The organism is Ruegeria sp. (assembly GCF_040830605.1).
GTDB lineage: Bacteria > Pseudomonadota > Alphaproteobacteria > Rhodobacterales > Rhodobacteraceae > Ruegeria.
In genome coordinates, this window is record NZ_JBFOMD010000008.1 from 53,992 (window position 1) to 491,284 (window position 437,293).

Sequence of the window (437,293 nt, forward strand, 5' to 3'; positions counted from 1 at the left end):
TTCGGGTGGCAAGGGCGCGGTGCTGGAAGCCGGGGACAGGCTGTCAGGCGCCCCCTATCTGGTGGCCATCGACACGGATGGAAACCCGCGCGAGGCGAAGATCCGGCTGGCGGCGCAGATTTCGGAGCGGGAGATACGGGATCTGTTTGGCGACCAGATTGCTTGGGTCGATCTCTGCGAGTGGTCAAAGCGTGAGCGCCGCGTGGTGGCGCGGCGGCAGGAGCGGTTCGGGGCGATCACGCTGGATGACCGGATCTGGAAGGAGGTGCCTCCCGAGGCGGTAGCCCGCGCCATGCTGGACGGGGTGCGCGATCTGGGGCTGCGGCTGGAGGGTGCAGCCGCGCGACTGGCGGCACGGGTTGAACTGGTGCGGGCCGAGGAGGCCGATCTGCCGGATTTCTCGACCCATGGCTTGATGGACACGCTGGAAGACTGGCTGCTGCCAATGCTGACGGGCGTGAAGAGCGCCGAGGACTGGAAGCGGTTCGATCCATTGCCCGCGCTCAGGGCGACGTTGAGTTGGGAGCAGATGCAGGAGCTGGACCGCCGGGCGCCGGGCGCGTTCGTCACGCCGCTGGGGCGCAAGGTGCCCATTGGCTATGGCGGCGAGGTGCCGGAGATCTCGGTGCGCCTGCAGGAGATGTTCGGGGTGACCCGGCATCCGGTGGTGGGCGGCGTGCCGCTGAAGATCACCCTGCTGTCCCCGGCGCAGCGGCCCATCCAGATCACCCGCGATCTGCCGGGGTTCTGGGCCGGGTCCTATGCGGATGTGCGCAAGGACATGCGTGCGCAATATCCCAAACATCCCTGGCCCGAGGACCCGACCGAGGCGGATCCGACCCTGCGGGCAAAGCCCCGCCGATAGCCCCAAGCTTCGGAACAACTGCCTAAGCGTCGCACATGTTTGACGGATTGGTTATGCTACTATCGGCAAAACAATCCGCAAAACCGGGTGTTACGCGTTGGGCCAGCTTCAGAAACTCATCCACGAGAAACTCGACCCGAGTGACCGGACCGACCGGGTGGGCCGGTATCTGGACCTGTTCCTGATCACCCTCATTGCGATCAACGTGGCCGCCGTGGTTCTGGAAACCGTGAGCAGTATCAACGCGCGCTTTCACACGGCGTTCTGGGTGATCGAGGTGATCTCGGTCGCGGTGTTCAGCGTCGAGTATATCGCGCGGGTGTGGGCCAGCCCCGAACACCCGGAGTTTCAGGACAAGGCGCATCCCCGGCTGGCCTACATGCTGTCTCCGCTTGCGCTGATCGACCTGCTGGCGATCCTGCCGTTCTACCTGGGCTTCCTGGTCGATATGGACCTGCGGTTCCTGCGGGTGCTGCGGCTGCTGCGCATCCTCAAACTGACCCGCTATTCCTCGGCCATGTCGATGCTGCTGGATGTGTTCCGGGAGGAGGCCAATGCGTTCTTTGCGGGGTTCTTCATCCTGATCGTGCTGCTGGTTCTGGCCGCGAGCGGCGCCTATCTGGCCGAGCATGAGGTGCAGCCGGACAAGTTCGGCTCGATCCCCGCGGCGATGTGGTGGGCGATGGCGACGCTGACGACGGTGGGCTATGGCGATGTGACGCCGGTGACGCCCGCCGGGCAGATATTCGGATCTCTGGTCGGCGTGGTGGGCATCGGCATCGCCGCCCTGCCCGCCGGTATTCTGGCCAGCGGCATGGCCGATCTGCTGCGCCGTAGGCGGGCGGAGCTGACCAAGCAGCTGCGCGTGGCGCTGGAGGACGGGGTGATCGATGCCGATGAGGAAGAGGAGCTGGAGCAGATCCGGCGGGATCTGGGGCTGAGCAAGCGGGTTGCCGAGGAGATCCGGGACGATGTGCAGAGGTCGCGCAAACATGCCGGGCTGGGCCAATGTCCGCATTGCGGCAGGAACCTGGGTTAGCGCGGGGTTTTCTGTGTGACTTGCCTGTGGCGCCTGGGGCGGTCAGGCGGACGAGCGGATCATGTCGGCGGCTTTCTCGGCGATCATGATGACCGGGGAGGCGGTATTGCCGGAGGTGATTTTCGGCATGATCGAAGCGTCGATGACGCGCAGGCCGCCCACGCCATGGACGCGCAACTCGGGCGTCACCACGGCCATCGGGTCGGTGCCCATCTTGCAGGTGCCCACCGGGTGAAAGATCGTGGTGGCGATGTTGCCGGTCTCGGCCAGCAAATCGGCGTCGGATCGGATTGCAGGTCCGGGCAGGAACTCCTGCGGCTGGTAGGGGCGCAGCGCCTTGGCCGTCATGATCATGCGGGCCTGTTTGATGGCGGCGACGGCGACCTGCTTGTCGCGCTCGGCGCTGAGGTAGTTGAGGCGGATATCGGGCTGCGGGTCGGGCTGGCTGGTGGTGATGTGGCTGTGGCCCACGCTTTCGGGGCGCAGGTTGCAGACCGACACGGTGATGGCCGGGAACGGGTGCAGCGGATCGCCGAGCCTGTCGGTGGAGAGCGGCTGGACATGGTATTCGAGGTCCGGGGTGGCGAGCGCCGGGTCGGATTTGGTGAAAAGGCCGAACTGGCTGGGCGCCATCGACAGGGGCCCTGAGCGGGTGAGCGCGTATTTCAGCGCGATGCCGATGCGGCCGGTCAGGGAGTTGGCCTTTTCGTTGAGGGTTTCGGTGCCGGAGACCTTGAACACGGTGCGGATTTGCAGGTGGTCCTGCAGGTTTTCCCCGACGCCGGGCAGGTCGTGGACCGGGGTGATGCCCAGCGCCGAGAGACGGTCGGGCTGGCCGATGCCGGACAGCTCCAACAGCTTGGGCGAGTTGAGGGAACCGGCGGCCAGCAGCACCTCGCGCCGGGCCGTGACGGTCATCGGTTTGTCCTTGTGGCGGAGGGCGACGCCGGTTACGCGGCGCCCGTCGAGGATCAGGCAGTCGGTCATGGCATGGGTCAGCACCCGCAGGTTGGGGCGTTTCATGGCCGGGCGCAGGAAGGCCTTGGTGGTGTTCCAGCGCAGGCCGTTTTTCTGGTTCACCTCAAAGAAGCCCGAGCCCTCGTTGCTGCCCGAATTGAAATCCTCGGTGGGACCGTAGCCGAACTCGCGGGCGCCCTCCTGAAAGGCGCGCAGGATGTCCCAACTGAGGCGCTGGGTGGTCACCTTCCATTCGCCCCCTGCCCCGTGCAGATCCGTCCCGCCCTTGTGGTGATCCTCGGATTTGCGAAACCAGGGCAGCACGTCGTCCCAGCCCCAGCCCGCGTTGCCCATCTGCCGCCAACCGTCATAGTCGGCGGCCTGCCCGCGCATATAGATCATGCCGTTGATCGAGGTACAGCCGCCCAGCACCTTGCCGCGGGGATAGACCAGCGACCGGCCGTTGAGGCCGGGTTCGGACGCGGTCTTCATCATCCAGTCGACGCGCGGATTGCCGATGCAGTAGAGATAGCCGACCGGGATATGCACCCAGTGGTAGCGGTCATTGCCGCCCGCTTCGAGCAGCAGGACGTTCGTGTTCGGATCCTCGCTCAGGCGGTTGGCCAGCACGCATCCGGCGGTGCCGCCGCCGACGATGACGTAGTCATAGTCGCCTGTCAGCTGTTCGGTCATATGGCTCTCCCTCGCCCGCCAGCTTGCCGATTGATGCGGGAGTTGCAATGGGGTGTAGGCGGTTCGGGGGTGGTCTGCGGGTGGCTCGACAGAGGGCCGCGGCCTCCCTCGGGTGGGCGCACGCAACGCGTGTGGTCGGCGGTTTATCTCAAAAGCTCCGGACGACGGATGGGCGGCGTGGGGCATCGCCAATGCGCCCTCCCATGCGGGAGGGATGGCGCGGCCCGGCGGGCTACGCCCTTGATTCCGGGCCACTAGGTGGATTGGGAAGAGGCTTGAGCTGGCGATAAGACGAGCTTGGTCAGATCGTTTGCCCGGGCTTCAACTCCAATCGGCGTTGGTCTTGCCGGGGCGGTCGGTGCGTTCGAAACCGTGGCGGCCGAAGGCGTCGCGCTGGGCCTGGATCAGGTTGGCGGTGCCCACGCCCTGCCGCGCGGTGTCGTACCAGGCGAGCGCGGCGGAGAGTGACGAAACCGGCAGGCCCAGCGTGGCGGCGCTTGCCACGGTGCGGCGCAGGGCGGGCAAGGCGGGGGCCAGCAGGTCGGCGATGCCGGGGGCAAGATAAGACGGGCGGTCGGGCGTGGCGCGCAGGATCGGGGCGAGATCGCTCAGCAGCGCCGAGCGGATGATGCAGCCCGCCCGCCAGATCTCGGCAATGCGGGCGCGGTCGAGGGACCAGCCGAATTCGGCGGAGGCGGCACGCAGGATGTCGAAGCCTTGCAGATGGGCCAGCAGGCGGCCCGCATAGAGGGCCTCGGCAAGGTCCGAAGGCGGTGGGAGATCGGCGGGCGCGGTTTCGGGGGGCAGTTGAGTGGCCGCCGCCAGCCTGGCGGATTTGGTGGACGACCAGGAGCGGGCGCCCACCGCGGCCTCGATGGCCGAGGCGGATTGGCCGAGTTTGAGTGCCTCGATGACAGTCCAGCGCCCGGTGCCCTTCTGCCCGGCCTGATCGCGGATCATGTCCACCATCGGCTTGCCCGAGAGTGGATCGGTGACCTGAAGGATGCGGGCGGTGGTCTCGATGAGGAACGAGGCGAGAGGGCCACCCTCCCAGCTTTGGAACAGGGCACCGATGCGGGGGGCGTCCCACCCCGCCCCGTCGCGCAGCAGGCCGTAAACCTCGGCGATCATCTGCATGTCGGCATATTCGATGCCGTTATGCACCGTCTTGACGAAGTGACCGGCGCCGTCGGGGCCGAGATGGGCGACGCATGGATCGCCCTCGAATTTCGCCGCTATGGGCTCGAGCACCTGTTGCAGCCGCGTCCAGCTATCGGCCGAGCCCCCGACCATCATCGACGGGCCGGTGCGCGCGCCCTCTTCCCCGCCCGAAACCCCGATGCCGACGAAATGCAGGCCGGCCTCGGCCAGTTCAGCCGTGCGGCGGATGGTGTCGTTGAAATCGGCATTGCCGGCGTCGATCAGCGTGTCGCCGGGGGCGAGCAGCGGGCGGAACGCCTCGATCATCGCGTCGACCGGCGCGCCCGAGGGGATCATCAGCAGGATCAGGCGCGGAGTGGCGAGGGCAGCGACGAAATCCGCGAGCGTTTCCGCGCCGGTGATACGGTCGGCCAGAGGCCCGGCCTTGGCCAGAAACGGGGCGATCCAGTCGGCTTCACGGTTGGTGACGGCGACCGAGATCCCCTTGTCGGCGAAGTTCTGCGCAAGCGCGCTGCCCATGGTTCCCAGACCAAAAACGCCGATCCGTGCCTTGCCCATCGCTTACCTCGTTACCATTTAAAGATGCAGGATGCGTCATGCGGGCGGGGGGCGCAAGCGGGGCGTTGCCGATTGAAAACAAAGGGAAACCATTGAAATTCGCAGGATAATGCATATTAAGCAGACATATTTAACAATGCGCGCGACAGAAACGATCCAAATGCGATGACCAACGCATTGCGAAAAGCCTGGGAAGAGGTAGTGCGGCCTTTGATCCTGCGCCCCAGACGGGTGCAGGTGGCGGCGCTGTGCGTGCGGCGGGGCGAGGATGGGCCCGAAGTGCTGTTGGTCACCAGCCGCGATACCGGACGCTGGATCGTGCCCAAGGGCTGGCCCATCGACGGGCTGGACGGGGCCGAGGCGGCGGCGCGCGAGGCATGGGAAGAGGCCGGGGTGAGACCGGCCGGATTCAGCCGGAAACCGGTCGGGACCTATAAATACGACAAGATCCTGAGCAATGGCGTGCCCGAGCCGATCCTGACCAATGTCTACCGGATCAAGGTCGAGGCGTTGGCCGAGGATTATCCCGAACGCGACCAGCGGCAGCGGCGCTGGGTTCCGGCCACCGAGGCGGCGGGTCTGGTGCGTGAGCCGGAATTGCAGGATTTGCTGCGCGGTTTGCAATAACTTTACTCAAACCGGTTTCAATCGCCCTTGCAGTGTGCGGCGGGGACCTGTAGGCGGTTCTGCCACCTGCGCTGACGGAAACCGCGACGATGGCGAACGCCCCGAATGGCAATCAATGGGCCCGGCTGGACCGGGAGCTGCACCGGATCTCGCGGATCGAGATCGCGGTGGCCCATACGTCGCGTCCGCTGGTCGGGACCGGTGTGGCGCTGGCCTTTCTGGTGCTGGCGGCGCTGCTGGCCGAGTTGGTTCTGGGCTTTCCGCCCGGCGGTGTGCTGGTGGCCGCAGCGGCGGTGTTCGGGGCCTATATGGCGCTGAACATTGGCGCCAACGACGTGGCCAACAACATGGGGCCGGTGGTGGGCGCGCGGGCATTGCGGATGTCCACGGCCATCGTGATCGCCGCGCTGGCCGAGATCGCCGGGGCGCTGCTGGCGGGGTCGGACGTGGTGTCGACCATCTCGGTGGGCATCGTCGATCCGCAATCGGTGCCGCAGGGGCCTCCGCTGCTGGCGATGATGATGGCCGCGCTGATGGCCGCCGCCCTGTTCATTAATTTCGCAACGCTGATCGGGGCGCCGGTCTCGACCACCCACTCGATCGTGGGCGGGGTGATGGGCGCCGGGATCGCGGCGGCGGGATATGAGGCGCTGAACTGGCCGATGATGGGGCGGATCACCGCGAGCTGGATCGTCTCGCCGCTGATGGGCGGTGCCATCGCGGCGGCGGTGCTGGCGCTGATCCGCAACCGGATTTCGCAGCGCGCGGACAAGATGGCCGCCGCACGGCGCTGGGTGCCGATCCTGGTGGGCATCATGGGCGGCACCTTTGCCGCCTATCTGGGCATCAAGGGGCTGGGCCGGATCGTGACGCTGAGCGGGTCCGAGGCGCTGGTGCTGGGCGTGGTGTCCGGTCTGCTGCTGTGGGGCGCCACGATCCCGGTGATCCGGCGGCAGTCGGAGGGGATGGAGAACCGCATGCGCTCGGTCAAGGCGCTGTTCGCCTTGCCGCTGGTGATCGCCGCGACGCTGCTGAGTTTTGCGCATGGCGCCAATGACGTGGCCAACGCGGTGGGGCCGCTGGCGGCCATCGTGCACGCCGCCGAACATGGCGCGCTGGCCGAAGGGATCGCGGTGCCCAACTGGGTGATGCTGATCGGGGCCTTCGGCATCGCCTTTGGCCTGTTCCTGTTCGGTCCGCGTCTGATCCGGCGCGTCGGCAGCCAGATCACCAAGCTGAACCCGATGCGGTCTTATTGCGTCGCGCTGTCGGCGGCGGTCACCGTCATTCTGGCCAGTTGGCTGGGCCTGCCGGTCAGTTCCACCCACATCGCCGTGGGCGGCGTGTTCGGCATCGGCTTTTACCGCGAGTGGGAGGCCGGGCGGCGGCAGTACAGCACCTCGCAACGGCTGGCGCGCGAGGAGCGGCGTCGGCGCAAGCTGGTGCGGCGGTCGCATTTCCTGACCATCGTGGCGGCCTGGGTGGTGACGGTGCCCTTGGCCGGATCTCTGGCGGCGGGCATTTTCTGGTTGCTGATGCTGATCGTCTGACCGCTGTTTCAGGGCCGGATCTGGGCGGGGCTGAGGGCGGGGTTGCGCTCTGCCGCCTCGGTTGCGGCGGTGACGCGGTCGAGGATGGCGCTGCAGAGGGGGGTGGGAACACCGTGGCGCTGGCCCAGCCGGATGATCTCACCCTGCAGGCTGTCGATTTCGGTGGGATGCCCGCCCATCAGGTCATAGGCCATCGAGGTACGGGCCGAGGGGTCGATGGTCAGCATCTGCGCGGCGATGCGGGTAAAGAGCGGCGTCGGCAGGCGCAGGATATGCGGCCCGGCCCAGGCGGGCAGCGGCGTGGTCGAAGCGACGGGGATATGCGCGGCGCGCAGCACGCCCAGCGCCTCGGCCATCTGGTCGGCCATCAACCGGCGCCAGTCGCGGTTCAGCAACTGCTCCTGCAAGGTAAGGCCCGAGAGCGCATTGAGCGCATTGTTGAGGTTAATCACCAGCTTGCCCCATTGCACCGCCGCGATCCGCTCGCTCTCGGTGACCGGCAGAGGCAGCGACGTGAGGTGCTGCGCCAGATCGCCCGGGCCGGACTGGATCACGATGTCGCCCGAAGTGGCGCGGTGATAGGTGGCCGGGCCGGTGGGCACCACGTTGAACGGCACCATCCCGGCGCGGATATCGCGGTCGGGCAACAATTCGCGCAGGGTGGCGGCGTTTGCCATCCCGTTCTGCCAGGACAGTACCGGCGCGCTCGCAGGCGCATGTTCGGCGATCAGCCCGGCCATTTCGATGGTTGCCGGGGTCTTGACGGTGACGATCACGACCTGCGTCCCGGCAAGACAGACGGGCTCTTCCGAGAATGTCAGGCGACTGGCGGGAACGGTCTGCGTGAGCCCGGCGAAATCCGTGCAGGTCAGGCCCTGCGCGCGGATCTCGTCCAGCCCCCGGGCGCGGCCGAGCAGGGTCACGTCATGGCCCGCAGCGGCCAGCAGACCGCCGGTAAAGCAGCCGATACTGCCCGCGCCTGCAATGGCTATGCGCATTCCGTCTCCCTCCGTTGCTTTCGCTGCGTCATCCCGCCGGGCGGCCACGACGGGATTTCAACCGCTCATGCGCGGCAGGCGTGCCGTCGTGAAACGTGCCGAACCAGGCATCCCACGGCATTTCCAGATTACCGTAATTCACCTCAAAATACCGGTGATGCATCTGGTGGTGGAAGGTGCCCAGCGCGAGCCGGTTACGGTCCTTGACCAGCAGGCCCTCGTAGCCGGTATGCGAGCTGGCCGCTGTCAGCGACTGGTGTTGCAGGTGGAACAGAATGTGCAGCGGATGGGCCGGGACCACCAGATGGATCAGGATCGAGCTGAAGAACAGCAAGTGTTCGACAGGATGCATCGACAGTCCGGACCAGGGACCCACGTTGATGTTGCGGTGATGCAGCGCGTGGGCGAGCCGGTAGAGCGGCGGCCAGTGCAGCGCGCGGTGGATCCAGTAGAAGTGGAACGAGATCCAGACCGGGGTCAGCAACAGGATCAGTACCGTCCAGACCGGATGCGCCGCCGGATCGAGCCAGGGCACCCAGCCGCGTGCCGCCCCGTGCAGCATCAGCACCTCATAGGCGGTCCAGAACCCCACCCCGCTGGTCAGGCTCCAGAACATGTTGTCATGCACCTGATTGGAGAAGGTGAACTGCCGCCCCTTGCGCATCAACTGGCGCGGGTCGAATTTCAGCCGCGCGCCCTGCAGGCTGACGCCGTGAAAATAGAGGTGCAGCCCGCCCGCAACCAGCAGCATCAGGCCGAGATTGCGCAGCCAGATCAGGGCGATCCAGTCCAGCGACAGGCTCTGCATCCGCTCCGGCGACGGGGTGAGCCAGACCCAGCTGATCAGGGCCAGCGCCAGCACGATGACGTTCTCGGCACAACTCAGCCAGCGCGCGGCAACCCAGCGCCACATGGCGGCGGGATCGGGGGGCCAGCGGAAAAACGGCGACGTTGCAATCGGAACGGCGGGCATATGCGCCCAGCCGGGCAGTTGGATGTCGGGATTGGGTTTCCGGGCACGCTGTTGGTCGGTCATCGGGGTGAAACTGACACAGGGATGACCGTCCGGGCAAACGTTTTGTGGCGCGCAGAACAGGGTGCCGGGTGTCAGACATCGGAGCAACGGGTGGGTGCTGGCGTTTCATATGGGCGGGGTGTCGGTACGGTCGAAGATCGCGGGGGGGGGGTGGCTGTTGGCCGCTCAACGAACACCCACGCCTTATGACGGGCGAACAGGTTGTTGGCCGGTTCTTCAATCATTCAATCTACCAGGCGGAAAGTCGGCGCTGAGCCCATGGGAGACCCGTCAGAACCTTGATGCGAGCGCGGCGCGGACTCGCATGCAAACGGCGCGACATCGCGCTGTTCAACGTTGCGTCTACAGCAGTTTTTTGGGGCTGCGATCTTGTCGGGCTCAAAGTGAGTGACCTGGCTAGCAGCAACCGCGTGCGCGAGTGTGTCCCGGTTATTCGGAGGAAAGCCGAGCAGCCGGTGCAGGTCGAGCGCACCGAGAATACCTGCCGTTCAGTAAAAAACTGGGTGAGTTGGCAAGAAATGATCGGGTGCGCTTCCATGTTTCTCAGTCGGTTTCGCGACCGCCCGTGAATCTCCACGCGCCTATACGGTCGGCTGGTCCGCGACCAGGTCGTGGCGATCGGGCTTAAGCCGAGCGGATCGGCATGTGAACGAAAGTGGCGACGGGTGGACGCCGTTTGCCATACCTTTTTGCCAGGACAGCACCGGGGCACTCGCAAGCGCGTATTTGGCATCTCGATAGCCGCCGTGGTCTTGACGGTGACGATCACGACCTCCGTCCCGAAAAGGCAGACGGGTTCTCAGGACCGTGTCAGGCGACTGGCGAACGGTCTGCGCGCGCCTGCAATTGCAAGCTTCATGGCCGGCCCTCACCAAGCCGGACACCCGCTGCACACATGTTCAACCTGCCAGAGGCGCGCCCGGACGGAAGGCACCCAGCGATTTTGCCAGATCGGTGTAGCCGTCCACGCTGGAGAAGTAGGTCTTGAGATTGCTGCCGATGGAATTGGATTTGTAGAACTTCCCAAACTCTTCGATCTTGACGTTGAACGCCTTCAACTCGGCGATCAGAGATTTTCCGCTGTTCATGATGGAAAACGCTTTTTCAAGATCCTTGGCGATCGCTTCGGCTTCGTCTTTCAGCTTGAAGCAGTTGTCGATCTGTTTCTTGATGACCTTGTCGCCCAGCATTTCCGATATGCTCTTTTCGGTGTGAATTTTGCGCAGGGCCTTGATTTCGGAATCGATCTGCGTCCGCGTCTTCTTCATTTCCATCGACAGTTTCTGGATCTCGGAACTGCGCTGCTTGATGACCACGTCAAGCTCGGAGACGTGCTTGCCGATCGAGCTTTTTTCGAAGGGCGCCATCGCCGCCTTGATGTTCTTCAGCTCGCCTTCGACATTCTTGAGGATCTTCTTTTCGAGATCCTTGTCCCTGATTACGTTCTTGGCAAAACCGACGATCCCGGCGCCGCCCGAAAGCGCGGCGGTGGCAATGCCAAGCCCGAGGACCAGCGGCGCGGCGGTGCCCGCGCTGAGGACCAGGGCCGCGACGCCCACGGCGATGGCCGAGACAAGCAGGATGCCCTTGACCACCTTGCCCAGGGTCATGCGGGCCTTCTTGTCTTTCAGCAGCTTGGATCCGGCCTGCTTCTTGGCCGCCGCCAGGGCGACATAGCCCTGCTGTTCCATAACATTGTCGGCCCAGCCGTCGATGAGTTTCTGGAAATCCTTCTGCAGACTGTCGGCGGAAAAACTCAATTTGGCTAATTTGTCCAGTTCACTGGCCAGTTTCTTGCAGCCGGCGTCGTCTTTTGGCATGCCCATCTTGCGGATGTTCTTGTCGAGCGCTTTGGCATCGTCGATGTTTTTCTGTTTCTCCTTCAGCCAGGTTTCCAGATGGCTGATCTGTGCCTTCACCAGCTTTTCGAATTCTTTTTTGAAATTCGTTTCGATCTTCTTGGCAAGCGAGACTTCGGAGCCGTCAAGCGGAATGGTGAAATTGATCTTGGCGTCGAGCGTGGGCGTAAGGTCTGCCGTGCTCTTGATGTTGAATTTCTTCTCGAATTTGAACTTATGAGTCGCTTCGGGCATTGATCCCTCCTGAGTGTTCGCGTTCGGATTAAGACGGGGTGGGCAACCGTCGCAGCGGGTTGCCTTACGCAAGGTTAAGTTGAACCTGAAAATCTGGCAACGCTTTTGCGATTATATCGCGGGTGCGACACCGATGCGGCGGGATCGCTGGGGACATGCGCGCGCCGGGCAGAGGTCGATACGGCGGCAGACAAGAAACAGGAGAAGACGCCGGGGCACCGGCGCTTGGCGGGCTTCTTGCAAGCTCAGGTTGTCGTGACCAACCGTGATCGGACCAGCCTTGTCGCGGTGCCAGGCGCCAGTGATACCGTCGGGGTGTAGAGATATTTGCGAGTTTCCGATGGGTATTTCACCGCCGATCACGCCTCCTCCTGTGGGGCTAAGGTGGGATGGTCCGAATACGAATGTTCGATCTCACCACTTTTCCCGATGCCCAAGTCGCTCGATCAGAAAGTCGATGAAGAGACGTGTCTTCGGGGTCAGAACGTTGGACCGGGGATAAACCAGCCAAAGTACAGATCGGTCATGCAACTGCCAGTCGGGGAGAACGTGGACGAGTCGTCCCGAACGGATTTCGTGCGACACGCTCCAAAGCGAGTTGATCGACAGACCGGCCCCGGCGATGGTCGCCTCTCGCTGCGCATCGCCGTCATCCACGATGGTGCGGCAGATCATGTCGGCAGGGTCCAGCACGGCCCGTTCGCCAGCGGTATTGGTCAGTTCACGCGTATCCAGATTGCTCCAGGCGATGAAATGGTGCCCGGCAAGATCTGACGCGGCCTCGGGCGTTCCGTGAACCTCGAGATAGCCCGGAGAGGCGCAGAGAACGCGGGTATCGTCTGCAAGCTTGCGTCCCTTGAGGCTGCTGTCGGTCAGTGGCGCGCTGCGCAGCGCGAGATCGAAGCTGCCCTCGATTGCGTCAAAGCGCGTGTCGGAGAGGCGGAGATCCAGCGTGAGATCGGGATAGAGGGTTTGGAACTCCGGCAGGAGCGGCATGACGTGCAATTGCGCGAAACTGCTGGGCGCGGCGAAGCGCAACGTTCCTTTTGCCCCGGAATCCGATCCACCAAGCGCGGCGCGCGCAGCATCCGCCTGCGCGAGGATTTCGCGGGCGTAGGGCAGAAAATCCGACCCCTCGAGCGACAAGGACACCTTGCGGGTGGTGCGGCGCAGGAGTTCGACCCCGAGTTCGGTTTCCAGCTTGGCGAGGCGCGCGCTGGCAACCGCCGGCGCCAACCCGAGCGCGCGACCGGCGCCGCTGATATTTAGCCGTTCGGCGGCCATGACGAAAAGGCGCAGGCTGTCTATGTTCATCTCGATTATCTTTAAAATACGAAAACTGAACTCATAATTGAGCCGATTTTATGTGTCACAGCAAGTGATATCTCGCTTCCCAGACAACACAACGCCCGATGGAGCGACACATGAACGCGATCACCCAGGTTACCACCGATACACAGGCGCAGATCCTCGACGCCTTCAACTTCCGCCATGCCACAAAGGTCTTCGATCCCGAACGCAGGATCAGTGACGGCGAATTCGAGACGATCCTAGAAGCCGGGCGCTTGTCGCCGACCTCTTTCGGGCACGAGCCGTTCCGGATCCTGATGATCCAGAACCCGGAGAACCGTGAGCTTTTCCGTGACTTTAGCTGGGGCGCCAACGGTATGATGAACGGCACCACCGGCCAGTTGGGCACGGCCAGCCATTTCGGCATCATCCTCGCCAGCACCTCTGAGACGATGACAGCCGGGTCGGAGTACCTCCAAGACCACTATCGCACCGTCAAGCGTCTGCCCGACGAGGTGATCGAGATCTTCAACGGGGCCTATGGCAAGTTCCAGGCGACCGATCACGGCATCACAACCGACCGCGAGATCGCCGACTGGTCCGGCAAGCAGGCTTATATCGTTCTGGCCAACATGATGACGGCGGGTGCGCTGATGGGCATCGATTCCTGCCCGATCGAGGGCTTCGACATGGCGCAGACCACCGAAACCCTGGCACAGCATTTCGCCATCGACACGAACAAGTGGAAGCCCGCGGTCATGTTCGCCTTTGGGTATCGCGCGAAGGACCCCGAATTTCCAAAGACCCGCCGCGCGATGTCGGACACCGTCAGCTGGTTCTGACCGGCACCTTCAACAACGATCAAAGAAAGGAGTTCTCCAATGGCTTACTATTCCGTCCTCGACGTCACTCCGTCCAGCGAAGACTGGATCCCCGGCTATCTGCCCACCGCCAATGAGCGCGTGGCGGCACATGGCGGCAAGTATCTCGCCCGCACCGCAAACCACGAGCAGGTGGAAGGGGACGAGCAGCCCGCCGCACTGCGGATCATCATCGAGTGGCCGGCGAAGGAAAATGCCGAGGCCTTCATGGCCGACGAGGCCTATGCGCCGCACCTCGCAGCCCGCATCGCGGGGTCCGTCAGCCATCACTATGTGATCGAAGGCAAGGACGACCTCGCCTGAACCACTTGACCGGTCCGTATCAGGATGGCCGGGCCGGTCTTGCCAGTGAAAGGAGCCTCCGATGTCGAGCACCGGAATGGTCAACTACCACGTCCACAAACCCGAGCGTCAAGCGTTCGAGATCGATGCAGGCGGGATCGAAGGCAATCTCGTTTCGCCGAAACTGGTCGCTACCGAGGTCGCGCTGACCGACCTGCGCGCGGGAACGTCAACCGCCAGCTATGAGGCCGATAGCTTCGCCTTTGCCAGGGTGCCGACGCAGGTCGCCCAATTTGGCGCGGAGGCCGGCTGGCAGGGCGTTTACGACCGCGAACTGGCGAAAATGTTGCGCCAGTCCATCGGTGCGCGGGACGTTGTCGTGTTCGATCACACCCTACGTATCGACGATCCGGACGCCAAGCGGCGACCTGCGCGCAATGTTCACAGCGATTACAGCCAGGAGGGCGCGGAAAAGCGTCTGATCGGCATTCTGGGCAAGGAACGGGCGGCCGAATGGTCGGCTGGGCACTACGCCTTTGTCAATGTGTGGCGGCCGGTCGAGAACCCGATCAACAGCGCGCCGCTCGGCTTCGTGCGGCCTTCGACCGTTGCCGGGGAAGACTGGATCCTGATCGACCTGATCTACCCGGACCGCCGCGGTCACATCATGGGGCTGGCCGCGAACGACCGGCACGAGTGGGTCTATCTTTCGCGGATGACCCCGGACGAGGTGGTGTATTTCAACATCTACGACAGCAAGGGCCGCCCGTCGGTCGGCCACAGCGCCATCGACCGCGTCGAGGACCCGGACGTCGCGACGGTTCGCAAGAGCATCGAAAGCCGGACGCTGGTACGGTTCTGACACGGGCGGGAGAGACGACATGCTGGACAAGACCGAGACAACCAGTTTTCCAAGGATGAACCGCGCCTACAATGCGGTCTTCCGCCCCGGGCATATGAGCATCGGCCTGGTGGTGCCGCTGGAGAGCTACATGCGAAGCGCCGTGCCGGACATGACCCGCCATATCGCGCGCGCACAACTGGCCGATGCGCTCGGGTTCTCGGCGCTCTGGCTGCGGGACGTGCCGTTCAACGTGCCGTCGTTCGGCGATGCCGGGCAGGTCTTCGATCCGTTCGTCTATCTGGGCGCGCTGGCCATGACGACACGCGACATCGCCGTTGGCGTGGCCAGCGTCGTGCTGCCCCTGCGCCATCCCGCGCATGTGGCCAAGGCCGCCGCCTCGGCTGATGTCCTGTCTGGCGGGCGGCTTCTGTTGGGTATCGCGTCGGGCGACCGGCCCGAGGAATACCCGGCGCTCAACATGTCCTTCCCGGATCGCGGCGCGCGGTTCCGCGAGAGCGTCGATTACATCCGTGCCCTGGCCCGGGATTGTCCCCAGCTGGAAACGGCGCAAGGCACGCTTACCGGCGGGATCGACATGCTGCCGAAACCCAGCGCCGGGCGCCTGCCGCTGCTCATCACCGGCGGCAGCCAGCAGGTGCCCGACTGGGTGGCGCAAAACGGCGACGGCTGGATGACCTATCCGCGCGATGCCGCCGCGCAGGGACGGGTGGTCGCCGACTATCGCCGTCGCGTTAGCGAGGCCGGGTTCCCGGACAAACCGGTGATGCAATCGCTTTATGTCGATCTGCTCGACCGTCGGGACGCGCCGCCGCGTCCGATCCACCTCGGGTTCCAGTCTGGCACCGACTTCCTGCGGAGGTACCTGTCAGAGCTTCGGGCGCTTGGCATCAACCACGTCGCGCTGAACCTGCGCTTCAATCGCGCGGATATTGAAACCACCATGCAGCGGATCGCTGACGAGATCCTGCCGGACTTAACGAACTGAGGAGCCTTTCCATGACCAAGACCATTCTGATCACCGGCGCGACCGACGGCATCGGCCTCTTGACCGCAAAGAATCTCGCCGCCGAGGGGCACACGATCCTGCTGCACGGCCGCAGCGCCGAAAAGCTGGAAGCGGCCGCGCGTCAGGTGGGCGGCGATCCCGAGACCTTCCGTGCCGACCTGTCGCGGCCGAGCGAGGTTCGTGCGCTGGTCGAGGCGGTCCTGTCACGCCATGACCGGCTCGACGTGCTGATCAACAACGCGGGCGTCTACAAGACGCCGCAGACCCATACGCCCGAGGGTCTCGACGTGCGTTTCATGGTCAATACAATCGCACCTTATCTGCTGACCCGTCAGTTGCTGCCGATTATTCCCGCAAGGGGCCGCGTGGTGAACCTGTCGTCTGCGGCGCAGGCGCCGGTTGATGTACGTGCGATGCGCGGCCAGAGAACCCTGGACGACATGGGCGCCTATGCGCAAAGCAAACTGGCCATCACGATCTGGACCCGGGAGATCGCGAAGGAGCACCCGGACGGGCCTGTCTTCATCGCCGTCAATCCCGGTTCCTTGCTGGCATCGAAGATGGTCAAGGAAGGCTTTGGTGTCGCGGGCAATGATCTGCAGATCGGAGCCGACATCCTGCGCCGCACTGCTTTGTCCGACGCGTTTTCCGACGCGTCGGGGAAGTATTTCGATAACGACAGCGGTGGGTTTGCATCGCCTCGCGCGGGGGCGCTCGACCCGCAGAGCGTCGCGGATGTCATGTCTGCCATTAAGGAGGCTGCGGAGGTCACCGCGCGCGAATGACAACAGCCTTGATGGGGTCTCAAAGCTGGGTACCGCCTGGGCCTTGAGGAAAGAGCGTTCGACGCCGGTCGCTCCTCCTCCCGCGAAACCCCATCAAGGGGCGGCCCATTGCCGGCCACGCAGACAACCACGCATCCGGCAGCCACAAGTGTAACGTCGGTGGCAGCCTTGCCTGAGCCAGTGGTGCCGTTCATTTCGGCGCCGGATCGAAAGTCCCAAGCTTCACCTGAAGCGCCCGGTGGCATCAAGGTATCTCGGGCTGCGTCCCTGCGTCGGCCTCACCGCAGCCCGAGCACATCCGGCCCTAGTTGGTCGGCGTCATGTCGACGATTGTGGGTTCGCGGTCGCCGCTTGTCGGAAAGACGATCATCTGATTGCCCATACCCTCGAAATCGATCTGCTTGAGATCGACCATGTGCACGGTCCGGTCGTACATCGTGTGGTAGTAATAGGCGAGGTTTTGGGAGTCGCTGGCGGTGGTGACCTGCGTGGCGCTGTAGAGCAGGTCCTCTGACTGGACATCATCCTCGGCACCCTCGGCGGCATCGGCCGGAATGTTGAAATTGTCGAGGATCCGAAACGCCTCACGCACCGTATCGTAGCCGCCCTCGGTGTCGCGTGCCGTTTGCGAAAACGCAACCGCGCGGACAAAGCGCGATGGCGGGGTGAAATCGCCCGGCAGGCCGATCATGCCGCTGCCCGCTCCGAGCGGAGCGAAGGTGACGCCGCTGGCTTCGACCGATGGCAGGCCGATGGCCGACAGGTTGACGTAATTGTTGAGGTTGGTCATGTGCCAGTCGTAGTTCGGCGAATTGGTGATGACGCCAAGCGGGGCCTCAAAGATCGTCAGTTCGCCGTCGATATACTCGATCACGATCCGCCCGCCGAAGCGGTCCGCCACCAGCATGTGAAACGGAAACGGAAAGCCAAGCGTCTCGTCCACGACGCCGACGACGCGAATATCCGCGAGACCGGCCTGCGCCTCTTCAACCGTTTCGAACATCGACAGGACATAGCTGGCCAGCAAGTCCCCGGGGATGGTGTTGTCCGCGAGATCGGGCTGGTATTCCTGATATTCGGTGAAGCCCGGCAGGTAGAACAGCCCGGCGGTCAGCCCGGCCTCGTTGATCCCATCGGCGGGCGCGCCATGGTCCAGCATGCTGATGCCGACCATGCCGAAACGGCCGGTCCATGAGGCGCCCTGTTTTCCATCCGGCATCTCGCTGGCAGTGTAGGCGTAGCCCCTTGGAATAACGTTGATCTTGGTCTCAAGATCGAACGGCCCCCACTCAGCGGTTCTTGCGCGGATGATACTCCCGTCGGAACCGGTCAGCATGATCCCGGTGCATGCCCATGTCAGCGAGACCGACGCAATCAGCGCTACTCCGGCTTTGGCGGCAATCTTGAGAGTTTGTTTCAATATCATCAGCTTTCTCCGAGTCATAAGGCACAGGACCAATACCGCACGCTTGCATGACAGCCCGATGTCAGCGGAATCCGATGCAGGCGCGCACTATTCTAAGTTGCACTCTAAGTCTCAATGTGGGACGGCGCCACAGCCGTTTTTCGCGGAATGATTGTTTTGTAAGGGCTTGAACCAGGCCGCGCCTTATCGTTTCGACAGCCAGTGAGTGCAACGAGCGAATGGCCTTATCCCCCATGCGGCGGACGCTGCGTTCAGTGAACTTCGATGCAATGGCCCTGCAGCCAACGCCATGGCGGAGACACCGATGAATCGGCGCGCCCGAACCCTGGTGAATTCACTGCCTGTGCCGGAATAATCGGCAAGGAAACCGTTGCGTATCCCCTACTGGGAACCGCCCGGTTTCAACTTGCTGGCCCAGATGTGGGCATAGTCGCGCAAGATGTCAGATCTCTCACTGTGGAGGACCATCAGTGCGCAGGCCGCCCACATGGCGGCGTCGTAATCCGTGTTGTTTTTTTGCAGCCGGTAGGCGTTTATCGTCGCAGTACCGGAGGTCGATGTTTCATGCACCGTTTGCCAAGTCCTTTCGCCTAGGCACAAACAACGCCCGCCAGAAATCCAAAGAAGATCCCCATCGAGGCGACCACTAAAATCAACGAGTAGTTTAGCATTCGGCTGTCCAAGCTCACAAGTTAACGGGTTGTCGCGTCTTCGTCGTCGCTACAGCGACTGGCCGTCACCATGAATGAGCGTAGTTGAATGCATAAAAAATGCGTCGTTAACACTTTGTTAATACTGTCTCACGCCGCACCTGTAAACATCGCCGGATTGCGGCTGAGCGCGATCTGGCAGGCCCACCGGTAGAAATGTGCCGTGAAATCCAGCGTTCGGAAGGGTTTGGTCAGCCGGCTTGGGCGGCCTTGCGCGCCTCGCTGGCCTTCAGTAGCTCTTCCCGGACTTCCAGACGCGGGCGCCAGTTATAGCGGTCATCGGCGCGGGTGGGCGACCAGAACAGAACGCCGCCATAACGCCAGGGGTCGAGGATGATCCCGTCATACATCGTGTCCCCGCGTCTGCTGATGACGGCGGTGTGGTGGATGATCCGGAAATCGGTCGGCGGTGACGTCGCCCAGTGCAGCGAGAGGGTGCGGAACCCCTCCTGCTTCAGGCGCTTGTTGAGAGCCTCGGCCCAGTCGTTGCAAAGCCCCCGCTCGCGAAATCCGTTGATGACCTTGGCATTGTGGATGATCGCCGGGTCGGTGACCTGCCAGTCCTGCGCAAGCTGGAGCGAATAAGTATGGGCGATGCGGGCGGCCCGTTCGGCCTCGCCCGGGTCCACCTCCGGCCCAAGTTCCCGGATTGCCTGCGCCAGCCCGTCGATATCGCTCTGGTCGCTGGTGGGTTTTGTCGTACAGCCACCGACCAGAACCAGCGCCATCACACCCAGCAGTGATGCAAAAAACTTCGTCATCGTCTCTCCGCCGGAAGACTGGGCCGGACGTCCCGGTTTGGTCACGCACAAGGGGCGGTCACATGGCCGCCAACGACGGTTCGCCCGTGCGCTGCTGCCGACCCCGCTCAGCGCATCTTTCTATCGAAACCATCGTTCGGTGCAAGGGAGGAGGCAACACCAGGTGCGTTGCTTGGGCAGATCGATAAATCCTCCCCGCCCCTTAAACATGCGCGTGCCGTCGGCGAGCGCCGGTATCAGACGCCCAAACACCAGCGCATGATGGCCTTTTGGGCGTGCAGGCGGTTTTCGGCCTCGTCGAAGATGACCGAGTTAGGGCCGTCCATGACCTCGGATGTGGCCTCTTCCTCGCGATGCGCGGGCAGGCAGTGCATGAAGAGCGCGTCGGGTTTGGCGTGCGACATGAGTTCGGCGTTGACCTGATAGGGGCGCAGCAGGTTGTGGCGGCGTTCCTTGGCCGATTGCGCGTCATGCATCGACACCCAGGTGTCGGCGATCACCAGATCGGCGCCCTCGACCGCCTTGAAGGCGTCGCGCTCGGTGACGACTTTTGAACCCTTCTGACGGGCGAAGCCCATGAATTCCTCTTCCGGGTCGAACTGGGCCGGGCCGGTGAAGGTGAAGTCGAAGCCGAACTGGCCTGCCGCGTGCAGGAAGGAGGCGCAGACATTGTTGCCGTCACCAGTCCAGACCACTTTCTTGCCCGTGATGGGGCCGCGGTGTTCCTCGAAGGTCAGCACGTCGGCCATGATCTGGCAGGGATGAGTGCGGTCGGTCAGGCCGTTGATCACCGGCACGTCGGCATATTCGGCCATCTCGGTCAGTATGGTTTCGTCAAAGGTGCGGATCATGATCAAGTCGACATAGCGGGAAAGCACGCGGGCGGTATCGGCGATGGTTTCGCCATGGCCCAACTGCATGTCCTTGCCCGAGAGCAGCATGGTCTGCCCGCCCATCTGGCGCACGCCGACATCGAAGGAGACGCGGGTCCGGGTCGAGGGTTTTTCGAAGATCAGCGCCACCATGCGGCCCGCTAGTGGTTGGTCGTCATCGGGGGCGGCCTTGGGGCGGCCGAGGCGGGCCTGTTTCATGGCGCCTGCCTGATCGATCATGGACCGTAGCGCGGTGGCTTCGGTTTTGTGGATGTCGAGGAAATGGTTCATGTCGTGATCGCTTTTGGAGGGCCGAGGCCGGGGGCGCTGCCCCCGGACCCCCGGAGTATTTTGGAAAAGATGAAGATCAGGCGGTTTCGAGGTGGTTCTCGACCTGTGCGGCGGAGGCGTCGAGGCGGGTGATGGCCTCGGCGATGTCCTCGTCCGTCAGGGTCAGGGGCGGCAGCAGGCGGATGACGTTGTCGGCGGCGGGGACGGTGATGACCTGGTTATCATAGCCCGCGTTCACCACATCGATATTGGCCGCCTTGCACTTGATGCCCAGCATGAGGCCGGAGCCGCGCACCGCTTCGAACACGTCCGGGTGGTCGGCGACCAGCCCTTCGAGTTTCTGGCGCAGGAGACCCGCCTTGCGATTCACCTCGGCCAGGAAATCGGGATTGGCGACGTGGTCCATCACCGCGCAACCCACCGCGCAGCCCAGCGGGTTGCCGCCATAGGTGGAGCCGTGGGTGCCCACGGTCATGCCGGAGGCGGCCTCTTCGGTGGCGAGCACGGCGCCCAGCGGGAAGCCGCCGCCGATGCCTTTGGCGACCATCATGATGTCGGGGGTGATGCCCGCCCATTCATGGGCGAAGAGCTTGCCGGTGCGCCCGACGCCGCATTGCACCTCGTCGAGGATCAGCAGCAGGCCATGATCGTCGCAGATCTGGCGGAGCGCCTTGAGTTCGGCGTCGGGGACAGGGCGGATGCCGCCCTCGCCCTGCACCGGTTCGATCAGGATGGCGGCGGTCTGGTCGGTAATGGCGTTGGTGACGCCGTCGAGATCGCCAAAGGTCAGGTGCACGAAACCGGACAGCAGCGGGCCGAAGCCCTTGGTCATCTTTTCCGATCCGGCGGCGGCGATGCCCGCCGAGGAGCGGCCGTGGAACGAGCCGTCGAAGGTGATGATCTCGACCTTCTCCGGCTGGCCCTTGTCGTGGAAATACTTGCGCGCCATCTTCACCGCCAGTTCACAGGCCTCGGTACCGGAATTGGTGAAGAACACCGTGTCGGCGAAGGTGTGGTCCACCAGCTTGTCGGCCAGCGCCTGCTGCTGCGGGATCTGGTAGAGGTTCGAGACATGCCACACAGCCTGGGCCTGATCGGTCAGCGCCTGAACCAGCGCCGGATGCGCATGGCCCAGCGCGTTCACCGCGATACCCGCGCCCAGATCGAGGAAACGTCGCCCGTCCGCCTCGGTCAGCCAGGCGCCTTCGCCCTTCACGAAGCTCAGGGGCGCGCGGTTGTAAGTCGGCAGAACGGACGGGATCATCGGATCATCCTTTTCATCTGGTTAAGCCTCAGTGAGTGGCTCACGGCGGACTGTTTCGTCAACGGATTTTATGAGGGATGCGCGGATTTGGGTCGCGCAGGGATCAAACGGGCCGGTTACGCGGTAAAGCGTCGGCGTCGGAGAGCAGCTATATGCAGGCGTTTGATCATGGATGCGGTGCATAGCCGGGGAATCGGGGTTTGAAAACCCCCTTGGGCGGGCTTCGGTTGACAAAGATGCAACCGGGCCGAAGGGTTGCGGCCATGACACGTCTCTGGTCCCTGCGCGATTACCGCCTGCTGTTTTCGGCCTCGGCCATTTCCAATCTCGGCGACGGGGTCTCGGCGCTGGCCTTTCCGTGGCTGGCGACGCTGATCACCCGCGACCCGATGCTGATCGCCTGCGTGGCCTTTGCCACGCGGCTGCCGTGGCTGCTGTTCTCGATCCCGGCGGGTGTCTGGACCGACCGGATGGACCGGCGGCGGCTGATGGTGCAGGCGGATCTGGTGCGGATGGTGCTGACCAGCGGCGTGATCACGGTGATCCTGAGCGCGCCGGGTTTTCCGGTGGCGCAGGAGGGGCTCTATATCGCCGCAATCTCGGCGCTGGCCTTCCTTCTGGGGTCTGCCGAGGTGATCCGGGACAATGCGGCGCAGACGGTGCTGCCCTCGGTGGTGCCGGGCGAGCGACTGGAGCAGGCCAACGGGCAGATCTGGAGCATCGAGCAGGTGATGGGTTCTTTCGTCGGGCCGCCGCTGGCCGGTCTGCTGATCGCCACATCGGTGCCCGCGCCGTTTGCGCTCGACGCGGTGACCTTTGCCGTGGCGGCAGGGCTTGTGTGGTGCATGGCGATCGCGCCGCGACTGCGCCCGGCACGGCGGTCATGGCTGGTCGAGGCGCGTGAGGGTATCGCCTGGCTACGGGGCCACCGCACGGTGCTGCAACTCGCCATCATGCTGGGGCTGATGAACGCGCTGGCTCTGATGACGGTGACAGTGCTGATCCTCTACAGCCAGGAAATTCTTGGCCTCGGCGCTGCCGGGCACGGCCTGCTGCTGACCGCTGGCGCGGCAGGCGGCGTTGTTGGAGGCCTGCTCTGCCCCGGTATCGCGGCGCGGCTGGGACAACGCCGGGCCCTGATGGTGGCGCTGGTGCTGCTTGGGGTGACCATGGTGGCGATCTGGGTGGCGCAATCGGTCTGGCTGGTGGCCGCCGCGCTGTTCGCCGAGATGTTCGCGGCGCTGTTGTGGAACGTGGTCACCGTTTCCTACCGCCAACGCCTGATCCCGGACGACCTGCTGGGCCGGGTCAACAGCCTCTACCGGTTCTTCGGCTGGGGCATGATGCCCTTTGGTGCGCTGATCGGCGGCTGGGTCGTCTCGCTTGCCGAACCCGAACTGGGCCGCGAGGCCGCCCTGCGCCTGCCCTACCTGCTGGGCGCACTCGGGATGGGCCTCATCTGGCTCTACGGGCTGCGCCGCCTACACATCTGATCCTTCTTCAGTTCAAAAATATCCCGGGGGAGGCGCGCGCAGCGCGGCGGGGGCAGCGCCCCCCTGCTGTAGCCTTTCGAGAAAAAGTTGGATCGCCAATACCCTGCCGCACCTGCGGTGCTCTCGGGACACTGGCGATGCGCGTGTCTCAACGATTTCTCGAAAGGCAGCAGGTCTCACACCGCGCGCCAGCGGCCGAGTTTGCCCATGCCGCGCGTGAAGGCCCAGGCCAGAATGCGCGGCATTCCCTTGGCGACCAGCGCATCGACGCAATGGGCCTGAAACTCTGTCAGCGTCGCGTCGGGATGGCGAAAGGCGCCATCCTCGTAACACAGAGAGCAGTATTGCGCGCTGCGCGACCCGTCCGCCTCGCTGCCGCCGCCCTCGGGGTCCTTCGACAGCGGCATGCCGCAGCTTTGGCATTTCGGTCCCATTGTCTTCTCCCCTTGCATGCTCCGATGACACCTCATAGCATCAAAACCATGGAGTTAAGTCAACGGTTTTGAATCATGCGGATCGGAGAACTGGCCAGACGCAGCGGGCTGAGCCGCGATACGCTGCGGTTTTACGAGCGGCAGGGGCTGATCGCCTCGGCGCCGGGGGCGGAGGCGACCAACAGCTATCGCGACTATCCCGAAGAGGCGCTGATCACGCTGGAACAGATCGCGGATGCGCAGGCTGCAGGGATGAGCATTGCCGATCTGGCAATCCTGCTCGGCCAGCTTGAGGCGGCAGACCCGGACAGTTTCGACGGAGAGGCGTTCCTGCAGGAGCGGATCGAAGAGGTCGAGGCACGGATCGAGCGCGCCGGGCGGTTTCTGGGCAGTCTCAGGCAGGCCAAGGCGGCACTGGTGGCCCCGCCGGTTCGGCGGGGACCGTAGCAATTTCGCTTGCCATTTCCGCCGGGCTGCCGCACCGGTTGGGCATGTTCGTGCCCAAGACCCAGAACCCGGCACTGGCCGCGCTGCTGATCTTTGCCGCAACCGCGTTTATCGCGGGTACCACGCTGCTGGCCAAGGCGCTGGGCACGGGTGTACTGGGACCGGCGCTGCATCCGATGCAGATCAGCCACGGGCGGTTTCTGTTCGCCTTTATCGCCATCGGCACGGCGGTGGCCATGATGCGCCCCCGGCTCAGCCGACCGCATTGGGGACTACACGTGGGGCGGACCACGTTCGGCTGGGCCGGGGTGACGCTGATGTTCGCCTCGGTTGCCTACATTCCGATGGCCGATGCCACGGCGATTTCCTTTCTGAACCCGGTCTTTGCCATGGTGCTGGCGGTCCCGCTCTTGGGTGAGCGCGTGGGGCCATGGCGCTGGGGCGCTGCGGGGATCGCGCTGAGTGGGGCGCTGATCCTGCTCCGGCCCACGCCCGAGAGCTTTCAGCCCGCCGCGCTGCTGGCGCTGACGGCGGCAGCGGTGATGGGGATGGAGCTGATTTTCATCAAGAAGCTCTCGGGCCGCGAGGCACCGATCCAGATCCTGCTGGTCAACAACGCCATGGGTCTGGCCATTGCCTCGGCGGCGGTGCTGACGGTTTGGCAGGCGCCGACGTCCGGGCAATGGGCCGCGCTGGCGGGAATCGGGGTGCTGATGGCCTGCGCGCAGGCCTGTTTCGTCAACGGCATGGCGCGGGCGGATGCGTCTTTCGTGGCGCCCTTTAGCTATGCCACGCTGATCTTTGCCGCACTTTACGATTTCGCCGGGTTCGGCGTGGTGCCCGACGCGATCAGCCTGACCGGAGCTGCCATCATCCTGGGCGGCGCGCTGATCCTGGCCTGGCGTGAGGCGCTCGTCGCTCAATAGTATTTTCGGTAGGGCCTGCCCAACCGCTGATAGGCGTGGAAGGCGACGGTGTCGGCGAGCCCCTCATCCACATCGTATTTCTCGTGAAATCCCAGATCACGGCGGATCGCATCCGAGGAGACCTCGAGATGCTGGACCGGCGTGTCCGGGTTGGCGGAGGGTTCCACCAGAATTTCGCCCTGCCAGCCGCAGGCAGCGGCGATTTTGCGGATCCAGTCCAGTTCTGAAAAGGCCCGCGGTTCGGCCACGTTGTAGATCTTTTGCCCTCCACCCGGGTGCACGACCGCCAGCGCGGCGGCAAGCCCGATGTTTTTGTGCAGCCCGCGCGAGAAACGGAACGCGGCGCGGTCGGCGGGCAGCGCGATGGTTTCGGCGCCATCCAGCATCTGGTCGAGATAGGGCAGAACACGGGTGGTGTCGGGCCAGCCGTAGATCGCGGGCAGTCTGAGCAGGGTCAGATCGGTAAAGGCTTCGCGATAGATGCGCTCGATCCCGAGCTTGTCATAGGCGGCACCGTCAAAGCCCAGCTTTTGCCGCAGTGCCATGGTTTCGGTGATCGGGACGGGTTGGAGCGGCACCTCCTCGGTGCCGTGCAGGCGGCCATAGGCGGCGTAGACGTCGATGCTGGAGAGCGCCACGAGCCGGACGGGGTGGCCGCAGGCCTGCGCCGCTTGCGCAAGGCTCTGGGCGTCGGCTTGCGTGAACGGGATCATGTCCACCACAACATCCGGGCGCGCGGTGTCCAACGCGTTGCCCAGGGCTGCCGCGTCCCGCCGGTCTCCGGTCAGGGCGTCCTCGGTGAAGTAGGGGCGGCCCGCACGGGTCAGGGTCCAGATGCGGGTCGCGCGGTCCGATGACAGCTCGCGGATCAGGTGAGGTCCGACGAGGGCGGTGCCGCCAATGATCAGGATGCGCATGGGGCTAGGCTCCGGTGTTCGGGGTGGCCGTTGTGCCGAGCCTAGAGGTCCGACGACCTGCCGCCAAGCGGGGTGCAAGCATCCGGTGCGGATCAAATTTTCGAGTGAGGGCCCGGTCGCGACGTCGATGTCGTTTTCTTCCATGAAACCCGGGGCGAGGGGCGCAGTCTGGCAGGACGTTGGTTAAGGAAGAAATCGAAAAATCTGAATCGAAATTCTCCGTCCCACAATCGGCATCTTGCTGATTTCGAAAGCGAATATTGATTTTCGGTAATGCAGATTAATTCGGTTTCGCAATAGAGAGATTGTGTCATGCATGAACGTCGTATCCCGGAATGGGTCCGCCACGCCCCTGCCCCCTCGGTCCGCGATTTCGGCGTGCTCGCGGGGCTGGAAGCGGTTGTGCGCGGCATCCTGATCTCGGTCTTTCCGCTGATCATGTACCGGGCCCTGGGCGATGCCGGGACGGTGTCGTTTCTGTATTTCCTCGTTGGCATCGTGTCGCTGGCGGCCGGGCTGATGGTGCCCTTTGCCATCCGATACGTCCCGCGCCGCTGGGCCTATACCGGCGGCTGTCTGATGTTCGTCGCGGGCGCGCTGCTGGCCATCGAGGGCAGCCCGCAGGCAGTGGTGGCGGCGCTGGCGCTGAACACGGTGGCGGCGGTGGTCTGCTTCATCTGTTTCAACGCCTATGTGCTGGATTATATCGACCGGATCGAGCTGGGCCGGTGCGAGACCAGCCGGATGTTCTACAGCGCGTTGGGCTGGACTGCGGGGCCGATGGCCGGGGTGCTGCTGATGGAGCTTTGGGCGCCCGCCCCGTTCGTCATCAGTGCCGGGGCGGCGGTGGTGATGCTGGCGGTGTTCTGGGCGCTCAGGCTGGGCAATGGCAAGCTGATCACCAGGGCGCGCGGACCCGCGAAGAACCCGCTGGCGTTCCTGCCGCGCTTCTTTGCGCAGCCGCGGCTGATCGCGGGATATCTGTTTGCCATGATCCGGTCCTGCGGCTGGTGGATCTACGTGGTCTATCTGCCGATTTTTGCCATCGAACAGGGGTTGGGCGATCAGTTGGGTGGCATCCTGCTGTCGGCGACGAACGCGATGCTGTTTGCTTCGCCGCTGATCCTGCGCTGGGTACAGGGAAGGTCGCTGCGCGCGGCGGTACGGATCGGGTTTGCGGCCTGCGGGGCCTGTTTCGTGGCGGCGGGTGGGGTGTCGGGGTGGCCGGTCGTGGCGGTGGCGGCGCTGGTTTTAGGTTCGGTCTGGCTGATCGTGTTGGATATCTGCGCCGGGTTGCCGTTCTTGATGGCAGTGAAACCGTCGGAGCGGACCGAAATGTCGGCAATCTATTCCAGCTACCGCGATGTCTCGGGCATCCTGACGCCGGGGGCGGCGTGGCTGGTGCTGATGGTGGCGCCGGTGGCGGGGATCTTTGCCGCCGGAGGTGTGGCGCTGTTCGGGGCCTGTGCGATTGCGGCCCGGCTGCATCCGCGTCTAGGCCGCCCGCGCGTACCGTTGCAACCGGGGTCACTGGCCCATGTGGAGCCGGAAGTTGCGTGATCCGGGAAAAGGCGTTTCGAAACGCCTTTTGGCGCGGGGCGGTTGGCGATGTGGCAGGTGTTCACCGGAGCGAAAGCCTAACCCGCAGCGTCAACAGGGCGAACCAACCAAGCTGCGCTCCCTTCACCACATGCGCGGGCAAGGCGTTTCGAAACGCCTTGCGGCTCGACGGTAGCCAAGGTTGGTCAGGCCTTGAGCCGGTAGCCGGTTGCAAACATGCGCCACGCCAGCACGCAGACGGCGGTGGTGGCGGCGGCACATACGCCCAGCCCCAGCCACGGTGAACTGTCCGACACGCCGATCAGGCCAAAGCGCAGCCCGTCGATCAAGTAGAAGACCGGGTTGGCATGGGTGATGCGGTTCAGGACCGGCGGCAGCGCCTCGACCGAGTAGAAAGTGCCGGAGAGAAACGCCAAAGGTGTGACGATGAAATTGGTGATCGCGGCCATCTGGTCGAACTTGTTGGCGTAGACCCCTGCCACCAGCCCCAGCGCGCCCATGAAGGCACCGCCGAGCACGATGAAGGTCAGCGCGAAGAAGGGATGTTGCGGCACGATCCCCAGCACCACCGCCAGCGCGACGCCGATGGCCAGCGCCACCAGCAGCCCGCGCGCCACGCCGCCCGCCAGATAGCCCAGCACCTGTTCAAAGGCGGAGAGCGGCGGCATCAGCGTGTCGACGATATTGCCCTGCACCTTGGCGATCACCACCGAGGACGAGGTGTTGGCAAAGGCGTTCTGGATCACCGTCATCATCAGGATGCCCGGCGCCAGGAAGGTCAGGAACGGCACGCCCATCACGTCCCCTCGCCGGGGACCGATGGCGATGTTGAATATCAGCAGGAACAGCCCCGCCGTCACCAGCGGCGCCAGCAGGGTCTGGGTCCAGACCACCCAGAACCGCGTCACCTCGCGCGCGGCCAGCGTATAGAGGCCCAGCCAGTTCACGCGGCCAAAGCGGCGCTCGCCCAATTCCATCAAATCCCGCATGTGTCGTCCCGTCCCGTGATTCGAAGATGCCTTGTAACTCGCCCCGCAGTGTTTAGAATAGGGCGCTGAGACGAATTACGAAGGCGGCCGCCAGAAAGGGGCCGCTTTCCCGCTTTGAAAGGCAAGCCATGTCCTGGACAGACGAGCGCGTAGAACTGCTCAAGAAAATGTGGGGCGAGGGTCAGTCGGCCAGCCAGATCGCCAAGGAACTGGGCGGTGTGACCCGCAATGCGGTGATCGGCAAGGTGCATCGTCTGGGCCTGTCGAACCGCAATACCGGTGGTGGCGCGGCCAAGACCGAAGCCAAGGAGAAACCGGCGCCCGCGCCCAAGGCCGAGGCCAAGCCCAAGCCTGCGCCCAAGACCGAACCGGCGCGCCCGGCGCCTGCACCTGCGGCCGAGGCCAAGCCTGCGACCCCGGCCCGCCGTCAGATCATCCCCGCCGGTCAGCCGCTGCCGCCGCAGCCTTCGGCCAACGAGATCAGCCCCGAGGCGCTGGCCAAGGTCAACGAGGTCGAGAAGAAGGCCAAGAAACTGACACTGCTGGAGCTGACCGAGCGCACCTGCAAGTGGCCCGTCGGCGATCCCGCGACCGAGGATTTCTGGTTCTGCGGCCTACCCGTCGAACAGGGCAAGCCTTATTGCGAGGCGCATGTGGGCGTTGCCTTTCAGCCGATGAGCGCCCGCCGCGACCGGCGGCGCTAGGCCCAAGCGATGCGCCAGGATCCCACCGCGCTGGAGGATACCTGGCTTGCCCGCGCCAAACGCCTGCTGGCGCTGGCCGAAACCGGCCAGCATTTCACCAGCGATCCGTTCGACCGCGAACGCTATGACGAAGTCGCCGCCATGGCCCGCGCGATGCTGGCCGATCTGGGGCGGGTGCCGCTGGCCCGGATCGACGGGCTGATCTCGGATCATGCGGCAGGCTATGCCACGCCCAGCCTGGATGTGCGCGGCGCGGTGATCCGGGACGGCCGCATCCTGCTGGTGCGCGAACGGGCCGACGGCCGGTGGGCGTTGCCGGGCGGGTTTGCCGATATCGGGAAGTCCCCGGCGGAAAATGCCGAAAAGGAGATCTGGGAAGAGGCGGGCCTGCATGTGCGGGCGCGGCATCTTTATGCGCTGCGCCACAAGGCGCGTCATCCCTACCCCGCCGATGCGCGGGATTTCTACAAGCTGTTCTTTCTGTGTGAGGAGGTTGGAACGGACCTGCCTCGTCCCGGATCCGAAACCTCGGAGGCCGCGTTTTTCCCCGAGGGCGCGCTGCCTGATCTGTCTTTGGGCCGGGTGCTGCACGCCGATATCGACGCGGCCTTTGCCGCCCATCGCGCGGCCACCGTCGTTACCCGGTTCGATTGAGCCGCCAGCACCGGATTTGAATGACCTAAAGTGCCCGCCAACCTCTCAAGTTCGAGAGTCAGAACAGCCTTACTGCACGGAGCTCAGGTGGCAGGTTGCTGACCTGCGTGCGGGACAAAGGCGTTCAGGTTCTGCCGGACCAGCTTTGCTTCGTAGGGTTTGAGAGTGGGCAGCGCCACCGGACCAAACGTGTGGCTTCCCATCCTGAGATCCGGAAACAGCTCGTAGAGTTCGCGCCGAACATCCTCGGACATGGCATCCATTGAGCACGCGCCCGGAAAGAACGACTCCGACCAGATCCCTTCGACATTCACCAACTCGTGCTGATCGAACAGGATATGTATGTATTCGACAGTTCGATCCGCACCCTCCTGGTAAATCTGTTCTCCATCCACCAGTGACTTTGCCGGGGCCAGCATGGCGGGGTTGCCGAAGCAGAGTTCCAGCTGAGACCCGGACACGGCCAGGCGATGTTGCGGCGACACCAGTAGATCGCGGAGTGGCTTGTCGGGCCCAAAGGCATCGGCGCAAATGCGGATCGGGCAGAGGTGCCGGTTGCGGCGCAGTTCGGCCTGTGACAGCGATCTCCGTCCGATCCAGCGCACCTGCCTGCTGCGCCCATCGCCAACCGTCACGTCATCGCCGGGCACCAGCGTTTCGATGCGGCGTTGGCCTTGTGGGGTGGCAATCCGCGATCCGGCCGTAAAGCAGACGAAGGTCGGAATGTCGCTGTAGTCCGTGGGCGGAGCTGTTACGATCGTGTTGTTTGTGTTCGCAATCGTTTCCCCGACGGCGACGGTGCCCGATGTAACAATGATGTACTGAGGGTTCGAGAACTGGATGAGGGTAAAGGTTACCGGCGCCCCACCCACGTCTCCGCTATAGGTCTCGAATGTCTGAAAGTTGGTCGAGTCCCCGATAAAGCCGGGGATCGCGCTGACATCGAGTTGCAGCGTATTGTTGCCGTCGGGATCTTCCAGAAAATCGTCATCGTCCACGACGTCGACCGTGAAAGAATTCAGGACCTGCACGTCGGTGTTGCTGAGCGGGTCGCTGTCATTCTCGTAGATGACTATCGTCGACATAGGGGGTTTCACTCACAATCTGAGATGCGCGATTCTCGTATTAGTATCATATCGATGCCTCGGGTCGTCATCAGGATGCCGTCCGAGGAAAATCGCCCCCAGACTGTTCCCGTTTTCACCGCAACCTGAGGGCAGCGCACCGCGCGCCGGCGTTTCTGATATGCCATTTCGCGGACCCGCAATCCGGTGTGTTCGTCAATAAAAACGCCCGGAGGAGACCTCCGAGCGATAACCGATTACTCATATTCGCACAAAAGACAGTACCGGGATCAGTTGCTGACCGGCGCGTCCGAGGTGAATTTCGGGATCACGTTGGTCGAGGCATCGCCAGGCTCGATCCCCGGCCAGTTGCCCTCGGCCAAGTTGATGTTGCCGGGGATGTCTTCCTCCCAGAAGCCCACAACCACGTCGGTGATGTTGAGATACAGCTTGTCATCGACGATCCGCCACAGGTTCGGGTTGCCCGGCACCTTGCCGCCGCGCGAGACGCCATAGGCGCAGTGGCCGTCATATTGCGGCGCGTAATAGGCGGGGTTTTCCAGGAACTTGGCGCGGTTTTCCTCGGAGGCGAAGGCCCAGGTGGCGCCGTTATATTCGGCGGTGATGCTGGCATGGCCTTTCACGCCCGCGGGCTGCGCGGCACCAAGCGCCGACTGTTCGAGGCCGCGATAGGCGACCACGTCGTAACCCGAAGCGGCATAACCGGTGCCATCGACATATTGCGGGCCGGCAAAGGCGGGAACGGCAAAGGCTGCTGCTGCGGCAAAGGCCAGGGCGAAAGTTCTCATTGTTGGCGTCCTTTCAGGGTCAACTGGGTTCATCTGCGCCGGACCATCCCGGCCTGACCCAGACAATAAGCAAAACGCGCGGCATGCGTAGGGGGGCTCTCGCCGCTGTGACGAGGAACGAGCATTCGTGATCTTGAAACGGGAAATGTTTCAGTGCCCTTGCCTGCGGTCGGGGGTTGGACTTTGATTGCTGCAACATTAGCTGGGAACGCAGCGGGCGGTTCGGCCCCGATCACTTGAGAAAGGCGCGAGATGAGCGATCAATCCACCTACACCCCACCCGCAGTCTGGACCTGGGACAGAGAAAGCGGCGGGCAGTTCGCCAATATCAACCGCCCCATCGCCGGGGCCACCCATGACAAGGAGCTGCCGGTGGGCCAACATCCGCTGCAGCTGTATTCGCTGGCCACGCCCAATGGCGTGAAGGTGACGGTGATGCTGGAGGAGTTGCTGGCGCTGGGGCACGCGGGCGCGGAATATGACGCCTGGCTGATCAATATCGGCGAAGGCGATCAGTTCGGATCGGGCTTTGTCGCGGCCAACCCGAACTCTAAGATCCCCGCGTTGTGGGACCGGTCGGGGGATGAGCCGGTGCGGGTGTTCGAAAGCGCCTCGATTCTGTTCCATCTTGCCGAGAAGTTCGGGGAATTCCTGCCCGAGGGTCGCGCGACCCGGACCGAGGTTATGAACTGGGTATTCTGGCAGATGGGCAGCGCGCCGTATCTGGGTGGCGGGTTTGGGCATTTCTACGCCTATGCGCCGGAGAAGTGGGAATACCCGATCAACCGCTTTGCGATGGAGGCCAAGCGGCAGCTGGACGTGCTGGACCGGGAACTGGCGCATAAGGAGTACATTGCGGGCGAGGACTACACGATTGCCGATATGGCGATCTGGCCCTGGTACGGGCAGCTGGTGCTGGGCCGTCTTTACGACGCGGCGGAGTTTCTGGATGTGACCAGCTATGAGCATGTTGTGCGTTGGGCCAAGGCCATTGACGCCCGTCCAGCGGTGAGCCGGGGCCGCATGGTCAACCGTGCGTTTGGCGAGCTGCACACGCAGCTTCGGGAACGGCACGACGCCAGCGATTTCGAGACAAGGACTCAGGACAAGCTGGAACAGGCGGCGGAATAAAGCCGAGACGGAGTCGCCAGAGGCAAGCCGCTTCGAAGCGGCTTGTCACGCGGTTTGCAAACCGCGTTTTCGCCTCCGTGCCACGGGCTGCGCAGATCTCGAAACGAGCAGATGATGCCATCGGCGCAAACAAGGCGTTTCGAAACGCCTTGGCCCAGTGGTGAGGTTTTACTTCAATATTGGTGGCTTTGCTGGGTCCGAGCCCGGGGTAATCGGCGCGTACTCGGCCGGTTCCGGCTGCGGCAGGTCGAAGCGCAGCCCGGCCCTTGCCAGATTGGCCGCCACCGGATCGGAGGCGGCGAAAAAACCCACATCCATCGCGCCGGCTTCGACACCTGAGAAGGTCAGCGCCTCGGAGGCGGCCTTGGCCAGTGCGCCGCGCGCACCCTCGACAGCGTCCACGAAGCCCAGCATGTGGCCGCGCGCACCGGTATCATAGAGCACGCCCACCAGATAGGCCGATTGCGCCAGCCCGCCTGCGGTGGCGAGTTTGGTGTCCAGCGCCGCGATCAGCGCCTCGGGCAATCCGGCGGGTGCGGTGAACTCGCTGATCCGGGCCTGCACCTCATCCGGGGCGTGGCCCAGGGTCTGTTGCAGCCAACCCAGCGCCTCGGCCGGGATCAGGATCGACGAGGGCGCCACTTCGAGATTGAGCCCCAGCCCGATCCCCTGCCCGGCCAGCATTGCGCTCAGCACCCGGCCGGACAGCGCCGCATAAGGCGCTGGTTGCCCGGCAAACCGGGCCAGCCGCTCTTCGCGGTCAAAGGCCAGCACGAAACGGCCATCAGCGACCTCGAACAGTTCCGGCGAGATGTTGTCTCCCTGCGCCTCTTCGCGCAGCATCAGGAACAGTTCGCAATCGGCCAGCCGCTCGTAAAACCGCAGCCGGGCGGCATCGTCCGCAGGGGCCGCCTCCATCGCCGCATGGGCCGCATCGAGCGCCGTTTCCTCAGTCATTCAGCACCTCCTGAACCCGGGCGCGCAGGACCGGCAGCAACTCGGCCTCGAACCACGGATGTTTCTTGAGCCATGCCGTATTGCGCCACGAGGGATGTGGCAAGGCAAAGACCCGCGGCGCATGGTCCCGCCAGGCGCGGACGGTCTCGGTCACCGGGCTTTTTGCGCCAAGGTGATACTTGTGTGCATGTCCGCCGACCAGAACGATCAGTGGCACATCGCCAAGCTCGGCCATCACCCGGTCGTGCCAGGTGCGGCGGCAGACCGGTGGAGGCGGCAGGTCGGCGTTGCGATCGTTATAACCGGGAAAGCAAAAGGCCATCGGTACCACGGCGACGCGGGAAAGGTCGTAGAAGATGTCCTCGCCGATCCCCAGCCAGTCACGCAGCCGGTCGCCGGATGGGTCTGTAAAGGGCCGTCCCGAGGCGTGCACGCGCGCGCCCGGTGCCTGCCCTGCGATCAGCAGCCGGGCGCCGGGCCGGAACCACACCACCGGGCGCGGCTCATGGCCCGTGGCGGTGGCGGCGAACCGGTCGGCACACAGGCGGCACGCCCGGATCTCATCGGTGACGGAAGCGGTGCTCATCTCTGCCTGCCCGGAAACTGAGTTGCATTGGCCATTGCCGAGATATAGGCAGTTGCGCGTGATGATCCAGAAGCCGACAAACCGTTAACGAGTTCGAAACAATTATAGACGATTGCCTGTTCGCGGCAGAAATCCTGCGGGAACGGATGCCTTATGGCAGGTTAAGCGGCCTGCCTGACGCGCATTGATCATTTGTTTCATATTCCGACATAATGTGGCCAAGATCACGCGATATCCGGCTGAAAACCCCTCTGACAGAAAGGGAGGGCCGGGTCCCGACGAAAAAACCGCAAGGCCGCAGCAGATGCTCGAGTTTGAAAATGTCAGCAAGTCCTTCTGGACCGGCAGCCAGCGCAAGGTGATCCTGGATCAGGTCTCGTTCCGGGTCGAGCTGGGGCGATCGCTGGGCGTACTGGCTCCGAACGGGACCGGCAAGACGACGCTGATCAACATGATGGCCGGGCTGGAAAAACCGGATGAGGGCGTGATTCGCCGCGGCTGCAACATTTCCTTTCCGCTGGGTTTCATGGGCGGTGTGATCAATCGCGTCTCGGCGATGGAGAACTCGCGCTACATTGCCCGGCTCTACGGGATGGACCCGGATTATGTCGAGGCGTATTGCCGCTGGCTGTGCGATCTGGGCGAGTATTTCGATCAGCCGCTGGGCACCTATTCCTCGGGCATGCGGTCGCGGTTCACCTTTGCCCTACTGCTGGCGCTGGATTTCGACATGTATCTTATCGATGAGGGGATGCCCTCGTACACCGATGTCGAGTTCAACAAGAAAGCAGGCGCGATCCTGCAGGAGCGGTTGCGCACCACCACGATCGTGATCGTGTCGCACAGCCCCACCGTGCTGGAAAAATTTGCCCGGCAGGCCGCCGTGCTGATGAACGGCCAGCTATACATGTTCGACACCCTGGAAGAAGCGAAAGAGCTCTATGACTACCAGGCCCAAAGCTAAGAAATACCGGATACGCCGGACCGCCGCTGCGGTAGCGCCCGAAGCTGAGGTGGAGGCACCGGAACAAACGGCCAGCGCGGGTCAGCCGGATGCGCCTGCCGAAAGCGCGGGTGATGCCGGGCCTGTCCAGCCTGCAGCACCTAAGGGTGGCGCGGACGGCATTGGCTCGGAACTGGACGCGATCAAGCGTGAAGGGCTGACCGGGCGCCAGCTGCGTCTGGCCCGCCGTCTGGCCCAGAAACACAACCTGCCCGCCACGTCGGATTACGACGCGGTGCGGCTGCTGCGGCAAAAGGGGATCGACCCGCTGCAACGCTCGAACATGCTGGATCTGGTAGTGCCGAAGCCGGAACAGTCCGAGACCGGCAAGGACGAGCCGCAGATGCGGATACAGCTGCCGCAGACGGTAGTACCGGGAGAGAGGTCCCTGCCCTCGACCGAGACCATGAGCCCTGCGCAGCGGCGCGACCGCGAAATTGGCGAGATCCAGCGCGATATCGCGCGCCGCCGTCGCCGCAGGCTGATGATGCTGCTGACCCGGCTGGCGGCGTTCGTGCTGCTGCCGACGCTGCTTGTGGGCATATATTTCTACCGCATCGCCACACCGATGTATTCCAGCAAGTCCGAGTTCGTGATCCTGCAAGCCGACGGCGGAGGCGGCGGGATCGGCGGGCTGTTCGCGGGAACGCAATTCGCCACCAGTCAGGATTCGATTTCGGTCCAGTCCTTCCTGGAATCAAAAGAGGCGATGCTGCTTCTGGACCGGGATGCGGGCTTCAAGGCGCATTTCCAGCAATCGTGGATCGACCCGATACAACGGCTCGTTGCCGATGCCACCAATGAAGAGGCCTACAAGACCTACGGCCGGGTCGTCACCATCGGATATGACCCAACCGAAGGGGTGGTCCGGATGGAGGTGGCCGCCGCCGATCCCGACATCGCCACCGCATTCTCGCAGCAGCTGATCGCCTATGCCGAGGACCGGGTGAACGACCTGTCCGAGAAGAAACGCGAAGATCAGATGCGCGATGCGCGGCAGAGCTTTGAAATGGCACAGCAGGAGCGGCGCAACGCGCAGCAGGCTTTGGTCGAGCTGCAACAGCAGGGTGCGATTCTGGACCCCGAGGGCGTGATTGCGGGGCTGCGGGCCCGGATCAATCAGGTCGAGGTGCAGTTGCAGGAGAAGGAACTGGCCCTGGCCGCGCTGCTGGACAATGCCCGCCCGAACCAGGCCAAGGTCGACGGCGCCCGGGGCGACATCCAGCGCCTGAATGACCTGCTGACGACGCTCAATGCGCAGATGGTCGATGCCTCGAAAGGCGAAAACTCTCTGGCCAGCCTGAGCGTGCGGATTCAGATGGCGCAGGCCGACGTGCTGACCCGCGATCTGATGCTGCAATCGGCACTGGAGCAAATGGAAACGACACGAATGGAGGCGAACCGGCAGGTGCGCTATCTGACCGTCTCGGTAAACCCGGTGCCCAGTCAGGAGCCGAGCTATCCGCGCAAGTTCGAAAATACGATTTTGGCTTTCCTGCTTTTTGCTGGTATCTACCTGATGATCTCGCTTACCGCGTCGATCCTTCGTGAACAGGTATCCTCGTAAACGCCATGAAACATGTCAAAATCGCCGATCTGACGGTCGGCAACGATCTTCCGCTCACCATCATTGCGGGCCCCTGCCAGCTGGAGAGCGCCGAGCACGCCCAGATGATCGCGGGCACCATGAAAAAGGCCTGCGATGCGGCGGGCGCGCAATATGTGTTCAAGGCCTCATACGACAAGGCCAACCGCACCTCGCTGGGCGGCAAGCGCGGCATGGGAATCGATGCGGGCCTCAAGGTGCTGGACGATATCCGCAAGACCTTGGGTATTCCGGTACTGACCGACGTGCATACCGAGGCGCAATGCGCAATTGCCGCCGAGGCAGCGGACGTGCTGCAGATCCCGGCCTTCCTGTGCCGTCAGACCGACATGCTGCTGGCGGCCGGCAACACGGGCGCGGTGATCAACGTCAAGAAGGGACAGTTTCTGGCGCCGTGGGAAATGCCCAATATCGTCACCAAGATCGAGAGCACCGGGAACCAGAACATCCTGCTGACCGAGCGGGGAACTTCGTTCGGCTACAACACACTGGTTGCCGACATGCGGTCGCTGCCGCAGATGGCGCAGACGGGATATCCGGTGGTGATGGACGCGACCCATTCGGTGCAGCAGCCCGGCGGCAAGGGCGGCTCGTCGGGCGGGCAGCGCGAGTTTGCGCCGGTGATGGCGCGAGCGGCGGTGTCGCTGGGCGTGGGCGCGGTGTTCGTTGAGACCCATCAGGACCCAGACAACGCGCCCTCGGACGGGCCGAACATGATTTATCTGGACCAGATGCCGGACCTGGTGGCGTCCCTGATGCGCTTTGATACGCTGGCCAAGGCCAACCCGATCCAGATCTGAGCCAAGAGATTTTCCATGACCAGACCCATTGCCGAGGTGACGCCGAACACCTGGAGCTTTCTGCGCGACGCGATGATCAGGCCCACGGGCTTTCGCGAATATGACGCGCGCTGGAAATATCCCGAAGAGATCAATCTGCCGGGCATGACCGCCCTGGGCCTCGGCCTCGGCACCCAGATGCACAAGCGCGGGATCGCGCCGGTGATCGCGGTGGGTAACGACTATCGCGACTATTCGCTGAGCATCAAGAACGCGCTGATCCTGGGCCTGATGCAGGCGGGTATTCAGGTCAAGGATATCGGCCCGGCGCTCAGCCCAATGGCCTATTTCGCACAGTTTCATCTGGATGTGCCTGCGGTGGCGATGGTGACGGCCTCGCACAACCCCAACGGCTGGACCGGGGTGAAGATGGGCTTTGACCGCCCCCTCACCCACGGCCCCGACGAGATGGCCGAGCTGCGCGATATCGTGCTGAACGGCGAGGGCGTGGCGCGCCCGGGTGGATCTTATGAGTTCGTGGACGGCGTGAAAGAGGCTTATATCGACGATCTGGTCGGCGATTTCCGCATGTCCCGTCCGCTGAAGGTGGTCTGCGCCACCGGCAATGGCACCGCCTCGGCCTTTGCGCCCGAGATTTTCGAACGGATAGGGGTGGAACTGGTGCCCAGCCATATTGAGCTGGATTACACCTTTCCCAACTACAACCCCAACCCCGAGGCCATGGAGATGCTGCATGACATGGCCGCCACGGTGAAGGCCACCGGCGCCGATCTGGCGCTGGGCTTTGACGGTGATGGCGACCGCTGCGGTGTGGTCGATGACGAGGGCGAGGAGATATTCGCCGACAAGGTAGGCGTGATCATGGCCCGCGATCTGGCCAAGCTGCACCCCGGCGCGACCTTCGTGGCGGATGTGAAATCGACCGGCCTGTTTGCCTCTGACCCCGAGCTGCAGAAACACGGCGTGCAGGCCGATTACTGGAAGACCGGGCACAGCCACATGAAGCGGCGCGTCAAGGAAACCGGCGCGCTGGCGGGGTTCGAGAAATCGGGCCATTACTTTCTGGCCGAGCCCATCGGGCGCGGCTACGACTGTGGCATGCGGGTGGCGGTCGAGATCTGCAAGCTGATGGACCGCAACCCGGATCAGAGCATGTCGGACCTGCGCAAGGCGCTGCCCATGACTTGGTCGACCCCAACCATGTCGCCCTTTGCCGCCGATACCGAGAAATACGACATTCTGACCCGTCTAGTGGACAAGCTGGTTGCCAAGCATGACGCGGGCGAACCCATAGCCGGGCGCGCGATCAAGGAGGTCGTGACCGTCAACGGCGCCCGGGTGATTCTGGACAATGGCAGTTGGGGCTTGGTGCGCGCCTCATCGAACACGCCCAATCTGGTCGTGGTCTGCGAAAGCAGCGAAAGCGAGGCCGAAATGCGCGCGATCTTCAACGATATCGATGCGGTGATCCGGACCGAGCCCGCCGTCGGCGACTACGACCAGACCATCTGACGCGAGCCTCTAGGCAGGTTCGCGCCCCCTTTTTTTGCAAGGCTCTGCCTCGCGCTCCGGGATATTTTTGAACTGAAGAAATTGACGCATGCAGTCCTTCTTCTGTTTAAAAATATCCCGGGGGAGGCGCGCGCAGCGCGACGGGGGCAGAGCCCCCCTGACGCGCGTCAGTCCGATCCGAACAGCTTCAAAAGCCCCTTCTTGGCCTCGTTTTCGAGCTTGTCCTTGATCAGCTCTTCCACGTCCTGATCCTCGGTGACGGTGGTGTCCAGCTCTTCACTCAGCTTTCGGCGCAACTTCTCCTTAGCCTGCTGCTCGACCTCTTCCTTCTTGACCCCGGCTGCGGCCTTGAGCGCCTTGCTCAGATCGGGCCGGATCGACGGGTCCGCCCAGGGGCCCACGATCCGCACTGGCACTTCGAGCCCCTGCCCAGAATTGGCGCGTAGCGCAACCGGCGTGAACAGATAGTCGATATCGCGCGCGCCCAGCCCGATGCGCCCCTCGCCATCGGCGCGGAAATTGTCGAGCTGCATCAGTAGGTCGCTGTTGAACAGGTTGCCCTTGTTCATCTTGTAGCTCGCGGTCAGGCTATTGAACACGGTAGTCCCGCCCGCACCCTTGCCCGAGCCCATCAGGTTGTCCAGATCGATCCCCGAGATCACCCCGCGCCCCATCTCTACGCGCCCCTGCCCCGAGAGCGAGCGCATGATCTGGTCCTCGGTCTCGCCCACGCCCAGAAACTCCAGCGTACCCGAAGCCTTGCCCGACAGACGCTCGATCCCGCCGAGCGCCGACAACGCCTCCTGCATCTCGATACCGTTGGCCTGCAGGTTACCGCCCACCGACAGCCCGTTGCGGTTGTTGGCCACGACCTGCCCGGTCAGCGCGCCCGAGAACAGCGACACCGGGTGCATTTTCAGCACCGCACGCGACCGGTCCAGGGCGAGCGTCATCTGACTTTGCCCGAGGGTCAGCCCCGGAACCCGCACCGACTTGGCCGAAAGCCTGATCGAGCCGTTGGCCAGCGCCAGCGCCGAGGCATCGATGCGATCCTTTGACCAGCCCGCCTGCGCGTTACCGCCGCTGGAACTGGCGCTCTCGCTGCCGCTGCCGCCACCCAGCCCGGTCAGATCCAAATCGCCCGTGCTAAACCGTGCCGTCACCTGAGGCGTGGCGGCGATGGCCACATCGGCCTCGCCTTCGAACCGGTTGCTGTCGAGCTGTGCCGCCACATCGCGCAGCGCCACGCGCCCGTCCCTGGTGTAGGTGACTAGCATCGAGAGATCGGCGGCCTGCCCCAGCCCCTTGGGCAGGGTTATGCCGGATTGGCCAAGCGCGGCCAGCATGCGTGAGGTGTTCTTGGCCGAAACGCGTGCAGCCCCCGAGAACTCGCCCGAAATGTTCACCTGCCCATCAAAGCGAATGTCGCCCCCGGCGGTATTCATGTCCAGCTCCATCCCGGTCACGGCACCGCTGGCAAAACCCGGCAGATCCGGCAGGCGCAGGGTTACGTCCAGCGCCTCGCCCCCCGGGGCCAGTCGGGCGTTCACGTCCAGCGGCGCATCCGGCGATGGCCAGCTTGCGGTCAGGTCCACCGGCCCGAAATCCAGTGAGGTCTCGCCATCCTCGACATAAATCAGGCGGGCATTGTTGAACTCCAGCCGCTCCAAAGAGACGGCGGGCGCGCGGCCCGCAGCAGGCGAACCAGTCGAGGAGGCGGGCGCCGCTGCCTGCTCTTGTGGCGGCGCGCCGAAATCCCAGTTCGCCCGGCCCTGCGACACTTCCAGCCGCAGCACAGGGTCCTGCGCCACGATACGTTGGATCTCGGCAGAGCCGGAGAACAGCGAGGCGGCGGTGACCCCGATGGAGAGCGCCTTGGCCTTCAGCATCGGCGCCTCCCCGGCCCATTCGGCATTGTCCAGCGTGACCGGGCCGGTCTCGACCCCCAAAACCGGCCAGAAGGTCAGGCGCACATCGCCGTCAAAGGTCAGTTCGCGCCCCGTCTGCGCCCGCACCTGATCGGCGGCCAGCCGCGCGATCTTGTCACCGGGCAGCAGCAGGAGGCCTCCGACGACCAGCACCGCCACCGCCACCAGAATGAATACGATCCGTATCAGCCAGCGCATTGTCCTGCTCCTTCCCTGTTTTCGGCCCTGTTTCGGGTTCTTCTTCTCATATGGCAACCCAGCCCTGCGTCGGCAACATTTGCAAGGGGAAGTGTTCCCCACTATATGCGCGGCCATGAGCATGAACCCGCCCGACCTCCGCCCCGACCTGGCGCCCGCCGCCCGGATTGCCGATGCCCCCCGTGCGGGCCAGCCGACCATCGGCATGGTGTCGCTTGGCTGTCCAAAGGCGCTGGTGGACAGCGAGCGTATCCTGACCCGGCTGCGGGCCGAAGGGTACGGCATTTCGCCCGACTATTCCGGCGCCGATGCCGTGATCGTGAACACCTGCGGTTTTCTCGACAGCGCCAAGGCGGAATCGCTTGAGGCCATTGGCGAGGCGTTGGTGGAAAACGGCAAGGTCATCGTGACGGGCTGTCTGGGGGCCGAGCCGGAGTATATCCGTGAGCATCATCCGCGCATTCTGGCCGTGACCGGCCCGCATCAATACGAACAGGTGCTGGACGCGGTGCATAATGCGGTGCCGCCCGACCCGGACCCGTTCGTGGACCTGCTGCCCGCCAGTGGCGTCAAGCTGACCCCGCGCCATTACAGCTATCTCAAGATCTCCGAGGGCTGTAACCACAAGTGCAGGTTCTGCATCATCCCCGACATGCGTGGGCGTCTGGCAAGCCGCCCCGCCCATGCGGTGCTGCGCGAGGCGGAAAAGCTGGTCGAGAACGGCGTGCGCGAGTTGCTGATCATCAGCCAAGACACCTCGGCCTATGGGCTCGACCGCAAATACGATGTGAACCCGTGGAAGGACCGCGAGGTGCGCAGCCACATCACCGATCTGGCGCGCGAACTGGGGCAGTTCGATGCCTGGGTGCGGCTGCACTATGTCTACCCCTACCCCCATGTGCGCGAGCTAATCCCGCTGATGGCGGATGCGGGCTGCAACGTGCTGCCCTATCTGGATATCCCGTTCCAGCACGCCCATCCGGATGTACTGAAACGCATGGCGCGGCCTGCGGCGGCGGCGAAAACGCTGGACGAGATCGCTGCGTGGCGCGCGGTCTGCCCCGACATCACCCTGCGCTCGACCTTCATCGTCGGCTACCCGGGCGAGACCGAGGCCGAGTTCCAGACGCTACTGGACTGGATGGACGAGGCGCAGCTGGACCGAGTAGGGTGTTTTCAATACGAAAACGTGGACGGCGCGCGGTCGAACGACCTGCCCGATCATGTGCCTGCCGAGGTCAAGCAGGAGCGCTGGGAGCGGTTCATGGAGAAGGCGCAGGCGATCTCCGAGGCCAAGCTGGCGGCCAAGGTGGGTCAGACCATCGAGGTGATCGTGGACGAGGTGGACGACGAGGCCGCCACCTGCCGCACCAAGGCCGACGCGCCGGAGATCGACGGGAACCTGTTCATTGATGAAGGGTTCGAGGGGTTGCAGCCGGGGGATATTGTGACCGTTGAGGTGGACGAGGCCGGGGAATACGATTTGTGGGGAAGTGCATCTTGAGGCTCAGGCTCACATATCGGGGTGCACTCAAGGGTAATAGTCGAAAGAAAGAAGATGTCTGGGCGCTGCGAGAAGCGTTCCACCCTCAGCTGAAAAGATTCTGGGAAGCACATCAGCACCTTAACAGTCTAAAAACTCATCGTTTACTGGGTCCCGAGAAAGGAAAAGACCCAGAGCGCTTGCTTTTGTCAGAGCAGTTTGCCGAGTTCTATAAGGTTGGGCACATCCACTTTGTTCCGCTAGCAACTCGGGAGATGCATCTAGCATGCGAAATAAGTGTATTGCTTCTAGTCTCTCCCAACAGTCCTCATCTGCTCGCTAAGGGAGATATCGACAATCGAATGAAAACTATGTTGGACGGATTGCGTATGCCGCAACAACGCTCTGAACTACTTAGTGAGCATCGCAATGATCAATCGGGGGAACCGCACTATGTCTTGATGGAGGACGACAGTCAGGTATCAAAACTCTCAGTTGAATACGACACCTATCTAGCTGCAGAGCAGAGCGATATTCAAAACGATGTGGTCAACGCAATAGTAGGTGTACAAATCCAACCGAAATTGGTGACGATGGCGAACAACTTTTTTCTGTGAAGTAGAAGTTTGCATGCGCCGAACGTCTTCGCTTCGATCAAGCTAGGCTGGTACGTCAAGCTAGCCCCACCCGCAGCGCCACTCAAACGAACCGTCAGCAATCACCGTCTTGAATAATGCTAGCGAACGTCGTCTGGGGTGCATCCCCAGGACGGAGGGCGGCCCCCGTCACAGGGGCCGCTGGCTGGTTTAGCTTTCCGGCAGGATCACCTTGTCGATCACGTGAATGACGCCGTTTTCGGCCTCTACATCGGCGGTGACGACGGTTGCGTCGTTGACCATGACTCCGTTGTCGAGGTCGATGGTCACGGTACCGCCCTGAACGGTCGCGGCGGTCATGTCATCGCTCAGATCGCCGGACATGACCTTGCCCGGAACCACATGGTAGGTCAGGATCGCCACCAATTGATCCTTGTTCTCGGGTTTCAGCAAATCCTCGACGGTCCCCTCGGGCAGCGCCGCAAAGGCGTCGTCGGTGGGGGCAAAGACTGTGAACGGACCTTCGCCTTTCAGCGTGTCGACGAGATCTGCAGCCTGGACGGCGGCGACGAGGGTGCTGAACGAGCCCGCCTCGACCGCCGTGTCGACGATATCCTTTGCGTGGCCATCGGCGAAGGCTGTGCCGGACATCAGAACGAGGGCGGTAGAAGCGAATACGGTCTTGCGGAACATGTCGGTCTTCCTCTGTTGCAATGCTCAACTTGCATCACGGTCGGTACGCACGGGGTTGTGAGCCGGTTCAGGGGCTTTCGCTCGAAAACGCGGCTTGAAAGCGCAGCATCGCGCGCTAAGCCGGGCAGTTCCGGATCTTCCAGTCAAAAAGATGTGATCCGCCGTCGCGCCCCGGGGTTCCGTCGGGCACATGGCACGGGGTCCTATTGGGGTCGCTTCAGTGGTTTTGCCGCTCGGGCTGACGGTGCGCGATTGCTCAGATCAGCCCCACCAGAACAACCATCCAAACCACGCCCGCCGCAATCGCGGTCAGCGCCACGGCGGCGCTGGCGGCGTCCTTGGCTTGGCGAGCCAGTTCGTGATGGTCGGTCGAAGTGTGGTCCACCGCCCGCTCGATGGCGGTGTTGAACAGCTCGGCGGCCAGGACCAGAACGCCCAGGGCGAGGATCAGGGCGCGCTCGGCGGTGGTGAGCGGCAGCCATAAGGCCAGAGCGGCGGAGATCAGGTTGGCCCAGACCCAGCTGCGAAAGGAGTACTCTTCGCGCCAGGTGGCCGTAAGGCCCGCCCAGCTCCAGATTGTCCTGTCTTTCAGGCGTTTAAAGAACGTCCGCATGATCCCTCCGGCGGCCACTCTGGCGCGGGGCGTCAGGGGATGCAAGCGGCGGGGTGATCCCTGCCCTACCAATTCACGCCCCTCGCGCTATCCTCGGCACCAGACATCAGCCAAACGAGGGAGAGCCACATGTCCGACGCGCCCAATATCGCGCAGAAAGCGCCGTTTCCGGTCGAGGTGACCGAGGGCAAGACCTATTTCTGGTGCGCCTGCGGCAAGTCCGGCAAACAGCCGTTCTGCGACGGATCGCACAAGGGGACCGGGTTCGAGCCGGTGAAATACACGGCGGAGGCGGACAAGAAGGTGTTTTTCTGCGGCTGCAAGCACTCGTCGAAACAGCCGCTATGTGACGGCACGCATTCCAAGATCTAGAGCACTTTTGCGAAATACCTGAATCACTTAACGCTGCCTGAAATCCTAGATTTCAACGCGCTAAGCGATGCTGGGTGTTTCAAGTTTTTCGCAAAATGCCGTAAGGGATCATTTCAGCCGGTTGAGCGCCTCGGCATTGGCACAGAAGGCGGGCGCGGTGTCGGCCCGGGCCTGTTGTGCGGCCAGCCAGTGTTCGCACTGGCCGTGGCACTGCGCGGCGCGGCAGCGGGTGATGAGTTGGGCGTAGTCATGCTCGGTCAACCGCCCCTCGGCCATTGCCTCGGTCAGCGATACATCCATGCAGCGTGCGACCGAGCGGGTGAGCCAGAAATGCCTCTCGATTTCACCAAGCGGGATCTGCGGCATCAGTCGTCCTTTTGAGTTTGGTCTCGCAATGCGGCCAGTCGGGCGCGGTTGGGGCAGGTTTCGGGGGCCTCGTGGACGCATTCGTTCTCGTCCAGCCATTCCGGACAGTCCGGCGCCCATTCGCATCCCCGACAGGTCTGCACCATGTCGGCCCAGTCCTCTTGGCTCAGCCGCCCCTCGCGATGCGCCTCGACGATATCCGCCCCGGTCGCACGCCCCATCCGCAGCACGAGGCGGAGATGGGTCATGATCTGTCCGAGGCGGGGCATGGGCGTTTTCCGGAGTTTCAAGGGGTCAGGCGGGCGAACAGCTCCTGATTGCGGCAATATTCCGGGGTATTACCGGGTTTGGCCGCGCGGGCGAGGAACTGCGCGCAGTGGCCCGGGTTCGGGCAGTCGGTACAGCGCAGCACCGCATCCGAGATCTCATCCGTGGTCAGATCGCCATGGATGGCGGCCTCTTGCAGGTCGATGTCTTGGGCCGAGGCCATGCGGTCGACAAGGTCGGCGTGGCGTCGGAGCGTATCGCGGTCGGGCATTTGGTGGGGTCCTTCTCTGTCGCGCTATGGAACAGAGGGTAGTCCAGGCGGGGTGCGCGGGGCCTTGACTCAGGTCAAAAGGCCGAGGTGGTCGAGATAGGCGCGCGTGGCGTCCTGCACCCGGCGGAACCGGTCGCCGCCCAGTTTCTTGCCGCCATACCAGCGGGTGACGATGATAACGTGGTTTTGCAGCCCCGCCCGCTCGATCATGCGCAGGATTACCATGCCCGCGCCGCTTTCGCCGTCATCAGCCTTGAGCGCGCCGGTGGGCAGCATCGCGGCCCAGGTGTTGTGGGTGGCCTTGGCATAGGCGCGGTCGGCCTTGAGCTCGGCCAGCACTGCATCGACCTCGGCCCGGCTGGCGGCGGGGGCACCGGTGACCGCGTATTTCGAGCCGCGGTCAGTCAGGATCACGCCCAGCCGGGTGAGCTGGCTCATTGTGTGACGCCCAGTTGCCGCGCGGTCTGCCGCACGATCTGCACCCGCTGCGCGTTGGGCGGGTGGGTGCCCAGGAACCGGTCGCCGGGATCGGGAATGCGGTCGAAAAACTTCACACCGATCAGCGGATTGTAACCTGCGTTATGGGTGATCACGGTACCGAGCTGGTCGGCCTCAAGCTCGAATTCCTTGGAATAGCTGCGGGCACCGACGGTGGCGCCAAGCTGCTGGGCGGCCTCGACAGCGGCGGACCCGCCCCCGGTCAGCCCGGCCAGCTGGCCGAAGATGATGGCGCCGGCGGCAGCGTTCTGCGACTGGCGCTGCAGGTGGGATCGGATGTGGTGCGCGGCCTCGTGGCTCATCACAAAGGCCAGCTCATCCGCGTTGCGGGCGGTGGCGATCATGGACAGGGTAAAGATGATGAGCGGACGGCCCTGCTTGTCCACGGTCTGATAGGCGTTGACCGGCGCGCGGGTGTTGGGATCGACCAGGATGCGAAAGTCGCAGTTCATTCCGGAGGTGCGGTTTCTGCATTCCCTGCGTGCCTGCGGCCCCACCGCCTTGGCCACCGCATCGAAGTTGGCGGCCGCCGTCTGCGGGCTGAGCGGCGGCGGGCCGGGCCGCGTGGCACTGACGGGGGGCGCGGGCGGTGCGATATCGCATGCCGCCAGGGCGAAAATCAGCAACAGGACTAACCGGCGCATCGGGGGCCTTTCGGTTCACGGGGCAACGGGAAGAAACTCTAACCGGCGTCAGGGCGGTCTTCCACCCCCTCTTGCCGCCATCGGCTTGCATCGGCGGCGGACGGCAGGCAGTCTGGCGCCATGTTTAGTATCGAGCATGAATTCGACGCGACCATCATTACTCTGGTGGATGAGGGCGAGGCGCCCCTGAACGAGGATGTGGTCATCAACAGTTTCGCGGAATGCGTGACGCTGGAGCAGCTGGACCCGCGCACGGATCAGGTGCAGAAGATCACCCTGTCGCCCGAGCAGTTGCGCGACCTTGCGGCGGCGCTGGATCTGCCCGAAGGCGTGTATCAGATCCGCGAAACCCCTCCCGATCAGGGATCGTAGACAAAAGTCTTGTCCCGCGCGGTCTGCCCGCGTTTCAGGGTCAGATGTGACGGGGCCACCCCCATGGCCGCGGCCAGCAGGGCGCGGGTGGCGGCATTGGCCTTGCCGTTCTCTGGTGGGGCCGTGACGGTGATGCGCAGGCCGCCCTCGTCCGCCGTCATGCTGTCACGCGCAGCCTTAGGCGCGACGCGGACGCGGATTTCACGGCCCGGTTCGGCCAGGTGGCTGAGATCGGGGAGGTTTTTGATCTTGGGTCTGGCCATGGGCGGGATCGTACTGGTTGGATGTTCTGCAGGTGTACATGAGCCGCGCGCGGGGTCAAATCCGCTATGGAGTCTTTTCTCATGCGCAGGCATTCTTGCTGCCGGATCGCCAGCGACATTCGCCAAAATACAGCACGCCATTCCCTTTTACCCTTGAAACGCGCGCCTGCCTGACCGAGATACAGGGGGCTTATGTAAAAAGGCTTCACATATGTCGCTCGAAAACCCCGCCGCTTTGGAATTTCTGCTGGCCCGCCGCTCGCGCCCTGCCAAAACGCTGGTGGCCCCTGCACCGACACGGGACCAGTTGATGCCTCTGCTGACCGCCGCCGCGCGCAGCCCCGATCACGGCAAGCTGGAACCGTGGCGCTTCATCGTGCTGGAAAAAGGCGCGATGCCCCGGCTGGCGGCTCTGACCGAGGAGTGCGGCGAGGCACTGGGCAAGAGCCCCGAGGATATCGCCAAAGGGCGCGGCCAGTTCGATCAGGGGCAGTTGGCGGTGGCGGTGATCGAGGTGCAGCGCCCCTCAGAAAAGGTTCCGGCAATCGAGCAGACCTATTCGGCGGGCGCCGTCTGTCTGGCGCTGCTGAACGCCGCGTTGGCGGCGGGATGGGGCGCGAACTGGCTGTCCGGCTGGGCCATCCATGATCGCACCTTCTGCGCGCAGGCGCTGGGATTGGCGGAAAACGAACGGGTGGCCGGGCTGATCCATATCGCCACCGAGGGCGCGGCCCCGCCCGAACGCCCCCGCCCCGATCTGGGCGCCATCACGCAATGGGTGTCGGAATGACCGTTATCAACTCATTTTTTCTGGCGCTGGGCCAGATCGGCGATCCCCGGTTCCGCAAGGTGCTGCTGTTGGGGATCGGGCTGACCTTCGCGCTGCTGGTCGGCGCTTATGCGGGATTCCTGTGGCTGATCAACGCGCTGGTGGGCCCCGAGGCGACGCTGCCGGTTCTGGGCGAGGTTACGTGGCTCAACGATCTGCTGAGCGTGTCGTCCCTGTTGTTCATGATGGTGCTGTCGGTGTTTCTGATGGTGCCGGTGGCCTCGGCCATCACCTCGCTGTTTCTCGATGACGTGGCGCAGGCGGTCGAAGACCGGCATTACCCGCACCTGCCCAAGGCGCCGCGCGTGCCCTTTGCCGAGGCGATGCGGGACACGGTGAATTTTCTGGGCGTTCTGGTGCTGGCCAACGTTCTGGCGCTGGTGCTCTATGCGCTTTTCACGCCGCTGGCGCCGTTCATCTTCTGGGGCATGAACGGGTTCCTGTTGGGACGGGAATACTTCACTTTGGCCGCCATGCGGCGTCTGGGACGCGAGGGCGCGCAAAAGCTGCGGGCGCAGCACATGCCGACCATCTGGCTGGCCGGAACGCTGATGGCGATCCCGCTGTCGGTGCCGCTGGTCAACCTGCTGATCCCGATTCTGGGCGCGGCGACCTTTACCCATATCTACCATGGGGTGGCCGAAACCAGCCGCCGCCCTGCGCGCTGAGCTGCGGAGGTTACTCTGCCGGTTTCAACTGACCCGTCCAGTCGAAATCGCTCACCGAGATCACCCCGGACAGGATGATCCCTGCGATGATGCACCACAGCACCACCGACACACCGGTAGTGATCCACGCCTTTTTCTTCAGGTGATGTTCTTCCGGCGCGCCCGCATGGGTGCCCGGCACGATCTCACCCAGATCACCTTGTGTCTTGACCCGGATCGGCAGGACCACAAGGAAGGTCATGAACCAGATGACGGCAAAGAGAACGAGTGCTGCGGTGATCGACATGGGCGCGTCTCCTGTTGGTCAGGCGGTCAGACCTGCTCGAGTTCGACCAGGCAGCCGTTGAAATCCTTGGGGTGCAGAAACAGCACCGGCTTGCCATGGGCGCCGATCTTGGGCTCGCCCGAACCCAGCACGCGGGCGCCGGTGTCCTTGAGGTGGTCGCGGGCGGCGATGATATCCTCGACCTCATAGCACACATGGTGGATGCCACCCGACGGGTTCTTGTCGAGGAAGCCTTTAATGGGGCTGTCCTCGCCCAGCGGGTAGAGCAGTTCGATCTTGGTATTGGGCAGTTCGATGAACACCACGGTGACGCCGTGATCGGGCTCGTCCTGCGGCGCGCCGACCTTGGCGCCCAGCGCGCTGCGATATTGCTCGGACGCCGCATCCAGATCCGGAACGGCGATGGCGACATGGTTCAGGCGGCCGATCATTTGGGTCTCCTCTTTCCTCGGGCTGGACCGGGTTATGGGGGCTGTCCGGGCAAAGGGCAAGTGCGCCAAAGCGCCCATTAACCGGCTGTTAGCCAGATTTTCCTAGCGTCATGGGGTCTGCTGAAAGGAGCCCCGCCATGGATGATTCGGACCCGTTTGCTGCCCCTCATCGCCTGCCCAGCTCGACCCGGCCGCTGCTGGGCCTGACCATACTGGTGGTTGAGGACAGCCGATACGCCTGCGAAGCGATGCGGCTTTTGTGCCTGCGCAGCGGGGCGCGGATCAGGCGGGCGGACTGCCTGAAATCGGCGCGCCGTCACCTGCAGCTCTACCGCCCGTCGGCGATCGTGGTGGATATGGGCCTGCCGGACGGCTCGGGTGCCGATCTGATCGAAGAGATTGCAGGCGCCAACCCGCGCATCGGTGTCATCCTTGGCACCTCGGGTGATGATTGCGCGCAGGAGGCGGCGATCGAGGCCGGGGCGGATGGGTTTTTGGAAAAGCCTGTGACCTCGCTGGCCACGTTTCAGGAGACCATCCTATCGCTCCTCCCCGCGGACCGGCGCCCCTGCGGGCCGCGTGTCTTGCAGGATGAGATCGTGCGCCCCGATCCGCTCGCCTATCAGGACGACATGGCGCATGTGGCCGATGTGCTGAGCGATCAGGACGACGAAAAGGCACTGGATTATGTCGCCCAATTTCTGGGCGGCGTGGCCCGGGCCGCCGACGATCACACGCTGGCGGCTGCGGCGGCAGGTCTGGCCCAGGCGCGCGCGCGCGGCACGCCGGTCGCAGCCGATGCGGCCCGGGTGGCCGGGCTGGTGCAGGACCGGTTGGAACGGCGCAAGGCGATCTGAGATGAGTGAAGGCGTCTGGGCGGTCGTGGCCGTATTGGGGATCGCGCTTTATCTTCAGGCGAAGGTGTCTGCGCGGGCGATCCGCCGCAGTCGGGCCACCTGGAGGAACCCGATTGCGCGGGACTTGGTTCTTGGGAGGGAGCCATAAAGGCCCATCGGATGCACCGCATTCTGAGCAAAAGGAGCGTGGCGAATAGCCGCTCGCGTTTCATTGAACCGGTGTCCCGAAGCCAGTGGCACTTGCCCGGCGTTGGGTTTTTGATTGCGCATTGAGTTGCGATCCGGCGTGCGTGCGAAACGATCACGCGCAAAAGAAAACCGGCGCCCCGAGGGGACGCCGGTTTGAAGGGTTAGATTTGGCTTATTGATCCTGCGGGATCACGCGCAGGCCGAGCTCCATCAACTGGTCCGAGGTTGGATCGGAGGGCGCAGCCATCATCAGGTCCTCGGCGCGTTGGGTCATCGGGAACATGATGACCTCGCGGATGTTTACCGTGTCGGCCAGCAGCATCACGATGCGGTCGATACCAGCCGCGCAGCCGCCATGCGGCGGGGCGCCGTATTGGAAGGCGTTGACCATGCCGCCGAAGCGCTTTTCGACCTCATCCTTGCCGTAGCCGGCGATCTCGAAGGCCTTGAACATGATCTCGGGCTTATGGTTCCGGATCGCGCCCGAGAGGATTTCGTAGCCGTTGCAGGCCAGGTCGTACTGGTAGCCCAACACGTCCAGCGGATTGCCCTCGAGCGCCGCCATACCGCCCTGCGGCATCGAGAACGGGTTGTGTTCAAAGTCGATCTTGCCGGTTTCCTCGTCCTGCTCGTAGATCGGAAAATCGACGATCCAGGCAAAGGCGAAACGGTCTTTCTCGGTCAGGTTCAACTCTTCACCGATCACGTCGCGGGCCTTGCCGGCCACCTTTTCGAAGGTTTTCGGTTTCCCACCGAGGAAGAATGCGGCGTCGCCCACACCCAGCCCAAGCTGCTGACGGATCGCCTCGGTGCGCTCGGGCCCGATGTTCTTGGCCAGCGGCCCGGCAGCCTCCATTCCGTTGCCCTGATCGCGCCAGAAGATGTAGCCCATGCCGGGCAGACCCTCTTTCTGGGCAAAGGCGTTCATGCGGTCGCAAAACTTGCGCGAGCCGCCGGTGGGCGCGGGAATGGCGCGGATTTCGGTGCCTTCCTGTTCCAGCAGCTTGGCGAAGATGGCGAAGCCCGAACACCGGAAGTGCTCGGAACAATCCTGCATCTTGATCGGGTTGCGCAGGTCGGGCTTGTCGGTGCCGTACCAGAGCGCGGCGTCCCGGTAGGAGATCTGCGGCCAGTCCTGCGGCGCGTCCACCTTGCGGCCCTCACCAAATTCCTCGAAGACCTCCGCCAGCACCGGCGCGATGGTGTCGAACACGTCCTGCTGCTCGACAAAGGACATCTCCATGTCGAGCTGATAGAAATCGGTGGGCGAGCGGTCGGCGCGCGGGTCCTCATCCCGGAAACAGGGCGCTATCTGGAAATAGCGGTCGAAGCCCGAGACCATGATCAGCTGCTTGAACTGCTGCGGCGCCTGCGGCAGCGCGTAGAACTTGCCCGGATGTAGGCGCGAGGGCACCAGGAAGTCGCGCGCGCCTTCGGGGCTGGACGCGGTGATGATCGGGGTCTGGTATTCGCGGAAATTCCGGTCCCACATGCGTTTGCGCATCGAGGCCACCACGTCCGAGCGCAGGGTCATATTGCGCTGCATCGCCTCGCGGCGCAGGTCGAGGTAGCGATAGCGCAGGCGGGTTTCCTCGGGGTATTCCTGCTCGCCAAATACCATCAGCGGCAGTTCGGCGGCTGAGCCCAGCACCTCAAGCTCGCGCACATAGACCTCGATCTCGCCGGTGGGCAGCTTGGGGTTGACCAGATCGGCGGCGCGCGCCTTGACGGTGCCGTCGATGCGGATGCACCACTCGGACCGGACCTTTTCCAGCTCGGCGAACGCGGCGCTGTCGCCGTCGCACAGCACCTGGGTGATGCCGAAATGGTCGCGCAGGTCGATGAACAGGACGCCGCCGTGATCTCGCACCCGGTGGACCCAGCCGGACAGGCGAACGGTTTCGCCAACATTGGCGGCGGTCAGATCAGCGCAGGTGTGGCTGCGATAGGCGTGCATCGGTCATATCCCTTCGGGCGGAGAATTCGTCGCGCCGATACACCGCGATGTGCACGGGAAGTCAAGGGAAGCCGGGCGTCAAAACGGCCTTTGCACGTTGCCCGAGTAGAAATAGACACCCAGGCCCACCGCAAACAGGATATTTCCGGCGATCGCGTGCAGTAAGACGGCGTAGAAGAACGAGCCGCGCCAGCGGTAGGCCCATGAGAACAGCAAGCCCCCGGCCAGTGTCATGGCGGCGACGATCCAGCTCCAATACATCAGATGCGCGAAGGAAAAGAGGGCGGCGTTCAGCAGGTCCGCCGCGCGGCCTTGTGGGAGGATCGCGCCATAGCGGCGATAGAAGAGCGGGCGGAACAGCAGCTCCTGCGGCAGCGCCGAGGCGAGCGGGTAGCCGAGCCAGATGAAGGCCAGCAGCTCGGGGCGGTGCTGCAGGAGGAAAAACGCGGCCTGCGGTTTCGTGGCGTAGATCACTGCGGTGCAGAGCGCGGTCATTGCAGCGGAGAACCCCAGCACCTCGGCCCAGGACCAGTTGCGCCAGCCGTGGCGCAGTTCGGCCCAGCGGAAGTCGCGTGTGAGGTGCAGCAGGACGATGCCCAGCCCGGTGAAGGCAAAGAGCGCCGGGAACATCCAGTCGGGCGGGAACAGGACCGCGATCAGCAGCGGGGCGCCGATATAGAACAGCGCGAACTCGATTCTGAGCCGCAGGCGCGCGGGTCGTGTGGCGGGTATTGCCTGTGCCTGGGTCAAACTGCCACCAACTCCGCCCTGATCAATCCACGCAACGAATTTCCTACGTGAACAGAGCGCGCTTTGTGGAGGTCCGTCAAGGTAAGGGGGGCCTCGGCGACCTGTTTTTGCTCCAGAAGCTCGTCGCGCAGGATGCCCGGCAGCAGGCCCGCACTGAGCGGCGGGGTCAGGTGGTCTTCGTCGGTTTCGATGAAGAGGTTGGTGATGGTGCCCTCGCACAGTTCGCCGCGCTCGTTGAGGAACAGCAACTCGTCGATGCCGTTGGGCAGGTCGGCTCGGGCCGTGTCGTAGAGCGCGCGGCGGGTGGTCTTGTGGCGCCGCCACGGGTCGTCCGAGGCCAGTCGGGTGTCAGCGATAGCGACGCGCCAGAGCGGCGGCGTTTCGGTGAGCGGGCCGGTGGTGAGGTCGAAGCTGCCCGAGGTGTCCAGGGTCAAACGGCAGCGCAGGGCGGTGTCACCGGCAGCTTCCTCCAGCTGGGCCTTTGCGCGGACGGGATTGAACAGAATGCCCAACGCCGTAGCGGATCGGGCCATGCGCGCGAGATGACGGTCGCGGCGGGCAAAGCCCTGCCCGGGGCGGTAGCCCAGCGTCTCGATCAGGCGGAAACCAGGCTCAGCTGGCGGGCAAAGCGCGCTTTCCATAGCGCCTCCTCATATTCGGATGCGGCGGTGCTGTCCCAGACCACGCCGCCGCCCACGTTGAGCGTGGCGCGGGCGCTTTCGGCCATCAGCGTGCGGATCGCCACGTTGAACTCCGACCGGCCATCGGGCGCGGCCCAGCCGATGGTGCCGCAATAGATGTCGCGGGGCCAGGGTTCGAGATCGTTGAGGATCTCCATCGCGCGGATCTTGGGCGCGCCGGTGATTGAGCCGCACGGGAAGAGCGCAGTCAGGATGTCCGACAGGCCCGCATCGGCGCGCAGCTGCGCCCGAACCAGCGAGACCATCTGGTGCACGGTGGCGTAGGTTTCGACCTTGAAAAGCTCGGGCACCTTGACCGAACCCGGCACGGCAACGCGCGAGATGTCGTTGCGCAGCAGGTCCACGATCATCAGGTTCTCGGCGCGGTTCTTTTCGTCGCGGGACAGGAAGGCGCGGCGGCGGGCGTCCTCGGACGGGTTGTCGCTGCGCGGCTGGGTGCCTTTCATCGGGCGGGTTTCGATCATACCCCCTGCGTCGGTGCGGAAGAACAGCTCGGGCGAGCGGCTGAGCAGGTCGGGCAGCCCCTGTTGCTGCACCAGTGCGCCATGACCCACCGGCTGGCGCGCGGCGAGGGCTGCATACAAAGCGGCGGCGTCGCCTGTGATCTCCAGATCAATGGGAAAGGTCAGGTTGGCCTGATAGATGTCCCCTGTCCCGATGGCGTCATGCACGGCGGCGAAGGCGCGGGAATAGCGCGGCGCGTCCCAGCGCGGCGCGAAACCGGTGATGCCCCCGGCCTCGGGCGGCAGCGCGCGGGTAGCGGGCGCATCATAGACCCCGAAATACAACAGAGGCAGGCGGCGGTTCGCGGGCATCCGGGCGGCCAAACGCGGCTCCAGCGCATAGCCCAGTTCGTAACTGGCATATCCGGCCAGCCACGCGCCACCGGCCCGCGCAGCATCCAGCGCCGCCAGCGCGTCCGGCACATCCGTTGCCGTATCGGCCCGGACAAGACGCCCGGGACGGTCGAAGCACGTCCCCGGCCCCGCCGGTCCCTGATCGAAACGAATACGCAATTGCATCCTCATTTGCCGTGAGGCAGCGATATAGTGGTTTCGGGCCCGAACGAAAGGGGGGAAAGCGGCAAATTCGCACCTGTTTCCGATCCCTCTTGCACCTTTTCGCGCGGTCCCTATAACGCAGGACAATTTGGGCGCTCGGTCGGCGCCCCCGACTCGCGACATCATAGGGATTTGGGCCATGCCGAAGAGAACCGACATCCAGTCGATCATGATCATTGGAGCGGGGCCGATTGTCATCGGGCAGGCTTGCGAGTTCGACTATTCCGGCGCTCAGGCCTGCAAGGCGCTGCGGGAAGAGGGGTACCGGGTCATTCTGGTGAACTCGAACCCGGCGACGATCATGACCGACCCCGGTTTGGCCGACGCCACCTATATCGAACCGATCACGCCCGAGGTTGTCGCCAAGATCATCGAGAAGGAACGCCCCGATGCACTGCTGCCGACCATGGGCGGGCAGACCGGCCTGAACACCTCACTGGCGCTGGAAGAGATGGGTGTACTGGAAAGGTTCGGCGTCGAGATGATCGGCGCCAAGCGCGATGCCATCGAAATGGCCGAAGACCGCAAACTATTCCGCGAGGCGATGGACCGGCTGGGTCTTGAGAACCCCAAAGCAACCATCGTAACCGCGCCCAAGCGCGAGGATGGCTCGACCGATCTGGACGCGGGCGTGCAGATGGCGCTGGACGAGTTGGAGGAGATCGGCCTGCCCGCCATCATCCGCCCCGCCTTTACCCTGGGCGGCACTGGCGGCGGTGTGGCCTATAACCGTGAGGATTACATCCATTATTGCCGCTCGGGCATGGATGCCTCGCCCGTGAACCAGATCCTCGTCGATGAAAGCCTCCTGGGCTGGAAGGAATACGAGATGGAGGTGGTCCGCGACACCGCCGACAACGCCATCATCGTCTGTTCCATCGAAAACGTCGATCCGATGGGCGTGCATACCGGTGACTCGATCACTGTGGCCCCTGCTCTGACGCTGACCGACAAGGAATACCAGATCATGCGCAACGGCTCGATTGCCGTTCTGCGCGAGATCGGGGTGGAGACCGGCGGCTCGAACGTGCAATGGGCGATCAACCCCGATGATGGCCGGATGGTCGTGATCGAGATGAACCCGCGTGTGTCGCGATCCTCGGCGCTGGCGTCCAAGGCAACTGGATTCCCGATTGCCAAGATCGCGGCCAAGCTGGCCGTGGGTTACACGCTGGACGAGTTGGACAACGACATCACCAAGGTGACCCCGGCGAGCTTTGAGCCGACCATCGACTACGTCGTCACCAAGATCCCGAAATTCGCCTTCGAGAAATTCCCCGGCTCCGAACCGCACCTGACCACGGCGATGAAATCGGTGGGCGAGGCCATGTCCATCGGCCGTACCATCCACGAATCGATGCAGAAGGCTCTGGCGTCGATGGAATCGGGCTTGACCGGTTTTGATGAGGTCGAGATCCCTGGTCTGAACGTGAGTGTCTGGGACGAGGCCGATGACAAGGCGGCCGTAATCAAGGCGATCAGCCAGCAGACCCCCGACCGTCTGCGCACCATCGCGCAGGCGATGCGCCACGGGCTGTCGGATGATGACATCTTTGGCGTCACCAAGTTCGACCCGTGGTTCCTGGCCCGCATTCGCGAGATCGTCGAGGCCGAGCGGGCCCTGCGCAAGGACGGCCTGCCGGTGACCGAAGAGGGCCTGCGCGCACTCAAGATGCTGGGCTTTACCGATGCGCGTCTGGGCAAGCTGACCGGCCGCGACGAGGCCAACGTGCGCCGCGCCCGCCACAATCTGGGCGTGACGGCGGTGTTCAAGCGCATCGACACCTGCGCTGCCGAGTTCGAGGCGCAAACGCCCTATATGTATTCGACCTACGAGGCCCCGATGATGGGCGAGGTCGAATGCGAGGCGCGCCCGTCCGACCGAAAGAAAGTTGTCATCCTTGGCGGCGGCCCGAACCGGATCGGTCAGGGCATCGAGTTCGACTATTGCTGCTGCCACGCCTGTTTTGCGCTGACCGAGGCGGGGTATGAGACCATCATGGTCAACTGCAACCCGGAGACGGTTTCAACCGACTACGACACCTCGGACCGTCTGTATTTCGAACCGCTGACCTTCGAACACGTCATGGAAATCCTGACGAAGGAACAGGAAAACGGCACGCTGCATGGTGTGATCGTCCAGTTTGGGGGCCAGACCCCGTTGAAGCTGGCCAACGCGCTGGAGGCCGAGGGCATCCCGATCCTGGGCACCACGCCGGACGCCATCGACCTGGCCGAAGACCGCGAGCGGTTCCAGGCGCTGGTGAACGAGCTGGGCCTGAAACAACCCAAGAACGGCATCGCCGCGACCGACGAACAAGCGCTGGCAATCGCCGAGGATATCGGCTTTCCGCTGGTGATCCGGCCCTCTTATGTGCTGGGCGGCCGCGCGATGGAAATCGTGCGGGATATGGATCACCTGAGACGCTACATCAACGAGGCGGTGGTGGTCTCGGGCGACAGCCCCGTGTTGCTCGACAGCTATCTGGCCGGCGCGGTGGAACTGGATGTGGACGCGCTGTGTGACGGCACCGACGTGCATGTCGCCGGTATCATGCAGCATATCGAAGAGGCTGGCGTGCATTCCGGTGACTCAGCCTGTTCGCTGCCGCCCTATTCACTGTCCAAGGAGATTCTGGCCGAGATCGAGGATCAGGCCTTTAAATTGGCCAAAGCGCTGAATGTCGTGGGCCTGATGAACGTGCAGTTCGCGATCAAGGATGACGAGGTTTACCTGATCGAGGTGAACCCGCGCGCCTCGCGCACAGTGCCGTTCGTGGCAAAGGCGACGGACAGCGCGATCGCCTCGATTGCCGCGCGCGTGATGGCAGGCGAGCCGCTGTCAAACTTCCCGATGCGCCCGCCCTATCAGGAAGGCAAGGACACCAAGATCGCCGATCAGATGACGCTGGCCGATCCGGACATGCCGTGGTTCTCGGTCAAAGAGGCGGTGATGCCCTTTGCTCGCTTCCCCGGCGTCGATACTATCCTGGGTCCGGAAATGCGCTCGACCGGCGAGGTGATGGGATGGGACCGCGATTTCCCCCGCGCTTTCCTCAAGGCGCAAATGGGTGCGGGTATGGTACTGCCTTCGGGCGGTCACGCCTTTATCTCGATCAAGGATGCAGACAAGGGCGCGCTGATGCTGGAAGCCACGAAAGTGCTGGTGGAACAGGGCTTTACGCTGGTGGCTACGCGCGGCACGCAAAGCTGGCTGAGCGGGCACGGGGTGCCCTGTGACGTGGTCAACAAGGTCTATGAGGGCCGCCCGGACGTGGTGGACATGCTCAAGGACGGGCAGGTGCAACTGTTGATGAACACCACCGAGGGCGCGCAGGCGGTCGAGGATAGCAAGGCCATCCGCTCGATCGCGCTTTATGACAAGATCCCCTATTTCACCACCGCCGCCGGATCCCACGCCGCCGCGCTGGCGATCAAGGCGCAGGCCGAGGGGGATGTCGAGGTGAAATCGCTGCAGGGGTGAGCCCCGGTTTCGATCTCAGGAAGCCCCGATATTTCATCGGGGCTTTTTTCTGCAGAAGGCTTGGTGCGGGTCTTTTCAGTCCCGGTTTGCCCCATCCACACGAAGGAACACATAGGTTTTCTGCAAGGCGCTTTTGTCCTTGAGGGAGACCGAAACGGTGACCGGTCCCACCTGGTATTGCTGCAGGCGATAGGAGTCGGGGTGATTTACAGGCTGATCGTGTTCAACTCGGGCCCGGTCCGCGAAACAACGCTGGAGCGTCTCGTCGAAATAGGTGAACGTTTTCTCAGCCTCTGCCGCACGGTATGAGAACTCCCAGACACAATGAAAGCCTCGCGACTCGCCCGGTGAGAAGAACGTCGCGCAGCTATCGGCACCATCCAAGCGAAGTTGAGGCAATGACCCGACATCCCCGGCAAAGTTCGACTGAGCTTGTTCCAGCAGGGTATTCATGTCTGCGCACACCCCGTCGGCCCGCCCACGCTCTGCAGGGAGGGCGATGAGTAGGGTCGTAAGCAGCGCAAATGTTACCCCAAATGGGCTGGGCGTTGTTCGGACGCAAGGCATGCCGGTATCTCACAAGCTCCGCCGCACCCGGCGGCCATGTTGATGATCTTAGCGCATATTCTGATCGGAACGAAAAATACGCCTTCAGCCAAAAAAAAATTGGATGGATGGAACCGACGAAAAATCGAGAAATGACGCAGCAGCTTCATACTTATCGGGGTGTCACTTACGTCCGCACCTTCCCTCGGGTTCCGGCCAGATGCATGATGCCGGTGTCCCGGCCAAGCGAGGTGACCCGTGAATCTCTACACCACATACGGCACCAATGATCTGGCTCGAGCGATCCGCTTCTACGACGCTATATTCTCTGTCCTGGGACAACCGCGCCTTCCCGGCTGGACCGACGGCTGGGCTGGATGGGGTACGGATCCGGACAACGGCACCGGGTTCTGGATATGCAGCCCCTTCGACGGCGCACCCGCCAGCGTAGGCAACGGCACGATGATCGCCTTCCCTGCCCGCAATGCCGCGCAGGTCCGGCGGTTTCATGCGGCAGGTCTCGAACATGGCGGCGTCGACGAGGGCGGGCCGGGTGTTCGGGACTGCTATGAACCGGATTTCTACGTCGCTTATCTGCGCGATCCGGATGGCAACAAAATCTCCTGCTTTTATTTCCACTACGATCCCGCGAAAGATCTGGGCGGCTGAACCAGTCGTCGGATCACACGCCAGCGCACTGGCGATCAGGTCGCGGGCCGAGGGGAATGTCGCGTTGAAGTCGCTGAAGGGATAAGTGTTGCCCAGGAAAAATTCGGGAGCTCTGGATTCGTCCGGGCCGAACTTTTTTGTATTTGATTTCTGTCATTAAACTGCCGTGCCGCCGGCTGGCCCGCGATTGTGCCTGCCATCTGACGTGTTTGGTTGAACTATGCGGGTGTTCGGTGAACATATTGAATGGGAAGCACTTTATGAGAGATTTCCATGTTTTGGTCACGCCCGACAGTCTCGGACGACATGCGCGATTGGATCGCCGAGTGCTTTGATTGGTTCGACGCGAGGTTTGAGCCACCCAGCGTTCCGATTTTACCGACCAGAGAGTTCTTTTCGGCGCCTGGCGGGCAGGATGCGGCGACGGCCGAGTTGGTTCTGTCGGACATCCAGCGCCTCACCGGTATCGAGCGGCGGATCGAACTCATGCCACTCGATGTGCTCCCGGAAGAGCTGCGCATCGACTATCACGCGTTGTCCGCAACTGCAGGAACGTTTCAGGAATCTGGAAATTCGGCGATCATCCAGTATGACCCTGAATTGATGAAGCGCCCCTTGTTGTTCATCAACACGATGGTGCACGAGGTAATGCACGCCCGATTGTCCGGCCTTGAGCATGACATCCCCGGCGGCGCAGCTGTGCATGAGTTGGCCACCGACCTGGGATGCATCATTGCGGGATTCGGTGTCTTTCAGTTGCAGGCCGCCGACGATGCCGGCTGGACCGGTTACCTCAGGCAACCCTCACGCGCGCATGCTCTGGCGCTGTTTTTGAGACGACGTGAACTCGGGATCGAAGCCGTCGCAGCACATCTGTCACCGAGATGCCGGAAACTGCTCAGACAGGCGATGAAGCAAATCTGAGCGGGGATGCCCGGTCCCCAGAGCGGTGAAGGCCGTTCGAACGGCCTTGAATACCCGGTTTCCAAACCGGGTTGAAAGCGCCTTCGAAGGCGCTTTTTCAAGGCGGTTCGAAGCGCCTTTTTTCACAAGGGTCCACCGTCAGGCCATTTCCCGCCGCTCATCCCGTTTGAAGAACACCAGATAGAACACCGGGGCCGCGATCATGGTCAGGATGGTGGCGAAGGCCAGACCGCCCATGATGGTCACCGCCATCGAGACAAAGAACGCGTCCGTCAGCAGCGGCGCCATGCCCAGAATGGTGGTCACCGCCGCCAGCATCACCGGGCGCAGACGCGAGACCGAGGCCTCGACGATCGCCTCGCGCAGAGGTTTGTCGGTGGCGCGCACGAGGTCGATTTCCTCGACCAGCACGATGCCGTTCTTGATCAGCATGCCCGAGAGGCTGAGCAGCCCCAGCAGCGCGGTGAAGGTGAAGGGCAGACCGGTGCCCAGCAGGCCGATCACCACGCCGTTCACCGACATCGGCACCAGAAGCCAGATGATGATCGGCTGCCGGATCGCGTTGAACAGCAGCACCGAGATCAGCACCATGATCAGCAGGCTGAGCGGCAGTTGCTTGCCGAGCGAGGCCTGCGCCTCACCCGAATCCTCGAACTCGCCGCCCCATTCCATCTTGTAGCCCGGCGGCAGCTCCATCGCCTCGATGGCCGCGCGAACCTCGCCATGGACCTGTGCGGCCGTCATGTCGGGCGGAATGTCAGCGCCGACGGTGATGGTCAGCACCCGATTGCGGCGGTGGACCAGCGTGTTGAGCGCCTCGTATTCAAACCCGTCCACCATCTGCTCGACCGGCACGAAATTCTCTGCCTGATCGGAATAGACCACCTGATCGACCACGGAATAGTCGCCATCGGCGGGTCTGCGGATGATGATGGGGATCAGCCGATCCCGCTCGCGGAAGACACCGCCGGTGATACCGTCGGTCGAGAACAGCAGCGTGTTGGCGATGTCGTCGCGGGTGACACCGGCGGTCTGGGCGCGTTCGGTCGCGTAGATCGGGCGCAGCGCCAGTTCCTGCTCGCGCCAGTCGTTGCGCACGCCGATCACGTTCGCGGAGGTCTCGGCCATGCGCCGTTCGGCTTCTTCGGCCAGTTGCCGCAGCACCACCGGGTCACTGCCCGAGAACCGGGCCTGGATCGGATCGCCACCGCCGGGGCCGAAAACCAGCCGCTTGGTGCGAAACTCACCCTCGGGGAACCTGGCGGTGCCGTAGGCCTCAAGATCGGCCTGCAGCGCCGGAATATCGTCCAGCGTCTCGGTGCGGATGATCATGTGCCCGTAGCTGGGGTTCGGGTTCTCGGCCGAATAGGTCAGCATGAAGCGTGTTGCCCCCTGCCCCACGAAGGTTGCGACCGAAACCACGTCCTCGCGCTCCGCCAGCCAATCCTCGATCTGCGCCAGATCCTGTGAGGTGCGCGCAATCGGCGTGCCCTGTGGCAGCTTGTAATGCACGAAGAACAGCGGCGTGTTCGAGTTTGGGAAAAACTGCTGCTTCATCAGGCCGAAGCCAGCAAAACAGGCCGCCGTGATACCGACAAGGCCGACGATCACCAGCCAGCGCAGTTTCAGCGCCTGCCGCAGCACCGCACCATAGGTCCGGAACAGCCAGCCGCCATAGGCGTCCGCGCCATCCGCATGGCCCTGTTTGAAGAAATAGTGGCCCAGCAGCGGCGTGACGGTGATGGCCAGAACCCAGCTGAGCAGCAGCGAGATCGCGATGACGGCAAAGAGCGAGAACAGGAACTCGCCCGTCGCGTCGGGGCTGAGGCCGATCCCGGCAAAGGCCATGATGCCGATCACGGTCGCGCCCAGCAGCGGGATCTGGGTTTTCGAGGCCGCATCATCCGCCGCGTCGCGCGAATTGCGCCCGCGCAGCATCGCGATCTGCATCCCCTCGGCGACCACGATGGCGTTGTCCACCAGCATCCCCATGGCGATGATCAGCGCGCCCAGCGAAATCCGCTCCATCTCGATGGAGAACAGCGCCATGAACAGCAGCGTGCCCACCACCGTCAGCAGCAGGGTCGAGCCCACCACGATGGCGGCGCGCCAGCCCATGAAGATGCCCAGCACCGCCACCACGATGGCGACCGACATGGCGAGGTTGACGAGGAAATCGTTGCTGGCCTGCTCGACCACCACATGCTGCTGATAGATCGGCAGGATCTCGACCCCGTAGGGAATGTCGCTGTCAAGCTCGGCCATCTTGGCATCGACCCGCTTGCCGACCTCGACGATGTTTTCGGTGGCCAGACCTGCGACACCGAGGGTAAAGGCCTCGGTCCCGTCGAAGCGGATCATGATATCGGGATCGTTCTGGCGGCCGCGATAGACGTCCGACATGTCGAACAGGTTGATCACGTGACCTTGCGAGCCCACCGACAGCCCGGCGATGGCCGAAACGCTGTCCGAGCCCTCGGCGGTCAGGATCGCGCTGCGGTTCCGGTCCGAGCGCACCGAGCCGGAATCGTTGACCGAGTTGGCATTGGCAATCGCATCGGTGATGGATTGCAGCGGCACGTTCTGGTTCACAGACAAGGCCAGATCGGGTTCGACAAAGATCGCCTCATCCGGCAGGCCACGCACTTCGACATCCGCCACACCTTCGACCGTCAGCAGCTCACGCCGCAGGAAAGTGGCCAATTCATGCTTTTCGGCATCGCTGAAACCTTCGGCGGTGACCGCGTAGAACAGGCCGAACACATCACCGAATCCGTCGTTCACATAGGGCGCGCTGACCCCCTGCGGCAGGCCACGGGCGGCGTCGCGCACCTTGGCGCGCAGGCGGGTCCAGATGTCGGGCAGTTCGCTGCCGTCATAGGTCGATTTGATCTCGACCTCGATCAGCGACTGCCCGGGCCGGTTGGTCGAGGTGATCGTGTCCACCTCGCCCATCTGCTGGATCGCCGATTCCAGAGGTTCGGACACTTCCAGCGCCACCTGTTCCGCCGTGGCGCCGGGATATTGGGTGACGATGACGGCCTGTTTGATGGTAAAGGCCGGATCTTCGAGCCGCCCCAGCGAGAAGAACCCCCAGATCCCGCCAAAGAGCGCGATCAGGATGATCAGCCAGGTGTAGAGCGGTTTGTCTATGGATGTTCGCGCGATATTCATCCGTCAGCCCTCAGTTCGCGAAACCGGCAAAGCGGCGCACCGCCTGGCCGTCTTCCAGCGCATTGCCGCCGGTCAGGACGATCTCGTCCCCGCCGTTGAGGCCCGACAGCACGCGGATGTCGCCCGATTGCGTCGGTTCGATCTCGACCGGTACCCGTTTCACCGTGCCCTCAGCGGCGCCGGTCGGGGTAAAGATCATGACGGCGGTGGTGCCGCCTGCATCGGTGACGATGGCCGTGGGCGGCACGACGATGCCGCGCCGGTGGTCCTGCACCTGCACGTTGACGGTGACGGACGCGCCCGGAAACACCTGAAAATCCTCTGGCGGCGCAAAGCCGAAATTGATGCGGAAGGTCTGGCCGACACTTGAAGTTTCGGCGTCAAACTCCCGGATCTGCAGTGGAAAATGTTGGTCGCTGGCCGGGAACTTGGCGGTGATGACCACGTCATCCTGCTGACCTGCGCGCTGGAACAGGATCTCGGGCACGTCCACCTCAATCCGCAGTTCCGACATGTCATGGATGCGCACGATGGGGGTTCCGGCGGACACGGTGCTGAACGCCTCGATCGTGCGGCGCGAGACCAGAGCGTCAAAAGGCGCGGTCAGCGTGGCATGTTCCAGGGCATATTCGGCATCGCGCAACTCGATGGCGGCAAGCTGGGCTGCGGTTTCCGCGTCGTCCAGCGACACCTGGCTGACCGTGGTGCCCTTGAGCCGCGACAGGCGCGCCACGGTGCGGTCGGCCTGTTCCTTTTGCAGACGGGCCCTGTCGAGTTGCAGTTCGAACGGCTCCTGATCCAGGCGGGCGATCAGTTCACCCTTGGGGATCACCACCCCTTCGTTCACCGGCATCTCAAGGATCTGACCGGCGACCTGAAACGCCAGATCGACGGTCTGGCGCGCAGCCACCTGACCGAAGAACTGGCGCGAAAAGCCGGGGGTGGTTTCGCGGACCAGCATCAGCTTCACCGGTTTCGCAGCCTCCTGCGCCACGGCGGGAACGGCCAGCAGAGCCAGACCAAGGCTCAGAGCAGTAAGGATCTTCATTTCTTCAACCCCTCGGGAATACCTGTTTTCAGGATGTTGTCTCGGATCTTTCGGGCAAGCTGCGCGAATTGCGCAGTCTCGTGAGCGTCAAGGCCGGAGGCGCGGCGGAACATCTCGCCTGCTTCGGTGGCGATCATCTGGCGGGTCTGCTCGCCCTGTTCGGTAAGCACGAGCAGCCAGGCGCGCCGGTCCTCGGGGTCGCGCTGCCGGGTCAGATAGCCTGCGCTTTCCAGCGCATCCGCCGTCGCGGTAATGGTCGACGGGGCCGCCAACATGTCGCGCGCCAGAACACCCATGCGCTTGGGCCGGTCGAGCTTGATCAGCATGTGGCATTCGGGATGTGTCAGATCGGGTTCGGTGCTGAGCGCATCGATGCTCTCTTCCAGTTTCCAGTAGAGCGCATAGACCCCCATCATCGCCTGAATCTCGGGGCTCAGCCCGTCCATCACGAATGTATCGTCGTCTGCCATGCCGCGGTCCCTCTCAAGATGGCGCGATATATACTTCAGGAACTGAACTATTCAAGATGCGAAGCGGATTTTCTCTCATCCCCGCCCCTTCCCTCGGGTAAACTGCCCTTGATCCGTTGTGGCGGCGCCTGCATTTTGTGCAAATCCGCCAATCGCCAGGAACCCGCCATGTATACCCCCGCCATCACCGGTACCGGTGTCTTCACCCCCGAGAACATCATCACCAATGCCGAGCTGGTGACCGCCTTCAACGCCTATGCCGACCGGATGAATACGCAGAATGCCGAGGCGATTGCCGCCGGAGAGATGGAGCCGATGCAGCATTCGTCGGAGGAGTTCATCGTCAAGGCATCAGGCATCGAGAACCGTTATGTGATGGACAAGACAGGGGTTCTGGACCCCGAGGTGATGTATCCGCGGCTGCGCCAGCGGTCTGACGATGAGCCGGGGATCATGACCGAGATGGCCGTGGATGCCTGCCGCAAGGCGCTGGAGCAGGCCGGGCGCACGCCCGAAGAGGTGGATCTGGTGATCTGTGCCGCCTCAAACCATGAACGCGCCTATCCGGCGGTGGCGGTCGAGATTCAGCAGGCGTTGGGGATCAAGGGATTCGGGTTCGACATGAACGTGGCCTGCTCGTCGGCCACGTTCGGAATTCAGGCAGCAGCGGATATGGTGCGCTCGGGCTCGGTCGGGGCGGCGCTGGTGGTGAACCCCGAGATCTGCTCGGGCCATCTGGAGTGGCGTGACCGCGATTGTCACTTCATTTTCGGCGACGTGGCCACGGCGACGCTGATCGAGCGGGTCGAAGACGCCAAGGGGCCGCATTTCGAGATCCTCTCGACCCGATGCGCCACCGAGTTTTCCAACAACATCCGAAACAATAACGGTTTTCTGCGCCGCTCGCGGCCCGACGGGCTGACGGACCGGCGCGATATGCAATTCATGCAGAACGGACGGAAAGTGTTCAAGGAAGTGCTGCCGATGGTCAGCAAGCATATTTCCGATCACATGGGGGCCGAAGGGATCGCCAATACCGACCTTAAGCGCTTGTGGCTGCATCAGGCCAACAAGACCATGAACGACTTCATCGGCAAGAAGGTGCTGGGACGCGAGCCGGAGCCGAGTGAACAGCCCAACATCCTGCAGGATTACGCGAACACCTCGTCCGCAGGCTCGATCATCGCGTTTTCAAAGCACTCCGACGATCTGCAAGAGGGCGATCTGGGCCTGATCTGTTCCTTCGGCGCAGGTTATTCGGTGGGCTCGGTCATCGTCCGGCGCCACGTCTGAGGCACAGGCAGCCTCTGAGGTTTCCCGGCTCGGGGCGATCGCCCCGGCTCAGCCGCTTTCCTCTTCCAGGTGCAGTTTCATGTCGATCAGCACCTGCTGCAGCATCACGGTCTCTTTCAGCAGCCGCTTGGCCTCGTTCACGGTGATGATGCCGTCCTCGATCGCCGCCTGATATTCAGTCATCAGCATCGCAAAACGCTGGCTGAGCGCGATGACGTCCGAATTGACGCCGCCCTTGCGCTCGTTTTCCTGCGAATTGCGCCCGTCATAGGACAGGGTGATGTTCTTGAGGTCGGCCAGCGCCGAGGTCACGTGCGGATAGGCCGACGCGTTTTCCAGCTTGGCCACCGCGTCGACCGGCATGAAACGATCCGTATGTTCCGCATTATCCGAGTAATACCTTCCTAACGTCGCTTTCGATTTGCCGGTAATCTCGCAGGCCGCTTCGATTCCCACATCCTTGACCAGTGCTTCGGTATGTTTTTTCAGATATGCGCCGACTTCGGCCATTTTCACCCCTTTTTTGCACCTGCGATACCCGCCCATCCCCCGCTATTGGGGAATGGACAAGGAATTTTCCCATTCCTGACTCATAAGGGAAATGTCATATGTTGGCCATCCCTCAGAGATGCAGGGATAAATTGAGTGAGTGGCGGCAGTCCATGCCGGTAATGAGTATCAGTGGGGCAGCATTATTCGCTTCACGCATGTTCGGCCACGATGTGGCCATCGGCGTCGTTGTTGCGGAAGCGGGGAGACCATCCCCAAGGGCGCAAGCCCGGTCCCTGTGCCCGCAGCGACGGCGCCACCTGTATCCGCCATCGCCATCTTGCCCGTCGCGGGCAGGCGTTCTAGACCGGCGCCATGGCTAAGCTCTACTTCAACTACTCGACCATGAATGCGGGCAAATCGACCGTGTTGCTGCAGGCCTCGCACAACTATCGTGAACGGGGCATGGATACGTACCTGATGACCGCCGCCATCGACGGGCGCGCGGGCCAGGGGCGAATCGCCTCGCGCATCGGCATCGGCGCCGAGGCCGATACCTTTCGCCCCCAGGACGACGTGTTCGACATGATCGAGCAGCGGCTGGCACGGGGGCCGGTCGCCTGCGTGTTCGTGGATGAGGCGCAGTTTCTGTCCGACGAGCAGGTCTGGCAGCTCGCCCGCGCGGTGGATGATCTGAACGTACCGGTCCTGGCCTACGGGCTGCGGGTGGATTTTCAGGGCCACCTGTTCCCCGGTTCCGCCACGCTGCTGGCACTGGCCGACGAGATGCGCGAGGTGCGCACAATCTGCAAATGCGGGCGCAAGGCGACGATGGTGATCCGCCAGGACGAGGCCGGAAATGCCATCACCGAAGGCGCCCAAGTGCAGATCGGCGGCAATGAGACCTATGTCTCCCTCTGCCGCAGGCACTGGCGCGAAGCCGTGGGGAAACAGCCGCCCACCGAAACGACCTGAACCACAGGGGCTCCCGCCCGCCGCGCGCGCATCAAGGACGCGCCCGGGGCCGTTGGGCCCGGCAGCGCGCGGGGCAAGCCCCGCGCGCTGTGAGCGGATGGTCAGGGCAGTTTTTATTGCGGATTTCGCGGCCACAGCGCGCCGCAGGCGCGCTGCCCGGCCCAACGGGAGGCGACGCATCTTTGGATGCGTCAGCGACGGGCGGGAGCGCCACGGCCCCGGATCAAGTGACCGTGTTGGGAGGCTGCTGTCCGGTCAGAAACGCCGCTACATTGTCGAGCGCCATGTGGCCCATGTTCGAGCGTACCTCTTCGGTCGCAGTCCCCAGATGCGGCAGCAGAGTTACGTTCTCCATCGCCCGCAGCGTCTCGGGCACTTCCGGCTCGAACTCATAGACGTCGAGGCCTGCCCCCGCGATCTGACCCGCCTGAAGGGCCGCGATCAGGGCGGCCTGATCCACAACCTCACCGCGTGCGATGTTGATCAGCAACGCCGAAGGCTTCATCGCCGCCAAAACCTCCGCGCCGATCAGATGTCGGGTGTCCGCCCCGCCTGGCACGGCCAACACCAGAAAGTCGACAGATGCGGCCAACGCAGTGAGTCCGCTCGCGTATTCCGCCGGAAAATCCAACTCCTTCCGGCTGCGCGCCAGATAAGCGACCTGCATCCCGAACCCGAAATGGCACCGCCGCGCGATGGCCTGTCCGATCCGGCCCATGCCGACGATGCCGACCCGCTTGCCGGTCACGTGATGGCCCAGCATCTGCGTCGGGTGCCAACCCTCCCACCGGCCCGCACGCACCAGCCGCTCACCCTCACCCGCGCGCCGCGCCGTCATCAGCAGCAGTGTCATAGCCACATCCGCCGTGGCATCGGTCACAGCCCCCGGCGTGTTGCTCACCAGCACCCCAGCCGAGCGCGCCGCATCCACGTCGATATGGTTGTAACCCACCCCGAAATTGGCCAGCAGCCTGCAGCGAGGCTGTGGCGCCGCGGCAAAAACCGAAGCCGAGAACATGTCCCCCAGCGTCGGCACCACCACATCGAATTCGGTCAGCGCCCGGTGCATCTCAGCCGTACTGAGCGGCGCGTTACTTTCGCGAATCTCCACGTCGAACGCGGTGCGGGCACGCGCTTCGACCTCCGCCGTCATGGGCCGGGAAATCAACAGCTTCATCAGTGCATTCTCCCCCCGACGGGCACCTTGCCGTCCGGCTCGATCAGCACGATCTCGCCATTGTCATCCGGCAGGCCCAGAACCAGCACCTCGGACATGAACCGCCCGATCTGGCGCGGCGGAAAGTTGACCACCGCCATCACCTGTTTGCCGATCAGTGCCGTCGGATCGTAATGCGCAGTGATCTGGGCCGAGCTCTTGCGCTCGCCGATCTCGTCGCCGAAGTCGATCCACAGCTTGATCGCGGGCTTGCGCGCCTCCGGATAGGGTTCGGCGCGGATCACCTCGCCCACACGGATATCGACCCTCAGGAAATCATCGAACGAAATCTCAGCCACCGGACAACTCCTTTGAGCGGTTGGTCGCGGCAGCCACCGCACGGTTCAGAAGGCCGGGAAAACCTGTTTCGGGTTCCATCAACACCTCCAGCGCCGCCTGCGTGGTGCCGTTGGGCGAGGTGACGTTGACGCGCAACTGCGTCGGATCTTCCTCGGCCGCCTCGGCCAGCGCACCGGCCCCTGCCACGGTGGCCTTGGCCAGTTGCATCGCCAGTTCCGGCGCCAGCCCCTGCGCCTCACCTGCGGCGGCCAGCGTCTCGATCAGGTGGAACACGTAGGCAGGCCCCGAGCCGCTGACCCCGGTCACCGCATCCATCTGCGCCTCGCGCTCCAGCCGGACGGTCTGCCCCACGGCGGCCAGCAACTCCTCGGCCAGCGTCACATCATCGCCCGACGCATGGGCATTGCCGATCAGTGCCGTGATCCCGCGACCGATGGCGGCGGGCGTGTTGGGCATTGCGCGCACGATCGGGGTGCTCGCACCAAGAATCTCTTCGAAAGTGGCAATCGACGTCCCGGCGGCCACCGAGACGAACAGCGTCCCGCCCCCGCCCAGCGCGGTCAGCACCGGCAACGCATCGCCCATCATCTGCGGCTTGACCGCCACCAGAACGATGGCCGGGGCTTCGGGCAGCGGCGCGTTCACGTGCACCCCCTGCGCCTTGATCCAGTCCGACGGGTAGGGATCGACGACCCAGACCGACCCGGCAGGCAGCCCGCTCTCGAGCCAGCCCGCCAGCATCGCCGAGCCCATCTTACCACACCCCAGAAGCACCAGCCCCTGGCGTGCGATACGTGACATGTCCATGATTGCCCCTCCCCGCGATTCAGGTTGGGGCAAAGCTTTACGCGCGGCCGTAGGCCTCTGCAATGGCGACCTGCATCGCCTCTGCTGGGCTGCGGTTCCCCCACGTCACCAGTTGGATCGCGGGATAGTAGCGCTCGGCGCTCAGTACCGCCGCGGTGATCATGGTGTCGATCTGCTCGGCACTGGCCACCTGGCCGCCCGCAAGCACCAGACCATAGCGATACACCATCAGCTTTTGACCACCCCAATAGGTGAAGGCACCGGCCCAGCACTGATCGTTCATCGCGTTGAGCAGCTCATAAAGCTGCGGCACCCGCTCCTCGGGCGGCTCCATCTCGAACGAGCACACCATCCGAAGCGTCTCATCATAGCCGGACCAGGCCAAAGTGATGGAATATGTACGCCACTGCCCTTCGACCGCCATGGCGATCTGATCGTCCCCGATACGGTCGAAATCCCAGTCGTGATGCTCTGCGAGATGTTCAACGATGTCGATCGGATGAATGTCTTCTTCCAGATACTGTTCGGAAAGGGCCATGATACCTACCTCACTGATCTCTAGCGGATCGGGGCTGGCAGCGCCCCAGCGCTAGTTGCCTGCTCTACAAGCCGGGTTCCCCCCGAGTGCTTGTACTATATATGGTGCGGTGTGGCGCCCTGTCTGACAACCCCCATTTTTGGGGATAACAGCAATAAGTTGTGGACAGAGGGCAACGTCACCCAAAATATCGCGGCACAATGCAGCTTCTTCTTGCAAAAAATACGCAAAGCGCCAGAATGCACCGCACCGCGCAGGTTGAGCGAATTGCGCGGCGCCTCAGCCAAAAGTCGGAATGAGAGCGGCGCAGCAGCGCCTCAATTGGATCACGCCCGGGCGGATCAGTCGCCCAGCTTCGCCTCCAGCGCCGCGATCCGGGCCTCGAGCGCGGCATTCTCTTCGCGCGCCTTCTGCGCCATCGCGCGGACAGCGTCGAATTCCTCGCGGGTGACGAAGTCACGGTCGGCCAGCCAGCGGTCGATCATCGACTTCATCGCCGTCTCGGCCTCGTCCCGCGCGCCCTGGGCCACACCCATGGCATTGGTCATGAGCTGGGAAATATCGTCTAGGATCTTGTTGCGGGTCTGCATGTCACTACTCCGGTTTCACGGTTGCCCCCTATATGGGTAACAAGTAGCGCGGGCTCAAGGTTGACTTGTCCCTCCAACCCCGGGCAATGAGACGCATATGCAGGCAGTCCTACAATTCCCCGACCTTTCGCCGGAACTTTTCTCGATCTCGATCTTCGGGATGGAGTTCGCCCTGCGCTGGTATGCGCTGGCCTATATCGCGGGCATTCTGATCGCCTGGCGGCTGGCAGTGATGGCTGTTAACCGACCGGGTCTGTGGCCCAATGACCGCCCGCCGATGACGGCGCAGCAGGTTGAGGATCTGCTGACCTGGATCATCATCGGCGTCATTCTGGGCGGACGGTTGGGATTCGTGCTGTTCTACCAGCCCGGCTATTACCTTCAGAACCCGACAGAGATCGTGAAGGTCTGGCAGGGCGGCATGGCCTTTCACGGCGGGTTGCTGGGCGTGGTGCTGGCCTGTTGGGGGTATTCCCGGCGCCATGGCTTATCCCTGCAGGCCATGGCCGATCTGGTGGCTCACACGGTTCCGCCAGGGCTGCTGCTGGGGCGGCTGGCCAATTTCGTCAATGCCGAACTGTGGGGGCGCCCCTCCGAACTGCCATGGGCCGTCATCTTCCCCGGCCAGGCCGCGCAGAATTGCCCCGGCGTGGCCGATCTCTGCGCCCGCCACCCGTCGCAACTCTATGAGGCCGCGCTTGAGGGGCTGATTCTCGGCGTGTTGCTCCTATGGCTGGTCTACCGCCGTGGTGCGCTCAAGCGCCCCGGTCTGGTGCTGGGCGTGTTTCTGGCGGGCTATGGCCTGTCGCGCTTTGTCGTCGAGTTCTTCCGGCAGCCCGACGCACAATTCGTCACACCCGGCAATCCGCTGGGGCTGGTCTGGCATACAAGCGGGTACGGCCTGACCATGGGCCAGCTGCTCTCGCTGCCGATGATCGCACTTGGGCTGTGGTTCCTCCTACGTGCCCGGCGGGCAACATGAGCCTGCGCGCACTTCTGATCGAGCGCATCCTGCAGGACGGCCCGCTGAGCCTTGCCGACTACATGGCCGAATGCCTGCTGCACCCGGTGCACGGCTACTACACCACCCGCGATCCGCTGGGGGCGGCGGGCGATTTCACCACCGCGCCCGAAATCAGCCAGATGTTCGGCGAACTCATCGGCCTTGCGCTGGCGCAGGCCTGGTTGGATCAGGGCCGTCCCGCGCCCTTCACGTTGGTCGAGCTTGGCCCGGGTCGCGGCACGCTGATGGCCGATCTTTTGCGCGCCACCCGCGCGGTGCCCGGGTTTCACGATGCGGCCCGGATCGCGCTGGTCGAGGCGTCACCCGCGCTGCGCAAGATGCAGGCGGAAACGCTCACCGGTCACGCTCCCTCATGGCTTGACCGCGTCGACGACCTGCCGAACCAGCCTCTCTTACTTGTGGCCAACGAATTCTTCGACGCCCTGCCGATCCGGCAGTTCATCCGCGACGGCGATCTCTGGCGTGAGCGGCTGGTCGGGCTTGAAAACGGCAAGCTGGACTTCGGCCTCGGCGCCGCAACCCCGCAAGCGGCGCTCGACCACCGGCTCGCCGACACGCGCGACGGCGATCTGGTCGAACTATGCGCTCCGGCGCAGACAGTCACTACAGAGCTGGCCCGGCGCATCGCGGCCCATGGTGGCGCCGGGTTGATCGTCGATTACGGCGACTGGCGCTCGCTGGGGGACACGTTTCAGGCGCTGCATCGGCATGAGATGGCCGACCCGCTGGCCTCGCCGGGTAAGGCCGATCTGACCGCCCATGTGGATTTCGAGGCGCTGGCCCTGACCGCAAAAAACGCCGGATGCGCCCATACGAAATTGACCCCGCAGGGCATCTTTCTGGAACGGCTGGGCATCACCGCGCGGGCGCAGGCGCTGGTCCGTGGGCGCACCGACAAAGAGGCCGAGAGCATCATTCATGCACATCGCCGGTTGACGCATCCCGAGGAAATGGGAAACCTGTTCAAGGTGCTGGGGCTCTTTCCGGCACCTGCCCCACCGCCGCCCGGATTGGAACCATGACGCTGGAGATCCTGACCTCGGACCTGCTGTCCCCTGTGCGCCACGGCTTTTTCAGCCGCCGGGGCGGTGCGTCCTCAGGCATCTTCGCCGGGTTGAACTGCGGTCAGGGCTCGTCGGATCAAAGCGGCGCCGTTGCGGTCAACCGCGCACGCGTGGCCGATGCTATGGAGGTGAGCCCGGCCGAACTGGTCGGCGTGCACCAGTATCACTCGGCCGATGTGCTGACCGTGACCGGCCCGCGAGAGGACAAACCCAAGGCCGACGCGCTGGTGACAGCCACGCCGGGGCTGGCGCTAACGATCCTGACCGCCGATTGCCAGCCGGTGCTGTTTGCCGACCGCAACGCCCGGGTGATCGGCGCGGCCCATGCCGGATGGCGCGGCGCGCTGGACGGGGTGCTAGAGGCCACCCTTGACGCCATGGAGGCGCTTGGTGCCCGCCGCGCAAATACGGTGGCGGTGATCGGCCCCACGATCTCGCAGGGTGCGTATGAGGTAGGCCCCGAGTTTCTGGACGATTTCATGCTTGAGGATTCGGGCAACACCCGGTTCTTTGCCAACGGCAACGGCGACCGGATGCTGTTCGACCTGCCCGCCTACGGGCTGCACCGCCTGCGCCGGGCCGGAATCGGACAAGCAGAGTGGACGCGGCACTGCACCTATTCGGATGCCGAGCGATTCTATTCCTACCGGCGAACCACACATGCAGGCGAGGCGGACTATGGCCGCCTGATCTCGGTCATCCGCCTCTGAGATAACGGCGCACTCGGACATAATGGTTAACATAACAGCCATGCTTGCCACACGCGCAGGACACCCAATGCACGCACGCACAGCCGACACCTCAATGAAACATAGTATTCTCTAAGGGTTGTGGTCCGTAGACGATAGTTAACAAAATGTGACGGTCACGGGCATATTTGTCCTCATTTTTTCCTGAATCGGCCCAATCCTCGCCGCAAACTTTGATCATATTCACACTAACGATTAATCGGCCTCGCACCCCGTTGGTTCAGGAGACGACGAATGCAACTCAAATCCCGCTTCCTCAAATCGGTGATTGCGACTGCAAAGAGTCACCAGACCAAGCTGCCTTGGGGGCGCGGAAAAGGCCGACCGGCCAAGGTGATACGCCGGGTGGCCGGACGAGGCTGAATTTAAGTGATACGGGGCCGAGTTTCGCCCCGACAAGTTCCGCGCCGGGGTGGCCTCGGACCGGCCGGATGACACGGACGCTCAAAACGATCTGAGCGACCGTCCGAGGCAGAGGGGTACCGGACGCTTGTCGTCCGCTTGGTAATGGTTCTGATGGGGGGTCACTGTTTTGACCGCTGAAATGCGATCAAGGCGTCGCTGTTCCGGTGAACTTTCGGGTTGTCAGGGACGAAGGCGTTACTTTGAACCATCAGTTTGGTTTCGCATGCCCGCGCTGGTCTGAGGGGGCCGCGTGGGCATGCTCTGATTTGAAAGGGACAGAATAGATGACTATTCCCCGATCACCAACGCAGGCGCCGCATACCGCGGTCGAAACAAACTCATTCCTCAATGACGTCGCGAACACACCCTGCGCGCGGCGCGCCCAACTGCGCCGGTACGAGGTCAACGCGCTGACATCATGCGGCGAGATGGTGCAAAGCCGCCACATTGCGCCGGCCCTGCCGATGTTCGAGGACGCGTTCTGCGCCTTCACACGCGGCTCGCTGGTGGAAACCGATCAGGGGCCGATGGCGATCGAGGATCTGCTGCCCGGCGACAAGATCATCACCGGAGACGGCTCGACCCAGGTTCTGCTGTGGAAAGGGTCCACCGTGATGGTTCCCGGTCGCCCGAATGCCCGCGGACGCACCCATACTCTGACCCGAATCATGGCCGACACGTTTGGCATGCAGCGGCCAAGATCCGGGGTCATTGCCGGGCACTCGGCCCGGCTTCTGGCTACCCCGGCCCATCTGCGGCACCTGTCGCTGGACAAACCCATCCTGACGCCGGTTCACGCATTCCTCGACGGAACAAGCGTGGTCGAAACGCTGCCGCCGACGCCGGTTGAGCTGTTCCACCTGTGCCTGCGGCGTCATGCATTGATCAACGTGGACGGATTGCAGTTCGAAACCTATCACCCGGGCATCGGCGCGACCCGAACCGTCGGTCAGCCGCTGCGCGATCTGTACCTGAGTCTGTTTACCCATATCGATTCGCTGACCGATTTCGGCCCGCAGATCCTGCCGCGCGCCGGCGATGGCGAAATCAACGCGATCACGGCCTAAGGCGTGGCGCGATGAACCTGATTGTAGGCTGGGCAGTTTCCCTGACAGTGGCGGCAGTTCTGCCACCCCTTGATGCAGCCCCGAAAGGCGGGGCGCTCAGGCGCTTCGGCTCAAGCGTTCTTCGAGCACATCGAAAGGTACGCCGGGCTCGTCCTTGGCGCCGCGGATGACGAGCGAGGTCTTGACGCTGGCTACGTTCGGCGTGGTCAGCAACTCTCCGGTCAGAAATTGCTGAAAGCTACTGAGATCGGGGGCCACGCATTTCAGGATGAAATCCACCTCGCCGTTCAGCATGTGGCATTCCCGCACAAGCGGCCAGTTGCGGCAGCGCTCTTCGAAGGCGCGCAGTTCGACCTCAGCCTGACTGTCGAGCCCGACCATGGCAAAGACCTGCACCTCGAACCCCAGTTCCCGTGAATTCACCTCGGCATGGTAGCCGCGGATCAGCCCTGATTCTTCCAGTGTGCGCACCCGCCGCAGACAGGGCGGCGCCGAAATTCCCACGCGTTTGGCCAGTTCGACATTGGTCATCCGGCCATCTGCCTGCAATTCGGCCAGGATCTTGCGGTCAATTTCGTCCAGTCGTGTGGCGACCATGAATTGCTCCCATTTTTCCGGTTCTTATAGCAGCCCCCCGGTGAGGCGCAATAATGTTTCGCACCCGAGCAATATTGTTCATTCCGGATGCTCATTTACCGAACAACCCGCCTCAAACCGCGACACGCACAGATGTGATCTTGGGGGGTTTAAGCTCGGGGCTGCCGTCGTTATATCCATGCCCCGAAGGCGGCAAACCCGCCGATGCAGAAGATGTGCCAGAAAAATTGGGGGTACCATGGCCGAGACACGTCACACCCGGGTTCTGATCATCGGGTCGGGCCCCGCGGGTTATACCGCAGGCGTTTATGCCAGCCGCGCCATGCTTGAGCCGGTGCTGGTGCAGGGGATCGAGCCGGGCGGTCAGTTGACCACCACCACCGATGTCGAGAACTATCCGGGCTTTACCGAGGTGCAGGGCCCCGATCTGATGATCAAGATGCAGGAACACGCCAGCGCCATGGGCTGTGACGTGGTGGGCGACATCATCACCGATCTGGACGTGTCGAAACGGCCCTTCACCGCGCGCGGCGACAACGGCACTACCTACACCGCTGACGCGGTGATCCTTGCGACCGGCGCGCGGGCGAAGTGGCTGGGTCTCCCGTCGGAGGAGAAATTCAAGGGCTTCGGCGTCTCGGCCTGCGCCACCTGCGACGGGTTCTTCTATCGCGGGCAAGAGATCGTGGTGATCGGCGGCGGCAACACCGCCGTGGAAGAGGCGCTGTTTTTGACCAACTTCGCCAGCAAGGTCACTCTGGTCCACCGCCGCGACGAGTTGCGGGCCGAGAAGATCCTGCAGGATCGCCTGTTCAAGAACGAAAAGATCGAGCCGCTCTGGTTCCATGAGCTGGACGAGGTGATCGGCACCGACGCGCCGCTGGGCGTCGAGGGTGTGCGGGTCAAGCATGTCAAGACCGGTGAGATCACCGAAATCCCCTGCAAGGGTGTCTTTGTCGCCATCGGCCATGCGCCGGCGAACGAGTTGGTCAGGGACTCGCTCGACACTCATATGGGCGGTTATGTGGTGACCAAGCCGGGCACGACCGAGACCTCGGTGCCGGGCGTATTTGCCGCTGGCGACCTGACCGATCACGTCTACCGTCAGGCGGTGACGAGTGCGGGCATGGGCTGCATGGCGGCGCTGGATGCCGAACGGTTCCTAGCGGAACAGGAATAGGGTGCTGACATTCTCCGGCATCGTCTGGAGAATTCTGTATCAGGCGCGGGCGGATCGGCCTTTGTCCCCTGCCCGCGCCTCCGAAGGCCGCTTTCACCATTCCGGCCAGACCGCGCTTTATGCCTCACTGACACCCGAGGGCGCAGGCGTTGCGATCCGGCGCTATGTGGGTGCGGACGATCCGCCGCGCGTTATCCTTCCCTTGCAAGTGACCAATGCCAGGCTGGCCGATCTGCGGGGCCGCCCCGAAGTCTCGGTCATCTGGCAGGATCTGCACGCCGCAGGAGCGCCCTCGCCCACCTGGACCTTTTCCGATCAGGCGCGGCGGGAGGGCGCGCAGGGGCTGCTTTACTCCTCACGCTCGCGCCCGGAGCTCAGCCATCTGGTGCTGTTTGACTGTGCCGCCGATCTGATCCGCCCAGCAGGCGCGGCTGCACCCTGGCCCCCGGGGTCATGAAACCCCGCCTTGACCTGCCCTGCACGGCCCCGCACACTCAGATCCAGCGAACAGAAAACCGGAGGAGTCTTTGGCCAGCGCACTCTGGCGGGGAAGCTGGACAACACGTCTGAGGATCGCAACCGGGCTGATCCTGTTCACCTATGCCTTCTTTCACTTTTTCAACATCGGTCTGGGCCTGCTCGACTTTGAGTGGATGAACGCGATGCAGGACGGGCGACAGGTCATCACCCGCAGCCTCGCGGGCAGCGTGCTGCTCTATGCGGCGCTGCTGATCCATGCGGGGCTGGCGCTGACCTCGCTGGCCAAACGCCGCACGTTGCGTCTGAAATTCAGCGAGGCGCTGCAGGTGACGTTGGGCCTGCTGATCCCGCTGCAACTGATCGCGCATGTCGTCCAGACCCGCTACGCGCATGAAATCTACGACGTCAATGACGAGATGGGCTATCTCATCGTCCTGATGTGGCCGTATCCGGTGCTCTGGTGGCAGAGCCTGCTGCTGCTGATCGTCTGGATACATGGCTGTATCGGTCTGCATTTCTGGCTCCGCCTGACGCGATGGTGGCGCGCCAGCATTCCCTATCTTATCGGTGTGGCCGTGCTTATCCCTGGATTTGCCTTTGCCGGGCTGCTGACCGAGGGGCGGCGGATGTGGGACGCCTTTGCAGATGACGGGCTGCGCGAAGACTATGTGGCCTATTTCAACTGGCCCAGTGGCGAGGCATTTCAGCACCTGCTTTCCGTCACCAGCTATGGCCGCATGGTGTTCTGGGGGGCACTGGCGTTGACGGCTGCGGTCTATCTGGGGCGCAAGATCATGCGGCGGCGGCATGCGGTGCGTATCAGCTATGTGTACGGTCCCGATATCACCGCCGAGAAGGGCATGACCCTCTTGGAAATGTCGCAGGCCAACGGGATCGCGCATGCCGCGCTCTGCGGCGGCAAGGGGCGCTGCACCACCTGCCGGGTGGTGGTCGAAGAGGGTGGCGATTTGCTGCACCCTCCCAGCGAAACCGAGGCGCGCAGCCTCGCCGCCGTAAACGCCCCGCCCAACACGCGGCTGGCCTGCCAGATCCGCCCCACCCATCCCGCCACCGTGTTCCGCGTCTTCCGCCCCGAGGGCGGCCGCAACCGCGCCCATGCCAGTCAGGGACAGGAACGGCAACTGGCCATCCTGTTTCTGGACATGCGCGGCTTTACCGCCCGCACCACTGGGCAGCTGCCGTATGACGTGGTCTTTCTGCTGAATCGTTTCTTTGACGAGATCGTGCCCGCCATCACCAGTTCGGGGGGGACGGTGGACAAGTATCTGGGCGACGGGTTGCTGGCGGTGTTCGAGACCCACGACGCCGCAAGCTCGGCCCGCGCCGGGCTGCACGCCGCGCGTGAGGTCGGGCGCGCGCTGGAACGGTTCAACGAACGGCTCGCCACCGAACACGCGCCCGAGATTCGCATCGGCATGGGGTTGCACCTGGGCAATCTGGTTCTGGGTGAGATCGGCGCGGCTGGCCACGCGCCACGCACCATCATCGGTGACACGGTCAACGCCGCCAGTCGGCTGGAAGGCCAAACCAAGGAACTGGGTGTCGAACTGCTGGTCTCGACCCAGGTTCTGGAGGCCATGGAGACCGAGACTGCCGGCCTGCCCCTGCGCGAATTCCAGCTGCGCGGGGTTTCTGAACCGGTGTTCGCCCTGCCGGTTGCGCAGGCCTCGGAGCTGGAAATGCAGATCGACCTGTCGGAACAATAATTCCGCAAGCCCGGCCTGATCGCCCCGGATCGCGAATGATCGGTTTATGCGTTGCGGAAAAGCCCGAACTTCCTCCCATTCTGCGCAAAATCCGCCCAAAACGTCCTTAGTTGGCACAACCCGGCTGGACTTCCCCTTGCCGACATGGCTAAAGCCCCACAAAACACCCCGGACACTACGGATTTTCAAGCAAAGCAACACGAGTATTCGAATGACGATGTTGAGCAATCTTGCCCCGATTCCCGAACTCTACGTTTCCTACGATTCCGCCCAGAAACTTAAGGTCGAAGCCGCCGACCTGATCAGCCACGATCTGACCCCGCGCCAGATTTGCGACCTGGAACTGCTGATGAATGGCGGCTTCAGCCCGCTCAAGGGGTTCCTGTCCGAAGAGGATTACAATGGCGTGGTCGAGGACATGCGGCTGGCCGACGGCACCCTCTGGCCGATGCCCATCACGCTGGATGTCAGCGAGGAGTTCGCCGAGAAAATAGAGCTGGGTCAGGACATTGCCCTGCGCGACCAGGAAGGCGTGATCCTCGCCACCATGACCGTGACCGACCGCTGGACGCCCGACAAGGCCAACGAGGCGGAAAAAGTCTTTGGCGCCGACGATACCGCGCACCCGGCGGTGAACTATCTGCACAACGTGGCCGGCAAGATCTATCTGGGCGGTCCCATCGTCGGCATTCAGCCGCCCGTGCATTATGACTTCAAGGCCCGACGCGACACCCCGAACGAGCTGCGCGCCTATTTCCGCAAGGTGGGCTGGCGCCGCATCGTCGCGTTCCAGACCCGCAACCCGCTGCACCGGGCGCATCAGGAACTGACCTTCCGTGCTGCCAAGGAAGCGCAGGCCAACCTGCTGATCCACCCGGTCGTCGGCCTCACCAAGCCGGGCGATGTCGATCACTTCACCCGCGTACGCTGTTACGAGGCGGTACTAGACAAGTACCCGGCCTCAACCACCTCGATGTCGCTGCTCAACCTGGCCATGCGCATGGCCGGCCCGCGCGAGGCGGTCTGGCACGGCCTGATCCGCAAGAATCACGGCTGCACCCATTTCATCGTCGGCCGCGACCACGCGGGCCCCGGCAAGAACTCGGTAGGTGAAGACTTCTACGGCCCCTATGACGCGCAGGACCTGTTCCGCAAGTACCAGGACGAGATCGGCATCGAGATGGTCGATTTCAAACACATGGTCTATGTGCAGGAACGCGCGCAATACGAGCCCAATGACGAGATCAAGGACAAGGATAACGTTACTATCCTGAACATCTCGGGCACCGAACTGCGCCGCCGTCTGCGCGAGGGGCTGGAGATCCCCGAGTGGTTCTCGTTCCCCGAAGTGGTGCAGGAGCTGCGCAACCGCTTCCCGCCGCGCTCGCAGCAGGGCTTCACCGTGTTCTTCACCGGCTTCTCGGGTTCTGGCAAATCAACCATCGCCAACGCGCTGATGGTCAAGCTGATGGAAACCGGCGACCGCCCGGTGACGCTGCTGGATGGCGATATCGTGCGTAAGAACCTCAGCTCCGAACTGGGCTTCTCGAAAGAGCACCGCGACCTGAACATCCGCCGTATCGGCTATGTGGCGTCCGAGATCACCAAGAACGGCGGCATCGCCATCTGCGCGCCCATCGCGCCCTATGCCACGACCCGCCGCGCGGTGCGCGAAGAGATCGAGACCTTCGGCGCCTTCTGCGAGGTCCATGTGGCGACCAGCATCGAGGAATGCGAACGCCGCGACCGCAAGGGGCTCTACAAGCTGGCGCGTGAGGGCAAGATCAAGGAATTCACAGGAATTTCAGACCCTTACGATGTGCCGGAGAATCCCGAACTGCGCGTCGAGACCGAGAATGTGGACGTCGACAACTGCGCCCACCAGGTGCTGCTCAAACTCGAAAGCATGGGTCTGATCGCCGGGCACTGATACGGCAGGCGACATGTAGAAACATTAAGGCAGCCTTCGGTTTTCGAGGGCTGCTTTTTTTTGTGAGGTGAAGATACGGCGTTTCTACATGATGACCCAGTCATCTGGATGCGCCACTTCCCCGATGGCCAGCCATGACACGCGGATGCGGGCGACAAGCGTATCGGACCAGGTGCGAAACACGGCATCGAACCCGTCGCAGGTGATCTCTTCGGCCCGCACCTCGGCCCGCAGGGCCGAGCTTGTGTCCACGTCCCACAGCGCCACACCGATCTGGACAACCGGCGGGGTCCGGAAGGCCGAGCTGAACCCGATCCGGCAGCGCCGCTCACGCGGGCCCTTGCCGGTCCACATCTCGCCGCCATCCGCGAAGTCCGAGAACAGAACCTCTTCGCCCTGATCAATTCCGATGGGGTGGGATTGGAATAGCCTCATACCATCATCGCTTGTTCTTTAATTTCCGCACCTTACTGTGACGGGATTGAAATGGCAGCACAAAAAAAACCGGCCTCGCCTCGGGCGCGGCCGGTTCATGATTTCAGGGCAGCAAGGAACCGCTCAGAGGCTCATATGGGTGCCCAGGGCTTCCATATCGGCCAGCAGCTTGGCGGCATCATCCACCAGGTTGGTTTCCTGCTGTTCCTTGGCGGCCTCATGCGAGGCGCGCGCCTCGGCGATCAGTTCGTCCAGCTGTGCGCGGGTCACTTCGGTCACCGGGATGGCCTTTTCGGCCAGCACCGACAGCCCGTCCCCGTTGATCTGGGCAAACCCGCCGGTCACCAGGTATTCGCTGGAGCCTTCGGGGGCCTCGACCTTGAGGATACCCGGGCGCAACGTGGTGATGGTGGGGGCATGATCGGGCATCGCCGTCATGTCCCCGTCCGCGCCGGGGATCTGGACCGCGCTGGCCTGCAGCGAAGCAAGGCTCCGCTCCGGGCTGACGAGGTCGAATTGCATCGTGTTTGCCATCAGGGTTACTCCTTAGGCAGCTTCTGCGGCCATCTTCTCGGCTTTTGCGATCACTTCATTGATGCCGCCAACCATGAGGAAGGCCGCCTCGGGCAGGTGGTCGTATTCACCGGCCACAACCGCCTTGAACGACGAGATGGTTTCATCCAGCGGCACCTGCACCCCGGGCGAACCGGTGAAGACTTCGGCCACGTCGAACGGCTGGCTGAGGAAACGCTCGATCTTGCGGGCGCGGGCCACGGTCAGCTTGTCCTCTTCCGACAGTTCGTCCATGCCGAGGATGGCGATGATGTCCTGCAGCGACTTGTAGCGCTGAAGGATCTGCTGAACGTCGGTCGCAACCTTGTAGTGCTCGTCACCAACGATTGCCGGGTCGAGCAGACGCGAGGTCGAGTCGAGCGGGTCCACGGCCGGGTAGATACCCTTTTCCGAGATCGCGCGGTTGAGAACGGTGGTCGCGTCAAGGTGCGCAAACGAGGTTGCCGGCGCGGGGTCGGTCAGGTCGTCCGCAGGAACATAAATTGCCTGCACCGAGGTGATCGAGCCCGCCTTGGTCGAGGTGATGCGTTCCTGCAGGGCGCCCATGTCGGTGGCCAGCGTCGGCTGGTAGCCCACCGCCGAAGGAATACGGCCCAGCAGAGCCGACACCTCGGAGCCCGCCTGCGTGAAGCGGAAGATGTTGTCGACGAAGAACAGGACGTCGGTCCCGGACTGGTCACGGAACTGCTCGGCCAGTGTCAGGCCGGTCAGTGCAACACGGGCACGGGCCCCCGGAGGCTCGTTCATCTGGCCGTAGACCAGTGCCACCTGGCTTTCCGACAGATTGTCCGGCTTGATCACGTTCGATTCGATCATCTCGTGGTAGAGGTCGTTGCCCTCACGGGTCCGTTCACCAACACCCGCGAACACGGAAAACCCCGAGTGCACTTTGGCGATGTTGTTGATCAGTTCCATGATCAGGACGGTCTTGCCCACACCGGCGCCGCCGAAGAGGCCGATCTTACCGCCTTTGGCGTAGGGGGCCAGCAGGTCCACAACCTTGATGCCGGTCACCAGAATTTCCGACTCGGTCGACTGCTCGTCAAACTCGGGTGCGGGCTGGTGGATGGCACGGGATTCGGTCGCTTCAACGTCGCCCTTTTCGTCGATCGGCTCGCCGACCACGTTCAGGATGCGGCCCAGGGTGGCGTTACCCACCGGCACCGAGATCGGTGCGCCGGTGTCGGTCACGGCCTCGCCGCGGACCAGACCTTCGGTCGCGTCCATCGCGATGGTACGGACGGTGTTTTCGCCCAGGTGCTGCGCAACTTCCAGCACCAGACGCTTGCCGTTGTTGAGGGTTTCCAGCGCGTTCAGAATTTCAGGCAGTGCATCATCGAACTGCACGTCGACGACGGCCCCGATGATCTGAGTGACTTTGCCTTTTGCATTCGCCATGTTTCGTCTCCGGTTTTCTTACAGCGCTTCGGCGCCGGAAATAATTTCAATCAGCTCGTTGGTGATCACGGCCTGACGCGAACGGTTGAACTGGATGGTCAGCTTGTCGATCATCTCGCCCGCGTTGCGGGTCGCGTTGTCCATCGCGCTCATCCGGGCACCCTGTTCGGATGCGCCATTCTCCAGCAGGGCCGAGAAGATCTGGGTCGCCACGCCACGGGGCAGCAGGTCGGCCAGAATCCGTTCCTCGCCGGGCTCGTAGTCATAGACCGCGCCCCCGGTTTCCACCTCGACATCCTCGAACGAGGCCGGGATGACCTGCTGGGCCGTCGGGATCTGGGTCACCACGTTGACGAACTTCGCGTAGAAGATCGTGGCAACGTCGAACTCGGCCCCGTCGAACCGGGTCAGCACGTCCTTGGCGATGTCCTGCGCGTTGGCATAGCCGATGCGCTTAACCTCGCTCAGGTCGACATGACCCACGAACAGATCGCTGTATTCCCGCTTGAGCGCGTCGCGGCCCTTTTTGCCGACGGTCAGGATCTTGACCGTCTTGCCCTTGGCCCGCAGCTCGTCCGCCTTTGCGCGGGCCAGCTTGGCGATGTTCGAGTTGAAGCCGCCGCAGAGACCGCGCTCGGCTGTCATCACGACCAGCAGATGGACATCGTCGCTGCCCGTACCACGGAGCAGCTTCGGGGCGCTGTCGCTGTCCCCGACCGACGCCGCCAGCCCCGCCATCACGGCATTGAACCGCTCGGCGTAGGGGCGTGAGGCTTCGGCAGATTCCTGGGCGCGGCGCAGTTTCGCGGCCGCGACCATCTGCATGGCCTTGGTGATCTTGCGGGTCGATTTGACCGACTCGATCCTGTTTTTAAGGTCCTTCAGACTAGGCATCAGAACCTCCTATCAAGCGAAGGTCGCGGCGTATTCGTCGATCGCTGCCTTGAGCTTGTCGGATGCCTCACCTTTGATCTTGGGATCTTCGTCGGTGATCCACTGAAGCAGGTCGGCGTGCTTGCCGCGCAGATGCGCCAGCAGACCGGCCTCGTAGCGGCCCACTTCGGACACGTCGATCTTGTCGAGGTAGCCGTTGGTACCCGCGAAGATGACGCAGACAATCTCCGCGTTGGTCAGCGGCGAATACTGCGGCTGTTTCATCAGCTCGGTCAGACGTGCACCACGGTTCAGGAGCTGCTGGGTTGCGGCGTCGAGGTCGGACCCGAACTGCGCAAAAGCCGCCATTTCGCGGTACTGAGCCAGTTCCAGTTTCACCGGACCGGCAACCGACTTCATCGAGTCGGTCTGAGCGGACGAACCCACGCGGCTCACCGACAGACCGGTGTTCACGGCGGGGCGGATGCCCTGATAGAACAGCTCGGTTTCCAGAAAGATCTGGCCGTCGGTGATCGAAATCACGTTGGTCGGAATAAAGGCCGACACGTCGCCACCCTGGGTTTCGATGACCGGCAGAGCGGTCAGCGAACCGGCACCGAAATCCTCGTTCAGCTTCGCCGAACGCTCCAGCAGGCGCGAGTGGAGGTAGAAAACGTCGCCCGGATAGGCTTCACGGCCCGGCGGACGGCGCAGCAGCAGCGACATCTGACGATAGGACACGGCCTGCTTGGACAGGTCATCATAGATGATCAGCGCGTGACGGCCATTGTCGCGGAAGTATTCGGCCATCGCGGTTGCGGAGTAAGGCGCCAGGAACTGCATCGGCGCCGGGTCGGACGCGGTCGCGGCCACGACGATCGAGTAATCGATGGCGCCGCTTTCTTCCAGCTTCTTCACCAACTGGGCCACGGTCGAACGCTTCTGACCGATGGCGACGTAGACGCAGTAAAGTTTCTTCGACTCGTCATCGCCGGCTGCGTCGTTCACCGATTTCTGGTTCAGGATGGTGTCCAGCGCCACGGCGGTCTTGCCGGTCTGACGGTCGCCAATGATCAGTTCCCGCTGGCCACGGCCAATCGGGATCATCGCGTCAACCGATTTCAGGCCGGTCGCCATCGGCTCGTGCACCGATTTACGCGGGATGATGCCCGGCGCCTTGACGTCGGCCACGCCGCGCTTGGTGGCGTTGATCGGGCCCTTGCCGTCAATCGGATTGCCCAGTCCGTCCACAACGCGGCCCAGCAGCTCGTCCCCGATCGGCACGTCCACGATGGCGTTGGTGCGCTTGACGGTGTCGCCTTCCTTGATGTCCCGGTCCGAGCCGAAGATCACAACGCCGACATTGTCGCTTTCCAGGTTCAGCGCCATGCCCATGATGCCACCGGGAAACTCGACCATCTCGCCGGCCTGCACGTTGTCGAGGCCATACACACGGGCAATCCCGTCGCCGACGCTCAGCACGCGGCCGATCTCGGCCACTTCGGCTTCCTGACCAAAATTCTTGATCTGGTCCTTCAGGATTGCAGAAATCTCTGCAGCTTGGATACCCATTTATCCGACCTCTTTCATTGCATTCTGGAGGGAGTTGAGCTTGGAGCGGATCGAGCTGTCGATCATCTTCGAGCCCACTTTAACGACAAGACCGCCGATGAGGCTTTCATCAACGGTCGCATTGATAGTCACGGTTTTGCCCACGCGCTCGCTGAGCGTCTTGGACAGTTTGTCCATCTGGGTCTTGGTCAGCGCCTTGGCCGAGGCGACGTCGGCGGTCACTTCGCCGCGCTCGTCCGCCAGCATGCCGCGCAGGACGGTCACCAGTTGCGGCACCACGAACAGGCGGCGTTTCTGCGCCATCAGGCCCAGCGAGTTGCGCAGCACGCCGCTCAGGCCCATCTTGTCTGCAACTGCGGTGATTGCGGCTTCCTGTTCCGAGCGGGACACCAGCGGAGACGCAATCAGGTCGCGCAGATCGTCGCTGTCGCTCAGGGCGGTTGCCAGATCATTGATGCCGGATTCCAGACCCGCAAGGTCGTTGTTGTCTTTTGCGATCTCGAAGATCGCCGTGGCATAGCGCTCGGCGATGCCTGCGGAAATCGAAGCTGGTTCGGACACGTCCACCCTTCCGATACTTTTGGCCCCGTAGCTGCCCGGAACGGCACCCCGGGGGCGTGAAGAAACCCCGCCAGGACAGGCAGGGCATCAAAATCACCGGGGATGTAGCAGAGCGTATCCAACCTCGCAATATAGTATAGCGGTAACGCAGTTATCCCCAAATCCCGTGTTTTCAATAGGTTAGAGAAACTGCGACCCTTTGCACCCGAACGGGCGGTTGAAAAATGTTACGGAATTGCAGGTTTTTGCGATTCCTGTGGCATAAATCCTTCATAAAAGGGCCAACTGGCACGGCTGATAAGTCCAGATCGGCCGCCTTAACCGCGCCTAAGCGGGCTTGAGCATCCCGTCCAGCGCCTTGAGCGGACGGCGCGCCGTGTCCTTGATCGCATTGCCTCGCGGCGGGTGCACTCGCTTTGAGACTTCGACCATGAAAACACCACCCGCGAGGATCGTGGGCAGGCGCGTGCCGGTGCGCTCGATCAGCGCCCCCGATTTCAACCAGAACCGCCGGAAGGACGGTGGCTGATACAGCGCCGAGCAATGGTTCTCCGGCAGGAACTGATGGGTGCGCAACTGGGTTTCCAACTGCCCCAGCGTATAGGGACGGCCAAAACCAAAGGGGGTCTTATCCGAGCGTGACCACAGCCCCGCCCGGTTCGGCACCACAAAGATCGCCTTGCCCCCCGGCCCCAGCACCCGCCAGCACTCCTCCAGCAACTGGCTGGGCCGCTCCGAGGTTTCCAGCCCGTGCATCACCACCAGCTTGTCGATATGGCCGGTTTCAATCGGCCACATCGTCTCTTCGGCCAGGACCGCGACATTCGCCATTCCGGCGGGCCAGGGCATCACGCCCTGCGGACCTGGCATCAGACCGATCACCCGGCGCGCATCGGCCAGATAGGGCCGCAGCAGCGGCACGGCAAAGCCGAATCCCGCCACGGTCTGCCCCTTGGCCTCGGGCCAGATCTTGAGCAACCGGCCCCGGATCGCAGCCTGCGCCGCGCGCCCCAGCGTGCTGCGGTAGTAGAAATTCCTCAGATCCTGCACATCGAGATGCATTGCGGACACCTGCGCTATCGGCTTAGCTGGGCGCAGTCTAGCAACGAAAGGGCAAAAGGCCATGCCTCTTGAGATCGTCACCATCCCCTGCCTCAGCGACAATTACGCCTTTCTGGCCCATGACGGGGAAAGCGGCGAAACCGCGCTGGTCGACGCGCCCGAGGCCGCGCCGATTCTGACCGAATTGGCGGCGCGCGGCTGGCGGCTGAGCCATGTGTTGCTGACCCACCATCATTACGATCATGTGGACGGTCTGGCCGGGATTCTGGCGCAGCATCCCGCGCAGGTGGTGGGCGCCGCTGCCGATGCCCACCGGCTACCGCCACTGGATGTGCTGGTGGCCGAGGGAGACACGCTGACGATCGTAGGCGAGCCGGTGCACGTGCTCGACGTCTCGGGCCACACCGTAGGCCATATCGCCTTTCACATGCCGCAAAGCCACGCGGTCTTTACCGCCGACAGCCTGATGGCGCTGGGATGCGGGCGGCTGTTCGAAGGCTCGGCACCGCAGATGTGGGCCTCGCTCAGCAAGCTGGCGGCGCTGCCCGAGGAAACAATCGTCTACTCCGGCCACGAATATACACAATCCAACGGACAGTTTGCCCAGACCATCGAGCCGGAAAACCCCGCCCTGCAGCAGCGCATCGCCGACATCGCCCGCGCCCGCGCCGCCGGAGAACCCACGGTGCCGTCGTCGCTGGCATTGGAAAAGGCCACCAACCCCTTTCTGCGCGCGGAAGATTCCGGCATTCAGGCCAATCTCGGCATGACAGGCGCCGACCCTGCCGCGGTCTTTGCCGAAATCAGGGCGCGAAAGGACCGGTTCTGACTAATTTTCACGCTCCTCACAGACACGGTCACGGGAAATGTGACTGTCAAGTGAAAGAAAACCCTTGAAGCCGGGCCATGATCAACCAAACTCTAATACTATGAGGACATGGTTGGGACGGGGGTCGCCGACCGATACTCGGCCCCCAATCCGACCCAAGATTAGAGGAGCACCCGCGTGCCTTCATTCTCGAGCACATTAGAACAAGCCATTCACGCGGCCCTTGCGGCGGCGAATGAACGGCGGCACGAATTCGCGACGCTTGAGCATCTGTTGCTGGCGCTGCTGGAGGAACCGGACGCCGTGCGTGTCATGAAGGCCTGCAGCGTCGATCTGGACGAGTTGCGCAGTACTTTGGTTGAGTTCATCGACGAGGACCTGTCGAACCTGGTCACGGATATCGACGGCTCCGAAGCGGTGCCGACGGCGGCCTTCCAGCGGGTGATCCAGCGCGCCGCGATCCACGTGCAAAGCTCAGGCCGGACTGAGGTGACCGGTGCGAATGTGCTGGTGGCCATCTTTGCCGAACGCGAAAGCAACGCGGCCTATTTCCTGCAGGAACAGGACATGACCCGTTATGACGCGGTGAACTTCATCGCCCATGGCGTGGCCAAGGACCCGGCATACGGTGAAAACCGCGCGGTGAAAGGCGCCGACGAGGTCGAGGATGAGGCGCAGAGCTCCACCAGCGAGGTGGAGCAGAAGGAAAGCGCGCTTGCCAAATACTGCGTCGATCTGAACGCCAAGGCCCGCAGCGGCGATGTCGACCCGCTGATCGGGCGCGAGGATGAGGTCGAGCGCTGCATTCAGGTGCTCTGCCGCCGCCGCAAGAACAACCCGCTTCTGGTGGGCGATCCCGGTGTCGGCAAGACCGCCATCGCCGAAGGTCTGGCGCGCAAGATCGTATCGGGTGAAACGCCCGAGGTTCTGTCGCAGACCACGATCTACTCGCTCGACATGGGCGCGCTGCTGGCGGGCACCCGCTATCGCGGCGATTTCGAGGAACGGCTCAAAGCCGTGGTGACCGAGTTGGAAGAGCATCCCGATGCGGTTCTCTTCATTGATGAGATTCACACCGTGATCGGCGCGGGCGCCACTTCGGGCGGCGCGATGGATGCGTCGAACCTGCTCAAACCCGCCCTGCAGGGCGGCAAGCTGCGCACCATGGGCTCGACCACCTACAAGGAGTTCCGCCAGCATTTCGAGAAGGACCGCGCCCTGTCCCGCCGGTTCCAGAAGATCGACGTGAACGAACCCACGGTCGAGGACAGCGTCAAGATCCTGCGCGGCCTGAAACCGTATTTCGAAGAGCATCACGACATCAAATACACCGCTGATGCGATCAAATCCGCGGTGGAACTGTCGGCTCGCTATATCAACGACCGCAAACTGCCCGACAAGGCCATCGACGTGATCGACGAGGCCGGCGCGGCGCAGCATCTGGTCGCGGAAAGCAAGCGGCGCAAAACCATCGGCGTGAAAGAGATCGAGGCGGTGGTCGCCAAGATCGCCCGCATCCCGCCCAAGAACGTCACCAAGGACGATGCCGAGTTGCTGAAAGATCTCGAAGCCTCGCTGAAACGGGTGGTGTTCGGTCAGGACGTGGCCATCGAGGCGTTGTCGAGCGCCATCAAGCTGGCCCGTGCCGGGCTGCGCGAGCCCGAAAAGCCCATCGGCAACTACCTGTTCGCGGGCCCCACCGGCGTCGGCAAGACCGAGGTCGCCAAGCAACTGGCCGATACGTTGGGTGTGGAACTGCTGCGTTTCGACATGTCGGAATACATGGAGAAACACGCGGTTTCCCGTCTGATCGGCGCGCCTCCGGGCTATGTCGGCTTCGATCAGGGCGGCCTGCTGACCGACGGCGTCGACCAGCATCCGCATTGCGTGCTGCTGCTGGATGAGATCGAGAAAGCGCATCCGGACGTGTTCAACATCCTGCTGCAGGTGATGGACCATGGTGAGCTGACTGATCACAACGGGCGCACCGTGAACTTCCGCAACGTGGTCCTGATCATGACCTCGAACGCGGGCGCGCAGGAACAGGCCCGAGCCGCCATCGGCTTTGCCCGCGACCGGCGCGAGGGCGAGGATACCGCCGCCATCGAGCGGATGTTCACGCCGGAGTTCCGCAACCGTCTGGACGCGGTGATCTCCTTCGCGCCGCTGTCGAAGGAGGTCATCCTGCAGGTGGTCGAGAAGTTCGTCCTCCAGCTTGAGGCGCAGTTGCTTGACCGTGGCGTGTCGATCGAATTGACCACCGCCGCCGCCGAATGGCTGGCCGACAAGGGTTACGACGACAAGATGGGCGCCCGCCCGCTGGGCCGGGTGATCCAGGAGCACATCAAGAGGCCGCTGGCCGAAGAGCTGCTGTTCGGCAAGCTGGCCAAGGGCGGTGTGGTCCGCGTCTCGATCAAGAAGGGTGAGCTCAACCTGCAGATCCTCGGCCCCGACCAGCCTCGGATTTCTGGCGACCGGCCCCCGCTTCTGACCGCAGATTAAGTGCGTGGAGGGCTGAGTGCCCTCCTGACGCTCGCCGCCACCATGGCGGCGGGCCAGCCCGTTCTGGACCTGCCCGTCGATTGCATTCCGGGCAAAAGCTGCACCATCCAGAACTTCGTCGATCATGTCCCTGGCCCGGACGCCGAGGATTTCCGCTGTGGCCCGCTCAGCTATGACGGCCACAAAGGCACCGATTTCGCGCTGCCAACCCTGCGGGAGATGCACGAAGGCGTCCGGGTTCTGGCCGCAGCGCCCGGGGTGGTGCGGGGGATCCGCGACGGGATGGAGGATCGAAGGTTCGAGCCCGCCGATCAGGACGCGATTGCCGGGCGCGACTGCGGCAACGGCGTTGTCATCGCCCATGAGGATGGCTGGGAAACCCAGTATTGCCACATGAAGCGCGGCTCACTCCGGGTCAAAACCGGTGACACGGTGCTGGCGGGCACCGTGCTGGGCGAGATCGGCCTCAGCGGCAGAACCCAGTTCCCGCATCTGCATCTTTCGGTCCGCCATCAGGATCGCGTAGTCGATCCGTTTGCCACGTCGGGCGCCGCAACGTGCGGCGAGGCCGGGGAAACACTCTGGAAGGCACCACCCGCATATGTTCCGGGCGCCATGCTCTCGGTCGGCTTCTCGGATCACGTGCCGGAATACGAGGACATTCAGGCCGGAACCGCCGCGCGCAGGGCAATGCCGCCGGATGCCGCCGGGCTGGTCCTGTTCGGCTACGCCTTTGGCGGTCAGACCGGCGATATCCTGCGCCTGACAATCGACGGCCCCGATGGGCCCTTTCTGTCCGAGGAATTTGCACTGGATAAAGCACAGGCCCGGTTCTTTCGCGCCGCCGGACGGCGTTTGGCCGCGGCGAGTTGGCCAGCGGGCCGGTATCGCGGCGAGGTCGCGATGCTGCGCAATGGCACAGAGATCAGCCGCAAGACCGTCGAAATTACCATCGAATAGCGGGCTACTTCTCGGTCAGCTTCAATTCGATCCGCCGGTTCTGCGCCCGCGCCTCGGGCGTATTCGCGTCGTTCACCGGCTGGAACTCTCCGAACCCGTTGGCAGCCAGACGGTTGGGCGGAATACCGAGGAAGTCCACCATGTAGCGCACGACCGACAGGGCGCGGCCCTGGCTCAGTTCCCAATTGTCCCGATAGCGGCCTGTGCCGAACAGAGGCACGTTGTCGGTATGCCCATCCACCCTGATTATCCAGTTGAGCTCAGGCGGGATGTCCTGCGCCACGCTGCCCAGAATGCGGGCAACCTTGGCGACCTCAAGCTCGCCCTCGGATGACAACACCGCCGAGCCCGGATCAAACAGCACCTCGGATGAGAACACGAACCGGTCACCCTCGATCCGCACCCCCTCCTGCTGGCCCAGCACGTCACGCAGACGGCCAAAGAACTCCGAGCGGTAGCGTTCCAGATCCTCGGCCTGCGCCGTCAGTTCCTCGGTTTCCTGCGCAAGCGCCTGCGCCTCGGCCTCCAGCCGCTTGCGCTCGGCCTCTTCCAGAATGCGCCGCCTGCGCTCTTCCGAGGCCGCGCGGGCGAGTGCCGCGTTCAGATCCTGCCCCAGCGTCTGCAGCTGCACCTCGGCGGCCGCATTGCGATCCTTGTAGTCGTCCAGCAAAGCCTGCAGGCTGCCAAGCTGCCCGCGCAATGCCGCGACCTGCTGGTTGAGCAGCGCCGTCTGCCGCTGTGCTTCGGCCGAGATCTCCTTTTCCGCCGCCAGCGTCTCACGCGCCAGCGCCAGCAGTTCGGCCCGCTCCTCGGCCAGCGACCGCTGCGCCGCGGCGCCGCTTTCCGCCTCGGCCTGCGCGCTCAGCGCCGCATCCAGACGGGCCTGCAATTCCTCCTGGGTCAGCGCGTCGCCGAACTCGCGCTCCAGCGCCGCCTTGGCGGCCTCGGCAGCGGCGAGCAGGGTCAGCGTATCCTCGGCCTCCTGCCGCTGCGCCTCAAGCGCCAATGTCATCGCGGTCAGCTCGGCATCGGCATTCTGCAACCGCTCACGCAGCGCCTCGGCGGCGGCGGCTTCGGCCAGCTTCGCGGCCTCTTCCTCGGTCAGTTGCTGTTCCAGCGCCTCGATCCGGGCCGTGCTGGCCGCGCCGGTGCGCTCCAGATCGGCCACCAGCGCCTCAAGCGCCTCGCGGCGGGCGGCGGCCAGGCGGGCGGCCTCGGTCTGGGCGTCGATCTCTTCTCGGCTGCGGGCCAGCGCCAGGTTCAGCGCCTCCTGCTCCGACAGAAGCTGTTCGCGCGCCGCCTGCAACTCCTCGCGCTCGGCCTCCAGTTCGCGGATATCGCCCAGCGCCCGGTCCCGGTCCGCCAGCAACGCCGCAACCTGCGCCTCGAACCCGGTGATCCGGGTCTGTGCCTCATCAAGCGCGGCGGTCTGCCGGTCGCGCTCCGACGTCAGCGAGGTGATCAGCGCCTGTGCCTGCGCCAGATCGTCCTCTGCCTGGTTCAGGGTGGTGCTCAGCGCCCCCAACCGGGCCTGCAGCCGGCTGTTCTCGCGCTCTTCCAGCCCCAGCGCATCCGCCAGCGCCGACACCTCGGCCGAGAGCGCACTCAACTCGTCCTCCTGCCCCGAGATCGTCTCGCGCAGCACATACTGAACCACCATGAAGATGGTCAGAACGAAGGTCAGCACCATCAACAGCCCCGTCATCGCATCCACGAAACCGGGCCAGACCGAGCCCTGGAATCGCTGACCGGTGCGGCGGGACAGGGCCATGGCTCAGTCTCCGTCCCGCGCGGACTTGGCCCGGGCCGCCCCGCGCACACGCGGCTGCGACAGCGCCTTGACCAGCAGCTCGATATCCTTGCGCAGCTCGACCATGCTCTCCTGACGGCCCGCCGAAATCTCTTCGAGAATGCGCAAAAGCTGCACATCCATCGACCGCAGGCGCATCCGGCTTTCGGCATCCATGCCTTCGCCGGGTCCCTGATTGCGCATGTGTTCCAGCAGCGCATCCTGACTGACCGCGACCCGATCAAGCGCGCCGATCACGCCCTCGGTATCGGTCTGACGCTGGTTCATCTCGCCAATGACATCGACCAGATTGCCAAGACGCGTAGAGACCTCGGCCTGACCCTGCTCATTGGCGGCAAACAGGTTCTGCAACGCGTCCATCTGTTCCGACATCGCATCCAGAACCGGGGCCAACACCGCCACCTCGGCGCCGCCCTCATCGCCCGAGGCAAAGCCGACGCGGGTGATGGTCGACAGCCACTCCTCAAGCTCGCGGTAAAACCGGTTCTGGCCATGCCCGGCAAACAGTTCCAGCAGCCCCACGATCAGCGACCCGGCAAGACCCAAGAGCGACGAGCCAAAGGCCACGCCCATGCCCTGCAGCTGCGATTCCAGCCCGGTCATCAGTCGGTTGAACACCGCCAGACCTTCCTCACCCTCCTGCGGGTTGAGGCTGCGGATGGTGTCGACGATGGCCGGAACGGTGGTGGCCAGACCAAAGAACGTCCCCAGCAGGCCCAGATAGATCAGCACGTTGGTGATATATCGGGTGATCTCGCGCTCTTCCTCGATCCGCTCGGCCACCGAATCCAGAATGGACCGGGTCGAGGTCGAACTGATCTGCATCCGCGCCCCGCGCGAGCGCAGCAGCGAGGCCAGCGGCGCCAGCAGTTGCGGCGGGCGGGTCTCCTCACGCTCGACCCCGCCGACAAAGGCCTCGATCCAGCGCGCCGATCCGATCAACTGCGTGACCTGATAGAAACAGGCCAGAACGCCGATGATGAAGACCAGCAGAATGAACCCGTTGAGATAGGGGTTCGCCTGAAACACCGGCATCACATAGGGCAGCGCCACAAAGACCCCCAACCCGGATAGTCCGAGTGCGATCAGCATCATCAAGATTTGCCGGATCGGTTGCGAGAAATGCGGTCCCGCGTCCCGGTGTGCCTGCGCCATGCGCTTATTTCCTGAACTTCTCTGCTCTGAGGAGAACCTACCGAAGAAACGCAGGTTAGGCCAAGAGTTTATGCCACCAGCGCACGCACCCGTTGGGAAAGCCATTCCAGATCCGGGTCATGCAGCCCGATTTCGGCCAGATGCTCGGTGGTGTTGTAGAGATACTCGGTGTTGGGGCCGCGTCCGCCCACCGCATGGGCGATGATCTGGGCCTGCTCCTCCAGCGGTATGCCCCCGCAATACTGCACGTGGTGCGGGTCGATCACGTAGGTGACGGCATTCACCGTCTCGCCGCTGTGCAGTTCGACATCCAGCATCCGCTCCAGATAGGCCGACGAGATCAGTTCGCGCTCGCGCAGATCGGCCAGAGTGCGGTCCTCATGCCCGGCCTCGACCGCCAGCGCCAGCCCCCTGCAATGGGCCTCGTCCACCTCATCCAGCGCCAGAACCAGACCGGGCTTGTCCTCGGTTCCCCTGTGATGAATCGAGCTCATGCAGAAGGACCGTGCATAGCCGTGCAGCGTCGCCAGCTCTTGCCGCGCCACCGGAAAGCCGGGGTTCCACAAAAGCGATCCATATCCGAAAACCCACATCGTCATCGCGCTGGTCCTTGCCTGTTTGCGTCTATAAACATCAATTCAGTGGCAGGAAAAAGGGGCCAAATCCCATGGGCAGGCTGGTTCGCATCCTCATCTTCATCGCGCTGGCATGGTCGGGCTACTGGTATGTGGCGGGATACGGGCTGCGTTCGGCCATCGTGGCGTGGTTTTCCGCCCAAGAGGCACGGGGCTGGCAGGCCGATTATGCCGAGATCGCCACCTCGGGCTATCCCGCGCGCCACCAGACCCGCCTGACCAGCCCGGCGCTCGCCGATCCGGCCAGCGGCACCGCGTGGCAGGCCGAGTGGCTGGAACTGGACAGCCCCGCCATCTGGCCGGGCCGCCAGACCATGCGCTTTGCCGAGACACCCCAGCGGCTGTCCTATCTCGACCAGACCGCCATCGTCAGCGCCCGGGACATGCAGGCCGAACTGCATCTGCAACCGGGCGTCGCGCTCGCGCTGGAACGCATGGCCCTGACCTCGGGCCCCTGGTCGATCAGCCGCGAGGGCGAGGCGCTGGCCAGCGCAGGTGATCTGACCCTGCTGATGGAGCAGACAGAGACGCCCGAGACCTACCGCATCGACCTCGAAGCCGCCGGTTTCTCCCCGGGCGAGGATCTGCGGCGGCTCATGCGCTCATCCACCGCCCTGCCCCGCAACTTCCAGACGCTCAAGGCGGACATGACCGTGCGCTTCGACAAGCGCTGGGACCGCAGCGCGCTCGAGGAGCAGCGCCCGCAGCCGGTTCGGGTCGATCTGGCACTGGCCGAGATGAAATGGGGGGAGCTGCGCCTGTTCGCCACCGGCAAGCTGGATGTGGACACGCAAGGTATTCCAACCGGTGAGGTCGCGCTCAAGGCCGAGAACTGGCGCGAGATGCTGGCGATGGCCCATGCGGCGGGCGCCCTGCCCGATCAGGCGGTCGATCCGGCCACAAAGGTGCTGAACCTGCTGGCCGGGCTGGGCGGCAATCCTAACGCGCTGGACGTGCAGCTGAATTTCCGCGACGGGTTCGTGGCCCTGGGTCCGATCCCGCTTGGCCCGGCGCCGCGCCTGATCCTGCGTTAAAGCGCAATCCGAAAAGTAGGAACCGGTTTTCGGACCGAATTGCGCGACACAAAAAGGATAGAGTGGCGCTTCTGTTCAGAATTATCTGCCACTGTTCAAAGTCGTCACTTGCAATAGGGACCTCTGCGGTATCGCGCCGTATCCATGTGGAAGTGATCCTGATGATAGCGGTCCGCATTGGGTCCTAGCACAGTTCCGAACGGACCGCAGGCGCCACGCCAGACCTTTTTCAGCAATGCCTGGGTCGACTTGCCGCGCCAGCCGTTCAGCACGGTGATCCACTCCCCGTCATTCATCTTGAACGCCGAAATATCGATCGCCCGGCCCTTGCCGTGTTCCGATATCTTGGCCCCTTTGCGGTTGTTGCGCGTGCGGCAGGTATAATGCGCGGCCACCTTCAGCTCGACAACGGGACCACGACGGCGGAAGGTCGGTTTGACGGTGCGGTCCACCCAGCGGTTCAACGCCTTGGCGGTGTCGCAGCCCATCACCGAAGCCTGGCTGAGCCGCACGCCCGAGACCGAGGTGACCTGCACCGCATCCTCAACCCCGCAACCGCGTATCCGGCCCGGCACATCGCCCACCTTCTTGCCCTGTATCTCTATGACACCGCAGACCGAGCCCTTGCGCAGGCGCCGCTTTCTGAACAGCACCTCCTGCTCCAGCGTCTCGGGCCGAAGCAGCGGGCGCAGCGACACATCGGGGCCAAGAGACGGCAGGTCGACAGGCCGCGCGGCGGCCATCAGGATCTGTTTCGACACGGGCCGCAGTTGCGGGCGCAGCGGGCTGATCCGCCCGATCTGCGGGGTCACGTTGATCGCAGCGCGGGTGACAACCTCATTCACGGCGGCCTCGGGTGCTACGCGCAGACGCGGGCGCAGTGAGCTTTCCGCAAGATTGGCCAGCACCGCATCGCCGCAAAACACAAGCGTCCCGATCAGCGCAACTGTCGCCCGACCCATCATGCCTTGACCTGCCCGCGCCCGAAATCCGGTGCGTCCGTATCCTGCCCCGCCTCGATGATCCCCCGCCGGATGGCGCGGGTGCGGGTGAAGTAATCGAACAGATGCTCGCCATCCCCGGTCCGGATTGCCCGCTGCAACGCAAACAGCTCTTCGGTGAACCGGCCAAGGATTTCCAATGTCGCGTCCTTGTTGGTCAGAAACACATCGCGCCACATGGTCGGGTCGGAGGCTGCAATCCGGGTGAAGTCCCGAAAACCGGCGGCGGAATACTTGATCACTTCGCTGTCGGTCACCCGGCGCAGATCGTCGGCCACGCCCACCATCGTATAGGCGATCAGGTGGGGCGCATGGCTTGTCACCGCCAGCACTAGATCGTGGTGATCGGCGTCCATTTCATCGACATGCGCACCCATGCCTTCCCACAGCGCACGCAGCCTGGCCACTGCCTGCGGGTCCGAGCCCTCGACCGGCACCAGCAGGCACCAGCGGTTGTCGTAAAGCTCGGCAAACCCCGCCTCGGGTCCGGAATGCTCGGTCCCGGCCAGCGGGTGGGCAGGCACGAAATGCACGCCTTGGGGGATATGCGGCTGCACCGCGGTGATCACGTGCCGCTTGACCGAGCCAACATCCGTGACCGTCGCCCCCGGCTTCAGCACCGGTGCGATATCGGCGGCCACCGCCCCCATCGCGCCCACCGGCACGCAGAGCACCACCAGATCGGCGCCGTCCGCCGCCTCACGGGCGCTGTCGCAAACCCGGTCGCATAGTCCGATGCGGCGGGCGGTCTCGCGGGTCGCTTCCGAACGCGCATAGCCGGTCACCTCGCCCGCCAGCCCGGCGCGCTTGATCGCCCAAAACATCGAGGACGCGATAAGACCGAGGCCGATCAGCGCCACACGGTCGTAAACCTGGCTCATGCAGCGCCTCCCTTGAACGCCTTGACGGCTGCAACCACACGGGCACAGGCCTGTTCATCGCCGACGGTGATCCGCAGCGCATTTGGCAGGTTGTAACCCGCCACACGCCGCACGATCAAACCCTGAGATTGCAGATAGCCGTCACAGGCCTCGGCCTCGGCCCGGTCGGCAAAGCGCACGAGGATGAAATTGGTGCTCGACGCATCCGACGGCACCCCCAGCTCCGCCAGCGCATCGGCCAGCCAGACCCGCAACCTGGCGTTCTCGGCCTGGCAGAAATCCACATAGTCCCGGTCCCGCACAGCGGCCTCGGCAGCGGCCAGCGCGGTCGCCGACAGGTTAAAGGGCTGCCGGATACGGTTCAGCACGTCAATGATCGCCTGCGGTGCATAGCCCCAGCCGACCCGCATACCGCCCAACCCGTAGATCTTGGAAAAGGTCCGCGTCATGATGACATTGCTGCGCCCATCGACAACCGACACGCCGCCATCGAACCCATCGACGAACTCGGTATAGGCCCCGTCCAGCACAAGGATCACCTGCGGCGGCAAGGCATCGGCCAGCCGCGCGACCTCAGCCTCCGCGATCATGGTCGAGGTCGGATTGCCCGGATTGGTCAGAAACACCACCCGGGTCTTGCCGGTACAGGCCGCAAGGATCGCATCCACATCGACCATCCGCTCCCGCTCCGGCACTTCGACCGGCACCGCGCCCGCCATCCGCGCCAGAATGGGGTACATGGAAAACCCGTGCTCGGTATGAATGACCTCATCGCCGACACCGGCATAGGCCTGCACCACGAATTGCAGCACCTCGTCCGAGCCTACGCCACAGATGATCCGCTGAGGGTCCAGCCCGTGCACCTCGCCAATCGCCGCCCGCAGCTCGGCATGATCGGTGCTGGGATAGCGATGCAACTGCGCCGCACTGTCCCGCACCGCCTCGATCGCCTTCGGGCTGGGGCCGAACGGGTTCTCGTTCGAGCTGAGCTTGATGACATCGGCCACGCCCTCGACATGGGACTTGCCGCCCTGATAGAGCGCGATATCCATGATGCCGGGTTGCGGAGTGATCTTGTTCATGTCGGGGCTCCCTAAGACACGCCCCTCATACCGGTCTCATCCCGCAGAGAAAAGCGGCAATACCTTCAGGCCGCCTTGAACCGGGCGGTGGCCGGGTCGGCGTCGTAGAACGGCGCGAACTCAGCCGTCCGCCGCGACAGGTCATTGACGCTGTCGATGATGAAGCGCACCGTCTCCTCGCTCATCAGATACGAGAAGTTGAGCCGCACCCAACCCGGTTTCAGCAACTCCTTGCCCGCAGCCAGGTCCGCATGCAGCGCCTCGGACGCCGCGCGGTCGATCCCCAGCAACCGGTGCGCGTAGGGCCCTGCACAGGCACAGCCGCCGCGCGCCTGAATGCCGTAGATGTCGCTCAGCATCCGGGTGAAAAGCTGCTGATGCACCGGCTGACCGGCGGCATCGCGCACCAGGAAGGAAAAGATCGGCAACCGATGCGCCTTGTCTGCGCCCAGCAGCGTCAGGTGCGGGTTGTCACCCCACCCCTCCAGCGCCATACGGTTATAGAGCGCCTCACGCTTTGCGATCTCCTCTGCGCCGACCACATCCTTGACAATGAAAGCAAGTGCCGCACGGATGTCACCGATCACGTTGGGCGTGCCCGCCTCTTCGCGTGCGGCCAGATCCTCGCTGTAATCATGCCCCCAGGGCGAGACGAATGACACGGTGCCGCCGCCCGGCCAGCTTGGGCAATCGCGATGCACGGGCGTCTTGTTGACGACCAGCACGCCGGACGCGCCCGGCCCGCCGGGGAACTTGTGCGGCGAGACTACGATGGCATCCTTGCGCGCGTCGCCTGCGCCCATCCCCATCGGCAAATAAGGCCCGCCACCCGCATAGTCCCAGACCGCCAGCGCCCCATGGCGTTTCAGCAGCCGGGTCACCGGATCGGGATCGGTAACGATACCGGTCACGTTCGAGGCCGCCGAGAACGACCCGATCAGCAGGTCCGAGTCCCGGTTGGCGATCAGCGCCGCCTCCAGCGCCCGCATCTCCGGGCCACCCTCGGGCGCCTCGGGGATCTCGATCACCTCTGCTTTGCTCTCGCGCCACGGCAGGATGTTGGAATGATGCTCATACGGCCCGATCAGGACCACCGGCCGGTCAGCCTCTGCGACCCCAAACAGGCTGACCAGCCGGTTCAGCCCGGCGGTGGCGCCCGATCCGGTAAAGATCACCGCATCGTCTTCCGTGGCGCCGACCATCCGGGCGATCTCCGCCCGCGCCTCACGGCGCAGCCGGGTGATGTAGGACCCGCAAAAGGAGGCTTCGGTATGGCTGTTGGCGTAAAACGGCAGCACATGTTGGGCCACATAGTCCTCGACCTGCCGCAACGCGCGGCCCGAAGCGACGTAATCCGCATACACAAGCGGCACGTCCCCGTGCAGACCGGGGATGAGAATGTTCTCACCGATCAATCCATCCCGCAGCGTGTTGGTGTGAGTGGCAGCTTCGATCGCTGCACGGAAAGTGGAAAGGGTCATGTCTCGGGCTCCATCTGGTACACCCAATGTGATCGTGAAAGGCTGCGAATTCTTCCCCTTTCTTTATTCCTTTTCACGTAATTTTGTGTCATTTGATCCAACATGGAGAGAAACATCGATCAAATTGACCTGAACCTGCTGCAGGAACTGCAAAAAGAGGCAACCCTGTCGCAGCGAGACCTCGCCGAGCGGGTGGGACTGTCGCAAAACGCCTGCTGGCGGCGGTTGAAGGCACTGAACGAGGCGGGTGTGCTGCAAGGATCGACCGCCCGCATCGCGCGGGAAAAGCTGGGGCTGACCCTGGTCGTGTTCGTGATGTTGCGCACGAGGCACCATTCGGCCGAGTGGCTGCAAGCGTTTCGCAGGCACGTGCTGACCATCCCCGAAGTGGTCGATTTCCACCGAATCGGCGGCGATTACGACTATCAGCTCAAGGTGGTGACGCAGGATATGGCCTCGTATGACAAGGTCTATCAGCGCCTGATCGAGAAGGTCGAGCTGGACAGCGTCACTTCGTATTTCGCGATGGAGGCAATTGCCGAAGGGCGCCCGCTGCCGCTTTAGCGAAACCCAGGCGGCGGCCATGGCTCGCACGGCGGCGAATGCCCACGAGGACCCGATTAACGTCGCAATTTCATACACCTACCGGTTGCGAAGCGCGCGACCCAGGCCCGCCTGTCTCAAGAACGCCGTATTGCTCCGATCCGGCGACCCCGATCCTAGACCCGATCCGACAAAGCTCAATCGTTCTGGCCAGTTAGGCGGTGAATCGCCACCTGGCCCGCGCAGCGCCGATGAAGTTGCCGCAAGGGAATTCAGCACGTATCCTAATGAGACACCCCGATTTTTTCGGGGAATATAAGGTGACTAAAAAGGATTGATGGACATGAAACTCAAGCTTGCCGTTCTCGGCGCATTTGCACTTGCCCTCACAGCCTGCGCACAGCCCGAGCCCGACCCCGTCTACGTACAACCGACCTATGACAAGGTTGGCAATGCAAGCTGCCCGGACGGCTATCTTGTCGCCAGCACCGATGCCGGTGAAACAGTCTGCACGCCGGCTACGGAATAACAGTGAAGTGGGCAGTCGCAACCGGCTGCCTGTTTTCGCCTTTCCCGCGCAATGAACGTGACCCGAGCCTTCCGTTCCGGGCCCGGGTCTAGAGAATTGTAACAAACGGACAGGCTTGGCCCAAAAGAAAAGGCCGCGCGGACTGCGCGGCCTTTCGAAATTCGGCGGGATGGCGAAGATCAGTTCTTCGCGTAGAATTCCACAACCAGGTTCGGTTCCATCATCACCGGGTACGGCACATCGCCCAGACCGGGGGTGCGCACGAACGTGGCGGTCATCTTCGAATGATCGGCATCCAGGTAATCCGGCACATCGCGCTCGGCCAGCGAAACGGCTTCCAGAACCACGGCAAGCTGCTTGGACTTGTCACGCACCTCGATCACGTCGCCTTCCTTGACGCGGTACGAGGGGATGTTCACGCGCTTGCCGTTCACCTTGACATGGCCGTGGTTCACGAACTGACGGGCGGCGAACACGGTCGACACGAACTTGGCGCGGTAAACGACGGCGTCCAGACGGCGTTCCAGCAGGCCGATCAGGTTTTCACCGGTGTCGCCTTTCACACGCTCGGCTTCGGCATAGATGCGGCGGAACTGCTTCTCGGTCAGGTCGCCGTAGTAGCCTTTCAGCTTCTGCTTGGCGCGCAGCTGCAGACCGAAGTCCGACAGCTTGCCCTTGCGGCGCTGGCCGTGCTGGCCGGGGCCGTATTCGCGACGGTTGACCGGGGATTTCGGACGACCCCAGATGTTTTCGCCCATCCGGCGGTCGATTTTGTACTTGGCAGACGTGCGCTTGGTCACGGCTGATCTCCTTCTTTAGTGGCATTGCAGCTTGATCCAAAAACCGGTTCCCACTTTTCGGGCTGCAATCGCGTCTGCGCACAGCCCGATGCGAAATCCAATCCGGCCGCACCGCAACAATGAAGGGCGTTGTCCTCTTGGGTTTCCCCATGACAGGCATCCCCTTGCGGGGGCCACCAACACCAATGAAGCCGCGCTTATATAGGCGCGGCGGTCAGAGTCAACATCGCAATGCGCGGTATTTTCAAGAGCGGGTCAGGCCGTAAACCGGCCAGCTCCGCCATTTGCAACACGGGGCTCGGCAAGGGCCACTTGCGGGGCTTGCCGATCGGACTTGCCGCTGACCGAGGCCGATGCACGCACGCCCGGCGCGAACAGAACGACGGCCTGGCCGGCCTGCATGTGCCATTCGACATCAGGCAGGCTCACCGCGCATTCGCTGACCCAAAGATCCGAGTCCTTCGGCGGCATCTCCCCGTAAAACACCAGAAGCGGTGATTCCCCGTCACCGGAGTGAACCACGGACACAGTGTAGCTGCGGGCGCCATTGGTCACGACAAAGCTCTGATCCGATTGCCCCGCGCGGCCTGCCGCATCCATCACGCTACCGACAGCAGCACGCTCCAGCCGGGTTCCATGCCCGTGACGGATCGCCCGCGCATACCGGTCGCCCGCCAGTTCCCACTCGGAAACGTCAGTCCGGTCCCCCAACCGGATGACCCGTCCACGCCATGACCAGGCCGCACCAACACCAAGCGAAGCAAGAGGCGCTGCCTCAAGCCCGTCAAGCTCGGTTTGGGACCAGGAAATGACGAAGGTGTCGCTACAATCGACCCTCATGTGCCCATCCACCTACTACAACGACCACTCTCTACGCACAATTTGGGCTCCTTTACCAACCAAGGACGGGAATGGGTAGACATGCCCCTACGGAAACTTTGGACTGTTGCCAGAGTGTCAATTCAAACTGAGACCTCCCGGCCGTCCGATCCGAAAGCTGCTTGATTAAGGGCCATTCACATCAGGGATATTGCTGCACTTAAAAAAGAATGATACATTCTCTTTTAAGACATCGGAGGGTCCAACCATGTCGGAAACCGCAATACCCCCAGACACTTGCACACAAGACGACCTGACCTGCATGGACGCAACCGCCCAGGCCCAGCTGATTCGCACTGGCGAGATCTCGGCACTTGAACTTGTCGACCAAACCATCGCCCGTTTTGAGCGGATCAACCCCAAGATCAACGCGACCGCATCAACAAATTTTGAACAGGCCCGAGCGCGTGCGCGCGGGCAACTTCCCGGCGGGGTTTTTGCGGGCGTTCCCACCCTCATAAAGGACCTGATGCCCTATCCCGGCCACGCTGCCGGATTTGGCACATGCCTGTTCGACGGCGTCCCGGCGCAGGGCGGATCGCCATATACCGAGGCGCTGGATGCAAGCGGCCTGATCGTGCTCGGCAAAAGCACGACATCCGAGTTCGGCTTGCTGGGGACAACCGAATCCACTGTGAAAGGCGTGACGCGAAACCCGTGGGACCTGACACGCTCACCCGGCGGCTCATCCGGCGGGGCGGCGGCGGCAGTGGCGGCGGGCCTGGTGCCGGTTGCCCACGCGTCCGACGGCGGCGGGTCGATCCGCGGCCCGGCGTCGCTGTGCGGCCTTTTTGGTTTCAAACCCAGCCGCGACAGGACCGTCTCCAATGGGATGCCCGCCGACCTGCCAACCGCAGGATTGCTCAGTGAACATTGCCTCAGCCGGTCGGTCAGGGACAGCGCCAACTGGCTGATGGCCGCCGAACGCCCGGATATGGCAGTCCCCCTGTCCCCAACGGAAATCGCCACGCCGAACCCGCCCGACCGCCTTCGGATCGGGCTTTATCTAGAGGACAGCCGGGGTCGGTCCCCCGACCCCGAAATCGTCACAGCCACGCAGGCTGCTGCGCATCTGTGCGAGGATTTGGGCCACGAGGTGTTTAACATCGCCCCGCCCGTCTTCGACGTGGACGCCACGGCACAGGCCTTCTTTGCCCTCAACGGGGCCGTTCTGGCAGGCTTTTTCGACCAGTTCGCGCAGATGATGGGCCCAGAGTTCGACGAAGGCGGTTTCGAACCCTACACGCGCACCCTTGTTCAACGGGCGCGCATGCTGACACCGGACAAGATACACGCAACCGGCGCGGCCATGGCAAACGCTCTGGCAAGCGTATCGGCAAGCGCTGAAACCTGTGACGTCATGCTGTGCCCCACCATACCCTTCGCTGCCTTCCCGCTCGGGCAATACGATCCCTCCAAGGACCCGGATAGGCTCAATGCCTTTGTGGAACGCATCGCCAGCTACACATTCCCCGCCTCCCTCGCGGGTTGGCCGGCCATGTCGGTGCCGCTGGGCCAGACCGCAGACGGGCTGCCCATCGGATGCCACTTCGCCGCCGCTCAGGGACAGGATGCCCATCTCTTCGCGCTGGCCTTCCAGCTTGAACAGGCGGCCCCATGGCAACCCCGCCTGACCGCACTCGCGCAGAGCCTCTGATGGTCCAGCGACTGAAACCCGAGGTCCGCGACCGCATCCTGACCGCCGCCGCCGAAATCTTCGCCGAGCAAGGCTACACCACCGCCGGTCTGGCCCAGATCGCCAAACAGGCCGGGACCGCAACCAGCAACCTCTACAAGTATTTCGACAACAAGCAGACCCTGTTTGAAGCCGTCGTTACCCCGCAACTCGCCGCCCGCCTGCTGCGGCTGCTCCGCGCCCGGCTGCGCGAGTTCACCCTGATCGAGCAATGGGACAATGCCGATGCGCAGGGCTCGGCCCATGCCCGCGCCTTGCTGGCGTTCTGGGTCGAGCACCGGTGCGTTACCCTGATCCTGCTGCGCGGCGCCGACGGCACCCGCTACGCCCATGTCCGCGCACTGATGATCGCTGAGATGCAGCGGCAGGCCACCGAATATCTGGCCCAGACCGGCCAGACCGCCACCCCTGAAATGCATCACCTGCTGCACTGCCTGTTCCATCGCACCACCGAAACCATCGCGGACATCCTGCTGCACCATCAGGACGCAACAGCCATCGAGCGCAGCATCGGCCTGTTCTGGCGCTACCAACTGGCCGGGCTGCAAGCCTTGCTGAACCCGTCCCGAGGGTAACCGCGCCTTGCGCCAATTCGGTGCGGTTGCTACCACTTGCCCCCATGAACGACACCCCGGCTCCTCCCCGTTGCGTCGCCATCACCTGCATGCGGGACGACGGGTCCTATATTCTGGAATGGCTGGCGCATCACATTCCCCGGGGCTTCGATCACTTCCTGATCCTGACCCATGACTGCACCGACGGCACACCGGCCCTGCTGAACGCGCTCGCCGCCGCGGGGATTGTCACCCATGTGCCGTTTCAACGCCGGGGCAAAGCAACCGCGCAGTGGCAGGCGCTGAAACTGGCCCGCGCCCACCCGCTTCTTGAAACCACCGACTGGGCTCTGTTCTTTGACTGTGACGAGTTCCTCTGGTTGCCCCCCGACCTGCCCACGATCCAGCACCTGCTGGCCGCGTTCGAGGCCCAGTCCGGCCCCTTCGACGCCCTCACCATCCCCTGGCGCTTCTACGGCGCGGGCGGAGCACAGGCGCGTGAGGAAGGGCTCACGCCGGAACGCTTCGTCGCCGCCGCGCCGCCCGACCTGCATTTCCCGATGGCGCACCTGTTCAAATCGCTGATCCGTCCGGCCTGCTTCGACAAGCTCGGCGTGCACCGGCCCAAGCGCCATTCTGGCCCCGGCCTGCCGCGCTGGCTGGCTGCCGATGGCACCCCCCTGCCCCCGATCTTCGCCCGCCAATCCGCGCGTATCAGCCTCTACGGCACCCCGCGCGGGCAGGACCGGATCGGCCTCAACCACTACTCCCTGCGCTCGGTCGAGGAATTCCTGGTCAAACGCCAGCGCGGCCTGCCCAACCACATGGACAGGCAGATCGGGCTGGATTACTGGGTCGAGCGCAACTGGAACACGGTGCAGGACACCCGCCTGCTGCCCATGCTCGACGCCACCCGCGCCACGCTGGCCGAGCTGCTGTCCCTGCCCGGCGTTCATGAGGCGCACCAGGCCTGCCATGCCGCCTATGCCAAGCGGGCGCAGCAGGTCAGGGACAACCTCGATACCCTGCGGCTGGCCTGGCAGATCGGCCTTCTGGCCGAAAACCGCCCCCCAAGCCCGGAACAAGCCGCCCTTTACATCCGCGACCAGCTGTCGATCCGCGACCGTGACGGGGCCGCAAACCAGCCTTAGGATGAAATCCGCCCATCCTGCTGACCCCAAACCGAAATCCCGCTCCGAACCGATGAAAAAAGACCTGCGCATCCCCATCTGTGTAGGGCAGCAAAACGGAGGTGCCGAATGAAATGCCCGATTGACGGAAACAACCTTGTGATCACCGAGCGCAGCGGGGTCGAGATCGACTATTGCCCGCAATGCCGGGGTGTCTGGCTGGATCGCGGCGAGCTGGACAAGATCATCGAGCGCTCGGCCGCCTACACGACACCTCCTCCGCCCCCGCAACAGGGCTACGACGACCGTTCAGATCGCGGCTATCGCAAGAAGAAAAAACGCGGCGGGTTCCTCGACGACCTGTTCGACTTCTGAACCGTCCCTCCACCGATGGACGCCGGCACGCATGCCCCCAACTGGTGGAATACCTACATATCGGGCACGCCCACCCTGTGATATCATCCGCGCATTGTTTGAAACCTTTCTGGGACGAAAATCATGCCGGATCTGATACCGAATGCCGCCAAAAAGAAGATGGAGGGCGCCTGCAAGAAAGTCGGGCGCAAGATCGGAAAAGCGGTCAAACCACTGGATAAAAAGGGAAAGCTCGAAAAGGCATTTGTCAAGAAATGTCAGAAAGAGGTCCAGTCCGTCGACAAGACGATCGTCAAGTTCTTTGCCGATCAGCTCAAGAAAGAGCTCGCCAAGAAGAACAAGAAGGTGGACGGCACAACGCCCGTCCCCAAGGTGGACGGCAAATGGGCGCCCAAGCCGCCGGGCTCGGGCGTGCCGTCGCTGACCATTCCGATCACAGAATTTGTGCTGGACCCAAAGCTCGACACCAAGGGCAAGGTCTCGATCAAGGTCTGGGCCGACCCGCGCCAGTTCGAGAAAAAGGACAAGGGCGTGATGGTCAACTTCACCGTAGTCAATTGGTAGGCGGCCGCCCTGCTCTGGAAGGGCGGCCATGACACGGGATGAATTCAACACATTCTGCTCCGGCCTCAAGGCCACCTCGCACGTGGTGCAATGGCGCAATGCGGATGTGTGGAAAGTGGGCGGCAAGGTATTCGCCCTCTGCGGCTGGAACGAAGGCAACGATGCCTTCACCTTCAAAGCCACCGATCTGGCCTTCGAGGTGCTTCAGGGTGAGCCCGGCATCCGCCCCGCCCCCTATCTGGCGTCGCGGGGCATGAAATGGCTGCAGGTCTACGAGGAACGCGGCATGTCCGACACTTCCCTGCGCGAGCATATCTTGACGTCTTATGATCTGGTCGTGGCCGGGATGACCAAGAAAAAGCGGGCAGAGTTGGGCTTGTAGGATGGGTTTTCAACCCATCATGCTCTGACCCATCCCCGAAGTTATGGATTAAAAACTCATCCTACGCTTGTCACGAAGCGACCTTGCGAAGATAGGCAAAACGATAAGCCAGCGCGACACCACCCGCGCCGCCGGCAATGTTGCCCAGTGTGACCCAGAACAGGTTCCGGCACGCAGGCACCCAGCCGACTTCGGCTCCGGACAAGACACCCTGCGGCAGCAGGTACATGTTGGCAATCGAATGTTCGAGCCCAAGCAGCACAAAGCCAGAAATGGGCCAGAGCACCGCCAGAACCTTCCCCATGACCGACCTCGCGGCAAAGCTGAGCCAGACGGCAAGGCACACCAGCGCGTTGCACAGGATGCCGCGCGCGAAAGCCTGCGCTGCCGAAAGCCCGGCCTTCGCGTCTGCAATGGTCGTTGCCGTGGTTCCCATCGGTCCGTCCAGTAATCCGGTCACGGCAAAAGCCAGCGCCAGCGCTACGGCCCCGATCAGGTTGCCCAGGTAAACGAGGCCCCAATTCCGCAACAGGGCCTGCATCGAGATCTTTCGATCCACCGCCGCGATGGTCATCAACGCGTTGCCTGTAAACAGTTCGGCGCCGCCCACAACCACCAGGATCAGACCCAACGAAAACACCACGCCACCCAGAAACCGGGCCGGCCCGAACCCCGGATCGACACCCGTCATAACCATGGTATAAGCCGCGCCGCCAAACCCGATGAAGACGCCCGCGAGAATGGCCAGCGTCAGCGTCTGGCTGACTGACAGATGCGCCTTGGCAACGCCTGCGGACTCGACCAACTCAGCGATCTGCGCTGGCTTATACGCGTCGAGACCGGTGGGGTTTGGCTGTGTCATACACGACAGCATGGTCGTTTTCGCGCACAGGCGTATTGATTGGGATCAAGATGGCCGGGCCGCGGTGAAGCCCGTTTTGGCTCAGTACATGACCCCTGTGCCTTGCCCCCTGATGCCCCAGAATTGGCGTGACTGCGCCCGATGCCTCTTCTGTCTAAACCACCGATCTGGCGTCATTGGGCGAGAAATGGCTCCATGCCTACGAAGAGCGTGGCATAAGCGCCACCGACCTGCCCGACCATATCGCGACGTCTTACGAACTGATCGTGGCAGGAACGACCAAGAAGAAGCGCGCCTAGTCGGGAGTGTAGGATGTCCCGAGAGCGATGGGTTGGGAATCAATCCTACTCGCTCGATGAAACCCATAACTCGAAGTCTTTTGAAGATTTCGGTTCGCTTTCTTTTCAAGAAAGCGCCACCCCGGTCACGTCAGCCAGCGCACCGGGGCACGGTTGCAGAAGACTACGATCTGGCCGGAATTCTCGGCGGCCCGATATCCACGCCTGTGAATTTCAGCCATAAAGCGCTCCATCCTGGCAAACCGCTCCACATCACGGGCCTTGCGTCGGATCACGCCACCCTGCTGCACAGCCTTGCAGGCAAAAAAATCGTTGAGCCAGACATCGGGCGAGAGAGGAGAGTTACGGTTGCGCATTTCGGTATTGTTGACGTAACAAGGTTAACAGTGGGTTGATGGGATGAGTTCCCCTTCGCTGTGTGAAGCCGAAAGAGATGGGGACGCGCACCCATCCTACGCTTGCTAATTGCAAAGCCCCTTTACCCGTTCCGGAGTATCGCCGCCAAAACGCGTGTCGGTAGGAAGTGCGATCCAGTCTCTTTGCTTGTAGCTCCAAAGATGAGGCCAATCCTCCGCATCGCACGCAATTCCATGCGGGGGCATGTATGCGGCCGACCTTCGGCGTATCGAACGAAACAACGACGCCGAAGCGACGACCTTCAGCCCCGCGCCCTCGGCGGCCTTCCTCATTTGCCTCTGAGTTTGCATGTTCTGCAATGTTACCGGCACAATGACAGCCGCAATGGCCTCCAAAGCCAGAGTTACGACACGAACACGCCCTGGGAATTTCACGTACAAGAAAGACGTCGCCCCGAACACGAGCAGCATCGCGATCACAAGCACAAACAGTCTGGCTGCCAGAACTCCCGGTATCGAATACATCAAGACGGCAGGCCAGATCCAAGCCGTCAGAAACGGAGCTCCATCGGCCGTGAATGATCCCAGGCCAAGAACCGTCACCACGGTAGACAAAGACACGAACATCAACAGGCTTTTGCCGACCGTTGCCTCACGCCTTCCGGCAGCAATAGAGCCCCAGAACCACAGTATCATCCCGTTCAAAACAAAGGAAAATATACCGCCAACCAGCAGCATCAACAAGATGAACATAGCTACCGCTTCCGCCGCTTCACATTCCCACCCCGCTGTCCCGGCCTGCCAGCCGTAGACCGCCCCCGAGACTTCACGGCGTCTTCCGAGGCTTTCTCGACCGCCCATTGCCGCGCCATGGGGTCGTCGGCGACGGCGAGGTCGACCGCTTCCAGACGTTTGATCTCGTCCCGGATGTTTGCAGCCTCTTCGAACTCCAGGTTCTCGGCGGCTTTGCGCATCTGGTCGCGCAGGCCCTCCAGATGGGCCTCCAAATTCGCGCCGTGCATCGGTTTGTCGATGGTGGCGGTGACGCGGTTCATGTCCACGTCGCCTTCGTAGAGACCGGCCAGAACGTCCTCGACATTCTTCTTCACCGTCTCCGGCGTGATGCCGTGTTCCTCGTTATAGGCGAGCTGTTTCGCCCGCCGTCGGTTGGTTTCGTTCAAGGCACGCTCCATGCTGCCGGTGATCTTGTCGGCATACATGATCACCCGCCCGTCGGCATTCCGCGCGGCCCGGCCGATGGTTTGGATCAGCGAGGTTTCCGAGCGCAGGAAGCCCTCTTTATCGGCGTCAAGAATGGCGACCAGCCCGCATTCGGGGATGTCGAGCCCCTCGCGCAGCAGGTTGATACCGACCAGCACGTCGAAGGCGCCCAACCGCAGGTCACGTAGGATTTCGATGCGTTCCAGCGTGTCGATATCCGAGTGCATGTAGCGGACTTTTATTCCCTGTTCGTGCAGGTACTCGGTCAGGTCCTCGGCCATGCGTTTGGTGAGCGTGGTGACCAGCGTACGGAAGCCGTTGGCGGCGACCTTGCGCACCTCGTCCAGCAGGTCGTCCACCTGCATAGACACGGGGCGAATCTCGACCTCGGGGTCCAAGAGGCCGGTGGGGCGGATCACCTGTTCGGTGAAGACGCCGCCGGTTTGTTCGATCTCCCACGCGGCAGGCGTGGCCGAGACGAAGACGGATTGCGGGCGCATTGCATCCCATTCCTCGAACTTCAAAGGCCGGTTGTCCATGCAGGACGGTAGGCGGAACCCATGTTCGGCCAGGGTGAACTTGCGCCGATAGTCGCCCCGGTACATGCCGCCGATCTGCGGCACGCTCACGTGGCTTTCATCGGCAAAGACGATGGCGTGATCGGGGATGAACTCAAAGAGCGTCGGCGGCGGCTCGCCCGGCGCGCGGCCCGTCAGATAGCGCGAGTAGTTCTCGATCCCGTTGCAGACGCCCGTGGCCTCCAGCATCTCCAGATCGAAATTGGTGCGCTGCTCCAAACGTTGCGCTTCCAGCAGTTTGCCTTCGCCCACCAGTTGGTCGAGCCGCACCCGCAGTTCTTTCTTGATGCCGATGATCGCCTGCTGCATCGTCGGTTTCGGCGTCACGTAATGCGAATTGGCGTAGACCCGGATGTGGTCCATCGTGTCGGCCTTTTCGCCGGTCAGCGGATCGAATTCGGTGATCTGCTCCAGCTCCTCACCGAAGAACGACAGCTTCCACGCCCGGTCCTCAAGGTGGGCGGGCCAGATCTCCAGTGAATCACCACGCACCCGGAAGGACCCGCGCTGAAAAGCCTGATCGTTTCGGCGGTATTGCTGGGCGACCAGATCGGCCATCACCTGCCGCTGGTCATAGTCCTTGCCGACCTTCAGATCCTGCGTCATCGCCCCGTAGGTCTCGACCGACCCAATACCGTAAATGCAGGACACCGAGGCCACGATGATCACGTCATCGCGTTCCAGCAGCGCGCGGGTGGCCGAGTGGCGCATCCGGTCGATCTGTTCGTTGATCTGCGATTCCTTCTCGATATAGGTGTCGCTGCGCGGCACATAGGCCTCGGGCTGGTAGTAGTCGTAGTAGGAGACGAAATACTCGACCGAGTTTTCGGGGAAGAAGCCCTTGAACTCGCCGTAAAGCTGGGCCGCCAGCGTCTTGTTCGGCGCCAGAATGATCGCGGGACGCTGGGTTTCTTCGATCACCTTGGCCATGGTGAAGGTCTTGCCGGTTCCGGTCGCGCCCAGCAGCACCTGATCGCGCTCGCCGTCCTGCACCCCTTCGGTCAACTCGGTAATCGCCGTGGGCTGATCGCCTGCCGGGTTGAATTCCGTGTGCATCACGAACCGCCTGCCACCCTCAAGCTTAAGGCGCGCCCGCACGTCGTCGGCAGTCAACTGGGTCTTGTCGGAATGGGCATAAGGCATGGGCAGGCTCCGGATCAGGCCCTTACATTTGTTCTTATTTTGTCCAACTGCAAGACCTGATCTGGCATTGAATCCGAACAACCGGACATCACGCAGGCTGCCCCCCTGAATTCACCCGATGGGCCAGCCCTTCCAGGTTGGCATCCAGGATACGGCCCATCATCGCCTTCATGAGCGTTTGCCCCATCAGCCAGCCAAGCGGACCAAATTTCATGCGATAGTCCATCGACCAGATCACGCGGGAATTGTCATTTGCCAGCGGTTCGATGGCGATCGCCGCACGGGCTTCGTGCAACGGCATCGCTGCCATATCGAACAGCTCAACGCTGTAGCCCCGGTTGACCTGCCAGTTGGTGACTTCTTCAACCAGAGAGGTCCCATTCTCGAAATGGCAACGCCGCTTCGAGCCGACCCCGTCCTCGCCATTGGTCAAGGCGTCCACGGATTTTACCTGAGGGGCAAATTCGTCGATATGCATGAACCGGCTTAGAACGGCCCACACGGCCTCTGGCCGGGCATCGATGTCGCGGCTTCTTTCGTGGTGAATCATCTTATTGTCCTTGTCTTGGGTCGCCTTGAAACATAAAAGCCCCTCATGACAGTTTCTGACATCAGGGAGGCCCGCCAGCCAGCGGCGGACAGTTTGCCGACCCGTGACAATTGCGATCTTGTCCCCGCCCCCGCTCTGACGCATAAACGAGCCCAGCCAAGTGAGTACGGAGAGGCGACATGCGCGCACGGATTTACCAGCCTGCCAGAAATGCGATGACCTCGGGGATGGCCAAGACCCGCAAATGGGTGCTGGATTACGCCCCCGCCTCGACGCGCGAGGTCGATCCGCTGATGGGCTGGACCTCTTCCTCCGACACCCAGACCCAGGTGCGCCTGAAGTTCGACACCAAGGAAGAGGCGCTGGATTACGCCGAGGCGCACGGGATCGAGGCGGAGTTGTGCGAGCCGCACAAGCGCAAACCCAACCTGCGCCCGCGTGGCTACGGCGAAAACTTCGCCACCGACCGGCGTGGCCCCTGGACCCACTGAACGGCCCCCTCGCATGATCGAGATACGCGAGACCGATCCGGGCGCAGACGATCTCCGCCCGATCCTGACCGCGCATCTGGCTCACAGCCAGCAGGCCGGGCCGGACGAAAGCAATCACACGATGGACATCGCCGCTCTGCGCGAACCCGGCATCCGGTTCTGGGCGCTCTATGACGGTGCGACCCCGCTGGGCTGCGGCGCGCTCAAGGCGCTGCCGGACGGCACGGCAGAGGTGAAATCGGTGCATATCCTGTCCGCTGCGCGCGGACGCGGGCTGGCGCGGTGGATGATGCAGCACCTGGCCGATCAGGCGCGCGCCGAGGGCATCCCGGCCCTGGTTCTGGAAACCGGAGCCGATCATCTGCCGAACTATGACGCGGCCCGCAAACTCTATGAGGCGCTGGGATACAGCTATTGCGGCCCGATCCACGGATACGAACCCGACCCCAACAGCGCCTTCATGCGGCTGGAGCTGACACCGTCCCAGTAGGATGGGGTTTCACCCCATCGCAGCGAGTTAAACCCTCCGGCTCAAGTAACCGGCCTCAAAACCCGGGACACCGTTCCAAAATACTGTGCCCCATCCGTTTGGCACGGGCGTCAACCCGGGCCGCGCCCGACCCTCCCCCCGGGAGGGCGCATTTACGACATCGGGTGAATCTCTGCCGAGGTCGCATGTTTTGAGCGGTCAGCTCTGTTCCGGCGTTTCGCAAGCGCCCACCCAGGATCGGGCGCGGCCCTTGTCACACGCATTCAACCGGCTTGCGGGACAGTTTCCCTGCGCCTCCCGATTCGTGGGGATTGTCAGCAGTCTGGGATGGGTGTCACCCCATCTTTGAACAAGACACGACCGGGCAATCAGGGGACCGAATGATCGGGTAAAACCCCATCCTACACCTGCCCCGTTCAAGGCCTCACGAACTTTGCCCGGCCAAGGGTCCGCTGCCGTGGTTCGGGCGCCTGTGCCGGGCTCGCATTCTGCGGCTGCACAGCCACCTGCTCGGCCTGCCGCTGCGGCTCACACGCCACCCCGTCCCCGTCCACATCGTTGCGCGCGTGATATCCCGGCCATCCCTGATAGGCCGGGGCCATCCCGACCGACTCCGCCGCATCGCACCCGGCGCGTGCGATCAGATGCAGCACCGCCTCTGCGGGTTCATAGGGGCTGGTGCGCAGATAGACGCCCAGCGCGACACTGGCGGTCATCAGCGGGAACCCCACCAGCACGGACAGGATGATCCGCGCAGGCGACAGAGCCCGCGCCCGCAAGGCCTCGGCACGGCGCTGCCGCCGTGAGACGCGGCGGTTCGGAATCTTCGCGTCGCTGGATGCGTTCTGGTCGCTCATGGGCGCAACCTATGGGGCCATTGTGGCGAAGCCATGACCACCCGCAACCATCAGAATGCGCCCCCAAAACCCACCCCCGACGGCGCCCGAATTTGACACATCGCCCCCAAAGCCTGGATAATGGGCCATTATTTTCGCCGGCCCACCCCATTCGGGCCATATATTTCAATAATTTACGATTAACCGGAGCGCGTTCATGCTTCATCTTTTTCTCGGTTACGGTCTCGCCATGCTGACGGCTCTCTTCGTTCTGGGCGGCGACTACCTCATCAAAATTGAAGCCGATGGCGATCTGCCGCTGACCTCCCGCCACATGGTCGGAGGCAGCCTCATCTATGCCGCATCGGCCTTTCTCTGGCTGGTCTGCATGCGTCACGCCACGCTGGCGCAGGCGGGGGTGGCGTTTTCGATGTTCTCGCTGCTGGCGCTCTGCGGGCTCGGGGTCTGGTTCTTCGACGAAAAGCTCCACGCGCGCGAAGCATTGGGCATCGTCTGTGCCCTCTTGGCCATGATGCTGATGGTCCGCATCGCCTGATCCGGAACGGCGATATTCGGCTGGAGGAACCAGGGCGCCCGTGCCAAAACGGGACCATGGCAAAACCCGACCCGTTCCAGCCCGCCGATGACGCCGCCCGCTCCCTCGCCCGCGAGTTGGTGAGGGATGCCACGCACGCCGCACTGGCCGTGCTGCGCCCGGGCACCACGCTGCCCTCGGTCACCCGCATCGCACTGGCCACGGATGCAAAGGGCCGCCCCGTCTCGCTGATCTCGGACCTTGCCCCGCACACCCAGGCACTCACCGACAATCCGGCCTGCGCCCTTCTGATCGGTGAGCCCGGCCCCAAGGGCGACCCGCTCACCCACCCGCGCCTGACGCTGCACTGCTCCGCCCGCCTGATCGAGCGCAACACACCCGAACACACAACCCTGCGCGACCGCTACCTGAGCCTGCGCCCCAAGGTGAAACTCTACGCGGATTTCGCCGATTTCCGCTTTGTGACCTTCATGGTCACCGATGGCCTGCTCAATGGCGGTTTCGGCAAGGCATTCCTGCTGACGCCCAAAGACCTCTGAGTGTGGAACATCGCTAAGCTTTGACTCGCAGCACAGGTTTTCTGAAGCGAGTCAGGCAAACCTAGCCCAAGCGTCAAGCAATTTTGACCCGAGGACGGCTATGCGCGACGGAGCTACCGTTGGCCGCCCACGCATCAACGACCGGTTTCCGAGCAAGATGAATTGATTGACTCTTCTGCCGGCAGTAAACATGAGCAACTCCCGGTCAGAACCAAAGAAATCGTTTTATTAGGTGCAACTTGGCAAAAACCCGAAAAGCAATAATCCTCGACAGAGTTCTGGAAACCTGCCTGCAGTCCGGTGACTTTAATGGTGTGGGCGTGGAGCAGTTGACGCAAGTTAGGGACGCGGAACTGATCACAGAATTGATCGCGGACGACCGGTTGGACCTTGTTCGCGGTGATGGGCACCCAAACCCACATATCAAGGCATTCCAGGCAGAACCGATCGACGTTCAACTTAAGAAAATTGATGAAGCTGGTCTCGCTGGTTGCCTGTATCCCACACCGCAGCTACTTGCCGAACATGATGCAGGGGCCAGTGAAGCCGCACCGTATACCAGAGCGCTTAAGGAAGGTGCTCCTCAGTTGAGTTATCGCGCCTTCGATTTGAGGGCGCTCGAATGGTATCGTAACGATCCGCGCTTCCATTTTGACGTTGATGATATTCACGGGCGGATACTGCAAAAAGATGGTACGCAAGTTGCGGACCGAGCGGTTGTTCTTGACCGGCTCGAGTTCTTTGAATTTGGCTTCGCATACGATGACAACATGCACCGCGCCATTGCAGCCTTCATTCGGTATTTGCATGATCTGCCAGAAGCTCTGCAACTCGAAATGGAAAAACACGAGCTAAGCGGATCGTACAAACTCCATCCGGATTTCATTCGCACCCAGATCATCGGAGACTTCCCCGAGAAAATGTCGATCTACGACGCTTTCCTGCAAGAGAAGCTCCAGATAAATCGATTTTGTGCGCAAATGGGTAGACCGCCGTTGTTTCGATCTGAGTTTGACGATCTCAAGCGTCCGAACGGTTTTGGAGTTCTACTCAGACCGACAAAAAAGGAGTTTCGAGACTTTGCGTTGCTGCTCGATCAACTATTGAGTGACGATTTGAACCGTGAGTTTTTCAAAGGAGATGTCGAGCAAAACCGTTACCTAACCGATGAGGATGGGAAACGTGTCACACAGCCAAAGGTACAATCCAGCTCTTGGAGGAGTGGGTACGCGCGAAGTTCCGGCCTGCCGATGCGAAGCCGATGAAGGAGATGTTTGCCAATTTCCGTGCGGTCCGGAAAGTGCGCCAAAAACCAGCGCACAAGCTGGAAGACAATGAGTTTGACCAGAAGTACGTCGCGGATCAGCGCGAGCTAATCAGCAAGGCCTTTGACGCAGTGCACACTTTGCGAATGGTGTTGAAAAATCACCCAGCCGCACGAAAGGACGAAGTACCTGACTACCTGCGGGAGGCGAAGGTCTGGACAATGTGAAAGTCTGAAATCCAGGTTCGACACCACTTCGCCGACACTGAGAAAAGCGGCCATTCTTGCCAGCCGCAGCATTCGTCGCTATGGGCTCTCTGCTGCCATCGGAGCTAGCGCAGCATCGAGAGGCCCGCCACATCTCGCCTGGATCAACAGCGGCCCAAAGCCGTCATCTACCTTGGCTCAGTGATGCTGCGCGTGCGACCCACATTCCCGGCATCCGCTGCGGGCTTCAAGCTACCGGTTTCCTGAATCGAAAATGCGTTCGCCCTGCTCGTCGATCACCTGCTTCGCCTTAGCGATGCTGAAGCTTTCGGCCTGATCCCGGCTGTCAAAGACATCCGCCCGGATCACCGCATAGGTCTTGCGATCTCCGTCGACGGTCTTTTCGATACGGGCCGACAGGCGGTACTTGCCGCCCTCGGCCATCAGGTCGGGGAAGATGTCGAACCCTTTGTACGCAACCGGCTCTGGATCCGACTTTTCGCCGCCGCCGAAGAGTTTTGAGAAGAGGGACATGGGGCGGCTCCTTTCAGCGTTGCTCGGATCCGAGACTAGCGCCGCTCAAGGCCGGGGTGAAGCGCGTTGTGCGATCAATTCACCGATTGCTCGATCTGATAGCACTCTCCGTGTAAGGTCTGAGCGTCCCGATCCGCGGCGAAAGACCGGAGCCCAGAAAAGCGTTGTCGGACATGGGGACCTCCATTGCTTGTGAGCCAATGCCAACATGCGTTCTGGCCTCCGTCCCTTTGGGCTCCTTGCTGACACTTTCCGCAAGCGCATCTTGGCACTTTAGGTCAGTTCATAAGGTGAAGGTCAAAATCATCTGACCTTCTACACTGAGCCGGGCTTGCCCGACTCGGGCAACGGGCGCACACTATCCCTCTCACATCCACTTATGGCGCCCGGGTTGCGCCACCCGCGCGGACCGGGTCGCCAATGGCTCTACGGAGGACACCATGACCATTGCCGCGCGTCTGAAACACCACCTCGAAGCTCAGGGCCTGCCGTTCGACATGGTCCGCCACCCCTATGCCGCCACCGCCAGCGAGTGCGCCGAGGCGGCCCATGTGCCCGGCGACCATCTGGCCAAATCCGTTCTGATCCACATGGAAGAAGGGCCGATGCTTGCCGTTGTCCCCTCGAACCACCAGGTCGACCTGACGACCCTGCAGGCGCTCCTGTCCCGCCGCATCGGCCTGGCGCCCGAGGCGGATGTCGAAGAGGTCTTCGACGATTGCGATCTGGGCGCGGCCCCGCCGGTGGGCGCGGCCTATGACGTGCCGACGATCATCGATGACAGCCTGTCGGGGCTCGACAAGATCTGGTTCGAGGCCGGGGACCACAAGACGCTGATCGAGATGAAAGGCAGCGATTTCGACCAGCTGATGCAGGATGCCGACCACGGCTCGTTCTGCTGTGTGCACTGATCCCTGACGGTGCGGCCGGTCCCTCGCTGGGTCCGGTCACCCGCAACGGGGTCTACCGCACCACAAGCACCGCGCATTGCGCGTGGCGCACCACATGTGTGGCCGTCGAGCCCAGAAACAGGTCCTGCATGCCCGGCCGGTGCGAGGCCAGAATGATCAGGTCGGGCTTGTTGTTCTCGGCCCAGTCGAGGATCGACCGGCCCGAATGCCCCTCGATCACCTCGGCCTTGGCGTTGGGCAGCTTGGCCGCCAGGCCGTCAAGCTCCTCCTTGATGGCCTTGCGCGCCTCGCTCAGGTATTCGACCGGCATGTAGGAAATCGCATAGTCTGGAATGTGTTCGACCACATGCATAAGCGTGATCTGCGCGTCTTGGGTCGCCAGACGCTGGGCCAGCTTCATCGGGCCGGAAATATCCCGCTCCTCATCGAAAGAGATCGGGACAAGGATGTTGTGATACATGACTCACGCCTCCTTTTCAGATGCAGTCAGCCTGTACGATCCCAACCCGTTCAGCCTTGATTCAAATCAGCTTTGATGCGCAATCCGAAAAATGGGCGCCGGTTTTCGGTTTGCGCGACACCGCGAAAGGACAAAGCGGCGCCGTCGCTTCAGATATGCCTGCCGCCGTTCTACCCAAAGGTTTCGGCCACGTCATACATGACCGGCTCAAAGCTCTTGCACAGCTCATTGATCTTGCGGTTGCGGTCGCGCATCTCACCGGTGCGCAGCATCGCCAGAAAATCCTCGCGCCGCTGCCATTGCGAATAGTTGGCGATCCGGGTCTGCGCGTCGTTCACGTGCAGACCGGCGGCGATGAAACCGGGCTGTTTCGAGATGAAATTGGCATAGGCATCGGTCAGCGCCTCAAGCAGATCCTGACAGGTGCCGGGGGTCATCTCGAACGTGGTGATGACGGTCTGAACGGTTGCGTCCTTGGAAATCTTCGGCATGGGTTTCCTCCCTTGTCTCGCCTTCAGCCTAACACAGCTTTTTCGGATTGCTCGAGATTTTCTGCGTCAATCCAGCCACTTCCGGGATTTCCGGCCAATTGCCGCACGCACTGGGTGCGGCGGCTAACCATCCATTAACCAAGGTTGACGCATGGTTGCCTGCAAAGGGGACCCATGCGCCGTACTTTGCTCGCCATAATCCTGGCCTTGATGGCCACGGGACCGGCTTGTGCCGGGGCCTGGCTGCGCGAAAAGGGTACCGGCTTTGTCGCCGCGACCACCACAGTCCACCGGCTGGAGAAATACGCCTACGAGTACAAATCCTCGCTCTATCTGGAATGGGGCGCCTTCGAACGGGTTACGCTCGGGCTCGACGTGAACGAGCATCAGGGGCTCAGCGGCCACGCCCTGCTGTTTGCACGCCTGCCGATTCACGATTTCGGCAAGGCCGGCCGTTTTGCCGCCGAACTGGGCGCCGGCGCCTATCACTGGCAAACGACATGGGCGCCGATGTACAAGGCGACGCTGTCCTATGGCAAAGGTCTGAACACCGGCTGGGGAAACGGCTGGATCGCGGTCGATACGGCCCTGGAGTATCGCACCGACCAGCCCTTGATCCGCAAACTGGACCTGACAACCGGCTTGTCCTCCGGCAGGCTTCTCGACCCGCTTCTGCAGGTCGAGACAACCTATATCCCCGGCAAACCGTTCTACTGGAGCGTCACGCCATCGCTCATCTACCGCCCGAAACTGCTCAAAAGCACCTGGGTACTCGGCATCGAACAAAACGCCCTGAAATCCCAACCCGGCCTCAAGGTCGCCCTGTGGCGCGATTTCTGAGCGGTCGGGCAGGCCGATACACGGCCCGCCCCTTTCCGTTAACCATCGACCCGCATGATCACCGACACTTCGCCCTTCAACGCCTCGGACCAGTTCAGGCGGATCTGATCCTTGTTGGTGCCCTGCTGCAATTGCACATAAGGGGCCTGGTAACGCACCGCGTTGGCGCCGGTCAGCAAGGGCGCCACCGCCACCACGCTGTCGCAGCCCCGCGCCCGGCCCCAGAACGGCAGCCGGTTGCCGGAACCGATGGTCCAGGTCTTCGCCGCAGAATTCTGCGTGAATTTCAGGCGCAGCGGGCTAACCGCATGGGTGGTCACGTTGTGATAGGTATTGGCTTCGTACACCACGTTGACAAACCGGCCATAGTCGAGACCGGCATGGGTCGTATCCACCCGCTCGGCCCGGTCGATCTTGCCATCGGTCGAACGGAACTTGTTGCCGGTCACGCTCAGCCCGTTCAGGAAATGCCCGGTCCCGTAGGGCCGCACCACGATATAGCTGAACCACGGCGCCACATCACCCGACATGAAGATGTTGTCGGTAATGCTCAGCGCGCTGAACGAGAATCCGGTCACGAAATCGGGCGAGGCGTCATGCTCGTTGGTCCATTCGATGAAACAATTGTCGACATAGTTCTCGGCCACGGTCGACGCGATGAAGTCACTGGTCAGAACCAACCCACCGGTGCGGGTGCCATTGGCCACGCTGTCACCCTGGAAGAAGTGATTGCCCAGAACCATGTTGTTGGTCCCGCTCAGCACCGCGAAATGCCGGAACCTGGTCGCCCGGTTATGGCGCAGCTTGATGTCGTTGGCATTGGCGTTCAGCGCAATCGAGCTGCGGTTCGGAACCGTCTCGGCATCCTCGGCGGACAGGAACTGGCAGCCGTCGATCAGCATCCCCTGACACCCGGTTCCAATGGAGCTGATACCGCGATCCTTGGGACGGCTGATAAAGCAGTTCTTCAGAACAAACGTCGCCCCCGACGGCGCCAGCCGGATGGCGCTGCACCGGCTGTTGCACTGGAACTCGATATCCTCCATGCCGAATTTCGACAGCCCGTTGAACCCCTTGAAATCCAACAGATACTTGAAATCTCGGAAGGTAAAGGTCTGCGTCCCCGCCGCATCGAAAAGCTGCGAACTCAGCGTGATCTCACCGGCGCCCACGTTCTTTGAGCGCACATAGACCTCGCGCCCCACGCCGGCGCCCTGCACCAGCGCACCCACGGGGATATTGGCGATATTGGCCACGTTCGTAAGCTTGAGCGCATCGCTGGGGCTGTAGGTCGCCTGCGAGGTATAGGTCTGCGTGTCCCAGGCGGTGCTGCTCAGCACATCGAACTGCCCGTTGCGGATCACCCGGCGGGTGGAATAGCCAGTCTTGTTCGGCACTGCGGCCTGCATGTCGATAGGCCCGGTCACGGCCACCTTGCGCCCGCCCAGATCCAGCGATTCATGGTCCGAGTTGTTCAACAGCGCCTGAAACGCCTTGCGAAAGGCCAGCGCTTCGTCACCGAATGCCGAGATATATGTCGGCAGGTCGTAGTTCTTGGTCAGCAGCAGCATCTTGTCATCGGGCATCGTCACCGTGCCCTCGAACTCGATCTCGGAACTCATGCTGACCGTCTCGGCCAGCAGATACGTCCCCGCCGGGACCAGCACCTTGCGGCCCTCGGCGGCCTGATCGGCAGCCTCGAACGCCGCCGAGTCGTCGGTCACCCCGTCACCGCGCGCGCCGTAATCGCGCACATCCACCACGCCGATCATGTCGCGCAGGAACACGCCGGTCGCATCGACGATCTCGATATCGTCGATCCGCACGACCGAGCCGTTCGGCCCCTCCAGGTTCAGACCGAAATGCCCATAGATCGCCGCCGCGCCCCAAGGCATGTCCACACCGTTCCGGTGCCCGGTGCCGACAATCGCCGTCACCTCGAAAACCTCGCCGTAATTGGTCAGTGCAACCGCCGGTCCCTGCTCGGTCAGGCCCGCCACATGCACATCGCCCGCGCCCCCAGCCCATCCGGCAATGCGCACGCTCGGCAGCGGCCCGCTGACCGCCTTGACCCGCGCTTTGATCTGCAGATAGCACCCCGGCAGCAGCGGCGTCTGCCCCATATAGCGCAGCTTCTGGGTCGAGCTGATCTTCTGCAGCTCCAGACAGCCGCCGAAATCCGCATCCGCCGGCACATAAGCCGCGATGCCCGACCCCGCATAGGTGTCCGACCCGGCGGTGCCGTCACCGCTCGACCAGACAGACAAACCGTTCTTGAACGCAGGCGGCGTGAATACGATGCCGTCGGTGATTGCCTTGTTCATCCAAATCCCTTTCCCAATCGCGCCGCAGACCACCTGTCAAGACGCATCCGTTCCCGGGTCCGGGTCGCACCCGAACGCGGGCCCTTGGGTACGGGAAGGGGATTAAGCCCGCCTCACGGCACCGTCACGGTGGCGTTGCCTCAGGCCGCGACGCCCGGCGCCTCCAGTATCTGCACACCGTTGATTTTCCAGCCGCTTTCCAGATTAATCATCTGGTAATCCAGCACGTGAACCGCGCCTTTCGCATCCGTGATCCTCACCTTCTGCCACAGCGCGCCGGAGATTTCGCGCAGTTCCAGAAACTCCACCTCGGCAGGCCGCCAGACCATCGGATAGCCATTGCGCACCATCGCCCCAAAATTGTCGGGCGTGCGGAAAATATCGCGGATGCTCGGGCTGGCAAAGGTAAAGGCGGTGGCGAAATCATCCGCCTTGAACGCCTCGATCTGGGCCCGGATATTGGCCTCGATTTCATCGCTCTGGGCCTGCGCGGACACCGCCAGACCAAGGCTCAGAAACACGGCAAGAAACAAATGACGCATGGGGCTCCCTCCTCGGCGTCAGGTAGCCCCATGCGGATCGGCGTCAAATCAGGCCAACTCGCCCGCCAGCCCCTTGTCGATCAAAGCAATGGTCTCGGGCACGCCATAAAGCGCGATGAACCCGCCAAAGCGCGGCCCCTGACTGGCCCCCAGCAGCACCTCGTAAAGCGCCGTGAACCACGCCCGCATTGGATCGAACCGCTCACGCCCGACGGAATAGACCACCGATTGCAGCGCCTCGTCCTCGAGCGGCCCGTCATAGGCCTGCAACTCGGCCTTCAGCGCCTCCAGCGCCTCGCGCTCCTGATCGGTCGGCGCGCGGAACTGGCGGGTGGGTTTCACGAAATCGTTGAAGTACCGCACCGCAAATCCCGCAGCCTGATCCAGATCGGGATGCGTCTCGGCACTCGCCTCCGGCGCATAGCGGCGGATAAAGCCCCACAGAGCATCCTTGTCCTCTGCCCCGGAAACCGAGGCCAGGTTCAGCAGCATCGCAAACGGCACCACCAGATTGCTCTCGGGCACCTCGCCGCCATGGATGTGCCAGACCGGATTATTGAGCTGCGCCTTCAGCTCCTGCCCCGGATAGCCGCGCAGCTGCTGGTGATACTCGTCCACCGCCTTCGGGATCACGTCGAAATACAGCCGCTTGGCCGTCTTCGGCTTCTGATACATGAAGTAGGACAGGCTTTCCGGCGCGGCATAGGTCAGCCACTCCTCCATCGACAGGCCATTGCCTTTCGACTTGGAAATCTTCTGTCCCAACTCGTCATTGAACAACTCATAGCTCAAGCTTTCAGGCGGCTGCTTGCCCAGCGCCCGGCAGATCTTGGACGACTGCGTGACCGAGTCGATCAGGTCCTTGCCCGACATCTCGTAATCCACGCCCAGAGCCGCCCAGCGCATCGCCCAGTCCGGCTTCCACTGCATCTTGACGTTGCCACCGGTGACCGGGATCTCGACCTTCTCGCCATCCGGCTCCTGATAGACGATGGTGCCCTTCTCGACATTGCGCTCCAGCGTCGGCACCTGCAGCACATGCCCGGTCTTGGGCGAAACAGGCAGGAAGCATGAATAGGTCTCGCGCCGCTCCGGTCCCAGCGTCGGCAACATGATCTCCTGGATCTTGTCGAACCGCGCGAGCGCGGTCAGCAGCATCTCATCGAACCGGCCCGAGGCGTAATACTCAGTCGCCGAGGCGAACTCATACTCGAACCCGAAACTGTCGAGGAATTCACAAAGCCGCGCATTGTTGTGCTGGGCAAAGCCCTCATGCGTCCCGAACGGATCGCGCACCTTGGTCAGCGGCAGATGCAGGTCCTGTTGCAGCTCCTCCTGCATCGGCACATTGCTGGGCACCTTGCGGAACCCGTCCATGTCGTCCGAAAAACAGATCAGCTTGGTCGGAATGTCGCTCAGCTGCTCGAACGCATGACGCACCATCGAGGTCCGCGCCACCTCGCCGAATGTGCCGATATGTGGCAGGCCCGAGGGGCCATAGCCGGTCTGAAACAGCACATAGCCCTTTTCCGGCGGAGATTTCTGATAGCGTTTGAGCACCCGCCGCGCCTCTTCAAACGGCCAGGCCTTTGACGCAAGGGCGGTTTCACGCAGTTCAGACATGTCAGTCTCCATCGGGAAAATCGGCGCCGGTCACCCCATGCAACCGGCCCGGCCCCTCCTATTGTGCCAGTGCAGCATGAGTCAATAAAGCGCGGCCAGTTTCCCCGCCCGAGCGCCCGCTAACCGAGGCCGGATCAACCAGGTAGCCTTGGCATCAGGCTGTGCATGGTTTCGCTTGACGAGCACACGCGCTCGACATGCAAGGCGAGAATTTCCCTGAACCGGTCTGCCACCTCGTTGGGCTTTTGCGACTTCGGCAACAACAAACCAAAGGTCATCCATCTCTCGGGCTCGATTGGAACCGCAGAAACCCGGTCCCGAAATAGGTGCGCAACCATCTCATCCGCAATCGTGATCCCCGCACCTTCCGCGACCAGAGCGCAAGCCAGTTGCGATGCGGACACTTCGTGCGTTTTGCGCGGCGTCACGCCTGCCGAATTGAATGTGTCATCCAGCTGATCGCGCAGCAGCAGCCCGTGCATCAGACGAATGACGGTATCGTTGGCAAGCTGATCGGCGGTTACTTTATCCGCATCCGCCAATGGATGATCTTTCGGCACAATGGCCAATGCCCGGACCCGGACCAGCGGTGTTGTCCGAATATCCGGATGGCTGACCGGCAGGGCCGCGATGCCAATATCGTATTCCTGCCCAGCCAGCCATTTTCCAGCCTCGCGACGCGCCCGCACATCAAGGGTCACGTTGACATCGGGATAGTCCTGACTGAACTGCGCCACGGCAGGCGCGGACAAAAACTGGGCGACCCTGGGCATCGTCACGATCCTCAGGCTTTCGGTCCGGCCCGCCCGGATTTCCCCCGCAATGCGGGGAATCTCGTCGAGATTGTCGAGGATACGGCCTGCGTCCCGGTAGAACGCGATCCCTTCGGTGGTGGGCGACAGGCTGCGCCCGCTCCGGTCAAACAGCTTGAGCTTCAGCTCTGCCTCAAGACCGCTGATCAATCTGCTGATGGCAGGTTGGCTTAAATGCATGACCTCAGAGGCGGCGGCAACCGACCCTTCGGAAAAGGCGTAGCGGAAGGCCCGGAGCGCTTTGATGTTCATGATCTCGACTCTTTATCAATTTGCAGCATTAGATGCTATATTTGCAGAAATCACAATGAAAGCGCCTGCTAGAAAGGCTGCGTCACTATTTTTGGAGGAGCCCAAATGAAACGCAGAGCATTCCTTGGTGCTGTTACAGCGGCAGCCGCGCTGGTCGCGACCGCCACCGCCGGCCACGCGGCTGGCTGGCCAAAACGCCCCATCAACCTGGTCGTTCCCTACAAGGCCGGGGGCGGTACCGACGCCTATGCGCGTGCCATCTCTGCCGCTGCAGAAGGCGTGTTGGACGTTCCCGTCGTCGTCGTGAACAAGCCCGGCTCGGGTGGGCTCAACGGCGCCAATGCGGTGGTCGGGGCCCGGCCTGACGGTTACACGATGATGATGACCTCGGGCGGATCTTTCCTGCTCTCGACCATGACGCGGGACACGAAGATCGACGCGCTGGACAGCTTTGATTTCGTCGCACAGGTCGGTCAGCTGCGCACCTCGCTGATGGTGCCGACGGGCAGCCCCTATCAGACCGTGCAGGATGTCATCGACGCGGCAAAGGCCGACCCCGGTTCACTGCGTTGGGCCCATTCCGGTCGCGGTGGTTTCCACCATGTGGGCGGTCTCGGCTTCCTGGCCAATAACGGGATCGAGGCGCAGGATGTCCCATTCAAGGGGGGTGGCCCGACCCGTGCGGCCCTGATCGGTGAGCAGGCCGATTTCGGCTTCCTCGGAGTGCAGCAGCTTCGCGGCTTCGAAGAGCAACTGCGTGCCCTGGCCGTCAACAGCGCCGACCGGGACACCATCATGTCCGATGTTCCCTCCTTCGGCGAACTGGGCGTTCCATTCGCCGCCGTGTCGTCCCCCGTGATCGTGTTCGCGCCCAAGGGCACACCGGCCGAGGTCATTTCCACCATGGAAACCGCACTGGCCGAGATTGCCGCCAAGCCCGAATTTGCAGAGCTTCTGGCCGAACGCGGCACCGGCCCGGTCTATGCAAGTGGGGCCGACGCCAAGGCCGCACTGGCAGCGATGAAAGCGGATGCCGCTCCGTTGGTTGAGACCCTGAACAACTGAGCCGGGTGATGGTTGGGCCGGCATCAGCGCCGGCCCAACCCTCTCATCTCAAGTATTTCCGAAGGAGGATTCCATGCGGGATATGGTCGAAGGAATTGTACTCGCGCTATTGTCTCTGATCGCGATCTGGGGCGCCTGGCAAGTACCTGCCGCAAGCCCCGGCGACACCTGGGCCGGGATCGTGCCCTTCGCGGCCTCGGTTGCCCTGCTGGTGCTGTCCGGCCTGGTACTGCTCAGCGGGCTCCGCGCCACGCAGACAGGCCCCGACATCGCCCAAGAGCGTGACACCGGCGCGCTGGATATCCTGATCCTGTTCGCGGTTGCGCTGATCTATCAGCAATCCTTCCGCTGGTTTGGCTATGTCCTGCCCACGGCCATCGTTGCACCCGTGGTCCTCTACATCTTCGGCGTCCGCAACTGGATCGGGCTGGCCGTATCCATGATCGCCTGCCCGCTCATCTTCCACATCATCTTCTTCGAGCTGCTCGGCGTCTTCCCGCCCTATGGCGAGGTGTTCGACCTGCTCGACTGGTTCCGGGGGTAAACCCAATGGAGATCTTTCCCGCCCTTCTGTCGGTCATCACCGATCCGACGCTTTTGTTCGCCATCGTTCTGGCGGCTGCCGTCGGCATGATCGTCGGCGCCACGCCCGGCCTCACCGCCTCTGCGGCCATCGCGATGCTCCTGCCCATCACCTTCTACATGTCGCCGCTGTTTGCGCTGGCGTTCCTCTATGTGATCGGCAAATCCGGGCGCTATGGCGGCTCCGTTGCGGCCATCCTGTTCAACACACCCGGAACGGCGGCAAGTGCCGCGACGCAGATCGATGGCTATCCACTGGCCCGCGCCGGCAAAGCCGGCAAGGCGATGAAGGTCGCCACGATCTCGTCGGTCATCGGTGACTTCATGGGTGATGTCATGCTTGTGATCGGCGTCGGCTTCATCGCCGCCATCGCGCTCAAGCTCGGCCCGCCCGAGACCTTCGCCATCTATTTTGCGGCCTTCGTGGTGATCGGGTCGGTGATCGGCAAATCGGTCACCAAGGGCCTGATCTCGGCCCTGCTCGGCATCCTCGTGGCCATGGTCGGCCTCGACCCGATCTCCAGCGAGGAACGGTACACGTTCGGCTCATTCGAGCTGTCGAACGGCATCGGCCTGGTCCCGCTCATGATCGGTGTCTTCGTGCTGGGCGAGGTCTTTGCCCAACTCGAAGAGCGCAAGAAGGCAAAAGGCGAGGTCCGGGAAAACGAAAGCGATCCCACCGGGCACAGCCTGAGTTACGAAGAATACAAACCCTGCATCCCACACGCCGTCCGGGGCGGATTCATCGGGGCCGGGATCGGCGTTCTGCCGGGCCTCGGCTCGGCCATCGCGGCCTTCATCTCCTACGGCGAAGGCAAGCGACGCGCCAAGAACGCCGAGCAATGGGGCAAGGGCGCGTTAGAGGGCGTTGCCGCGCCCGAGGCTGCCAACAACGCGGTGTCCGGTCCGTCGATGGCGCCGCTTCTGACCCTCGGTATCCCGGGCTCGACCATCGGGGCCATCCTGCTGGGCGTCTTCCTGATCCACGGTATTCAGGTCGGTCCCACCCTGTTCCTCACGGACAAGGAACTGGTCTATCAGCTCTTTGCCTGCGGGATGTTGGGGATCTTCGCTTACGGGATCATCGGCTATTTCGGCGCCACGCAGGTCGCGCGCCTGATCCTGAAGGTTCCGGTCAACGTGCTCTACCCGCTGATCTTCATAACCGCCTTTGTCGCCGCTTATTCCGCCCGAGGGTCGATGTTCGACGTGACCGTCATGACCGTCGCCGGTTTCGTGGGCTGGCTGATGCGCAAGTTCGACTTCAACGTCGCGGCCTTCGTGATCTCGTTCGTGCTGGCCAAAGGGGCCGAGGAAACGTTCCGTCAGGCATTGCTGATGTCCGATGGCGGCGCGCTTATCTTCATCGAACGTCCCATCGCCGCCGGTTTCCTGTTGCTCGGGCTTGTCGCCATGGGCTTGCGTATCCGGTCGATCATGAAAGAACGCCGGATCGCCGAAGGGGGGCTTGGCGATGCTTGACTACCGGATCTATCGCAACTGCTTCTCTTCCGCCGAAATGCGGAGGATCTGGTCCGAGCATGCCACCATCGCCGCCTGGCTCAAGGTCGAACAGGTCCTTGCCCGCTGTCAGGCCGATCTGAATCTGATCCCCGCGGGCGCGGCCATAGACGTCGAAACGGTGGGCATCTCCGATCTGGACACCGAAGCGCTGGCCGCCGAGATGGATCTGGTCGGGCGCCCCATCGTGGGACTGGTGAAACAGCTGCGCGCGTTGGTGGGAGAGCACGGGTGCCACGTGCATCACAGGGCGACCACACAGGATATCATGGATACGGCCATCGTCATGCAGATGAAACTTGGCCTTGCGGAAATTGAGACCGGCGCCGCCCGGCTGATCGATCTGCTGGACGGCCATATCCGCGCCCATCCATCGACCATGGTCCTGGGGCGCACCAACGGTCAGCATGCGGTCCCCATGAGATTGGCAACCAAACTGGCCGTGTGGCACTCTGAACTGGCGCGGCGCCTTGAGGCGTTGGAACAGGCCGCCAGCCGCGGCCTCAACGTACAAATCGGCGGCCCGGTCGGGGATCTGCGCGGTTATGAGAACGGGTCAGGAGAACGGGTCAAAGCCGCGGTTGCTGCGCGGCTCGAGCTTGGCGCGGTCGATCCGCACTGGCAGAACGCCCGCGACGGTATTTCGGATGTGGTGACCGCGCTCGGTGCCCTCTGCGCCTCGCTCTGCAAAATCGCCCACAACGTAAATCTGCTGTCATCGTCCGACATTGCCGAGGTTTCGGAAGCGCATGCCAACGGCAAGGGCGCCTCATCCTCCATGCACCACAAGCGCAATCAGCGGGCCTCCGAGTTCATGGAGGCGGTGTCCCGTCTCGGCCGACAGAAAGCCGAACAGATCGGAGAGTTCACCCTGCACGAACACGAAAGGTCCGGCGGCGCCTGGATCGGAGAATGGGTGATCGTGCCCGAGGTGTTCCTGCTGACCTCCGGGGCTTTGCACTGGGCACAGGCATTGTTTGAGGGGCTGACCTTCCATCCCGAAAAAATGGCAGAGCGGTGCCATGCGTCGGTCACGGCAACAGCCGTTTAGCGTAGAGATCGCTGTCGAAATCTTAAACTGTCATTATTGACAATTAATGCCTGCCAACCTAAATACTGTCACATATGACAACTTAAGGTGGCCTGATGCGATCTTTAAAACTCACCGTAATGGCGGCCCTTGCTGCCACTGGATGCGCCACCTTTGCCGCCATGGGACGCCGCGGCTTGCCATCGAAATTCGAGGATGCGGCAGTCACCATCGGCGAGGTGGCTGTATCGACATTGCGGCTGAAATACCGGAACTGACATGGTTGGGCGTCCTTCAAACCGTGACGAACGCTATGCGCAGGTCATGCAGGCGCTGGTGCGATGTGTGGCACGCTTCGGGTTGGAGGGCGCCTCTCTGACCCAGATCGCAGCCGAGGCCGGGCTGACCCGTCCGCTGATCCGGCATCATCTGGGCAATCGCGAAGAGATGATTGCAGCACTGCAGAACTATGTGCTGCAGAGCTTTGCCGAACAGACCGAGGCGCTGATCGCCGCCCTGCCCGAGGACAAACCCGGCGCGGCGTTGGTCGATTTTCTGTTTTCCGACACCGCCGGGTCGTCCCCGGACATGGTGCTGGCGTTTGCAGCTCTGACGGCGCGCGCTTCCGAAGACGCGGACCTGCGCGCCGCCTGCCGCGAGTCCCTGCTGGGCTTCGAGGCCGCGATCACCGCAGTGCTGCGCAGGGACTACCCGCAAGTCGACCATCCCGCCGTCGACGCCGCGGCCCATGGCATCATCGCGCTGTATCTGAACGTGGCGTCTCTGGCGCCGCTGAACATGCCGCAGGACTGGACGCAAACCGCGTACGCCCTCGCGCGTAACCTGCTGAAAGGGTTGGACGCTCGCTCATGACGCAGATCCGCGCACTCAACTACATCGCCTTCGCCGCGCTGATGATCACCACAGCCCTTGGCTATCAGTCCCTCTGGGGGCTCCTGTTCCTCTACTGGACGGTCCAGAGTTACCACACGGGCTACGCGTTCCTGTTGTCGGACGTAACGCGGGAAGAAGACCCGGTCCTGTACTGGCTGATCCTGATCGCCTGGACCGTCTTCGGCATCCTGCTGGTGATGGCCGATTTTCTGCCCGGTTGGGGCTGACACCAATCTTAGGAGTACCCGAATGACCCGAATGACCCGAATGCTGCACCTGCTGCCTGTCGAGGCCTATACCTCGCAGGAGTGGTTCGATCGCGAAATGCGCGACATCTTTTCGAAAACCTGGCGCTATGCCGGGTTCATGGAGGATGTCAGCGAACCCGGTCAGTACATCACCGTTCAGGCCGGTCTGAACAACATCTTCATCGTGATGGGCCGCGACCGCCGCCTGCGTGCGTTTCACAACATCTGCCGCCACCGGGGCACACAGCTGATCCGCGCGGTCGGCAAGACGCAAAAGGCGCTGACCTGCCCCTATCACGACTGGACCTATGATCTGGAAGGCAACTTGGTGTCGGTGCCTGAAGAACAGGAAGAATTCGGTCAGGTCGACAAATCCTGCCTGGGCCTCAAACCCGCCAAGGTCGACATCTGGAAGTCGATGATCTTTGTGCATCCCGACCCCGACGCGCCCTCCGTCGCCGAATGGTTCGGGCCGGCAGAGCCGCATATCGGCCCTCATATTCCCGAAGAGTTGGTCGAGTATGAAGAGCTGAACAACAGCTACGAGATCAAGGCCAACTGGAAGGTGGTGGTCGAGAATTACGTCGACGTCTACCACCTGAGCCACCTGCATTCGAACACGCTGCAGATGTATGACCACAAGGCAGCGAAATACCACTGGGAAGGCCCTCACTACATGTTCTGGGAGCCGCCGGTCGAGGCATTCCTGAAGGATCAGGAAAGCAAGCTGATTGCGCCACGGGTGATCCCCGAGGACATGAACGGCGCCTGGGTACCGATGCTGTTCCCGGGGATCGGGCTGGCCGGGTCCGAGGACGGCTGGAACATCTTCATCGTCGAGCCGCTCGGCCCCGAACTGACCCGCGTCAGCAACCGGGGGCGGGTATCGAACAGCTCGGGTTGGGAGTTTGCCAAGCAGGAAATGCGGTCCTCGAACTTCTGGACCAAATTCGGCCTCAGCGGAAAGTACGAAGACCATGACGCCATGAGCGAGGACGACCCGATGGTCGCGGGCGACTTCACCGGCGAGGACATCTTTGCCTGCGAACAACAGCAGAAATCACTGAAGTCTCCCTATTTTGAGGTCGGCCCCGCCGCCGTTGGCGAAAGCCCCGTGATCGATCACCAGAAGGTCGTTCTGGAATGGTTGGGAGGCGCCAGATGAACCCGCGCAATTTCCATCCGCTGACCGTTCTGGACACAAGCGAGGAAATCGGCGGCATGGCCAGGACCGTCATGTTCGACGTGCCCGACGCCCTGCGTGAAACCTTCGCCTGGCGGCCCGGCCAGCACCTGTCGTTCCGCTTCATGGTGAACGGAGAGGAACAGCGCCGCAGCTATTCGATCTCTTCCTCGCCCTTCACCGGCGACCCGCTGCGGATCACCGTGAAGCGGGTCCGGGACGGCGTGGTCAGCAACCACATCAACGACAATGTGCGAAAGGGCGACGTAATCGACGTGATGCCGCCCTTTGGCGGGTTCTGCCTCGATCCCGGCGCAACGGCGCGCCGCACACATTACTTCTTTGGCGCGGGCTCGGGCATCACACCGCTTTATGCAATGCTCAGCTCGGTCATGGCGGCGGAACCCAACTCCGTCGCGCATCTGGCCTATGGCAACAGCAACGAAAAATCCATTCTGCTGCAGGATGAGCTGAACGCCGTCTGGGCAACCAACCCCGAACGGATGACGGTCCATCACGTCTTTTCCAAACCCGGCTTCTGGTCCTCAGCCGATTACTGGCGCAAAGGCATCATCGACAAACCCGTGATCGAGGCACTGATCGCCGAGAACCCGCCCTATGCGCAGGACGCGCAGTATTACATCTGCGGGCCGGGCGGGATGAACAAGGCGGTCAAGGCCGCGCTGATGTCACTCGACGTACCGGCCAGCCGCATTCACATGGAAAGCTACGGCGGCGCGGCAGAGCTTGACACCAGCGTTGAAGGCATGGGTGCAACGGCAGAAATCACGCTCGGCGGCGCCCGGCATTCAATCGACGTGGCCAAGGGGCAAACGGTTCTCGACGCAGCCAAATCCGCTGGCCTGAAACCACCTTTCTCCTGCCAGTCCGGGGTCTGCGGCGCCTGCCGCGCCAAGCTGACCAAAGGCGATGTCCACATGCGCGCCCGCATCGCGCTCGAGGACGCGGACATCGCAAAAGGGGCGATCCTGACCTGCCAATCGCTGCCGACAACGGAAGCCCTGTCGCTCAGCTATGACTGACCGCGTCAAGGGCGACGAGGCCGGTACGTTCTTCATCGCATGTATCGGCCTCACCCTGGCAACCTGGCGCATAAGCTTCACACTCGGCGCGTATGGCGAGGTGTTCTACACCGATTTCATCACCATCTGGCTCGTCTCGCTTACAGCACTGGCCGCAGGCATCGTGATCGGCAAGGCGATCGAGGGCGCACGTTGTCTCACCTGGTGGGGCGCCCTCCTGCTGCTGCTACCTTCCGTGGTCATGACGGGGGCGCTTTGGTCCACCGATATCGGCGCATTGACGTCAATTCTGCCATGGCTGCTGGTGCCCTCAATCCCCTATATCGCCTATATCCTGTTCTCCGTTGCAGTGCCCGGGGCCGCCGAACTGCACAACCGCCGCTCCGAAAGCAGCCTCAACCCCTCCGGCCACAATCCTTGAGCCCCGCCCAGACCGGTTTGGCAGCTCTCGGGTAACGTTTCCGTTATTCCCGCATCCGCCGGTCAGTTTCTTCCGATCCAGTAAGTGGAGCGTCCAGAAACGCTTCATTTTTTGAGAAAGGAATTGAAGATGACCATTGAAACCGACGCCGTCGTGCCACCGTCGATCACGGCGCTGTGCAAGCACGCGACCAAATTCTCTCAGGCGCTCAAACTGTTGTCCTTCGACGATGACAGCGATGTCGGGGTTACTGTCGCCGCCGAAAGGCTCTCGGCCGCGGTGGGCGCGTTCAACGACCGGCTGGCGCGGCCCGCCAAACCCGATGACGGGGCGCTGGCGGACATCGAAGACCGCATCGCGCCCGCGGTCGACACGCTTGGAACGCTCGTACAGGTCTTCTCCGACGACGCGGCCAGCGGCGCCGTGTCCCTGCCCGACATGGACGATCTGGCTGTCATGATGGGCTTCCTGGGACAGAACGAAGACCGGCTCTTTCGGGTTCTGGAACTGACGCCATCCGCCACGAAGGTGAAATCATCGCCTGAACGGGCCGAACTGGTGGAATGCCTGACCTCGTTCGGCGTGCCCCTGGCCGAGGTCGGGCTGCACCCGCCGACCATGATCAAGGTGATCATCATTCTGGTGATCGTGGTCATCCTGCTGCGCCGCCGCGATGCCGAGGCGCTGGTCATCACCATCGTGAATATCCTGGTTCTGATCGACCGGCGCGGACAGGGCGGTACCAAGCTTCCCGGCGGTTCCCAACCCGGCGGCTCGCAACCCGGCGGCGCGGTCACACCCGGTGCGCCACCTGCGCCTCCGGCACCTGCCGCGCCGGTTGACCCGTGCGCCGCAAAAGGGGAATTCCGGATCATCGTCGGCGGAAGCGGCGTGACCGAACAGGCGGCCCTCGCCGATGCGATGCGCAATGCCTTCATGGAGGCCGCGCGCCGCTGCGGTCCCGGATGCAGGCCCCGTGCGCTTGGCATGACCAATGAGCGCGCGACCCTGATCGGCGACGCCAACAACCCCTTCCGCACCGCCCGGCGCTTCATCTTCCGGTGCCGGAAATAAGCCGCTTTCGTGGTACTGCTGCACCCCGGTCTCTGGCCGGGGTGTGGCCCGCAATCTGGCCATTTTCAGAGATACGGCCTAGTATTCCGGTCGCCGCCGATGAGAGAATGGCCGTCTGATGCACACGACAATTGAGGAGCTGCTGAGCCGAACGGCCGCACGTGATCCCGAGGCGTTCCGGGCGCTCTATGACCGCACCGTTTCCCGTCAGCTTGTCATCGCGCGGCGGATACTGCCCCGCAACGATCTGGCCGAAGAGGCCGTGCACGACGCCTTCGTCTCGATCTGGCACAGCGCGGATCGCTTTCGGCCCGAGGCGGGCTCGGCGCTCGGCTGGATCTGCACCATCGTCCGGCGGCGCGCCATCGACCGCCTGCGGGCAAGCCCGTGGCTGCACCGGGAACTGACCCTCTTGCCCGAGGGCGATTACCGGTCCGCAGACACAACGCCCGAGGAACGCCTGGCCCTCGAACAATGCCTCGCCGAGCTGTCGGCGCATGTTCGAACCGCGATCCGTCTGGCCTATCTCTACGGCATGACCCATAGCGAGCTCAGCGCCAGGCTCGACATGCCGCTCGGAACATTGAAAAGCCAGCTGCGGCGTGGTCTTGCATCACTAAGGGAGTGTCTGTCACGATGAACGATACCAACGACCCATCTGACGACGACCTGCCGCCCGATGCCGCCTCCTATTTCCTCGGGCTGACAGACGCGCCCGAGCAGCCGGATGACGCGTTCCAGAAGGAAGTGCTGGCTTGGGCGGACCGCCTCCTGCCGCTCGAAACCGGTGAGACGCAGCCGCCACCGGCTTCGCTTTGGCAATCAATTGCACAGCAGATCGAAACCGCGCCCGGAATTCGGACCGTCGATCGCGGGGAAGGTATATGGGAGGAAATCGGCGAAGGTCTGCGGCGCAAGATCGTGCATACCGATGCGGCATCCGGCCGGATCAGCTATTTTCTGGAACTGGCAGAAGGCGCGCGCCTGCCGGAACACGACCACCCCGGCGACGAGCATTGCGTGGTTCTAGAAGGAACGCTCAAGGTCGGATCCCGCGAGTTCGGTGCCGGCGCCTACCAGTTTGCCAAATCCGGCCTGCCGCACCCCGTGATCACAGCGCAGACACCGGCGCTTGTCTTCATCCACGGGCCGATCTGAAGCCATTGTTGCCTGCCAGACCCCCTCCCGCCCAGCGACCGAAACCTGTAGCGATAGCCAGAGGGGGCTGAGAGGCGTAAAAATGCAGATCGACAAGAAAACGCGCGCCGCCTGGACTGCGGACGGCATCACCCCGGCAACGCGCGAAGAGATATCACAGCTTCGGACCAGGGCCGGTGATGCGCTGCCCGACGACTACCTGAACTTCGTCGCGACCTATGGCTTTCCCTCATGGCCGCTCGATGCCGCGTCCCGCTTTACCCATTTGCACGACCTCGGGCATCGCCAGGTCACGCAAGAGGATGATCTGGGCAGCCTGATCCAGCCCGGACAGATGAAATACACCGAACATGAGCTGACCGAGGCCCTGCCCGGTTTGTCTCCCCGTCTCGCCCGCGCCATGCCGCTTGCCGGAACCTATGACGGCCATTCCCTGCTGGTTCTCGAACTCGCGCCCGTTACAGGACGGGTATGGCACTGGTCCGACGAAAGCCTGTGGGTGGATTTCGACACACCCACGCTGGGTTTCGTGGCAAACGGCTTCAGCGCTTTCATCGAAGGGCTGGCGCCGCTCACGGATCACCCGTAGCGCAACCGCCCGGCCCTCGTTCCGGCGCCGGATAACGGCTGCCCGCAGCGCGAAAACCACGTTCTCGAAACAGAATGTCTCAAACGACATGCGGGCCACACGACAGGCGCGGTTTGGATCACTGCAGCGCGTCGATGATCTGTCCCATGATCCGCTCGCCGACCAAGTGACTGAAATCGTTGTAATTACCGGCGAAAACCGTGATCGCCAATTCGGCATCAGGCAGCACGAAAATCCGCTGATCGCCGTTCCCGACCGCGCGGATCACCCTCTGCCCGCCCCTCAGCATACCGGGATACCAGAAATAGCCATACCCATAGACGCCCGGCGGCCCCCACGGATTGTCCTGGACATGGCGGGTGGTCGAGGCCGCAACCCAGTCCGCAGGCACCACCTGGCGCCCCTGCCATTTGCCATCATTCAGAATGAGCGAGCCGATCTTGGCAAGGTCCCGCGCCCGCAAACGCAGGCCAGACGCCGCGCTGGGAGAGCTGTCGGGCGACCAGTTCATCGACCGGTGCCAGGTATAGTCGGTAATGCCAAGCGGGCTGAAAAGAACCTCCTCGGCAAATGTGTCCAGCGGTTCCCCGGTAAGGTTCTCGATGACACCGGCGGTAAGCTGGGTCAGCCCGGCATTGTAATACCACTGGCTGCCGGGCGCATCGCACACCGCGCGGGCCAACACCAGACCGATGGGATCGTCGGTCATGTAGAGCCGGATCTCATCATTTCGGCTGTCCGTATAGGGAACCGCCATCTCGTTCCATTCAAGCCCGGCCGTCATGGTCAGCACATCGTGCAACGTCACAGCGTCCAGCCCGGCGCCGAAACCTTCCCGATCCGGGAAGAAACTGGCAATCGGGCGGGCGAGCGCCGCGTCGGCCGTTTCGCCCAGCGCAATGCCCAGAAGCACCGAGGTCACGCTTTTGGTGACTGAGCGCAGATCGTGCTGGGTCGTGGGGCCGTGCTCGATGCGGCCGAGAGGCTGGCCCCAGTTTTCATCCTCGCCCGGCCAGTAGCGTTCGAAAACCAACCGGCCCTTGTGTTCGATCAGGACAGCATGGACATTCGGCATCCCGCCGCCATCGACTTTCTCGACCAGGGCGGCAAGAGCGTCCGGATCAAGCCCGGCCTCGGCAGGCTCCGCAACCGCCCAGCCATCCCCAAGCGCGGCGGGCGCGGTGGCAACCTCCTGCGCCGCCGCCGACAGGGGCAGGCAGATGGCCATCAGGGCAGAGACAAAGCAGCGCCGGGTGAACATGGCGGTCCTCCTTCAAACCGCACGATAGATGCCCGACCTGCCGCATACAACGACTGCGCACCACCTTTGGCATCACAACGCCTACGACCATCCCGCCCGCTCTGGGGCCCTCGCCCAACAACTTGCGCTTGCCGCAAAGGGCAACTCTGACGGGCCGCATCGCAACGCCGATATGAACGCAAGATCCGGGGAGTGCATTGCCATCGTCAGGCAACTGACTACCTCTGACGAAAGGGGGGTGTGATGAAACCCAGCAACCGGACGCGTCGACATACAATTCTTGGATTTACGGCACTCGTCGGAGGGCTGTTCCTCCCACGCAGGGCAGATGCCGCAGGTCTGACCCCCAGCGCCGCCGAAGGGCCGTTTTACCCAAGGCCATCCATGCGCATGAAGGATGTGGACAATGATCTGGTCAAAATCGCCGGTCTCGTCCGGGAAGCCGGAGGTGAAGTGATCATCCTGAAGGGCAAGGTCACGAACAAGGCCGGCGCCCCCCTTGCCGGGCATCGCATTGAAATCTGGCAATGCGACATGAACGGCAAGTATCTCCACCCGGGCGACAATCGCTCCGTCGCCTATGATCAGGGCTTTCAGGGCTTCGGCCACGACATTACCGATGATGACGGAAACTACAGCTTCCGAACCATCAAACCGGCGCGCTACCCGGGCCGCACGCCGCATATACATGTTAAGATATTCGACGGGAGGCGAGAGCTTCTGACCACCCAGTTCTATCTCAAGGATCACCCGGAGAATAACCGCGACGGCCTCTACCGCCGCATGTCTGCAAAACAGGCCGCATCGGTCTCCATGGAGTTCTCCGCAGGCAAGAACGGGCCCGAGACCACGGTGAATGTCGTGGTGTAACGGCAGGCGTTTTCCCATGCCGCCACATCAACAGATACGGTCGAAGTTGGGCGGTTTGCCCGTCGGCCCGCCGGAACGCATACGCCGTCCGGACGCGCTTGGGTGGCCAAGTGCTGCACGGTACTTGGCCACAGTGCGTCGGGATATCACCATATTTCCACGGCCCATAAGCCGGGCCAGGGATTGATCGGACAGAGGGCTGGCCTTGTCTTCCGTCCGGATCAACAAGTCCAGCCGCTTCAATATCTGCTCTCTGGTTTTGCTGGAGCTTTCCGCGTTGAAGGGCCGGACAAAGAACGTCTCGGCTGGTAAAATGCCGTGGGGGGATTGCACCAGACATCCCGCCATCGCCCGGCTGATCGTACTCTTGTGCAGCCCAAGCGCTTGCGCTGTACCCTCCATCGTCAACGGCGCACGATCTGACGGGCGACCGGTGATCAGAAAGCGTTTCTGAACCCCGGCGATATGCCCGCCAATCCGCAGCAGTGTGTTGGCCCGCTTTTCCAAGGCGGTGATCAGCGCGGTCGCGGAACCATGACAGTCCTTGTAATATCTCAGCGCTGCGCCATCGGGTTCTGTGCCTCGCAGAAGCGAAAAGAACGGGTCGTCCACCTGTATGTCCGGCAGCGCCTCGGGATTGAGACTGACGGTGATCTCTCGCCCTGCATCCAGTCGGATTATCAGATCCGGCCCCCGCACCGGATCAACCTCCGTTTCCAGGATGCAAAGCGGGGCCGGGTTCAGCGCCCGAATGTCGTACAGCATTTCAACCGCATCTTCCCGGTCCACCTCGCAGAGCGCGCAGATCGCATCGACATCGCGTGCGGCCACCAGATCGAGGTGGTCGAGTAACTTCGCAATTACCGGATCGAACCGATTTCGCTCGATCAACTGCAACTCAAAACACTCAGACAAAGAGCGCGCGAAAACCCCTATCGGTTCCACGGATGATTGCAGCCTGGCAATGGTCTTGTGCAGCGTCGCCTCATCCACCGACAGATACCGGCAAAGCTCGTCCGGGCTGTCGGTCAGAAACCCGCGCCGATCCAGACAATGCACCAGATCGCGCGCCACACGCGCTTCATCCTTACCCAAACGGATCAAGCCGATCTGCCGCAACAGCATCTGCGCCGCGCTTTCAGATTGCGCAAGCTGGTCGTAGGTATTTGCCGCACGGCCTGAAGACCCATGACCGGACCCGATGCGCAGAAACGGGTTGCGCCGGGCTTCTGCCGCGATTTTCGCTGATATCTCGCCCGGGTCCATCTGCAGCAGGTTCAGAGACGTGCGCATTGCCTGCGACAGCGCCAGTTTCTGCTGTGTGACCTGCTGCTGAACCTGACGCAACGCACTTTTATCCCATTAAAACAAATAGATACTGCCCGCACCAAATGACACACATCAACGACCGACCACACTTTGGCACAGTTGTTGCTTGTGTACGGTAAGTGGGAGAGCTTGCCGTGTCAAAAGTGGGCATTATCGCCAACCCTGTCTCCGCCCGGGACATCCGCCGGATCGTCTCGCATGCCGGCAATCTGCCGATCAACGACCGCGCCAATATCGTTCTGCGTCTGCTGACGGGGCTCTTCACTGCAGGGGTCCGGGATGTCCTGATCATGCCCGAAAACGGCGGCATCCGCACGCAGCTCATGCGCACGATCAAGCGCGAGGCCAAGGTGGGCGAGGCCCGGTTTCCGCAGGTCTCCTACCTGGACATGCCGGTGACCTGCACCTCCGACGACAGCGCGCGGGCGGCACGCATGATGCGCGAAGCCGAGGTCGGCGCGATTGTGGTGCTGGGCGGCGACGGCACCAACCGGGTGGTGGTCTCGGAATGCGGCAACATCCCGGTGTCCGGGGTTTCAACCGGCACCAACAACGCCTTCCCGGAAATGCGGGAACCCACGATCACCGGACTGGCCGTCGGGCTGGCCGTCACGCGGCAAATCCCCTGCGCCCATGCCTTTACCTACAACAAGCGGCTTGAGGTAAAGGTGAACGACCAGCGCGAGATTGCGCTGGTCGATGTGGCCGTGGTCGCCGAACGCTTTGTCGGCGCCCGCGCGATCTGGAAGACCGAGAACTTCCGCGACCTCTTCACCACGTTCGGCGCACCGGACGGGATCGGCATGTCCTCGATCGTGGGGTTGCTGGCACCGCTCAGACGCGATGACCCCGAGGGGCGGCGCATCCAATTGCGGCCTCTCGACGGCGCGCGCCACACCATCAACGCGCCCATCGCGCCCGGATTGATCGAGGCGGTGGGCATCGGCGGGGTCGAGACCATCCTGCCCGACCAGATATACATGCCCAGCGTGTCCGCCGGATCGATCGCGCTGGATGGCGAGCGCGAGATGACCTTCAGCGAAATCGACGAGGTCAGCATCCGGCTTCAGGTCGACGCGTTCCGCACCATCAACATACCCGAATGCATGGCCTATGCCGCGCGGCACGGGCTGTTGACCAACGGGGCACAAGTCTGTCCCCAAATTGCTCAACCACACGGGAGGACAACATGAGCAACAATCCATTCCCACTGGAAAAAGACGGGCTCCTCGAAGCCTATCGGCGAATGAAGACCATCCGCGAATTCGAAGAGCGCCTGCATGTCGATTTCGGTCGCGGCGACATTCCCGGGTTCGTGCATCTCTATGCCGGGGAAGAGGCCGCGGGCGTCGGCATCATGATGCACCTGCAGGATCACGACCGTATCGCCTCGACCCATCGCGGCCATGGCCACTGCATCGCCAAGGGCGTCAGCGTGAAAGAGATGATGGCCGAGATCTACGGCAAGACCAGCGGCTCGTGCGCGGGCAAGGGCGGGTCGATGCATATTGCCGATCTGTCCAAGGGCATGATGGGCGCCAACGGCATTCTGGGCGCTGGCGCTCCCCTGGTATGCGGGGCGGCACTGGCCGCGCAAAAGCTGGGCCATGATGGCGTCGGGATCACCTTCTTCGGCGACGGCGCGTCGAACCAGGGCACGGTTCTGGAATCCATGAACCTGGCCGCGATCTGGAACCTGCCGGCGATTTTTGTCGTGGAAAACAACGGATACGCGGAATCGACCTCGGTCGATTATGCGGTGGCGTCGGATTCCTATGTCGACCGGGCCACGGGGTTCGGCATGCCGGGCATCACCGTGGACGGGCTCGATTTCTTCGCGGTCTACGAGGCCGCTGGCGAGATTATCCGGCGCGCCCGCGAGGGCGGCGGACCGACGCTGATGGAATGCAAGATGATCCGCTTCTTCGGCCATTTCGAAGGCGACGCACAGACCTATCGCGCGCCCGGCGAAAACGAGGAAAACCGCAAGAACAACGATTGCATCAAGCTGTTCCGCGCCAAGGTGACCGAGTCCGGCGTGATCAGCGACGCCGAGCTGAACGCCATCGATGACGAGGTTCTGGCCCTGATCGATGAGGCGGTCGATGAGGCGATTGCCGCGCCTCTACCCGGCCCCACACAGCTCACCACCGACGTGTACGTGGCCTACTGATACGTTCGGGACGAAAGGAGAAAACAGATGGCACGTACACTCAGCATGAAAGACGCAATCAACGAAGCGCTCGATCAGGAAATGACCCGCGACCCGACCGTCATCATGATGGGCGAGGATATCGTCGGCGGTACCGGCTCCCCCGGCGAGGACGACGCCTGGGGCGGTGTTCTGGGGGTCTCGAAAGGGCTCTATCACAAGCACCCCAATCAGATGATCGACACCCCGCTGTCGGAAAGCGCCTATGTGGGCGCCGCAATCGGCGCCGCCACCTGCGGCCTGCGCCCGGTGGCGGAACTGATGTTCATCGACTTCATGGGGGTCTGTCTGGACCAGATCTACAATCAGGCCGCCAAGTTCCGCTACATGTTCGGCGGCAAGGCGGAAACGCCGGTGGTGATCCGGGCCATGTGCGGCGCAGGCTTTCGCGCCGCCGCGCAACACAGCCAGATGCTGACCCCGATCTTCACCCACGTTCCCGGGCTCAAGGTCGTCTGCCCGTCAAACGCCTATGACACCAAGGGGCTGCTGATCCAGTCGATCCGGGACAACGATCCGGTGATCTTCCTCGAACACAAGAACCTCTACGCCTCGGAATGCGATGTGCCCGAGGAATCCTATGCCATCCCCTTTGGCGAGGCCAACGTGGCCCGCGAAGGCTCGGACGTGACCATCGTCGCCTACGGGCTGATGGTGCCCAACTCGCTGGCGGCGGCGGACACGCTCAAGGGCGAAGGCATCGAGGCCGAGGTGATCGACCTGCGCACCCTGTCCCCCATCGACATGGACACCGTCATCGAAAGCGTCGAGGAAACCGGGCGGCTGGTCTGCGTCGACGAGGCCAACCCGCGCTGCTCGATTGCCTCGGATGTGTCGGCGGGCGTGGCGCAGGATGCGTTCTCGGCGCTCAAGGCACCGATCCGGATGGTCACCGCGCCACACGCCCCGGTGCCGTTCTCACCCTCGCTCGAAGATCTCTACATCCCGTCGCCCGACCGGATCGCGGATGCGGCCCGCAAGACGATGGAGGCGTGACGGGAATGAGTGATCTGATCACACCGATCATCATGCCGAAATGGGGGCTCTCCATGCAGGAGGGCACCCTGTCGGAATGGCATGTCGAGGAAGGCACCGAGATCTCTCCGGGGGATGAGATCATGGATGTCGAAACCGACAAGATCGCCAATGTCGTCGAGGCCGCCGATGGCGGCCTGCTGCGGCGGCGCGTCGGGCAGGCGGGCGAGGTCTATCCCGTCCGCGCCCTGCTCGGCGTCATGGCGCCCGAAAGCGTCAGCGACGCCGAGATCGACGCCTATATCAGCGCCTTCGAAGTTCCCGAAGTCGAAGAGGAAGAGGACACCGGCCCGGCTTATGAGTTCGCCGATCTGCCCATCGGACGCATCCGCTATGCCGAGCGCAAGGGGGACGGCGTGCCGGTGCTGCTGATCCACGGGTTTGGCGGCGATCTGGACAACTGGCTGTTCAACATCGACGCCATTGCCGAGGCCGCCCCCGTCTATGCCATCGACCTGCCCGGTCATGGCCAGTCGATCAAGGCGGTCGACAATCCGGGGCTGCAGGCGATGACCGACACGGTGCTGGCCTTCATGGATCATGCCGAGATCGACAAGGCCCATCTGGTCGGCCATTCCATGGGCGGGCTTGTCTCGGGCCGGATCGCCAGCGATCACGGGGGCCGGGTGGCATCGCTGACGCTGATCTGCTCAGCCGGCCTGGGCGAAGAAATCAATCGCGACTATCTCGACGGTTTCGTCGCGGCCGCCACACGGCGGGAACTAAAGCCGAAACTGCAGCACCTTTTCGCCGACCAAAGCCTGGTGAACCGCGCCATGGTGGACGATCTGCTGAAATACAAGCGTCTGGACGGCGTGCAGAGCTTTCTCGAAGAGCTGAACGCCAGCCTTTTCAGCGACGGCAAGCAGATCGAAAGCATCGCCGGGGCTCTGGAGGCCGCTGATCTTCCCTGTCAGGTCATCTGGGGCGCCGAGGATGCCGTCATCCCGCAAACCCACGCCGGTGCGATTGCCAGCGCCAGGGTCACCGTTGTCAACGCCGCCGGGCACATGGTCCAGATGGAGCAGGCCGCCAAGGTCAACGACCTGATCCGGGACCTGCTCTGACCCGCTTTGCCCTGCGTGGCCGGCCGCCCCGACGATCGGCCACGCGAGACACCGCCAGCACCGCACGCATACCAAGGCATAACTCGCATTTTCGCCGCGAATTTGGTAAACACGCGCGTCCGCGACGGCCCGGGTTGGCACCCAAGACAACCCGAGCCCGAAGATGCCGCCTGGGGAGGGGGCTGCGATGTCCGATGCCAGCGCATTTGAAAACCATGTCCGCGAAATCATTACCGTGGCCGAAGGTGGCGCCAGCTCGCGCGATCCCGAGGTGGTCAATTCGTGGCTCCGCTGCCTCAACGACCACAAGCTGGACCCCGAACACAAGGGTGAGGCCATCATCCTGCCCGAGGCCCGGCTGCGCCAGCACCAGCAAGAGGCGGAGGAACTGCTCTCGATCGCCCGCTACGGCATGGAAGACCTCTATCGCCGCGTGAACTCGATGGGCTACGTGCTGCTGCTTACCGACGCCAAGGGGGTGACGGTGGACTTTATCGGCGACGAAAAAGTCGACCGCGAGCTCAAACGCGCCGGGCTCTATATCGGATCCGAGTGGAGCGAGGAAACCGCGGGTACCTGCGGTGTCGGGGCCTGCATCTCGTCGGGCAACGCGATCACGGTTCACCAGACCGATCACTTCGACATGGCACACACGCCGCTGAGCTGCACCGCCGCCCCGATCTATGACCTGACCGGGGCCCTCAAGGGGGTACTCGATGTCTCGCTGTTGATGTCGCCCACCGAAAAATACAGTCAGGCGCTGACGCTCGAAGTGGTCAAATCCTGCGTGCGCCGGATCGAACTGGCCAATCTCGAAGCACATCGCAAGTCGGACTGGATCGTGCGGATGAGCTCGTCGACCGAGTTTCTGGGTGTCGATCCCAACAGCGCATTTTCGGTCTCGTCCGACGGCACGATCTCGGGCATGACACGCGGCGCGATGGTGATGATGGCACGGGCGCTGGGCGACGAACCGGTGGACCCGGCCACGCTGATCGGGCGGCCATTGGAGGACGTGTTCGACTTTGATTTCAACGACCTGCCCTGTCTTCTCGGGGCCGGAACGCCCGGAGAGCAGGCGATGGAAACCCGCGACGGCCACGTTGTGTTTGCCAATGTGCAGGCACCGGTGCGGGCCCCGAAATCGGCATCGCGAACGGATCTGCCCGCCCCTCTGGCCCAGACCCATGGCGGCGACCCGGCCATGGCGGCCCTGACGGCCAAGGCGGCCCGGATCGTGGACAAGCAGATCAGCATCATCATCGAGGGCGAAACCGGCGTCGGCAAGGAATTCGTCGCCCGCGCCCTGCATGCGTCGCGCAAGAAAAAGGGGCCGTTCGTGGCCATCAACTGCGCGGCGCTGCCCGAAACCCTGATCGAAAGCGAGCTGTTCGGATACGCCCCGCACGCCTTCACCGGCGCCAATGCCAAGGGCAAGAAGGGCCTGATCGAACAGGCAAACGGCGGCACGCTGTTTCTGGACGAAATCGGCGACATGCCGCTCGCCCTGCAGGCCCGGTTGCTGCGGGTGCTGTCCGAGCGCGAAGTGATGGCGGTCGGCGGCACCCGCCCGGTCCCGGTGGACATCCGGGTGGTGTCAGCCTCGCACCGCGATCTGAAACTCCTGGTCGACAGCGGCCAATTCCGTCAGGACCTGTTTTACCGGCTCAACGGCGTTGTCCTCAGCATACCTCCGCTGCGCAAGCGGCAGGACATGGCCTGGCTGATCAAACGCGTGTCTGCCCTCGTGGGCGAGGATCAGCCGCTGAGGTTCTCCAGGGACGCCACCACCGCGCTCAGCGCCTATGACTGGCCCGGCAATATCCGCGAAATGATCAATGTTTTCGAACTGTGTTCGGCACTGAACGACAGCCATGTGATCGAAGCGGCCGATTTGCCCGATCAAATCCGGGCCATGCAATGAACCCCCGCTGAGCTGGTCCGCCCGACCGGCTCGGAAACAGGGTATTTCCCGGCGCAACGACCTCCGAATTCTGGATATTTGCGGACCGCACACGCCAAATATGCCGCGGCCAGGACGCCTCCCCACCTGCTCAGACCCTTGCAACACACCGCCTACACATGGTTTTCAATTGAGAAAAACCGCTTCGCCGTATACACTTTCAGCCACAAGGAATGTCGCAGAACTTTCCCGGGGGACAGGTCGTTTCCCCGCTTTGGGGTAGGGTTCGACCGCGCATGAACGTTTGAGCGTGCGAGGATGTTAGACATGACCGGACTGGAGTTTCTGCCTGTTCTCATCATGGTCGCCGGGGTGGTCCTGGTGGCGCTGGCGACGCTTTTCGTCTCGTCGCTGCTGCGGCCTTCCAACCCCTATCCCGCCAAAAACATGCCCTATGAATGCGGCATGGACCCGGCGGGCGAGGCGGCGGCAGGGCGGTTCAAGGCGCAGTTCTTTCTGGTTGCGATCCTCTTTGTCGTGTTCGATGTCGAGGCGATGTTCCTGTTCCCCTGGGCCGTCGTGCTGAAGGAAATCGGTATCGTCGGGTATATCGAGATGTTCGTGTTCATCGTTCTGCTTCTGGTGGGGTTTGCCTATGCGTGGCTGAAAGGAGCGCTTGAATGGGAAACGTGATCAACGACAGCGTGCTGTTCACCACGGCTGATCAGGTCGTAAGCTGGGGCCGCCGGTCCGCACTCTGGCCGGAAACCTTCGGCATTGCCTGCTGCGCCATCGAGATGATCTCGGCCGGTTGTGCCCGCTATGATCTCGACCGGTTCGGCGTGGTGTTCCGCCCGTCGCCGCGCCAGTCCGACGTCATGATCATCGCCGGCACCGTGACGCGGAAATTCGCGCCGGTCGTGCGCCGGCTCTACGATCAGATGCCCGAACCGCGCTGGGTCATCGCGATGGGAACCTGTGCGATCTCGGGGGGTGTCTACAACACCTACGCCGTGGTGCAGGGGTCCGAAACCTTCGTGCCCGTGGACGTGCACGTGCCCGGCTGCCCGCCCCGGCCCGAGGCGCTGATGCACGGCTTCCTGCTGTTGCAGGAAAAAATCAAGAACTCCGGGGCGCTCACCGACACACCGATTGGCCGGGCCGTCGGCACATGACCGGTGCGGCGGAAACCTTCGTTTCCCGGATCGAAGACAGGTTTGGGACCGCGACCACATATGTCGGTCTCAGTCACGGCATCCACGTGTTCAAAGTGTCCCCGGATATCATCACCGATCTCTGCCGGTTCCTGAAGGATGAGCTGGAGTTCAACTTCCTCTCCGATATCTGCGGCGTCGACTACCTGCCCGAAACCCCGCGGTTCGAGGTGGTGTATCACCTCTACTCGTTGTCCCGGAAATGGCGGATCCGCCTGAAATGCCGTCTGGACGATCCGCCCCGGATCCAAACCGTAACCGGCATCTGGCGCACCGCCGACTGGCACGAGCGTGAGGCCTGGGACATGTACGGCATCGTTTTCGATGGGCATCCGGACCTGCGCCGGATCTACATGTGGGAGGGGTTCGAAGGCTTCCCGCAGCGCAAGGACTTTCCGCTCAGGGGCTACCGGGACGAGCTGAACCCCTTCGGCGCCGAAGGCCCCGCACCGACACGGCCCGATCTGGAAACCAAGGACATCCCGTAAGGAGGGCAGCACCGGAGCAGCACCATGACCGAAGCAACCGAATTGCGCGCCCCGGAAGGGGCCTCGCCGGACACCAAAGAGGTGCTGCTCAACCTCGGGCCGCAGCATCCCAGTACGCACGGTGTCCTGCGGCTGGTTCTGGAAATGGACGGCGAATATGTCGAACGGGTGGACCCCCATATCGGCTATCTGCACCGGGGCACCGAGAAGCTGTCCGAGACCTTCACCTACACCCAGATCTTCCCGCTGACCGACCGGCTCGACTATGTCTGCCCGCCGTCGAACAACCTGGCCTTTGCGCTGGCCGTCGAAAAACTGCTGGATATCGAGGCGCCGGTGCGCGCGCAATACATCCGGGTGATCATGGCCGAACTGGCGCGCCTGTCGGGGCACCTGCTGATCACCGGCGCGCTGCCGATGGATCTGGGTGCGATGACCGCGCTGCTCTATGCGATGCGCGAGCGCGAGATGATCATGGACCTGATGGAAATGGTCACCGGCGCGCGGATGCATACCTCGTACTGCCGCGTCGGCGGCGTGCGCGAGGATCTGCCTGAGGAATTCGCCGTGAAGATCCGCGAATTCTGCGACATCTTCCCCAACCGCATCCGCGATTACGAACGGCTGGTGGAGAAAAACCGCATGTTCCTCAAGCGGACCGAAGGCATCGGCGTGATCAGTCCCGAGGACGCGATCGACATGGGGCTGAGCGGGCCGAACCTGCGCGCCTCGGGCGTCGATTGGGACATCCGCCGCGACGAGCCGTACGAGATCTACGACCAACTCGATTTCGACGTCATCACCCATGACGAAGGCGATTGTTACGCCCGCTGGCGCTGTCGGGTCGAAGAGATGCGCGAAAGCGTCCGGATCATCGAACAATGCCTGGTCCAGATGCCAGACGGCCCGTTTCTGGTGGACATTCCCACCGTTGCCTTCCCGGTCGACAAGGACCGGGTTCATAGCTCGATGGAGGCGCTGATCCAGCATTTCGACCTGTCCGCGTATGGCTTCAAGGTACCCGCGGGCGAGGTCTATTCGGCCATCGAGGCCCCGAAGGGAGAGCTTGGGTTCTACATCGTCAGCGACGGCTCCCCCAACCCGTTCCGGATGAAGGTGCGCGCGCCGTCCTTCGTCAATCTGCAGGCGCTGTTCGTGGCCAAGAACGCCCACTACCTCGCCGACATGATCGCGATGCTGGGCAGCCTGGACCCGGTGATGGCGGAGGTCGACAAATGAACGCGCCCCTGGATATGCGCGCCCGGATCGAGGCGGCGGCCGAGGCCTATCCCGATCAGCGCTCGGCCATCATGCCGGCGCTGATGATCGCGCAACGGGAATACGGGCATCTGACCGGAGAGGTTCTGGAAGAGGTCGCCGATATCCTCGGGGTCGAGCGTATCTGGGTCTACGAACTGGCGACGTTCTACACCCTGTTTCACACGGAACCGGTGGGGCAGGTCCACCTGCAGCTTTGCGACAATGTCTCCTGCATGTTGCGCGGCGCCGAGGCGCTGCTGCGGCATATGGAACAGGTCTTGGGGATCGCCGAGGGCGAGACTACCGGGGACGGGATGTTCACACTCTCGACCGTGGAATGCCTCGGCGCTTGCGAGATGGCGCCGGTGATGCAGGTGGGTGACGACTATCACGGCAATCTGGATGCCGACCGCATCGACGCTCTGCTGGCAACGTTGCGGGCGGGGCGGGAGAAGGCCGATGTTTGAGCCGGTCCTGCTCAAAAGCGTCGGCCAGCCCGACAGCCACAGCCTGAGCCACTATCGCTCGGTCGGTGGCTACGAAGCGCTGCAAAAGGCGCTGAACGACTATACCCCCGACGAGATCATCGAACTGGTCAAGGGTTCGGGCCTGCGCGGGCGCGGCGGGGCGGGGTTTCCGACCGGCCTCAAATGGAGCTTCGTGCCCAAGGGGCAGGAGAAACCGAAATACCTGTGCTGCAACGCGGATGAGGGTGAGCCGGGCACCTTCAAGGACCGGATCATCATGGAAGAAGACCCGCATCAACTGCTTGAAGGGATGGCGATCTGCGCCTACGCGATTGGCGCCGAAACCGGCTATCTCTACATCCGCGGCGAGTATGTAAAGGCGATCCGCATTCTGGAAACTGCGATCCGCGAGGCCCATGCCGAGGGCTGTCTGGGACGCGGCATCCTGGGCTCGGACTTCAATTTCGAGGTTCACATTCACGAGGGCGCCGGGGCCTATATCTGTGGCGAAGAGACCGCGATGCTGGAATCCCTGCAGGGCCGGCGCGCGCAACCGCGCCTGAAACCGCCGTTTCCCGCCGTTGCGGGCCTCTACGACAGCCCCACGGTCATCAACAATGTCGAAACGCTGGCCTGCGTGCCCCATATCGTCGAGCGCGGCTCGTCCTGGTTTAACGGCATCGGGCCGGAACGCAGCCCCGGCCCCAAGCTCTATTGCCTGTCCGGAAGCCTGCGCAAACCAGGGCTGTATGAGCTGCCCATGGGCATCCCGCTGCGCGAACTGATCGAGGAACATGGCGGCGGCGCGCCCGAGGGCCGCCAGATCAAGGCCGTCATCCCCGGCGGCGTATCCGCACCGATGATCCCGGCAGAGGGTCTGGATGTGGGGATGGATTTCGACTCGCTCGCCGGGGTGGGCTCGATGCTCGGCTCGGCGGGGGTGATCGCCATCGACGACAACACCTGCATCGTCAAGGTGGCCACCCGGATCGTCGAGTTTTTCCACCACGAAAGCTGCGGGAAATGTACGCCCTGCCGCGAGGGGCTGGACTGGGCCGTCAAGATCATGCGCCGGATCGAGGCGGGCGAAGGCGCGTCAACCGACCTGGAACAGCTCGAACGGCTCTGCGGCGGCATCTTCGGAAACACGTTCTGCGCGCTGGGCGACGGCGCGGCGATGGGCATCCGGGCGGCGCTAAAGCACTTCAAAGATGAATTCACGGCCCATATCGACGAAGGGAGGTGCCCGTACCATTGAGCGACACCAGCGACATCACCACCCTCGCCGTCACCATCGACGGCCATGACCTGCGGGTAGCACCGGGCACGACGATCCTGACCGCGGCAGAGGGTTTGCAGATCGACATTCCCACCTTCTGCTACCAGAAACGCCTGCCGGTTCTGGCCTCATGCCGCATGTGCCTGGTCGAGATCGAGGGGCAAGGCAAGCTGCAACCGGCCTGCGCCACCGCGGTCATGGACGGCATGGTGGTGCGCACCGACACCGAGCGGGTGGCCGAAACGCGGTCCTCGATGCTGGACATGCTGTTGGCCAACCACCCGCTGGACTGCCCGATCTGCGACAAGGGCGGCGAATGCGAGCTGCAGGACATGGTGATGGCGTACGGCCCGCGCGAGAGCCTGTTCCGCGATCCCAAACGTGTGTTCCACTCCAAGGACATCCAGCTCAGCCCGGTGGTGATCATGAACGTGAACCGCTGTATCCAGTGCCAGCGCTGCGTCCGCATCTGCGAAGAGGTGGTGGGCGCCGTGGCGCTGGGCACCGTCGACAAGGGCATGGACACGGCCGTCACCGGGTTCGAGGGCAGTCTCGCCAGCTGCGATCAATGCGGCAACTGTATCGAGGTATGCCCGGTCGGCGCACTGATGAGCTTTCCCTACCGCTACAAGTCGCGGCCCTGGGATCTGGCCGAAACCGATACGATCTGCCCCCATTGCGGCACTGGCTGCCACCTGACCGTCGGCACGCGTGACGGTGAGTTCATGCGCGTGCGCTCCAAATGGGACACCGGGCTGAATCTCGAGACCCTTTGCGTGCGCGGTCGTTTCGGCATGGATGGTTTTGCCAGCCCCGACCGGATCAAACGCCCGATGATCCGGCTCGAGGACCGTTTGGTGCCGGTCTCCTGGGACGAGGCCGGAGAGTATCTGCGGGACCGGGTCCCGTCGCTGACAGGCAAGGCGGCAGGGATCGTCTCGCCCCGCCTGACCAACGAGGCGCAGTTCCAGTTCCACCGCCTGATGCGCACGGTATTCGACAGCGATCTGGTCGCGACGTCCACGCGCTTCGACATCCCGGCGGCGCTGGGCCCGCTGATCCGCGATTTCTACACGCGCGCACCGCTGCAAGAGGTGATCCGGGCCGACTGCACGCTGATCATCGGTACCAACGTGACCGAGGAAAACCCGGTCAGCGAATACCTGCTGCGCGGCGCCGTCCGCGAGGGCGAGACCCGGCTTTGCCTGCTATCGGCCCGCCCGTCGCGCCTCGACGCCGACGCGCAGGCGGCGCTGCGGATGCCGCCCGGGCGCGAGGATACCGTCCTGTCCACGCTCCTCGCCGGTCTTGCCGCCGGTGAGTTCGGTAAGGATGCATCGGGGCTGCAAAGCATCTGGAACGATCCGGCCCGCCAACGCGCCGAAGCCGCTCTCGGTCAGGTGCATTCAGCGCTGTCATCGGCCCAAAGCATCACCGTTCTGATCGGCACCGACCTGTTCAGATCGCCGAACGCCGAAACATCGCTGTCCCTGATCTACAACATCCTTCACCACCTGCAATCGCAGGGCAAAAAGATCGCGCTTCAGGGGCTGTTCGACCGCCCCAACCAGCTCGGGTCTTGGGACATCGCCACGACGTCCACCCAGACGCTGTCCGACCTGCTCGACCGGTGTGCAAACCGGCAGATCGGCGCGCTTTATGTGGCCGGAGGCGATCCGCTCCTGTCCTGTCCCGACCGAGCCGGCGTGCAGGCTGCGCTCGAAGCGGTGGACCTGCTGATCGTGCAGGACGCGATGCTCAGCGACATTGCGGGCTCTGCCGACATCGTGCTGCCCGCAGCGGCGCATGGCGAGGAAACCGGGAGTTTCACCAACAACGAGGGCCGGGTTCAGTCGGTGCGCGAGTTCCGCGTGCCGATGTTCGATGCCAGACCAAATCTGGATGTCTTCCAATGGCTCGCAGCGCTGTTCGACAAGCCCCTTGCTGCCTCTCCTGCCGAAATATTCGACGAGATCGCCGACACCATCCCGGCCTATTCCGGTCTCAGCGCGGCGGGGATCGACCCCGATGGCACCTTCACCGCATCAACTGAGACGCGTTCGACCGGCTCGCTGGATCTGCCCGCATCATCCGGGCCCAAGGCAACAAACGGGTTGCACCTAATCACCGGCAACGGGCTGTTCCACGGCGGATATCTCTCCGAGCATTCCAAAACGCTGGATACCGTCGCCCCTGCCGCCTTTGTCGAGATGAGTACTGCGGATGCGCAGGCCCGAGATCTTGCGGATGGCCAGACCGTTCAGGTCGCCTCGGCCAGGGGAAAACTGACAGCCCGCCTGAAAGTCACCCCGGATTTCCCCGAAGGTCTGGTTTTCGTGCCCGAAACCTACCGGAATCTGCGGCTCAACAGCCTGATGACCCGAGGAGAATACCCCTGCCCCGTCGATGTGCAGGCGGCAGACGGCTGAACTGCGAAACGCCTTACAGCACTTTGAAAAATACCTGTATCACTCAACGCTGCCTGAAATCGTGGATTTCAACGCGTTAAGTGATGCTCGATACCTTATGTTTTTTCCAAAGTGCATTAATGATACCCGGTCCCGGCGATGTAATGGTGCAGTTCCTTTTCGGTCCGCAGCGCCTCGTCCAGCCGGTGCTTGACCACATCACCGATACTGATCACCCCCGCCAGCGTCTCGCCGTCCATCACCAGCACGTGGCGTTTGCGCTCCTGCGTCATGATCGCCATCACCCGGGGCAGCGTATCGTCCGCCGCGCAGGTGATCAGACGGCGCTCCATGATCGCGGCAACGGGCTGGTTCAGCGCCTCGGGGCCATGCGTCGCCACCGCGTTGCAGAAGTTCCGCTCCGAGGCCGTCCCCTCCACATGCGTCGGCGTCTGCCCGACGACGACCAGACCGATCTGCCTGTCCTGAAACAGCCTGAGCACATCGACCGCGGGCGTGTCCGCCGCAACCGAGACAACGTCGTGCCCCTTTAACTGCAATACATCGGAAACATACATCACACCCTCCCTGGCAGTGACCCTGCCAATGGCTTTCCGCACGTTTCCATGTTCCTTGCCGGCGCGCTCAGGGCTTACTTGCGGCGGATGTTCCGCCACCAGTTATAGCCTTCCTCCTGCGCGGTCTCCACGCGCACGCCGTCGGCTGTGTCGAGACGTGCCCGGACCACGCCGCCGCCGGTTTCCGCCTTGCCCGGTTTCGTCAGCAAATCGTCCCGCCCGACCACCAGATCGGACGAGTTGAAGCTGGAGAATTCATACTGCTGCCCAAGCGCGATCGCATCCGCCGGGCAGGCATCCTCGCACAGCCCGCAGAACAGGCAGCGCGCGGTGTCGATATCGAACACCTTGGGGTGTCGGGCGCCGTTTTCATCCTCATAGGGCACCACGGTGATGCAGTCGCAGGGGCAGATCTTGGCGCATAGCTCGCAGGCGACGCAGTTGATCTCGCCCTCGTCGTTCCGCTTCAGAAAGTGATGGCCGCGATAGCGCGAATAGGGCAGCCATTTCTCGGTGTCGGGATATTGCTCGGTCACCGGGCGCGAGATCATGTAGCTGAAGGTCAGCATCAACGCATCCCCGATATCGGAGAAGAAGGCCCACCCGATCCAGGTATTCCGCTTGTCTGCAACTTTGGTCATGGCTGCCTCATACGAAAACAACCCCTGTTATGATTATGTTCACCAGCGACAGCGGAAGCAAGACTTTCCACCCGATGGACATGAGCTGATCGTAGCGGTAGCGCGGAAAGGTGAAGCGGAACCACATGAACACGTAGATGAAGAACGCCACCTTGATCAGAAACCACAGGATCGGCGGCAGCGGGATCAGCACGCCGTTCCAGCCGCCGAAGAACAGGATCACCGTCAGCACCGAGACCAGCACCATCACCGCGTATTCGCTGACCATGAAAAAGGCGAAGCGGATGCCGCTATATTCGGTGTGAAACCCGGCACCCAGATCGCCCTCGGCCTCGGCCAGATCAAAGGGCACTCGCTGCGCCTCGGCCAGCCCGGCAACGAAAAACACGAAGAAGCCTACCGGCTGGTAGACCACGTTCCAGACGTCGGACTGCGCCCGCACGATGTCGAGCAGGCTCATGGATTGCGCCAGCATCACCACGCCGATGACGGCAAAGCCCATGGGGATCTCATAGCTGATCATCTGGGCACAGGTCCTGAGACCGCCCAGCACGCCATATTTGCTGTTCGACGCCCAACCGCCGAAGATCACGCCATAAACCTCGATCCCGATCACCGCCAGGATGAACAGCAGCGCCACGTTCATGTCCGAGACGTAAAGCGTGATCTCGTGGCCCAGAACCGAGACACTCTCGCCGAAGGGAATGGCGACAAAGACCACGAAGGGCGGCACCATCGCCAGGATCGGCGCCAGCTTGAACAGGAACTGATCGGCGTCGCTGGGAATGTGATCTTCCTTGGTGAGCAGCTTGATACCGTCCGCCACCGGCTGCAGCAGGCCATGCCAGCCGACCCGCATCGGCCCCATCCGCTGCTGGATATGCCCGGCGATCTTGCGTTCAAGCCAGACCAGTGGCATCGGCAGCAGCAGCAGGGCGGCAATCAGGATGCCGACCTTGATGACAATCAGTCCGATAGCAATGGCGAGTTCCATGTCAGACTACCCATCCGATGTGGGGACGCCGGCCCAGTGGAGCGGCGGTTTCGCCAATCATACCATAATCTTGCCGAAACCGCCGCATCCCAGATTTATCGTTGCAGGATCGAGCTTTGCGCCAGGTCCAGAAACCACTGCGGAAACAGCCCGATAAGGACCGTTCCTGCCGCCGCAATCGCCAGAACCAGCGTAAGGTCCGGGGTAAAGGCCGGAGCGGTTCCAGCCACCGGCTCGCGCATGTAGATCACCATGACGATGCGGATATAGAAATAGGCGGCAACCACGCTCAGCAGCACGGCGATCACAGGGATCGCCACCATGCCCTGATCGATCAGCGCGACCAGAATGTAGAACTTGGCGAAAAATCCGGCTGTCGGCGGGATGCCCGCCAGCGCGAACAGGAACAGCAGCATCAGCAGCCCAAGCGCGCGATGGGACCGGGCCAGGCCCGAGAAATCCTCGATGGCCTCGCCCTGCACTTTTTCGCTGCGCATCACCACGATGGCGGCGAAGATGCCGATATTCATGAAGGTATAGATCAGCAGGTACAGCATCACGCTGGCAATCCCGTCCGGCCCGCCCGCGACGATGCCCAGCAGCGCAAACCCCGAATGCGCGATGCTGGAATAGGCCAGCAGCCGCTTGATGTTGTCCTGCACCAGCGCGACGAAGCTGCCCAGCGCAATCGTGACCACAGCGATCACCGCAACTACCAGCCCGACCTCGGACACGGCCACCAGCGGGTTCAGGAAAACCCGCAGGATCACCGCGAACCCGGCGGCCTTCGGCCCCACCGACATAAAGGCGGTGATGGGCGTGGGGGCGCCCTCGTAGATGTCGGGCACCCACATGTGGAACGGCACCGCGCCGATCTTGAACCCCAGCCCCGCCACGATGAACGCAACCGCAAGCAGGATGCCCGGATCGCGCGCCTGCCCGGTTGCGGCGGCGATCGCGCTCAGCTCGGTGGTTCCGGTCAGCCCGTAGATCAGCGAGACGCCATACAGGAACACCCCCGTGGCCACCGCCCCCAGCACCACGTATTTCAGCGCCGCCTCGTTCGAGCGCCGCTCGCGCCGCATGAACCCGGTCAGCACATAGGTGCACAGCGCCATCAGTTCGAGCCCGACATAGATCGACAGCAGATCGGTGGCCGAGGCCATGATCATCATCCCCGACAGCGCAAACAGCAGCAGGGCGTGGTATTCGCCGATATTGATCCGCTCGATCTCGATGAACCCGCGCGACATCAACAGGGTCAGCGCGGTGGCGATGTAGAATATACCCTTGAAGAACCTTGAAAACTGATCCGTCACGAACATGCCCGAATAGGCACCGGCATTCTCGCCGCCGATGGCAAAGGTCAGCGCGGCGGCACACAGGATCACCGCGATGGCGGCCCAACCCAGCAGATGGCGACGCCCGGGCGGCACGAACAGGCCCACGATCAGCAGGATGCAGGCCCCGATGATCACCACAATCTCAGGCAGGCTGGCAATGACGGACTGGAGGAGCTGGGCCTGGTTCATTCCGCACCCTCCACCCCGTGGACCTGCTCCAGCAGATGCTCGGCGGACGCGCCGATGATGGTCAGGAACGGCTTGGGATAAAGCCCGATCCAGATCACCAGTACCGCCAGCGGCAGCGCCGCCGCGACCTCGCGCCGGGTCAGGTCCCAGATCCTGAACCGTTCACCAACCTCAGCCGCCCCCAGCGCCACCCGCCGGAACATGCTGAGCAGGTAGGCAGCCGCCAGCAGCGCCCCGAGGATCGAGATGGCGGCAATCACGGGCCGCGCCGCAAAGGCTCCCGACAGGATCAAAAGTTCACCGACAAAGGAATTCAGCCCCGGTAACGCCATGGACGACAGCGTGAAGAGCCCCAGAAACACGGTGTAAATCGGGGCGGCCTTCATCAGCCCGCCATAGTCGGCGATGCTGCGCGTATGCGTGCGCTCATAGATCAGGCCCACGAACAGGAACAGCGCCCCGGTTGTGACGCCATGGTTGAACATCTGCAGGATGCCCCCGCCCAGCCCCTGCCCGTTCAGCGCAAAGATTCCCAGCGTGACAAACCCCATGTGCGAGATGCTGGAATAGGCCACCAGTTTCTTCAGATCGTCCTGCGCCAGCGCCAGAAACCCGCCATAGACGATGGCAACGGCCGAGAGCAGCAGCATGAAAGTCGAATAATAGACCGACGCCTCGGGCAGGATCGGCAGCGAAAAGCGCAGGAAGCCATAGGCGCCCATCTTCAGCAACACGCCCGCCAGGATGATACTGCCCGCCGTCGGTGCCTCGACATGGGCATCGGGCAGCCAGGTATGCACCGGCACCATCGGCACCTTGACCGCAAAGGCCACCAGAAACGCGAAAAACAGCCAAGATTGCAGGGCAAAGGGCAAATCCGCCTGCATCAGCGCGAGGATATCGAACGTCTTTCCACCCTGAAAATACAGAACGATGATCCCCACAAGAAACAGCACGCTGCCCGCCAGCGTATAAAGGAAGAACTTGAACGCGGCATAGACCCGGCGCGCGCCCCCCCAGATCCCGATGATGGCGTACATCGGCACCAGCATCGCCTCCCAGAACACGTAGAACAGAAACAGGTCCAGCGCCGAGAACACGCCCAGCATCAGGGTCTGCATGGCCAGCAGGCTGACCATGAACTCTTTCACCATGGTCTCGATGGCCCGCCACGAGGCCAGAACGCAGATCCAGCCCAAGAGCGCCGCCAGAAAGACAAACAGCACCGAGATACCGTCAACGCCCAGCGCATACCGGATCCCGAGGCCGGGTATCCACGTGTGCGTTTCCGTGAACTGCATCTCATGGGTGGAGGTGTCGAACCCCAGAAGCAGCGGAAAGCACAGCAGAAAATCCGCGAAGGTGACCCCAAGCGCAACCCGTCTGATCGCCAGATCGTCCCGCAGGAACAGCAAAACCAACGCACCCGCCGCCGGCAGGAAGATGATTATGCTGAGCAGAGGGAAATCCATGCGGTTCCCCTATTGCCAGACAACGGCATAGACAGCGATTGCGGCGACCACGCCCGCAACCATTGCCACCGCATATTGCGAGACGATACCGGTCTGGACCCGCCGCAGGCGGCGCCCGCCCTGCAGGATGGTGCTGGCCACCCCGTTCACCACGGCGTCCACCCCGCCAAGATCCGCCCGCAGGCTGGCGTTTGCCGAGCGGTGCAGAAAGCGCAGCCCCACCGTCTCGGAAAACCGGCTGACGGCCTGCTCATAACGCGCCACCGGCACATCGGCGATCCACATGAACGCGCGGGCACCCTTGCGATAGACCCAGTCGGTGTCGAGGCTGATCGTCTTCTCGGGGTCCAGCGATTTCAGGAACAGGACAAAACCAAGTGCGGTGAACATCAGAATGCCAAGGCTCTCGGTCACATGCTGCGCGGTATAGGGGACGAAATCGACCTCATGGGGCAGCAGCGCATAGAGCGGTGCCGGATAGACGCCGATGCCGATGCACAAGGCCGCCGCGATGGACATGGCGATCAGCATGTTGCGCGGCGGCTCGGGCGGGCGCAGCCCGGAATCCTTGGCAAAGAACATGTAATAGGGCAGCTTCAGCCCGGTATGCAGGAACGTGCCGGACGAGGCGAGCGTCAGCAGCAGCATCACCCAGGCGCGGTGATCATACCCGGCGGCGGCAACCACCATGGATTTGCTGACAAACCCCGAAAAGAACGGGAAGGCCGAGATCGCAAACGCCCCGATCATGTAAAGGGCCACGGTCAGCGGCATGGTCCGGTAGAGCCCGCCCAGCTCGGTCAGCTTGCGCCGCCCGGTGACATAGATCACCGCGCCCGCGCCCATGAACAGCAGCGCCTTGTAAAGGATATGCGCAAAGGCATGGCTGGCCGCCCCGTTGACCGCCATCTCGGTCCCGATGCCGACACCGGCCACCATGTATCCCACCTGACTGACGATGTGATAGGCCAGCAGGCGGCGGCAGTCGTTTTCCAGCACTGCATAGATCACCCCGTAGATCGCCATGGCAGTGCCCAGCCAGACCAGCAGCTCGGTTCCCGGAAAAGCCCGGGCCAGAACGTAGACGGCGGTCTTGGTGGTGAACGCGCTCATGAACACGGCACCGGTCACCGTCGCCTCGGGGTAGGCATCGGTCAGCCAGGCGTTGAGCGGCGGCACGGCGGCGTTCAGCATGAAGGCCGCCAGGATCAGATAGGTGGCAACGCCCATCGCCCCCTCGACCGGGCCGAACAGGACCGAGCCATTGGCCGCCCCGTAGATCACGATCCCCGCCAGCAGCGCCACGCCTCCGGTCAGGTGCACCATGAGGTACCGGAACCCGGCCCGCGTCGCCGCCTGATCGCGCTTGGCAAAGATCAGATAGGCTGAGGCAAAGGCCATGCCCTCCCAGAACAGGAAAAGCGTCAGGTAATCGCCCGCGAACACAACGCCCAACGCGCTGCCCACATAAGCAAACGCCGCCACATGCTGATCGGCGCGCTTCAGGTGCAGCGCATAGATCATGCCGATCAGCGACATGATGGTGAACACGGTGGCAAAGACTAGGCTCAGCTTGTCGACGCGGGCAATCAGGATCTCCTGCCCGAGAAACCGCAGGCTGCCATACGCTCCGGGCGTCGCCGTCGCCACGGATATGATCGCCAGCACCGGCACCAGCAGCAGCCAGATCCTGCGCAAAAGCCCGTTCAGCACCGGGATCAGGACGGCTCCGATCAGGAACAGGACGGTGGGGTGGAGGAACTCAGTCATAATAGTCCTCCCGCCGCATCAGCTTGCCCTGATGGCCGAGGAATTTGGAAACGAAGATGATCAGGACGCAGGCGCCAAAGCCATAGAGCGCCGACCAGCCCGGCAGCCGCTCCCACAGGTATTCGGTATGCACGCGCGGGGCCAGGAAATCGGCAACCACGACCAGAACCAGCACGGCATAGAACAGCAGCCGCCGCGGCTTGGCATACTTAGGATCGCCGAAGAAGTTGACAACGCGTGCAATCATCGGACCACCCCTTCTGCCAATGCTATGAAATATCCGGGAAAAATCCCCATCAGCAGCGACAGGACCGCGGTCACCACAAGCGGGATCGTCACCATCGGGATCTCGCGGACACCACCCTGGCCTTCGTTCGGCTCACCGAAAAAGGCGACATAGCTCACGGGCAGGAAATAGGCGGCGTTCAGGACCGAGCTGACCAGCAGCACGACCAGAAACGCGAACTGCTCGGCCTCGACCGACCCCAGCGCCAGATACCATTTCGAAACAAAACCCGACGCTGGCGGCACCCCGATCATGCTCAGCGAGCCGATGAAAAACGCCCCCATCGTCCAGGGCAGCCTGCGCCCGATCCCCCCCATCTCGCTGATCTTGCGCTTGCCCGACGCGCAAAAGATCGAGCCTGCGCAAAAGAACAGCGTGATCTTGGAAATCGCATGCGCCGCGATGTGGTATATCCCGCCGACCATGGCGACCGGCGAAAACAGCACCGCGCCCAGCACGATATACGACAGCTGGCTGACCGTGGAATAAGCCAGCCGCGCCTTCAGATCGTCGCGGGTCAGCGCGTAGACCGAGGCCATGAGAATGGTGAACGACGCCAGATAGGCAGTGACCAGTGCCAGCCCCAGCCCATCCATCAGCTCGGTGCCGAAGACGTGAAAGACCACGCGCAACACGCAGAAAACACCCATCTTCACCACCGCCACCGCATGCAGCAGCGCGCTCACCGGCGTCGGCGCCACCATGGCCGCAGGCAGCCACGCATGCAGCGGCATCAGCGCCGCCTTGGCGAACCCGAAGAGATAGCAGAAATAGACAACCGTCAGCACCAGGGATGAGGCGCCGACCTCGGCCAGCAGCCCGCCCGGCACGAAATCCAGCGACCCGGCCAGATGATAGGTCAGCGCAATCGCGGCCAGCAGCACGCTTTTCGACGCCCCCATCAGATAGACGAGATATTTGCGGCTGCCGTCCCACGCCTCGTCATCCTCGTGGTGATAGACCAGCGGATAGGTCACCAGGCTAAGCACCTCGTAAAAGATCACCAGCGTAAAGATATTGGCGGCAAAGGCGCCGCCCGCCGCCGCCGCCAGACTGGTCGCGAAACAGGCAAAGAACCGGGTTTGCGCATGTTCGTTCAGGCTGCGCATATAGCCCAGCGAATAGACCGAGGCGACGATCCACAACCCCGACGAGATGGTGGCAAAAACCAGCCCCAGCGCATCCACCCGGAACGCAAAATCAACGCCCGGCAGGATCTCGAACAGGACCAGCCCGTAACTGCCCCCGGCCAGCACCCGGGGCGCCATCGACACCACCAGCACAAACATCACCACGGCGGCCACCGGCGATACCAGATCGCGAAGCGGTTTGCGGTCATGGAGAATAAGGACCAGCGCGGCGGCCAGCCCCGCGACAGCAACGGCCAGCAGCGGCCGAATGGACATCACCATCTCCAAGACCGCTACCCTTTCATGATCGCCACCTCATCGACCTTGAGGGTGGCCTTGTTGCGCACCAGCGCGACCAGAATGCCCAGTGCGACAGCAACTTCCGCAGCGGTGATCGCGATCACGAAAATTGCAAAAATACGTCCACGGAAATCGTCGTAGAAATGCCCGAACGCGATGAAATTGATGTTGACGGAATTGAGCAGCAGCTCCAGCGACATCAGCACCACAAGGATGTTGCGCCGGATCAGAACACCGGCGGCACCGATGACGAACAGAACCACGCCCAGAACAATATACCATGAGAGCGGCACCATCATCCGCTCTCCTTCCGCGCCAGAACGATGGCGCCGACCAGTGCCACCAGCAGGATGACCGAGGCCACCTCGAACGGCAAAAGGTAATCCGAGAACAGCGTGACGCCCAGCTCGCGGATCTCACCCCCGGTGCGAGAACCGGCGGCGGCCTGCGGAAACCGGTTGCTCATCAGCACCAGCACCAGCATCTCGATCCCCAGCAGCACCAGCAGCGCAAAGGCGGCCAGGTTGCGCCCGGGCAGGAACCGCTGCAACTCGGCATCGCGGATATCCAGCATCATGGTCACGAACAGGAACAGGACCAGGATCGCCCCGACATAGACGAATATCTGGATCACCGCCAAAAGCGGCGCCTGCAGCAGCACGAAAATGGCCGAGATGTTGACGAAACAGGCCATCAGGGCGACAGCGCTGTGCACCGGATTTCGCGCCAGTACCACCCCCAGGGCCGTCACGACGGCCACGGTTCCGAACAACAGAAAAAAAACCAGTTCCATCGACGTCGACCCTCCGACGGGGGTTGCAATCCGGTGCAACAAAACCGGGCTGGCAAGCGTGACGTAAAACGAAAACTTCCTGAAATTGTGCCTCAACTGGCGATTTTTCACAAGGAATTCGTGGTCTTATGCTGCAGCTGCATAATCCGGAGGCCCGAGCCGGAGCGAGTCATCGCGGGCCCATTCCACCGGAGGCCACGGCTGAACACAGCCGATCATCCCGCGCAAAAGGGCCGAGCTGAGCTTGATCCAATCGCCGAAAGTCAAAGCCAAAGTTCAGCCGTAAACCTTCGTTCATCACCGCAACCAACAAGGTGTTGAACCTCGCCCCCGCCGCCAATATCTTGCGCCGGCAGAGAACCCGCATTCAGGACAGACACATGACCGCGCAAGCCCCCCACCCGATGACCCCGCAGGATTGCCTGGTGGCGATCATGGTGGCGGTGTCCGCCTCGGACGAGAACATCCGCACCGCCGAACTGGTCAAGATCCAGTCCGCCGTCAACATGCTGCCGGTCTTCGCCAGCTACGACATCGACCGGATCAACCGCATCTCCCAGGTGGTGTTCGACCTGTTCGAACAGGAAGACGGGCTGGATGCGCTTTTCGGCCTGATCCGCGACAACCTGCCGGAACGCCTGTTCGAGACCGCCTATGCGCTGGCCTGCGACGTCGCCGCCGCCGACGGCTCCCTGGCCGAGACCGAGCTGCGCCTGCTGGAAGAAATCCGGTATGAGCTGAACGTCGACCGCCTGCACGCCGCCGCCATCGAACGCGGCGCCCGCGCCCGCCATGTGGTCTGAGCCCCGGAAAAGTCAGCTTCCGTAGACCGACCCCCAGCGCTCGATCAGCGCCTGCTGCAACTTGCGCGACCGGCGGTTCCATGACCGCGCGCCCTCGGGCCGTTCCCGCTCGGCGCGGCTCAGCGTCGCCCGGCGCGCGGTATCGGCGGTAAAGATGGCAAAGGCCAGTTCGGCCCCGCCCGCCGCCGTCATGAACCCGCCCAGCCCCGAGACGAAGTTCAGCGTGCCGGTCTTGGCGTCCACCCGGATGGTATGGTCCTTGATCGGCTGGCCCTTTTCGTTGCGCAGCCTGAAGGGCTTGAGCAAGGGCCGCAGAGCCCCGTCCTGCCGCGCCTGAACCAGCGCCTGCACCAGATCGCCCGGCGTCATGCGCGAGGCATCGCCCAGCCCCGAATGATCCACCATCGCGGTGCCCGCCATGCCGTATTTCCCGGCCGCCCAGCGGTTCATCTCGGCGGCCGAGGCCGCCAGCCCGTCGGGACGCACCCCGCGCGCCCGCGTCGTCGCCATCCCCACCATCTCGGCGGTCAGGTTGGTCGAGTATTTCAGCATCCCCCGCAGGATATCCCGCAAGGGCTCGCTGCGATGGGTCACCAGCACGCTGCCTTGCGGCGCGCCCCGCACCACCTGCACCCGGCCCAGAACGATGCCGTTCACCCGCGCCAGCGTCTGGAACACATCGCCGATATAGAGCGACGGCTTGCGCACCGGCAGCCAGCGCGCCCCGCCCTTGCCCAGCGCGCCGCGCGCCACGGTCCACTTGTCCAGCCGCGCGGCGGTCTCATAAGTGTAGACCGGCAGGCCCCGGTCCACGACCTGCATCTTCGCCATCGCCACCTGCGGCTTGTAGTTGGCGGTGCGCGCATCCATCGTCACCGCATAGCCCGAGGCACCCCGTTTCCACTCGAAATGCACCCGGTTGAAATTCAGCGCGATCCCGGTCACCGCCGGGCTGTAGCCCAGATGATCGGGCTGCGTCGGGTCGATGCTGCGCACATAAGGCAGCGCGCCCTCATAGACCTTGAACGCCCCGCGCACCTCGCGGATACCGGCCTTTTTCAGATTGCCCGCCATCTGAGCCAGCGCCTCGGTATCCAGCACCGGATCGCAGCCGCCGGCCAGGATCAGATCGCCCCTGAGTATGCCGTTCTCGACCGGACCATCCGCGATCAGCCGCGTCTCAAACCGGTATTCCGGGCCCAGCACATCCAGCGCATAAAGCGCGGTCAGCGCCTTGGCCACACTGGCAGGCGGCAACCCGTCGCCGGCACCCACCGCCTCAAGCTGGGTTCCGGTCTTGGCATCGGCCACGGCGAACACCACCTCGCCCTTCAGGCCGGCGGCCCGGATGATCCGCTCGGGGCCTGTCAGATCGGCCACCCGCATCCGCGGTCTCAGCGAACTGATTGCCGCATCGGCCCAACTCATGCCCGGCGTCAATGCCGCCCCGGCTCCGGCAAGAAATAACCGTCTTGAAATGCGATCAACCATAGCCTGATAAAATCCCAGACTTGGCGGGCAGACAAGCAGGGGAGGCAAGATTTTTCGCCCCCGCCCTCACCGCAAGGATCACGCCCAGCCGCCCCGCGCCCGGATCTGGGTCGAGCTGACATCCACCATCGGCACATTGACGAAACACCAGGCGGGCGCGGCGCTGCGGCCCAGCAGATGCCGCGCCTGCCCGTCGATCCGGTGGGGCGCATAGGCCCGCGCCGCCGGCGACATCCGGGCCGAGATCCGGTCGCCGGGCCGCGCCAGCACGCCCACCGGCACGCTCTCCATGATCTGCCGCCAGTTCTGCCAGCGATGCAGCTGCGCCAGATTGTCCGCGCCCATCAGCCAGACGAACCGCACGCCGGGATACAGCCGCCGCAACGCCGCCAGCGTGTCCGCCGTGGCCCGCGTGCCCAGCCGCGCCTCGATATCGGTGACCTCGACCCGTGGATGCCGCATCACCGCCCGCGCCGCCGCCATCCGCTGCGCCAGCGGCGCCGGGCCGCGCTCCTTCAGCGGATTGCCCGGCGAGACCAGCCACCATACCCGGTCCAGCCCGAACGCTTTCAGCGCCTCGCGGGTGATATGCACATGGCCCCCATGCGGCGGATCGAACGACCCGCCCAGCAGCCCCACGGCCTGCCCGGGCCGCGCCAAAGGTTTGTTCCGGATCACTGAATAACTCGCAGCATGTCTCGCCTGCTTCGCCCTCATCGCGGCAACTGTCAATCCTGCCCGCGAATTGCGGAAACAGACTGTTTCCGGTACAATCCACAGGGTCCCGCAATTGATCCGCGGGCGGAAGTTTATTTGTTTCAGGATAGTCCGATGGTTAAAAGAATTTCAGCGTCAGTGGGCAAGAAAGGCAAAAATTCAGCGGCGGATGTGACCACCGTCCAACAGCTCCTCAACCCCTTCGCCGGCAAGGCCGGTTTCAGCAAACTCAAGGTCGACGGCACCCCCACACCGCAGCTCAACAAGGCAATCGGCCAGTTTCAGCTCAAGATCTGCGGCTTCCGGCCCGACTATCTGGTGGAACCCGGCCGCACCACGATCAAGAAACTCAGCGCCGGCCCTTCGAAAGTCGCCGCCGAGAAAAAAGCCGAGGAGAAGAAGGGCCAGAAGATCAAGGAGGACACCAAGACCAAGGTGCTCAAGGCGGCCAAGGACGCCGCGATGAAAGAGGCCAAGACCCAGTCGCTCGACAAAAACAGCTGGGCGGCCCTGCTCAAGGAGGTCGAGGATTACGCGACCGATCTCTACGAGAAATACTTCAAGTCCAGCGAGAAAAAGGGCGAGCCGCCCGAAAAGGCCGCACCAAAGATCGCCAGCATCGTGACCAAGCAAACGCAGAAAAAAGCGGTCTGCGAAAAGGTCACCGAACTCAAACAGCAAGAGACCAGCACGCCCGGCAAGCTGACCGGCAAGATTCAGGGCGTGAACAAGCAGGTTCTCAACGTGCTGCGCGAGGTCTCCTCATTCTATGGCGTACCCATCCACGTGGTCTCGGGCCTGCGCGACAAAAAGGGACAGGCCCGCGCCATGTTTGCGGGCTGGAACAGCCACCTGGATCGCGGCAACATCTATCTCTACCTGCGCAAGAACAAGAAACTGCGCGAGGAACTGGATGCCTTCGTGCAGAACAAGCAGCGGGACGAGTTTGTCCAGCACATGCTCAAACATGCCGACTGGAAGCGCGTCTCGCGGCATCTAAGCGGCGACGCGGCAGATGTCACCACCCGTACCGACCGCAAGATCATCGCCGCGATTGCGACCTGCCTCAAATACATACCCGAGCGCAACAGCGAAGGCATCAAATGCCACCATTTCGACAACCGTAAAGTGGTCTGGCCGATCAGCGACACCGTCAAGGCAAAGTGGAAAAAATAGCGCGGCTCAGTCCACCGGCGCGACCAGATCGCCTATCCGGATAAGCCCCGGCTGCACCACTTCGGCGCACCAGCCGCCATGCCCGCGCACCGCCGAATACCCGCCCGCGCCCAGCGCCTCCTCCATCCGGCTGCACGGCGCGCAAATGACGGTGAGCAGCAAAACCGCCTCGCCCACCCGCACCTCGCGCCCCTTCAAAGCGGCCAGATTGATACCCCCAACCACGATGTTCCGCCTCAGCACCTCCGGCACCACCGGCCCCTGCCCCAGATAACTCCCGATCGCCGCCAGATGCTCGGCCTGCACCAGCGTCACCGCCCGTTTGCCCGCCCGCGCCCGGTCGCCGTCCAGCCCGTCCGCCGCAACCCGCACGCTGTCCGCTGCCCGCATCTGCGCCCTGCGCTCGGGCCGCAGCCCGATCCACTCCACCCGGCCCACCTGCGCCCAGCCTGCAATCAGCTCCTTCAGCTCTGCCACTACCGGTCTTCCCCGGGATATTCCAAGGCCAGATCGGGCAGCCGCTCCAGCGGATAGTCCCCGTGCAGGCGCCAGATATTGTCCTGATCCTGGTCCAGCGGCCTCAGCGTTCCGCCCGGAAACGCGCGCGTGCGCAGCGCCAGCGCGATATCGGACATCACGCCGGGATTGTCCCGGAAATAAGAATGCCCAAGACCGCCCACACCTTCGACGCGGATAAAATGCACCAGACCCACCTTGCTCAGCGCGGCCAGTTCGCCCGGCGCGAAATCGGACGTGTTCAGCCGCCCGAACCGCGCCTCTTGCGTCAGCAATGACGAATAGGCCAGCGCCTGATCCTTGGGGTTGATATAGACATTGACCTGCTCGAACGCCTCCGCAAAGCGTTCGCTGATCAGGCGCTGCCGCACGGTGCCCACATCCAGATCCGGCGCCGCCAGGATCAGCGTGCCGGTCTTCATCGTCACCTTGGGCTTGTTGCCCCGCCCCCGCTCGCGGATGACCAGCTCGCGCAGCGCCGATGTCACCACATCCGTGCCCCTTGAATGCGCCACGATGTCGATCTGGTCGACCTCGGGAATCGAGGCCAGAAAATCCAGCAGCTCCTTGAAGTGGAACACCGAGAACTCACCCGATTCCCGGTCCTTGAAATACTTGAACACGCCCGAGTTTCCCGCCGGCCAGGAAAACGCCAGCGGAATCGATTGCCGCCCGGAATAGTGCCAGACATTGGTCAGCGTGGTCAGCGCGTCCTCGAACCCGTTGTTGAACCCATGCACGTAGATCAGGATGTTGCCGGTCCCGCTCTGGCGCACCTGCTCGGTGATGGCGGCCCGGAACTGATCGGCATAAAGGTCATATTCGCGCTGCGCATTGGCCTCGGTCTGCAACCGCCCGTCCCGCCGTTCCGACACCAGCGGCGTCTTGGAGAACCGGATCCGGTCGGAAAACGAAGCCACGTCCAGCCGCCCCGGCCGGGTCCCGATTCCGGCATTGGTCTGGGCCAGCAGAGCATCCCAGCTCTCCACCCCCCGAAACGCAACCGTCGCCGTGCCGTAAGACATCGAGTCCGACCGCTCGGCCAGATAGACGACCTCGCCGTCCTCGCGCAGATCCTGCGAACGGTCGGTGACATAGAGCACCTGCGGCGTGACCGTCTGGTAAACCGGCGGCACCCGCTCGGCCAGGTAATTGCGCCCGCCGGCGTAGATATTGGGCACCTCGGCCAGCCGGTCCGGCCGGGTCGTGCACCCGGGAACAGACATCCCGGCAACGGCCACGGCGGCGGCAACCCCGGCAAACGAGAAACGACTCAGCATCGGCACGTGACCTCCCTTGAACCGCGAGCGCAACGCAAATGGGGAAAAAAATCAAATCAAACCTGCACATATGCCTCGCCAGCCTAGACGATTGCCCCCGACTGCAAGCTTCGCTATCACACCGCCCAACCCGAATTCCCCGACCCAGAGGACGCAACATGGCCGCCTATCAATATGTCTACCACATGCAGGGTGTCTCCAAGACCTATCCCGGTGGCAAGAAGTGCTTTGAAAACATCCACCTGAGCTTTCTGCCCGGCGTGAAAATCGGCGTCGTCGGCGTCAACGGCGCCGGTAAATCGACGCTGATGAAGATCATGGCCGGCCTCGACACCGACTTCACCGGTGAGGCCTGGGCCGCCGAAGGCGCCAAGGTCGGCTATCTCCCGCAGGAGCCGCAGCTCGACTCGGGCCTCACCGTGCGCGAAAACGTCATGCTGGGGGTCAAGGCCAAGAAGGACATCCTCGACCGCTACAACGACCTGGCGATGAACTACTCGGATGAAACCGCCGAGGAAATGGCCCAACTGCAGGACCAGATCGACGCCGAAAACCTCTGGGACCTCGACAGCCAGATCGACGTCAGCATGGAGGCCCTGCGCTGCCCCCCCGACGACGCCAATGTCGAAACCCTCTCGGGCGGTGAGAAACGCCGCGTGGCGCTCTGCAAACTGCTGCTCGAAGCGCCCGACATGCTGCTGCTGGACGAACCCACCAACCATCTCGACGCCGAAACCATCGCCTGGCTGCAACAGCACCTGATCGACTACAAGGGCACCATCCTGATCGTCACCCACGACCGCTATTTCCTGGATGACATCACCGGCTGGATCCTCGAGCTCGACCGCGGCCGCGGCATTCCCTACGAAGGCAACTACTCAGCCTGGCTGGAACAAAAGGCCAAGCGCCTCGAACAGGAAGCGCGCGAGGACAAGTCCAAGCAGAAGACCCTGCAGCGCGAACTGGAGTGGATGCGGCAGGGCCAAAAGGCCCGTCAGGCCAAGCAAAAGGCCCGGATCAACGCCTATAACGAACTGGCCGCCCAGTCCGAGCGCGAGAAAATCTCCCGCGCCCAGATCGTCATCCCCAACGGCCCCCGTCTCGGCGGCAAGGTGATCGAGGTCGAGGGCCTCGCCAAGCACATGGGCGACAAGCAACTGATCGAAAAGCTCGACTTCGCCCTGCCCCCCGGCGGCATCGTCGGCGTCATCGGCCCCAACGGCGCCGGTAAATCGACGCTCTTCAAGATGCTCACCGGCCAGGAACAGCCCGACGCCGGCACCATCGAATACGGCGACACCGTGCAACTCTCCTATGTCGACCAGTCCCGCGACGACCTCAAGGACAACGACACCGTGTGGGAGGCGATCACCGGCGGCGCCGAGATCATCCAGCTGGGCGACGCACAGGTCAATTCCCGCGCCTATTGCTCGTCCTTCAACTTCAAGGGCGGCGACCAGCAAAAGAAGGTCTCGCTGCTCTCCGGCGGCGAACGCAACCGCGTCCACATGGCCCGGCTGCTGAAAGAAGGCGGCAACGTCCTGCTCCTCGACGAACCGACCAACGACCTCGACGTCGAAACCCTCCGCGCACTGGAGGACGCCCTGGTCGACTTCGCAGGCTGCGCCGTCGTCATCTCGCACGACCGCTTCTTCCTCGACCGCATCTGCACGCATATCCTGGCCTTCGAGGGCGACGCCCATGTGGAATGGTTCGAGGGCAACTTCGAGGATTACGAAGAAGACAAGAAGCGGCGGTTGGGCCCCGACGCGCTGGAGCCCAAGCGGTTGAAGCATAAGAAGTTTGTGCGGTGAGGCTAACGGTAATAGCGTCTGCACTTTGTTTCACCGTGTTTGCTGGGACTCATTCAGCAAGCACCGCAAAGGCAGACGCTCTCACAAATGTGGGCGACTTATTTGTTGGCGGCATTGTTAAGTCTCGCGAAGTCGAGAACTTCATCGCATCTCTGCTTGATGCTTTAGCCCAGAAGTCTCCTGCGGTCGAACGCGAGACCGTTGTCCTCTTTGCAATAGGCGAGGATGTTTTTGACCGCCACGTGAATCCTGACTATTTGCCGGGGCTGCACAACGGGCTTGACGATTTAATTGCGAGCCGGGAAATCTCACCGATTGACTGCTACATCGACCGCATCGAGATGACTAGCGGTCAGGTCGTATTTTGGACCGCTGCAAACATCTCCGAAGACGCGCCGGAACGCGGCAAAAAATGCGCGGCGACAGCAATCGCGATGGCCCTGTCGATTGATGTTGTGGCGATGAACAAACTTAGCCCATCAGAAATGCGCCGTTATCTCTTGGAACGAGTATCTCGTTGAGCAAGCGTAGGATGGGTGCTTGCACCCATCACTCCCCCGCACCACTCCCGCAACCCCAACGTTCCAAATGATGGGTGAAATCACCCATCCTACGGCTCCCCAAACATACCCTCCGTGGGAACGCCACTCCATTCCGGATCAACCCGGCCTGCACGTATGTCGCGATGAATCGACGAATATGGCCACTCCGACGGGTGGTCCACAAACCCGTGTTTGACCGGATTGCCCCAACAATACGCCATGTGATTGCGGTAATCGCGTTCATCGCGGATACAATGCTCCCAGAACCTGCGTTGCCACACCCCACGCTCCTGCTTGGCATGTTTCGATGCACTGCGTTCACCGAACCCACCGACCGCCCGCACAAACCGGGTCTTGATCAATCGCCACCGTGTCAAAAAATCCGTGTCATCGGGCGGCAACGTCCAAACCGTGTGAAGGTGATCAGGCAACACGACAAAGACATCGCACCAAAAGGGCCGTTCCTGTTGCGTCACCGCATAGGCTTCACGCAAACGCACAACCTCGCGCGTTAACAGGTCCGATGACCTTTCGGCCAACGATACGGTGAAAAAGTATTTGGCTCCGGGAATGCGGACACGGCGGTAATTGGTCATGCGGTATCATGACCATGATCACGGCTAAGGATCCGTTAAAACTCGATCACCTGCACCACCCGCGCGGGCGGCACATTCTCACCTGCAATCCTGACTGATTTCTGCTGCCCGGCCACTCCGATCCCCAGCCGCGCCTTGATTTGCTTTTCGTGATCCTCACGAATCCGGGGATCGGGACAGGTGTCATCCTCCCATAACCTCTTGGAAATCCCACTGGACACCGCCCAGGTGATCGCGCTTGGCTGCACGTCGCTGCCCGCAACCGGATTTTGCGTCTCCAGCGTCTTCAGCATCTCGGCCATGATCTCGAAACTCTCGCGAAAGGTGACGCCATCCACCTTCGCCTCGTCCGTATTGGCGTCCTTCGCGTTCACACATCGGTTCGCGGCAAACAGCCAGTCATGCACCATGTAAGCCGGCGCATATCCCCACGGGTTCAGCCCCTTCACCGGCTGCACCAGCCGCGGGACGCTGCCGCCGTCGGTATACATCAGCCGTGGCTCGATCGTTTCGATATGTACCTCCCGCCCGTCCGTCTGTGCGCCCCGCCTGAACGTCAGCGCCCGCCCCTGCCGATCCAGATCCGGCACATAGACGAACTTGCCGTCCCCGGGTTCGCCACCGCCGCCCTCGACCCACATGACCAGCAGCGATCCGGTGAATTCGCCCGGTTTCGACTGGTCGTAGATCCGGCTCCCACAGGCGGTCAGAAGGGTCAGGGCAAGCAGGCCAAAGCAGCGGACAATCATCACAGCCTCCAATACTTTCGATCAATGACCCGAGCCTAGTTCCATAACCAAAGCCGCGTCAAAACATCGGCGAAATTATGTACAAACCGGACGATGCCCCCTGAAAACAAAGTACAAACCGGCACAAACAGCTTGTCAGATGCCCGGACGGATGCCATATCCCGGGGGCTTACGTTTTTCTAATTCGACCTACTGTCTCCGATTCCGGCGTTCAGTCTATCGATACAGACAACGACGCCGGGCTGCCGCAATACCGTGGGCAGCACATATCTAGGAGACGACACAATGCCTTCAGGCACTGTAAAATGGTTCAACACCACCAAAGGTTACGGCTTCATCGCGCCCGATGATGGCGGCAAGGACGTGTTCGTGCACATCTCTTCCGTCGAGCGCGCAGGCCTCACCGGTCTGGCCGACAATCAGAAAGTGACCTATGAGCTGCGTTCGGGCCGCGACGGTCGCGAAAGCGCGGACGACATCGCTCTGGCCTAAGCCATTGAGAGGGTGGGAAGATTGCCCGCCCTCCTTTTAATCCAGCCTGCTACCTGCTGTGTATGTGTCGCACCCGGCTGACCTCGTTTCCCCTATCGTTTCAACAACTTAACCCACTGGCAAAGAGCGGATGCAACTCCGCCTAGTGGGTCGTTTGCTGTCTCCGGCAATCCAGCGTGAACAGCTGCAAACACGCGCTGGTTCACGAAGCCGTCAAACCTCTTCCGCACCGCCGGTCATCGCCTAAATCGGGGCCATGACACGGATTCTTCGCCTCGCCCTGCCCGCATTTGCCCTGCTCGCGCTGGCCGGTCTCACCCACGCATTCGGGCTGACGCAATCCCTCGGTGCCCATCCCTGGTGGGCCGGCAAGGTGATCTGGATCGGCCTGCCCATCGGCGTTCTTTTGGCTGCGGCAGCATGGGCTCTGGCCGTTCCCAGGGTGCTGCGGTTGGTCGGGTTCGGCCTCCTCACAGTCGTCGCTTTCGGCATCGCGCATTTCGGCAAAATCCGCTTTGCCGCCTCTTTCGCCGAAAACGCGCTTGCAGGACAGGCGTGGTACTTCGGCTGGATTGCAACCTGCGCCCTTGCAGCCGCACTGATTGCATCACTTTTGAGTTATTCGCCCAAGGCGGATTGACCCGCGCGCCTCACCTGCGGAAACTGTCAATCTATTGGTTTTGGTATGTGAATGAGGTCTGTCTATGTTTACGCGCCGCACATTTCTTGCTGCAACCGCCGCTGCCACGGTCCTGCCCGAAATGGCCGCTGCGAAGAAAGCCGTCGAGTATGATCCGACGCCGCAATTCGTTCGGATCAAGAAGCAATTTCTGCCCGGCCAGTTGCTGATCCTGCCGCGATCCTTCTACCTCTATTACGTCACCGAGCCGCGAAAGGCGGTCCGCTACGGCTGCGGGGTCGGCAAGGCGGGGCTCGAATTCACCGGCACCGCCACCATCGACGTCAAGAAGGAATGGCCCACCTGGCGTCCCACCGACGAGATGATCGAGCGCGATCCGGTGGCCTATTCCAAGTTCGTCGACAATGACTATGTGCAGCCGGGCGGCGGGGACAATCCGCTGGGTGCGCGTGCGCTCTATCTGTTCCAGAATGGGGTGGATACCTATTTCCGCATCCACGGCACCACGCAGCCCCAGACCATCGGCAGGGCGGTCTCAAACGGCTGCATCCGGATGCTGAACGAGCATGTGGTCGACCTGTACGAAAGGGTGCCGATTGGCACCGTCGTCACGGTTCTCTGATCGGACCGCAGAGACGGAGCGGCGATGTGATCCGTGTCCTGACAGTTCTGACCGTGCTGCTGCCGGGCCCCGCGCTGGCCGAGCCCGTGCACACCCCGCCGGATTTCCAAGTCGCATCGGTGAAAGAGCGCTTTGCCCCGATCCAGCATCTCTCATTTGCGGCCGGACTGGAGTATTGCGGCTATCTGGGGACAGACCCGAGCGGCCACCTGGCCTTTACCGAGATGGTGCGGGGCGACCGCAACGGGTGCACACCGCCGGATCTGCCGGACGGCTTCACGCCGATTGCCTCGATGCACACCCATGGCGCCTATGACGCCACGGTTCCGGCGGAGTTTCCCACGGTTCTCGACATGGAGGCGGACCGGAACGAGGGGGTAAACGGATATGTCGCCACCCCAGGCGGGCGGCTGTGGTATATCGACAGCGAGGCGATGGAGACCTATCAGCTATGCGGGTTGGGTTGCCTGCCGCAAGACCCCGGCTTTCACGCCGGGGACGATGGGGTGATCGCGCAAAGCTATACGTATCAGGAGCTTGAGGCGCTGGAATTCACGCACTGACGGTGGTTAGGCCGCCGACCAGTCCACATCCGCAGCCTCTTCGATGGCCAGCCGTCCTTCGGGCCAGGGGGTGGTCAGCGCCTTTGCCTGTTCTTCGTCTCCTGAAAGCCAGACCTGTACGTCCTCCGGTTCCAGAATGACGCCCATCCGGTGATGGATGGGGCGCACCTCGGCATTGGGTTCGCAGGTGACGGCAGCGATCTGGTGCACGCTTGTCCCGCCCGGCGCCTGCCAGCAGTCGGTGATCGCGGCAAAAAGCAGCAGCCCGCCATTGGTCGGCGCAATCCGCCACGCGGTCTTGCGGCGCTTCTCTCCGGTCCATTCGTACCAGCCGTTGACCGGGATCACCGCCCGCCCGACCCCTTCGAAGGCAGATTTGTCGAACACGGTTTCCGAGCGCGCGTTGATGATCGTCTCCATCACCGGGCGGCCGCGCGCATTGACCCGGCCCACGGGGATCATCCCCCAACGCATGCGCGTCAGGCCATCGGCGGTCAGCGACACGATTTCCTGCCCCGGCTGGATGTTTTGGCGTGGCGGTTCCTCGGCCAGATCTCCCACCGGTGTGCCGAACGCCTCCGCCACCTGCGTCATCGGCGTGGTCAGAAAGAAACGGCCTGGCATAATCTCATCCCTCTCACTCGGCGGCGCGGTCCACCAGTTCCAGAACATGCGGTCCCAGCGCAGCCACGATCCGCGCCACGCCCTCGGCATTGGGGTGTATCCCGTCGGACTGCATCAGGCCGCGCGCTGCCTGCGGATCGCCGTCCACGTCGAGCCCGGCAAAGAAACTCTCGGCGTAAAGCGCCCCGTGTGCGTCGGCCAGTTCCGGATACATGGTGTCAAAGGCTGTCTTGTAGTCGGGGCCGTAATTCCCCGGTGCCTCCATACCCACCAACAGAACCTCGACCCCGGCCGTGTCGGCAGCGGTCAGGATCTGGTCCAGATTGGCGCGCGACACTGCCGGGTCGATCCCGCGCAGCAGGTCGTTGCCGCCCAGCGCCACGATCATGCCCTGCACATCCGGCGTCAGGGTCCAGCCCACACGTGCCGCGCCGCCTGCCGTGGTGTCGCCCGAAACGCCGGCATTGATCAGCCGCACCTCGGCGCCGTTTTCCGCCAGCCAGCCGCGCATCTGGGGCACGAACCCCTCCTGCTCGATCAGGCCGTAGCCCTGGGTCAGCGAATCCCCCAGCGCGGCGATCACCACCGGCTCGGCCGTTGCCGCAAAGCCGCACAGGGCGAAAACGCCCGCGATCAACACCTTGCGCATATCGCGATCGGCTCCATATCCATTCGAACAACCCTTCCCAAGGACCCGGCCATGTCAGACCCAGTGCTTACCCTCCAAGATGCCGCTTTGTCGCTGGATGGCAATGCCGGGCGTGTCGACATCCTGCACGGCATCTCGCTGACGGTAAACCGGGGGGAGACGCTGGGCCTGATCGGGCCGTCGGGATCGGGCAAATCCTCGCTGCTGATGCTGATGGGCGGGCTGGAGCAGGCCACCGGCGGCACCATCACCGCACTGGGGCAGGATCTGACCCGGCTGGACGAAGACACGCTGGCGCGGTTCCGCCGCGACAATATGGGGGTGGTGTTTCAGAGTTTTCATCTGATCCCCACCATGACCGCGCTGGAAAATGTCGCCACGCCGTTGGAACTGGCGGGGCACCGCGACGCCTTTGCCCGGGCCGAGGCTGAGTTGGAGGCCGTGGGGCTCTCGCACCGCGCCGGGCATTATCCGGCGCAGTTGTCGGGCGGCGAGCAGCAGCGGGTGGCGCTGGCCCGCGCCTCGGCCCCGCGTCCGCAGATCCTGCTGGCCGATGAACCCACCGGCAATCTGGATGAGGCCAATGGCGCGGCGATCATCGACCTGCTCTTCGGTCTGCGCGACCGGCACGGCGCGACGCTGGTGCTGGTAACCCACAGCCACGAGCTGTCCCGCCGCTGCGACCGGGTGATCCGGCTGCGCGATGGCCGCATCGCCGAAAACACCAGCCGCGAGGCCGCCGAATGAGCCTGCGCCTGGCCGCCCGCTTTGCCCGGCGCGAGTTGCGCGGCGGCTTGGGCGGTTTCCGCATTTTCCTCGCCTGTCTTGCGCTGGGCGTGGCCGCCATCGCCGCCGTGGGCTCGGTACGCTCGGCGATCGAGGCCGGTCTGGCGCAGGAGGGCGCCGCCCTGCTGGGCGGGGATGCGGAGATGGAATTCACCTACCGCTTCGCCTCGGAGGCCGAGCAGTCGTGGATGGAGGACACCGCGCAGGCGGTCTCGGAGATCGTCGATTTCCGCTCTATGGCCGTGGTCGAGCGCGATGGCCAGACCGAGCGCGGTCTGACGCAGGTCAAGGCTGTGGACAGCGCCTATCCGCTGATCGGTGCGGTGGCGCTCGGCCCCGAGATGCCGCTGGACCAAGCGCTGGCCGGGCGTGACGGATTGCCCGGCGCGGTGATGGAGCAGGTGCTGATCGACCGGCTGGGCCTTGCCCCGGGTGAGCAATTCCGGCTGGGCACGCAGGACTTCGTGCTAATGGCCGCCGTGACACACGAACCCGATGGGGCTGCGGATGGCTTCGGCCTTGGCCCCCGCACGCTGGTTCTAACTGACGACCTGTCCGAGTCCGGCCTGCTGGCCCCCGGCACGCTCTTCTCTACCAAATACCGCCTGGACCTGCCCGAGGGCACCGAACTGGCCGCAACCGCGCGCGATGCCAGGCAGAGATTTCGCGATTCCGGCCTGCGCTGGACCGATGCCCGCAACGGTGCGCCGGGGATCGCGGAATTCGTGGAGCGCCTCGGCGCCTTTCTGATCCTTGTGGGCCTTTCGGGCCTCGCGGTGGGTGGTGTCGGCGTCTCGGCTGCTGTGCGGGCCTATCTGGCGGGCAAGACCGGCACCATCGCCACGCTGCGCACATTGGGCGCGGACCGGGCCACGATCTTTCAGACCTATTTCCTGCAAATCGGCATCCTGTCCGGCCTCGGCATCCTGATCGGCCTTGCCTTGGGCGGCCTTGTCCCCGTCCTGCTTGCACCCCTGATCGAAGCGCGCCTGCCGGTGCCTGCGGAGTTTTCGCTCTACCCCGGCCCGCTGGCGGAGGCGGCGGTCTATGGCCTGCTCACCGCGTTTCTCTTCACCCTTTGGCCGCTGGCCCGCACCGAAGAGGTGCGTGCAGCCACCCTGTTCCGCGACGCGCTGACCTCGGCCCGCTTGCTACCGCGCCCGCGCTACCTGCTGGCGGTAGGCATCGGCCTGTTCTTGCTGGTCGGTTTGGCCGCATATTTCAGCGGATCGGCACGGCTGACCCTGTGGACCACCGGAGGGCTGGCGGGCGCGCTGGTTCTGCTCACCATCTCCGCCTTGGCCATCCGCGGGTTGGCCCGTGTGGGCACGCCCCGAGCACGCGGCAGACCTGCATTCCGCTGGGCGCTGGCCGCGATTTCCGGCCCACGCGAGGGCGCAGCATCGGTCGTGCTGTCGTTGGGTCTCGGCCTGTCGGTGCTGGCGGCCGTCGGACAGATCGACGGCAATCTGCGCAATGCGATCTCCGGCAACCTGCCGGATGTGGCACCGTCCTATTTCTTCGTCGATATCCAGAAAGACCAGATGGACGGGTTTTCGGCCCGGCTCGACGCCGACCCCGCCGTCAGCCGTGTGGACAGCGCGCCCATGCTGCGCGGCATCATCACCCAGATCAACGGCAGACCCGCCCGTGACGTGGCCGGGGACCACTGGGTCATCCAGGGCGACCGGGGCGTGACTTATTCCGCCGCCATGCCCGACAACACCCGCCTGACCGAAGGCAAATGGTGGCCCGAGGAATATTCCGGCCCGCCCCTGGTCAGCTTTGCCGCCGAAGAGGCCGAAGAGATGGGTCTGAAACTGGGCGACACGCTGACCATCAACATCCTGGGCCGCGACATCACCGCCGAGATCGCCTCCTTCCGCGAGGTCGACTTCTCGACCGCCGGAATAGGCTTCATCCTGTCGATGAACCCATCCGCGCTGGCGGGCGCGCCGCACAGTTTCATCGCAACCGTCTATGCCGAGGAACAGGCCGAGGCCGCCATCCTGCGCGATCTGGCCAGCCAGTTCCCCAACATCACCGCGATTCGCGTGCGCGACGCCATCGACCGGGTGTCCGGAGTGCTGGCCGGGCTGGCCGCCGCCGTCTCTTACGGCGCGGGGGCGTCGCTGCTGACCGGATTTCTGGTCTTGATCGGCGCGGCTGCTGCGGGAGAGGCCGCGCGCAGTTACGAGGCGGCGATCCTGAAAACGCTGGGCGCCGCGCGCCGCCGCATCCTGCTCAGCTTTGCCCTGCGCGCCGCGCTGCTGGGGGCGGCGGCGGGGATCGTGGCGCTGGCCGCAGGCATCCTCGGCGGCTGGGCCGTGGCGACTTACGTGCTGGAAACCGGCTTTGCGGTGATCTGGCCCTCGGCACTTGGCATCGTCACGGCGGGCATCGTCACGACGCTCGCCGCCGGGTTACTCTTCGCCTGGCGCCCGCTTGCCGCACGCCCGGCCCACATCCTACGCGCTCGGGAATGACCTAGCGGGTACAGGCCACCGGCTGCAATATCCTGAGCAGGCTGGCATTGTCGCAGACCAGTGCATCCAGCGTGATCTCATCCAGCGAGGCATAGAAGGCCTGAGCTGCATCCTGCAACGCCACCCGCAGGCGGCAAGCCTCGGTCAGCGGGCAAGTGTTGTCGGCATCCGCAAAACACTCGGCCAACGGCAATCCACCTTCGACATGGCGAAACACCTCTCCGATGCGGATCTGCTCGGCGGATTTTGCCAGACACATCCCCCCGTTCCGGCCCCGCTGGGTGTTGAGGTAGTTGAGCTGGCTCAACTGATTGATCACCTGCGCCAGATGGTTTTCCGAAATGTTGCACACTTCGGCGATCTCGGATTTCGTGACCAACCGGTCCTGATGCGCGGCGCAATACATCAGAAGGCGGACCGCGATATTCGTCCTTTTGGTGATGCGCATGAGCGTTCTCTCCACTTTCACGATGGGACCTTATTGCATGCCGGTGAAAAAAACGGTTTGACATACATCAATTGCAACAAGGATGGCGGCACGGATGGCAGACCCCTATTTCTTTGGCTACGGCAGCCTGGTGAACCTCGCCACCCACGACTTTCCCGACCCACGCCCAGCCACGTTGAAGGGATGGCGGCGCGCCTGGCGACACACCGACCTGCGCCCGGTGGCGTTTCTGACCGCAATCCGGGATGAGACCTGCGAGATCGAGGGGATGATCGCCCATGTACCAAAAAACGACTGGGCGGCGCTGGATGAACGGGAATGGGCCTATGACCGGGTACCTGCCACTGACGCGGTGAGCCATCCGCTGACCCATGAGGTGGAAATCGCCGTCTACGCCGTGCCGGATCATCGCAACGGCGCGCCGAATGGTCAGCATCCGATCCTGCTCAGCTATATCGACGTGGTGATACAGGGCTATCTGCGCGCCTTCGGGTCAGACGGGGTGGACCGCTTTTTTACTACCACCGAAGGATGGCACGCGCCCATCCTCAACGACCGGGCCGAACCCCGCTACCCAAGACACCAGCAACTCAAGCCGGAAGAAACCGCGCTGGTGGATGATCGCCTCGCCGCCATCGCGGCAAGTATCGTCGAACCCGCCTGACGCAAAAAGGGCAGGCCCTTGCGCAGCCCGCCCTCTTCATCTTTTCAAAAAATACTCTCGCCGAATGCACGTGCCCAACGGGCACGTATCCCTCACCCCCGCGCACGGATCACCTGCAGGAGGGGCATCAGCGCGGCCATCTCCGGCCCGCGTTCCATGCCGGTCAGCGCCTTGCGCAGCGGCATGAAGAGGCCCTTGCCCTTGCGGCCCGTGGCCTCTTTCACCGCCTTGGTCCACGTACCCCAGGTTTCGCCGTCAAACGGACCCTCGGGCAGCAGTTCCATCGCCTGTGCGATGAAGTCACGGTCTTCTTCGTCGATCAGCGGCTCAGCGCCGTCGCGGCAGAGGTCCCACCAGCCCTTTAGATCATTCAGCGTGGTGACGTTCTCTCGCGCCATCAGCCAGAACGGTTCAGCCAGTTCCTCCGGAACGCCTGCCTCGGCCACCGCGCCGCTCACGGCGTCCAAAGGCAGGGATTGCAGATGTTTCGCGGTCAGCGGGAACAGGTCCTGCACGTCAAACTTGGTCGGGGCTGCGCCAAACCGGGAGACATCGAACCCGTCGATCAGTTCGGCCACCTCGGCCCGCAGTTCGACCGGATCGGACGAGCCCAGCCGTGCCATCAGGCTGAGCAGAGCCATCGGCTGGACTCCCTGCTCACGCAGGTCGCGCAAGGCCAGCGTGCCCAACCGCTTGGACAGCGCCTCACCTTGCGGGCCTGTCAGCAACGAATGATGCGCAAAGCGTGGGCAGGTCCCGCCCAGTGCCTCGATGATCTGGATCTGGGTCGCGGTGTTGGTCACGTGGTCGGAACCCCGCACCACATCGGTCACGCCCATCTCGGTGTCGTCCACGACGGACGCAATCGTATAGAGAACCTGACCATCACCCCGGATCAGCACCGGATCGGATACCGAGGCCGCATCGATTGAGATGTCGCCCAGAATACCGTCAGTCCACTCGATCCGCTCATGGTTCAGCTTGAAGCGCCAGACGCCATCTCCGCGCTCGGCGCGCAGGGCGTCCTTTTCGGCTTCGGACAGGTTCAGCGCAGCGCGGTCATAGACCGGCGGCTTGCCCATGTTCAGCTGTTTCTTGCGCTTGAGGTCCAGCTCGGTCGGCGTCTCGAACGCCTCATAAAACCGCCCCATTTCGCGCAACTTGTCGGCGGCCTCGGCATAGCGGTCCAGCCGCTCGGATTGCCGTTCCACACGGTCCCAATGCAGGCCCAGCCACTCCAGATCCTGCTTGATGGCGTCGACATATTCCTCTTTCGAGCGCTCGGGGTCGGTGTCGTCGATGCGCAAGATGAAACTGCCGCCGGCCTTGCGGGCAATAAGGTAATTCATCAGCGCGGTGCGCAGGTTGCCCACGTGAATGTAGCCGGTGGGCGACGGGGCAAAACGGGTGGTGGTCATGGGTATCTCCTGTTGCCGCGTGCTCTGTCACATGGGGGGCGTTTTGTCCAGCGGATGGCGGGAAACGCGCCCGAGGGGCGCAGGCCGGGGCTCCGCCCGTTCGGGACTGAAACTGTCCACCGGACAGTTTCCACGACGTCCCTCACCCTCCGGCGGGAGTATTCAGGTAAAGATGAAAAGGGTCAGGTTGGTTGGACAGGCCAGTAGGTGTTGAGGTCCTTCAGGCCTGCGCGGATGAGATCCGCGAGCACGTCCATGTCGATATCGGCCAGCTTGTTCACGTAGAGGCAGGATTTGCCGATCTTGTGTTTGCCGAGCCGGGCCAGGATGTCGTCGAAATCCGCGTAACCGGGCATGATATAGATCGAATGAGCGGATTTGCGGGGCGAGAAGCCGGTGGCCAGGAAATCCCCCTCGCGCCCCGATTTGTAGCGGTAGTGGTATTGGCCGTAGCCGATGATGGAGGGCCCCCACATCAGCGGCTGAAACCCGGTCACCTTACGGAACAGCGCATCGAGCTGCCGGGCGTCGGCGGCCTTGCTGGCCGATTCGACGCTGTCGATGAAAGCGCCCACATCGGCGCCGGTGGGGACGGTCTTGTTGTTGCTCATGGCCGTCAGTCTAGCCGCTCTGCGCCTAGCTGCACAGGCGGCTGCGTGCTGGTGCGCATGGTCGGGGCCGGTCTGCGCCCTAGTTCATCTCAAAAGCCGTCCAACAAGGAGAGAAGCCATGACCCTCACCCTGACCCGCCGCGCCGCATTGGGCGGGGCCGCCGCCCTGCCTCTGGCCGCCGCCGCAACTCCGATCCTGGCCGCTGGCCATGGCGGCAAGGCCGAGGCACCGATTGCCCATACCTTCAAGCTGGGCGACATGTCCGTGACCACCCTGCTGGACGGCAGCGCCATGCGCGAAGGGCCGAAAGAGATGTTCGGGGCCGCCGCCTCGGACGAGGAATTCGCGCAGGTTTCGGCCGAAAACTTCATTCCTGCCGATACACTCCAGTTCTACTTCACTCCGACAGTGATCGACACCGGCGCCGAGCTGGTGCTGTTCGACACCGGTCTGGGCCAGGGCGGCATCGGCAAGGCGCTGGATGCGGCAGGGGTCAGCCCCGATGCCATCAACGTGGTGGTGATCACTCATATGCATCCCGACCATATCGGCGGAATGATGACCGATGGGGCGCCAACATTCCCGAATGCCCGCTATGTGACCGCCTCGGCCGAATACAATTTCTGGTCCAAGATGGAGGCAGGTAACCGCGTCGGTGACATGGTCGCCAACCTGGTCACACCGCTGGCCGAGAAGATGGAGTTCATCGATGACGGCGCCAGCGTGGCGCCGGGTGTGACTTCGGTGGCCAGCTTCGGTCACACGCCGGGGCATATGTGCTTCATGCTGGAAAGCGGCGGGCGGCAGTTGCTGCTGACGGCGGATTTGGCGAACCACTATGTGTGGAGCTTTGCGCGCCCCGACTGGGCGTTCAGCTTTGACGCCTCACCCGAGGATGCCGCCGCCTCGCGCCGCAAGGTGCTGGGGATGCTGGCCGCCGACAAGATCCCGATGATCGGTTACCACATGCCCTTCCCTGCCGCCGGATATGTCGAACCGCGAGACGACGGGTTCCGCTATGTGCCGGTGAGCTACCAGTTGATGGGGTGAGGCCGGTCAAAAGCCTGCGTCGGCGCGCACCCGCGTCCCGTCAGTAAAACGCGACAAGCGGAAATCGGTGGGATCGGCGCAGGGTGTCGTTCCCGTCACCAGATCGGCCATCAGACGCCCGGCGCCGGGGCCGACACCGAACCCGTGACCCGAAAAGCCGGTGGCGATATGCAGGCCCGGCAGGTCCTCGACCGGCGAGATCACCGGGATGGCATCCGGAGTCACGTCGATCAAGCCCGCCCAGCTTTGCACGATCTCGGCCTTGTCCAGCGCAGGGAATGCCTTGCGCGCATCCGCCCAGGCCTGACGCAGCACCCGGGCCGAGGGCTCGGGGTCGAGTGTACGGCAATGTTCGAACGGGGTCACGTCGGTCGGCACCCAGTGGCGGTCCTGCCGCATCTCCTCGGCCCAGCGGCCAGACAGCCGGAACCGGAGCGAGCGCCATTCCTGCACGAAGGCGGGCAGGAAACGGCGGGCCAGGCGGAAGCTGTCGGGCACGATATCCACGACATTCCCAGTTCCAGAGGCGACGGTGTAGCCGCCATCGGCGCGTTTCCGGATCGCGAACCGCTCCGACCAGAGCGCGGACTCTGGCCCGTCCTCGACCGGCGAGGTGCGCATGACCGTGTTCAGGACCTTGAGCTGCGGCAAAAAGATGCCCGCATTGCCCGCAAAGAGCCGCGACCAGGCGCCGCCGGCCAACACCACCTGACTGCAGGACACCCGACCGCGCTCGGTCACTACGCCAACCACCCTGCCCGCCTCGACATCGACACTGCGCACGGCGCAATTGGTCATGATGAAGGCGCCGCGATCCCGCGCGCCTTCGGCAATGGCAGGCGCGGCCCATTGCGGTTCGGCCCGGCCATCCTTGGGGGTGTAGAGCGCGCCCGGCAGCGACATGGCGTGTCCCGGCAGCAGCGCGTCCATTTCGGCGCCCGAGACCATGCGCGTACCGGTCTGAAGCCCGTCCACATGCTGCGCCCAACGTTCCAGATTGCCATGCGATCGCTTGCCGGAGGCGCCAAACAGGATGCCTGACTGCGTGTAACCAGTCTGACGCCCGATGCGGTTCTCGAGTCCCTCCCACAGGCGGATCGCCTCCACCATCAGCGGGATTTCCCGGGGATCGCGCATGCCCAGCCGGACCCAGCCCCAGTTGCGCGAGCTTTGCTCGGCGCCAATCTCACCCTTTTCACAAAGCAGGACGGATACGCCCCGCTCGGCCAGCTCCAGCGCGGTGGACGTACCAATGATGCCGCCGCCGATGACGACGACATCCACCTGCTTGGGCAGGGTCAGATCGGACTCGACAGGGTTCGGTTTCGGACCCGGCATATTTGTTTCGCCATCAATTGCCTCTCCCTAGCGTTGATGTCGTTCTTTGCCGGAAGTGGAAAGCGAATTTGACGGCGGCTGCCCGCTTGGCGGCAGATTGTGGCACCTGCGCCATCCCCTACCTCGCAAACGACATGCCTCAGCCGGGATCGCGCCAGCGGTTGACGATGGGATAGCGCCGGTCCAGCCAGAAGGCGCGCGGGGTCAGGCGCGTGCCGGGTGCGGACTGGAACCGTTTGTATTCGCTGATGTAAAGCAGATGCTCGACCCGTTTGGCGGTTCTCTCATCGAACCCGGCGGCAACGCAATCGGCGATCGCGCCATCCTGATCCACCAGAATGTCCAGAATCGCATCCAGTTCGGGGTAATCCGGCAGGCTGTCGCTGTCTTTCTGGTCCTCGCGCAGTTCGGCGCTGGGGGGTTTGTCGATGATCGAGGGGCGGATGACCTCGCCCGCCGGGCCCATCATCCAGTCGCGGTGATTGGCGTTGCGCCAGCGGCAGGTTTCGAAAACGCGGGTTTTGTACAGGTCCTTGATCGGATTGTACCCACCGTTCATATCGCCATAGATGGTGGCGTAGCCTACCGCGATCTCGGATTTGTTGCCGGTGGTCAGCAACATCTCACCGAACTTGTTCGACAGCGCCATCAGCAGCAGTCCGCGCAGGCGGGACTGGATGTTTTCCTCGGTGATGTCCTCGGCACGCCCATCGAACAGCGGCGCCAGCGTGTTTGTCACCGCCGCGCGGCTTTCGCTGATCGGCACATAGTCGTAGTGCACGCCAAGCGCCTTGGCGACAGCCTCGGCATCGTCCAGTGAGGACTGGCTGGTATATTCCGACGGCAGCATCACGCAACGCACGTTGTCCGCGCCGAGCGCATCCACCGCAATTGTCGCGACCAATGCCGAGTCGACGCCACCCGACAGGCCCAACAGCACCTTTCTGAACCCGGTCTTGGCCAAGTAGTCGCGCAGCGAATCGACCATGGCGCGATAGTCCTGTTCCCACTCATCGGGCTGCGGCACAATCTCGGCGGGCACGATGCGCCAGCCCGCGTCGCCCCGTTCCAGATCGACATGGGTGACGGTCTCGTCAAAGACCGGCATGCGGAACGCCAGTTCTCCGCCCGGGTTCAGACCGAAGGTGGCGCCGTCGAACACCTGATCGTCCTGCCCGCCCACCATGTTCAGGTAGATCAGCGGCAGGCCGGTTTCGACCACGCGCGAGACCATGTGGTTCAGCCGCACATCGTATTTGTTGCGGAAATAGGGCGAGCCGTTGGGGATGAGCAGGAACTCGGCCCCGGTCTCTTCCAGCGTCTCCGACACATCCTCGTGCCAGCTGTCCTCGCAGATCGGGCTGCCGACGCGGGTGTTGCCCACCGAATAGGGCCCATTCAAAGGCCCCGCGTCGAAGATGCGGACCTCGTCGAACACCGTCTCATTCGGCAGATGATGTTTCAGCACCTTGCTGGCGATCTTGCCACCCTTGAGAATCAGATAAGCGTTGTAAAGCCTATCGTCTTCGACCCATGGCCCGCCGATGGCCAGCGCGGGACCCTCTGCGCAATCTTCCGCCAACGCCTGAACCGCAGCGATGGCCACCGAATGAAAGACGGGTTTCATCACCAGATCCTGCGTGTTGTAGCCGGTGATGAACATCTCGGGCAGCGCCACCATATCGGCACCGGCGTCGCGGCCTTGTTCCCATGCCTTGCGCGCCTTGCCTGCGTTGCCGGCCAGATCGCCGACAATCGGGTTCAGCTGCGCCAGCGTGATGCGGAAACGGTCGACCATTTTGCCCTCTTGCCCTCGTCAGTCCCCAAGCCATTTACCAGATCACGCCCCAAGGAAAAGACAAATGCGGCAAAAGACGTTGCTCCGCCCCCGGCAGTGGCCTAATTTTGTGCTGCCGAGCAGAGTATTGATTGAAACAGGGCAGACAGGGGCAGCCATGAAAACGATCCATAGAACGATCACGGTTGCAGCCTTGGTGACGACTGCAGGACCCGCCTTTGCGCAAGAGGGGCAGATCCTGACCACCGAGGATGAGATTGGCGGTATATACGAGGGCACTTTTCGTGGCGGGTTGCAGCATGGCACCGGCACCTATCGGCTGCCCAACGGCTATGAGTATACCGGCGAATGGGTCGAAGGAGAGATCCGCGGGCGCGGCGTGGCCCGTTTCCCGAACGGCTCGGTCTATGAGGGCGAGTTTGTCAAAGGCAAGCCTGAAGGCGTCGGCAAGATCACCTTTGCCGATGGCGGCACCTATGAGGGCGAATGGTCCGACGGGGTCATCAATGGTACCGGCATCGCCGTCTATGCCAATGGCGTGCGGTACGAGGGCGGCTTCAGCAACGCCCAGCATCACGGTAAAGGTGTGATGCAGAGCCCCGGCGGCTACGTCTACGACGGCGACTGGGTGGATGGTCAGAAAGAGGGCAGCGGCAAGATCACCTATCCCGACGGCGCAATCTACGAGGGCGAGATCCTGGCCGGGCAGCGCCACGGCGAGGGCTCGTTGACCCTGCCGGACGGGCTGGCCTATGTGGGCACCTGGGCCGATGGCCAGATCAACGGGGTCGGGCGGCTGACCCAGGCCAATGGCGACGTCTACGAAGGCGAACTGGTGGCCGGACGGCGCGAGGGCATGGGCAAGGTGACCTATGCCAATGGCGATGTTTACGAAGGCGCGTTCTCGGACGACCGCCGCCACGGCAAGGGCACCTTCATCGGCACCGACGGCTACCTCTATACCGGCGACTGGGTGTCGGGTCAGATCGATGGGCTGGGCGAGGTCACCTATCCCGACGGGTCGATCTATGTGGGCGACCTGCGCAGCGATCTGGCCGACGGCAAGGGCAAGATCACCTATCCCGACGGCTCGACATATGAAGGCGACTGGGTGGCCGGGGTGATCGAGGGCGAAGGTACCTCGACCTATCCCAACGGCATTGTCTACAAGGGCCAGTTCAAGAATGCCCGCAACCACGGCAAGGGCGTGATGACCTACGCCAACGGCTATCGCTACGACGGCGAGTGGCAGGACGGCGTGCGGCAAGGACAAGGCAAGGCGACCTATCCCGATGGGTCAGTCTATACGGGTCAATTCGTGGGCGGCCAACGGCAGGGTCAGGGCGAGATCGTGATGGCCGACGGTTTCAAATACTCCGGCGAGTGGAACGAAGGCAAGATCAGCGGTTACGGCACCGCGACCTATGCCAATGGCGATGTCTATGAAGGCAACTTCCTCGATGGCAAACGGCAGGGTGAAGGCACCATGCGCTATGCCACTGGGCAAGAGGAAAAAGGCGTCTGGGATAAGGGCGCGCTGACCAAGGGGGACACGGCGCCAGCTGCGACGGATGAGCCCCCGGAACCTGTGCCGTCGGACGGTTGAAGCGGAACAGTCAAGCCCGGGTTGTCTATCACAACGCCATCATGCTGAGGTTCGTCGGTCGGTATTAAAAACCGGTTTACCAAGGCACGGGCTTTCCGGCCCAATCGAAAAACCCACCGCTATCCTCGGGGCTTAGCCCATCGACAACCGCAAGCAGGTTTTGAGCGGCGGTTTCCGGCGTAACCGCAGGATGCCGTCCCAGATATTTGCGGGTGAATTCGGTCGCCACGGTCCCGGGGTGCAGGCTGACGCAAACCGCTTGGCTGTGCGTGCGCGCCAGTTCGATCGACGCGGTACGCACGATCTGGTTTACCGCAGCCTTGGACGCCCGATAACTGACCCAGCCGCCGACGCGGTTGTCACCGATGGAGCCAACACGCGCCGAAAGAACCGCAATCACGGACCGCCGGTCGCGCGGCAGCAGTCTTTGGACGTGCCGCAACACCAGCGCGGGTCCCACGGCATTCAGCGCAAACTGATCCATCATTGCCTGCGCATCGACGGCGCGAATGGTCTTTTCCGGTGCAGCCCCGTTGATCTCCAATGCGCCCGTGGCCACAACGATCAGATCAAATGGCCATTCGACTGTTTCCATTGCGCACTCAACCGCCGCCGGATCCGTCAGGTCCATTCCGTCGACCGAGCGCGACAGTTCCCGGACGGCGTCCCCACGCGCTCGCAGAGCGGCCACAATGGCCCGTCCGATCCCGCCGGAAGCGCCTATTACCAAAGCCTTATTCATGCCCATCCAGCTAGTGACCAAGCCCCGCGTTTAGATGATAGGCCGTTCTTCATTCGCAGCAATTCCCACGCGCAATCCCGGTTCTCGATCCCGGGCAATTTCGCTCTTTCCATTCCCGAACGCGGCTGTATAAACTCATCTCCATGATCAACCACGCAGATATCCCCTTTGCCGACGCCCTCCGTGGCGCGTCGCTGCGTGGCCTACTGATCCTAATCCGCCTCTGAGCGTGCCATCTGGCGCGCCCGCTCAGAGGAGGACGCCTGCGCGCCATATGGCTTTAGGACAGACAAGAAAGACACCGACATGACCAATGCGACCGACCAAGACCGCGTCTTGATCTTCGACACAACGCTCCGCGATGGCGAACAGAGCCCCGGCGCCACCATGACCCATGATGAAAAGCTCGAGATCGCCGAGCTGCTCGACGAGATGGGCGTAGACATCATCGAGGCCGGGTTCCCGATCGCCTCCGAGGGCGACTTCAAGGCGGTGACCGAGATCGCCCAGCGCTCGAAAAACAGCCGCATCTGCGGACTGGCCCGCGCCAATCTCGCCGATATCGACCGCTGCTGGGAGGCGGTGAAACACGCGGGGAAGAACCGCATTCACACCTTCATCGGCACTTCGCCGCTGCACCGCGCCATTCCGAACCTGACCATGGACGAGATGGCCGAGAAGATCCACGAAACCGTCAGCCACGCCCGCAACCTCTGCGAAAACGTGCAGTGGTCGCCGATGGACGCGACCCGGACCGAGTGGGACTACCTGTGCCGCGTGATCGAGATCGCCATCAAGGCGGGTGCGACCACGATCAACATCCCCGACACCGTGGGCTACACCGCTCCGGTGGAAAGCGCCGATCTGATCAAACGGCTGATCGAGACGGTACCCGGCGCTGATGAGGTGGTTTTCGCGACCCACTGCCACAACGACCTCGGCATGGCGACCGCCAACGCGCTGGCCGCCGTTGCAGGCGGTGCGCGCCAGATCGAATGCACCATCAACGGTCTGGGCGAACGCGCCGGCAACACTGCGCTGGAAGAGGTGGTGATGGCGCTCAAGACCCGCAACGACATCATGCCGTGGCACACAGGTGTCGACACAACCCGGATCATGCATATCTCGCGCCGGGTCGCGACGGTCTCGGGCTTTCCGGTGCAATTCAACAAGGCCATCGTCGGCAAGAACGCCTTTGCACATGAAAGCGGCATCCATCAGGACGGGATGCTGAAGAACCGCGAGAATTTCGAGATCATGCGGCCCGAGGATATCGGCCTTTCGGGCACCTCGCTGCCCTTGGGTAAGCATTCGGGTCGCGCGGCACTGCGCGACAAGCTGAACAATCTCGGCTACGAGGTGGGCGACAACCAGCTCAAGGACATCTTTGTCCGGTTCAAGGAATTGGCGGACCGCAAGAAAGAAGTGTTCGACGACGACATCATCGCGTTGATGCATTCGGGCGGCGATGATGAGGACCATCTGCAACTGGTGTCGATGAAGGTCGTCTGCGGCACCGGCGGCCCGGCGGAATCGACGGTCGAGATGGAGATCGACGGTCAGGACGTCAGCGCCACCGAGAATGGCGACGGGCCGGTCGATGCGACCTTCCGCGCGATCCGCGCGCTCTATCCGACCGAGGCGCATCTGCAGCTCTATCAGGTGCATGCGGTAACCGAAGGCACCGACGCGCAGGCCACCGTGTCCGTGCGGCTGGAAGAGGACGGCATGATCGCGACCGGCCAGTCGGCCAACACCGACACCGTGGTCGCCTCGGCCAAGGCCTATATCAACGCGCTGAACCGCCTGATCGTGCGCCGCGAAAAGGCCGGCCCGGGCGCCGACGCACGCGAGATCAGCTACAAGGATCTGACCTGAGAGGTTCTTGGCGCTCCGGTCTCACCGGGGCGCCCAAGGCGTTTTGCAAACCGCTTCCGCGCCCGGCTACAACCGTGCGAACAGTGTTTCCAACCGGGCGGCTTCCTCCCCGACGCCAAAAGGCGCGTTGACGAAGAACATGCCCGAGCCCACCATCCGATGCCCTTCCCGCACCGCCGGAAACTGCACCTCGTGGCAGAGCGCCTTGGGCAGCTGCTGCTGTTTCAGCGCCTCGACCATCCCTTTTTGACGCCCATCGGTCAGGATCGGATACCACAGTGCGATCACGCCCACGTTCCACTTCCTGTGCAGCCGCGCGATGATGCCCGGCAGGCGGTCGTAGTCGGTTTTGACCTCATAGCTCGGGTCGATCAACAGCATGCCGCGCCGGGGGTTCGGCGGCAGCAGTGACTGCGCCAGTTCGAACCCGTCCTTGCGATGCGCCTTGGCCTTGTAGGGCTTCAGCGCATCGGTCAGGCCCGCATATTCCTGCGGGTGCAACTCGGCAAAGTGCAGCGTGTCCGTCTTGCGCAGCAGGTTGGCCGCAATCAGAGGCGAGCCGGGATAAGCCGTTTGCCCATGCCGCGCGCGGGTGCGCTCGATGGCGAGGCTCAGCGGGTGATCCGCCCCGAACCATGCCTCACGCTCGGCCCGCCCGATGCCTGCCGCTGCCTCGCCGGTCTTGATGACCTCGGCGGCGTCCAGATGGTACAGGCCCCGTCCCGCATGGGTCTCGACATAGCTCAGCGGCTTGTCCTTGCGGGTCAGATAGGCAAGCACCCACGCCAGCAGCGCGTGCTTTTGCACGTCCGCCAGATTTCCTGCGTGGTAAATATGTTGATATGAGAGCATGTTGCCTTTTACTGTCCTGACGTCATGGGGCGGATTAGCGCTGACATGCGTGGAATCGGGCCTTTAACCGCACGGCTTCGCGCCCTATAAGTCATCCGTCCCAGGCCCGTCGAGTCGTGGGTAATAGAAAAAACACTTGAGAAGCAGGATCACAAGGCATGGGGATCTTTGGCAATTTGGGCGGCCTGTTCACGTCGGACATGGCGATTGACCTTGGGACGGCGAACACGCTGGTCTATGTCAAGGGTCGTGGCGTGATCCTCTCTGAGCCGTCGGTGGTAGCCTACCACGTCAAGGACGGCGTCAAGAAGGTGCTGGCCGTGGGCGAGGATGCCAAGCTGATGCTGGGCCGAACCCCCGGCTCGATCGAGGCGATCCGACCGATGCGCGAAGGCGTGATTGCCGATTTCGACACCGCCGAAGAAATGATCAAGCATTTCATCCGCAAGGTGCACAAACGCTCGACCTTCTCCAAGCCCAAGATCATCGTCTGCGTGCCGCATGGTGCGACCCCGGTCGAAAAACGCGCAATCCGTCAGTCGGTTCTGTCCGCGGGCGCCCGCCGCGCCGGGCTGATCGCGGAACCCATCGCGGCCGCCATCGGTGCCGGCATGCCGATCACCGACCCGACCGGCAACATGGTCGTCGATATCGGCGGCGGCACAACCGAGGTGGCCGTTCTGTCGCTGGGCGACATTGTCTATGCCCGCTCGGTTCGCGTCGGCGGAGACCGGATGGACGAGGCGATCATCTCGTATCTGCGCCGCCAGCAGAACCTGCTGGTGGGCGAATCCACCGCCGAGCGTATCAAGACCACCATCGGCACCGCCCGCATGCCCGATGACGGGCGCGGCCAGTCGATGCATATCCGGGGCCGCGACCTTCTGAACGGGGTACCGAAGGAGATCGAGATCAGCCAGGCACAGGTCGCCGAGGCGCTGGCCGAACCGGTGCAGCAGATCTGCGAGGCAGTGATGACCGCGCTCGAAACAACTCCGCCCGATCTGGCCGCCGACATCGTGGATCGCGGCGTCATGCTGACCGGCGGCGGCGCGCTGCTGGGCGATCTGGATCTGGCGCTGCGCGAACAGACCGGGCTGGCCGTGTCGATCGCGGACGAAAGCCTGAACTGCGTGGCACTCGGCACCGGCAAGGCGCTGGAATATGAAAAGCAGCTGCGCCACGCGATTGACTACGACAGCTAAGGCGCGCACCCTCTAGCGCACGGGCCAAAGGAACGGCGCATACCGCACCGGAAGGAGCTCTGTGGCAAACGACCGATCACAGCGCGAGGACTATACCGCCCCCCTGCGCCGTCTGCTTCTGGGGGTCGTCTTGCTGTGCCTGTTGGGGATCTTTCTGGTCTGGCGGATCGACAGCCCCCGGGTCGAACGGTTCCGCGCGCAGGTGGTGGACAAGGTGGTGCCCTCGATGGACTGGGCGATGGTGCCGGTTACCGCGACGGTCAACCTGATCCGCGATTTCCAGAGTTATCAGCGCCTGAGCGACCAGAACCGCGAGCTGCGCAGCGAGCTGCGCCAGATGCGCGCCTGGAAAGAGGCCGCGCTGCAGCTTGAGCAGGAGAACGCCCGCCTGCTGGACCTCAACAACGTGCGTCTCGACCCGCGTCTGACCTACGTGACCGGTGTGGTGATGGCCGATAGCGGCTCACCCTTCCGGCAGTCGGTGCTGCTGAATGTGGGCGCACGAGACGGGATCGTGGACGGCTGGGCGACGATGGACGGCATTGGCGTTGTGGGCCGGATCTCGGGCGTGGGCCAGAACACCTCGCGGGTGATCCTGCTGACCGATGCCAGCAGCGCCATCCCGGCGACGATCCAGCCTTCGGGGCAGACCGCGCTTGTGGCAGGTGACAACACCGCCGCCCCGGCCATCGATTTTCTGGAAAACCGCGAACTGGTCCGGCCCGGTGACCGGGTGATCACCTCGGGCGATGGCGGTGTGTTTCCCGCCGGGCTGCTGATCGGACAGGTGGCACAGGACCCGGGCGGGCGGCTGCGCGTTCGGCTATCGGCGGACTATGAGCGGCTGGAGTTCCTGCGCGTGCTGCGCCACCACGGCACGGCACCGATCACCGATCCGGGCAGTCTGGTCACCCCGGACGGCCCGGTGACGATCAATCAGAGGCAAGAGGAGGCGGCGGATGGATAGCCTGTCGCTTTCGCGCGTGTGGATGATGCGGGCGCTCTATATGTGGCTGGCGCTGCTGATCCTGTTCTTCCACCTGCTGCCGCTGAATACCCTGCCCAGCCGCTGGGCCCCGCCGGATCTGCTCATCGCGCTGACTTTCGCCTGGGTCGTGCGGCGCCCGGACTATGTACCGACGCTCAGCGTGGCAGTGGTGATGCTGGTGGCCGACCTCTTGCTGCAGCGCCCGCCGGGCCTGTTGGCGGCGCTGGTCGTGGGTGCGCGCGCTTACCTGAGACCCACCTCAGCCGGGGGACGCGAGGTTGGGTTTCTGAGCGAATGGGCCACCGTGAGTTTCGTTCTGGTCGCTGTCGCCGTGCTGAACCGGTCGATCCTGGGCATCACCGCGGTCCAGCAGGCGCCGCTCTGGCTGGCCGTTATCCAGCTGGTGCTGACCATCGCGATCTACCCGCTGGTGGCGTGGCTCAGCCAGACGGTCTGCGGCGTGCGTAAACTGGCACCCTCGGACGCGGACGCATTGGGAGGACGGGCATGAAACGCCATCCCAAGGAACTCGGGCGCATTCACCGCCGCTTCAGCCGCCGGGCGCTGGTGCTGGGCGGGTTGCAGGCGGGGTTTGTCGGCACGCTGGCGATGCGGATGCGTTACATGCAGGTGGATCAGGCCGATCAGTTTCGCCTGCTGGCCGAGGAAAACCGGATCAACATCCGCCTGATCCCGCCCACCCGTGGCGAGATCTACGACCGCAATGGCCAGATCATTGGACGCAACATCCCATCGTACCGCATCGTCATCGTGCGCGAGGACGCTGGCGATGTGGACAAGGTCATCGCCAACCTGTCGCAGCTCATCCCGCTCAGCGAGGAAGAGCTGGAGCGCGCCCGCACCGAGATGCGCCGCTCGGCCCCGTTCCTGCCGGTGACGCTGGCCGATCAGGTGACGTGGGAAGACATCTCGAAGGTAGCCGTCAACGCCCCTGCCCTGCCCGGCATCACGCCCGAGGTGGGCTCGACCCGCGTTTACCCGCAATACGAGGATTTTGCCCATGTGGTTGGCTATGTCGGCCCGGTCAGCGATTATGACCTGAGCCAGATGACCGACCCCGAACCTGTACTGCACATCCCACGGTTCCAGATCGGCAAGGTGGGGCTTGAGGCCAAGCAAGAGGGTGAGTTGCGCGGCAAGGCCGGTGCCAAGCGGGTCGAGGTCAACGCCACGGGCCGCATCATGCGCGAGTTGGACCGACAGGAGGGTCAGGCTGGCGCCGATCTGCAACTGTCGATGGACGCGGACCTGCAGCAATACGTGCAGGCCCGGCTTGGCGGAGAAAGCGCAGCCGCCGTTGTCCTCGATTGCGAGACCGGTGATTTGCGGGCGATCTGCTCGTCGCCCAGCTTTGACCCAAACCTCTTCGTGCGCGGCATCTCGGTTGCCGACTACCGCGCGCTCACCGAAGACAACTATCGCCCGCTGGCCAACAAGACGGTGCAGGGCACCTATCCGCCTGGCTCGACCTTCAAGATGATCACCGCCATGGCCGCACTTGAGGCGGGCACGGTTGGACCCGGAGAAACCGTCTATTGCCCCGGCTTCCTCAAGGTGGGCAGCCGCCGCTTCCACTGCTGGAAGCGCGGCGGGCACGGGTATGTGGACCTGCTGAACTCGCTCAAGCGCAGCTGCGACGTCTACTATTACGATCAGGCGCTCAAGGTGGGGATCGACAAGATCTCGGACATGGCGCGGATGTTCGGGCTGGGGGTCAAACACGACCTGCCGATGTCCGCCGTGGCCGAAGGGCTGGCACCGAACCGGGACTGGAAATTGCGGGTACATGACGAGGAGTGGCTGGTGGGCGACACCGCCAATGCCTCGATCGGTCAGGGCTTCATGCTGGCCTCGCCGTTGCAACTGGCGGTGATGGCGGCGCGGATCGCCACCGGGCGCGAGGTCTCGCCGCGGCTGGTGAAATCGGTCAACGGGATCGAGCAACCCTCGGGCGCCGGGGAAGAGCTGCCGATCAACAAGAACAACCTGCGGCAGTTGCGCAAGGCGATGTATGCGGTCTCGAACGACCGGCGCGGCACTGCCTATCGCAGCCGGATCATCGCCGAAGGTTACCGTATGGCGGGCAAGACCGGCACCAGCCAGGTCCGCAACATCACCGCTGCCGAACGCGCGGCGGGCGTGATCCGCAACGAGGACCTGCCGTGGGAGCGCCGCGACCACGCGCTGTTCGTGTGCTTTGCCCCCTACGACAATCCGAAATACGCGGTCTCGGTGGTGGTCGAGCATGGTGGCGGCGGCTCCAAGGCTGCCGCGCCGGTCGCCCGGGACGTCATGTTGCAGGCGCTCTACGGCGGCACCCCACCGCTTGAGGCCTACCCCGCCGGCGACCGCGAGCGCATCAAGGCGCAGCAGCAGCGTCTAGAACGCGATCAGCGGCCCAAGGCACGCCCCGGAGAGAAGGACCGGGCATGAGCTATCTTGAGTACACGGTCAAATCGACGCCATCGGGATACCGCAAGCTGTTCCACATGAACTGGCCGCTGACTCTGTTGCTGATCAGCGTGGCGGGCGTCGGGTTTCTAATGCTCTATTCCGTCGCCGGAGGGTCCTTCACCCCCTGGGCCGAGCCGCAGATCGAGCGCTTTGGCATGGGGTTGGTCGCCATGTTCGTGGTGGCGATGGTGCCGATCTGGTTCTGGCGCAACATGTCGGCGCTGGCCTATCTGCTGGGGATCGCCCTGCTGATCGTCGTCGCCCAATTCGGGGAAGAGGGCAAGGGCGCGCAACGCTGGATCAACCTTGGCTTCATGCGCCTGCAACCATCTGAAGTGATGAAGATTTCCGTGGTGATGATGCTGGCGGCCTATTATGACTGGTTGCCTGAAAACCGCACCTCGCGTCCGCTGTGGGTTCTGCTGCCGGTCATTCTGATCCTGCTGCCCACGGCGCTGGTTCTGAAACAGCCCGATCTTGGAACCTCGCTGCTGATCATGATGGCGGGTGGTGGTGTGATGTTTCTGGCAGGTGTCCACTGGGCCTATTTCGCCGCCGTGATCGCCGCCGGGATGGGTCTGCTTACCGCTGTGTTCAAAAGCCGGGGCACGGATTGGCAGTTGCTGAAGGATTACCAGTACCGGCGTATCGACACGTTTCTGGACCCCTCGACCGACCCGCTGGGCGCGGGGTATCACATCACTCAGTCCAAGATCGCGCTGGGATCCGGCGGCTGGAACGGGCGCGGCTTCATGCAAGGCACCCAGTCGCGGCTGAACTTCCTACCCGAGAAGCACACTGATTTCATCTTCACCACCCTGGCCGAGGAGTTCGGCTTCGTCGGCGGCTTTTCCCTGCTGGTGCTCTATTCGCTGATCTTGATCTTTTGCCTCTTCACCGCGCTGGCCACCAAAGACCGGTTCTCATCGCTGGTGACGCTCGGCATATCGCTCAACTTCTTCCTGTTCTTTGCCGTGAACATGTCCATGGTCATGGGGCTTGCTCCGGTGGTGGGCGTGCCGCTGCCGATGGTGAGTTACGGCGGCTCGGCCATGCTGGTGCTGATGGCCGCCTTCGGCATTGTGCAGAGCGCCCATATCCACCGTCCCCGATAATCTCGCGAAAGGCCCCGCAATGCCCGTGAATGTGCTGTTCTCTGCGCGCGCCGCTCTGTGGCCGGTCTATGAACCGCTGCTCACCCGCTATCTGACCGAGGCCGGGCTGGACTTTTCGCTCGACACCGAGTTTGCGCCCGGCGAGGTCGACTACGTGGTTTACGCCCCCAATGGCGGCTTGCGCGATTTCACCCCCTATACCCGGCTCAAGGCGGTGCTCAGCCTCTGGGCCGGGGTCGAGAGCATTGCGGATAACGAAACCCTGACCGTACCGCTGGCGCGCATGGTGGATCACGGGCTGACACAAGGAATGACCGAATGGGTCGTGGGCCATGTGCTGCGCTACCACCTCGGCATGGACGCCCATATCCACGGGCTGAACGGCGAATGGCGTCAGGACGTGCCGCCACTGGCATCCGAGCGGCGGGTGACCGTGCTGGGCCTCGGCGCATTGGGCGAAGCCTCTGTGCGGGCGCTGGCGGCGCTGAATTTCAATGTTACCGGTTGGAGCCGGTCACCGAAGGGCATTGCCGGCGTGACCTGCCTGCATGGTGCGGATGGGCTGGTGCGAGCTTTGTCGAATGCCGACATAGTCGTGCTGTTGCTGCCCGACACGTCCGCCACCGAGAACACGCTCGATGCCGAAACCCTGGCTTTGCTGCCCAAGGGCGCCCGGATCATCAACCCCGGGCGCGGCCCGCTGATCAACGATGACGCGCTGCTCACCGCCCTGAACGCAGGCCAGATCGGCCATGCCACGCTTGACGTGTTCCGCACCGAGCCCCTGCCCGCCGATCATCCGTACTGGACACACCCGAACGTCACGGTGACCCCGCATATCGCCTCAGAAACCCGCCCCGTGACCGCAGCGCAGGTGATCTGCGAGAACATCCGCCGGGGCGAAGCAGGCGAGCCTTTCCTGCATCTTGTGGATCGCGATCTGGGCTATTGACGCGCCCGGCGGGACCGTCGGATTTGCGTATTTGGGGCAAGAAGAAGCGCAAAGCCCCCTCTTCCTCTTGCTCCAAATATCCCCGCCGGAGGCTTGCGCCGCAGGCGCAAACAAGTGCGTTCAGGCCGTCACCAAACCGCGCCCCTTGAGCAGCGCTTCAACCCCTGGCAGACGCCCTCGGAAGGCTAGATACAGTTCCTCTGCTTCCTTTGAACCACCGGTCGAGAGGATGTTTTCTTCCAACGCCTTGGCCCGCTCGGGATCGAATGCCCCGCCTGCCTCCTCAAAAGCGGCGAATGCGTCGGCGTCCATCACCTCGGACCACATGTAGCTGTAATAGCCCGAGCTGTAGCCGTCGCCCGCGAAGACATGCGCGAAATGCGGCGTAGCGTGGCGCATGCCGATGGCGTGGGGCATGCCGATTTCGGCCAACACCTCGGCCTGTTTCGCCATCGGATCATCCGGCGCAACGCCGTCATGGAAGGCCAGATCGACCAGAGCCGAGGCCACGTATTCCACCGTCTGGAAGCCCATGTCGAAATTGGCCGCCTTCAGCACCTTGTCCAGCATCGCCTTGGGCATCGGCGCGCCGGTCTCCGCGTGGGTCGCAAACTCGGCCAGCACCTCTGGAACCTCCAGCCAGTGCTCATAAAGCTGGCTCGGCAATTCCACGAAATCGCGCGCCACGGAGGTGCCCGAGATGCTCTCATAGGTCACGTTCGACAGCATCTGGTGCAGCGCGTGGCCGAATTCGTGAAACAGCGTGCGGGCATCGTCATAGGAAAGCAGCGCGGGGTCGCCTTTGGCGAAGTTGCACACATTGATGACGATGGGCGCCTGTACCTTGGGGTATTTCGCCTGTTGCCGCATGGCCGAGCACCACGCGCCCGACCGTTTGGAGCCGCGTGCGAAATAGTCACCGATGAAGACCGCCACATGGCTCCCTTCGCGCGTCACCTCCCACGCCCGGCAATCGGGGTGGTAGAGCGGCACGTCGAGCGGCTTGAATTCCAGCCCGAACAGGCGGTTCGCGCAGGCAAAGGAGGCTTCGATCATCCGATCCAATTGCAGGTACGGTTTCAGCGCCGCTTCATCGAGGTCATGCTCCGCCTTGCGCCGTTTCTCGGCATAGTAACGCCAATCCCAAGCCTCGAGCGGGCCGTTGACGCCATCGGCCTGCATCATCTGCGTCAGCACCTGCGCATCGGCATCCGCCTGCGTCTTTGCGGGCTCCCAGACTTGCATCAGCAGGTCGCGGACCCGGTCCGGGGTGCCTGCCATTTCGGGTTCCAGCTTGTAGTCGGCAAAATTGGCGTATCCCAGCAGCTTTGCCCGTTCCTCGCGCAGTGACAGGATTTCTGCAGCAATCGCCCGGTTGTCGGTCTCGCCGCCATTGGTCCCACGCGCGGTCCAGGCACGATAGGCCGTCTCGCGCAGGTCGCGGCGCGGGGAGAATTGCAGGAACGGGACAATCAGCGAACGGGACAGGGTGACGACGAGGCCGCCCGCATCCTTTTCCTCGCCAGCGGCGCGGGCGGTGTCGATGACGAAATCGGGCAGGCCGTCCAGGTCACCTTCGTCGAGTTTCATGAACCAGTCACGCTCATCGGCAAGCAGGTTCTGGGTGAATTCGGTGCCGAGTACCGCCAACCGCGCCTTGATCTCTTTCATCCGCGCCTCGTCCGCCCCTTCCAGCGCCGCGCCTGCGCGGACAAAGTTACGGTGGGTCAGCATCAGCACCCGTTGCTGCTCCTCCGCTAGGTCAAGACCGTCGCGCTGATCCCACACGGCAGCGATGCGCCGGAACAGGGCCTTGTTGGCGGAAATCTCAGAGTAATGCGCCGCGAGTTTCGGCGAAAACTCCCGTTGCAACTCTTCCCGTTTCGGGTTGCTGTCGGCCCCGGCCAAGGTGAAAAAGACCGACAGCACCTTGTCCAGATCCTCGCCCGCCGCCTCAAGCGCTTCGACCGTGTTGGCAAAGCTCGGCGGCTCAGCATCGCCCGCGATGGCGTCGATCTGCGCAGCATGGGCGGCCAGCGCCTGTTCCAGCGCGGGGGCGAAATCGTCGTCGTCGATCTGCGGGAAGGGGGCGATTTGGAACGGGGTCTGCCAGTCGGCGAGGATCGGGTTGGTCATGCGTATCTCCTTTGCCGCACAAGCTAGGAGCGACCGCCGGAATGGTCCAGTGGCAGGCGTCGCAATTGCGCCATCGCTGTCGGGATGCCGCTTGCAAGCCAGACGCGTCCCGCGCAGGCTCGGGCGCAACGAGGAGGCACAATATGACCCACACCAACCGCCCCGCCGGGCCGATGACCACCGCCATTCACGCGGGCGAAGCCCCGGACCCGACAACGCAGGCCTCGGCCCCGCCGCTGCATATGAGCTCCACCTTCGTCACCGATCAGGTGGCCGGATTCTCGGCGCATGATCTGGAGGACGGGGCCGAGGGATATCTCTATACCCGCTGGGACAATCCGACCGTGGCGATGCTGGAAAAAAAGATTGCTGCGATGCAGGGAACCGAGGCCTGTTTGTGCACCGCGTCGGGGATGGCGGCAGCCTCGGCCATCTTCTTCACCTTCCTTTCGGCGGGCGATCACGTGGTGGTTTCGGATGTGTCCTATGCCGGTGTGGCGGAACTGGCGCGCGATACCCTGCCCCGGATGGGGATCGAGGTGAGCGTCGTGAATATGAGCGATCTAGTTGCCGTGGCAGCGGCGATCCGGCCCAACACGCGGCTGATCCACACCGAGACGCCGGTGAACCCGATCGGGCGGCTGACCGATCTGGCGGCAGTGTCGAAACTGGCGCGCGAGGCCGGGGCGCTGCTGAGCTGCGATGCGACATTCGCCTCGCCTCTGGGCATCGATGCTTTGGGGCTGGGGGTCGACCTGACGATGCATTCGATCACCAAATATATCGGCGGGCACGGGGATGCTTTGGGCGGAGCAGTGGCGGGGCGCGCCGATCTGATCGCGCGGATGCGGGCCGAGGCGGCGATCCATCACGGCGGCGTCCTGTCGCCCTTCAACGCCTGGCTGATCGCGCGCGGCGCCTCGACCCTGCCCTTGCGCATGAGGGCACATGAGGCGGGCGCACAGGCGGTGGCCGAGTGGCTGGAAGGTGACCCGAGGGTGACGCGGGTGATCTATCCGGGGCTCGCCTCACATCCGCAGGCGGAACTGGCGGCGCGGCAGATGACGAACAGCTCGGGCATGATCTCGTTTCAGGTGGGCGATGCGGCGGCGGGTGAGCGCGTGGCGCAGCAGATGATCGACCGGCTTGGGGTGATCCACTATGCTGTGTCGCTGGGCCATCACCGCAGCCTGGTCTTCTGGATGGGGACCGAGGCTTTGATGGATACCTCGTTCCGGCTGGAGGGCGCGCAGTTGGAGGATTACCGTACTTATGCGGGCGACGGGATTTTCCGTTTGTCAGTGGGGCTTGAGGATGCCGAAGACCTAATCGCCGATCTGGACCGGGCGTTGGGGTGAGCGTCGAGCGGTTTCAGCGCCACCGGGCTGGGTTGCGCCCGACCGCGGATGGGCGCCGGATCAGGTGTGGTCAGCACTTTACGGCACCGCCACATCAAGCGCCCGAGCACAAGCCAAACGGTTCAGTAGCGCCCGCCCATAGGTGCGGTCGGGCGCTGCCCAGCGGCGCGCAAGGCGTGCCTTGATTCCGGGCATGTAAAACTGCTCAATCCCCACCACACACCGGACAGTCCGCACGCCTCGACAGGGTGATCTTCCGGCTTTCCCCATAAAGCGCGTCGTAGATCAACATCTCGCCCTTCAAAACCGCGCCCGCACCGGTGATCAGCTTCACCGCTTCCACCGCCATCATCGAGCCAACTACCCCCGGTAACGGCCCGATCACACCAGCTTCGGCGCAAGACGGTGCCAACCCCGGTGCCGGTGCTTCGGGAAAGACGCACTGATAGCAGGGGCCGGTGTCGGCTGGGTGAAAGACGCTCAGCTGCCCCTCCCACTGTGCCAGCGCGCCAGAGATCAGCGGCTTGCCCTGCGCCACGGCCACGCGGTTGGCCAGATAGCGGCTGTCAAAATTGTCGGTGCCATCGAGGATCAGATCGTAATCGGCGAACAGGTCTGCCGCAATCTCCTCGGTCAGACGCCGATGATAGGGGCGGACCACCACATTGGGGTTCTGCGCCTCCATCGCGGCCTGCGCCGAAAACACCTTGGGCATTCCGATATCCGCATCGTGGTGGATCACCTGCCGCTGCAGGTTGGCGTTCTCGACCACGTCATCGTCGATCACACCGATGGTGCCCACCCCGACTGCGGCCAGATATTGCAGCGCCGGCGCGCCAAGGCCGCCTGCGCCAATGACCAGCACTTTCGCCTGTTTCAGTTTTTTCTGCCCCGGCCCGCCCAGCTCACGCAGCACGATATGTCGGGCATAACGCTCTAGTTCGGTGTCCGAGAACGTGCCGGGTTTCTTCGCTGAAGTCGCGGCCAGCTCAGGCCGCGCACGCGATTTCAGCCACGCCAGACCGCGCCCATACATCGCCCCCAGCGCAAGGAACCCGGCCAAAATCAGCCACAGCGCCGGAGACTGACCGGTTGCCTCGCGTATCGGATGGCCATTCGGCAGCACCAGTTGCAGCGCCAGCACCACCAGAAAAATAGAGCCAACAAGCAACAACCGCGCCTGACGCGAGACACCCATCATCAGGCCAAGCCCCCAAAGGGCGCCCGCTATGACCAGAACCAGCAGCATCAGCCCTGCCCGGTCGAGCCAAAACCGCCTGCGCCGCGCGCTGTCTCACTCAACCCCTCGGCCAGTTCGAACCGTGCCTGCAAGACCGGAGCAACCACTAGCTGCGCGATCCTTTCGCCATGGGAAATCTCGAACGGCTCCTGCCCCGCATTCAGCACGATCACCCCCAACGGGCCGCGATAATCGCTGTCGATGGTGCCGGGCGTGTTGGGCAGGGTGATCCCGTATTTCAGCGCAAGGCCGGAACGGGGCCGCACCTGCACCTCGAACCCCTCGGGGATCTCGATCCGCAACCCGGTGGGGATCAGCGCGCGCGCGCCGGGTTCCAGCACCACCGAGCCGCGATCCGGGAAGTTCGCCCGTACATCGGCGCCTGCCGCGCCCGCCGATTCATACGACGGCAACGCCACACCGGGATCGGCCCCCTCATCACGGATCACACGGATTGCCACCATCTGCACGCCCCCGCTTCTTCTTGCTCAAAATACGCAAATCACGCCGTCAACGCCGCCGCGATCCTCTGGGCCAGACGCGCGGCAACCGCATCCTTGCCCATGCGCGGCCATTCCTCGGCACCATCATCCGAGATCAGGATCACCGCATTCTCGGACCCGCCCATGATGCCCGTCGCCGGGCTGACATCGTTGGCCACGATCCAGTCGCAGCCCTTGCGCGCCCTCTTGGCGGTGGCATGCGCGATCACATCATTGGTCTCGGCAGCAAAGCCCACCACCAGGCCAGGCCGCCCCTCATCCATCTGCGCGACACGCTTGAGGATGTCCGGGTTCTCAGCAAATTCCAGCACCGGCAGCCCATCCCCGCTTTTCTTCAGCTTGCGGTCCGAGGCGCTGGCCACGCGCCAATCCGCCACCGCCGCTGCAAAGATGCCAGCATCCACGGGCAACGCGGCATCGACCGCTTCGGACATCTCACGCGCGCTTTCCACCCGCACCACCTGCACACCATCGGGTGGCGGTACCTCGGCAGGGCCGGTGACGAATACCACCTCGGCCCCAAGTGCTGCCAGCGCCCGCGCCACCGCGCTGCCCTGCGCGCCCGATGAGCGGTTGGCGATGTAGCGCACAGGGTCGATGGGCTCATGCGTCGGGCCCGAGGTCACCAGAATACGCTTGCCTCTCAACGGGCCGTCGCCCAGCGCGGTTTCGATGGCCGCGACGATCTCGAGCGGTTCGGACATGCGCCCCGGGCCGTATTCGCCACAGGCCATGTCGCCCTCGTTGGGGCCGACGAACCGCACCCCGTCGGCAGCCAGTTGCGCCCGGTTGCGCTGCGTCGCCGGATGCTCCCACATGCGCACATTCATGGCAGGCGCGATTAGAACCGGTGTGTCGGTCGCCATCAGCAGGGTCGAGGCCAGATCACCCGCCAGCCCCGCTACCATCTTGCCCATCAGGTCCGCCGTGGCGGGCGCCACCACCACCAGATCAGCAGACCGCGAGAGCTGGATATGGCCCATCTCGGCCTCGTCCGTCAGATCGAAAAGATCGCGATAGGCCTTTTCGCCGGCCAGCGCCGCCACCGACAGCGGCGTCACGAATTCCTCGGCGGCCCGGGTCAGCACAGGTGTCACCGAAGCGCCCCGCTCGCGCAGGCGTCGGATCAGGTCCAGCGACTTGTAAGCCGCGATCCCGCCACCGATGATCAGCAAGATACGTTTCGACGCCAGCATGCCCGCCCTTTCCCGTTCCGGATCGCCCCGACATTAGGCAAGCGGCGCCGGTTGCGCCAGCGCATAATCCCCAGCAATCAGTCCTGCGGTGCAAAGGCCGCGCAGGGGTCTTCACGCTCGGCAGCAGGGCTGTCGATCACCGCGTCATAGCCACCATCGACACGACCATCCTCGGACTGACCCAGAACGAAAACCCTCAGGCCGGGCTCCAGCCGCGCCAGATAGACCGGGACACCACGGTCCTTGCGGGCATGACCGTTGCCGGTGATCACGGCGACAGGGCCGCCGGTTTCCCGCATTGCCCGCAGCACCGCCCGCGCAAGCACCGCATCGCGCAGACGCTGGATTGCCACCATCTGAGGCAGCATCTCTTCGGGCAGTGCATTGCAATGGGCGATCTGCTGATCCGCCTCGCGCGCGGCCTGCTCCTCGGGCGCCAGAGGGACCGTAAGCCCGTAGCGCGCCGCATCCGCGCCAAGCGCCGTGGCGGCGCCGGTCTCCATCGCTGCGCGTGCCGCAGCGCGGGGCACCAATGCGCCATAAAGCGGCGCATCGGGAGTTGCCCGGAAGATCGGCAGATACATAGCAAGCGGCGGCCAGCCCAACTCGGCCCAGCGCACAGCAGCCGCCAGCTTGTCGGGCTCGGAGATCAGGGTGGCATTCACCCGTCCCGCACCTTCCTCTGTTAGCATCTCCCAGACGATGGCCTTGGGTTGCATCTCGGCCACCATCGCGGCCTGAACCTGGTGATGGTGCGGGTTGTCATGCACTTCGCCCAGGATCACCACATCCGCCGCCAGCACCTGCTCGGCCACTTCTGCCGGTACATCCTCAGCCGCAAAGGCCGCCCGAAGCGGGGCGGCCCAAAACGCCATCACGGCGCATACCAGAATCGTCAGGTTTCTCATACGAGGAACTGTTGCACCTCGCGCGATTGCGCTTCAAGGTTCTTGCGCATCTTGGCAAACGCGGCGGCCTCGAGCTGACGCACCCGTTCCTTGGAGAGGCCAAGCTCCTGACCCAGACTTTCCAGTGTACGCGGCTTGTCACGCAGTTTCCTTTCGCGCACGATGAACCGCTCGCGGTCGTTGAGGGCCCGCATCGCGATCAACAGCCATTCCCGCAACTGTGCCCTGTCGTGCCGTTTCTCAACCTTTTCGGCGGCCTGCACGCTCTCATCCTCGAGCGCGTCAATCCATTCACGCCCATCCTCATCCGCCGCCTGCACGGCGTTCAGCGAGAAATCCGAGCCCGAAAGCCGCCCTTCCATCATCTCGACATCGCGCAGGGGCACACCGATCTCAGAGGCAATCATCTGGTGCAACTGATGTCGGTCCAACTCCAACCCATCGGCAGCGGCCTCACGCTCCAGCCGAGCCTGCACCCGGCGCATGTTGAAAAACAGCGACTTCTGCGATGACGTGGAGCCAGTGCGCACCATCGACCAGTTGCGCATCACATAGTCCTGGATACTGGCTTTGATCCACCAGACCGCATAGGTCGAGAAGCGCACCCCGCGATCCGGGTCGAACTTGTCCGCAGCCTTCATCAGGCCCAAACCGGCCTCTTGAATCAGATCGTTCATCGGCGCGCCGTAGCGCTTGAACTTTGCCGCCATGGAAATCGCCAGTCGCATATAGGCGGTAATGAGACGATGCAACGCCTGTTCATCCCGCTCATCGCGCCAGGCATAAGCCAGACGCAACTCGGTCTCGGCATCCAACAGTTCCGCCTTCATCGCCTGTCGCGACATGGACAGGTCTCGTGGATGGTCCAGTGCCATAAAGTGCTCCCCAAAAGCCAGGCATTTGCCGGCCTTGTCATGCGCAATTACTGCCGATACGCAGAACAATAACCGGGTGGATCACCAGAAAGGTAATAAAAGTGCATCCCAATTTAACCTTAATTCTTGGCGGCGCAGCATCCGGAAAATCCGCATTTGCCGAACAACTGGTTGTATCCACTGGAAAATCCCGAGTTTATGTCGCCACATCACAAGTGTTTGATGACGAGATGCGCCAAAAGATTGAGCAACATATTGCACAAAGAGGCGCCGATTGGACGACGATCGAGGCGCCTCTGGATCTGGGCCCGGCCCTTTCGGGACTGGAGTCGGATCACATCTGCCTGATCGACTGCGTCACCATGTGGCTCAGCAATCATCTGCTCGCCGACAGCGATCTGGACACGGCGCGCGCCGGGTTGCAGCGCGCCCTGCGCACCTGCGCGGCGCAGTTGGTGGTGGTCTCGAACGAGGTTGGCCACGGTATCGTCCCCGAAAACGCACTGGCGCGGCGGTTTCGCGAGGCGCAGGGGCGGCTGAACATTGCCCTGGCGGCTGAGGCCGATCTGGTGGTGCAGGTCACCGCCGGCCTGCCACTGGTGCTGAAAGGGGAACTACCGTGACCCGCCTGCATCTGGTCCGCCATGGCCCGACCCACGCAAAATCCATGGTGGGCTGGTCCGACCTGCCCGCCGACCTGAGCGATCATGCCGCGATTGCGCGCCTGTCCGCGCATCTGCCCGACACGGCGCTGGTGATCTCGTCCGATCTGTGCCGCGCCGCTGACACTGCGACAGCCGTTCAGGGCACCCGCACCCGCCTGCCGCACCGACCCGACCTGCGCGAGATCAATTTCGGCACATGGGAACTGCGACGCTATGCCGAGATCGAGGCCGAAGACCCCGTACTGGCCCGCGCCTACTGGGACTATCCGGGTGAGGTCCGCCCCCCAAACGGTGAAAGCTGGAACGAGGTCTGTGCCCGCGTCGATGCCGCCATCGACGCGTTGATCCGCGACCACGCCGGACATGACGTGATCGTCGTCGCCCATTTCGGCGTCATCCTGTCTCAGGTCCAGCGCGCCCTGCGCCTGACGGCAGAAGAGGCATTCTCGCACCGCATCGACAACCTCTCGGTGACCGAGATCACCCGGCTCGGGGACAGTTGGACCGTGGGCCGGATCAATCACTGCCCGTGATCGGCACCCGCACAAAAGACCGTTTTACCAAGGCGCGCATTCCCGCCTAGCCTCTGTGCATGACCTATGACCTCTATATCGGTGACCGCCTGTTTTCGAGTTGGTCGCTGCGCGGCTGGCTGATGCTCGAGAAATTCGGCATCCCCTACCGCACCCACATGATCGGCCTCTATTCCGGCACCATGGCGCAGGATATGGCGGCACTCGCGCCCGCCCGGCTGGTACCCACGCTGCGGCTGCCCGACGGTACAGTCGTGGGCGAAAGCCTCGCCATGGCCGAAACGCTGGCCGAGCGCCATCCGAAGGCCGGGCTCTGGCCCGCTGCCCCCGCGGCTCGCGCCACCGCCCGCTGGCTGTGTGCCGAGATGGTCGCCGGATTCACCGCCCTGCGCAGCGAATGCCCGATGCAACTTGCGCGCCGCTACCGGGGTTTCAGCCCGGCACCCGATACCCGCATCGATCTCGCCCGCATCGAAACCCTCTGGGCCCATGCACGACGCCTGTCAGGCGCATCTTCTGGCCCGCTCTTCGGCGCGCATTCTCTGGCGGACGTTTTCTACACGCCTGTTGCCGCACGGATTGTCGGATACGGACTGCCGGTCTCGGATGAAAACCGCGCCTATTGCGAGATGCTTCTGGGCGACCCCGCTGTCGAGGCATGGCGTCAGGAGGCCCAGAAGGTCACCTATGACCCGTTCCCCTACGAGTTGAACCTACCCTTCGCCCCTTGGCCCAGCCCGGTTGCTTCTTCTTGCTGAAAATACGCGAATCCCAACGCCGCCGCCCGCGCGGCGTTAACCCTTCCTAAACCACGGCCACGCTAGCAATCCCCTGTTAACCAAAAAACAGGACAGCCATGGTCGCCCGCGCCTATACCGTCGCATTCCAAGGGGTCGAGGCCCGCCCGGTCGAGGTGCAATGCGCCGTCACCCCCGGCCTGCCTGCCTTTTCCATCGTGGGCCTGCCTGACAAGGCTGTGTCCGAAGCCCGAGACCGGGTGCGGAGCGCGCTCAGCGCCATGGCGATCGCCCTGCCCTCCAAGCGGATCACCATCAATCTCTCACCCGCCGACTTGCCGAAGGAGGGTAGTCATTTTGACCTGCCCATCGCGCTGGCCCTGCTTGCCGCGCTCGAAATTGTGCCCGCCGAGGCCGCCGAAAAAACGCTGGCTCTGGGCGAGCTTTCCCTCGACGGCTCGCTGATCCCGGTGATCGGCGCCCTGCCGTCGGCCATGACTGCCGCTGCCGAAGACCGGGTTCTGCTCTGTCCCAAAGCCTCCAGCGCCGAGGCCGCGTGGGTCGAGGCCACGACCGTGATCGGCGCCGACACGCTCGGCGCAGTCGTCCGCCACTATTCCGGCCAAGCTCCGCTGGCGGCAGCACAAGCGGGCGAAATTCAAACCGACCCTTTCGAAAAGGACCTGCGGGACGTGAAGGGACAGGAACGCGCCAAGCGCGCACTCGAGATTGCTGCCGCCGGCCGCCACCACCTGATCATGATCGGCACGCCGGGCTCGGGCAAGTCCATGCTCGCCGCCCGCATCCCCGGCATCTTGCCCCCGCTCACCGCCGCCGAGGCGCTCGATACTTCGATGATCCACTCTCTGTGCGGGCTGCTGGACGAAGGCGGCATCAGCCGGACCCGCCCGTTTCGGGACCCGCATCACACAGCGTCCATGGCCTCAATTGTCGGGGGTGGAAAGGGGGCCAAACCGGGCGAAATTTCACTGGCCCACAATGGCGTCCTTTTCATGGACGAATTCCCGGAATTCCCCCGCACGGTTCTGGAAACCTTGCGCCAGCCCATCGAAACCGGCGAAATCATGGTGTCGCGCGCGAATGCCCACGTTAATTACCCCTGCCGCTTCATGCTCGTTGCCGCCGCCAACCCTTGCAAATGCGGCTACTTGACCAATCCGGCCCGAGCCTGCTCCCGCGCGCCCAATTGCGGCGAGGACTATCTGAGCCGCATCTCTGGCCCTCTGATGGACCGGTTCGACCTCCGGCTGGAAGTGCCGCCGGTCGAATTCACGGATCTGGATTTACCGTCATCCGGGGACAGCTCAGAAACCGTGGCGGCCCGGGTTGGGGCTGCTCGAAATGTTCAGATGGAACGGTTTCACCGGCATCCGGGCATCTCCCAGAATGCCGATGCCGAAGGCAAACTACTCGAGGAAATCGCGTCGCCCGACGCGGAAGGCAAAGAGTTGCTGCTCAAAGCCGCCGACCGGTTCGGCCTGTCGGCCCGCGCTTATCACCGTATCCTGCGGGTGGCCCGCACTATCGCCGACCTTGAAGGCTCAGCCGATGTCCGTCGACCGCATGTGGCAGAAGCGCTAAGTTTTCGCATTAGCGCCCGGGTCATGGCTTAGAGCTTGGCCTCGATGGCCTGCCAGATCTTCTCGGCGACATTGACTCCGTTGAAGCGTTCCAACTCCTGAATTCCGGTGGGCGAGGTCACGTTGATCTCGGTCAGGTAGTCACCGATCACGTCGATGCCGACAAAAACCTGGCCCTTTTCCTTGAGCAACGGCCCGATTGCGGCACAGATCTCCAGATCGCGTGCGCTCAGCCCAATCTTTTCCGGCCGCCCACCCACATGCATGTTCGAGCGGGTCTCACCCTCTGCCGGTATCCGGTTGATCGCCCCCACCGGCTCACCATCCACCAGAATGATCCGCTTGTCGCCATTGCGCACGTCGGGCAGGAATTTCTGCACAATCAGCGGCTCACGCGAAAACCCGGTGAACAGCTCATGCAGCGAGGTCAGGTTGCGGTCGTTGGCATCCAGCCGGAACACCCCCGCACCGCCATTGCCGTAGAGCGGTTTCAGAATGACGTCGCCATGCTTGGCCTTGAACGCCTTGATGGTCACGAGATCGCGGGCAACCGTGGTGGGCGGGGTCAGGTCCGGGAAATCCAGAACCAGCAGTTTTTCGGGGTAGTTCCGCACCCAGAAGGGGTCGTTCACCACCAGCGCCTGCCCCTGCAACCGGTCCAGCAGATGGGTCGAGGTGATGTAATGCATGTCAAAGGGCGGGTCCTGCCGCAGCCAGACCACATCGAAATCCGCCAGATCCACCTCACGCTCCGGTCCCAGCACTGCCGGATCGCCTACCACACGCTGCACGCTCATGTCCCGCCCGCGTGCCGTGATCCGCCCCTCCTGATATGCCAAGTGATCGGGTCCGTAAAAGAACAGCTCATGCCCGCGCGCCTGCGCCTCCTCCGCAAGACGAAACGAGCTGTCGGCATTGATGTCCACGGCCCCGATCGGGTCCATCTGAAAGGCGATCTTCATGGTGCATCCCTCTGTCGATTGCCCGATACATGGCGCAGTCAGACCGAGGGTTCAATGGCGATCAGCCGTGGCCAAAGGCATTCTCGACAATTTGAAACGCGCCCGAGGCGTCTACCAAAGCCACATCGAACCGCGCATTGGTTAGCGATCCGTCAGGTTCTTCGGAAAGAAATTGTTCGGCTGATGCGTAGATGCGGTTCATCTGCTGGGTACTCAGGCGCTCCGCCGCCCTTGCGAAATTCCGGCTTTTCTTGACCTCGACAAACACCACACCCTGCGCATCGCGGGTGATCAGGTCGATTTCGCCACTCGCGCCACGCCAGCGGCGGCGTGCAATTGTAAAACCGCGCCGCTCATAGTCCTGCGCGATACGGTGTTCCGCCGCCGCACCGGAATGGTAAGCCACCGAACCTTTGGTGGATCGCGTGTTCATGTCAGCCCTTTCCCAGTTTCAAGGCCCGCTGATAGATCGGACGGCGGGGCATCCCGTACATTTTCGACACCAGATCCGCTGCATCCCGGACCGAATGGGTTTTCAGCGCCGCCTCCAGAGCTTCTTCTATGTCAGAATCACTAACGCCTTGTGAACGGGCGCGATCCACCAGAACAACGATCTCTCCTTTCACGGTTGCGCCCCGCATCTCTTCGGCCAGTTCCTGCAGCGATCCGCGTCGGATTTCCTCGAATTTCTTGGTCAGTTCCCGGCAGAGCGCGGCCTGCCGCTCACCGCCCAACGTGGCGGCCAAGTCGGTCAAGCAGGCAGAAATCCGCTTGGGGGATTCGTAGAACACCAACGTGCCCGGCACATCGGTGAGCGCCTCGAGCCGGGAGCGGCGGGCGTTGGTGGCGTTAGGCAGGAAACCCGCGAAAAAGAACGCGTCCGTGGGCAGCCCGGCCAGCGTCAGGGCTGTCAAGACGGCGGACGGTCCCGGGGCGCAGGTCACCACAAATCCCGCTTCCGAGGCCTGTCGGCCAAGATCGTATCCGGGGTCCGCGATCAGTGGCATCCCGGCTTCGGAGGCATAAGCGACCGACCGGCCTTGCGAAAGTGCGTCCAGAATCCGCGTGCGCGCGCCAGCGCCGCTGTGGTCGTGATAGGCGAGCATTCGCCGCCCATCGAGGGGAACGCCGTGGATATCCATCAGACGCCGCAGGCTGCGGGTGTCCTCGGCTGCGATCACATCCGCCGAGGCAAGGATATCCAGCGCCCGCAACGTGATGTCGCGCGCCGTGCCGATCGGTGTCGCCACAAAGTAGAGCCCCCCGGGCAGTGAGACCTTATGGAAATTCAATACTGGACCCCCCATGCATGACGTTTATTATCGCAGCCCGACATAACGCGGCACTTCAGACCGCCGGATCAGGGAGTTGTGATTTAGATGTTTAGCGTTTTCAAGCCTGCCCGAAAACTGGCCTTGTCGGCCTGTGCCTTGGCGACGGCCGCGTTTCTGGCGGCTTGCGACACCATTGCGGTGGGCGGCGGAGGCCCTTCGATCAACACGTCAAAGCCGGTTCCGGTGGCCCTGCTGGTGCCGCGCGGATCGAGGCAGCCGGGTGACGCGGTTCTTGCCCAGAGCCTTGAGAACTCGGCCCGGCTGGCCATTGCCGATCTGGGCAATGTGCAGATCGACCTGCGCGTCTATGACACGGCGGGCAATCCGAACACCGCTGCCGCTGTCGCTCAGCAGGCCGTCAATGACGGCGCCAAGATCATTCTCGGACCGGTCTATGCCCAGGCCGCCAACGCGGCAGGTCTTGCGGTGCTGAACAAGCAGGTCAATGTCCTGTCCTTCTCGAACAACACCAACATCGCCGGCGGCAATGTTTTTGTCCTGGGTCCAACCTTCAGTAACACCGCGAACCGGCTGGCCAGTTTTGCCGCGTCGCAGGGCAAGAGCAGCGTCGTAGTGGTGCACAGCAATGATGACGGCGGACAGCTGGGCCGCGCAGCCATCACGCAGGCTGTCGGACGCAGCAGCGCACGGGTGGTCGGCACCGTCGGCTACGAACGCTCGCAGCAGGGCGTGATCAACAGCGTGCAGACCATCAGGTCGACGGTCAGCAGCAGCGGCGCGGATTCGTTGTTTCTGACCTCGACCACAGCCGGCGCGCTACCGCTTTACAGCCAGTTGCTGCCCGAAGCGGGCGTCTCACCCGCCGCCACGCAGTTCATTGGCCTGACCCGCTGGGATATCCCGTCGCAGACGCTGGAACTGCCCGGGGTGCAGGGTGGCTGGTTCGCGCTGCCCGATCCGGGCAAGGCGCAGGCTTTCCGTTCGCGGTACCAGGCCAGCTATGGCGGCGCACCGCATCCGATCGGCGGGCTGGCCTATGATGGCATCGCAGCCATCGGCGCATTGGTGGGTGCTGGTAAGTCCGATGCCCTGACCGGAGCGGCACTGACCCAGAATGCCGGGTTCCAGGGTGTCGGTGGCATCTTCCGTTTGCGGCCCGACGGGACTAATGAAAGGGGGCTGGCCGTGGCCACGATCCAGAACAAACAGGTGGTTGTGATTGACCCTGCCCCACAAAGCTTCTCCGGTGCCGGTTTCTGACCCGGCACCTGCTGTCCTGACCGAACCAATGCTGACTGGCGAGCTGATCTGCCCGCCGGAACGGATTTTTGACGCCGCTGCCGTTCACGCCCGGATCGCGTCCGCAGCGGAGACTTGCGCTGATAACGCCGCCCTGCGCGGGCAGGTTGTTTCGATTCTGCGCGATGTGCAGAAATCGGGCCGCACCGCGATTGCCGAGGCCTTTGCCGCACAGCCTTTTGCGGCCCGTCCCCTGACCCGGGCCTACACCTATCTAACCGACGGGTTGGTGCGCACCGTGCTGTATGTGGCCGGTGAGATTCTGCACCCTCTGGCCAACCCGACTCAGGGGGAGCGCATCGCGGTGATAGCGGTGGGCGGATATGGCCGTGGCGAGATGGCACCAGCCTCAGATGTCGATCTGCTATTCCTGACCCCTTACAAGATCACCGCCTGGGCCGAGAGCGTCATCGAATCGATGCTCTACATGCTCTGGGATTTGCGGCTCAAGGTCGGCCATTCCTCGCGCACCATCAAGGATTGCCTGCGGCTGGGCGGCGACGATTTCACCATCCGCACCGCCATGCTGGAACACCGGTTCCTCGCCGGGCATGAACCGCTGGCCGAAGAACTGGACGAGCGCCTCAAATCCGAGCTTTTTAAAGGCTCCGGGCAGGAGTTCATCGAGGCCAAGCTGCAAGAGCGTGAGACACGCCACCGAAAGCAGGGCGAGCGCTATATGGTCGAGCCCAACGTGAAGGAGGGCAAGGGCGGCCTGCGCGACCTGCAATCGCTATACTGGATCGCCAAATACCTTTATGGCGTACAGGACGTGGCGGAATTGGTGCCGCTGGGCCTGTTCACCCGCGAGGAGTTCGACACTTTCGTTCAGGCCGAGGATTTCCTGTGGGCGGTCCGCTCGCATCTGCATCTGGTGACCGGGCGGGCGAGCGAGCAGTTGTCTTTTGACCTGCAGGTCGAGGTGGCCGACCGCATGGGGTACGAGGATCGCGCCGGGCGCCGGGCCGTCGAGGTCTTCATGCAGAAGTATTTCCGAGAGGCCACCCGGGTGGGTGAACTGACCCGGATCTTTCTGACCAAACTGGAAGCGGCACACATGAAGGGCGCTCCTCTGCTGGAGCGCATTTTCCGCCGCCGTCCCCGGGTCAAGCCCGGCTACCGCGTGGTGCATGGCCGACTGGATGTGGCCGACCCGGCAAAGTTCCTCGCCGACAAGGTCAACCTGCTGCGCCTCTTCGAAGAAGGGTTGCGGACAGGCATGCTGATCCATCCCGACGCAATGCGGCTGGTGACGGCGAATCTGGACCTTATCGACGACGACATGCGCGCCGACAAGGAGGCGCAGCGCATCTTCCTCGACCTGATGCTCAAACACGGCAACCCGGAACGCGCCCTGCGACGGATGAACGAGCTGGGGGTTTTGTCGGCCTTTCTGCCCGAATTCGAGCACATCGTGGCGATGATGCAGTTCAACATGTATCACAGCTACACGGTGGACGAGCACACCATCCAATGCATCGTGAACCTGGCCCAGATCGAGCGCGGCGAGCTGATTGAAGAACTGCCGCTGGCCTCGTCGATCCTGGACCGCGGGGTAAACCGCAAGGTGCTCTATGTGGCGCTGCTCCTGCATGACATCGCCAAGGGACGACCCGAGGATCACTCGATCCTCGGCGCCAAGATCGCGCGCAAGGTGGCGCCAAGGCTGGGGCTGAACAAATCCGACGCCGAGACGGTGGAATGGTTGGTCCGCTATCACCTGCTGATGTCGGACATGGCACAGAAACGCGATATTTCCGACCCGCGCACGGTGCGAGATTTCGCCAAGGCGGTGACGACGGTCAAGCAACTGGACCTGCTGACGGTGCTGACGGTGTGTGACATCCGGGGCGTCGGTCCCAACACCTGGAACAACTGGAAGGCCACCCTGCTGCGCGCGCTGCATGCCGAGACCAAGCGGGCGCTGGAAACCGGGATGGAGGACCTCAACCGCGCAAATCGCGGCGCCGAGGCCAAGAAGGCGCTGCGCGAGGCGATGGAGAACTGGTCGAAGGCGGACCTCAAGACCGAGACGGGGCGGCATTACGATCCGTATTGGCAGGGCCTGAACCTGTCGACCCATATCGAGTTTGCCGAGATGCTGCAGGCGCTGGAACATAGCGGCGATCCCGGCGCGATGGAGATCCGCCTGCACCCGGACGTGGATCGCGACGCCACCCGTGCCTGTTTCGCGATGGCCGATCACCCGGGCATCTTCGCGCGGATCGCGGGCGCGCTGGCGCTGGTCGGGGCCAATGTGGTCGATGCCCGCAGCTACACGACCAAGGACGGCTACGTGACCGATGCCTTCTGGATCCAAGATGCCGAAGGCCACCCGTTCGAGGCCTCTCGCCTGCCGCGTCTGACCAAGATGATCCACAAGACGCTCAAGGGCGAGGTCGTGGCCCGCGAGGCGCTGAAATCCCGCGACAAGATCAAGAAGCGGGAAAAGGCCTTCAACGTGCCGACGCATATCACCTTCGACAACGATGGCTCGGAGATCTACACCATCATCGAAGTGGACACGCGCGACCGGCCCGGCCTGCTTTATGATCTGACACGGACGCTGGCGGCGGCGAATGTCTATATCGCCAACGCGGTGATCGCGACCTATGGCGAGCAGGTGGTCGATACCTTCTACGTAAAGGACATGTTCGGCCTGAAGTACCACTCGGAAAGCAAGCAGCGCGGGCTTGAGGCCAAGCTGCGCAAGGCCATTACCGAAGGCGCGGAACGGGCGGCCTCATGAAGCCCATCCGATTGCTCTCGGGCCTGTTCACGGTGGGCTTCTGGACCCTGGCCAGCCGGATACTCGGGTTCTTGCGGGAGATTCTGCTGACCGCGTTCATCGGGCCCGGCCCGGTGATGGATGCGTTTGTCGCCGCCTTCCGCCTGCCCAACATGTTCCGCCGCTTCTTCGCCGAGGGCGCGTTCAACGCCGCCTTCGTTCCGATGTTTTCGAAACGGCTGGAGGGCGGCGAGGATGCGGTGGGGTTCGCCCGGGATGCGTTCAACCTGCTCAGCACGGCGGTGCTGGCGCTGGTTGGGCTGGCCATGGTCTTCATGCCCGCTTTGGTCTGGGCCACGGCCGAGGGGTTCCACGGAGACGAGCGGTTCGATCTGGCGGTCGGCTATGGCTATATCGTGTTTCCCTACATCCTGTTCATGTCACTGGCGGCGCTGTTTTCCGGCGTTCTGAACGCCACCGGACGCTTTGCCGCGGCTGCCGCCGCACCGGTGCTGCTCAACATCTTTGCCTGCAGCGCGCTGATCGCCGGCGCCCTTCTGGGCGGTGAGGTCATCGACTGGCTGATCCGGGTGATCCCGGCGGCCGGGGTGGCGCAGCTGGCGCTGGTCTGGTTCGCCGCTGAGCGCGCGGGCATCCGTATCCGCCCCGGCCTGCCCCGCCTGACACCCGAGATGCGCCACATGGTTCGCATCGCCGTGCCCGCGGCTTTGGCGATGGGTGTGACGCAGATCAATCTGGTGGTGGGGCAACTCGTGGCCTCGAAAACCGAAAAGGCAGTAAGCTGGCTGTTCGCAGCCGACCGGCTCTATCAGCTGCCGCTCGGCGTTGTGGGCATCGCGGTAGGCATCGTGCTGCTGCCCGATCTGTCCCGGCGCCTGCGGGCGGGCGACGATTCAGGCGCGCGGGATGCGTTTTCCAGGGCCGGAGAATTCTCGCTGCTGCTCACCATCCCCTCGACAGTGGCCTTTCTGGTGATGCCGCTGGCGCTGGTCTCGGTCCTGTTTCAGCGCGGACAATTCGGGCCCGAGGACAGCGCGGCAACCGCGCTGGCAGTGGCGATCTACGGAATCGGCTTGCCCTCTTTCATGCTGCAAAAGCTGCTGCAACCGCTCTATTTCGCGCGCGAGGATACCAAGTCGCCCTTCCGCTACGCGGTCGTTGCCATGGTGGTAAACGCGACGCTGGCCTTTGGCCTGTATCCTCTGGTCGGCTGGATTGCCCCTGCCATTGCGGCCTCAGCGGCGGGCTGGGTGATGGTTGGGCTGCTGGCGCTCGGTGCACGGCGGATGGGAGACGTGGCCCGGTTTGACGCGCGCTTCCGCGAGCGGGCATGGCGGATCGTGGCGGCCTCGGGCGTGATGGGCGCGGCATTGCTGGTGGCAATGCGGCTCGGCGGCTGGATGCTGTCGGTGCCAAGCTGGCGGTATCTGGCCCTGTTCGGCCTGATCGTGTTGGGAGCCACGGTCTATTTCGCCGCCGGGCAAGCCATCGGTGCCTTCCGCATGGCCGAGTTCAAACGCGCGCTACGCCGAGGTTAATCCCGCCGCATCCGGTCGCGGATGCGAGCCCAGCCGCCCGGTGCGAGAAAGAACGAGAGACCGAACCCGGTGGCAAAACCGCCCAGATCGGCCACCCAGTCATTTGTACCGCCGAACAGCAGCCCGAACAGCAACTGTATCCCCATCAGGACAGCAATCAGGTTGAAGGCCCGCGCTTGGTTTGCGCCCACAAGGGATAATCCACGCCAGAGCAGCCAGGTGAAAGCGCCGATCAGGCCATAGACCGGCGGAAAGCCCCCGACCAGCGGATAGCGCGGGTCGAGCAGCAGGGCATAGGCCAGCGCCCCACCGACACCGGACACCACGAAGATGATCAGCATCGCAACGCCGCCGAACACCTCGCCCACCATCTTGCCCATGGCGAGCACAAAGACGCAGACAAAGATCGCCTGCGTCATGCTGCCATGCACGAAAGGATAGGTGACGAAGCGGATCAGCTGCTCGAACGGCCAGCGGCCGGTTTCCCACATCCAGCCCAGAACATCGGCGGAAAACGCATAGGAATTCAGTGCCGACAGGCGCCAGCCCACCGCGCCGGGGCCACCGATCATCCCCCGTGCGCCAAGCGAAAATGCGACCTCGATCCCCATTATGAACAGAACCAGCGCGACCACCACCGGCGGCAACGGGTTCACGGCGGGTGTGTAATGCGGGCTGCTCATGGGTTCCGGCCTTTCCTGCGCCTGTTGACGTCCCCTGGCACCATGGGTAAGCGACGGGGGCTGTTTTTTCCAGACGGGAGTTCCTTTTGATGACCCAGACCCAATTCACGCCTCGCGTGTTTTCCGGCATCCAGCCCTCGGGCAATTTGCATCTGGGCAACTATCTTGGCGCGCTCAAGCGGTTCGTCGACATGCAGGAAGAGGATTTCGAGACCGTCTACTGCATCGTCGATCTGCACGCGATCACCGTCTGGCAAGACCCCGAACAGCTGCGCCAGAAGACCCGCGAGGTCTGCGCGGGTTTCATCGCGTCCGGTCTGGACCCGGCCAAGTCGATCCTGTTCAATCAGAGCCAGGTGCCCGAACACGCACAGCTGGCCTGGATCTTCAACTGCGTGGCCCGCATCGGGTGGATGCAGCGGATGACACAGTTCAAGGACAAGGCAGGCAAAAACGCCGAGAATGCCTCGCTGGGTCTGTTTGCCTATCCGTCGCTGATGGCCTCGGACATTCTGGTCTATCACGCGACCCATGTGCCGGTGGGCGAGGATCAGAAACAGCATCTGGAGCTAACGCGCGACATCGCGGCCAAGTTCAACCATGACTACGGGGTTGACTTCTTCCCTATCACCGAGCCGGTCATCGGCGGCGCGGCCCCGCGCGTGATGAGCCTGCGCGACGGATCCAAGAAGATGTCTTCTTCCGACGCCTCGGACATGAGCCGGATCAACCTGACCGATGACACGGACGCCATCGCCAAGAAGATCCGCAAGGCCAAGACCGACCCCGAGGCGCTGCCGTCGGAAGCGGCAGGGCTGGAGGATCGGCCCGAGGCCCGTAATCTGGTCCGCATCTATTCCGCCCTGTCCGGGCTGGATGTCGATCAGGTACTGGCCGAAGTGGGCGGCAAGCAGTTCGGCGCGTTCAAGCCGATACTGGCCGATCTGGCGGTCGAGAAACTCTCACCGATCACCACCGAGATGGATAGGCTGCTGGCCGATCCGGCAGAGATCGACCGCATCATGAGCGATGGTGCCAAACGCGCCCGCAAGATCACGGCGCCGATCCTGCGCCGGACCTATGAGATCGTGGGGATGGTCGGGGCGTAGCCCGGTACCGCGTGCGAAAGTGAAAAGAGCCGCCGCTCTCTCCGGCGGCTCTTCTCTTCGCCCAGACGCCGCTCAGGCGGCCTTCTGGTGCAGAATGTCGTGCACGATCCGCTCGGCGACGTCATTGGGGCAGACGGACAGGCGGGCCGCAGTGCTCAGAATGCGGTCCATGGTCCGGTCCAGCGCTTCGAGCCGGGCAGCCACCCAATCCTCACGGTCGGCTATCTGAAGGATCTCAGTTGCCACATTGACGATCCCACCGCCATTGGCGACGAAATCGGGCGCGTAGAGAATACCGCGCTCATGCAGGCGCTGGCCGTCGGCTTCGGTGGCAAGCTGGTTGTTGGCACCGCCCGCAACCGCACCGACCTTGAGCAGCGGGATACTGGCCTCATTCAGGATGGCGCCTATGGCGCAAGGCGCGAAAATGTCCGCTTGCGCTTCGTAAATCGCGTCGGGCGCGACCAGGGTCGCCGAGAATTCTTGGGCAACGCGGGTCACCTGCGCCGCGTCGATATCAGTAATGATCAGCTCTGCCCCGGCTTGATGCAGGAAACGGCAGAGGTGGTGGCCCACGCTCCCCAGCCCCTGGACCGAAACGGTCTTACCCGTCAGTTCCCCGGACCCGAACCGATGCCGGGCCGCGGTGCGGATGGCACTGAAGATGCCGCGTGCGGTCACCGGGGAAGGATCCCCACTGGCAAAGGCGCCATCGGCCAGACCGGCCACGAACCGGGTCTCGGTTCCGATCTGCGCCATGTCGGCTGGTGTCATGCCCATATCCTCAGCGGTCCAGTAGCGGCCTTCAAGGCTTTGCACGACACGGCCAAAGGCCTGCATCAACTCGGGTGTCTTGTCTACAGAAGGATCGCCGATGATCACCGCCTTGCCGCCACCCAGAGGCAGGTCCGCCGCCGCATTCTTGTAGGTCATGCCGCGCGACAGGCGCAGCGCGTCGTTCAGCGCCTCGACCTCATGCCCATAAGGGCGCATCCGCACCCCGCCCGCCGACGGGCCGAGCCGGGTGGAATGGATGGCGATAAAACCTGTCAGGCCGGTGGCCGGGTCCTCGAACCGGACCACTTCCTCATGCTCGGGCGTGTCGACTTCTGTGACCTTCATTTTCCCCTCCAATTTGCCTGTTTTGGTTTTCGCACGGACCGGGGGGAGAATGTCACCAAGATTGCCTGCCTGCCATCATTGGATTAGAGTTATTCTCCATCATTCGCATCAATTTCGGAGGAATCCTCCAATGGACCTGATCGACCGCAAGATCGTGCGCGCCTTGCAACGCGACGGGCGCATGACGGTCACCGAGCTGGCCGAGACCGTGGGCCTGTCCCCTACCCCCTGCGCAAGGCGGCTGGACCGGTTGCAGCGGGACGGGGTGATCACCGGATACGCCGCGCAGGTCGATCCCGCCAAGCTGGGGCTGGGTGTGTCGATCTTTGTCTCGGTGGAACTCGACAAGCAGGACCGGGCCGCAATCGATTCGTTCGAACGCGCGATCCGCGCCTGCGAGGAGGTGATGGAATGCTACCTGATGACCGGGTCGCGCGACATCTTGCTGCGGGTGGTGGCCTCGGACCTGTCAGCCTTTGACGCCTTCCTCGAACACCGGCTGATGCAGATCCCCGGCATCCGCAATCTGCGGTCCAACTTCGCCCTGCGCGCCATGGTCAAACGCGAGGTGCTGCCGATGCCCGAATGAGCAGGCCCATGATGAAAGGTCTGGACCTCTGACCCAACGGCACCTACTTTCTGCGCCAAGCGAGGGAGAGAGTGATGGCAGTCGGCAAGAATATCCGCACCTATTTCGAGGGCCAGTGGCATGAGGGCGACGCGCAGATCATGCGGGCGGGCGATCATGGCGCCTGGCTGGGGTCGAGCGTGTTCGACGGGGCGCGCTATTTCGACGGGATGGCGCCGGATCTTGAGGCCCATTGCGCGCGTACCAACCGTTCGGCCGAGGCGCTGATGCTGACCCCCACCGTCTCGACCGAAAAGATGGTGGATATCGTGCGCGAAGGGCTGGAGGCCTATGGGCAGGACAAGGCGGTTTACATCCGTCCGATGTATTGGGGCATCGACGGCGATGCCTCGGCCATCGTGCCCAAAGCCGACAGCACCGGTTTTGCCATCTGCCTTGAAGAAATCCCGCTGGCCGCGCCCACCGCCTCGGTCACGCTGACCACCACGCGGTTCCGCCGCCCGGTGCTGGAGGATGCGGTGGTGAACGCCAAGGCGGGATGCCTTTATCCCAACAACGCAAGGATGCTGCGCGAGGCACGGTCCAAGGGGTTCTCCAACGCGCTGGTGGCCGATGCCATGGGCAATGTCGCCGAAACTGCCACCGCCAACATCTTCATGGTCAAGGACGGCGAGGTCTTTACCCCCATCGCCAACGGCACGTTTCTGGCCGGGATCACCCGCGCGCGCCACATTGCGAACCTGCGGGCGGACGGGGTCACGGTCAACGAATCCGTCCTCGGCTTTGCCGATTTCCACGACGCGGATGAGGTGTTCATGTCGGGCAACATGAACAAGGTCACTCCGGTGACCGCTCTGGACGACACGCAATTCCAGATTGGCCCTATCGCGCGCCGCGCGCGTGAGTTGTATTGGGATTGGGCGGCGTCAGACAGATAAACCTGCGGACGAACGTCATCATTGTCAGTCGCCGCATGGTCAGGCATGATCCGGCGAAACAGAAAGGATGCTTATGCGTAAGTTTCTTGTCGTCCTCGATGACAGCCGTGAATGCCTGAACGCCATGCGTTTTGCGGCCATGCGCGCATCGCATACGGGCGGTGGCGTGGCCGTGCTGTCGATCATCCCGCCGGACGAGTTCAACCACTGGATCGGCGTCGGCGAGGTCATGCGCGAAGAGGCGCGCGAGCGTATTCACGCGCATTTCGAGGTTTTCGCCAAATGGATGCGCGACAAGCAGCAGATTGAGCCTGAACTGATCATCCGCGAGGGTGAGCCGGTGCCGGAGATCATCAGCTATGTTCAGGACGACCCGGAAATCGGGGTTCTGGTTCTGGGGGCCGGAACCGACAAGAAGGGCCCGGGGCCGCTCGTCACCCAGCTCTCTCGCAATTCCGGCAGCCTGCCGATTCCGGTCACGATCGTGCCGGGCGATCTGAGCAAGGAGAAGCTGGAAGAGATCACCTGAGCTGGGCTTCTGCTACTTTTAGAATCATTCCAAACTCTTGACTTGGGGCGCTGAACGGCGCATATCCAAATCAATCACCACGGAGTCCCGCCATGTTCATCCAGACCGAATCGACGCCGAACCCGGCAACGCTGAAATTCCTGCCCGGCCAGACGGTTCTGGAGGTGGGTACCGCCGATTTCCCGTCTTCCGAAACGGCAACAAAATCGCCGCTGGCTGCGCGCATTTTTGTGGTGAACGGTGTCACCGGCGTGTTCTTCGGCAACGACTTCGTGACCGTCACCAAGGCCGACGCCGTGGAGTGGGACCACATCAAGCCCGCGATTCTTGGAGCGGTGATGGAGCATTACCAGTCCGGCCAGCCGGTGATGGGCGACGGCGCGCAGACCGCGTCCGGTCATGCCGAGCACTCGGGCGAAGATGCAGAAATTGTCAACCAGATCAAAGATTTGCTGGACAGCCGCGTGCGCCCGGCGGTGGCGCAGGATGGTGGCGACATCACCTTTCACGGTTTCGACCGCGGCGTGGTCTACCTGCACATGCAGGGCGCCTGCGCGGGCTGCCCGTCCTCGACACTCACGCTGAAAATGGGAATCGAGAACCTGCTGCGTCACTACATCCCCGAAGTGACCGAGGTACGCCCCGTTGCCGTCTGAGCCCCTGATTCTCGGATTCGACACATCGGCCGCGCATTGCGCGGCCGCTTTGTTGCGGGGGGGCGAGATCATCGCCTCCCGCACCGAGGAAATGTCGCGCGGCCAGGCCGAGCGGCTGATGCCCCTGCTCGAAGAGCTTCTGGCGGATCATGGCGCGACCTGGCGCGACCTGTCGGCCATCGGCGTGGGCGTGGGCCCGGGCAATTTCACCGGGATTCGCATCTCGGTCTCGGCGGCGCGCGGGTTGGCGCTGGGTCTCGGCATTCCCGCCGTTGGCATCACTGGATTCGAAGCGCGCGCTTTTACCGCCCCAGCCGGTCACCTGCCCATCATCCCGGCCCCGCGTGAGCAGGTTTATGTCCAGCCTGCCAAGGGCGGCCCGGCCCTTCTGCCACTGGCCGACGCAGAATCGCTCGGGAATCTCTACACGCAAAACGACCCGGGCGTGTTGGTCGAGGCGATTGCCCGTCTGGCCGCGACCCGCTGGCAGGACACGACTCAGCCCCCCGCCCCGCTCTATGTCCGCCCGGCAGACGCCGCGCCGTCGCGCGACGTGCCGCCGGTGCTGCTGGACGGATGACGCCCGAAGAGATGGCCGCAACCCATGTGGCGGCCTTTACCCAGTCGCGCCCGTGGACAGCCAGTGAATTCGCCGATCTTCTGGCAAACAGATTCACCTATCCCATTGGTAATGCGGATTGTTTTGCGCTTGTCCAGATCATCGCGGATGAGGCAGAACTGCTGACCATCGCCACCCATCCTGACCACCAGCGGCGGGGCCTTGCGCGGCGCTGCATGTCCGAGTGGCAGACCGAGGCCGCCCAGCGCGGTGCCATCCGCGCCTATCTGGACGTGGCCGCGGACAACGCGCCCGCCATTGCCCTCTACCAGCGCTGCGGCTATGCGCCCTGCGGTCGGCGCCCGGGCTATTACCGGCGCGCAAGCGGGAAGAACGTGGACGCGATACTGATGGAACGCCGCCTGCCCTGACGGCAAGCCGCTGAATCTCGGACCATCCGGTCAAAAAGCGGTTGACCCTGCGCGCCGCAAGCGGCCTTAATTGCCAGCATCACAGCAGTAATGCTCGCGTGAGCGGGGTTTGGCCCTGTCTCTTGCACCAAACGATAAAACCAACGGGAGTGAAAAATGACTCTAATGAAATCCCTGATGGGGGCCGCCGCTGCAGTTGCTCTGACCGCAGGCGCCGCCCTGGCCGAGCCTGCGCTGATCTTCGATCTGGGCGGCAAATTCGACAAATCGTTCAACGAGGCCGCATATAACGGTGCCAAGCGTTGGGCCGATGAGACCGGCAACAGCTTCCGCGAGATCGAGCTGCAGTCCGAAGCCCAGCGCGAGCAGGCCCTGCGCCGCTTTGCTGAGGCCGGCGCCAACCCCGTGATCACCATGGGCTTTGCCATGGCCGATCCGCTGAGCGCTGTTGCCGCCGATTATCCCGACACCAAGTTCGTCGCGGTTGACGTGACCTGGCTGGACGCGCCGAATATCCGGCAGATCGGCTTTGCCGAGCATGAAGGCTCGTATCTGGTCGGCATGCTGGCCGCGCTGGCCTCGAAATCGGGCACCGTGGGCTTTGTCGGCGGGATGGACATTCCGCTGATCCGGCACTTTGGCTGCGGCTACGCGCAGGGCGCCAAGGCCGTGAACCCCGACGTCAAGATCATCGCCAACATGACCGGCACCACCCCGGCGGCATGGAACGACCCGGTGAAGGGATCGGAACTGACCAAGGCACAGATCAGCCAGGGCGCTGACGTGGTCTATGCCGCGGCTGGCGGTACCGGTGTGGGCGTGCTGCAGACCGCCGCGGATGAGGGCGTTCTGTCCATCGGCGTCGACAGCAACCAGAACCACCTGCACCCGGGCAAGGTCCTGACCTCGATGCTCAAGCGCGTGGACGTAGCCGTCTATGACGCCATGACGGCAGGCGAGAATCTGGAAACCGGTGTGTTCACGCTCGGCCTGGCCGAAGAGGGTGTGGGCTATGCGCTGGACGATAACAACGCGCCGCTGATCTCGGATGAGATGAAGGCCGCGGTGGACGACGCCCGCCAGAAGATCATCGACGGTGAAGTCAACGTGGTCAGCTACTACGAAAACGACAGCTGCCCCGCGCTGAGCTTCTAAGCAGAAAGCCTCAGGCCATGACGGATTGTATTCATACTCTGTTCGCGGCCTGGGGTGATCCGTCGCCCGAGGGCCGTGCCGAAAAGACGGACGCGGCCATCGGGCCCAACTTCTACTATTCCGATCCAAACGCACCCGAGCCCGTGCAGGGCCGTGACGCCTACCTGGCCTATATCGCCATGTTCGGCGAGATGATGCCTGGCGCCAGCGCCAAAGTGGTCCACATCTCGGAACATCGCGGCCATGCCCGCGCCACGGTGGATTTCCTCAAGGATGGCGCGCTTATGATGCGCGGCCAGTATTTTGCCGATCTCGAAAACGGCAAGGTGGTGCGGCTGATCGGTTTTCCAGGCATGGGAGAGCCCGAGTGACAGCCCCCGCCATCGAGCTGAAAGACATTTCCAAATCCTTCGGGCCGGTTCAGGCCAACAAGGACATCTCCATCAGCGTCGCCCCCGGCACGATCCACGGGATCATCGGCGAGAACGGCGCGGGCAAGTCCACGCTGATGAGCATCCTGTATGGCTTCTACAAAGCCGACAAGGGTGAGATCTGGATCAACGGCAACAAGACCGAGATCCCCGACAGTCAGGCCGCAATTGCGGCGGGCATCGGCATGGTGTTCCAGCATTTCAAGCTGGTCGAGAACTTCACCGTGCTGGAGAACATCATTCTGGGCGCCGAGGATGGCGGGCTGCTGAAACCTTCGCTCTCGAAAGCGCGCAAGACGCTGCTGGAGTTGGAAAAGGAATATGGGCTGAACGTCGATCCCGACGCGGTGATCGAAGAGCTTGGCGTGGGCATGCAGCAGCGGGTGGAAATCCTCAAGGCGCTCTACCGCCAGGCCGAGATCCTGATTCTGGATGAGCCCACCGGCGTGCTGACCCCGGCCGAGGCGGATCAGTTGTTCCGCATCCTCGACCGGCTGCGGGAAGAGGGTAAGACGATCATCCTGATCACCCACAAACTGCGCGAGATCATGGAGGCAACCGACACGGTCTCGGTGATGCGGCGCGGTCAGATGACGGCAACGGTCAAAACCTCTGAGACCAACCCCGAGCATCTGGCCGAACTGATGGTGGGCCGCAAGGTGTTGCTGCAGGTTGACAAGGTTCCCGCACAGCCCGGCAAACCCATCCTCGAAATCGAGAACCTGCGGGTCACGGATGAGAATGGCGTCGAACGGGTGAAGGGCATCGACCTGACCGTCCGCGCAGGCGAAATCGTCGGCATCGCCGGTGTCGCCGGCAATGGCCAGTCGGAACTGCTTGAGGTTCTGGGCGGCATGCGAACCGGCGTGGGCACGATCAGGCTCAACGGTGCGCCACTAGCGCTCAGCGGAGCGGGGTCCGACGGACAGGCCCGACGTGCACAGCACATTGCCCATGTCCCCGAGGACCGGCAGCGCGAGGGTCTGGTGATGGATTTCCACGCCTGGGAAAATGTTGCCTTCGGCTACCACCGCGATCCGGCGTATCAGCGTGGCATCTTTATGGACAATGCCGCCTTGCGTGCCGATACCGAACGCAAGATCGAAAAGTTCGACGTGCGGCCGCCCGATGCCTGGCTGTCGGCCAAGAACTTTTCGGGCGGAAACCAGCAGAAAATCGTCGTCGCGCGCGAGATCGAGCGCAACCCGGACCTGTTGCTGGTCGGACAACCGACGCGTGGCGTGGATATCGGCGCGATCGAATTCATTCACAAGCAAATCGTTGCCCTGCGCGATCAAGGCAAGGCCGTGCTGCTGGTCTCGGTGGAACTTGAGGAAATCTTCTCGCTGTCGGATCGGATCGCGGTGATGTTTGATGGGCATATCATGGGTGAGCGTCTGCCCCATGAAACGGATGAAAAAGAACTGGGCCTGCTGATGGCCGGTGTAGCCGGGGAGGCCGCATAATGGACAAGATGCCCAAATGGGCCGATGTGGTGCTGATTCCGCTGATCAGCCTGCTGCTGGCCGCGATCTTGTCGGCGCTGGTCATCCTTGCCATCGGTGAAAACCCTGCCGAGGCGGTGAACCTGATGGTCACCGGCGCATTGGGATCGACATATGGCTGGGGCTATACGCTCTATTACGCCACCAATTTCATGTTCACCGGCCTGGCTGTCGCTGTGGCCTTTCATGCGCGCATGTTCAACATCGGCGGCGAAGGTCAGGCCATGCTGGGCGGTTTGGGCGTTGCGATTGTCTGCCTTTATGTCGACTGGCCGCATTGGAGCATCGCCCTGCTGGCCGCCTGTGCCGCATCCATGATGTTTGGCGCGGCCTGGGCGGCGATCCCCGCCTATCTGCAGGCCAAGCGCGGCAGCCATATCGTGATCACCACGATCATGTTCAACTTTATTGCCGCGGCTTTCCTGAACTATATGCTGGTCAACGTGATGCGGCCCGAAGGGTCGATGGACCCGGCAACGGCGCGGTTCTCGGAAACCGTGCATCTGCCGACATTGCACGAACTGCTGGCCCCGATCGGCATCAATTTCTCAAAAGCGGCCCCGGCCAATATTTCGCTGCTGGTGGCGATACTCGCCTGTTTCGTGGTCTGGGCGCTGATCTGGCGCACCCGTCTGGGATATGAGATCCGGTCCTACGGCAAAACCGAGACCGGCGCGGTCTATGCGGGCATTTCGCCCGTACGCATTACCATCGTCGCCATGCTGATCTCGGGCGCGCTGGCCGGGCTGATGGCCATCAACAACGTGATGGGCGAGGCCGAACGGCTGGTGCTGAACTCGACCGAGGGCGCCGGTTTCATCGGTATCGCCGTGGCGCTGATGGGGCGCAGCCATCCGTTTGGCGTGTTCCTGGCCGCAATCCTGTTTGGTTTTCTCTATCAGGGCGGCGCCGAGCTTGCGCTCTGGACGTCGATCCCGCGTGAACTGATCGTGGTGATCCAGGCACTGGTGATCCTGTTCACCGGCGCGCTGGACAACATGGTGCGGACACCGCTTGAGAAACTGTTCCTCAGCTTGCGGAAAGGGTCGACCTGATGGATTTCCTGACGCTTATCCAGATATTCGATTCGACGATCCGTCTGGCCACGCCACTATTGTTGGCCTGTCTGGCGGGCCTCTATTCCGAGCGGGCGGGCATTTTCGACATCGGCCTTGAGGGCAAGATGCTGATGGCCGCGTTCTTCTCGGCTGCAATCGCTGCCGTCAGCGGCTCGGTCTGGCTGGGCCTGCTGGCCGGCATCGCATCCTCTCTGCTGCTGAGCGGGCTGCACGGGCTGGCCTCGATCACCTTCCGGGGCAATCAACTGATCTCGGGCGTGGCAATCAACTTTCTGGCGGCGGGCATGACCGTTCTGGTGGCGCAGGACTGGTTCCAGCAGGGCGGGCGCACCCCCTCGCTGTTCGGCGGAGGCCGCTTCCCACCCATCAAGTGGCCATTTGCCGATGCGCTGAGTGATGTGCCCGTTATCGGGCCCATCTATTCCGAGCTGTTGTCGGGTCATTCGATCCTGGTCTATGTGGCCCTGCTTGCGGTGCCCGCGACCTGGTGGGTTCTCTACCGCACTCGGTTCGGCCTGCGCCTACGCGCCGTTGGTGAGAACCCGGCCGCTGTGGACACGGCAGGCGTTTCGGTTGTGGGTCTGCGCTATGCCGCCGTGGCGATCTGCGGCGTGCTGTGCGGAATCGCGGGCGCCTATCTTGCAACGGCCCTGCAGGCAGGTTTCGTTAAGGACATGACGGCAGGCCGCGGCTTTATCGCGCTGGCGGCGCTGATCTTTGCCAAATGGCGGCCCTGGCAGGCCATGGGCGCATGCCTGTTGTTCGGTCTGCTGCAGGCGGTGGCGTTGCGATTCCAGAATATCGACCTGGGCGGTGTAACGATCCCGGTGCAGGTTATGGACGCGCTGCCATATGTGCTGACCGTGGTGATTCTGGCAGGCTTTGTCGGCAAGGCGATTCCACCGCGCGCGGGCGGCGAGCCTTATGTGAAGGAACGCTGATAAGGCCAGTTGGAAACGGTAGATCGGTCCTGTTCGCTGCAGAGCGGCATTGCAGTTGATTTTGTTCCTCTCAGCGGGTCTAAGAGGAACATGCAGATCTACCTTCCAATCGCTGAAGTTTCCGTCAACGCCTTCCTCCTGCTCGGGCTGGGGGGAATGGTTGGGATTCTGTCCGGCATGTTTGGCGTCGGCGGCGGGTTTCTGATGACCCCACTGCTGTTTTTCATCGGAATTCCGCCTGCGGTGGCTGTGGCGACCGAAGCGAACCAGATCGTCGCCTCGTCCTTTTCCGGGGTCCTGGCACATTTCCGACGAAGAACCGTGGACCTGCGAATGGGGAGCGTTCTGCTCATAGGCGGCTTGACCGGCGCCGCCTTGGGGGTCGTGGTCTTCAACTACCTAAAAAGCCTCGGCCAGGTCGATCTGCTGGTCAAGCTCTGCTACGTGGTGTTTCTTGGCATCATTGGCGGGCTGATGTTCATCGAGAGCCTGAACGCGATCCGCAAGGCGCGCAAGGCCAATGGCGCAACACCCCCCAAGCGCCGCCAGCGCAACTGGGTGCATGCGCTGCCGTTCAAGATGCGCTTCCGAACCTCCGGCCTGTACATCTCGGTGCTGCCTCCGCTGGTCGTGGGACTGTTCGTGGGCGTGCTGTCGGCCATCATGGGCGTCGGTGGCGGTTTCATCATGGTGCCCGCGATGATCTATATCCTGGGCATGCCGACCAAGGTTGTGGTGGGCACATCGCTGTTTCAGATCATATTCGTCACCGCATTCACCACCATGCTGCACGCGACCACGAACTTTACCGTGGATGTGGTGCTGGCCGTGCTGCTGCTGGTTGGCGGCGTGGTCGGCGCGCAGATCGGCACCCAAATCGGCGCGCGCATGAAGGCCGAACAGTTGCGCATTCTGCTGGCGCTGATGGTTCTGGTGGTCTGCGGCAAGCTGGCGCTGGATCTGCTGCTGCAACCGGCCGAGCTCTACTCGCTCGGCACCGAAGGAGGGCACTGAGATGTTGCGCCTGATTGCAGCTCTCTGCCTGCTGGCCCTGCCCGCCTTCGCGGTGGAAGAACAGGTCGTGCTGGGTCTCAGCCAGGACCGCGTGGCCATCACCGCCGATTTCAACGGCTCCGAGATCCTGATCTTTGGCGCCGTCAAGCGCGAGGCTCCGATCCCCGAAGGCGACCCGCTGGAAGTGATCGTCGCCGTATCCGGCCCGTCCGAGCCTGTATTGGTGCGCCGCAAGGAAAAGAAGTTTGGCATCTGGGTGAATACCGACAGCGTGCTGGTGGATTCGGCGCCCAGTTTCTACGCCGTGGCCACCAGCGCCCCGTTCAAAGAGGCGATCACCGACACCGAGGATTTGCGCCACCGGGTTTCCATAGAACGGGCAATCCGGTCGGTGGGCGCGGCAATGCATATTCGCGGCGCCCAATCCTTTGCCAACGCGGTGGTGCGCATTCGCGAGAACGCGCGTCTTTATTCCATTCGTGAGAACACCGTTGCCGTGGACGAGCAGACCTTGTTCCGGACCTCGATTGAAATGCCCGCGGACCTGACCGAAGGCGAATACAGCGCGCGCATCTTCCTGACCCGTGGCGGTATGGTCGTTTCCGACTTCACGACCTCGATCGATGTGCGCAAGGTGGGGCTTGAGCGTATTCTCTACACCATGTCCCGGCAGCAGCCCATTCTCTATGGCCTGATGTCGCTCGCCATTGCTATCGCCGCCGGTTGGGGCGCCTCTGCGGCCTTTCGTCTGATCCGCAACAACTAAGGCGTTTCAGCCCGTCAGCCGCGCCCGATATAGGGCATCCTAGTCGCCATCACGGTCATGAACTGGACATTCGCCTCAGGCGGCAGGGTCGCCATGTGCAGGACCGAGCGGGCAGCATCCTCGACCGCCATAGTCGGATCAGGCTCCCGCCCCTCGGCGATTGCGGCATCGACCAGACCCTGAACCATGGATGTGTGGGCGTTGCCAATGTCGATCTGCCCGCAGGCAATACCCAAGCCACGCCCGTCCAGTGACAGGCTGCGGGTCAGGCCGGTGATGGCGTGTTTCGTGGAGGTGTAATGCACTGAATTCGGGCGGGGGACATGGGCTGCAATCGAGCCGTTGTTGATGATCCGTCCACCTTGCGGATTCTGACTGCGCATCGAAGCAAAGGCGGCGCGGGCGCACAGGAACATGCCGTTCAGGTTCACGTTGACCGTCTGATACCAGTCCTGCAGCGCTATCTCGTCGATAGTGCCGCCGGGCGCAAAGATACCGGCATTGTTGAATAGTACATCCAGCCGCCCTGCCCGGCCGTCAAAATCGCGAAACGCCGCCTGGACCGCATCCGGATCGGTGACATCGGCCACCAGCGGCACGGCGTTGGCATGCTCCCTCGCCAGCTCCTCCAATATCTCTGCGCGTCGGGCCAGCAGGCCAACCTGCCAACCCTCTGCCAGAAACAACTCGGCAGTGGCGCGCCCGATGCCGGAGCTGGCGCCTGTCACGATGATCGTTTTCATGTCTCCTCCGCCTCCAGTGTCAGGGCCGCCGGCGCCTGCCGCAGGTCATCGACCCGCAGCGCATGGGTGGGTTTCGACAGACGGTTGCGGACCACCCAGATCAGACGCTCCTGCGCGCGGGTGATGGCGACGTATGCCAGCCGTTTCCAAAGGGGTTGCCCGGCCTCGGTCCGACCCATCCGCGCGGCTGTGTAGATGTCGGGGGCAAAGACCTGCACCGTGTCCCACTGGGAACCTTGAGCCTTGTGAATGGTCACCGCCGCGCCATGCAGAAAGGTGGCGCCCATGCGGGCGGCATAGGGAATAAAGGGCTCTTCCTCATCCGGTTTTTCGATCTTGACGATCGAGGCGGCGCTGACCTGCGGATCTTCGGCCCCCATCACGTGAAGCCGCGAAAACCCCGGCTTGCGGCCGGGGCCGAGATAGATCACCTGCGCCCCCTTGATCAGCCCGCGTGCCTCAAGATCCAGCCGTTTCTTGCGGTGCTTCAGCGGCAGTTCGATGCCGTCGCAGATCAGCGGCTCGCCCTCCAGCAACTCGGTTTCGGGCGCGCCGTGAACATGGCGAAACGCGTTGATCAGGCGTATCCGCGTGGCGTTGCGCCAGACCAAAACCGGGCTGCGGGCCATCAGATCGACCTCTACCCGCTGGCCCCAGATCACCCGGTCGTCGCGGCGGGCGGTCTGTTCCACCATGCGCTCGAAATCCTCGAATCCAAGCTGGGGATCGGCAAGCGCATGGGCCAGATCGAGGATCGGGTTGTCGGCATCCTGCCGGTGAACGCGGCTGAGGCTCAGCTTGCGCGGCTCTGGCAGCCCGTCGAAGACCATCGAGCCCGACTGGTTCACCGGAGCCAGTTGTGCGGGATCACCGAACAGCAGCAGTGTCGGAAAGATCTCCTTGAGGTCTTCGAACTGCCGGTCGTCCAGCATCGAGGCCTCATCGACAAAGCCGATGTCCAGCGGCTCGTCCCGGCGTTTCCAGCCGGTGATAAAATCCGATCCGCGCAGGCCCGCGGCAGCCAGCGCACCGGGGATCGACTTGTTCCGTTCGTAGAAACCCGCAGCGCGGTCCAGCGCCTCGTCCGTCAGCCCTTCGATCTCGGGGCGCTCGCCGTTTCCAGCCAGCCACTCGGCGATACGTTCGTATTCCGGGTCGTAGACGGGGGTGTAGAGAATGCGGTGGATCGTCGTCGCGGGAACACCCCGCAACCGCAAAACGCTGGCGGCCTTGTTGGTCGGTGCCAGAATCGCCAGCGACCGCTTTTCACGCGCCTTGCGGCTTTCGTAATCGCCGGACACCACATGCACGCCTGCGTCGGCCAGCGCCTTGTAAAGCTCGGCCAGCAACAGCGTCTTACCCGAGCCCGCCTTTCCGATCACCGCCATTACACCGGATTTGCCACCGCCCGGGGGCGTCAGCAAAGCCTCGTCATCCAGGTTCACCCCGGCAGCACTCAGCATCTCGGCTACACTGTCGAAGGCGGTCGCCTGGTCGTCGGAAAAGGTCACGCTTGGCAAGGACATGGCGCGACCCTACAGGGGCGCGCCAGCCGCCGCCAGATGCTGCAGTCACCTTTTCAGATGGTTCACGCGGTCAACGCAAATCGCGGCCGGGCCGACTTGCCAAACGCGGTGTTGAACCACAGGCGCGACAGCTCACGCGGAATGCCCGCCCGCGCTGCCACCCGGTCACAATCCGCTTCGGAATATGGCCACAGCCCGACTGAGATCTGATCCCGGCCGGTGCCTTCCGAGCCCAGAACCTCGGGCGACGACCCGATCAGGCGATAGATCCGGATCATGCGGGCATCGAACACGCCAGCGATATGGGTCAGGCCAAACCCCCCCATCACTTCACCGCCACTGAGCATGATCGCCCCGGCGATGCGCGGGCTGGCATCCCGTGACAGGCAGAACCGAGTAACCTCCCAGATCAGCGGGCTGCAGATCGGAGCCCCACCGGTCAGATGGCCAAAGACGTCGTTTACCATAACCGGGCCGGTGGTCGGCAGGATGCGCATCGAGCCGCCGTGACTGCCATCCTGTTCCTCCCAGATCACATAGAGCGGGTTGAGATCGTCGTATTGATCCCGCTCTTCCCCCTGTTCGTTGATATGCACATCCCACCCAAGTCGGGTTTTGAACTGTTCGGCGCGGTCGCAAAACATTCCCTCCCGCAGTTTCGGGTATTTGTGCAGTTCGTCTGCATAAATGTACCGGAGCATGACTTGATCCCCTCATTGTCCGTTTCGGAACAAAGGGGGTACAAATTCAAAGTTAATATCCGGTCAGCGCACCGTACGACGGTTAAACGACGATTAATCCTCGGCTCATCGCGGTTGCTATCGCATGGGTTGTGTTGAGCGCGCCGAGCTTGAACCGAGCGCTTTCGATATAGACCCTCAGAGTGTGCTCCGAGATCGACAGCGAATGGGCCACCTGGGCGCGGCTGTAGCCCAGCGCCAGCAGGGTCATCGCATCAACCTCGCGCGGGGACAATGCCCGCGACGCTTCCGGCTGGCGGTCGCTTTCGAACTCTAGTGCCTTTCTGTTGAAAAAATGGGCGATCAGGATCAGGTCGCGCCCGTAAGTTTCGGTGAACTCGGCCCAAAACGCGTCGTCACAGGTATGATTGACGGTAAACAGCGCAAACTGTCCGGCGGGTCCCCGGATCGGGATGGAATACCCCTGATTGCCGACGCCATGCTCCATGGCATCCTGCAAAAACGCCTTAGAGATTTTGCCCGACCAGTCGAGCTTTTTCCAATCAACGGGATGAAATCTCTGAAAACACCCAAGAATGACAGGGTCTATGCGGTGGTAGTTCCGGTCCTGATAACGTTCGGCCCAAGTATCGGGATAAGTGGTGCACCCGTATTGATCGCCCGCGCTGTCGACCCAATGATAGATGATGTGGTCAATACCCAGCGTGTCCCGCAACTTGACCGCAGTATTTTCAAGCCCCTCAAGCCCGCTGGTGCCGTCCAACTCCTCGAGGATCTGGTTCAAATCGACCTTCGTTCCCATTCGCGGGCGCCCGTGCCTCATCGTTCTTGGACGCTATCTCGGCCGCGGCGATCAACTTGGTGTCGTCAAGCTGCTCGGCGAGGGCCCTCATACCATTCGCAGAGGCGAAGGATTTGAGGTCTGACAGAACGTCCAGTATCCACTCATTTTGTGGCATCAGCGTCTCCCCGAAACGGTTAACGAACGGTTAACACAACCATAGCATGTGGTAAGCTTGTTAGGAAATTCACCGGTTTCTACTCCCCAAAAACAGCGAGGCCGGATTTGTTAACCACCTGAAACCTCTGAGGCGTGTTTTCGGCAGCAAAACGCCCGCGAACCAAATCCGTGATTCGCGGGCGATTCAGGCAGGATTGGCGTTCCCGGATCAGCCCTTGGCTTCGAGAACTTCCTCAAGCGTGCGCAGGCCGGTTTTGGGCGATTGGACCAGCACCGACATGTTGCCCGGCTTGTGTTCGTTGCGCATCATTTTCATGTGCGCCTCGGGCAGGTCGGCCCAGGTAAAGACCTCGGACATACAGGGATCAAGGCGGCGTTCCAACATCAGCTTGTTGGCCGAAGCCGCCTGTTTCAGGTGAGCAAAGTGCGAACCCTGCAGGCGCTTCTGGTGCATCCACATGTAGCGCACGTCGAAGGTCAGGTTATAGCCGGTGGTTCCTGCGCAGATCACCACCATGCCGCCCTTTTTCACCACGAAGGTCGACACCGGGAAAGTGCTCTCGCCCGGGTGCTCGAACACCATGTCGACATTCACGCCCTTGCCGGTGACGTCCCAGATGGCCTTGCCGAACTTACGGGCCTCTTTGAACCATTCGGCATATTCCGGGGTGTTGACCGTCGGCAACTGGCCCCAGCAATTGAAATCCTTGCGGTTGATGACACCCTTCGCACCCAGACCCATGACGAAGTCGCGCTTGCTTTCATCCGAGATCACACCGATCGCGTTGGCGCCCGCGGTGTTGATCAGTTGGATCGCATACGAGCCCAGACCGCCCGACGCGCCCCAGACCAAAACGTTCTGGCCGGGTTTCAGATCATGCGGCTCATGCCCAAACAGCATGCGGTAAGCGGTGGCCAGCGTCAGGGTGTAGCACGCGCTTTCTTCCCAAGTCAGGTGCTTGGGACGCGGCATCAGCTGCTGCGACTGCACGTTGGTGAATTGGGCAAACGAGCCGTCCGGGGTCTCATACCCCCAGATCCGTTGGCTGGGCGAGTACATCGGGTCGCCGCCGTTACATTCCTCGTCGTCGCCATCGTCCTGGTTGCAGTGAATCACAACCTCATCGCCGACTTTCCAGCGCGTGACCTTGTCGCCCACGGCCCAGACAATGCCCGACGCATCCGAACCAGCGATGTGGTAGGGCGCTTTGTGCCCGTCGAACGGGCTGATCGGCTTGCCCAGCGATGCCCAGACGCCGTTGTAGTTCACGCCTGCGGCCATCACCAGGACCAGCACCTCATGGCTGTCGAGCTTCGGGACATCGACGACCTCAAGCTGCATGGCCGTATTGGGCTCACCATGACGTTCCTTGCGGATGGCCCAAGCATACATCTGTTTGGGCACGTACCCCATCGGAGGAATTTCACCCAGTTCATAGAGGTCTTTTTCAGGCGCCTCATACGACGCGATGCCGCCGTCAGTGTCCAAAGCCATGTCGGCCTCCTTTTGTCCATGCTTCTCGCCGCAACGCAGAATCGCGGCTCTCAAAGGATGGGATATTAACGACTAAGCAATAATGCAATAGATATTCGGTAGTGTTTTGAAATTTTATGACCCAGCAGACGCAGAAGGATCTTTTGCATCTGCAGCATACTCCGGTTCAGCATCTCCCATCAGGTGACCAACCGAGCGCGCGTAGAACTCCATCAGGTCGCGCCGCTCGCCGGACGCCGAAAGGTCCTCGCCAGTGCGCAGCAGGATGCGGCGCTCGACAAGCTGGTTGATGGCAAAGGGCACGGCGTCGGAACCCGGCTCGGCCCCGGTTCCAGCCTTCTCCATTATCGCAGTGACCTGCTCGGTCAGGTCACGCTCGGTCATCGAGCCATTCTCACGGATCAGCCAGCAGGCTAGCGGCGTGGGCAGAACCGGCACGACCTCCCCGATGCGGGACATCAACTCCCGCGCCAGAGGCATCATCAGATCGCCGTCTCGCCCCGCGCTGAAATCATGCAGCGAGATCGGGCGGCCATAGCGGACCGCGGCCATCCCGAACCGGCGATACCGGCGCAACAGTCGCCGCCAGACCTGTTTGGCCAGCCATGCCGTCACCACCCCGATTCTCGCCCGGAACCGCCGCTCATTGCGCGAGGCGGCGGCGGTCAGGATCGTATCCTCAAGCACGCGGTCATAATTGATCGCCACGGGAATGAAGACGACGTCGCGGCCATCCGGGCTCACACCGTCGATGATGTATTTAAGCAGACCCAGCTTGGGACGCGACAGAGCTCCGTTCAGACTCAATCCGCCCTCGGGGAACATGGCCTGCGTCACCCCGGCCTCGGTCGCGTGGCGCACGTAGCAGGACAGCACCTGCCGATAGAGATCGCTGCCCGATTTCCGCCGGATGAAGTAAGCGCCCATCGCCCGGATCAACCGGCTGAGCGGCCAGACCCGCGCCCATTCGCCCACCGCATAGGACAGCGCGGATTGCTCGGCGGCCAGATAGGTCACCAGCACATAGTCCATATTGCTGCGGTGATTCATCACGAAGATGACCGTCGAGTCCGGGTCGATTTCCAACAACGCCTGCCGGTCCTCATAGCTCAGCCGGACATTGTAGAAGGCATTGCTCAGCAGACGTGCGGCGCGAATGGCAAAGCTGAAATACGCGAAGGCGGAGAACGAAGGCACGATCTCGCGCGCATAACGGCGGGCCTGCTCAAAGGCCACAGCCTCAGGCATACCAGTTTCACGGGCATGTTCCTGCACTGCCCGTCCAACCTGCGGGTCGTAGATCAGGCGCTGGATCATATCGTGGCGGCGGGCCAACTTGAACGGTTGGATCGGGCGTTGCAGCCGCTGGTTCAACTGCGCCACCGCCTTCTCCAGCCTGCGTCGGAAGAACCAGCGCACGGACGGAAACAGAAAATGCGACGCAAAGGTGACCGCGGCAAAAAGCACGATCAAAACGAAAAACCAAAGGGGGAGTTCCACCGTCTGCGTCATGACCGCAACCTGCCACCAAAAGGACGGCGTCACAATCGATTGATACTTACCCACTTCGCCGCAACGCAGCGAATTGACATGTCCCGAAAATTGCGATTTAGAACGCTTGAGCGTAATTTTATTGCCCACCCGACTCGAGAGGCCCCTATGACGCAAACGCAGAAAGATCGCCCCTGGCTTATCCGCACTTATGCCGGTCACTCGACTGCCAAGGCCTCCAACGAGCTTTATCGCAGCAACCTGGCCAAAGGTCAGACCGGGTTGTCGGTGGCCTTCGATCTGCCAACCCAGACCGGCTATGACAGCGACCATACGCTGGCGCGCGGCGAAGTGGGCAAGGTGGGCGTGCCGGTCTGCCATCTGGGCGACATGCGGGTGCTGTTCGACCAGATCCCGCTGGAGCAAATGAACACCTCGATGACCATCAACGCAACCGCGCCCTGGCTTCTGGCGCTCTATATCGCGGTGGCCGAGGAACAGGGGGCGGATGTCAGCAAGCTGCAGGGCACGGTGCAGAACGACCTGATCAAGGAATATCTAAGCCGTGGCACCTATATCTGCCCGCCGAAACCGTCGCTCAAGATGATCGCGGATGTGGCCGAGTACTGCTACACCAACGTGCCGAAATGGAACCCGATGAACGTGTGTTCCTATCACCTGCAAGAGGCCGGCGCGACACCCGAGCAGGAGCTGGCCTTTGCACTCGCAACCGCGCAGGCGGTGCTGGACGAGTTGCGCCCCCGCGTCCCGGCCGAAGATTTCCCGGCACTGGTGGGCCGTATCTCGTTCTTCGTCAACGCCGGCATCCGGTTCGTGACCGAGATGTGCAAGATGCGCGCATTCGTCGATCTGTGGGACGAGATCTGTGAGCAGCGTTACGGCGTGACCGACCCCAAGTTCCGCCGCTTCCGCTACGGGGTGCAGGTGAACTCGCTGGGCCTGACCGAACAGCAGCCGGAAAACAACGTCTATCGCATTCTCATCGAGATGCTGGCGGTGACGCTGTCGAAAAAGGCCCGCGCCCGGGCCGTGCAACTGCCCGCATGGAACGAGGCGCTGGGCCTGCCGCGTCCGTGGGATCAGCAATGGTCGATGCGGATGCAGCAGATCCTGGCTTACGAGACCGACCTGCTGGAATATGGCGATCTGTTCGACGGCAACCCGGCGGTGGACGCCAAGGTCGAAGAGTTGAAAGAGGGCGCGCGGGCCGAACTGGCCAATCTCGATTCCATGGGCGGGGCCGTCGCCTCGATCGAATACATGAAGTCGCGACTGGTCGATTCCAATGCCGAACGCCTGAACCGGATCGAGCGCAATGAAACCGTCGTGGTCGGCGTGAATAAATGGACCGAGGGCGAGGCGTCACCGCTGCAGACCGAGGATGGCGGCATCATGGTTGTCGATCCTGCGGTCGAGCAGGAACAGATTGCGCGGCTGAACGACTGGCGCGACCAGCGCGACGACGAAGCGGTCAAAGCCGCCCTCCACGCGCTGCGCCAGGCCGCAAAGACCGGCAGCAACGTGATGGAACCCTCGATCGCTGCCGCCAAGGCCGGTGTGACCACGGGCGAATGGGCCGAAGAGATGCGCAAGGCTTACGGCACCTATCGCGGACCAACCGGCGTGTCGGGCTCGGTTTCGAACAAGACCGAAGGATTGGAAGAGCTGCGCGCCGCAGTGGATGCGGTCAGCGATCAACTGGGCCGCCGCCTGAAATTCCTGGTCGGCAAGCCCGGCCTGGACGGCCATTCCAACGGCGCCGAACAGATCGCGTTCCGCGCGCGTGATTGCGGAATGGATATCTCCTACGAGGGCATCCGCATGACGCCCGAGGAAATCGTCACGGCCGCCATCGAGGAAGAGGCACATGTCGTCGGTCTCTCGATCCTGTCGGGAAGCCATGTGCCACTTGTCGAAGAGATCATGGATCGCCTGCAATCGGCAGGAATGAGCCACATTCCGGTGGTCGTCGGCGGAATCATTCCAGACGATGACGCGGCCAAGCTGACCTCGATGGGTGTTTCGAAAATCTACACCCCAAAGAACTTTGAATTGAATTCCATTATGGGTGATATCGTGACGCTTGTCCGCGCCAAAGATATTGCCGCCGAATAGTCTTCACATTCCGTCTTTTCAGGCATTGAGGGATGGAAAAAGGTATCAAAGAAACTTAACTTGGTGAAACACTCACCTCGACTGGTTGGCGTTTGCCAAAATGGAGAAGTTATGGGAATTGAACTTACAAAAATGTCGCGCAAAGAACTTTTGGAATTGCGTGACAGCATCGATGTTGCCGTGAAGGATGCAGAGATCCGGGAACGGCAGGAAGCGCTTGCAGCCGCAGAAAAGGCGGCGGCCGAGTTCGGTTTCTCGCTGGCCGAACTGTCCGTAGACAGCCGGCGCGGAACCAAAGGCACGAAAGCAAAACCAAAATACCGAAATCCGTCCAACCCCGAACAGACCTGGACCGGCCGCGGGCGTAAACCGCAATGGGTGCATGACTCGCTGAAAGCCGGTGCTGATATTTCCGATCTGGAAATCTGAACGGGGCGCGGTCTCAAAATGACAATTCACATTGGTGCCGAAAAGGGTGACATCGCGGAGACCGTTCTGCTCCCCGGAGATCCGTATCGGGCGAAATGGGCCGCGGAAACTTTTTTATTCGATGTGCAACAGGTCAATAATGTCCGCGGGATGCTGGGGTTTACCGGCATGTGGAAGGGCAATCGGGTCACCATTCAGGGGAGCGGCATGGGCATGCCCTCGCTCTCCATCTACGTGAATGAACTGATCCGGGATTACGGCGCAAAGACGCTGATCCGCATTGGATCCTGTGGCGGGATGCAAGACAGTGTCAGTGTCCGCGATGTCATCCTTGCGATGACGTCCACGACGCTCAGCACGCCGTCGCGCGGCATCTTTCGGGAGTTGAACTTTGCGCCCTGCGCCGATTGGAGCCTGCTGCAGGCAGCGGTCCGCGCGGCCGAGGCCAAAGGAACCCCGACCCATGTTGGCGGGATCTATTCCTCGGACGTGTTCTATGACGAACGCCCCGATCTGAACGAGCAGATGGTGCGCCACGGCATTCTGGGCGTTGAGATGGAGGCCGCTGAGCTATACATCCTGGCCGCCCGCCACAAATGTCGCGCGCTGGCGGTGCTGACGGTCTCGGACCATCTGTTGACCGGTGAGGCGCTGCCCTCGGACCAGCGTGAGCGAAGCTTTGGCGACATGGTCGAAGTCGCGCTGCAGGCGGCGTTTCCCGACGCGGCGTGACGGCGAAAGCCTTGAGACAAAGAAAGTGCGGAGGGCAACCCTCCGCCTTTTTTCATGGCCTCACCTGCCGTGGCTGCGGTCATACCCGTTTAGCGCCGGGCCTTGCCAACAATCCAACGCGCCTTTTGCAGGCGCAAAGACCTCGACCAACAGCGGGAAACAGGCGGCGGCGTCCGAGGAATGCTCGGCGGAACAATCGCCACCCGGACAGGCGCTGAGATTGCCCAGCAGGTCGATCTCGGCAAAAAACTCCAGATAATCGCCGGGTCGCACCGGCGACGCCTTCATAAAATACTGACCGGTGTCTCGGGTAAAGCCGGTACACATGAAGACGTTAAGCACGTCATGCACATGGGGTTCCGCCTCGCTCAGAGACACACCCAAATGATCCGCCAGCGCGCGGGTCAGGTTCGAATGGCAGCAATGGTGATAATGCCGCCCCGCCAGAAGATTGCCGGTGTAGGGGTCGCAGCGGGTGCCGATCACGTCATGGACCGAGCCGCCGTACTGGTCGATGCCATACCAGCCCAGCGTGTCCTCGGTGATTGTCGCCATAGGCCGCAGATGCGGGAAGGCCGACCACATACGTTCGCCGGTTGTTATATGGGTACCGTGCAGCGCCCGGGTCTTGCCGGAATAGAACCGCTCGGACAGGTCGTTGCGGTTCCACAGGTTCAGATCCCCGACCTGCGGTCCGTCAACCGAGGTGATGCGAAAGAAATGTCCGGCGAGGACATCGAAACACCGGGCGTCCCGAGGCGGCACCAGCACCTCTGCGATCTTGCCCGCCGTGGCACGCGCAGTCCGGTACAGATCCAGATCGGGCGCCGGAAGAGTGTCGTTGGGATAGCAGATTACCGGGGCAACCGCGCGGCGGGTTTCGGCGTCCGGTGGGGCGGCGGGTTGGGTCATCGGTGGCCTCGTCTAAGAATTTCCCGCAGGCTTACACCGTTGTCGCGATATGAAAAGCCCCCACCGGTCCGGGTGGGGGCTCAACGTCGGGTTGGCGTAGGTTCAACGGGTCGCGAAATAGACCTCTCCCACCACCGGCGCCGCATCGGCTGCGGGTGTGCCGGTCGGTGCGATGGTCACAATCGGCGCTTGAGTCGTGTCGAACCCGGCCACCGTGTCCGTGACGTCGATGCTGTAAAAGGCCGGTGTCGCTCCTTCCAACTCCAGATCCTTGGGCGGTGCGTTGAAGAAATTCAGAACACCGACGGCCTTCCGCCCCTCGGTCGTATCTGCGCTAGGCTGCAGGAAAACGCTGTAGAGCACCCCGGGCTGCGCATCGATCCGCAGATCGGCCAGCACCAGATAGGTGCGTTGCGAACCGGCAGCAATCGTTTCTTCGGTTCCCGCAGGAAGCTCGACCGCAACGCTCGCCTCTCCCTGTCCCAATTCCAGCCTCTGCGATGCCGGTGACGGCGCGGCGGATACCGACTCGGTGGTGTCCGCCTGCGCAACGACAACCGGGGCCACGCCGGGTGGGGTCAGAAGCTCCTGATACTCGTATCCCAACGGTTCGGTCGCCACGAAGTCCGAGGTTTTGGCCAGCACCTGCTGACCGCGGTCATCAGAGAAGGTAAACATCATATCGTTCCATGTGTCATCCGACGGGTTCTCACGCCCGCCACCGGCCGCATTCCAGCTTGCCCAGATGCGATCCACATTGGCGTGATGCAGCCAAAAAACCGGATCGCTTGCGGCCCAGGGGACCGAGCCCATGTTCTGCCCGTTGCCCACCAGCACATGCACCATACCATGCGGCGCCATATCCAGATTGGCGTTGAACCCGGACGCGGGCGCTTGATCGCGGAAATGAATGATATCGAGACAATCGAGCCCCAGCGGATCCTGCCCGATACTCTGTTCAAGCTGTGGATAAAGGGGAGTTTGGTCAAGCTGCACCCCATCATTCACTCCGGGATTGCGTTTGCCGACGAACAGCGAGCCAAAGACCGGATCGTCCTCCATCCGCAGCTCTTCCGGGATCGCCCGTTTTCCGGGGGTCGTGTAGTCCCAATAGGGTAGCGTGAACTCCGGCTCCTGCGCTGCGGCGCGGATGATCTGCTCGAAGAACAGAACGTACATCCGGTGCCAGGGGGTGAACCAGTCGCGCTGACCCGCCCATGTGATATGGCCCCGGCACGTATCCCACATGGCAAGGGCCAGCATCTTGTCGGCGGAGGAGGCCGCACCATAGATGCGGTCGATCTCCTGCTCCTTGTTGGTGTTCGGATTGACCCAATGCGTGTACCACTGGAACATCCAGGACATCGGGTTTCCCTCGGCCGTCGCTTTCATGTTGGCAACGCCGCGGGCGTAGATTTTAAGCTGCTCCTTGCCTTCGGGAGAGGCAGTGTCGTAACGGATTCTGGTGCCGGGATAGTCGTCGGCGCGGGCCATCCACTCGGGGAAAGATTTCAGAGTGCCGGTGGCGAGCCCTGCCACACCCAAACCAATTGCGGTGCGGCGCGTAAAACGTGACATATCAAATCTCCTGGTCTTGAAAATAACGGGAGTGTAGCAAAAAAGTGATTTCCTCTCAAATTTGGGCGCGATAGCAGAGCGGCTTTTTGCCGTCTGCCGGGTCTATTTCCGGCTGCGGAGACAGTGGCGGGGCGTCGCCTCTCCCACCTGCTTGGCCCCGCAAAAGGCGCAGGTCCAGGTTCCCTCGGTCCGGTTCTGCCGCCACCGGCAGTCGCGGGTCAGCGACGACGTGCGGGCCCGCCAAATGAAATAGGCGAGAACACCAAGGGCGAGGATGAGAAGAAAAAGGGGCATGGTCGTCCAACCGGAATTGCGCCGGCCTCAGAAGGGGTGAAGCCGCTTGCAAGCGGCTTCTACGCGGTTTGCAAACCGCGTGGCAAGGCGTTTCCAAACGCCTTTTCTCCGGGCTTGAACGGACCCACTCAGCCCCGGCCTTATAGGTCAGGCGGCGTTGGCGTATTCAAAGAGATCGGGCTCACGCGCCACGACCTGTGGTTTGGGCTGCGGCGTGTAATAGGCCCACGCCTCTTCAAGCAGCCTCAGCGCTTCGGCGGCTTTAGCGTCTTTGGTGAGTTCGGCGGTTTTCATGGGTGTGATCCTGTGCTGAGTTCACGACCCCTCCCTGTCACCTAGAATAATCCTGCGACCGGGCGGTTGCACCGCATGTTTCTGCAACCTGGTCATGCACTTGCCGCAACCCCGGCAAGCGCCTTTCCTTTAGGCGGATTCAAACCGTCCGCTCGACCATCATCTTCTTGATCTCGGCGATGGCCTTGGCCGGGTTCAAACCCTTGGGGCAGGTCTTGGCGCAGTTCATGATCGTGTGGCAGCGGTAGAGCTTGAACGGGTCTTCCAGATAATCCAGACGCTCCCCGGTCGCCTCATCCCGGCTGTCGATGATCCAGCGATAAGCATGCAGCAGCGCGGCAGGGCCGAGGTAGCGGTCGCCGTTCCACCAATAGCTCGGGCATGAGGTCGAGCAACTGGCGCACATCACGCATTCATAGAGGCCATCCAACTTCTTGCGATCCTCGATGGACTGCTTCCACTCCTTCGCCGGACGGTTGGTCTTGGTTTCCAGCCAGGGCATGATGCTGGCGTGCTGGGCATAGAAATGCGTGAGATCCGGAATCAGGTCCTTGACCACCGGCATATGCGGCAGCGGATAAATCTTCACGTCGCCCTTGATCTCGTCCATGCCGTAGATACAGGCCAGCGTGTTGATGCCGTCGATATTCATCGCGCAGGAGCCGCAAATCCCCTCGCGGCAGGACCGGCGGAAGGTCAGCGTCGCGTCGACCTTGTTCTTGATGTAGATGAGCGCGTCAAGAACCATCGGGCCGCAATCGTCCATATCGACGAAATAGGTGTCGAGCCGCGGGTTCTGCCCATCTTCCTCGTTCCAGCGATAGATCTGGAACTTGCGCACATTGGTGGCGCCTTCGGGCTTGGGCCAAGTCTTGCCCGTGGTGATGCGGGAGTTCTTCGGCAATGTGAGTTGAACCATCTCGTCTACTCCTTCTCAGCCGCCCAGCAGGGCAATGCTGTTTTCAGCAATACATTGTACGGCCTCGGGGCGGCTGGATATCTCCACCACTTGTTCCACCGTGGATTGGGTCACACCGGTCACGGATGCCCCGGCGATCTGAACGATTTCTCCGGCCGAGGCCGCGTCGATGATGCAGTCCGTGATCGGCGCGGCATTCAGACCCGGAAACTTGTCAGCGACCACACCGTTGACCACCGACTTGGCCCTTTCGCGCGCGATGACATCCGCCGCATCATTGGCGGCTGTGCAGCTTGCCAACAGTGCCGAGACGATCAGGGCCGAAGCGAGCCGCATCAGAACGTCCGCGCCTTGGGGGCGATTTTCTTGAGGCTGATGCCACCCTGTTTCTCGGTGGTCAGCGGATCAACGATCACCGGGCGATAGCTGAGATCGACCTTGTTGCCCTCGACGCGGGACACGGTATGCACGCGCCATTTTTCGTCGTCACGCTCGGTGAAGTCCTCATGCGCATGGGCACCGCGAGATTCCTTGCGGGCCTCGGCGCCGACGATGGTAGCCAGCGCGTTGGGCATCAGGTTGGTCAGTTCCAGCGTCTCCATCAGGTCGGAGTTCCAAACCAACGTGCGGTCGGTGACCTTCAGGTCGTCCATCTTGGCCGCAATCGCAGTCACCTTCTCGACACCGTCGGCCATGGTCTTGCCGGTGCGGAAGACAGCGGCGTCGGCCTGCATGGTCTTCTGCATTTCCAGCCGCAGATCGGCAGTCGGAATCGAACCGCTGGCATTGCGGATATTGTCGAACCGGTCGAAGGCCTTGTCGACCGAGGCCTGATTCAGCACCGGGTTCGCCGCCTCGGGGTCTACAACCTTGCCCGCGCGAATGGCGGCGGCGCGGCCAAATACCACAAGGTCGATGAGCGAGTTCGACCCCAATCGGTTCGCCCCATGCACCGAGGCACACCCCGCCTCACCCACGGCCATCAGGCCGGGCACGACGGCGGTCGGGTCGTCTGCGGCGGGGTTCAGCACCTCGCCCCAATAGTTCGTCGGCACGCCGCCCATGTTGTAATGCACGGTGGGCAGAACCGGGATCGGTTCCTTGGTGACATCAACACCGGCAAAGATCTTGGCCGACTCGGAAATGCCCGGCAGGCGCTCCGCCAGCGCCTCGGCCGGCAGGTGGCTGAGGTTCAGGTGGATGTGATCCCCTTCCTTGCCCACACCCCGGCCTTCGCGGATCTCCATGGTCATTGAGCGCGAGACATAGTCGCGCGGCGCCAGATCCTTGTACTGCGGCGCATAGCGCTCCATGAACCGCTCGCCTTCGGAGTTGGTGAGGTAGCCGCCTTCGCCCCGCGCGCCTTCGGTGATCAGACAGCCCGAGCCGTAGATGCCGGTCGGGTGAAACTGCACAAATTCCATGTCCTGCAGCGCCAGTCCGGCGCGAGCCACCATGCCGCCGCCGTCGCCGGTGCAGGTATGGGCCGAAGTGGCGCTGAAATACGCCCGGCCATAGCCGCCAGTGGCCAGCACGACCATCTTGGCGTTGAATACATGCATGGTGCCGTCGTCCAGCTTCCAGCAGACGACGCCCTGACACTGGCCGTCATCGGACATGATCAGGTCGATGGCAAAATACTCGATGTAGAATTCGGCGTTATTTTTCAGCGACTGACCATAAAGCGTGTGCAGGATCGCGTGACCGGTCCGGTCGGCGGCGGCGCAGGTACGCTGCACGGCGGGGCCTTCACCGAACTCGGTGGTGTGGCCTCCGAAGGGGCGCTGATAGATCTTGCCCTCTTCGGTACGCGAGAACGGCACGCCGTAATGCTCCAGCTCATAAACCGCCTTGGGGGCCTCGCGCGCGAGGTACTCCATCGCGTCCGTATCACCCAGCCAGTCGGAACCCTTGACGGTGTCATACATATGCCACTGCCAACTGTCGGGACCCATGTTGCCCAAGGATGCTGCGATTCCGCCCTGTGCCGCCACGGTGTGCGAGCGGGTCGGGAACACCTTGGTCACGCAAGCCGTACGCAGCCCCTGCTCGGCCATGCCGAGTGTGGCGCGCAGACCGGCGCCACCGGCGCCGACAACGACCACGTCATACTCATGCGTTTCGTATTCGTAAGCAGCCATGTCTTTCAGCTCCGGTCTTAAAGTGCGATGCGCGCGATGGCGAAAAGGCCGGTCGCGGCTGCGGCGTAGGAAAGGCAGATCACCAGGATGATCAGGATCTTCTGCATGAGGCCATGCACATAATCCTCGATCAGCACCTGGGCGCCGTCTGCGAAATGTTTGAAGCCGACGGCGAGCGTCAGCGCGGCAACAATCGCCGGGAAGGGCCGCGCGAAATAGGCCACCACGGCCTCATGCGGCTGGCCCAGCATCGGACCGAAGGTGAAGACGAAAAGCGGGATGAGGATCAGCAGAGCCACCGCGCTGACCTTCATGGCCCAGAAATGTGCGGTCCCGGTCTTGGCCGAGCCCATGCCAACGGCGCGCTTGCGGTCGGTGAGATAACGCATCTTGGCCTCCGTTATTGGATGATCAGCAGGGTCAGGATGGTCAGGACGACCGAACCTGCAACAACAGCCCAACCGAGCTTTTCAGCGGTCGGGATGTCGAGGCCCATGGCGTTGTCCCAGATCAGGTGACGCACACCGGCCAGCGTGTGATACCACAGCCCCCAGAGCGACAGCGCCATGATCAGATCGCCGAAAAGCGAGGTGATCACCCCGTTCGCCACCGCGTAATACTCAGCCGAGGTTGCAGCGGCGAGAAACCACCAGACGATCAGCAGCGCGGCCACGATCAGGGCGTTTCCGGTGATCCGGGTCAGGATCGACGTGACGGAAGTCAGCTGCGGACGATAGATCGTCAAATGCGGCGAAAGCGGGCGATTGCCCCGATTGACATCGGCCATGGTGGCTCCTTTCCGGTTGGCTGAGGAAGTTTTTACCGTATTTTCCGGATGTGTCACGTGCTGCACTTGCAAATAAACGCGAAATTTGGCCTAAAGTGGCAGTTTGCATGCGTTTGTGATCACGGCGTGAAACAGTGTGATCACAAACAGGCAATCAGCGCGGGAATGTGAGCGATATCAACGGTCCCAGCTTGTGATCACGAATCCTTTGGGACCTCATTTCAGGCTCGCCGTTTGCTGCGTGACCTCGCGCAGCAATTTTTTTCGGATGCGCTCGGGATAGTCGAGAAAACCCGAAGCGGACACGACAAAGGCTCCCTCTCCGACGATGACGTTTTCAAAGAAATAGGCGGTCAGGTCCGGCTCGCTCTCCTCGATGGCGATGGCATTCACGGTGATGCCGCGTGCCCGCAAATCGCGGTGGAGTTGGACAGGCTCGACCCCCTCGTTCGAGATCCCGTCGCCTGACAGGTCGATCAGATGCCGCTTGCAATCGGCCACGGTGTCGAAAGCGCCCATCGTGGTTTCAAGGGCCTCGCCGATAGCCGTGGAAAAGTTGCGCCAGACGCGCGGGTCCTCCGCGACCGTTGCGGCAAAGGTCTCCAGCGCGTCGAAACTGTCGATCCGGGTCCAGGGAATGGTCACCTGCTGTCGCGAAGCACCGGTCCATTGCACCAGCATCAGCTGCGCCTGCCCACGCACCAGAGCCTCGGACACGATGGGGTCGCGCAGCCCGGCGGCGAGGCCGTCCATCTGGATCCGGTACTCGCGCGAGTCAACCGAGCCGGACACGTCAACCGCCAGCGCGAGCGCGAGGTCGCAGGCCAGAGCAGGACCTGTGGCGAATGTGGTGAGGAGCGAGAGCAAATTGCGCATGAGCGCAGTTTAGCGTGGTTGGGTGATTTGTCCCATCGCGAAGGCGTGAACGGGTGGGCCTAGCGCAGCTCGTCAAGCACGTCGCCGATGCTGGTCGAGAACTGGAACGACAGGAATGACAGCTCTCCGCGGACCGGTGCGGCGAGCAGGTAGAGGCCGAGCGGGACGCCGTTCGGAAGCTCGTAGAGGACCAGTTCCTGCACCATCCCACCGGTCTCGACCCGTTGCAGCACGGTCGTGCAGCCGGAGAATCCGTCCGGCGCGCCGAGGATCAAGGGGTTGAAAAGCTTCTCATAATCCGTGCCGGAGATGAGAGTGGCGATGTGGGCGTGAAAGGACTTGTAGTCGCCTTTCAGGAAATCCAGCTTGGCCGTTTCGAACAGGGCAAAGGTCTGGCCACCTTCGGCGGGGCAAGGCGTCTGGGCGCTGGCGGACCCTGCCGCCAGCATCGTGACAAGAGCAAGAGTGCGGATCATTGCGCCATCAAAACGCAGTCGCGGCGGTCTGGCAAGGCTGCCCGCTCGCGATCAGAGCGGCATCAGCGCCCAGTAGTCGAGATCCAGCAAAACGTCCGGTTTGTACTTGCTTTCATCGGTCCGGAGTCCGAATTGTACATCGCCCTTGGTGGCCACCAGACGCAAACGGACAGCGCCGACGCCGGGTGCCGACGTCTCGGCCTTGTCCAGAACTTCGGTCCAGGCCTTGACCGTGTCACCGGCAAAGCAGGGATTGGCATGGGCGCCGCCATTCAGACCCACGATCATCTGGGCGTTGGCCAGCCCGTTGAAGCTGAGCGCGCGGGCCATCGAGATCACGTGGCCGCCATAGATCAGCCGTCCGTCGGGGCGGAAGGTCAGGTCGAAATGCACCTTGGCGGTGTTCTGCCAGAGGCGGGTGGCGATCATGTGCTCGGCCTCTTCGATGGTCACGCCATCGACATGGTCGATCTTTTCGCCGATCTCGTAATCGCCCCAGCGATGCGGCTCGCCCGCCAGAGCAAAGTCGTAGTTCGAGAAATCCAGCCCCTCGGGGATCACCAGTTGGTCGGCGGGAACCACCTTGGCCAGATCGGGCACCACGGTTTCGGGCGCAGGCGCGTCGAGGTTGGCTTTGCGCACCATCACCCAGCGGACGTACTCCATCACCGTCTCGCCGCGCTGGTTCAGGCCGCGAGTGCGGACCCAGACCACGCCGGTCTTGCCGTTGGAATTCTGCTTGAGCCCGATCACCTCGGATTCCGAGCGCAGCGTGTCGCCGGGATAGACCGGTTTCAGCCAGCGGCCCTCGGCATAGCCCAGATTGGCCACTGCGTTCAGTGAGATATCCGGGACGGTCTTGCCGAAGACCACGTGGAAAGCGGCCAGATCGTCGATCGGGCTTTGCGGCAGCCCGCAGGACTGCGCGAAGGCATCAGAGGAATAGAGCGCGTGCCGGGCCGGGTAGAGCGCGTGGTAGAGCGCGCGTTCGCCGCCCGAGACGGTTCGCGGCACCGCATGCGTCAGGATCTGGCCGACCGTGTAGTCTTCGAAAAAGCGGCCCGGATTGGTTTTTGCCATTATTGCTGTCCCAGCTTCATGTCGGGGGAATAGTCGGCCTGAACCTCTTTGGTCACGGCCTGCGCGCAGCGCATGACGGCACCGTTTGCGTCATAGGCGTAGGACGGCGAGCCATAAAGCTCCCACCCCTTGGCCAGCGCATCCGAGACCTTGTGGCAGAAGGCCGACGTGTCCTCTTCGGTCAGAAGACGGTAGAGTTTCGCCATGAAATCAGGTCCTTATCAGGGGAACGGAGAGGGGCCGACCAGCCCGTGGATGAAACCGATCACCACCAGCAGCACGATGGAGGCGGCAAAGAACATCGCGTCCTTGCCCATCGTGCCGGGTTCGCCCGGGGTCCAGTCGGGTTCCGCGCGGTTGATCACGATGACTTCGGTAACGGCCCAGGCCAGCAGCCCGCCAAAGAGGACAATCGAGGACAGATCCCCGTTGACCAGCAGGTGTGCAAAGGCCCAGAGCTTGAACCCGGCCAGCATCGGATGGCGCATCTTGTTCAAAAGCAGGCCCTTCTGGCCTGCGGGGCTCATCATCCAGATGGCGATCAGCACCAGCGTGTTGTTGATGTGGACGACGAAGGCCGGCAACGCCCAGACATGGATGTAATCGGTCATGCGGTAGCCGATCAACATCAGGAAAATCGCGCCGACCAGCGTCAGCGCCACAACGCCCCGGCCCGCGTTGCCCATGGCCGCGCGCCGCTCGGGCATCACGCGTTTGAACAGGTGGGCGGCCCACCAGAGGCCGAGGCCCAGTATCATAAGAACAAAGCCCATCGCTGGCTTACCCCGCTTGCAAAGCTGTTATCGCCTCTGCTTTTGCCAGAATTTCGCGGGCGGAGGCAACGTGGAGGTTTTCGACGATTTTGCCGTCGACCACGGCGACCCCCTGCCCCTGTGCCTCGATCTCTTCGAAGGCGGCGATCTGACGGCGGGCCAGATCGACCTCATCCTCGGAGGGTGCGTAGGCGGCATTGGTGATCTCGACCTGCGCCGGGTGGATCAGGGTCTTGCCGTCGAAGCCCATGTCGCGGCCCTGGGTGCATTCGGCGGCCAGCCCCTCATCATCCTTGAAGGCGTTGTAGACGCCGTCGATGGCGATCAGCCCCTCGGCCTTGGCGGCCAGCAGGCACAAGCCCAGCGACGTGATCAGCGGCAGGCGGTCGGGGCGGAACCGGGTCTGCAATTCCTTGGCCAGATCGTTGGTGCCCATGACGAACCCGGCCATCAGCGGGTGCGCGGCGATCTGGGCCGCGTTGAGCATTCCACGCGGGGTTTCCATCATCGCCCAGATCGGTAGGTCACCGGTGATCGCGGCCAGCGCATCCACATCCGCCGCCGCGTTGACCTTGGGCAGCAGGACCGCATCGGCATTCATGTCGCGCACGGCTTTGGCGTCGGCCTGCCCCCATGACGTGTCCAGGCCGTTGATCCGCACGATCTTGACCCGTTCGCCATAGCCGCCCTGCGCCAGTGCGTCCTTTAGCGTTTCGCGTGCATTGTCCTTTTCATCCGCCGCCACCGCATCCTCGAGGTCGAAGATAATGGCGTCCACGGGCAGAGCTCTGGCCTTTTCAAGGGCCCGCGGCCGGGAGCCGGGGATATAGAGAACCGAGCGATAGGGGCGCAGGCGCTGATCCATGAATCTCTCCCAAGGGAAATAAAGTTGCGCAGAAGGGGGCATTTTTGGCCGGAAAGTTCAAGCGCAAAATCGCCGCAACGCAGCATTTCCGTTGCGTTGCGGGGTGGCGGGCGGCGGATTAACCGGGCGTCAGCATCTTTTTGGCAGGCTTTTTGCATCGGATCAGAGCGGGTGCGGCCCCGGAAAAGCGGGACGGGGCGGCACGCTTGGAACACATCGCGGGGTGCGCGGCGCGGCCCTGGCGGGAAAGGGTGAAACCCATGACGAAGACCATGTTCAAGATGACGATGGGGCTGGGGCTGATGGTGCTGGCGGCGCAGCAGGTGCAGGCGCAGGGGCGGAACTGCGCCCCGCGCGAGGCGGTGCTGAAGCGGTTGGCCGAGACCTATAGCGAGACCCGCCGGGGGATCGGGCTGGTGCAGCAGGGCTCGGTGATGGAGGTGTTTGCCTCGGACGAGACCGGGACCTGGACGATTACCGTGACGATGCCCAATGGCGTGACCTGTCTGGTCGCGTCGGGTCAGTCTTATGAGACGCTGGCCGAGGCTTTGCCAGCGCAAGGCAACGACGCCTGAGCGTCGTTCCCGGCGCGCGTCTCATGCGCGGCCCTGTCCCTCGGTGGCCGTGTTCGGGCAGATATGCGGCGCGCGCCGGAACTTTGGCCCGGTCAGGTCAGGGCGTCCCAGATCAGCTTGGTTCCGGTCAGCGTCAGCAGGATGTAGGCGATGCGGAAGAACAGGCGTTCGGACAGCATCCAGTGCGCGCGCACGCCCAGCCAGGCGCCGAGGAGCGCAAAGGGGGCCAGCAGCAGGTTGGCCCATGCGGTTTGCAGGGTGAACATGCCCAGCCAGGCATAGGGGATGAACTTGGCGATGTTGAGGACCCAGAAGGTGAGGACGGTGGTGGCCTGAAACTCGGTTTTCGTGAGTTTCTGCGACAGGAGGTAGACGGCGGCGGGTGGTCCGCCCGCATGGCTGACGAAGCTGGTGAAGCCGGCGACGGCCCCGGCGGTCAGACCGGCCCAGGCGGGCAGGCGCGTTGCGAAGCTGCGGATCCAGCCGCTGCTCTGGGCCGTGTGCCAGAGGACGAAGCCCAGCGAGATGGCTCCGATCAGCAGGCGTAGCAGGTCGGCGTCGGTCGCGGTGTAGAGCCAGGCCCCGGCCACCACGCCGGGCAGGCCGCCGAGGATCAGAAGGCGGGCGTCGGGCCGGCTCCAGCGGTTCCAGAACGGGCGCAGCGTGGCGAGGTCGATGATCATCAGAAGCGGCAGCATCAGCGCAAGCGCCTGTCCCGGCTCTAAAATCAGCGCCAGAATCGAGGCCGAGGCAAAGGCCACGCCCGAGCCGAACCCGCCCTTGGAGATGCCCGCAAAGATCACCGCAGGGATCGCCAAGGCGAAAAACATGAAGTTGAGCTCGACCATGGGACCGGCCCCGTAACCCCCTATTTCACAAGCCATTTAGCGCAATCAGACGGGGTACGGCAAACGGTATGCGGTCGCATGCCGCGCCGCAGAACACTTGCGCGATGCCGCATTAGCGACTAGCAAACCGGCGATTTCCATTCGGACCGGAGTATTTCCAATGGCCAGACCCAAGATTGCGCTGATCGGCGCGGGGAACATCGGCGGCACGCTCGCTCATCTTGCAGCCATCAAAGAACTGGGTGACGTTGTTCTGTTCGACATCGCCGACGGCCTGCCGCAGGGCAAGGCGCTGGATATCGCGGAATCGGGCCCGGCCGAAGGGTTCGACGCTGCCATGTCGGGCACCAGCGACTATTCCGATATCGCAGGCGCCGACGTCTGCATCGTGACCGCCGGTGTCGCCCGCAAGCCGGGCATGAGCCGCGACGACCTGCTGGGCATCAACCTGAAGGTGATGAAATCGGTCGGTGAAGGCATCGCCGCCAACGCGCCCGACGCCTTCGTCATCTGCATCACCAACCCGCTCGACGCGATGGTCTGGGCCCTGCGCGAGTTCTCGGGCCTGCCGCATCACAAGGTCTGCGGCATGGCGGGCGTTCTGGATTCGGCCCGCTTCCGCCACTTCCTGGCCGAAGAGTTCAACGTGTCCATGCGCGACGTGACCGCATTCGTACTGGGCGGCCATGGCGACACCATGGTGCCGTCGGTACGCTATTCGACCGTGGCTGGTATCCCCCTGCCCGATCTTGTCGAGATGGGCTGGACCACGCAGGAGAAACTGGACGCCATCGTGCAGCGCACCCGCGACGGCGGTGCCGAGATCGTCGGCCTTCTGAAAACCGGTTCGGCCTACTACGCGCCTGCCACCTCGGCCATCGAAATGGCCGAAGCCTATCTGAAAGACCAGAAGCGCGTCCTGCCTTGTGCGGCCTATTGCGATGGCGAGTTGGGCGTGAGCGGGCTCTATGTGGGGGTTCCGACCGTCATCGGCGCCGGCGGCGTCGAGAAGATCGTCGACATCAAGCTGAACGACCAGGAGCAGGAAGGCTTTGACAACTCGGTCAACGCCGTGAAGGGCCTGATCGAGGCCTGCAAGGGTATCGACAGCTCGCTGGCCTGAGCCGCGATCAGTATCGAATTTGGGCCGGCTCCTTCGGGGGCCGGCTTTTTTGTACGAGACATGGCGTGGGGTTGGGATGGCACAGCGGCGTGACCATCTTCGCGACCCCGGCGATTTCACTCAGGCGTAAGTAGCCCGCTCACCCGACCCAGAATTTCCGTTTGCGCTAAAGCCGCAAATAGTATGCATAGCGCCGTTTTTTCCTACGCCGCACGGATATCGAATCATATTCGGCGCCGCCTCTGATTTATGTGATCACACCCCAAAACCCCGTGATCACAAATGATGAAAATCTTCGTGAAAATCCCGCTCAACGTCAAAAAAGCCTTTAACCATTGGGCCTAGACACGCCTATATCGGTTCAATCGCAGTCAGACGGGACAGTTTCGATGAACATTCACGAATATCAGGCCAAAGCTCTTTTGCGCAGTTATGGCGCACCGGTATCTGATGGCCGCGCCGTGTTGCGCGCCGAAGAGGCCAAAACCGCAGCCGGAGAGCTGGACGGGCCGCTTTGGGTCGTCAAGGCCCAGATCCACGCAGGCGGTCGCGGCAAGGGGTCGTTCAAGGAAGCCGATGCGGGTGAAAAGGGCGGTGTGCGTCTGACCAAATCGGTCGAGGAAGCCGCCGAGGAAGCCAAGAAAATGTTGGGCCGCACCCTTGTGACCCATCAGACCGGCCCGGCGGGCAAACAGGTGAACCGCATCTATATCGAAGCCGGGTCCGGCATCGAGCGCGAGCTGTATCTGGCGCTGCTGGTGGACCGCCAGACCAGCCGCATCTCGTTTGTCTGCTCGACCGAGGGCGGCATGGACATCGAAGAGGTGGCCGCCGCGACGCCCGAGAAGATCCTGTCCTTCTCGGTCGATCCGGCCACCGGATATCAGGCCTATCATGGCCGCCGCATCGCCTTTTCGCTGGGCCTGCAGGGCGCGCAGGTCAAGCAGTGCGTCAAGCTGATGAGCCAGCTGTACCAAGCCTTCGTCGAGAAGGACATGGAGATGCTGGAGATCAACCCGCTGATCATCTCGGACAAAGGCGACCTGAAAGTGCTGGACGCCAAGGTCGGCTTTGACGGCAACGCGGTCTACCGCCACCCGGATATTGCCGAGCTGCGCGACACCACCGAGGAAGACCCGAAAGAGCTGGAAGCCAGCAAGTATGACCTCAACTACATCGCGCTGGATGGCGAGATCGGCTGCATGGTCAACGGCGCCGGTCTGGCGATGGCGACGATGGACATCATCAAGCTGTATGGCGCCGAGCCTGCCAACTTCCTCGACGTGGGCGGCGGTGCGACCAAGGAGAAGGTGACCGAGGCGTTCAAGATCATCACCAGCGATCCGCAGGTGAAGGGCATTCTGGTCAACATCTTCGGCGGCATCATGCGCTGTGACGTTATCGCTGAGGGCGTTGTGGCCGCGGTGAAGGAGGTCGGCCTGCAAGTACCGTTGGTCGTGCGTCTGGAAGGCACCAATGTCGAGAAGGGCAAGGAGATAATCAATACCTCGGGCCTGGACGTGATCGCGGCGGATAACCTGAAAGACGGTGCCGAGAAGATCGTGAAGGCGGTTAAAGGCTAAAATGATGGTTTGGGGTACGTGGCTTACGATTACTTTGCCGATAACCGGCATGGCGATTGCAGCTGCGATCCTTCTGCAACGGGCTGGGAAAAGGTTTTACGGATTGGGTACTTGCGCCGCTTCCACGGCAGGTTTCGTGTTCTGGGCTTGGAGCCTGTACACACCCTGCGCAACGGGCGGTGTGCAATATGATCATGGCCGCGGAACATTCGTAGGCTGCGAGAGCTGGCAAATGGCGATCGTAGCGGACGCTTGGATCGCCAGTGCCATCTCAATTCTACTCCTTCTCCTGGCAGGAACTTGGATTTTGCGGTCCAACCGAATTAGGAAACTGGAGGCTTAAATGGCCGTTCTTATCGACGAAAACACCAAAGTCATCTGTCAGGGCCTGACCGGCTCGCAGGGGACGTTTCATACCGAACAGGCCATCGCTTATGGCACCAAGATGGTTGGCGGCGTGACCCCGGGCAAGGGCGGCATGACCCATCTCGACCTGCCGGTCTTCAACTCGGTGCACGAGGCCAAGCATGTGACCGAGGCCAATGCGAGCGTGATCTACGTGCCGCCGCCCTTTGCCGCCGACTCGATCCTCGAGGCGATCGATGCCGAGATGGAGGTGATCGTCTGCATCACCGAGGGTATTCCGGTGCTGGACATGATGAAGGTGAAGCGGGCGCTGGAAGGCTCGAACTCGCGTCTGGTCGGGCCGAACTGCCCCGGGGTGATCACGCCCGATGCCTGCAAGATCGGCATCATGCCGGGCCATATTCACAAACGCGGGAGCGTGGGTGTCGTTTCGCGCTCGGGTACGCTTACCTACGAAGCTGTGAAACAGACGACCGACGTAGGACTTGGCCAGTCGAGCTGTATCGGCATCGGCGGCGACCCGATCAAGGGGACCGAGCATATCGACGTGCTGGAGTGGTTCCTGGCCGATGACGAGACGGAGTCGATCATCATGATCGGTGAGATCGGCGGTTCGGCCGAGGAAGAGGCCGCGCAGTTCCTGGCGGACGAGGCCAAGAAGGGCCGGTCCAAGCCGACCGCCGGGTTCATCGCTGGCCGCACGGCCCCTCCGGGCCGCCGCATGGGTCATGCCGGTGCCATCGTCGCCGGTGGCAAGGGCGGTGCCGAGGACAAGATCGAAGCCATGCGCTCGGCCGGTATCGTGGTCGCCGAAAGCCCCGCCCAGCTGGGTGAGGCGGTGCTGGAAGCGATTGGGAAGTGAGATGAGGCCTGCAAGAGCTAAGGAAACTGCTTTTAGCAGGCCTCATACGATCCCGGAGCGGTCAATCCGTTCCGGGTTGATGTCATTAGCGTTTGGTTTGTTGGCAGCGGGGTCTGCTGTTTCCGCAAAGCCTCAAAAAGAGATCGAGGAAGCCCTGGTGACCGCGCTGGACCTGTGCTCTGGTGGCATGGAAAGCCTACAAACCGCACGCGCAACGCTGGAGAGTGTGGGCTGGGCGCCTTGGGAAGAGGGGCCAGCTTCGATACTGGCATCAAATGCAATCGCATTTTCAGTTGATGCGACAAACCCGGCGCATACCGTCGACAACGCTCTCTTCATGGCGGTTTCGATTCTGGGCAACTCTGAGTTGGGGGCCAATCAGCCGGCCTTTGTTCTTTCGGACATTCGCCTCGCGTTGGTAGGTGTTGAGGAGGGCAAACCCTATTGCGCTTTTGCAGGGCCCGATTGGTTGGTGCATTCAGCCTTGCGCAATGGTGCAAACGACGGGCTCCAGGCTAAAACCGAACTTGTTACCCTCATGCTTGGCGAGCATGGCAACGCCATGTTCGCTATGTCGCTTGTCGATGTTGATGCTTTTGTTGAGGTCCTGTCCAAAGCGGAAGCGGAAGACACCGACCGGAAAGACATGGGCCCTCATTTGAGAGAGCTTCTGGCTCCGGCGAATATCCAAGTCGTTCCCAAATCCCTGAACGCCGCTGAGGAGGTGCAGCAATGACCTTCTTTGGCGCCATCAACATGTGCTTTGAAAAACGCATGCTCTTATCGCGCCGCGCATCTGGTGCGGAACGCTGGTGTTTCGGGCTCTGCGCCAAATCCCAGCCCGGCCCCAATCAATACGGTCCCAACCCATATGAGGTAGCCCAATGACCGAACATACGCCCAACGACGTGTTCCACGCCTCCAGCTTCATGCAGGGGCATAATGCCGAGTATCTGGAGCAGCTTTACGCTCAGTATGCCAACGACCCCGGCGCGGTGGATGCCGCTTGGGGTGAGTTCTTCCGGCAGATGGGCGATGCTGAGCTGGATGTAAAGAAAGAGGCCGAGGGGCCCTCATGGGCGCGGGCCGATTGGCCGCCGATGCCCGCCGACGAAGTGACGGGGGCTCTGACCGGGGAATGGCCTGCCGTCGATGCCAAGGCCGCCGGCAAGAAGATAAAGGCCAAGGCGGATGCCGCCGGTGTCGCGGTCAGCGAGGATCAGATCAAGCGGGCGGTGCTGGATTCGATCCGGGCGCTGATGCTGATCCGGGCCTATCGTATCCGGGGCCATCTGGTCGCCGATCTGGACCCGCTGGGCATGCGCGCGGGCACGCCGCATCCCGAACTGGATCCCCGGACCTATGGCTTTACCGATGCCGACATGGACCGGCCGATTTTCATCGACAACGTGCTGGGCCTGCAGATGGCCAGCATGCGCCAGATCGTCGAGCTGGTGAAACGCACCTATTGCGGCACCTTCGCGCTGCAATACATGCATATCTCGAACCCCGAGGAATCGGCCTGGCTGAAGGAGCGGATCGAGGGGTTCGGCAAGGAGGTCCGGTTCACCCGCGAGGGCCGCAAGGCGATCCTGAACAAGATGGTCGAGGCCGAAGGGTTCGAGAAGTTCCTGCATGTCAAATACATGGGCACCAAGCGGTTCGGTCTGGATGGCGGCGAAAGCCTGATCCCGGCGATGGAGCAGATCATCAAGCGCGGCGGCGCGCTGGGGCTGCAGGACATCGTGATCGGCATGCCGCACCGGGGCCGTCTGAACATTCTGGCCAACGTGATGGGCAAGCCCTATCGCGCCATCTTCAACGAGTTCCAGGGTGGCAGCTTCAAGCCCGAGGACGTGGATGGCTCGGGCGATGTGAAATATCACCTGGGCGCGTCGAGCGACCGGGAGTTCGACGGCAATACCGTGCACCTGTCGCTGACCGCCAACCCCTCGCACCTTGAGGCGGTGAATCCGGTGGTGCTGGGCAAGGTCCGCGCCAAGCAGGACCAGTTGAACGATGCCGACCGCACCAGGGTGATGGGCATCCTGCTGCATGGCGATGCGGCCTTTGCCGGTCAGGGTGTGGTGGCCGAAGGGTTCGGCCTGTCCGGCCTGCGCGGGCACAAGACCGGCGGCACCATGCATATCGTGGTCAACAACCAGATCGGCTTTACCACCGCGCCGCACTTCTCGCGCTCCAGCCCGTATCCCACGGATATCGCGCTGATGGTCGAGGCACCGATCTTCCACGTGAACGGCGACGACCCCGAGGCCGTGGTGCACGCCGCCAAGGTGGCGACCGAGTTCCGCCAGAAGTTCCACAAGGACGTGGTCATCGACATCTTCTGCTATCGCCGGTTTGGTCACAACGAGGGCGATGAGCCCATGTTCACCAACCCGATCATGTACAAGAAGATCAAGACCCATAAGACCACGCTGTCGCTGTACACCGAACGTCTGGTCAAAGACGGCCTGATCCCCGAGGGCGAGATCGAGGACATGAAGGCCGCCTTTCAGGCGCATCTGAACGATGAGTTCGAGGCCGGGAGGGATTACAAGCCCAACAAGGCCGACTGGCTGGACGGGCGCTGGTCGCATATGGACAAGAGCAAGGACGAATATATGCGCGGCGAGACCGCGATCTCGCCCGAGACCCTGGCCGAGATTGGTGTGGCGCTGACCCGCGCACCCGAAGGCTTTGCCATGCACAAGACCGTGGGGCGTCTGCTGGACGCCAAGAAGCAGATGTTCGACGCCGGCAAGGGGTTCGACTGGGCCACCGGTGAGGCGCTGGCCTTTGGCTCGCTTCTGACCGAGGGTTATCCGGTGCGGCTGGCCGGGCAGGACGCCACGCGCGGCACCTTCAGCCAGCGGCATTCGGGCTTTGTGCATCAGGAAACCGAGGAACGGTATTACCCGCTCAACAACATCCGTGCCGGGCAGTCGCAGTACGAGGTGATCGACTCGATGCTGTCGGAATATGCGGTGCTGGGTTTCGAATACGGTTATTCGCTGGCCGAACCCAATGCGCTGGTGTTGTGGGAGGCGCAGTTCGGCGATTTCGCCAACGGCGCGCAGATCATGTTCGATCAGTTCATCAGCTCGGGTGAATCGAAGTGGTTGCGGATGTCGGGTCTGGTGACCCTGCTGCCGCACGGGTTCGAGGGCCAGGGCCCCGAGCACTCGTCCGCGCGGCTTGAGCGCTATCTGCAGATGTGCGGTCAGGACAACTGGATCGTGGCCAACTGTACGACGCCCGCGAACTATTTCCACATCCTGCGCCGCCAGTTGCACCGCACCTTCCGCAAGCCGCTGATCCTGGTGACGCCGAAATCGCTACTGCGCCACAAGCTAGCGATCAGCACGGCCGAGGATTTCACCACCGGGTCGAGCTTTCACCGGGTGCTGTGGGATGACGCGCAGAAGGGCAATTCGGACACCAAGCTGGTGGCGGATGACAAGATCAAGCGCGTGGTGATGTGTTCGGGCAAGGTCTATTTCGATCTGCTGGAGGAACGCGACGCGCGCGGCATCGACGACATCTACCTGATGCGGATCGAGCAGTATTACCCGTTCCCGGCGCATTCGCTGATCAACGAGCTGGAGCGGTTCAAGCAGGCCGAGATGGTCTGGTGCCAGGAAGAGCCCAAGAACCAGGGCGCCTGGTCCTTTATCGAGCCCAATATCGAATGGGTGCTGACCCGGATCGGCGCCGAACACAAGCGGCCGCGCTATGCGGGCCGTGCAACCTCTGCCTCGCCCGCGACGGGTCTGGCCAGCCAACACAAAGCCCAACAGGAAGCGCTCGTGAACGAAGCGCTGAGCATCGAAGGAAAGTAAGCGATGACGATCGAAGTTCGAGTACCTACGCTTGGCGAATCCGTGACCGAAGCAACGGTGGCCACCTGGTTCAAGAAGCCCGGCGATGCCGTGGCCGTGGATGAGATGCTGTGCGAGCTGGAAACCGACAAGGTGACGGTGGAAGTGCCCTCGCCCGCCGCCGGTGTGATGGGCGAGATCGTCGCTGCCGAAGGCGAGACGGTGGGCGTGGATGCGTTGCTGGCCACCATCACCGCCGGCGAAGGCGCGGCCCCTGCCCCGGCTGCCGCGGCGGCGGCCCCGGCTGCGGCGCCTGCCGCGGCGGGCGGCAGTATCGACGTGATGGTGCCCACGCTGGGCGAGTCGGTGACCGAGGCCACCGTGTCGACCTGGTTCAAGCAGGTGGGCGACAGCGTGGCGCAGGACGAGATGCTGTGTGAGTTGGAGACCGACAAGGTCTCGGTCGAGGTTCCGGCCCCCGCCTCGGGCGTGCTGGCAGAGATCGTGGCGCCCGAAGGCACCACGGTGGACGCCACGGCCAAGCTGGCGGTGATCTCGGGTGCGGCGGCAGGTGCCGGGCGGGCTCCGGCGGCGCCTGCGGCGGCGGTCACCCCGGCGGTTGCCACCGGTGGCGCCAGGGATGTGGCCAACGCGCCGTCGGCGGAGAAAGCGATGGCCGAGGCCGGTCTGAGCGCCGATCAGGTGGCAGGGACTGGCCGCGATGGGCGTGTGATGAAAGAGGATGTGGCCCGCGCGGTTGCAGCGGCAGCCACGGCCGCACCTGTTTCCTCTGGGCCTGCGGCGGCTGCGCCCGCCCCGGCTGCCCAGGCGCCGCGCGCGCCGGTGGCTGCCGAGGACGCGGTGCGCGAGGAGCGGGTGCGCATGACGCGTTTGCGCCAGACCATCGCCAAGCGTCTGAAGGATGCCCAGAACACCGCCGCGATCCTGACCACCTATAACGAGGTGGACATGACCGAGGTGATGGCCCTGCGCAACCAGTACAAGGAGCAGTTCGAGAAGAAGCACGGGGTGCGGCTGGGCTTTATGTCTTTCTTCACCAAGGCCAGCTGTCATGCGCTGAAGGAGGTGCCGGAGGTCAATGCCGAGATTGATGGCAATGACATCGTCTACAAGAACTACGTCCATATGGGTGTGGCGGCAGGCACGCCGCAGGGCCTGGTGGTGCCGGTGATCCGGGACGCGGATTCGATGTCGTTCGCGGCGATCGAAAAGGCCATCGGGGAAAAGGGCAAGCGCGCCCGCGAGGGCAAGCTGAGCATGGCCGAGATGCAGGGCGGGACCTTCACCATCTCGAACGGTGGCGTTTACGGCTCGCTGATGTCCTCGCCGATTCTGAACCCGCCGCAGTCGGGTATTCTGGGGATGCACAAGATCCAGGACCGCCCGATGGTGGTGAATGGGGAGATCAAGATCCGCCCGATGATGTATCTGGCGCTGTCCTATGACCACCGGATCGTGGACGGCAAGGGGGCGGTGACCTTCCTTGTGCGTGTGAAAGAGGCGCTGGAAGATCCGCGCCGCCTGCTGATGGATCTGTAAGATGGCAACACATGTTCTCTGGCAAGCAGATGTCGCGGATTTCGACGCCTGGCTGAAGGTGTTCCGCGAGGACAAGCCGATGCGCAAGGCGGCGGGTATCCGCGACCTGCATGTCTGGCGCGACCCCGACCAGCGCGATCATGCGGTCGCGCTGTTCGAGGTGGTCGATCTGGACAAGGCCAAGGCGTTCTTCGGCTCGGAAGAACTGGCCATGCATCATGAGCGGGGCGGTATTGCGCATATCACGGTCAAGCTTTTGACGCCGGTGTGAGTGGGTACATTGGGCTCACCCCACGCTCGACTCACAAATTCATGGAAAGACAAATTTTTATGGATATCAAAGAGTTCATAAAAGAAACCATAGCTGGAATCGTCGATGCGACGGTAGAACTGCAAGAAGAGTATCAAGATGCGGATGTAATCATTAATCCGCCTGTTTCCGTAAAGGAGCGCGATCTTTTTAAAGAAGGCGGAACTTCCCACACGTACCGACGTGTAGAGACGATAGAATTTGATGTTGCTGTAACAGCTAGTTCAGAGACTGGCGGAGGAGGTAAAGCTGGTTTGCGGATTTTGTCGGTTGAGGCGGGAATCGACGGAAAACACGTGAGCTCAGCGCAGGAGGCCAGCCGAGTTAGGTTTTCTATTCCAATAACGCTTAGACCAAGTGGTGCAGAAGCAATAAACAAAGCAGCCTCTGAAAAACAAAATCAAGCTATCAAAGAAAAAAGAAAACAGATGAACGCAAGACGATCACGTGGTGGCAACTGGTCATTGTAAGGAGCGAAAGATGAAACTTCGAACCAGCGAGAGCCAGATTCTGAGTTTACCGGCCCTCCCCCCTACGCGTAATCGCTCAGAGACAGTCCCAATCCTCAAGGAGAGCCTTCATGGCAAACTATGACGTCATCGTAATCGGCGCCGGACCCGGCGGCTATGTCTGCGCCATCCGCTGCGCTCAGCTGGGGCTGAAGACCGCTGTGGTCGAAGGGCGCGAGACGCTGGGCGGCACCTGTCTGAACGTGGGCTGCATTCCATCCAAGGCGCTCTTGCATGCCAGCCACAGCCTGCATGAGGCGCAGCATAATTTCGCCAAGATGGGCCTGAAGGGCAAATCGCCCAGCGTCGATTGGAAACAGATGCTGGCCTACAAGGATGACGTCATCGACGGCAACACCAAGGGTATCGAGTTCCTGTTCAAGAAGAACAAGATCGACTGGCTCAAGGGTTGGGGCAGCATTCCCGAGGCCGGCAAGGTCAAGGTGGGCGACGAGGTGCATGAGGCCAAGAACATCATCATCGCCAGCGGCTCGGAGCCATCCTCGCTGCCGGGGGTCGAGGTGGACGAGAAGGTTGTGGTGACATCGACCGGCGCGCTGGAACTGGGCAAGATCCCCAAGAAGATGGTGGTCATCGGGGCCGGAGTGATCGGGCTGGAACTGGGCTCGGTCTATCAGCGTCTGGGCACCGAGGTGACGGTGATCGAATTCCTCAACGTGGTGACGCCGGGCATGGATGGCGAGGTGCAGAAGACGTTCCAGCGCATCCTCAAGAAGCAGGGGCTGAAATTCATCATGGGTGCGGCGGTGCAGAAGACCGAGGCGACCAAGACCAAGGCCAAGGTCACCTATAAGCTGCGCAAGGATGACAGCGAGCATGTGCTGGATGCCGACGTGGTGCTGGTCGCCACGGGCCGCCGCCCCTACACCGAGGGGCTGGGGCTGGACGCGCTGGGGATCGAGACCACCAAGGGCGGTCAGATCAAGGTCGGCAAGGATTGGCAGACCAATGTGCCGGGCATCTATGCCATCGGCGATGCCATCGAGGGGCCGATGCTGGCGCACAAGGCCGAGGATGAGGGCATGGCCGCCGCCGAGCAGGTTGCGGGCAAGCATGGCCATGTGAATTACGGCGTCATTCCGGGGGTGATCTATACCGCGCCGGAAGTGGCCAATGTGGGCGAGACTGAGGAGACGCTCAAGGAACAGGGCCGCGCCTATAAGGTGGGCAAGTTCATGTTCATGGGCAATGGTCGGGCCAAGGCCAACTTTGCCTCGGACGGATTCGTCAAGATTCTGGCCGACAAGGAGACCGACCGCATTCTGGGCGCGCATATCATCGGCCCGGCGGCGGGCGAGTTGATCCACGAGGTCTGCGTGGCGATGGAGTTCGGTGCGGCGGCCGAGGATCTGGCCCTGACCTGCCACGCGCATCCGACCTATTCCGAGGCGGTCCGCGAGGCGGCGCTGGCCTGCGGTGACGGTCCGATCCATTCGTGAGATCGACGGTATACGAGAGAAGACCCGCCCCCGGGCCGGTCTTTTCCTTTCGGGGCCAAGCCGCTTGGAAGCGGCTTACATGCGGTTTTCAACCGCATGAAGGCGTTTGCAAACGCCTTCCACCCGACCAGAGCTCACCACATGGTCCTGGCGGCGCGTGCGCCCCATTCGGAATCGTAACGCGCGCCGCCCTCTTCCCCGTTTGTGACCTCGGCGAGGATCTGGCCGATGGTGGGCAGGTTGCCGCTTTCATCCCCGCTGGTCCAGGTTCGTGCGCGCATCAGGGCGCGGGCGCATTGGGTGTAGATCTCGCCGATTTCGATCACGATGACGGTTGCGGGGCGTTTGCCGTGTTTCTCGAACCGCGCCCGCAGTGCGTCGTCTGCGGTCAAGCGGGCGGTGCCGTTGATACGGACCACGTTGTTCGATCCGGGCACCAGGAACATCAGCGACACGCGCGGATCGCGGACGATATTGCGCAGGCTGTCTAGCCGGTTGTTGCCGCGCCAGTCCGGCATGACCAGCGTGCCGGGATCAAGCTCGAGCACCGCCGGGCCGTCATCCCCGCGCGGGCTGCCGTCGGTGCCTTCGGGCCCGACCGTGCTGAGCACGCAGAGGCGCGAGGCCATGATCCATCTGCGGTAGAGCGGCGCCATGCGCCGCGCCACCTTTCTCAGCGCCGGGGCGCCGGGTGTGCCGTAGAGCGCCTCGAGCGCCGCGATGTCTTCAATGAACTGCATCCGGATCAAACCCCACTTCCCGCATCAAGGCGTTGGACCGCGTCTCGACCATATCCTCGAGCCGCGTCATGAAGGTGTTGCGCTCGACCCCCGGTTCGATCGGGTCGAGGAATTCGACGATCGCGTGGCCGGGTTTGCGCAGGATACCGGTGCGGGGCCAGAACACGCCCGCATTGGTGGCAACGGGCACGCAAGGATTCTGCAACCCCTCGTAGAGCACGGCGGTGCCCACCTTGTAGGGTTTCGCCGCACCGGGCGCCACGCGGGTGCCTTGCGGATAGATCACCAGCTGCCCGGGCTCGCTGAATTCCTTGGCCACATCCTTGACCATCTTGGCAATCGCCGCGCCCTTCTTGCCGCGATTGACCGGGATGCAGCCCAGACGCTTGGCGTAGATGCCGATGATCGGGGTCCAGAGCAGTTCGCGCTTCATGATGAACTTGCCGTGCGGGACGGCGTCGAAGATCAGCATGATGTCGAAGAACGACTGATGCTTGGCGGCCACCATGACCTCGCCCGTCGGCACGGTGCCGCGGACCTCGCCGCGGATGCCGACCATCCAGCGGGCCATCCAGATGGTAGTGCGGGCGTAGAGTTTGCAGGCCTGCAGTGCGCCGCGTTTGGAAAACAGCGCGTAGGGTGCAAACAGCAGGCCCAGCACCGCCATCCAGAGGTAGATCACTATCATGAAGATCAGGGAACGCAGCCATTGGAAGGCGTGGGACATCAGGCAAGCTCCTTCAACGTGCGGCGGGCGGCGGACCAGGTGGCGGCAAAGGCGACCGCGGCGCCCAGCGGCGGGATCAGCAGGGGCAGCACCCAGCCGATGCCCTGAAAGCCGAGGCCGGTCAGGAACCCGCCCGCCTCGGACGCATCGGGCAACAACAGTACGCCCGCCATGCCGAGCATAACGCCGATGGCCGCCCCGATCAGGGCGCGGAAGGTGAAGCGGCGGACAAAGGCCCCGGCGATGAACTGATCGCGGGCGCCGATCAGGCGCAGCACCTCGATCACCTGCGCATTGGCCGACAGCGCCGCGTTGGCGGCAAGCGTGATCATCGCCGCCGTGGCGCCGCCGATCAGCAGGATCGAGATCAGCGCCAGCCGCCGCAGCGAGCTGGCCGCATCGACCAGCGGCTCGCGCCAGCGGGTGTGGTCATCGAGCACCGCGCCCGGCGCCTCGGCGCTGAGCCGCAGGCGCAGACCGGCGGCGTCATAGCCGGGCTCACCCTCGATGATTTCGATCAGCTGCGGCACCGGCAGCGCGTCGATGGGCAGATCGGGGCCGAACCAGGGTGTAAGCAGGGCCATCTGTTCCTCGGAGGTGAGCGCCCGGGCGGAGGCCACGCCGGGCGTCTGGCGCAGAACCGTCAGTGCGGCTTCAGTCTGGCCCGCAAGCTGCTCGGCGGGCGCGTTGATCCGCAGCGTCGCGGCGCGCGCCAGTTCCGAGGCCCAGCGATCCGCCAGCCGGCCCGAGGCCAGCGACAGGGCCAGCGCAAACACCGCCAGAAACGCCATCGCACCCGAGACGAACAGGGTCAGCTGGGCGGTAAAACCCGAGGGCGGCACCACGCGGTCGGCGCGTTTGTCGCCGCGCAGCAGGTTTCTGATGGTTCCCGTGCTCACAGATCCGCCCCCGCAAGTTGCAGCCGCCGCTTCGAGATCCGCAGCACGCGCGCCTGTACCTGGCTTTTGGCGGCGCGGATCAGGCTGAGGTCATGGGTGGCGATCAGGACGGTCTTGCCCATCCGGTTCAGCTCGATCAGCAGGCGCAGCAGGCGCTGCGACATGTCCCAGTCGACATTACCGGTGGGCTCGTCGGCGATGACCACATCGGGCGACATGATCACGGCGCGGGCCAGTGCCGCGCGCTGACGTTCGCCGCCCGAGAGTTCGGGCGGGCGGGCATCGGCCCGTTTGGACAGCCCGACCCATTGCAGCAGTTCGCCCAGATTGGCCTCTTCCGCCTTCATGCTGCGGCCCGAGACCAGCAGCGGCAGCGCCACGTTGTCGGCCAGCTGCATGTGGTCGAGAAATCGGCAATCCTGATGCACCACACCGATCCGCCGGCGCATCAGCGCCATCTGGTCGCGGTCCAGCCGGCGCATATCCTCGCCGAACACGCTGAGCTGCCCGGCGGTGGGCAGCAGCGCGCCGTAGCAGAGTTTCAGCAACGTGGTCTTGCCCGAGCCCGACGGCCCGGTCAGAAAGTGGAACGAGCCCGGCGCCAGTTGCACCGAAACATCGCTCAGCAGCTCTCCGCCGCCATAGCTGTAGCCCACATTTTCAAGCTCGATCAAAACCTGTCCCCTGTTGCTTTGCGGTCTTCTTGCCCCAGCGTGGTGCGGGTTTCAATGCCTGCACCGGGTCCGATGGGCGACACTTGCCCGCCGGAGGTGAAAACTCTCTTTGCCTGCGTGTGTTAACCGAATATCATTGCGGGAAAAATCAAAATCAGGTCTGATCCGAGGCCAGGAGGCAGTATGCGTCTGACATGTCCGAAATGCAGAGCCCAGTACGAGGTACCGGAAGAGGTCATTCCGCCGGGTGGGCGGGATGTGCAATGTTCGAATTGCGACAGCACGTGGTTCCAGGAACATCCGAGCAAACCGGCGGCGGAGCCGGTGGCAGAGACGCAACCGGAGGCCGCGGAGCCTCAGGTCGAAGCGCCTGCGGTTGAAGAGGAAGCGCCTGCCGAAGCCGCGCCATCCGTGGCGGACCCCGTGGACGAGGTGCATCCGGAACCGGAGGCGGAACCGGTTGAGGTGGCCGAAGAGGACGCGCCTGCGGAAGCCGTGGCGGAAGAGCAGCCCCCGTTGGCCGAGCCGGTAGGCGAGGGGCACCCAGAACCGGAGGCCGAACCGGTCGAGGCAGCCGAACAGGATGCGCCTGCGGAAGCCGTGGCGGAAGAGCAGCCCCCGGTGGTCGAGCCGCTGGACGAGGTGCAGCCGGAGCCGCAGGCCGAACCGGTAGACGAGGTGCAGCCGGAGCCTCAGGCGGAACCAGTTGAGGTGGCCGAACAAGACGCGCCGGTCGAGGACGCCGTCGAAGAACAGGCCGAACCGGTCGAAGCGGAGCCTGTGGAAGACGCGCAGCCGGAGCCTCAGGCTGAGGAGGTAGAGGCGGAGCAAGACGCTCCGGTCGAGGAGGCCGCTGAGGAGCCGGTCGAGGCCGTCGAGGAGGCGCAGCCGGAACCCCAGACCGAACCCGCCGAAACTGAGGAAGCCGAGCAGGCCGTTGAAGCGGCTGAGGACATGCACATCCCGTTCGTCGAGGCGGAGGACGCGGGCGACGAACCGGAGGCTGGGGAAGAGGTCGAGGACGAGCCTCTGGCCGCTTCTGCCGGGCGCGAACGCGCGCTCGATCCGGCGGTTGCCGCCATTCTGCAGCAGGAAGCGGCCCATGAGGCCGAGTTGCGGGCGCGCGAGGCGGAAACCCTGGAAAGCCAGCCCGATCTGGGGCTGGAGACACATGGCAGTGCCGATGGTGGACCGGCCGCTGCGCCGGGTCAGGTCGATGAGCCCGCCGCTGCGGATTCCCGCAAGGACGTGTTGCCGGATATCGACGAGATCAATTCGACCCTGCGCGGCAATGTCGAGGCCGCCGCGGCGGAGCAGGACATGGCCGCTGTCGCGCCGCGCAAATCGGCGTCGTTCCTGCGAGGTTTTGCGCTGATGGTGCTGATCGGGCTCGCGCTGTTCATGCTCTATGCCAACGCGCCCCAGATCACGCAGGCGGTGCCGCAGGCCGATCCGATGATCAACGCTTATGTGGCGCTGGTCGATCAGGCGCGGGTGTGGCTGGACGCAAAGGCGGCGGCAATCCTGCCGCCCCGCTGATCGCATCTACCGGGCGGAGGGTCGCGCTCAGAAGCGTTCCAACAGACGTTTGAGGTAATCCAGCTCGATCTTGGGCCGGTCGGTTTCGCCGGTGCGGCGGCGGATTTCGTCCAGCAACTCGCGCGCGCGGCGATAGACATCCTCACCCTGCAGCAGGTTCTCGTCGGTCGAGATCGAGCCGACCGCCCCCTGATTGCGCCCGAGCGGATCGAGGTTACGGGCCTGCATGTCGCCCTCTTGCGCGCCCTGACCGGGCTGTTGCTGCTGGTCCTGCGCCAGCGCCTCGCCCAGCGCGCGCATGCCCTCGCGCAGCGCCTCCATTGCTTCGGATTGGCGGTCGATGGCGCCAGCCAGATCGTCTTGGCGCAGCGCGTCCTCGGCCCCTTCCATGGCCCGGCCCGCGCGGTCCAGCGCCTCGCGCGCGGCTTCGCCTTCGGCGGTTCCGGCCCCGGGCAGGCCCTGTTCCTGACGCCGCAACTCATTGCGCAGCGCCTGCTGCCGGTCGGCAAGTGAGCCGCTCTGGCCCTCCTGTCCGTTATCGGCCTGATCCGAGCCCTGTCCACGGCCGCCCTGACCCTCGTGGCTCTGCCCGCGTCCCTGACCGCCGCTGCGGCCTTCGTTCTGCTGGCTCTCGCCGGACTGGGCGCCGGGGTTGAACTGTTCCTGCAGGTCGCGGAAGGCCTGATCGCTGAGCCCCTGCTGGTTGCGCAGGGTTTCGGCGAGGTCTTCCATCGCGCGGCGGCCTTCGGACTGCTGACCCTGGCCCTGCCCTTCGGTGACGCGCATGTTCTCCATCATCTGCTGGAACTCTTCCAGCGCCTGCTGCGCCTCCGCCATGCGGCCCTGTTCCATCAGTTCCTGAATGCGGTCCATCATCCGTTGCAGGTCGTCCTGCGTCATCTGCATGGTTTCGCCGCTCTGGCCGGGCTGGCCCGGATCGCTTTCCTGCCCGTCCTGCTGGGCCTGCCGCTGGAGCTGGCGCAGGTAGTTGTCGGTGGCCTCGCGCAGTTCCTGCATCAGCTCGGCGATCTCCTGATCCGAGGCGCCGTTCTTCATCGCCTCGGTCAGCCGTTCCTGCGCCTGACGCAGGCGTTCCAGCGCGTCGCTCAGCGTGCCTTCCTCAAGCAGGATGGCGAGATCCCAGAGCGACTGGGCGATCTCGGCCTGCTGGTCGGGTTTCAGGCCGAACTCGGTAAAGGTTTCCAGACGGCGCAGGGTTACGCGCAGGCGCAGATAGGCGGTTTGCGAGCGGAACACATCCTCGGGCCGGTGCGAGATGGCGCGCAAGAGCAGCGCCACGCGCGCGGCGTTGTCCCGAGCCCAGAGCAGGTCGCGGCGCTGTTCGATCACCGCCGCCGCGAGCGGGTCGAAGAATCGGCGCGCGGGCAGTTTGGTGGCGTAGGGCTGCGCCGTGGTCACCTGATCGGGCATGTCGCGGGCGGACAGGGTGATCTTGACCGGCAGATGTGCCCATGGGTGCTGCGAAAAGTCCTCGATGAAGGTTTCGGTGAAGTCGCGCCGGTCACCGGTGAGCGGCATGGGCAGTTCGACGCTGATCGCCTCGCGCGGGTCGGGGTCGGCAATCAGGCCATGGCGGCGGCTCACCGCTGCGAGGTCCAGTTCGATCAGCGCGGTGCCGGATGCGATGCCGTAGTCGTCGCTGGCGGTGAACGGCAGGGTCATCTGCCCGCCCGCCTCGGCCTCGGCAACCCCGGTCACGGCGATCTGCGGCGGGGCGTCCTGTAGGATGCCCACCGCCCATTCCCGTCCGCCCGGGCCGTCGATCCGCAGGGTGCCGGACTGCGTCGCGATGAATTCCTGCTCGGGTGCGGTGACGTTTTCCGTGGCGGCACCCGAAAGGGTTTCGGTCAGCGAGAGCGCCCCGACCTCACCATAGAAACGCAGGGTGATGCGGCTGCCTTCGGGCACGTCGATCGCGTCGCCGGACTGATCCGCCAGATAGAGCGTCGGGCGGCCGGTATAGCGCGGGGGCTCGATCCAGCCTTCCCATGTCGGGCCCTGGCCCGCGATGGCGCTGCCGGGTGCCATTTCGGTCACCGAGCCGACCCGCCAGACCGAGCCGAAGAGCAGCGCGACGGTCAGGGCCAGCAGGGCCACGTATCTGAGCGCAAAGGGATCGCGGGCGGACAGGCGCAGGTCGGGCCTGACCGCTGCGGCGCCCGCGGCGCGGTCGGCCATACGGGCCTGATGCGCCCGCCACAGCATCACCGAGTCGCCATCCAGCGCCCCGATCGCCTGATCGTCGAGCAGGGCCTGAATGGGCCGTCCGGGCAGGGATTCGTCGAGCCGGGCCAGCGCCTCGGCCCGGGTTGGCCAGTGGAAACGGCGCACGCCCCAGATTAGCGCCACCAGCGCGCCCAGACCGGCCACGGCGGCGGTGGTCCAGACGACCTCGACCACGACCGTGTCCTGCAGGCCCAGCATCAGGGCCGCCATCACCGCCATCAGAATCGAGAAGAGCGGCCAGAACGCCCGCAACACCCGCTCGGCCAGCATTCCGGCACGGGTCAGCCATAGCGGCAGGCGCGGTATGGGCAAGGATGTGTTGGCGGTCAACGCGGGCCTCCTGTCGGGCCCGCGCGGTGATCGCGTCAAAGCCACTCGGGTATGGTATCGCGGTTTATCATTTCGTCAAAGGTCGGGCGTGGGCGAATAACCGCGAATTGATCCCCATTGACGAGAACTTCGGGGATCAGGGGGCGGGTGTTGTATTCGCTGGCCATGACCGCGCCATAGGCACCGGCGCTGCGAAAGGCGATCAGGTCACCGGCGGAGAGGGGCGGCATGTTGCGCTGCTTAGCGAAAGTGTCGCCGGTTTCGCAGACGGGGCCCACGATGTCGTAGGGTTGCGGCTCGGTGCCCGGGGCGGGTTCCGCGACCGGGACGATATCGTGATGCGCCTCGTACATGGCAGGGCGGATCAGGTCGTTCATGGCGCCGTCGAGGATCAGGAAATCGCGATCCTCGCCCGATTTCACATAGATCACCTTGCTAATCATCAACCCGGCATTGCCCGCGATCAGGCGGCCCGGTTCGATCTCGATCTCGCAGCCCAGATGGCCCAGCGTCTTTTTGATGAGCTGGCAATATTCCACCGGCAGGGGCGGCGCGTCGTTCGAGCGGGTGTAGGGGATGCCGAGGCCCCCGCCCAGATCGAGGCGGCGGATATCGTGCCCCTCGGCGCGGAGCTGTTCGGTCAGTTCGGCGACTTTCTGATAGGCGAGCGCAAAGGGCTCCAGCTCGGTCAGTTGCGAGCCGATATGGACGTCGATGCCGATCACTTCCAACCCCGGCAGGCTGGCGGCATGGGCATAGACCTGCGAGGCGCGGGCGATGGGGATGCCGAACTTGTTCTCGGACTTACCGGTGGCGATCTTGGCGTGGGTCTTGGCGTCCACATCCGGGTTCACGCGCACGGTTATGGGGGCGACGGTGCCGAGTTCCTGTGCGACCGCGTTGATCACCTCCATCTCGGGCTCGGATTCCACGTTGAATTGGCGGATACCGCCGCTGAGCGCGGTGCGAATCTCGTCCGCAGTCTTGCCGACGCCGGAGAACACGATCTTGTCGCCCGGCACGCCTGCCGCCTTTGCGCGCAGGTATTCCCCGACCGAAACCACGTCCATCCCTGCGCCCGCTTGTGCCAGCGTCTTCAGGATCGCCTGATTGCTGGCCGCCTTCATCGCGTAGCAGACCAGGTGATCGGTGCCCTCGAGCGCTTCGTCGAACAGGCGGAAATGCCGCTGCAGCGTGGCCGTCGAATAGACATAGAACGGAGTGCCCACCGAGGCGGCGATCTCGGTTATCGGAACATCCTCGGCGTAGAGCGCGCCGTCGCGGTAGATGAAGTGGTCCATGCGCCCGCGCTTAGACCAAAAGAGGCATACGGATCAAATGATTCCGCGCCACCCTCGGGGTCTTGCCCGCTCAGAAGGTGCGGGAAACGCCGACCGAGGCCGAACCCGATATCCGGATCACCGAGTTTGACGGTTGCGGCTGGGGCTGCGTCTGCGGCTCGGGCGGCGGTGCCGAGGCGGTGCTTGGGTCACAGGCGGCCAGAACGACAAATGACAGGATCAGAGCGGCAATTTTCATTCCGGAGCCTTTATCAACTGAAACACCGCAGCAAAAAACGCTGCGGTTCCAAACTGGTGTTTTGTGGGCGTTGGATCAACCGTTAAGCGAATCAAAAGCCGAGAAAGACGCTTACGGGTCCCTTGTGCAACCCCAGAGCGCCGCCGACATAGGCGCCGTTGTTCGAGATACCGACGCCTGCATTGAGCGTCGGCTGCACCGGTTCGCCATCCGCACCGCACCCGGCCAGGAACGCGGTCACGGCGAGGACCAGAAAGGCTCGGATCAGGGTCATGCGAGGTTGGCCTTCCATCGTTCGATCTGGGCCCGCACCTGAGTCGGCGCGGTGCCCCCGTAGGACATCCGCGAGTTTACCGAATTTTCGACCCCGAGAACAGAATAGACGTCCTGGGTAATCCCGGCATGGGCCGACTGCATGTCCTCCAGCGACAGATCGGGCAGGTCGCAGCCCTTGCTTTCGGCCAGCGCGACCAGCGCGCCGGTGACGTGGTGGGCGTCGCGGAAGGGCAGGCCCAGCACCCGCACCAGCCAGTCGGCCAGATCGGTGGCGGTTGAAAAACCCGAGCCTGCGGCGGCGGCAAGGCTTTCGCGGTTGCCGGTCATGTCGCGGACCATGCCCTCCATCGCGGCCAGCGCCAGCATCCAGTTGTCGGCGGCGTCAAAGACCTGTTCCTTGTCCTCCTGCATGTCCTTGGAATAGGTCAGCGGCAGCCCCTTCATCACAATCATCAGCGCGGTGTTGGCGCCGAAGATGCGGCCCACCTTGGCGCGGATCAGCTCGGCAGCATCGGGGTTCTTTTTCTGCGGCATGATCGAGGAGCCGGTCGAGAACCGGTCCGACAGCGTGACAAAGCGGAACTGGGCCGAGGACCAGATCACCAGTTCCTCGGCAAAGCGGCTCAGGTGCATGGCACAGATCGAGGCGGCAGACAGGAACTCCAGCGCGAAATCGCGGTCGCTGACGGCGTCGAGCGAATTGGCGGCGGGGCGGTCAAAGCCCAGCGCCTTGGTGGTCATGTCGCGGTCGATGGGAAACGAGGTGCCTGCGAGCGCCGCCGCGCCCAGAGGCGATTCGTTCATACGCGCGCGGGCGTCGCGCACGCGGGAAAGGTCGCGCCCGAACATCTCGACATAGGCCATCATGTGATGGCCCCAGGTCACCGGTTGCGCGGATTGCAGATGGGTAAAGCCTGGCATCACCCAATCGGCCCCGGCCTCGGCCTGTGCCAGCAGCGCGCGGATCAGGGCCAGAAGGCCGCTTTCCGCAGCATCCAGCTGGTCGCGGACCCAGAGCTTGAAGTCGGTCGCCACCTGATCGTTGCGCGAGCGGCCCGTGTGCAGACGGCCAGCGGGTTCGCCGATGATCTCTTTCAACCGGGCCTCGACATTCATGTGGATGTCTTCCAGCGCGGTGGAAAACTGAAATTCTCCCCGCTCGATCTCTGACAAGACTGTGAGCAGCCCTTCCCGAATGGCCTTTGCATCGCTATCCGTTATGACGCCTGTGGCGGCCAGCATGGCCGCATGGGCCCTTGAGCCTGCGATGTCCTGGGCTGCCATGCGCTGATCGAACCCGATCGAGGCATTGATCGCCTCCATGATCGCGTCAGGACCGGCGGCAAAGCGGCCGCCCCACATCTGGTTCGAGGATTGCTCAGTCATGTTCGAAAACCCGGAGTTGGTATGCGCCTATTTCGTCTGATCCCCCTTTATATGGCCCTCGCGCTGGGTGCAAACGCTGCGCTGGCGGCAGATGTCGCGACGCTGGAGGGGCTGCGGGACGGCAGCCTGAAACGGCTGATCCTGCACAAGGAGCCCAAGCCGGTCGAAGCGGTGGATTTCCAGCTTGAGGATGACAAAGGCACCGGGTCGCTGGCCGATTACCGGGGCAAGTACGTTCTGGTGAATTTCTGGGCCACCTGGTGCGCGCCCTGCCGCAAGGAAATGCCGCAGATCGCCGAGTTGCAGGCAGAGTTCGGGGGCGACAAGTTCGAGGTCCTGACCCTGGCGACCGGGCGCAACTCGCCCGCCGGAATCCGGAAGTTCTTTGACGAGAACGGCATCACCAACCTGCCCCGGCATCAGGACCCGAAACAGGCGGTAGCGCGGGAAATGGGGGTTGTCGGGCTGCCGATGACCATGATCATCGACCCCGAGGGCAACGAGATTGCGCGCCTGATCGGCGATGCCGAGTGGAACTCGGACAGTGCCAAGGCGATCATCGCAGAGCTGGTCGGCAGCAGCAGTTAGGCCGGCGCGCCCAGTATCCGGCGCAACCTGGGTTCGATCAAGTCGATCAGTGCCTGCTCCATATATTCGAAACGGTCGGGGACGCCGAGAACGGCAACGCGTGTGTCCCCGGCAAGATGCCCGAACCTGTCCGACAGCCGCTTTCTCTGACGCCGTTCCATGACCACGATCACATCGGCCCATTCGATGTGCTCGGACGAGACCTGCTCGTCCGCGTCGCGGCCGAGCCCGGCGAAATCGGTGGAGAACCCCGGCCAGCGGGCCACGATGTCAGCGGCGGTGGGGCTGCGCTTGCGCGCCTTGCCGCAGAGAAAAAGCACATTCGTCATAGGGGTGTTTGGTACTTTCAACGACGCATGTTGCCAATAACCCCGGGCCGGGCCGTCTCGTGCTATACTGGTTTTGACCTGAACACTCAGGTCGGGAACGGGACCAACAGACGGAAAGGAAGGGGCCATGAAACCTGTGGTTCTCCTGATTGGCCGGCTGCCCCATGTGATCGGCGACGTCGCGCGGCAGCTTCAGCATCTGCCCATCGAATGGCTGGGCGCCCATGATCAGGACGAGGTGATCCGGCAGCTTGACGCAGAACCGCGCATCGCCTGCGTGATCATGGGGGCCGGGCTGGATGATGCGACGCGCGGCGCCCTGGTCGGGGTGATCGCGGCGCGCAGACCGGATGTCTGCATGCATCTGAAGGACCGCGCCTCGGGACCCGAAGGGCTGGTGCCCTTTGTCGAACGGGTGGTGCGGCACGAGGTGCTGGGCCAGATGCAGCCAGGCTGACGCGACGCTACCTTTGACACTCGGGCGGGGCCTTTGCAGGTTTGGCGCGAGGGAGGAGCCGATGTCTTTAGAAATCCTGCTGATCCTCGTGGTTGGCGGCATTGCCGGGATCGCGTTGCTGCTGCATCTGACCGGGCAGTCGGCGCGGCGTCTTCTGACGCCCGAGGCTGCGCGGGCGGATTGGCTGCGCCATTTCCCCGACGATGCGGTGATCGACGTCACCGTGGCCCGCGACGGCCACGCCGCCCTGCTGCGGACCGAGACCGGGCCGGGTCTGCTGTGGTCTTTCGGGGCCGATACGGTGGGCCGCCACCTGCTGGATTTCGACCTGATCGACCATCCCAAGGGCTTCCGCATCATCTTTCACGATTTCACCGCGCCGCAGGTCACCCTGCATCTGACCGAAGAAGAACGGCCCCACTGGAAGAGACTTATTTCACCACATGACTGACGCGCTGAGCTTTCCCGACCCGACACAACTGGCCATCCCCTTTTTCGTCGCCGCGATCCTGATCGAGTTCACGTGGATCGCGCTCAAGCACCGTGGCGGGCGCTATGAGACGCGCGATGCCGTCACCTCGCTGATCATGGGGGCGGGCAGCGTCGCCTCGGGGCTGGTACTGGGGTTCATCGCCTATGGGTTCTTCATGTTCCTGTGGTCGCTGACGCCGCTGGATCTGGGCACCTCGCTGCCGGTGATTGCCTTGTGTTTCGTGCTGGACGATCTGCGCTATTACTGGGTGCACCGGTTCGGCCACCGCATCCGCTGGGTGTGGGCCAGCCATGTGAACCATCACTCCAGCCAGCATTACAACCTGACCACGGCGCTGCGGCAGACCTGGACCGGGACCTTCACGTTCAAGATGGTGGTCAGTGCGCCGCTGATCCTGCTGGGCTTTCACCCGGCGCTGGTGCTGTTCTGCGGCGGTCTGAACCTGATCTATCAGTTCTGGATCCACACCGAGGCCATCGACAGGCTGCCGCGCTGGTTCGAGGCGGTGATGAACACGCCCAGCCACCACCGCGTGCATCACGGGCGCAACGCGCGGTATCTGGACTGCAACTATGCCGGGGTCTTCATCATCTGGGACAAGATGTTCGGCACCTTCGTGCCCGAGCAGGCAAGTGAGAAGGTCGATTATGGCCTCGTGCACAATATCGGCACCTTCAACCCGCTGCGCGTGGCCTTTCACGAATGGCTCTCGATCTGGCGCGACGTCACCCGGCCGGGGCTGAGCCTGCAGCAGCGTCTGGCCTATGCCTTTGCCCCGCCAGGATACAGCCACGACGGCAGCCGCGACACCTCGGACCGGATCAAGGCCAAGCACCTGGTGCGCCACCCAGAGGATCGCGGAACGCCCGGGTTCAAGGGGGCTGCGGATGCCGGTGCCCGAGGGTCGGTGCAGCAAACTCTCTGACGGCAATGTGAGATGCGGACATAACGTCATTCCGCCGAACCGGTTGAATTTGATCCGGGCCGACACATATGGGAGCGGTATCTTTTTTATCCAGTTCGCGACCGGAGGCCGGCATGAGCCGCATCACACTCGTTTTTCTGACCGTCGGCCTTTTGGGCCTGCTGACTGCCATGACCGTGTCGCTGAGCCCGCTTCCCACTGCATTGATCGCTGCCGGGTACATCATGATGTTCCTCGGCGCCGTCGGCGTCGTGATCAGCGCGGCACTGGCCCGCAGCATCGTCCGGCCGACGGTGCGCTGAGCCTGCCGCGCGGACCGGCGCGGGGGCGGTTTCCCTAAAATTGTCGGATTAACCCCTGCTTCATGGGTTTGACGAACACTGTCCGCGCAGCACCGCCGGACAGCAGGGGAAACGTCATGAGGAACCGCCGCAGGAAGATGGCCAATATGCTGGAAGGCGCGGAGAACCCGCTGAACGTGGCGGTTACCGCGCGCGACCGCTCTGCCCTGCAGATGGCGACCGAGGCGGTGAAACACAAGCAATGCATGCTGGCCTTTCAGCCGGTGATGCAGGTAAACCCGCCCCATGGCGTTGCGTTCCACGAGGGCTTCATTCGCGTGCTGGACGACACCGGGCGGGTGATCCCCGCGCGCGAGTTCATGCCGGTCGTCGAAGAAACCGAGATCGGGCGCGAACTGGACTGTATCGCGCTGGAAACCGGGCTGCGCACGCTGGCGCGCAACCCCGGGGTGCGGCTGTCCATCAACATGTCGGCGCGGTCGATCGGGTATCAGCGGTGGATGCGGGTGCTTGAACGGTTTCTGAAGCGGGACAGGACGCTGGGCGAGCGTCTGATCCTTGAGATCACTGAAAGCTCGGCCATGCTGGTGCCCGAACTGGTGATCGATTTCATGGACCGTCTGCAGTCGCGCGGCATTGCCTTCGCACTGGATGACTATGGTGCCAGCAATTTCAGCTTTCGCCATTTCCGGAACTTCTTTTTCGACGCGGTCAAGATCGACGGGCAGTTCGTGCGCGGTGTCGGCGCGGACCCCGAGAACCAGGCCCTGATCCGGGCGCTGGTCGCTGTGGCGCGCGAGTTCGAGATCCTGGTGATCGCCGAATCGGTGGAATCCGAAGAGGACGCCGCGTTTCTTGTGGCCAATGGTGTCGACTGTCTGCAGGGCTATCTGTTCGGCGCGCCTTCGGTCAATCCGCCGTGGAAACAGAAAAACGATGGCCGCGCGACCGCTTAGCACCCGCCACAACGGGTATGATCCGGCGGGTTTTCCCGCATGAGACAAGCTGTCGGTTGCTGCATGTGCAGCATTACGTTATGGCAGGTAGAGTTGGAGCGGGGGATGTTGTGGCGCTCTTTGACGTTGAGGGGGGTGACCCCCTGACCTGCGCCGTCAGATTTCCCGAAGGACTATGACGGTAAAGGATTGACCATATGACCAACGTAGTAATCGCATCCGCCGCACGCACCGGTGTCGGCAGTTTCGGCGGCTCTTTTGCGAACACCCCCGCACATGATCTGGGTGCCGCCGTTCTGGAGGCTGTCGTGGAACGCGCCGGTGTCGACAAGGGCGAGGTGAGCGAGACCATCATGGGTCAGGTCTTGACCGCCGCCCAGGGCCAGAACCCGGCCCGCCAGGCCCATATCAACGCCGGCCTGCCGCAGGAAAGCGCGGCCTGGGGCATCAACCAGGTCTGCGGTTCGGGCCTGCGTGCCGTGGCGCTGGGCGCACAGCACATCCAGCTGGGCGATGCCGAGATCGTGGCCGCCGGCGGGCAGGAGAACATGACCCTCTCGCCCCACGCCGCCGCGCTGCGCGCCGGTCACAAGATGGGCGATATGAAGTATATCGACACCATGATCCGCGACGGTCTGTGGGACGCCTTCAATGGCTATCACATGGGCCAGACCGCCGAGAACGTCGCCGAGAAATGGCAAATCAGCCGCGATCAGCAGGACGAGTTTGCTGTCGCGTCGCAGAACAAGGCCGAAGCGGCCCAGAAGGCGGGCAAGTTCGCCGACGAAATCACCCCCTTCACCATCAAGACCCGCAAGGGTGACATCGTGATGGACAGCGACGAATACATCCGCCACGGCGCCACCATGGAGGCGATGGCCAAGCTGCGCCCGGCCTTCACCAAGGACGGATCGGTTACCGCGGCCAACGCCTCGGGCCTGAATGACGGTGCGGCTGCGACCCTGTTGATGTCGGCCGAAAACGCCGAAAAGCGCGGGATCGAGCCGCTGGCCCGTATTGCGTCTTACGCGACCGCCGGTCTGGACCCGTCGATCATGGGTGTCGGCCCGATCTACGCCTCGCGCAAGGCGCTGGAAAAGGCGGGCTGGTCGGTTGACGATCTGGATTTGGTCGAGGCCAACGAGGCCTTTGCCGCGCAGGCCTGCGCGGTGAACAAGGACATGGGCTGGGATCCGTCGATCGTGAACGTGAACGGCGGCGCCATCGCCATCGGTCACCCCATCGGCGCTTCGGGCTGCCGGGTGCTGAACACCCTGCTGTTCGAGATGAAGCGCCGCGACGCGAAAAAGGGTCTTGCAACGCTCTGCATCGGCGGCGGCATGGGTGTCGCGCTGTGCGTGGAGCGGGACTGAGTGACCCGGGACCGGCAATAGGGAAAGGCGCTTTCGGGCGCCTTTTTCTTTACCGGTCAAGGAATTGCTGCAGCTGCGACAATATATGCACGGGGTACACGAAATTCCCTGCGAAACATTATTGCGCATCTGCAGCATAGTTTGTAGCAACATTACCAAGACAATTCAGATCGGAGGATTCCTCAATGGCACGAACAGCACTCGTCACCGGTGGCTCGCGCGGCATCGGCGCGGCCATTTCCAAGGCGCTGAAGGCCGAAGGCTACAACGTGGCCGCCACCTATGCGGGCAATGACGAAGCGGCGGCGGCGTTCACCGAAGAGACCGGTATCGCCACCTACAAGTGGAACGTGGGCGACTATGACGAGTCGAAGGCCGGGATCGAAAAGGTCGAGGCCGAGGTCGGTCCGATCGACGTGGTCGTGGCCAATGCGGGCATCACCCGCGACGCGCCGTTCCACAAGATGACCCCGGAACAGTGGCATCAGGTGATCGACACCAACCTGACCGGCGTGTTCAACACCGTGCACCCAGTCTGGCCCGGCATGCGCGAGCGCAAGTTCGGGCGGGTCATCGTGATCAGCTCGATCAACGGTCAGAAGGGCCAGTTCGCGCAGGTGAACTATGCCGCGACCAAGGCGGGCGATCTGGGCATCGTCAAGTCGCTGGCGCAGGAGGGCGCGCGCGCGGGCATCACCGCCAACGCCATCTGCCCCGGCTACATCGCCACCGAGATGGTGATGGCGGTTCCGGAAAAGGTGCGTGAATCGATCATCGGCCAGATCCCGGCGGGCCGTCTGGGTGAGCCCGAGGAAATCGCGCGCTGCGTCGCATTCCTGGCCTCGGACGAGTCGCAGTTCATCAACGGCTCGACCATTTCGGCCAATGGTGCTCAGTTCTTCGTCTGAGCGTTATGCTTCATGAAAACAAACGGGCCGGCCCCTTGGGACCGGCCCTTCATTTATCCCGTAAGAACGCGCGCGCTGCGCTCAGCGGGAACCGAACAGCCAGCCAAAGGCCGACCGGATGGCTTTTGCCCGTTCGATATGCGCCTGCTGCGAGGCACGCCGGGTGGCGGGATTGGCGGTGATCTCAATCATGGCGGGCTCCTTGTTTCACATCAGCTTCACTTGACTTGAGACTAATATGCGCGCTGTGAAAGTTGCGTACAAACGAGACTTTCCATCTATTCAGTTAAGTATTATTTATCTGATCATGAGCGACCGCCTGCCCCCTCTGACCGCCCTGCGTGCTTTTGATGCCGCCGCACGGCACATGTCCTTTGCCAAGGCGGCGGAGGAATTGAACGTCACGCCCGCCGCGCTTTCGTTTCAGATCAAGTCGCTGGAGGAGCATCTGGGTCAGCCCCTGTTCCGCCGCCTCAACCGTGCGGTTGAACTGACCGAGGCGGGGCGGACGCTGGCGCCGGGAACGGCGGATGGCTTTGCCACCCTGCACGCGGCCTGGGCGGCGACGCGGAGGCTGTTGGACAACACCACTCTGACTGTGACGGCAGGCCCCGCTTTGACGGCCAAGTGGCTGGCGCCGCGCCTTTATGAATTCGCCCGCGCGCATCCCGAGATCGACCTGCGGTTCTCGGCCACGCTGCGGGTGATGGATCTGGAGCGGGACGATGTGGATGTGGCGATCCGCTTTGGGTATGGGCAGGATGACGGTCTGTATTCGGTTCCGGTGCGCAAGGAGTGGGCCACTCCGGTGATGTCGCCAGAACTGGCAAAACGATTTCCGACCCCGGAAAGCCTGATGGAGGCGCCGCTGATCCATGACGAATCCATTGATTTCCTGCGCCCGCCCTGTGACTGGCCCGCGTGGTTCCGCGCTGTCGGGCTCGATCCCGCACCCAGACCCGGGGCGCATTTCTCAAACGCCGATCATGCAGTGGACGCTGCTGTGGCGGGGGTGGGTGTGGCACTGGGCCGCCGGGCCATGATCCTGAAGGATCTGGAAGAGGGGCGGCTGGTGGCGCCGTTCAAGACCGCGATTGAAAGCCAGGCGCGGTTCCGGTTTCTGTGCCTGCAGGGGGCCGAGACGCGACCGCAGATCGCCGCCTTTCGCGACTGGTTTCTTGCCGAGATCGAGAAAACCGCGCATATCTCGGACGCGTTCACCATCATCCCCGTCGAGGATCTTTCCCAGACATGACCCGAGCCCGTGCCACCGCCATCGGTTTTGTTGCCGTGCTGCTCTGGTCGCTGCTGGCGCTGTTTACGGTGGGATCGGCCCCGACCCCGCCGCTGCTGCTGAATGCGATCTGTTTTTCCATCGGTGGCACGCTGGGCCTGATCTGGACAGCCTTCAACGGCGGTCTGGCGCAGCTCAGGACCGTGCGCTGGACGATCTACGCCTTTGGTACGCTGGGGCTGTTCGGCTATCACGCGCTTTATTTCTCGGCACTGCGCACGGCGCCCGCCGCCGAGGCCGGGCTGATCGCCTATCTCTGGCCGCTGCTGATCGTGCTGTTCTCGGGCCTGCTGCCGGGTGAGGCGCTGCGGGCCGGGCATCTGTTCGGCGCGCTTCTGGGCTTTGCCGGGGCGGCGCTGATCATCACCGGGGGCGGAGGTGCCGGGTTCGAGGCGCAGCACCTGCCCGGCTATGCGCTGGCGCTGCTCTGTGCGCTTACCTGGTCGGGCTATTCGGTGCTGTCGCGCCGTCTGGGCAAAACGCCCACCAGTTCGGTTGCGGTGTTCTGCGTGGCAACCGCCGTGGCCTCATGGGCGCTACATTTCGCGGTTGAAGAGACGGTCTGGCCCGCAGGCGCGATCGGCTGGGCCTCGACCCTGGCGCTGGGACTGGGGCCGGTAGGTCTGGCGTTTTACGTGTGGGATATCGGGGTCAAGCAGGGCGACATTCAGATGCTCGGCACCAGCTCTTACGCTGCGCCGCTGCTGTCCACGCTTGTGTTGGTTGTGGCCGGGATCGCCGCGCCCTCCTGGACATTGGCGATCGCGGCCCTGCTGATTACCGGCGGCGCCCTCATCGCGGCGCGCGCCAGTCTCAAAGACTAGTTAGACAGTCGTTCGATCTCTTCTTTCAGTTTCAGCTTCTGCTTCTTGAGTTGAGCGATGTGGAGATCGTCGATACCTGGCGAGCGCTGGGCTTCTTCTACTTCGAGACTGAGGTTTGCGTGCTTCTTCTTCAGTTCCGTCAGATGTGCGCTCACGCTCATGGCGATCCTCCTTCTCTTGAGTGTCACATGCTGAGTTGAGCATATCGCATACGGACTGTCACGCCGCAGGGGCACAGAATCTGTCATAAATCCGACAAATTCGGCTGAAGGCTGCTTAGCGCGTTTCGGGCCAGGGCATTGGCGCGCCCTGCCGCAGCACGGCAGAGACCGCGGTGTGATAGTCATCCTCGTCCCGCTGGTGCCGGTCGCCAGCGTGGAGAATCACCGGGGCATGCAGGCGAAACGCGGCACGGCCGCCCTTGCGGGCCCGCAGGATCAGCAAGTCGCAGGCCCGTCCCGCGCGCGGCGCCAGTGGCAGAACCTCGACCGAGCCCAGCCGTCCGGTGCAGGCGGCCAGCATGTCGGGCAGCCGGTCGGCGCGCTGGATCATGTGCAGATAGCCGCGCGGTGCCAGCCGTCGGGCGGCCATGTCGATCCATGTGTCCAGCGGTGTCTGTTCACCCAGCGCGGTGCGCCGTCCTTCGTCATTGGCGGGGCTGTGCGCGCCCGGGCGATAGTAGGGCGGGTTGGCGATCACGTGGTCGAACTGGCGTTGCCTCATCTCTGCCGGCAGGGCCGAGAGATCGGCGCCGATCACCTCAAGCGCCGCATCGTTTTCAGCGGCATTGCGGCGGGCCAGATCGACGTAGGCGGGTTGCAGTTCCACCCCGGTCAACACAAGGTCCGGCACCCGCGTGGCAAGGCACAGGATCGCCGCCCCTGCCCCGCATCCCAGTTCCAGCACCGTCTGCCCCGCCCGCGCCGGAACGGAAGCCGCCAGAAGCACCGGATCGACCCCGGCGCGATAGCCATCGCGCGGCTGCCACAGTTTCAGACGCCCGCCCAGAAACGCGTTGCGGGTCAGCTCGGTGTCTGAAAATCCGGTCATCTGCCGAGGGGGATTTCGTTGTCCTGCATCACCCGCAGCGCACGCGTATAGTCGTCCGCGCGCACCATCAGGCGCCGGGGAAAGATTCCGATGCCGCCTTCGAGGATGCTCATATTTACGTCCATCTGAAAGCAGTCTATATCCTCGCCCTCAAGAAGGGCGGATGCGAAGGCCATGATGGTGGGATCGGTGCTGCGCAGAAGTTCTTTCATGGGGATGGATGTAAAGGCAAGGCGGCACTCAAGTCGAGCCTTGTAGCAGGAGTGTGATGAACATCGGCACGATCTCGAAACCGCATGAGCGCCTGGCTGACATTCTTGCAGGGGAAATGGAGGCCGTGAACGAGCTGATCCGGGTGCGCATGGCCTCGGAACACGCGCCGCGCATTCCCGAGGTGACCGCACATCTGGTCGAGGCCGGCGGCAAGCGGTTGCGCCCGATGCTGACGCTGGCGGCGGCGCGAATGTTCGGCTATGCGGGCGCGCATCACGTGCGGCTGGCGGCAACGGTCGAGTTCATTCATACCGCGACCCTGCTGCATGACGATGTGGTGGACGAAAGCGCCCAGCGGCGCGGGCGGCCCACCGCCAACCTGCTGTGGGACAACAAATCCAGCGTTCTGGTGGGCGATTACCTGTTCTCACGCAGTTTCCAGTTGATGGTCGAGACCGGGTCCTTGCGGGTGCTGGACATCCTGGCGAATGCCTCGGCCACGATTGCCGAGGGGGAAGTGCTGCAGATGACGGCGGCCACCGATCTGCGGACGGATGAGAGCGTTTATCTGCAGGTGGTGCGCGGCAAGACCGCGGCCCTGTTTTCGGCGGCGACCGAGGTGGGCGGCGTGATTGCCGGGGCTTCGGACGCGCAGGTTCAGGCGCTGTTCGACTACGGCGATGCGCTGGGGGTCGCGTTCCAGATCGCGGACGATCTGCTGGATTATCAGGGCGACAGCAAGGCGACCGGCAAGAATGTTGGAGACGATTTTCGCGAGCGCAAGCTGACCCTGCCGGTGATCAAGGCAGTGGCACAGGCCACGCCGGAAGAGCGCGCATTCTGGGAACGCACGATCGAGAAAGGCCGTCAGCAGGAAGGCGATCTGGATCACGCGCTGGCGCTGATGCACAAATACGGCACGCTAGAGGCGACCCGGGTCGATGCCAATGGCTGGGCCGCCAAGGCCAAATCCGCGCTGGACGCGCTGCCGGATCACGAGATTCGCACGCTGCTGCGCGATCTGGCCGATTACGTGGTGTCGCGGCTCAATTGAGCTGAGTTGCGCGGCACCACCAGTCGGGATGTGCCGCCGAAAGAGCTTCGGCGACAGAATGTGCCGTCGCCATCGAGGGGTAGAGCAAGAAAAAAGTCGATCCCGATCCAGACATGCGCGCCAAAAGAGGGGCCTCGATGAATCTCAACTCGTCTAGTACGAATTCGATCTCTCGCGCCACACCCATCGCTGGGGTTTCCAGATCGTTGCGTTGATCACGCAGCCAGTAGGCGCAATCTGCGGCGGTTTCAAACTCGGGGATGTCGTCAGGCATCGGCGGATTATTCCTCCATGCCAGAGCGCTGAATACCGATCCGGTCGGTACCGAAATGCCCGGATTTACAAGAACTGCTGGTAGGTGTGGCAAGCTAGTGGGCGTGATTTCGTCGCCAATTCCTCTCATGCGAGTCGCTCTGGCAGTCACACAAACGGGCACATCAGCCCCCAAGGACACAGGGAGTTGTTTCGGGATGTCTTCCCCCTGCCCCGCAAGCGCCCAAAGCGTCGCAGCAGCATCCGATGAACCGCCGCCAATCCCGGCGCCATGCGGGAGGACCTTGTTCAGGTGAATATGCCCGGTCCAGCCAACCGCCTGCGCGGCTTTCCAGACCAGATTGCGGCTGTCCGCTGGCACGCCGTCGGCGTGTTCCCCAGAGACCGTCAGCAACAACTCCGGTCCGGGTGTCAATTCCAGACGGTCACCGATATCGGCGAAGACCACCAGCGAATCCAGAAGGTGATAGCCGTCGTCGCGCTGGCCGGTCACATGCAGGGTCAGGTTGATCTTGGCGGGCGCAAAAGCCTCAACCGTCATTGGCCACCTTCAGCGGCGCGACCCCTTCCTCGGCCAGCACCGCGTCCAGCCCGATTTCGATCTTGCGGCGGATACGCTCGGGGTCGGCCTCACCATCGGTATCCTCGGGATCGACGAATGACAGCGCCCGTTTCCACTGGAACTCGGCCTCGCGCGCGCGGCCCACGGCCCAATAGACATCGCCCAGGTGGTCGTTGACCACCGGATCGACCGGCATCAGCTCGACCGCGCGTTCCATATGGCCCACCGCCTCTTCATAGCGGCCCAGACGGAACAGGACCCAGCCGAGGCTGTCCACGATATAGCCGCTGTCCGGGCGCGCGGCGACGGCGCGCTGGATCATGTCCAGCGCCTCGTCCAGCTTGATCTGTTTCTCGACCAGCGAATAGCCCAGATAGTTCAGCACCTGCGGCTGATCGGGGTTCAGTTCGAGCGCGGCGCGGAAGTCGGACTCGGCCTGCTCCCACTGTTTCTGCCGCTCGTGGCTGATGCCGCGGGCATAGTACAGGAACCACTGCCCGGTCGAGCCGTCCTCGGTGTAGTCCAGCGCCTTGTCATAGGCCTGCACGGCCTTTGCATAGTTCTCCTGCTGGCGCTGCAGGTCGCCAAGCGCGCTGTGGATCGCCGGCAGGGTCGGGTGGTTGCGCGCGAGTTGCTCCAGCACCTCGATCGCGGCGTCCGGCTTGGCCGCGCGGCGCAGCGCCTCGGCCCGGCCCAGTTCGGCCGCGTGGTGGTCGGGGCTGCCGGGCGGAACCAGCTTGTAGGTCGCCACCGCCAGATCGTACTGGCCGAGTTCGTCCAGTAGTTCGGCACTCAGTAGCAGCGCGTCGATGTGATCGGGCCGCAGGAAGCTGGCGGTGCGGGCATAGACCAGCACATAATCGTCCGCCGCCTCGCTGTTGAGCGCCGCGCCGATGGTAAAGAACACCTCGGCCATGCCGTCCTGAACCGAGCGCACATGGGTGAAGGGCAGTTTCTCGCCCGCCGCCAGCCGGTCGGCCACCGCCGTCAGCGACGGATCGGGGCCCGCACCGAACACATCCGCGAGCATTGCCAGCGCCTGATCGTTGCGGTCGAGCTGGGACAGCACCTCGGCCCGGGCCAGCGCGGCACGGCGCGAGAGCGTGGTCACGGCGCCATCATCGGCGGCAAAGATCGCCTCGGCCCCTTCGTAATCGCCGACCGAGGCCAGCGCCATCGCCTTGTGATAGCGGGCAAAATCGCGCAGCCCGTTTTCGGTGGCCACCTTGTCGAACTGTTCCAGCGCCTTGCCGACCGAGCCCTTGCCCATATAGGCCCAGGCCATCAGCAGACCGTCGACCAGCGGGCCGACGCCCTTGGTTTCGGGGTCGCGGGCCAGCAGTTCGTCATATTTACCATCGGCGCTCAGATTGGCCGCAACGACCATCTGCGCGACCTGGCTGCGCAGGCCCAGATCCTCCATCTGCAGCGCCACCGGGTAGGCGCGCTTGAGTTCGCCCAGCGACAGCTGCGCCAGCACGACATTTTCCATCAGGCCCGGATTGGCGGGATCGAGCGCGAGCGCCCGAATGTAGTAGCGGGCAGCGGCGTCATAGTCGCTGCGATACACCGCCTGCCGACCGGCCAGATAGGCGCCGGCGCTGCTTTGGGCGGCAACCGGAACAGGAAAAGCCGCCGCAGCGGCAATCGCGGCGACCGCCGCATGTCGTAACAGGGAAAACACCACGCACTGCCTTTTGTTATTGACTTGGCACAAGCTAGGGCGTCGGAGGGAAAGAGGCAATGGCAGAGGCTTCACGACCCTGCCATTGCCCGTATTCTCGCTTACATATTCGGATAGTTCGGACCATCGCCGCCCTGAGGCGTCTTCCAGGTGATGTTCTGGCTGGGGTCCTTGATATCGCAGGTCTTGCAGTGGACGCAGTTCTGGAAGTTGATGACGAAACGGGGGCCGTCGTCATCCTCGACCATTTCATACACACCCGCCGGGCAGTAGCGCTGCGCCGGTTCCGCGAATTTCAGCAGGTTGACCTTGACCGGGATGTCCGGGTCGGTCAGCTGCAGGTGGCAGGGCTGGCTTTCCTCGTGATTGGTCATCGCGAAAGAGACGTTGGTCAGGCGGTCGAAGGACAGCGTGCCGTCGGGTTTGGGATAGTCGATGGGCTTGTGCTTGCTGGCATCCTCGGTCGCTTCTGCGTCGTTCTTGCCGTGGCCCAGGGTGCCGAAGAACGAAAAGCCCAGCGTGTTGGTCCACATGTCCAGGCCGCCCAGCGCCAGCGACGGCAGCATGCCCCATTTCGACCACATCGGTTTGACGTTGCGCACCTTTTTGAGGTCCTTGCCGATGGGCCCGCTGCGCACATCCGCCTCGTAAGCGGTCAGCTCGTCGCCCGACCGCGCGGCCTTGATGGCGTCATAGGCGGCCTCGGCCGCAGCCTTGCCCGAGAGCATCGCGTTGTGGTTGCCCTTGATGCGCGGCACGTTGACCATGCCCGCGGAACAGCCCAGCAGCGCCACGCCCGGAGCCACCAGTTTCGGCATCGACTGCCAGCCGCCTTCGGTGATCGCGCGCGCGCCGTAGGCCACGCGCTTGCCGCCCTTCAGCAGGTCGGCCACCATCGGGTGATGCTTGAAGCGCTGGAACTCCATATAGGGGAACAGGTGCGGGTTCTTGTAGTTCAGGTGCACCACGAAGCCCACATAGACCTGATTGTTTTCAAGGTGATAGATGAAGGAACCACCCCCGGCATTGCCGCCCAGCGGCCAGCCCATGGTGTGGGTGACGGTGCCCTGCTTGTGCTTGGCCGGGTCGATCTCCCAGATCTCTTTCATGCCGACGCCGTATTTCTGCGGCTCTTTGCCGGCACTCAGGTCGTATTTGGCGATGACCTCTTTCGACAGCGATCCGCGCACGCCTTCGGACAGGAACACGTATTTGCCGTGCAGTTCCATGCCCGGCTCGTAGCCCGGCCCCGGGTTGCCCTCGGCATCCTTGCCGAACTCGCCGGCGACGACGCCCTTGACCTCGCCATTCTCGCCATAGACCAGTTCCGAGCACGCCATGCCCGGAAAGATCTCGACCCCCATCTCTTCGGCCTGCTCGGCCATCCAGCGGCAGACATTGCCCATCGAGACGATGTAGTTGCCGTGGTTGTTCATCAGCGGCGGCATCGGGAAGTTGGGGATGCGCAGCTTGCCCGCCTCGCCCAGCATATAGAAGTTGTCCTCGGTCACCGGGGTGTTGATCGGCGCGCCCTTTTCCTTCCAGTCCGGGATCAATGCGTCGAGGCCGCAGGGATCCAGCACCGCGCCCGACAGGATGTGGGCGCCAACCTCGGAGCCCTTTTCCAGCACCACGACGTTCACGTCTGCATCGAGTTGTTTCAGACGGATGGCCGCCGACAGGCCCGCGGGGCCTGCGCCCACGATCACCACGTCGTATTCCATCGCTTCGCGTTCAATTTCGGCCATCGCGGGCTCCTTAGCTAACTTTCCGAATTGGCGCTCTCAACGCATGGTCGGCGCAATTTTGTTTCACGGCTGATTACCCGGTGTGAAAGACCTTGGTCAATCAAAACACGGCGTAACATCGCTGCAATGCGGCAGTTCAGTCCTCTGGCGCGTCACCCATCAGGTATCTGGGCCCGCTTCCCTTGGATTTTGCCCGGTCATCAGGGTTGTAAAGCGCGCATTTTGGCAGGCTGAGGCAGCCGCAGCCGATGCAGCCGTCCAGATTGTCGCGCAGCCGGATCAGGGTGTCGATTCGCTGGTCCAGATGCACGCGCAACCCCTTGCCGATCCGCGCCCAGTCACGCGGGGTCGGGGTGCGCTTGTCGGGCAGCCCTGCCAGCACCTCGCGGATTTCCGGCAACGACAGGCCGAACTGCTGCGCGATCATGACAAAGCTCAGCCGGCGGATGTCGGCGCGCTGATAGCGCCGCTGCCCGCCCGGGTTGCGCCAGGGCGCGATCAGACCCTGCGCCTCGTAATACCGGATCGCCGACACCGCCAGCCCGGTGCGGCTGGCCAGCGCGCCGACCGAAAGCCCCTCGGATACTGGCATGTGCACCTCTCAGAAATACCTTGACCTAAAGTTAGGTTTAGAAATTACGGTGAGTCGCAGCAACCCTGTTATTTGAAAGGACGCACCATGATGGCGACATTGGAACACACCAACTTCACCGTGCGCGATCCCAAGGCGACGGCGGCTTGGATGCACGATGTCTTTGGCTGGAAAACCCGCTGGGAGGGCGCTGCGATGGCTGGCGGCTACACCGTGCATGTGGGCAGCGCGCATACCTATCTGGCGCTTTACGCACCGGACGCGCCCAAACCCTCGGCGGAAAGCACATACAACACCGTTGGTGGCCTCAACCATGTGGGCGTCTTGGTCGAGGACATCGATGCGACCGAGGCCCGGGTACGTTCCGCAGGGTTCGAGCCGCATAATCACGCCGACTATGAGCCCGGCCGCAGGTTCTATTTCGACGATGACAACGGCATCGAGTTTGAGGTCGTGGCCTATGACTAGGCCGTAATCCGCGCGTCTTGGGGGCCTCGCCTCTTGCAATCCCCACCCCATTTGGGTCAGGTATTCCCCGACCCTATCTGTCGCCCCGGCGCATTGCGCGACGGGGCGACGCAATTTGTGCGTGGATTACGAAGACATGGAAAAGATCCCGATGACGCCTGCGGGCTTTGCCGCGCTCGAGGCCGAACTCAAGCAGCTCAAGACCGAGGAGCGGCCCGCCATCATCCGGGCCATCGCCGAGGCGCGCGAGCATGGCGATCTGTCCGAGAATGCCGAATACCATTCGGCGCGCGAAAAGCAGTCCTTCATCGAGGGCCGGATCAAGGAGCTAGAGGGCATCCTGTCGCTGGCCGATGTGATCGACCCCAAAAGACTGTCCGGCGCCATCAAGTTCGGCGCCCGCGTCACGCTGGTGGACGAGGACACGGATGAGGAAAAGACCTGGCAGATCGTGGGTGAGCACGAGGCCAATATCGAAAACGGTCTGCTCAACATCAAATCCCCCATCGCCCGCGCCCTGATCGGCAAGGACGAAGGCGACAGTGTCGAGGTGCGTACCCCCGGCGGCCTGCGGTCCTACGAAGTTCTAAGTATCCAGTACTCCTGACGGAGCTTTCACATGTCCGGCCAGACGCCAGATCCTGATTCGGCCCATCCGACCTCGCTGGGGATCTACGACCGCCCCGGGCGGCCCGCCGTCACCGGGATCGAGATTGCCGCGATCCTGCTGAGCCTGCTGTGGCTGGCCTTCGCCGTCGTGGTCTTTGTGCTGAACCCCGAGCCCCGCGATGGCAGCTTTCTGGTCACCATGCTGGCCGTCTTCATGCCGGTCGCGATGATCTGGGTGGCCGCGACGGCGGTGCGGACGGCGCGGGTGATGCGTGAGGAAAGCCAGCGTCTGCAAACCGCCATCGACGCGATCCGCAACGCCTATGTGGTGCAACAGCAGCGCGCCGCGATCACACATGAGCCCTCGGTCACCCGTAAGCTGGACGAGATCGCCGAGGCGACAAAAAAGACCGAAACCGCGCTGGCCACGTTCTCGACCAAGCGCCGGGAGACGTCGCGTGTTGTTCTGCCCTCGCTGCGCGGGGGGCGAGGCGGTGCCGGGGATCAGGGGTCGCTGGAGCTTGGCACCCCCGCCGAGGCGCTGTCGCCGCCGCTTTCGACCGAAGAATTCATCCGCGCCCTGCACTTCCCGGAAACGACCGAGGACACCGAAGGCTTCGCTGCGCTGCGCCGGGCGCTGAAAGACCGCAAGGCGGCGCAGCTGATCCAGGCCGCGCAGGACGTTCTGACCCTGCTGAGCCAGGAGGGCATCTATATGGACGATCTGCGCCCGGACATGGCCCGGCCCGAGATCTGGCGCCAGTTTGCCCATGGGGTGCGTGGCCGTGCGGTTGCGGCACTGGGCGGAATCCGGGATAGATCGTCGCTGGCCCTGACCGCTGGCCGGTTGAAACAGGACCCGATCTTTCGCGATGCAGCGCATCATTTCCTGCGCCGGTTCGACCAGATGTTCGTCGAATTCGAGGCCGAGGCAACGGACGCCGAAATCTCGGGGCTTAGCGAAACCCGCACCGCCCGCGCCTTCATGCTGCTGGGCCGCGTGGCCGGAACTTTCGATTGACGCGCGCTGCTCCGGGTTCAGCGCAGGAAGGCGTTTGCAAACGCCTTGAAGCGGTTTACAAACCGCTTAAGCCGCTTTCAAGCGGCTTGCCCGCGCCCAGTGTCAGCGGGACACCGGCCTGCTCATCCGGGTGGCCTTGCGGAACCCGAAGATCAGACGCAGCGGCCCGGTTTCCTCTTCGCCTATGACCTTGAACCCCACCCGCTCGTAAAGCGCGCGGGCACGGGGATTGGTGTCGATCACGTCAAGCTGAACCTCGCGCATTCCGCGCGCCTCGGCCTCGGCACACACCGCGTCAAGCAAAGCGGTACCGACGCCCTGCCCCCGCGCTGCGGTGTCCACGAAAATTCCGTCCATCTGGAACACACCGGGCTGCAGTTTGCGCTCGAGTACGCTCAGAACCAGCCCGCGCCAGAGGCTGCCGAACCAGCCATAGACCTGCGCCAGATCGCGCAGGCCCGCATCCGTCAGCCCGCCCTCTTCAGTCTTGAACCCGGCCAGCCCCAGCAGGCGCCCGTCGTCATCCCGCGCCACCAGTGCGAACCGCGGGTCCAGCGCCGCCTCGAAGAACCGCAGCGCCTTGTCCTCGGGGCCCATGACCTTGCCCAGCTTGGCCGAGAAGGCCTGCCAGAACAGCCGCGCCGCATGGGCGCGCTCGGCCTCGGCAAAACCGGGCGTCACCGTGGTGGTCACAGGCCGAAACTTCCGTAGGGGATGAACCGCACCGGATCGCCGGGGCGGATATGGCGTTCTTCGTCGCCGATCTCGACCAGCCCCTCGGCCCAGCTGAGCCCGCTGATCCGGCCCGATCCTTCGGAGGCAAACACCTCGGCCCGGCCGTCCCGCACCCGCGCGCGCAGGTACTCGCGGCGGCCCGGTTTCTTGCGTTTCTCGAAGGCGGCGGGCACATCGAAACCCTGCGGCTCCTGCCAACCTTCACCCGCCATCAGCCCCATCGCAGGGCGGGCAAAGATCAGCGTGCAGACCATCGCCGCCACCGGGTTGCCGGGCAGGCCAAAGACCGGGGTGCCGTTCCACATCCCCAGCGCCAGAGGCCGTCCGGGTTTCAGCGCGATGCGCCATTCCTGCAGCGCTCCGGCCTCTTGCAGCAGGGCCGAGACATGATCTTCGTCCCCCGCCGAAGCGCCGCCGCTGGTCAGGATCACATCCGCCTTGTCTGCCGCCGCGTCCAGCGCCGCGCGCAGGGCGGCGCGATCATCCGGGATGCGGCCCATATCCGCGGTGTCAAAGCCGAAACAGTCGGCCATCGCCAGCAACATCGGACGGTTGGCGTCGAAGATCTGCCCCGGCCCCGCCGCCTGCCCCGGTTCGACCAGTTCGTCTCCGGTCGACACGACCGCGACCCGCAGGGGGTGGTGCGCCCGGACCTCGGACAGCCCGACCGCCGACAGCAACGCGAGATCCGCCGGGGTCAACCGGCGTCCGGCGGTCAAGGCGATCTCTCCCACCATCACATCCTCGCCCGCCTTGCGGGTATTGGCACCGCGCTTGAGGGGGCCGCGAAATGCGATTTGATTTTCTTGTACCGTTACATCCTCTTCCAGGATCACGGTTTCGACCCCCTCGGGCAGGGCCGCGCCTGTCAACACACGCAGGGCGTAGCCGTCCGGCACCGTGCCGTCAAACGGGATACCTGCCGCCGTGCGCCCGTCAACCAGCGGCATCACGTGTTCCCCTTCCGGGATCGTCCCGGCGAACCCGTAGCCGTCGACGGCGGTGTTGGGCTGCGGCGGGTTCGAGCGTTTGGCCACTGCATCCTGCGCCAGAACCCGGCCCAGAGCCTGCCCAAGCGGCACCGTCTCGACGCCGGTCACCGGGCCCAGCCGGTCCCGCAGCAGCGCCAGCGCGTCATCGACCGGGGTCCAGTTCACCCCTGCCGGAAGCGCAAAGCAATCGTTGCGCAGGGGCGGCGGCGCGATGTCCGGTCTGTTCTGTTTCACACCCAAGATCCAGCCTTCCTCTGCTGCGCCCACATCCAGTTGCCGCGCCAGCTCCTCGGGCGGCAAATGCGCCAGATCGAGCGCCACCTGTTCCACCTGCCAGGCATCCTTGATCCGCCCTTCGGGCGCCGCGCCCAGCGTCAGCGAGGGCCAGATTTCGACGAAGGCCACCGGTTTGTCCAGTGCCTCATAAGGCCACACCGCCACCTGCCCGGCAAACCGGCGGCGCAGGCGGGTCAGGACCGGCAGGCCCATCATCACCTGACTTCCTACCGCACCCGCCCCGGCCATCTGCCAGCAGGTGAAGCTGCCCTTGGCCAGATGCTCGACGACGCGACGGTCGGGGAACGGGTTGTGATAGGTGTCCTTGCGGCGCGGTAGCCCGTCGATATCACGCTTGAGCCCGTTGGCCCAGAACGGGCCGCGCCCGCCGAAACGGCGGTTGATCTCTCCGGCCAGATCGAAGCGGTTGTTGGCCTTGGGCGCATCCTCGATCCGGGCCTCGAACCAGTCCCAGAGGGTCCGTGGGTTGTCCGATCCGGTCAGCGCACGAGCGAAACCGCACGGGTAGCCGAAGGAGAAATCGAATCCCAGAAACAGGCGGCGACCCGCGCTTGTCTCGGCCTCGATCAGGTCTGCGAGCCAATCCTCTGCCAGTGCCCGGTTGCGTAGGTAGACCGGCTCGGCGGGAGTTTCATCGCGCACGACGCAGGCCCAGATCGCATCCTTGCGCGGGGTCGGGCCGGTGTCATTGCCTCCGGACCAGTCCACCATGGCGAAGGTCCGGAACTGGGTCACAGGCCGACCTCGGCCAGGATGAAATCGGCGATGGCGTCTGTGTCATTGAGGTCGAACACGGGCCGGTCCAGATCCAGCGGCGTGTCGCTGGCCACCGCGCGGATGGTCGGATCCTCCGGCGCGATCAGGTCATTGCCGGGCGCGGCGCGGTAGGCCTCGATCTTGGGGTGGCGTTCGCGTTTGTACCCCTCGATCAGGACCAGATCGACCGGCGAGAGGCGTTGGAGCAGGTCCGAGAGCGGCGGCTCAGGCGCGCCACGCAGCTCCTGCATATGGGCGACGCGGTATTGTGAGGCCAGCAGCACCTCGGCGGCGCCGGCCTGCCGGTGGCGATAGCTGTCGCGGCCCGGGTGGTCCACGTCGAAGGAGTGGTGCGCGTGCTTGACGGTCGAAACGCTGAAGCCCCGCCCGGTGATCTCGGCCACCAGCCGCTCCATCAGCCCGGTCTTGCCGGCGTTCTTCCAGCCGGTGACACCGTAGACCCTCATGCCTGCTCCAGCAGGGTTTCGGCCCGGGCCAGATCCTCGGGCGTGTTGACGTTGAAGAACGGATCGAACGGATCGGCCGGAAACAGCGCCTCGCGCCCGCCATGCTTGTCGGTCCAGAGAACCACCTTGCGCAGGCCGTCGTTCAGCGCCGCGCGCAGATCGTCGCGCAGGGCAACGGGCCAGAGGCCGAAGGTCGGGTGGCGGTTGACCTTGCCGCCTGATTTCAACTCCGTCCCCGTGCGTGGAGTGGTGGCCAGCACCAGCGGGTGCGTCTGCCCCTCGGCGGCGGCCATCAGTTGCGCCACCAGATCGCGCGGAAAGAAGGGGGTATCGGCGGCGGCGGTGACGATGGCATCGGCGCCCTGCTCTGCTGCCCAGTCGAGACCCGCTAGAACGCCTGCCAGTGGCCCGGCGAAGCCTTCGATGGAGTCGGCGATCACCGGCAGGCCGAGACCCGCAAACCGTTCCGGATCGCCATTGGCATTGAGCGCCAACCCCGCCACCTGCGGCCCCAGCCGGTCAATGACATGGGCCAGCAGGGTCTGCCCGCCGAGGGTCAGCAGCCCCTTGTCGCCGCCGCCCATGCGCGTTGCGAGCCCTCCGGCCAGGATGATGCCGAGTGGTTGGGTCATGACAGTACCCGACCTTTGTCCTGTTCATACCAATCGCGGATTTGACTACGAACGGTCGCCGGTTCACCGAACTCGGACAGCATTCTGTCCGACAAGATGAAACCCAAATGCGCGAAACTGAGAACCATCAGGTTTCTTTTCTCGCGAACCCCGTCAATTTTTGACCAACTCACGAAATAACGCCATTCCGGCGAATGAAGATCGACACCATCAGCAGAAATCCGAGCCTTTAGACTGGAATTCTGCAACTTACCAAAGAAGATTTTGGTAGGCCGACGGGACAGAGCGATCATGACGAACAGTATTGCGAACGCAAACAGTGTTGACAGGAGGTAGTAGGTGTAAGGTGCGTCGGAAACGGTGATATCCAACTGGCGGTAGGTGATCATTGTGATCAACAGACCGAATGCATAAATCGAAACACACAAAAAAACGAACCTCAGCCCGAGGGCCAATCGCCAAAGTCCGGTATACATTCTCCGATGGATTATCCCACCGCCTGAGACCAGTTCCTTCATTGTCGGTTTGTAGTCAAATTCGTAGATCGTCTTGCTCATCCCGCACTCTTCCTGCGATGTTTCTTGTCTTCGACCGGCACAGTCGCCGGGTCCACATCCCGCACCAGCCGGTCCTCGCCCGACAGGCACACGAAGCGTTGCCCGCGCATACGGCCGATCAGGGTCAGGCCAACCTCGCGCGCGATCTCGACGCCCCAGGCGGTGAAACCTGACCGCGAAGCCAGCACCGGGATGCCCATCATCGCCGTCTTGATCACCATTTCCGAGGTCAGCCGTCCGGTGGTGTAGAGGATCTTGTCCTCGGCCCCCACGCCCTCGGACAGCATCCAGCCCGCGATCTTGTCCACCGCGTTGTGGCGGCCCACGTCCTCCATGTAGACCAGCGGGCGGTTCTGGTGGCAGAGCACCGTGCCATGGATCGCCCCAGCCTCGAGATAGAGCGATGGCGTGCGGTTGATCTTCGCCGCGAGGTCGTAAAGCCACGAGGTGCGCACCGAGACCTGCGGCAGGCGCGCACCCTCAAGCCCCTCCATCATGTCGCCGAACACGGTGCCCACGGCGCAGCCGCTGGTGCGGGTCTTTTTCTTCAGCTTGTCCTCATAGGACGTCTGGGTGGCGGTGCGCACCACGACGGTTTCCAGATCGTCGTCGTAATCGACCCCGGTGATCTCATCATCGTCGCGCAACATGCCCTGATTGCGCAGAAAGCCCAGCGCCAGGTATTCGGGATAGTCGCCGATGGTCATCGCCGTTACGATCTCCTGCGCGTTGAGAAAGATCGTCAGCGGGCGTTCCTCGACCACCGAGATGTGGCTCGCCTCGCCGTTCTGGTCTACGCCATCGACCGCGCGGGTCAGGCGGGCGGCGCCGGGATCGGGGGCGATGATGTAGTCCGACAGATCTTCCGCTCTGGCCAATTGCAACCCTTTCCCAAGCCCGTTACTGCTGTCGCGCCTACATTAGGATTTAGCCATGGCATTCACCACATCCAATTCCTACTACTGGAACGGTTTTCGCGACGGCGCGCCGTTTGTTCTGGTGGCTATCCCCTTCGGCACCCTGTTCGGCGTTTTCGCCACCGAGGCCGGGCTGAGCATCGTTCAGACGATGACGTTCACCGCCACAGTGTTTGCCGGAGCGGCCCAGTTCGCCGCGCTGCAACTGCTGCAGGAAGAGACGCCGACCCTGATCGTGCTGGCCTCGGCGCTGGCGGTGAACCTGCGGGTGGCGATGTATTCGGCCTCGCTGACCCCCTATCTGGGTGCGGCACCTTTGTGGCAGCGGGCCTGTGCGGCCTATTTCGTGGTGGATCAGTCCTACGCTTGCTCGATCGTGCGGTTCGAGAAAGAGCCGCAGATGAGCATCGGGCAGCGCGTGGCCTATTTCTTCGGCTCGATCTCACCCATCGCGCCGCTCTGGTATCTGTGCACCTTTCTGGGGGCGGTGCTGGGCACGCAGATCCCGGACAGCTGGGCGCTGGATTTCGCGCTGCCGATCACCTTTCTGTCGATGATCGGGCCGATGCTGCGCACGCTGCCGCATGTGGTGGCCGCACTTGTGGCCATCGTGGTGTCGCTGCTGACCGCGGCGGTGCCGTTCAATCTTGGCCTGCTGATCGCGGGCTGCGCGGGCATGATGGCGGGCGCGCAGGCCGAGGTGATGCTGGAGCGCAGAAAGGTGCAGGCATGAGCCAGATCGACCCCGCCGCCATGTGGACCATCATCGTCGGGCTGGCCGTGGGCAGCTTTGCCCTGCGCTTTGCGTTTCTCGGTTTTGTCGGTGACCGACCGATGCCGCCCTGGCTGCTGCGGCACCTGCGCTATACGGCGGTGGCGATCCTGCCCGCTCTGATCGCGCCGCTGGTAGTCTGGCCCGCCGCCACCGGGGGCGCGCCGGATGCGCCGCGAATGAGCGCGGCGGCCGTGGCGATTGTCGTGGGGCTCTTTACCAAGAACGTGCTTGCGGCGATCTTTTCCGGTGCCGTCACGCTCTATGGTCTGCTTTATCTGCTGGGATAGACCTCAGGTCTGATTGAGACGGGCGTTGTTCTCGGCCAGTCCCTTTTGCAGATCGGCATCGTCGTTTTCATAGTATTTCTCGGTCACGACACCCGGAAGGCTGCCGAACTGATCGGCCAGTTTCACCGGCTGGAACACCACGTCGATCTGTTCGAATCCCGGCACCTGCTGGAGGAGCCTGGCCGTGTAGTTGGCGCAGTATGCGCCTGGCACCGGGCCCATCTGCTTGGCCAGCTGATAGGCGATCTCGGCCTGTTGCGGCGTCACTTCGACGTTTTGCACGATCACATGATGGGTCGAGCGCGCGTGCGAGCCGCGATAGGCCTTTTCCACCGCGGGCGTGATGCCGTAGAGCACATCGTCCTTCTCGGGCACCACATCGGCATAGAACGATCCCGCCGGGTCAAAAACGATCCGTTCGCGCGCGTTGATCATCAGCGAGGTATGCGCCCCCGACCCGGTGCGGTTGTTGACCATGGTGTAGAGGGTCAGCGTCGCCGGTCCCGGCGCGCGATAGGCTGCGGCGGCGATGGTGGCGGGATCGGCCTCGGGGCCGCGATCCGTGCACCCAGCAACACCCAGCGCCAGCGCGCAGACAATCAGAACTCGGAACACTGGACGCACTCGACCGGATCAGGAGGCGAAAACGGCCAGGAACAGCAGAATGAAGAAAATCACCACAACCGTCCAGGTGGTGAATTTGACGAAGCCGTTGAACGTCTCGTTCTGAACCTTGATGTCCATTTCGCCGTGCTTGTGATCAGCCATGTCGTGTCTTCCTATTCGCGTATGTTGACCGCTGGATAATGGATTCTTGCCGCCCTGTCACCACGTCATTCGCGCGCAGGGACCATCGTGTCGAACGGAGTACAGCCCGGGTAGCCGAAACCCCAGCGCCACGGCAGGCCGGTGCAGGGCCCCCCGCCAAAGCGCACCGCCAGATACATCGCCCCGGCGATGGTCTCGTAGGCCGCGCGAACCTGATCCGGCGTGACCTCGTAGCGTTCAGCCAGATCCTCGGCCCGCACTTCGCCTTTTTCCATGACGCAGGCCCGCAACGCCCAGTCCGCGACGATCCGGGCGTCATAGCTTTCATCGGCGGTCGCGGCGCCTGCGGCCTCATGATAGGCGCGGTCATGGATGACACAGCATTCCTCCCACGGGGGGCTGGCCTCATGCGCCGCCGCAAATTCGGGGAAAGTGTCCGACACCAGGCGCCAGGTGGTGGACAAGCCGCCAGAGCAGCCGTCGCTTTCGAACTTCGACAGCCCGGCCTTGTCGCGGAGTGCCATGAGCGCGTTGTGCGCCGGAAGTTCCATGGTCTTGGCCAGGTCCTGTGCCATGATCGGTCCGGCCACAAGGATCAGGGTGACGCTAAGGGCTCTCATCGCGTTGCGCCTCTCGGTCGAAATCCATTCCAAATTCCTCGGCCAGCCACAGCAGCAGCCGCTCGGCAGGGCCGAGATCGGCGCGGTAGGCCAGCACCTGCCTGGCCAGCGCCGGTTCGTCCGTGATCAGCCCGTCGACCCCCATCGAGGCCATCTTGGACATCTGCAGCGGGTCGTTGACGGTCCAGACATAAAGATCCTTGCCCGCCTCATGCACCGAGCGGATCAGCGCCGGTCTCGCCGTTGCGGTACTGACCGCGATGAAATCCCCGTCGAGCCGCGCCAGATCACCGACTGCCGTGGCCGCGAGCACGCCGCTGCGCCAGTCGGGACGCAGTTTGCGCATTTTCTGCACGGCGGGGTATTTCAGTGACATGGTGGCGATTTGGTCCTGCATCTGCAGCGCCTCGACAACCTCGATCACGCGGTTTTCCAGATCGACATCGTGGCCGTAATACTTGAGTTCGATGATCACCCGTGCCTTGCCGCGCGCCGCCGCCAGCACGTCGCGCAAGGTCGGGGTGCGTTCATCGGCAAAGGCCGGGTCGTACCAGCTTCCGATGTCGATATCGTCCAGATCGGCCATGGTGGCGTCCCAGATCTTCAGGTCCACACCGGCCAGTTTCATGTAGTCGCTGTCATGCATCACCACGACGACGCCATCCGCCGTTTCCTGCACGTCGATCTCAACCCAGTCGGCGCCGTCCTCGATGGCCTTGAGGACCGAGGCCATGGTGTTCTCGGGCCGCGCCGCCGCGGCGCCCCGGTGACCGATCACCGCCACGTCGTCCGGCGCCTGCACCCGTTCCAGCAGACGGTTGCCGAACCAGACGCCCGTCAGAACCGCCGCAGCCGAGACCACCAGCAGCCCGATCAGGCGCGGGCGCAAGCTGCTGCGTGAAACGGGCGGGGGTGTGGCCTTGGTTTCGAAAAACCCATCCAGCAGCACCGCCAGTGCGCCCAGCGCTATCGCCGACAGGACCAGATCGGCCAGCGACCAGAGCAGCAGAACCGCAAGGCTGAGGGCAAGGATCAGGCGCAGGCTGGCGCCTTCACCGGACGGCACCAGACCCAGAGCTACCCCGGCCACCGCCCCGATCACGGCGGCAATCGCCAGACGCAGCACCAGCCACAGGGCCAGCTCGATCTTGAGCCGCCCGCGCTTGCCGTCCATCCGCCGGGCGCTTTCCTCGAAGGCCGCGCGCGGCGGCGTGCGTTCAAAGATCACCAGATGCAGTGCCAGCGCCCAGGCCGACAGGCGCCGGATCAGCATCCAGGCCATGATCAGCGCCAGCAGGCCGATCAGCGCCACGGCGACCAGAAAGGCGGGCGGGCGGAAGGTCAGGTAGTAGTTGATATCGTATTCGGTGAGCGTCCACCACGCGATCAGGGCGGCAAGGGCGGCAAACGGCGCGATCAGCAGCAGGACCCGCAGCACGAAGCGGGCGGCAAAGCGCAACAGGTCCGGCAGGCGGCCCAGAACCAGCGCCACGGCGGCGCGGCCGGTGCGCCACGGATCGCCCCCGCCCAGCCGCAGGTAGGCGGCCATGACGGCAAAGCCCAGAACTTCGGCCACCAGGAGCAGGCTGAGCACCGCCAGCGTGGCCAGAAACCCGACCGGCGACAGGATGAACATGGCGATGTCCTGATCCGTCAACGCCGCCTGATCCGACAGCGACACCGCCAGATTGACCGCCGCCGCCATCCCCGGCGCGATCACCGCCAGCGCCAGCAGACGCAGCGCCATATAAAGCGGCACAAACACGCGCCGACGGGCCCAGGCCCCGGCATAGGCGCTTGTCACGGTTGAGAAATGCGGCACGGGCGGGCTCCTGAACGACGCGTGTATTCAACGTGCCGGGAACCTAAAATGCAAGCAAAGGTTGTTATTACTGCTCCAGATCCGCCGCCAGCCGGAACCCGATGCGGTTGGCCGGTTTGTCCTCGGTCGGTTTCGGCAGCGCGCGCAGCATCACGTTGAGCTGGCTGACATGCTGCACAAGCTGGGTCTTGGCCCCACCGCCGTCCGAGCCGTAGAAAGTGACAATGTCGGGGTCGAAAAACCCCATCCCCTCGATCCGCAGCACCCCGGCGTCGCCGCCGGTGAAACCCATGGCAACCTCCTGGCTGCCGTCGAGCTGTTCCTCGAAATTCTTGATGTAGAGTATCAGACGCTCATAGGCCCATTGTGCCGGGCTCTTGGCCGCGACCGGTTTTTGCAGCGGTTCCGGCACTTGCGCCGGTTTGGCCTCACCCTCGGGGCCGCAATGGACCTCATGACACCGCGGCAGCGCCGCCGCCTCTGCCGCTTCGGCGGATGTTTCGATCTTGTCGTCCATCTGTCACCCTTTGCGCTGGTACACCCAAGCCCCGTCCGCGCGGCGCGTCCGGGTCACGGACCCAATGTGGTAGAGATGGTTCAGATGCGCAACCGCCTCGACCAGCGCGAGGCCGTATTCCCCCTCGCCTATACTGCGCTTGAAAAGCGGCACAAAGCAGTCCGAGGCGGGTTTCGGCATGTCCAGATGGTCCAGCAGCCGCTCCAGCGCGCCGTGGTGATTGTCGATCAGTTGCCGCATCCGGATCGGCAAGCCGGTAAACGGCAGCTTGTGCCCGCCCAGTGTCAGATGTTCGGGCCGGGCCAGCGGCGCCAGACGCTCGCAGGCCTCCAGCCATTCGGCCACCGGATCGGCCATCGGCTCGGTCGCGTAGACGCCGATATTGGGGCTGATCGAGCTGAGGATCTGGTCGCCGGTGATCACCAGATCGTCGTCGCGGCTCCAGAAGGTGGCATGTTCCGGCGCATGGCCATTGCCCATGTGCACGTCCCAGTCGCGCCCGCCCATGCGGAACACGTCGCCCTGTTTGATCCGGGTAAAGCCCAGCGGCATCGGATAGACAATGTCGGCAAAGTTGAAGGGGCGGTCGGCCATCCGCTTGGCCAGAACCTCCGCCGCCATGCCCGCGCTGCGATAATAGTCCAGCGTTTCTTCGGGCCAGGTTTCCTGTACATCCAGCGTCAGCATCCGCGCAAACAGCCAGGCGGTGCGGGTGGTGACCAGTTCGGCGCCATGCTCGGATTGGAACCAACCGGCATTGCCGATGTGATCGGGGTGGTGATGGGTCGCCACCACGCGACGCACGGGCTTGCCTGCCAGCGGACCGGTCATGAGCTGGTCCCAGATCCGCCGGGTCTTGTTCGAGGAAAACCCGGTGTCAATCACCGTCCAGCCATCACCGTCATCCAGCGCGTAGACGTTGACGTGATCCAGCTTCATCGGCAGCGGCAGGCGCATCCACAGCACGCCCTCGGCGACCTCGATGGCCTCTCCCGCTGCCGGAGGTTCTTCCCACGGGTACCGCATGGCGAGGGATTGCACCCCGTCCATCAGGCCGCCAGCTCATCGGCGCTGAGCGCGAAAAGATCGCCTGCACCGTTCTGCGCCTGCGCCAGTTGGCCGGCATGTTCGGGCAGCAGCGCGTTGATGTAGAACCGGGCCAGCCTGGCGCGCGGGCCCTCCGGATCGGCCAGCGCGGCGGCCAGATGATAGTGGCCGCCCAGCACCCGGGCAAAGGCGCGCAGATACGGCAGCGCGCCGGCGAAGCGGTCGGTCATGTCGCCCTGCGCCACCAGCCATTCGGTGGTTTCGCGCAGCGTCTCGGTGGCCTGCCAGACCGGCTCGGCCAGTTCGGGCAGCCTGGCGCGGGCGCTTTCGGCGTGGGTCTCGATCTCATCCAGCAGGCGCGCGGCGGCCTCGCCTCCGTCCGTCATCTTGCGACCCACAAGGTCCATGGCCTGAATGCCGTTGGTGCCCTCGTAGATCGCGGTCACCCTTGCATCGCGGTAATACTGTGCCGCACCGGTTTCCTCGATGAAGCCCATGCCGCCATGCACCTGCACCCCGGTGTCCGCCACGCGGATGCCAGTTTCGGTGCCGAACGCCTTGGCGATCGGGGTCAGCAGCGCCGCCCGCGCGGCCCATTCCGGGTCGCCGGTAGCGGTGCCCATGTCGATGGCCACCGCGTTGGCCAGCAGGATCGCGCGCGCGGCAAAGACATCCGCCTTCATCTCCATCAGCATCCGGCGCACATCGGCGTGGTCGATGATGGTGCCCGAGGGCGTCTTGCCCTGCTTGCGCTCCAGCGCATAGGCCAGCGCGTGCTGATAGGCACCCTCGGCCGAACCAACGCCCTGCCCGCCGACACCGAGGCGCGCATTGTTCATCATGGTGAACATGGCTGCCATGCCGCCATGCTCGGCGCCGACCAGCCAGCCCTTGGCGCCGTCATACTGCATCACGCAGGTGGGCGAGCCATGCAGGCCCATCTTGTGCTCCAGCGATACCACCTTGAGGTCGTTGGCCACGCCCGGATTGCCATCCTCATCCGGGATGAACTTGGGTACCAGGAACAGCGAGATCCCCTTGGTGCCCGGCACCCCGTCGGGCAGACGCGCCAGTACCAGATGGCAGACATTGCCGCAAAAATCGTTGTCGCCCCAGGAGATAAAGATCTTCTGCCCGGTAACGGCATAGGTGCCGTCGCCGTTGGGTTCAGCCTTGGAACTGAGCGCGCCCACATCCGACCCGGCCTGCGGCTCGGTCAGATTCATGGTCCCGGCCCATTCGCCCGAGATCAGCTTTGGCAGGTACAGCTCCTTCAGCGCATCGCTGGCGTGATGCTCCAGCGCCTCGATCTGGCCCTGGCTCATCAGCGGGGCGAGCTGCAGCGACAGGCAGGATGCGCTCATCATCTCGTTGACGGCGGTGGTGACGGTCATCGGCAGGCCCATGCCGCCATGTTCGGGGTCGGCGCTGATGCCGATCCAGCCGCCCTCGGCAATCGCCTTCCAGCCGTCGGCATAGCCGGGCGAGGTGCGCAGCATGCCGTTTTCCAGCCGCGCCGGTTCCAGATCGCCCGGGCGCTGCAGGGGCGCCATCACCTCTTCGCACATCTTGCCCGCTTCGGTCAGGATGGCGCTGACCACATCGGCGTCGGCGTCGGCAAAACGCTCGGACGCGGCGACCTGGTCGAAGCCGACCACATGGCGGAACAGGAATTCATAGTCGGAGACGGGCGCGCGATATGGCATGGTTTCCCTCGGGGCTGTCTGACCGGCTGCGCGGACGGGCTTGGAATCCGCCGCCCGCACCGGTATTTGTCGGGGCTTGGACGATTACCTATCCATCCCAGTCATACAAGCAACCAAAACGCCGCGTCACCGGAAATGCAGCCCAACGCCACTCTTTATCTGACCGCTGATGATGCGGGTTTGGCCCGCGCCGCCGATCTGCTGCGCGCGGGCGCGCTGGTCGCGTTTCCGACTGAAACGGTCTACGGGCTGGGCGGCGATGCCCGTAATGGCGAGGCGGTGGCGGCGATCTATGCGGCCAAGGGGCGGCCCAGCTTCAACCCGCTGATCGCGCATGTCGCCTCGGTTCAGGCGGCGCAGCGGCATGTTGAATGGAGCGCGCAGGCCGAGCGGCTGGCGGCGGCCTTCTGGCCCGGTCCGCTGACGCTGGTTCTGCCGCTGAAACCCGATCACGGGATTTCCTCGCTGGTAACGGCGGGGCTGGAGACGCTGGCGGTGCGGGTTCCGGCGCACCCGGCCGCGCAGGCGCTGCTGAGCGCCTTCGACAGCCCGGTCGCGGCGCCCTCGGCCAACCCATCGGGCCGGATCAGCCCGACCACGGCGGATCACGTGCGCGCAGGGCTCGATGGCCGCATCGGCGCGCTTGTCGATGACGGCCCCTGCGGCGTGGGGCTGGAATCCACCATCATCGGGCTGGCCGGAGAGCCCGCGCTGCTGCGCCCCGGTGGCCTTGCCGCCGAGGAGATCGAGGCGGTGCTGGGGCACAAACTGCTGCACTATCAGGAAGGCGATGCGCTGACCGCGCCCGGGCAGCTTTTGTCGCATTACGCGCCGGACGCTTCGGTGCGCCTGAACGCGGGCGCGCCACAGGGGGATGAGGTGCTGCTGGGCTTTGGCGAAATGGCCTGCGATCTGAACCTGTCGCCCAAGGGGCATCTGCCCGAGGCGGCTGCCAACCTTTTTGCCGCGCTGCATGAACTGGATGCAACCGGGCGCCCGATTGCCGTCGCCCCGATTCCCGATCACGGGCTGGGTGCCGCGATCAACGACCGTCTGCGCCGCGCCGCAGCCCCGCGGGGCAGCTGATCAGGCGTGCCCGGCGCTGGCCGACAAGGTCAGCGGATCGACGCCAAGGGTGGCCAGAGCGGCCTCCCACTTTTCATCGTCGGGCTGGTCGAACACCAGATCCAGCGAGGCATCGGTGGTCAGCCATCCGTTCATGCCGATCTCATCCTCGAGCTGGCCCGGCCCCCAGCCGGAATATCCCAGCATCAGCATGGACTTCTCCGGCCCGCGCCCGGCGGCGATGTCTTCCAGAATATCCAGCGTCGCGGTCATCCGGAAACCGGGCTTGACCGGCATCGAATGCAGATTGGCCTCGTAATCCTCGCTGTGCAGGACAAAGCCGCGCGCGGTTTCGACCGGTCCGCCGAAACGGACCAAACGCTCTCCAACCACGGGAACCTCGCACGGGATGTTGAGCTGTGTCAGCAGGGCCTTGATACGCAGATCGGCGGGCTTGTTCACGATCAGCCCCATTGCCCCGTCCTCGCCGTGGCTGCACAGGTAGATCAACGTATGGTCAAACCGCGGATCCCCCATGCCTGGCATTGCGATCAGCAGTTTTCCGGTCAGATCCATCATCGGCCAACTCTTATTACTTCTCATCTGACAATGACCCCGCAAGCCCGGCCTTTGCAATAGAGCAACCGGAATTTTCCCGCAGGTTTTACAATGCTGACCCGAACGTGACTTGGCATTTGGCGAAATGACGCGCATGTATTTCATATGCGAACGCTTTTTGAGAAAATTCCGGCCACTCTGGCCCTGTGCGCAACCCTTGCCGCCCCGGTATATGCCGGCGGCCTCGACGATGTTGTCCGGCTTGACGTTCTTGACGGCGGTGTGACGAAAAAGGGCACGTATCTGGGCGCTATCCGGCTGACTCTGGCGGACGGGTGGAAGACCTACTGGCGCGCGCCGGGCGAGGCCGGGATACCGCCGAGCTTCGACTGGCGCGGATCGCGCAACGTGGGCGAGGTCTCGATCACCTGGCCGGCGCCGGAAGTGTTCGACCAGAACGGGTTGCGCTCGATCGGCTACGAGGATCAGCTGGTGCTGCCGGTCGAGATCACTCCGGCCAAGCCCGGCCAGCCGGTGCGGCTGAAGGGTGAGATGGATTTTGGGGTGTGCAAGGAAGTTTGCATACCCGGCAATCTGAGCTTTGACCACAGGCTCGATTCGGGTGCGGGACGGCATCCGGCGATCGCCGCGGCACTGGCGCAGCGGCCCTATTCGGCGCGCGAGGCGGGGGTGAAATCCGCCAGTTGCCGGCTGAAACCGACGCAGCATGGATTGCAGATCGAGGCGCGTATCGCGATGCCACCGGCGGGCGGCGCCGAAGTGGCCGTGATCGAGCCCGGGAACCCCGCGCTCTGGGCCGCAGAAACCCGGACACGGCGGCAGGGCAACACGCTGATTGCCAGCTCGGAGGTGATCAGCAATTCGGGTGCTGCATTTGCGCTGGACCGGTCCGAGGTCCGCATCACCGTTCTGGGCGCCAGACACGCGGTCGATATTCAGGGCTGCACGCCGGGCTGAGCGATGAGCCGAACCCCATTTATCGGCGCGCTCGCGGTGGTGATCCATGACGGTCACGTGCTGCTGGCGCAACGCGGTAAGCAACCGGATGCGGGGCTCTGGGGGTTTCCCGGCGGGCATGTGGAATGGGGCGAGACCGTGATGCAGGCCGCGCGTCGGGAGTTGCTGGAGGAAACCGGCATCGTGGCCGAGCCGCGCGCCTATCTCGACAATCTCGATCTGCTTCGCAGCGATGACGCCGGAGTTGTGACCCACCATTACCTTCTGGTTGGTGTTGCCTGCGCTTATGTCAGCGGCACGCCAACGCCGGGCGACGATGCCAAGGACGCCCGCTGGTTTCCCGTCGACCATGTCCGCACCGGCAGCCTGCAAATGAGCGCGCGAGTCGTCGATCTGCTGGAAACGGCGCTAAGTCGTATCTGATCCAACCTCTCCACTAGCGGTGAAAGGCGTTTGCAAACGCCTTGAAGCGGTTTGAAAACCGCTTAAGCCGCTTCCAAGCGGCTTGCCCGCGCCCGGTGGCAGCGGTCATGCCCCGGTTCTGGCAGACAGTCGGGTGAAGATCAGCGCCGAGGCGAGCGAGACCACCACCAGAATGGCCAGAGCGCCGATCAGGAACAATCCAAGGCCGGCTTGCGCAACCGGCAACCCGTCAAGCATCGGAAGAGCCGCCGTTAAGACTGCGGGCAACGTTCCATTGATCATCGGCCAGATCATCGTCACTCCGAGCCAGGTCAGCATCAGCGCCCCGGTCCCCGCCGCGGCGCCGCGCACCACGGTGTTGGACCCGCGCAGCGCGCGGCGCATCGCAGTCAGGGGCCGCGAGACGTCACGCTGCACCGCCAGCAGCGCCGGAACCACCAGCAGCACCAGCGCCATGCCAAAGCCCAGACCGTAGACCAGCGTGATGACCGTCGGCTTGAGGAACTGCGCCTGTTGCGAGCTTTCATAGAGCAGTGGCGCCAGCCCCAGAACGGTGGTCAGCGTGGTCAGCATCACCGGCCGCAGCCGGTCGGCGGCCCCTTCGATGATCGATGGGATCAACCCGCGATCCTGTTGGTACTGATCAATGGTCGTCACCAGCACGATCGAGTCGTTGATGATGATCCCGGTCATCCCCAGCAGCCCCACGACCGTGAACATGCTGAGCGGCACATCCCAGAGGTAATGCCCCCAGATCGTGCCCACGAGGCCAAACGGGATAATCGCCATCACCACCAGCGGGCGGGTCCAACTGGCAAAGACCCAGGCCAGCACCAGATAAATGCCGGTCAGGCACAGGATCAGGCCGGTGCGCGCCTCGCTGAGGAACTCGTCCTCCTGCTCGCTGAGGCCGGCCATGCGCCATTCCACCTGCCGCTCGCTGGCAATCTTGGGCAGGATCTCGGTTTCCAGCGCCGTTGCGATCTCGGTGGCGCGGGCCGGGTCGTCCTCGGAGATATCGCCGATCACTGAAATCAGCCGCAGCCCGTTCTCGCGCCGTACGGTCGAAAAGCCCGACCGCTGGGTGACCGAGACGATATCGGCAAGCGGGACATAGACGCCATCCGGCGTGCGCATCAGCGTGCGCTCAAGGAAATCGGCGGTCAGTTCGTTCTCGGGCAGCTCGACCCGGATTTCGGCACTGCGCGGCCCATCGGGGAAGGTCGCCGCCTCGATCCCGTTCAAGCGGTTGCGCAGCGCGCGGCCCAGCGTCTCAATGGTAAAGCCCAGCGCCTGTCCCTGCGCGGTCAGGTCCAGAATGATCTCTTCCTTGTCATAGGCCAGATTGTCCTCGACCGCCGAAACCTCCGGGTAACGCGCCAGTGCCGTTTGCAGGTCCTCGGACGCGCCCTTGAGTGTGCTGACATCGGCGCCAAAGAACTGCACGTCCAGCGCATCGCCCCCGGGCCCCGAACGCCAGCCCCGGAAGCTGACGGTCTCGGCCAGCGGATGCCGGTTCACGAAATCCTGCAACTCGCCCACGAAGGCAAAGCTGGAATAGGGGCGCAGGTCGGCGTCGATCAGCTCGATCGAGATACCGCCCAGCAAGTCGGGATCCTTGGTGTCCGCCCCGGCCAGACCATAGCCCGCATTGCCGCCGATTTCAGCCAGCACATAGTCGATGGGGTTGCGGCCATGGCGTTCCTCATAGATGCGGCCCAGTTCCTCGGTCGCGCGCTGCATCTCGCGCATCATCTCCAGCGAATCGGCCCGGGTTGCGCCCTCGACCATGATGAAATTGCCGGTGACCGAGCCGCGTTCGGGCGCGTTGAAAAAACGCCAGTTGACGTCGCCCTTGATGAACAGGGCAAGCTGACTGGCCAGAATCGCCACGACCGCCGCCAGAACCACGTAACGCGCCCAGACCACCCAGGCGATCAGCGGCCGGAACAGATGCTCGCGCACCCAGCGGAAACCACGGTTCACCACCCGGTTGGGCAGGTCATACCAATGTTCCTTGGCGGAATGGGCGATGGCGTGGGACATGTGGTTGGGCAGGATCAGGAAACACTCGACAAGCGAGGCCAGCAGCACCGCGATCACAGTGAAGGGGATGTCGCGGATCAGCTCTCCGAACCGGCCGCCGATGGCGGTCAGCCCAAAAAACGCGATCACGGTGGTCAGCGTGGCGGCAAAGACCGGCATCGCCATGCGCATGGCGGCCCGTTCCGAGGCGACCACCGGATGCTCGCCCATTCGCCGGGCGCGGAAATCGGCGTGTTCGCCCACGACGATGGCGTCATCGACAACGATACCAAGCGTGATGATCAGGCCGAACAGCGACACCATGTTGATCGACAGCCCGGCGATATACATCAGCGCGATCGCGGCGAACATCGCGGCCGGGATGCCCGCAGCGACCCAGAAGGCAATGCGCGCGTTCAGGAACAGAAACAGCAGGCAGATCACCAGCCCCAGCCCGACCAGACCATTGTCGACCAGAATATCCAGACGGTCAGTGATCGCCTGCGCGCGGGTGCGGATCAGCTCCGCCGTCACGCCATCGGGCAGGCTGATCTGCATCTCGGCCACGACCTGTTCCACCGTGCGCTGGATATCGATGGCGTCGCCCTGGTTCGAGCGATCGATCCGGACCGACATGGCCGGATTGTCGCCCACGTAATAGCTGCGGTTGCGGGTCACGCCCTCGACCCGGATCTGCGCCACATCCGCAATGGTCAGCTTGGAGCCATCGGCGTTCGAGCGCAGGACGATCCCCTCGATCTCTTCCGGTGTGCGTTTCTCGACACCGGTGCGGATACGGGCATTGGCGCCGGTCACATCGCCCGCAGGGTTGGCATCGACCTCGGCGGCGATGGCGGTGGCGATATCGGACATGGAGATATCGTTGGCGATCAACTGCGCGGTCGGCACCTCGACCACGATGCGCGGCGCGGCGATGCCGCGAATGGTGGTGCGGGTCACCCCGACCTTGAACAGCCGCGTGATCAGTTCATCGGTCAACAGCGCAAGCTGGCCGGGCTCCATCGGGCCGGTTAGCACCACATCGGTCACCCGGTCGCGCCAGGCACCGCGCCGTATGCTGGGTTCCTCGGCCTCTTCTGGCAGGTTGGTCACGCTGTCGACGGCGGTGCGCACCTCGTCAGCAGCGCGGGCCATGTCCCAGCCGGGTTCGAATTCCAGCCGGATTTGCGCCTGACCCTCGCGCGAGGTGGATTCCGAGCTTTCCACCCCGTCCACCGCCAGCAGCGACGGCTCAAGCACCTGAACGATGGCGCTGTCCACATCCTCGGGGCCCGCACCCTCCCAATCGACGGTGACGTTGACCCGTTCAAGGATCACGTCTGGAAAGAACTGCGCGCGCATGTTCGGGATGGCAGCGGCGCCCAGAACCAGCAGGATCACCAGCAGCAGGTTGGCGGCGGTGCGGTGGCGGGTGAAATAGCTCAGCAGACCACCGGCGGCGCTGGGGATCTCGCGAATCATCGCCTAGCCCCCGGAGCGCGCTTCGATGCGCCGGACCAGACGGGCGGGCACCTTGGCCTCGGCGAGTTGTCCGAGCACCTCGGCCTTGGTTTCGTCCGACAGCCGCTCATTGGCCTCGACGGCGGCCACCAGTCGGGCGCGCTGTTCATCGGTCAGTTCGACCATGCCGGGGTCGAGCGCGGTCTGCTCTTCGGTCCGCAGCGGGCGCACCCGGATGCCGGTGCCCAAAAGCGGTGTGCGTCCGGTCACCACCTCGCGCCCGGCCAGACCGTCACCACGCAGCAAAACTTCGTCCCCCTGCCGCCGGATCAGCTCGACCGGCAGCGATTCCAGCCGTTCCTCCGGCCCCAGCACCAGCACCGTGCCCGAGGAATCCAGCGCCGAGGCCGGCAGGCGCGCCACATTGGCCAGCGGCTGTTCCTCGACCGAAACGGTGACGAAATCCCCCGGCTTGAACCCGGGCGCAGCGTCGAGCCGGGCAAAGATCAGACGCCCCGACTGGCCCTCGCCCGCCGAGCCGCTGTCGCGGCTGATCCGGCCCCGGGCGGTCAGGTCGGCGCCGGTCACCTCAAGCGAGATGGTGACGGGTGCGGGGATCAGGCGGCCCTCCTCGTCCAGCAGCCGCACATATTGCGCGGTCGAGACGCGGAACGCGACTTCGAGCGTTTGCGGATCGACCAGTTCGGCCAGTTTCTCGTTGGCTGCAACCAGCCGCCCTTCGACCAGCGTCACGCCGCTGAGCGTGCCGTCGAAACGGGCGCGAACGGTCATGTCCTCAAGATCGCGCTCGGCGGCCTCAAGCGCGATCACGGCGCGCGCGATGCGGGTCTGGGTCTGATCGACACGGGCCTCGGCCTGCGCCAGAGCAATGCGCCGGGCCAGTTCCGCCTGCCGGGCCGAAGCGGCGGCCAGTTCGGCCTCTTCGACCGCAGCTGCGGTGCCGACCCCGCGCTCGGCCAGGTCCTGCTGCCGTTTGAGCGCGCGTTCGCGAAGCTCGGACTGGTCCCGCGCCGCCTTCAGCTCATCCTGCGCCAGCAGCAGCGAGCGTTCGGCATCCCGTTCCTCGACCTGCGCGTCGAGCAGATCGGATTTGGCCCGATCAAGCGCCGATTGCGCGTCCGCCGGATCAAGCTCGACCAGCACCTCGCCTGCCGTGACCGCGCCGCCCTCTTCGAAGTCTTCCGACAGCGTCACCACGCGCCCGCCAATGGCCGCGCGCAGTTCCAGCCGGCGGCGGCTCTGCACTTCGCCGAAGGCCTCGAGATATGGCGTGACCGTCCGCAGCTCGGCGGTTTGCACATTGACCGTGAATATCCGTTCGCGCGACTCGGGTTGGCGATTGTCCTGCGCCATGAACTCCTGCACGGCGCCCATCACCAGTTGCGCGGCATAGATCAGCAGCGCCAGCGTCAGCGAGGCCAGAAAGACGCCCACAAGGCTCTGCCGCAAAAATCGCATCTATCACATCGCTCCGGTCGCTTCAGGCTGCCGTCACCAACACGTAGCCGGGCAGGAAAAAATGCCAAGCCAAAAGACGGTTACACGTGTTCAAACGCGCGACAAGTCTACTTCCGTCGCCGGTGTTCGTCCAATCTGGGCATAATTTCCACGAAATTGCAGGGGCGGTGGCGGTAATCGAGCTGTTTTTCCAGAATTCCGTCCCAGGCATCCTTGCAGGCACCGGGGCTGCCGGGCAGCGCGAACAGGTAGGTGCCGCCCGCCACGCCGCCGGTGGCGCGGGACTGCACCGCCGAGGTGCCGATCTTGTCCATCGAGATCAGGGTGAAGACGGTGCCGAAGGCCTCGATTTCCTTTTCGTAGACGTCGCGATGCGCCTCGACCGTCACATCCCGGCCCGTCAGCCCTGTGCCGCCGGTCGAGATCACCACGTCAATCTCAGGGTCCGCGATCCACGCGCGCAGCTGATCAGCAATCTCGGCCCGTTCGTCGCGCAGGATCTTGCGGTCGGCCAACTCGTGCCCCGCCCGCTCGATCCGATCGGCCAGCGTCTGGCCCGAGCGATCCTCGTCCAGCGAGCGGCTGTCCGAGACCGTCAGAACGGCGATACGGACGGGGATGAAATCGAGGCTTTCGTCGATGCGCGACATTGGATGTCAGGCCCTTTCCATGATGGCCAGCCGCAGGGCCAGCGCCGTGAATATGCCGCCGCTGAGCCAGCCCAGCACGCGCGCCGCGCGCGGGTTGCCGGTCAGCCGCCGCCCGGCCCCGCCTGCAAAGACACCGACGGCACCGTTGATGAAGAACCCGCCCATCGCGATGATCAGGCCGAAGATCATGAACTGCGCCAAGATCGGCCCAGCGGCGGGGTCGATGAATTGCGGGATGAAAGCGAGGACAAACAGGATCACCTTGGGATTGGTCAGGTTCACCAGCAGCCCATCGCGAAAGGCGCGTTTGGCGGGTTTCTGCGGCGCTTCCGGAGGAATGGCTCCGGTGCGGATGGCGGTCCAGGCGAGGAAAAGCAGGTAGCCCACACCGACCCAGCGGATCACGTCGAAGAGCCACGGCATCGCGGACACAGCAGCGCCAAGGCCCAGCCCGGCCAGCGCCACATGCACCATGGAGCCGGTTGAAATCCCCGCACTCGCCGCCATCGCCGCGCGGGGACCTGAGCGCAGGCCCTGCCCGAAGCAGAACATCATGTCCGCGCCCGGCGACAGGTTCAGCGCCAGCGCCGCGGGCAGGAAAGTCAGCAGGGTAAGGGTGTCGATCAAGCAGACACCTCAAACCAATTCACGGTGGGGCCCAGATTGACCACCTCGGTCCGTCCAATCATGCCGCGCGCGCCCCAGCTGTCGTGGATGTGACCACAAAAGGCCAGCGCGGGCTGCAACCGCTCGATGGCGTCACGCACGGCGACCGACCCGACTGAGGCCCCGTGCGAGGTCTTGTCGACCAGCCCCTTGGGCGGAGAATGGGTGATCAGGATGTCGGCGCCGTCGCAGCGGTCCAGCATTTCGGCGGCCTCGGCCTCGGACAGGTCGCAGGACCACGCGCCAAACGGCGTCACCGGCACGCCATAGCCGAGTCCGAACAGGCGCAGCCCGTCCACGGTGGCGGTCTGGCCATGCAGCACATGCGCACCATCGGGGGCGGCCTCGGACAGTTCCCCGGCGCTTTCGGCATTCCCGGGAACCAGAACCAGCGGCACCGAGATGCCCGACAGCATCGCCATTGCATCGTCCAGCCCCTTGCGCCCGTTGCAGTAATCCCCGGCCCCGATCACCAGATCGGCCCCCTCGCTGGCCGCCACCAGATCGGCGGCGCGGGCGCGGGCCATGTGCAGGTCGGAAAAGGCCAGGATACGCATCAGATGCCTTTCAGTTTCGCCTTGAGCTCCAGCAGGTCCGCCCAGGCCTGCCGCTTCATCTGCGGCTGGCGCAGCAGGTAGGCGGGGTGAAACATCGGGATGACCGGCAGATTCATCGCCTGATCCCAGTTGCCACGCAGCCGTGTGATGCCGCGTTTGCCCAGCACCGCCTGACAGCTGATATTGCCCATCAGCACCAGCACATCCGGCTTGGCCAGGGCGACGTGGCGTTCAAGGAAGGGCTTCATCATCCCGATCTCTTCGGGCTTGGGATCGCGGTTCTGCGGTGGGCGCCAGGGCAGGACATTGGTGATATAGACGGTGTCGGCGCGGCTCAAATCGATCGCCGCCAGCATCTTGTCCAGCAATTGCCCGGCCCGGCCCACGAAGGGCCGCCCCTCCCGATCCTCGTCACGCCCCGGCGCCTCGCCGATGATCATCACGCGGGCCTCCGGGTTGCCATCGGCAAAGACCAGTTGCCGCGCGCCGCGCTTGAGGTCGCACAGATCGAACGCCTCCATGACCGCGCGCAGCTCCGCCAGCGACCCGGCGCCTTTTGCAGCCTGCTGCGCCACCTCGACCGGATCGGCCTCTGTCGATTTCTCCCGCGCGGGTGCGGCGGCCTGCGGCTTTTTCGGCTTGGGCGCGGTGTCGGGCAATGCATACCGGTCCACCGGAGCATCCCCGATGGCTTCGGTTACGCCCAGTTCGATCTGCCATTCCAGCAGCGCCCGGGCGGTGTGATAGTCCAAGGCCGATTCCATGTGTCTCAATCTATCCTGCCTGACGATAAGGGAAAGCGAATTGGGCTTGTCAGCGACCAAAGACCGCCCGAGCATGGGCCCATGACGCTGCGCCTTACCCTGTTGCTTGCACTTGTCCTCGGCCTTCTCGCGCCCACAGCGCAGGCGGATTTTCACACCGAATGCCGCGCCGGCACCTTTCAATGCGGGGCCAGCAGTTGCTGCAACCTCGGCCAGCGCTGCAGTTGGGACGGGTTCTGCATCCCGCCCGGCGGCACCTATTGCGGCGGCGGACGCTCGTGCGGGCCGTTCGAGAAATGTGTGGCGGGCGGTTCGCGATGCGACCCTATCGCCCCCAATGCGCGGCCCGGATCGGACCCCGACAAATGTTTCAGCAACAGCGACTGTCCTTTAGGCAACCGCTGCGACCCCACGGGAACGTGCGTGCCGAGCCGGGAAATCCGATGCGAGGGCCGGGTTTGCCCGGCGGGCAGCACTTGCATCCCCGGCGGCGGCTGCACCCGGCCCGGCTGGTTTCTCTGCCCCGAGACCGGCTCGCAATGCCGGCCCGGCTTCAAATGCTCGCGCATTCGCGGCTGCGTCCCCGTCAAGGCGGTCGATTGCGGCAAGGGTCGTTGGTGCAGGCCGGGCGAGCAATGCACCGACGATGGCGGCTGCGAACCTGAGCAAACCGAGTGATCACGCCATATTGCCCCTCTGCCGTGTCCTTCCTATAAGCGGCGGGACTGTCAGACCGGAGCCGCCCATGCGTTTTGCCCATCGTCATCTTCTTGGCATCGAGCAGCTTTCCCCCCATGACATCACCGCCATTCTGGATCTGGCCGAGACATACGTGGAGCTGAACCGGCAATCGGCCAAACATGCCGACGTGCTGGCCGGGCTGACCCAGATCAACATGTTCTTCGAAAACTCGACCCGCACGCAGGCCAGTTTCGAGCTGGCAGGCAAGCGGCTGGGCGCAGATGTGATGAACATGGCGATGCAGGCCAGCTCGATCAAAAAGGGCGAGACGCTGATCGACACCGCGATGACGCTGAACGCCATGCATCCGGACTTGCTGGTGGTGCGGCATCCGCATTCCGGCGCGGTCGATCTGCTGGCGCAGAAGGTGAATTGCGCGGTGCTGAACGCGGGCGACGGGCGGCACGAGCACCCGACGCAGGCGCTGCTGGACGCGCTGACCATCCGCCGCGCCAAGGGCCGCCTGCACCGGCTGAACATCGCGATCTGCGGCGACATCGCCCATTCCCGCGTGGCGCGGTCGAACCTGATCCTACTGGGCAAGATGGAAAACCGCATCCGCCTGATCGGCCCGCCGACGCTGGTTCCCGGCCAGTTCGCCGAATTCGGGGCCGAAGTCTATGACGACATGCGCGAGGGGCTGCTGGACGTGGACGTAGTGATGATGCTGCGGCTTCAGAAAGAGCGGATGGATGGCGGGTTCATCCCCTCGGAACGCGAATATTACCACCGCTACGGGCTGGACGGCGAAAAGCTGAAGCTGGCGAAACCGGATGCCATCGTGATGCATCCGGGGCCGATGAACCGGGGGGTTGAGATCGACGGCACGCTGGCCGACGACATCAACCGCTCGGTCATTCAGGAACAGGTCGAGATGGGCGTGGCCGTGCGCATGGCCGCGATGGAACTGCTGGCCCATAACCTGCGCGAGGCCGCATGAGCAAGCTGACCGTCGCCAGGAACGAACGCGGCGTGCTGCGGCTGTTCACGCTCGACATGCGCCCCGAAGAGGCGAAGTTCCTGCGTGAGCCGGGGGCTGCGGCGCAGATTCTGGGCGTGGATGCCTTGGACGAGGACCAGATCGAGGTGTTCCCGGTCTCGGATCTGGAAGAGCTAGGCCTACACGACTACCTGACCGAAGGTTGCGGCATCTCCGAGGATCAGCTCGACCGCGATGCGCTCGACGCCATCGACGGCTGGGTGATGGTCCTGCGCAGCAAGGCGTTTGCGGACCGGGCGCTGGAGCTGACCCCCGATCCCCGCGTGACACTTGCCGGTTTCTTCACCGAAGAGGGCACGAACTGGACCGCCCGGCCCATGATGACCGAAAGCGCCAAACCCTTCTCTGCCCCCCACGCCTCGCCTCGGCAAGCCCGGGCCGAGGCGCGGCGGATCGGCTTTACCCTGTTTGCCGTAGTCATGGCCCTGATCGTCGGAGGCATCCTGTGGCTGGCCTTGTGACCCGTTTCCCCGCCGACCGCCAAACCTATATCCGCAGCTACGCCTGGCTGGCCGCCGGGGGTATGGCCGCAGCCATGGCGGTGCTGTGGCTGGTCGGCAACCCGCATGTCTGGACCGGCGCGCCCGCCGGGCTGGCCGCCGTCGCCCTGCGCGGCTGGTATCTGGCCTCGGAAGATCTGGCGGTGGTCTGGGAGATCACGGATGACGCGCTGACCACCACAAACCGCCGCGTGCCGCTGAACCAGATCGAAACGGTGAACACCATGGGCAGCTTCGTCCAGATCGTCACCCGAAGCGGCGACAAGCATCTGATCAAGTACCAGGCCGACCCCGCCGCCACCAAAGCCGCCATCGAAAGGGCGATGGGATGACGGTTGCCGAGGCGGATTGGTGGCGCGCGCAAATTCCTGATGGGGAAAACGTGCTTTGGGCCTCCCACCCGGATCAGGGCTTTTTTTCACCTCGATACGGGTGGGCCTACAAAGCTGTTATTCTTGGCCTTGTAATCATGTGGACGATCAGCCCGTGGATACTCGATACCGTCAGAGACTTTTGGAAACTCGCCTGCGTAACTCTGCTTATGGCCTTCACAATGTGGGCAGATCGGTGCGTCCGGGCGCAAAGGGTTTATGTCGTTACTTCAAAAAACGCTTGGCAGTTTAACAAGCATCTCAAGTCAAAGCCCCTGAAAATTGACAGGTTTCTGAACTTCCGAACCAGACGCCGAGCGATCGTATTCGACCGGCATCCCTTCTTCTCGTTTGAAAACTTGCCCGATCCCCATGCCGCTTTGAAGGCACTGAACCAAGCCCGAGAGGCCTCGACATGACACCTGTACTCTTCTCCAATGCCCGCCTGATCGACCCCGAAGCCGGGACGGACGCCGTCGGCTGGCTAAACGTGTCGGACGGGCGCATCGTGGCCCGGGGCGACGGCGCGCAGGGGCCGGACGCACCGGATGCCGAGCGTATCGACTGCCACGGCAAGTGCCTGGCTCCCGGCATCGTCGATATCGGCGTCAAGGTTTGCGAGCCGGGTGAGAGGCACAAGGAAAGCTACAAGTCCGCCGGGCTGGCCGCCGCTGCCGGGGGTGTGACCACCATCGTCACCCGGCCCGATACCGCACCCGTCATCGACACGCCCGAGACGCTGGAATTCGTCACCCGCCGCGCGCAGGCGGATACGCCGGTCAACGTGCTGCCCATGGCCGCGCTGACCAAGGGGCGCGAGGGGCGCGAGATGACCGAGATCGGGTTTTTGCTCGACGCCGGTGCCGTGGCCTTCACCGATTGCGACCACGTGGTGACCAATACAAAGGTGTTCTCACGCGCGCTGACCTATGCACGCTCCTGCGGGGCGCTGGTCATCGCCCATCCGCAAGAGCCGGGGCTGAGCAACGGCGCCGCCGCGACCAGCGGCAAGTTCGCCGCCTTGCGCGGCCTGGCCTCGGTCTCTCCCATGGCCGAGCGGATGGGGCTGGACCGCGACATCGCCCTGCTGGAAATGACCGGCGCCAAATACCATGCCGACCAGATCACCACCGCCCGCGCCCTGCCTGCGCTGGAGCGGGCCAAGCGCAACGGGCTGGATATCACCGCGGGCACCTCGATCCATCACCTGACGCTGAACGAACTGGACGTGGCCGACTATCGCACCTTCTTCAAGGTTAAGCCGCCCCTGCGCTCTGAAGACGACCGGCAGGCGGTGATCGAGGCGGTGCGAACGGGCCTGATCGACACCATCAGCTCGATGCACACGCCGCAGGACGAGGAAAGCAAGCGGCTGCCATTTGAAGAGGCAGCCTCGGGCGCCGTCGCGCTGGAAACGCTGCTGCCCGCCGCCCTGCGCCTCTATCATGCTGAACAGTTGGACCTGCCGACCCTGTTCCGCGCCATGGCGCTGAACCCGGCCAAACGGCTGGGGCTGGAGAGTGGTCGCCTGACTGAAAGCGCGCCAGCCGATCTGGTGCTGTTCGACCCGGATGTGCCCTTTGTGCTCGACCGGTTCACCCTGAAATCGAAATCCCAGAACACCCCGTTTGACGGCCAGCGCATGCAAGGTAGGGTGCTGGCAACTTACGTGGGCGGAACGCCCGTCTATCGGAGAGACTGATGCCGCCCATCGACTCAACAACGCTGCAACTGATCCTCTGGGCCGTCATCGGCTACGGGCTGGGCTCGGTCCCTTTCGGCATGGTGCTGGCCAAAGTCATGCGGCTGGGCAATCTGCGCGAAATCGGATCGGGCAATATCGGCGCCACCAACGTGCTGCGCACCGGCAACAAGACCGCCGCCGCGCTGACGGTGCTGTTCGATGGCGGCAAAGGCGCGGTAGCCGTGTTGCTGGCGCGGCTACTCGCCGGAGAAGACGCGGCGCAACTGGCAGCCCTGACCGCCTTTATCGGCCATTGCTTTCCGGTCTGGCTGAGCTTCAAGGGCGGCAAGGGCGTTGCGACCTTTCTGGGCCTCTGGCTGGCGCTGGCCTGGCCTGTGGGCGTGGCCTGCTGCCTGACCTGGCTTGCCGCCGCGGTGATCTCACGCATGTCCTCGGCGGGGGCATTGGCCGCCGCCGCCTCGTCAACCATCTGGGCGCTGTTTCTGGGGCACAGCTCGGCCTTCCTGCTGGGCGTGATCCTGACGTTGTTGGTCTATTGGCGGCACAGCGCGAACATCGCCCGCATCAAGGCTGGGACCGAGCCCAAGATCGGACAGTCTTGACGGTTCCGACCGCGTTTTCGGAAGCTTTCTTTGCCCTGCCTGCGGGCACGTTCACGGGCCGCTTCGGCGGGCGCTCCTACGTGGTCAGCCGGACCGTATCGGCCAATGGTCGGGCGCATAAACTGGTCGCGAATGAACGCGGCGGGCCGGATTACATCAGCCTCAACCTCTACCGTCTGTCGGACGGTCAACTCTTGTTGCGGCCCTGTGAAATGCCCGCCGACAAGGTGATCCGTTTCACCACCGGGCTGACCCCCGACACCCAATAACGCGGGCGCCAACTGTGTATCACCGCACAGGAATTTTTCGCCCATGCACATACACAATAGGTTGTTTTGAACGTTACCGGGGCCGGTGCCACCTGCTGTGACGTGGCGGTTTATTTCGGCCGCACGCATCAAACACGACAGCCAATCGGACGCAATTACGGCACCCCGGCTGGCATACACAAGAAAGGTGAACCCATGAACAAGGTAAAATCTCTGCTGGGTGGCGTGGCACTCTCGGTTGCGCTGGCAACCTCGGCTCTGGCGGCCGGTGTCGAGATCAACGCAAGCTCGACCGGTCTGGCGCTGCAAGGCTATGACCCGGTGGCCTATTTCACCGAAGGTGAGCCCACCAAGGGCAACTGGAAGATCACGACGCTCCACAACGATGCGATGTACCGCTTTGCATCGGAAGAGAACAAGGCCGCGTTCGAGGCTAATCCTGAGGCCTACTTGCCCGAATATGGCGGCTACTGCGCCTTTGGAGCGGCCATGGGCTTTAAGTTCGACGGTGATCCCAACATCTGGAAGATCGTCGACAACAAGCTTTACCTGAACATTTCGCCCGACATCCAGCAGCGCTGGGAAGGCGACATCCCCGGCTTGATCGAAAAGGCCAGCGCCAACTGGGAAGACATCGCCGACAAAGACCCGGCCTCGCTTCAGCAGTAAGCCAGACCATCCCAAAGCGAACAGCGGCGGCGGACCCTTCTGCCGCCGTTTTCCGTTCCTGGCGCACGGAGTGCCCGTTCACATTTCGGGGATCAGCCAAAACATGCCGACCGAACGGGAAAAAACACGCCGGTTTGCGCTGTCCGTCCCCTGCCCCGGTGATCCACATGTACGCCTGCGCCGTATACTCTCACATTGATAGCACCGGATCCCATTTGGGGCTCCGGTGACCTCGGATACGAAAGGATAGGAAATGCTAAGACAGATTGCCCTAGCTTCGGCCATTGCCGCGATTCCTGCCGGTTCTGCCCTGGCGCAATCCAGCGGCGACTGGTCCGGGTTTTATGCCGGGGGTCAGATTGGATATGCCGACGTCGACACCAATGTCGCCGGTGTCGAGGGCGACGGCCTGATCGGCGGTCTGGTCGTGGGCTATGACCACGACTTTGGCGATTGGGTGCTTGGCGCGGGTGTTGACTACGACTTCGCGGATATCGAAGTGGGCACCGCCGCCACGCTGGAAAACGTGCTGCGGGTCAAGGCGCGCGGCGGCTACAAGATCGGCGACGGGCTGCTTTACGGCACGGTCGGGTTTGCGGATGCGGACACCGACACGCTGGGCAGCGATGACGGCTATTTCATCGGCGCAGGCTATGAAATGCTGGTCGGAGGCGGCCTCAGCGTCGGGGGCGAGATCCTGTATCATGAGTTCGACGACTTCAACAGTTCCGGCGTCGATGTCGAGGCCACGACCTTCCAGATCCGCGCCACCTACCGGTTCTGACGCGCTGATCCGGTCCTGAAACCCCATCCGCCGACCCGGCGGATGGGTCATGGATCAATAACTGTAATCGGCATAGATCCGGGTCAGGTCGCTGCCCCAATCGCCATTGTAGCGGTCCAGCAATTCATCCGCGGGCACCTTGCCGCTATCCAGACTGTCCTTGAGCGCATTTAGGAAGTGCGTCTCGTCCGGCACCAGCCCGCCGGCGCCCGGATAGGCGCGGGCCTTGAGGCCAGCCTCGGCGATGGCGATCACCTCTCGGGCCAGATCGTGCATGCTAATGTCTCCGACCTGCGCCTGCAGGGCGCCCTCGCTGGCGGCAACGCGCAGGGCATCGCGGGTGTCCGCGTCCCAGCCCTTGACCAGATCCCAGGCGGCATCCAGCGCGCCCTGATCGTACATCAGTCCAACCCAGAAGGCGGGCAACGCACACAGGCGCCGCCAGGGGCCGCCATCGGCGCCGCGCATCTCGATGAACTTCTTGATCCGCGCCTCGGGGAAGGCGGTGGTCAGGTGATCGGCCCAGTCGCTGAGCATCGGCGTTTCGCCCGGCAGGGCAGGCAGCTCACCCTTGAGGAAATCGCGGAAGCTCTGGCCCAGCGCATCGATATATTGCCCGTCGCGATAGACGAAATACATCGGCACATCGAGCGCGTAGTCCACCCAGCGCTCGAACCCGAACCCATCCTCGAACACGAAGGGCAACATGCCGGTGCGAGCTGCATCCAGATCGCGCCAGACCCGGCTGCGCCAGGATTTGTGACCGTTGGGCTTGCCTTCCAGAAACGGGGAATTGGCAAAAAGCGCCGTTGCCACCGGTTGCAGCGCCAGCGCCACGCGCAGTTTCTGCACCATGTCCGCCTCGGACGCGAAATCCAGATTGACCTGCACGGTGCAGGTCCGCCGCATCATGGTGCGGCCCATGGTGCCCACCTTCTGCATGTAGGCATCCATGAGCTTGTACCGCCCCTTGGGCATCAGCGGCATCTCGTCATGGGTCCAGATCGGCGCCGCACCCAGACCGATGAAACCCACGCCGATCTTGTCGGCAATGTCCTTCACGTCCTTCAGATGCGCGTTCACCTCGTCGCAGGTCTCGTGAATGGTCTCCAGCGGCGCGCCGCTCAGCTCCAGCTGCCCGCCCGGTTCCAGCGACACATTGGCCCCGTCCTTTTGCAGACCGATCAGCTTGCCGCCCTCTTCCAGCGGCTCCCAGCCATGCAGGTCGCGCAGCCCTTCGAGCACGGCGAGAATCGAGCGCTTGCCCTCGTAGGGCAGCGGTTTCAGGGTGTCTTTGCAATAGCCGAACTTCTCGTGCTCGGTTCCGATCCGCCAGTCCTGCTTGGGCTTGCAGCCTGCGGCCAGATACTCGGCCAGTTGTTCGTGGCGCTCAATCGGTCCGCCGCCGGACTGGGGAATGGACATGAGCCGTGCTCCGATCCTGAAGTGTCTGTTCGTGAGGGTCAGTCGTGGTCGCAAACGCGCGTGGTGTCAATGCAGCCGCAATCCCGGAGGCCGCATGGGATGACGTTCCCAGATCACGACCGGGTGAGCGGAACCGCCATTGAGTTCGGCCAGCATCTGCTCGGTCTTCAGCCCTGGAAGGCTCGAGAACACATCGAACAGCGCCTCGGCGCCTTCGGCGTTCACCGGAATGTGAAGCGTCGCCTGCCCGGGCTGTTCAAGCACCCAATGCGCGGGCCGCGAGGTGGGGTCGAGCGCCAGCCGCTCCAACTCCTGCGCGGCGACCATGCCGCCGGTCAGGGGACCCATATAGGTGATCTGGCCCTCGTCCACGGTGACAAGTCCCGGCCCGCCCGCACCGGTGCGAAAGCGCGCCCGCTGCACCCCGATCACCGCCAGCGCCACCCCAGCGAGAACCAGTACCCAGCCGATCCAACCCAGCAGCCCGCCGGGGCCGCCGATCCAGCTGAACCCCAGCAGCCCCACGCCAATCCCGACCAGCACTTCGCGCCAGCGCCAGATGGCGGTCTTGGCCTCGGGGCGGATGAAGCTCATGCGGTGGCCTCCGTCTGCAAGTCGAAGAGGATCAGGGCGAGCGAACCCGCCCGCTCGAACCCGATAGCCTGATAGGCGCGGACGGCGGGCGCATTGGCGGCGAACAGAATGGCACGGGTGACCCCGGTCTGCCGCGCCTCGTCCAGATGCAACGCAACCGCCCGGCGGGCGTAGCCATGTCCACGCAGGTCTGGCGGCGTATAGACCCCGCCGATCTGCACCACATCCGGCAGGCGGGCGTTGAAGCCGGTCATGCAGACCGGTTGCCCCTCGGCCAGCAGCACCCGATGGGAGCCGCGCTCGATATACGCGGCGATATCCTGCTCGGCCAGTTGGCGCGCCTCGTCCGGGTGGGCGCCCAGCACCTCTGCGTGATACGCGGTGCGCCATGCCACCGGTATCGACCGATCCACATCGGCCAGCGGCACCAGTTCGGTACCGGATCCCTCGGGGATAACAAGACGCGCGAGGTCGAGCGCAAAGGCGGGCTCATCCTTGTTCAGCTTGGCGGCGCGATGCTCCCAACCGGCCAGCGCCATCAGCCGCCGTGCCTGTGCCGCCTCACCGATGATCCCGGTCACCTCACGATCCGCGATCAGGGCAGTGGCGGCGCGCAGATCGGCCTCGCCGCAATCAGGGCATTGCAGCAGCACCACGCCCTGCCGGGAAATGCCGAAGACACCATGAGGGTCCTCACCCAGCACCCAGATCGTCATCGCATGCGGCGCATCGCCGGTCAGGCCGTGGTTTTGCAGATTGGCCAGCAGGAACATCGAGCTTTGCAGATGCGCGCGCAGGAACCGCTCGATCCCCGGCAGGTCAGCGTCTTGCGCCCGGCGCCAGCTCATCCCCAATCCCCCAGCGCCTGCTGCCACAGCGTCAGCGCCGCCACCGCTGCCGTATCCGCCCGCAGGATGCGGGGACCGAGGCTGACCACGTGGGAATAGGGCTGCGCCGTCAGACGCGCACGCTCGCGGTCCGAGAACCCGCCCTCGGGCCCGATCAGAATCGCCCAAGGCCCGCCCTTTTCGTGTTCGGCCAGACGCAGGGCCGAGCCGACCTCGGCCTCGTTGCAGAACATCAGCTGCCGTCCCTCGGGCCAGTCAGCCAGCACGCGGTCGAGTTTCTGCATCGCGCAGACCTCGGGCACGAAGGTACCGCCGCATTGCTCGGCCGCCTCGATGGCATGGGCCTGCAACCGGTCCTGCCGGATGCGTTCGGAATTGGTGAACTCGGTCTGCACCGGAATGATCCGCGCGGCCCCCATCTCGGCGGCCTTTTCGACAATGAAATCGGTGCGCGCCTTCTTGATCGGAGCGAAGAACAGCCACAGATCGGGCGGCATCTGCAAAGACCGCGTCTGTTCGACGCAGACAAGCGTGCCGCCGCGCTTGCCCGCCTCGGCCACCTCGGCCAGCCACTCTCCGTCGCGCCCGTTGAACAGGGCCACCGGCGCGCCAGCAGACAGCCGCATCACGCCGAAAAGGTAATGCGCATGCTCACGCGTCAAAGCTACCGATTGCCCCGGGCCCAGAGGGTGCTCTACATACAGCCTGATCTTTGCACTCATAAGGGCCTACATATGCAAGGCGATGCCCCAACACCAGATGGTCAGGTCGCGGATGCGGTAGCGGACAACTGGGTCGACACCTACGCCCCGGCATTTGCCCGGCCCTATCTTCGGCTCAGCCGCGCCGACCGGCCCATCGGCACGTGGCTCTTGCTGATTCCCTGCTGGTGGGGGCTGCTGCTGGCCATGCTCGACGGCGGCGACCCGCGCTGGGGCGATCTGTGGATCGCGGTGGGCTGCGCCATCGGCGCCTTCGTGATGCGCGGCGCGGGCTGCACCTGGAACGACATCACCGACCGCGAGTTCGACGGCCAGGTCGAGCGGACACGCTCGCGCCCGCTCCCTTCGGGCCAGGTGACGGTGAAACAGGCGGTGGTATGGATGGTGATCCAGTCGCTGCTGGGGCTGGCGATCCTGCTGACCTTCAACCGCGCCGCCATCGCCATGGGCGTGCTGTCGCTGCTGCCGGTCACGATCTATCCCTTTGCCAAGCGGTTCACATGGTGGCCGCAGGCGTTTCTGGGGCTGGCCTTCAACTGGGGCGCACTGCTGGCTTGGACCGCGCATAGCGGCTCGCTGGGCTGGCCCGCGGTGCTGCTTTACGGCGCGGGCATCGCCTGGACGCTGTTCTATGACACGATCTATGCGCATCAGGATACCGAGGATGACGCGCTGATCGGGGTGAAATCCACCGCCCGCCTGTTCGGCACCGACACCGCGCGCTGGATGAAGTACTTTCTGGTCGCCACCGTCACCCTGATGGGGCTGGCGGTGATCGAGGCGGCGCTGCCGGACGCCTCGATTCTGGCACTGGTGCTGGTCATCGCCGCGCCCTGGGCGATGGGCTGGCACATGGCCTGGCAGTTGCGCGGCCTCGACATCGAAGACAACGCCAAGCTGCTGCAGCTGTTCTGGGCCAATCGCGACACCGGCCTTATTCCGCTGATCTTCCTTGGCGCCGCCCTGCTGGTGTGATTGCACCCCGGGGCGGGGGCCTGTAAGACTTCGCCCGAAAGACCGGACAAGACATAAGCTGCCCATGCGCCCATCCTTTTCCATCGTGGTCGTCCTGACCTTTGTTCTGGCCGCGGGTCTGTGCCTGATCGGCGCAAGCTACGCGGTCACCGCGGTCGAGAGGAACTCGGAAATCGTGGTGCGGCGGGCCCTTGATACCAAGGGGCATGACTGGGCCGAGGTTCAGTCGGACGGGCTGCGGGTCGTGATCACCGGCACCGCCCCGGACGAGGCGACCCGGTTCAACGCGCTGACCGTCGCGGGGGATGAGGTCGACCCGTCGCGCGTCATCGACGGGATGGATGTGGCGCCCACGGCGGATCTGGCACCCCCACGCTTTTCCGCCGAGATCCTGCGCAATGACAGCGGCATCTCGATCATCGGGCTGATCCCGGCCAGCGAGGATCGCGAGGCGTTGGCGGAAGCGCTGCAGAAACTCGACCAGCAGGCGCTGGTGACCGATCTGCTTGAAACCGCCGACTATCCCAAACCCGCCGGATGGGACGACGCGTTGGCCTTTGCGGTGCTGGCGCTGTCGAAACTGCCGCGCGCCAAGGTCTCGGCCAGTGCCGGGCTGGTCAAGATCACCGCGATCTCGGACAGCCCCGAGGAAAAGGCCCGGCTGGAACAGGAACTGACCCGCGCCGCGCCGCCCAGCCTGCGGATCGGGCTGTCGATCGCGGCCCCGCGCCCGGTCATCACGCCGTTCACCCTGCGGTTCCTGATCGGCGAAGAGGGCGCCCGGTTCGACGCCTGCTCGGCTCAGGATGACACCGCCCGCAACCGCATCGCGGCCGCCGCCCATCGCGCCGGGCTGGAAGGCCGGGCCAACTGCACCATCGGGCTGGGCGTGCCGTCACCCAATTGGGCGCAGGCGGCCGAACTCAGCATCAGCGCGCTGGCGGAGCTGGGCCAGGGCTCGGTCACCATCGCCGATGCCGACATCACCCTCATCGCCCAGCAGGGCACCGATCAGGCCGATTTCGACCGGGTTGTCGGAGAGCTTGAGACCAGCCTGCCCAAGGTCTTCGCCCTGCACGCCGTCCTGCCCGAGCCCGAGGTCAGGGACGCGGCGGGCCCGCCGGAATTCACCGCCACGCTCAGCCCCGAGGGGCTGGTGCAACTGAGGGGCCGGGTCGGCGACGAAACCCTCCGCGACATGTCCGACAGCTATGCCCGCGCCGCCTTTGGCTCGACCGCCGTGCACACCGCAACGCGCGTGGTGCCGGACCTGCCCGCCGACTGGCCGGTGCGAGTGCTGGCCGGGCTCGAAGCACTGTCGCGGCTGAACAACGGCGCGCTGACCGTCACGCCCGACAATGTCGTGCTCAGCGGCATGAGCCATGACGCGGATGCCAGCGCCGAGATCGCCGGGCTGCTCTCGGAAAAGCTAGGCGAGGCGCAGGATTTCGACCTGTCGATCACCTATCAGGAGCCGCCCGAACCCGAAGACGCCCTGCCCGACCCGGAGTTCTGCGAAGAGCAGATCGCCGAGATGCAGCAGGCCAACAAGATCGCGTTCGAGCCGGGCTCGGCCACGGTGGCCTCGGGTTCGCTGGACACGCTCAACAGCATTGCCGATCTGCTGCGCGAATGCGGCCCGATCAGGATGGAGATCCAGGGCCACACCGACAGCCAGGGCCGCGAAGAGATGAACCAGCAGCTCAGCCAGGCACGGGCTCAGTCCATCCTGAACGAGCTGCGGTCGCGGGGGGTGCTGACTTCGACCTATGCTGCCGTCGGCTATGGCGAAAGCCAGCCCATCGCGGATAACGACACCGAAGCGGGGCGCGAGGAAAACCGCCGCATCGAGTTCCGCCTGATCCGCCCGGAACCGATTGAAGAGGTGGAAACCGGGCTGGAAGCCATCGAAAGCCCCGGCCCCGAGGCGGCGGAAACGGCCCCTGCGGATGAGACAGACGGCGCCCCGGCAGAGGGCGCAGAGGACCAGTGACATGAACAGAACCGAATTCATCATCGCCACCGCCATCATCCTGTTCGTGGCCTTTTGCATGGGCTGGTTCGCCAACTGGCTGATCCACCGCCTGTCCCGCGTCCGACAGAGCGACGTGGCCGATCTGGACCGGATGAGCCAGGAGTTGCACGAAGCCGAGGAAACCCGCGATCAGGCGATCACCTACCTGCAGCAGCGCGAGGCCGAACTGACCAACCAGCTCACCCAGACCGAGGCCGAGCTTTCCGCCGCCATGGAGGGTCTCCGCGACGCACGGCAGGAGGCGGAAGAACTGCGGGGGCAGTTGGCGCGGGGAGAGTGAGGCTTATTCGGCCCTTCCGGCACAATCAGAACGCGCAGACATCGCTTATCAGGCAGTCAAACAGAGGGCCGCGCCCGACCGCGGGTGGGTGCTCCTATGATCCGTGGTCTTCTCTTTATGGTTCAGCCACATGCAACAACTGTACGGGATCCAAACGTTGAAGAAGCGCCCGCCCATAGGGGCGGTCGGGCGCTGCCCGGCGGCACTGCGTGCCTTGATTCCGGGCTGGGTGCCCGGATTGGAACGACAGCTCTGATTACATGAAACGGTTCGGGCCTCGCGATCTGGCGGACCTACCACCGCCCCAGCGCGTCCTCGTCCTCGTCCTTCGCGGCCACCCAATCGGCGCCGTCCGAGGTGATCTCTTTCTTCCAGAACGGCGCGCGGGACTTCAGGTAGTCCATCAGGTATTCCGCCGCCTCAAAGGCGTCCTTGCGGTGCCGGGCAGCAGTGGCGACCATCATGATCTTGTCACCGGGCGCCAGACGGCCATGGCGGTGGATCACCAGCACGTCGCCCAGCGACCAGCGGGCTTTGGCCTCTTCGGCAATCGCCGTAATCGCCTTTTCGGTCATGCCCGGATAATGCTCGATCTCCATCACATCCAGATCGCCGCGCGCCAGATCGCGCACCACGCCGGTGAAGGTCACGATGGCGCCATCGGCGGTGCCACCGGCGGCAAAAGCATTGGCCTCGGCGCCCAGATCGAACTCTTCTTCCTGCACGGCAATGCGCACCGGCTCAGCCTCCGGTCATCGGCGGAAAGAACGCCACCTCGCGCACGCCCGACAGCGGGGCGTCGAAATCGGACAGCTCCTGATCCAGCGCCACCCGCAGCGCCGAGAGGTCGGCAAAGGCGGCCTCATACCGAGGCTCGCGCGCGCGCAGCTCGGTGACCAGATCCGAGACGGTGGCGGCACTGGTCTCGATCCGCTCTTTCGGCAGGCCGATCCGTTCCCGGACCCAGGCGAAATAGAGCACATCCATCCCTTACGTCTCCTTCAGATGGGGCAAGGCTTTACGTAGGTAGTCATAGCCGGTGATCAATGTCAGACCCGCCGCAAGCCAGAGCAGCCACAGGCCCACGCGGCCGGACCACACCATGCCCTCGAACTTCCAGCGCAGGCCGTTCACATCCTCGACCTGGCCCGTCATGATCTGTTCGACAAGGGCCTGATCCATGCCGAACGACGACATCACCAGATAGTGTTCGAAAATCCCCTGACTGAACAGCACGGCAATCGCGATCATCTGCGCGGTAGTTTTCCACTTGGCCAGATTGGTGACCTTGAGCGTCCCGGCCACGTCACCCAGATACTCGCGCAGACCCGAGACAAAGACCTCGCGGAACAGGATCACGGTGGCGGGCAAAACCAGCCACGGGGTCCAGTGCTCGGTCGAGTAGCCCACGAGGATCATCAGCGCAATCACCACCATCGCCTTGTCGGCGATCGGGTCCATCATCGCGCCCATCTTGGTTTCCTGCTTCCACGCCCGCGCCAGATAGCCGTCGAACCAGTCGGTCACGGCGGCGGTCACGAACAGGACCAGCGCGAACCAGTCCGCGTAAGGGCGGGTGAAGTAAAGAAACATCACGGCCAGACCGGGTGCCGCAAGCAGGCGCAGCAGGGTCAGGATATTGGGCAGGTTCCATTTCATGAGCCGGACATTATATCGCGGCTTTCGGACATGAAAGCCGGGCCGTTGAAAAACTGCATGCACACAGGCACCTGCGGCATTTCGGACGAAGGCCCGACGTGTAGCAAGGCGTGAGATGCCCCTTGGCTCCGCGTCCATTCCCGGTCAGATTGAGCCCCGTGAAATGGGTCAGGGAACGCGACCCGTATTGATCCGGGCAATGCGACGGCAGGCATCATGACAGCGCATATTCAAACGGACCACCGGTCAAACCTGATCGGCAGCGGTTGGATGATCGCAGCGATGGCAGGCTTTGCCCTCGAAGACGCCTTGCTGAAGGCCGCCTCCGCCACGCTTCCGGTCGGGCAGATCCTAATCCTGTTCGGGCTTGGCGGCGCGCTGGTCTTTGGCTGCATCGCACGCTGGCGCGGCGCGCGGCTGCTGCACCCGGACGTGCTGTCGCCACCGATGCGCTTGCGGGTGCTGTTCGAGGTGCTGGGCCGCCTGTTCTACGTTCTTGCCATCGCCCTGACCCCGCTCTCCTCGGCCACCGTGATCCTGCAGGCCACCCCGCTGGTCGTGGTCGCGGGCGCGGCGCTGGTCTTTGGCGAACAGGTCGGCTGGCGGCGGTGGAGCGCGATTCTGATCGGCCTGATCGGCGTGCTGATCATCATCCGCCCCACCGGTGAGAGCTTTTCGCCGCTGTCCATCCTCGCCGTGCTCGGGATGCTGGGCTTTGCCGGGCGCGATCTGGCCAGCCGCGCCGCACCAGCGACGCTCGGCACCGATGTTCTGGGATTCTACGGCTTCCTGTCGATTGTGGTGGCAGGGGTTCTGTTCTCGCTGTGGGAGGGCACCGCTCTGGTCCCCCTCACCGCCACCACCAGCCTGCAACTGACGGGCGCGGTGTTCTGGGGCGTCATCGCATATTCCGCCCTGATGAAGGCCATGCGCACCGGTGAAGTCTCAGCCGTGACACCGTTCCGCTACTCCCGCCTGCTCTTCGGCATCGGGCTGGGCATCGTCCTGTTCGGCGAGCGGCTGGATCCGGCAATGCTGACGGGCTGCACGCTGATCGTGGCCTCGGGCCTCTACATCCTGTGGCGCGGCAAACGGGTCAGCGCCTAGCCCTTTTCGTGGAAGAAATCGTAGACCTTCTGCGCCAGCCCTTCCGAGATCCCGTCCACCGCCTTCAGGTCCGCGAGATTGGCCCGGCTGACCGCCTTGGCACTGCCGAAATGGGCCAGCAGCGCGCGTTTGCGGGTGGCCCCGACGCCCGGTATTTCGTCGAGCGGCGTCGCGCCGACCGCCTTGGCCCGCTTGGCGCGGTGGGTGCCGATGGCAAAACGATGCGCCTCATCCCGTAGCCGCTGGATGAAGTAGAGCACCGGGTCGTTGCGTCTGAGCGCAAAGGGGTGCTGGCCGATACGGTGGAACTCCTCTTTGCCATGGTCGCGGTCGATGCCCTTGGCGACGCCCACCATGGGAATATCCTCGACCCCGTGGGTCACCATGATCTCGTGCACCGCGCTCACCTGCCCGGCACCGCCGTCGATCAGCAAGAGATCGGGCCACAGGCCCTTGTCACGATCCGGGTCCTCTTTCAGCAGGCGTGTGAAACGGCGGGTCAGCACCTCTTTCATCATGCCGAAATCGTCACCGGGGGTCAGATCGTCGCCACGGATGTTGAACTTGCGATAAGCGTTCTTCATCCAGCCCTCGGGACCCGCGACAATCATGCCGCCCACCGCGTTGGTGCCCTGAATATGGCTGTTGTCATAGACCTCGATCCGATTCGGAGGCCCGTCCAGATCGAACGCCTCGGCCACCCCGCGCAGCAGCTTGGCCTGGGTCGCGCTTTCCGACATGCGCCGCGCCAGCGACTCGCGCGCATTGCGCAGCGCGCCTGAGACCAGTTCCGCCTTTTCCCCACGCTGGGGCACCAGCAGCTCGACCTTGCGGCCCGCCTTTTCGGACAGCGCCTCGGCCATCAGGTCGGCGTTTTCGATGGCATCCGACAGGATCAGCTGCCGGGGCGGTTCCTTGTTATCGTAAAACTGGCCAAGGAACGCCTCCATCGCTTCGGCTGCCGATACATCCGGGCCGACGCGGGGATAGAAATCCCGGTTCCCCCAGTTCTGATTGGCGCGGATAAAGAACACCTGAACGCAGGCCTGCCCGCTTTCCATGTGCAGCGCCACCACATCCGCCTCGGTCACCCCGCGCGGGTTGATGCCCTGGCTCGACTGCACCTGCGTCAGCGCCCGGATGCGGTCGCGCAGACCGGCGGCGCGCTCAAACTCCATCGCCTCGGAGGCGGCCATCATCTGCTCGGCCAGCTCCTCCTGCACCTTGGTCGACCGCCCCGAAAGGAACCGCTCGGCATCCTTGACGCTTTCGGCATAGCCCTCTTCCGAGATCAGACCCACACACGGCCCCGAGCACCGCTTGATCTGATAGAGCAGACAAGGCCGGGTGCGGCTGTCGAACATGGAATCCGAGCAGTTGCGCAGCAGAAACGCCTTTTGCAGCTGGTTCAGCGTCCGGTTCACCGCGCCCGCGCTAGCGAAGGGGCCAAAATAGGTGCCCTTTTCCTTCTTGGCACCGCGATGCTTCTTGATCTGTGGAAAGGCGTGATCTTTGGCCACCAGAATGTTGGGAAAGCTTTTGTCGTCGCGCAGCAGCACATTGTATTTCGGCTTGAGCTGCTTGATCAGGTTCTGCTCCAGCAGCAGCGCCTCGGTCTCGGTCCGCGTGGTCAGGAACATCATCGAAGCAGTGGCCGCGATCATCCGCTCGATCCGGCCCGAATGGCCGGCCCGCGCATAGTTCGACACCCGCGCCCGCAGATTGCGCGCCTTGCCGACGTATAAAACCCGGCTTTCACCATCGAGCATCCGGTACACGCCGGGCGAGCTGTCCAGCGTTTTCAGATACTGCTGGATGCAGGCATAGCCGGTCACCGGAGGTTGGGAATCGGGGTCGCTGTGTTGGCTCATCGCATTCAGATATGATTCTCTGGGAATGGCTGCAATCTTGGGCCGCTCAGATCAAGAGGAAACAAATCCACGGTTTATGTGGATAACTATGCAGATAACTTTCGGGGCATCGCGATTTCTCCTTGTTTCATGGCCTTTTCCCTGAAATGCCCAAAAAATAGGCACATATTCAACGCATTGATTTTTAACGTTATTTTTTATGAGACCTGACAAGCCCATGAAATAAAAGACATTTTTGTAACGCTTAAGTAACAGAAATGCGAGCGGTGCAAAACTTGCACCAAAAACCCTCATTCCAGGCCCAGAACATCCGGAGTACGCCAGCCCAGATGCTGCCCGCCATCGACGCAAAGCAACTGCCCGGTTACCGCCGGGGCATCCATGAAATATCCCAAGGCTGCAGTGATGTCGGACGGGTTCGAGCCGCGCTCCAGCACCGTGTTGGCGCGCTGCGCCGCGAAATGCTCATCGCTCTGCCGATGGCCGCGCATGGTGGGGCCTGGACCGATCGCATTCACACGGATCGCGGGCGTCAGCGCCTGCGCGGCGGTACGGGTCAGCGCCCAGAGGCCCATCTTGGCGATGGTGTAAGTCATGAACTCGGGCGTCAGCTTGCGCACGCGCATGTCCACCATGTTGACGATCAGGCCGGTCGCCATGAGCTCACCATTCTCATCCTCGACCGCCTGCAGCCCTTGTTCCGCCATCGCCTGCGTCAGCACGAAAGGCGCGCGCAGGTTGCTGTCCATGTGCCGGTCCCAGCTCTGCCGGGTGGCGGATTGGATATTGTCGTATTCGAAGATCGAGGCGTTGTTGACCAGACAGGTGACCGGCCCGCCCAGCGCCTCGGCGGCGCGCGGCAGCAGGTCCTGGGTCTGTGCCTCATCCAGCAGATCCGCCTGCAATGCCACCGCCTTGCGGCCCATGGCGCGGATCTCGTCCACGGTCTCCGCGGCAGGCGCCTCCGAGCTGGCATAGTGCACGGCCACGTCATAGCCGCGCGCCGCAAGATACAGCGCCATGGCGCGGCCCAGCCGGATACCGGCACCGGTCACTAAGGCTCGGGTCATTCAGGGTCCTCCGGCAGAGGCATCAGGTCAGTACGGCAATCACATAGATCCCGTAGAGCGCGGTCAAGGCCAGCCCCCACAGGCGGTTGATGTCCTGCTTGAAGAACACGAACGGGATCAGCAGCAGCGAGGCGCCCAGCATCACCCAAAGATCGAAGCGCAGGAACGAGTCGTCCACCGGGATGCGTCCGAACAGGGTGGCGATCCCGACGATGGCCAGCAGGTTGAACATGTTCGAGCCGATCACGTTGCCCAGCGCCACATCCGCCTGCCGCCTGAGGGCCGCCATCACCGTGGTCGCAAGCTCGGGCAGCGACGTGCCCACCGCCACCAGCGTCAGGCCGATCACCGTCTCGCTCACCCCATAGGTGCGCGCGATGATCGAGGCGTTTTCCACCAGCAGATGCGCCCCCATCGGCAGGCCGATCAGGCCCAGCACTAGATAAAGCGCGATGCGCCAGTAGGGCATGTTGGGATCGGCCTCTTCCAGCCCTTCAAGCTCATCGTCGTCGGCGCACGCCTCTCCGCACGCCTTGCGATGCGCCTTGGCCTGCCGGAACGCGTTGAGCAGAACCAGCGTCAGCCCCGCCAGCAGGATCGCCCCACTGGCCAGGTTGAAGACGCCGCAGGCCGCCAGCGCGATGAACAGAACCGAGGCCATCAGCATGAAGACATAGTTGCGGCGCGTGTCGCATTCGCTGGTGTGCAAAGTGGCCAACAGCGCAGGCACCCCGAGAACCAGCAGGATGTTGGCGGTGTTCGAGCCCACCACGTTGCCCAGCGCGATCCCGGGCGCGTTCTCCTGAATCGCCTTGATGGCGATCAGCAGCTCGGGCGCCGAGGTGCCAAAAGCCACGATGGTCAGGCTGACGATCAGCGCCGGAACACCCAGACGCAAGGAAAGGTTCACCGCCCCGCGCACCAACGCATCGCCTGCCAGCAGCAGGATCACCAGCCCCAGCGCAGAATACAGCCACGCTGTCATGAGCGGTCTCCCTTTTCGCAGGCGCAGGGGCCTCTGCCGATCCGATACCGCCCACAGCGGGGGCATTTGGCCGAACTCAGCCGTTTCTGCCCCGGAAACCGCAGCTTGCCGAACATTGCCAGCACGGCCATGCCCACCAGAAAGAGGGAGACGATCTTGAATATCACGTCAGAGACCGAAACGCGCGTAGGCCGCCCGCTCCTCTATGCCTGCAATCGCATCCTGCGTCAGCTCGGTGCCGATCCGGGTCCAGAACGGGCGCCGCACGCCGTAGCGGCGGAATTTGACCTTGTCACCGAACTGCTCCTGCATCCGGGGTTTGAGATGGCCGATCCCGTCGATCAGCCCCAGCTCGGTCGCGCGCTTCGCCAGCCAGATCTCCCCGTTGAACAGGTCGGCCTTGCGTTCCAGCCGCTCGCCGCGCCGCTCTTTCACATAGGCGATGAAGTTCTGATGGATATCGCCCAGAATAACCTTGAGCCGTTCGACATCCTCTTCCTTTTCCGGCGCAAACGGGTCGAGCATGGATTTCGACTTGCCGGCGGTATGCACCCGCCGCTCGATGCCCTGTCGCGCCAGAAACACATGGGCGCCAAAACCCGACGAGATCACCCCGATGGACCCCAGAACCGAGTTGTCATCGGCCCAGATCTCATCCGCCGCCGCCGCCAGCCAGTAGCCGCCCGAGGCGGCAACGTCCTCGACAAACGCGTAGACCGGGATCTTCAGTTCATCCGCCAGCCGCCGGATACGGCTGCCGATCAGCGCGCTTTGAACCGGAGAGCCGCCGGGCGAGTTGACCTCAAGCGCAACAGCCGCGGGTTTGCCCTTGCGAAACGCCTTTTCCAGAACCGGCGCCAGGGTGGTGTCGTTCAGGGACGCGCGCCCTGCCATACCGATGGCACCCGACAAACGAACAACAGCCACCATTGGTGGCTTTTTGATAAACGGCAGGCGTAGCTTCATGGCAGCCGATGTAGAGTGCCCCCTGCCGACAAACAAGACGCCCGTCCTGACAGAAACGCGACGGCAACAAGATTCCCACACTGCGTCGGCAAAAATGCAACGGCGGGATCAGCTGCGGATGCGCCATCCGGTCTTGAAAATCCACCAGATCACGGCGAGGCAGACACCGGTGAAACCGGCGATTGCCAGCAGGCTCAGCGCGATCGGTACATCGGCCAGACCGTAGAACGACCAGCGGAACCCCGAGATCAGATAGACCACCGGATTGAACAGGGTGATCGTCTGCCAGACCGGCGGCAGCATCGAGATGCTGTAGAAGGTTCCGCCGAGGAAAATCAGTGGCGTCACCACCAGTTGCGGGATCAGCGACATCTGCTCGAAATTGCTGGCCCAGATGCCGATGATGAAGCCCAAGAGCGAGAAGCTGAGACATGACAGGACCAGAAACGCCGCCATGGCCAGCGGGTGCTCGATCCGGATATCGACAAAGAAGGTGGCGGTGGCCAGGATCACCAGCCCCACGAACAGCGCCTTGGTTGCCGCCGCCCCCACATAGCCGATCACGATCTCGAGGAAGTTGATCGGCGCCGAGAGCAACTCATAAATCGTGCCCAGGAATTTCGGAAAATAGATGCCGAAGGACGCGTTCGAGATCGACAGCATCACCACCGACAGCATGATCAGCCCCGGCACGATGAAGGCGCCGTAGGACACGCCCTCGATCTCCTGTATCCGGCTGCCGATGGCAGTGCCGAAGACCACGAAATAAAGCGAGGTGCTGAGCACGGGCGAGAAAAAGCTCTGCGCCAGCGTGCGAAAGAAACGGGCCATCTCGAACCGATAGATGGCGGCAATGGCGGCCCAGTTCATGTCGCGCCCTCCGACACCAGATTGACAAATATCTCCTCCAGGCTCGACTGCCGGGTCTGCACATCGCGCAACACCAGCCCCGCCTGTGCCACATCGTTCAGCAGCGTGGTGATCCCGGTCCGCTCGGCATGGGTGTCATAGGTATAGACCAGCGCATCGCCATTGCCATTGAGCGTCAGGTTATGCGGCGACAGGGCGTCCGGAATGGCGGTGATCGGCTGGGTCAGCATGACCTCGATCTGCTTCTGCCCCATCTGCGCCATCAGCGTGTCCTTGTCCTGCACCAGCAGCAACTCGCCCTTGTTGATGACGCCCACCCGGTCGGCGATGGCCTCGGCCTCTTCGATATAATGTGTGGTCAGGATGATGGTGACGCCGGCCTGCTTCAGCTCGGCCACGATATCCCACATGTCCTTGCGCAGCTCGACATCCACGCCTGCGGTCGGTTCGTCCAGAAACAGCACCCGCGGCTCATGCGCCAACGCCTTGGCGATCAGCACCCGGCGCTTCATGCCGCCCGACAGCTCCTTGATCGCGTTCTTGCGCTTGTCCCACAGCGACAGCTTGCGCAGGATCTCCTCGATCCGCGCATTGTCGGGGCCATGACCGAACAACCCGCGTGAGAACCGCACCGTGTTCCAGACCTTCTCGAACGGCTCCAGCGCAATCTCCTGCGGCACCAGCCCGATCATCCGGCGGGCAGCGCGAAAATCCGTCTGGATGTCATGCCCGCCCACGGTCACCGACCCCGAACTCGGCGTGGTGATGCCGCAGACGGTCGAGATCAGCGTCGTCTTGCCCGCTCCGTTGGGGCCGAGCAGAGCCAGAATTTCGCCCTCTTCGATGTCGAGCGAGACGCCCTTGAGCGCCTCGAACCCGTCCGCATAAGATTTGCGCAGGTCTTTGATGGACAGGATGGCCGTCATGCATGTTCCTCGTTCTGGCGGAGACCCTACAGCGTGCCGCCAGGCCGGAACAGGCCGAATGCGCACATTCCGTCGCGCAAATGCGCAGGCTTCAGCCGCGCCCGGTCAGACGGCCCAGCCAGCCCTTCTTTTCGCCGCCGTCCTCGCCCGCCTCTTCCGCGGCAGGTGCCTCGGTGGGGCCTTCCAGCTGTTCCTGCAGGTTGGCAAAGAACTGGTCGGCCATCTTTTTGGCAAAGCCGTCGATCAGGCGGCTGCCCAGCTGCGCCAGCTTGCCGCCCACCTTGGCCTCGACATCATAGGCCAGCAGCGTACCGCCACTCTCACCGGGGCTGAGCGTCACGCTGGCGCCGCCCTTGGCGAACCCGGCCGCCCCGCCCTTGCCCTCACCGGCGATGGTCAGGCGCTCGTTCTCGACCAGGTCCGACATGGTGACCGTGCCCTTGAAGGTTGCCTTGACCGGCCCGACCTTCTGCACCACCGTGGCCTCATAGCCGTCATCCGGGTTGCCGGTCAGTTCCTGCGTGCCCGGAACACAGGCCTTGAGCACATCGGGGTCCAGCAGCGCCCCATAGACCTCCGCCGGGTCGGCCTTTATCTCGCGCGTGTCGCTCATCTGCATCGGAACGCCTCCTTCCCTGTCGCCTCTCCATCCGCTCCCAGAGGTATAGCCGCTGACCGCCTGCGGGCAACCGAAACGAATGTCTAAGACGGATCGCACCCGATCCGCGCCACCTGCCCGAAATCGGGCATGGACATATCCCCGCCCTGTGATAGCCCTTGGAACAGGCAGCGGGCAATTGCTCTGCCCGCATGCCGCAGGAGCACCACATGAGTGAGATTGCGCAAAACCGGTCGGGCACCGGAATCGCCTTTATCGTCGCCGGCATGGTGGCGATTTCGGTCAACGACATGCTGATCAAGCAGCTATCGGGCGGCTACCCGCTGCACCAGATGGTGTTCATCCGCTCGTCCATCGGCATGATCCTGTCGCTGGTGCTGATGCAGGTCGAGGGCGGCGTATCGCTGCTGAAAACCCGCCACCCGCTGCTGCACACGGTGCGCTGCCTGCTGGTGGTGATCTCGAACATGACGTTCTTCGTTGCACTGGCCGCCGTGCCGCTGGCGGATGTCACCGCGCTCTTCTTCGCCGCGCCGCTGTTCATCACCGTACTGTCGATCCCGATCCTCGGCGAAAAGGTCGGCCCCCTGCGCATGGGTGCGGTGGTCGTGGGCTTTGCCGGCGTAATCATCATGCAGCGCCCGTGGGAGGGCAGCGACAGTCTGCAGGCCGACCGCATCGTCCTGATCCTGCCGGTCATCGCGGCGCTGACCTATGCCCTGAACCAGCTGATGACCCGAAAGCTGGGCGCGACCACCAAGGCCTCGGCACTGGCGGTCTATATCCAGGCGATGTTCATTCTTGTGTCGATCGGGTTCTATCTGGTGGCGGGCGACGGGCGCTATGCGGAAGGCGTGGACAATGTCAGCCTGAACTTCCTGCTGCGCGCCTGGACCTGGCCTGAGGACGGAGACTGGTTCTATTTCATCTGGCTGGGCCTGAACTCGGGCATCGTCGGCTATTGCCTGGCACAGGCCTACCGCGTCGCCGATGCCGCCACCGTGGCGCCGTTCGAATATGTCGGCCTGCCGATGGCCGTGTTCTGGGGCTGGCTGATCTGGGGAGAACTGCCCGGCCCCGTCGTCTGGCTGGGCATGGCGCTGATCATGGGCGCGGGACTGTTCGTGTTCCTGCGCGAGCGCCAAAAAGCCCGCCGCATCGCCCGGACCGAGGTCAAGGGACGCTACTGAGCTCACCTATTGCGCCTGGGGATTTCCTCATTCGCGGTCCAGTCGAACGTGCCCTGATCGCGCTCGGCCACCGCCTGTTTCCAGCCGACCTCCTCCGAGCGGGTCTTGAAATTGATCCCTTCGGGCGAGTGCCGGGTGATGCCGTCAAAGATCGTGGCCAGCCGCTGGGTCTGCATCAGGCCGGTCTGCTCGATGGCCTGATTGATCACCATCTTCTGCATCGCCAACTGGTTGACCGGCACCGTGGCCATACGCGCCGCCAGTTCCTCGACCGCGTCATCCAGTTGCTCCGCCGGCACCGCCTTTAGCACCAGCCCCATCTCCGCCGCCTCACTCCCCGAGATCTTGTCGCCGGTGAACAGCATCCGCTTGGCGCGTTCAGCGCCCAGCCGGTAGACCCACATCGCCGTGGTCGGACAGCCCCAGACGCGGGCGGGCATATACCCGATCTGCGCATCCTCGGCCATGATCGTCAGATCGGCACACAGCGCAATGTCCGACCCGCCCGCCACCGCATGCCCGTGCACCTTGCACACCACCGGCTTCATCGCCCGCCAGAGCGACATGAAATGCTGCGTGTTGGCCCACATGAAGCGGTAATCCTTGACCGGGTCCCACGGCATCGGCTGTGTGGCCTCTCCATTGCCGTTACCTTCGGCATAAAAGGTCAGATCGTAGCCGGCGCAAAAGGCGGGACCGTTGCCGGACAGGACCATCACATGCACGCCCGGATCGGCATCGGCGCGCGCCACCGCCCCGGCCAGTGCCTCGGGCAGCTCGTCGTTGATGGCGTTCATCACCTCGGGCCGGTTCAGGGTGATGCGGGCGATGCGGCCGTCCTTTTTGTAAGTGACAACTGGCATGATGATCCTCCCTTGCTGGCTGGCAGCAAAGCACGCAAGGCTGAGCCTGAGAACCCCGCGCTACGCAGCGTCACCAAGGATCAGTAGGGCAGGCCCACGTAATTCTCGGCCAGCGACCGTAGCCCGGCCTCCGACGAGAACAAATAGTCCAGCTCGGTCTCCTGCAGGCGCCGGTCATAGGCGGGCGAGTCCGGGAACACGTGCAGCATCGAGGTCATCCACCACGAAAACCGCTGCGCCTTCCAGATCCGGGCCAGCGCCTTTTGCGAGTAGCTATCCAGCCCGCTGTCATCGCCGCGCTCATAGTGATCCAGCAGCGCGTGATAGAGATACTGGATATCCGAGCCGGCCGAGTTCAGCCCCTTGGCCCCGGTCGGCGGCACGATATGCGCCGCATCGCCTGCCAGAAACAGCCGCCCGTACCGCATCGGCTCGGCCACAAAGCTGCGCAGCGGGGCGATGGATTTCTCGATCGACGGCCCGGTCTGCAAGCGCCTGCCCACATCGCTCGGCAGGCGCCGCTTCAGCTCCGCCCAGAACGCCTCATCCGACCAGTCCCCGGGCCGGTCGGTCAGCGGCACCTGAATGTAATACCGGCTCAGCACCCGGCTGCGCAGCGAACACAGTGCAAAACCGCGTTCGTGCCGGGCATAGATCAGCTCGGGCGCGACCGGTTCGGTCCGCGACAGCACCCCGAGCCAGCCGAATGGATAGACCTTCTCATATTCGGTCAGCACATCCGCCGGGATCGACTTGCGGCTGACCCCATGAAACCCATCGGCGCCGACGACAAAATCGCACTCCACCCGATGCAGCTCATCGCCCTGACGATAGGTGAGATAAGGCGCATCCGAGGTCAGGTCATGCGGCTGCACATCCTCGGCCTCGTGGATCACCACGCCGCCCATCGCGTCGCGCGCCTCATAAAGATCGCGTGTCAGTTCGGTCTGCCCATAGACCATCACCGTGCGGCCTCCGGTCAGCCCGTGCAGATCGACCCGGTGCAGATCCTCGCCATGGGCGATGTTGACCCCCTCATGCACCTCGCCCTCACGGTCCATCCGGTCGCCGCACCCCGCCAGCCGCAACAGATCGGCAAAGCCCTGCTCCAGCACCCCGGCGCGAATCCGGGCCAGCACATGGGCCCGCGTGTGCTTTTCCAGCACCACGCTGTCGATCCCCCGCCGGTGCAGCAACTGCGACAGCAACAGGCCCGACGGCCCGCCGCCAATGATCCCCACTTGTGTCTTCATGCGCGTCCTCCCGGTGCCAGTATGCGCGCGCGATCACCCCAAGCGAATGGATCGAACCGGCAGCTTATTGTATAAATCGAACATGTCCAGCACCCGCATCCGCACCTACAACCTGTTCGGAGAGACCGCAGAACTGGCCGATGTGATCCATTGCGAGACCATCGCCGCCCGCTCCCGATTGCACAATTGGGAGCTGCGTCCCCACCGCCACGCCCGCCTGCACCAGGTACTTGCCCTGACCGGCGGCGGCGGCTCGGCCCAGATCGACGGGCGTGCCGAGGCGCTGATTACCCCCTGCCTGATCAATATCCCGCAGAGCTGCGTGCACGGGTTTACCTTCGCGCCGGACACCGAAGGATGGGTCATCACCCTGCCCTCGGATCTGGTGGACGAGGCCCTGCGCGCCGGCGAAGGCGTCCGCCCGCCCTTCGACCGCGCCGCCGTGCTCCCCCTGCCCGACGACCTGCGCATCCTTGCCGCCCGCATCCATGCCGAGCACGGCCAGCATCACTTTGCCCGCGCCCATGTGCTGCGCGCGCTCACCGGAGCGCTGATCGGCCTCACCGCCCGCGCCCTGCAAGACCACACGCCGCAGCCCGCGACCGACACGCCCTTGCTGCGCCGGTTCGAGGCGTTGGTCGAGCAGCAGTTCCGCACCCGCCAGCCGCTCTCGGCCTATGCCGCGCAACTGGCTGTGACCCCAACCCACCTGACCCGCGTGGTGCGGCAGGCCACCGGCCGCCCGGCCTCGGCGCTGCTCACCGACCGGACCCTGCGCGAGGCGCGGCGGCTCTTGATCTACACCAACCTCACCGCCGCCCAGATCGCGCATGAACTGGGTTACGAGGACCCGGCCCATTTCTCGCGCGTCTTTACCAAGGGAACCGGCCTGCCGCCGGGCCGCTTTCGCCGGCGGATCGAGCAAAACGCCACGTCGCGCCCCTGAGCGCTTGCAATCCCGCCCGCACCTCGGAAACCTGCACCGCAAAGGGAGGGTCAGACATGCTGAACGGCATTCGCGTCATCGAAATCGAGGGGCTGGGCCCCGGCCCCTTCGCCGGAATGCTGCTGGCCGATCTAGGCGCCGACGTGATCGTGATCCACCGCAAGGGCGGCGCGGTGACCCCCGGGATGCCAGAGCGCTCGCTGCTCGACCGGGGCAAACGCTCCATCGCGCTGGATCTCAAGGACCCGGACGATCTGCAAACGGCCAAAGACCTGATCGCCACCGCAGACGCCCTGATCGAAGGCTTCCGCCCCGGCGTGATGGAAAAGCTGTGCCTGGGTCCTCAGATCTGCAACGCGCTCAACCCGAAACTGGTCTATGGCCGCATGACCGGCTGGGGCCAGACCGGCCCGCTGGCCCATGCCGCCGGGCACGACCTCAACTATATCTCGCTCTCCGGCGCGCTCTGGTACGGCTCGGCCCCGGGCGACGTGCCGCAGACCCCGGCCACGCTGCTGGGCGATATCGGCGGCGGCGCGATGTATCTGGTTACCGGCCTCCTTGCAGGGCTGCTGAACGCCCGCGCCACCGGTCAGGGCACCGTGGTAGATGCCGCCATCTACGACGGCTCGGCCCATATGATGAACCTGCTGATGAGCCTGCGCCAGACCGGCAACCTGTCCGAGACCCGAGGCCAAAGCCTGCTCGACGGCCCGCACTGGTGCCGCACCTACGCCTGCGCGGACGGCGGTTTCATAACCGTGCAATGCCTCGAGCCAAAATTCTACGCCCTGTTCCTCGACCGGATGGGCCTGGCCGACGACCCCGAGTTCCAGCAGCAATACGACGCCAGACGCTGGCCCGCCCTGACCGAACGCCTGACCGAACTCTTCGCCCGACACCCGCGCGACCATTGGGCCGACCTGTTCCTCGGCACCGACGCCTGCGTCGCCCCGGTCCTCAGCCCCGAGGAGGCCAAGGCCCACCCCATGAACAGCACCCGCCAAACTTGGGTCGAAAATGACGGCGCACTTCAGGCTTCGGGCGCACCGCGCTTCGACGGCTGGGACTGGTCTCCTGACCCCAGCCCCGCTCGCGGCGAACACACCGACGAAATCCTCGCAAGTCTCAGATCAGCCAAACAAACCTGATCCGCCCTTCTTCTGTTCAAAAATATCCCGGGGAGCGCGAGGGGCTGGCCCCTCGCTCCGACCGCTACGATCCGCGCACAGTATCGATCATCAGTTGCACATTCTCCGGATCCGCATCCGGCGTGATCCCGTGCCCCAGATTGAAGATATGCGGCCCCTTGGAAAACGCCTCGACAATCGCCCGCGTCTCGTCGACCAGCGCCTGCCCGCCCGTCACCATATGCGACGAGGCCAGATTGCCCTGCACACAGCCATCCACCTGCACGTGCTCCGCCGCCCAACCCGGCGCCACCGAGTTGTCCAGCGCCACGCAATCGACGCCGGTTTCCCTGGCAAAGCCCACATAACCGTCACCCGCCTCACGCGGGAAGCCGATCACCGGAATGCCCGGATGCCGCTCCTTCAGCGCCTTGGTGATCACGCGGCAAGGCTCGACCGCGTATTTACGGAACGCCTCGCCCTTGAGCGAGCCCGCCCAACTGTCGAAGATCTTCACCACCTCCGCCCCGGCCTCGATCTGAGCCGACAGATAATCGATGGTCGCCGCCGTGATCCGGTCCAACAGCGCCTCGAACAGCGCCACATTTCCCTCGCGCAAGGCATGGGCCGGGCCCTGATCCGGCGTGCCACGCCCGGCGATCATGTAGGTCGCCACCGTCCACGGAGCCCCGGCAAACCCGATCAGCGTGGTCTCGGACGGCAACTCGCGCGACAGGATGCGCACCGTCTCATAGACCGGCGCCAGAGTGTCGTGAATCGCCGAGGCCGGTTTCAGCGCGTCGAACTCGGCCTGCTGCGTGATCGTCGACAAGCGCGGCCCTTCGCCGGTCACGAACCACAGATCGGCGCCCAGCGCCTGCGGCACCAGCAGGATGTCGGCAAACAGAATCGCCGCGTCGAACCCGTAACGGCGGATCGGCTGCAACGTTACCTCGGCAGCCAGTTCCGGGTTGTAGCACAGCGACAGGAAATCCCCGGCCTGCGCCCGGGTGGCGCGATACTCGGGCAGATAGCGCCCGGCCTGCCGCATCATCCAGATCGGCGGCACGTCCTGAACCTCGCCCGCCAGCGCCCGCAGCAGTTTCTTCGTCTCGGCCATGCTCATCCCCAAAATCGATTTCCGCCACCGCTCGGCCTTCGGCGGCAATTTGTCAAGCTTTGCCCCCATTGTCAGGGCAATGTGACGCGACTAAAGCTGTCGCCATGACTGCACAGCTTCCCTCCCCCGCGTCACCGCTGAAAATCGGCACCCGAGGCTCTCCGCTGGCGCTGGCGCAGGCGCATGAGACCCGCGACCGGCTGGCCGCCGCCTTCGATCTGCCGCAAAGGGCGTTCGAGATCGTGGTGATCAAGACCACCGGCGACAATCGGGCGATGATCGACGCGGACCGGCCGCTGAAAGAGATCGGCAACAAGGGCCTGTTCACCAAGGAAATCGAAGAGGCGATGCTGAGCGGCGGGATCGACATCGCGGTGCATTCGACCAAGGACATGCCGGTTGAACAGCCTGCCGGGCTGGTGCTGGACACGTTTCTGCCGCGCGAGGATGTGCGCGACGCTTTCATCTCACCGGACAAAACCGCACTGACCGAACTGGCCGAGGGCGCGGTGGTCGGCACCTCGTCGCTGCGCCGCCGGGCGCAGCTCTTGAACCGCCGCCCAGACCTGCGGGTGGTCGAGTTCCGGGGCAATGTGCAGACCCGGCTGAGGAAACTGGCCGATGGCGTGGCCGAGTGTACCTTTCTCGCCATGGCCGGGATCCGACGCCTGAACATGGCCGATGTGCCGGCCACCCCGATCCCCACCGACGCCATGTTGCCCGCCATTGCACAAGGCACCATCGGCATCGAGCGCCGCTCGGACGACACCCGCGCCGCCGACCTTCTGGCCGCGATCCACGACGCCGAGACCGGGCACCGCCTGACCGCCGAACGCGCGCTTCTGGCCGCGCTCGACGGCTCCTGCGAGACCCCCATCGCCGGGCTCGCCGAGTTGAACGGCTCCACCCTGCGCCTGCGCGGTGAGGTGCTGCGGCCCAACGGCTCCGCGGCGATATCGGACGATGTGACCGGTGCCGTGGAAGACGCCGCCGAACTGGGCCGCGCCATGGCCGCCGGATTGCTGTCCCGCGCGGGCGAAGGGTTCTTCGACTGGCGCTGAGAGGTCAGCCGCGCAAAAACTCCGGCGTCCTGTGAACTGGTTTACTGCGAGGCAGTCCCATTTCGTGGATGCTGATCTCAGCCTTTCCGGCCAACTTGAGACCAGCCCACTGAAACCGGACGAGCCGGCGAATGTGACCAGTCCATCCGATTTCCAGAAGGGGGGTGGGCTGGTCTTCTTTGCTCCCTCCACCGTCACCAGACGACGGATCGGTCAGCCTCCCAACCAAAGGCGCCGGTATCAGCGCTCTTTTTCCGAGTGAAGCTCTGCCGCGTCGCGGTCGATCAAGGTCTCGATCTCAGCCATCACATCCTCGGGCAACGCGCCATAGCTCAGCGCCCCGGCAATACCTTTGATCTGCCCGACCGTGCGGGCGCCGGGAATGGGGATGTTCATGCCGCCCTTGGCCCAGAGCCAGCAAATCGCCCCCTGAACCAGACTGCGCCCATCGACGGTCAGCAGGTCCCGCACCGCATCGAGCTGCGCCAGAAAGGCCGGATTGGCCGTGGCGTCCTGGAAATACCTTGTCACCAGATTGGATGTCGCCCGGATATCCTGATCGGACATCCTTGACCCCGCCCCGTATTTCCCGCTCAGCAGCCCCATCGCCAGCGGTGACCGAATGAGCGCCGTCAAGTTGCGATCCCGCACGACATCCTGCATGCGCGGCGCATCGATCAGGACATTCATTGCGTGTTCGATGGTCCGGAAACGCCGCCGATCCGCGAATGCCGCAGCACTCTCCGAGAAATCCGTGCTCCAGCCATAGGACCTTATCTTTCCGGCAGTGCACGCCTTTTCCATCTCATCGAAAACCGGCCCGGCCTGCTCAACTGACAGACCGTTCTGATGAAGCAACACCACATCTATGCAATCGCGACCGAGCCTGGACAGGCAGGCCTCGATGGCCGGCAGTACGGTGTCGGGTTCGGTATCCTCGAATGTCAGCCGCTTGCTGTCCTCGTCGATGGTGATCCCGATCTTGGTGACGATCAGCGCATCTTGCCGGCCCTTCAGCGCGCAGGCCAACAGGCGCTCGGCATGCCCTGCCCCATACGCGGCGGCAGTATCAAACAGGGTGATCCCACCATCGAGCGCCGCATGTATGGCCCGCACGGATTCCGCGTCATCGGAATTGGCATAGCCAAGGGGTTGATCGCCGGTGAACATCGGCCCTCCGATCGGCCAGCACCCCATGCCCAGCGGCGAGATTTCACGGTCCAGAAACTTCATGATGCACATCCTCCAAAGCTGCGTCACGGGTCAGCTAATCGCCAAACGGGCTTCACATCCACGAAACGTATTGCAATGATCGTTTCATGAATGAAACGAAACTCGACTGGGACGACCTGCGCCTCTTTCTTGCCGTTGCCCGCGACGGCGGGCTGGCCGCGGCGACCGGGGCAACAGGCAAGAGCGCCCCCACACTGGGCCGCAGAATCCTGATGCTGGAACGGCAACTGGGATGTGAACTGTTCCTGCGCCATGCCCGTGGATATGAGCTGACCGCGCAGGGGCAGGAGCTGTTGCAAAAGGCCACCGAGATCGAGGGCCGCATCCTGTCGGTCATCCAAGACGCCCCCGGGCGCGGCATTCCGGTCATCAAGATCTCCGCCGGAACCTGGGTCACCCATATGCTCTGCGCCGCACTGCCCGAGCTTGTGGGGCAAACCTCCGTCAAATTGCGGTTCATCGCCTCAGACGACATCGCCGATATCGGGCGGCGGGAGGCGCTGATCGGCGTGCGCAACAAACGCCCCGAGGGTCCGGGGCTGGCCGGGCGCCGCATCGGCCGCGTCCGCTTTGCCACCTATGCCACCAGCAACAAAGTCCGGATCTGGGCGCGCGTCATAGGCCAAACACCGTCGGCCCGCTGGGTTCAGGACAACACAAGCGGCGCCCCGGCCATCGAGGTCACCGACCCCCGCAACGCACTGGACCTGACCCTGGCCGGAGAAACCAAGGCCCTGCTGCCCACGTTCATCGGGCGCCGCTTTGACACCCTGAAACAGCTCTCCGACCCGATTGAAGAGCTTGATCACGACCAGTGGCTTGTCACCCATCACGAAGACCGGTTCGTACCCGAGGTCCGCACCGTCATCGACCGCACGTTCGAGGTGCTGAAACGAACCTGTACCGCACAATAGACCATTGGGGCTTCAGTCATCTGAACCCTGCCACCATGGCAAACGCAACGACGCCCATCACGGGATGCACATTTTTGAAGCGGATCGGATTTGGATGGTGCTGCTGGAGAGAATTGAACTCTCGACCTCTCCCTTACCAAGGGAGTGCTCTACCTCTGAGCTACAGCAGCGCTGTGGGCGGGTGATTAGACTTAAACGAAACAGGGCGCAAGGGCATCTGGACGGTTTTTTTCGCCTCCTGTAGAGAAAGACAATGTCAGACAAAAAGTCACCAAAAAAACACGGCGAATCCGGAGCCGCGCGCGAGGACCGATTGAAGGCGGCCCTCAAGGCCAACCTTGCACGGCGCAAGGCGCAGGCCAAGGCGCGGGCCGCTTCGGATGACAAGGCCGGTCAGGACAAAGGCTAGGAGCAGATGGATTCGATTCTTGTTACGGGCAACGGGCCGCTAAACGGCCAAATACCGATTGCGGGCGCCAAGAACGCCTGCCTCACCCTGATGCCGGCAACGCTGCTCAGCGAAGAACCGCTCACGCTGACCAATGCGCCGCGGCTGAGCGACATCAAGACGATGACGCTGTTGCTGCAATCGCTGGGGGCCGAGGTGTCGTCGCTGCAGGACGGGCAGGTGCTCGCGATGTCCAGCCACGACCTGATCAGCCACACGGCGGATTACGAGATCGTGCGCAAGATGCGCGCCTCGAACCTTGTGCTGGGTCCGATGCTGGCACGGCTGGGGCAGGCGGTGGTGTCGCTGCCGGGCGGCTGCGCCATCGGCGCGCGGCCGATGGACCTGCATATCGAGGCGCTTGAGGCGCTGGGCGCCGAGATCGAATTGAAGGACGGCTATCTGCACGCCCAGGCGCCAAGCGGGCTGAAGGGTGCTGTGCACGAGATGCGGTTTGCGTCCGTGGGTGCGACCGAAAACATGGTCATGGCGGCAACGCTGGCCAAGGGCACCACCGTGCTGAAAAACGCCGCACGCGAGCCCGAGATCGTCGATCTGGTGGAGTGCCTGCGCAAGATGGGCGCGCAGATCGAGGGCGAAGGCACATCGACCATCGAGATCCAGGGCGTCGACCGGCTGCACGGCGCGACCCATCAGGTGGTGACCGACCGGATCGAACTGGGTACCTATATGCTGGCCCCGGCCATCTGCGGCGGCGAGGTCGAGCTGCTGGGCGGGCGTCTGAGCCTTGTCGGTGCCTTCGTCGAAAAGCTGAACGCCGCTGGGATCGACGTCGAAGAGACCGACAAGGGCCTCAAGGTCGCCCGCAAGAATGGCCGGGTCACGGCGGTGGACGTCACTACCGAACCCTTCCCCGGCTTTCCCACCGACCTGCAGGCGCAGATGATGGCGCTGATGTGCACCGCCGAGGGCACCTCGGTTCTCGAGGAACGGATTTTCGAAAACCGCTTCATGCACGCGCCCGAACTGATGCGGATGGGCGCGCAGATCGACGTGCATGGCGGCACCGCGACGGTGACCGGGGTCGAAGGGCTCAAAGGGGCGCCGGTGATGGCGACCGACCTGCGGGCCTCGGTATCGCTGATCCTGGCCGGGCTGGCGGCCGAGGGGGAAACCGTGGTCAGCCGGGTCTATCATCTGGATCGCGGCTATGAACATGTGGTGCGCAAGCTCGAAGGGGTGGGCGCCAAGATTGAACGGATCAAGTCTGATGGCTGACGCAACATTCGAAGACGGCCGCGAGGCGCCGCTTAACCTGGGGGTGGAGGATGCCGAAGACCTCAAGGTGGTCTCGACCCTGACCCAGGACGCGGTATTTCCCGTGACCGAGATGTCGTGGCGGCCCGGCGAGCACCGCTTCGCCCTGCTGATCAACCGCTTCCGGTGGGAGGACCGCGCCGCCGCCGAACGCCGGGGCCGCCCGTTCGAGCGGGTGCAGTCGATGCTGGTGTTCGACAATGTCTTGGGCGTGGCCAGCCAGGGCGTCGACCGCGCCGACAAGGACGTGATCCTGTCGCTGCTGGCGGTCGATTTCGAAGCGTCCGAGGACGGGGCCGGACAGGTTCTGCTGACGCTGGCGGGCGACGGCGCGATCCGGCTGGCGGTCGAGGCGCTGGATGTGACCCTCAAGGACGTGACCCGGCCCTATCTGGCGCCCTCGAAACTGGCGCCGCACCACCCGGAGTAGATGCGCAACAAGCGCGGCATATCGCAGGCTTTCTCGGTGGCTCCGAGGGGGATAGAGCTGCGCCGCGCCACCCTGTTCGACGTGTTCGACATGAGCCGCATCCTGATCCGCTCGATCACCCAGCTCTGTTCGGAGGATCACGACAACGATCCCGACATCATCGCGCGATGGACCGCGAACAAGACACCGCAGGGCATCCGGGACTGGATCGAAGGCTCTCATGATCTGTGGCTGGCGCTTCTGAACGGCCGGCCCACTGGCGTCGGCGCCATCTCGCCCGAGGGCGAGGTCTCGGTGCTCTATGTGGCGCCGGATGGCATCGGCAACGGCGTCGGCGCAGCGCTGCTGGCCCGGCTTGAGGCCGAACTGAAAGAGGCCGGGCATGACACCGGCAGGCTCGACAGCACAGCGACAGCGCGCGGGTTCTACCTGAAACACGGCTGGCAGACCAAAGGCACGCCGAAACCCGGGCGCTATGGCCCCTGTCAGAAGATGGTCAAGCCCCTCCAGCCTTAGTCCGGGCAAATCGCTGCACCCGGCTGGCAAAGGCTTGAGGCCGCCCTGCCCCGGCGATATGTCCTCAACAAACGCCCTGAGGACCCGACCATGCCCGTCTTTCTCGACACCGCCTCGCCCGATTTCGAAACCGCCTTTGCCGCGTTGCTGTCGGCCAAGCGCGAGGACAGCCCCGATGTGGATCAGGTCGTGTCCGGGATCATCGCCGATGTCCGCGACCGGGGCGATGCGGCAGTGATCGAGCTGACTGAGCGGTTCGACCGCATCGCGCTGACTCCGGAGACCCTGCGCTTCTCCACCGACGAAATCGCACAGGCGACCCACGAAGTCTCCGCCGAGGACCGCGCGGCGCTGGAACTGGCTGCCGACCGCATCCGCGCCTATCACGCGCGCCAGATGCCGCAGGACGCACAGTGGACGGACGACAGCGGCGCCACGCTGGGCTGGCGCTGGTCGGCAGTGTCGGCGGCGGGGCTCTACGTGCCGGGCGGGCTCGCCTCCTACCCCTCGTCGGTGCTGATGAATGCGATCCCGGCCAAGGTGGCGGGGGTCGAACGGCTGGCCATCGCGGTGCCGACACCCGACGGGCAGGTAAACCCTCTGGTGCTGCTGGCGGCGCATATCTCGGGGGTTGATGAGATCTACCGCATCGGCGGCGCGCAGGCGATTGCGGCGCTGGCCTATGGCACGCAGACCATCGCGCCGGTCGACAAGATCACCGGCCCCGGCAACGCCTTCGTGGCCGCCGCCAAGCGCCGGGTCTTCGGTAAGGTCGGCATCGACATGATCGCGGGCCCGTCCGAAATTCTGGTGATCGCGGACAAGGACAACGACCCCGACTGGATCGCGCTGGACCTGATGTCTCAGGCCGAACACGACGAAAGCGCCCAGTCGATTCTGATCACCGACGACGCAGGCTTTGGCCGCGCGGTGGCCGAGGCGGTGGAAGCACGCCTTGAAACGCTGGACCGCCGCGCCATCGCCGGGGCAAGCTGGCGCGATTTCGGCGCGGTGATCACCGTGCGCGACCTGGACGAGGCGGCGGCACTGTCGAACCGGATCGCGCCGGAACATCTTGAGCTGTGCGTGGCCGATCCAAATGCGCTGAGCGAAAAGACCACCCACGCCGGGGCCATCTTCCTCGGCCAGTACACACCCGAAGCCATCGGCGACTATGTCGGCGGTCCGAACCACGTGCTGCCCACGGCGCGCTCAGCACGGTTTTCCTCGGGCCTCAGCGTGATGGATTTCCTCAAGCGCACGACGCTCAGCCAGATGACCCCCGACGCGCTGCGCGCAATCGGCCCTGCGGCTGAGAAACTGGCGCAATCGGAAAGCCTCGAGGCGCACGGCCTGTCGGTACGCGCCCGCCTCGACGCGCTCAACCGCTGACCACTCCGAGCCCCGGCCAAAGCTCAGTGGCTGCAATAACCCCTCGGGGATAAACCCAATCAAAAGGGGACGACATGCCGTTGCCCCCTTATTTGCGTTGTTGTAGGTCTGCCGGAACGCAGTTTAGTCCGAGTACCCGAAAACATGAGCCACATCAGTCATATCGAGCTTGATGACCGCAACCTGCCGCCGCCCACGCCGGAGATCGAGCAGGAACGCAAGGTCGCCGTGTATGACCTGCTCGAGGAAAACACCTTCTCGCTGCCTCGCCGCGATGACCGGGTGGTGCCGGACGGCCCGTATCACGTGAACCTGTCGATCCGCGACAAGCGGCTGGTCTTTGACATCCAGACCGAGGCCGAGGAAAAGGCCGCCGAGTTCCACCTGTCGCTCGGCCCCTTCCGGCAGGTGGTCAAGGACTACTTCCAGATCTGCGAAAGCTATTTCAACGCGGTCAAGACCCTGCCGCCCAGCCAGATCGAGACCATCGACATGGCCCGGCGCGGCATCCACAACGAAGGCAGCCGCGTGCTGCAGGAACGGCTGGAGGGTAAAGCCGACATCGACACCGACACCGCCCGCCGCCTGTTCACGCTGATCTGCGTGCTGCATTTCGGAGGGTAACGCGTGCAGCCGCTCCCGCAGTCGGTCCTGTTCTGTTGCGACCACAACTCGGTCCGCTCGCCCATGGCCGAGGGCATCATGAAGAAGTTCTACGGCACCGGCACCTATGTGCAGTCTGCGGGCGTGCATAACGACATGGAAATCGACGGGTTCTGCATCGCCGTCTGCCAGGAGATGAATGTCGAACTGTCCCGCCACCGCTCCCGCTCGTTCGACGAGATGGAGCAGTGGGGCGACGACCTCAGCTCCTTCGATCTGGTGATCGCGCTCTCACCCGCCAGCCAGCGCCGGGCGCTGGAACTCACCCGGTTTTTTCACCTCGATGTCGAATATTGGCCAATAATGGACCCTACCGGGCTCGGCGAGACACGGGACGACAAGTTAACACACTACCGTCAAACCCGCGATCAGATCGTCCAGCACCTCAAAGAGCGCTGGGGCGAGCCAACGGAGATATCATGAGCGAGACCGTCAAACGCTATTTCGACGCCTTCAACGCAGGTGACGTCGATGGAATGCTGGCCTGCCTGTCCGAGGATGTGGCCCATCACGTGAACGAAGGCCAGATCCGCGTGGGCCGCGAGAAATTCGCCGAATTCTGCGCCCACATGAACCGCTGCTACAAAGAGCACCTGACCGATATGGCGATCTTCGAGGCCACCGAAGATCATGGTGGCGGCACCCGCGCGGCCGCCGAATTCATCGTCAACGGCACCTATCTGGAAACCGATGCTGGGTTGCCGCAGGCCCATGGCCAGACCTACCGCCTGCCCGCCGGATCGTTCTTCAGCCTGCGCAACGGCCAGATCACCCGCGTCACCACCTTCTACAACCTCGCCGACTGGGTAAAGCAGGTCTCGAATGGCTAGGGTTTCTGATGTCCGGGCCCTGACCGGCCCGGCGCTCGAGGCTGCGCTCGACGATGTGGCCCGCCTGCGCATCGAGGTGTTCCGCGCCTGGCCCTATCTTTACGACGGCGATCTGGCCTATGAACGGGACTACCTGCAATCCTACCGCGATAGCGACGGCGCCATCGTGGTGGGCGCATTCGACGGCGACCAACTGGTCGGCGCCTCAACCGGAACTCCGCTGGCCGATCACGCCGACGACTTCGCCGCCGCCTTCGCGGGCACCGGTCTGGATCTGTCCGACATCTTCTACTGCGCCGAGTCGGTGCTGCTGCCCACCTATCGCGGACAGGGGGTCGGCCACCGCTTCTTTGACCTGCGCGAGGGGCATGCGCGCGCGTTGGGCTTTGCCAAAACCGCCTTCTGCGGCGTTCAGCGCCCGCCAGACCACCCGATGCGCCCCGAGACCTACAAACCGCTCGACCCCTTCTGGCGCGCCCGCGGCTACGCCCCGCTCCAAGGCGCGATCGCGCAGTTCTCGTGGAAGGATCTTTGGGAAGCGGGCGAGACCCCAAAACCCCTGCAATTCTGGATCCGGGATTTGTAATCCCCGAAGCGACAACCTTTGGGCTGCGATCCATTGAGCGACCCGCTGCGACGTGTCCCCCAATGGCCGTTTTGCAACGCATCCCGTAGTTTCTGACAAACTCGAACATGGCGGGCTGCATATTCTTTCGGCCAACATCTAAAACAACCTTGAGCTTGAAGAACCAACGCTTCATCCGCTTAAAGTACAGGCCGCCCCGTCACGCATCGCGAATGCGGATCCAAGCTGTCTCGGCGCGGCTCAACCAATGCCAGGACGCGATGCCAAAAGGATCGGATCATGGATTACGCTTCCACCTACAAGGACAGAACCGACGAAATCATCGACCTGTTCACATCGACCTTCACGGCCTCCGAAGGCGCCGAGGAGGGCCGATTGATCGGACAGCTCGTGACGGACATGTTTGCGACGGCGAACGACACCGACATGTTCGTTTTCTCGGCTTTGCATGACGGAGCGATTGTAGGAGCCATCCTCTTCACGCGCCTGACCTACCCGCAAGACGATCGCAATGTGTTTTTATTGTCGCCCGTCGCCGTCGCGACACACCAGCAGGGCAAGGGCATTGGACAAAAACTCCTGCGCCACGGCTTGAACAGTCTACGGCAACAGGGTGTCGACGCGGCGCTTACATATGGCGACATCAACTTCTACTCCAAGGTCGGTTTCAACCAGATCACAGAGGTTGATGCTCAGGCGCCTTTACCGCTCCAGTATCCGCAGGGTTGGCTGGGCCAGTCGCTCACTGACCGACCGCTCGATCCGCTCAAGGGCCCTTCAAGATGCGTCGATGCGCTTAACTCTCCTGATTACTGGTAGACACTCAAGCGTGTGATGCACGCGGGCAGAAGTCCCCGGCGATCCCAGCGCGAAGAACGTGAACTAAGGAACCGGTTTAATCGGCGGTCGGATAATCTGCGGTGGGTTAGGCGTCCGCGAGCAGAGGCTTGCCGTTTTTGCGGTGACGCGCCACGAGCTGTTTCATATGTTTGCCTCTTCCAGGAATGAGGCGCGCCGGGACGGGGATGAAATCTGATTTGCAGATTTCCGGGAAAAGCGTCTCCAACTCCACGCGGGCCGCTGGTGAGACGGCCCTCATCGCTTCCGGCCCCGTGAACAGGCTCTCTGTCGGAGCGCCATTGGAAAAGATGACCTGGTGTCTGTCGAACAGAATATGGAAATACTCAACTTCGCTTATGTCATCGGCGATGCCGATGCCGTCCAGCGCAACCAGTTTATTCGCCGGGATCAGAACTTCATCAGTATCGAACAGGCGTATCGCGATCTTGGACCGCACCAGAATGCGGTGTTGAGGCGAAACAATCAGGTCTCGTGTCGGAAGGTTACATCCAAGCGCGCCTGCCTTGATCCGTATTGGCCGCAATTTGGGGTTAGCCATTAAATCAAAGCCACTGACTTTATGCGACCCGATCCAGCGAATACTCGGTGCCGCGCAATCCTGTGTCCGAACGCGGTCTCCAACCCTTAGATCCTCAATCGGCACCTCGCTATTGTCATGTTTGCGGATCCGTGTCCCGGCCGCAAAACACACAATAGAAGCGTATGGAGTAGTCCCATCACTATTGAGAAGTGAAAGCGTGCGGTTGGTATTGTCGAACAGCCAATCCGGTGGTGGAGCCGTGAAAATAAACAATGTAGCAACAGGATTCCCTGCCGTCTCGGAAAAAACCTCGATGATGTTATCAAAGGTTTCCCCGGTATCGTTGTTCGTCATCCTATAAATGCCGCGCGACCGGACGGTATCTCCAACGTCGAGCTCAGCGATAGAGGATGCTACAATTCTTTGGTCTCCGTTTGTCTCAGATGGCGGAGCTTGTTCGATATCGTCGAAGATGTCGTCCCGAAAACCGTTGTCATCCCGAATCGTCACCGCGCCAGCGCGTTCGAAACCGACTGTCCCGCCGATGTTAACGGGTCGATAGATGCTGAAGGTAAAGTCCGGCATTTGGAGATCCTTCAATGGCCAAACGGGCATGCAGACGGCTGGATACTTGTCACCCCCAACAAACGCGGCAAGACCACGCTAAAGGCCACAAGCAAAACGCCCTATTTCATCCGTAACAGACGTACACGAGAACCGACCCAGAGACCGTATCATTTAGGGTGCAGGTTTCCTAGCCAGCCTGCAATTACCGTAATTTTCGGCCCATGCGACATGTCGTGTTGGCAACCATCAATTCGACAATTATGGCCGGGCATTGAACAACATCCGGCGCCTTCCCCACCGCGGTTCACAGATAACGGGCAGTGTCGCCACCAACCAGATACATTCACTCCGCCTCCACCTTGTGATGGCAACCCGGTGAGATTGAGTTCAACCCGGTCACACGCCACCCGCTGACCGGACGCCCGCTTCGGCAAAACGACCGCTCCTTCCGCCGCGCAACACCCGGATGACCGGGCTGTACAGCATCCGACGACACCCGCTAATGTCGCGCGACAATTCAATCCGGGAACGCCGACATGAAAATCGCCACCGCCGCCTACCCGCTCGACTGGCTCGACAGCTGGGCGCAATACGAAGACAAGCTGGCGCGATGGGTGTCAGAGGCGGCGGGAAACGGCGCCGAGTTGCTGGTCTTTCCCGAATACGGCGCGATGGAACTCTCGACGCTCGATGGCGCCGAGGTGGCGGGCGATCTGGAACGGTCGATCCACGCGGTCTCGGACCGGATGGAAGATGTACAAATCGTGCATCAGCGCCTCGCGACCGAGTACAAGACATACATTTTGGGCGCATCTGCCCCGGTTCTTACCGGACCGGACCGCCCCGTGAACCGCGCCGCGCTCCATGCCCCGGGCGGCGGTCACGACCATCAGGACAAGCAGATCATGACCCGGTTCGAGCGCGAGGAATGGGACATCGCCCCGGGCGGACCGCTCAAACTGTTCGACACCGCACTGGGCAAAATCGGTGTCCTGATCTGTTACGACAGCGAGTTTCCGCTGCTGGGCCGGGCGCTGCGCGAGGCCGATCTGATCCTCGTGCCCTCCTGCACCGAGGCGCTGTCAGGCTACTGGCGCGTCCGCATCGGCGCCATGTCAAGAGCGCTGGAAAATCAATGCGTTACGGTGATGGCTTCGCTGATCGGCAACAACGGCTGGTCCGAGGCGGTGGACAGAAACACCGGCACCGGCGGCATCTTCGGCCCGCCCGACAAGGGATTTCCTCCAACCGGGGTTCTGGCCGAGGGCACACTCAACCAACCCGGCTGGACCTATGCCGAGGTCGATCTGTCCGCAATTGCCCATGTCCGCGCCGATGGCGTGGTGCTGAATCGCACTCACTGGACCGAGCAGGAGCCCCGCGTTCAATCGGTCACAAACTGTTGCCTTCACGCAAATCCACCCTTGAAATAAGGGGAAAATGCGCTCATTTAAGCGCACGTCCCGCAGATTCTGCGGGTGCAACGTAATGATGGAGAGAACATGGCCAAGGAAGATACGCTCGAATTTCCCGGTGTCGTGAAGGAACTCCTGCCGAATGCGACGTTTCGGGTCGAGCTGGAAAACGGCCATGAGATCATCGCACATACGGCAGGCAAGATGCGCAAGAACCGCATCCGCGTTCTGGCCGGCGACAAGGTGCAGGTCGAGATGACCCCCTATGATCTGACCAAGGGTCGGATCAACTACCGCTTCAAGTAACGTCAGCCACATGGCGTTCATCCTCGGATCGGGCAGTCCGCGACGGCTGGACCTGCTGGCTCAGCTTGGCGTGCGGCCCGATGCGGTACGTCCCCCCGACATCGATGAAACACCGCTGAAAGGCGAGTTGCCGCGCCCCTATTGCGTCCGCATCGCGCGCGAGAAAGTGCAGGCAGTTCAGGCGGATACAGACGATGTCGTCCTCTGCGCCGATACCACGGTGGCGCTGGGCCGGCGCATTCTGGGCAAGCCCACTGACGCCGGTGAGGCCGCCGAATTCCTGCACTCCCTTTCGGGCCGTCGCCACCGGGTGATCACCGCCGTGGCCGTGCGCCGGGGCGGCAAGGTGTGGGAGCGGGACGTGGTCAGCCAGGTCAGGCTCAAGCGCCTTTCGGGTACCGAGATCAACGCCTATCTCGCCACCGGCGACTGGCAGGGCAAGGCGGGCGCCTATGCCATTCAGGGACCTGCCGGGGCCTTCATCCCGTGGATCAGCGGCTCGTTCACCGGTATCGTCGGACTGCCGTTGTCGGAGACCGCCGCCCTGCTACAAGCAGCTCAATACCCGCTGTATCGTGAGGCATCATGAAGGGTCGCACCATCATCCTCGACCACATCCAGGACCGCGAGGCCGCGGCGCTGATGGTCGACGGCAAGCTCGACGATTTTCTGATCGCCGGGGACGCGCCACCCCCCGGCACCATCTACCGCGCCCGTGCCGACCGACCGGTGAAAGGGCAAGGCGGCATGTTCCTCTCAACCCCCGACGGCCCCGCATTCCTGCGGCAGGTCAAGGGGCTGGCGCCCGGTGAGCAGTTGCTGGTGCAGGTGACCGGCTATGCCGAGCCGGGCAAGGCGATCCCGGTGACCACGAAGCTGCTGTTCAAAAGCCGCTATGCCATCGTTACGCCCACCGCTCCGGGCCTGAACGTCTCACGCAGCATCCGTGATGAGGACGAGCGCGACCGGCTGCTGGAGATCGCGCATGAGGAAATGGATGCCTCGGATCACGGCTTGATCCTGCGTTCCTGTTGCGCCGGAGCGGATGCCGAGGATATCGCCGAGGACATCGCCTCCATGGCCGCTCTGGCCACCCAGGTGCTTGATGATCCCGGAACCGGACCCGAGATGCTGACCGAGGGCGACACCCCGCACGCGCTGGCGTGGCGCGACTGGACCGACCCGGCCGAGATCGTAACCGAGCCCGGCGGTTTCGAAACTCATTCCGTGTTGGACGCGCTGGATCAGGTGCGCGGCATTTCCGAACCGCTGCCGGGCGGCGGACACCTCTACATCCAGCCCACCCGCGCGCTTGTGGCTGTGGACGTGAACACCGGCAGCGACACCTCGCTGGCCGCCGGACAAAAGGCCAACTTCGCCTGCGCCAAAGTGCTGCCGCGCGCCCTTCGCGTGCGCGGTTTAGGCGGCCAGATCACGCTGGAACTGGCCCCAATGCCCAAGAAGGACCGTCGCGGGTTTGAGGCATCTTTGCGGGCGGCCTTCAAGGCCGACAGCGAAGAGACAACACTTGCTGGCTGGACCCCTCTGGGGCATTTCGAGCTGCAACGCAAACGTGGGCGCGTGCCTGTGGCGGAGGTGCTGAAATGAACTGTCCTATCTGCGGCTCCGACACAGTCCACAAGTACCGCCCGTTCTGCTCGAAACGCTGCGCGGACCTGGATCTGGCCAAGTGGCTAAACGGTGCTTACGCAGCACCATCCGAAGAGCTTGAAGATGTGGATGAGGTCACCCCGGCCGTGCAAACTCCGCCCTCCCGTCCGCACTGAAAAAATCTGGAAAAAGCCTCTGGACACTGCGGGTGGCACGGCATAGAACGCCTCCACCCAACGGCAATCGTCGTTCCCGTGCCCGGGTAGCTCAGGGGTAGAGCAGTGGATTGAAAATCCTCGTGTCGGTGGTTCGATTCCGCCCCCGGGCACCATTCCCAACAGGTAAGCTACTGTTTCCCTTCAGCTTTAACTGGAGCTGGCCAAGGGCGTAGTACATGCTGGAGAACAAAACCGTTCCCTTCTCATTTATAGAATCTGGAGTCTTCTACTTTGCACGAAGGGTCCCGAAGGATCTCAACCCGCACTATAGACTGGAAAAACATCGTTCTCGCTGTGTAAAAGAACAGCAGCGGTTGCAAAGTCCCGAGCGCAACGAGCGGCTCAGCAACTGGATGAACACTGGTATCACCTCTGCTGCCAAGACGTAGACTTGCCGGGCAAGCATCTCTTGGGTATGGGAGTTGCGGTCGACTTGGTGTCTTCATTGTCATGTCATCATCAAGCCAGCATTGACGCTGTAAAGCTCTCAGAGGCCGTGTCTATCTATCTACGGCTGAAGGGCAAAGGCCTCTCCACAATTCAATTGACGCCAATGCTCGAACGTTGCCTTCCAGGTTCTTTATAGTCGCTGCATGTCGTTCAATTGCCTCTGCGAAGGTGCAGGTGTCGTTTAAATCCGACGCGAACCAACCGAGCCAACTCATTGTGTCTTCAGCCTCTTTAAGAGCTGCGAGCGCTCTGGACAAAGCGGCGTGATCGATACGAATTTAGCCGATTATTCCGCCGGCAGCAGAACCGGGCCTACTTTGTCCAATCCAACGGTAACCTCTGTTCCTGCTTCCAGTGGCGCATCGACATTTTCGCTAATTGCGAAGATCTGCCCGAATGTGGCTTCCAGAGTGTATTCCATCCGGCTGCCGACATAGGTTGCCTTGGCGATTGCCATCTCCATTCCCGACGGCGCGCCAATCTTGAGCCGGGTTGGGCGCACCGCCAATAGGGCCGCGCCCTCGCCTAACCCGCGTGCGGGCAGAGTGTGGGTGAAATCCCCTACACGGATCGACGCGACGTCTTCGCTGACAGAGGTGATTTCACAGGGGATGATGTTCGCCTCGCCGATGAAATCCGCGACGAAACGATCGGCGGGGGCGTCGTATAACTGGCGCGGGGTGCCGATCTGGGCGATGCCCGCATTCCGCATCACGACGATCTCGTCGGATACGGCCAGTGCCTCCTCCTGATCGTGGGTCACGTACACGACGGTAAGGCCAAGGTTTTGCTGGATCTCCCGTATCTCTTCACGGACCTGCCGCCGCAGCTTTGCATCAAGGTTGGACAGCGGCTCATCAAACAGCAGCACCTGCGGCTCCAAAACCAGCGCGCGCGCGACGGCGACGCGCTGTTGCTGTCCGCCCGACAACTCGGATGGCAGCCGGTCACCAAATCCGCGCAGCCCGACAAGATCCAGCCCCTGCATCGCACGATCCCTGGTCTCGGCCTTGTCGAAGCCCGAGAAACCGAGCCCGTAGGACACGTTCTCCATCACCGTCATGTGGGGAAACAAGGCGTAAGACTGAAACACCATCGACACGTCGCGGTCGGTCGCGGGCAGCAGCGTGACATCCCGGTCGCCGATATGGATCGTCCCCTTGCTGGCCATTTCCAGCCCGGCGATCATGCGTAGTGTCGTGGTCTTGCCGCACCCCGAGGGGCCCAGCAGGGTCACAAGCTTTCCTGCGTCGATCTCAAGATTGATATCGTCGACCGCCACCACGTCCTTGCCATAGATCTTGGTGACATTTCGAAAACTGACGGGCGCGGCTTTGGAGTTCAGGCTCATTTTCCGGGCGTCCTCATACGTTGGTGCGCGATTGGGTCATGCGGCGGCCAATCTCGGTCCGACCCACGATAACCTGCATCAGTGCCACTACGCTGAGCATCACGAAGATCAGCGTGGTGGAATAAGCAATGGCAAGACCGTAGTCGTTATTCTCAACCCGCCCGATGATGTAGCTGGTGGCCATGTCATACTCGGCCGAGACCAAGAAGATCACGGCGGAAATCGCGGTCATCGCGCGCACGAAACTATAGACCAACGCGGCCAGGATCGCGGGCCTGAGCAAAGGCAGGATGACACGGCGAAAGGTCTGCCAGGAATTCGCCCCGAGAGTCAGAGAGGATTCGTCCAGCGATTTGTCGAGCTGCGACATCGAGGCGATGCCGGCCCTCACGCCAACGGGCATGTTGCGGAAGATAAAGCTGACAACCAGGATGATGCCGGTACCGGTGATTTCAATCGGCGGGACATTGAAAGCCAGAATGTAGCTGACCCCGATCACGGTTCCGGGAATAGCAAAGCTGAGCATCGTGCCGAACTCGAACGCATTCTTGCCCGCAAAGGACTGCCGGGTCAGCAGGTAGGCCGTGATCAGCCCCACGATTGCCGTAAGAGGTGCAGCAATTCCCGCGATCTTGAGCGTTGTCCAAAAACTGTCCCAAGCGGCGCCGGACCAGCGAATGCCACCCTCTTCCAGCCGGAAGGAGAAGGCCGTGACATAGTGCTTGAGCGTCAACGTGTTGTTGACGCCCCAAAGCTCGACCACCGATCCGTAGAAGATCATAGCGTAGACGATGGCTGTGAACCCGGCCCAGATCATCGCCAGTGCCAAAACCGGCATGGAAAGCGCGCGCGGCATATGTGGGTGTACCCCACTGTCCCCCTTACCGGACACGGTGGTATAGCTCTTTTTTCCCAGCCAGAAGCGCTGCGCGTAAAAGGCGCCGAGGGTAAAGCAAAGCAGCACCATGGCCAGCACCGCCGCCTTGCCCTGATCGTATTGAGCGCCAACAATGGCAAAAAAGATCTCCGTCGACAGCACGTCGAAATTGCCGCCCAGAACAAGCGGGTTACCGAAATCGGCCATGCTTTCGATGAACCCCAGCAGGAACGCGTTTGCTAGGCCCGGGCGCATCAGTGGCAGCGACACGGTCTTAAACACTTGCCACTTGCTGGCGCGCAGGGTTTGCGCGGCCTCTTCCATTGACGGAGAGACCCCCTCGACCACGCCGATCAGCACCAGAAACGCAATGGGAGTAAATGCCAGGGTCTGGGCGATGAGAATACCGGGCAGACCATAAAGCCATCTGGTGGGCTGCACGCCAAAGACATCCGCAAAGAACACGGTGACCGTGCCTGAAAGGCCAAAAAGCAGGATCAGCGCAAGCCCGATCACAAAAGGTGGCGTGATGATCGGAAGAACAGTCAGCGCCCGCAGCGCGCGCTTGTACCGAAAGCCGGATCGCGTGACGACCAATGCAAAGATCAGACCCAGTACGGTGGTGACGACGCCGACAAGAACCGCCAGGAAAAGCGAATTCCAGGCAGCCCCGCAGCGGCTGCCCGACAGGCATCCAAGCCCCCATAACCGGTCATCGAAGAATTTCGAAAGAAAGACGCTGCCAGAATAACCGCCATCATCTGTGATGAACGCGGCGGTGAGCATCTTTGCGATGGGAAAGAACACAAAGGCCGTGACAATGACGATCACGCCTCCAATCGCGCTGACGACAAACACGTCTCCGTTGATGGCCCCACGCGCCGCAATGCCTTGTGTGAACAGGAACAGGAACGCCGAGGCGCAGATGAGCGCGCCGTAGCCCATTCCAAACTGGCGGTCGCCGAGGTCTCCGAACAGGGCCTTTGCCCACTCGAAATTCCAGCCGCGGATACCAATCGCGAATCCCTGCAGGATGAGCCACCCAAATCCCCATGCCCCCGCGAGGATCAGCACTTTGGCGTAGATCGGGTCAATCTTGCGTTTGCCCAGCGCCAGCAGCGGCGCGAGCAAGGCCAGAACCATCGGTGCCAGCCAGAGCTTTTCGCCTTGCGCAATCAAAAAGCCCGCCGGCGCGTAGTCTTCATCGAACGGGTAGCCGTCAATCAGCCACTCGAACGAAAAAAACTCCTCCACCCCGTACCAGGGGAGGAGGAAGAACCCGACCCATCCGGCAACAATCCAGAAGATCAGTACCGGATGGGACGTTTTTTCAGATGTCAGTTGACGCATGGGTTATTGAGGCAGGGTGGATACCTCGTCGTCCCATTTCTTCAACAGGCGCTTGCGTTCATCTGATGATCCGTACTTTTTGAAGTCGTAGTCGATCAGCGTGATCTGCGACATATCGGGGGCCGATGGCGAGGTTTCAGCACCCTTGTTCGACGGCACCTGGAACGCATTCACCTGCAGAGCAAGGTTCTGCGCCTCGGCGCTCAGCGCCCAATCATAGAACTTCTGAGCTTCCTCCAGATTGCGCGCACCTTCGATGATCGACATCGAGCCGATCTCGTACCCCGTGCCCTCGCAGGGCGCGACAACCTTCACCGGAAAACCCGATACGGCCTGTTTGACCGCGTCGTGCATGAAGACGATACCAACCGTGTTTTCACCGCGCCCCGCCGCTTTTATGGGTGCCGAACCGGACTTGGTGTATTGGTTGATGTTCTTGTGAAGGCCTTTCATGAATTCAAAGCCCTCATCCTCACCGAACAACTGCATCATCGTTGCCAGCGTTGTGTAGGCAGTGCCCGAAGAGTTGGGGTTCGCCATCTGCACGTGGCCTTTGTATTCCGGCTTGAGCAGGTCTTTCCAGCACGCCGGTTCCGGCAGGTTGTTGGCCGCCAACAGGTCGGAGTTGTAGCCATACCCAAGTGCGCCGGAGTAAATCCCGATGGTCCTGTTGCCGGCACTCTCGGCCTGCGCAATTGCCCAGGGATGAAGCTGGTCCCGCATGGGCGAGATGTATTCCGCCGTCAGCCCTTCTTCGGCCGCCTGCAGATGCGGATCACCCGTTCCACCCCACCAGACGTCCCCCTTTGGGTTCGAGCTTTCGGCCTTGACCTGCGCAAAGGTCTCCCCCGAAGACTTCCTCGTCATCGCGACGTCAATTCCGGTGGCATCCTGAAAACTGTTCGCCATCAGCTGGCACCAGTCTTCCTGCGCCGAGCAGTAAAATGTCAGCTTGTCGGCCTGAGCTGTACCCGCTGCCGCGACGAAGGCTAGTGCTGACGCACCAGCCAGTTTCTTCAACGAAGTCATGTTAATCCTCCCAGAGCAATCTGTTTTGTAACAGTTTTATGACATCAGCCTAGGAAGGGTTCTCGGTTCTGGCAAACAAAATCGGCTTGCGCCGCGAGCGGACTTTTCAAACCAGGCACAAAGAACTGCGGAAAAAAGGGCTTGGACCTGCCCCAAAATGACTCGATTTGAGCGCACGGGTGCAGCGAGATTAACGCGGGAACCCGACAGACGGACTTCGCGGGAACCCGCAACATGGGCGCAGGTGGTGGGCGATTAGGACGGCCCGATCATGAAGCAGGTGACATTGCGCGCCGTCAGGCGGCGGCAGGCCAGATCGGCCTGCTCGCGGGTCATGCCCTGGAAGGTGGCATCGAACCCGCGCGAGCTTTGGTTAACCTTGCGCAGCGTGCCATCCAGCGTGGTCATCTCGGCCAAGGCGGTTCTCAGCAGCACTTTCTCGGCCTGATACCGGGTGGTGAAACGGCCCACATTGATACCCCAGAGATGCCCGCCCGAAGTGGACAGGCGGGTGACGACCTCCTGCTCGGGTACAGGTTGCTCTGCCGGTGTCGCCGAGGCCAGGACAAGGTTTTCCGGACGCAGCGCCGGGCGTGTGTCGCCGGATGCAACCGGCGCCTGCGGAGTGATCACGTCGGCGGCCGCGATGGCCGCGCTGATCCCGGCCTGGATCTTGTCGCCGTTCTTCGCTGCGGTTTCTGCCACGGTGCCAGCGATCTGAACGGTGCCAAGCGCTGCCGGTCGCATGACCGGACGCAGGCTGCGCGTGGAAACGCTGGCCACCTTGACAACCTTGCCAGCGCCGGTGCCTTTGTTGCCGGCATAGGCGGGGCGGCCCGGCTTGCGGATCGGCGCGCGCGACGGCGCCCGGCGGAACCCCATATCCAGCAACTCGGCTACCCTGGCGTTGCGCGATGCGCTCGACTTGCCGCCAAAGACGGTTGCGATGATGCGCTCGTCGCCGCGCTTGGCCGAGGCCACGAGGTTGAAGCCCGCCGCGCGGGTATAACCGGTCTTGATCCCGTCCGCGCCCTTGTAGGCGGCCAGCAGACGGCGGTTGGTGTTGGGCACGGTCTTGATTCCCGCATGGGTCTCGCGCCGCGAGAACAGGTTGTAATACTGCGGATAATCGTAGAGCAGGTGCCGCCCGAGCGTGGTCATGTCGCGCGCAGTGGACAGGTGCCCCGACTCGGTCAGGCCATGGGCGTTCTTGAATGTCGTGCGTGTCATCCCCATCGCCTTGGCCGTGCGGGTCATCCGGCGTGCAAATGCGGCCTCTGACCCGCTGATGGCAATGCCGATAGCGGTTGCGGCGTCATTGGCCGATTTAATAGCCGCCGCCCGGATCAGATAGCGAAAAGCGATTCTCTGCCCGCTGCGCAGGCCCAGCTTGGAGGGCGGCTCGCTTGCCGCGTGCTTGGTGATCTTCACCTTGGTATCCAGGCTGATCTCGCCGTTCCGCACCGCCTCGAACGCGATGTAGAGCGTCATCATCTTGGTCAGAGAGGCCGGATGCAGCCGCGTGTCCGCATTGCGGGAATGCAGCAACTCGCCCGTGCGGGCGTCAATCACCATCGCCGCATACGGAGCTGCCGCCAAACTGAGCGGCAACAGCACAAATAGCCACAGAAAAGTAAGGATTATCAGGCCCAAACGGGCCGGCCCTGTCCGCCGTACCTGCACGATACTCGCCTCTGTCTGCCTCAACGCCGCCGGGTTTTCCCGGTCAGCAACACTGCTTGTTATTGACGCAAGGCTAACACAGCATTTGGCCAAAATAAACCCGAAGCAGACGCCTCGTCGCAATTCCGCGCCCAAAGTCATCCACATGTTGGGAATAACGTGTGTCAGAGCACTAAACCGGCGAAAAGGGCGGAATTATGTCATGAAAACAACGCGGTTTTTCCCGCAGATGACGCCAATCTGCCACATGCCGGACTGGATCAGGCCAGCGTGTGAACCAGATCGGCCAGCGCCCCGAGATCGGGCAATTCACGAAAACGTGGCGCATCCTCGGGCGCTTCGGCATGCTCATGCTCCCATACCAGCCCGTGCGGCACATGAACGCCCCACCCGCCTGCCTCAATTGCAGGCAGCACGTCGGATCGCAGGGAATTGCCCACCATCATCGCGCGGTCCGCGCCGTCTCCGTGACGGGCGAAAATCGACAGATATACGTCCGGCGTCTTTTCCGACACGATCTCCACCTCGTCGAACAACTCACCCAAGCCCGACTGCGCCAGCTTGCGCTCCTGATCGATCAGGTCTCCCTTGGTGATCAGAATCACGCGGTGGCTGCCGCCCAGCGTCTCGACCGACTCGCGCGCATGCGGCAGCAGTTCGATGGGATGGGCCAGCATCTCTTGCCCGGCCTCGATCAGTTTCCGGATCACCGAGGCGGGCACCCGGTCGCCGGTTATCTCGATGGCGGTTTCAATCATCGACAGCGTAAACCCCTTCACCCCATAACCATAGTGCCGGATGTTGCGCCGTTCGGCGGCCAGCAGCCGCTCCATCAGGTGGTCCTTTTCGGCGTGATCGGCCAGCAGATCGGCAAAATGCGCCTGCGTCAATTGAAAGAACCGCTCGTTATGCCACAGCGTGTCATCCGCATCGAAACCGACCGTGGTGAGGTTTTGTTGCATTTGTCGCGTTTGCTTTCTCTTTTCCAATGCCGCTCTAAGGTTATATAAGCATTCCACCAAACCGAACCCGGAATCGGAAACCGCTGCCCGATGCTGCTAGAGCCCCTGATGATGTCGGACAAAGAGGACGAGGATGAAAGCACCTCGGTCCTTGTTCAGACGCGCCCCAAGACCAAACGCCCGCCGCTCTACAAGGTGTTGCTGCTGAATGATGACTACACGCCGATGGAGTTCGTGGTCCACGTGCTCGAGCGGTTCTTTAGCATGACCCACGCGCAGGCGTTCGAAATCATGCTAACGGTGCACAAGAAAGGCGTCGCGGTGGTCGGAGTATTCAGCCACGAGATCGCCGAAACCAAGGTGGGACAGGTGATGGATTTCGCCCGCCGCCATCAGCACCCGTTACAGTGCACCATGGAAAAAGAAGACTGAGGCCGTTGGCCTTCGGACTGTGCCGGCCAGAAGCCGGGCACCGCGCCCATTATTCCGGATGTTCCAATGTCTCCCCGCCTGACCCTTGCCCTCGATACCGGTCTGATCCTGTCCGAGCCGCTCTCGATCCTGCTGCCCACGCCGGATCATGACCTGTCGGCCCTGCCGCGTGGGTCACAGGTGGTGCAGCCGTTCAAACCGTTTCATGACCATTTCGCCGCGCAGGGCTTCGCCGCCATACCGGACTCGGACGATCCCTGCACCGATGCGGTGCTGTTCCAGCCGCGCGCCAAGGCACAGGCCCGCGCGCTGGTGCATCAGGCCTGCACCTGCGCCTCGGGTACCGTGGTGGTGGACGGTGCCAAGACCGATGGCATCGACAGCCTTTTGAAGGATATCCGTAGACGGGTGCCGGTCGAGGGGCCGATCTCGAAAGCGCATGGCAAGATCTTCTGGTTTCAGGCCGATGCCGAGACTTTTGCCGACTGGGCCGCACCCGAGGTGCAGCGGGTTGACGGCTTTCACACAGCCCCAGGCGTGTTTTCCGCCGACGGCATCGATCCGGCCTCCGAACTATTGCTGACCGCCCTGCCCGACAAGCCGGGCCGCCACATCGCAGATCTGGGTGCGGGTTGGGGGTTTCTGTCGGCCCGGCTTCTAAACAGCGACTATATCCGTGGGGTCCATCTGGTCGAGGCCGACCACACCGCCCTCACCTGCGCCCGCGCCAACGTGCCCGACCCGCGCGCCAGCTTTCACTGGGCCGATGCGCGTCAGTGGAAAGCGCACGAGCCCGTCGACACCGTGGTGATGAACCCGCCCTTTCACACCTCGCGCAGTGCCGACCCCGCGCTGGGGCAGGACTTCATCACAGCCGCTGCCCGCAACCTTACGGGCTCTGGCCACCTGTGGATGGTCGCCAACCGCCACCTGCCCTACGAAGCCACGCTGGCGGAGCGTTTCGCGACCGTCGAAGAGGTGACCGGCAACAATCGGTTCAAGGTGCTCCACGCCTCTCGCCCCCGCCGCTGATCCCGGTTAACCTGCGCCGCAACTCAGGAGGAAGCGCATGTCCTTTTCCATCGCAGGCAAGACCGCCATCGTCACCGGCGCCGCCAACGGCATCGGCCTTGCCATCGGCCGCCAATTCGCCGAGGCCGGGGCCAATGTCATGTTCGCCGACATGGACGAAAAACGTCTGATCGACGAGCTGGGCGAACAGGTGGACGAAGGCAATGTGCGCTATTTCGCGGGCGATCTGCGCGAGAAACTAACCATCGCCAACCTGCTCTCGGCCACGCTCGACGCGTTCGATCAGGTGGATATCCTGGTCAACGGCTCGCGTCAGGTGATCCCGTCCGACCCGCTGGATACCGACGACGACTCGGTCAAGACATTGCTGAACCAGAACCTGATGCCCGCGCTTCGCCTCAGCCAGGTGGTCGCCAAGCGGATGATCAAGCAGGCGGGCGATGACGATGAGGGCCCCGCAGGCGCGATCATCAACCTCTCCTCCATCGCCGCGCGCCGCACCCATCCCGATCTGATGGCCTATTCCGTATCGACCGCCGCGCTGGACCAGTTGACCCGCTCAATGGCGGTGGCGCTGGCCCCCAACCGCATCCGTGTCAACGCCATCGCGTTGGGATCGGTGATGAGCGCCTCGCTGCGTTCCACGTTGAAGGAAAACCGCGATTTCCGCGAAGATATCGAAAACCACACGCCGCTGGCACGCATCGCCGCACCGACCGAATTGACCGACACCGCCCAGTTCCTTGCCTCGGACGCCGCCGGGTTCATGACCGGCCAGATCCTGACCATCGACGGCGGCCGCACCCTGCTCGACCCCGTCGCCGCCCCCGCACACTGACTTGCCACCCCGCGCTCCCCTCTCCCCCGGGGAGAGGGCCAGGGTGAGGGGGACCTCGCCACATGCGCGCCATCAAGGACCTGCCATGACCAACCCGCTCGCCACCGAAAAAGCCACCGCCGCCGCCTGGTTCCGCCAACTGCGTGACGAGATCACCACCGCCTTCGAAGCGCTTGAGGACAGCCACGATCAGGGACCCTTCGCCGAAGCCGAACCAGGACGGTTCGAGGTGACCGAGACCACACGCCAGTCGGAAGACGGATCAGACGCGGGCGGCGGACGGATGTCGGTCATGCGCGGGGGCCGCGTGTTCGAGAAGGTCGGCGTCAATGTCTCGACAGTCTATGGCCAGCTCGGTGAACGGGCGCAGCAGGCCATGGCCGCGCGCAAGGGCATTCCCGGCATGAAGGACGATCCGCGTTTTTGGGCCAGCGGCATCTCGCTGGTGGCCCATATGCGCAACCCGCATGTACCCGCCGTTCACATGAACACACGCATGTTCTGGACACCGCATGCCTGGTGGTTCGGCGGCGGCTCAGACCTGAACCCCTGCATCGAATATGACGAGGACACGGCGCATTTCCACGACCAGCAGAAACGCCATCTCGACCCGCACGGGCCCGGCCACTACCCCCGCCTGAAGGATTGGGCAGACGAGTATTTCTACATCCCCCATCGCAAGCGCGCCCGGGGCGTGGGCGGCATCTTCATGGATGACTATTGCACAGGCGACTGGCGGGCGGATTTTGCCCTGACGCAGGATATCGGGCGTGCCTTCCTGCCCGCCTTTCTGCCACTGGTCGAAAAACGCCGCATCCAGCCCTTCACCGAGGCCGACAAGGACGCTCAGCTTGTCCATCGCGGGCTCTATGCCGAATACAACCTCGTCTACGACCGGGGCACCAAGTTCGGGCTGGAAACCGGCCATGACCCCGATGCGGTGCTGATGAGCCTTCCACCGCTAGCTAAGTGGGTCTGAGCTCCGCTCAGGTCTGTGCCGCGCGAGGCTCTACCCCTCACTTCCGACAATCCGCCCGCCTACATCTTCTGGTGCGATTGCCACGGTCTTGACGACGGCATAACATTCCGCCCCCTCAACCAGCCCCAGCGCATCCGCCGAACGGCGGGTGACGCGCGCGAGTACCATGCCCGCGCGGGTACGGACCGAGACGATGGCCCCCGGCCCCTCACCGGCGCGCAGGCCCGCCACCGTGCCCTGCAAGACGTTCAGCGCCGACAACCCCTCGGGCTTGCGGTTGGACAGGATCACCTCTTGCGCCGCGATCCGGACGCGCAGTTCTTCGCCCTCCCGATGCGGTATGTGCGGCAGGAACAGCCTGTCACCCCCGGCATCGAGCTCGGTTAGCCCATCGGCGTGATGCGCCCTGACCCGCGCCTGCAGGATCGCACCAACTGCGCGGACGCCGGCAGGCGCAACGGCCGGGTCCGCCAGCACCTCGGCTGCCGGGCCATGGCGGGCCACTTTGCCGTCCTGCAACGCCACGACCGAGGTCGCCAGCCGCGCCACCTCGGCGGCGGAATGGGTGACGTAGAGGATCGGGACCGAGACCTCATCCCTAAGCCGCTCGAAATAAGGCAGGATCTCCGCCTTGCGCGCCTCGTCCAGCGCCGCCAAGGGCTCGTCCGCCAGGATCAGGCGGGGGCTGGCCAGCAAGGCACGGCCGATGGCGACACGCTGTTTTTCACCGCCCGATAGCATCGCGGGCCGACGGGTCAAAAGGTGTCCGATGCCCAGCATCTCTACCACCTTATCTACACTCTCGCGTTGCGCATTCCGGGGCGCGAACCAGCGGCCATAGGCCAGGTTCTGCCGCACGGTCAGATGCGGAAACAGGCGCCCCTCCTGAAAGATGCAACCTAGCCTGCGCCGATGCGGCGGCAGCCATAGCCCTTGGGCGGTATCGAACAGAACCCGGTCGTCAATCGCCACCCGCCCCGCCTGCGGCCGCAGCAACCCAGCCACCGCGTTGATGATCGTGGTCTTGCCCGAGCCCGAGCGCCCGAACAGCACCGTCACCCCCGGCGGCGCATCGAACGTCGTATCGAGGTCGAGCCCGCCGAGGCGGTGGGTCAGGCGCACGGACAGGCTCATGTCCCGGCCACCCTAGCCGCGGCACGGCGGCCCACATGTTCCGACAGCAAGAGTGCGCCCAGCGCCACGATGATCGAGATCACCACCAGCCGCGTCGCCGATCCTTCACCGCCCGGCACCTGCAGGAACGCGTAGACCGCCGAGGGCAAAGTCTGGGTCTGGCCGGGGATGTTGGAGACAAAGGTGATCGTGGCCCCGAACTCTCCCATTGCCTTGGCAAAGGCCAGGATGGCCCCCGTAATCACGCCCGGCAGGATCATCGGCAGGGTCACGGTCAGAAACACCCAGCCTCGCGACGCGCCCAGCGTGGCGCCCGCCTGTTCCAGTTTGGGGTCGACCGCCTCAATCGACAATCGGATGGCACGGACCATGAGCGGAAAGGCCATGACACCGGCAGCCAACGCGGCTCCGGTCCAGCGAAAGGCGAACACGATGCCCATCTGTTCCAGCAACCCGCCCACCGGTCCTTGCGTGCCGAAAGTCAACAGCAGCAGATACCCGGTCACCACCGGCGGCATGATCAGCGGCAGATGCACCAGCCCGTTCAGAATCTGCCGCCCCGGAAACCGCCAGCGGGCCAGCGCATAGGCGGCCAGAACCCCTAGCGGCAGCGAGACCAGCGTGGCCCAGAACGACACCCGCAGCGACAGGGCAAGCGCGCTCCACTCTTGCGGGCTCAGCCAGTCCACGGGCCTACTCCTCGGGCAGGGTAAATCCCTGCTCCGAAAATATCCGCTGTGCCGTATCGCCTTGCAGATAGGTCAGAAATTCACGCGCCTCCGTGCCGCCGCGCATGGTGACGGCTGCCGGGTAAACGATGGGCGGATGCGCCGTTTCGGGGATATGGGCCACGATCTGAACGCGCTCCTCGGCAAGTGCATCGGTGGCGTAGACTATCCCCAGCGGCGCGGCTCCAGTCGCGACCAGCGCCAATGCGGCCCTTACATTGTCGACCTGCGCGACTTTTCCCGAGACGCCCTTCCACAGGCCGAGGTGCTGCAAAGCCGCCTTGCCGTAGAGCCCTGCGGGCACCGCATCGACCATGGCCATGGCCAGGTAACCGCCTTTGAGCCGCCCGATCAGATCGAATGCCGACCCGATCTCAGCCACCTGACCTGCGTCCTCAGACCCCACGAGCACAAGGCTGTTACCAAGCAAATCCACACGTGTGGCGGTGTCGATCTGGCCGCCGGTTTCCAGCACATCCATCCATTTTGAGTTGGCTGAGACAAACACATCCGCAGGCGCGCCAAGTTGGATCTGCCGCGACAGGATCGGGGAACCGGCGTAGGACAGCGTCACGGATTGACCGGTCTCAGCTTCGTAGTCAGCAGCGACCCGGTCCAGGGCCGTCTTGAGGCTTGCGGCGGCAAACACCGTCAGCGTCTCGGCCCGGACCAAGGCCGGGGCAAGTAGGACAGCGCCCAGGACAACGGCCATGGCACAAAATCGTCGGGCGCTGGACAGGATCATGACCACATCCATGACTTCTTTGGGTTTCTTCGGGAATATCGGAGCGCAGACAGGACAAGCAAGGTCTAATTTTCTCTGCCTGCCTCGCGGCAATTGCCAGTAGGCAGGGACCCGATTCCCGGAACGGCGTATTGATCGACCAACCCGTCAGGAAACCATCACAACAAACGGCTTTCACTCGGAAGTTTCTGGCCGGAGCGCCAAAAGGTCAAAACATCTTGTTCATGGCCTCACCTTCCAGATCCAGCCGATGCTCGACCTTGCCGTTTTCAGATTGACCGCCCTGATCGAGTATTCGGGCTCAAAATCTTCGTCCCGAAACCACTGGTTCAAAGGTGTATCGTCATTGCCCTCAAGGACTGCCGTCTGACCGACCAGTGATCAATCGCCATCCGCACTTGAGCCGCGAACTCTGAGTGCGACCGCGGTGCGATGTGTTTTTTCGGGAATGCTCCCGTCTTCCAGCCAGGTCAGCATGGTCTGCGCAACCCCCTGCCCGAAACCCGCCACGTCACAATGAACCGAAGTCAATGACGGCCAGGAATGTGACGCCTCTTCGATGTCATCAAATCCCACAACTCTGAAATCCGAGCCGATTGAACGTTGCAGTTCATGGCAGCCCGCGAGAAGCCCAAGTGCGACAAGATCGTTAAAACAAAGCGCGGCATCGCAGTCGGAATATTCGCTGGCGAGACGCATGGCGGCTTCACGCCCGAAAGAACGGCTGGCTTTACCGGTCAGAAGAAGCGGTTGCATCGAAACTGCGTCAAGCGCTTCAATGTAGCCCACCATGCGCTCGCGCGTGACATCGCGTCCCTCAAGCCCGCCGACGAATGCAATCCTCTGCGCGCCCTGCTTCAGAAGGTGCTGTGTGGCGATGCGGCTGCCCTCAAGATAGTCCGGCGCGGCAAACGGAAAGCGATCGGTTCGCGCATCCACCTTGCGCAAAACCTGCATGGCCGGAATACCGGCACGTTCGATTGTATCGAAGGCATCGGACACCTCTCCGTAGGCCGGTGAGACGATGAGCCCGGAAACCCCGTGCTCGATCATGGCACCGACAACCTGCGCCTGGATACCGGGATCTTCATCGGTGTTGGCAACAACGGTGGCATATCCCCTGCCCGCGAGCGCCATTTGGAGCGACGTCGCGAATTCGGTAAAAAACGGATTGCGCAGATCGTTGATAACCAGACCGATCAGCCCGACATTGGCGGTCCGCATCTGAGCCGCCGCGCGGTTGTAGACATAGCCGATGCGCGCCATTGCTTCGCGCACCTGCTGTCGGGTCTTTTCCTTAACCAACGGGCTGCGTTGCAACACGAGGCTGACGGTGGACTTGGACACCCCGGCCTCTTTCGCCACATCCTTTATCGTTGGTCTGCGATCCATGGGCGTGCCCGTATCAGATGCCGTGCAGGGCCAGCAACGTCTTCATGCGGGTCACCGCGAGATCGGGGTTGGACAGAAGACGTGCCTGATCCGCCAGGCGGAAGACGTTGGCATAGTGGGTGATGTCCCGGCTGGACTGAAAACCTCCGGGCATGATGAAGTGGGACTGATACCCGTTGAGCCAGGACAGAAAAGCGATACCCGCCTTGTAGAACCGGGTGGGCGCCTTGAAAATTTCCCGGCTCAGGGGCACGGTCGGCGCCAGCAGCGAATGAAACCCCGGCAAGTCGTCCTGTGCCAGAGCCTCCAGCGCCTGTGATGCGGCAGGCGCAATGGCCGCGAAGATGCCCAGAAGCGCATGCGAGAAGTGGGCTTCGTCCCCGGCGATCAGATCGGCATAGTTGAAATCATCGCCCGTGTAGAGCCGAACGCCATCCGGCAGGCGGGCGCGGAAGTCTTCCTCATGAGCCTGATCGAGAAGAGAGATCTTGATCCCGTCTACTTTGGCTGGGTTCTCGGCGATCAGGTTGAGGACGAAGTTGCTGGCATCCGCTACGTCAGAGTGTCCCCAATAGCCGGACAAAGCTGGATCGAACATGTCACCCAGCCAGTGCAGGATGACCGGCTCAGCAGCCTGGTCGATGAGCACACGATAGACGCTGTGATAGACATCCGGCGCCGCGCTTGTGGCCGGAAATGCGCGCGAGGCCATGAGGATCAACTGGCCACCCGCAGCCTCGATCGCCTCGGCCTGATCCTGATAGGCCGCGCGGATGGCGTCTGAGGACGTAAGCGCCTCTAGTGGCCTGTGATCGGTGCCGGCGCCGCAAGCCACGCGCGGCCGCATGGGGTGTGCCTTGGCCGCGGCCATTGTGCGCTGGATAAGTTTCAGCGCCGTGGCCCAGTCAACACCCATACCGCGCTGCGCGGTATCCATGGCCTCGGCCAAACCCAGGCCCTGATCCCAGAGGCCACGGCGAAATGCCAGCGTGGCATCCCAGTCCACGGCAGGTCGGGTGTCCCACGGGTTTCGCTCTCTTATCGGGTCCGACACCACATGCGCCGCCGCGAAGGCGGTGCGGGTCAGCGGCACCTTTGGCGCCCGCGGGATCAGCGGATCGCCAACAAGCTCATAAGGGATGATTTGGCCGTCTTCGGTGGGTAGGTTCAGCATGTCTCAGCTCTCACGTTTCGATATCGAGGACCAGAACACCGTCCAGCCCACCTTGTGCATTGGCAACGATCTGGCCGCCGAGCGCCTTGTGTTCTTCGTTATCGGCATAGGCCTGCAGCGCGTCCCAACTGTCAAAATCAATGGTGAAACCGTGCATATATCCCCGCTCAATCTGTTCTGGGCTTTCCGAGCGTCCGCCAACAAAGTTGCGCGCGCCGGGCAAGGTTTCGGCGACGCGGGCCAGCCCGGAATAGATGTCCGAGATTGTCTGTTCAGAAGTTTCAGGGGCGAACCGTGTCAGGACAATATGGCGGATCATTGGTAAAGCTCCTGATCTTGTTTGATCATGTCAGCGGCCTTCTCACCGATCATGATTGACGGGGCATTCGTGTTCGAAGAGTTGACCGTCGGCATGATCGAGGCATCCGCCACGCGCAGGCCGTCAATCCCGTTGAACCTCAGACGCGGGTCAAGCACCGCACCTTCATCCACCCCCATGCGACAGGTGCCCGCGCAGTGGTGCGAGGTTTTCGAGTGCGTGCAGATGAAGTTGAAATAGTCTTCGTCGGTCCGAATGTCCGGCCCGGGAAGCCGTTCAGCCAGAATGTAGGGTTTCAAGGCATCCTGCGCGAGGATGTTCTGGACGAGCTTGAGGCCACGGATCGACATCTCGCGATCATAGGGATCGGCAAGGTAATTCGGATCGATAAGTGGCATGTCGTCCGGATTGGCTGAGCGCAACCGAACGCTGCCCCGTGACCGGGGCCGCAAAAAGCAGGCGTTCAGCGTCACGCCACCATTGGGCATTGCCGCAACCCCGGCCTCGATACCCGTGCCCAGACCCAGATGCATCTGGGTGTCCGGCGAACGTGCATCCGGGTCGGCATACCAGAACCCCCCGGTTTCAAAGAGGCTGGACGCCACGGGACCCTTCCGAGTGAACAGATATTGCAGCCCGGCAATCGCCGACAGATGCGGTTTGGCAAAGCGATCATAGGTATGGGGGCCGGTCACTTCGCAGATTGCGTAAAGGTCCAGATGATCCTGCAGATTGGCCCCGACATTCGGCTGATCCAAAACCACGTCTATTCCAAGCCTACGAAGTTCATCCGCAGGACCGATACCGGAGAGTTGCAGAAGCCGGGGGGAACCTATCGCGCCAGATGAGAGGATGATCTCACGATCAGCGGAGATCCGGGACCCGTCGAGCAGTTCGACGCCGGTCGCCCGCCCACCCTCGACAAGGATGCGGCGCACCTGCGCGTCGGTGCGGACGGTCAGGTTCGGGCGTCCCCTGTTTGGCGCAAGAAACGCCATTGCCGCTGACGAGCGCCGCGCGTTCCGCTGGGTGAGTTGGTAGTATCCGGCACCATCCTGTTTTTCACCGTTGCAGTCATCCATGCGGGGAATGCCGACTTGGTTGGCGGCTTCGATGTAAGCCTCGCAAATCGGCAAAGGGGCGGCGGGTTGGCTGACACCAAGGGGACCGCCTTTGGCGTGGTATGCGTTGTCAAACGTGTCGTTGTCTTCGGATTTGCGAAAATAGGGCAACACGTCGGAGTAACTCCAACCTTCGCATCCGAGCTGTCGCCATTCGTCATAGTCCTGAGCGTTGCCACGGGTGTAGATCTGGGCATTGATCGCCGAGCCTCCGCCGATCACCTTGGCCTGCGTGTAGTTAAAGACCTTGTCCTGCATGTGACGCTGTGGAACCGTCGACCAGCCCCAACTTGCGATGCCTTTGGTCATCTTGGCAAAGCCCGCGGGCAGGTGAAAGAACGGGTGACGATCACGTCCGCCGGCCTCCAGCAGCAGGACATTGGCGTCGCGCACTTCACTAAGCCTCGCGGCCAGCACCGACCCTGCCGAGCCGCCGCCAATGATGATGAAATCGTATCCGTTGGTCATGTCGGATCTCTACAGGCGCGGAATTGACAGCCCGCCGTCGACGGGAATGGCCGCGCCATTGGCAAAGCGCATCTGACCGGTGGCCATGGACACCGCGATTTCGCCGATATCCTGCGGCTCTCCCCATCGCATGGCCGGTACCAACCCACCTTCGATCCGCGAGGTGTATTTGTCGCGCACCCCGGCGGTCATTTCGGTTGAGATGATGCCGGGCCGCAGTTCGAACACCCCGATGTCATGCGGGGCCAGACGCACGGCAAACAGCTCGGACATCATGGATGCCCCGGCCTTGGACACGCAGTATTCGGCACGCTCGGGCGAGACCATGGTGGCGCTGACCGACGTGACGAAGATGATAGAGCGGTAGTCGTCTGTCGGCTGCGTCAGCATCCGCCGCGCCACGCCCTGGGCCAGAAAGAACGCTCCGCGCAGGTTGATGTTCTGCACGAAATCCCAGTTCCCCGGGAGAAGATCGAGCATGTCGCCCCGGACCGGCGCCCCGACCCCAGCGTTATTGACCAGCGTTGTCACGGGTCCCATCTCTGCCTCGATCGCATCCAGCAGGACCGGGATGTGATCAATGTCGGACACATCGTGCTGGAAATAACGAGCAGTGTGCCCCAGATCGCCAAGCGCAGTGCGGACCGCCTCGGTATCCGCTGCGGAACGCGAGGCGATGGCCACGTGGAACCCGGCCTGCGTTAGTTGCCGCGCGATACCCAGGCCGATGCCCTGTTGCCCTCCAGTGACAAGCGCAACCCGTGTCATGCTGCAAACTCCGTTTCGGATATGTGTCGCGCGGCACGCAGGGCCAGCGCGGCAATGGTCAGAGCGGGATTGACCGCCGCCGAGGTCGGCAACACCGACGCATCAACGATAAAGAGGTTCGGATGGTCATGTGCCCGGCAATAGGTGTCGACAACGCTGCGGTCTGGGTCATCCCCCATGCGTGCCGTTCCACATTGATGAGACGGGGTGCGCCGGTCGAAGGCCTGCGATAAGACAATCGGGAACCCCGCCTTACGCAGGCAGGACTTCAACTTCGACACCAAGGCTTCATGCGCGGCCCAGTTCGAACGTTGCCAGTCCAATGTGATCTGGCCGTTTTTCACGGTGACCCGGCTCTCGGGATTGGGGAGGTCTTCGGACATGGCATAGAAATCAAACGACCGGGTGGCTATCATTCCTGCCAGCCAACGAGGCAATGGCGAGACCGCTGACAGGATAGGACCTGAGATCTTGCCCAGCAGCTGGATATTACCCAACGGTGCGCCTCCCCCACCATCAGAGAGGTAGAAATCGTTGACCATCAGCGTTTTCTGATAAACCGCCCGGTTCTTGCGCCATGGATGGAGTGCCAGCACGGCAGAACAGTTGTGGTTCATGAAATTCCGCCCCACCTGATCCGAGCGATTGGCCAAGCCCTTTGGATAGTTGTCATTGGCCGATGTCAGCAGCAGTGCCGCGCTTTGCACGGCGCCGGCGGACAGGACGACAATCGGGGCCTGAACCGTTTCCTGCATTCCGTTTCGGGCGTAGCGAACGTTCGTGATGTGCCCGCTGGCATCCGAAGTCAGACTGGTGACATGGCAACCGGTCATAAGCTCGACATTTGCATGTTCGAGGGCCGTTTTGATCCCAACGGTTTCCGCATCCATCTTGCCCCCACATGTATCGGGATGACCGTCCCAGGGGTGCTGCCCTGCGGCCAGCCAGGTGTCGATATCCACCGCAAGGGGCAGTGAGGCCGGGTTTAACCCGGCGCCACGCAAACGCCGGCGCAGATCAATGATATCGGGCTCGTCCGGCACAGGCGGATGGCTGAAATCGCCGGACCGCTTGGGCTCGGTCGGATCCTCTCCGGCCTTTCCCCGCACCTGATAGAGCTGCTCAGCGGCGAGATAGTCCGGTTCCAACTCCTGATAGGAAATCGGCCAACCCGGGGTCTTGCCTCCGGCGTGCCGGATCGGTGCAAAATCCTGTTCCCGGTAGCGGATTAGTACGGCGCCATAAAATTTCGAATTGCCGCCGACGTTGTAGAAGTTCCCCGGATTGAACCGCTGACCGGCACCGTCAAACCACTCCTCATCCGGGCGAAAGACGCCATCGCCGAATATCGCCTGCGCATCGCGGTCGGCTGCGGATGGCCTCAGGGCTTCGCCGCGCTCCAGGATCAGGATCCTGCGGCCAGACGGGGCCAGCGCGGCGGCGAGCGTCGCGCCGCCCATCCCCGATCCGATTATGACAATGTCGGGCTGCATTACAGCTGGATGCGAGCTTCGGTTTCCGGATCGAACGCGATGGCCTTTTCCATATTCACCGCAAACTCAAAGTCCTGTCCGGCCCGGACATCGGCGTCCGAGCGCATCCGGGCAATCACGTCCTTGCCGCCAAGTTGCATCGACACGAACATGTCCGACCCGGCAGGTTCGGTCACCACAATGCGGTTGCTCAGAGACGCAATATTCCCGGATTTGCGATCGGCGCTGTCATGATCCGTGATCGCTTCAGGCCGAATGCCAAGGAGGATATCCCGTCCGTCCCAGGCCGTAAGGTTCGGCTGGCTAAAAGGCAGCCGCGCTTTCGAACCGTCGTACAGAACGATCTCGGCCTGCGGCGCGCCACCATCTACACGAACCACCGCCGGGACGACATTCATTGCCGGAGACCCCATGAACGTCGCCACGAAAATATTCTCCGGTTTGTCATAAATCTCCTGCGGCGTTCCCAGTTGCTGGACATAGCCGCCGTTCATGACCGCGATCCGGGTGGACAGCGTCAGGGCCTCGATCTGGTCATGGGTGACGTAGACGATAGTGGTGCCAAGGCTTTGATGCAGCTTCTTGATCTCTGTGCGCATGTCCACGCGCAGCTTGGCATCCAGGTTCGACAGGGGCTCGTCGAACAGGAACACATCCGGATTGCGAACCAGCGCGCGCCCCATGGCGACACGTTGCCTTTGTCCGCCCGAGAGTTGCCCGGGCTTGCGGTCAAGAAGTTGCTCGATCTGCAACAGCCTCGCGACATCCTGCATCGCCTTTTCCCGCTCGGGCTTGGCAACCCCATGCATCTCGAGGCCAAAGGTGATGTTCTGGCCAACGGTCATATTCGGGTAGAGCGCGTAGCTCTGGAAAACCATGGCGATGTTGCGTTTGGACGGGTGCACCCCGTTCATCACGTTGTCCTTGATGCGGATCTCGCCGCTGGTGATTTCCTCAAGCCCCGCGATCATGTTGAGGAGTGTCGATTTCCCACAGCCGGAGGGTCCGACAAGAACAAGGAATTCGCCCTCTTCGATAGAGATGTCGACCTTGTGCAGAACTTCGACCGACCCGTAGGACTTGGTGGTGTTGTCGATATCAAGAAACCCCATGGGTCTTATCCTTTCACGGAACCGGCCATCAGGCCGCGGACGAAATAGCGCCCGGCAACGATGTAGACGAGCAGAGTGGGCATGGCGGCAAGGATCGCGCCGGCGAAATGGACGTTGTACTCCTTAACGCCATGCGAGGCCTGCACGAGGTTGTTGAGGGCAACGGTCATGGGCTGGCTGTCCGCACCGGCAAAGGACGCCCCGAACAGGAAATCGTTCCAGATGTTGGTGAACTGCCAGATGACCGACACCACCGCGATGGGCCCCGACGACGGCAGCAGGATGCGCCAGAAGATCTGAAAGAATCCGGCCCCGTCGATCTGCGCGGCCCGGATCAGCTCGGTCGGGAACACGGCATAGTAGTTGCGGAAATAGAGCGTGGTGAAGCCGATACCGTAGACGACATGCACCAGAGCCAACCCCCAGGTCGTGCCCGCAAGCCCCATGAGCCCCAGCATCCGCGCCATCGGGATCAGCACGATCTGAAACGGGATGAAGCAGGCAAAAAGCATCAGTCCGAAAAGGATAGTGTCATACCTGAACCGCCACTTGGTTAGCACATAGCCGTTGAGCGCACCGAGAACAGTCGACACCGCGACAGCCGGCACAACCATCTTGATTGAGTTCCAGAAATACGGGGCGAGCCCCGTGGGTTCCACACCGATCTGCGCCGATGACCAGGCCTTGGCCCAGGGTTCAAGCGTGAAGGCCTGCGGCAGGTTCATCATCCCGCCCCCGGTGATTTCCGAGAGCGGCTTAACCGAATTCACCAGCATCACGTAAAGCGGCAGCATGTAAAACAGCGCAAAGAGCACGAGGACCAGATAGATCAGTTTGCGGGTCACACGGCCGGTTCGGATGGCGGTATCCTGAGAAGCGACGGACATCAGCGTTTCTCCCGCAGTTCTGAGTAGAGGTATGGGATCATGATCGCCGCGATGGTCATCAGCATGATCGTGGCTGACGCAGCGCCAATGCCCATCTGGTTCCGGCTGAATGTGTAGGAATACATGAACGTCGCGGGCAGCTCTGTGGCGCGCCCCGGACCGCCCCCGGTCAGTGCAATGACCAGGTCAAAGGTCTTGATCGCCAAGTGCGACAGGATCACGAAGGCCGACAGGAAGGCGGGCCGCAACTGCGGAATGATGATCCGGCGATAGAGGTTCCAGTTGCTGGCCCCATCCATCTGCGCCGCTTTTAGGATTTCGTTGTCGATCCCTCTCAGACCCGCCAGAAACATGGCCATGACAAACCCGCTGGTCTGCCAGACCGCCGCGATGACGACGGTGTAGATGGCAAAGTCGCGATCCTTGATCCAGTTGAACCTGAAACTCTCCCAGCCCCAGGTATGCATCACGTTTTCCAGCCCGATGCCGGGGTCCAAAAACCACTTCCATGCGGTGCCCGTGACGATGAAGCTCAACGCCATGGGATAGAGATAGATGGGGCGCAGCAGACCCTCCCCCCGGATTTTCTGATCAAGAAAAATGGCCAGCCCCAGGCCGATCGCCGTACAGATCGAGATGTAGAGGGCCGCGAAGATGCCCATGTTCTTCAGCGAGATTTCCCAGTGGCTGAGGCGCCAGAGTTTCGAGTAGTTCTCGAACCCCACCCAACCGTAACTGGGCAACAGACGACTGTCGGTGAAGGACAGATAAACCGAAAACAGGATGAACCCGTAGACAAAGACCAGCATCATGGCCACCGATGGCGAGAGCACCAGTTTCGGGATCCATGCCTGCAGGCGTGTCTTGAAATCCGCGTCGGCTGAATGAGCCATAACGCGCCCTCCTCGTCAGATTACTTCTTCGCAGTGGTCGCCAGAGGTGACGGGGCGACGGAAACCGCCACCCCATCGGGGGAGGATCACTTGGCGATCGAAACCGCGTCGACAAGCTCTTCAACAGCCGTCTGGCTGTCGTACTCGCCGTTGAAATGCGCGGTGACGACATCATAGATCGCGTTCTTCACGGATGCCGGTGCGGCATGTCCGTGTGCCATGGAACCAAAGAGGTTGCCCGAGGCCGCAGCGGCCGCAAGATCCTTCATGCCCTGCTTGCCGCACGCATCAAAGTCCGCGTCGCTGACATCGGTCCGTGCCGGCACCGACCCTTTCACGACATTGAATGCCGACTGGAACGACGGGGACAGAATAGCCGAGGCCAGAGCCGCCTGTTCTGTCGACACCGCGCCGCCTTGATCGAACATCATGAACTGGTCCGCGTTGAACGTGACCTGCTCGGTCGTGCCGGGGAAGCGGAAGCAAAGGAAGTCTTCACCCGGAACCTTCCCTGCGTTCAGGAACTCGCCCTTGGCCCAGTCTCCCATCATCTGAAAGCCAGCTTCGCCATTGATCACCATTGCAGTGGCAAGGTTCCAGTCACGGCCCGAGAAGTTGTCGTCGACATTGGCGCGGATCACCGCCATGCGGTCAAACGCCTCTTTCATGGCGTCCGAGCCCAGCGTCTCTTCATCAAGGTCGATGAACGCGGCCTTGTATCCGTCCGGCCCCAGAACCGACATGGCAATGGCATCGAAAACGGTGGCTTCCTGCCAGGCCTGCCCGCCATGTGCGATGGGTGTGATGCCTGCGGCCTTGAGTGTATCCAGCGCCGCGGTGAACTCTTCCCAGTTCGTCGGCACGCCAATGCCATTGGCGTCCAAGACCGCTTTGTTGGCCCAGACCCAGTTGGTGGAATGCACGTTCACCGGGGCCGATACCCATTTTCCGTCAACCTTGGCAAAGGCCTTGAGCGCGTCCGGCACCACATCGTCCCAGCCTTCCTTGGCGGCAACTTCGTTCAGGTCGGCAAGCGCCCCCTGATTACCCCAATCCAGAATGTCGAAACCCAATCCCTGAACGGCGGTCGGCGCGTTGCCAGCAGTGACGCGCGCGCGGAGCACCGTCATCGCCTGCTCGCCTCCGCCCCCTGCAACGGGCATGTCCGTCCAGCCGATGCCCTGCCCTTCAAGGTCCTGTTTCAACACGTTGAGCGCGGCCGCCTCACCGCCCGATGTCCACCAATGAAGCACCTCGACATCACCGGCTGCCGCCACCGTTGTCGAAGCCATCAGGGCGCCGACAATCGCCGCCTTTGTCTTCAGAATTGCACGCATGTTGGTATCCTCCCTTTTGCGTTCTTACTTGTCCCGCACGTCATGCCACGCGCGATCTTACCCATGAGGGGCGTGTGCGCCCGACGCGCATCACCACCGATTTTATCTCCAGGAATTCATCAAACCCATATCGCCCTATTTCTCGTCCCTGGCCGGATTGCTTTACGCCGCCAAAGGCCAGTTCCGGAAACCCGTCCATCCATGTATTGGTCCACACTGTTCCCGCTTCGGCCCGGCGCGCAAACGCAAGGCAAGTATGAACATTCTCGCTCCAGACCCCAGCAGACAGACCATAACTCGTACCATTTGTTAGCGTTACCGCCTCGTCAAGGGTGTTGAACTCAAGAATGCTGAGCACCGGTCCAAAGACCTCGTGGCCCGCAATCTCCATGTCGGGCGTCACACCGCTGACCACAGTCGGTTGATAAAACTGCCGACCCAGCCCGGGCACGTCGAGATATCCCCCTCCCAGTTCGATCTTTGCCCCGGCGGCCACCGCGTCCCGAACATCGCCATCGATCTTTGAGTTATGTTCCGGCGTCACGATCGCACCGACTTGCGTGTCCGGGTTCAAAGGATCTCCAAAGACCACATCACGCGACAATGCCACAACACGGGCAATAAAGTCTTGGGCAATGTCTGCGTGAACGATGAGGCGGCTCGATGAATTACAGCACTGGCCAACGTTGAAATAAGCGCCAAACACCACGGCATCCGCGGCATCGTCGAGATTTGCATCGGGAAAGATCACCTGCGCGTTCTTGCCCCCCAACTCCAGCGCGACCTTTTTCAATGTACCGGCAGAGGCTTTGGTGATCGCTTTTCCCACAGCGGTGGAGCCCGTGAAGGTCACCATATCAACCGCATCATGCGTCGACATCAGGCTGCCCACGGGATCACCAAAACCCAGGACGATGTTGCATACCCCCGCAGGGAGGCCCGCTTGTTCCAGCAACTCGCCCATCATCACGGTCGATGATGGCGTCACTTCGGATGGTTTGACCACAACGGTGCAGCCCGCGGCCAGTGCAAAAGGCAGTTTCTGGCTGAGAATCCAAAATGGGAAATTCCACGGGGTTATGATCGACACCACGCCAATCGGCTCTTTCAGCACCACTCCCAACATGTCGTCGCCAAGCGTGTTGTGACTGTCGCCATGAGTGCTGCGGGCAAGCGACGCCGCGTAGCGCCACAAGTCGGCGGCCCCGGACACCTCACCGCGCGCCTGCGTGATAGGCTTGCCGCTTTCCAGAGTTTCCTGGAGCGCGATACGGTCCACATCGGCCTCAATGAGTTCAGCAACCTTGAGCAGGATGGTTGCACGATCCTTCCCTGACGCGCGGCTCCAGACGCCGGAATCGAAAGCACGGCGGGCCGCCTCGATAGCCGCCTCGGTTTCGGCCACACCGCCTTTTGCCGAGCGGCTGACCACCACACCATGAGACGGCGATACGCGTTCGAACGTCTCTCGCCCATCCCGCCATTTCCCGTCTATGAAATGACGGCCCTCAAACACGTCCGGCAAATCGGCCGTCATCGATGGATTGATCGTCAGTTGCTTCATGTCGTCATTTTCCGGAAAACTCTGCGGACCGTTTGTTCAGAAAAGCTACGACGCCTTCGGCCCGATCCTCACTTGCAGCGATAGCCGCGCCTCCCAGCGCTTCGACCATGGCGGCGCGGTCTTCACCCTGAGACGCATGAATCATCGACTTGGAGACTTCGGTGGCGCGCGGCGACAGACCGGAAAGCTGTGCGGCGATGTCCTTGGCCGAAGACAAGGCATCGTCGGCAATTTCGGCGACATAGCCGAACGCGGCAGCGCGATCTGCCGAAATGCGGCGGCCCAAAAGCGCCATCTCTTTGACCACCGGTTCCGGCAACAGCCGCAACAGGCGTTGCGTGCCCGACCAACCCGGCACTATTCCGACGCGCGCCTCGGGCAAGGCGAGAGTGGCCGTGGGCGCCATGACCCGGATATCGCATGCGCTGGCCAGCTCAAGCCCGCCCCCGAACGCATGGCCGTTCAGTGCTGCAATCGTCGGCAGATGCAGGCGCGCCAAACGATCAAACACCCGGTGGCCCCGGCGCACCCAGTGCCGCGCAAACTCGGAAGGCGAGAGCGAGCCCCATTCCGCAATGTCAGCACCACAGCAAAACGCCTTTGCACCAGCGCCCGTCAGAATCACGCCACGAACATCCGTGCGTGTTTCGAGCGCGTCGAGATGATTGCCGAGCGTGTCGAGCATCCCCATCGTCAACGCATTGAGCTTGGACGGGTTGTCCAGCGTCAGGACGGCAACGCCCGCTTCGACTTGCAGGGTCACATCACTCATAGTGCAAGCCTCATGGGCCCTTCTGAAAGAAGGGTCTTAGGCATGAGCGTCGCGTTTTCGGCTATGGTCACCCGCCCGTCCGAGGCGGCGACGATGTCGGCCTGCGCATCGATGCCGGGCATGATCTCGGTCGCAACCAGCCCATTCTCGGTCAAGCGGATCACGCATCGTTCCGTCACGTACAAAACGTTCTGGCCCTGCGCGCGGGCACGCCGACCCGCGAAGGTCACATGCTCGACCGTCTCAACCATTTTGGTAAAACGGCCGCGCTCAAGCACCTTTACACCGTCATCGCTGAGATCAATCCGGGCCCCGGCCTCGAACAGGCCCGAAAAGACGATGTGGCGGGCCTGCGCAGTGATGTCGACAAACCCGCCACAGCCTGCGGTGAGATACGGTTTCTTGCCAAGTTTTGAGACATTTACGTTGCCCTCCACGTCGACCTCGAGGAACGACAGAAACGACATGTCGAAACCTGCGCCTTGGAAATAGATGAATTGCTGCGGCGAAGGGACAAACGCATCGGCGTTGGACGCGCAGCCAAAGGCGAAACCGGTCAGAGGCACTCCGCCAACGGCACCCTGTTCGATGGCCCATGTCACCGCTTCGGGATGCCCCTCCTCCAGAAGGATGCGCGGCACCATGGCACTTATGCCAAAGCCAAGATTGGCGGTCATACCGACCCGTAATTCTTGTGCGGCCCGGCGGGCAATCACCTTTTCAACGCTGTGCTCAGTGAGGGCAAAGCTGTCCCAGGGCCGCATGACCTGCCCCGAGATCGCCGGATCGTAAGGAGTTTCACAGGTTTGCTTCTGGTCGGGGTCAACCACGACCAGATCAACGAGATGGCCCGGCACACGCACGTCATGGGGGCGTAAGCTACCCGCAGCAGTTACCCGTTCGACCTGAGCGATAACCAGACCACCGTGATTGCGCACGCAAATCGCCTGCTCCAGGCCGCCCAAATAGGCCCCTTCATGCTCATAGGTCAGATTCCCGCGTTCATCTGCGGTGGTTGCCCGCAGGATGCAGACATTTGGCACCACGTTCGGAAAATGAAGCCAGGTATCGCCCGCAAACTCGACACGAGACACAATAGGCGCCGCCGCGCCCTGATCGTTCATCGCGCAGCCTTCGCGGATGGGATCAACGAAGGTCTCGAGCCCGATCTTGGTAAGCACGCCCGGGCGCCGCGCCGCAGCCTCTCGGTGCATATCAAACAGGATGCCCGACGGCACATTGTATGCGGCGACCCGATCCTCAACGATCATCTTCCAAATCTCGGGCATCTCAAAACTGGACGGGCCCGAGGGATAGGACCCGGCCAGAACCCGGGTCAGAAGACCGTCCTTGGCAAGGTGATCCATCCCCTTGACGCCATACATGTCACCGGCCGCGATGGGGTGCAGCGATGTGATGTTGCGCGGATGCGCCTCTGCATCGAAACGTTCACCAATGGCTCTGAGCACAAGATCTGGGCACCCCAGGGATGAGGATGACGAGACGGTCAGAACTGCATCATCGGGAATTCGCGCGGCGGCATCGGCAGCAGAGACGACTTTGCTCATGCTAAAAGCCCCCGTAGTCGATTGTCACACGCGTTCCGGATTGGGCGGCTTCCCGGACGGCATGCGCGACGGCCAGCGACTTGATCCCATCAATTCCATCGGCGGCGGGTCGGCCTTGCCCCGCGATTGCACCGACGAAATCTGCAACCCCCTGCTCGTACAATGAGTGCGAGGAGTACGAGATATGTTCGCGTCCCTCGGCGGTCACAATCTCGATTTCCCCGACGGGTTCCTGCGTCATGACACCGCGCGCGAAGATCGAACCTTCGCTGCCATGCACTTCCAGCCCGCTGCCCGCAAACGGATGGGTGAAGCTCTCATGCGACATGACCATGGCGCCCGACGGCATCATCCAAACCGACATCGCGGAGTCTTCGACGCCATCCCCCATGCCCGACGCCGTCATCTGCGCAACGACGTCCACCGGATCCTCCCCCAACAGAAAGCGGGCGACGTCGGCATCGTGAACCGTGATGTCCGGGATCACGCCGCCGCCAGCAGAGGCATCGTTGATCCGCCATCCCTGTAAATGCTGCGGAAGGTGAACGGCGTGAAAAATCCTCAACGACAGGACCTGACCGATCCGACCTTGAGCAATCAGTTCACGTATCTTGCGATGCGACCCCGAGCACCGCAGATGGTGATTGGTGGCGAAAACAACGCCTGCATTGCGAGCGGCGCCGGTCATTTCGATAGCGTCGCTGAGGCTCATCGCCAGAGGTTTTTCACACAGGACGTGTTTGCCCGCCTCGATCGCGGCCATTGCCTGCGCATGGTGTTTTTCATTGGTGGAAGAGATATAAACGGCTGATGCGTCGTTATCTGTCAGAGCTTTGGCCAAATCTGTCGTTACGTTAGGAATCTCATGGGATTTTGCCCATTCTCCGACACGCCCCTCAGATCCACTGACTATCCAGGAGACATCGTGTCCCGCCTGCGACCTGACTGCGCCAATCATGTATTGTGCTGCGATGGTGCTGGCACCAACAAAAACCCATCTCATGAGTCGCCCTCAAATTTAGATCGTTCCAAACGATTACTGGATCGTTCCAAATTGTGCAAGAGAAAATCCGTGAGCGCAGATTTGGGACTCGAAACTGAAGGGCTTTCAGCGGACTAGGCGATTGCCGGCTACGCTCTTGCCACCTTGGGCCTGATACTGTGATGGCACTGGGCAAAGAGCTTTGCGTCAGGCCGCCTACACTCGCAGCGTGTCGATCGAATTAGTTATTGAGGGAACAACGGTTTCGAAGCTCAGAGCGCAGCCCTGCGCATCATTGACCATTGCCGTCAATGCAACCGGTTTGATGCTTTTATTGCCTCGGCTTTCCCAGCCGACATCCCAACGCCTCACCTATGGAGCTTACGCAAAGCGCCCTCAAGGTCCTTAAGCAGCAAGGGAAACGGCCGCTCGGCTGTCTCGGCCTTTCTGCCTATCAGCACATAATCCCAGCCATCACGTCCCTGTTGGGGCAGAACCGCCCGGGCGGCCTCACGCAAGCGGCGTTTGGCACGGTTGCGGGCCACCGCGTTGCCAACCTTCTTGGAACAGGTGAAGCCGACACGGATACCCTCAGCCTCGGCGGGCGCACGCTTGCGGGCCTGTACCATCATCGAGGCCGTTCCCTGACGTCGGGCCCGCGTGGCTTTCAGAAAATCCGCACGCTTTTGCAGCACCGTCAGAGAGACAGGCGCGCAAACGGACGCCGCCGGGGGCGTTTCCCCGGGCTGGTTGGTACCATCCTCAGGGGCCTCCGGCGGCGTCATGTTCGTCAGACCTGGGTCGGTGAGGCGGTTTACGCGCTCAGCGACTTGCGGCCGCGGGCGCGGCGGGCGTTCAGGATCTTGCGGCCGGCCTTGGTGGCCATGCGCGCGCGGAAACCGTGGCGGCGTTTGCGAACCAGGTTCGAAGGCTGATAGGTGCGTTTCATCGCTCCGTCTCCAATCTTTGGCGGTCGGGGTGCGGCGCGGATTCGCCTGCCCGTGTGTTCGAAGCCCGTCCTCTACTGGCAAGTGCGGGGTAAGTCAAACCCCTCAAACAAGGTTTCAGGGTGGTTTTGCAACAAAATACACCCCAACCCGGGACAAAGGTTACAGAATCCCGCCTTGTCACCGAAATGGCTCACATTTTTCCGGCCAGACTTCAAGGCGCCGTGAGGTCCCTGTTGCTTGGGCGTACCCCGGCGCATGTTGGGGGACAAGATGACCCGAAATACACAGAACAAGCCGATGAGCGACACGACACATATGCCCCGGCGCGGTTTGGCGCGCCATATTCCCTTGATGGTGATCCTCGCCGTTGCGATGATCGGCTATTTCACCCTGCGTGATTACCTGAGCTTTGAGACCCTGCGCGATAACCGCGAGGCCCTGCTGGCCTGGCGCGATGCCAATTACTGGGCGATGGCGGGGGCGTTCGTCGCGCTCTACATCGTGATCGTTGCCTTTTCTCTGCCCGGAGCGGCGGTGGCGTCGATGACCGGCGGGTTCCTGTTCGGGCTGTTCGCGGGCACCGCGTTCAACGTCACCGCGGCCACCATCGGCGCATCGACGATCTTTCTGGCGGCACGCTGGGGGCTGGGACAGGCGCTGACCGCGCGGCTTGAGGCCTCGGAAGGCACGGTCAAAAAGCTCAAGGACGGGTTGCGCGAAAACGAGATTTCCGTGTTGTTCCTGCTGCGGCTGGTGCCCGTGGTGCCGTTCTTCGTCGCCAATCTGGTACCCGCGCTGGTGGGGGTAAAGTTCCGCAACTTTCTGCTGACCACGGCGCTGGGCATCATCCCCGGTGCCATCGTCTACACCTGGATCGGCGTCGGTCTGGGTGGTGTGTTCGACCGGGGCGAGACCCCCGACGTCTCGCTGTTGTGGGAGCCGTTCGTGATCGGACCCATCATCGGCCTCTGCGTACTGGCGGCACTGCCCATCGTCATCAAGGCCGTGCGCGGCCGCAAAGAGGTCTGACCCATGCAAAAGATCAAGACCGACATCCTGGTCATCGGGGCCGGGTCCGGCGGCCTATCTGTTGCTGCGGGCGCCAGCCAGATGGGGGCCGATGTAACCCTGCTGGAAGGCCACAAGATGGGCGGCGACTGCCTGAACTTCGGCTGCGTGCCCTCCAAGGCGCTGATCGCCAGTGGCAAGGCGGCCCATGGACAGGCCCATGCCGCGCCGTTCGGCGTGGCGGATGTCGCACCGCAAATTGACTACGCGGCAGCCAAGGATCACGTGCATCAGGTGATCGCACAGATCGAACCGATGGACAGTCAGGAGCGGTTCGAGGGCTTCGGTGTCCGGGTCATCCGCGAATACGGTACTTTCGTGTCGCCGACCGAGGTGCAGGCGGGTGAGCATGTGATCTCGGCCCGCCGGGTGGTGATCGCCACCGGCTCCTCTCCGCTGGTTCCGCCCATTCCGGGGCTGGATCAGATTCCGTACGAAACGAACGAAACCATATTCGACCTGCGGTACAAACCGGAACATCTGCTGATTATCGGCGGTGGTCCCATCGGGATGGAGATGGCACAGGCACACGTACGTCTGGGCTGCAAGGTCACCGTGATCGAGGGGCTGAAGGCGCTGAGCAAGGACGATCCCGAGGCCGCTGCGGTGGTGCTGGATGGGCTCCGCGCCGAAGGGGTTGAGATCGCCGAGGACGCAATGGTGTCGCGCATCGGCGGACAGGCCGGGGCAATCGAGGTCGAGACACAGGATGGCCGGACCTTCACCGGCACCCACCTGCTGATGGCGGTAGGCCGCAAGGCCAATATCGACCGCTTGAACCTCGAAGCGGCGGGCATCGAGACCACGCGGGCGGGTATCAAGGTGGACGAGTCCCTCCGCACCACCAACCGCCGCATCTACGCCATTGGCGACGTCGCGGGTGGGCTGCAATTCACCCATGTGGCTGGCTATCACGCCGGCATCATCATCCGCTCTGCCCTGTTCGGGCTGCCATCCAAGGCAAAAACCTCGCATATCCCCTGGGCCACCTATACCGATCCCGAACTGGCGCAGGTGGGCCTGACCGAGGCCGATGCGCGCAAGCGGCATGGCGACGTCCTGGAAATCGCGCGGTTCGACTACCACCACAACGACCGCGCCATTGCCGAGCGCAAGACCACGGGCTTCATCAAGGTGATGGTGGTCAAGGGCCGACCCATCGGCGCCACCATCGTCGGCCATCAGGCCGGTGAACTGATCAACTTGTGGTCGCTGGCGCTGGCCAATAACCTGAAGATGAGCCAGATTGCCGCGATGGTATCACCTTATCCGACGATCGGAGAGCTTAACAAACGGGTGGCGGGCGCCTATTTCTCGCCCAGGCTGTTTGAGAATCAAATGGTTAAACGAGTGGTCAGGTTCGTCCAGCGCTGGATTCCCTGACCGGAAGAGGAGCGTATGCTGAACTCGCTGTCAGGCCGCTTTCTGATCCTGACCACGGTCTTCGTGATGTTGGCCGAAGTGCTGATCTTCGTGCCGTCCATTGCCCGGTTCCGCGAGGATTTCCTTCTGAACCGGCTGGAACGCGCACAGATCGCCTCGCTGGCGCTGTTGGCCGACGACATGCTCGCCGATGATCTTGAGGCTGAGCTGCTGTCGAATGCGGGCGTCTACAACGTGGTACTGCGCCGCGACGAGGTGCGCCAGTTGATGCTGTCCTCTCCTATCCCGGATCAGGTCACACATACCTACGATCTGCGCATGGCCTCGGCATGGATGCTGATCCGGCACGCGCTTAAACGGTTCTTCACACCCGAAAACGAGATCATCCGGGTGATCGGAGAGCCGGTGCGCGATGCAGGCTTGCTGATCGAGGTCACCATGGACAGCAACCCGCTGCGCATGGCGATGATCGACTACGGGCTGCGAATTCTGCTGCTGTCACTGGTCATTTCGATCATCACCGCGTTCTTTCTGTTTCTCGCCGTGCGCGCCTTCCTGGTACGCCCGATCAAAGGCGTTGTGGGCTACATGCAGCGCTATGCCCGAGCACCTGAGGACGCGCGTGGCATCATCCAGCCGCAAGCGGGTGTGACAGAGCTTCGAGAGGCCGAAGAAGCCTTGCAGATGCTTCAGACGCAGCTCACGCAGGCGCTGAAGCAACGCGAAAGGCTCGCGCAACTGGGTGGGGCCGTGGCCAAGGTGAGCCATGATCTGCGTAACATCCTGACGTCGGCACAGCTTTTCACCGACCGCATCGAAGCCAGCGAAGATCCTCTGGTCAGCCGTATGGCCCCGAAACTGGTGAATTCCATTACCCGCGCGGTGTCCCTCTGCGAAAGCACACTGGCGTTTGGCCGGGCGGAAGAGCCTGCGCCCACGCTGACCTTGGTGCGGTTGCGCGATGTTGCGGCGGATGTGGTGGCTAGCGAACAACTGGCGATCGCCGATGCCTGTGTCGAAATCGTCAATGATGTCCCCGAGGACATGGTCGTGCGCGCCGACCCCGAGCAGATTTTCCGGGTGATCATGAACCTCGTCCGCAATGCAAGACAGGCCTTGGTTGCGGCGAACAAACCCGGCTCGATCAGCGTAGATGCCTGCGAACACGAGACGGATTGGCGCATCGAAATCCGCGACACGGGTCCTGGATTGCCTCCCAAAGCGCAGGAGAATCTCTTTACGCCATTCCAGGGCGGTGTGCGCAAAGGCGGCTCCGGCCTGGGACTGGCGATTTCCTCGGAATTGGTCAAAGGGCACGGCGGACAACTACTCCTGAAAAGCACGGGACCCGAGGGAACCACCTTTGAAATAAGGCTTCCGCGGGGCGACGGGACTTTTTGATAGAATTTTGAAGATTCGGGTTGCGCCCCACCGGTGCTGGGTCTAAATAGCCCCTCACCAAGTGGACCGATAGCTCAGCTGGATAGAGTACTTGACTACGAATCAAGGGGTCGGGGGTTCGAATCCTCCTCGGTCCGCCACTTGGCCTCCTTAAGATGTTGAAACTTAAGAGAGAATAAAATGTGAGGCAGCGTATGCCCAACATTTTACCCCACATTAGAAATTCGATGCCCACCCTGCCCTCTCAGCAATATTTGGACGCTTGTGGCCTCGCACAGTGTTGAGCAAATTGCCGCGAGAGCTCTAGTCTTTCTGGGCATGATTGATGGTCTATCCGCACCCGGTTCTGGGTAAATCGGGCTTGCCTACAGAATCTACCAGTTCCCCGTGATAGCTGCGAAAATTATCACAATCACGATTGTTACAACGATACTCCAAATTGCCGAACTCCTGTCTTCTTCATGAACGTACACAGGCCCGCCGCATTTTGGGCAAGGCTTTTTGTTCATGTTTTTAAGACTACGCCGTGTTATCCAACCGCAGTTCTCGCATTCACCTTTGAAGCCACTCATACCAATTCCCTAGAATTAGATACCATCCTTGGAATAGCTCACTAACATTACATGTTCCGTCCAATTGATGACTATGCGAAGGTTAACACATTGTTGACGGAGTGTGTTTGTGAACACCCATTTCACATTGAGCGCCATCGCGCTTGTCCTGTCTTGTTCCGTTGCCTCTGCTCAGAAGGCCCCAACCAATCCGAGCGGCGCACAGACACTTGTTTCAGCGGAGTCCTTCTGGAGTTTCGTGGCCAGAAGTAACGGTGACAAAGTGCACGACGCGGCTTGCTGCAAGGTTTGTCGAAAGGGCAAGGCCTGCGGAGATAGCTGTATCAGCCGGAGTTACACTTGTCGGAAGGGCGTGGGTTGCGCCTGTGATGGCTAGTGGCACTCAATAAATGTCGTGAAACCTTTGGCTAACTCTGCCAAGTCCTCAGGTTCCAATCGTTCGTTTTCCAAGCTCAATTGAGGCTCAACGCCATTTTGTGAGAGGAACAGCCGTGCGATTTCTCCCCTAATCGCAAAATTCACGTTCTGAGGAATATCACCGAGTGCGCCAGCTACTTTGACTGCATCAAGCTTCGAAACAACGACGCCAACCACTTCTCCGTCAGACGCTAGAAGAGGGCCGCCAGAGTTTCCGCTCTGTATCGGATTGGTGATCTGCATTGTGATAGCTTCACCTCCCAAACCCTTCAATGAAGATACGGAGCCTCTGGTGACATTGAGGCCGCCCAGTAAACCGGCATAGGGGTATCCCGCTACGGTTACGTCTGAGTTTAGCTTGGCTGAACTGGCTGAGAATACCGCGACTGCTCTTGTTGCATCGGGTTCAACTCTCAGCAGTGCAAGGTCGAATTCTTCCGAGGCATCTATAGTTTGCGCTGGTGCTCCATCAACAAATACGCTGCCGCAACCGTTAATGACGTGTGCGTTTGTTAGGACATGCCCCGCGACCGATACTATGAAACCACTTCCTGAACTGGCCGTGGCCTCCGAACCTTGATCATTTGGCGAATTAGCGGCGGTCTTAGCCTGATCTTCTTCTGCCTGCTCGACTGCAGTGATTACTTCTTGAATGACATAGTCCAACTTCCCGCCCGTGGAAATTCTTATCGGCTGAACCCGACCGCGTGAGATACTGGACGACACCGCTCCGAGAATTGCCCCGTCTCGCTTACTTGCTGAAAGCATGACGGTTGACCACGCCCCTCCAACAAAATCGGATCTTGTGTATAGCGTTGACCCGTCTCGCTTCGTTGCTGACGACACAGCTAAGTTGGACTTTCTAACCTGATATGGCTGGCCCGCTTTCTCATGAGTTCCCAAGGTGAAGTCGTGCAGGCGTTGAGCGGTGTCAACGTTGTGCACGCCAATTGAAATTGAAAGACTGCTGCCCGCATGCCTGTAGTTCAAAAAATGCTCACTGTCCTGGTCTCGTATGATTGCCTTTTCAGGCCACAGGACTGAGATACCTAAACCGGGAAAAAACCTGGTATTCCAACCGTCCGTGGAAACTAGGTCCATAAGGGACCAAGCTAGCATTGCCATATGCCAATCTTCGGGCTCAGTGCCAAACTCCGCCTGAGAATACCTCCTCAGGGCTTGGCTGCTGATTTTACCCCACGCCCCATCCAACAATCCATGGTAGTAACCTTCGAATGCGAGAGCGGTTTGAAGGAACCGCTTGTCTTGGTGAGTCAGGTCTCCTGCATCAAAGTCGCTGAGCAGAGTTTCGAAGTCCTGCGAGAGTGTTTTATTCGGCAGATGAACCCACAGAATTGCCAAAAATAGGGCAATGAACCGACAAATCACCATGGCGCTCCCACCAGCCGCACATTTCGCGCACGATTAATATCTTTAGCCATAGGGTCTTACATTCTGCGGCGTTTGGCTAGCTTTTATCCAATCGGGGTTTAGCTGCCATACCTTTAGCCCGTCCCCTACCCTAGTCCTGCTTCGAACCATAGAACTGCGCCTTGCATCGGTCATGCAACATGTTCTGGCCGCGCTTGGCCTTTTCGCAAGCACCCCTAGCAATCTTCCGAAGGGCATCGGGCATAGGAGTGTCGGCACCCACCAGCGCCACAAACCTTGCCCGAGGATATCTCGTTGTGTTTTTCGCCAAGAGCGCCGTGAACCACTGGAATCGCGGGGAGGGAAGCACGGCCATCATGATAGGGGCTCTCGTTACCTTTGCTGGCGGGGGTTTGGTCCTAGCGGGTATGGGTACAATAAGCTGGTAGCCACTTCGCCAGCGGCAACACCTGCCTGCGCACCGGGGATTGCGCCGACCGCAATAGGGCCAACCGGTTTCTTACCTCTCACCTTCTCGCCAATCTGACGGGCTTTCAGCCACCCTGCACCCTTCGCGGTTCCCTTGGCTGCGGCATGTCCGGCAGCAGCGCCAGCGGGGCCACCGGCCTTGTACCCGATGAGAGTCAGAGCGCCCTCCCATAGCTTCTGTGCCTGTCTCGCGGTCTCATATGCCGTGCCTGAGTAGTTCACAGCCCCACGCGGCGGAACCATGCGCCCCAGAGCCGTTGACAGCCGGATAAAGTCACCCCGTTCCTTGGGCGTAAACAGGACGTCGGCCAATGGCTTTGTCTGCGGGTTGTTGAAGAAGTATTTCAGGTTCTCGCTGACCTTTTGCGGCCCCCACGGGATCGGACCCGATGCCCCCGGTACTTCCGTTCCTGGCTTTTGCGTCAGTTGCCGAAATGCGGCCTGCCGGACCATGTTCCACTCATCCGAGCCTTTGCCCAGCGTGTCGCGCAGCTTTACGGCCAGTTTGGCATTCATCCTGCCGGACCCCAGCTTGGACGCCCCGAACATCCACCGCATGACCTGATCCGGCGACGCATCCTCTGAAATCATGTCCTGAATGAACTTGGACCCGGCGTCCTTGCCACGGTATTTTGCGGAATAGGCTTGCCAGAGGCCACGTGCCTTTTTCAGGGCGTCGAACCCGGCGCCATCGCCATCGAACAATCGGGCCTCAACCACATCGTCAACCCACTGGTCATACTCGCCTTTGATAATCGACAGGGCGCGCTTATCCTCGCCGCTTGCTCGGGACAGGGTTGCATTCAGATCCTTGCGGAACGTGTCAATCAGGCGAAGCGATACGCCCCCCTCACCATCCCCGCGCTTGGCAAGGCGTTTCATGAAGGCCCGGGCGCCTTGAAAGATATCCGACGTGAGGTCTATTTCCTCGTCCGCTAAGCGCGTCTGTACGCGCTGTGTAACGCCTCTGGCGACTTGGGCGGGGACGGTAACTCCGGCGTCGTCTGCGGCCTTGTACGCGGCCTGTGCAGCGGCCTTTTCGGCCTCACCTGCACGCTGCAACCTGTCTGTGACCGCCTGAGCCGCGTCAAGCTGGTCTGCACGTATCCCGTCGCCCATTTCGGTCGCAGTACTATCGACTGCGCGGCGGGCTGCCATCTCCTGAGCATTGCCCAGAGATTGGGCCTTGTTCACAACCGCGTCAGGGCCCACACCGCGCCGGGCGCGCTCGAAGTTGGCAAAGTCATTCACATCGCCGGTAACATTGTGTTTGTAGGCCGGGATACCGAATTCTTCCATGCCCGCCGCACGTGCCGCCAAGGTTGGGTCAATGCCTTCGTCTACGCCCTTGGAGAACTCTCTGGCAAAGGCGTCGCTCACTTCGTCAGCGCTGTATCCGAGTTGTTCCAGCGCTGCGCGGCCAGCGGGGGTAATACCGCCTTCCTCGGTATAGTACCGGCGATCCGCGAACAGTCGGGCGACGGGCTTGCCGAGCTTTCCGGCTGCCCATGACACCACCTTTACCGCTGGCGCAGCCGCAGCGCCGCCGACAGTGCCACCAATCAGGCCACCGGGGAGGTTGGTCAATCGACCCTCGAAGCCCTCCCCGGTGGCCGTCGCGTAGGCACCGCCCGTAATGGCCCCGGCTTTCGCCCCCTTCATGACGGCTTGTCCGGTTGTTGCCGCGCGGGCAGCGTCATCGAGTATCGCGGCAGGCACGGCAATCCCACCTGCCGCCTCAGATGCGAAAGAAGTGATGGGGTACTCGGACCTGTTTGCATCAATCTTGGCCCGCTCATTCTCAAGCGCGAAGTTGGCAGCGTCTCTGCCCCTTACCAGCGACCCGAGCGCTACCGCTTCGTCCGATAGGCCCAGCGTGCCCCATGGGGCGCCATACGCGCCACAGCGCCGCCCTGTGAGCCTGTCTGGCGATGGTGTTCGGTCAACATCTCCCGTGAGGTCATCTGGCCCGTGTCCGGGTTGAGAAAGAAGCCCTCGGGCACGCCGCCCTGCGCCACTTCGGTTTGTTCTTCATCATCCTCGATGCCCAGCAACTCGGCGGCGTAGTCATAACCCTCGCTTTCGGTCTCTGGCGTCTCTCCGAATATCATGGTTGCATAGTCAGTCATCAGATCCCGACCTCCCGGCGAAGCTGCTGCGCGACCTGTTGTTTCAGCACTTGGGGGTCCGTGATGCCATTGCCCCGCAACTGTTCCTCAATCTGTATGCCTCGCGCGTTTATCATCTTATCAACCTGATCCAGCGAACCCATGTCCCACGGGTTGCCCACGGCCCCCTGTGCCTGCCAGAGATTGTACCGGGCGATGGCCCGTTTCTGTTGCAAGATTGCCTGTTCCATCTTGGCTTGGAACTCCACCGGGCTGTCCCCGTCGAGCACGCCGGTTCCGACCTTGGGCAGTTGTTCAAGCAGGCGTTCTGCCTCCTGCGGCGTGACCGCTGCCCCGCTCAGTTCTTTCAGCGAAGTGTTGAGGTTGTTGAAGGCTTCGGTTTTGAACTGCGCGAAGTTGGCCACGAGAGATTGTTGCTCAGGCGTTGCCCTTCCCATCTTATCCATGGCCTGACCCCATGCTGCCCCGAGCCGGGTCGGAATCTGTAGATATTCCGGCCTGAGCAGCGCCTTGGTGTCCCTCAGCCGGTTCAGCATGGCTGCGGCATTGATTGTGCGCTCATCAAGCATGTTGCGCGCCTTGGTCCCGAACTGCGTGACCTGTTCCCCGCCGCCCTGTACCAGCGTGAACCCGCCTTGACCGTCAGAACTGATAACCATTCCCTTTTCCGTCGGGGTGCGCTTGAACTCGCCGGTTTCGGTATTCAACTGGCCAGCCTTGGCGCCGTATTTTGCGGATTCCTCTGGGGTAGCTGCGCGCCAATCGGGGGATGGGGGTTGCAGGCCATCGATAGGCACAGCCCTCGCGCCGCCTTCGGCGTTCATTTGCACAATCTGCCCGTCAACCTCGCGGTATACCGGCTCAGGTGGCTTAGGCGTCATACCCTCAATCTGAACAGCCGCCGGACCACCTTCCGCATTCGTCTGGACAAGTTGCCCGTCGATTGTCCGATATACCGGCTCTGTCGGCGCCCTCAACTGTGACGCCCGTTCGAAAACTTCAAAGGCATTCTCGTAAAGCGCCACGCGGTCAGGGAACTCATCCAAGGACTGGATGGGCTCGCCGCCGCTGGCAATCAACATCTGATTGACGCCCCCAAGGTCACCCTGATTGTAGAGCGCAACGGCCTGCTTGACGCCCTCCCCAATCCGCTTTGCCGTTTCCGAGGCTTGCGCGGCTGACATGGTGCGGGCGTGTTCCTCGATTTGCATCTGGAACGCTTTGCGCTGTCTGCCCATTGTCTCGTGCTTCGCCCGGGTGTTCATTGCAGCCATGGGGTCGAACTGCGCCAGCGCGTTGATAGCATTCGGATCGCCTGCCGCGATTTGCGGGCCTTGGGTCTGGTAGAGGTCTCGCAGTGCGTTTCGCTGCTGAATATCTCTGGCGGTTGCCCCAGCCTGCATGCCCTGAGCAATCGCGTTCACGAAATTGGGCTGTCGGCCCTGCAAGATGATTGATGCGTCCACTTTACTGCCCCTTTTCCGTTACGTTGTGCGTTGCCCGGCGATCCATCCATGCGGACTGTGAGGCGAGGTATTCCTCATGCGTTTGGCCCCGAAGCAGCAAGCATAGCTTTCTGGCGCTCTCTGATTTCCCCGGCGCCTGTGGGTTCATGAAGTCGGCAAAGTCGCGGACTGACCTTTCCCATTCGGGGCCGTGCCGCTGTACAAGCTGACCCCATGTATCGCCGGGCTCGGGTGACGTGTTGGCTCGGCTATCCATCAGAACAGCCCCTGCACGCCGGTCATTAGGGACTGTGGTACTTGGATACCGTTTGAGGCCCTTAGAAAGTTGGGCTGCACCTTCTGCGACTGGTGATAGCCCCAGGTTCCCAGAGCGTTACTGATACCGCCAGTAAAGGCATTGCCGCCCGCAATCGCACCCGCTGCCTGCGCGTTGCCAATTCTGCCTAAAGCGCTCTCTGCCCCGGATGTGAAGTTTACCCCGGCGTTTGCAATGTTGGCAGCGGACGCCTGACCCTGAGAAGCACCACCCGTCAGGCGGTTCAGAAAGTTGCCATATTCCTGGTTGGCCAGACCGATACCATGCCGCTGTTGGGCTTTAAGCGTGGCACCTGAGAACAGATTGCCCCGTGAGGCCGCGCTGGCGTCAATCGCGTCGATACCCTGTTCCAAGGCGAACTTGTAGCCCGGCGTTTCTTGGAAGCCTCTGTATTCCGTGCCGCCGGTCGGATTGTCCGATGCGTACCGTTCGGCTGCCTCGCGACTGTCGAAAATCTGGTCGCCGACTTTGTACCGGGACTTCGGTTGGGCTAGAAAATTAGTGGTTGGGCCGGGAAGCCATTCCCAGCCTTTGTCTGTGCGGACCTTCTTGAAACCGAGAGTGCTCTCATGAACACGATTCCCCTGAGCATCCACGGGGACGTCCCGGTATTCCCAGCCCCGTCGGTAGTTGTCCGAATGGACCTTCCTTTTTTCAAACGTGATGCCCGCGAGAACGTTACCCGAGCCTCCACCGTCTCTGCGGTACTCGTCACGAATGGGCATTGTACCGTAGCTACCGGGAGGGGCGCCCGTGAACTCGATAACTTCCTGCGGGGAGCCACCCATCATGGGACGCTCACCACCCAGAAGCTCAAACCGCAAGGCGTTGTAAAAATCCTGCCCGCCTTCATAGAAGGGCTCGAACCGATTTACTGTTTCGTCGTATATCCGTTCTTCAAGGTCGATTTGACGGTTTGCGGCGCCTTCCTGAGCTTTGGCTGCCTTCCTCGAAGATCCGGCCTGAATTGCCGAACTGGCAACAGCGCCACCAATGAGCGCCCCTGTGGTCCCTATGGCCATTACAACACCTTCCTGTAACTGATTTCTGCGGGCTCGTATGACAGGCCCCGTAGCAGCCGGTCTGCGCGCTCAAGAGCGGCAAGGGTCGTCATGCGAACCTCACTTGCTCCAACCTCTTGCGCCCAATCCTCGAACGCTTTCAGGAGCGCTATCCCGCCCTTTTCTGCCCACCAGAACAGCTCAACCGCTTGCACCCAATCCGGGGCGCAATATGCTGGACAAAGCGCACCGCCTATCATTCCGGCCTCGCCGATGATTATCGTGGACTGCGGGGCCTCAATCATTATCTCGCCCATTCGGGCGGTCGCATCCTCGTCAAACGGAAAGGGCTGGCAGCTTTGCTCATGGAAGCGCCGGGCGTATTCCATCAACCGGGGCATATCCTCTATCGTGGCAGGTCGAATCCCGTCACCAACGTCAGAGGCGCTCACCTGCTTTGCCTCCTGAATACCCACTGTGCCTGCCTCTCTTTTGTTGCTCTGAACCTGTACACTAGAGGTATCATAATACCCCAATTTAGGCAACAGATTTGCGGGAACATTTGTGAACCCGGAGACCCCTGTTGCACCCCGTTTGAATGGTCGGGCGCCAGTTCTTATCTTGAGGGAATGACAGGTTTCACGAGGTCCATTGCTGCCCGTTATATCCCGTTAACAATCGGAGCAATCGCCCTGTTGGCCGCTCCCGCTATCGCAGGCGGTGTGCATGTGCGAGACGCGGATACTATCGTGGTTTCGGGAACGCCTGTCAGGCTGCAAGGCGTAGATGCCCCCGAACTGGACACAGCCGCAGGCCGCGATGCGCGGCGCTGGATGGTGAACCACCTGCGCGGGAAGGCCGTAGAGTGCAACTTGAATGGCGAACGCACCCATGACCGATGGGTAGGCGTGTGCTTCGCTGGTGGGCAGGATATCGGGGCAGCGGTGATTGCAGCAGGTCACGCTCTGGATTGCGCCCGGTATTCAGGTGGTCGGTATCGGCACCTTGAAACACCGGCTGCAAAGTCTCGTCTCAAGAGGGCCAAGTATTGCAGATAAATCCGGAGGCAGTAGCGAATGGCTACCTATGGGTCGCCGAGGTAGGAGCAAGGTCTCATTTGTGTTAATCTCCTAAGCATTCAAAAAAGTATATTGGAGATAACAATGGCCATTCAAAATACCTTGCGGCATTTCCTATGTGCAGTTCTCACAACAATGATCGCTCAACCCGGATTTGCAGAGAGCTCACTAGGTCAGAGCGCGCTACTGAGGACTGCTGACGGGGGCGAAGTTGCAGCCGAAGTTGATCGTCAGAACCCGGACTACCTCGAAGTTTCTCTCGACGGGTACATCTACAGCATCATAGTCCGCGAAGAGAAAAACTCGTCTGTTTCAGAGGTGAGGGACGATTCCGGCGCGCTTCTACTTGCAGTGACTAGAAGCGATGAGGGCATGACCGTCACCGACCAAAAGGGAAGCTCAATTCGTTCTGATGACGGCGTAATCTCGCGATTTGCAGCCTCGCAACTATTTGAGCCGATCCCGCTTTTGCTGCTGGATGCTGAGAACCTTAGGAGACTGCGCGCCGCACCGAAGGCGTTTGAGCCAGGCCTTACTATCGGGATGCTGGAACCGACTGATAGTCTCTGCTGTGACAAAGGGACGGTCAGCAACTGCTTCCCTCCAGACGACGAAGGTAATTGCACGGGAGGGAAGGTCGTTCACGAATGCCCTAACGACGGCGACATATGTGAAATCAACGGCACCTGGAACTGTTGCTAGTAACCCGCGTGAAGACCATCGTGAGTGTCTTTGTGGGCTCAGTTTGTAGAGGGACCAGCCCTGAGCAGCCTCATCTGACTGGTCCAAGTTGATTGTTAGTGCTTCTCATCGCCGCCTCTGTATAAGCTGGCGGAAATCAGGTCCGAGACGCGGATACAATCGTGTCCTCCGGCTTCCCCTGTGAGACCACAAGCTATAATCAGGTAGACAGGAGGCGAATATGGCAAAGAAGCGTCGCTCGTTGCTTGATGTATTCAACGTCCAGTCGGCTTTCTTCATACCGGTCTGGCGACGGGCTCTTGTTGTTACCGCATGTGTGTTATGGGCGATTGTTGAACTGGCGAACGGCAACCCGTTCTGGGCCGTTTTGTTTGGCGCAATAGCGGCTTACTGCGCGCATCAGTTCTTCATTGTTTTCGATCCAGTTGACAAAGAAGACTAGTATGTCACGGCTGGCCGATCCTTGGGACTACGGGACGCGAGGATACTCTTCGTTCTATGACCGGTTTGAGCGCCATTGCAGACCCCTTATTCAAGCGCAGCATTCGTCACTATGGGCGCTATGCGTCTTTTGGCTCAGCCATTGGCCTAAATACGGCACAGGGAACTGGCAAAACCTTGACGGAGAATTGGCAAGCCTCTTTAGATTCCCGATCAGACCACCGTTAATCCCCGTGAGTCTTCGAGCCGGAAATTAAGCTTCTTGCAAAACAACGCCCGCAAAACAAATATGATTTGGCCGCGCCTGTCCGGCACCGCCCGAGCTGTGGTTGGGTTGGCGCCTTTTAAGCTTATCTCTGCTTGCGCTCAAAGCTGCAACTAAATCCAACCACTTCGTGTCTAACGGTTGCAATATCGCTTTTCGACCAACTTACGAGGTTTCCATCTGGGTCAGTCCAAACATAACCATTCGACCGTTCAGTTTTTTTGGCATCTTCAGGTAGTCCTGAGACACATGTTGCCGGGTAGCTGGCAGAGCTCAATAGCAACTGCCTAACTTCGCCAGTTTCAGATTCGATCACCAAGTTGTACCGCCACGATCCCCGGGGCTCATAGTTATCAGCTACTGCTGCTCCGGTAACAATCAACGTAAGCACCACAGCAAGAATTGAAATCTCTCTCATTCTATATCTTCCTTTCTCAAGACCTCCATAGAAAGGCTCTAACAGTAAACTCCTAAAGGGTGCCACAGCGGCGAAAGCCGATCAATTGACAAGTGCGGCGCGGGTCGCAAGCCTGCGGTCATTCGCAAACTGGCACGATTCATGGTACTTTGTGGGGCGGTGGCTTTTGCGCCTTCGCACATAACTCGTGAAGTTTTTTCCGCATTACCGGGGAGAACCCATGCCAACCATTGTTAAGAAGTTCTCGACAAAGACATATCCTGTGAAAGGCAAGAACCTTGTAGAGATTTGGAATTACTTGGTGAAAAACGGCCCCAAGGTTCGCGGAACCCGCCGTGCCGGTAGAACAGGGTACAAGATAACCGTTGGGTCACCGAAGTTGACGGGAACAGTGACGGAGAATCCCAAAACCAAGAAGTTTGAAGCAGTCGCAGAAATCACCACCGTCTCGGTTCAGGCCTATGCGCAATCGGAGCTTCCCAAACTCGATGCCAAGTCCAAATCTCTGCTCTCAAACAAGGCAAAGAAGGAATGGCTGAGGTTCCTGGCGCATCTGGGCGCACATGAGGAGGGGCACAGGATTTGCACCGAGAACGTGGCCAAGAAAATTGGCCGAGAGGTTGAAGCGTTGGAAGTTAAGGTGGCCGCCAACACAGATAAAGACGCGCAAGCTCAGTCGATCAAGGAGCTTCAAAAAGCATTCAACTCCGGGTACTCGCCGAAAAAAGTGAAATCTCGGCTTGAAGCCGAGCAGGCAAATTACGACCGCACAGCAACCGGTAAGCGGGCACAGAAGGTCAAACTTGATGTGACGATCAAATAGCCGTCGTGCTAGCTAAACGTCCGCGAGATTCCAGCGTTACGCTGACTTGTTGAAAGCCGGCCAGCATCGGGAGGGAGGTAAGAGGGACCAGCCCGAGGGGGTTGGCCAGTCCCTCTCGGGATGTGAGTATCAGGGGGGGGGTCGCTGTTCTCACTGGATAGCCAACAGTTAACGCATCCAGTCGAAGCCCGAAATTGGGGGTTCCCGTAAGCCGTTGGCCTTCGCTGCCAGATTGCCAGCGAATTGGGATGAGGCTCACCGTCGTCGGAATCTGTCACCCCTCAATCAGGGCCACATCTACCTAGTCCATCCCGATCCTTTTGGGATTCTTCGCAATATGGTCCATAAGCTGATCCAGATCCCCGAACCACTCCAGCCTTGGCTCCGAATTGTTCAGTTCGTTGATGATCAACTCGCCAAATGGCTCAGTTATGCGCGACGTGAGGCGGGCAACCCATTCGCGTATCTCGTCTTCGTCAGTCATGTCCCGAGGCAAACAAATCATCGCGGTTTTTCTGCGCGTACACTTCCGCGCCTCCAATCGGGTTATTCTGTTTTTCATGCTCATGCTGTCTGCTCCCTCTCAAAGCTGCCACGCGTCTGACTCGATGTAGACGAAAGGTGCGTTTCCAGCGTTTGCTCGCCGCGTGAAGGCGCCTTGTTCCTCGCTCGGCTTACGTTCGAGTATGCGCCCACCGACAACTGCCTGTCGGATTACAGGATCTTCATCTGCCCTGAATGGGTCCGTGATGTAGATAACAAGCCCCTCGCCGTGGGCATCTTCTAACTTCTGGATTCTTTGCTTGATGCTCATTTCCGTTCCTCCAATGCTGATATCCGGCGCTCAAGCTCGGTTGTTTCCATGACCCGCCGGAACTGCTCGACGAGCCCCATGACGGCGCCTGCTTCCAGCGGGGTGATATCGCCCGCCGAAACAGCCTGTAGGACCGCCTGTGCGGCCTCTGAGGCGTCCTCAGCGGATTTGATAGGTGGTAGGTCAAATGTGACCGGTGCGTCCTTCCTCGTGGGCGCGATCCTGTCCATGCACAGCCTCATGGCAGTTGTGTCGCCAGCCAAAGCCATTTCCACGGCCTTCTCAGTCAGCGCTTCCGCCTGACCTTCGAGCAACGCCTCGATGGCCAACGTTACCTTGTGCCGTGCACCACGAGGTTTGCCCGGGTTGCCCTGTGCAAATTTCCCATTCTCATCCGTGTACGTATTGGCCACGTTTTTTCGTTCGGATTCATCCGTCATTGCTCATGCCTCGTTTGTTTGATTGTCGGTGTGGAAGGTGTCCGTTTCCCCCAGACCCCCTGGTAGGATAAGGATGTCACGAATATTGCGACGGCAGCCCTGCTGAAATGGGGTGTTTTCGGCACAATATTTGAGACGGGCCGTCATCATTTTTGTGCCGCCTCCGCTTTCCCCGTCGCAAATTTTACGACGGTCCCGTCACGATTTTGATGACGGGGTTTTTCTTTTCCGTTGGTGCCCATGGGATTGTGAATGGGAGCTTTGACGACCGGGAAGTCTGCACCTTCCGACCATTGCTTGTAGAGCCTGCGACCACCATCCCTGCGCGAAGTTGGCAATGAAATCTCTGTAAGCTCAAACAGCGGTGAAGAGGCGACGCCGCTATCGCCAAGTTTTGGGGGTCGGGTGACTGCAATGAAGCCCTTGGCCTGCAGTTCGCGGAACCCGTTGGCGGCTGTATTGCGCGTTACACCAAGCCGTTCTGCCGCCTGCCGCACGCTCAGCCCGATCCTGCCATTATTGTTGTTGTCTGGTCCGTGCCATTCCAGTCGAAGCCAGGGATAGAGAGCCTGCGCCACGGGGGAGAGCGCCCGCCAAGCGGGTGTCTCCATCATGTTCCGAACAAGCTTGGTCCAGTGTTCGCCGCGCTGCTCGTTTTTCCTGTCACGCCCCATCACAACCCTCCTGCTGACGAAGCATTGAGTAGAAGCGCTTTTGTTCTGCAGGGCTTGCCGCGCTCCAGGCTTTCACCAGCCGATCCCAACAAGTTGGTTTGGACTTTCCGGTGGCTATCCGGTGCGCCTCGTTGATGGAAAGTCGGCCCGCCTCAATCTCGGTCGCCAGGTCAGGACGAAGGCGGTTGACCGCCCTCGCCAAATAGACACTACGCTCTGACACGTTCATGAGTTCAGCAGCCTGTTTGACTGTAACGCGAGGCCGCAAATTTGCAGGTTGATCGTCAGTCATCGCTACACCTCCCCCTTGTCTCGGGTGAGGGCCAGCGCTTCAAGCACCATGGGCAACAACGCGAAGTCAAAGGTCACGCCCTGCTTGGTCGGGCGATAGCTGAGCTTCGTTTTGCGCCAAATGCGAAAGTCAACCACATCGCGGTCCCGAAGGGGCTTTTGCCCCCTCGGTTTGCGCTCGATCCTGATTTGCTCATTTTCGCTCAATTGAATAGGGGCCGTCATGAGCGGGCCTCCCCGTAGGCCAATGCAGCGATCAGCCTGGCGGCAGATTCGGTCAAGCCGTGTTTGCGGCGAAGGGTGATGATTTGGAGGTCGCGGGTCCTCATGCCGCCACCCCGCGCTCACTAACCAGTTCGACCTTGGAGACCAGCACATAGACGCCGTATCGCTGACGCCCTGTGTCGGAATCATTCTGGTACATCTTGCATTCGATGTTCACACCGTCGTCGCGCCGCAGAGGTAGCACCTGATCCGATAGGCGGCAGTAGCTGGCCGCGTAGATGGGCGACTGCATCAGCCCCTCAAGGACCTGCCGCTTGTGCTTCGATGCCCAGATTTCGCGGGGCTCCTGGCTAGGATCTGTAACCCGGTAGAGTGCGGGCGCAGTTAGGTTGGGCAGATTTGCCCAGCTATACACACGCAGCGCATTTGCTGGCGGATGCTCAGGGGCTGTGTTGTTGGTACTGGTAGTCATTCCGCATTTCCTTTCGAGGTTGAAAGGCAACGGGGTTGAGACTATTCTCATGGTGCTAGCCGAAAAGAATTGCCTCTGCCCGTGCCTGTTGCGGGTGGGGGTTTTCCTTTCCTAAGCGGCAGTTGCTTCCCGGCTTTCCAGAAAGGACTTTAAGTCCCCTTCCTTCCAAGCCACGATATTCTGGGACATTTTGACAGGGCGCGGAAAATCACCCTGATCCATAAGGCGGTAAATCTGCCGACCGGAAAGGCCCGTCAGATCCTCCACATCCTTGCGGCGGTAGTGCTTCTCCACCATCGCTTTGCTCCATCGCTTGCCGCTGGCAACGAATGTCCTGCGGCTTCAATGGTTAGCAATAGTAGGCATGCCTAAGCCCTTGAAAATACAATCAATGCAGCCAATGAAACTTTCTAAGTTGGCGGTGTTTTGGGCGCGTGTGGCGGCAAGTTTGGCTGGTTTGGTGGTGTCTTGGCTTAGTCTTTGGCGGCTAACAGTGCCTTGTATTCATTCTTAGCCCTGAGCCAAGTGCCGTCAGAGATTTGTGGCTCTCCAATTTCATCGGCAATTTCCGCCTTTATTGGCGACACGCTACCGTGTCTAGGTTCTGGCATGCCGTCAGGGAACATGCGCAGCAGGATTCGGGCAATCTTGTCGGGCAGAGTTTGGCCATCACGCACTTGACTGGATTCCGTAGAGCGTTTCGGAAAGCGCCGTTTCAGTTCTTCGCTGTCGAAAATCAAGGTGACATTTGATAGTGATGTTCTGTTCTTTAGCGCCAGTGAGCCATCAACTTTGCCGGTCTCAATCGCTCGGATCGCAATTTCATCGTTGAGCCAGATATTCCCGTTTTCCAACTCCACAATTCCTACTTCTCCACTTGCAATGAAACAACGCAACTCTTGGGCAATCAGGCTGTCTCTTATCAGTCCCGTAACCGCGCGTAGCCTTGTGCGGCCTATTTCAATAATGTGATAGGGCGGGGTTTGGTGCTCAAGCCAATCCGGCTTTGTGCCAGTGCTACCAATCACATACTCGTATCCCGCTAACGGAAAATGGATGAACTCAAACTCGGGGAATGGCGGAAACAGCGAAAGAATAGGATCGTACAGCATTTCCGTTATCGCTTTTTCAACGCAGCGGCATAGAGCAACTTCGGTCACTAGAGTGCCGATTTCACGGCGAAGCTCTCGCTCTACTTCCTTTGGCAAACCATATGCTTCGAGCCGCCGGTTATTCCGCTCAATGTCATCCTCTAAGTTAATGTACCTCAGGGACGCCTCTATTAGCTCGGAGTCGCGGTTCGCTGCTGGATACAAATGGAAATAGGCACGTTCGATCAATTCGTACGTGCCGCAGTATCCCGGCGGATAATATCTGTTGGGGTCCGATTTCATCCTGCTTGGTCCTCGCCACCGCCGCGTATGTAATCTGACCAAGCCTCCATGAGCTTTCGCCGCTTCTGGAACAGGTCAGACCTTGCGTAGGCGTTTTCTGTGTCGTCTCCGACCTTATGAGCCAGAGCCATTTCACAAACCTCGCGCGGAAAATTGGTCTGCTCCTGCGCCCATGTTCTGAATGAAGCTCGGAAACCGTGTACGTCGCAGTCAAAGCCCTGCTCTCGTACCAGCTTTAAAAGCGTGGCATCGCTCAATGGTCTTCCGATATTCCTGCCGGGGAAAACAAGTTCGCCATTGTGCAACCTTCGTGCCTGTTCGAGTAATTCTACTGCGCGGTCAGTGAGCGGCACCTGATGCTCTTCGGATTCCTTCATTCGACCTGCAGGCACCGTCCAGACGCAGTCTTGAAGGTCGATTTCATTCCAAAGCGCTGCCCGCGTCTCAATGGAACGGCTCACCGTGTAGATTAGGAACTCAACAGCCAGTTTTGTTGAGGGATCAGCACCAGACGACTGCACAGCGCGGATGCAATCCCCAACTTGAGAGTATGGCAGGGCCTTGCGTTTTTTCTTTCTCGCCTTGTCCTGCTTCGGCAGCACCGCCTTGACGGTTTCAGCCGGATTGTCGCCGCGCCACCCTTTTGCAATCGCCCACTTGAGAACCGTACCTATGCGCTGCCTAACCCTGCGCGCTGTTTCCTGTTTATCGTTCCAGATGGGCAGGAGCGCCGCCAGCACATTCGTTCCATCCACTTCGGCTACACTGGTCTTGCCGAAAGACGGAAACACATACGTTTCAAGCGTGCTGATAAATTGTGCCGCGTGCTTCTTGTTCCGCCATGATGGCAGGTTGGCCTTGTGCACTTCACGGGCAGCCTCTTCAAAAGTCGGGATCTCAGCCGCCTTTCTTCTATCCGCCAACGGATCACCACCAGCGCGCGCCACTCTCCTGTGATCAAGCGCTGCTGTCCTCGCGCTGGATAACGACACAAGCGACACCGGACCGATGGCAATCTCTCGCCTCTTCCCCCGGATCACCAGGCGCTGAATCCAGCGACGGGCGCCGCTTTCATCCACCTTGAGGTACAGGCCGTTACCATCCGCATACAACGCCGGTCCTTTGGCCGACCGAACAAACGGTGGTGTCAGGGCGTTCTGCGGATGTTTGCCTTTGCGTTTGCCTGCCATTCTACCCAACATTCTTTAGGTCAATATATGTCCACACATGGCAGCGCACAACACAAAGGTTGCTGTATTTACTTAATGTTTTTCAGTGCATGGCATAGGTTGGCAATCAGGTTGGGCTGCTCCTCGGTCCGCCACTTGGTCTTTTGTCAGGCGACACATAGTTCTGCCACCAGCGACAGAACCTTTCCATTTTCGCCTCACATCCTTCATCCAGCACCTAGACCGTTTTCAATGATCCTGACTTCTCCATTGGGAAAATCAGGGCTGATTTGCAGATCAGACGCCGAAGGCGCCTGTTCCTGCTGATCTGCCACGTGGCGAACGCGGATGGGGGCGAGGCAATGCTATTCGACAATAGTGGTGCGGCCCGCAAACGTAGCCGAGGACACGGTGTTGTCTAATAGGGTTGCCCGAGGGGGAAGGCAGCGCCTTACCCCTGATGGCCAGGGGCGTTTGGCTTGTCCAAATCCCGCTGCCCCAAAACAGGTGCAGCGGAGCAGGCTTCGCATTTACTATTTGCGCAAGAACGCGTTGTTATTCTAATGAATCGGGCGGATTGCGGACCTTCGCTGCAGTACGTGCAAAAGGCCGTTAAGGGCATTTCTCTTTGGATTAAATGTCGATCCAGAAGCCTTTTTCCCGATCTTGAAACTCTGAGTAGCGGTATTGCCGTGTGCCTGATTTCACGCTGCACCATACAGCGGTTTTAAGAGAGTTAACTCCGCAAAAGGCCTCGACGAAATCGCGCTTCACAGTGGTTTTGTAGCCAACTAGATTTTGCGCTTCACGAGGACAGGCGGGTTCCCAATCGCTATACCAGTGCTCCCAGAAGGCGATAGGCGATCCACCAGCCTGCATTTCAATTCCGCTTTCAAGGCAGGCAACCTCCGATCTTGGTTGATCCGCGTGAGGCGAAGGTAGGTACACATGCGGAACGAGGTCCACCAAAGCGCGCCCAACATCAAGCGTTATAGCATTGCCGCAAAGCCTTCTTGGTTTTAGTTTAAAACCGATATCTGGGCTGGAATAGAAGCCGCCTTCGTAGCGAGCAGGATTAGCCAGATAAGACCATCGACAATCATCAGGCTCATCTGGGCTTGCTAATGCAGCGGCGCTGCCGGTTACAACATCAAACTCGAACACCGCATAGCCGGTTTCGCCCACCTCGACGGCGCGTAGGGCCGCGAGCATTTGACCCGGAGCGGCACTTGAAGAAGCCGCAGCCCAAATGGCTGATGCAACCGACTTGGGGTCACGTTCGCCTAGCAGAATGCCATCCGACCATCCGGGTCGGTCTACTGGCGCAACCCCTGCGAGGCCGCGATTCAAGGTTAGGGCCGCTCGCGAATGTTGCTCGGCTATCGAGTGAGGCAGCCCCCATTCGGAAGCGGCAAAGGAAAGCGTCCGCAGATATGCCGAAACGTAAGTCTCACGATCTGCGAAGTCGAATTGCCCGGTTATCTTGCGGTCGCCCTGGAAGAAGTAGGAAGGATTTCCCTGGTTCCGAAATTCCCCTGCTTGGAGCCACTCCCACTCATGTTGCCATCGCTTACAGAAGGGCAGTCCCGATTGCTCTTCCAGGTGGGAAAGGCGGGAATGAAACATCTGCGGCACGCCATTGAAGGCCGAAAACGAGCGGCGCACCGCCTCCGGCAATTCCGCTCTCTTTGGAGGAGCGTAAGCGTATCTGAATGGGAATAGCCTATCGGCTTGAGCAAAGTTTGCCTTCATAAGCCAGTCAGATAGGTGTGACGCGGCATTCACGGAGTTCCACACCTCATCAAACGCGAAATAGGCACCCAAGTTAAAAGCCTCAATGATATTGAGGCCAAGGATTACCTCACTTTCAAACTTCTTTTGGCTGATCCACACCAGCAGGCGGTCGACGGCATTGCGATCACCAGCCTTGATCAGCTCCGCTAGAGCTCTCGTGGCTTCCAATCGAACGCGGGGGACAGGCCATAGAAGTCGAGTCAGCAGAATATCTATTGAATGCACCGCTAAGCCCATGAAGGTTTGTCCAGTGGCTGTTGCGCAATCTCCGCCATGAAAGTGTCGATCAGCGCTTTGGTATGGGCTTTGGCGAGTTCAAATTCACCTATCTGGATGAGGAAATAGATCAGCCGCGTGAAGCCGATTACCAATCCGTTTCTGCTTTCTCGAAGGTTGAGTGCGGGTTTGCTGGTCTCTCGGACGAAGTCTTTCCAACGCGTCCTATGGTCGCGAGCGACAAGCGCGAGCCGAGCTTCCGCCTCGTCCTTGCTTGTGAGATACCTTTGCCAGCCATAGCGTGCGATGTGGGCCCGCACCAACCACTTGAATGCTTCGCTGCGACCGTGAAGCTTCGCCGCCATTTCAGCTGCGGTATCAAGGCCGCTTTCGATCTCTAAATGAAGTCGTGGTTCAGACAGCCCAGCCTCCAAATCGGTAAGCGCCGCGGTGCCCTGACCCTTGGCATCCCAATAGTTGAGCCATTCTCTGATTGTCGACCTTGAACTATCGTAAATGTTCAGGCGGCTACGCTCAGCAATCAGTTCCGAGAGCTTGCCGGGGGGGTAGTCGCCAGGCTTTGGAGGCTCCACATTGTCCTTTTCCTCATTCTCGTGGCTCGTGGACGCGTATCGATCCGCCTTGCGCGCGTGTTCGATGTTGGGCCCAACTTTTTTGCGGAGATCATCCCCGATGGACGGAGATAGGTTGGCTTTCTCAACGGCGAGTCTTTCGCTCGGCATGATAAAGGTGGAAAGAAGTGCAGATCCTTCGGCAGTCTGGGCCAAAGGGAGAGAGGGAAGCTCCTTGTACAAATCTTCGGCATAGTGCCAGTCCTCAGCCCTGATTAGATCGTTCAGCATGGGCGCGATGCGTTCGGGATAGTGCTTTGCCACGGCAGCGTAGTATTCGCTGCGAATATGATTGGTTCCGTCACCGTCGGTGTAGTCCGTGATGCGGTGAAACGCGCCTGCCAGATCCAAGAGAGTTTGCTTGGCGCCCTGATCCCCAGCTTCGATCATCATTCCTAACGCGGTAAGAACATCGTCTGCAAAGGCATCCTTTCGCCAGCCATACCCAACCAAACAATCAACAGCATGTCTCAATGCCTGGGCTGCGAGCTGAAGTTTGTTGTGGTCGTGCGCAGCAAGAGCCAGCTTGCCGAAGGTAGCGGCTCGCTCGTTGAACACAGTCACGGACCGCCTGAGTTCGTCCATGTAAGTCGAAATGAACGTCTCAGCGCTAGCTGGGTCATGCAATGATATCCGGCGTGTTGTGAGCTTTTCCAGCCAAAGTTCGTTGAGCCAGAAGGCTGATGTACTCGCCTCAGAAAAAGCGGCATCGTCGATTTGATACGCAGCATCAAGCCCTCGACCTATGAGGCAAAGATCGAAGGCGACGTCGATAAGCGCAAGGCGCACGGCAATGAAACGCCTTTGAGCGTCATAACCTCGCTCGTAGCAAGGTTGCCCATCATACCAACTGAATACGTCACCGAGAGTTGGCCAACGCTTCGTGTTGGCCCAGTGTGCAGCGATGCGTTGCGCGAGTTTTTCAAACGCACGTACTGCACCCGCGAGCCAGCTTTCCGATGCATGATCCGGGATCTTTACCCAGCCTTTTGTTGGCTTTCCCGCCAGAGCAGCCGCAAGTGCGGACATGAAATTATTGTAGACGATTCCTCGAATATCCGTCTGGTGGCGATCTGCCGGGCCGTCAGCGCCTGCGAAAAGCGTGGACAGATCTGTGCCGGAGTTGCTTCCTTTTACTGCGTCGCCTTTGGCGATACCCAAGCAGCGAATAGCGGGGTGCTTTCCTGCCTTCAACGGAGTTTGGCTAGCAGGCGACAGGCCTTCGAGACACAGGCAGGCAAACAGCTCGCGGTCAAACTCGACGCCTGTGAAACTCTTGCCGGCTTGGAAGACGGCACTAACATTCCCGGCAAGGCGCGCGCTTTGAGCGAAAGCGGCAACGATAGGGTCCGCTTGACCAGAACCGCGCGCGAAATGCAGCACCCGAGCAACCTCGTTCTTCTTGCTTGCGGCAACGACTGAAACCACAGCCCGAGCAAGTTCACCTTGCTGGTCATTGCTGACGTATTCGTCGTGACGGTTCTGGGTGAGGCGTCCATTAAGCTCCTCAACAGCTCGGTCGACAAGCGCATCTCGCTGACTCTCATCGGTCATCTGGACGAGCGCCGGGATTAGCGAGGGGGGCAAGCTACCCAAGTCGGCGCGGAGGACGGCCTGGACATAAGTATCGCCACTTAAAGCGGCGGCAACATACCAGACCTGGGCTAGTTCATCGTGCTGTAGCTCATCGGCATTTATCGCACGAATCTTTACAAGTCGGTGACGTGCGACGCTTGCCAAATCGAATACTTCGAAAGCGGCCTGTTCGGCATGATTCAATACATTGATCAAGCGGTCGATCGGATACCCCGCAGTGACGAAGGACAAAGCCCACTCACGGGAAGGTCCCTTGATTAGGTTCTGTGCGTTCCCGCGTGTTGCCTGAGTGATCCATAGCCACGCCTCTCGCCAGTAGGGAGGCGCTTCTGTTTCCAGCCATGCCAAAGTCGGCTCGCTGTTGGCCATAAAAGTTGAATAGTGACTGGGATCATCTCGAAGAAAGGCGAACAAGCTACCGTGAAATGGGCGCACTTCCATCTCTCGAAAGTCGAGGAGATGACCGATCTCCGCCAGCCCCAAGATGCTCTGATCGTCCACGCCGAAGCAGTTGTTGAGAGCAAATGGCGGCGGACTGAAGTCGAGACCAGCCAGGACGTGCAGAATTGCCTTCCCGCGTGGAGAAAGCTGCAACATAAACCCTGCGTAGTAATCCCGGATGTCTCCACTGGGGCAGGCCGGCTGCGCTCGAACTAGGTCTGGCGTCACTTCATTGCCGACACGGGCAACGGCCTCGAATGAATAAATCAGATGCAGAGGCAAGCCATTGGATATGTCGAAGAAAGCATCAGAAACGGCGGCGAGCGCCTTCGCTTTCGATTGGTGAGACCAGCGGACGAGATTCAGCCTTCCTGCGCGGTGTTGTGATGCAATCCAGCCTTCAACAGCAGCGCGGTTCATAAGAGGAAGCTCGACCCAACCTTCCATAGGCGCTGCAACCAGCATCCTTGTTGGAAGGTCCCTTTCCGCAATCTTCTGGGTCCCAATTACCAGATGGGTACCCGGTACGGCGGGGATAAGCGCGTTAAAGAGTTCTTCGGCGTGCTCACGATCACGGCCTTCTCGCCAGACGTGATCGAGTCCGTCGATGATCACGATAAGGCGCCTTCCTTCCGCGACGACTTTCTGGGCAGCTTGTTCGATCGTTTCGCCCAAAGTACTATGCTTCCGCACTCTAAAGTCAGGCATCGCCTCTTGAAGTTGGGCTTCTAGCGAACGTGCAATAGCTTGGAAGTGGAACCTTCCCTCAGATCTGTCATCGAGGCTAAGGAAGTAGTGGTGCCGTATACACACAACTTTTTTAGTATCGAGTTTCGACTTAAAGTGGCTGAGGTAAGTACTTTTCCCACGCCCAGGAGGGGCCCAAAGAACCGTGACGCCATCGTCATTGAGTACCCGCGAAAAGAAATCGTCAAAAAAGCTCTCGTCCGGTACACGGTAGTTTTCTGGTACCGTGAAATCTTGGGGAAGGGGCATGGCTCTTTCAGGGGAAAAAGCTTGCTGGAGATGGATGTAGCGGATACGCCCGTCAGGGCCTGGCCAATTTTTTTGTGTCGCCCAAAGTTGGAGTTGTTTCTGGAATAATGCCCAGCCAGCGCCGTCCGTGTCAGATGCTATACGCGCCCAGAGGGTCGCTTCAAGGTCCTCCAGTATGGGCTGCGAGTGAATGAAGTCAAAGTTTTTAAAGAACTTTTGAGCGGCCGCAGCCGATCCAAGCTGTGCAATAATCCGCGTGCGAATTGGCAAAGGGATTTTTGAATAATTGACGCGGCTGCCCTTCAAGGATTTAGAAAATTCCGAATCCGGTTTTCGATCCGTCATCAGACGAGCATTCGCCAGACAACCATCATCCAAAATCTTCAAGACCGGCACAGCCCAGTGCTGAAGGAAAGACTTTCCTTTGGGCTTCGCGCCTAAGAGCCATTCCCAATCAAGGGCTGTCTTTGGGTTTTCCGGATCGACAGCAAACTTGACCTGTGTAACTTCGAACCGACCATCAGCTAGGCACGCAACCACGTCATCCACGGCCCGGAATGACGGGTCAGATGTTTCGACCTGGACCCAAGAATATTTTTTGGGGTTGCGATAGAAATCAAGCAGTGTCTCTGCGGCAACCAAGTCCTGGTATGCGAAGCCAACTCTTGTGATTGCGGTTGGTTTGTAGTTGTGCCCCATGCCTCATGCTCTCTGAACTGGGTCTTGTTCCAACGCCCAGCATGCTCGACTAATTGCATAGATCTCACCCGCATTCCATGAGAATAGACTTTTCTGTTGCATGCGCCCCGGGCTTAAGACCAGTCATTTGCTGCGACTTCCACGAATGACAGGTATGGGCCGGCCGTGACTAAACTAGATTTTCTAAAACGCCCCTGAGGCGCATACGAAAAACCTAAGGCGGCCGTGATGATTTTGAGAGTTTTCTCGGTCGACCTTTGTAACCCACGATCAGCTTTTCATCCTCGAGCAGACGTAGCGCCGTTTCCCAGCGGATTTTGAGTTTTCGCGCTACCCTGTTGATTACTTTGGTCTCTGTCCAAATACGGCGCAGCTTATGTTTTGGCACTTTGGGCCTGCGAACCCCGCGCTGCACCTCAAAGCCGCGTTCCCTAAAGAGTTTGGACAGCGTTGCAGGCTTCATTCCGTTTGCGTTGGCGATATCTGAACAGGTCTTTCCCCTTTCATACTGCCTATAGAGGCGTTGAACATAGTCGACGCCAAGCAAGTCCAGGAGCCGACGCACAACCATAGGGCTAATTCCGAGCCGCTCAGCAAATTCCCTATGGGTTTTGCTAAGTTTGAGTAGAGCGAGGAGTTTGCGGCGCAGGTATGGCTGCCACGCATTTGGCGTCTCTCGCAGGAAAATAGTCGGAACTCTGCCGCATTTTATTTCGACTACTGTGTTCAAGCCTTATCCAGTTTCTTCAAGGTCATAGATCTTTGGTTGCATCCGTTGGCGCAAAGCCCTCGGCGTTACAGCAGCTTAACTGATGACGGCCTGACATTGCATTGAATTTTTGAGGCGCAAATGTGTAAATATCAGAAATTAAACAATAAAAATGACACCTGTAAAGTCATTTGTTAGGTTTCGTTAACTGGAATCAGTCGGAACATTTGACATGACAGGGAATTTGATTGTCGATCTCGCCAAGCATGAGCAGATCAAGTGTGACCTTCGGCTTAAAGGCAGTTCATTGGCCAAGCTGAGCCGTGACATCGGTCGTTCCATTAGCTCAGTGTCTACTGTGTCACAAGGGTACAGGCGCTCCGACTATGTTCAGAAAGCCATAGCAGAGAAGCTTGGGACCACTCCCGAAGCTCTGTGGCCGGAACGTTATGGATAACGGAGGTGCCCAAATATGAGCTAGCAACAACCTCATAGGAAGGAAAGAAAAAGGCCTCGCAAGCCACTACACCGCGAGACCCTTCTATTCTGTATCGATAGCTTACCGATACACCTTCTTCCCCCGCCATGATCGCAAAGTCAACTGTTTCGTCGTCGCTTTTGGCGATGAGGTGGCTTGGCTTTGCCCAAGGAACATCAAAAGAAGGTGGAGAGGCACGATCGGCCCAAGCTGGTCGGCGCTCCAAATCAAAGACATGAAAGATGATGAGTTCACATTAACGGGCGAGATGTCGCCCGAAACCAGCCGTGCGACACGGGGTATTCCCCGGAGATCAACACATAGCTCCCGAGGCGGAGTTGTTATGCAATTGCCTGGGCAAAACCGCCCGAGGGTCGTTCAATTTGAAAGTAAACTGGAACAGCGCGTACTGTTTTTGCTGCTGGCTAACCCTGCAGTGACCAATGTTTGGGAACAGCCACAATTCATCAGCTACCGCGATCAATCAGGCAATCGGAAAACTCACTTCATTGATTTTTTGGCGGAGCTAAAAAACGGTCGTCGATTGGCCATAGCGGTGAAGCCGTGGAAGGTGGTGTTGGAGAAGAACTTCTGCCGCGAGCTGCAGCAGATCCGCGCAGCTATGCGCAAGGATTTTGCCGATGACATCGTGTTAGTTACAGAGCGCGATTTCACCCGCGCAGAGGCCCTCAACGCACAACGTTTCGTTGAGTTCTCAAAGACGCGAAATTCGGAGCATCAGGCTCATCTCAAATCCATCATCTGTGACGTTTGTTTTCCAGTAACGGTCAACGAGCTGTGCCAGTTGTTGGGGCTCGGTGGCGCAGGGTTCAGGAGCATTGTGATTGGGATCTTTGAAGACATACTCACGGCCGACAGAAAGCACCTGATTGATCTCGACACTTTGCTTTCGAAGGGAGGTGCCAAATGAACCTGCCTTTCAGAGTGAGTGTCTTTGGCCGTCTGACGATCGATGGCCGGAAGTACAAATTAGACCGAAAAACCGACTTTGGTTACCACTTCGAAGATTTTGATGAGACTGGTCGAAACTTGTCTCTCACATTCGACGAATTTGCCGAACTCCTTCAAAGGCCCGATGTGACCTTTGATCCTGGATATTTTCTGCCTGAACGCCAGGACGTGCGAATGAGTGCGGGTGTTGAAGCAATAGCAAGCCTGCCAGATGACGTGAGATCCGAAGTGGTATGGCGTTTCTCCTGGGTCGACGGGTTCTATCAATTTGAGCGTGTCGATGAAGCGAAGCGGACCGATTTCTCGCTTCAGAGCGTCATTCCTTCCATCGAAGCCCATGTAAACAAACAGGCGCGTGCGGCCCAGAGCAATTGGCGCAACCCAAGGGCCGGAAAGAAGAACGTTTATCGGGACCCACCCAGTCCAAGAACCTTAAGAGAATGGGTGAAACGATACGAGAAAGCAGGCGGCTCTCCGCTCGGGTTGATCCCGGGCACGCATAGATCCGGCAACCGGACTGCGCGGTTCTGCCTCGAGGCTTCGAGATTGCTGGGCGAATGCCTCGAAGCCTATTTGACCCGGAAAAGACTAACCAAGAAAAACGTCGCGGATGTGTGCCTAGACCGGTTTAAGACCGTAAACGAGCAACGATTGGTGGAGGGCAAGCCGGAACTCACAATTCCTTCGCGGCGCAAAGTTGAGCGCGCCCTTTCTGAGCTTGATCCGTATTTCACATGTGTCCAAAGGCATGGCGTCGATTATGCCAATCGCAAGTTCGCGCTTTATGAGGAAGGTGTAACAGCAAGCTATCCAATGGAGCGTGTTGAGATCGATGAATGGTGCGTTGATCTGATCACGATACTTGCTGAACGAGGCGCGCTGGATCATTTGAGTCCTGAAGAGCTCGCCAAGCTGGATCGTGGGCGTCGTTGGCTTTACCTCGCGATCGACTGTGCCACGCGATGTGTGGTGGGCATGAGACTGGCGGAAAAGCCGAATTGCCAAGACGCCATGGCTCTTTTGTCTGACATCACACGCGATAAAACGGACATTGCGATAGCGGCTGGCTGCAAGTCGACCTGGCATCACTACGGCGGGTTGAGTTCCCTGGTGACTGATCTTGGCGTTGCTTTTGTGGACGATGCGTTTCGAAGTGCGGTCTTTGATGCGCATGGGGTTGTTGAGACGCCTCGCGGCGGGCTACCGCGTTTGCGCGGGCGCGTGGAGCGTATCTTTCGAACCTTTGGGACGGCCCTGATGCCTCTCCTCGCCGGTCGCACATTTTCCGATCCTAAAGAGCGAGGAGATTACCCTTCGGAAGAGATGGCTTCTCTTTCAGATGACGTGCTGATGGAAATCCTCATCAGGTTCGTTGTGGACGTGTATCACAACATGCCGCACCGCGGGCTGAACGGCGAAACCCCCAATAATTGCTGGAAACGCTTCGCCGATAAAATGGGTATTGTCCCCCAGCTTGCAGAAACCACCCGACGCAAAGCCTTTGGTGTGAGGTATCGCAGGCGTGTTTTTGGCAAAGGAGTGAGGCTGTTTGGCATCGACTATACCTGCCAGGCACTGCGTGAGTTTTATGTGCACGACCGTCGCCGTCACGTTCATTTAAAAGTTGACCTGAACGATCTCGGTTGGATCATGATTCAGATCGGGAAAAAGTGGTATGCGGCGCGCGCTCTGCAGAAGTGCTTTGACGCCGTGTCTTATGAACAGTGGGAAGCGACCGCGCGTCAGCTGCGGCTGAAACACAAGGCTGAGGCCGTGCTTCAGGAGAAGATCATCTCTGACGCATTGCATGCCATCATCCAAAAGAACTCAGAAGAAGAGCGCCGGTTCGGAGCCGTTCTCAAGCGTCAGACACCTACTGGGCTTAGACGGGCCAGAGAAGATCTGTTCCAGGGGTTGAGCATCGAAACGGATGATCCTGAAAGCTTTGACCTTCCGCCAGAGCCAGATCTATTCGGCCATGTCATCCCGTCATCGGACGAAGGAGAAGATACCACCGAGGTTACAGCTGATCAGGGGCAAAGCCCCACTGGGGATCGTCCCAGAACTTCGAAATGGAGGATTGAGGATGACTGATCTCCCCTGCGACCCATCTGATGAGATTGACGTCCAGATTGCGCGTCTTCGAGATATGTTCGTTTCACACCAGGTATTCCACGATTTCAAACTTCTTTTTGATCGCCATCTCCGCCGAAGACGAGCGGCTATCCGATTGGGCAGCCGAAGCGAGGCGCGTGGTCTTGCACTGATCGGGGCGTCAGGCAGTGGGAAATCCACTCTCGTAGACCGCTTGTTTGACAATCATACTGACCTGATCCTGCCAACGGAGGGCTTGGACGTGGCGGAAGTGATCCGGCTATTGGTGCCGTCACCAGCGACGCTAAAGAATGTTGGCACGACGATCCTGTCCAGTCTGGGATATCCGCTCACTCGTGACAAGTCGGTGGGCATCATATGGACGCAGGTGCGTCAGTTTCTCCAAATGCGAAGGACCCTGTTTGTGCATCTGGACGAGGCTCAGGACCTCTACATCAGCAAAGGCGTCAAAACCCGCAATGACGTGGTGAACACCCTGAAGTCTCTGATGAACGATAAGGATTGGCCGGTTGGACTCGTTCTGTCTGGCACGCCCGATCTGATCGAGATGATCAATTCGGATGTTCAGCTTAAAAGGCGCATAGATGTTGTGCACCTGGGTGCAGTGAGTTGGATTTCCCACGAACCCGAGATCACAGAGATCTTTACTGAGTTCGTTGGGAAATCTGGTCTGATACCTTCCATCGAACTTCAACAGAGAGAGTTTCTCAAGCGGCTGGTCCATGCAGGTGGCAATGAGTTTGGATTGTTCATCGAAATGTGTCTGAGCGGGATAGAAGAGGCGCTCTATGACGGGGAAACCCAACTCCGACTTGGACACTTTGCAGAGGCATTCCGGCGCAAGTCGGGGTGTATCCCTGCATTCAACCCGTTCCTTGCCCAAGACTACCAGAGCATAGATGTCAGAACCATTATGGGCTGGTTGGATCTCGATGACCCTTCGCCGGATGGAGGAGTGTCATGACAGCATTACTCGCTCTGACTTTGACTCATCATCACATGGAAACCCCTGCCTCTTATGTAGCCCGCCTGTCACGCCGCAATCGCAGTATTCCGAGGGAGTTCTGTTCAGATCTGGGTCTGAGATGGCCCCATATCTGCTCGGCCCATCCGGATCAGCTGGAGCGGCTGTCACAACTGGCTGGGGTGCCACTTGAGGCGTTGGAAGTGGCGGCATCCAGATTGGTTGGCCCCTGTCGGTACCGCGTCGGGTATTCCTTTGCCACCACAGGTTCCTTCCGTCGGGCTACCACCCGAATTTGTCCGAAGTGTATTGTGGATGTCATTGATAGGTCGGGCCCTGAGAACGCGTTTCAACTTGTTGAGTGGTTGGTGCTTCCGATTGGGACCTGCGCAAGACACGGCGTTCCGCTGCTCCAGCTTCCCAACGCGTCATACGTACATCGCACCTATGATGTGGTTGAACAAGTAACGCGTCACCAAGATGTGATCTTTGAAGCCGCTCAAGACGCAACAACGCTTGGGCGATCTTCGTTTGAAACCTACCTGAGCCGCCGAATTGAGTTTGGGGTCGCTGGTGACTGGTTGGACTCGCTGGAGCTAACGCATCTTCATCAGGCCGCTTTGACATTAGGTATGGCGATTGCCATGGACCGCAGCGTCGGCCGCTCGGATTTGGACTTCGAACAAGAGCGTACTTGCATGTCGGCTGGTTTCGAAGTTCTGAAGAGTGGGCCGGAAGCCCTGAAATCTGAATTGGAGCGTGCCAGGCGCCATTCTTCCTCCAAGCGGTCATATTTTACGACCGATATGGGCGAATTCTACACTTGGCTTAAGGAAGCTGAAGAGGACCCGGCGACAGCAGTCCTCAGGGCTTGTGTGCAGGATTTTGTGCGTGAAAACTATCCGCTGCAGACCGGTGCGAAAGTTCTAGGTACGGAAATCTCAGCACCCAAACTCATCACGCTTGAACGCGCGCGGGAACTACATGGGGTCGGCGAGGTTCGGGTGCGAGGTATTCTCGCCCATCTTCGCGGTGAAAATGCAAGCGACCTGTCATACATGAAAGATGTCAGCCTTGAGGATCTGGCCGCCGTTCTCGACTTCTGGTCCGGTTTGCAGAATATCAAATCCACCGCGGTCCAGCTGAATATCCATCCGGTCCAGGTTAAGGCACTGATCCGGCACAATGTTCTGGAAGCCTATCGTTTTGGAACGTCTCTGCGCTATGTGCCATCGTCCTCGGTACAGACCTTGCTGAATAGGCTTGAAGGCTTACGCATTGCGTCTCGGGCACGTCATAGGCTGCCCCTCTCGGAGTACAGCCGACAGAGCGGGGTGGCCCTGGCTCGCGTTGTCGCCGATTGGGCAGCAGGTCGACTGAGCGGCGTTTGGAGAGATCCGGACGTAGAGGGGTTGGCTGGAATTCTTATCGACTGCGCTGAGATCCTGGAGAAATCGGAGCGCGTGTTTTCCGGCGACTTGTCGCTTCTGGATGCGGCGGCGCGCTTGAGAATTAGCATCGGGTCAATCCGGCTATTGCGGGATTGTGGATACCTGAAGCAGGTAAAGCTGCGAAACCCGGACACGCAGCATTATCGTTACTACATCACTGAAGAGAGTATTCAGGCTTTTGAAAAATCCTACGTAACGCTGGGCCAATTGGCAGAGCAGTTTGAGATCGCCGCGATCCATTTGGCTCCGGCGCTGGATCGAAGAGAAGTTGAGACAATCCCCTGTGACGCCGGGTTTGTTCGGGCGTACCCGAAAGAGACGCTAGATGTGGTTCGGGATATGGCTAACAGAGTAACGAGTTAATCTGATCTGATGATCTCAACGGATATTTGAACCAGTGCGCGCGGCGGAGTTGGCCAGATGCTCTACCGCGCATGCTCACCAATAATAGTGGGGTTTGGGGCATGACAATGCCGCCTCCGATGGCCATAGTTCCGCGGTTGCTTCCTTGGGTCCTGTTGACAACAACTATGGTGTACCGTCCCAGATGGCTGTCTTGACACTGCGAGAAACACGATGACCCGTCCAACTTTCACCTCTAGCGTTTCGCCTGAGATCGAGCAGGTCATCCAATCTAAGCTTACCGCTTTGGAAGCGGATCATGATGTCCGAGTGCTGTTCGCCATTGAAAGCGGCAGCCGTGCATGGGGTTTCCCATCTCCCGACAGCGATTACGATGTACGCTTCACCTATGTACATCGGCCAGACTGGTATCTGAGCATTGAGCCCGGTCGTGATGTTATCGAACTGCCTATTGAGTGTGATTTGGACATAAACGGTTGGGATATTCGTAAAGCGCTTGGTTTGTTGATCAAACCTAACCCTGTGATTTTGGAATGGTTATCCAGTCCTATCAGGTACAGATGGAATGATGCGGTCTGTGAACGGCTGATTGCCTTCGCAGCCAAGACGACCTTCGGCGAATCCTGTCTGCACCACTATCGAAACTTGGCGCAGAAACAGTGGGACAAGCATGTTGGTGAGAGCCAGGAGGTGAGCTTCAAAACGTATTTCTACATACTGAGACCCGCCTTGGTGATCTCCTGGATCAGGCAGATACCCGACACACCGCCGCCGATGAACCTGCATGATCTTGTTAAAGATCAGGACCTGTCTCCCGAACTTATCGGGCATATAGACAGACTTTTGGTGCTTAAAAGCAAAACCAAGGAAATGGGCCGTGGACAACGCATAGCGATCATTGACGATTTCATCCAAGATCAAATGGCGTGGGCATCCGATGTGAAAAAGAACGAAGATCGCCTCGACCTCATGGCCGAGGGTAATAGCTTGCTGAGGCACATCGTTAAGGAATTTGCCGAGGTTTGAAATGCCAATATCGAAGGCATGTGACAGCAGATCGGGCGTTCAACGAGAGACCGGTGCATATAACACCCGAACTGCGATGTGTAGGGGCTTTTATCTAAGGCCTTGCCTCCGAGAACTCAAAACCTGACACTTATGCGGGACGCGGCGAATGTCTCAAAGGAGCCCTTTCTGCAATTTTCTGCATCGCAATCGAATGTCCGCAATCAAGCGCATATTCCGCAGATTGCATGCGAAATCGTCGATTAGCTCGCAGAATCCTACCTGAAGCGACCGGTATTCCGCGTTGGTTTGGCGTGGGTCTTGCGACAACATGCGCTTTGAACAAGGATCGCAGGCCAGGCAGATGCGGGCCTGACTTGGTTTAACCAAGTCTCAAAAAGGTAGGCTGACTATCGAAGCGGCTACGTGCAGCCTGATCTGGCGAGTCCAGTTTGGTACTTGGCGCAAAATAGGCTGGTGCGTCTTCGGGATGCGAAGCTCAGCTGCAGGCCTTGCCGCTCAATACGTATTGGACCAATTTATGAAATCCAAAAAGATGCTGCCTACTACATTGATCTAACCGAACATCAATTACGCTCAAACTTTTTAAAGTGTTGGCCGGCAAAAGCCATGAAGCTTCGAACCGCCGGGCGTCTGTAACTTTCCTGAGAAGCGACCAACCAAAGAGTATGGTGAAGCTCATCGTGCTGGAAGCACCGCACGAGATCGGGATGCGCATCACCTGTCACACATGGTAGCAACCCTAGACCGACCCCTGTTTGCAAAGCCGCAACCATGCTGGCTACGGCGTTAACCTGATAAAGAACCTGACTGTCTTTGAGTTGCAGGTTTAACCAATCGACCGCTTTCATAACTTTCGCGACATCGTTCGAATAAACTAGGAACTTATGGTTTTTTATCTCTTTAAGTGTTTTTGGCGCCGTGTATTTTTGATCGTAGGACTGGCTGCAGTACACGCCTAAGGGGAACCTGGCAAGTTTCTTGGCGACGAGCGCATCACCCGAAATCTCGTCCAATGGTCGAAGTGCCAGATCGGCCTTTCCGGTCTCGAGAGGTGGCTGATCCTTGTTCCAAGCGACGTCGATCATCAACTCAAACGCAATGTCCGCGTTCTTTTCCCGAAAGCTTGATACCAAACCAACGCCAAATCGCTGCATAGCCTCAGCGTTACCGGCAAAACGGATCACACCTTGATCATCACGCGTCAGCTGTTCGGCGGTCGAAATTACCGATGTTGCTGAATTCCGCATGGTTCTAGCTACATCCAGTAGCACCATGCCCTGAGCTGTTATTTCATATCCGCGATTGTCACGATCAAATAGCTTTAACTTCAAAGAGTGCTCAAGCGCATCAATACGGCGAGCTACTGTTGTTTGGTTCAGTCCAACAACACTGGCTGCTGCGAGTGTCGACCCTTCCTCAGCTACCGCGAGAAAAACTCTAATGTCATTCCAATTGAACATCGCCGGTCTCTCACACGTCAGTCTGCAAGAATGCAGAATAGCACATCACTATTCTGTATTTGTGCAGAGGGGGCTCGTAGGTATCCTAGCACCCAACTGTTGAACTTGCGAGGATCCTGCAGTGCGCGGCTTACCGGAAAAAACCCGAGACATTCATAATCATCACATCGATAGCACAGTGTGGGAAGACGTACGGTTTCGCGACGACGACATCATCATTGGGACTTATGCAAAGTCAGGAACCACTTGGATGCAACAGATCGTGGGTCAGCTCTTGTTTGATGCACAAGAAGGAATTGCCGTTTCAGAAATGAGCCCTTGGGTCGACCTGCGCGTCCCGCCAAAAGAAGTGAAACTCGCAATGATCGAGGCGCAGACCCATCGCCGTTTTATGAAAACGCATTTACCTGTCGATGCGCTCGTGTTCCATGACAAATGCAAGTACATTTATGTTGGGCGCGACGGGCGCGATATTGTCTGGTCGTTGTATAACCATCATGCAAACGCAAACGAAGCTTGGTACGACGCGCTGAACAATTCGCCGGGGCGCGTAGGGCCGGCTATTGGCGCGCCTGCACGCTCAGAGATCGAGTATTTCCAGCATTGGTTGGAAAACGACGGCGCGCCGTTCTGGTCATTCTGGGAAAGCGTCCGCTCGTGGTGGGAGATAAGGGACCTGCCAAACGTGTTGCTGGTTCATTTTTCTGATTTGAAGGCTGATCTGGAAGGACAAATGTCTCGGATAGCCGACTTCATCGATGTGACCGTTGACGAAGAGACAATGGAACGCGCTCTTGAACACTGCTCGTTCGACTATATGAAAACAAACGCAGCTCAATCGGCGCCTTTAGGAGGTGCATTTTGGCAGGGAGGCGCCCGCACGTTTATTCACAAAGGGATGAATGGCCGGTGGCGGGATACACTGCCGCAATCCCTCATAGATAAGTATGAAGAGACTGCAAAAACTCAACTTGGAGAGGAATGTGCCCGATGGATTATGTCCGGTAGCCAACAGGGCTGATCAGGCATCACCGAGTGATCGCAATCCGTGACTGCGAAGCCTCGGAAAAGGTCGCGCACCTCAGCGCACCAGACGTTGTTCTTATTGAGTTTAATCCGAAATTCCAAACGAACCGGTGAGGTGCGGCGCAATGCTAGAGAACCGCAAGCTTGCAGCAATATTGGTAACGGACATAGTTGGTTTCAGCCGTCTGACGGGTGCTGACGAAGAAGGTACTCTGGCCCGGCTACGCACCCTTCGCAATGATGTTGTCGAGCCAGCAATCGATGTGCACAAAGGTCGCCTGGTGAAGCGAACCGGAGATGGATCGCTCATTGAATTTCGAAGCGTGGTCGAAGCCGTTCGATGCGCGGTCGCAATCCAACGTGCGATGAACGAACGAAACGCCGGATTACCTCAAGATAGCCGCGTAGAATTCCGGATGGGTATCCATCTCGGAGATGTTGTCGAAGAAGGCGACGGTGATCTTATGGGGGACGGCGTCAACATCGCTGCGCGTCTGGAAAGTATATCTGATCCTGGCGCCATCTGCATATCTGAAGACGCGTATCGTCAGGTTCGGGCCCGGCTCGACTTGTCAGTTACGGACTTGGGAACGAAGTCGCTAAAGAACATCAGCGAACCCTTAAAGGTCTATGCGTTGGAAGTCGGAAGTCCCGCTGACCCTCCAACCGGCGAATATGCCGATACTGTCCGGAATGCTCTTGATAAGCCATCTATCGCAGTTCTGCCTTTTACAAATATGTCTGGAGACGCCGATCAGGAATACTTCGTGGACGGAATGGCAGAAGACATCCTCACGGCTTTGTCCAGATTCGAGCAGCTTTTTGTAATCGCGAGGAACTCCAGTTTCGTTTACAAAGGCAGCGCCGTTGACATAACGCAGGTTGGACGCGATCTCGGCGTGAGATATGTGCTGGAAGGAAGCGCTCGAAGATCGGGTGACCGAATTCGTATTACAGGTCAATTGATTGACGCAAAGACGGGAAATCATCTTTGGGCCGAGAAGTTTGACGGTGTGTTCAATGATGTCTTTGCACTTCAAGACAAAGTCACCGCCAAGGTCGTAGGCGCCTTAGAACCAACTATACGTAAAGCTGAAATTGAACGCGCACGCCGAAAACCGGTGGAGCACATGGCGGCTTACGATCTTTATCTCCAGGCGCTGCCACATGTCTATGCATCTCATTCTGATGCCAACCTGAAAGCACTTGAGTTGTTGACCAAAGCGACAGACATAGATCCGGATTTTTCGCCTGCCTTGGCACATATTGGCTGGTGTTTAGTGCAGCGTGCCACTCGATTGTGGGTGCCATTTGGTGATGATGATGTTGGCCTGGCAGTTTCAAAGGCTCGCCGAGTGTTAACCAATGAAAGCGATGATGCGCATTCGATTGTTCTTGGTGGGTTCGTCCTTGCTATGACTGGCACGGACTATTTGTCAGGTTTAGACGCTGTAAAGCGGGCCGTGGATATCAATCCGGGTTCCGGTTTCGTCAATGCGATGGCAGGCTGCGCTCTTGTATTTGGCGACGAACTCAGCGACGGCCTTGATCTACTGGGCCGTGCACTTGATCTTTGCCCGAAAGATCCGAATTATTTCGGCTACCTAACTGTCACTGCCTTTGGTCACCTGGTTGCGGGTGCACCAGAACGAGCACTAGAACTCGCACAGCGTGCTCTGGCGATGAGCTCTGGATGGGATTCTACCTATTGGGTCCTCATAACAATTTACGCAAAGCTCGAACGACTAGATGATGCAAAAAATACTGCTGAAGAACTGCTAAGAAAGCACCCAGATGTGACGACGACGCGATACGAGCAAGTACTGCCAATCAGGAGTATCGAAGCGCGTCGACTGGTTCTCGACAGCTTACAAAGTGCCGGAGTTCCGTCTTAAAGGATTGGTATCCGCAAGAGATTGCTAACGGCAGCTTGGCGGGGCAAAGCTAACACTGAAGCAACGCTTATGAAGGACCGCTTCGTCCCGCAAGGCTGCCTTTCGTACTTGTTCCACTGAACGGCCATCACTCAACCAGAGATCGCTTCACATAAAACCGCTACTGCGACGTTCGCGGTTTGTTATGACGCTGCAAATCGTGCATTGGTTGCGAAAATCGGCCTATCGAGCTCTGTTTCGGTGAAGACTACGATGCGCAACATTGCTGTCTTAAGTGATGACCGGGCAAACGTCTGTTTTGTAGTGGGTGAGGAACATCGCGACGCAATCGTCCAGTACGTCCTTCGGCGTTGGGTTCTCACCGAGGAAGAACTCCGGCCAGAAGAAGAAGTTTTTGACGAGTGCCAAAAGCTGGTTGGTCGCAAAAACCGGATCAGTTTTTCGGACTACACCTGCATCCATGGCTTCGCTGATCAGCCTCGTTATCGGGTAGTCATGTGTCGCGGTTTCACTGAAGAATTGCCGGGACCGGTCAAGGTCACGGATCAATTCTGAGATAACCATCCGGTTTAATCCGATGGCGGTCTCATCTGTGATCACCCCAATGTAGCGCCACAAGGCTTCCTTCAATTGCTCGACGAAGTCGCGATCCGGATCATAAGGCACTGGCTCCATGCTCCGGTTCTGCTCCAGCATGATCTGTGAGATCGCCTCGAATAGGGCCTCCTTGCTCTCGAAATGATTGTAGAGCGTGCGACTCGATACGTTCGCTTTTTTGGCGATTGAAGTGGTCTTTGCCCCCAGAAACCCCTGCTCTTTGAACTCATCGATGGCCGCATCGATGATATCTTTTCTTTTCTTTTCAGTGCGTTTCACGATTTCTACCTCAAAAAGTAAAAAGATGTGTTTACAAACGCCATCTCCCCACCATAAGTAAACACAATAATTTACTTTAGCAAGGCGCAAAGCTGCCTGACCCCGAAAGGACCAAGACCATGACGACCCAACATCTGACCGCAGGCAAAAACGAAGTCACCTTCAAATCCTTTGGTATGGATCTGGCCGGCGATCTTTACCTGCCCGAAGGCTTTGATGAGACCAAGACCTACAAAGCAATCGTTGGGGCCAGCCCGTTCCCGCAGGTCAAAGATCAGATCCCGGCCACTTACGGCCCGGAAATGGCTGCACGGGGCTTCATCTACCTCGGATTCGACTACCTCGGCATGGGGGACTCCCCGGCGCTGCCTGGGGAGCATAAGCAATCCCGCTACATGTTTCGGCTGATTGAAAACACTTGGGACGCGGTGTCATACCTCGGCACTCTGCCGTTCGTTGACGAGATTTACGGTCTGGGCGTCTGCCAAGGCGGTTCAATCATCGCATCGTCTGCTGTGACCGATCACCGGATCAAGAAGATTGCCATGGTTTCCGGCATGATGGCGGCTGATGGTTTTCAATGGACCGACCGCAACATGGTTAATCAGCAAATCGCGGCCTCGAATGCGTCGATGCAGAAGATGTATGAAACAGGCGAACCGGATTATGTCGCTCCCTTTGGCCTCAATGATGAGCAATCCCGAGAGGACTTTGTCGGATCGGGCGTTAATCCGATGGCTGGTGAGTCTTACGACTACTACGGGCGCGATGGGGTCAAAGGCCCGGTCGCGGTTCCGACCTACACCAACATGCATATCGGAGATCAGGGCATGCAGTCTCTGATTTCCATCGGGGAAGCTTATGCCGACAAGATCGTGCAGCCATCCCTGACAATTTACAGCAGCACGGCCTTTACCGCGCCATGCTCCACCCAGTTTGTCGCGAAGTTGACCAACGAACATGAGGAATTGGCGTTTGATGAGTTCAGCCATGTGGACTTCTACTACAAGCCCGAGGCAGTAAAGGCGTCGACGGACGCAGTTGCCGAATTCTTTGGCAGATAAACAGATTGGGCAGACGTCATTCCGTGACCTCTGCTATTTTGATAGATCAAATGCGGGATCGCCTGACCGTAACATCTGTTCAGCGATGTTCGCGATTTCTTGTGTTGTAGCGTTTCGGAAAAATGATGTCTGCGCGCTTCTGAACCAGAAAATACGCGCAGACTTTCGAGAAACCTGCCGGGCGTCTGGCCCGGCATGATGGGCTCCGACGGGTTCGCCGTCCTCCCCATCGCCGCGCTTGATCCGCCCCACCGTGCGGCGTCTCCTGCGGTCCCCGCGCTTGATGGGTCCGGGTCCCCAAAAACAATTCCAATCAGCCGTGAGGGTTCAGGAAGTGAATGCCTCGTTTTCCGTGATCTTTTCGAACGCGGGTAAGAACGCGTCATGGTGCAGCTGACCTTCCCCCCGATTTTCGGGCCATTGCGAACTGGAATTTTCCACCTTTGAATGGACTAAGGAGGAAGACCCATGAAGCGGAAGCGTTTCACCGAAGAACAGATCATCAGCGTGTTGAAGGAGAGCGAATCTGGTG

The 437,293-nt window shown here is 62.4% G+C and carries 450 protein-coding genes and 3 tRNA genes (1 of these 453 cut by a window edge); 219 read left to right on the plus strand and 234 right to left on the minus strand.

Going from position 1 to position 437,293, the window contains the following annotated elements; genetic code table 11:
• Together hrpB and AB3N21_RS11655 are read left to right on the plus strand one after the other, a co-directional pair.
• Positions 1 to 865, plus strand: partial view of an ATP-dependent helicase HrpB gene (gene hrpB, locus AB3N21_RS11650; protein WP_367935383.1) — the final stretch only. It extends 1,583 nt beyond the left edge of the window; the window shows 865 of its 2,448 coding nt (coding positions 1,584-2,448); the start codon falls outside the window, past its left edge; the stop codon is at positions 863 to 865.
• Positions 866 to 962: 97 nt separating this feature from the next.
• A complete protein-coding gene (locus AB3N21_RS11655) occupies positions 963 to 1,904 on the plus strand; it encodes a potassium channel family protein (protein ID WP_367935384.1) in 942 nt (313 codons plus the stop codon).
• Between the two features lie 42 nt (positions 1,905 to 1,946).
• Here the strand turns inward: AB3N21_RS11655 and AB3N21_RS11660 are convergent, their stop codons facing one another.
• Positions 1,947 to 3,554 carry a GMC family oxidoreductase gene (locus AB3N21_RS11660; RefSeq protein WP_367935385.1) on the minus strand — a complete coding sequence of 536 codons (1,608 nt, stop codon included), beginning with the start codon at positions 3,552 to 3,554 and terminating at the stop codon, positions 1,947 to 1,949.
• A 321-nt stretch (positions 3,555 to 3,875) separates the two neighbouring features.
• Positions 3,876 to 5,273, minus strand: coding sequence for an NADP-dependent phosphogluconate dehydrogenase (gene gndA, locus AB3N21_RS11665; protein WP_367935386.1), 1,398 nt, complete (start codon positions 5,271 to 5,273; stop codon positions 3,876 to 3,878).
• Between the two features lie 165 nt (positions 5,274 to 5,438).
• Between gndA and AB3N21_RS11670 the strand changes: the two genes are divergently transcribed.
• Both AB3N21_RS11670 and AB3N21_RS11675 read left to right on the plus strand, forming a co-directional pair.
• Entirely contained in the window at positions 5,439 to 5,900 is a 462-nt protein-coding gene (locus AB3N21_RS11670) for an NUDIX hydrolase (RefSeq protein WP_367935387.1), read from the plus strand.
• 89 nt (positions 5,901 to 5,989) lie between these two features.
• On the plus strand, positions 5,990 to 7,450 hold the full coding sequence (locus AB3N21_RS11675) for an inorganic phosphate transporter (protein WP_367935388.1): 1,461 nt from the start codon (positions 5,990 to 5,992) through the stop codon (positions 7,448 to 7,450).
• 8 nt (positions 7,451 to 7,458) lie between these two features.
• Here AB3N21_RS11675 and AB3N21_RS11680 read toward each other — a convergent pair whose 3' ends face one another.
• The 4 genes from AB3N21_RS11680 to AB3N21_RS11695 form a co-directional block, all read right to left on the minus strand.
• Positions 7,459 to 8,448: a 2-dehydropantoate 2-reductase gene (locus AB3N21_RS11680; RefSeq protein WP_367935389.1), complete on the minus strand. Its 990-nt coding sequence runs from the start codon at positions 8,446 to 8,448 to the stop codon at positions 7,459 to 7,461.
• A gap of 28 nt (positions 8,449 to 8,476) precedes the next feature.
• The gene (locus AB3N21_RS11685) at positions 8,477 to 9,484 is read right to left on the minus strand and encodes a sterol desaturase family protein (protein WP_367935390.1); all 1,008 of its coding nucleotides are present in this window, start codon (positions 9,482 to 9,484) and stop codon (positions 8,477 to 8,479) included.
• Positions 9,485 to 10,383: 899 nt separating this feature from the next.
• Positions 10,384 to 11,577: a hypothetical protein gene (locus AB3N21_RS11690; protein WP_367935391.1), complete on the minus strand. Its 1,194-nt coding sequence runs from the start codon at positions 11,575 to 11,577 to the stop codon at positions 10,384 to 10,386.
• A gap of 414 nt (positions 11,578 to 11,991) precedes the next feature.
• Complete coding sequence (locus AB3N21_RS11695; protein ID WP_367935392.1) at positions 11,992 to 12,891, minus strand: LysR family transcriptional regulator; 900 nt, start codon at positions 12,889 to 12,891, stop codon at positions 11,992 to 11,994.
• Between the two features lie 110 nt (positions 12,892 to 13,001).
• Here AB3N21_RS11695 and AB3N21_RS11700 point away from each other — a divergent pair, with 110 nt between their 5' ends.
• The 5 genes from AB3N21_RS11700 to AB3N21_RS11720 all read left to right on the plus strand — a co-directional run bounded on the left by AB3N21_RS11700 (position 13,002) and on the right by AB3N21_RS11720 (position 16,686).
• Positions 13,002 to 13,709: an NAD(P)H-dependent oxidoreductase gene (locus tag AB3N21_RS11700; protein WP_367935393.1), complete on the plus strand. Its 708-nt coding sequence runs from the start codon at positions 13,002 to 13,004 to the stop codon at positions 13,707 to 13,709.
• A 39-nt stretch (positions 13,710 to 13,748) separates the two neighbouring features.
• Positions 13,749 to 14,051 (plus strand): DUF1330 domain-containing protein, encoded by a 303-nt coding sequence (locus tag AB3N21_RS11705; RefSeq protein ID WP_367935394.1) that lies wholly within the window; start codon positions 13,749 to 13,751, stop codon positions 14,049 to 14,051.
• A 61-nt stretch (positions 14,052 to 14,112) separates the two neighbouring features.
• Positions 14,113 to 14,892, plus strand: a complete 780-nt coding sequence (locus AB3N21_RS11710) for a CmcJ/NvfI family oxidoreductase (protein WP_367935395.1) — start codon at positions 14,113 to 14,115, stop codon at positions 14,890 to 14,892.
• A 19-nt stretch (positions 14,893 to 14,911) separates the two neighbouring features.
• Positions 14,912 to 15,880, plus strand: a complete 969-nt coding sequence (locus AB3N21_RS11715; protein ID WP_367935396.1) for an LLM class oxidoreductase — start codon at positions 14,912 to 14,914, stop codon at positions 15,878 to 15,880.
• Positions 15,881 to 15,891: 11 nt separating this feature from the next.
• On the plus strand, positions 15,892 to 16,686 hold the full coding sequence (locus tag AB3N21_RS11720) for an SDR family NAD(P)-dependent oxidoreductase (RefSeq protein ID WP_367935397.1): 795 nt from the start codon (positions 15,892 to 15,894) through the stop codon (positions 16,684 to 16,686).
• Positions 16,687 to 16,990: 304 nt separating this feature from the next.
• Here the strand turns inward: AB3N21_RS11720 and AB3N21_RS11725 are convergent, their stop codons facing one another.
• The 4 genes from AB3N21_RS11725 to AB3N21_RS11740 all read right to left on the minus strand — a co-directional run bounded on the left by AB3N21_RS11725 (position 16,991) and on the right by AB3N21_RS11740 (position 22,010).
• The gene (locus tag AB3N21_RS11725; RefSeq protein ID WP_367935398.1) at positions 16,991 to 18,112 is read right to left on the minus strand and encodes a linear amide C-N hydrolase; all 1,122 of its coding nucleotides are present in this window, start codon (positions 18,110 to 18,112) and stop codon (positions 16,991 to 16,993) included.
• Between the two features lie 901 nt (positions 18,113 to 19,013).
• On the minus strand, positions 19,014 to 19,583 hold the full coding sequence (locus AB3N21_RS11730; RefSeq protein ID WP_367935399.1) for a hypothetical protein: 570 nt from the start codon (positions 19,581 to 19,583) through the stop codon (positions 19,014 to 19,016).
• A 236-nt stretch (positions 19,584 to 19,819) separates the two neighbouring features.
• Positions 19,820 to 20,746: an ornithine carbamoyltransferase gene (gene argF, locus AB3N21_RS11735; protein ID WP_367935400.1), complete on the minus strand. Its 927-nt coding sequence runs from the start codon at positions 20,744 to 20,746 to the stop codon at positions 19,820 to 19,822.
• A gap of 76 nt (positions 20,747 to 20,822) precedes the next feature.
• Positions 20,823 to 22,010: an aspartate aminotransferase family protein gene (locus AB3N21_RS11740; protein ID WP_367935401.1), complete on the minus strand. Its 1,188-nt coding sequence runs from the start codon at positions 22,008 to 22,010 to the stop codon at positions 20,823 to 20,825.
• A gap of 263 nt (positions 22,011 to 22,273) precedes the next feature.
• Here AB3N21_RS11740 and AB3N21_RS11745 point away from each other — a divergent pair, with 263 nt between their 5' ends.
• Entirely contained in the window at positions 22,274 to 23,503 is a 1,230-nt protein-coding gene (locus AB3N21_RS11745) for an MFS transporter (protein ID WP_367935402.1), read from the plus strand.
• Between the two features lie 176 nt (positions 23,504 to 23,679).
• On the opposite strand, the gene AB3N21_RS11750 is transcribed toward AB3N21_RS11745, so the two are convergent.
• Positions 23,680 to 23,937 (minus strand): zinc ribbon domain-containing protein, encoded by a 258-nt coding sequence (locus AB3N21_RS11750; protein WP_367935403.1) that lies wholly within the window; start codon positions 23,935 to 23,937, stop codon positions 23,680 to 23,682.
• Positions 23,938 to 24,012: 75 nt separating this feature from the next.
• Between AB3N21_RS11750 and AB3N21_RS11755 the strand changes: the two genes are divergently transcribed.
• Positions 24,013 to 24,384, plus strand: coding sequence for a MerR family transcriptional regulator (locus AB3N21_RS11755; RefSeq protein ID WP_367935404.1), 372 nt, complete (start codon positions 24,013 to 24,015; stop codon positions 24,382 to 24,384).
• 44 nt (positions 24,385 to 24,428) lie between these two features.
• Entirely contained in the window at positions 24,429 to 25,310 is an 882-nt protein-coding gene (locus AB3N21_RS11760; protein ID WP_367935405.1) for a DMT family transporter, read from the plus strand.
• Here AB3N21_RS11760 and AB3N21_RS11765 read toward each other — a convergent pair.
• Positions 25,304 to 26,227 (minus strand): NAD-dependent epimerase/dehydratase family protein, encoded by a 924-nt coding sequence (locus AB3N21_RS11765; protein WP_367935406.1) that lies wholly within the window; start codon positions 26,225 to 26,227, stop codon positions 25,304 to 25,306. The genes AB3N21_RS11760 and AB3N21_RS11765 overlap by 7 nt on opposite strands.
• A 312-nt stretch (positions 26,228 to 26,539) precedes the next feature.
• Between AB3N21_RS11765 and AB3N21_RS11770 the strand changes: the two genes are divergently transcribed.
• Positions 26,540 to 27,787 carry an MFS transporter gene (locus tag AB3N21_RS11770; protein WP_367935407.1) on the plus strand — a complete coding sequence of 416 codons (1,248 nt, stop codon included), beginning with the start codon at positions 26,540 to 26,542 and terminating at the stop codon, positions 27,785 to 27,787.
• Between the two features lie 185 nt (positions 27,788 to 27,972).
• On the opposite strand, the gene AB3N21_RS11775 is transcribed toward AB3N21_RS11770, so the two are convergent.
• Positions 27,973 to 28,776 (minus strand): ABC transporter permease, encoded by an 804-nt coding sequence (locus AB3N21_RS11775; protein ID WP_367935408.1) that lies wholly within the window; start codon positions 28,774 to 28,776, stop codon positions 27,973 to 27,975.
• A gap of 128 nt (positions 28,777 to 28,904) precedes the next feature.
• Here AB3N21_RS11775 and AB3N21_RS11780 point away from each other — a divergent pair, with 128 nt between their 5' ends.
• Positions 28,905 to 29,480: a GcrA family cell cycle regulator gene (locus AB3N21_RS11780; RefSeq protein ID WP_367935409.1), complete on the plus strand. Its 576-nt coding sequence runs from the start codon at positions 28,905 to 28,907 to the stop codon at positions 29,478 to 29,480.
• A gap of 9 nt (positions 29,481 to 29,489) precedes the next feature.
• The gene (locus AB3N21_RS11785; RefSeq protein WP_367935410.1) at positions 29,490 to 30,134 is read left to right on the plus strand and encodes an NUDIX hydrolase N-terminal domain-containing protein; all 645 of its coding nucleotides are present in this window, start codon (positions 29,490 to 29,492) and stop codon (positions 30,132 to 30,134) included.
• An 83-nt stretch (positions 30,135 to 30,217) separates the two neighbouring features.
• On the opposite strand, the gene AB3N21_RS11790 is transcribed toward AB3N21_RS11785, so the two are convergent.
• Both AB3N21_RS11790 and AB3N21_RS11795 read right to left on the minus strand, forming a co-directional pair.
• Positions 30,218 to 31,219: a Hint domain-containing protein gene (locus tag AB3N21_RS11790; RefSeq protein WP_367935411.1), complete on the minus strand. Its 1,002-nt coding sequence runs from the start codon at positions 31,217 to 31,219 to the stop codon at positions 30,218 to 30,220.
• A gap of 269 nt (positions 31,220 to 31,488) precedes the next feature.
• A complete protein-coding gene (locus AB3N21_RS11795) occupies positions 31,489 to 32,007 on the minus strand; it encodes a YHS domain-containing (seleno)protein (RefSeq protein ID WP_367935412.1) in 519 nt (172 codons plus the stop codon).
• Positions 32,008 to 32,259: 252 nt separating this feature from the next.
• On the opposite strand from AB3N21_RS11795, the gene yghU reads away from it, so the two are divergent.
• Positions 32,260 to 33,138 (plus strand): glutathione-dependent disulfide-bond oxidoreductase, encoded by an 879-nt coding sequence (gene yghU, locus AB3N21_RS11800; protein WP_367935413.1) that lies wholly within the window; start codon positions 32,260 to 32,262, stop codon positions 33,136 to 33,138.
• Positions 33,139 to 33,306: 168 nt separating this feature from the next.
• Here yghU and AB3N21_RS11805 read toward each other — a convergent pair whose 3' ends face one another.
• Complete coding sequence (locus tag AB3N21_RS11805; protein ID WP_367935414.1) at positions 33,307 to 34,095, minus strand: SseB family protein; 789 nt, start codon at positions 34,093 to 34,095, stop codon at positions 33,307 to 33,309.
• Positions 34,088 to 34,681: a uracil-DNA glycosylase family protein gene (locus AB3N21_RS11810; RefSeq protein ID WP_367935415.1), complete on the minus strand. Its 594-nt coding sequence runs from the start codon at positions 34,679 to 34,681 to the stop codon at positions 34,088 to 34,090. Before AB3N21_RS11810 ends, AB3N21_RS11805 begins: the two co-directional genes overlap by 8 nt.
• Positions 34,682 to 34,985: 304 nt before the next feature.
• On the opposite strand from AB3N21_RS11810, the gene AB3N21_RS11815 reads away from it, so the two are divergent.
• The 4 genes from AB3N21_RS11815 to AB3N21_RS11830 are packed head-to-tail and all read left to right on the plus strand — an operon-like array spanning position 34,986 to position 39,602.
• Positions 34,986 to 35,645: an ABC transporter ATP-binding protein gene (locus AB3N21_RS11815; protein ID WP_171181539.1), complete on the plus strand. Its 660-nt coding sequence runs from the start codon at positions 34,986 to 34,988 to the stop codon at positions 35,643 to 35,645.
• Complete coding sequence (locus AB3N21_RS11820) at positions 35,623 to 37,251, plus strand: capsule biosynthesis protein (RefSeq protein WP_367935416.1); 1,629 nt, start codon at positions 35,623 to 35,625, stop codon at positions 37,249 to 37,251. Before AB3N21_RS11815 ends, AB3N21_RS11820 begins: the two co-directional genes overlap by 23 nt.
• Positions 37,252 to 37,256: 5 nt before the next feature.
• On the plus strand, positions 37,257 to 38,090 hold the full coding sequence (gene kdsA, locus AB3N21_RS11825; protein ID WP_367935417.1) for a 3-deoxy-8-phosphooctulonate synthase: 834 nt from the start codon (positions 37,257 to 37,259) through the stop codon (positions 38,088 to 38,090).
• Between the two features lie 15 nt (positions 38,091 to 38,105).
• Positions 38,106 to 39,602: a phosphomannomutase/phosphoglucomutase gene (locus AB3N21_RS11830; RefSeq protein ID WP_367935418.1), complete on the plus strand. Its 1,497-nt coding sequence runs from the start codon at positions 38,106 to 38,108 to the stop codon at positions 39,600 to 39,602.
• A 167-nt stretch (positions 39,603 to 39,769) separates the two neighbouring features.
• Here AB3N21_RS11830 and AB3N21_RS11835 read toward each other — a convergent pair whose 3' ends face one another.
• On the minus strand, positions 39,770 to 41,728 hold the full coding sequence (locus AB3N21_RS11835; protein WP_367935419.1) for an AsmA family protein: 1,959 nt from the start codon (positions 41,726 to 41,728) through the stop codon (positions 39,770 to 39,772).
• 115 nt (positions 41,729 to 41,843) lie between these two features.
• On the opposite strand from AB3N21_RS11835, the gene rimO reads away from it, so the two are divergent.
• Positions 41,844 to 43,232 (plus strand): 30S ribosomal protein S12 methylthiotransferase RimO, encoded by a 1,389-nt coding sequence (gene rimO / locus AB3N21_RS11840; protein WP_367935420.1) that lies wholly within the window; start codon positions 41,844 to 41,846, stop codon positions 43,230 to 43,232.
• On the plus strand, positions 43,229 to 43,828 hold the full coding sequence (locus tag AB3N21_RS11845; RefSeq protein WP_367935421.1) for a hypothetical protein: 600 nt from the start codon (positions 43,229 to 43,231) through the stop codon (positions 43,826 to 43,828). Before rimO ends, AB3N21_RS11845 begins: the two co-directional genes overlap by 4 nt.
• A 189-nt stretch (positions 43,829 to 44,017) precedes the next feature.
• On the opposite strand, the gene AB3N21_RS11850 is transcribed toward AB3N21_RS11845, so the two are convergent.
• Positions 44,018 to 44,500 (minus strand): fasciclin domain-containing protein, encoded by a 483-nt coding sequence (locus AB3N21_RS11850; RefSeq protein ID WP_171176190.1) that lies wholly within the window; start codon positions 44,498 to 44,500, stop codon positions 44,018 to 44,020.
• 256 nt (positions 44,501 to 44,756) lie between these two features.
• Entirely contained in the window at positions 44,757 to 45,113 is a 357-nt protein-coding gene (locus AB3N21_RS11855) for a diacylglycerol kinase (protein WP_367935422.1), read from the minus strand.
• A 129-nt stretch (positions 45,114 to 45,242) separates the two neighbouring features.
• Between AB3N21_RS11855 and AB3N21_RS11860 the strand changes: the two genes are divergently transcribed.
• Positions 45,243 to 45,485, plus strand: a complete 243-nt coding sequence (locus AB3N21_RS11860; protein WP_367935423.1) for a CDGSH iron-sulfur domain-containing protein — start codon at positions 45,243 to 45,245, stop codon at positions 45,483 to 45,485.
• Between the two features lie 108 nt (positions 45,486 to 45,593).
• Here AB3N21_RS11860 and AB3N21_RS11865 read toward each other — a convergent pair whose 3' ends face one another.
• The 5 genes from AB3N21_RS11865 to AB3N21_RS11885 form a co-directional block, all read right to left on the minus strand.
• Complete coding sequence (locus AB3N21_RS11865; RefSeq protein ID WP_171176185.1) at positions 45,594 to 45,851, minus strand: DUF6455 family protein; 258 nt, start codon at positions 45,849 to 45,851, stop codon at positions 45,594 to 45,596.
• Positions 45,851 to 46,120 (minus strand): DUF6455 family protein, encoded by a 270-nt coding sequence (locus tag AB3N21_RS11870; protein ID WP_367935424.1) that lies wholly within the window; start codon positions 46,118 to 46,120, stop codon positions 45,851 to 45,853. Before AB3N21_RS11870 ends, AB3N21_RS11865 begins: the two co-directional genes overlap by 1 nt.
• A gap of 17 nt (positions 46,121 to 46,137) precedes the next feature.
• Positions 46,138 to 46,389, minus strand: coding sequence for a DUF6455 family protein (locus tag AB3N21_RS11875; RefSeq protein ID WP_367935425.1), 252 nt, complete (start codon positions 46,387 to 46,389; stop codon positions 46,138 to 46,140).
• A gap of 69 nt (positions 46,390 to 46,458) precedes the next feature.
• Positions 46,459 to 46,827, minus strand: coding sequence for a YigZ family protein (locus AB3N21_RS11880; RefSeq protein ID WP_367935426.1), 369 nt, complete (start codon positions 46,825 to 46,827; stop codon positions 46,459 to 46,461).
• Positions 46,824 to 47,531, minus strand: a complete 708-nt coding sequence (locus AB3N21_RS11885) for a M48 family metalloprotease (RefSeq protein ID WP_367935427.1) — start codon at positions 47,529 to 47,531, stop codon at positions 46,824 to 46,826. The genes AB3N21_RS11880 and AB3N21_RS11885 overlap by 4 nt, the downstream gene beginning before the upstream one ends.
• A 120-nt stretch (positions 47,532 to 47,651) precedes the next feature.
• On the opposite strand from AB3N21_RS11885, the gene AB3N21_RS11890 reads away from it, so the two are divergent.
• A complete protein-coding gene (locus AB3N21_RS11890; RefSeq protein WP_171176175.1) occupies positions 47,652 to 47,903 on the plus strand; it encodes a hypothetical protein in 252 nt (83 codons plus the stop codon).
• Here AB3N21_RS11890 and AB3N21_RS11895 read toward each other — a convergent pair.
• On the minus strand, positions 47,891 to 48,166 hold the full coding sequence (locus AB3N21_RS11895; protein WP_367935428.1) for a DUF167 domain-containing protein: 276 nt from the start codon (positions 48,164 to 48,166) through the stop codon (positions 47,891 to 47,893). The two genes, AB3N21_RS11890 and AB3N21_RS11895, sit on opposite strands and share 13 nt — an antisense overlap.
• Before the next feature lie 211 nt (positions 48,167 to 48,377).
• Between AB3N21_RS11895 and AB3N21_RS11900 the strand changes: the two genes are divergently transcribed.
• Together AB3N21_RS11900 and AB3N21_RS11905 are read left to right on the plus strand one after the other, a co-directional pair.
• Positions 48,378 to 48,956 carry a nitroreductase family protein gene (locus tag AB3N21_RS11900; protein ID WP_367935429.1) on the plus strand — a complete coding sequence of 193 codons (579 nt, stop codon included), beginning with the start codon at positions 48,378 to 48,380 and terminating at the stop codon, positions 48,954 to 48,956.
• Positions 48,953 to 49,663, plus strand: coding sequence for an EI24 domain-containing protein (locus AB3N21_RS11905; protein WP_171176170.1), 711 nt, complete (start codon positions 48,953 to 48,955; stop codon positions 49,661 to 49,663). Before AB3N21_RS11900 ends, AB3N21_RS11905 begins: the two co-directional genes overlap by 4 nt.
• A gap of 10 nt (positions 49,664 to 49,673) precedes the next feature.
• Here the strand turns inward: AB3N21_RS11905 and AB3N21_RS11910 are convergent, their stop codons facing one another.
• Positions 49,674 to 49,949, minus strand: coding sequence for a DUF1467 family protein (locus AB3N21_RS11910; protein ID WP_367935430.1), 276 nt, complete (start codon positions 49,947 to 49,949; stop codon positions 49,674 to 49,676).
• A 26-nt stretch (positions 49,950 to 49,975) separates the two neighbouring features.
• Positions 49,976 to 50,380, minus strand: coding sequence for a methylmalonyl-CoA epimerase (gene mce / locus AB3N21_RS11915; RefSeq protein WP_367935431.1), 405 nt, complete (start codon positions 50,378 to 50,380; stop codon positions 49,976 to 49,978).
• A 137-nt stretch (positions 50,381 to 50,517) separates the two neighbouring features.
• On the opposite strand from mce, the gene AB3N21_RS11920 reads away from it, so the two are divergent.
• The gene (locus AB3N21_RS11920; protein WP_367935432.1) at positions 50,518 to 51,237 is read left to right on the plus strand and encodes a response regulator; all 720 of its coding nucleotides are present in this window, start codon (positions 50,518 to 50,520) and stop codon (positions 51,235 to 51,237) included.
• Positions 51,238 to 51,598: 361 nt separating this feature from the next.
• Here AB3N21_RS11920 and aspS read toward each other — a convergent pair whose 3' ends face one another.
• The 4 genes from aspS to AB3N21_RS11940 all read right to left on the minus strand — a co-directional run bounded on the left by aspS (position 51,599) and on the right by AB3N21_RS11940 (position 55,856).
• Entirely contained in the window at positions 51,599 to 53,383 is a 1,785-nt protein-coding gene (gene aspS / locus AB3N21_RS11925; protein WP_367935433.1) for an aspartate--tRNA ligase, read from the minus strand.
• A 78-nt stretch (positions 53,384 to 53,461) separates the two neighbouring features.
• On the minus strand, positions 53,462 to 54,133 hold the full coding sequence (locus AB3N21_RS11930; RefSeq protein ID WP_367935434.1) for a CPBP family intramembrane glutamic endopeptidase: 672 nt from the start codon (positions 54,131 to 54,133) through the stop codon (positions 53,462 to 53,464).
• Positions 54,130 to 54,774 carry an aminotransferase class IV family protein gene (locus tag AB3N21_RS11935; protein WP_367935435.1) on the minus strand — a complete coding sequence of 215 codons (645 nt, stop codon included), beginning with the start codon at positions 54,772 to 54,774 and terminating at the stop codon, positions 54,130 to 54,132. The genes AB3N21_RS11930 and AB3N21_RS11935 overlap by 4 nt, the downstream gene beginning before the upstream one ends.
• Positions 54,729 to 55,856 (minus strand): aminodeoxychorismate synthase component I, encoded by a 1,128-nt coding sequence (locus AB3N21_RS11940; protein ID WP_367935774.1) that lies wholly within the window; start codon positions 55,854 to 55,856, stop codon positions 54,729 to 54,731. Before AB3N21_RS11940 ends, AB3N21_RS11935 begins: the two co-directional genes overlap by 46 nt.
• 178 nt (positions 55,857 to 56,034) lie before the next feature.
• Between AB3N21_RS11940 and carB the strand changes: the two genes are divergently transcribed.
• Positions 56,035 to 59,379, plus strand: coding sequence for a carbamoyl-phosphate synthase large subunit (gene carB, locus AB3N21_RS11945; RefSeq protein ID WP_367935436.1), 3,345 nt, complete (start codon positions 56,035 to 56,037; stop codon positions 59,377 to 59,379).
• Between the two features lie 75 nt (positions 59,380 to 59,454).
• On the opposite strand, the gene AB3N21_RS11950 is transcribed toward carB, so the two are convergent.
• Positions 59,455 to 59,832 carry a hypothetical protein gene (locus AB3N21_RS11950; RefSeq protein WP_367935437.1) on the minus strand — a complete coding sequence of 126 codons (378 nt, stop codon included), beginning with the start codon at positions 59,830 to 59,832 and terminating at the stop codon, positions 59,455 to 59,457.
• A 351-nt stretch (positions 59,833 to 60,183) separates the two neighbouring features.
• Here AB3N21_RS11950 and AB3N21_RS11955 point away from each other — a divergent pair, with 351 nt between their 5' ends.
• On the plus strand, positions 60,184 to 60,594 hold the full coding sequence (locus tag AB3N21_RS11955; RefSeq protein ID WP_367935438.1) for a VOC family protein: 411 nt from the start codon (positions 60,184 to 60,186) through the stop codon (positions 60,592 to 60,594).
• A 306-nt stretch (positions 60,595 to 60,900) separates the two neighbouring features.
• On the plus strand, positions 60,901 to 61,518 hold the full coding sequence (locus AB3N21_RS11960; RefSeq protein ID WP_367935439.1) for a hypothetical protein: 618 nt from the start codon (positions 60,901 to 60,903) through the stop codon (positions 61,516 to 61,518).
• Between the two features lie 138 nt (positions 61,519 to 61,656).
• Here the strand turns inward: AB3N21_RS11960 and AB3N21_RS11965 are convergent, their stop codons facing one another.
• From AB3N21_RS11965 to AB3N21_RS11975, 3 genes are read right to left on the minus strand one after another with little or no spacing between them, the layout of a single operon-like run.
• A complete protein-coding gene (locus AB3N21_RS11965) occupies positions 61,657 to 64,692 on the minus strand; it encodes an efflux RND transporter permease subunit (protein ID WP_367935440.1) in 3,036 nt (1,011 codons plus the stop codon).
• A 10-nt stretch (positions 64,693 to 64,702) separates the two neighbouring features.
• Entirely contained in the window at positions 64,703 to 65,740 is a 1,038-nt protein-coding gene (locus tag AB3N21_RS11970) for an efflux RND transporter periplasmic adaptor subunit (RefSeq protein ID WP_367935441.1), read from the minus strand.
• On the minus strand, positions 65,737 to 66,210 hold the full coding sequence (locus tag AB3N21_RS11975) for a MarR family winged helix-turn-helix transcriptional regulator (RefSeq protein ID WP_254446530.1): 474 nt from the start codon (positions 66,208 to 66,210) through the stop codon (positions 65,737 to 65,739). Before AB3N21_RS11975 ends, AB3N21_RS11970 begins: the two co-directional genes overlap by 4 nt.
• 168 nt (positions 66,211 to 66,378) lie before the next feature.
• Here AB3N21_RS11975 and AB3N21_RS11980 point away from each other — a divergent pair, with 168 nt between their 5' ends.
• Positions 66,379 to 67,503, plus strand: a complete 1,125-nt coding sequence (locus AB3N21_RS11980; RefSeq protein ID WP_367935442.1) for a beta-ketoacyl-ACP synthase III — start codon at positions 66,379 to 66,381, stop codon at positions 67,501 to 67,503.
• A 48-nt stretch (positions 67,504 to 67,551) separates the two neighbouring features.
• Here the strand turns inward: AB3N21_RS11980 and AB3N21_RS11985 are convergent, their stop codons facing one another.
• Positions 67,552 to 68,013: a hypothetical protein gene (locus tag AB3N21_RS11985; protein WP_171176143.1), complete on the minus strand. Its 462-nt coding sequence runs from the start codon at positions 68,011 to 68,013 to the stop codon at positions 67,552 to 67,554.
• 354 nt (positions 68,014 to 68,367) lie between these two features.
• Here AB3N21_RS11985 and AB3N21_RS11990 point away from each other — a divergent pair, with 354 nt between their 5' ends.
• Positions 68,368 to 68,967 carry a thymidine kinase gene (locus AB3N21_RS11990; RefSeq protein WP_367935443.1) on the plus strand — a complete coding sequence of 200 codons (600 nt, stop codon included), beginning with the start codon at positions 68,368 to 68,370 and terminating at the stop codon, positions 68,965 to 68,967.
• A 223-nt stretch (positions 68,968 to 69,190) separates the two neighbouring features.
• Here AB3N21_RS11990 and AB3N21_RS11995 read toward each other — a convergent pair whose 3' ends face one another.
• The 5 genes from AB3N21_RS11995 to AB3N21_RS12015 all read right to left on the minus strand — a co-directional run bounded on the left by AB3N21_RS11995 (position 69,191) and on the right by AB3N21_RS12015 (position 72,418).
• Complete coding sequence (locus AB3N21_RS11995; RefSeq protein ID WP_367935444.1) at positions 69,191 to 70,144, minus strand: 2-hydroxyacid dehydrogenase; 954 nt, start codon at positions 70,142 to 70,144, stop codon at positions 69,191 to 69,193.
• Positions 70,144 to 70,482, minus strand: coding sequence for a tRNA-binding protein (locus AB3N21_RS12000; protein WP_367935445.1), 339 nt, complete (start codon positions 70,480 to 70,482; stop codon positions 70,144 to 70,146). Before AB3N21_RS12000 ends, AB3N21_RS11995 begins: the two co-directional genes overlap by 1 nt.
• A complete protein-coding gene (gene proC, locus AB3N21_RS12005; RefSeq protein ID WP_367935446.1) occupies positions 70,475 to 71,290 on the minus strand; it encodes a pyrroline-5-carboxylate reductase in 816 nt (271 codons plus the stop codon). The genes AB3N21_RS12000 and proC overlap by 8 nt, the downstream gene beginning before the upstream one ends.
• A gap of 37 nt (positions 71,291 to 71,327) precedes the next feature.
• Positions 71,328 to 71,828 carry a YbjN domain-containing protein gene (locus tag AB3N21_RS12010; protein WP_171176133.1) on the minus strand — a complete coding sequence of 167 codons (501 nt, stop codon included), beginning with the start codon at positions 71,826 to 71,828 and terminating at the stop codon, positions 71,328 to 71,330.
• Positions 71,829 to 72,169: 341 nt separating this feature from the next.
• Positions 72,170 to 72,418, minus strand: coding sequence for an accessory factor UbiK family protein (locus AB3N21_RS12015; protein ID WP_367935447.1), 249 nt, complete (start codon positions 72,416 to 72,418; stop codon positions 72,170 to 72,172).
• Positions 72,419 to 72,515: 97 nt separating this feature from the next.
• Here AB3N21_RS12015 and lgt point away from each other — a divergent pair, with 97 nt between their 5' ends.
• The 4 genes from lgt (at position 72,516) to AB3N21_RS12035 (ending at position 76,727) form a co-directional block, all read left to right on the plus strand.
• Positions 72,516 to 73,400 carry a prolipoprotein diacylglyceryl transferase gene (gene lgt, locus AB3N21_RS12020; protein WP_367935448.1) on the plus strand — a complete coding sequence of 295 codons (885 nt, stop codon included), beginning with the start codon at positions 72,516 to 72,518 and terminating at the stop codon, positions 73,398 to 73,400.
• Entirely contained in the window at positions 73,397 to 74,464 is a 1,068-nt protein-coding gene (locus tag AB3N21_RS12025) for a class I SAM-dependent methyltransferase (protein WP_367935449.1), read from the plus strand. The genes lgt and AB3N21_RS12025 overlap by 4 nt, the downstream gene beginning before the upstream one ends.
• The gene (gene pgeF, locus AB3N21_RS12030) at positions 74,461 to 75,216 is read left to right on the plus strand and encodes a peptidoglycan editing factor PgeF (protein WP_367935450.1); all 756 of its coding nucleotides are present in this window, start codon (positions 74,461 to 74,463) and stop codon (positions 75,214 to 75,216) included. The genes AB3N21_RS12025 and pgeF overlap by 4 nt, the downstream gene beginning before the upstream one ends.
• Positions 75,217 to 75,944: 728 nt before the next feature.
• On the plus strand, positions 75,945 to 76,727 hold the full coding sequence (locus AB3N21_RS12035; RefSeq protein ID WP_171176123.1) for a Hint domain-containing protein: 783 nt from the start codon (positions 75,945 to 75,947) through the stop codon (positions 76,725 to 76,727).
• A gap of 96 nt (positions 76,728 to 76,823) precedes the next feature.
• On the opposite strand, the gene AB3N21_RS12040 is transcribed toward AB3N21_RS12035, so the two are convergent.
• Entirely contained in the window at positions 76,824 to 77,324 is a 501-nt protein-coding gene (locus AB3N21_RS12040) for an Lrp/AsnC family transcriptional regulator (RefSeq protein ID WP_171176121.1), read from the minus strand.
• A gap of 238 nt (positions 77,325 to 77,562) precedes the next feature.
• Here AB3N21_RS12040 and trxB point away from each other — a divergent pair, with 238 nt between their 5' ends.
• The 4 genes from trxB to AB3N21_RS12060 all read left to right on the plus strand — a co-directional run bounded on the left by trxB (position 77,563) and on the right by AB3N21_RS12060 (position 82,641).
• Complete coding sequence (trxB, locus tag AB3N21_RS12045; RefSeq protein ID WP_367935451.1) at positions 77,563 to 78,504, plus strand: thioredoxin-disulfide reductase; 942 nt, start codon at positions 77,563 to 77,565, stop codon at positions 78,502 to 78,504.
• A gap of 1 nt (position 78,505) precedes the next feature.
• Positions 78,506 to 78,961: an RES family NAD+ phosphorylase gene (locus AB3N21_RS12050; RefSeq protein WP_367935452.1), complete on the plus strand. Its 456-nt coding sequence runs from the start codon at positions 78,506 to 78,508 to the stop codon at positions 78,959 to 78,961.
• Positions 78,962 to 79,031: 70 nt separating this feature from the next.
• Positions 79,032 to 80,711: an adenylate/guanylate cyclase domain-containing protein gene (locus tag AB3N21_RS12055; protein ID WP_367935453.1), complete on the plus strand. Its 1,680-nt coding sequence runs from the start codon at positions 79,032 to 79,034 to the stop codon at positions 80,709 to 80,711.
• 211 nt (positions 80,712 to 80,922) lie between these two features.
• Positions 80,923 to 82,641: a bifunctional sulfate adenylyltransferase/adenylylsulfate kinase gene (locus AB3N21_RS12060; protein WP_367935454.1), complete on the plus strand. Its 1,719-nt coding sequence runs from the start codon at positions 80,923 to 80,925 to the stop codon at positions 82,639 to 82,641.
• 84 nt (positions 82,642 to 82,725) lie between these two features.
• On the opposite strand, the gene AB3N21_RS12065 is transcribed toward AB3N21_RS12060, so the two are convergent.
• The 7 genes from AB3N21_RS12065 to AB3N21_RS12095 all read right to left on the minus strand — a co-directional run bounded on the left by AB3N21_RS12065 (position 82,726) and on the right by AB3N21_RS12095 (position 89,115).
• Positions 82,726 to 83,076 carry an H-type lectin domain-containing protein gene (locus AB3N21_RS12065; protein WP_171176112.1) on the minus strand — a complete coding sequence of 117 codons (351 nt, stop codon included), beginning with the start codon at positions 83,074 to 83,076 and terminating at the stop codon, positions 82,726 to 82,728.
• Positions 83,077 to 83,199: 123 nt separating this feature from the next.
• Positions 83,200 to 83,610: a F0F1 ATP synthase subunit epsilon gene (locus tag AB3N21_RS12070; protein ID WP_171176110.1), complete on the minus strand. Its 411-nt coding sequence runs from the start codon at positions 83,608 to 83,610 to the stop codon at positions 83,200 to 83,202.
• 12 nt (positions 83,611 to 83,622) lie between these two features.
• Complete coding sequence (atpD, locus tag AB3N21_RS12075; RefSeq protein ID WP_367935455.1) at positions 83,623 to 85,047, minus strand: F0F1 ATP synthase subunit beta; 1,425 nt, start codon at positions 85,045 to 85,047, stop codon at positions 83,623 to 83,625.
• 18 nt (positions 85,048 to 85,065) lie between these two features.
• Positions 85,066 to 85,941, minus strand: coding sequence for a F0F1 ATP synthase subunit gamma (locus AB3N21_RS12080; protein ID WP_367935456.1), 876 nt, complete (start codon positions 85,939 to 85,941; stop codon positions 85,066 to 85,068).
• A gap of 12 nt (positions 85,942 to 85,953) precedes the next feature.
• Entirely contained in the window at positions 85,954 to 87,492 is a 1,539-nt protein-coding gene (atpA, locus tag AB3N21_RS12085; RefSeq protein ID WP_171176105.1) for a F0F1 ATP synthase subunit alpha, read from the minus strand.
• Positions 87,493 to 88,053, minus strand: coding sequence for a F0F1 ATP synthase subunit delta (locus AB3N21_RS12090; protein WP_171176104.1), 561 nt, complete (start codon positions 88,051 to 88,053; stop codon positions 87,493 to 87,495). It abuts the gene before it with no gap.
• Positions 88,054 to 88,380: 327 nt separating this feature from the next.
• On the minus strand, positions 88,381 to 89,115 hold the full coding sequence (locus AB3N21_RS12095; protein ID WP_367935457.1) for a methyltransferase domain-containing protein: 735 nt from the start codon (positions 89,113 to 89,115) through the stop codon (positions 88,381 to 88,383).
• A gap of 61 nt (positions 89,116 to 89,176) precedes the next feature.
• Here AB3N21_RS12095 and gloB point away from each other — a divergent pair, with 61 nt between their 5' ends.
• The 3 genes from gloB (at position 89,177) to AB3N21_RS12110 (ending at position 93,406) form a co-directional block, all read left to right on the plus strand.
• Entirely contained in the window at positions 89,177 to 89,944 is a 768-nt protein-coding gene (gloB, locus tag AB3N21_RS12100; RefSeq protein ID WP_367935458.1) for a hydroxyacylglutathione hydrolase, read from the plus strand.
• Between the two features lie 177 nt (positions 89,945 to 90,121).
• Positions 90,122 to 92,446: an ATP-dependent Clp protease ATP-binding subunit ClpA gene (gene clpA / locus AB3N21_RS12105; RefSeq protein WP_367935459.1), complete on the plus strand. Its 2,325-nt coding sequence runs from the start codon at positions 90,122 to 90,124 to the stop codon at positions 92,444 to 92,446.
• A complete protein-coding gene (locus AB3N21_RS12110; RefSeq protein WP_367935460.1) occupies positions 92,447 to 93,406 on the plus strand; it encodes a M23 family metallopeptidase in 960 nt (319 codons plus the stop codon).
• 4 nt (positions 93,407 to 93,410) lie between these two features.
• Here AB3N21_RS12110 and AB3N21_RS12115 read toward each other — a convergent pair whose 3' ends face one another.
• The 3 genes from AB3N21_RS12115 to AB3N21_RS12125 form a co-directional block, all read right to left on the minus strand.
• On the minus strand, positions 93,411 to 95,177 hold the full coding sequence (locus AB3N21_RS12115) for a peptidoglycan -binding protein (protein ID WP_367935461.1): 1,767 nt from the start codon (positions 95,175 to 95,177) through the stop codon (positions 93,411 to 93,413).
• Positions 95,178 to 95,180: 3 nt separating this feature from the next.
• Entirely contained in the window at positions 95,181 to 96,371 is a 1,191-nt protein-coding gene (locus AB3N21_RS12120) for a biopolymer transporter ExbB (RefSeq protein WP_367935462.1), read from the minus strand.
• Between the two features lie 68 nt (positions 96,372 to 96,439).
• Entirely contained in the window at positions 96,440 to 96,970 is a 531-nt protein-coding gene (locus AB3N21_RS12125; protein ID WP_367935463.1) for a gamma-glutamylcyclotransferase, read from the minus strand.
• A gap of 68 nt (positions 96,971 to 97,038) precedes the next feature.
• On the opposite strand from AB3N21_RS12125, the gene AB3N21_RS12130 reads away from it, so the two are divergent.
• Positions 97,039 to 98,040, plus strand: coding sequence for a DUF2125 domain-containing protein (locus AB3N21_RS12130; protein ID WP_367935464.1), 1,002 nt, complete (start codon positions 97,039 to 97,041; stop codon positions 98,038 to 98,040).
• Between the two features lie 104 nt (positions 98,041 to 98,144).
• Here the strand turns inward: AB3N21_RS12130 and AB3N21_RS12135 are convergent, their stop codons facing one another.
• The 4 genes from AB3N21_RS12135 to AB3N21_RS12150 all read right to left on the minus strand — a co-directional run bounded on the left by AB3N21_RS12135 (position 98,145) and on the right by AB3N21_RS12150 (position 102,485).
• A complete protein-coding gene (locus AB3N21_RS12135; RefSeq protein WP_367935465.1) occupies positions 98,145 to 99,005 on the minus strand; it encodes an extensin family protein in 861 nt (286 codons plus the stop codon).
• On the minus strand, positions 99,002 to 99,922 hold the full coding sequence (locus AB3N21_RS12140; RefSeq protein ID WP_367935466.1) for a prephenate/arogenate dehydrogenase family protein: 921 nt from the start codon (positions 99,920 to 99,922) through the stop codon (positions 99,002 to 99,004). The genes AB3N21_RS12135 and AB3N21_RS12140 overlap by 4 nt, the downstream gene beginning before the upstream one ends.
• Positions 99,919 to 101,004: a histidinol-phosphate transaminase gene (gene hisC, locus AB3N21_RS12145; RefSeq protein WP_367935467.1), complete on the minus strand. Its 1,086-nt coding sequence runs from the start codon at positions 101,002 to 101,004 to the stop codon at positions 99,919 to 99,921. Before hisC ends, AB3N21_RS12140 begins: the two co-directional genes overlap by 4 nt.
• 65 nt (positions 101,005 to 101,069) lie before the next feature.
• Complete coding sequence (locus AB3N21_RS12150) at positions 101,070 to 102,485, minus strand: aminotransferase class V-fold PLP-dependent enzyme (protein WP_367935468.1); 1,416 nt, start codon at positions 102,483 to 102,485, stop codon at positions 101,070 to 101,072.
• Between the two features lie 102 nt (positions 102,486 to 102,587).
• Here AB3N21_RS12150 and AB3N21_RS12155 point away from each other — a divergent pair, with 102 nt between their 5' ends.
• Positions 102,588 to 103,049: an Lrp/AsnC family transcriptional regulator gene (locus AB3N21_RS12155; protein WP_367935469.1), complete on the plus strand. Its 462-nt coding sequence runs from the start codon at positions 102,588 to 102,590 to the stop codon at positions 103,047 to 103,049.
• Positions 103,050 to 103,371: 322 nt separating this feature from the next.
• On the plus strand, positions 103,372 to 103,557 hold the full coding sequence (locus AB3N21_RS12160; RefSeq protein WP_254446529.1) for a hypothetical protein: 186 nt from the start codon (positions 103,372 to 103,374) through the stop codon (positions 103,555 to 103,557).
• Positions 103,558 to 103,736: 179 nt separating this feature from the next.
• Here the strand turns inward: AB3N21_RS12160 and rpsD are convergent, their stop codons facing one another.
• Positions 103,737 to 104,357 carry a 30S ribosomal protein S4 gene (gene rpsD, locus AB3N21_RS12165; RefSeq protein WP_171176081.1) on the minus strand — a complete coding sequence of 207 codons (621 nt, stop codon included), beginning with the start codon at positions 104,355 to 104,357 and terminating at the stop codon, positions 103,737 to 103,739.
• 255 nt (positions 104,358 to 104,612) lie between these two features.
• Positions 104,613 to 105,197 (minus strand): hypothetical protein, encoded by a 585-nt coding sequence (locus AB3N21_RS12170; RefSeq protein ID WP_367935470.1) that lies wholly within the window; start codon positions 105,195 to 105,197, stop codon positions 104,613 to 104,615.
• A gap of 301 nt (positions 105,198 to 105,498) precedes the next feature.
• On the opposite strand from AB3N21_RS12170, the gene AB3N21_RS12175 reads away from it, so the two are divergent.
• From AB3N21_RS12175 to AB3N21_RS12200, 6 genes are all read left to right on the plus strand, one after another.
• Entirely contained in the window at positions 105,499 to 106,893 is a 1,395-nt protein-coding gene (locus tag AB3N21_RS12175; protein WP_367935471.1) for an amidase family protein, read from the plus strand.
• Complete coding sequence (locus AB3N21_RS12180) at positions 106,893 to 107,507, plus strand: TetR/AcrR family transcriptional regulator (protein ID WP_367935472.1); 615 nt, start codon at positions 106,893 to 106,895, stop codon at positions 107,505 to 107,507. The genes AB3N21_RS12175 and AB3N21_RS12180 overlap by 1 nt, the downstream gene beginning before the upstream one ends.
• A 44-nt stretch (positions 107,508 to 107,551) precedes the next feature.
• The gene (locus tag AB3N21_RS12185) at positions 107,552 to 108,637 is read left to right on the plus strand and encodes a glycosyltransferase family 2 protein (RefSeq protein ID WP_367935473.1); all 1,086 of its coding nucleotides are present in this window, start codon (positions 107,552 to 107,554) and stop codon (positions 108,635 to 108,637) included.
• 108 nt (positions 108,638 to 108,745) lie between these two features.
• The gene (locus AB3N21_RS12190) at positions 108,746 to 108,991 is read left to right on the plus strand and encodes a zf-TFIIB domain-containing protein (protein ID WP_171176074.1); all 246 of its coding nucleotides are present in this window, start codon (positions 108,746 to 108,748) and stop codon (positions 108,989 to 108,991) included.
• A gap of 123 nt (positions 108,992 to 109,114) precedes the next feature.
• A complete protein-coding gene (locus AB3N21_RS12195; RefSeq protein ID WP_171176073.1) occupies positions 109,115 to 109,555 on the plus strand; it encodes a hypothetical protein in 441 nt (146 codons plus the stop codon).
• Positions 109,556 to 109,583: 28 nt separating this feature from the next.
• Positions 109,584 to 109,937 carry an MmcQ/YjbR family DNA-binding protein gene (locus AB3N21_RS12200; RefSeq protein ID WP_367935474.1) on the plus strand — a complete coding sequence of 118 codons (354 nt, stop codon included), beginning with the start codon at positions 109,584 to 109,586 and terminating at the stop codon, positions 109,935 to 109,937.
• Between the two features lie 70 nt (positions 109,938 to 110,007).
• Here the strand turns inward: AB3N21_RS12200 and AB3N21_RS12205 are convergent, their stop codons facing one another.
• The 5 genes from AB3N21_RS12205 to AB3N21_RS12225 form a co-directional block, all read right to left on the minus strand.
• Positions 110,008 to 110,799 (minus strand): formate/nitrite transporter family protein, encoded by a 792-nt coding sequence (locus AB3N21_RS12205; protein WP_367935475.1) that lies wholly within the window; start codon positions 110,797 to 110,799, stop codon positions 110,008 to 110,010.
• Positions 110,800 to 111,223: 424 nt separating this feature from the next.
• On the minus strand, positions 111,224 to 111,454 hold the full coding sequence (locus tag AB3N21_RS12210) for an aspartate aminotransferase (RefSeq protein ID WP_367935476.1): 231 nt from the start codon (positions 111,452 to 111,454) through the stop codon (positions 111,224 to 111,226).
• A 105-nt stretch (positions 111,455 to 111,559) separates the two neighbouring features.
• Positions 111,560 to 112,207 (minus strand): hypothetical protein, encoded by a 648-nt coding sequence (locus AB3N21_RS12215; RefSeq protein WP_367935477.1) that lies wholly within the window; start codon positions 112,205 to 112,207, stop codon positions 111,560 to 111,562.
• A gap of 2 nt (positions 112,208 to 112,209) precedes the next feature.
• Positions 112,210 to 114,396 (minus strand): excinuclease ABC subunit UvrB, encoded by a 2,187-nt coding sequence (gene uvrB, locus AB3N21_RS12220; RefSeq protein ID WP_367935478.1) that lies wholly within the window; start codon positions 114,394 to 114,396, stop codon positions 112,210 to 112,212.
• An 88-nt stretch (positions 114,397 to 114,484) separates the two neighbouring features.
• Positions 114,485 to 115,090 carry an SRPBCC family protein gene (locus AB3N21_RS12225; protein WP_367935479.1) on the minus strand — a complete coding sequence of 202 codons (606 nt, stop codon included), beginning with the start codon at positions 115,088 to 115,090 and terminating at the stop codon, positions 114,485 to 114,487.
• 35 nt (positions 115,091 to 115,125) lie between these two features.
• Between AB3N21_RS12225 and AB3N21_RS12230 the strand changes: the two genes are divergently transcribed.
• Positions 115,126 to 115,437 (plus strand): ETC complex I subunit, encoded by a 312-nt coding sequence (locus tag AB3N21_RS12230; RefSeq protein ID WP_367935480.1) that lies wholly within the window; start codon positions 115,126 to 115,128, stop codon positions 115,435 to 115,437.
• A 13-nt stretch (positions 115,438 to 115,450) separates the two neighbouring features.
• On the plus strand, positions 115,451 to 115,927 hold the full coding sequence (locus AB3N21_RS12235) for a GNAT family N-acetyltransferase (protein ID WP_367935481.1): 477 nt from the start codon (positions 115,451 to 115,453) through the stop codon (positions 115,925 to 115,927).
• Between the two features lie 416 nt (positions 115,928 to 116,343).
• Here AB3N21_RS12235 and AB3N21_RS12240 read toward each other — a convergent pair whose 3' ends face one another.
• Entirely contained in the window at positions 116,344 to 116,784 is a 441-nt protein-coding gene (locus tag AB3N21_RS12240) for an excalibur calcium-binding domain-containing protein (protein ID WP_367935482.1), read from the minus strand.
• Positions 116,785 to 116,980: 196 nt separating this feature from the next.
• Here AB3N21_RS12240 and AB3N21_RS12245 point away from each other — a divergent pair, with 196 nt between their 5' ends.
• The 4 genes from AB3N21_RS12245 (at position 116,981) to AB3N21_RS12260 (ending at position 119,350) form a co-directional block, all read left to right on the plus strand.
• Complete coding sequence (locus AB3N21_RS12245) at positions 116,981 to 117,319, plus strand: hypothetical protein (protein WP_367935483.1); 339 nt, start codon at positions 116,981 to 116,983, stop codon at positions 117,317 to 117,319.
• Positions 117,320 to 117,375: 56 nt separating this feature from the next.
• A complete protein-coding gene (locus AB3N21_RS12250) occupies positions 117,376 to 117,858 on the plus strand; it encodes a HugZ family protein (protein WP_367935484.1) in 483 nt (160 codons plus the stop codon).
• A 239-nt stretch (positions 117,859 to 118,097) separates the two neighbouring features.
• On the plus strand, positions 118,098 to 119,123 hold the full coding sequence (locus AB3N21_RS12255) for a hypothetical protein (RefSeq protein ID WP_367935485.1): 1,026 nt from the start codon (positions 118,098 to 118,100) through the stop codon (positions 119,121 to 119,123).
• A complete protein-coding gene (locus AB3N21_RS12260; RefSeq protein ID WP_367935486.1) occupies positions 119,120 to 119,350 on the plus strand; it encodes a hypothetical protein in 231 nt (76 codons plus the stop codon). The genes AB3N21_RS12255 and AB3N21_RS12260 overlap by 4 nt, the downstream gene beginning before the upstream one ends.
• Before the next feature lie 231 nt (positions 119,351 to 119,581).
• Here the strand turns inward: AB3N21_RS12260 and AB3N21_RS12265 are convergent, their stop codons facing one another.
• Positions 119,582 to 119,863: an HlyU family transcriptional regulator gene (locus tag AB3N21_RS12265; RefSeq protein ID WP_367935487.1), complete on the minus strand. Its 282-nt coding sequence runs from the start codon at positions 119,861 to 119,863 to the stop codon at positions 119,582 to 119,584.
• Between the two features lie 440 nt (positions 119,864 to 120,303).
• On the opposite strand from AB3N21_RS12265, the gene AB3N21_RS12270 reads away from it, so the two are divergent.
• Positions 120,304 to 120,774, plus strand: a complete 471-nt coding sequence (locus AB3N21_RS12270) for an aminoacyl-tRNA deacylase (RefSeq protein WP_367935488.1) — start codon at positions 120,304 to 120,306, stop codon at positions 120,772 to 120,774.
• Positions 120,775 to 120,826: 52 nt separating this feature from the next.
• On the opposite strand, the gene AB3N21_RS12275 is transcribed toward AB3N21_RS12270, so the two are convergent.
• A complete protein-coding gene (locus AB3N21_RS12275) occupies positions 120,827 to 121,234 on the minus strand; it encodes a universal stress protein (RefSeq protein WP_367935489.1) in 408 nt (135 codons plus the stop codon).
• 170 nt (positions 121,235 to 121,404) lie between these two features.
• Complete coding sequence (locus tag AB3N21_RS12280) at positions 121,405 to 121,725, minus strand: antibiotic biosynthesis monooxygenase (protein WP_367935490.1); 321 nt, start codon at positions 121,723 to 121,725, stop codon at positions 121,405 to 121,407.
• A gap of 174 nt (positions 121,726 to 121,899) precedes the next feature.
• Here AB3N21_RS12280 and AB3N21_RS12285 point away from each other — a divergent pair, with 174 nt between their 5' ends.
• Positions 121,900 to 122,565 (plus strand): hypothetical protein, encoded by a 666-nt coding sequence (locus tag AB3N21_RS12285; RefSeq protein WP_367935491.1) that lies wholly within the window; start codon positions 121,900 to 121,902, stop codon positions 122,563 to 122,565.
• A gap of 38 nt (positions 122,566 to 122,603) precedes the next feature.
• Here the strand turns inward: AB3N21_RS12285 and AB3N21_RS12290 are convergent, their stop codons facing one another.
• The 4 genes from AB3N21_RS12290 to AB3N21_RS12305 all read right to left on the minus strand — a co-directional run bounded on the left by AB3N21_RS12290 (position 122,604) and on the right by AB3N21_RS12305 (position 128,118).
• Positions 122,604 to 124,889: a glycosyl hydrolase family 28-related protein gene (locus tag AB3N21_RS12290; protein ID WP_367935492.1), complete on the minus strand. Its 2,286-nt coding sequence runs from the start codon at positions 124,887 to 124,889 to the stop codon at positions 122,604 to 122,606.
• A gap of 140 nt (positions 124,890 to 125,029) precedes the next feature.
• On the minus strand, positions 125,030 to 125,431 hold the full coding sequence (locus tag AB3N21_RS12295; RefSeq protein ID WP_367935493.1) for a DUF4864 domain-containing protein: 402 nt from the start codon (positions 125,429 to 125,431) through the stop codon (positions 125,030 to 125,032).
• 48 nt (positions 125,432 to 125,479) lie between these two features.
• On the minus strand, positions 125,480 to 127,054 hold the full coding sequence (locus tag AB3N21_RS12300) for a lysine--tRNA ligase (protein WP_367935494.1): 1,575 nt from the start codon (positions 127,052 to 127,054) through the stop codon (positions 125,480 to 125,482).
• Between the two features lie 134 nt (positions 127,055 to 127,188).
• Positions 127,189 to 128,118, minus strand: coding sequence for a LysR family transcriptional regulator (locus tag AB3N21_RS12305; protein ID WP_367935495.1), 930 nt, complete (start codon positions 128,116 to 128,118; stop codon positions 127,189 to 127,191).
• A gap of 105 nt (positions 128,119 to 128,223) precedes the next feature.
• On the opposite strand from AB3N21_RS12305, the gene AB3N21_RS12310 reads away from it, so the two are divergent.
• From AB3N21_RS12310 to AB3N21_RS12375, 14 genes are all read left to right on the plus strand, one after another.
• Positions 128,224 to 129,183, plus strand: a complete 960-nt coding sequence (locus tag AB3N21_RS12310) for a tripartite tricarboxylate transporter substrate binding protein (RefSeq protein WP_367935496.1) — start codon at positions 128,224 to 128,226, stop codon at positions 129,181 to 129,183.
• Positions 129,184 to 129,256: 73 nt separating this feature from the next.
• Positions 129,257 to 129,727, plus strand: coding sequence for a tripartite tricarboxylate transporter TctB family protein (locus AB3N21_RS12315; RefSeq protein WP_367935497.1), 471 nt, complete (start codon positions 129,257 to 129,259; stop codon positions 129,725 to 129,727).
• Positions 129,728 to 129,732: 5 nt separating this feature from the next.
• The gene (locus AB3N21_RS12320) at positions 129,733 to 131,247 is read left to right on the plus strand and encodes a tripartite tricarboxylate transporter permease (protein WP_367935498.1); all 1,515 of its coding nucleotides are present in this window, start codon (positions 129,733 to 129,735) and stop codon (positions 131,245 to 131,247) included.
• Positions 131,240 to 132,337: a lyase family protein gene (locus AB3N21_RS12325; protein ID WP_367935499.1), complete on the plus strand. Its 1,098-nt coding sequence runs from the start codon at positions 131,240 to 131,242 to the stop codon at positions 132,335 to 132,337. The genes AB3N21_RS12320 and AB3N21_RS12325 overlap by 8 nt, the downstream gene beginning before the upstream one ends.
• Positions 132,338 to 132,432: 95 nt before the next feature.
• Entirely contained in the window at positions 132,433 to 132,594 is a 162-nt protein-coding gene (locus AB3N21_RS12330) for a hypothetical protein (RefSeq protein ID WP_367935500.1), read from the plus strand.
• Between the two features lies 1 nt (position 132,595).
• Complete coding sequence (locus AB3N21_RS12335) at positions 132,596 to 133,189, plus strand: TetR/AcrR family transcriptional regulator (RefSeq protein ID WP_367935501.1); 594 nt, start codon at positions 132,596 to 132,598, stop codon at positions 133,187 to 133,189.
• A complete protein-coding gene (locus AB3N21_RS12340) occupies positions 133,186 to 133,437 on the plus strand; it encodes a hypothetical protein (RefSeq protein WP_367935502.1) in 252 nt (83 codons plus the stop codon). Before AB3N21_RS12335 ends, AB3N21_RS12340 begins: the two co-directional genes overlap by 4 nt.
• Positions 133,438 to 133,459: 22 nt before the next feature.
• Positions 133,460 to 134,623, plus strand: a complete 1,164-nt coding sequence (locus AB3N21_RS12345; RefSeq protein WP_367935503.1) for an aromatic ring-hydroxylating dioxygenase subunit alpha — start codon at positions 133,460 to 133,462, stop codon at positions 134,621 to 134,623.
• Positions 134,620 to 135,684, plus strand: a complete 1,065-nt coding sequence (locus AB3N21_RS12350; RefSeq protein ID WP_367935504.1) for a 2Fe-2S iron-sulfur cluster-binding protein — start codon at positions 134,620 to 134,622, stop codon at positions 135,682 to 135,684. The genes AB3N21_RS12345 and AB3N21_RS12350 overlap by 4 nt, the downstream gene beginning before the upstream one ends.
• Entirely contained in the window at positions 135,677 to 136,105 is a 429-nt protein-coding gene (locus tag AB3N21_RS12355; protein WP_367935505.1) for a hypothetical protein, read from the plus strand. The genes AB3N21_RS12350 and AB3N21_RS12355 overlap by 8 nt, the downstream gene beginning before the upstream one ends.
• A 129-nt stretch (positions 136,106 to 136,234) precedes the next feature.
• Positions 136,235 to 137,179 carry a hypothetical protein gene (locus AB3N21_RS12360; protein ID WP_367935506.1) on the plus strand — a complete coding sequence of 315 codons (945 nt, stop codon included), beginning with the start codon at positions 136,235 to 136,237 and terminating at the stop codon, positions 137,177 to 137,179.
• 118 nt (positions 137,180 to 137,297) lie between these two features.
• Positions 137,298 to 137,819: a sigma-70 family RNA polymerase sigma factor gene (locus tag AB3N21_RS12365; RefSeq protein WP_367935507.1), complete on the plus strand. Its 522-nt coding sequence runs from the start codon at positions 137,298 to 137,300 to the stop codon at positions 137,817 to 137,819.
• Positions 137,816 to 138,337, plus strand: coding sequence for a cupin domain-containing protein (locus AB3N21_RS12370; protein WP_367935508.1), 522 nt, complete (start codon positions 137,816 to 137,818; stop codon positions 138,335 to 138,337). The genes AB3N21_RS12365 and AB3N21_RS12370 overlap by 4 nt, the downstream gene beginning before the upstream one ends.
• 82 nt (positions 138,338 to 138,419) lie before the next feature.
• A complete protein-coding gene (locus tag AB3N21_RS12375; RefSeq protein WP_367935509.1) occupies positions 138,420 to 138,926 on the plus strand; it encodes an SMI1/KNR4 family protein in 507 nt (168 codons plus the stop codon).
• A 118-nt stretch (positions 138,927 to 139,044) separates the two neighbouring features.
• On the opposite strand, the gene AB3N21_RS12380 is transcribed toward AB3N21_RS12375, so the two are convergent.
• The gene (locus AB3N21_RS12380) at positions 139,045 to 140,187 is read right to left on the minus strand and encodes a serine hydrolase domain-containing protein (RefSeq protein WP_367935510.1); all 1,143 of its coding nucleotides are present in this window, start codon (positions 140,185 to 140,187) and stop codon (positions 139,045 to 139,047) included.
• A gap of 399 nt (positions 140,188 to 140,586) precedes the next feature.
• Here AB3N21_RS12380 and AB3N21_RS12385 point away from each other — a divergent pair, with 399 nt between their 5' ends.
• Entirely contained in the window at positions 140,587 to 141,057 is a 471-nt protein-coding gene (locus AB3N21_RS12385) for a hypothetical protein (protein WP_367935511.1), read from the plus strand.
• 27 nt (positions 141,058 to 141,084) lie between these two features.
• Here the strand turns inward: AB3N21_RS12385 and rpoN are convergent, their stop codons facing one another.
• A complete protein-coding gene (gene rpoN, locus AB3N21_RS12390; protein ID WP_367935512.1) occupies positions 141,085 to 142,404 on the minus strand; it encodes an RNA polymerase factor sigma-54 in 1,320 nt (439 codons plus the stop codon).
• Positions 142,405 to 142,520: 116 nt separating this feature from the next.
• Between rpoN and AB3N21_RS12395 the strand changes: the two genes are divergently transcribed.
• From AB3N21_RS12395 to nuoG, 12 genes are all read left to right on the plus strand, one after another.
• Positions 142,521 to 143,579, plus strand: coding sequence for an ATP-NAD kinase family protein (locus tag AB3N21_RS12395; RefSeq protein WP_367935513.1), 1,059 nt, complete (start codon positions 142,521 to 142,523; stop codon positions 143,577 to 143,579).
• Positions 143,576 to 144,559: a thiamine pyrophosphate-dependent dehydrogenase E1 component subunit alpha gene (locus AB3N21_RS12400; RefSeq protein WP_367935514.1), complete on the plus strand. Its 984-nt coding sequence runs from the start codon at positions 143,576 to 143,578 to the stop codon at positions 144,557 to 144,559. The genes AB3N21_RS12395 and AB3N21_RS12400 overlap by 4 nt, the downstream gene beginning before the upstream one ends.
• A 27-nt stretch (positions 144,560 to 144,586) precedes the next feature.
• Positions 144,587 to 145,594 (plus strand): alpha-ketoacid dehydrogenase subunit beta, encoded by a 1,008-nt coding sequence (locus tag AB3N21_RS12405; RefSeq protein WP_367935515.1) that lies wholly within the window; start codon positions 144,587 to 144,589, stop codon positions 145,592 to 145,594.
• A 5-nt stretch (positions 145,595 to 145,599) separates the two neighbouring features.
• A complete protein-coding gene (locus AB3N21_RS12410; protein WP_367935516.1) occupies positions 145,600 to 146,700 on the plus strand; it encodes an acetoin dehydrogenase dihydrolipoyllysine-residue acetyltransferase subunit in 1,101 nt (366 codons plus the stop codon).
• Positions 146,701 to 146,887: 187 nt separating this feature from the next.
• Positions 146,888 to 148,624, plus strand: a complete 1,737-nt coding sequence (locus tag AB3N21_RS12415; protein ID WP_367935517.1) for a sigma-54-dependent Fis family transcriptional regulator — start codon at positions 146,888 to 146,890, stop codon at positions 148,622 to 148,624.
• 306 nt (positions 148,625 to 148,930) lie between these two features.
• Positions 148,931 to 149,296: an NADH-quinone oxidoreductase subunit A gene (locus tag AB3N21_RS12420; RefSeq protein WP_367935518.1), complete on the plus strand. Its 366-nt coding sequence runs from the start codon at positions 148,931 to 148,933 to the stop codon at positions 149,294 to 149,296.
• Entirely contained in the window at positions 149,284 to 149,778 is a 495-nt protein-coding gene (gene nuoB, locus AB3N21_RS12425) for an NADH-quinone oxidoreductase subunit NuoB (RefSeq protein WP_367935519.1), read from the plus strand. Before AB3N21_RS12420 ends, nuoB begins: the two co-directional genes overlap by 13 nt.
• The gene (locus AB3N21_RS12430) at positions 149,775 to 150,305 is read left to right on the plus strand and encodes an NADH-quinone oxidoreductase subunit C (protein ID WP_367935520.1); all 531 of its coding nucleotides are present in this window, start codon (positions 149,775 to 149,777) and stop codon (positions 150,303 to 150,305) included. The genes nuoB and AB3N21_RS12430 overlap by 4 nt, the downstream gene beginning before the upstream one ends.
• 24 nt (positions 150,306 to 150,329) lie before the next feature.
• Positions 150,330 to 151,544 (plus strand): NADH dehydrogenase (quinone) subunit D, encoded by a 1,215-nt coding sequence (gene nuoD / locus AB3N21_RS12435; RefSeq protein WP_367935521.1) that lies wholly within the window; start codon positions 150,330 to 150,332, stop codon positions 151,542 to 151,544.
• Positions 151,541 to 152,032 carry an NADH-quinone oxidoreductase subunit NuoE gene (gene nuoE, locus AB3N21_RS12440; protein ID WP_367935522.1) on the plus strand — a complete coding sequence of 164 codons (492 nt, stop codon included), beginning with the start codon at positions 151,541 to 151,543 and terminating at the stop codon, positions 152,030 to 152,032. Before nuoD ends, nuoE begins: the two co-directional genes overlap by 4 nt.
• Entirely contained in the window at positions 152,025 to 153,290 is a 1,266-nt protein-coding gene (nuoF, locus tag AB3N21_RS12445) for an NADH-quinone oxidoreductase subunit NuoF (protein ID WP_367935523.1), read from the plus strand. Before nuoE ends, nuoF begins: the two co-directional genes overlap by 8 nt.
• Complete coding sequence (nuoG, locus tag AB3N21_RS12450; protein ID WP_367935524.1) at positions 153,287 to 155,740, plus strand: NADH-quinone oxidoreductase subunit NuoG; 2,454 nt, start codon at positions 153,287 to 153,289, stop codon at positions 155,738 to 155,740. Before nuoF ends, nuoG begins: the two co-directional genes overlap by 4 nt.
• Before the next feature lie 116 nt (positions 155,741 to 155,856).
• On the opposite strand, the gene AB3N21_RS12455 is transcribed toward nuoG, so the two are convergent.
• From AB3N21_RS12455 to AB3N21_RS12500, 10 genes are all read right to left on the minus strand, one after another.
• The gene (locus AB3N21_RS12455) at positions 155,857 to 156,297 is read right to left on the minus strand and encodes a CBS domain-containing protein (RefSeq protein WP_171175995.1); all 441 of its coding nucleotides are present in this window, start codon (positions 156,295 to 156,297) and stop codon (positions 155,857 to 155,859) included.
• 74 nt (positions 156,298 to 156,371) lie between these two features.
• Positions 156,372 to 156,938: an NADH-quinone oxidoreductase subunit I gene (locus tag AB3N21_RS12460; protein ID WP_367935525.1), complete on the minus strand. Its 567-nt coding sequence runs from the start codon at positions 156,936 to 156,938 to the stop codon at positions 156,372 to 156,374.
• 7 nt (positions 156,939 to 156,945) lie between these two features.
• The gene (gene nuoH, locus AB3N21_RS12465; protein WP_367935526.1) at positions 156,946 to 157,932 is read right to left on the minus strand and encodes an NADH-quinone oxidoreductase subunit NuoH; all 987 of its coding nucleotides are present in this window, start codon (positions 157,930 to 157,932) and stop codon (positions 156,946 to 156,948) included.
• Positions 157,933 to 158,027: 95 nt separating this feature from the next.
• Positions 158,028 to 159,464 (minus strand): NADH-quinone oxidoreductase subunit N, encoded by a 1,437-nt coding sequence (locus AB3N21_RS12470; protein WP_367935527.1) that lies wholly within the window; start codon positions 159,462 to 159,464, stop codon positions 158,028 to 158,030.
• On the minus strand, positions 159,461 to 160,936 hold the full coding sequence (locus AB3N21_RS12475) for an NADH-quinone oxidoreductase subunit M (protein ID WP_367935528.1): 1,476 nt from the start codon (positions 160,934 to 160,936) through the stop codon (positions 159,461 to 159,463). Before AB3N21_RS12475 ends, AB3N21_RS12470 begins: the two co-directional genes overlap by 4 nt.
• Positions 160,937 to 160,945: 9 nt before the next feature.
• Positions 160,946 to 162,706, minus strand: a complete 1,761-nt coding sequence (locus AB3N21_RS12480) for a Na(+)/H(+) antiporter subunit D (protein WP_367935529.1) — start codon at positions 162,704 to 162,706, stop codon at positions 160,946 to 160,948.
• The gene (locus AB3N21_RS12485) at positions 162,699 to 162,953 is read right to left on the minus strand and encodes a hypothetical protein (protein ID WP_367935530.1); all 255 of its coding nucleotides are present in this window, start codon (positions 162,951 to 162,953) and stop codon (positions 162,699 to 162,701) included. The genes AB3N21_RS12480 and AB3N21_RS12485 overlap by 8 nt, the downstream gene beginning before the upstream one ends.
• On the minus strand, positions 162,950 to 164,398 hold the full coding sequence (locus AB3N21_RS12490; RefSeq protein WP_367935531.1) for a monovalent cation/H+ antiporter subunit D family protein: 1,449 nt from the start codon (positions 164,396 to 164,398) through the stop codon (positions 162,950 to 162,952). Before AB3N21_RS12490 ends, AB3N21_RS12485 begins: the two co-directional genes overlap by 4 nt.
• Positions 164,399 to 164,415: 17 nt before the next feature.
• Positions 164,416 to 164,721, minus strand: coding sequence for an NADH-quinone oxidoreductase subunit NuoK (gene nuoK / locus AB3N21_RS12495; RefSeq protein WP_217351730.1), 306 nt, complete (start codon positions 164,719 to 164,721; stop codon positions 164,416 to 164,418).
• The gene (locus tag AB3N21_RS12500; RefSeq protein ID WP_171175979.1) at positions 164,718 to 165,215 is read right to left on the minus strand and encodes an NADH-quinone oxidoreductase subunit J; all 498 of its coding nucleotides are present in this window, start codon (positions 165,213 to 165,215) and stop codon (positions 164,718 to 164,720) included. Before AB3N21_RS12500 ends, nuoK begins: the two co-directional genes overlap by 4 nt.
• Before the next feature lie 380 nt (positions 165,216 to 165,595).
• Between AB3N21_RS12500 and AB3N21_RS12505 the strand changes: the two genes are divergently transcribed.
• A complete protein-coding gene (locus AB3N21_RS12505; RefSeq protein WP_171175977.1) occupies positions 165,596 to 166,018 on the plus strand; it encodes a tellurite resistance TerB family protein in 423 nt (140 codons plus the stop codon).
• A 12-nt stretch (positions 166,019 to 166,030) separates the two neighbouring features.
• On the opposite strand, the gene dacB is transcribed toward AB3N21_RS12505, so the two are convergent.
• A complete protein-coding gene (gene dacB, locus AB3N21_RS12510; RefSeq protein ID WP_367935532.1) occupies positions 166,031 to 167,509 on the minus strand; it encodes a D-alanyl-D-alanine carboxypeptidase/D-alanyl-D-alanine-endopeptidase in 1,479 nt (492 codons plus the stop codon).
• 78 nt (positions 167,510 to 167,587) lie between these two features.
• Positions 167,588 to 168,187 carry a nicotinate-nucleotide adenylyltransferase gene (locus tag AB3N21_RS12515; protein ID WP_367935533.1) on the minus strand — a complete coding sequence of 200 codons (600 nt, stop codon included), beginning with the start codon at positions 168,185 to 168,187 and terminating at the stop codon, positions 167,588 to 167,590.
• Between the two features lie 153 nt (positions 168,188 to 168,340).
• On the opposite strand from AB3N21_RS12515, the gene AB3N21_RS12520 reads away from it, so the two are divergent.
• The gene (locus AB3N21_RS12520; protein WP_367935534.1) at positions 168,341 to 169,402 is read left to right on the plus strand and encodes a peptidoglycan-binding protein; all 1,062 of its coding nucleotides are present in this window, start codon (positions 168,341 to 168,343) and stop codon (positions 169,400 to 169,402) included.
• A 6-nt stretch (positions 169,403 to 169,408) separates the two neighbouring features.
• On the opposite strand, the gene AB3N21_RS12525 is transcribed toward AB3N21_RS12520, so the two are convergent.
• Positions 169,409 to 169,879: an MOSC domain-containing protein gene (locus AB3N21_RS12525; RefSeq protein WP_367935535.1), complete on the minus strand. Its 471-nt coding sequence runs from the start codon at positions 169,877 to 169,879 to the stop codon at positions 169,409 to 169,411.
• The gene (locus tag AB3N21_RS12530; RefSeq protein WP_367935536.1) at positions 169,879 to 171,198 is read right to left on the minus strand and encodes an alpha/beta hydrolase; all 1,320 of its coding nucleotides are present in this window, start codon (positions 171,196 to 171,198) and stop codon (positions 169,879 to 169,881) included. Before AB3N21_RS12530 ends, AB3N21_RS12525 begins: the two co-directional genes overlap by 1 nt.
• 158 nt (positions 171,199 to 171,356) lie before the next feature.
• Here AB3N21_RS12530 and ettA point away from each other — a divergent pair, with 158 nt between their 5' ends.
• Both ettA and AB3N21_RS12540 read left to right on the plus strand, forming a co-directional pair.
• The gene (gene ettA, locus AB3N21_RS12535; protein ID WP_367935537.1) at positions 171,357 to 173,012 is read left to right on the plus strand and encodes an energy-dependent translational throttle protein EttA; all 1,656 of its coding nucleotides are present in this window, start codon (positions 171,357 to 171,359) and stop codon (positions 173,010 to 173,012) included.
• 89 nt (positions 173,013 to 173,101) lie between these two features.
• Complete coding sequence (locus AB3N21_RS12540) at positions 173,102 to 173,533, plus strand: hypothetical protein (RefSeq protein ID WP_367935538.1); 432 nt, start codon at positions 173,102 to 173,104, stop codon at positions 173,531 to 173,533.
• Between the two features lie 89 nt (positions 173,534 to 173,622).
• On the opposite strand, the gene AB3N21_RS12545 is transcribed toward AB3N21_RS12540, so the two are convergent.
• A complete protein-coding gene (locus AB3N21_RS12545) occupies positions 173,623 to 174,150 on the minus strand; it encodes a transposase (protein ID WP_367935539.1) in 528 nt (175 codons plus the stop codon).
• A gap of 35 nt (positions 174,151 to 174,185) precedes the next feature.
• Positions 174,186 to 174,899: a hypothetical protein gene (locus AB3N21_RS12550; protein ID WP_367935540.1), complete on the minus strand. Its 714-nt coding sequence runs from the start codon at positions 174,897 to 174,899 to the stop codon at positions 174,186 to 174,188.
• A 285-nt stretch (positions 174,900 to 175,184) separates the two neighbouring features.
• Between AB3N21_RS12550 and AB3N21_RS12555 the strand changes: the two genes are divergently transcribed.
• From AB3N21_RS12555 to AB3N21_RS12570, 4 genes are all read left to right on the plus strand, one after another.
• Positions 175,185 to 175,391, plus strand: coding sequence for a cold-shock protein (locus AB3N21_RS12555; RefSeq protein ID WP_171175958.1), 207 nt, complete (start codon positions 175,185 to 175,187; stop codon positions 175,389 to 175,391).
• 256 nt (positions 175,392 to 175,647) lie between these two features.
• Positions 175,648 to 176,031 carry a hypothetical protein gene (locus AB3N21_RS12560; protein ID WP_367935541.1) on the plus strand — a complete coding sequence of 128 codons (384 nt, stop codon included), beginning with the start codon at positions 175,648 to 175,650 and terminating at the stop codon, positions 176,029 to 176,031.
• A gap of 64 nt (positions 176,032 to 176,095) precedes the next feature.
• The gene (locus AB3N21_RS12565) at positions 176,096 to 176,653 is read left to right on the plus strand and encodes a L,D-transpeptidase (RefSeq protein ID WP_367935542.1); all 558 of its coding nucleotides are present in this window, start codon (positions 176,096 to 176,098) and stop codon (positions 176,651 to 176,653) included.
• A gap of 26 nt (positions 176,654 to 176,679) precedes the next feature.
• Complete coding sequence (locus AB3N21_RS12570; RefSeq protein WP_367935543.1) at positions 176,680 to 177,216, plus strand: DUF4329 domain-containing protein; 537 nt, start codon at positions 176,680 to 176,682, stop codon at positions 177,214 to 177,216.
• A 6-nt stretch (positions 177,217 to 177,222) separates the two neighbouring features.
• On the opposite strand, the gene AB3N21_RS12575 is transcribed toward AB3N21_RS12570, so the two are convergent.
• Positions 177,223 to 177,840, minus strand: a complete 618-nt coding sequence (locus AB3N21_RS12575; RefSeq protein ID WP_367935544.1) for an SOS response-associated peptidase — start codon at positions 177,838 to 177,840, stop codon at positions 177,223 to 177,225.
• A gap of 13 nt (positions 177,841 to 177,853) precedes the next feature.
• Positions 177,854 to 178,489, minus strand: coding sequence for an arylesterase (locus AB3N21_RS12580; RefSeq protein WP_367935545.1), 636 nt, complete (start codon positions 178,487 to 178,489; stop codon positions 177,854 to 177,856).
• A 51-nt stretch (positions 178,490 to 178,540) separates the two neighbouring features.
• On the opposite strand from AB3N21_RS12580, the gene AB3N21_RS12585 reads away from it, so the two are divergent.
• Complete coding sequence (locus AB3N21_RS12585; RefSeq protein ID WP_171175946.1) at positions 178,541 to 179,236, plus strand: ABC transporter ATP-binding protein; 696 nt, start codon at positions 178,541 to 178,543, stop codon at positions 179,234 to 179,236.
• Positions 179,233 to 181,761 carry an ABC transporter permease gene (locus tag AB3N21_RS12590; protein WP_367935546.1) on the plus strand — a complete coding sequence of 843 codons (2,529 nt, stop codon included), beginning with the start codon at positions 179,233 to 179,235 and terminating at the stop codon, positions 181,759 to 181,761. The genes AB3N21_RS12585 and AB3N21_RS12590 overlap by 4 nt, the downstream gene beginning before the upstream one ends.
• 1 nt (position 181,762) lies before the next feature.
• Here the strand turns inward: AB3N21_RS12590 and AB3N21_RS12595 are convergent, their stop codons facing one another.
• Positions 181,763 to 182,209 carry an Rrf2 family transcriptional regulator gene (locus tag AB3N21_RS12595; RefSeq protein ID WP_367935547.1) on the minus strand — a complete coding sequence of 149 codons (447 nt, stop codon included), beginning with the start codon at positions 182,207 to 182,209 and terminating at the stop codon, positions 181,763 to 181,765.
• 94 nt (positions 182,210 to 182,303) lie between these two features.
• On the opposite strand from AB3N21_RS12595, the gene AB3N21_RS12600 reads away from it, so the two are divergent.
• Positions 182,304 to 182,873 carry a gamma-glutamylcyclotransferase family protein gene (locus AB3N21_RS12600; RefSeq protein WP_367935548.1) on the plus strand — a complete coding sequence of 190 codons (570 nt, stop codon included), beginning with the start codon at positions 182,304 to 182,306 and terminating at the stop codon, positions 182,871 to 182,873.
• 92 nt (positions 182,874 to 182,965) lie between these two features.
• On the opposite strand, the gene gltX is transcribed toward AB3N21_RS12600, so the two are convergent.
• Positions 182,966 to 184,291, minus strand: coding sequence for a glutamate--tRNA ligase (gene gltX, locus AB3N21_RS12605; protein WP_367935549.1), 1,326 nt, complete (start codon positions 184,289 to 184,291; stop codon positions 182,966 to 182,968).
• 182 nt (positions 184,292 to 184,473) lie between these two features.
• Positions 184,474 to 184,902, minus strand: a complete 429-nt coding sequence (locus AB3N21_RS12610) for a DUF1801 domain-containing protein (RefSeq protein WP_367935550.1) — start codon at positions 184,900 to 184,902, stop codon at positions 184,474 to 184,476.
• A 118-nt stretch (positions 184,903 to 185,020) separates the two neighbouring features.
• Here AB3N21_RS12610 and AB3N21_RS12615 point away from each other — a divergent pair, with 118 nt between their 5' ends.
• The gene (locus tag AB3N21_RS12615; RefSeq protein ID WP_367935551.1) at positions 185,021 to 185,953 is read left to right on the plus strand and encodes an MBL fold metallo-hydrolase; all 933 of its coding nucleotides are present in this window, start codon (positions 185,021 to 185,023) and stop codon (positions 185,951 to 185,953) included.
• 6 nt (positions 185,954 to 185,959) lie between these two features.
• Here AB3N21_RS12615 and AB3N21_RS12620 read toward each other — a convergent pair whose 3' ends face one another.
• On the minus strand, positions 185,960 to 187,291 hold the full coding sequence (locus AB3N21_RS12620; RefSeq protein ID WP_367935552.1) for an NAD(P)/FAD-dependent oxidoreductase: 1,332 nt from the start codon (positions 187,289 to 187,291) through the stop codon (positions 185,960 to 185,962).
• Positions 187,292 to 187,430: 139 nt separating this feature from the next.
• Positions 187,431 to 189,089, minus strand: a complete 1,659-nt coding sequence (locus tag AB3N21_RS12625) for an NAD+ synthase (RefSeq protein WP_367935553.1) — start codon at positions 189,087 to 189,089, stop codon at positions 187,431 to 187,433.
• Between the two features lie 157 nt (positions 189,090 to 189,246).
• Here AB3N21_RS12625 and AB3N21_RS12630 point away from each other — a divergent pair, with 157 nt between their 5' ends.
• A complete protein-coding gene (locus AB3N21_RS12630) occupies positions 189,247 to 190,695 on the plus strand; it encodes an MORN repeat-containing protein (protein WP_367935554.1) in 1,449 nt (482 codons plus the stop codon).
• Between the two features lie 76 nt (positions 190,696 to 190,771).
• Here the strand turns inward: AB3N21_RS12630 and AB3N21_RS12635 are convergent, their stop codons facing one another.
• Entirely contained in the window at positions 190,772 to 191,437 is a 666-nt protein-coding gene (locus tag AB3N21_RS12635) for an SDR family oxidoreductase (RefSeq protein WP_367935555.1), read from the minus strand.
• A gap of 306 nt (positions 191,438 to 191,743) precedes the next feature.
• Between AB3N21_RS12635 and AB3N21_RS12640 the strand changes: the two genes are divergently transcribed.
• Positions 191,744 to 193,315: a 2-isopropylmalate synthase gene (locus tag AB3N21_RS12640; protein ID WP_367935556.1), complete on the plus strand. Its 1,572-nt coding sequence runs from the start codon at positions 191,744 to 191,746 to the stop codon at positions 193,313 to 193,315.
• A 66-nt stretch (positions 193,316 to 193,381) separates the two neighbouring features.
• Here AB3N21_RS12640 and rlmJ read toward each other — a convergent pair whose 3' ends face one another.
• Positions 193,382 to 194,167 (minus strand): 23S rRNA (adenine(2030)-N(6))-methyltransferase RlmJ, encoded by a 786-nt coding sequence (gene rlmJ, locus AB3N21_RS12645; protein ID WP_367935557.1) that lies wholly within the window; start codon positions 194,165 to 194,167, stop codon positions 193,382 to 193,384.
• 158 nt (positions 194,168 to 194,325) lie between these two features.
• Between rlmJ and AB3N21_RS12650 the strand changes: the two genes are divergently transcribed.
• The 6 genes from AB3N21_RS12650 to AB3N21_RS12675 all read left to right on the plus strand — a co-directional run bounded on the left by AB3N21_RS12650 (position 194,326) and on the right by AB3N21_RS12675 (position 200,902).
• The gene (locus tag AB3N21_RS12650) at positions 194,326 to 195,372 is read left to right on the plus strand and encodes a rod shape-determining protein (RefSeq protein ID WP_171175921.1); all 1,047 of its coding nucleotides are present in this window, start codon (positions 194,326 to 194,328) and stop codon (positions 195,370 to 195,372) included.
• A 61-nt stretch (positions 195,373 to 195,433) separates the two neighbouring features.
• Entirely contained in the window at positions 195,434 to 196,339 is a 906-nt protein-coding gene (gene mreC / locus AB3N21_RS12655; RefSeq protein ID WP_367935558.1) for a rod shape-determining protein MreC, read from the plus strand.
• A complete protein-coding gene (locus AB3N21_RS12660; RefSeq protein WP_367935559.1) occupies positions 196,332 to 196,871 on the plus strand; it encodes a rod shape-determining protein MreD in 540 nt (179 codons plus the stop codon). Before mreC ends, AB3N21_RS12660 begins: the two co-directional genes overlap by 8 nt.
• Positions 196,868 to 198,814, plus strand: a complete 1,947-nt coding sequence (gene mrdA / locus AB3N21_RS12665; protein WP_367935560.1) for a penicillin-binding protein 2 — start codon at positions 196,868 to 196,870, stop codon at positions 198,812 to 198,814. Before AB3N21_RS12660 ends, mrdA begins: the two co-directional genes overlap by 4 nt.
• Entirely contained in the window at positions 198,811 to 199,950 is a 1,140-nt protein-coding gene (rodA, locus tag AB3N21_RS12670) for a rod shape-determining protein RodA (protein WP_367935561.1), read from the plus strand. Before mrdA ends, rodA begins: the two co-directional genes overlap by 4 nt.
• Positions 199,951 to 199,969: 19 nt before the next feature.
• Entirely contained in the window at positions 199,970 to 200,902 is a 933-nt protein-coding gene (locus AB3N21_RS12675; protein WP_367935562.1) for a 2-hydroxyacid dehydrogenase, read from the plus strand.
• A gap of 120 nt (positions 200,903 to 201,022) precedes the next feature.
• Here AB3N21_RS12675 and AB3N21_RS12680 read toward each other — a convergent pair whose 3' ends face one another.
• Positions 201,023 to 203,038: a M3 family metallopeptidase gene (locus AB3N21_RS12680; RefSeq protein ID WP_367935563.1), complete on the minus strand. Its 2,016-nt coding sequence runs from the start codon at positions 203,036 to 203,038 to the stop codon at positions 201,023 to 201,025.
• Between the two features lie 143 nt (positions 203,039 to 203,181).
• On the opposite strand from AB3N21_RS12680, the gene AB3N21_RS12685 reads away from it, so the two are divergent.
• Positions 203,182 to 204,396 (plus strand): PLP-dependent aspartate aminotransferase family protein, encoded by a 1,215-nt coding sequence (locus AB3N21_RS12685; protein ID WP_367935564.1) that lies wholly within the window; start codon positions 203,182 to 203,184, stop codon positions 204,394 to 204,396.
• A 205-nt stretch (positions 204,397 to 204,601) separates the two neighbouring features.
• On the opposite strand, the gene AB3N21_RS12690 is transcribed toward AB3N21_RS12685, so the two are convergent.
• The 5 genes from AB3N21_RS12690 to AB3N21_RS12710 form a co-directional block, all read right to left on the minus strand.
• Entirely contained in the window at positions 204,602 to 205,645 is a 1,044-nt protein-coding gene (locus AB3N21_RS12690) for a ThiF family adenylyltransferase (RefSeq protein WP_367935565.1), read from the minus strand.
• Positions 205,645 to 206,100 carry a dUTP diphosphatase gene (gene dut / locus AB3N21_RS12695; RefSeq protein ID WP_367935566.1) on the minus strand — a complete coding sequence of 152 codons (456 nt, stop codon included), beginning with the start codon at positions 206,098 to 206,100 and terminating at the stop codon, positions 205,645 to 205,647. Before dut ends, AB3N21_RS12690 begins: the two co-directional genes overlap by 1 nt.
• Before the next feature lie 38 nt (positions 206,101 to 206,138).
• The gene (coaBC, locus tag AB3N21_RS12700; protein WP_367935567.1) at positions 206,139 to 207,335 is read right to left on the minus strand and encodes a bifunctional phosphopantothenoylcysteine decarboxylase/phosphopantothenate--cysteine ligase CoaBC; all 1,197 of its coding nucleotides are present in this window, start codon (positions 207,333 to 207,335) and stop codon (positions 206,139 to 206,141) included.
• Between the two features lie 77 nt (positions 207,336 to 207,412).
• Complete coding sequence (locus tag AB3N21_RS12705; protein WP_367935568.1) at positions 207,413 to 208,243, minus strand: ChaN family lipoprotein; 831 nt, start codon at positions 208,241 to 208,243, stop codon at positions 207,413 to 207,415.
• Positions 208,240 to 209,118: an RNA polymerase factor sigma-32 gene (locus tag AB3N21_RS12710; protein WP_367935569.1), complete on the minus strand. Its 879-nt coding sequence runs from the start codon at positions 209,116 to 209,118 to the stop codon at positions 208,240 to 208,242. Before AB3N21_RS12710 ends, AB3N21_RS12705 begins: the two co-directional genes overlap by 4 nt.
• 101 nt (positions 209,119 to 209,219) lie before the next feature.
• Here AB3N21_RS12710 and cobU point away from each other — a divergent pair, with 101 nt between their 5' ends.
• The 4 genes from cobU to AB3N21_RS12730 all read left to right on the plus strand — a co-directional run bounded on the left by cobU (position 209,220) and on the right by AB3N21_RS12730 (position 212,687).
• On the plus strand, positions 209,220 to 209,741 hold the full coding sequence (cobU, locus tag AB3N21_RS12715; RefSeq protein WP_171175898.1) for a bifunctional adenosylcobinamide kinase/adenosylcobinamide-phosphate guanylyltransferase: 522 nt from the start codon (positions 209,220 to 209,222) through the stop codon (positions 209,739 to 209,741).
• Entirely contained in the window at positions 209,738 to 210,316 is a 579-nt protein-coding gene (locus AB3N21_RS12720) for a histidine phosphatase family protein (protein WP_367935570.1), read from the plus strand. The genes cobU and AB3N21_RS12720 overlap by 4 nt, the downstream gene beginning before the upstream one ends.
• A 59-nt stretch (positions 210,317 to 210,375) precedes the next feature.
• Positions 210,376 to 211,074 (plus strand): glutathione S-transferase, encoded by a 699-nt coding sequence (locus tag AB3N21_RS12725; protein ID WP_367935571.1) that lies wholly within the window; start codon positions 210,376 to 210,378, stop codon positions 211,072 to 211,074.
• A gap of 98 nt (positions 211,075 to 211,172) precedes the next feature.
• Entirely contained in the window at positions 211,173 to 212,687 is a 1,515-nt protein-coding gene (locus AB3N21_RS12730; RefSeq protein WP_367935572.1) for a YifB family Mg chelatase-like AAA ATPase, read from the plus strand.
• On the opposite strand, the gene gshB is transcribed toward AB3N21_RS12730, so the two are convergent.
• The 3 genes from gshB to rsmI form a co-directional block, all read right to left on the minus strand.
• The gene (gene gshB, locus AB3N21_RS12735; RefSeq protein ID WP_367935573.1) at positions 212,684 to 213,616 is read right to left on the minus strand and encodes a glutathione synthase; all 933 of its coding nucleotides are present in this window, start codon (positions 213,614 to 213,616) and stop codon (positions 212,684 to 212,686) included. The genes AB3N21_RS12730 and gshB overlap by 4 nt on opposite strands.
• Positions 213,617 to 213,677: 61 nt before the next feature.
• Positions 213,678 to 214,049 (minus strand): YraN family protein, encoded by a 372-nt coding sequence (locus AB3N21_RS12740; protein WP_367935574.1) that lies wholly within the window; start codon positions 214,047 to 214,049, stop codon positions 213,678 to 213,680.
• A gap of 1 nt (position 214,050) precedes the next feature.
• Complete coding sequence (gene rsmI / locus AB3N21_RS12745; protein ID WP_367935575.1) at positions 214,051 to 214,908, minus strand: 16S rRNA (cytidine(1402)-2'-O)-methyltransferase; 858 nt, start codon at positions 214,906 to 214,908, stop codon at positions 214,051 to 214,053.
• A gap of 87 nt (positions 214,909 to 214,995) precedes the next feature.
• Here rsmI and AB3N21_RS12750 point away from each other — a divergent pair, with 87 nt between their 5' ends.
• From AB3N21_RS12750 to murJ, 3 genes are read left to right on the plus strand one after another with little or no spacing between them, the layout of a single operon-like run.
• Positions 214,996 to 216,171 carry a penicillin-binding protein activator gene (locus AB3N21_RS12750; RefSeq protein WP_367935576.1) on the plus strand — a complete coding sequence of 392 codons (1,176 nt, stop codon included), beginning with the start codon at positions 214,996 to 214,998 and terminating at the stop codon, positions 216,169 to 216,171.
• Positions 216,131 to 218,959: a [protein-PII] uridylyltransferase gene (locus tag AB3N21_RS12755; RefSeq protein WP_367935577.1), complete on the plus strand. Its 2,829-nt coding sequence runs from the start codon at positions 216,131 to 216,133 to the stop codon at positions 218,957 to 218,959. Before AB3N21_RS12750 ends, AB3N21_RS12755 begins: the two co-directional genes overlap by 41 nt.
• Positions 218,956 to 220,497, plus strand: a complete 1,542-nt coding sequence (gene murJ / locus AB3N21_RS12760; protein ID WP_367935578.1) for a murein biosynthesis integral membrane protein MurJ — start codon at positions 218,956 to 218,958, stop codon at positions 220,495 to 220,497. Before AB3N21_RS12755 ends, murJ begins: the two co-directional genes overlap by 4 nt.
• Here murJ and AB3N21_RS12765 read toward each other — a convergent pair.
• On the minus strand, positions 220,494 to 221,180 hold the full coding sequence (locus AB3N21_RS12765; protein WP_367935579.1) for a rhomboid family intramembrane serine protease: 687 nt from the start codon (positions 221,178 to 221,180) through the stop codon (positions 220,494 to 220,496). The two genes, murJ and AB3N21_RS12765, sit on opposite strands and share 4 nt — an antisense overlap.
• Positions 221,181 to 221,269: 89 nt before the next feature.
• Here AB3N21_RS12765 and trpS point away from each other — a divergent pair, with 89 nt between their 5' ends.
• Complete coding sequence (gene trpS / locus AB3N21_RS12770; RefSeq protein ID WP_367935580.1) at positions 221,270 to 222,289, plus strand: tryptophan--tRNA ligase; 1,020 nt, start codon at positions 221,270 to 221,272, stop codon at positions 222,287 to 222,289.
• Positions 222,290 to 222,361: 72 nt separating this feature from the next.
• On the opposite strand, the gene AB3N21_RS12775 is transcribed toward trpS, so the two are convergent.
• Positions 222,362 to 223,411, minus strand: a complete 1,050-nt coding sequence (locus tag AB3N21_RS12775; protein WP_367935581.1) for a Glu/Leu/Phe/Val dehydrogenase — start codon at positions 223,409 to 223,411, stop codon at positions 222,362 to 222,364.
• A gap of 130 nt (positions 223,412 to 223,541) precedes the next feature.
• On the opposite strand from AB3N21_RS12775, the gene AB3N21_RS12780 reads away from it, so the two are divergent.
• The 13 genes from AB3N21_RS12780 to AB3N21_RS12840 all read left to right on the plus strand — a co-directional run bounded on the left by AB3N21_RS12780 (position 223,542) and on the right by AB3N21_RS12840 (position 234,004).
• A complete protein-coding gene (locus AB3N21_RS12780) occupies positions 223,542 to 224,000 on the plus strand; it encodes an Lrp/AsnC family transcriptional regulator (protein ID WP_171175875.1) in 459 nt (152 codons plus the stop codon).
• Positions 224,001 to 224,074: 74 nt separating this feature from the next.
• Positions 224,075 to 224,938 carry a branched-chain amino acid aminotransferase gene (locus AB3N21_RS12785; RefSeq protein ID WP_367935582.1) on the plus strand — a complete coding sequence of 288 codons (864 nt, stop codon included), beginning with the start codon at positions 224,075 to 224,077 and terminating at the stop codon, positions 224,936 to 224,938.
• Between the two features lie 73 nt (positions 224,939 to 225,011).
• Entirely contained in the window at positions 225,012 to 225,467 is a 456-nt protein-coding gene (locus AB3N21_RS12790; RefSeq protein WP_367935583.1) for a universal stress protein, read from the plus strand.
• A gap of 92 nt (positions 225,468 to 225,559) precedes the next feature.
• A complete protein-coding gene (locus AB3N21_RS12795; protein WP_367935584.1) occupies positions 225,560 to 226,123 on the plus strand; it encodes a NifU family protein in 564 nt (187 codons plus the stop codon).
• Positions 226,113 to 226,703: a tRNA (adenosine(37)-N6)-threonylcarbamoyltransferase complex dimerization subunit type 1 TsaB gene (gene tsaB / locus AB3N21_RS12800; RefSeq protein ID WP_367935585.1), complete on the plus strand. Its 591-nt coding sequence runs from the start codon at positions 226,113 to 226,115 to the stop codon at positions 226,701 to 226,703. Before AB3N21_RS12795 ends, tsaB begins: the two co-directional genes overlap by 11 nt.
• Positions 226,700 to 227,113, plus strand: a complete 414-nt coding sequence (locus AB3N21_RS12805; protein ID WP_367935586.1) for a GNAT family N-acetyltransferase — start codon at positions 226,700 to 226,702, stop codon at positions 227,111 to 227,113. Before tsaB ends, AB3N21_RS12805 begins: the two co-directional genes overlap by 4 nt.
• 156 nt (positions 227,114 to 227,269) lie before the next feature.
• Positions 227,270 to 228,268: a BMP family protein gene (locus AB3N21_RS12810; RefSeq protein WP_367935587.1), complete on the plus strand. Its 999-nt coding sequence runs from the start codon at positions 227,270 to 227,272 to the stop codon at positions 228,266 to 228,268.
• A 17-nt stretch (positions 228,269 to 228,285) separates the two neighbouring features.
• Positions 228,286 to 228,639 carry a nuclear transport factor 2 family protein gene (locus tag AB3N21_RS12815; protein WP_367935588.1) on the plus strand — a complete coding sequence of 118 codons (354 nt, stop codon included), beginning with the start codon at positions 228,286 to 228,288 and terminating at the stop codon, positions 228,637 to 228,639.
• Positions 228,636 to 230,165, plus strand: a complete 1,530-nt coding sequence (locus AB3N21_RS12820) for an ABC transporter ATP-binding protein (protein WP_367935589.1) — start codon at positions 228,636 to 228,638, stop codon at positions 230,163 to 230,165. The genes AB3N21_RS12815 and AB3N21_RS12820 overlap by 4 nt, the downstream gene beginning before the upstream one ends.
• Positions 230,165 to 231,259 carry an ABC transporter permease gene (locus tag AB3N21_RS12825; RefSeq protein WP_367935590.1) on the plus strand — a complete coding sequence of 365 codons (1,095 nt, stop codon included), beginning with the start codon at positions 230,165 to 230,167 and terminating at the stop codon, positions 231,257 to 231,259. Before AB3N21_RS12820 ends, AB3N21_RS12825 begins: the two co-directional genes overlap by 1 nt.
• Positions 231,259 to 232,224: an ABC transporter permease gene (locus AB3N21_RS12830; RefSeq protein WP_171175856.1), complete on the plus strand. Its 966-nt coding sequence runs from the start codon at positions 231,259 to 231,261 to the stop codon at positions 232,222 to 232,224. Before AB3N21_RS12825 ends, AB3N21_RS12830 begins: the two co-directional genes overlap by 1 nt.
• 90 nt (positions 232,225 to 232,314) lie before the next feature.
• Positions 232,315 to 233,238, plus strand: coding sequence for a sulfite exporter TauE/SafE family protein (locus tag AB3N21_RS12835; protein ID WP_367935591.1), 924 nt, complete (start codon positions 232,315 to 232,317; stop codon positions 233,236 to 233,238).
• A gap of 1 nt (position 233,239) precedes the next feature.
• Positions 233,240 to 234,004, plus strand: a complete 765-nt coding sequence (locus AB3N21_RS12840; protein ID WP_367935592.1) for a TIGR02186 family protein — start codon at positions 233,240 to 233,242, stop codon at positions 234,002 to 234,004.
• Between the two features lie 14 nt (positions 234,005 to 234,018).
• Here AB3N21_RS12840 and AB3N21_RS12845 read toward each other — a convergent pair whose 3' ends face one another.
• The 6 genes from AB3N21_RS12845 to AB3N21_RS12870 form a co-directional block, all read right to left on the minus strand.
• Positions 234,019 to 234,747, minus strand: a complete 729-nt coding sequence (locus AB3N21_RS12845) for an SDR family oxidoreductase (RefSeq protein WP_367935593.1) — start codon at positions 234,745 to 234,747, stop codon at positions 234,019 to 234,021.
• Positions 234,744 to 236,273 carry an ATP-dependent RecD-like DNA helicase gene (locus AB3N21_RS12850; RefSeq protein WP_367935594.1) on the minus strand — a complete coding sequence of 510 codons (1,530 nt, stop codon included), beginning with the start codon at positions 236,271 to 236,273 and terminating at the stop codon, positions 234,744 to 234,746. The genes AB3N21_RS12845 and AB3N21_RS12850 overlap by 4 nt, the downstream gene beginning before the upstream one ends.
• Positions 236,274 to 236,335: 62 nt before the next feature.
• A complete protein-coding gene (locus AB3N21_RS12855; protein ID WP_367935595.1) occupies positions 236,336 to 236,974 on the minus strand; it encodes an acyl-homoserine-lactone synthase in 639 nt (212 codons plus the stop codon).
• Positions 236,975 to 237,056: 82 nt separating this feature from the next.
• Positions 237,057 to 237,776, minus strand: coding sequence for an autoinducer binding domain-containing protein (locus tag AB3N21_RS12860; protein ID WP_367935596.1), 720 nt, complete (start codon positions 237,774 to 237,776; stop codon positions 237,057 to 237,059).
• Positions 237,777 to 238,143: 367 nt separating this feature from the next.
• Positions 238,144 to 239,430, minus strand: coding sequence for a crotonyl-CoA carboxylase/reductase (gene ccrA, locus AB3N21_RS12865; protein ID WP_171175845.1), 1,287 nt, complete (start codon positions 239,428 to 239,430; stop codon positions 238,144 to 238,146).
• A 114-nt stretch (positions 239,431 to 239,544) separates the two neighbouring features.
• Positions 239,545 to 240,942, minus strand: a complete 1,398-nt coding sequence (locus tag AB3N21_RS12870; protein ID WP_367935597.1) for a 1-acyl-sn-glycerol-3-phosphate acyltransferase — start codon at positions 240,940 to 240,942, stop codon at positions 239,545 to 239,547.
• A gap of 147 nt (positions 240,943 to 241,089) precedes the next feature.
• Here AB3N21_RS12870 and AB3N21_RS12875 point away from each other — a divergent pair, with 147 nt between their 5' ends.
• From AB3N21_RS12875 to deoD, 3 genes are all read left to right on the plus strand, one after another.
• Positions 241,090 to 243,057: a protein meaA gene (locus tag AB3N21_RS12875; protein ID WP_367935598.1), complete on the plus strand. Its 1,968-nt coding sequence runs from the start codon at positions 241,090 to 241,092 to the stop codon at positions 243,055 to 243,057.
• 111 nt (positions 243,058 to 243,168) lie between these two features.
• Positions 243,169 to 243,486 (plus strand): H-NS family nucleoid-associated regulatory protein, encoded by a 318-nt coding sequence (locus AB3N21_RS12880; protein WP_367935599.1) that lies wholly within the window; start codon positions 243,169 to 243,171, stop codon positions 243,484 to 243,486.
• 18 nt (positions 243,487 to 243,504) lie between these two features.
• Complete coding sequence (gene deoD, locus AB3N21_RS12885) at positions 243,505 to 244,218, plus strand: purine-nucleoside phosphorylase (RefSeq protein ID WP_367935600.1); 714 nt, start codon at positions 243,505 to 243,507, stop codon at positions 244,216 to 244,218.
• Between the two features lie 60 nt (positions 244,219 to 244,278).
• Here the strand turns inward: deoD and AB3N21_RS12890 are convergent, their stop codons facing one another.
• From AB3N21_RS12890 to AB3N21_RS12955, 14 genes are all read right to left on the minus strand, one after another.
• Positions 244,279 to 245,130, minus strand: a complete 852-nt coding sequence (locus tag AB3N21_RS12890) for an urea carboxylase-associated family protein (protein ID WP_367935601.1) — start codon at positions 245,128 to 245,130, stop codon at positions 244,279 to 244,281.
• 102 nt (positions 245,131 to 245,232) lie between these two features.
• Positions 245,233 to 246,708: a tyrosinase family protein gene (locus AB3N21_RS12895; RefSeq protein WP_367935602.1), complete on the minus strand. Its 1,476-nt coding sequence runs from the start codon at positions 246,706 to 246,708 to the stop codon at positions 245,233 to 245,235.
• Positions 246,709 to 247,149: 441 nt separating this feature from the next.
• Positions 247,150 to 247,296, minus strand: coding sequence for a hypothetical protein (locus tag AB3N21_RS12900; protein WP_367935603.1), 147 nt, complete (start codon positions 247,294 to 247,296; stop codon positions 247,150 to 247,152).
• A 139-nt stretch (positions 247,297 to 247,435) separates the two neighbouring features.
• Positions 247,436 to 248,215: a succinate dehydrogenase iron-sulfur subunit gene (locus AB3N21_RS12905; protein ID WP_367935604.1), complete on the minus strand. Its 780-nt coding sequence runs from the start codon at positions 248,213 to 248,215 to the stop codon at positions 247,436 to 247,438.
• A 15-nt stretch (positions 248,216 to 248,230) separates the two neighbouring features.
• Positions 248,231 to 248,551, minus strand: coding sequence for a succinate dehydrogenase (locus AB3N21_RS12910; protein ID WP_367935605.1), 321 nt, complete (start codon positions 248,549 to 248,551; stop codon positions 248,231 to 248,233).
• Positions 248,551 to 250,356 carry a succinate dehydrogenase flavoprotein subunit gene (sdhA, locus tag AB3N21_RS12915; protein WP_367935606.1) on the minus strand — a complete coding sequence of 602 codons (1,806 nt, stop codon included), beginning with the start codon at positions 250,354 to 250,356 and terminating at the stop codon, positions 248,551 to 248,553. The genes AB3N21_RS12910 and sdhA overlap by 1 nt, the downstream gene beginning before the upstream one ends.
• 17 nt (positions 250,357 to 250,373) lie before the next feature.
• Positions 250,374 to 250,745: a succinate dehydrogenase, hydrophobic membrane anchor protein gene (gene sdhD / locus AB3N21_RS12920; protein WP_171175830.1), complete on the minus strand. Its 372-nt coding sequence runs from the start codon at positions 250,743 to 250,745 to the stop codon at positions 250,374 to 250,376.
• An 11-nt stretch (positions 250,746 to 250,756) separates the two neighbouring features.
• Positions 250,757 to 251,143 carry a succinate dehydrogenase, cytochrome b556 subunit gene (sdhC, locus tag AB3N21_RS12925; protein WP_171175828.1) on the minus strand — a complete coding sequence of 129 codons (387 nt, stop codon included), beginning with the start codon at positions 251,141 to 251,143 and terminating at the stop codon, positions 250,757 to 250,759.
• A 216-nt stretch (positions 251,144 to 251,359) separates the two neighbouring features.
• The gene (locus AB3N21_RS12930; RefSeq protein ID WP_367935607.1) at positions 251,360 to 252,019 is read right to left on the minus strand and encodes a DUF1194 domain-containing protein; all 660 of its coding nucleotides are present in this window, start codon (positions 252,017 to 252,019) and stop codon (positions 251,360 to 251,362) included.
• A gap of 59 nt (positions 252,020 to 252,078) precedes the next feature.
• On the minus strand, positions 252,079 to 252,495 hold the full coding sequence (locus tag AB3N21_RS12935) for a hypothetical protein (protein WP_367935608.1): 417 nt from the start codon (positions 252,493 to 252,495) through the stop codon (positions 252,079 to 252,081).
• 51 nt (positions 252,496 to 252,546) lie between these two features.
• Complete coding sequence (locus tag AB3N21_RS12940; protein WP_367935609.1) at positions 252,547 to 253,575, minus strand: MaoC family dehydratase; 1,029 nt, start codon at positions 253,573 to 253,575, stop codon at positions 252,547 to 252,549.
• Positions 253,575 to 253,781 (minus strand): DUF1737 domain-containing protein, encoded by a 207-nt coding sequence (locus AB3N21_RS12945; RefSeq protein WP_171175821.1) that lies wholly within the window; start codon positions 253,779 to 253,781, stop codon positions 253,575 to 253,577. The genes AB3N21_RS12940 and AB3N21_RS12945 overlap by 1 nt, the downstream gene beginning before the upstream one ends.
• 15 nt (positions 253,782 to 253,796) lie before the next feature.
• Positions 253,797 to 254,348: an NnrU family protein gene (locus AB3N21_RS12950; protein WP_367935610.1), complete on the minus strand. Its 552-nt coding sequence runs from the start codon at positions 254,346 to 254,348 to the stop codon at positions 253,797 to 253,799.
• A 7-nt stretch (positions 254,349 to 254,355) separates the two neighbouring features.
• Positions 254,356 to 255,213, minus strand: a complete 858-nt coding sequence (locus AB3N21_RS12955) for a CoA ester lyase (protein ID WP_367935611.1) — start codon at positions 255,211 to 255,213, stop codon at positions 254,356 to 254,358.
• Between the two features lie 260 nt (positions 255,214 to 255,473).
• Between AB3N21_RS12955 and AB3N21_RS12960 the strand changes: the two genes are divergently transcribed.
• The gene (locus AB3N21_RS12960) at positions 255,474 to 255,788 is read left to right on the plus strand and encodes a hypothetical protein (RefSeq protein ID WP_367935612.1); all 315 of its coding nucleotides are present in this window, start codon (positions 255,474 to 255,476) and stop codon (positions 255,786 to 255,788) included.
• Positions 255,789 to 255,880: 92 nt separating this feature from the next.
• Here the strand turns inward: AB3N21_RS12960 and AB3N21_RS12965 are convergent, their stop codons facing one another.
• Entirely contained in the window at positions 255,881 to 256,636 is a 756-nt protein-coding gene (locus AB3N21_RS12965) for a sulfite exporter TauE/SafE family protein (RefSeq protein ID WP_367935613.1), read from the minus strand.
• Between the two features lie 160 nt (positions 256,637 to 256,796).
• Between AB3N21_RS12965 and mdh the strand changes: the two genes are divergently transcribed.
• From mdh to lpdA, 10 genes are all read left to right on the plus strand, one after another.
• Positions 256,797 to 257,759, plus strand: a complete 963-nt coding sequence (gene mdh, locus AB3N21_RS12970; RefSeq protein WP_367935614.1) for a malate dehydrogenase — start codon at positions 256,797 to 256,799, stop codon at positions 257,757 to 257,759.
• A gap of 389 nt (positions 257,760 to 258,148) precedes the next feature.
• Positions 258,149 to 259,342 (plus strand): ADP-forming succinate--CoA ligase subunit beta, encoded by a 1,194-nt coding sequence (gene sucC / locus AB3N21_RS12975; protein ID WP_171175808.1) that lies wholly within the window; start codon positions 258,149 to 258,151, stop codon positions 259,340 to 259,342.
• Between the two features lie 343 nt (positions 259,343 to 259,685).
• Complete coding sequence (sucD, locus tag AB3N21_RS12980; protein ID WP_367935615.1) at positions 259,686 to 260,570, plus strand: succinate--CoA ligase subunit alpha; 885 nt, start codon at positions 259,686 to 259,688, stop codon at positions 260,568 to 260,570.
• 157 nt (positions 260,571 to 260,727) lie between these two features.
• A complete protein-coding gene (locus AB3N21_RS12985) occupies positions 260,728 to 261,306 on the plus strand; it encodes a hypothetical protein (RefSeq protein ID WP_367935616.1) in 579 nt (192 codons plus the stop codon).
• Positions 261,303 to 261,458, plus strand: a complete 156-nt coding sequence (locus AB3N21_RS12990) for a hypothetical protein (RefSeq protein WP_367935617.1) — start codon at positions 261,303 to 261,305, stop codon at positions 261,456 to 261,458. The genes AB3N21_RS12985 and AB3N21_RS12990 overlap by 4 nt, the downstream gene beginning before the upstream one ends.
• Positions 261,455 to 264,412, plus strand: a complete 2,958-nt coding sequence (locus AB3N21_RS12995) for a 2-oxoglutarate dehydrogenase E1 component (protein ID WP_171175799.1) — start codon at positions 261,455 to 261,457, stop codon at positions 264,410 to 264,412. The genes AB3N21_RS12990 and AB3N21_RS12995 overlap by 4 nt, the downstream gene beginning before the upstream one ends.
• A gap of 3 nt (positions 264,413 to 264,415) precedes the next feature.
• Positions 264,416 to 265,951, plus strand: a complete 1,536-nt coding sequence (gene odhB / locus AB3N21_RS13000; protein ID WP_367935618.1) for a 2-oxoglutarate dehydrogenase complex dihydrolipoyllysine-residue succinyltransferase — start codon at positions 264,416 to 264,418, stop codon at positions 265,949 to 265,951.
• Position 265,952: 1 nt separating this feature from the next.
• Positions 265,953 to 266,222 carry a hypothetical protein gene (locus AB3N21_RS13005; RefSeq protein ID WP_367935619.1) on the plus strand — a complete coding sequence of 90 codons (270 nt, stop codon included), beginning with the start codon at positions 265,953 to 265,955 and terminating at the stop codon, positions 266,220 to 266,222.
• 41 nt (positions 266,223 to 266,263) lie between these two features.
• A complete protein-coding gene (locus AB3N21_RS13010; protein ID WP_367935620.1) occupies positions 266,264 to 266,731 on the plus strand; it encodes a hypothetical protein in 468 nt (155 codons plus the stop codon).
• A 110-nt stretch (positions 266,732 to 266,841) separates the two neighbouring features.
• Positions 266,842 to 268,230, plus strand: a complete 1,389-nt coding sequence (gene lpdA, locus AB3N21_RS13015) for a dihydrolipoyl dehydrogenase (RefSeq protein WP_367935621.1) — start codon at positions 266,842 to 266,844, stop codon at positions 268,228 to 268,230.
• 134 nt (positions 268,231 to 268,364) lie between these two features.
• Here lpdA and AB3N21_RS13020 read toward each other — a convergent pair whose 3' ends face one another.
• The 4 genes from AB3N21_RS13020 to AB3N21_RS13035 are packed head-to-tail and all read right to left on the minus strand — an operon-like array spanning position 268,365 to position 271,270.
• Positions 268,365 to 268,970 carry a pyridoxamine 5'-phosphate oxidase family protein gene (locus AB3N21_RS13020; protein ID WP_367935622.1) on the minus strand — a complete coding sequence of 202 codons (606 nt, stop codon included), beginning with the start codon at positions 268,968 to 268,970 and terminating at the stop codon, positions 268,365 to 268,367.
• The gene (locus AB3N21_RS13025) at positions 268,957 to 269,697 is read right to left on the minus strand and encodes a lysophospholipid acyltransferase family protein (RefSeq protein ID WP_367935623.1); all 741 of its coding nucleotides are present in this window, start codon (positions 269,695 to 269,697) and stop codon (positions 268,957 to 268,959) included. The genes AB3N21_RS13020 and AB3N21_RS13025 overlap by 14 nt, the downstream gene beginning before the upstream one ends.
• Entirely contained in the window at positions 269,697 to 270,596 is a 900-nt protein-coding gene (locus AB3N21_RS13030) for a cell division protein FtsX (RefSeq protein ID WP_367935624.1), read from the minus strand. Before AB3N21_RS13030 ends, AB3N21_RS13025 begins: the two co-directional genes overlap by 1 nt.
• Positions 270,593 to 271,270, minus strand: a complete 678-nt coding sequence (locus AB3N21_RS13035; RefSeq protein WP_367935625.1) for a cell division ATP-binding protein FtsE — start codon at positions 271,268 to 271,270, stop codon at positions 270,593 to 270,595. Before AB3N21_RS13035 ends, AB3N21_RS13030 begins: the two co-directional genes overlap by 4 nt.
• Positions 271,271 to 271,453: 183 nt before the next feature.
• On the opposite strand from AB3N21_RS13035, the gene AB3N21_RS13040 reads away from it, so the two are divergent.
• Positions 271,454 to 272,809 carry a zinc-ribbon domain-containing protein gene (locus AB3N21_RS13040; RefSeq protein WP_367935626.1) on the plus strand — a complete coding sequence of 452 codons (1,356 nt, stop codon included), beginning with the start codon at positions 271,454 to 271,456 and terminating at the stop codon, positions 272,807 to 272,809.
• Between the two features lie 27 nt (positions 272,810 to 272,836).
• On the opposite strand, the gene AB3N21_RS13045 is transcribed toward AB3N21_RS13040, so the two are convergent.
• From AB3N21_RS13045 to argH, 5 genes are all read right to left on the minus strand, one after another.
• A complete protein-coding gene (locus tag AB3N21_RS13045) occupies positions 272,837 to 275,386 on the minus strand; it encodes a TIGR02302 family protein (protein ID WP_367935627.1) in 2,550 nt (849 codons plus the stop codon).
• 35 nt (positions 275,387 to 275,421) lie between these two features.
• Positions 275,422 to 276,687: a diaminopimelate decarboxylase gene (lysA, locus tag AB3N21_RS13050; RefSeq protein ID WP_367935628.1), complete on the minus strand. Its 1,266-nt coding sequence runs from the start codon at positions 276,685 to 276,687 to the stop codon at positions 275,422 to 275,424.
• A 70-nt stretch (positions 276,688 to 276,757) separates the two neighbouring features.
• Positions 276,758 to 276,925, minus strand: coding sequence for a hypothetical protein (locus AB3N21_RS13055; RefSeq protein WP_171175777.1), 168 nt, complete (start codon positions 276,923 to 276,925; stop codon positions 276,758 to 276,760).
• Positions 276,926 to 277,016: 91 nt separating this feature from the next.
• Entirely contained in the window at positions 277,017 to 277,199 is a 183-nt protein-coding gene (locus AB3N21_RS13060; RefSeq protein WP_367935629.1) for a hypothetical protein, read from the minus strand.
• Entirely contained in the window at positions 277,196 to 278,587 is a 1,392-nt protein-coding gene (gene argH, locus AB3N21_RS13065; protein WP_367935630.1) for an argininosuccinate lyase, read from the minus strand. Before argH ends, AB3N21_RS13060 begins: the two co-directional genes overlap by 4 nt.
• 21 nt (positions 278,588 to 278,608) lie before the next feature.
• Here argH and AB3N21_RS13070 point away from each other — a divergent pair, with 21 nt between their 5' ends.
• Positions 278,609 to 279,175, plus strand: a complete 567-nt coding sequence (locus AB3N21_RS13070) for a TlpA disulfide reductase family protein (protein ID WP_367935631.1) — start codon at positions 278,609 to 278,611, stop codon at positions 279,173 to 279,175.
• On the opposite strand, the gene AB3N21_RS13075 is transcribed toward AB3N21_RS13070, so the two are convergent.
• The gene (locus AB3N21_RS13075) at positions 279,172 to 279,504 is read right to left on the minus strand and encodes a phosphotyrosine protein phosphatase (protein ID WP_367935632.1); all 333 of its coding nucleotides are present in this window, start codon (positions 279,502 to 279,504) and stop codon (positions 279,172 to 279,174) included. The two genes, AB3N21_RS13070 and AB3N21_RS13075, sit on opposite strands and share 4 nt — an antisense overlap.
• A 127-nt stretch (positions 279,505 to 279,631) precedes the next feature.
• Here AB3N21_RS13075 and AB3N21_RS13080 point away from each other — a divergent pair, with 127 nt between their 5' ends.
• From AB3N21_RS13080 to AB3N21_RS13120, 9 genes are all read left to right on the plus strand, one after another.
• Positions 279,632 to 279,961, plus strand: a complete 330-nt coding sequence (locus AB3N21_RS13080) for a hypothetical protein (protein WP_367935633.1) — start codon at positions 279,632 to 279,634, stop codon at positions 279,959 to 279,961.
• Positions 279,962 to 280,022: 61 nt separating this feature from the next.
• Positions 280,023 to 280,412 (plus strand): hypothetical protein, encoded by a 390-nt coding sequence (locus tag AB3N21_RS13085; protein WP_171175766.1) that lies wholly within the window; start codon positions 280,023 to 280,025, stop codon positions 280,410 to 280,412.
• A complete protein-coding gene (locus AB3N21_RS13090; RefSeq protein ID WP_367935634.1) occupies positions 280,405 to 281,379 on the plus strand; it encodes a sterol desaturase family protein in 975 nt (324 codons plus the stop codon). The genes AB3N21_RS13085 and AB3N21_RS13090 overlap by 8 nt, the downstream gene beginning before the upstream one ends.
• A gap of 113 nt (positions 281,380 to 281,492) precedes the next feature.
• Positions 281,493 to 281,681, plus strand: coding sequence for a hypothetical protein (locus AB3N21_RS13095; RefSeq protein ID WP_367935635.1), 189 nt, complete (start codon positions 281,493 to 281,495; stop codon positions 281,679 to 281,681).
• Between the two features lie 116 nt (positions 281,682 to 281,797).
• Entirely contained in the window at positions 281,798 to 282,637 is an 840-nt protein-coding gene (locus AB3N21_RS13100) for an EAL domain-containing protein (protein ID WP_367935636.1), read from the plus strand.
• A 197-nt stretch (positions 282,638 to 282,834) separates the two neighbouring features.
• A complete protein-coding gene (locus tag AB3N21_RS13105; protein WP_170762206.1) occupies positions 282,835 to 284,010 on the plus strand; it encodes an acetyl-CoA C-acetyltransferase in 1,176 nt (391 codons plus the stop codon).
• A gap of 185 nt (positions 284,011 to 284,195) precedes the next feature.
• Positions 284,196 to 284,918 carry an acetoacetyl-CoA reductase gene (gene phbB, locus AB3N21_RS13110; protein ID WP_171175756.1) on the plus strand — a complete coding sequence of 241 codons (723 nt, stop codon included), beginning with the start codon at positions 284,196 to 284,198 and terminating at the stop codon, positions 284,916 to 284,918.
• A 307-nt stretch (positions 284,919 to 285,225) separates the two neighbouring features.
• Positions 285,226 to 286,173, plus strand: a complete 948-nt coding sequence (locus AB3N21_RS13115) for a transcriptional regulator GcvA (RefSeq protein ID WP_367935637.1) — start codon at positions 285,226 to 285,228, stop codon at positions 286,171 to 286,173.
• Positions 286,170 to 287,036: a DMT family transporter gene (locus AB3N21_RS13120; RefSeq protein ID WP_367935638.1), complete on the plus strand. Its 867-nt coding sequence runs from the start codon at positions 286,170 to 286,172 to the stop codon at positions 287,034 to 287,036. The genes AB3N21_RS13115 and AB3N21_RS13120 overlap by 4 nt, the downstream gene beginning before the upstream one ends.
• On the opposite strand, the gene AB3N21_RS13125 is transcribed toward AB3N21_RS13120, so the two are convergent.
• The 3 genes from AB3N21_RS13125 to AB3N21_RS13135 form a co-directional block, all read right to left on the minus strand.
• Positions 287,033 to 287,197, minus strand: a complete 165-nt coding sequence (locus AB3N21_RS13125; protein WP_171175750.1) for a YdcH family protein — start codon at positions 287,195 to 287,197, stop codon at positions 287,033 to 287,035. The two genes, AB3N21_RS13120 and AB3N21_RS13125, sit on opposite strands and share 4 nt — an antisense overlap.
• Before the next feature lie 115 nt (positions 287,198 to 287,312).
• Positions 287,313 to 288,086: a tRNA1(Val) (adenine(37)-N6)-methyltransferase gene (locus tag AB3N21_RS13130; protein ID WP_367935639.1), complete on the minus strand. Its 774-nt coding sequence runs from the start codon at positions 288,084 to 288,086 to the stop codon at positions 287,313 to 287,315.
• Positions 288,083 to 288,298 carry a DUF2007 domain-containing protein gene (locus AB3N21_RS13135; RefSeq protein ID WP_367935640.1) on the minus strand — a complete coding sequence of 72 codons (216 nt, stop codon included), beginning with the start codon at positions 288,296 to 288,298 and terminating at the stop codon, positions 288,083 to 288,085. The genes AB3N21_RS13130 and AB3N21_RS13135 overlap by 4 nt, the downstream gene beginning before the upstream one ends.
• Positions 288,299 to 288,354: 56 nt before the next feature.
• Between AB3N21_RS13135 and AB3N21_RS13140 the strand changes: the two genes are divergently transcribed.
• Positions 288,355 to 289,353: a polyprenyl synthetase family protein gene (locus AB3N21_RS13140; protein ID WP_367935641.1), complete on the plus strand. Its 999-nt coding sequence runs from the start codon at positions 288,355 to 288,357 to the stop codon at positions 289,351 to 289,353.
• Here the strand turns inward: AB3N21_RS13140 and AB3N21_RS13145 are convergent.
• The 4 genes from AB3N21_RS13145 to soxR all read right to left on the minus strand — a co-directional run bounded on the left by AB3N21_RS13145 (position 289,346) and on the right by soxR (position 294,212).
• Entirely contained in the window at positions 289,346 to 290,167 is an 822-nt protein-coding gene (locus tag AB3N21_RS13145; protein ID WP_367935642.1) for a 4-(cytidine 5'-diphospho)-2-C-methyl-D-erythritol kinase, read from the minus strand. The two genes, AB3N21_RS13140 and AB3N21_RS13145, sit on opposite strands and share 8 nt — an antisense overlap.
• Complete coding sequence (locus tag AB3N21_RS13150) at positions 290,157 to 291,872, minus strand: tetratricopeptide repeat protein (RefSeq protein ID WP_367935643.1); 1,716 nt, start codon at positions 291,870 to 291,872, stop codon at positions 290,157 to 290,159. Before AB3N21_RS13150 ends, AB3N21_RS13145 begins: the two co-directional genes overlap by 11 nt.
• A 101-nt stretch (positions 291,873 to 291,973) precedes the next feature.
• Positions 291,974 to 293,620 carry a 4Fe-4S dicluster domain-containing protein gene (locus AB3N21_RS13155; protein ID WP_367935644.1) on the minus strand — a complete coding sequence of 549 codons (1,647 nt, stop codon included), beginning with the start codon at positions 293,618 to 293,620 and terminating at the stop codon, positions 291,974 to 291,976.
• Between the two features lie 136 nt (positions 293,621 to 293,756).
• Positions 293,757 to 294,212, minus strand: coding sequence for a redox-sensitive transcriptional activator SoxR (soxR, locus tag AB3N21_RS13160; protein ID WP_367935645.1), 456 nt, complete (start codon positions 294,210 to 294,212; stop codon positions 293,757 to 293,759).
• 87 nt (positions 294,213 to 294,299) lie between these two features.
• On the opposite strand from soxR, the gene AB3N21_RS13165 reads away from it, so the two are divergent.
• The 3 genes from AB3N21_RS13165 (at position 294,300) to AB3N21_RS13175 (ending at position 296,310) form a co-directional block, all read left to right on the plus strand.
• Positions 294,300 to 294,680 (plus strand): VOC family protein, encoded by a 381-nt coding sequence (locus AB3N21_RS13165; protein WP_367935646.1) that lies wholly within the window; start codon positions 294,300 to 294,302, stop codon positions 294,678 to 294,680.
• A gap of 136 nt (positions 294,681 to 294,816) precedes the next feature.
• Positions 294,817 to 295,287 (plus strand): transcription elongation factor GreA, encoded by a 471-nt coding sequence (gene greA, locus AB3N21_RS13170; protein WP_171175732.1) that lies wholly within the window; start codon positions 294,817 to 294,819, stop codon positions 295,285 to 295,287.
• Between the two features lie 12 nt (positions 295,288 to 295,299).
• Positions 295,300 to 296,310 carry a hypothetical protein gene (locus AB3N21_RS13175; RefSeq protein WP_367935647.1) on the plus strand — a complete coding sequence of 337 codons (1,011 nt, stop codon included), beginning with the start codon at positions 295,300 to 295,302 and terminating at the stop codon, positions 296,308 to 296,310.
• Between the two features lie 102 nt (positions 296,311 to 296,412).
• Here the strand turns inward: AB3N21_RS13175 and AB3N21_RS13180 are convergent, their stop codons facing one another.
• From AB3N21_RS13180 to AB3N21_RS13205, 6 genes are read right to left on the minus strand one after another with little or no spacing between them, the layout of a single operon-like run.
• Entirely contained in the window at positions 296,413 to 297,003 is a 591-nt protein-coding gene (locus AB3N21_RS13180; RefSeq protein WP_367935648.1) for a GNAT family N-acetyltransferase, read from the minus strand.
• Positions 297,000 to 299,045, minus strand: coding sequence for a gephyrin-like molybdotransferase Glp (gene glp, locus AB3N21_RS13185; protein WP_367935775.1), 2,046 nt, complete (start codon positions 299,043 to 299,045; stop codon positions 297,000 to 297,002). Before glp ends, AB3N21_RS13180 begins: the two co-directional genes overlap by 4 nt.
• Before the next feature lie 20 nt (positions 299,046 to 299,065).
• Complete coding sequence (gene mobB / locus AB3N21_RS13190) at positions 299,066 to 299,557, minus strand: molybdopterin-guanine dinucleotide biosynthesis protein B (RefSeq protein WP_367935649.1); 492 nt, start codon at positions 299,555 to 299,557, stop codon at positions 299,066 to 299,068.
• On the minus strand, positions 299,554 to 300,189 hold the full coding sequence (gene mobA, locus AB3N21_RS13195; protein WP_367935650.1) for a molybdenum cofactor guanylyltransferase MobA: 636 nt from the start codon (positions 300,187 to 300,189) through the stop codon (positions 299,554 to 299,556). The genes mobB and mobA overlap by 4 nt, the downstream gene beginning before the upstream one ends.
• Entirely contained in the window at positions 300,186 to 300,746 is a 561-nt protein-coding gene (locus AB3N21_RS13200; RefSeq protein WP_367935651.1) for a hypothetical protein, read from the minus strand. The genes mobA and AB3N21_RS13200 overlap by 4 nt, the downstream gene beginning before the upstream one ends.
• A complete protein-coding gene (locus tag AB3N21_RS13205; protein ID WP_367935652.1) occupies positions 300,743 to 301,630 on the minus strand; it encodes a formate dehydrogenase accessory sulfurtransferase FdhD in 888 nt (295 codons plus the stop codon). The genes AB3N21_RS13200 and AB3N21_RS13205 overlap by 4 nt, the downstream gene beginning before the upstream one ends.
• A 49-nt stretch (positions 301,631 to 301,679) precedes the next feature.
• Between AB3N21_RS13205 and AB3N21_RS13210 the strand changes: the two genes are divergently transcribed.
• Positions 301,680 to 302,396, plus strand: a complete 717-nt coding sequence (locus AB3N21_RS13210; RefSeq protein WP_367935653.1) for an AzlC family ABC transporter permease — start codon at positions 301,680 to 301,682, stop codon at positions 302,394 to 302,396.
• Positions 302,393 to 302,725 carry an AzlD domain-containing protein gene (locus AB3N21_RS13215; protein WP_367935654.1) on the plus strand — a complete coding sequence of 111 codons (333 nt, stop codon included), beginning with the start codon at positions 302,393 to 302,395 and terminating at the stop codon, positions 302,723 to 302,725. Before AB3N21_RS13210 ends, AB3N21_RS13215 begins: the two co-directional genes overlap by 4 nt.
• Positions 302,726 to 302,728: 3 nt before the next feature.
• Here AB3N21_RS13215 and AB3N21_RS13220 read toward each other — a convergent pair whose 3' ends face one another.
• The 7 genes from AB3N21_RS13220 to AB3N21_RS13250 all read right to left on the minus strand — a co-directional run bounded on the left by AB3N21_RS13220 (position 302,729) and on the right by AB3N21_RS13250 (position 309,205).
• Positions 302,729 to 303,340, minus strand: coding sequence for a hypothetical protein (locus AB3N21_RS13220; RefSeq protein WP_367935655.1), 612 nt, complete (start codon positions 303,338 to 303,340; stop codon positions 302,729 to 302,731).
• 18 nt (positions 303,341 to 303,358) lie between these two features.
• Positions 303,359 to 303,493, minus strand: coding sequence for an aa3-type cytochrome c oxidase subunit IV (locus AB3N21_RS13225; RefSeq protein ID WP_171175714.1), 135 nt, complete (start codon positions 303,491 to 303,493; stop codon positions 303,359 to 303,361).
• Between the two features lie 65 nt (positions 303,494 to 303,558).
• On the minus strand, positions 303,559 to 304,113 hold the full coding sequence (locus AB3N21_RS13230; protein WP_367935656.1) for a hypothetical protein: 555 nt from the start codon (positions 304,111 to 304,113) through the stop codon (positions 303,559 to 303,561).
• Complete coding sequence (locus AB3N21_RS13235) at positions 304,100 to 305,935, minus strand: glycerophosphodiester phosphodiesterase family protein (RefSeq protein ID WP_367935657.1); 1,836 nt, start codon at positions 305,933 to 305,935, stop codon at positions 304,100 to 304,102. Before AB3N21_RS13235 ends, AB3N21_RS13230 begins: the two co-directional genes overlap by 14 nt.
• A gap of 67 nt (positions 305,936 to 306,002) precedes the next feature.
• Positions 306,003 to 306,452, minus strand: coding sequence for a DUF6173 family protein (locus tag AB3N21_RS13240; RefSeq protein ID WP_367935658.1), 450 nt, complete (start codon positions 306,450 to 306,452; stop codon positions 306,003 to 306,005).
• A 3-nt stretch (positions 306,453 to 306,455) separates the two neighbouring features.
• Complete coding sequence (locus AB3N21_RS13245) at positions 306,456 to 307,502, minus strand: MBL fold metallo-hydrolase (protein ID WP_367935659.1); 1,047 nt, start codon at positions 307,500 to 307,502, stop codon at positions 306,456 to 306,458.
• Entirely contained in the window at positions 307,502 to 309,205 is a 1,704-nt protein-coding gene (locus AB3N21_RS13250; RefSeq protein ID WP_367935660.1) for an acyl-CoA dehydrogenase, read from the minus strand. Before AB3N21_RS13250 ends, AB3N21_RS13245 begins: the two co-directional genes overlap by 1 nt.
• A gap of 135 nt (positions 309,206 to 309,340) precedes the next feature.
• Here AB3N21_RS13250 and AB3N21_RS13255 point away from each other — a divergent pair, with 135 nt between their 5' ends.
• Positions 309,341 to 310,291 (plus strand): L-threonylcarbamoyladenylate synthase, encoded by a 951-nt coding sequence (locus tag AB3N21_RS13255; protein WP_367935661.1) that lies wholly within the window; start codon positions 309,341 to 309,343, stop codon positions 310,289 to 310,291.
• On the opposite strand, the gene AB3N21_RS13260 is transcribed toward AB3N21_RS13255, so the two are convergent.
• Positions 310,292 to 310,846: a YqgE/AlgH family protein gene (locus AB3N21_RS13260; RefSeq protein WP_367935776.1), complete on the minus strand. Its 555-nt coding sequence runs from the start codon at positions 310,844 to 310,846 to the stop codon at positions 310,292 to 310,294.
• A 147-nt stretch (positions 310,847 to 310,993) separates the two neighbouring features.
• On the opposite strand from AB3N21_RS13260, the gene AB3N21_RS13265 reads away from it, so the two are divergent.
• Entirely contained in the window at positions 310,994 to 311,806 is an 813-nt protein-coding gene (locus tag AB3N21_RS13265; protein ID WP_367935662.1) for a protein-disulfide reductase DsbD domain-containing protein, read from the plus strand.
• A gap of 3 nt (positions 311,807 to 311,809) precedes the next feature.
• Positions 311,810 to 312,229: an NUDIX hydrolase gene (locus AB3N21_RS13270; RefSeq protein WP_367935663.1), complete on the plus strand. Its 420-nt coding sequence runs from the start codon at positions 311,810 to 311,812 to the stop codon at positions 312,227 to 312,229.
• Positions 312,230 to 312,334: 105 nt separating this feature from the next.
• On the opposite strand, the gene AB3N21_RS13275 is transcribed toward AB3N21_RS13270, so the two are convergent.
• From AB3N21_RS13275 to AB3N21_RS13300, 6 genes are all read right to left on the minus strand, one after another.
• The gene (locus tag AB3N21_RS13275; RefSeq protein ID WP_367935664.1) at positions 312,335 to 315,736 is read right to left on the minus strand and encodes an efflux RND transporter permease subunit; all 3,402 of its coding nucleotides are present in this window, start codon (positions 315,734 to 315,736) and stop codon (positions 312,335 to 312,337) included.
• Between the two features lie 3 nt (positions 315,737 to 315,739).
• The gene (locus AB3N21_RS13280) at positions 315,740 to 317,194 is read right to left on the minus strand and encodes an efflux RND transporter periplasmic adaptor subunit (RefSeq protein WP_367935665.1); all 1,455 of its coding nucleotides are present in this window, start codon (positions 317,192 to 317,194) and stop codon (positions 315,740 to 315,742) included.
• A 107-nt stretch (positions 317,195 to 317,301) separates the two neighbouring features.
• Positions 317,302 to 317,844, minus strand: coding sequence for a molybdenum cofactor biosynthesis protein B (gene moaB / locus AB3N21_RS13285; protein WP_367935666.1), 543 nt, complete (start codon positions 317,842 to 317,844; stop codon positions 317,302 to 317,304).
• Between the two features lie 6 nt (positions 317,845 to 317,850).
• Complete coding sequence (locus AB3N21_RS13290) at positions 317,851 to 318,471, minus strand: LysE family translocator (protein WP_367935667.1); 621 nt, start codon at positions 318,469 to 318,471, stop codon at positions 317,851 to 317,853.
• Entirely contained in the window at positions 318,468 to 319,067 is a 600-nt protein-coding gene (locus AB3N21_RS13295; protein WP_367935668.1) for a metallophosphoesterase, read from the minus strand. Before AB3N21_RS13295 ends, AB3N21_RS13290 begins: the two co-directional genes overlap by 4 nt.
• Positions 319,067 to 319,831: a uracil-DNA glycosylase family protein gene (locus AB3N21_RS13300; protein WP_367935669.1), complete on the minus strand. Its 765-nt coding sequence runs from the start codon at positions 319,829 to 319,831 to the stop codon at positions 319,067 to 319,069. Before AB3N21_RS13300 ends, AB3N21_RS13295 begins: the two co-directional genes overlap by 1 nt.
• Positions 319,832 to 319,912: 81 nt before the next feature.
• On the opposite strand from AB3N21_RS13300, the gene AB3N21_RS13305 reads away from it, so the two are divergent.
• The 10 genes from AB3N21_RS13305 to AB3N21_RS13350 all read left to right on the plus strand — a co-directional run bounded on the left by AB3N21_RS13305 (position 319,913) and on the right by AB3N21_RS13350 (position 326,472).
• Positions 319,913 to 320,509 (plus strand): scavenger receptor class F, member 2, encoded by a 597-nt coding sequence (locus AB3N21_RS13305; protein WP_367935670.1) that lies wholly within the window; start codon positions 319,913 to 319,915, stop codon positions 320,507 to 320,509.
• A 67-nt stretch (positions 320,510 to 320,576) separates the two neighbouring features.
• On the plus strand, positions 320,577 to 321,512 hold the full coding sequence (locus AB3N21_RS13310) for an aspartate carbamoyltransferase catalytic subunit (RefSeq protein WP_367935671.1): 936 nt from the start codon (positions 320,577 to 320,579) through the stop codon (positions 321,510 to 321,512).
• Positions 321,509 to 322,033, plus strand: a complete 525-nt coding sequence (locus tag AB3N21_RS13315; RefSeq protein ID WP_367935672.1) for a hypothetical protein — start codon at positions 321,509 to 321,511, stop codon at positions 322,031 to 322,033. Before AB3N21_RS13310 ends, AB3N21_RS13315 begins: the two co-directional genes overlap by 4 nt.
• On the plus strand, positions 322,018 to 322,404 hold the full coding sequence (locus tag AB3N21_RS13320) for a hypothetical protein (RefSeq protein WP_367935673.1): 387 nt from the start codon (positions 322,018 to 322,020) through the stop codon (positions 322,402 to 322,404). The genes AB3N21_RS13315 and AB3N21_RS13320 overlap by 16 nt, the downstream gene beginning before the upstream one ends.
• Positions 322,401 to 322,862 (plus strand): hypothetical protein, encoded by a 462-nt coding sequence (locus AB3N21_RS13325; RefSeq protein ID WP_367935674.1) that lies wholly within the window; start codon positions 322,401 to 322,403, stop codon positions 322,860 to 322,862. Before AB3N21_RS13320 ends, AB3N21_RS13325 begins: the two co-directional genes overlap by 4 nt.
• Positions 322,859 to 324,145 (plus strand): dihydroorotase, encoded by a 1,287-nt coding sequence (pyrC, locus tag AB3N21_RS13330; RefSeq protein WP_367935675.1) that lies wholly within the window; start codon positions 322,859 to 322,861, stop codon positions 324,143 to 324,145. Before AB3N21_RS13325 ends, pyrC begins: the two co-directional genes overlap by 4 nt.
• Complete coding sequence (gene plsY, locus AB3N21_RS13335; protein WP_367935676.1) at positions 324,145 to 324,750, plus strand: glycerol-3-phosphate 1-O-acyltransferase PlsY; 606 nt, start codon at positions 324,145 to 324,147, stop codon at positions 324,748 to 324,750. Before pyrC ends, plsY begins: the two co-directional genes overlap by 1 nt.
• A complete protein-coding gene (locus AB3N21_RS13340) occupies positions 324,747 to 325,019 on the plus strand; it encodes a hypothetical protein (RefSeq protein ID WP_367935677.1) in 273 nt (90 codons plus the stop codon). The genes plsY and AB3N21_RS13340 overlap by 4 nt, the downstream gene beginning before the upstream one ends.
• Before the next feature lie 195 nt (positions 325,020 to 325,214).
• On the plus strand, positions 325,215 to 325,688 hold the full coding sequence (locus AB3N21_RS13345; RefSeq protein ID WP_367935678.1) for a YHS domain-containing (seleno)protein: 474 nt from the start codon (positions 325,215 to 325,217) through the stop codon (positions 325,686 to 325,688).
• A 253-nt stretch (positions 325,689 to 325,941) separates the two neighbouring features.
• On the plus strand, positions 325,942 to 326,472 hold the full coding sequence (locus AB3N21_RS13350; RefSeq protein ID WP_367935679.1) for an outer membrane protein: 531 nt from the start codon (positions 325,942 to 325,944) through the stop codon (positions 326,470 to 326,472).
• 54 nt (positions 326,473 to 326,526) lie between these two features.
• Here AB3N21_RS13350 and AB3N21_RS13355 read toward each other — a convergent pair whose 3' ends face one another.
• From AB3N21_RS13355 to AB3N21_RS13370, 4 genes are all read right to left on the minus strand, one after another.
• A complete protein-coding gene (locus AB3N21_RS13355) occupies positions 326,527 to 327,897 on the minus strand; it encodes a glutamate--cysteine ligase (protein ID WP_367935680.1) in 1,371 nt (456 codons plus the stop codon).
• A 66-nt stretch (positions 327,898 to 327,963) separates the two neighbouring features.
• On the minus strand, positions 327,964 to 328,491 hold the full coding sequence (locus tag AB3N21_RS13360) for a DUF202 domain-containing protein (RefSeq protein WP_171175678.1): 528 nt from the start codon (positions 328,489 to 328,491) through the stop codon (positions 327,964 to 327,966).
• A complete protein-coding gene (locus AB3N21_RS13365) occupies positions 328,488 to 329,339 on the minus strand; it encodes a GNAT family N-acetyltransferase (protein ID WP_367935681.1) in 852 nt (283 codons plus the stop codon). Before AB3N21_RS13365 ends, AB3N21_RS13360 begins: the two co-directional genes overlap by 4 nt.
• Positions 329,336 to 330,061, minus strand: a complete 726-nt coding sequence (locus AB3N21_RS13370) for a 16S rRNA (uracil(1498)-N(3))-methyltransferase (RefSeq protein WP_367935682.1) — start codon at positions 330,059 to 330,061, stop codon at positions 329,336 to 329,338. The genes AB3N21_RS13365 and AB3N21_RS13370 overlap by 4 nt, the downstream gene beginning before the upstream one ends.
• A 12-nt stretch (positions 330,062 to 330,073) precedes the next feature.
• Here AB3N21_RS13370 and ubiA point away from each other — a divergent pair, with 12 nt between their 5' ends.
• From ubiA to AB3N21_RS13385, 3 genes are all read left to right on the plus strand, one after another.
• Positions 330,074 to 331,036 (plus strand): 4-hydroxybenzoate octaprenyltransferase, encoded by a 963-nt coding sequence (ubiA, locus tag AB3N21_RS13375; RefSeq protein WP_367935683.1) that lies wholly within the window; start codon positions 330,074 to 330,076, stop codon positions 331,034 to 331,036.
• Positions 331,037 to 331,100: 64 nt separating this feature from the next.
• On the plus strand, positions 331,101 to 333,029 hold the full coding sequence (locus AB3N21_RS13380; RefSeq protein ID WP_367935684.1) for an OmpA family protein: 1,929 nt from the start codon (positions 331,101 to 331,103) through the stop codon (positions 333,027 to 333,029).
• A 1-nt stretch (position 333,030) separates the two neighbouring features.
• The gene (locus AB3N21_RS13385) at positions 333,031 to 333,351 is read left to right on the plus strand and encodes a hypothetical protein (RefSeq protein ID WP_171175669.1); all 321 of its coding nucleotides are present in this window, start codon (positions 333,031 to 333,033) and stop codon (positions 333,349 to 333,351) included.
• A gap of 293 nt (positions 333,352 to 333,644) precedes the next feature.
• On the opposite strand, the gene AB3N21_RS13390 is transcribed toward AB3N21_RS13385, so the two are convergent.
• Genes AB3N21_RS13390 through pgsA form a run of 3 tightly spaced genes read right to left on the minus strand, consistent with a single transcriptional unit; the run spans position 333,645 to position 335,010 of the window.
• Positions 333,645 to 334,088 (minus strand): molybdenum cofactor biosynthesis protein MoaE, encoded by a 444-nt coding sequence (locus AB3N21_RS13390; protein ID WP_367935685.1) that lies wholly within the window; start codon positions 334,086 to 334,088, stop codon positions 333,645 to 333,647.
• 4 nt (positions 334,089 to 334,092) lie between these two features.
• Positions 334,093 to 334,338, minus strand: a complete 246-nt coding sequence (moaD, locus tag AB3N21_RS13395) for a molybdopterin converting factor subunit 1 (protein WP_367935686.1) — start codon at positions 334,336 to 334,338, stop codon at positions 334,093 to 334,095.
• 3 nt (positions 334,339 to 334,341) lie between these two features.
• Positions 334,342 to 335,010 (minus strand): CDP-diacylglycerol--glycerol-3-phosphate 3-phosphatidyltransferase, encoded by a 669-nt coding sequence (gene pgsA / locus AB3N21_RS13400; protein WP_367935687.1) that lies wholly within the window; start codon positions 335,008 to 335,010, stop codon positions 334,342 to 334,344.
• 216 nt (positions 335,011 to 335,226) lie between these two features.
• Between pgsA and AB3N21_RS13405 the strand changes: the two genes are divergently transcribed.
• Complete coding sequence (locus AB3N21_RS13405) at positions 335,227 to 336,117, plus strand: DMT family transporter (RefSeq protein WP_367935688.1); 891 nt, start codon at positions 335,227 to 335,229, stop codon at positions 336,115 to 336,117.
• Here the strand turns inward: AB3N21_RS13405 and uvrC are convergent.
• From uvrC to AB3N21_RS13440, 7 genes are all read right to left on the minus strand, one after another.
• Positions 336,114 to 337,988, minus strand: coding sequence for an excinuclease ABC subunit UvrC (uvrC, locus tag AB3N21_RS13410; protein WP_367935689.1), 1,875 nt, complete (start codon positions 337,986 to 337,988; stop codon positions 336,114 to 336,116). The genes AB3N21_RS13405 and uvrC overlap by 4 nt on opposite strands.
• Before the next feature lie 290 nt (positions 337,989 to 338,278).
• The gene (locus tag AB3N21_RS13415; RefSeq protein ID WP_367935690.1) at positions 338,279 to 339,058 is read right to left on the minus strand and encodes an SDR family oxidoreductase; all 780 of its coding nucleotides are present in this window, start codon (positions 339,056 to 339,058) and stop codon (positions 338,279 to 338,281) included.
• Between the two features lie 22 nt (positions 339,059 to 339,080).
• Positions 339,081 to 340,043: a calcium/sodium antiporter gene (locus AB3N21_RS13420; protein ID WP_171175655.1), complete on the minus strand. Its 963-nt coding sequence runs from the start codon at positions 340,041 to 340,043 to the stop codon at positions 339,081 to 339,083.
• Between the two features lie 168 nt (positions 340,044 to 340,211).
• A complete protein-coding gene (locus AB3N21_RS13425) occupies positions 340,212 to 341,009 on the minus strand; it encodes a S49 family peptidase (RefSeq protein WP_367935691.1) in 798 nt (265 codons plus the stop codon).
• A gap of 108 nt (positions 341,010 to 341,117) precedes the next feature.
• Positions 341,118 to 341,879: an ABC transporter permease gene (locus AB3N21_RS13430; RefSeq protein WP_171175652.1), complete on the minus strand. Its 762-nt coding sequence runs from the start codon at positions 341,877 to 341,879 to the stop codon at positions 341,118 to 341,120.
• Entirely contained in the window at positions 341,876 to 342,805 is a 930-nt protein-coding gene (locus AB3N21_RS13435) for an ATP-binding cassette domain-containing protein (RefSeq protein WP_367935692.1), read from the minus strand. Before AB3N21_RS13435 ends, AB3N21_RS13430 begins: the two co-directional genes overlap by 4 nt.
• A 91-nt stretch (positions 342,806 to 342,896) precedes the next feature.
• Positions 342,897 to 343,424, minus strand: a complete 528-nt coding sequence (locus tag AB3N21_RS13440) for a CoxG family protein (RefSeq protein ID WP_367935693.1) — start codon at positions 343,422 to 343,424, stop codon at positions 342,897 to 342,899.
• A 209-nt stretch (positions 343,425 to 343,633) separates the two neighbouring features.
• Between AB3N21_RS13440 and AB3N21_RS13445 the strand changes: the two genes are divergently transcribed.
• Positions 343,634 to 344,614, plus strand: coding sequence for a DMT family transporter (locus AB3N21_RS13445; protein WP_367935694.1), 981 nt, complete (start codon positions 343,634 to 343,636; stop codon positions 344,612 to 344,614).
• A 2-nt stretch (positions 344,615 to 344,616) separates the two neighbouring features.
• Here the strand turns inward: AB3N21_RS13445 and AB3N21_RS13450 are convergent, their stop codons facing one another.
• Together AB3N21_RS13450 and pobA are read right to left on the minus strand one after the other, a co-directional pair.
• Entirely contained in the window at positions 344,617 to 345,477 is an 861-nt protein-coding gene (locus AB3N21_RS13450) for a crotonase/enoyl-CoA hydratase family protein (RefSeq protein WP_367935695.1), read from the minus strand.
• An 80-nt stretch (positions 345,478 to 345,557) separates the two neighbouring features.
• Entirely contained in the window at positions 345,558 to 346,730 is a 1,173-nt protein-coding gene (gene pobA, locus AB3N21_RS13455; RefSeq protein WP_367935696.1) for a 4-hydroxybenzoate 3-monooxygenase, read from the minus strand.
• Positions 346,731 to 346,812: 82 nt separating this feature from the next.
• Between pobA and AB3N21_RS13460 the strand changes: the two genes are divergently transcribed.
• Both AB3N21_RS13460 and AB3N21_RS13465 read left to right on the plus strand, forming a co-directional pair.
• On the plus strand, positions 346,813 to 347,676 hold the full coding sequence (locus AB3N21_RS13460; protein ID WP_367935697.1) for a helix-turn-helix domain-containing protein: 864 nt from the start codon (positions 346,813 to 346,815) through the stop codon (positions 347,674 to 347,676).
• Between the two features lie 56 nt (positions 347,677 to 347,732).
• On the plus strand, positions 347,733 to 348,827 hold the full coding sequence (locus tag AB3N21_RS13465) for a CaiB/BaiF CoA transferase family protein (RefSeq protein WP_367935698.1): 1,095 nt from the start codon (positions 347,733 to 347,735) through the stop codon (positions 348,825 to 348,827).
• Between the two features lie 64 nt (positions 348,828 to 348,891).
• On the opposite strand, the gene hemE is transcribed toward AB3N21_RS13465, so the two are convergent.
• On the minus strand, positions 348,892 to 349,926 hold the full coding sequence (gene hemE / locus AB3N21_RS13470; protein WP_171175636.1) for a uroporphyrinogen decarboxylase: 1,035 nt from the start codon (positions 349,924 to 349,926) through the stop codon (positions 348,892 to 348,894).
• A gap of 104 nt (positions 349,927 to 350,030) precedes the next feature.
• On the opposite strand from hemE, the gene hemC reads away from it, so the two are divergent.
• The gene (hemC, locus tag AB3N21_RS13475) at positions 350,031 to 350,987 is read left to right on the plus strand and encodes a hydroxymethylbilane synthase (RefSeq protein ID WP_367935699.1); all 957 of its coding nucleotides are present in this window, start codon (positions 350,031 to 350,033) and stop codon (positions 350,985 to 350,987) included.
• 240 nt (positions 350,988 to 351,227) lie between these two features.
• Here hemC and AB3N21_RS13480 read toward each other — a convergent pair whose 3' ends face one another.
• Positions 351,228 to 352,220 (minus strand): aldo/keto reductase, encoded by a 993-nt coding sequence (locus AB3N21_RS13480; RefSeq protein ID WP_367935700.1) that lies wholly within the window; start codon positions 352,218 to 352,220, stop codon positions 351,228 to 351,230.
• 86 nt (positions 352,221 to 352,306) lie between these two features.
• On the opposite strand from AB3N21_RS13480, the gene AB3N21_RS13485 reads away from it, so the two are divergent.
• A complete protein-coding gene (locus AB3N21_RS13485) occupies positions 352,307 to 353,134 on the plus strand; it encodes a LysR family transcriptional regulator (RefSeq protein ID WP_367935701.1) in 828 nt (275 codons plus the stop codon).
• Between the two features lie 95 nt (positions 353,135 to 353,229).
• Here the strand turns inward: AB3N21_RS13485 and AB3N21_RS13490 are convergent.
• Positions 353,230 to 353,304, minus strand: a tRNA-Thr gene (locus AB3N21_RS13490).
• A gap of 83 nt (positions 353,305 to 353,387) precedes the next feature.
• On the opposite strand from AB3N21_RS13490, the gene AB3N21_RS13495 reads away from it, so the two are divergent.
• From AB3N21_RS13495 to AB3N21_RS13540, 10 genes are all read left to right on the plus strand, one after another.
• The gene (locus AB3N21_RS13495) at positions 353,388 to 353,543 is read left to right on the plus strand and encodes a hypothetical protein (protein ID WP_171175627.1); all 156 of its coding nucleotides are present in this window, start codon (positions 353,388 to 353,390) and stop codon (positions 353,541 to 353,543) included.
• Between the two features lie 6 nt (positions 353,544 to 353,549).
• Positions 353,550 to 354,821 carry a UDP-N-acetylglucosamine 1-carboxyvinyltransferase gene (gene murA, locus AB3N21_RS13500; protein ID WP_367935702.1) on the plus strand — a complete coding sequence of 424 codons (1,272 nt, stop codon included), beginning with the start codon at positions 353,550 to 353,552 and terminating at the stop codon, positions 354,819 to 354,821.
• Positions 354,814 to 355,290, plus strand: a complete 477-nt coding sequence (locus AB3N21_RS13505; protein WP_367935703.1) for a DUF2948 family protein — start codon at positions 354,814 to 354,816, stop codon at positions 355,288 to 355,290. The genes murA and AB3N21_RS13505 overlap by 8 nt, the downstream gene beginning before the upstream one ends.
• Positions 355,291 to 355,806 (plus strand): GNAT family N-acetyltransferase, encoded by a 516-nt coding sequence (locus AB3N21_RS13510; RefSeq protein WP_367935704.1) that lies wholly within the window; start codon positions 355,291 to 355,293, stop codon positions 355,804 to 355,806.
• 90 nt (positions 355,807 to 355,896) lie between these two features.
• Positions 355,897 to 357,198 (plus strand): histidinol dehydrogenase, encoded by a 1,302-nt coding sequence (gene hisD / locus AB3N21_RS13515; protein WP_367935705.1) that lies wholly within the window; start codon positions 355,897 to 355,899, stop codon positions 357,196 to 357,198.
• Positions 357,199 to 357,342: 144 nt separating this feature from the next.
• The gene (locus AB3N21_RS13520) at positions 357,343 to 357,822 is read left to right on the plus strand and encodes a UPF0262 family protein (RefSeq protein WP_171175619.1); all 480 of its coding nucleotides are present in this window, start codon (positions 357,343 to 357,345) and stop codon (positions 357,820 to 357,822) included.
• A 3-nt stretch (positions 357,823 to 357,825) separates the two neighbouring features.
• Complete coding sequence (locus tag AB3N21_RS13525) at positions 357,826 to 358,284, plus strand: low molecular weight phosphatase family protein (RefSeq protein ID WP_171175617.1); 459 nt, start codon at positions 357,826 to 357,828, stop codon at positions 358,282 to 358,284.
• A complete protein-coding gene (locus AB3N21_RS13530; protein WP_367935706.1) occupies positions 358,281 to 358,691 on the plus strand; it encodes a ketosteroid isomerase-related protein in 411 nt (136 codons plus the stop codon). Before AB3N21_RS13525 ends, AB3N21_RS13530 begins: the two co-directional genes overlap by 4 nt.
• Positions 358,684 to 359,277, plus strand: a complete 594-nt coding sequence (locus AB3N21_RS13535) for a GNAT family N-acetyltransferase (protein ID WP_367935707.1) — start codon at positions 358,684 to 358,686, stop codon at positions 359,275 to 359,277. Before AB3N21_RS13530 ends, AB3N21_RS13535 begins: the two co-directional genes overlap by 8 nt.
• 279 nt (positions 359,278 to 359,556) lie before the next feature.
• Positions 359,557 to 360,096: a GNAT family N-acetyltransferase gene (locus AB3N21_RS13540; RefSeq protein WP_367935708.1), complete on the plus strand. Its 540-nt coding sequence runs from the start codon at positions 359,557 to 359,559 to the stop codon at positions 360,094 to 360,096.
• Positions 360,097 to 360,202: 106 nt separating this feature from the next.
• On the opposite strand, the gene AB3N21_RS13545 is transcribed toward AB3N21_RS13540, so the two are convergent.
• On the minus strand, positions 360,203 to 361,243 hold the full coding sequence (locus AB3N21_RS13545; protein ID WP_367935709.1) for a Hint domain-containing protein: 1,041 nt from the start codon (positions 361,241 to 361,243) through the stop codon (positions 360,203 to 360,205).
• Positions 361,244 to 361,761: 518 nt separating this feature from the next.
• Between AB3N21_RS13545 and AB3N21_RS13550 the strand changes: the two genes are divergently transcribed.
• The 6 genes from AB3N21_RS13550 (at position 361,762) to AB3N21_RS13575 (ending at position 364,888) form a co-directional block, all read left to right on the plus strand.
• The gene (locus AB3N21_RS13550) at positions 361,762 to 362,658 is read left to right on the plus strand and encodes a carbon-nitrogen hydrolase family protein (protein WP_367935710.1); all 897 of its coding nucleotides are present in this window, start codon (positions 361,762 to 361,764) and stop codon (positions 362,656 to 362,658) included.
• 69 nt (positions 362,659 to 362,727) lie between these two features.
• Positions 362,728 to 362,946, plus strand: a complete 219-nt coding sequence (gene infA, locus AB3N21_RS13555) for a translation initiation factor IF-1 (protein ID WP_005978431.1) — start codon at positions 362,728 to 362,730, stop codon at positions 362,944 to 362,946.
• A gap of 10 nt (positions 362,947 to 362,956) precedes the next feature.
• Entirely contained in the window at positions 362,957 to 363,535 is a 579-nt protein-coding gene (locus AB3N21_RS13560; protein ID WP_367935711.1) for a nucleoside triphosphate pyrophosphatase, read from the plus strand.
• Positions 363,532 to 364,554: a ribonuclease E/G gene (locus AB3N21_RS13565; RefSeq protein WP_367935712.1), complete on the plus strand. Its 1,023-nt coding sequence runs from the start codon at positions 363,532 to 363,534 to the stop codon at positions 364,552 to 364,554. Before AB3N21_RS13560 ends, AB3N21_RS13565 begins: the two co-directional genes overlap by 4 nt.
• Positions 364,551 to 364,733 carry a DNA gyrase inhibitor YacG gene (locus AB3N21_RS13570; RefSeq protein ID WP_171175605.1) on the plus strand — a complete coding sequence of 61 codons (183 nt, stop codon included), beginning with the start codon at positions 364,551 to 364,553 and terminating at the stop codon, positions 364,731 to 364,733. The genes AB3N21_RS13565 and AB3N21_RS13570 overlap by 4 nt, the downstream gene beginning before the upstream one ends.
• An 80-nt stretch (positions 364,734 to 364,813) precedes the next feature.
• A tRNA-Phe gene (locus AB3N21_RS13575) sits at positions 364,814 to 364,888 on the plus strand.
• Positions 364,889 to 365,511: 623 nt separating this feature from the next.
• Here the strand turns inward: AB3N21_RS13575 and AB3N21_RS13580 are convergent.
• The 5 genes from AB3N21_RS13580 to AB3N21_RS13600 all read right to left on the minus strand — a co-directional run bounded on the left by AB3N21_RS13580 (position 365,512) and on the right by AB3N21_RS13600 (position 372,477).
• Positions 365,512 to 366,576: an ABC transporter ATP-binding protein gene (locus AB3N21_RS13580; protein ID WP_367935713.1), complete on the minus strand. Its 1,065-nt coding sequence runs from the start codon at positions 366,574 to 366,576 to the stop codon at positions 365,512 to 365,514.
• 13 nt (positions 366,577 to 366,589) lie between these two features.
• Positions 366,590 to 368,803: an ABC transporter permease gene (locus tag AB3N21_RS13585; RefSeq protein WP_367935714.1), complete on the minus strand. Its 2,214-nt coding sequence runs from the start codon at positions 368,801 to 368,803 to the stop codon at positions 366,590 to 366,592.
• A gap of 3 nt (positions 368,804 to 368,806) precedes the next feature.
• Positions 368,807 to 369,832, minus strand: coding sequence for an ABC transporter substrate-binding protein (locus tag AB3N21_RS13590; protein WP_171180768.1), 1,026 nt, complete (start codon positions 369,830 to 369,832; stop codon positions 368,807 to 368,809).
• Positions 369,833 to 370,087: 255 nt separating this feature from the next.
• Complete coding sequence (locus AB3N21_RS13595; RefSeq protein ID WP_367935715.1) at positions 370,088 to 371,515, minus strand: D-alanyl-D-alanine carboxypeptidase family protein; 1,428 nt, start codon at positions 371,513 to 371,515, stop codon at positions 370,088 to 370,090.
• 260 nt (positions 371,516 to 371,775) lie between these two features.
• Positions 371,776 to 372,477, minus strand: a complete 702-nt coding sequence (locus AB3N21_RS13600; RefSeq protein ID WP_367935716.1) for an HAD family hydrolase — start codon at positions 372,475 to 372,477, stop codon at positions 371,776 to 371,778.
• Between the two features lie 90 nt (positions 372,478 to 372,567).
• On the opposite strand from AB3N21_RS13600, the gene clpS reads away from it, so the two are divergent.
• From clpS to hemF, 4 genes are all read left to right on the plus strand, one after another.
• Complete coding sequence (gene clpS / locus AB3N21_RS13605; RefSeq protein WP_367935717.1) at positions 372,568 to 372,909, plus strand: ATP-dependent Clp protease adapter ClpS; 342 nt, start codon at positions 372,568 to 372,570, stop codon at positions 372,907 to 372,909.
• 66 nt (positions 372,910 to 372,975) lie between these two features.
• A complete protein-coding gene (locus AB3N21_RS13610; protein WP_367935718.1) occupies positions 372,976 to 373,941 on the plus strand; it encodes a class I SAM-dependent methyltransferase in 966 nt (321 codons plus the stop codon).
• A 37-nt stretch (positions 373,942 to 373,978) separates the two neighbouring features.
• A complete protein-coding gene (locus tag AB3N21_RS13615) occupies positions 373,979 to 374,779 on the plus strand; it encodes an SDR family NAD(P)-dependent oxidoreductase (RefSeq protein ID WP_367935719.1) in 801 nt (266 codons plus the stop codon).
• A gap of 85 nt (positions 374,780 to 374,864) precedes the next feature.
• Positions 374,865 to 375,758: an oxygen-dependent coproporphyrinogen oxidase gene (gene hemF / locus AB3N21_RS13620; RefSeq protein WP_367935720.1), complete on the plus strand. Its 894-nt coding sequence runs from the start codon at positions 374,865 to 374,867 to the stop codon at positions 375,756 to 375,758.
• A gap of 30 nt (positions 375,759 to 375,788) precedes the next feature.
• Here the strand turns inward: hemF and modC are convergent, their stop codons facing one another.
• The 19 genes from modC to rpmH all read right to left on the minus strand — a co-directional run bounded on the left by modC (position 375,789) and on the right by rpmH (position 395,164).
• Complete coding sequence (gene modC / locus AB3N21_RS13625) at positions 375,789 to 376,892, minus strand: molybdenum ABC transporter ATP-binding protein (RefSeq protein WP_367935721.1); 1,104 nt, start codon at positions 376,890 to 376,892, stop codon at positions 375,789 to 375,791.
• Positions 376,889 to 377,581, minus strand: coding sequence for a molybdate ABC transporter permease subunit (gene modB / locus AB3N21_RS13630; protein WP_367935722.1), 693 nt, complete (start codon positions 377,579 to 377,581; stop codon positions 376,889 to 376,891). Before modB ends, modC begins: the two co-directional genes overlap by 4 nt.
• A 4-nt stretch (positions 377,582 to 377,585) precedes the next feature.
• Positions 377,586 to 378,365: a molybdate ABC transporter substrate-binding protein gene (gene modA, locus AB3N21_RS13635; RefSeq protein WP_367935723.1), complete on the minus strand. Its 780-nt coding sequence runs from the start codon at positions 378,363 to 378,365 to the stop codon at positions 377,586 to 377,588.
• 381 nt (positions 378,366 to 378,746) lie between these two features.
• The gene (locus AB3N21_RS13640; protein WP_367935724.1) at positions 378,747 to 379,757 is read right to left on the minus strand and encodes a LacI family DNA-binding transcriptional regulator; all 1,011 of its coding nucleotides are present in this window, start codon (positions 379,755 to 379,757) and stop codon (positions 378,747 to 378,749) included.
• A gap of 13 nt (positions 379,758 to 379,770) precedes the next feature.
• Positions 379,771 to 380,931 carry a dihydrodipicolinate synthase family protein gene (locus tag AB3N21_RS13645; RefSeq protein ID WP_367935725.1) on the minus strand — a complete coding sequence of 387 codons (1,161 nt, stop codon included), beginning with the start codon at positions 380,929 to 380,931 and terminating at the stop codon, positions 379,771 to 379,773.
• A 10-nt stretch (positions 380,932 to 380,941) separates the two neighbouring features.
• Positions 380,942 to 381,250 carry a Dabb family protein gene (locus AB3N21_RS13650; protein WP_367935726.1) on the minus strand — a complete coding sequence of 103 codons (309 nt, stop codon included), beginning with the start codon at positions 381,248 to 381,250 and terminating at the stop codon, positions 380,942 to 380,944.
• A complete protein-coding gene (locus tag AB3N21_RS13655) occupies positions 381,247 to 382,839 on the minus strand; it encodes a GMC family oxidoreductase (protein WP_367935727.1) in 1,593 nt (530 codons plus the stop codon). Before AB3N21_RS13655 ends, AB3N21_RS13650 begins: the two co-directional genes overlap by 4 nt.
• 9 nt (positions 382,840 to 382,848) lie before the next feature.
• Entirely contained in the window at positions 382,849 to 383,607 is a 759-nt protein-coding gene (locus AB3N21_RS13660) for a 3-ketoacyl-ACP reductase (RefSeq protein ID WP_367935728.1), read from the minus strand.
• Entirely contained in the window at positions 383,604 to 385,100 is a 1,497-nt protein-coding gene (locus AB3N21_RS13665) for a GMC oxidoreductase (RefSeq protein WP_367935729.1), read from the minus strand. The genes AB3N21_RS13660 and AB3N21_RS13665 overlap by 4 nt, the downstream gene beginning before the upstream one ends.
• Positions 385,100 to 386,212, minus strand: a complete 1,113-nt coding sequence (locus tag AB3N21_RS13670) for an ABC transporter ATP-binding protein (RefSeq protein ID WP_367935730.1) — start codon at positions 386,210 to 386,212, stop codon at positions 385,100 to 385,102. The genes AB3N21_RS13665 and AB3N21_RS13670 overlap by 1 nt, the downstream gene beginning before the upstream one ends.
• Positions 386,213 to 386,217: 5 nt before the next feature.
• Complete coding sequence (locus AB3N21_RS13675) at positions 386,218 to 387,099, minus strand: carbohydrate ABC transporter permease (RefSeq protein ID WP_367935731.1); 882 nt, start codon at positions 387,097 to 387,099, stop codon at positions 386,218 to 386,220.
• The gene (locus tag AB3N21_RS13680) at positions 387,099 to 387,992 is read right to left on the minus strand and encodes a carbohydrate ABC transporter permease (RefSeq protein WP_171180732.1); all 894 of its coding nucleotides are present in this window, start codon (positions 387,990 to 387,992) and stop codon (positions 387,099 to 387,101) included. The genes AB3N21_RS13675 and AB3N21_RS13680 overlap by 1 nt, the downstream gene beginning before the upstream one ends.
• A gap of 86 nt (positions 387,993 to 388,078) precedes the next feature.
• Positions 388,079 to 389,329 carry an ABC transporter substrate-binding protein gene (locus AB3N21_RS13685; protein WP_367935732.1) on the minus strand — a complete coding sequence of 417 codons (1,251 nt, stop codon included), beginning with the start codon at positions 389,327 to 389,329 and terminating at the stop codon, positions 388,079 to 388,081.
• A gap of 40 nt (positions 389,330 to 389,369) precedes the next feature.
• Complete coding sequence (locus AB3N21_RS13690) at positions 389,370 to 390,893, minus strand: aldehyde dehydrogenase family protein (RefSeq protein WP_367935733.1); 1,524 nt, start codon at positions 390,891 to 390,893, stop codon at positions 389,370 to 389,372.
• 4 nt (positions 390,894 to 390,897) lie between these two features.
• Complete coding sequence (locus AB3N21_RS13695) at positions 390,898 to 391,665, minus strand: enoyl-CoA hydratase/isomerase family protein (protein WP_367935734.1); 768 nt, start codon at positions 391,663 to 391,665, stop codon at positions 390,898 to 390,900.
• Entirely contained in the window at positions 391,662 to 393,233 is a 1,572-nt protein-coding gene (locus AB3N21_RS13700; protein WP_367935735.1) for an acyl CoA:acetate/3-ketoacid CoA transferase, read from the minus strand. The genes AB3N21_RS13695 and AB3N21_RS13700 overlap by 4 nt, the downstream gene beginning before the upstream one ends.
• Before the next feature lies 1 nt (position 393,234).
• Positions 393,235 to 394,236: a Gfo/Idh/MocA family protein gene (locus AB3N21_RS13705; protein ID WP_367935736.1), complete on the minus strand. Its 1,002-nt coding sequence runs from the start codon at positions 394,234 to 394,236 to the stop codon at positions 393,235 to 393,237.
• A 347-nt stretch (positions 394,237 to 394,583) separates the two neighbouring features.
• A complete protein-coding gene (rnpA, locus tag AB3N21_RS13710) occupies positions 394,584 to 395,000 on the minus strand; it encodes a ribonuclease P protein component (protein WP_367935737.1) in 417 nt (138 codons plus the stop codon).
• Between the two features lie 29 nt (positions 395,001 to 395,029).
• A complete protein-coding gene (rpmH, locus tag AB3N21_RS13715) occupies positions 395,030 to 395,164 on the minus strand; it encodes a 50S ribosomal protein L34 (RefSeq protein ID WP_005980833.1) in 135 nt (44 codons plus the stop codon).
• Positions 395,165 to 395,462: 298 nt separating this feature from the next.
• On the opposite strand from rpmH, the gene AB3N21_RS13720 reads away from it, so the two are divergent.
• The 4 genes from AB3N21_RS13720 to AB3N21_RS13735 all read left to right on the plus strand — a co-directional run bounded on the left by AB3N21_RS13720 (position 395,463) and on the right by AB3N21_RS13735 (position 399,157).
• Entirely contained in the window at positions 395,463 to 396,194 is a 732-nt protein-coding gene (locus AB3N21_RS13720; RefSeq protein ID WP_367935777.1) for a TVP38/TMEM64 family protein, read from the plus strand.
• Between the two features lie 3 nt (positions 396,195 to 396,197).
• Entirely contained in the window at positions 396,198 to 397,616 is a 1,419-nt protein-coding gene (locus tag AB3N21_RS13725; protein WP_367935738.1) for an NAD(P)/FAD-dependent oxidoreductase, read from the plus strand.
• Positions 397,617 to 397,631: 15 nt separating this feature from the next.
• Entirely contained in the window at positions 397,632 to 399,017 is a 1,386-nt protein-coding gene (locus AB3N21_RS13730) for a sensor histidine kinase (protein ID WP_367935739.1), read from the plus strand.
• A gap of 63 nt (positions 399,018 to 399,080) precedes the next feature.
• Positions 399,081 to 399,157: transfer RNA gene (locus AB3N21_RS13735), tRNA-Arg, on the plus strand.
• Between the two features lie 804 nt (positions 399,158 to 399,961).
• Here the strand turns inward: AB3N21_RS13735 and AB3N21_RS13740 are convergent.
• From AB3N21_RS13740 to AB3N21_RS13765, 6 genes are all read right to left on the minus strand, one after another.
• Complete coding sequence (locus tag AB3N21_RS13740) at positions 399,962 to 401,398, minus strand: trypsin-like peptidase domain-containing protein (protein WP_367935740.1); 1,437 nt, start codon at positions 401,396 to 401,398, stop codon at positions 399,962 to 399,964.
• 372 nt (positions 401,399 to 401,770) lie between these two features.
• A complete protein-coding gene (locus tag AB3N21_RS13745; protein ID WP_367935741.1) occupies positions 401,771 to 403,585 on the minus strand; it encodes a hypothetical protein in 1,815 nt (604 codons plus the stop codon).
• Between the two features lie 131 nt (positions 403,586 to 403,716).
• Complete coding sequence (locus AB3N21_RS13750; RefSeq protein WP_367935742.1) at positions 403,717 to 403,995, minus strand: hypothetical protein; 279 nt, start codon at positions 403,993 to 403,995, stop codon at positions 403,717 to 403,719.
• Positions 403,995 to 405,461, minus strand: coding sequence for a hypothetical protein (locus AB3N21_RS13755; protein ID WP_367935743.1), 1,467 nt, complete (start codon positions 405,459 to 405,461; stop codon positions 403,995 to 403,997). Before AB3N21_RS13755 ends, AB3N21_RS13750 begins: the two co-directional genes overlap by 1 nt.
• Positions 405,462 to 405,716: 255 nt before the next feature.
• Positions 405,717 to 406,799, minus strand: a complete 1,083-nt coding sequence (locus tag AB3N21_RS13760) for a hypothetical protein (protein WP_367935744.1) — start codon at positions 406,797 to 406,799, stop codon at positions 405,717 to 405,719.
• Complete coding sequence (locus tag AB3N21_RS13765; RefSeq protein ID WP_367935745.1) at positions 406,799 to 407,230, minus strand: hypothetical protein; 432 nt, start codon at positions 407,228 to 407,230, stop codon at positions 406,799 to 406,801. Before AB3N21_RS13765 ends, AB3N21_RS13760 begins: the two co-directional genes overlap by 1 nt.
• Before the next feature lie 177 nt (positions 407,231 to 407,407).
• Between AB3N21_RS13765 and AB3N21_RS13770 the strand changes: the two genes are divergently transcribed.
• From AB3N21_RS13770 to AB3N21_RS13785, 4 genes are all read left to right on the plus strand, one after another.
• Positions 407,408 to 407,836 (plus strand): thermonuclease family protein, encoded by a 429-nt coding sequence (locus tag AB3N21_RS13770; protein WP_367935746.1) that lies wholly within the window; start codon positions 407,408 to 407,410, stop codon positions 407,834 to 407,836.
• A 105-nt stretch (positions 407,837 to 407,941) separates the two neighbouring features.
• Positions 407,942 to 408,559: a hypothetical protein gene (locus AB3N21_RS13775; RefSeq protein WP_367935747.1), complete on the plus strand. Its 618-nt coding sequence runs from the start codon at positions 407,942 to 407,944 to the stop codon at positions 408,557 to 408,559.
• Positions 408,560 to 408,779: 220 nt separating this feature from the next.
• Positions 408,780 to 409,001: a hypothetical protein gene (locus AB3N21_RS13780; RefSeq protein WP_367935748.1), complete on the plus strand. Its 222-nt coding sequence runs from the start codon at positions 408,780 to 408,782 to the stop codon at positions 408,999 to 409,001.
• A 902-nt stretch (positions 409,002 to 409,903) separates the two neighbouring features.
• Positions 409,904 to 410,506 carry a DUF922 domain-containing protein gene (locus AB3N21_RS13785; protein WP_367935749.1) on the plus strand — a complete coding sequence of 201 codons (603 nt, stop codon included), beginning with the start codon at positions 409,904 to 409,906 and terminating at the stop codon, positions 410,504 to 410,506.
• Between the two features lie 301 nt (positions 410,507 to 410,807).
• Here AB3N21_RS13785 and AB3N21_RS13790 read toward each other — a convergent pair whose 3' ends face one another.
• The 13 genes from AB3N21_RS13790 to AB3N21_RS13850 form a co-directional block, all read right to left on the minus strand.
• Positions 410,808 to 410,990, minus strand: coding sequence for a hypothetical protein (locus AB3N21_RS13790; RefSeq protein ID WP_367935750.1), 183 nt, complete (start codon positions 410,988 to 410,990; stop codon positions 410,808 to 410,810).
• A gap of 99 nt (positions 410,991 to 411,089) precedes the next feature.
• Positions 411,090 to 411,320: a hypothetical protein gene (locus tag AB3N21_RS13795; protein WP_367935751.1), complete on the minus strand. Its 231-nt coding sequence runs from the start codon at positions 411,318 to 411,320 to the stop codon at positions 411,090 to 411,092.
• A complete protein-coding gene (locus tag AB3N21_RS13800) occupies positions 411,317 to 411,760 on the minus strand; it encodes a DUF5681 domain-containing protein (protein WP_367935752.1) in 444 nt (147 codons plus the stop codon). The genes AB3N21_RS13795 and AB3N21_RS13800 overlap by 4 nt, the downstream gene beginning before the upstream one ends.
• Before the next feature lie 146 nt (positions 411,761 to 411,906).
• Positions 411,907 to 412,434, minus strand: coding sequence for a hypothetical protein (locus AB3N21_RS13805; protein ID WP_367935753.1), 528 nt, complete (start codon positions 412,432 to 412,434; stop codon positions 411,907 to 411,909).
• Positions 412,424 to 412,726 carry a hypothetical protein gene (locus tag AB3N21_RS13810; protein ID WP_367935754.1) on the minus strand — a complete coding sequence of 101 codons (303 nt, stop codon included), beginning with the start codon at positions 412,724 to 412,726 and terminating at the stop codon, positions 412,424 to 412,426. Before AB3N21_RS13810 ends, AB3N21_RS13805 begins: the two co-directional genes overlap by 11 nt.
• 2 nt (positions 412,727 to 412,728) lie before the next feature.
• Positions 412,729 to 412,950 carry a hypothetical protein gene (locus AB3N21_RS13815; protein WP_367935755.1) on the minus strand — a complete coding sequence of 74 codons (222 nt, stop codon included), beginning with the start codon at positions 412,948 to 412,950 and terminating at the stop codon, positions 412,729 to 412,731.
• A gap of 100 nt (positions 412,951 to 413,050) precedes the next feature.
• Entirely contained in the window at positions 413,051 to 413,422 is a 372-nt protein-coding gene (locus AB3N21_RS13820) for a hypothetical protein (RefSeq protein ID WP_367935756.1), read from the minus strand.
• A 111-nt stretch (positions 413,423 to 413,533) separates the two neighbouring features.
• Positions 413,534 to 413,719, minus strand: a complete 186-nt coding sequence (locus AB3N21_RS13825) for a helix-turn-helix transcriptional regulator (protein ID WP_367935757.1) — start codon at positions 413,717 to 413,719, stop codon at positions 413,534 to 413,536.
• A 176-nt stretch (positions 413,720 to 413,895) separates the two neighbouring features.
• Entirely contained in the window at positions 413,896 to 414,816 is a 921-nt protein-coding gene (locus AB3N21_RS13830; protein ID WP_367935758.1) for a hypothetical protein, read from the minus strand.
• Positions 414,813 to 416,006, minus strand: a complete 1,194-nt coding sequence (locus AB3N21_RS13835; protein ID WP_367935759.1) for a tyrosine-type recombinase/integrase — start codon at positions 416,004 to 416,006, stop codon at positions 414,813 to 414,815. Before AB3N21_RS13835 ends, AB3N21_RS13830 begins: the two co-directional genes overlap by 4 nt.
• 612 nt (positions 416,007 to 416,618) lie before the next feature.
• Positions 416,619 to 417,947, minus strand: coding sequence for a hypothetical protein (locus AB3N21_RS13840; RefSeq protein WP_367935760.1), 1,329 nt, complete (start codon positions 417,945 to 417,947; stop codon positions 416,619 to 416,621).
• A gap of 59 nt (positions 417,948 to 418,006) precedes the next feature.
• Positions 418,007 to 422,359, minus strand: a complete 4,353-nt coding sequence (locus AB3N21_RS13845) for an NACHT domain-containing protein (protein WP_367935761.1) — start codon at positions 422,357 to 422,359, stop codon at positions 418,007 to 418,009.
• Between the two features lie 214 nt (positions 422,360 to 422,573).
• A complete protein-coding gene (locus tag AB3N21_RS13850) occupies positions 422,574 to 423,089 on the minus strand; it encodes a hypothetical protein (RefSeq protein ID WP_367935762.1) in 516 nt (171 codons plus the stop codon).
• 211 nt (positions 423,090 to 423,300) lie between these two features.
• Between AB3N21_RS13850 and AB3N21_RS13855 the strand changes: the two genes are divergently transcribed.
• From AB3N21_RS13855 to AB3N21_RS13880, 6 genes are all read left to right on the plus strand, one after another.
• Positions 423,301 to 423,525, plus strand: coding sequence for a transcriptional regulator (locus AB3N21_RS13855; protein ID WP_367935763.1), 225 nt, complete (start codon positions 423,301 to 423,303; stop codon positions 423,523 to 423,525).
• A gap of 256 nt (positions 423,526 to 423,781) precedes the next feature.
• Positions 423,782 to 424,477: a Tn7 transposase TnsA N-terminal domain-containing protein gene (locus tag AB3N21_RS13860; RefSeq protein WP_367935764.1), complete on the plus strand. Its 696-nt coding sequence runs from the start codon at positions 423,782 to 423,784 to the stop codon at positions 424,475 to 424,477.
• The gene (locus AB3N21_RS13865; protein WP_367935765.1) at positions 424,474 to 426,612 is read left to right on the plus strand and encodes a Mu transposase C-terminal domain-containing protein; all 2,139 of its coding nucleotides are present in this window, start codon (positions 424,474 to 424,476) and stop codon (positions 426,610 to 426,612) included. The genes AB3N21_RS13860 and AB3N21_RS13865 overlap by 4 nt, the downstream gene beginning before the upstream one ends.
• A complete protein-coding gene (locus AB3N21_RS13870; protein ID WP_367935766.1) occupies positions 426,605 to 427,597 on the plus strand; it encodes an ATP-binding protein in 993 nt (330 codons plus the stop codon). Before AB3N21_RS13865 ends, AB3N21_RS13870 begins: the two co-directional genes overlap by 8 nt.
• A complete protein-coding gene (locus AB3N21_RS13875; protein ID WP_367935767.1) occupies positions 427,594 to 429,411 on the plus strand; it encodes a TniQ family protein in 1,818 nt (605 codons plus the stop codon). Before AB3N21_RS13870 ends, AB3N21_RS13875 begins: the two co-directional genes overlap by 4 nt.
• A gap of 213 nt (positions 429,412 to 429,624) precedes the next feature.
• A complete protein-coding gene (locus tag AB3N21_RS13880; RefSeq protein ID WP_367935768.1) occupies positions 429,625 to 430,437 on the plus strand; it encodes a nucleotidyltransferase domain-containing protein in 813 nt (270 codons plus the stop codon).
• 566 nt (positions 430,438 to 431,003) lie between these two features.
• Here the strand turns inward: AB3N21_RS13880 and AB3N21_RS13885 are convergent.
• Positions 431,004 to 431,900 (minus strand): LysR family transcriptional regulator, encoded by an 897-nt coding sequence (locus tag AB3N21_RS13885; RefSeq protein WP_367935769.1) that lies wholly within the window; start codon positions 431,898 to 431,900, stop codon positions 431,004 to 431,006.
• Positions 431,901 to 432,078: 178 nt separating this feature from the next.
• Between AB3N21_RS13885 and AB3N21_RS13890 the strand changes: the two genes are divergently transcribed.
• The gene (locus AB3N21_RS13890) at positions 432,079 to 432,921 is read left to right on the plus strand and encodes a sulfotransferase domain-containing protein (RefSeq protein WP_367935778.1); all 843 of its coding nucleotides are present in this window, start codon (positions 432,079 to 432,081) and stop codon (positions 432,919 to 432,921) included.
• Between the two features lie 130 nt (positions 432,922 to 433,051).
• On the plus strand, positions 433,052 to 434,821 hold the full coding sequence (locus AB3N21_RS13895; RefSeq protein ID WP_367935770.1) for an adenylate/guanylate cyclase domain-containing protein: 1,770 nt from the start codon (positions 433,052 to 433,054) through the stop codon (positions 434,819 to 434,821).
• A gap of 270 nt (positions 434,822 to 435,091) precedes the next feature.
• On the opposite strand, the gene AB3N21_RS13900 is transcribed toward AB3N21_RS13895, so the two are convergent.
• Positions 435,092 to 435,697, minus strand: coding sequence for a TetR/AcrR family transcriptional regulator (locus AB3N21_RS13900; RefSeq protein ID WP_367935771.1), 606 nt, complete (start codon positions 435,695 to 435,697; stop codon positions 435,092 to 435,094).
• A gap of 119 nt (positions 435,698 to 435,816) precedes the next feature.
• Between AB3N21_RS13900 and AB3N21_RS13905 the strand changes: the two genes are divergently transcribed.
• Positions 435,817 to 436,761, plus strand: coding sequence for an alpha/beta hydrolase (locus AB3N21_RS13905; RefSeq protein WP_367935772.1), 945 nt, complete (start codon positions 435,817 to 435,819; stop codon positions 436,759 to 436,761).
• Between the two features lie 327 nt (positions 436,762 to 437,088).
• Here the strand turns inward: AB3N21_RS13905 and AB3N21_RS13910 are convergent.
• On the minus strand, positions 437,089 to 437,293 hold a 205-nt coding region (locus AB3N21_RS13910; RefSeq protein WP_367935773.1), incomplete at its 5' end, for a hypothetical protein.

Bases quoted from the DNA above. Each gene is read 5' to 3' on its own strand.
- AB3N21_RS13175 (WP_367935647.1), top strand. From the start codon at position 295,300: ATGTCCGGCCAGACGCCAGATCCTGATTCGGCCCATCCGACCTCGCTG.
- AB3N21_RS11785 (WP_367935410.1), top strand. From the start codon at position 29,490: ATGCGCCAGGATCCCACCGCGCTGGAGGATACCTGGCTTGCCCGCGCC.
- rimO (WP_367935420.1), top strand. From the start codon at position 41,844: ATGAGCATGAACCCGCCCGACCTCCGCCCCGACCTGGCGCCCGCCGCC.
- AB3N21_RS11835 (WP_367935419.1), bottom strand. From the start codon at position 41,728: ATGCGCTGGCTGATACGGATCGTATTCATTCTGGTGGCGGTGGCGGTG.
- sdhC (WP_171175828.1), bottom strand. From the start codon at position 251,143: ATGGCCGATGTCAATCGGGGCAATCGCCCGCTTTCGCCGCATTTGACG.
- AB3N21_RS11885 (WP_367935427.1), bottom strand. From the start codon at position 47,531: ATGCGCCGGTTAGTCCTGTTGCTGATTTTCGCCCTGGCGGCATGCGAT.
- AB3N21_RS13240 (WP_367935658.1), bottom strand. From the start codon at position 306,452: ATGGACGACAAGATCGAAACATCCGCCGAAGCGGCAGAGGCGGCGGCG.
- sdhD (WP_171175830.1), bottom strand. From the start codon at position 250,745: ATGCGTTATCTCACCGACCGCAAGCGCGCCGTTGGCATGGGCTCGGCC.
- AB3N21_RS11710 (WP_367935395.1), top strand. From the start codon at position 14,113: ATGTCGAGCACCGGAATGGTCAACTACCACGTCCACAAACCCGAGCGT.
- AB3N21_RS11975 (WP_254446530.1), bottom strand. From the start codon at position 66,210: ATGGCAGACGACGATACATTCGTGATGGACGGGCTGAGCCCCGAGATT.
- AB3N21_RS12765 (WP_367935579.1), bottom strand. From the start codon at position 221,180: ATGAGCAGCCCGCATTACACACCCGCCGTGAACCCGTTGCCGCCGGTG.
- AB3N21_RS13645 (WP_367935725.1), bottom strand. From the start codon at position 380,931: ATGCTGAACCTACCCACCGAAGACGGCCAAATCATCCCTTATGAGCTT.
- AB3N21_RS13055 (WP_171175777.1), bottom strand. From the start codon at position 276,925: ATGAAAATTGCCGCTCTGATCCTGTCATTTGTCGTTCTGGCCGCCTGT.
- AB3N21_RS12310 (WP_367935496.1), top strand. From the start codon at position 128,224: ATGAAACGCAGAGCATTCCTTGGTGCTGTTACAGCGGCAGCCGCGCTG.
- trxB (WP_367935451.1), top strand. From the start codon at position 77,563: ATGGCCGAGACACGTCACACCCGGGTTCTGATCATCGGGTCGGGCCCC.
- murJ (WP_367935578.1), top strand. From the start codon at position 218,956: ATGAAGCCCATCCGATTGCTCTCGGGCCTGTTCACGGTGGGCTTCTGG.
- AB3N21_RS12990 (WP_367935617.1), top strand. From the start codon at position 261,303: ATGACCTTCTTTGGCGCCATCAACATGTGCTTTGAAAAACGCATGCTC.
- AB3N21_RS13685 (WP_367935732.1), bottom strand. From the start codon at position 389,329: ATGCGTGCAATTCTGAAGACAAAGGCGGCGATTGTCGGCGCCCTGATG.
- AB3N21_RS12210 (WP_367935476.1), bottom strand. From the start codon at position 111,454: ATGCGCAACCGTAACTCTCCTCTCTCGCCCGATGTCTGGCTCAACGAT.
- AB3N21_RS11855 (WP_367935422.1), bottom strand. From the start codon at position 45,113: ATGCGGACGTTCTTTAAACGCCTGAAAGACAGGACAATCTGGAGCTGG.
- hemF (WP_367935720.1), top strand. From the start codon at position 374,865: ATGACCAACCCGCTCGCCACCGAAAAAGCCACCGCCGCCGCCTGGTTC.
- AB3N21_RS12690 (WP_367935565.1), bottom strand. From the start codon at position 205,645: ATGCTGCTGGTTCTGGTCATAGCGGGCGCCCTTTGGGGGCTTGGCCTG.
- AB3N21_RS13130 (WP_367935639.1), bottom strand. From the start codon at position 288,086: ATGACCGGATTTTCAGACACCGAGCTGACCCGCAACGCGTTTCTGGGC.
- AB3N21_RS11850 (WP_171176190.1), bottom strand. From the start codon at position 44,500: ATGTTCCGCAAGACCGTATTCGCTTCTACCGCCCTCGTTCTGATGTCC.
- AB3N21_RS12225 (WP_367935479.1), bottom strand. From the start codon at position 115,090: ATGCGTCAGAGCGGGGGCGGGGACAAGATCGCAATTGTCACGGGTCGG.
- mce (WP_367935431.1), bottom strand. From the start codon at position 50,380: ATGATCGGCCGCCTGAACCATGTCGCCATCGCCGTTCCGGATCTGGAT.
- AB3N21_RS12740 (WP_367935574.1), bottom strand. From the start codon at position 214,049: ATGAACACGCGATCCACCAAAGGTTCGGTGGCTTACCATTCCGGTGCG.
- AB3N21_RS12930 (WP_367935607.1), bottom strand. From the start codon at position 252,019: ATGCGCAATTTGCTCTCGCTCCTCACCACATTCGCCACAGGTCCTGCT.
- sucC (WP_171175808.1), top strand. From the start codon at position 258,149: ATGAACATTCACGAATATCAGGCCAAAGCTCTTTTGCGCAGTTATGGC.
- AB3N21_RS12140 (WP_367935466.1), bottom strand. From the start codon at position 99,922: ATGAGCCAGGTTTACGACCGTGTGGCGCTGATCGGCCTCGGTCTTATC.
- AB3N21_RS13860 (WP_367935764.1), top strand. From the start codon at position 423,782: ATGAAAGATGATGAGTTCACATTAACGGGCGAGATGTCGCCCGAAACC.
- AB3N21_RS13690 (WP_367935733.1), bottom strand. From the start codon at position 390,893: ATGAAGCAACTGACGATCAATCCATCGATGACGGCCGATTTGCCGGAC.
- AB3N21_RS12555 (WP_171175958.1), top strand. From the start codon at position 175,185: ATGCCTTCAGGCACTGTAAAATGGTTCAACACCACCAAAGGTTACGGC.
- AB3N21_RS12200 (WP_367935474.1), top strand. From the start codon at position 109,584: ATGACACGGGATGAATTCAACACATTCTGCTCCGGCCTCAAGGCCACC.
- infA (WP_005978431.1), top strand. From the start codon at position 362,728: ATGGCCAAGGAAGATACGCTCGAATTTCCCGGTGTCGTGAAGGAACTC.
- AB3N21_RS13325 (WP_367935674.1), top strand. From the start codon at position 322,401: ATGACGGTTGCCGAGGCGGATTGGTGGCGCGCGCAAATTCCTGATGGG.
- AB3N21_RS13680 (WP_171180732.1), bottom strand. From the start codon at position 387,992: ATGGCTCATTCAGCCGACGCGGATTTCAAGACACGCCTGCAGGCATGG.
- AB3N21_RS12490 (WP_367935531.1), bottom strand. From the start codon at position 164,398: ATGTCCATTCGGCCGCTGCTGGCCGTTGCTGTCGCGGGGCTGGCCGCC.
- pgsA (WP_367935687.1), bottom strand. From the start codon at position 335,010: ATGAAATGGAACCTGCCCAATATCCTGACCCTGCTGCGCCTGCTTGCG.
- AB3N21_RS13780 (WP_367935748.1), top strand. From the start codon at position 408,780: ATGGCAAAGAAGCGTCGCTCGTTGCTTGATGTATTCAACGTCCAGTCG.
- AB3N21_RS11820 (WP_367935416.1), top strand. From the start codon at position 35,623: ATGACTACCAGGCCCAAAGCTAAGAAATACCGGATACGCCGGACCGCC.
- AB3N21_RS13280 (WP_367935665.1), bottom strand. From the start codon at position 317,194: ATGCGATTTTTGCGGCAGAGCCTTGTGGGCGTCTTTCTGGCCTCGCTG.
- AB3N21_RS13740 (WP_367935740.1), bottom strand. From the start codon at position 401,398: ATGGTGATTTGTCGGTTCATTGCCCTATTTTTGGCAATTCTGTGGGTT.
- AB3N21_RS12350 (WP_367935504.1), top strand. From the start codon at position 134,620: ATGAACCCGCGCAATTTCCATCCGCTGACCGTTCTGGACACAAGCGAG.
- AB3N21_RS12775 (WP_367935581.1), bottom strand. From the start codon at position 223,411: ATGAAGGTCACAGAAGTCGACACGCCCGAGCATGAGGAAGTGGTCCGG.
- AB3N21_RS12115 (WP_367935461.1), bottom strand. From the start codon at position 95,177: ATGGCCCTGTCCCGCCGCACCGGTCAGCGATTCCAGGGCTCGGTCTGG.
- AB3N21_RS12565 (WP_367935542.1), top strand. From the start codon at position 176,096: ATGTTTACGCGCCGCACATTTCTTGCTGCAACCGCCGCTGCCACGGTC.
- deoD (WP_367935600.1), top strand. From the start codon at position 243,505: ATGACAATTCACATTGGTGCCGAAAAGGGTGACATCGCGGAGACCGTT.
- AB3N21_RS12875 (WP_367935598.1), top strand. From the start codon at position 241,090: ATGACGCAAACGCAGAAAGATCGCCCCTGGCTTATCCGCACTTATGCC.
- phbB (WP_171175756.1), top strand. From the start codon at position 284,196: ATGGCACGAACAGCACTCGTCACCGGTGGCTCGCGCGGCATCGGCGCG.
- murA (WP_367935702.1), top strand. From the start codon at position 353,550: ATGGATTCGATTCTTGTTACGGGCAACGGGCCGCTAAACGGCCAAATA.
- AB3N21_RS13760 (WP_367935744.1), bottom strand. From the start codon at position 406,799: ATGGCCATAGGGACCACAGGGGCGCTCATTGGTGGCGCTGTTGCCAGT.
- AB3N21_RS11660 (WP_367935385.1), bottom strand. From the start codon at position 3,554: ATGACCGAACAGCTGACAGGCGACTATGACTACGTCATCGTCGGCGGC.
- AB3N21_RS11780 (WP_367935409.1), top strand. From the start codon at position 28,905: ATGTCCTGGACAGACGAGCGCGTAGAACTGCTCAAGAAAATGTGGGGC.
- AB3N21_RS11770 (WP_367935407.1), top strand. From the start codon at position 26,540: ATGCATGAACGTCGTATCCCGGAATGGGTCCGCCACGCCCCTGCCCCC.
- carB (WP_367935436.1), top strand. From the start codon at position 56,035: ATGCCGAAGAGAACCGACATCCAGTCGATCATGATCATTGGAGCGGGG.
- AB3N21_RS12900 (WP_367935603.1), bottom strand. From the start codon at position 247,296: ATGAAAACCGCCGAACTCACCAAAGACGCTAAAGCCGCCGAAGCGCTG.
- AB3N21_RS13440 (WP_367935693.1), bottom strand. From the start codon at position 343,424: ATGCAGATGAGCGACACGCGCGAGATAAAGGCCGACCCGGCGGAGGTC.
- AB3N21_RS12590 (WP_367935546.1), top strand. From the start codon at position 179,233: ATGAGCCTGCGCCTGGCCGCCCGCTTTGCCCGGCGCGAGTTGCGCGGC.
- AB3N21_RS12130 (WP_367935464.1), top strand. From the start codon at position 97,039: ATGGGCAGGCTGGTTCGCATCCTCATCTTCATCGCGCTGGCATGGTCG.
- AB3N21_RS12070 (WP_171176110.1), bottom strand. From the start codon at position 83,610: ATGGCAAACACGATGCAATTCGACCTCGTCAGCCCGGAGCGGAGCCTT.
- AB3N21_RS11775 (WP_367935408.1), bottom strand. From the start codon at position 28,776: ATGCGGGATTTGATGGAATTGGGCGAGCGCCGCTTTGGCCGCGTGAAC.
- AB3N21_RS11700 (WP_367935393.1), top strand. From the start codon at position 13,002: ATGAACGCGATCACCCAGGTTACCACCGATACACAGGCGCAGATCCTC.
- AB3N21_RS11995 (WP_367935444.1), bottom strand. From the start codon at position 70,144: ATGAAGCTGTTGATTTCCCGGCCCATGACGGCGGAGGTCGAAGCGCGT.
- AB3N21_RS13590 (WP_171180768.1), bottom strand. From the start codon at position 369,832: ATGACTTCGTTGAAGAAACTGGCTGGTGCGTCAGCACTAGCCTTCGTC.
- AB3N21_RS13385 (WP_171175669.1), top strand. From the start codon at position 333,031: ATGAACAGAACCGAATTCATCATCGCCACCGCCATCATCCTGTTCGTG.
- AB3N21_RS13790 (WP_367935750.1), bottom strand. From the start codon at position 410,990: ATGACTGACGAAGACGAGATACGCGAATGGGTTGCCCGCCTCACGTCG.
- AB3N21_RS13140 (WP_367935641.1), top strand. From the start codon at position 288,355: ATGAACATCGGCACGATCTCGAAACCGCATGAGCGCCTGGCTGACATT.
- AB3N21_RS11750 (WP_367935403.1), bottom strand. From the start codon at position 23,937: ATGGGACCGAAATGCCAAAGCTGCGGCATGCCGCTGTCGAAGGACCCC.
- ubiA (WP_367935683.1), top strand. From the start codon at position 330,074: ATGCAAGGCGATGCCCCAACACCAGATGGTCAGGTCGCGGATGCGGTA.
- AB3N21_RS11725 (WP_367935398.1), bottom strand. From the start codon at position 18,112: ATGATATTGAAACAAACTCTCAAGATTGCCGCCAAAGCCGGAGTAGCG.
- AB3N21_RS12870 (WP_367935597.1), bottom strand. From the start codon at position 240,942: ATGACGCAGACGGTGGAACTCCCCCTTTGGTTTTTCGTTTTGATCGTG.
- AB3N21_RS13880 (WP_367935768.1), top strand. From the start codon at position 429,625: ATGACCCGTCCAACTTTCACCTCTAGCGTTTCGCCTGAGATCGAGCAG.
- atpD (WP_367935455.1), bottom strand. From the start codon at position 85,047: ATGGCGAATGCAAAAGGCAAAGTCACTCAGATCATCGGGGCCGTCGTC.
- AB3N21_RS13115 (WP_367935637.1), top strand. From the start codon at position 285,226: ATGAGCGACCGCCTGCCCCCTCTGACCGCCCTGCGTGCTTTTGATGCC.
- AB3N21_RS12330 (WP_367935500.1), top strand. From the start codon at position 132,433: ATGCGATCTTTAAAACTCACCGTAATGGCGGCCCTTGCTGCCACTGGA.
- AB3N21_RS13835 (WP_367935759.1), bottom strand. From the start codon at position 416,006: ATGGCAGGCAAACGCAAAGGCAAACATCCGCAGAACGCCCTGACACCA.
- AB3N21_RS12245 (WP_367935483.1), top strand. From the start codon at position 116,981: ATGCTTCATCTTTTTCTCGGTTACGGTCTCGCCATGCTGACGGCTCTC.
- rlmJ (WP_367935557.1), bottom strand. From the start codon at position 194,167: ATGCTCTCATATCAACATATTTACCACGCAGGAAATCTGGCGGACGTG.
- AB3N21_RS11865 (WP_171176185.1), bottom strand. From the start codon at position 45,851: ATGCCGCAGATCCCGCTTGGTGAAATCGAGAGGCATTTCTGGCTCACC.
- sdhA (WP_367935606.1), bottom strand. From the start codon at position 250,356: ATGGCTGCTTACGAATACGAAACGCATGAGTATGACGTGGTCGTTGTC.
- AB3N21_RS11900 (WP_367935429.1), top strand. From the start codon at position 48,378: ATGTCGCTCGAAAACCCCGCCGCTTTGGAATTTCTGCTGGCCCGCCGC.
- AB3N21_RS13060 (WP_367935629.1), bottom strand. From the start codon at position 277,199: ATGACCCTGATCCGAGCCTTTCTGGTCCTCGCCGTGACCGCGTTCCTG.
- AB3N21_RS11970 (WP_367935441.1), bottom strand. From the start codon at position 65,740: ATGAAGATCCTTACTGCTCTGAGCCTTGGTCTGGCTCTGCTGGCCGTT.
- AB3N21_RS13350 (WP_367935679.1), top strand. From the start codon at position 325,942: ATGCTAAGACAGATTGCCCTAGCTTCGGCCATTGCCGCGATTCCTGCC.
- AB3N21_RS12265 (WP_367935487.1), bottom strand. From the start codon at position 119,863: ATGTCCCTCTTCTCAAAACTCTTCGGCGGCGGCGAAAAGTCGGATCCA.
- AB3N21_RS12335 (WP_367935501.1), top strand. From the start codon at position 132,596: ATGGTTGGGCGTCCTTCAAACCGTGACGAACGCTATGCGCAGGTCATG.
- AB3N21_RS11940 (WP_367935774.1), bottom strand. From the start codon at position 55,856: ATGCAATTGCGTATTCGTTTCGATCAGGGACCGGCGGGGCCGGGGACG.
- AB3N21_RS13770 (WP_367935746.1), top strand. From the start codon at position 407,408: ATGACAGGTTTCACGAGGTCCATTGCTGCCCGTTATATCCCGTTAACA.
- AB3N21_RS11910 (WP_367935430.1), bottom strand. From the start codon at position 49,949: ATGTCGATCACCGCAGCACTCGTTCTCTTTGCCGTCATCTGGTTCATG.
- AB3N21_RS13430 (WP_171175652.1), bottom strand. From the start codon at position 341,879: ATGAACTGGGCCGCCATTGCCGCCATCTATCGGTTCGAGATGGCCCGT.
- sucD (WP_367935615.1), top strand. From the start codon at position 259,686: ATGGCCGTTCTTATCGACGAAAACACCAAAGTCATCTGTCAGGGCCTG.
- AB3N21_RS12185 (WP_367935473.1), top strand. From the start codon at position 107,552: ATGAACGACACCCCGGCTCCTCCCCGTTGCGTCGCCATCACCTGCATG.
- AB3N21_RS11920 (WP_367935432.1), top strand. From the start codon at position 50,518: ATGGATGATTCGGACCCGTTTGCTGCCCCTCATCGCCTGCCCAGCTCG.
- AB3N21_RS13345 (WP_367935678.1), top strand. From the start codon at position 325,215: ATGAACAAGGTAAAATCTCTGCTGGGTGGCGTGGCACTCTCGGTTGCG.
- AB3N21_RS12635 (WP_367935555.1), bottom strand. From the start codon at position 191,437: ATGAATAAGGCTTTGGTAATAGGCGCTTCCGGCGGGATCGGACGGGCC.
- AB3N21_RS12290 (WP_367935492.1), bottom strand. From the start codon at position 124,889: ATGAACAAGGCAATCACCGACGGCATCGTATTCACGCCGCCTGCGTTC.
- AB3N21_RS12170 (WP_367935470.1), bottom strand. From the start codon at position 105,197: ATGAGGGTCGATTGTAGCGACACCTTCGTCATTTCCTGGTCCCAAACC.
- AB3N21_RS13750 (WP_367935742.1), bottom strand. From the start codon at position 403,995: ATGACTGACTATGCAACCATGATATTCGGAGAGACGCCAGAGACCGAA.
- AB3N21_RS11680 (WP_367935389.1), bottom strand. From the start codon at position 8,448: ATGCGCATAGCCATTGCAGGCGCGGGCAGTATCGGCTGCTTTACCGGC.
- AB3N21_RS12180 (WP_367935472.1), top strand. From the start codon at position 106,893: ATGGTCCAGCGACTGAAACCCGAGGTCCGCGACCGCATCCTGACCGCC.
- AB3N21_RS11805 (WP_367935414.1), bottom strand. From the start codon at position 34,095: ATGACTGAGGAAACGGCGCTCGATGCGGCCCATGCGGCGATGGAGGCG.
- AB3N21_RS13295 (WP_367935668.1), bottom strand. From the start codon at position 319,067: ATGCGTATCCTGGCCTTTTCCGACCTGCACATGGCCCGCGCCCGCGCC.
- AB3N21_RS11830 (WP_367935418.1), top strand. From the start codon at position 38,106: ATGACCAGACCCATTGCCGAGGTGACGCCGAACACCTGGAGCTTTCTG.
- AB3N21_RS11950 (WP_367935437.1), bottom strand. From the start codon at position 59,832: ATGAATACCCTGCTGGAACAAGCTCAGTCGAACTTTGCCGGGGATGTC.
- AB3N21_RS13545 (WP_367935709.1), bottom strand. From the start codon at position 361,243: ATGCCGGACTTTACCTTCAGCATCTATCGACCCGTTAACATCGGCGGG.
- AB3N21_RS13875 (WP_367935767.1), top strand. From the start codon at position 427,594: ATGACAGCATTACTCGCTCTGACTTTGACTCATCATCACATGGAAACC.
- AB3N21_RS12420 (WP_367935518.1), top strand. From the start codon at position 148,931: ATGACCGGACTGGAGTTTCTGCCTGTTCTCATCATGGTCGCCGGGGTG.
- AB3N21_RS13005 (WP_367935619.1), top strand. From the start codon at position 265,953: ATGGCAACACATGTTCTCTGGCAAGCAGATGTCGCGGATTTCGACGCC.
- AB3N21_RS13080 (WP_367935633.1), top strand. From the start codon at position 279,632: ATGAAACCTGTGGTTCTCCTGATTGGCCGGCTGCCCCATGTGATCGGC.
- AB3N21_RS13675 (WP_367935731.1), bottom strand. From the start codon at position 387,099: ATGTCCGTCGCTTCTCAGGATACCGCCATCCGAACCGGCCGTGTGACC.
- ccrA (WP_171175845.1), bottom strand. From the start codon at position 239,430: ATGGCTTTGGACACTGACGGCGGCATCGCGTCGTATGAGGCGCCTGAA.
- AB3N21_RS11890 (WP_171176175.1), top strand. From the start codon at position 47,652: ATGTTTAGTATCGAGCATGAATTCGACGCGACCATCATTACTCTGGTG.
- AB3N21_RS12325 (WP_367935499.1), top strand. From the start codon at position 131,240: ATGCTTGACTACCGGATCTATCGCAACTGCTTCTCTTCCGCCGAAATG.
- AB3N21_RS13245 (WP_367935659.1), bottom strand. From the start codon at position 307,502: ATGGACGGGGTGCAATCCCTCGCCATGCGGTACCCGTGGGAAGAACCT.
- AB3N21_RS12795 (WP_367935584.1), top strand. From the start codon at position 225,560: ATGTTCATCCAGACCGAATCGACGCCGAACCCGGCAACGCTGAAATTC.
- AB3N21_RS12955 (WP_367935611.1), bottom strand. From the start codon at position 255,213: ATGGATCAGCGCCTGCGCCCCTATCGCTCGGTTCTCTATATCCCCGGC.
- nuoE (WP_367935522.1), top strand. From the start codon at position 151,541: ATGAACGCGCCCCTGGATATGCGCGCCCGGATCGAGGCGGCGGCCGAG.
- AB3N21_RS12750 (WP_367935576.1), top strand. From the start codon at position 214,996: ATGTTTAGCGTTTTCAAGCCTGCCCGAAAACTGGCCTTGTCGGCCTGT.
- AB3N21_RS12195 (WP_171176073.1), top strand. From the start codon at position 109,115: ATGCCGGATCTGATACCGAATGCCGCCAAAAAGAAGATGGAGGGCGCC.
- AB3N21_RS11730 (WP_367935399.1), bottom strand. From the start codon at position 19,583: ATGACGAAGTTTTTTGCATCACTGCTGGGTGTGATGGCGCTGGTTCTG.
- AB3N21_RS12315 (WP_367935497.1), top strand. From the start codon at position 129,257: ATGCGGGATATGGTCGAAGGAATTGTACTCGCGCTATTGTCTCTGATC.
- nuoB (WP_367935519.1), top strand. From the start codon at position 149,284: ATGGGAAACGTGATCAACGACAGCGTGCTGTTCACCACGGCTGATCAG.
- AB3N21_RS12375 (WP_367935509.1), top strand. From the start codon at position 138,420: ATGCAGATCGACAAGAAAACGCGCGCCGCCTGGACTGCGGACGGCATC.
- AB3N21_RS12025 (WP_367935449.1), top strand. From the start codon at position 73,397: ATGAGCCTGCGCGCACTTCTGATCGAGCGCATCCTGCAGGACGGCCCG.
- AB3N21_RS12415 (WP_367935517.1), top strand. From the start codon at position 146,888: ATGTCCGATGCCAGCGCATTTGAAAACCATGTCCGCGAAATCATTACC.
- AB3N21_RS13225 (WP_171175714.1), bottom strand. From the start codon at position 303,493: ATGGCTGATCACAAGCACGGCGAAATGGACATCAAGGTTCAGAACGAG.
- mobA (WP_367935650.1), bottom strand. From the start codon at position 300,189: ATGACCCAACCACTCGGCATCATCCTGGCCGGAGGGCTCGCAACGCGC.
- soxR (WP_367935645.1), bottom strand. From the start codon at position 294,212: ATGCCAGTATCCGAGGGGCTTTCGGTCGGCGCGCTGGCCAGCCGCACC.
- AB3N21_RS12850 (WP_367935594.1), bottom strand. From the start codon at position 236,273: ATGTCCTTGCCAAGCGTGACCTTTTCCGACGACCAGGCGACCGCCTTC.
- AB3N21_RS13720 (WP_367935777.1), top strand. From the start codon at position 395,463: ATGAGCGACACGACACATATGCCCCGGCGCGGTTTGGCGCGCCATATT.
- glp (WP_367935775.1), bottom strand. From the start codon at position 299,045: ATGGTGGACTGGTCCGGAGGCAATGACACCGGCCCGACCCCGCGCAAG.
- AB3N21_RS13100 (WP_367935636.1), top strand. From the start codon at position 281,798: ATGAGGAACCGCCGCAGGAAGATGGCCAATATGCTGGAAGGCGCGGAG.
- AB3N21_RS13275 (WP_367935664.1), bottom strand. From the start codon at position 315,736: ATGATTCGCGAGATCCCCAGCGCCGCCGGTGGTCTGCTGAGCTATTTC.
- AB3N21_RS13040 (WP_367935626.1), top strand. From the start codon at position 271,454: ATGCGTCTGACATGTCCGAAATGCAGAGCCCAGTACGAGGTACCGGAA.
- AB3N21_RS13260 (WP_367935776.1), bottom strand. From the start codon at position 310,846: ATGGATCTGACCGGAAAACTGCTGATCGCAATGCCAGGCATGGGGGAT.
- modA (WP_367935723.1), bottom strand. From the start codon at position 378,365: ATGATCCTGTCCAGCGCCCGACGATTTTGTGCCATGGCCGTTGTCCTG.
- gloB (WP_367935458.1), top strand. From the start codon at position 89,177: ATGCCTCTTGAGATCGTCACCATCCCCTGCCTCAGCGACAATTACGCC.
- AB3N21_RS13855 (WP_367935763.1), top strand. From the start codon at position 423,301: ATGACAGGGAATTTGATTGTCGATCTCGCCAAGCATGAGCAGATCAAG.
- AB3N21_RS12680 (WP_367935563.1), bottom strand. From the start codon at position 203,038: ATGACCAACCCGATCCTCGCCGACTGGCAGACCCCGTTCCAAATCGCC.
- AB3N21_RS13250 (WP_367935660.1), bottom strand. From the start codon at position 309,205: ATGCCATATCGCGCGCCCGTCTCCGACTATGAATTCCTGTTCCGCCAT.
- AB3N21_RS13520 (WP_171175619.1), top strand. From the start codon at position 357,343: ATGAGCCACATCAGTCATATCGAGCTTGATGACCGCAACCTGCCGCCG.
- AB3N21_RS12595 (WP_367935547.1), bottom strand. From the start codon at position 182,209: ATGCGCATCACCAAAAGGACGAATATCGCGGTCCGCCTTCTGATGTAT.
- AB3N21_RS12380 (WP_367935510.1), bottom strand. From the start codon at position 140,187: ATGTTCACCCGGCGCTGCTTTGTCTCTGCCCTGATGGCCATCTGCCTG.
- odhB (WP_367935618.1), top strand. From the start codon at position 264,416: ATGACGATCGAAGTTCGAGTACCTACGCTTGGCGAATCCGTGACCGAA.
- lpdA (WP_367935621.1), top strand. From the start codon at position 266,842: ATGGCAAACTATGACGTCATCGTAATCGGCGCCGGACCCGGCGGCTAT.
- AB3N21_RS11705 (WP_367935394.1), top strand. From the start codon at position 13,749: ATGGCTTACTATTCCGTCCTCGACGTCACTCCGTCCAGCGAAGACTGG.
- AB3N21_RS12905 (WP_367935604.1), bottom strand. From the start codon at position 248,215: ATGGTTCAACTCACATTGCCGAAGAACTCCCGCATCACCACGGGCAAG.
- AB3N21_RS11935 (WP_367935435.1), bottom strand. From the start codon at position 54,774: ATGGAAAGCGCGCTTTGCCCGCCAGCTGAGCCTGGTTTCCGCCTGATC.
- AB3N21_RS12230 (WP_367935480.1), top strand. From the start codon at position 115,126: ATGCGCGCACGGATTTACCAGCCTGCCAGAAATGCGATGACCTCGGGG.
- AB3N21_RS13815 (WP_367935755.1), bottom strand. From the start codon at position 412,950: ATGACGGCCCCTATTCAATTGAGCGAAAATGAGCAAATCAGGATCGAG.
- AB3N21_RS11790 (WP_367935411.1), bottom strand. From the start codon at position 31,219: ATGTCGACGATAGTCATCTACGAGAATGACAGCGACCCGCTCAGCAAC.
- AB3N21_RS11695 (WP_367935392.1), bottom strand. From the start codon at position 12,891: ATGAACATAGACAGCCTGCGCCTTTTCGTCATGGCCGCCGAACGGCTA.
- AB3N21_RS12825 (WP_367935590.1), top strand. From the start codon at position 230,165: ATGGACAAGATGCCCAAATGGGCCGATGTGGTGCTGATTCCGCTGATC.
- AB3N21_RS12660 (WP_367935559.1), top strand. From the start codon at position 196,332: ATGGATAGCCTGTCGCTTTCGCGCGTGTGGATGATGCGGGCGCTCTAT.
- AB3N21_RS11905 (WP_171176170.1), top strand. From the start codon at position 48,953: ATGACCGTTATCAACTCATTTTTTCTGGCGCTGGGCCAGATCGGCGAT.
- AB3N21_RS12500 (WP_171175979.1), bottom strand. From the start codon at position 165,215: ATGGAACTGGTTTTTTTTCTGTTGTTCGGAACCGTGGCCGTCGTGACG.
- AB3N21_RS13120 (WP_367935638.1), top strand. From the start codon at position 286,170: ATGACCCGAGCCCGTGCCACCGCCATCGGTTTTGTTGCCGTGCTGCTC.
- AB3N21_RS12845 (WP_367935593.1), bottom strand. From the start codon at position 234,747: ATGAAAACGATCATCGTGACAGGCGCCAGCTCCGGCATCGGGCGCGCC.
- kdsA (WP_367935417.1), top strand. From the start codon at position 37,257: ATGAAACATGTCAAAATCGCCGATCTGACGGTCGGCAACGATCTTCCG.
- dut (WP_367935566.1), bottom strand. From the start codon at position 206,100: ATGGTGGCAATCCGTGTGATCCGTGATGAGGGGGCCGATCCCGGTGTG.
- AB3N21_RS13845 (WP_367935761.1), bottom strand. From the start codon at position 422,359: ATGGGGCACAACTACAAACCAACCGCAATCACAAGAGTTGGCTTCGCA.
- AB3N21_RS13785 (WP_367935749.1), top strand. From the start codon at position 409,904: ATGCCAACCATTGTTAAGAAGTTCTCGACAAAGACATATCCTGTGAAA.
- AB3N21_RS12890 (WP_367935601.1), bottom strand. From the start codon at position 245,130: ATGACCCAACCCGCCGCCCCACCGGACGCCGAAACCCGCCGCGCGGTT.
- AB3N21_RS13135 (WP_367935640.1), bottom strand. From the start codon at position 288,298: ATGAAAGAACTTCTGCGCAGCACCGATCCCACCATCATGGCCTTCGCA.
- AB3N21_RS13800 (WP_367935752.1), bottom strand. From the start codon at position 411,760: ATGACGGATGAATCCGAACGAAAAAACGTGGCCAATACGTACACGGAT.
- AB3N21_RS13420 (WP_171175655.1), bottom strand. From the start codon at position 340,043: ATGACAGCGTGGCTGTATTCTGCGCTGGGGCTGGTGATCCTGCTGCTG.
- uvrB (WP_367935478.1), bottom strand. From the start codon at position 114,396: ATGCCTTATGCCCATTCCGACAAGACCCAGTTGACTGCCGACGACGTG.
- AB3N21_RS12935 (WP_367935608.1), bottom strand. From the start codon at position 252,495: ATGATCCGCACTCTTGCTCTTGTCACGATGCTGGCGGCAGGGTCCGCC.
- AB3N21_RS13660 (WP_367935728.1), bottom strand. From the start codon at position 383,607: ATGACACGGGTTGCGCTTGTCACTGGAGGGCAACAGGGCATCGGCCTG.
- clpS (WP_367935717.1), top strand. From the start codon at position 372,568: ATGCTGCTAGAGCCCCTGATGATGTCGGACAAAGAGGACGAGGATGAA.
- coaBC (WP_367935567.1), bottom strand. From the start codon at position 207,335: ATGCTGGCGTCGAAACGTATCTTGCTGATCATCGGTGGCGGGATCGCG.
- AB3N21_RS12625 (WP_367935553.1), bottom strand. From the start codon at position 189,089: ATGGTCGACCGTTTCCGCATCACGCTGGCGCAGCTGAACCCGATTGTC.
- AB3N21_RS11875 (WP_367935425.1), bottom strand. From the start codon at position 46,389: ATGCCCGACCGCGATACGCTCCGACGCCACGCCGACCTTGTCGACCGC.
- moaD (WP_367935686.1), bottom strand. From the start codon at position 334,338: ATGGATGTGCTCTATTTCGCCTGGGTCCGGGAACGGATCGGCCTGCCG.
- AB3N21_RS13895 (WP_367935770.1), top strand. From the start codon at position 433,052: ATGCTAGAGAACCGCAAGCTTGCAGCAATATTGGTAACGGACATAGTT.
- AB3N21_RS13485 (WP_367935701.1), top strand. From the start codon at position 352,307: ATGAATGAAACGAAACTCGACTGGGACGACCTGCGCCTCTTTCTTGCC.
- lgt (WP_367935448.1), top strand. From the start codon at position 72,516: ATGCAGGCAGTCCTACAATTCCCCGACCTTTCGCCGGAACTTTTCTCG.
- AB3N21_RS13870 (WP_367935766.1), top strand. From the start codon at position 426,605: ATGACTGATCTCCCCTGCGACCCATCTGATGAGATTGACGTCCAGATT.
- AB3N21_RS12120 (WP_367935462.1), bottom strand. From the start codon at position 96,371: ATGGCGCAGGCACACCGGGACGCGGGACCGCATTTCTCGCAACCGATC.
- AB3N21_RS13075 (WP_367935632.1), bottom strand. From the start codon at position 279,504: ATGACGAATGTGCTTTTTCTCTGCGGCAAGGCGCGCAAGCGCAGCCCC.
- moaB (WP_367935666.1), bottom strand. From the start codon at position 317,844: ATGTCGCGCATCGACGAAAGCCTCGATTTCATCCCCGTCCGTATCGCC.
- AB3N21_RS12355 (WP_367935505.1), top strand. From the start codon at position 135,677: ATGACTGACCGCGTCAAGGGCGACGAGGCCGGTACGTTCTTCATCGCA.
- AB3N21_RS12710 (WP_367935569.1), bottom strand. From the start codon at position 209,118: ATGGCACTGGACCATCCACGAGACCTGTCCATGTCGCGACAGGCGATG.
- AB3N21_RS12995 (WP_171175799.1), top strand. From the start codon at position 261,455: ATGACCGAACATACGCCCAACGACGTGTTCCACGCCTCCAGCTTCATG.
- AB3N21_RS13025 (WP_367935623.1), bottom strand. From the start codon at position 269,697: ATGTCCCACGCCTTCCAATGGCTGCGTTCCCTGATCTTCATGATAGTG.
- AB3N21_RS12545 (WP_367935539.1), bottom strand. From the start codon at position 174,150: ATGACCAATTACCGCCGTGTCCGCATTCCCGGAGCCAAATACTTTTTC.
- AB3N21_RS13425 (WP_367935691.1), bottom strand. From the start codon at position 341,009: ATGAAGCTACGCCTGCCGTTTATCAAAAAGCCACCAATGGTGGCTGTT.
- AB3N21_RS12215 (WP_367935477.1), bottom strand. From the start codon at position 112,207: ATGTTCATCTTGTTGATGCTGCTGGTTGGCGGTATATTTTCCTTTGTT.
- AB3N21_RS13640 (WP_367935724.1), bottom strand. From the start codon at position 379,757: ATGGATCGCAGACCAACGATAAAGGATGTGGCGAAAGAGGCCGGGGTG.
- AB3N21_RS12280 (WP_367935490.1), bottom strand. From the start codon at position 121,725: ATGCCGAAGATTTCCAAGGACGCAACCGTTCAGACCGTCATCACCACG.
- AB3N21_RS13105 (WP_170762206.1), top strand. From the start codon at position 282,835: ATGACCAACGTAGTAATCGCATCCGCCGCACGCACCGGTGTCGGCAGT.
- AB3N21_RS13825 (WP_367935757.1), bottom strand. From the start codon at position 413,719: ATGGTGGAGAAGCACTACCGCCGCAAGGATGTGGAGGATCTGACGGGC.
- AB3N21_RS11685 (WP_367935390.1), bottom strand. From the start codon at position 9,484: ATGACCGACCAACAGCGTGCCCGGAAACCCAATCCCGACATCCAACTG.
- AB3N21_RS13505 (WP_367935703.1), top strand. From the start codon at position 354,814: ATGGCTGACGCAACATTCGAAGACGGCCGCGAGGCGCCGCTTAACCTG.
- AB3N21_RS11690 (WP_367935391.1), bottom strand. From the start codon at position 11,577: ATGCCCGAAGCGACTCATAAGTTCAAATTCGAGAAGAAATTCAACATC.
- AB3N21_RS11720 (WP_367935397.1), top strand. From the start codon at position 15,892: ATGACCAAGACCATTCTGATCACCGGCGCGACCGACGGCATCGGCCTC.
- AB3N21_RS12320 (WP_367935498.1), top strand. From the start codon at position 129,733: ATGGAGATCTTTCCCGCCCTTCTGTCGGTCATCACCGATCCGACGCTT.
- AB3N21_RS13465 (WP_367935698.1), top strand. From the start codon at position 347,733: ATGCTGAACGGCATTCGCGTCATCGAAATCGAGGGGCTGGGCCCCGGC.
- AB3N21_RS13535 (WP_367935707.1), top strand. From the start codon at position 358,684: ATGGCTAGGGTTTCTGATGTCCGGGCCCTGACCGGCCCGGCGCTCGAG.
- AB3N21_RS12340 (WP_367935502.1), top strand. From the start codon at position 133,186: ATGACGCAGATCCGCGCACTCAACTACATCGCCTTCGCCGCGCTGATG.
- AB3N21_RS13310 (WP_367935671.1), top strand. From the start codon at position 320,577: ATGCGTTTTGCCCATCGTCATCTTCTTGGCATCGAGCAGCTTTCCCCC.
- AB3N21_RS13730 (WP_367935739.1), top strand. From the start codon at position 397,632: ATGCTGAACTCGCTGTCAGGCCGCTTTCTGATCCTGACCACGGTCTTC.
- AB3N21_RS13695 (WP_367935734.1), bottom strand. From the start codon at position 391,665: ATGAGTGATGTGACCCTGCAAGTCGAAGCGGGCGTTGCCGTCCTGACG.
- AB3N21_RS12010 (WP_171176133.1), bottom strand. From the start codon at position 71,828: ATGGCCCTTTCCGAACAGTATCTGGAAGAAGACATTCATCCGATCGAC.
- AB3N21_RS12630 (WP_367935554.1), top strand. From the start codon at position 189,247: ATGAAAACGATCCATAGAACGATCACGGTTGCAGCCTTGGTGACGACT.
- AB3N21_RS11960 (WP_367935439.1), top strand. From the start codon at position 60,901: ATGCGCGATTGGATCGCCGAGTGCTTTGATTGGTTCGACGCGAGGTTT.
- AB3N21_RS12530 (WP_367935536.1), bottom strand. From the start codon at position 171,198: ATGCTGAGTCGTTTCTCGTTTGCCGGGGTTGCCGCCGCCGTGGCCGTT.
- hisD (WP_367935705.1), top strand. From the start codon at position 355,897: ATGCCCGTCTTTCTCGACACCGCCTCGCCCGATTTCGAAACCGCCTTT.
- AB3N21_RS12575 (WP_367935544.1), bottom strand. From the start codon at position 177,840: ATGCCAGGCCGTTTCTTTCTGACCACGCCGATGACGCAGGTGGCGGAG.
- atpA (WP_171176105.1), bottom strand. From the start codon at position 87,492: ATGGGTATCCAAGCTGCAGAGATTTCTGCAATCCTGAAGGACCAGATC.
- AB3N21_RS12790 (WP_367935583.1), top strand. From the start codon at position 225,012: ATGCGTAAGTTTCTTGTCGTCCTCGATGACAGCCGTGAATGCCTGAAC.
- AB3N21_RS12685 (WP_367935564.1), top strand. From the start codon at position 203,182: ATGACCCACACCAACCGCCCCGCCGGGCCGATGACCACCGCCATTCAC.
- AB3N21_RS12360 (WP_367935506.1), top strand. From the start codon at position 136,235: ATGACCATTGAAACCGACGCCGTCGTGCCACCGTCGATCACGGCGCTG.
- AB3N21_RS12805 (WP_367935586.1), top strand. From the start codon at position 226,700: ATGACGCCCGAAGAGATGGCCGCAACCCATGTGGCGGCCTTTACCCAG.
- AB3N21_RS12040 (WP_171176121.1), bottom strand. From the start codon at position 77,324: ATGGTCGCCACACGACTGGACGAAATTGACCGCAAGATCCTGGCCGAA.
- AB3N21_RS12300 (WP_367935494.1), bottom strand. From the start codon at position 127,054: ATGTCTGAACTGCGTGAAACCGCCCTTGCGTCAAAGGCCTGGCCGTTT.
- AB3N21_RS13795 (WP_367935751.1), bottom strand. From the start codon at position 411,320: ATGAGCATCAAGCAAAGAATCCAGAAGTTAGAAGATGCCCACGGCGAG.
- AB3N21_RS13905 (WP_367935772.1), top strand. From the start codon at position 435,817: ATGACGACCCAACATCTGACCGCAGGCAAAAACGAAGTCACCTTCAAA.
- AB3N21_RS13215 (WP_367935654.1), top strand. From the start codon at position 302,393: ATGAGCCAGATCGACCCCGCCGCCATGTGGACCATCATCGTCGGGCTG.
- pobA (WP_367935696.1), bottom strand. From the start codon at position 346,730: ATGAAGACACAAGTGGGGATCATTGGCGGCGGGCCGTCGGGCCTGTTG.
- AB3N21_RS13480 (WP_367935700.1), bottom strand. From the start codon at position 352,220: ATGAAGTTTCTGGACCGTGAAATCTCGCCGCTGGGCATGGGGTGCTGG.
- mdh (WP_367935614.1), top strand. From the start codon at position 256,797: ATGGCCAGACCCAAGATTGCGCTGATCGGCGCGGGGAACATCGGCGGC.
- AB3N21_RS11670 (WP_367935387.1), top strand. From the start codon at position 5,439: ATGACCAACGCATTGCGAAAAGCCTGGGAAGAGGTAGTGCGGCCTTTG.
- AB3N21_RS13830 (WP_367935758.1), bottom strand. From the start codon at position 414,816: ATGAAATCGGACCCCAACAGATATTATCCGCCGGGATACTGCGGCACG.
- AB3N21_RS12835 (WP_367935591.1), top strand. From the start codon at position 232,315: ATGCAGATCTACCTTCCAATCGCTGAAGTTTCCGTCAACGCCTTCCTC.
- AB3N21_RS11675 (WP_367935388.1), top strand. From the start codon at position 5,990: ATGGCGAACGCCCCGAATGGCAATCAATGGGCCCGGCTGGACCGGGAG.
- AB3N21_RS12135 (WP_367935465.1), bottom strand. From the start codon at position 99,005: ATGATGGGTCGGGCGACAGTTGCGCTGATCGGGACGCTTGTGTTTTGC.
- AB3N21_RS12260 (WP_367935486.1), top strand. From the start codon at position 119,120: ATGAAGGAGATGTTTGCCAATTTCCGTGCGGTCCGGAAAGTGCGCCAA.
- AB3N21_RS12505 (WP_171175977.1), top strand. From the start codon at position 165,596: ATGACCGCGCAAGCCCCCCACCCGATGACCCCGCAGGATTGCCTGGTG.
- AB3N21_RS13585 (WP_367935714.1), bottom strand. From the start codon at position 368,803: ATGCGTCAACTGACATCTGAAAAAACGTCCCATCCGGTACTGATCTTC.
- AB3N21_RS13495 (WP_171175627.1), top strand. From the start codon at position 353,388: ATGTCAGACAAAAAGTCACCAAAAAAACACGGCGAATCCGGAGCCGCG.
- mobB (WP_367935649.1), bottom strand. From the start codon at position 299,557: ATGAGGGTCTACGGTGTCACCGGCTGGAAGAACGCCGGCAAGACCGGG.
- AB3N21_RS11815 (WP_171181539.1), top strand. From the start codon at position 34,986: ATGCTCGAGTTTGAAAATGTCAGCAAGTCCTTCTGGACCGGCAGCCAG.
- AB3N21_RS12620 (WP_367935552.1), bottom strand. From the start codon at position 187,291: ATGCCGGGTCCGAAACCGAACCCTGTCGAGTCCGATCTGACCCTGCCC.
- AB3N21_RS12830 (WP_171175856.1), top strand. From the start codon at position 231,259: ATGGATTTCCTGACGCTTATCCAGATATTCGATTCGACGATCCGTCTG.
- rnpA (WP_367935737.1), bottom strand. From the start codon at position 395,000: ATGACGCCGCCGGAGGCCCCTGAGGATGGTACCAACCAGCCCGGGGAA.
- AB3N21_RS13090 (WP_367935634.1), top strand. From the start codon at position 280,405: ATGACTGACGCGCTGAGCTTTCCCGACCCGACACAACTGGCCATCCCC.
- AB3N21_RS13265 (WP_367935662.1), top strand. From the start codon at position 310,994: ATGCGAACGCTTTTTGAGAAAATTCCGGCCACTCTGGCCCTGTGCGCA.
- AB3N21_RS12275 (WP_367935489.1), bottom strand. From the start codon at position 121,234: ATGTATCACAACATCCTTGTCCCGATCTCTTTCGATGAGGAGCGGGAT.
- AB3N21_RS11965 (WP_367935440.1), bottom strand. From the start codon at position 64,692: ATGAATATCGCGCGAACATCCATAGACAAACCGCTCTACACCTGGCTG.
- AB3N21_RS13700 (WP_367935735.1), bottom strand. From the start codon at position 393,233: ATGAGCAAAGTCGTCTCTGCTGCCGATGCCGCCGCGCGAATTCCCGAT.
- AB3N21_RS12345 (WP_367935503.1), top strand. From the start codon at position 133,460: ATGACCCGAATGACCCGAATGCTGCACCTGCTGCCTGTCGAGGCCTAT.
- AB3N21_RS13805 (WP_367935753.1), bottom strand. From the start codon at position 412,434: ATGGGGCGTGACAGGAAAAACGAGCAGCGCGGCGAACACTGGACCAAG.
- AB3N21_RS12150 (WP_367935468.1), bottom strand. From the start codon at position 102,485: ATGACCCTTTCCACTTTCCGTGCAGCGATCGAAGCTGCCACTCACACC.
- AB3N21_RS13165 (WP_367935646.1), top strand. From the start codon at position 294,300: ATGATGGCGACATTGGAACACACCAACTTCACCGTGCGCGATCCCAAG.
- AB3N21_RS13370 (WP_367935682.1), bottom strand. From the start codon at position 330,061: ATGAGTGCAAAGATCAGGCTGTATGTAGAGCACCCTCTGGGCCCGGGG.
- AB3N21_RS12615 (WP_367935551.1), top strand. From the start codon at position 185,021: ATGACCCTCACCCTGACCCGCCGCGCCGCATTGGGCGGGGCCGCCGCC.
- proC (WP_367935446.1), bottom strand. From the start codon at position 71,290: ATGGACATGTCACGTATCGCACGCCAGGGGCTGGTGCTTCTGGGGTGT.
- AB3N21_RS13540 (WP_367935708.1), top strand. From the start codon at position 359,557: ATGGATTACGCTTCCACCTACAAGGACAGAACCGACGAAATCATCGAC.
- AB3N21_RS13405 (WP_367935688.1), top strand. From the start codon at position 335,227: ATGACAGCGCATATTCAAACGGACCACCGGTCAAACCTGATCGGCAGC.
- AB3N21_RS11745 (WP_367935402.1), top strand. From the start codon at position 22,274: ATGACACGTCTCTGGTCCCTGCGCGATTACCGCCTGCTGTTTTCGGCC.
- AB3N21_RS13145 (WP_367935642.1), bottom strand. From the start codon at position 290,167: ATGACGGTTGAGGCTTTTGCGCCCGCCAAGATCAACCTGACCCTGCAT.
- AB3N21_RS13615 (WP_367935719.1), top strand. From the start codon at position 373,979: ATGTCCTTTTCCATCGCAGGCAAGACCGCCATCGTCACCGGCGCCGCC.
- AB3N21_RS13415 (WP_367935690.1), bottom strand. From the start codon at position 339,058: ATGACCCGAGCCTTAGTGACCGGTGCCGGTATCCGGCTGGGCCGCGCC.
- AB3N21_RS12675 (WP_367935562.1), top strand. From the start codon at position 199,970: ATGCCCGTGAATGTGCTGTTCTCTGCGCGCGCCGCTCTGTGGCCGGTC.
- AB3N21_RS13510 (WP_367935704.1), top strand. From the start codon at position 355,291: ATGCGCAACAAGCGCGGCATATCGCAGGCTTTCTCGGTGGCTCCGAGG.
- trpS (WP_367935580.1), top strand. From the start codon at position 221,270: ATGACCCAGACCCAATTCACGCCTCGCGTGTTTTCCGGCATCCAGCCC.
- AB3N21_RS12650 (WP_171175921.1), top strand. From the start codon at position 194,326: ATGGGGATCTTTGGCAATTTGGGCGGCCTGTTCACGTCGGACATGGCG.
- AB3N21_RS11810 (WP_367935415.1), bottom strand. From the start codon at position 34,681: ATGAGCACCGCTTCCGTCACCGATGAGATCCGGGCGTGCCGCCTGTGT.
- AB3N21_RS13155 (WP_367935644.1), bottom strand. From the start codon at position 293,620: ATGGCCGAAATTGAACGCGAAGCGATGGAATACGACGTGGTGATCGTG.
- lysA (WP_367935628.1), bottom strand. From the start codon at position 276,687: ATGGACCACTTCATCTACCGCGACGGCGCGCTCTACGCCGAGGATGTT.
- hisC (WP_367935467.1), bottom strand. From the start codon at position 101,004: ATGAACAAGATCACTCCGCAACCCGGCATCATGGATATCGCGCTCTAT.
- AB3N21_RS13445 (WP_367935694.1), top strand. From the start codon at position 343,634: ATGAGTGAGATTGCGCAAAACCGGTCGGGCACCGGAATCGCCTTTATC.
- AB3N21_RS11985 (WP_171176143.1), bottom strand. From the start codon at position 68,013: ATGGCCGAAGTCGGCGCATATCTGAAAAAACATACCGAAGCACTGGTC.
- AB3N21_RS13070 (WP_367935631.1), top strand. From the start codon at position 278,609: ATGCGCCTATTTCGTCTGATCCCCCTTTATATGGCCCTCGCGCTGGGT.
- AB3N21_RS12950 (WP_367935610.1), bottom strand. From the start codon at position 254,348: ATGGGCTTTGTTCTTATGATACTGGGCCTCGGCCTCTGGTGGGCCGCC.
- AB3N21_RS12285 (WP_367935491.1), top strand. From the start codon at position 121,900: ATGCGCCGTACTTTGCTCGCCATAATCCTGGCCTTGATGGCCACGGGA.
- AB3N21_RS12015 (WP_367935447.1), bottom strand. From the start codon at position 72,418: ATGCAGACCCGCAACAAGATCCTAGACGATATTTCCCAGCTCATGACC.
- AB3N21_RS11895 (WP_367935428.1), bottom strand. From the start codon at position 48,166: ATGGCCAGACCCAAGATCAAAAACCTCCCCGATCTCAGCCACCTGGCC.
- AB3N21_RS12705 (WP_367935568.1), bottom strand. From the start codon at position 208,243: ATGAGAAACCTGACGATTCTGGTATGCGCCGTGATGGCGTTTTGGGCC.
- yghU (WP_367935413.1), top strand. From the start codon at position 32,260: ATGAGCGATCAATCCACCTACACCCCACCCGCAGTCTGGACCTGGGAC.
- AB3N21_RS12035 (WP_171176123.1), top strand. From the start codon at position 75,945: ATGACTATTCCCCGATCACCAACGCAGGCGCCGCATACCGCGGTCGAA.
- AB3N21_RS12860 (WP_367935596.1), bottom strand. From the start codon at position 237,776: ATGGGAACGAAGGTCGATTTGAACCAGATCCTCGAGGAGTTGGACGGC.
- AB3N21_RS13775 (WP_367935747.1), top strand. From the start codon at position 407,942: ATGGCCATTCAAAATACCTTGCGGCATTTCCTATGTGCAGTTCTCACA.
- argH (WP_367935630.1), bottom strand. From the start codon at position 278,587: ATGACTGAGCAATCCTCGAACCAGATGTGGGGCGGCCGCTTTGCCGCC.
- AB3N21_RS13355 (WP_367935680.1), bottom strand. From the start codon at position 327,897: ATGTCCATTCCCCAGTCCGGCGGCGGACCGATTGAGCGCCACGAACAA.
- AB3N21_RS12295 (WP_367935493.1), bottom strand. From the start codon at position 125,431: ATGCGTCATTTGTTTCTTGCCGTGTTTCTGAGCCTTGGTCTGGCGGTG.
- aspS (WP_367935433.1), bottom strand. From the start codon at position 53,383: ATGCACGCCTATCGCAGCCACACCTGCGCTGATCTGACCGCCGCCAAT.
- AB3N21_RS12250 (WP_367935484.1), top strand. From the start codon at position 117,376: ATGGCAAAACCCGACCCGTTCCAGCCCGCCGATGACGCCGCCCGCTCC.
- gltX (WP_367935549.1), bottom strand. From the start codon at position 184,291: ATGACCACCACCCGTTTTGCCCCGTCGCCCACCGGCTACATTCACGTG.
- AB3N21_RS13095 (WP_367935635.1), top strand. From the start codon at position 281,493: ATGAGCCGCATCACACTCGTTTTTCTGACCGTCGGCCTTTTGGGCCTG.
- AB3N21_RS12455 (WP_171175995.1), bottom strand. From the start codon at position 156,297: ATGTATGTTTCCGATGTATTGCAGTTAAAGGGGCACGACGTTGTCTCG.
- pyrC (WP_367935675.1), top strand. From the start codon at position 322,859: ATGACACCTGTACTCTTCTCCAATGCCCGCCTGATCGACCCCGAAGCC.
- argF (WP_367935400.1), bottom strand. From the start codon at position 20,746: ATGAACCATTTCCTCGACATCCACAAAACCGAAGCCACCGCGCTACGG.
- AB3N21_RS13255 (WP_367935661.1), top strand. From the start codon at position 309,341: ATGCAGCCCAACGCCACTCTTTATCTGACCGCTGATGATGCGGGTTTG.
- mrdA (WP_367935560.1), top strand. From the start codon at position 196,868: ATGAAACGCCATCCCAAGGAACTCGGGCGCATTCACCGCCGCTTCAGC.
- AB3N21_RS12430 (WP_367935520.1), top strand. From the start codon at position 149,775: ATGACCGGTGCGGCGGAAACCTTCGTTTCCCGGATCGAAGACAGGTTT.
- AB3N21_RS12475 (WP_367935528.1), bottom strand. From the start codon at position 160,936: ATGGATTTCCCTCTGCTCAGCATAATCATCTTCCTGCCGGCGGCGGGT.
- dacB (WP_367935532.1), bottom strand. From the start codon at position 167,509: ATGGTTGATCGCATTTCAAGACGGTTATTTCTTGCCGGAGCCGGGGCG.
- AB3N21_RS13810 (WP_367935754.1), bottom strand. From the start codon at position 412,726: ATGACTGACGATCAACCTGCAAATTTGCGGCCTCGCGTTACAGTCAAA.
- AB3N21_RS12940 (WP_367935609.1), bottom strand. From the start codon at position 253,575: ATGGCAAAAACCAATCCGGGCCGCTTTTTCGAAGACTACACGGTCGGC.
- AB3N21_RS13125 (WP_171175750.1), bottom strand. From the start codon at position 287,197: ATGAGCGTGAGCGCACATCTGACGGAACTGAAGAAGAAGCACGCAAAC.
- AB3N21_RS13020 (WP_367935622.1), bottom strand. From the start codon at position 268,970: ATGCAGTTCATTGAAGACATCGCGGCGCTCGAGGCGCTCTACGGCACA.
- AB3N21_RS11880 (WP_367935426.1), bottom strand. From the start codon at position 46,827: ATGAGCCAGCTCACCCGGCTGGGCGTGATCCTGACTGACCGCGGCTCG.
- AB3N21_RS12365 (WP_367935507.1), top strand. From the start codon at position 137,298: ATGCACACGACAATTGAGGAGCTGCTGAGCCGAACGGCCGCACGTGAT.
- AB3N21_RS12160 (WP_254446529.1), top strand. From the start codon at position 103,372: ATGAAACTCAAGCTTGCCGTTCTCGGCGCATTTGCACTTGCCCTCACA.
- plsY (WP_367935676.1), top strand. From the start codon at position 324,145: ATGCCGCCCATCGACTCAACAACGCTGCAACTGATCCTCTGGGCCGTC.
- hemC (WP_367935699.1), top strand. From the start codon at position 350,031: ATGACTGCACAGCTTCCCTCCCCCGCGTCACCGCTGAAAATCGGCACC.
- AB3N21_RS11870 (WP_367935424.1), bottom strand. From the start codon at position 46,120: ATGCCCCGCCTCGGACAGATCATGACCCATCTCCGCCTCGTGCTGCGG.
- AB3N21_RS13650 (WP_367935726.1), bottom strand. From the start codon at position 381,250: ATGATCCGCCATATTGTCCTGACACGGTTCGCCCCTGAAACTTCTGAA.
- AB3N21_RS12080 (WP_367935456.1), bottom strand. From the start codon at position 85,941: ATGCCTAGTCTGAAGGACCTTAAAAACAGGATCGAGTCGGTCAAATCG.
- AB3N21_RS13655 (WP_367935727.1), bottom strand. From the start codon at position 382,839: ATGACCAACGGATACGATTTCATCATCATTGGCGGCGGCTCGGCAGGG.
- AB3N21_RS13550 (WP_367935710.1), top strand. From the start codon at position 361,762: ATGAAAATCGCCACCGCCGCCTACCCGCTCGACTGGCTCGACAGCTGG.
- AB3N21_RS13580 (WP_367935713.1), bottom strand. From the start codon at position 366,576: ATGAGCCTGAACTCCAAAGCCGCGCCCGTCAGTTTTCGAAATGTCACC.
- AB3N21_RS12640 (WP_367935556.1), top strand. From the start codon at position 191,744: ATGACCAATGCGACCGACCAAGACCGCGTCTTGATCTTCGACACAACG.
- AB3N21_RS13365 (WP_367935681.1), bottom strand. From the start codon at position 329,339: ATGAGCTGGCGCCGGGCGCAAGACGCTGACCTGCCGGGGATCGAGCGG.
- AB3N21_RS12060 (WP_367935454.1), top strand. From the start codon at position 80,923: ATGACGATGTTGAGCAATCTTGCCCCGATTCCCGAACTCTACGTTTCC.
- AB3N21_RS13270 (WP_367935663.1), top strand. From the start codon at position 311,810: ATGAGCCGAACCCCATTTATCGGCGCGCTCGCGGTGGTGATCCATGAC.
- AB3N21_RS12190 (WP_171176074.1), top strand. From the start codon at position 108,746: ATGAAATGCCCGATTGACGGAAACAACCTTGTGATCACCGAGCGCAGC.
- gshB (WP_367935573.1), bottom strand. From the start codon at position 213,616: ATGAAGATCGCCTTTCAGATGGACCCGATCGGGGCCGTGGACATCAAT.
- AB3N21_RS12600 (WP_367935548.1), top strand. From the start codon at position 182,304: ATGGCAGACCCCTATTTCTTTGGCTACGGCAGCCTGGTGAACCTCGCC.
- AB3N21_RS12175 (WP_367935471.1), top strand. From the start codon at position 105,499: ATGGACGCAACCGCCCAGGCCCAGCTGATTCGCACTGGCGAGATCTCG.
- AB3N21_RS13885 (WP_367935769.1), bottom strand. From the start codon at position 431,900: ATGTTCAATTGGAATGACATTAGAGTTTTTCTCGCGGTAGCTGAGGAA.
- AB3N21_RS12400 (WP_367935514.1), top strand. From the start codon at position 143,576: ATGAGCAACAATCCATTCCCACTGGAAAAAGACGGGCTCCTCGAAGCC.
- AB3N21_RS12785 (WP_367935582.1), top strand. From the start codon at position 224,075: ATGGCAGTCGGCAAGAATATCCGCACCTATTTCGAGGGCCAGTGGCAT.
- AB3N21_RS12520 (WP_367935534.1), top strand. From the start codon at position 168,341: ATGGTTAAAAGAATTTCAGCGTCAGTGGGCAAGAAAGGCAAAAATTCA.
- nuoH (WP_367935526.1), bottom strand. From the start codon at position 157,932: ATGGAACTCGCCATTGCTATCGGACTGATTGTCATCAAGGTCGGCATC.
- AB3N21_RS13565 (WP_367935712.1), top strand. From the start codon at position 363,532: ATGAAGGGTCGCACCATCATCCTCGACCACATCCAGGACCGCGAGGCC.
- AB3N21_RS12725 (WP_367935571.1), top strand. From the start codon at position 210,376: ATGACCTATGACCTCTATATCGGTGACCGCCTGTTTTCGAGTTGGTCG.
- AB3N21_RS12205 (WP_367935475.1), bottom strand. From the start codon at position 110,799: ATGACACAGCCAAACCCCACCGGTCTCGACGCGTATAAGCCAGCGCAG.
- AB3N21_RS12470 (WP_367935527.1), bottom strand. From the start codon at position 159,464: ATGAACCAGGCCCAGCTCCTCCAGTCCGTCATTGCCAGCCTGCCTGAG.
- AB3N21_RS13530 (WP_367935706.1), top strand. From the start codon at position 358,281: ATGAGCGAGACCGTCAAACGCTATTTCGACGCCTTCAACGCAGGTGAC.
- AB3N21_RS13305 (WP_367935670.1), top strand. From the start codon at position 319,913: ATGACGCTGCGCCTTACCCTGTTGCTTGCACTTGTCCTCGGCCTTCTC.
- AB3N21_RS13230 (WP_367935656.1), bottom strand. From the start codon at position 304,113: ATGAGAGCCCTTAGCGTCACCCTGATCCTTGTGGCCGGACCGATCATG.
- AB3N21_RS13600 (WP_367935716.1), bottom strand. From the start codon at position 372,477: ATGCAACAAAACCTCACCACGGTCGGTTTCGATGCGGATGACACGCTG.
- AB3N21_RS12125 (WP_367935463.1), bottom strand. From the start codon at position 96,970: ATGACGATGTGGGTTTTCGGATATGGATCGCTTTTGTGGAACCCCGGC.
- AB3N21_RS11715 (WP_367935396.1), top strand. From the start codon at position 14,912: ATGCTGGACAAGACCGAGACAACCAGTTTTCCAAGGATGAACCGCGCC.
- AB3N21_RS11980 (WP_367935442.1), top strand. From the start codon at position 66,379: ATGTATACCCCCGCCATCACCGGTACCGGTGTCTTCACCCCCGAGAAC.
- AB3N21_RS12815 (WP_367935588.1), top strand. From the start codon at position 228,286: ATGACGGATTGTATTCATACTCTGTTCGCGGCCTGGGGTGATCCGTCG.
- AB3N21_RS13380 (WP_367935684.1), top strand. From the start codon at position 331,101: ATGCGCCCATCCTTTTCCATCGTGGTCGTCCTGACCTTTGTTCTGGCC.
- rodA (WP_367935561.1), top strand. From the start codon at position 198,811: ATGAGCTATCTTGAGTACACGGTCAAATCGACGCCATCGGGATACCGC.
- ettA (WP_367935537.1), top strand. From the start codon at position 171,357: ATGGCCGCCTATCAATATGTCTACCACATGCAGGGTGTCTCCAAGACC.
- AB3N21_RS12155 (WP_367935469.1), top strand. From the start codon at position 102,588: ATGGAGAGAAACATCGATCAAATTGACCTGAACCTGCTGCAGGAACTG.
- AB3N21_RS12610 (WP_367935550.1), bottom strand. From the start codon at position 184,902: ATGAGCAACAACAAGACCGTCCCCACCGGCGCCGATGTGGGCGCTTTC.
- hemE (WP_171175636.1), bottom strand. From the start codon at position 349,926: ATGGCCGAGACGAAGAAACTGCTGCGGGCGCTGGCGGGCGAGGTTCAG.
- AB3N21_RS12405 (WP_367935515.1), top strand. From the start codon at position 144,587: ATGGCACGTACACTCAGCATGAAAGACGCAATCAACGAAGCGCTCGAT.
- AB3N21_RS13665 (WP_367935729.1), bottom strand. From the start codon at position 385,100: ATGCAGCCCGACATTGTCATAATCGGATCGGGGATGGGCGGCGCGACG.
- AB3N21_RS11990 (WP_367935443.1), top strand. From the start codon at position 68,368: ATGGCTAAGCTCTACTTCAACTACTCGACCATGAATGCGGGCAAATCG.
- AB3N21_RS12965 (WP_367935613.1), bottom strand. From the start codon at position 256,636: ATGGTCGAGCTCAACTTCATGTTTTTCGCCTTGGCGATCCCTGCGGTG.
- AB3N21_RS12235 (WP_367935481.1), top strand. From the start codon at position 115,451: ATGATCGAGATACGCGAGACCGATCCGGGCGCAGACGATCTCCGCCCG.
- AB3N21_RS12945 (WP_171175821.1), bottom strand. From the start codon at position 253,781: ATGGCGAAACTCTACCGTCTTCTGACCGAAGAGGACACGTCGGCCTTC.
- AB3N21_RS12840 (WP_367935592.1), top strand. From the start codon at position 233,240: ATGTTGCGCCTGATTGCAGCTCTCTGCCTGCTGGCCCTGCCCGCCTTC.
- AB3N21_RS13435 (WP_367935692.1), bottom strand. From the start codon at position 342,805: ATGACGGCCATCCTGTCCATCAAAGACCTGCGCAAATCTTATGCGGAC.
- gndA (WP_367935386.1), bottom strand. From the start codon at position 5,273: ATGGGCAAGGCACGGATCGGCGTTTTTGGTCTGGGAACCATGGGCAGC.
- AB3N21_RS12410 (WP_367935516.1), top strand. From the start codon at position 145,600: ATGAGTGATCTGATCACACCGATCATCATGCCGAAATGGGGGCTCTCC.
- AB3N21_RS13705 (WP_367935736.1), bottom strand. From the start codon at position 394,236: ATGAGATGGGTTTTTGTTGGTGCCAGCACCATCGCAGCACAATACATG.
- AB3N21_RS12370 (WP_367935508.1), top strand. From the start codon at position 137,816: ATGAACGATACCAACGACCCATCTGACGACGACCTGCCGCCCGATGCC.
- AB3N21_RS12095 (WP_367935457.1), bottom strand. From the start codon at position 89,115: ATGCATCTCGATGTGCAGGATCTGAGGAATTTCTACTACCGCAGCACG.
- AB3N21_RS12910 (WP_367935605.1), bottom strand. From the start codon at position 248,551: ATGCGGCTCGCTTCGGCCCTGATCGTCTCGGCACTGTTGGCAAGCTGC.
- AB3N21_RS12580 (WP_367935545.1), bottom strand. From the start codon at position 178,489: ATGCGCAAGGTGTTGATCGCGGGCGTTTTCGCCCTGTGCGGCTTTGCG.
- AB3N21_RS13360 (WP_171175678.1), bottom strand. From the start codon at position 328,491: ATGAGCTTCATCCGCCCCGAGGCCAAGACCGCCATCTGGCGCTGGCGC.
- nuoK (WP_217351730.1), bottom strand. From the start codon at position 164,721: ATGATGGTGCCGCTCTCATGGTATATTGTTCTGGGCGTGGTTCTGTTC.
- AB3N21_RS12550 (WP_367935540.1), bottom strand. From the start codon at position 174,899: ATGATTGTCCGCTGCTTTGGCCTGCTTGCCCTGACCCTTCTGACCGCC.
- AB3N21_RS13820 (WP_367935756.1), bottom strand. From the start codon at position 413,422: ATGACTACCAGTACCAACAACACAGCCCCTGAGCATCCGCCAGCAAAT.
- AB3N21_RS13010 (WP_367935620.1), top strand. From the start codon at position 266,264: ATGGAAAGACAAATTTTTATGGATATCAAAGAGTTCATAAAAGAAACC.
- AB3N21_RS12780 (WP_171175875.1), top strand. From the start codon at position 223,542: ATGGACCTGATCGACCGCAAGATCGTGCGCGCCTTGCAACGCGACGGG.
- AB3N21_RS12305 (WP_367935495.1), bottom strand. From the start codon at position 128,118: ATGAACATCAAAGCGCTCCGGGCCTTCCGCTACGCCTTTTCCGAAGGG.
- nuoF (WP_367935523.1), top strand. From the start codon at position 152,025: ATGTTTGAGCCGGTCCTGCTCAAAAGCGTCGGCCAGCCCGACAGCCAC.
- AB3N21_RS12480 (WP_367935529.1), bottom strand. From the start codon at position 162,706: ATGACTGAGTTCCTCCACCCCACCGTCCTGTTCCTGATCGGAGCCGTC.
- AB3N21_RS12270 (WP_367935488.1), top strand. From the start codon at position 120,304: ATGACCATTGCCGCGCGTCTGAAACACCACCTCGAAGCTCAGGGCCTG.
- AB3N21_RS12855 (WP_367935595.1), bottom strand. From the start codon at position 236,974: ATGCTCCGGTACATTTATGCAGACGAACTGCACAAATACCCGAAACTG.
- AB3N21_RS13200 (WP_367935651.1), bottom strand. From the start codon at position 300,746: ATGAGCAAGACGATCTACGAATTTGACTACAAACCGACAATGAAGGAA.
- AB3N21_RS12585 (WP_171175946.1), top strand. From the start codon at position 178,541: ATGTCAGACCCAGTGCTTACCCTCCAAGATGCCGCTTTGTCGCTGGAT.
- AB3N21_RS13610 (WP_367935718.1), top strand. From the start codon at position 372,976: ATGTCTCCCCGCCTGACCCTTGCCCTCGATACCGGTCTGATCCTGTCC.
- AB3N21_RS11740 (WP_367935401.1), bottom strand. From the start codon at position 22,010: ATGATCCCGTCCGTTCTGCCGACTTACAACCGCGCGCCCCTGAGCTTC.
- AB3N21_RS12895 (WP_367935602.1), bottom strand. From the start codon at position 246,708: ATGTCACGTTTTACGCGCCGCACCGCAATTGGTTTGGGTGTGGCAGGG.
- AB3N21_RS12485 (WP_367935530.1), bottom strand. From the start codon at position 162,953: ATGATTGCACGCGTTGTCAACTTCTTCGGCGATCCTAAGTATGCCAAG.
- AB3N21_RS11755 (WP_367935404.1), top strand. From the start codon at position 24,013: ATGCGGATCGGAGAACTGGCCAGACGCAGCGGGCTGAGCCGCGATACG.
- AB3N21_RS12240 (WP_367935482.1), bottom strand. From the start codon at position 116,784: ATGAGCGACCAGAACGCATCCAGCGACGCGAAGATTCCGAACCGCCGC.
- AB3N21_RS13210 (WP_367935653.1), top strand. From the start codon at position 301,680: ATGGCATTCACCACATCCAATTCCTACTACTGGAACGGTTTTCGCGAC.
- AB3N21_RS13315 (WP_367935672.1), top strand. From the start codon at position 321,509: ATGAGCAAGCTGACCGTCGCCAGGAACGAACGCGGCGTGCTGCGGCTG.
- AB3N21_RS13300 (WP_367935669.1), bottom strand. From the start codon at position 319,831: ATGGAATCGGCCTTGGACTATCACACCGCCCGGGCGCTGCTGGAATGG.
- uvrC (WP_367935689.1), bottom strand. From the start codon at position 337,988: ATGAGCCAACACAGCGACCCCGATTCCCAACCTCCGGTGACCGGCTAT.
- greA (WP_171175732.1), top strand. From the start codon at position 294,817: ATGGAAAAGATCCCGATGACGCCTGCGGGCTTTGCCGCGCTCGAGGCC.
- AB3N21_RS13460 (WP_367935697.1), top strand. From the start codon at position 346,813: ATGTCCAGCACCCGCATCCGCACCTACAACCTGTTCGGAGAGACCGCA.
- AB3N21_RS13865 (WP_367935765.1), top strand. From the start codon at position 424,474: ATGAACCTGCCTTTCAGAGTGAGTGTCTTTGGCCGTCTGACGATCGAT.
- AB3N21_RS12730 (WP_367935572.1), top strand. From the start codon at position 211,173: ATGGTCGCCCGCGCCTATACCGTCGCATTCCAAGGGGTCGAGGCCCGC.
- AB3N21_RS12560 (WP_367935541.1), top strand. From the start codon at position 175,648: ATGACACGGATTCTTCGCCTCGCCCTGCCCGCATTTGCCCTGCTCGCG.
- nuoD (WP_367935521.1), top strand. From the start codon at position 150,330: ATGACCGAAGCAACCGAATTGCGCGCCCCGGAAGGGGCCTCGCCGGAC.
- AB3N21_RS12960 (WP_367935612.1), top strand. From the start codon at position 255,474: ATGACGAAGACCATGTTCAAGATGACGATGGGGCTGGGGCTGATGGTG.
- AB3N21_RS12460 (WP_367935525.1), bottom strand. From the start codon at position 156,938: ATGACCAAAGTTGCAGACAAGCGGAATACCTGGATCGGGTGGGCCTTC.
- modC (WP_367935721.1), bottom strand. From the start codon at position 376,892: ATGAGCCTGTCCGTGCGCCTGACCCACCGCCTCGGCGGGCTCGACCTC.
- AB3N21_RS11760 (WP_367935405.1), top strand. From the start codon at position 24,429: ATGTTCGTGCCCAAGACCCAGAACCCGGCACTGGCCGCGCTGCTGATC.
- AB3N21_RS13725 (WP_367935738.1), top strand. From the start codon at position 396,198: ATGCAAAAGATCAAGACCGACATCCTGGTCATCGGGGCCGGGTCCGGC.
- AB3N21_RS12880 (WP_367935599.1), top strand. From the start codon at position 243,169: ATGGGAATTGAACTTACAAAAATGTCGCGCAAAGAACTTTTGGAATTG.
- AB3N21_RS12065 (WP_171176112.1), bottom strand. From the start codon at position 83,076: ATGAGGCTATTCCAATCCCACCCCATCGGAATTGATCAGGGCGAAGAG.
- AB3N21_RS13450 (WP_367935695.1), bottom strand. From the start codon at position 345,477: ATGCCAGTTGTCACTTACAAAAAGGACGGCCGCATCGCCCGCATCACC.
- AB3N21_RS13670 (WP_367935730.1), bottom strand. From the start codon at position 386,212: ATGGGGTTTCTTGATATCGACAACACCACCAAGTCCTACGGGTCGGTC.
- AB3N21_RS11765 (WP_367935406.1), bottom strand. From the start codon at position 26,227: ATGCGCATCCTGATCATTGGCGGCACCGCCCTCGTCGGACCTCACCTG.
- AB3N21_RS13570 (WP_171175605.1), top strand. From the start codon at position 364,551: ATGAACTGTCCTATCTGCGGCTCCGACACAGTCCACAAGTACCGCCCG.
- AB3N21_RS13560 (WP_367935711.1), top strand. From the start codon at position 362,957: ATGGCGTTCATCCTCGGATCGGGCAGTCCGCGACGGCTGGACCTGCTG.
- AB3N21_RS12810 (WP_367935587.1), top strand. From the start codon at position 227,270: ATGACTCTAATGAAATCCCTGATGGGGGCCGCCGCTGCAGTTGCTCTG.
- AB3N21_RS11795 (WP_367935412.1), bottom strand. From the start codon at position 32,007: ATGAGAACTTTCGCCCTGGCCTTTGCCGCAGCAGCAGCCTTTGCCGTT.
- AB3N21_RS11860 (WP_367935423.1), top strand. From the start codon at position 45,243: ATGTCCGACGCGCCCAATATCGCGCAGAAAGCGCCGTTTCCGGTCGAG.
- pgeF (WP_367935450.1), top strand. From the start codon at position 74,461: ATGACGCTGGAGATCCTGACCTCGGACCTGCTGTCCCCTGTGCGCCAC.
- AB3N21_RS13085 (WP_171175766.1), top strand. From the start codon at position 280,023: ATGTCTTTAGAAATCCTGCTGATCCTCGTGGTTGGCGGCATTGCCGGG.
- rpmH (WP_005980833.1), bottom strand. From the start codon at position 395,164: ATGAAACGCACCTATCAGCCTTCGAACCTGGTTCGCAAACGCCGCCAC.